Here is a 456,154-nt window from a genome sequence, read left to right as displayed (position 1 = left end):
GCCTGGACCGCGCCGTGCGAGGCTTCCTGGACCGGGAGGCCGCCGGTCTGACCGCCGTGCGCACCCGGCCCGTCCTGGCCCAGCCGGAGGACATGATCCTGCTCCGGGAGGAGGACGTGGACCGGTGGCGCACCCGGGCGCTGTCCGCCGTGGACTCCCGGACCCTGCGGGAGCGGGACGCCGTGCGCTCCCTGCGCGCCCGGGTGCGGGCGCTGTCCCCCCAGGAGACCCTGCAGCGCGGCTACTCCGTGGTCCTGGACGCCTCCGGCGCCGTGGTCACCGACGCCGCCGCCGTGCGCGCCGGGGACCTGCTGGGGGTGCGCCTGGCCGCGGGCGAGCTCGGCGTGCGCACCGAGACCGTCTCCGCCCGACGCCCGGGCGAGCACCCCGGCTCCCCCTGACCCACCGGGGCACCGGCACCACCGCCGTCCCCGACCGTTCCGAACGAGAGGCGCCACCCATGGCGAGCACCGACCACCCCGCAGCACCCGACCTGTCCGACATCGCCGGCCTGGGCTACGAGCAGGCCCGCGAGGAGCTCGTGCAGGTCGTCTCCCGGCTCGAGGCCGGGGGCACGTCCCTCGAGGAGTCCCTCGCGCTCTGGGAGCGCGGCGAGGCCCTCGCCACCCGCTGCGAGCAGTGGCTCGACGGCGCCCGCGAGCGGCTCGACGCGGCCCGGAGCCGGCGCGCGGACGCCGACGGGGGCGACGGCGAGGAGGGCGCCGGGCGCGGCTGAGCCGGCCCGGCCCGCCATGGCGCGGGTCAGAGCTCGGAGAGGCGCCGGCGCGCGTCCTCGACGTCGTAGCCGGGGTCCGGCCAGTCGAGCCGCAGGCCCGCGAGCGCGGAGATCAGCAGGTCCTGGACCACGGCCCGGGCGTACCACTTCCGGTCGGTGGGCACCACGTACCAGGGCGCGTGGTCGGCGTCGGTCGCGTCGATGGCCCGTTCGTAGGCGGCCATGTAGGTCTCCCACCGGCTGCGCGCCTCGAGGTCCGAGGGATCGAACTTCCACTGCTTCGTCCGGTCGCTCATGCGGGCGAGGAGGTTCTCGCGCTGCTCGTCCAGGCCCAGGTGCAGGAAGACCTTGACGACCACCACCCCGTCGTCGGCGAGCTCCTGCTCGAAGTGCCGGATCTCGGTGTAGCGCCGCTCGAGCTGCCGGTCGTTGAGCACGTCGTGCACCACGGGCACCAGCACGTCCTCGTAGTGGGACCGGTCGAACGCGCCGATCACCCCGGGCCGGGGCAGCTGGCGCCGCACCCGCTGGAGGAAGTGCTGGGCGGCCTCCTCCTCGGTGGGCCGGCCGAAGCCGTGGGTGTGCACGCCGTGCGGGCTGAGCCCGCCCAGGACGTGCTGGATGACGCCACCCTTCCCGGAGGTGTCCATGCCCTGCAGCACGAGGAGCACCCGGTGCCGGGCGCCCACCGTGGCGTTGGCGTAGATCTGGCGCTGCAGCCGGGACAGCTCGGCGTCCCGGGCGGCCCGCAGCGCGGTGCCCTGCTGCTTCTTCCCCCGGAACCCGGGGGTGGAGCGGGTGTCCACCGCGTCCAGGGACAGGCCCGGCCGGGCGCGCAGCAGAGGCCGTACGTCCTGCTCGAACCCGGTGCCGGGGCTCTGGTCGGCTGCGCTCATGCGGGACCTCCTGGGAGTGCGGGGCGGGCCGCGGGGCGCGGCCCGCCGGTCACTGGCGGTAGTTGCCGAGGAACTCCTCGATCCGGTCCAGCGCCGTGGCCAGCATCTCCACGGACGGCAGGGTGACGAGGCGGAAGTGGTCGGGCTCCGGCCAGTTGAACGCCCGGCCGTGGCTGACGAGGATCTTCTGCTCCTTGAGCAGGTCGAGGGCGAACTTCTCGTCGTCGACGATGTTGAACTTCTCCACGTCGAGCTTGGGGAACAGGTACAGGGCGCCGTCGGCCTGCCGGCAGGACACGCCGTCGATCTCGTTGAGCCGCCGGTGGGCGAGGTCGCGCTGGGCCTTGAGCCGCCCGCCCGGGAGGATGAGGTCGTTGATCGACTGGTAGCCGCCGAGCGCGGTCTGGATCGCGTGCTGGGCCGGGACGTTGGCGCACATGCGCATGTTGGCGAGCAGCTTGATGCCCTCGATGAAGCTCTCGGCCTTCCAGTTGGGCCCGGTGATCGCCAGCCACCCGGCGCGGTACCCGGCCACCCGGTAGGCCTTGGAGAGCCCGGAGAAGGTCAGGCACAGCACGTCCTCGCCGGTGAGGGTCGCGGTGTTGATCATCTCGGCGTCGTCGTAGGTGATCTTCTCGTAGATCTCGTCCGAGAACAGGATCAGCTCGTGCTCGGCGGCGAGGTCCACGATGGTCTGCAGCACCTCGCGGGAGTAGACCGCGCCGGTGGGGTTGTTCGGGTTGATGATCACGATGCCCTTGGTGTTGGGGGTGATCTTCGCCGCGAGGTCCTCGAGGTCCGGGTTCCAGTCGTTGTCCTCGTCGCACCGGTAGTGCACGGGGGTGCCGCCGGACAGGGCCACCGACGCCGTCCACAGCGGGTAGTCGGGGGACGGGATGAGGATCTCGTCGCCCGGGTTGCACAGCGCCTGCAGCGTCATGGTGATGAGCTCGGAGACGCCGTTGCCCAGGTAGACGTCGTCGGTGTCGAGGTTCATGATCCCGCGCGTCTGGTAGTACTGCACCACGGCCGTGCGGGCCGAGTAGATGCCGCGGGAGTCCGAGTAGCCCTGCGCGTTGGGCAGGTTCTTGATCATGTCCACGAGGATCGCGTCGGGTGCCTCGAAGCCGAACGGCGCGGGGTTGCCGATGTTGAGCTTGAGGATCCGGTGGCCCTCCGCCTCCATGTGCTCCGCCTGCTCCAGCACGGGGCCGCGGATGTCGTAGAGGACGTTCTTGAGCTTGTCGGACTGCTTCACCACTGACATGCGGTACACCTTACCCCCGGGGTGCACGCCGTCCGGGGCACCCGTCGGTGCGCCGATCAGGTGTCGTCGCCGCCCTCGAGCCAGTACCGCGCGGCCTCCTCGGGCGTGTACGGGTCGCGGGCGGAGGTCATCCGGGTCATCAGCACGAGGTCCTCGGTGCCGATCTGCGCGGAGACCCCGTCGACGACGTCCGCGGCGGCGTCCGGCAGGTCCTCGGCCGCCACGGGGACCACCCGCTGCGGGACGAAGTTGTTGAGCGGGTCGGCCAGGACCACGAGGGCGTTGTCCTCGATGGCGGGCGAGGCCGTGAACAGGGCCGCGGCCTGCACCCGGTCCTCGAGCAGTGCGTCCACGAGGTCGTCCTGGTCGCCGAACGGCACGAACCTGCCGGGCACGCACTCGTAGGCGTCCTCCAGTCCCTCCGGGCCGTAGGAGCGGCCCGCGAAGTCGAGGTCGGTGCCCAGCGCCAGCTCGTCGCACACCGGGCCCAGGTCCTCCAGGTCGGTGAGCTCGTGCTCCACGGCGGTCGGCCGGGTCACGACGACCGCCACCGTGTTCTCCGCCGGGGCCGGCTCGAGGGTCCGCAGGCCCTCGGGCAGCACGTCCTGCACCCCGGCCAGCACGTCGTCGTCGTCCGCGCGCTCCTCCCCCAGTCCCAGCAGCTCGGAGAGGTCCTCGGCGAGCCCGCCGTCCTCGGCGTCCGGGGACGGCGTGGGGGTGGGCGTCGCCTCGCCCGTGGGCGCCGCGGAGGCCGGGCCCACCGGCGCCCGGCCGCGCAGGTGCAGGTAGAGGTTGCCGGAGTAGTCCGCGGCGACCTCCACCTCCCCCCGCTCGAGGGCCCCGAGGTAGTCGGCGCGCTCGGTCCCGGCGTCGACCACGCTCGCATCGAAGCCGGCCTCCCGCAGCCGCCCGGCGTAGACGTGGGCGAGCACGGCCGTCTGCCCGGTGGGTCCCGCCGCGATCCGGACCGGCTCCGCGGCGGGGGACGCCGCGGTGGCCGGCGGCTGCTCCGAGGCCCCGCCGCCGCACCCGGTGAGCGCGGCGACGGCGAGCAGGCCCGCGGCGGCGCCACGGCGGCTCACCGGCCCTCCCCCGGTCCCGCGGGGCCCGCGGCCACGAGCCCGGCCAGCTCGAGGCCCACGGGCACGAGGCCGACCAGGGGCAGCTGCGGCAGCGCCGCCAGGGGGAACCAGCGGGCCTCGTCGGAGGAGCCGTCCTGCTCCGACGTGAGCGTCCCGCCGGTGATGTGGGCGCGGTAGATCACGCGCAGGGCGTGGAAGGGCCGGTCCCGGCCGTCCAGCCGCTCGCCGGCGTCCATGTGGCGGCTGTGCACGCCGAGCAGCTCGTCGAGCTCCACGGTGAAGCCGGTCTCCTCGTGCACCTCCCGCAGCGCGGTCTGCGCGGGCTGCTCCCCGATCTCCATGCCACCGCCGGGCAGGCTCCACGCCCCCCGCAGCGTGGGGTGGCGCGGGTTCCAGTGGCTGAGCAGCACCGCCCCGTCCTGGACGATCACGGCGTAGGCACCCACCCGGGTGTCCATGGGGAAACTCATGCCCCCCATTCTAGGAACGCCCGGGGCGGGGCGCCGACAGCGCGCGCGGCGGGCGGGCCGGTGGATCGGCCCCCGGGGATAATGGGCGCGTGAGCATCGTCGACAACGCCGTCTACCGGGGCGGACAGCGCATCGCGTCCCCCGCCACGCTCGAGGAGACCTACCGGCTGCTCGCCCGGCTGCGGACCGAGGACCCCCGCTGCACCGAGGCCGGGGAGCACTGCGTCCTCGTCTGGATCGGCCTGTACCGGCCCTCCGCGGACGAGCTCGACTCCCTGGCCGAGCAGTTCGGCCTGCACGAGCTCGCCGTGGAGGACATCCGGCAGGCCGAGCAGCGGCCCAAGCTCGACCGCTACGGGAGCACCCTGTTCACGGTGCTGCGCCCCGCCGTCTACCAGGACGCCACCGAGACGGTCGACTTCGGGGAGATCCACATCGTCACGGGACCCGGCTTCGTGATCACCGTCCGGCAGTCCGAGCACGGGCGGGTCGGGCGGGTCCGGACCCGGGTGGAGTCGCAGCCCGCCCTGCTGGTGACCGGCGCGGAGGCCGTGCTCTACGCGGTGCTCGACCAGACCGTGGACGACTACTACCCGGTGGTCGAGGGGCTCGAGAACGACATCGACGAGATCTCGGACGCCCTGTACTCCGGCTCCGGGGACGGCGTCGTCTCCCGGCGCATCTACCAGCTCACCCGGGAGGTCAGCGCGTTCCACCGGGCGGCCGCCCCGCTGGAGCTGGAGCTGCGGCAGTTCCTCGAGGAGCTCGCCGGGGCCGGCGCGCCCCGGGAGCTCCAGCATGTCCTGCGGGACGTCCTGGACCACCTGATCTTCGTCAACAACAAGGTCGAGTCCTTCCAGGCGTCCCTCACCAACGCCCTCATGCTGGACTCCACGCAGCTCGCCGCCCGGCAGAACGAGGCCGCGATCGAGCAGAACGAGCAGATGAAGCGGATCTCCTCCTGGGCGGCGATCCTGTTCGCGCCCTCGATCATCGGCTCCGTGTACGGGATGAACTTCAGGTTCATGCCGGAGCTGTCCTGGGTGTGGGGCTACCCCATGGCGCTGGGGCTGATGCTCGTGACGGGCGTGGTGCTCTACGTCGTGTTCCGGTTCAAACGGTGGCTGTGACCGCCGCGGTCACTGCTGCCCGCGCTCGCGGCGGGCGGAGTCGGACAGGCCCCGGCGGTTGCGCAGCACCCGCTTGAGCACCCACCACGCGATCAGGACCGCCACGGTGACGACCACGATCCGGGAGAAGATCCCGGCGTACTGCTCGGCGACGTGCCAGTTCTCGCCCAGGTAGAACCCGGCGAGCACGAAGATGGTGTTCCAGATCAGGGACCCCGCCGTGGTGAGCAGGACGAACGCGCTGAACGACATCCGCTCGATGCCGGCGGGGACCGAGATCAGCGACCGGAATACGGGGATCATGCGCCCGAAGAAGACGGCGGCCTTCCCGTGCCGCTCGAACCACGCCTCGGTGCGGTCGAGGTCGTGCAGGTCGACCAGGGGCATCCGGTCCACGATCGCCCGCAGCCGGCGGCGGCCGAGCGCGGCACCGATCCAGTAGAGGGCCACGGCGCCGACCACCGAGCCCAGGGTCGTCCAGAAGATCGCCCCGCCGAGCGAGAAGCTGCCCTGGCTCGCGGTGAACCCGGCCAGCGGGAGGATCACCTCGGACGGCAGCGGCGGGAAGAGGTTCTCGAGCGCGACGAGCAGACCGGCGCCAGGAGCGCCGATGGCCTCCATGACGTCGACGGCCCAGCCGGCGACCCCGCCCAGCGTCTCGGCGCCGGAGTCCTGGGCCCCGGTGATCCGGGCGGCCAGGACGGCCGCGTCCGGGGCGGCGGTGAGGTCGGGGGCGGCGGTCGGGGCGGGGCTGGGTGCAGTCATGGGTCCTCGGCGGTGGGCGGGGCGGGGCGGGGCCCGGCGGGTGCGACCACCATTGTGCCCGACGCACCTCCGGATCGGCTGGACGGCTGACGGGTCGCGGACGTCGTTGGTTACGCTTCCTCCATGCTCCTCCCTGCCCCCCTCCTGATGTCCACCCCCGTGCCGGCCCTGGACCCGGTGTGGGAGTTCTGGCTCGACAAGCCGCTGCGGATCCTCCTGGTGCTGCTCGGCGCCTCGATCCTGGCCGCCGTGGTGCGGCTGCTGATCCGCCGGGTCACCGGGGGGATCGCGAAGGGCACCCGGTCACGGATCGTGCGCCGGATGGAGCGGGGCAGGCCGCGCTGGGTCGAGGACGCGGGACTGGCCGGCGCGCGGCAGTCCCAGCGCGCCCACACCATCGGCTCGGTGCTCTCGTCCGTGGGGACGGTGGTGATCTGGGCCGTGGCCCTGGTGATGATCATCTCGGAGCTCGACTACGACATCGGCCCGGTCCTGTCCTCCGCCGGCATCGCCGGGGTGGCCCTGAGCTTCGGGGCGCAGTCCCTCGTGAAGGACTACCTGTCCGGGATCTTCATGGTCGCCGAGGACCAGCTCGGCATCGGGGACGTCGTCGACCTCGGCGAGGCGAGCGGGACCGTGGAGTCCGTGGGGCTGCGCGTGACCCAGGTCCGGGACGTCAACGGCACCCTGTGGCACGTGCGCAACGGGGAGATCCTGCGCGTGGGCAACCAGTCCCAGGGCTGGGCCCGCTGCGTGCTGGACCTGCCGGTGCCCTACGACACGAACATCGAGCTGGTCACGGAGCTGATCCTGCACGAGGCGGGGCTGCTGCGGGACGACCCGAAGGTCGGCGAGTACATCACCGAGGACCCGGAGGTGTGGGGCGTGGAGGCCGTGACCGGGGAGTCCGTCACCGTGCGCGTGGCCGTCCGCACGGTCCCCCTCAAGCAGTGGGACGTGGCCCGGGCGCTGCGGCTGCGGATCAAGAAGATGCTCGACCGCGAGGGCCTGCACGTGCCCCTGCTGAACCAGACCGTGATCCGGCAGGCCGAGGCCGGGGTCGCGGCGCCCGGTCCGCCGGAGACGGGACAGGTCCGGTCGGTCCGGCGCGATGTGCCAGGATCGGACGCATGAGCATCGTCAAGATCAACGCCATCACCGTCCCGGCCGACTCCGGCGACGAGCTGGGCCGGCGCTTCGCCGCCCACAGCGGCTCCATGGCCGGGGTCGCGGGCTTCGAGGGCTTCGAGCTGCTGCGACCCACGGACGGGCGCACGCAGTGGCTCGTGCTCACCCGGTGGGCCGACGAGGACTCCTACGACGCCTGGCGGTCCTCGCAGGACTTCGCCCGGTCCCACGGCGGCCCCGCCGGGGAGGGCGAGCGCCCCCGGCCCGTGGGCACCGCCTCGGAGCTGTGGTCCTACACGGTGGCCGTCGAGCAGCAGTCCCCCGGACAGCAGTAGGCGCCCTCAGCGCCGGCCACGGCCGCCGGACCGGCGGCCGCCCTTGGGCCCGCCGCGACCGGACCGCGCCCCGCCCCGGGGCGCGCCCGCCCGCCGCGCCCCCTGCGGGGGCTGTCCCCCACGGCGCGACGACGGGGCCCGTGCCGGACCCGCTTTGGCGGCCGGCCGGTCCTCCGCGGCCGGGGACGCCGGTGCGGCAGCACCCCGGGAGCTGTTGAGCCCCCTGCCGCGGACGACGCCCACGAAGTCCTGCACGAGCTCCTCCTGCTCCTCCGTCAGGTCCTGCGGCCACACCAGCGCCACGGGGACCGTGGCGGCATCGGGCACCACACGGTGGACGAGGTCCTTGCGGTGGTGCAGCCGGGCGAGCGACATGGGCAGGACGACCAGCCCCAGGCCCGCGGCGACGAGCTCGACGGCGTCCCGGGCGTGGCGCATCGGGGGCAGCGGCGCGTCCGCGGCGACAGCCTCCGGGGAGCGCAGCCGGTGGCGCTCGGGGAGGGTCGCCGGCTCCTGCAGCAGCACCTCGTCCACGAGCTCCGCGACCGGCACCTCGTCGAGCAGGGTCAGCTCGTGGTCCCGGGGCAGCACCACGACCTGCTGCTCCGCGTAGAGCTCCACCGCCCGGTACTCCTCGCGCAGCGTGGCGAGGTCGTCGACCCCGGGGCGCGGGTGCGCGGGCAGCCGCACGAAGCACGCGTGGGCGCGCCCCGCTCCCAGCTCCTCCTCCCACGCGTCCGTCTCGAGCGGGCGCTCGGCGAGGACGCGGCCGGGGTTGCGGTCCCGCCACCGGAAGAACCACTTGCCGGGCATCACGCCGGGGACGAAGGCGACCGCCAGGTCTGCCGTCTCGCCGGCCTCGTCGGCTGCGGGGTCGTGGGGTCCGGGCGCGTCGTCCATGCCGGTCAATCTACCCACTGCCGGCCCTGCTCCCCGACCACCGGCGGGAACCGCCCCGGACGCGCCGGGCGCCCGAGATGCGAAACCGGCGCGGGATGTATACGATGGAACGGTTGCTCCGGGGCTATAGCTCAGTTGGTAGAGCGTTTCGTTCGCAATGAAAAGGTCAGGGGTTCGATTCCCCTTAGCTCCACCGGAGGCGAAGGCCCCCGCTCGGCACAACGCCGGACGGGGGCATTCGTCGTGCGCGGGCCGTCGTCGTGCGGGCCGGGAGCCGCTCGCTAGTTCCCGTAGAGGACGTGCTCGAAGTTCCACCCGTTGCCGATCCTGCGCCCGGTGCCGTTGTTGGCCCAGCGCGGCGTGCCGTTGTTGCGCCCCTCGTGGCGGTACCAGAACAGGTCTCCGTCGAACGCGACCGCGTAGACGATCCCGCCTCCGCCGCCGAAGACGTGGGCGAAGTCCCACCCGCTGCCGACCTTGCGCCCGCGTCCGTTGTTGGCCCAGCGCGCCGTGCCGTCGCCGCGTCCCTCGTGGCGGTACCACAGCAGGTCCCCGTCGTGCTCCACCGCGTAGATGATCCCGTCGCCGCCGGCGAAGACGTGGGCGAAGTCCCACCCGTTGCCGATCTTGCGCCCGCGTCCGTTGTTGGCCCAGCGCGGCGTGCCGTTGCTGCGCCCCTCGTGGCGGTACCAGAAAAGGTCACCGTTGCCCTGCACCGCGTAGAGGACCCCGGCGCCGCCGGAGAAGACGTGGGTGAAGTCCCACCCGCTGCCGACCTTGCGCCCGCGGCCCCGGTTGGCCCAGCGCGCCGTGCCGTCGGCCGCGCCCTCGTGGCGGTACCACAGGAGGTCCCCGTCGTGCTCGACCCCGTAGACGACCCCGGCGCCGCCGGCGAAGACGTGGGCGAAGTCCCACCCGCTGCCGACCTTGCGCCCGGTGCCGTTGTTGGCCCAGCGCGGCGTGCCGTTGCTGCGGCCCTCGTGGCGGTACCACAGCAGGTCCTTGTCGTCCTCGACCCCGTAGATGACGCCGTTGGTGCTGGGAGCGGCGGCAGCCGTCGTCGGAACGGCCCCGACGGCGACGGCGGAGGCCACTGCGGTGCCGGCCGTCAGCAGTCCGCGGCGGGACATCACCAGGGAGATCCCGGACGGGGTCGGCCCGTCCGGCTGGGTGTGCTCGGTCATCACGCACTCCTCGGGTGCTGGAAGCCGTCCCGGCGGCCGTCCTCACCGGCCGACCGGGCAGTCGAGTCCGGGCCGGGAAACGCGCGAGAACGCTAACGGCCCGTCGACTGCGACCATCGTCCCCCCGTCCCCGTGACCCGGGCATGACTACTGCGACGGAACCGGACAGGCCGGCCCCGGCCGCCCGCCGCCCCGGGTGCAGACGGGGCCGGGGCGGCTCCGGCAGGGCTCAGGCGGGTCGTGGCGCGCCCCGCCGGAGCCTCTCGGGAGGCGTCCGCGCGGTGGCGTCCGGAGCGCCGCTCAGGCGAGGTCCTCCCGCAGCTGGGACAGGAGCACCCCCACCACGTCCGCCCCGCCGTCGGTCCCGGCCCGCAAGCGGAGGACCTCGGCGCCGTGCAGCGCCCCCACGGCGTAGCGGTCCGCACCGGAGCGCCCGAGGGCGGCCGCCGTGCCCGCGAGCCACCGCTCCACCACCGCGGCGTCCATGATCCGGCCCAGCTCGTCCTGGTAGTCCTCCGCGTCCCGGGCCGCGCGCCGCAGCTGCTTGCCCGGCCGGTGCCCGGTCCGGCCGAGGACGGCGTCGACGTAGCGCACGCGCTTGACGGCCTTGCGGACATCGTGCAGGTGCTCCAGCTGCCCCTCGCCGCCCGGGCCGCCGGCCAGCTCCGCCTCGGCCACGCGCACCACCTTCCGCAGGGCCCGGTGCACCACTGCGTCGGCGACCTCACGCCCCGAGAGCCGGGTGCACTCCTCGGTCAGCGGCGGACGGGCGGCGAAGTCCTGGACGTCCGCCAGGAGCCGCAGGTGCTCCTGGCCCGTGACGTGCCGGCGCACCTTCGCGGCCGCCGTCCGTGCCTCCTCCTCGGCCCGCTGCCGCAGGCTCTCCGCCGCGGCCGGCCCCACCCGCCCCTCGAGCGCCTCCACGCGCCCGGCCAGCAGCTCCGCCGTGACCTCGGCGTCCCGGGCCGCGGACAGCGTCCGGGCGAGCTCCCGCAGCCGGGCGTCCAGCTCCTCCGCCGCCGCGCCGTCGAAGAACGGCTTGGCCGCCCTCAGCACGCTGCGCAGGGAACGGGACGTCACGCGCATCTGGTGCACCGCGTCCGGGACGTCGAGGCGGACCCTGAAGTCCCAGAGCACCAGCTGTTCGGCGAGCTCCCCGAGCACCGCGCGCAGCACGTCCGGCCCGCCCGCCGGCTTCCCCTTCCTTCCCGCCTTGTTCTTGTTCTTCTTGTTCTTCTTGTTCTTCGTGCCGCTCCCGGCCTTCTTGCCGCTCCTGCCCTCCGGCTGCTTCTCGTCCTGCTTCCGGCCGGGCCCCGCCGGGGCGTCGTCGTCCTCGCCGAGCGCACGGGCGATCTTCGCCCGGGAGGTGGACGGCTTCCCGCCGGCCGCGAAGACCACGGCCTCGACCGCGGCGAAGATCTGCTCCTGGCGCACCTCGGGCACCGTGCCGTCGAGGAGCTCGACCTCCCACTCCGACCAGGACCGCGCCGTTCCCGTGCGCTCGTCGACGGCGTCCACGACGTCCACGGCGAGCTCCGCAACCGCCGCCCCCGTGCTGTCGCTGATCCGGTGCACCTGCCGCACGGTGCGGAGGGTCGCCACCGGCCGCAGCTCCTGTCCCCCGGTCAGCCCGGCGAGGAGGTTCCGCACGGACGCGGGCATCCGGTCCGGGGTGCGCAGCAGCGGCACCTGCAGCTCGTGGCGTCCGTCCGCGCCCTGGAACTTCACGTGCCACCCGTCGTCGGCCCCGCCCCGGCGGCGGCGCAGCGCGACCAGGCGCCGCCCCAGGGCCATGTCCTCGGTGTCGTGGTAGACGGCCTCCATGCGGTGCTCCACGGGCTCCGCCGAGACGGTGCACCCCTCCAGCGCGCTCCAGTCCACCCGGGCCTCGGCGCCCTCCGGGAACTCGTACTTGCGCTCGACCTCGCGGTGGGCGACGGCGGTCATGGGTGTCCTCCTGGTCGGGGCCACCGGTCGCCGGAACCGGCGGCCGGCCGTTGCGGCGATGATACCGGGGCCGTGCACGGCCCCCGGGGAAGCGAACCGCCGCGCGCCCCGGCGGGGGCGTGCGGCGGTGCGTGCGGCCCGGTCGACCGGGCCGGGTGGTGCGTGCGCTCAGGCGCGGCGGCGCTTGAGGACGTCGTCGAGGTCGAGGGCGGCGCGGCGCTGCTCCTCGCCCGTGCGCACGGCGTCCTTCAGGCTCGCGGAGCGGGCGGCGGGCTGCTCCGGCACCGGCAGCGGCTCCGGCTCCGGGCGCTGGACCACGGGCGCCTCGGCGTAGGTCGGACGCGGCACGGGCACCGGCTCCCACGTCCGGGCAGCGGCGGCCGGTGCGGACTCTCGGGCCACGCGGAGCGCCTCGGCCCGCAGCTCCTCGACCGTGAAGGCGGCGGGTGCGGGCATCCGGGGCTGCTCCTCGGGGGTGGGCAGGTCGAGGTCCTCGGCCGTCCGGCGCGACTGCTCGCGGACCTCCTCCGCCACGACGTGCTCGTTGTCGAACAGGGCGACGTCCTCGCGGGGGGCGTGCGGCTCCGCCTCCGCCTCCGGCGCCCGGACCGCGGGGCGCGACGCACGGCGGGCGGCCCGGTCCTGGACGGCCAGGTAGCGCAGGGACAGGACGGCGCCGACGCCGAGCAGCAGCAGGAAGACGGGCCACGGCCAGCTCACCGCGGCGGAGAACGGTGCGACCACGGCGGTGACGAGTGCGGCCAGGAGGGCGGCGCACCCGGCGAGGAGGATCACGGCGCGGTCCCGCCTGATGCGCAGGTGCCCTCTGCCGGTGCGTCCGGGGTCGCCGTCGGCGGGCCGGGGGACGGTGTCGGTGGTCGCCATGATGTTCCTTCGTCGGCGGGACGCGGGTGGGGGCTGCTCGATCGGCGCGGGGAGACCGTCGGGGCCGGCCGTCTCGGCCGGCGCCTCGACGGGGAGCTCCCGGCGGCGCTGCAGTCGCGGCGCGACCCAGAACAGCGACAGCGCGCACACCACGGCCAGCACGGCCGAGCTGCTCACCCAGATCATGGTCGCGGTCCTGCCTTCGTGGTCGCCGGATCGAGCGGACGGGGGACGCCGGCGCGCTGCGCCGGCGTGTCCGGGGCCCGGGCTCGGGCCGTGAGGAACAGCCTACTACCGCGGGGGCGCGCCTGTGGGTATCCCTGTGGACACGCCCGGCCGGGTCACTGCCACACGGCGGGGCGGTCCGATCCCGTGAACCGGCGGACGAGTCCCTCGGGCGCCTCCGGCGCGGTGAGCGCGAAGCTGCGGTGGTCCGTCCAGCGCCCGTCGATGTGCAGGAAGTCCTTGCGCAGCCCCTCGTCCCGGAACCCGAGCTTCTCCACCACCCGCAGGGACTTGGTGTTCTCCGGCCGGATGTTGATCTCGATCCGGTGCAGCCCGAGGCCCTGGAAGCAGTAGTCGGTGGCCATGGCCACCGCCATGGGGGCCACGCCGCGTCCCGCCTGGTCCCGGTCCACCCAGTACCCCAGGGTCGCGGACAGGAACGACCCCCACGAGATCCCGGAGACGGTCAGCTGGCCGACGAGACCGAACCGCTCCGTCCCCGGGACCCGCTCCGTGATGAGGAAGGGCAGGGCCGTGCCCTGCCGGGCCTGCTGGTCGAGGGTGCGCACGAACTGCCCGAACGTGGGCGGGGCCCCGCCGGGTGCGGGGTTCGTGGCCTCCCACGGGTCGAGCCAGTCCCGGTTGCGGGCGCGCACGACGTCCCACTCCCGGCGGTCCCCCCGGGCCAGCGGACGCAGCCGGAGGTCCCCCCAGGAGACGGTGACGGGCCACCGGAACTGTCCGGCCACGGGAGCGCGGTCTCTCAGCCGACCGGCAGGGTCCGGGTGTACTCCCTGAGCCACTCGCACAGCTCGGGCCCGAGGTCCTCGCGCTCCGAGGCCAGGATGATGTTGGCCTTGAGGTAGCTGAGCTTGTCGCCGGTGTCGTAGCGACGGCCCTTGAAGACCACCCCGTACACCCCGCCGCCCTCGCCCTCGCGCTGGGCGAGGGTCTGCAGCGCGTCGGTGAGCTGGATCTCGTTGCCGCGCCCGGGGGCGGTGTTCTCCAGCACCTCGAACACCTCCGGCACCAGCACGTAGCGCCCGATCACGGCCAGGTTGGACGGAGCGTCCTCCGGGGCCGGCTTCTCCACCAGCCCGTTGATCCGCACGTAGTCCTCCCCCTCCACCGCGGTGACGTCCGCGCAGCCGTAGGCGCTGATCTGCTCGGCCGGGACCTCCATCAGCGCGACCACGGAGCCGCCGGTGCGCTCCTGCACGGCGATCATCTCGGTGAGCAGCTCGTCCCGGGCGTCGATCAGGTCGTCGCCCAGCAGCACCGCGAAGGGCTCGTCACCGATGTGGATCTTCGCCCGCAGCACCGCGTGCCCCAGTCCCTTGGGGTCCGCCTGGCGCAGGTAGTGGATCTCGCCGAGCTCGGAGGCGTGCTCCACCGCCCGCAGCAGATCGGTCTTGCCCGACTCCTCGAGCTGGTGCTCCAGGGCCGGCACCCGGTCGAAGTGGTCCTCCAGCGCCCGCTTCGAGCGCCCGGTGATCATCAGGACGTCCTGGAGACCGGCGTCGACCGCCTCCTGGACCACGTACTGGATGGCCGGCCGGTCCACGACCGGCAACATCTCCTTGGGCATGGCCTTCGTCGCGGGGAGGAACCGGGTGCCGAGCCCGGCGGCAGGAATGACGGCCTTCCGGACCGTCCGGGGGTTGCTGTTTCCACTCATGCGCTCAGGCTAACGGATCGGGGGCTCCCACCAGCGGATTCCCGCCCGGGCACGCTTGCCCGCCGCGGTGGTGCGCGGCTAGCCTCGCACCACCGGCCCGCCAGGGCCGGCGCGTCCGGGCGCCGCCCGGGCCGAGCGTCGGACGAGGAGCGGACACGACGATGACCGACCCCCGCGGTCCCGCCGAGGCCAAGACCCGGCTGCGCCGGCAGCTCGTGGCGGCCCGCGCGCGGCGCTCCCGGGCCGCCCGCGAGCACGCCGCCGTGGCCTTCGACCGGCACCTGACCGAGCTGCTGGCCGACCGCCCGCACCTCGACGTCGCCGCGTACCTGCCGCTGGCCACAGAGCCGCCCCTCGAGCCCGCTCTCGTCACGGCTCACCACCGCGGCCACCGGATCTGGGTGCCCGTGTGCGAGCCCGGGCGCCGGCTCTCGTGGGCGCGGTGGACGCCGGACACCCCCGAGCGGTCCGGCGGCGCGGGCGGACTGCGCGAGCCCGTGGGCGCCCGCCACGGCGCGGAGGTGATGCACGCGGTGGGTCTGCTGCTGGTGCCCGCGCTCGCCGTGGCGCCCGGCGGCGCGCGGCTGGGCTTCGGCGGCGGCTACTACGACCGCTTCCTCGCCACGCTGCCGCGCACGGCGCACCCGGAGCTGCGCACCGTGGTGTGCGTCTTCGCCGACGAGGTCCTCCCGGCCGGGTCCGTGCCGGTCGAGGAGCTCGACGCCCCCGTGCCGCTGGCCCTCACGGAGAACGGAACCGTGCGGCTGGAGGGGCCCCCCGGTCCGGCGCGGGGAACACGGTAGAATCGGCAGTCGACCCCTTCGAGTGCCAACGAGCGCGCTCGTCGACCCTTCCCAGGAGGACCCATGCCCGTCTACGCCTACGCCTGCAAGGACTGCGGCCACGCGTTCGACATCCGCCAGTCGTTCAGCGAGGACGCCCTGACCGTCTGCCCGGAGTGCGACGGGGGCCTGCGCAAGAAGTTCAACACGGTGGGCGTGGTGTTCAAGGGCTCCGGCTTCTACCGCAACGACTCGCGCTCCGGCGGCGCGGACTCGGGCGCCTCCACGTCCTCCACGTCCTCCGCGTCCTCCACCGCCGAGCCGGCGGCGCCGGCGAAGACGGCGACCCCGGCGACCGCCGGCGCGGGCGCGTCCTCCTCGTCCGCCTCCGCGACCGCGGGCGGGTCCTCCGACTGAGCCGGTCCCCGGACGCCGCCCCGGCGTCCGCACTGCACGGGAGGCACCTCCCGGGCGGCGCTGCCCGCCCCTCCCCAGGCGGCCCCGGAACGGCGGGGTCCCGGGCACCCGGCCCGTAGCGTGCCCGGCATGAGCCGCCGCCCCCGGACCGTCCGACGCCGCTACCCGCTGTCCCTGCACCTGCGCTCGGCACTGTCCCGGCGCCGCCGGCTGGTGGCCGCGCTGCTCCTCGGGCTCGCGGCGGCCCTGGTGGTCCTGCGGCTCGGCCCGCCCCAGACCAGGACGGTGCCGGTGGTCACCGCCGCCGAGGCGCTGCCCGCGGGCACGGTGGTCACCCCGGAGCGGCTCGCGGTGGCCGCCTATCCCCACGGGCTGGCGCCGGAGGGTGCCGTGGCCGACCCCGCGGAGCTGTCCGGGCGCGTCCTGGCGGGCGCCGCGGGCCCCGGGCAGCCGCTGACGGAGACCGCGCTCGTGGGCCCGGGACTGCTGACGGGACAGGACGGGGGCGTCACGGCGGTGACGCTGCGCATCGACGACCCCGGTGTGCTGCGGCACGTGCGCGCGGGCGACCACGTGGACGTCGTCCACCTGCCCGACGGCGCCGCGCCGGGCGGGCGTCAGGTCCTGGGCAGGGGCCTGCCCGTGCTGTGGGTCTCCTCCGCGGACCCCGGTGGGGACGGCGGTCTGCTCGCCGGGCCCGGCACCTCCGAGGAGGAGGGACTGCTGGTGGTGGGGGCCCCGCACGAGGGCGCCGCGCAGCTCGCGGGCGCGGGCGGCACCGGGCGCACCACCGTGGTCCTCGTCCCGGCGCTGGTCAGTCCCAGTGCGGAGGCCGCTGGGCCCTGAGCCAGTCCTCGTGGGCCCGATCGGAGGCCTCGTCCGCCCGGTCCGCGTCCGCCGCGGACGCCCGCCCGTCCAGGCCGGGCAGGCGCGGCTCCGCCCCGGTGGACGTGCCGTCGGTGAACGTGCCCCCGGTGGCACGCCTCGGCCCGCGCCGGCGGGGGCGCGGGGCGGCGGGCACGTCCCGCCGGGGGGCGCGGTCCGGCTCGGCGGGCCCGGGGTCCCCGCCGGACGCCGGGCCCGGCTCAGCCGGCACGGTCACCCCGCTGCGGGGCGGCGGGCAGGCCGAGATAGCGCCGGATCAGCTCGGCGACGGTGTCCGGGTCGGTGAAGACCTCGATGGTCCACAACGTGAGGTAGTTCCAGCCGGTGCGCTCGAGCTGCTGGGGCCGCAGCCGCGAGCGCTCCCGCACGGACAGGGCGGCGTTCTCCGGCGAGCCGTCGGACTGCCCGGCCACGGGGATCCGCAGCGGCCGGCCCTCGGCACGGGTGCGGCCCGGGACCACGGCCCCCGCGGACAGCGACTCCGTGCCGGCCCAGGCGACCAGGTCGAGGACGCCCGCGTAGTCCAGCCGCACCGAGGCACCGCGCTCCACCAGCCGGCGGGCGAGGTCGACCACCAGGGCGTCGTCGTGGGTGTCCCGGGCCTCCTCCTCCCCCGGCGGCAGGCCGCCGAGGTGCGCGGCGAGCACACGGGCGAAGTCCCGCGCGCCGTGCTGGAGGCCCTTTCCCTCCATCTCCCCCGGGTGCAGGGAGGTCACGATGCGGGTGCTGTGGCGGGCCCGGGTCATGCCGAGCACGAAGTGCTGGCGGCCGTGCCGCTCCGACAGCGCCCCGAGGTACGGCACGGTGCGCCCGTTGGCCGTCTTGCCGAAGCCCAGCGAGAAGATGACGGTGTCCCGCACGATGCCCGCCGCCCGGTGCAGGTCGACCACCCGGAAGGACTCGGGGCCCGGGGCGAAGAAGGCCGCGGCGGCGGGCTCCTCGCGCATCCGCTGCCGGACGGCCTGCGCGATCCGCGCGGCGTGCACCGCGCTGGCCGTGACCACGGCCAGGGACCGGCGCGGGTGGCGCGCGGCGTGCTCGAAGACGAGCTCCACGACGCGCCGCACCTCGGCGGCGGGCGCCTGGATGCCCTCGATCCCGGCGGTCAGGGCGCCCACGCCGTCCGGGACGTACTCGACGTCGAGGACGGGGGTGGCCCCGGTGACGGACTCACCGTGCGGGAGCCTGCTCAGGCGCCCGCCGTAGAACTGCTCGTTGAGGTGGCGGAAGACCTGCTCGTCCATGGACCGGTACACGGTCCGCAGCGTCCGCTCCGGCACCACGCGGGAGAGGGCGTCGAAGGCGCTGTCCACCTCGACCACCGGCTGGGCGCCCGGGGCGGGCACCGCGGTGGGCGCCACCGTGAACGGCTGCGGGCGGCCCAGGTGCGGGTCCCCGAACGCGATGACCTGCCGGCACCGGGTCAGCGCCGGCAGCACCGCCGCGAGCGGGGAGCTCTCGGCGTCCAGCACCACCACGGCGTCGAAGTCGTGGTCCTCGGGCAGCGCCGCGGAGAGCACCAGGGGGCTGGCCGTCCAGACGGGCACCAGCGAGCCGATCAGCTCGCCCGCCGAGGCGCTGACCTCCTCGAGCGGGGCGGCCCCCGCCCGGAGCATGCGGCGCAGGGCGGCCGCCGCGCGCGGGGAGCGCCGGACGGTGCGCTGCCAGCGGTCGGCGAGCTCCCAGAGGAGCCGGCCGGCCCCGGAGGCCACGTGCGCCGCGTCGGCGCGGCGGAACACGGACTCCACCTTGCGCAGGGTGTGCCCCTCCGGCATCGCCAGGAAGTCGTCGCCGGTGATCATGGCCTCGAGCGTGGACTGCCACCACGCGAGGTCGAACTCCCCGGAGACCTCCGCGCGGGGCACGGTGCGCCGCACGAGGTCGTCCACGAGCTCGCCGAGGCCCTGGCCGCGCAGCTCGTCGAGCAGGACGGTGCGCTCGGGCAGCACGGCGAGGTTCTCCTCGTCGTTGATGAGCCCGTCCAGGGTCTCGCGCAGCCGGTCGATCGGCAGCCCCAGGAGGTCGGCGCCGGTGGACGAGCCCTCGAGGGCGATGGCCAGGCCCTCGAGGTCCTCCACGAAGCGGGCCTGCACGGCCGCGAGCTCCTCGACCCGCTCGGAGACGACCGGGTGCGTGGACGAGGTGGCCCACTCCCGCCACCGCTCCCGCTCCGACTGCACGCGCAGCAGGGCGGCGTGCAGGTCCGAGAGGTGCACCCCGTGCCGGATGTACTCCTTCGCGGCCTTGCGCAGCCGTGAGCGCTGCAGCCCGGTCATCTCGATCCCGTGCTCCCGCCGCCAGCCGGACCCGGCGGTCGCGGCGACCAGGTCCGTCACGGGCCGATCGTAGATGTCGGGCGTGAAGCGGGTCAGGGAGTCCTGGACCTCCTGCAGCAGCCGCAGCTGCCGGCCCCACTCGGGCACGGTCGTGCCGCCGCGCAGCCCGCTGGTGGCCAGGACGTGCCGCATCCCGGTCTCGAGGGTGGTGAGCTCCAGGAGCAGGGACTGGGCCAGCCGGTGCGCCTGCCGGGCCTCGTCCTCGTTGACCAGGCGCGCCCCGGTCCAGGGCCCGGCCAGGGTCCCGGCGTCGAAGGCCCCGAGCTCGGCGGCGCGCTCGAGCCGGGCGACGGCGTCGCCGCGCTCCGTGACCGCGTCGAGCACGGAGCGCGGGAACCGCACGGCCGTGGCGGGCGCCGGCCGGCGGGAGGTCAGCTCGGCGAGCGCCTGCACGGCCCGGTACGGGGAGACGGACCACCGGGGCCGCACGGTGTGCAGGGACCGCACGTGCTCGGCGAGCTGGTCCCGGCTGGTGCGCAGCGTCTCGTGCAGCTCGGCGAGGTCCGGGCGCTCGGCGCGCTCGTTGCGGGCCACCGCCCGGACGAGCTGCTGGGCCACGTCGGCGTCGCTGAGCTGGGAGGACAGCGGCAGGACGGCGGTGCCCAGGCCCAGCCCGTCCATCCGCCGCCCGAACGCGGCGAGCGTGGTGCGCCGCTCGCCCAGGACCAGGACGGTGCGGCCGGCGGCCACGAGGGTGCCCACCGTGTTGACGGCGGTGTCGAGCTGCCCGGTGCCGGGGGCCGCGGTCACCACGAAGGAGTGGCCCTGGGCGGCGAGGTCGAGGACCTCCTGCTGGGGGCCGTCGGCGTCGAGCAGGAGGAGCTCGTCGGCGGGGTCGCGCTGGTCCAGCGGGGGCGCGTCGTCCGTGATCTCCTCGACCTGGGGGATCCGTCCGACCGCGGAGTCCTTGAGCCGGGCGAGGTCCCGGACCACCGCGGTGCGGGCCACGACCGACAGGTCGGCGGGCCGGTCGTGCAGATCGGCGAACGTGGAGACGAGCAGCTTGTGCTCGACGTGCATCCCGGGCACCGCCCCGGCGAGGGTGCGCAGGGTCTCGAGGGCGGGGGCCGGGTCGAGCCGGCGGGTGCCGTAGGCGAGGCGGGCGAGCTCGCCGGAGGTCAGGTCCACGCCGTGGTCCGCGGCCAGCCGGCGGACCATGGCGGGGTTGAGCCGGGCGGGGCCGACGAGCTGGAGCTCGAAGTCGTCGAGGTCCGGGCGCGGCTTCAGGGCGAGGGGCGCGAGCAGGACGGGGGCGATCCAGCGGCGCTGTCCGGCGCCGGTCGGGTCGGAGCCCCGGGGCCGGGCGAGCCAGGACGCGGTGCCGGCGGCGAGGTACGCGGCGTCCAGCCCGTGGTTGACCGACAGCTCGTGGGTCTTGGTGCGCAGGGACCGGGCCGCGCGCACGGCGTGCCCGTAGGCCTCGGGGTCGTGCACGATCGTGGACAGGCGGGTGGGGCGGCCCATGAGCAGCTGGGCCTGCCCCGAGGAGTTCGCCTCGGTGAGGTCGATGCAGACGTTGTCGACCTGGTTGAAGTCCAGCAGCGTGTCCGGGCCGGTGTAGGCGTCCATCTGGCGGGTCCAGGGCTGCAGCGAGACGCGCGGGGGCTGCGCCCGGGAGGTGTCCGACTCCTGGGGGGTGCGGTCGGCTCCGATCGACATGGTTCTCCTCCTGCGCCTCGGCCCGGGGGCCGGGCACCGCTCACGCACGGGTCGAGCGGTCCGTGCGGACCGCTCGACCCCGGCTGCTCGTGTACCGCCCGTGCGGGGCGGGCCCTGGGCCCGCCCCCGGGCCTACTCCCACTCGATGGTGCCCGGGGGCTTGGACGTGACGTCCAGGACCACCCGGTTGACCTCTTCGACCTCGTTGGTGATGCGGTTGGAGACGCGGGCCAGCAGGTCGTAGGGCAGGCGCGACCAGTCGGCGGTCATCGCGTCCTCGCTGGACACGGGACGCAGCACGATGGGGTGCCCGTACGTGCGGCCGTCGCCCTGCACGCCCACCGAGCGCACGTCCGCCAGGAGCACGACCGGCATCTGCCACACCTCGTCGTCGAGCCCGGCGCGGGTCAGCTCCTCGCGGGCGATGGCGTCGGCGCGGCGCAGGACCGCGAGGTTGGCCTCCGTGATCTCCCCGATGATGCGGATGCCCAGCCCGGGGCCGGGGAACGGCTGGCGGCCCACGATCTCGTGGGGCAGGCCGAGCTCGCGCCCCACGGCACGGACCTCGTCCTTGAACAGCGTGCGCAGCGGCTCCACGAGCTCGAACTGCAGGTCCTCGGGCAGCCCGCCCACGTTGTGGTGGCTCTTGATGTTGGCGGCGCCCTCCCCGCCGCCGGACTCCACCACGTCGGGGTAGAGGGTGCCCTGGACGAGGAAGCGCACGGGCTCGCCCTCCTGGGCGGCGGTCTTGGCGACCTCCTCCGCGGCGGCCTCGAAGGAGCGGATGAACTCCCGGCCGATGATCTTGCGCTTCTGCTCGGGGTCGGTGACGCCGGCGAGCGCGGTGAGGAAGCGCTCCTTCTCCTCGGCCACGTAGAGGTTGACGCCGGTCGCGGCCACGAAGTCCTGCTCGACCTGCTCGGCCTCGCCCTCGCGCAGCAGCCCGTGGTCCACGAACACGCAGGTGAGCTGGTCGCCCACGGCCCGCTGGACCAGGGCGGCGGCCACGGCGGAGTCCACGCCGCCGGAGAGACCGCAGATCACGGACGCGGAGCCGACCTGCGCGCGGATCCGCTGGACGTGCTCCTCGATGATGTTGCCGGTCGACCAGGTGGGCTCGACCCGGGCGCCGTCGAAGAGGAAGTGCTCGAGCACCTGCTGCCCGTGCACGGAGTGCTTGACTTCCGGGTGCCACTGCACGCCGTAGAGCCGGCGGGCATCGTCGGCGAACGCGGCCACCGGGGTGGTCTCCGTGGAGGCGAGCACCTCGAAGCCGGCGGGGGCCTCGACGACCGAGTCGCCGTGGCTCATCCACACGGTCTGGGTGCCCGGGGAGCCCTCCAGGATGGAGGCCGTGGGACCGCCGACGGCGGTGGCGGTGGTGGCCCCGTACTCGCGGGCGCCGGTGTGCGCGACGGTCCCGCCGAGGGCCTGCGCCATGGCCTGGAAGCCGTAGCAGATGCCCAGGACGGGCACCCCGGCCTCGAAGAGCGCCGCGTCCTGCTGCGGCGCGTCCTCGGCGTAGACGGAGGAGGGGCCGCCCGAGAGGATGATCGCCGCCGGGTTCTTGGCGAGGATCTGCTCGGTCGACCAGGTGTGGGGGACGATCTCGGAATAGACACTGGCCTCGCGGACCCGGCGGGCGATCAGCTGCGCGTACTGCGCGCCGTAGTCGACCACCAGGACCGGGCGCTGCTCCAGATCGGTGCGGGTCTCAGCTGTTTCGGTCACGCCCTCCATCCTAGGCCAGGCGCGGGGAGGGCTCAGTACCGCTTCGCGGCCTTCGGGTTGGCGCGCAGCTCGGCGGTGGTGGAGGCGTGGATCTTGCGCTCCACCACGAAGGACAGGAACGGCACCACGCCGCCCAGGGCCATCACCACGAGCTGCGGGAAGGGCCAGCGCATGAGCGTCCAGATCCGGAAGCAGGAGATGAGGTAGACCACGTAGAACCAGCCGTGCACGATGAGGATCCACGTGGAGATGTTGACCCCGCCCGCGAGGTTCTCGAGCTCGAGGTCCTGCCAGCCGAGGGCCACGGTCTCCCCCGTGGCCCGGTCGGTGCCGCCCGCGACGAGGTCGTAGCCCAGTCCGTAGCGGGTGATCATCTCGGCCACGAGCAGGAGCAGGAAGGTCCCGGAGATCCACGCACAGACCATGTAGAAGCCCAGGGCCCCGCGGATCTGGGCCTCGGTGCCCCCGAAGCGGCGGCGCGGCTGCAGGGCGGCCGCCCGGCGCGGGACGCGGCCCGGGGACGCCGCCTCCGCGGGGCGGGCGTCCGGCGGGAGGGAGACCCGCACCCCGTCGGTGCGGTCCTTCGGGGCGGGGGTCGGCTGCGTGGGTTCAGTCATGGTGGGCTCCGGTCCTGTCCTGGGTCCTGTCGTGGGTGCTGGGCTCGCCCGCCCGGGCGCCGGGCTGGTCGTCGAACCAGTAGTACTCCCCCGCCTCGGGGTCGTAGTAGTAGTAGCGCCCGGCCGCCTCGTCGTAGTAGTACTCGCCCTCGAAGTAGAAGTACTCCTCGGGGTTCTGCTCGCGCTGCCACTCGTCGCGCACGAACCGCCACCAGATGTAGAGGGCGAACCCGGCGAAGACCACCCACTCGACCGCGTAGAAGAGGTTGAGCAGGTTCACGGACTCGTCCGTGGGCTGCTGGTCGATGTCGAGCCGGGACAGCCCCGGGCCCAGCAGCGCGGCGTCCGGGGCGAGGGTCCCGTCCCCGGCGAGCTGGAACGGCGCGGACGCGGGGTTCTCGGCGAAGGCGGCCAGGTACCCGGACCACAGCGGGGCGTCCCAGCGGTTGGTGAGCTGCGCCGGGGACACCGTGCCCACCTGCCCCGCGGGCAGGTCGGCGCCGGGCACCGGGCCCTCGGCGGGCAGGTACCGGCCGACGACGTCGACGGCGCCCGCCGGCTCCTCCGGCACGGCGGCGGGGTCGGCGGTCCAGCCGCGGGCCACCGCGAGGGTGAGCTCCCCGCCGGCGTCCGGCCACAGCTGCCCGGTGTCCGGGACGTCGAGGGCGGTGACGGCCCACCAGCCCTCCGTCCCGTCCTGCAGCCGGCCCGGGACCAGGACGGTGGACCCGTCCCGGTAGTCGCCGGTGACGGTGACGAGCTGGTCGGCCTGCGCGGCGGTCACGGGGGCGCCGGCCTCGGCTGCCTCGGTGAGCGGGACGGCCACGTCCTTCGCGGGGTCCGCGACCGTGCGGGACTGCTCGCTGGACTCCAGCTGCCACTGGCTCAGCAGCACGAAGCCCACGGCCAGCCCGAGGCTCACGATCAGGGCGAGGATCGAGCGGGGGCGCAGGGCGGTCGTGAGCACCCGTCAAGGCTAGTGCGCCTTCCTGGGCGTTCGCCAGTTGCGGCGGGGGCCCGTGCCGGGCCGGCGGGGCGCGGCACTGGCCCCCGCGGGGCGGTCGCGGGTCAGCCGCGGATGACCACCTCGGCGCGCTGGAACTCCTTGAGCTCCAGGTACCCGGTGGTGGCCATCGAGCGGCGCAGCGCGCCCACGAGGTTGGAGGTGCCGTCCACGTGGCGGGACGGCCCGAAGAGCACCTCCTCCAGCGGGCCCACGGTGCCCACGCGGGTGCGGAGCCCGCGCGGCAGCTGCCCGTGGTGGGCCTCCGCGCCCCAGTGCCAGCCCTGCCCGGGCGCCTCCTCCGTGCGGGCCAGCGCGGTGCCGAGCATCACGGCGTCCGCGCCCATGGCGAGCGCCTTCACGATGTCCCCGGAGACCCCCACGCCGCCGTCGGCGATGACGTGGACGTAGCGCCCGCCGGACTCGTCGAGGTAGTCCCGGCGGGCGGCCGCGACGTCGGAGATCGCCGTGGCCATGGCCGCGTGGATCCCCAGGGTGTTCTGGATGCGCATGGACGCGCCGCCGCCGAAGCCCACGAGCACGCCGGCCGCGCCCGTGCGCATGAGGTGCAGCGCCGGCGTGTAGCCCGCGGCGCCGCCCACGATGACCGGGACGTCGAGGTCGTAGATGAACTTCTTGAGGTCCAGCGGCTCCTGGTTGCGGGAGACGTGCTCCGCGGAGACCGTGGTCCCGCGGATCACGAAGACGTCCACGCCGGCGTCCAGGACGGTGCGGTAGTGCTCCACCGTGCGCTGCGGCGTCAGGGACCCGGCGACGATGACGCCCGCCTCGCGGATCTGCGCCAGCCGGGCCGTGATCAGCTCCGGCTGGACGGGCGCCTCGTAGAGCTCCTGCATCCGGCGCGTGGACGCCGGGGCGTCCTCGCCGGAGAGCGCCGCGATCTCGTCGAGCACCGGCTGCGGGTCCTCGTAGCGGGTCCACAGCCCCTCGAGGTCCAGCACGCCCAGTCCCCCGGCGCGGCCGAGGGCGATGGCCGTCTCCGGGGACGTCGCCGAGTCCATCGGGGCGCCCAGGAACGGGATGGAGAACCGGTAGGCGTCGATCTGCCAGTCCGTGGACACGTCCCGGGGGTCGCGGGTGCGGCGGGAGGGGACGAGGGCGATCTCGTCCAGGGAGAAGGTGTGGCGGGCGCGTTTGGAGCGGCCGATCTCGATGTCGTAGCTCATGGTGTCCTTTCCGAACGGTGCTGCGGACGGTCGCTCAGCGCTGGTAGTTGGGGGCCTCGACGGTCATCGTGATGTCGTGCGGGTGGGACTCCTTGAGCCCGGCCGGCGTGATCCGCACGAACCGGCCCTCGTGCTTGAGCTCCTCGACGGTGTGGGCGCCCACGTAGAACATCGTCTGGCGCAGGCCGCCGTCGAGCTGGTGGACCACGGCCGAGAGCGGGCCGCGGTACGGGACCTGGCCCTCGATGCCCTCGGGGATGAGCTTCTCGTCGCTGGCGACGTCGGCCTGGAAGTAGCGGTCCTTGGAGTAGGAGGTGTTCTTGCCGCGGGACTGCATGGCCCCCAGCGAGCCCATCCCCCGGTAGGTCTTGAACTGCTTGCCGTTGACGAAGATCAGCTCGCCCGGGGACTCGTCGCAGCCCGCGAGCAGGGACCCGACCATCACGGAGTCCGCGCCGGCCACGAGCGCCTTGCCGATGTCGCCGGAGTACTGCAGGCCGCCGTCGGCGATCAGGGGCACGCCCGCTGGGATCGCCGCCTTCGCCGCCTCGTTGACGGCGGTGATCTGGGGGACGCCCACGCCGGCGATGATGCGGGTGGTGCAGATCGAGCCGGGGCCCACGCCCACCTTCACGGCGTCCGCGCCGGCGTCCACGATGGCCTGCGCGCCGTGGCGGGTGGCCGCCTGCCCGCCGATGACGTCCACGTGCGCGGCGGCGGTCTCCGCCTTGAGCCGGGCGATCATGTCCAGCACGCCCTGGGAGTGCCCGTTGGCGGTGTCGATGAACAGGGCGTCCACGCCGGCCTCGACGAGGGTCATGGCCCGCTCGAAGCCGTCGCCGAAGAAGCCGACGGCGGCGCCGACGCGCAGCCGGCCCTCGTCGTCCTTGGTGGCGTGGGGGTACTGCTCGGCCTTGGTGAAGTCCTTGATCGTGATCAGGCCGGTGAGCCGGCCGGCGTCGTCGACGAGCGGCAGCTTCTCGATCTTGTTGGTCGCCAGGAGCCGGTGCGCGTCGTCCTTCGCCATCCCGACCTTGCCGGTGATCAGCGGCATGGGCGTCATGATCTCGTGCACCCGGCGCCGCGGGAACTCGCTCTCCGGCAGGTACCGGGTGTCGCGGTTGGTGATGATCCCCAGCAGCTTCTGCTCGGCGTCCACGACGGGCAGCCCGGAGACCCGGTAGTAGCCGCAGAGCCGGTCCAGCTCCTCGAGGGTCGCCTCCGGGGAGATGGTGACGGGGTCGGTGATCATCCCGGACTCGCTGCGCTTCACCCGGTCCACGTGCTCGGCCTGGTCCTGGATCGAGAGGTTGCGGTGGATCACGCCGATGCCGCCCTGGCGGGCCATCGCGATCGCCATCGAGGACTCGGTGACGGTGTCCATGGCGGCGGACAGCAGCGGCACCTCCAGGTCGATTCGCCGGGACAGGCGGGTGCGCGTCGACGCCTCGGACGGGATGACGTCCGTGTTGCCGGGCAGCAGCAGCACGTCGTCGTAGGTCAGCCCGGTGAACCCGAACGGGTCCTCGGACAGGGCGGTGGGGACGGCGGTATCCGACACGGTGGGGCCTTTCAGCTTCGAGGGAGTCGCGATCATTCTACGGGCCGGGTCCCGGCCGGCGGACGGCTGTGGCCGCGCTCACGACCCCGCGGGGAACCCGGCCCCGTCCGCGCGCAGGGCCTCCTCGACCCGCTCCGCGAACAGGGGCGCCAAGCTGCGCACGTACTCGACGGTGAGGTGGTTGTTGTCCCAGTACGTGAACACGTTGCCGATGACCGGGACGCAGGTGCCGTCCGGGCAGATGAGGTCCCCCATGTCGACCATCGTGACCCGCGGCAGCTCGGCCACCGGGGCCAGCGGGCTGTCCGGGCCCAGGATCACGTGGGAGGCGGCGCACTCGGGGGCGTCGGCCCCGTGGTCCGCGGCGCAGCGCGCGGGGACGAAGTCGAACCGGGCGTTGTCGCGCAGGCCGAGGACCTGGATGCCGCGCTCCGCCAGCCCGCGGATGCGCTGCTCCATCCCGGGGGTGAACTGCTCCTGGTCCTCGTCCGTGCTGCGGGTGCCCTGCACCAGCACCAGGTCCGGGTCCACGGCCTCCACCACGGGGTCGGCGCCCTCGAGCCAGCGCGCGCACGCCTCGTGGTCGGCCACCTGCTCCTCGGGCAGGGCGTACAGGCAGTTGCCGCGGATGTAGGTGACCACCCGCCAGTCGTTGCGCTCGGCCAGGAGCTCGACGGCGGGGATCCACTGGTGCACGTGGCTGTTGCCGATCACCAGCATCGTGGCGGCGGGCTCGGGGTTCGGGACGGTGTCGAAGCACCACTGCCGGAAGCGCTCGCCGACCCCCGTGCCGGGCGGGCAGGGCTCGCCGAGCGACGGCTTGGCGTACGGCTCCCCGGTGATCATGGGGACGGTCTCGGCGTCCGGGTCGCCCTCGTACCGGAACCCCGGCAGCAGGGCCGCCGCCCCGGGGTTGTTGCGGTCGGCCGACGCCGCGATCTCCACCGCCCGCCGCTCCTCGGCCACCCGGGCCGCGGTCACCGGGACCGCGACCGCCGCCAGGCACACCACGATCACCGCGGCCAGCCGCAGCCGGGACCGCTCGGGCCAGGCCCAGCGCTTGAGCGGGTCCTCGACCAGCCGGGTGGCCAGCACCGCGAGCACCAGGCAGACCAGCACGATCGCGACCCCCGACCGCGGCCCGGCCATCGGCCGGTCCCGCAGCACGAGGTAGGTGACCAGCACGGGCCAGTGGATCAGGTAGAGCGCGTAGGCGGAGTCCCCCAGCCGCACCAGCGGCGCCGAGGCGAGGATCCGGTCCAGCCCGAAGCGCGACCCGGACTGCCCGGCCACGATGATCGCCGCCGCCGAGAGCAGCGGCCACAGCGCGATCCACCCGGGGAACGCCCCCTGCACGTCGACCAGCACCCCCACCGAGACCATGCTCACCAGCCCGGCCCAGCCCAGGACCACGCGCACCCTGCGGCCGGGCCGCAGCCAGGGCACCGCGAGGGCCAGCAGGGACCCGAGGGCGAACTCCCACAGCCGGGTGCGGGTGTCGAAGTAGGCGAACTCCTGCTGGACGGCCGTGCTGTGCACCGACCACGCCAGGGAGGCCGCGAAGACCACCCCGAAGACGACCGCCAGCACCGGCACGGGGCTCCACCGGGTCCGCCGGGAGATCAGCCAGGCGGCGGCGAAGACCAGGGGCCACAGCAGGAACACCTGTCCCTGCACCGACAGGGACCAGAAGTGCTGGAACGGCGAGGCGGTCGAGTGGTCGGCGGCGTAGTAGTCCACCGCGTTGAGCGCCAGCGCCCAGTTCTCCGCGTAGAACACCGAGGCCAGCGCCTCGGCACGCCACTGCCCGGCGTCGTAGCCCGGGTAGAACAGCTCCACCAGCACCAGGGTGCCCAGGATCGTGAGCACCGCCAGGGGCAGCAGCCGCTTGAACACGTGCAGCCAGTACCGCCCCAGCGCCAGCGGCCTCCCCGCCTCGAGCTTGCGCACGAAGGACAGGGTCAGGAAGAACGCCGAGATCAGCAGGAAGACGTCCACTCCCCCGGACACCCGCCCGAGGAACACGTGGTAGACCACCACGAGCAGCACCGCCACCGCGCGCAGGCCCTGCACCTCGGGGCGGAAGCCCGAGTACCGTCCTGCCCGCCGCCGGGCCGCGTCCCCACGGTCGGCGGTCCCGGTGGACGGTTGCGGAGCGGTGGCGTGCACGGTGGCCACGGGGGCACCTCCAGGAGGGAGCGTCCCGGACGCGGCCGCGGGGCGGCGCCGGGAGGGGAGCGGGGGGATGCGGAGCGAGGGGGCGGGGCCGGGGGCGCCCGTCGCGACCCTATCGCACGACCGGCGCCGCGCGGGGCACCCGGCGCTCCGTCACCGGGCGGCGCCGGGGGCCGGCGGCCGGGGACGGGCGGTCGTCAGGGACGGAGGCCGTCGGTGGCGAGGGCCTCCCGGAACCGCTCGCCGAAGACCGGGGCGGCGCTCTCGGAGTACACCCGGCTGAGGTGGTCGTCGTCCCAGTACACGTAGACGTTGCCGACGACCGGCGGGCACCGCCCGTCCGGGCAGATCAGGTCGGTGAGGTCCAGGGTCGAGTAGAGCGGCAGCTCGCGGGCGAGCGGGAGCGCGGGATCGGGCGTGCCCACCATGGGGTGCGCGAAGGTGCACCTGGGGTCGTCCTCCCCGTTCGCCACCGCGCACTCGGCCGGCGCCTCCGGGAAGCGGGGGGTGTCGCGGATCCCGACCACGGGGATCCCGCGGTCGGTGAGCTCGCGGATCCGCTGCTCCAGCCCGGGCCGGAGGACCTCCCCCTCCAGGTCGGTGAAGGTCGACTGGACGACGACGAGGTCGGGGTCGGCGGTGCCGATCATCTGCTCGGCGCCCTCGAACCACGCCCGGCAGCTCTCCGAGCCCGGCTGGTCCTCGGCGGCGGCGTAGAAGCAGCCCGGCTGGATCCAGGTCAGCACCCGCCACCGCTCGGCCTCCGCCAGGGGCCGCAGCGCGGGGAGCCAGTGCTGCAGGTGGCTGTTGCCGAGCACGAGCACCGTCCGCTCGGGGGCCTCCTGCGCCACGCTCTCGTGGCAGAAGCGGAGGAGCTCCTCCGGCAGGTCGAGGTCCTCGGGGCAGGCTTCGCCGAGGGAGGCCGGCTGCCTCGGCAGGTCCTCCGGCAGGGGCAGGGTCGGGGCGTCCGGGTCGCCGCGGAACTCGAAGCCGGGCTCGAGGACGGCGGCCCCGGGGTTGTTCCGGACGGCCTCGGCCTGGATCCGCTCGGCACGCCGGTCCTCGAGCTGCTGCCAGGCGAGCACGGGGGCTGTGACCAGGGCGAGGCAGAGCACCACGACCCCGGCGAGGCGCCGCTTGTTCTGCTCGGGCCAGGCCCACTTCTTGAACCGGTCCTCGACCAGCCGGGTGGCCAGCACGGCGAGCACCAGGGAGACGACGATGATCACCACCCCCGACCGCGGCCCGGCCATGGGCCGGTCCCGCAGCACGAGGTAGGTGATCAGCACGGGCCAGTGGATCAGGTACAGCGCGTAGGCCGAGTCCCCCAGCCGCACCAGGGGCCGCGAGGCGAGGATCCGGTCCAGTCCGAACGGGGACCCGGAGCGGCCGGCCACGATGATCGCCGCGGACGAGAGCAGCGGCCACAGCGCGATCCACCCGGGGAACGCCCCCTGCACGTCGACCAGCACCCCCACCGAGACCATGCTGAGCAGCCCGGCCCAGCCCAGGGCCACGCGCGCGGTCCGCGGCGGCCTCAGGTAGGGCAGGGCGAGGGCGAGCAGCGACCCGAGGGCGAACTCCCACAGCCGGGTGCGGGTGTCGAAGTAGGCGAACTCCTGCTGGACGGCGGTGCTGTGCACGGACCAGGCCAGGGAGGCCACGAACACGGTGCCGAACATCGCGGCCAGGACGGGGACCGGCCGGAGGCTCCCCCACCGCGTGAGCAGCCAGGCGGCGGCGAAGATCAGCGGCCACAGCAGGAACACCTGCCCCTGGACCGACAGGGACCAGAAGTGCTGGAACGGCGAGGCGGTCGAGTGGTCGGCGGCGTAGTAGTCGACGGAGCTCAGCGCGAGCGCCCAGTTCTCCGCGTAGAACACCGAGGCCAGCGCCTCGGTGCGCCACTGCCCGGCGTCGGAGCCGGGGTAGACGGCGGCCACCAGGACGAGGGTGCCGAGGATGGTGAGCACCGCCAGCGGCAGCAGCCGCTTGAACACGTGCAGCCAGTACCGCCCCAGGGCCAGGGGCCTTCCCGCCTCGAGCTTGCGCACGAAGGACAGGGTGAGGAAGAACGCGGAGATCAGCAGGAACACGTCCACGCCCCCGGAGACCCGGCCGAGGAACACGTGGTAGACCACCACGAGCAGCACCGCGACGAACCGCAGCCCCTGCACCTCGGGGCGGAACCCCGAGTACCGGGCCACCCGCCGGGCCGTGTCCGGCTCGACGCCCCCGGGGCCGCCCGGGGAGGCGGCCCCCGGGTCCGGGCGCGGGGCGCCGGCCTGCACCGTGCTCACGAGGACACCTCCTGGAGGAGCGTGCCGGGGAGCCGGGTCTCGAGGGCCGGCGCCATCGTCCGCGCGTAGGTCCACGTGAGGTGGTGCGGGTCGAAGAAGACGTGCACGTTGCCCACCACGGGACGGCACAGTCCCTCCGGGCAGATGAGGTCGGTGAGGTCGAGCGAGGCGAAGCCGTTCCGGTCCCGCAGGGCGTCGGCCGGGTTGACGGGCGCCAGGACCTGCTCGACGGGCACGCGGCACCGGTCGGCGTCCTGGCCGTGGCGCACGGCGCACTCGTAGGGGTTGAAGTCGAACCGGGGGTTGTCCCGGAAGCCGACGACGTCGATGCCCTGGCCCGTGAGGCGGTCGACCAGCTCCGGGAACCCCCCGACGAGGGCCTCGGCGGGACCGTCCATCCGGGCCGCGTAGGTCGAGGTCGTCATGACCGCGTCCGGGGCGAGCCGCTCCACGTACTCGATCGCCGCGTCGTTGCCCTCGTGGCACGCGTCCCCCTCCGGGCGCACCGCGAAGGCGCAGCCCGGCTGCAGCACGGCGACGAGCTGCCAGTTGCGCTCCTCCGCGAGGGGGATCACCGCGCCCATGAACTGCTCCATGTGGGAGTTGCCGACCACCGCGATCGTCCGCTCGGGGTCCGGCAGGGCCGGGGTCTGGCGGCAGTACTGCTCGAGGACCTCCTGCTCGGGGGCGAACGCCCCGGAGCAGGGCTCGGGCAGCCCGACCCACTCGTCGCCCAGCGCGGAGGCGAGGGGCAGAGTGGGGGCGTCCGGGTCGCCCCGGAACTCGAAGCCCGGGTCCAGCACCGCGGCCCCGGGGTTGTTGCGGGCGGCGTCCTCCGCCAGCGCGGCCGCCCGCCGTGCATCGGCCTGCTGCCACACCAGCACCGGCACCGCCACGAGCGCCAGGCTCACCGCCACCGACGCGGCCAGCCGCCGCTTGTCCCGCTCCGGCCACGCCCACCGCTGGAACGGGCGCTCCACCAGCTTCGTGGCGGCCACCGCCAGCAGCAGGGAGACCAGGATGATCGCGACCCCCGACCGCGGCCCGGCCACGGGCCGGTCCCGCAGCACCAGGTAGGTGATCAGCAGCGGCCAGTGCACCAGGTACAGCGCGTAGGAGGCGTCCCCGAGCCGCACCAGGGGCCGGGAGGCGAGGATCCGGTCCAGGCCGAGGGGCGAGCCGGAGTGCCCGGCCACGATGATCGCCGCCGCCGAGAGCAGCGGCCACAGGGCGATCCAGCCGGGGAAGGCGCCCTGCACGTCGATCAGCACCCCGACCGAGACCATGCTGAGCATCCCGGCCCAGCCCAGCACCACCCGCGCCGCCCGCGGCGGGTGCAGGTACGGCACCGCGAGGGCCAGCAGGGACCCGAGGGCGAACTCCCACAGCCGGGCCCGGGTGTCGAAGTAGGCGAACGCCTGGTCCGTGGCGGTCGTGTGCACCGACCAGGCGAGGGAGACCGCGAGGACCAGCCCGAAGAGCACCGCCAGCACCGGCACCGGCCGCCACCGCCCGCCCCGGCACACGAGCCACGCCGCCCCGAACACCAGCGGCCACAGCAGGAACACCTGACCCTGCACCGACAAGGACCAGAAGTGCTGGAACGGGGACGCCGTGGAGTCGTCGGCGGCGTAGTAGTCCACCTCGGCCAGCGCCAGCGCCCAGTTCTCCACGTAGAGGACCGAGGCCAGCGCCTCCGTGCGCACCCGGTCGATCCGCGCCTCCGGGAAGAACCACCACGCCAGCACCAGGGTGCCCAGGATCGTGAGCACCGCCAGCGGCAGCAGCCGCTTGAACACGTGCAGCCAGTACCGCCCCAGCGCCAGCGGCCTCCCCGCCTCGAGCTTGCGCACGAAGGACAGGGTCAGGAAGAACGCCGAGATCAGCAGGAAGATGTCCACTCCCCCGGACACCCGGTCCAGGAACACGTGGTAGACCACCACGAGCAGCACCGCGACGAAGCGCAGCCCCTGCACCTCCGGACGGAACCCGGCGTAGCGGGCCACCCGCCGGGCCGTGTCCGGCTCGACGCCGGTGGGCGTGCTCTGCGCACCGAGGGTCGTCATGGGCATCTCCTGGGAACACCGTGCCGCCGGGGGCGCGGCAGTGGTCGTGCGGACCCCCGCACTCTACCGGAGGCGCCGGGGCGGCCCCCGGAGACGGCGACGGACCCGCCCCACCGGTGGTGGGACGGGTCCGCGGGGCGGGCCGGCTCGGCGCCGGCCGTCAGTGCCGGCCGTCAGTGCTGGTGGCCGTGGCCGTGCCCCTCGTCCTCGGCGGGCTTGTCCGTCACGAGCGTCTCGGTGGTCAGCACGAGCGCCGCGATGGACGCGGCGTTCTGCAACGCCGAGCGGGTGACCTTGACCGGGTCGATGATGCCGGCGCCGACCATCTCGACGTACTCGCCGGTGGCGGCGTCGTAGCCGTGCCCGGCCTCGAGCTCGGCGACGCGGGAGGCGACCACGGCCCCGTCCTGACCGGCGTTCTGGGCGATCCAGTACAGCGGCTGCCGCAGCGCGCGGCGGACGATGCCGAGCGCGGTCGCGGCGTCCCCGGTGAGCCCGAGGTCGGACTCGTCGAGGACCTTCGCGGCCTGCACGAGGGCGGTGCCGCCGCCGGCGACGATGCCCTCCTCGAGGGCCGCGCGGGTCGCGGAGACGGCGTCCTCGATGCGGTGCTTGCGCTCCTTGGCCTCGACCTCGGTGGCGGCGCCGACCTTGATCACGGAGACCCCGCCGGCCAGGCGGGCGAGCCGCTCCTGGAGCTTCTCGCGGTCCCACTCGGAGTCGGTGCGCTCCACCTCGGCGCGGATCGTGGCGACCCGGTCCTGGATCTCGGCCGGGGTGCCCCCGCCGTCGACCAGGGTGGTGGTGTTCTTGGTGACCGTGACGCGCCGGGCGGTGCCCAGCTGCTCCAGGGTGACCTGGTCGAGGCTGATGCCCAGCTCGCTGGTGATGAGCTGGCCGCCGGTGAGGACGGCGAGGTCCTGCATGATCGCCTTGCGGCGGTCGCCGAAGCCGGGGGCCTTGAGGGCCACGACGTCGAGGGTGCCGCGCAGCCGGTTGACCACGAGGGTGGACAGGGCCTCGCCCTCGACGTCCTCCGCGATGATGGTCAGCGGCTTCTTGGCCTGGAGGACCTTCTCCAGCACGGGCATGAGCTCGGGCACCGAGGAGATCTTGCCCTGGTACAGCAGCACCAGGGAGTTCTCCATGACCGCTTCCTGACGCTCGGCGTCGGTCACGAAGGACGGGGACAGGTAGCCCTTGTCGAACTGCATGCCCTCGGTGACGTCGAGCTCCACCTCGGTGCTCGAGCCGTCCTCGATCGTGATGACGCCGTCCTTGCCGACGGTCTCGAAGGCCCGGGCGATGAGCTCGCCGATCGCCGGGTCCTGCGCGGAGATGGTCGCCACGTGGGCGACGTTGGTGCCCTCCACCGGGCGGGCGTTCTCGAGCAGGCGCTCGGAGACGGCCTCGACGGCCTTCTCGATGCCGCGCTTGAGGCTCAGCGGGTCGGCGCCGGCGGCCACGTTGCGCAGGCCCTCCTTGACGAGCGCCTGGGCGAGCACGGTGGCGGTGGTGGTGCCGTCGCCGGCGACGTCGTTGGTCTTGGTCGCCACCTCCTTGGCGAGCTGGGCACCGAGGTTCTCGTACGGGTCGTCGAGCTCGACCTCGCGGGCGATGGTCACGCCGTCGTTGGTGATCGTGGGGGCGCCCCACTTCTTGTCGAGCACCACGTTGCGCCCGCGCGGGCCGAGGGTGACCTTGACGGTGTCGGCGAGCTTGTTGACGCCGTTCTCGAGGGACTTGCGGGCGGCGTCGTCGAACGCCAGCTGCTTGGCCATGGGCGAAGAGCTCCTTCTGGGGTGGCTGGGGTCGCCAGCGGGTTTCGGGGTCTGGATCGGCGAAGGGTGCCCGCCGCGGGCCCGCCGGAACAGCGGGGCGTGCGGCGGGCACCCTTCGTCAGGACTGCGCGGTCTGCGCCGGGTCGGTGCGGCCCGGTCTACTTGACGACGACGGCGAGCACGTCGCGGGCCGGGAGGACCAGGTACTCCTCGCCGTTGTACTTGACCTCGGTGCCGCCGTACTTCGAGAAGATCACGACGTCGCCCTCCTGGACGTCGACCGGGATGCGGTTGCCGGAGTCGTCGACACGACCGGGGCCGACCGCCAGGACCTTGCCCTCCTGGGGCTTCTCCTTGGCGGTGTCCGGGATGACGAGACCGGACGCGGTGGTCTGCTCAGCGGCGAGCGGCTGGACGACGATGCGATCCTCGAGAGGCTTGATGGAGACCGACACGATCTCTCCTTGTCTGTAGGGGTGGAAAACGGTGGGCGACCGCGGGCGGAGCCCGCCGTCGAGCTTCGGGCCGATCGGCGCACCGACCGTCGTCGCGGTGCCGGTCGATCGCCTGGCCCTTAGCACCCTCACCCGGAGAGTGCCAAGGCCAACTGTAGGAGCGGGCTGGCAGTCGGTCAAGGCGAGTGCCAGCGCGCCGACCCCCGCGGGAACGTCCGGCGGGAATTAGGTCACGCCCGTATTCGCCAATGATTTGCCTCACGCCCGCCCGACCCTCTAGGTTGAGCGGTAAGGCAACCCTTACCTCGGCCGAGCAGCGGTGCCCTCCTCGACGTCCCGGCGCATCCGTGCGCAGGTCCGTCGCGCCCATCGGATCCCGCCGGCGTCCTCCACCCCGGAGCACGCCGGCGTCCTCTGCACGAAGGAAGACCATGAACCGCACCCAGCACCCGGCTGCCCTCCTGGCCGTCGCCGGTGTCCTCGCCCTCACCGCCTGCGGCACGGCCCAGGGCGACGAGGCCGCCTCCGCGGAGTCGTCCGCCCCCTCCGCCGCCACGGTCGAGGTCGAGGACAACCACGGCACGCAGACGGTCGAGGCCCCGCCGGCGTCCGTCGTCGCCACCGACAACCGCACCTTCGAGACGCTCGCCGAGTGGGGCGTCGAACTGGCGGCGGCCCCGCGCGCCCTCATGCCGGACACCATCGCCTACGCCGACGACGAGTCCGTCGTCGACCTCGGCAACCACCGCGAGCCCGACCTCGAGGCCGTCGTCGCCGCGGACCCCGACCTCATCGTCAACGGCCAGCGCTTCGCCGACTACCGCGAGGACTTCGCCGACCTGGTGCCGGAGGCCACCATCGTCGAGCTCGACCCGCGGGAGGACGAGCCCTTCGACGAGGAGCTGAAGCGGCAGACCTCCGTCCTGGGCCAGGTCTTCGACCGCGAGGACGAGGCCGAGCAGATCAACGGCGACTTCGACGCGGCGATGCAGCGCGTCGTCGACGGCTACCGGCCCGGCGACACGGTCATGGCCGTCACCGTCTCCGGCGGCGAGATCGGCTTCATCGCCCCGGGCAACGGACGCACCCTGGGCCCGCTGTTCGAGATCTTCGACTTCGCACCGGCCCTCGAGGTCGAGGGCGCCAGCGACGACCACCAGGGCGACGACATCTCCGTGGAGGCGATCGCCGACTCGAACCCCGACTGGATCCTCGTGCTGGACCGCGACGCCGCGATCTCCGCCGAGGACCCGGAGTACACCCCGGCGCAGGAGGTCATCGAGAACGCCGCGGCCCTGCAGAACGTCACCGCGGTGCAGGAGGGCCAGGTCGTCTACATGCCCCGGGACACCTACACCAACGAGGGCATCCAGACCTACACCGAGTTCTTCGACACCCTGGCCGACGCCATGGGCGCGCAGGACTGACCCATCGTCCGGACGGCGGTGGCGGGGTCCGCCCCACCACCGCCGTCCGCCGGGCACGAGGCCGGAGGAAGGACTGACCCCATGTCGACGATCGTGTCGAGACCCCCCGCGGCGAGCAAGGGCTCGCTGTTCGACTGGAAGCTGCTGCTCGGTGCGCTCGGCGTCCTCGCGCTGCTGGCCGCGTCCCTCCTCACGGGGGTCTACGACGTCTTCGGCGCCGAGGACGGCGACGAGATGTTCGCGATCACGCGGATCCCCCGCACCATCGCCCTGGTCCTGGCCGGCGCCGCCATGTCCATGTCCGGCCTGGTGATGCAGCTGCTCACGCAGAACCGCTTCGTGGAGCCCACCACCACGGGCACCACCGAGTGGGCGGGGCTCGGGCTGCTGCTCGTCGTGCTCCTGATGCCCACCGCCACGGTCCTCACCCGGATGCTCGGCGCCGTGACCGCGGCCTTCATCGGGACCATGGTCTTCTTCCTCTTCCTGCGCCGCGTCTCCCTGCGCTCCTCCCTCATCGTGCCCATCGTCGGCATCATGCTGGGCGCGGTGGTCGGGTCCGTCTCGACGTTCCTGGCGCTGCAGACGGACATGCTGCAGAACCTCGGCGTCTGGTTCGCCGGCAGCTTCACCTCGGTGCTGCGCGGTCAGTACGAGGTGCTGTGGATCGTGCTCCTGGTCGGGATCGCGGTGTTCCTCGTGGCGGACCGGCTCACCGTCGCCGGGCTCGGCGAGGACGTCGCCACCAATGTCGGGCTGAACTACCACCGCACCGTCCTGCTCGGGACCGGGCTGATCGCGGTGGCCACCGGCGTCGTCACCGTCGTCGTCGGCAACTTGCCCTTCCTGGGCCTCATCGTGCCGAACATCGTCTCGATGGTCCGCGGCGACGACCTGCGCAGCAACCTGCCGTGGGTGTGCCTGCTCGGCATCGCCATCGTGACGCTGTGCGACCTCATCGGAAGGATCATCATCATGCCGTTCGAGATCCCCGTGTCCGTGATCCTCGGGATCGTCGGCGCCGTGGTTTTCGTCTGCCTGCTCCTGAGGCAGCGTCGTCGTGTCTGAGGCCGTGCTCAGCACTCCCGCACCCGCACCGGCCGCGGCGCCGGCGGCCCCCGCCGCACGGGGCCGCGCCGGGGCCTTCCCCACCCCGCGGGCCCGGCGGCGGTACTGGACGGTCGTCGCCGTGCTGGCCCTCGCCTCCGCGGGCTTCGCCTTCGGCCTGCTGGCCTGGGACAACCCGATGCCGGTCGGCTCGGACGGCTTCTGGCGGATCGCGGACCGCCGGGTGACGAGCGTGGTCATCATGGCGGTCGTGGCCTTCTGCCAGGCGATCGCGACCGTGAGCTTCCAGACGGCCACGAACAACCGGATCATCACCCCCTCGATCATGGGCTTCGAGTCCCTCTACGTGGCGATCCAGACGTCCACGGTGTACTTCCTGGGCGCCGCGGGGATCCTCGTCCTGCAGGGCGTGCCGCAGTTCCTGCTGCAGGTGGCCCTCATGGTCGCGCTCTCCCTCGCGCTCTACGGCTGGCTGCTCTCCGGCCGGTACGGGAACCTGCAGGTGATGCTGCTCGTGGGCATCATCATCGGCGGGGGCCTCGGCTCCGTCTCGACCTTCATGCAGCGTCTGCTGTCCCCCAGCGAGTTCGACGTGCTCTCCGCCCGGCTGTTCGGCTCCGTGACGAACGCCCAGGCGGACTACCTGCCGGTGGCCGTCCCGCTGTGCCTGCTGGCCGGCGGCGCCCTGTGGCTGAGGTCCTCGCGCCTGAACGTGGTCGCCCTCGGACGGGACGTGAGCCTGAACCTCGGCCTGCGGCACCGCGCCGAGATCATGGGCACCCTCTTCCTCGTCTCCGTCCTGATGGCCGTCTCCACCGCCCTGGTGGGCCCCATGACGTTCCTCGGCTTCCTGGTGGCGACGCTCGCCTACCAGTTCGCCGACACGTACGACCACCGCCACCTCTTCCCCGTGGCGGTCCTCACCGGGTTCCTCGTCCTGACGGGCGCCTACTTCGTCCTCAACCACGTCTTCTACGCCCAGGGCGTCGTCTCGATCATCATCGAGCTCGTCGGCGGCTCCGTCTTCCTCTACGTCATCCTCCGAAAGGGCCGGCTGTGATCACCCTGACCAACGTGCGCAAGGACTACGGCGGTGAGGTCACGGTCGGACCCGTCGACCTCGAGATCCCGTCGGCCGGCATGACCGCCCTGGTCGGCCCCAACGGGGCGGGCAAGTCCACGCTGCTGACGATGATCGGACGCCTGCTCGGCCTCGACGACGGCAGCATCGACATCGCCGGCTACGACGTGGCCCGGACCCGGTCCAAGGACCTCGCCCGGATCGTCTCCGTCCTGCGCCAGGAGAACCACTACATCACCCGGCTCACCGTGCGGCAGCTGGTGGGCTTCGGCCGCTTCCCCCACAGTCGCGGCCGGCTCACCGCCGTGGACGACGAGATCATCGGCAGGTACATCGACTTCCTCGGCCTGGCGCCGCTGGAGCACCGCTATCTCGACCAGCTGTCGGGCGGCCAGCGCCAGCGCGCGTACGTCGCCATGGTCCTCGCCCAGGAGACCGACCACGTGCTGCTGGACGAGCCCCTCAACAACCTCGACATGCGGCACGCCGTGTCGATGATGCAGCACCTGCGGCGGGCCTGCGACGAGATGGGGCGCACCATCGTCATCGTGCTCCACGACATCAACTTCGCCAGCCACTACGCGGACCGGATCTGCGCCGTCAAGGACGGCCGGGTCGCCGAGTTCGGCGAGCCGCACGAGATCATGGACGGCGCGGTCCTCACCCGGGTCTTCGAGACCCCGGTGACCGTCATCGACGGCCCCCGGGGCCGTCTCGCCGCGTTCTACTGACCGGTGCCCGCCCGGACGGGCGGGGGCGGATAGGGTGGACCGATGCAGAACGAGGCGACCGACATCGCACCCCTGCTCACCGCCGAGGGGAGTCGCCTGCTGGAGGCCGTGGGCCCCTACGACGCCGACGACGCCCTGGGGGCCGCGACCCGCCTGCGCGCCGCGGGGCACGATCCCCGGCTCGTCTCCGCGGTGCTCACCCAGGCCCGGCTCCGCGCCAGGGCGCGGGAGAAGTTCGGCGACTTCGCCGACCGCATGCTCTTCACCCGGGCCGGCCTCGAGCAGGCCACCCGGCTGCGGGTGGCCGCCCTGCACGCCCGGCGCTTCGCCGACGCGGACCTGGTGCACGTGGCCGACCTCGGCTGCGGCATCGGCGCGGACGCGCTCGCGCTGGCCTCCCTGGACCGCCGGGTCACCGCCGTGGAGCTCGACGAGACCACGGCCGCGGTGGCCACGCTCAACCTCCTCCCCTTCCCCGAGGCCACGGTGCTGCAGGCCGACGTCGAGCGGCTGGACCTCGCCGCCCTGCCCGGCGGACCGCCGGACGGGGTGTGGCTGGACCCGGCCCGGCGCACCACGTCGTCGTCGGGCACCCGCCGGATCTTCGACCCCGAGGCGTTCTCCCCGCCCCTGTCCTTCGTCGAGGCGCTGGCCGGGCGCGGACTGCCCGTCGGGGTGAAGCTGGGGCCGGGCATCCCGCACGAGGCGGTCCCCGGCGGGTGCGAGGCGCAGTGGGTCTCCGACCGGGGCGACGTGGTCGAGGCCGTGCTGTGGTTCAACGCGGTGGCCCGCCCCGGCGTGCGGCGGGCGGCGCTCGTGCTCTCCGAGCACGGGTCCGCGGAGCTCACCAGCCCCGAGGACCACGACCCCGCCCACGCCGACGCCGTGGTCGGCCCCGTGGGCGCGTACCTCTACGAACCGGACGGCGCGGTGATCCGGGCGGGGCTCGTCACGGACCTCGCCCGGCAGCTGGGCGCGCGGCTGATCCACCCCCGGATCGCCTACCTCACCTCCGACGAGCTCGTGCGCACCCCGCTGGCCCGGGCGTACCGCGTGCGGGAGGTGCTGCCGCACACCGTCAAGGTGCTCAAGCGGTGGGTCCGGGAGCACGAGGTCGGCACGCTCGAGATCAAGAAGCGCGGCACGGACGTCACCCCGGAGGAGCTGCGCCGCCGGCTCGCGCCGAAGGGCCCCGGACGGGCCACGCTCGTGGTCACCCGGACGGCTCCGGGCCCCGGCCCGGAGGGCCCGGGGCGGGGCGGCGCGGGCCCCGCGGAGCAGCGCGTCGTGATCGTCGTGGAAACCGTAGACTGATGGCTCCGCGGGCCGACCGGCCCGCCCCAGAGCACGGAGGACCTGCCGCGTGGAGATCTCGTTCGCCCGCTCCCACCAGTCGACGCTGGGCGTCGAGTGGGAGATCGCCCTCGTGGACGGCACCACCGGGGATCTCGTCCCCCGGGGCCGGGAGACGTTCGAGGCCGTCCTGGACGCCCACCCCGCCTGGGGCACGGACGGCGACCACCCGCACCTGACCGGGGAGTTCCTGCTCAACACCGTCGAGCTGGTCACCGGGGTGTGCCGGGACGTCGCCCACTCCACCGAGCAGCTGTCCACCATGCTGGACGAGATCCGCAAGGTCACCGACCCGCAGGGCCTCGAGGTCTTCGCCGCCGGCACCCACCCGTTCGCCCGCTGGCAGGACCAGCAGGTCACCGACAAGCAGCGCTACCACAAGCTCGTGGACCGCACCCAGTACTGGGGCCGGCAGATGGTCATCTACGGGGTGCACGTGCACGTGGGCCTCGACTCCCGGGCGAAGGCGCTGCCCGTGCTCGACGGGCTGCTGACCTACTACCCGCACCTGCTGGCGCTGTCCGCGAACTCGCCCTTCTGGGCGGGCGAGGACACCGGCTATGCGTCCCAGCGCTCCATGATCTTCCAGCAGCTGTCCACGGCGGGGCTGCCGTACCACTTCCCGTCCTGGGACGCGTACGAGCAGTGCATCACGGACATGATCGCCACCGGCATCATCGAGGAGATGAGCGAGGCCCGCTGGGACGTGCGCCCCGTGCCCCGGCTGGGCACCGACGAGGTGCGCTTCTGCGACGGGCTCTCGACCCTGTGGGAGGTCGGGGCGCTCACGGCGCTCACCCAGTGCCTCGCGGAGTCCATCTCCCGGGACGTGGAGGCGGGCCGGCCCCCCGCCCGCCTGAAGCCCTGGCACATCCAGGAGAACAAGTGGCGCGCCGCCCGCTACGGCCTCGACGCCGAGGTCATCACCGATCCGCGCAACGTCGAGCGGGACCTGCGCACGGACCTGACCGCGCTGCTCGACCGGCTGGAGCCCGTGGCCGCGCAGCTGGGCTGCTCCCGGGAGCTCGCCGACGTGGAGCGGATCCTGGAGCAGGGCGCCGGCTACCAGCGCCAGCGCGCGGTCGCCCGGGCCCACGACGGGGACCTGCACGCCGTCGCCCTCGACATCGTCCGCCGCACCCGGGAGAACGACTGACCCGCCCGCCCGGCACGCCCCGCTGGACGCGGGGACCTGTTCGTCCCTAGGTTGCAGGCATGACGAACACGACCGGCACCGGCCCGGACCCCTCCGCCCGCCACGCCCCGCAGGACCACGGGGTGCTGCAGCTCGGCGCCCTGCACCCCCTGCTGGAGGAGGCGCTGGCCGCCGAGTTCTCCGCCCTGCGCCTGCCCGAGGACCCCGCCGAGCAGGACCGCTTCCTCGAGCGGCACGCCGGCGACGTCAGGGTGGCGGTCGGCTCCGGGCGCACCGGCGTGGGCGCGGACCTGATGCGGCGGCTGCCCCGGCTCGAGGCCGTCGTCCACTTCGGCGTGGGCTACGACGGCACGGACGCCGCCGGGGCCGCCGCGCGCGGCATCGTGATGAGCAACACCCCCGACGTCCTGACCGACGCCGTGGCGGACACCGCGCTGGCCCTCTACCTGGACGTGCTGCGCCGCTTCTCCGCGGCGGACCGCTACGTCCGGCGCGGGCAGTGGGAGAGCACGGGGAACTTCCCGCTGGGCCGGCACGCCTCCGGACGGCGGGTGGGCGTGCTGGGCCTCGGCAGGATCGGCCGGGCGGTCGCCGTCCGGCTGGAGGCGCTGGGCTGCGAGATCCACTACCACAACCGGCGCCCGGCCACCGGCAGCGGGTACGCCTACCACGGGTCCGCGGCGGAGCTGGCGGCCGCCGTCGACGTGCTCGTGGTCGCCGTCCCCGGCGGCCCGGACTCCGCCGGGACGGTCGGCGCGGAGGTGCTGGACGCCCTCGGCCCGGACGGGTTCCTCGTCAACGTCGCCCGCGGCTCGGTCGTCGACGAGCGGGCCCTGGTGGCGGCGCTGCAGGAGGGCCGGCTCGGCGGGGCCGGCCTGGACGTCTTCGCCGACGAGCCCCGGGTGCCGGCCGCCCTGCGCGAGCTCGACACGGTGGTGCTCCTGCCGCACGTGGGCAGCGCGACCGTGGAGACCCGGCGGGAGATGGCCGAGCTCGCCCTGCGCAACCTCCGCAGCTGGCTGGCCGACGGCACCCTGGTCACCCCCGTGCCGTGAGCGGCCCCGGCCGGCTCAGACGGAGACGGTGGTGACCGGCAGCGAGGAGTCAGCGGCGAAGTCCAGCCCGGAGGGCGCACGGCCCTCGGCCACGACCCGGGCGGCCAGCGCGGCGACCATCGCCCCGTTGTCCGTGCACAGCGGCAGCCGGGGGATCACCAGTTCGATCCCGTGCGCGGCGCAGCGCTCGGCGGTGAGCTCGCGCAGCCGGGAGTTCGCGGCCACTCCCCCGCCGAGCAGCAGCGTCCCGAGCCCCTGCTCGGTGCACGCGAGCACGGCCTTGCGGGTGACCACGTCGGCCACCGACTCCTGGAAGGACGCCGCGACGTCGGCGACCGGCACCGGCTCGCCCCGCGCCTCGTAGCCCTCGACGACCCGGGCCACGGCGGTCTTGAGCCCGGAGAAGGAGAAGTCGTAGCGGTGCGGGCCGGGCCGCTCGGCGGAGCCCATGTACTTGCCCGCGCTCAGCCCGCGGGGCAGGCGGAAGGCGGTGGGGTCCCCGTCCCGGGCGGCGGCGTCGATGGCCGGGCCGCCGGGGTAGTCGAGGCCCAGGACGCGGGCCACCTTGTCGTAGGCCTCACCGGCCGCGTCGTCGATCGTGGCCCCGAGCAGGCGCACGTCCCGGGAGAGGTCCTCGACGGCGAGGATCTCGGTGTGCCCCCCGGAGACCAGCAGCGCCCCGAGGCCGGGCGGCAGCCCGTCGTCGAAGTCGCCCTGGAAGCCTTCGACCCCGGAGTCCTCGAGCAGGCCCACGCTGACGTGCGCCACGAGGTGGTTGATCGCGTAGAGGGGCTTGCCCGTGGCCACGGCGAGGGCCTTCGCGGCGGCCGTGCCCACCATCAGGGCCCCGGCCAGGCCGGGTCCGGAGGTCACCGCGAGCGCGTCGAGGTCCGCCAGGCCCACGCCCGCCCGGTCCAGGGCCTCGCGCAGGGCGGGGACGATCGCGTCGAGGTGGGCGCGGGAGGCGATCTCGGGGATCACGCCGCCGAAGCGCACGTGCTCGTCCATCGAGGAGGACACCACGTTGGCGAGCAGGGTGCGTCCCCGGACGATGCCCACGCCGGTCTCGTCGCACGAGGACTCGATGCCCAGCACGAGGGGTCCGTCGGTCATGGGGTCTCCTCCGTCGGGGCGGCCGGGGTGTCGGTGGCGGCCGGGGTGTCGGTTCCGGTGAGGTCGAGGCGCATGATCAGCGCGTCGGCGCCGTCCCGGTAGTAGCGGGGGCGGGTGTGGATCTGTTCGTAGCCGAAGCGGCGGTAGAGCTGCTGGGCGCGCGGGTTGTCGGCGCGGACCTCGAGCAGCACCTCGGTGGCCCCGAGCTCCCGAGCCTGCGCGTGCAGGGCGCGCAGCAGGGCGGAGCCGATCCCGCGGCCCTCGTGCTCGGGGACCACCGCGATGGTCTGCACGTCGCCCACGGGGCGGAGGCACATGAGCCCCGCGTAGCCGACGATCACGCCGTCCTGCTCGGCGACCCAGTACCAGCACACGGGCTGGGCGAGCTCCGCGAAGAACATCTCGAGCGGCCAGGCGTCGACCGGGAAGAGCCGCCGCTCGAGCGCGTGCACCGCCGCGACGTCCGCGGGGACCATCCGGCGCAGCGTCCAGGAGCCGGGGGCGGGGCTCACGCGCCCGCCCGCTTCCGGGGGCCGGGGACCTTCGCGTCGGACTCGCGCAGGTACAGGGGGGTCGTGTCCGGGGACAGCGCCTCCCCGCGGGCGGTGCGGCGCGCGGCGGCGAGGCCCAGGGACGACGCCGTGGGCTGGGCCGCGGCGAACTCCGGCACGGGCCGGGCCAGCCGGTCCGCGTAGATCCCCGCCCCGCGGCCGTAGGCGGGCAGCTCCGGGAGCTGCTCGGCGGCGGCCACGCCGGGGCCCCCGGTGCGCCGCGGGCCGTCCTCGGCCGCGGCGAAGCGGGCCCAGTAGACCTCCCGGCGCCGGGCGTCGGTGAGCACGAGGAACTCCTCGTGCCCGGCCGCCCGGGCGGGGCCGGCCGCGTCCTGGGCGAGGGCCTCGAGGCTCATGAGACCGTGCAGCGGCACGTCCCACGCGAAGGCGAGCGCCCGCGCCGTCGCGATCCCCGCGCGCAGGCCGGTGAAGGGCCCGGGGCCGGTGCCGACGAGGACCCCGTCGAGGTCGGCGCCGGTGACGCCGCGGCCGGCCAGCAGGTCGCGGACCGCGGGGGCCAGGACCTCGGCGTGGGAGCGGGTGTCCGGGCTCGCGTAGGAGGCGAGGACCTCGCCCGCACCGGTGACGAGGGCGGCGGAGGCGACGGCGGAGGAGTCCAGGCACAGGAGGAGCACCCGACCAGTGTAGTGCCCGCCCCCGGGGGCGCCTCCCGGCTCAGTCGAGCCGCGGGGGCCCGTCCGCCCAGCGCGGGCCGATCCCCGTGAGGGTGATGCGGCGGGGCTCGTCGTCCTCGTCCGGGTCCTCGTCCCCGGCCGCGCCGGGGACGAGGGGGTCGGTACCCACGGCGCGCTCCAGCACGATCTCGAGGCGGGAGTCGGCCAGGTGCTCGACCTTCCCGGCCCCCCACTCGACCACGGTGACGGCGGTGTCGGCCGTGTCCTCCAGGTCGATGTCGTCGACCTCCGCCGCGGAGCCCAGCCGGTAGGCGTCGACGTGCACCAGGTCCGGGCCGCCGGGCCGGGGACCGTCCGGGACGTTGGGGTGCCGGCGGACCAGCACGAACGTGGGCGAGATGATCCCCGCGCGCACCCCCAGGCCCCGGCCCAGCCCCTGGGTGAACGTGGTCTTGCCCGCGCCGAGCTCGCCGGTGAGGACCAGCAGGTCCCCGGCGCGCAGCTGGGCGCCCAGACGCTCGGCCAGGGCCTGGGTGCGCCCGGGCCCGTCCACGGTCACGGTCCGGGTCCACTCGCTCATGCCTGCTCCTCCGCCGCGCCCGCCGGGCCCTCCGCGGCGTGCAGGTGCACCCGGGGCACGCGGGGCGAGACGCGGGTGACGATCTCGTAGTTGATGGTGCCGGCGGCGTCCGCCCACGCGCTCGCCGAGGGGTTCTCCCCCGCCCCGAACAGCACGGCCTCCGCCCCGAGCAGCCCGTGCTCGGGGGCGGAGCGTCCCGGCGCGCCGAGGTCGACCACGATCTGGTCCATCGCGACCCGGCCGACCTCCGGGTAGGTGCGGCCCTGGATCCGCACGGGTCCGCCGGTGCCGGAGCGCGGGACGCCGTCCGCGTAGCCGAGCGGGACGAGCGCCAGGGTGGTGGGGCGGTCGGTGACGTAGCTCAGCCCGTAGGAGACGCCCTGGCCCGCCGGCACCTCCTTGACCGCGCTGACCGTGCTCCGCAGCGTCATGGCGGGCACGAGACCGAGCTGCTCCGGGGTGCGGTCCGCGAACGGGGAGAGCCCGTAGAGGGACACCCCCACCCGGACCATGTCCAGGAGCATGTCCCCGGGGCGCTCGAGCCCGGCGGCGGAGAGGAGACCGGGCGAGTTCGCCGCGTGCCGCAGCCCGGGCCGGAGCCCGGCGGCCCGCGCCGTGGCCACGGCCGCGCGGAAGCGCTCGAGCTGCTCCCGGGTCTCGGGCCGGGACGGCTCGTCGGCGACGGCGAGGTGGGTGAAGACGCCGACCACCCGCACGAGCCCCTCGGTCTCGGCCTGCGCGGCGGCCCGCACGAGCTCGGGCCAGAGGGCCTCCGGCGCGCCGTTGCGGCCCAGGCCGGTGTCGATCTTGAGGTGGATCCGGGCGGTGGTCCCGAGCGCGCGGGCGGCCGCGGCGATCGGGGCGAGCTCCCAGCCGCTGACGCCCAGCTCGACGTCGGCGGCGAGCGCCGCCCGGAAGTCGGTGTCGACGGTGTGCAGCCACGCGAGCACGGGCGCCCCGATCCCCGCGGCGCGCAGGGCGAGGGCCTCGCCGACGTGGGCGACGCCCAGGGCGTGGGCGCCGGCCTCGAGGGCCGCCCGGGCCACGGGCACCGCACCGTGGCCGTAGGCGTCGGCCTTGACCACGGCCATGAGCCGGGCGGGGGCGGCGAGGTCACGGAGCCGGCGCACGTTGGCGCGGACGGCGGCGAGGTCGACCACGGCGCTGCGCTCGCAGCGGGGCGGAGGGGGGAGGGCGGATCCGGACGGGGCGGCCGGGACGGGGTCTGGACGGTTCACGGCTCCCATTGTGGCACCGCCGCCCCCGGGCCCGGACCGGGTCCCCGGGCCCGGCGGCTAGAGTTGAGCCGTGTCCGCCGCGCCCCGCCACGTCCTGCTGATCAGCCTGCACACCTGTCCCCTCGAGCAACCGGGGTCGGGGGATGCGGGCGGGATGAACGTCTACGTGCGCCACCTCGCCGAGGCCCTCGTGGACGCCGGCCACACCGTGGACATGGCCACCCTCGACCGGGGCCGCGGCGCCCCGGCCGTCGCCGGCGTGCGGCGCACCCGCATCCGCGAGGGGCTGCGGCTGCTCACCGTCTCGCTGCCGGGTGCCGCCGGGGCGAGCAAGGAGGACCTGCCCGGGTTCACCGCGGCCTTCGCGGAGGTGCTCCGCGCGGAGGCCGACCGGCCCGACGTCGTGCACGCCCACTACTGGCTCTCCGGTGCCGCGGGCCGGGAGCTCGCCGACGGCTGGGGCGTCCCCCTCGTCCTGACCCTGCACACCACGGCGCTCGGGAAGAACCTGCGCGCCCGGACCGGGGAGGGCCTCGAGCCGGCCTCCCGCGCCGAGGCCGAGGCCGGGCTGATCGCCCGGGCCGAGGCCACGGTGGTGAACACCCGGACCGAGGCGCTGCAGATGATCGAGCTCTACGACGCCGACGCGGGGCGCCTGACCGTGATCACCCCCGGAGTCGACCTCTCGGCCTTCTCCCCGGACCCCGCCCCCGGCGAGCCGCGCCGCGCCGACGAGCCGCCCCCCGGCTCACCGGGGCGCCCGCTGCGGATCCTGTTCGCCGGGCGCCTGCAGGCGCTCAAGGGCCCGCACGTCCTCGTCGACGCGCTCGCGCGGATCCGGCGGACCGACCCGGGCCTGCCCGTGGAGCTGGACGTCGTGGGGGTCGGCACCCGGGGCTTCACGGCCGCGCTCCGGGAGCGCGTGCGGGAGCTGGGGCTGGAGGACGTCGTGCGCTTCGGGCCCGCCCTGCCGGCCCCGCAGCTCGCCGCCCGGATGCGCCGGGCCGACGTCGTGGCCGTCCCCTCCTCCTCCGAGACGTTCGGCCTCGTGGCCCTGGAGGCGCAGGCCTGCGGCACGCCGGTGCTCGCCACGGACGTGGACGGGCTGCGCACCGCGGTGCTCGACGGGCTCACCGGCCGGCTCGTGCCCGACCGCGACCCCGGCTCGTGGGCGCGGGCCGTGGTCGAGCTCGCCGGCGACCCGGCCGCCCTGGAGCGCATGGGCCGGGCCGCCGCCCGGCGCGCCGAGGGCCACTCCTGGGACCGCACCGCCCTGGCCACCGCGGAGGTCTACGCCCGGGTCCGCGCCCGGGCGGGGGTACGCGACGGTAGCGGCCGGCGCCTGAATACACTCGAACGGTGACGACCTCCCCCCTCTCCCCCGCAGACCTCGCCCGCCACCTCGACGACCACCGCATCACCGGAGCGGTGGCGACCTCCCGGGAGGCGAACCTGCGCAACATCCAGGGCTTCCTCGACGGCGACCAGCACCAGCACATGGGCGTGGTGCGCACCCTGGAGTGGAGCTTCGACGACGTGTTCGCGCTGATGCGCGACCGCGTCGGCATCTCCCCCGACCGGGCCCACGCCGAGGGCCAGGACACGATCTCCGCGGAGCTGGCCGTCGCCGGGCTGGAACGCTACGCGCGGGTCCTCGGCGAGGTGGTCGCCGCCGGCGGGCGCGTGCTCTTCGCCACCGGCCACCCGGCCGGCCTGTTCCCGGTCTACGCGCAGCTGGCCCGGGTGGCCCGCCGCGCCGGGGCGCACGTGGTGCAGGTCCCGGACGGCTTCCCGTTCGAGGACGGCGACGTCCGGCAGATCGAGAGCGTCGTGATGGTCGAGCAGTACGGCGGGCTGCGGCACACCCACTTCCCCGGGCCGATGTCCCTGACCCTGGAGAAGCTGCGCCGGGACGGGCAGAACCCGCCCGACCTCGTGGTCGCCGACCACGGCCTCGCCGGGGCGGCCGGGTCCCGGGGGCTGCGGACCATCGCGGTCGCCGACTGCAACGACCCGGGCGTGTTCGTGGCGGAGGCGCAGGGCCAGGTCGAGGTCGCCGTGCCGCTCGACGACAACCTCCCGCCGCGCGTCTACGAACCGGTCACGGCGTTCGTGCTCCACCGCGCCGGCCTGGCCGACTACCTCTGAGCCCCCGGAGCACGGGACCCCCGCACCGGCAACGGTGCGGGGGTCCCGTGCTCCGGGGGCGGCGGGCTCAGCGCTCGCGGTCGCCGCGGATGAAGGCCTCCAGGTCCGCCCTGGCCACGTCGTCGGGCAGCTGCTCGGCCGGGGACTTCATGAAGTACGCCGACGCGGAGGTGAGCGGGCCCCCGATCCCGCGGTCCGCCCCGATCTTCGCGGCCCGGATCGCGTCGATGATCACCCCGGCCGAGTTCGGGGAGTCCCACACCTCCAGCTTGTACTCCAGGGAGATCGGGGCGTTGCCGAAGCCGTGGCCCTCCAGGCGCACGAAGGCGAACTTGCGGTCCTCCAGCCACGGCACGTGGTCCGAGGGCCCGATGTGCACGTCGCGCGTGCCGAACTCCCGCTGGACGTTGGAGGTCACCGCCTGGGTCTTGGAGATCTTCTTGGACTCCAGCCGGGTGCGCTCGAGCATGTTCATGAAGTCCATGTTCCCGCCCACGTTGAGTTGATACGTCCGGTCCAGCACGTAGCCACGGTCCTCGAACAGCTTCGCCAGCACCCGGTGGGTGATCGTCGCCCCGATCTGGGACTTGATGTCGTCGCCCACGATCGGCACTCCGGCGTCGGTGAACTTCTGTGCCCACTCGTCGGTGGAGGCGATGAACACGGGCAGCGCGTTGACGAAGGCCACCCCGGCGTCGATCGCGGCCTGGGCGTAGAACCGGTCGGCCTCCTCCGAGCCCACCGGCAGGTAGGACACCAGCACGTCCACCTGCGCCTCGCGCAGGGCGGCGGCCACGTCCACCGGGGGCACAGCCGACTCCTGGACCATCTCCCGGTAGTAGGATCCGAGTCCGTCCAGGGTGGGCCCGCGCTGGACGGTGACCCCGGTGTGCGGGACGTCGGCGAAGACCAGGGTGTTGTTCTCCCCGGCGCCGATCGCCTCGGAGAGGTCGTACCCGACCTTGGCGGCGTCGACGTCGAAGGCGGCCACGAACTCGATGTCGGACACGTGGTAGTCGCCGAAGACCACGTGCATCAGCCCCGGCACGGTGGCGGCCGGGTCGGCGTCGGCGTAGAAGTGCACGCCCTGGATCAGCGAGGAGGCGCAGTTGCCGACACCGGCGACGGCCACGCGAATGGGATGGTGGGACACGGGACTCCTTTGTCTGGTCGTCTGGGTCCCGTCCCCGGCGCCCGGCCGGGCAGGACCCAGCGCTCCAGTCTAGTGCCCGCCGGGGGCGGGCCCGGCCCGGGGGCCGGCCGGCGGGCTCACAGCGTGCTGAGCAGCAGGCCGAGGGCCAGCACGAGGAACAGCACGCCGGCGGCGAGCTCCACGGCCGCCCCGTGCCGCCGGAAGCCCGCGGCCAGCCGCTCGACCGAGCCGACCCACGCGACGGCGGTGAACCAGGCGAGGCCCACGGCCACGAGCAGCGCGAAGACCAGGGCCGCCTCCCACCACAGCGCGCCCACGGGGACCACGTTGGCGAACAGCGCCACGAAGAAGATGATGGCCTTCGCGTTCGAGAGGTTCGTCACGAGTCCGAGCACGAAGGCCCGGCCGGGGGTGACGGAGCGCCCCGGCGGGGCCTGCGGCTCCCCCGGGACGCTGCCGGGCCCTCCGCCCGCCGCGCTCGGCACCCGGTCCGGCACGGCCCGGGCGGCGAGACCCGCCCGGATCCCGCTCACGCCCAGCCAGCCGAGGAACAGCGCCCCGGCCACCTGGATCAGTCGCTGGAGCGTGTCCGCCTGGCCGATCAGGACGGTCACCCCGGTGAGGGAGAGCGTGATCCACACGAGGTTGCCGGTCATCACCCCCACCGCGGTGAGCACGCCGGCTGCCCGGGAGCCCAGCGACGCGTTGCGCAGGATCACCAGGACGTCCGGGCCGGGGGCGACGATCCCTGCGATCCACAGCCCGAGCAGGGCGAGGTACTGCGAGGCCTCCACGGCTACCGGGCCCCGCCGCTCACGCGGTCTTGGAGTCGCGGGCGCCCGCCCAGATGTTGATGTCGGAGTCCGTGGCCAGCCGGTCGATCGACTCCAGCTCCTCCGGGGTGAAGGAGAGGTGGTGCACGGCGCCCACGCTGTCCTCGAGCTGCTGCGGCGAGGACGCGCCGACGAGCGCGGTGGTGACCTGGCCGTCCGCCTGCTCGCGCAGCACCCACGCGATCGCCATCTGGGCCAGGCTCTGCCCTCGGGCGGCGGCGATCTCGTGCAGACCGCGGACCTTCTCCAGGGTCGTGCCGGTCAGCCACTCCGGGTTCAGGGACTTCTCCGCGGCGGCCCGGGAGCCCTCCGGGACGCCGTCCAGGTACCGGTCCGTGAGCATGCCCTGGGCCAGGGGGGAGAACACGATCGAGCCCATCCCCGTCTCCGTCAGGGCGCCCAGCAGGGAGGTCCCCGACGGTCCGGGGGACTCGATCCACCGGTTGAGCATCGAGTAGGACGGCTGGTGGATCAGCAGCGGCGTGCCCAGCTCCCGCATGATCTGCTGGGCGCGCAGGGTCAGCTCGGCGTTGTAGGAGGAGATCCCCACGTACAGGGCCCGCCCGGAGCGCACGATGTGGTCGAGGGCCCGCATCGTCTCCTCGAGCGGGGTGTCCGGGTCCGGGCGGTGGTGGTAGAAGATGTCCACGTGGTCCAGGCCCATCCGCTGCAGGGACTGGTCCAGGGAGGACACGAGGTACTTCCGGGAGCCGCCGAAGTGGTACGGGCCCGGGCCCATGGTCCAGCCGGCCTTGGAGGAGATCACGAGCTCGTCCCGGTACGGCGCGAGGTCCTGCGCCAGGATCCGCCCGAAGTTCAGTTCCGCGGCGCCGGCCGGCGGGCCGTAGTTGTTGGCGAGGTCGAAGTGGGTCACGCCGAGGTCGAAGGCCCGGCGCAGCGTGGCGCGCTGGGTGGCGAGCGGCTTGTCGTCGCCGAAGTTGTGCCACAGCCCGAGCGAGATCACGGGCAGCTTCAGCCCGGAGTCGCCCACGCGGCGGAAGGGCATGGTCTCGTAGCGGTCGTCGGCCGGGAGGTAGGGGACGTCGGGTCCGTAGGTGCGCACGGGGGCCTTTCGAGGGTCGGGGAGGTCGTTCGGTGGACGGCGGAGAGGGCTCAGTAGCGCACCACGGCGGCGCCGTGGGCGGGCAGCGCGGCGACGCCGCCGCCGCCGGAGCCCGCGGTCAGCGACACGTCGCCGGAGCGGTAGAGCACCTCGGCGTCCGGGCGGCCGGGGAAGGGCACCTGCGCGGGCCCGGCGCCGAAGTTCAGCAGCACCGCGACCCCGTGGTCGGAGCCCGGGGCCGTGGCACGGCGCAGCACGAACCAGCGGGCGTCCTCGTCGAGGTCGGTGCCGATCGTGTCGAAGCGCGGGTCGGTGAGCTCGGGCACGGCGCGCCGCAGCGCGATGAGCTCGCGGTAGGCGCTCAGCACCCGGGCGTGGTCGTCCCGGCCGAGTTCGTCCCAGTCGAGCTTCGAGTTCGTGAACGTGCTCGGGTCCTGGGGGTCCGGGACCGTGTCCTCGTCCCAGCCCATGGACGCGAACTCCGCCTTGCGGCCCTTGGCCACGGCCTCCCCGAGCTCGGGCTCGGGGTGGGCGGTGAAGAACTGCCACGGTGTGGACGCGCCCCACTCCTCCCCCATGAACAGCATGGGGGTGAACGGCTGGGTGAGGAGCAGTGCGGCGCCCAGCACGAGCTGGTCCGGCGTGAGGCTCGCGCTGATCCGGTCCCCCGCGGCGCGGTTGCCGATCTGGTCGTGGTTCTGGATGCACGTGACGAACTGCCACGGGCGCACCCGCTGCTTGTCGACCGGCCGCCCGTGGTGGCGGCCGCGGAACACCGACATGGTGCCGTCGTGGTAGAACGCGTCCCGCATCACCTTGTCGAGGGTGCCGAGGGCGGCGAAGTCTGCGTAGTAGCCCTGCGTCTCCCCGGTGAGGGCGACGTGCGCGGCGTGGTGGAAGTCGTCGAGCCACTGCCCGGTCATGCCGAGGCCGTGGGCCGTGGTCGGCGTGATCATCCGGTGGTCGTTGAGGTCGGACTCCGCGACGGTGAACAGGGGCTTGCCGGTCTCCACGCCCACGCGCTCCACGAGCTCGGCGATCTCCTCGAGGATGTGCACGGCCCGGTGGTCCTGGAGGGCGTGCACCGCGTCGAGGCGGAACCCGTCCACGTGGTAGTCGCGCAGCCACATCTCGACGTTGTCGAGGATGTAGTCCCGCACGCCGTCCGAGCCCCAGCCGTCGAGGTTGATGAGGTCGCCCCAGGTGCTGGAGCCGGGCTTGAAGTAGTCGGCGAACAGGGGCAGGTAGTTCCCGGACGGGCCCAGGTGGTTGTAGACGACGTCCTGGATCACGCCGATCCCGCGCTGGTGGCACGCGTCCACGAAGCGCTGGTAGGCCGCGGGCCCGCCGTAGGACTCGTCCACGGTGTACCAGAGGACACCGTCGTAGCCCCAGTTGTGCTCGCCGTTGAAGCCGTTGACGGGCAGCAGCTCCACGAAGTCCACGCCGAGCTCCACGAGGTGGTCGAGCCGCTCGACCGCCGAGTCGAGGGTGCCCTCCGGGGTGAACGTGCCGGGGTGCAGCTCGTAGACGACGGACCCGGCCAGGGTCCGCCCGGTCCACGCGGCGTCCCCCCACCGGTGCGCGGAGGGCTCGAACGTGCAGGAGAGGTCGTGCACGCCCTGCGGCTGGCGGCGGGAGCGCGGGTCCGGCAGGACCTCGGAGACCTGCGAGCGCTCCTGCGCCGTGCCCTCGTCGAAGGTCTTGCCCAGGAGGTAGCCGTAGCGCACGGTGCCCTCGGGGACGTCCGCGCCGTCGGGCAGGGTCCACCAGCCGTCGCGGCGTGCCGCCGTGCCCGCCGGGGAGTCCTCGGGCAGGTCCGCGGCGGGGATCATGTCGTGGTCGTCGCCCTCGATCCGCACGGTCACCGTCCTGGCGTGCGGGGCCCAGACGTCGAAGCGGTTCAGGTGCTCGCGGGTGTTCATGGGGCTCAGGAGTCCTTCCGGCGCAGCAGCGCCACGGGGTAGTCGGCGAGCAGCCGGGACAGCGCCACGGTGCCCGAGTGCGTGCGGCGGGTCAGCAGGTCCTCGAACCCGCCCGCGGGCAGCTCGAGGGTCTCGCCGTCGAAGCCGCCCGCGGCGGCGAGGCCGAGGGGCAGGCGGGTGGCCACGGTCACGGCGCCGCCGCGGTCGAACGCGAACACGTGCCCGGCCAGCGGGCCGGACGCGGTCAGCGGGGTGTAGCCGGTGAACAGCTCGGGGTGGTCCCGGCGCAGCCGCAGGGCGCGGCTGGTGACGAGCAGCTTGGCCGCGCCGTCCGGTCCCACGGCGGGGATCCCGTCGGCGGTGCCGCCCACGGGGGTGTCCAGCCGGGCGAGCCCGGCGGCCCGGGCCCCGAAGTCGACGGGACGGCGGTTGTCCGGGTCCACGAGGGACTCCGCCCACAGCTCGGAGCCCTGGTAGACGTCCGGGACGCCGGGCATCGTGAGCTGGACGAGCTTGGCGGCGAGCCCGTTCGCCCAGCCGGCCGCGGTGACGTGCTCGGCGAAGCCCTCGACGACGGCCCGCATCTGCGGGTCGTGGTGGACGAGCTCGACGAACCGGGTGAGCCGCTGCTCGAACCCGGCGTCCCCGTCGACCCAGGCGGTGGAGTTGCCGGCCTCGCGAGCGGCCTTGAGGGCGTAGTCCAGCACGCGCTCCTGCGAGATGGGCCAGGCGCCCACCACGGCCTGGAGCACGAGATTCACGAGCGGGCCGTCGCCCACGAGGGCCCCGGCCTGCTCGGCGAGCTTCTTGACGGTGCCGACCACGCCGGCCCACTGCTCCCCCGCCTCGGCGAGCACGGTGATCCGTGCCCGCACCGCCTCGGAGCGCTTGGTGTCGTGCGTGGACAGCGTCGTCATCGCGAGGGGCTCCTCGGCGGCCCGGCGGGCGAGCTCGGCGTGCGCCTCCTCGGGGGTCACGGCGAAGTGCGACGGGTCGCCGCCCACCTCGGTCAGCGAGGTCAGGCGGGGGAAGCGGTAGAACGCGGTGTCCTCGACGCCCTTGGCCATCACCATCCCGGAGGTCTGCTGGAAGCGGCGGGCGAGCTCCCCGAGCCCGGCCTCGTCCGTGGCGTCGACCCCGAGCAGCCCGCCCAGGGTCCCGATCGCGCCGGCGAGGTCCGGGCGCTGCTCCCGGGCGGCGTCGAGGGCAGCCCGCAGGTGCTCGGCGCCCTCGGGCAGGTAGCTGCGGTAGACGGGGAAGTTCGCGAGGATCTCCGCCAGGGCGTCCTCGGCGACGGCCCGGTCCAGGCCGGCGTCCCCGGGCACGAGGCGGGCGAGGCGCCGGACCTCGGCCAGCAGCGCGCCGTCGGCCATGGCGCGCTTGGTGCCGTGGATCATCTCGTCCCAGTGCACGGGCTCCCCGCCCCGCAGCCGGGCGTCCAGGCTGGTGAGCGCGTACTCCCCGGCCGGGTCGGTGAGCAGCCGGTCGATCACGCCGAGGGCGTCGTAGCCGGTGGTGCCCGCGGTGGCCCAGTCGCGGGGCAGCCGCTCGCCGGGCTCGAGGATCTTCTCGACGACGACGTAGGCGCCGCCCGTGAGCTCCTTCAGCTGCTCGAGGTACTGCCGCGGGTCGCGCAGCCCGTCGGGGTGGTCGATGCGCAGGCCGTCGACGAGGCCCTCGTCGATCCACCGCTTGATCTCCGCGTGGGACTCCTCGAAGACCTCCGGGTCCTCGACGCGCACGCCCGCGAGCGTGGCGACGGTGAAGAACCGGCGGTAGTTGAGCTCGGCGTCGCCGCGGCGCCAGTTCACCAGCTCGTAGTGCTGCCGGTCGTGGACGTCCTGCGGGTCGTCGCCCTCCGCCCAGGTGCCCTCGGCCAGCGGGTAGACGTTGTCGTAGTAGCGCAGCGTGCCGTCCTCGACCCGCAGCTGCGCGAGCTCGTCGTCGCCGTCGCCCAGCACGGGGATCAGCACCCGGCCGCCGCCGGACGCCCACTCGACGTCGAAGGCCTTCGCGTACGGCGAGGCCTGGCCCTGCGCGAGCAGCGACCACCACCAGGGGTTCTGCTCCGGGGCGGCGACGCCCTGATGGTTGGGGACGATGTCCACCAGCACGCCCATGCCGCGGGCGTGGGCGGCGTCGGCGAGCGCCTTGAGCCCGGCGGCGCCGCCCCGGACGGGGTCCACCTCGGCGGGGGACGCGACGTCGTAGCCGTGGTCGGAGCCGTCGACGGCCCGGAGGATCGGCGACAGGTAGACCCAGTCCGCGCCGAGGTCGTGGAGGTAGTCCACGAGCCCCGCGGCGCGGTCGAGCGTCAGGTCGGAGGTGATCTGGAGTCGGTAGGTCGAGATAGGTGTGCGCACCGCACCAGTCTGTCGGCCCGGCCCCGGAAACGCCAGCAGGCTGTCGACCCGTGTCCGGGTCGACAGCCTGCTGGGGCCGTCAGCTCACTGGTCCTGCGGCGTCTTCGCGTACGCGGCCACGGAGGCGGCGACCGACGCGTCGGGCTCCTCCTCGGGGGCCTCGTAGGCGCGCAGCACGACCATGGACTTGCCGTCCAGGGTGATCGAGGTGCGGGCCTTGCGGATCTGGCCGTCGGCGTACTTGCCCGCGGTGTCGATGACCTCCTCCCACTGCCGGCCGTAGCGCACCGGCGGGAGCTTGACCTTCACGGGCTCCGGGTTGGAGTTGAAGTACACGATGAAGTTCACGTCCGTGATGGGCCGCCCGCGCATGTCCACGCCGGCGATGCCGTTGCCGTTGAGCCACATCCCGAAGGACCGGGACAGGGGCTCGTCCCAGTCGGCGGGCTTCAGCGGCGCGCCGTCCGTGGTCAGCCACGCGATGTCGGGCATCGGGCGGCCGGTGTCGTCCGCGTCCATCTCGACGGGACGGCCGTCGAAGAACTCCGAGCGCCGGAAGGACGGGTGGTCGTGGCGCAGGTGGGTCACGGCGGCGACGAACTCGGTGAGCGGGCCGTCCATGGTGTCCCAGTTGATCCACGACAGCTCGTTGTCCTGGCAGTACGTGTTGTTGTTGCCGTCCTGCGTGCGGCCCAGCTCGTCGCCGTGCAGCACCATGGGCGTGCCCTGGGACAGCAGCAGCGTCGCGAGGTAGTTGCGCTGCTGGCGGGAGCGCAGGGCCAGCACCTCGGGGTCGTCGGTGGGGCCCTCCACGCCGCAGTTCCAGGAGCGGTTGTGGGACTCGCCGTCGTTGTTGCCCTCGCCGTTGGCCTCGTTGTGCTTCTCGTTGTAGGAGACCAGGTCCCGCAGCGTGAAGCCGTCATGGGCGGTGACGAAGTTGATCGAGGCGAACGGCCGGCGGCCGCTGTGCTCGTAGAGGTCCGCCGAGCCGGTGATCCGGGAGGCGAACTCGCCGAGGGTCGCGGGCTCCCCGCGCCAGAAGTCGCGCACGGTGTCCCGGTACTTCCCGTTCCACTCCGTCCACTGGGGCGGGAAGTTGCCCACCTGGTAGCCGCCGGGGCCCACGTCCCACGGCTCGGCGATGAGCTTCACCTGGGACACGACCGGGTCCTGCTGGACGAGCTCGAAGAAGGTGGCCAGCTTGTCCACGTCGTAGAACTCGCGGGCCAGGGCGGAGGCGAGGTCGAAGCGGAAGCCGTCCACGTGCATCTCGGTCACCCAGTAGCGCAGGGAGTCCATGATGAGCTGCAGCGAGTGGGGATGGCGGACGTTGAGGGTGTTGCCGGTGCCCGTGTAGTCCATGTAGAACTTCTGGTCGCCCTCCACCGTCCGGTAGTAGGCCTGGTTGTCGATGCCCTTCATGGACAGCGTGGGGCCCATGTGGTTGCCCTCGGCCGTGTGGTTGTACACCACGTCGAGGATCACCTCGATGTCGGCCTGGTGCAGGGCGCGCACCATGGCCTTGAACTCCTGGACCTGGCCGCCGAGGTCGTTGGTGGAGTGGTACTCGTTGTGCGGGGCGAAGAACCCGATGGTGTTGTAGCCCCAGTAGTTGCGCAGCCCCTGGTCGAGCAGGGTGCTGTCCTGCACGAACTGGTGCACGGGCATGAGCTCGATGGCGGTGACGCCGAGCTTTTTCAGGTGCGCGATCACCGCGGGGTGGGCCACGCCGGCGTAGGTGCCGCGCTGGTCCTCCGGCACCTCGGGGTGCTGCTGGGTGAGGCCCTTGACGTGGGCCTCGTAGATCACGGACTTGTGGTACGGCGTGCGGGGGGTGCGGTCGCCCTCCCAGTTGAAGAACGGGTTGATCACCACGCCCATCATCATGTGGGGGGCGGAGTCCTCGTCGTTGAACGAGTCCTCGTCGCCGAAGTCGTAGGAGAACAGCGCCTGGTCCCAGTCGATCTGGCCGGAGACGGCCTTGGCGTAGGGGTCGAGCAGCAGCTTGGCGGAGTTGAAGCGCTGGCCCTCGGCGGGGTTCCACGGTCCGTGCACGCGGTAGCCGTAGCGCTGCCCGGGCTGGACGGTCGGGAGGTAGCAGTGCCAGACGTAGCTGTCCTGGGCCGCGACGTCGATGCGGGTCTCGGTGCCGAGCTCGTCGAACAAGCACAGCTCGACCTTCTCGGCGCCCTCGCTGAAGAGGGCGAAGTTCGTGCCGGTCCCGTCGAAGGTGGCTCCGAGGGGATAGGGCTGACCTGGCCAGACTTCCATGGGGGATCTCCTGTCGTACCGCCGGGCAGGGGTCACCGTCAGCGGGCTGGGTGTTGGGGCAAGTGGGATCGATCTTAGCCCGGACCGGAGGCGCCCGTGTCCCCGGGGCGGTCCGCCGGGGCCGGGACCGCCGGCTCAGCGGTCCCGGCGCAGGACCGTGCGCACGTTCGCGGACAGCGCCGTGGGGGGCACGGGGCCGAGGCCCTCCAGCCGGGAGGCGTAGCCGTGCACGGCCACGGCGAGGGCGGCGGCCACCGCGCGGCGGGTGTCCCCGCGGGCCCAGTCCCCCGCGGCGGCGAACGCGTCCGGGTCCTCGGCGCTGCCGGCGAGCGCTGCGCCCATGATGCCCGCGAGGGTGTCCCCGCTGCCGGCGGTCGCCAGCCACGGGCTGCCGTCGGCCTGGGAGAACAGCGTCCCGTCGGGGGACGCCACCAGGGTGGTGGCGCCCTTGAGGACGACGACGGCGCCGGTCGCCTCCGCGGCCGCGCGCGCCCACCGGGCGGGCTCGGCCTCGATCGCCGCCCGGTCCGGCGCCTGCCCGCCGCCGCCGAGGGCGGCGAGCCAGGCGAGCACCTGCTCGAGCTCCCCGGCGTGCGGGGTGAGGACCTTGCCGGGGCCGAGGGCGCCGTCGGCGGCCGCCCGGGCCGCCGCGTCGAGGGCGCCGGCGTCGACGACGGCGGGGATCGGGGCCGCGAGCACGGCGCCGATCCGGGACTCCTGGGCCGCGTCGCCCACCGCGCCGGGGCCCACGACCCACGCCTGGACGTGGACGTCGTCGGGGTGGTCCTCGGAGGCGACCACTTCGGGGCTGGTCAGGCACACCAGGGAGCGGGTGGCGGCGTCGCCGAGGTGGCGGACCATGCCGGCGCCGGCGTCCACGGCGGCGCGCGTGCACATCAGCGCCGCCCCGGGGTAGGTCGGGGAGCCGGCCACGACGCCCACCACGCCCCGGGAGTACTTGTGGGAGGCCGCCCCCGGCCGCGGCCACAGCTCCGCGACGTCGTCGGGCTCCAGGCGCCGCAGCGCGGGGGCGGGCAGGGCGTGCTCGATCCCGAGGGGCACGGTCCGCACCTCGCCGCACCACCGGTCCCCCGGCGGCAGGAACAGCCCGGCCTTGGCTCCGCCGAACGTCACGGTGACGTCCGCGGCCAGGACCGGCCCGGCCACCGCGCCCGTGTCCGCCGAGACGCCCGAGGGGACGTCGCACGCCACGACCGCGGGGGCCCCCTCCGGGGGCCACCGGTCCAGGACCGCGCGGACGAGCTCCGCCGCCGGCCCGCGCAGCCCGCCCCGGGCGCCGGTGCCCAGCACGGCGTCGAGCACGAGGTCGGCGCGGAGCACCTGCTCGGCCGCCTCCTCGAGGGCGGGCCCGCCGTCCCCGGCGCGCAGCACCCGTCCCCCCGCGGCCTCGAGGGCGGCCCCGCCCTCGGGGTGCAGCCGGTCGCCGAGCGCCACGGCGAGCACGGAGGCGCCGCGGCCCGCCAGCTCCGCCCCCGCCCACAGCCCGTCCCCGCCGTTGTTGCCGGTGCCGGCGAGCACGACCACGCGCGCTCCGGCGACCCGCCCCCGGCGCCCGCGCAGGCGCTGCGCGCCGACGAGGGCCAGGCCGTGGGCGGCGCGCCGCATCAGGGCGGGGCCCTCCCCGCGCTCGAGGAAGGGCGTCTCGGCCGCGCGCACCTGCGCCCCGGTCCAGGCGGCGATCACGCCTGCCCCCCGTCCCCGGTGCGCTCGGCGATGACCATGGCCATGGCGATCCCGCCGTCGTGCGTCATGGTGAGGTGCCACCGGTCGATGCCCTGCCGGCGCGCCTCCTCCGCCACCGTTCCCTCGGTGCACAGCAGCGGGGCACCGGAGGGGTCCTTCTCGATCCAGCAGTGCTGCCAGATCATCCCGGGCGGCGCCTTGAGCGCCTTCGCCGCCGCCTCCTTGGCGGCGAAGCGCGCGGCGAGCGAGCGCACGTGCAGATCCCGCTCGAGCGGGGTGAACAGCCGGGCCACGAGGCCGGGGGTGCGGGCGATCTGCTCCTCGAAGCGGGCGATGTCCACCACGTCGATGCCGGTGCCGATGATCATGGTCCCCAGCCTAACGACCGCCGGCCCGCCGCCCGGGAGGAACCGGGGCGGCGGGCCGGCGCAGCGGCGGGCGCGGACTACTCGACGGTGACGGACTTCGCGAGGTTGCGGGGCTGGTCGACGTCGTAGCCCTTCGCCGTGGCCAGCTCGCACGCGAAGATCTGCAGCGGGACCGTGGTCAGCAGCGGCTGGAGCAGCACCGGGGACTGCGGCACGCGGAAGATGTGGTTCGCGTAGTCGGCGACGGCCTCGTCCCCCTCCTCCGCGATGACGATGGTCACGGCCCCGCGGGCACGGATCTCCTGGATGTTGGAGACCACCTTCGCGTGCAGCGAGTCCCGTCCGCGCGGGGAGGGGACGATGACGAACACCGGCTGGCCCTCCTCGATGAGGGCGATCGGCCCGTGCTTGAGCTCGCCGGCGGCGAAGCCCTCGGCGTGGATGTAGGCGATCTCCTTGAGCTTGAGCGCGCCCTCGAGGGCCACCGGGAAGCCGACGTGGCGGCCCAGGAAGAGCACGGACGAGGCGTCCTTCATGGACTGCGCGAGATCCTTGACCGCGGCCTGCGCGTCGATGACCTGCTGGATCTTGGCCGGCATGGCCTCCAGCTCGGCGAGGATCTCCCCGATCTCGTCCTTGTACTTGTTGCCGCGCAGCTGGGCCAGGTAGAGGCCCAGGAGGTAGGCGGCGGTGATCTGGGCCAGGAACGCCTTGGTCGAGGCGACGGCGATCTCGGGTCCGGCGTGCGTGTAGAGCGCGGCGTCGGCCTCGCGCGGGATCGTGGAGCCGTTGGTGTTGCAGATCGCCACGACCTTGGCCCCCTGCTCCTGGGCGTGCCGGACCGCCATGAGGGTGTCCATGGTCTCGCCGGACTGGGACAGGGCGACCACCAGGGTCCGCTCGTTGACGATCGGGTCCCGGTAGCGGAACTCGTGGGCGAGCTCGACCTCGGTGGGGATCCGGCACCAGTGCTCGATCGCGTACCGGGCGACCTGCCCCGCGTAGGCGGCGGTGCCGCAGGCCACGACGACGATCTTGTCCACGGCGCGGAGCACCGCCTCGTCGATCCTGAGCTCGTCGAGGACCAGGTTGCCGTCCGGGTCGGTGCGGCCCATGAGGGTCTGCTCCACGGCGGCGGGCTGCTCGTTGATCTCCTTCTCCATGAAGGACGGGAAGCCGCCCTTCTCGGCGGCGGCCGCGTCCCACAGCACCTGGAAGGGCTTGCCGTCCGCGTGGTTGCCGTGGAAGTCGGTGATCTCGTAGTCGTCGGCCGTGATGGACACGACCTGGTCCTGTCCCAGCTCCACGGCGCTGCGGGTGTAGTCGATGAACCCGGAGACGTCGGAGCCGAGGAAGTTCTCGCCCTCGCCCAGCCCGAGCACCAGCGGCGAGTTGCGGCGGGCGGCGACCACGCGGCCGGGGTGGTCCACGTGCACGGCGAGGAGCGTGAACGCGCCCTCGAGCCGGCGGCACGCGACCTGCATGGCCGCGGTCAGGTCCTGGTCGCCGAGGTCGTTGTAGGTGTCGGCCAGGAGCACGGCGGCGACCTCGGTGTCGGTCTCCGAGCGGAACTCGTGGCCCTTCTCGATCAGCTCGCGCTTGAGCTCGGCGAAGTTCTCGATGATGCCGTTGTGGATCACGGCGAGCCGGCCGCCGTCGACGACGTGCGGGTGGGCGTTGACGTCCGACGGTCCGCCGTGGGTGGCCCAGCGGGTGTGTCCGATGCCGGTGGTGGAGCGGGGCAGCGGGCTGTCGCGCAGCTCCTGCTCGAGGTTGAGCAGCTTGCCGGCCTTCTTGCGGAAGCCGACGGTGCCGTCCGCGACGACGGCCACGCCCGCGGAGTCGTAGCCGCGGTACTCGAGGCGCCGGAGGCCCTCGACGAGGACGTCCAGGGCGTCGTGCCCGGAGCCGGGCACGTCCGAGCGCTGGGAGGAGGGGCCCACATATCCAACAATTCCACACATGCGCTTCACAGTACCGCATGGATCTCGCCCGGCCGGGCGCACCGGACCCGGCGGGCCGGGCCGTGTTCTCGCCTCTTCTGGGGACACGGCCCGTCCCGCCTGTGGGCCCTTCCGTGGGGTCCGGTCAGCCCCGGCGCTCCCGGACGGCGTCGGCCACCAGCGCCTCGAGCGGCGGGAAGAGCGGGTGCCCGGCGTCCAGCCCCGTGATCTCCCGGACGGCGTCGGCCGGCTCCAGCGTGTCGAGGAGCTCGCCCAGCCGGACGGCCTCCGGGTCGTCGGCCGGGTCGAAGCGCAGGGCGGCCCCCACGGCCGCCTGCAGCCCGTCGGTGCCCAGGCCCCGTTCGGCCAGCTCGGCCGCCGGGCCCACGAACCGCTCGTGCCGGCCGAGCTTGCGCAGCGGGGCGCGGCCCACGCGCTCCACGGTGTCGGGGAGGTGCTCGTTGGCGAAGCGGTCGAGGATCTTCGCGACGTAGCGTCCGTGCTCCTGCTCGTCGAACCCGTGCTTCGCCACGAGCAGCGCCTGCGTCTCCGCGAGCGCTGCCGCGACCCGCTCCCGGATCCCGGGGTCGGCGATCGCCTCCGCGATGCGGTGCCGGCCGGCCCGGTAGCCGAAGTACGCGCACGCGGCGTGGCCGGTGTTGACCGTGAACAGCTTGCGCTCGATGTAGGGCACGAGGTCGTCGACGTAGGTCGCCCCCTCGATGGCCGGCTCGCCCCCCGCGAACGGGGTGCGGTCGATGACCCACTCGTGGAACTGCTCCACGACCACGTCGAGCCCGCCGCCGTCCTGCTGGGGCACGATCCGGTCGACGGCGGTGTTGGCGAACACCGCCCGGCGGTCGAGGTCCTCGCCGCCGTACTCGGCGCGGACGGCCTCGGCGAGCAGGTCCGTGGCGGACAGGGCGTTCTCGCACGCCATGACCGCCACGGGGGATGCGCCGTCCGGGCGCGCGGCGATGCCGCGCGCCACGAGCGGCGCCACGAACTTGAGGATGTGCGCGCCCACGGCCGTGGTGACCACGTCCGCCGTGGCGATCTCGGCGACCACGGACTCCGGGGCGTCCGCCGAGTTGAGCGCCCGGTACCCCTCGACGACCGTGTCGCGGGAGCCGGCGCCGACCTCGTGCACGGTGTAGCTGGGGGTCGACGCCAGCGCGTCGATCAGCGGGGCCGCCACGTCGGCGAACACGACCTCGTAGCCCGAGCGGTGCATGAGCAGGCCGACGAAGCCGCGGCCGATGTTGCCCGCCCCGAAGTGGACGCACTTCATCAGTCGTTCACCTTCCCCAGCAGGTCGAGCACTTCGTCGGCGGTCCTCGCCTCGTCCAGCTGGCGCACCTTCTCCTTGTTGCCGAAGATCTTCGCGACCCGGGAGAGGATCGCGAGGTGCTCGTTGTCCTTGCCGGCGATGCCGATCACCCAGGTGACGGGCTTGCCGTTCCAGTCCAGGCCCTCGGGGTAGCGCACGACCGACAGGGCCGAGGAGCGGATGCTGTCCTTGGCCTGGTTGGTGCCGTGCGGGATGGCCAGGCCGTTGCCCATGAAGGTGGACACCGACTCCTCGCGCTCGTGCATGGAGGCCACGTACGCGTCGGTCACGGCACCGGCCGCCACCAGCAGGCCGCCGGCCTCGTCGATGGCCTGCGCGGCGTTGCGCGCGCCGCCGTCCATGACGATCCGGTCCCTGGTGAGGATGGTGGCGTCCCCGGACGTCCCGGCGCCCTCGCCCGGGTCCGCGGCCACGGTGTCGCCGCCGGAGGCCGCTCCCCCGCCGCCGGCCGTGGCCGCCGCCGCGCCGCCGCCCGCCGGGACGGCGGCGCCGTTGCGCTGCTGCACGGCCTCGACGATCTCGTCGTAGCGGGGGCTGCCCATGAAGTTGTCGACGGTCACCACCGCGGCGCTGGGCACCTTCGGCCGGGCGCGGGTGGCCAGGTCCTGGTGGGTGACCACGATGTCGAAGTCGTCGGTGAGGTTGGCGATCGCCGCGTTGGTGACCTTGACGTCGGCGAACCCGGCCGCCTTGACCTTGTTCCGCAGCACGGAGGCGCCCATCGCGGAGGAGCCCATGCCGGCGTCGCACGCGAACACGATGCGCTGCACCGGTCCGCCGTCGGCCAGCTCACGGGCGGGGGTCCCGCCGGTGTCCGCGCCGCCGCTGGTGCCGACGATCGCGGAGGACACGGAGCTCTTCTTGCCCTTCATCCCCTCCATCCGGGAGGTGGCCTCGGTGAGGTCTCCCTCGCCCTTGTCCTTGGAGGCCTTGAGGATGATCGAGGCCACGAAGAAGGACACGGCGGTCGCGGCCGTCACCGCGAGGGCCACGCCCACGTAGCTGTCGGTGGTGGCCTGGGCGAAGATCGCGATGATCGAGCCCGGGGCGGCCGGGGCGCGCAGGCCCGCGTCGAAGAGGGTCAGCGTGAAGATGCCCGTCATGCCTCCCGCGATCGCCGCCAGGATCAGCGCCGGCTTCATCAGCACGTACGGGAAGTAGATCTCGTGGATGCCGCCCACGAAGTGGATCAGGGCCGCGCCGGGGGCCGAGGCGCGCGCGGCGCCGCGGCCGAAGACCGTGTAGGCCAGCAGGATGCCCAGACCGGGGCCGGGGTTGGCCTCGAGCAGGAAGAGGATCGACTTGCCCTCCTCCAGGGCCTGGGCGGTGCCCAGGGGGGTGAGGATGCCGTGGTTGATCGCGTTGTTGAGGAACAGCACCTTCGCGGGCTCGATGAGGATCGAGGTCAGCGGCAGCAGCCCCCGGGTGACCAGGAAGTCCACCGCCGAGGCGGCCGCGTTGGAGAAGGCCAGCACGGCGGGGCCGATCAGGAAGAAGCCGAAGATGGCCATGGCCGCGGCCAGGATGCCGGCGGAGAAGTTGTTCACGAGCATCTCGAAGCCGGGCTTGATCTTCCCGTCCCAGATGGCGTCGACCTTCTTCATCACCCACGCGGTCAGCGGGCCCATGAGCATCGCCCCGATGAACATGGGGATGTCGGTGCCCACGATCACGCCCATCGTCGCGATCGCCCCGACCACGCCGCCGCGGACGTCGTAGACCATCCGCCCGCCCGTGTAGGCGATCAGCAGCGGCAGGAGGTAGGTGATCATCGGGCCGACGAGGCCCGTGTACGGCTCGCCCTCGGCGTTCTCGCCGAACCCGCCCAGCGGGCCGAAGGGGGTGAAGCCCGCCTCGATGAAGAACGCGGTGATCAGCCCCCAGGCGATGAACGCCCCGATGTTGGGCATGATCATCCCCGAGAGGAACGTGCCGAAGCGCTGCACGTGCGCGCGGGCCGCCGTCGACCGCCCTCCCGCCGGTGCTGTGGTCTCTGAGGTCGTTGCCGTCGCCATGGTCCTGTCCTGACTCTCGAGCGGGGTGGTCCTCCACCGGCGGAGCGCACGCGCCGTGCACTGCTGTGAGTTCTCTCACGGCGAATACCGGATCGAGACCAAATCTACACCCGGGTACGGGGCCTGTCTCCGGTACACCTCGGGCGCCGGGGTGCGGTCTAGACTGTGGTCGATGACCGCATCTACGCTGAGCGAACGCGCCTCGCCCTTCGTGGAGCTCGACCGGCAGACCTGGTCGAGACTCTCCCACGAGATCGACGTTCCCCTCACCTCTCGGGAGATCGAGAACCTGCGCGGCCTCGGCGACCGGCTCGACGTCGCGGAGGTCCGCGAGGTGTACCTCCCCATCTCGCGGCTGCTGACCCTCTACGACGAGTCGTCGAACCGGCTCAACGCCTCGACCAACGCGTTCCTCGGCGAGGAGCACGCCCGGACCCCGTTCGTGATCGGCATCGCCGGCTCCGTGGCCGCCGGCAAGTCCACCACGGCCCGCCTCCTGCGCGAGCTGCTGTCCCGGTGGCCGTCCACCCCCCACGTGCAGCTCATCACCACGGACGGGTTCCTGTACCCCAACGCGGAGCTGCAGCGCCGCGGGCTCATGGACCGCAAGGGCTTCCCGGAGTCCTACGACCGCCGCGCCCTGCTGCGCTTCGTCGCCAAGATCAAGTCGGGCGCCCCCGAGGTGCGGGCGCCCAAGTACTCGCACCACAGCTACGACATCCTGCCCGGCGAGGAGGTCGTGGTGACCCGCCCGGACGTGGTCATCATCGAGGGGCTCAACGTGCTCGCCCCCGCCAAGGTGGGCCCCGGGGACCGGGCCGCCCTCGCCCTGAGCGACTTCTTCGACTTCTCGATCTACGTGGACGCCCGGCCCGCGGACATCGAGCGCTGGTACGTGGAGCGGTTCCAGGCCCTGCGCTCCTCCGCGTTCGCCGACCCCGGCTCCTACTTCCACCGCTACGCCGACCTCTCCGACGAGAAGGCCGTGGCCACCGCCACCGGCATCTGGCGGCGGATCAACGAGCCCAACCTGATCGAGAACGTGCAGCCGACGCGCGGCCGCGCCCGGCTGATCCTCTCCAAGGACTCCGACCACTCGATCCGGCGCGTGCTGCTGCGCAAGAACTGATGGACGCCCTGCGCGCCGGCGCCCTCCTGCTCACCGCCGCGGTGCTCGTGGCCGGGTGCGCACCTGATCCCGGGGCCGCTCCCCCGGCCCCGCCGGAACCCTCCGGCACCACCGCGGCACCGGCCGCGCCCGCCCCGCCCGGGTCCGGTCCTGCGTCCGTGCCGGCTCCGGCGTCCCCGTCCGGGCCGGCGTCCGCCTCCGGCACGGCGTTGCCAGCACCGGCGCCCACCACCGGCCGGGGGCCGGGACCGCGCCCGGAGCTGGACGACCCCGCCTCGCTCGCCGTGGTGGTCAACAAGCGTCGGCCCCTGGACCCGCAGGACTGGGCACCCGCCGCCCTCGAGGACCTCGAGGGGCACCTGCTGCGCCCCGAGGCGGCCGCCGCGGCGCGCACGCTGCTGGCCGCGGCCCGGGCGGACGGCGTGCCGGTCCGGATCGTGTCGGGCTACCGCTCCTTCACCGAGCAGTCCCGCACGTACGCCGGGTGGGTGGCGCAGAAGGGCCTGGAGGCCGCCGACACGGCGTCCGCCCGCCCGGGTCACTCGGAGCACCAGACCGGGCTGGCGGTGGACGTCGGCGAGGGCTCCGGGTGCGACCTGCGCGTGTGCTTCGACGGGACGGCCACCGCCGCGTGGGTGGCCGAGCACGGGCCGGAGCACGGCTTCGTGGTCCGCTACCCCTGGGGCGAGCACGGCACCACCGGCTACTGGTACGAGCCGTGGCACCTGCGCTACCTCGGGACGGAGCGGGCCCAGGAGCTCGCGCGCTCGGGCGCCGCGACGCTCGAGGAGTTCTCCGGCCTGCCGCCGGCCCCGGACTACGGAGCACCCGCGCCCGGCTAGTCTGTGGCCATGCTCAAGGGATTCCGGGAATTCATCATGAAGGGCAACGTGCTCGACCTGGCCGTCGCCGTGATCATCGGCGCGGCGTTCGCCCAGGTCGTCAACGCCATGGTCGAGGCGGTGCTCATGCCGCTCATCTCCGCGCTGGTCGGCTCGCCCAACTTCGACTCGTTCGCGGTGCTCACCGTCAACGGCAACGACATCAGGTTCGGCGTGCTGCTCACCGCGCTCGTCAACTTCCTGCTCGTGGCCGCCGCCGTGTACTTCGCCATCGTGCTGCCGATGAACAAGATGATCGAGGCCCGCAACCGCCGGCTCGGCATCGATCCCACCGAGGAGGAGGCCGACGCCCAGGTGCAGCTGCTCACCGAGATCCGCGACGCCCTGCGCCGGCGCACCTGATCCCGGTCCCGCCGAACCCGCCGGACGCCGGAGGCCGGCACCGTGCGCACGGTGCGGGCCTCCGGCGTCCGGCGGGACCGGCTCAGACGGTGAGGGCCAGCTCGCGCTCCACGACGGACGCGAGGAACTCCGTCTCGGCCCGGGCGATCTCCTCGGAGGCCGCCTCGACCATCACGCGGACCACCGGCTCGGTCCCCGAGGGGCGCAGCAGCACGCGGCCCGTCTCGCCGAGGCGCTGCTCGACCTCCGCGACGGCCGCCTGCACCCCGGGATTGGAGCCCACCGCGGTGCGGTCCACCCCGCGCACGTTGAGCAGCACCTGCGGCAGCCGCGTCATCACGCGGGCCAGCTCCGCGAGCGGTGCGCGGGTCTGGGCCACGCGCGAGGCCAGCATCAGCCCGGTCAGCAGCCCGTCGCCGGTGGTGGCGTAGTCGGACATGATCACGTGGCCGGACTGCTCGCCGCCCAGGTTGTACCCGTGCTCGGTCATCGTCTCGAGGACGTAGCGGTCCCCCACGGCGGTCTCCCGCACGTCGATGCCCGCGTCCCGCAGGGCCAGCTTGAGGCCGAGGTTGCTCATCACGGTGGCCACGAGCGTGTCCTCGACGAGCCGGCCCGCGTCCTTGAGCGCCAGGGCGAGGATCGCCATGATCTGGTCCCCGTCGACCTCGCGGCCGGTGGCGTCCACGGCGAGGCAGCGGTCGGCGTCGCCGTCGTGGGCGATCCCGAGGTCGGCCCCGAGCTCGACGACGGCCCGCTGGAGGGGCTCCAGGTGGGTCGAGCCGCAGCCGTCGTTGATGTTCAGGCCGTCGGGCTCCGCGCCGATGACGTGCACCTCGGCGCCCGCGCCGCGGAAGGCGTCCGGCGAGACCCCGCTGGCGGCGCCGTTGGCGCAGTCCAGGACCACGCGCATCCCCTCGAGCCGGTGCGGGATGGCCCCCACCAGGTGCAGGACGTAGCGGTCCTCGGCGTCCGTGAGCAGGTGGATGCGCCCGACCCCGGCGCCGGTGGGGCGCCGGAAGTCGCCGGACTCGAAGACCTGCTGGATCTCGTCCTCCACCCGGTCCGGGAGCTTCCGCCCGCCGTGGGCCAGGAACTTGATCCCGTTGTCGGGGGCCGGGTTGTGCGAGGCGGAGATCATCACGCCGAAGTCGGCGTCGAGGTCCGCCACCAGGTAGGCCAGCGCGGGGGTCGGCAGGACCCCGGCGTCGTGGACGTCCACGCCCGAGCCGGCGAGACCCGCGGTCACGGCGGCGCTGAGGAACTCCCCGCTGGCCCGCCCGTCCCGGGCGACGACCGCCGTGGGGCGCCGCCCCTCGCGTGCGTGGCCGTGGCCGAGCACGATCGCGGCGGCCTGGGCCAGGTCCAGGGTCATGTTGGCTGTGAGGAGGTCGTTCGCGAGCCCGCGCACGCCGTCCGTTCCGAATAATCTAGACATCGCCCCCATCCTACGTTCCCCGCGGCCCGGACACCGGCAGGCGGGCAGAAACGACGGGACCCCGTCCGACACCGGTGTGCACCGGGTCGGACGGGGTCCGTGACGCTGGGGCGGGCCGGGAGGCCCTCCGATCAGCGCTTCGAGTACTGCGGAGCCTTGCGGGCCTTCTTGAGACCGGCCTTCTTGCGCTCGATGACGCGCGGGTCGCGGGTCAGGAAGCCGGCCTTCTTGAGGGTCGGGCGGTTGTTCTCGAGGTCGATCTCGTTCAGGGCACGCGCCACGCCGTGGCGCAGGGCACCGGCCTGGCCGGAGGGGCCACCGCCGTGGATGCGGGCGATGACGTCGTAGGCGCCCTCGAGCTCCAGCACCTTGAAGGGGTCGTTGACCTCCTGCTGGTGCAGCTTGTTCGGGAAGTAGTTCTCCAGGGTGCGGCCGTTGACGGTCCACTGGCCGGAGCCGGGGACGACGCGCACGCGGGCGACGGCCTCCTTGCGGCGGCCGACGGCCTGGCCGGAGACGGTGAGGGCCGGGCGCTCGGCGGCGGCCTCGGTCTCCTCCGCGGGGGAGGACTCGGAGGTGTAGCTGCTCAGCTGCTCCTCGCCGTCCACGATGTTCTGCTCTTCAGTATTCTGAGCCACGATTTTCCTCGCTCGTTTCTGTCGTAGGCCCGGTTACTGGGCGACCTGGGTGAACTCGAAGGTCTGCGGCTGCTGGGCACCGTGGGGGTGCTCCGGGCCGGCGTAGACCTTGAGCTTGGACATCTGCTGGGCGGCCAGCTTGTTCTTCGGGAGCATGCCACGGATGGCCTTCTCCACGGCGCGGACCGGGTGCTTCTCCAGCAGCTCGGCGTAGGAGCTGGACTTGAGCCCGCCCGGGTAGCCGGAGTGGCGGTAGGCCCGCTTCTTCTCGAGCTTGGAGCCGGTCAGGGCCACCTTCTCGGCGTTGATGATGATGACGAAATCACCGGCGTCCACGTGGGGAGCAAAGATCGGCTTGTGCTTTCCGCGCAGCAGCGTTGCGGTCTGGCTGGCAAGGCGACCCAGGACGACGTCGGTGGCATCGATGACGTGCCACTGGCGCTGGATGTCACCGGGCTTCGGGGTGTACGTACGCACGTTAGTTTGCCTTCGTTCGGGTTATCTCGGTGGCGCTAGTTGGGATCACGCCGTTTCTCGGTGTGCCGTCCGGGGCTCGGGTGAGGGCCGAGCTGCATCCGGTGCCCGAGACCCCGGTGCACCGGACCGCCAGGCGTCCTGCAACGGGACAGCGGATCCGGGTACACGTGAACCGAGGCGGGACACGCACAACAGCACCCCACGGTACCGGATGGAGCGGCCAAAGACCACTCGGGCCATACACCCGGAGGGTGCGGCGGTCAATCTCCCCGCGGGCGCCCGGGCCCGCGGAGGCTCACGCTCCGCCGTGCCGGGGCGTCCCGGGAGCGTCGCGGGGATCTCCTCGGAGCTCCTCGCGGGCGGGGTCGCCGAGCGGGGCGCGCCGCGCCCGGGTGCGCTCGGCCCGCTCCCCCAGGGCGGCGTCCCCGGGATAGCGGACCTCCTCGAGCACGAGGGCGTGCGGCGGGGCCATCAGCGCCTTGGCGTCCCGGACCCGCTCCGCGAGCCGGCGGCCGAGCCAGTCGGGGTCCTCGCGGCCCGCGCCCACGCGGGCGGCCGCGCCCACGACCGAGCGGACCATGTGGTGGCAGAAGGCGTCCGCCTCGATGCCCAGCAGCACGAGCCCGTCCCGGTCCCGCTCGACGGACACGTCCAGGACCTCCCGCACCGTCGTGGCGCCCTCCCGGGGGCGGCAGAAGGACAGGAAGTCGTGCAGCCCCACCAGCTCCTGCGCCGCCCGGGCCATGACAGGGACGTCGAGCACGTCCTTCGACCACCACGTCAGGTGCCGGGTCAGCGGGTCCCGGCCCGCCGCGCCGTCGTCGATCCGGTAGCTGTAGCGGCGGGAGACGGCGGAGAAGCGGGCGTCGAAGCCGGCGGGGGCGGCGCCCGCGCGGCGGACCACCACCGCGCCCGGGCACTCGGGCAGGCCCTGCGCGCGGCGGCCGCGGCCCAGGACGTGGGCCAGGGCCCCGGTGAGGCGGCGTTCGAGCGCCCGTCCCGGGTCCTCGTCCCGGCCGCGGGCGAGACCGGTCCACTCCGAGGGGGCCAGGTCCAGGTGCGCCACCTGGCCGCGGGCGTGCACCCCGGTGTCCGTCCGGCCGGCCACCGCGACCCGCACGTCCCGGCGGACCAGCACGGCGAGGGCGTCCTCCACGGCCCCCTGCACGGTGGGCAGGCCCGGCTGACGGGCCCACCCGGCGAACGGCGCGCCGTCGTAGGCCAGGTCGATCCGCACGCGCACGGGGGAATCGGACGGGCTCATGGTCAGCTCCTGGAAGGGGGTGGTGGGGGGTGCGGCGGGCACGACGACGCCGCCGGGGACCAGGTCCCCGGCGGCGTCGCGGTGTCCGTCCGTGCGTCGTCCGGTCAGCGCAGCTTCTGCGCGGCGGCGCCGCCGGCCGGCTGGAAGCCGGCGGCCTCGGCGTTGGCCGGCGAGTCGAACCAGATCTCGGCGGTGGTGCCCGCGTACCAGCGGGAGCCGGGCACGTGGTACTTCATCGAGTTCTTGTTGCCCTTGACCTCGAAGCCCTCGGGAGCCTCGCCGGACTCGAGCGGGGCGCGCGAACCGGGGAACTCGGCGTCGGAGTTCTCGGCGGCGACCTCGGCGGCCTGCTCGGAGCCGACCTCGGGGGCCTGCTCGTCGGCGGGGATCTCCTCGGCGGCGACCTCACCGGCGGTGGAGTCCGCCGGGGTGTCGACCGGGGCGGCGGGGGCCGGGGCGGCCTTCTCGGTGGCGCGCTCGGCCTCGGCCACGGTGGCCTTGGTCGCGACGGGCTCCATCACGAGCTCGATGACCGCCATGGGGGCGTTGTCGCCCTTGCGGTTGCCGATCTTGGTGATGCGGGTGTAGCCGCCGTTGCGGTCCTCCATCGCCGAGGCGATGGTGGTGAACAGCTCGTGCACCACGGACTTGTCGGTCAGCTGCGCCAGCACGCGACGGCGGGCGGCCAGGTCACCGCGCTTGGCGAAGGTGATCAGGCGCTCGGCGTAGGGACGCATCCGCTTCGCCTTGGTCACGGTGGTGGTGATGCGCTTGTGCTCGAACAGCTGCTGCGACAGGTTCGCCAGCATCAGGCGCTCGTGCGCGGGTCCGCCTCCGAGGCGGGGTCCCTTGGTGGGAGTAGGCATGGTTGTTGATCTCCTGGAAGTGTGTCCCGGCCCGGGCGGGCACCCGTCGGGACGTCAGCGGGAAGGACTAGTGGTCGTCGTCGTCGAACGGGTTCTCGTCGTCGATCGCGGCGGCGCGAGCGGCGAGGTCGAAACCGGGGGGCGAGTCCTTGAGGGACAGCCCGAGGTCGACGAGCTTGGCCTTGACCTCGTCGATCGACTTGGCGCCGAAGTTGCGGATGTCCATCAGGTCCGCCTCGGAACGGCCCACGAGCTCACCCACGGTGTGGATGCCCTCGCGCTTGAGGCAGTTGTAGGACCGCACGGTGAGCTCGAGGTCCTCGATGGGCAGCGCCATGTCGGCGGCCATCGCGGCGTCCGTCGGCGAGGGCCCGATCTCGATGCCCTCGGCGGCCGTGTTGAGCTCCCGGGCGAGACCGAACAGCTCGACCAGGGTGGTGCCGGCGGAGGCCACGGCGTCACGCGGGGTGATGGCCTCCTTGGTCTCCACGTCCAGGACCAGCTTGTCGAAGTCGGTGCGCTGCTCCACACGGGTGGCCTCCACGCGGAAGGTCACCTTCAGGACGGGCGAGTAGATCGAGTCGACCGGGATGCGGCCGATCTCCGCGTCCCCGGCCTTGTTCTGGGCGGCGGAGACGTACCCGCGCCCGCGCTCGATGGTCAGCTCGAGCTCGAGCTGGCCCTTCGCGTTGAGGGTCGCGATGTGCAGGTCCGGGTTGTGGATCTCCACACCGGCCGGGGCCGTGATGTCCGCGGCGGTGACGACGCCGGGGCCCTGCTTGCGCAGGTAGGCGACGACGGGCTCGTCCTGCTCCGAGGAGACGGCGAGCTTCTTGATGTTGAGAATGACCTCGGAGACGTCCTCCTTCACGCCCTCCACGGTGGAGAACTCGTGGAGCACCCCGTCGAGCCGGATGCTGGTCACGGCGGCACCGGGGATCGAGGACAGGAGGGTGCGGCGGAGGGAGTTGCCGAGGGTGTAGCCGAAGCCGGGCTCGAGCGGTTCGATCACGAAGCGGGACCGGTTGTCGGCCACGACCTCTTCAGAGAGGGTGGGGCGCTGTGCGATGAGCACTGATGTTTCCTTTCAGCGGGCATCCGCTATATGACGCGCGCAAATGGTGGAAAACAGTTGATGGGTGCGGACCGGTGCCCGGTCCGTTGTCGGCACGCGCACCGGGACCCCGCAGGGTCCCGGTGGGCGTGCTCACATCAGACGCGGCGGCGCTTCGGCGGGCGGCAACCGTTGTGCGCGCTCGGGGTGACGTCCGAGATGGAGCCGACCTCGAGGCCGGTGGCCTGCAGGGAGCGGATGGCGGTCTCGCGCCCGGAGCCGGGGCCCTTGACGAACACGTCGACCTTGCGCATGCCGTGCTCCTGCGCGCGCTTCGCGGCGGCCTCGGCGGCCATCTGGGCCGCGAAGGGGGTGGACTTGCGAGAGCCCTTGAAACCCATCTCGCCGGCGGACGACCAGGAGAGGACGGCGCCGGAGGGGTCGGTGATGGTGACGATGGTGTTGTTGAACGTCGACTTGATGTGGGCCTGGCCCTGGGTGACGTTCTTCTTGTCCTTGCGGCGGGGCTTGCGGGCAGCCGCTGCGCGAGTCTTCGGGGGCATGGAGATCTCCTACAAAGTTCGGGAAGAGTGGTGGTGGGCCGCTCGGGGGACCGCGGGGTCCTGGCGCACGAGCGGCAGCGGGCTACTTCTTCTTGCCGGCGACCGTGCGCTTCGGACCCTTGCGGGTGCGGGCGTTGGTCTTGGTGCGCTGACCGTGCACGGGCAGGCCGCGGCGGTGCCGGATGCCCTGGTAGCTGCCGATCTCGACCTTGCGGCGGATGTCGGCGGCCACCTCGCGGCGGAGGTCACCCTCGACCTTGTAGTTGTCCTCGATGTAGTCGCGCAGCTCCACGAGCTGGGCATCGGTGAGTTCGCGCACGCGCAGGTCGCCCGAGATGCCGGTGGCGTCCAGGGTGGCGAGCGCGCGGGTGCGACCCACGCCGTAGATGTAGGTGAGCGCAATTTCCAGCCGCTTTTCGCGGGGGAGGTCGACGCCTGCGAGACGAGCCATATCGGCGGTTCTCCTTGTGGTGTTCCAGAGGTCTGGAGCATCGCTGTCCGGTCGGGGACGTCATGTCCCCTCCGGTCCCCGGCCTCTGTACCGGGGGCGCCCGCCTGGATCTCTCCGGTCGGGAGCGGTGCCTTTGTGGATCCACTTGCGTGGGCAGCTCGGGGCGGGTCAGCCCTGACGCTGTTTGTGGCGCGGGTTCTCGCAGATCACCATGACCCGCCCGTTGCGGCGGATCACCTTGCACTTGTCGCAGATCGGCTTCACGCTCGGTTGGACCTTCATCGCATTCCTTCGCGTCGTTCTCTCGAGTGGTGTGCGGCCCGGACGGCCGCCGGTCCTACTTGTAGCGGTAGACGATACGACCGCGGGTGAGGTCGTACGGGCTCAGCTCCACCACCACGCGGTCCTCGGGGAGGATCCGGATGTAGTGCTGTCGCATCTTCCCGGAGATGTGGGCGAGGACCAGGTGACCGTTGTTCAGCTCAACGCGGAACATCGCGTTGGGCAGAGCCTCGACCACAGTGCCTTCGATCTCGATGACTCCGTCTTTCTTGGCCATATCCTCCGCTAACTTCAGGTGCCCCCCGCCGGGGCGGCGAGCAGGGTTTCGGGTGTACATCGTCGTTAAACGCCGCAGCGGACCCGTACGCGCGCACCATCACCGTTCGTGGTGCACGGTGAGGTCGGCGTGGTCCGAAGTGTGCGGAATCGCTGGAGCACAGACAACCAACAGGACACTCTACGGGATTGGGGGCGCCTCCCGCAACGCGGGAGGCGCCCCCGGGGAGCGGTGCCGGGGACGACGGCGCTCAGACGGTCGCGGCGAGCTGCCCGCAGGCCCCGTCGATGTCGGAGCCGCGGGTGTCCCGCACGGTGGTGGGGATGCCGTGGGCCCGGAGCCGCTCCACGAAGTTCTGCTCCACGCCGGGCCGGGACGCGGTCCACTTGGAGCCGGGGGTCGGGTTGAGCGGGATGGGGTTCACGTGCACCCACCCCCCGCCGCGGGCGTTGAGCTTCTCGCCGAGGAGGTCGGCCCGCCACCCGTGGTCGTTGATGTCGCGGATCAGGGCGTACTCGATCGAGACCCGCCGGCCGGTGGCCTGGTAGTAGTCGTAGGCGGCGTCGAGGGCCTCGTCGACCTTCCACCGGGTGTTGATCGGGATGAGCTCGTCGCGCAGCTCGTCGTCCGGGGCGTGCAGGGACAGCGCCAGGGTGACCGGCAGCTTCTCCTGCGTGAACTTCCGGATCCCGGGCACCAGGCCCACCGTGGACATGGTGATGCCGCGGGCCGAGATGCCGAGGCCCTCCGGGGAGGGGTCGATGAGGCGGTGGATCGCCCCGATCGAGGCCTTGTAGTTGGCGAGGGCCTCCCCCATGCCCATGAACACGATGTTGGAGATGCGCAGCGGCTCCTGCTCGGCCCGGCCCACCCTGCCGCCGCGGAGCATCCGCGCGCCCTGCACGACCTGCTCGACCATCTCCGCGGTCGAGAGGTTGCGGGTCAGGCCCGCCTGGCCGGTCGCGCAGAAGGGGCAGTTCATCCCGCAGCCGGCTTGGGAGGAGATGCACATGGTCACCCGGTGGGTGTAGCGCATGAGCACGGACTCCACGGTGGCGCCGTCGAAGCACCGGTGCACGTTCTTGACGGTGTTCCCCTGGTCGGCCTCGAGGCTGCGCACGGTGGTCAGCAGCGTGGGCAGGGCCTGGGAGACGAGCTCCTCCCGGCCGGCCGCGGGCAGGTCGGTCATGTCCTCGGGGGCCGTGGCGAACCGGTCGAAGTAGTGGCGGGAGAGCTGTCCCGCCCGGAAGGGCTGGTGCCCCAGCTCGGCGAGGAACTCCCGGCGGCCCGCCATGTCGAAGTCGGCGAGGTGGCGCGGGGGCTTGCCGCGCCGCGGCGCGGCGAAGGTCAGCTGACCGGGCCGCGGCTTCACGGTGAGCTCGACGGGTGTGCTGGTGGTGCTCTGCTGCGGCTGCTGGGCCACGGTGTTCTCCTCGCGGTGTCGCGGGTCCGGGGTGGTGGAGGGCTGCCCGGTCACGGCAGGTCCTCCGGGATCGGGACGGGGCGCACGCCGAGGGGCTCGAGCTCCGAGGCCCCGCCGTCCTCGGCGGTGAGCACCCAGACGCCGTCGGCGTGCAGGGCCACGGAGTGCTCCCACTGGCTGGAGCGGGCGCCGTCGGTGGTGACCACGGTCCACTCGTCGTCGAGCACGCGGGTGCCGATCCCGCCGCGGACGAGCATCGGCTCGATGGCCAGTGCCATCCCGGCGCGCAGGCGGGGCCCGCGGTCGGTGCTGCGGAAGTTGAGCACGTCGGGGGCCATGTGCATCTTGGACCCGATCCCGTGTCCCACGTACTCCTCGAGGATCCCGAAGCGGTGCCCGGAGGCCTTGCGCACGTAGTCCTCCACGGCCGCGCCGATGTCGCCGACGTGCGTGCCGGTGGCCGCCGCCGCGATGCCGTGCCACATGGCGTTGCGGGTGACGTCGGAGAGCTCGGCGTCCGCGGGGTCCGGGCGGCCCAGGAGCACGGTGCGCGCGGAGTCCCCGTGCCAGCCCTCGACCACGGCCCCGCCGTCCACGGAGAGGATGTCCCCCTTCTGCAGCACCTGGTCCCCCGGGATGCCGTGGACGACCACCTCGTTGACGGACACGCACACGGCGGCGGGGTAGCCGAAGTAGCCGAGGAAGTTGGAGCTCGCCCCGTGCTCGTCGAGGACGGAGCGGAAGACGTCGTCGAGGGACGCGGTGGTCGCGCCGGGCACGGCGGCCGCCACGGCGGCGTCGAGGGCGCGGGAGGTCACCACCCCGGCGCGCTGCATGGTGCGCAGCTGGGCGTGGGTCTTGTACTCGATCCGGCGGCGGCCGAACATGCGGTCTTCCTTCCGAGCCGCTCCCCCGGTCGGGGAGCTCGCGGCTGTCGTGGGTTAAACGTGAGACCCCCGGGGGTGTCCGGGGGTGTCACGGCGTGCGCGGTGCGGGACGGTGCGTCAGGACAGCGCTGTCATGATCCGCTGGGAGACCGCGTCGACGGTCCCGAGCCCGTCGACCTCGCGGACGATGCCGCGCCGGTCGTAGACGTCGACGACCACGGCGGTCTCGGCGTCGTACACGTCCAGGCGGTGCCGGATGACCGCCTCCGTGTCGTCGGTGCGCCCCTCCTTCTGGGCCCGCCCGAGGAGCCGCTGGACGAGCTCGTCGCGGTCGGCGGTCAGCTTCAGCACCACGTCGAGCTCCTGCCCCAGCTCGGCGAGGATGGCATCGAGCTCGTCCACCTGCGCGGCGTTGCGCGGGTAGCCGTCGAGCAGGAAGCCGTCGGCGGTGTCCGTCTCGGCGAGGCGGTCGCGGACCATCCGGTTGGTCACGGAGTCCGGGACGAGGTCGCCGGCGTCGATGTAGCTCTTGGCCTCCTGCCCCAGGGGGGTCCGGCCCTTGATGTTGGCCCGGAAGATGTCGCCGGTGGAGATCGCCGGGATGCCGAGCCGCTCCGAGATGCGCACGGCCTGCGTGCCCTTGCCTGCGCCGGGGGGTCCGATGATGAGCATGCGGGTCATGAAGTCTCCTTGCGGTCGGTGGTGGCTGCGCTCCCAGTCTACCGGGGCGTGCCCGCCGTCCCCGGCGGGGGACGGCGGGGAGGGGTCAGCGCAGCAGGCCCTCGTAGTTGCGCTGCTGCAGCTGGGCCTCGATCTGCTTCACCGTGTCCAGGCCGACGCCCACCATGATCAGCAGCGACGGACCGCCGAAGGGGAAGTTCTGGTTCGCGTCGATCAGCACGAGCGCCACGAGGGGGATCATCGACACGATGCCCAGGTAGAGGGCGCCCGGGAACGTGATCCGGCTGAGCACGTAGGCGAGGTACTTCTCGGTGGGCCGTCCCGCGCGGATCCCCGGGATGAAGCCGCCGTAGCGCTTCATGTTGTTGGAGACCTCCTCGGGGTTGAACGTGATCGACACGTAGAAGTACGTGAAGAACACGATCATCAGGAAGTACATCGCCATGTACACGGGGTGGTCGCCGGTGACGAGGTAGGTGTTGATCCAGTTGACCCAGCCGGGGATGTCCGTGCCGTCGTCCGGCATGCCGAACTGGGCGAGCATGCCGGGGAGCATCAGCATCGAGGACGCGAAGATGATGGGGATGACACCGGCCATGTTGACCTTGAGCGGGATGTAGGTGGTGGTCCCGCCGATCGTGCGCCGGCCCACCATCCGCTTGGCGTACTGCACGGGCACGCGGCGCTGGGACTGCTCCACGAACACCACGCAGGTGATCACCACGAGCCCCACGGCCAGCACGGAGAGGAACACGCCCCAGCCCCGGGTGCGGAGGATCTCGCCCAGCGCGGAGGGGAAGGTCGCGGCGATGGACGTGAAGATGAGCAGCGACATGCCGTTGCCCACGCCCTTCTCCGTGATCCGCTCCCCCAGCCACATGATGATCGCTGTGCCGGCGGTCATCGTGATGATGATGATCAGCACGGTCAGCCAGGTGTCGTTCGGGATGATCGGCAGGGGGCAGTCCCCCAGCAGGGCGCCGGACCGGGCGAGCGAGACCACCGTGGTGGCGTTGAGCAGCGCGAGGCCGATGGTGAGGTAGCGGGTGTACTGGGTCAGCTGCGTCTGCCCCTGCGCCCCCTCCTCGTGCAGCTCCTGGAAGCGCGGGATGACCACGCGCAGCAGCTGCACGATGATGCTCGCGGTGATGTAGGGCATGACGCCCAGGGCGAAGACCGACAGCTGCAGCAGAGCGCCGCCGCTGAAGAGGTTCACCATGTCGTACACGCCGCCCGTGGTGGTCCCGAGGGCCAGGCACTGCTGCACGTTGCCGTAGTCGACGCCCGGCGCCGGGATGAACGTGCCCAGGCGGTAGAGCACGATGAGGGCGAGGGTGAACCCCAGCTTGCGTCGCAGGTCGGGGGTTCGCAACGCCCGTCCGAAAGCGCTGAGCACATGTCCTCCTAGAGACTGGGTCCGACCGGCATCCGGTGGCGGGGGGTGTGGTGGTGCGGGAGCTCGGTCCGGGGTCCCCGCGCCCGGTGGGCGCGGGCGACTCCGGCAAGTCTAGCGAACGCGGCCCGCCCGGGACTCACCGGGGGCGCGCGCCGACGGGGCGGGCTCGTGCCCGCCGACGGATCAGGCCCCGCCCACGCTGGCGTGGACGGGGCCTGATCCGTGGGTGCCGCGGGGCCGGGCGTGCGCCCGGCCCCGCGGCCCGCGCTCACAGCGCGGTGGTGCTGCCGCCGGCGGCGGCGATCTTCTCCGCGGCGGAGCCCGAGAAGGCGTGCGCCTTCACGTCGACCGCGACCGCGATGTCGCCGGAGCCCAGGACCTTGACGGGCTGGTTCTTGCGCACGGCGCCGCGGGCCACGAGCGACTCCACGGTCACCTCGCCGCCCTCCGGGAAGAGCTCGGTGAGCTTGTCCAGGTTGACGACCTGGTACTCCACGCGGAACGGGTTCTTGAACCCGCGCAGCTTGGGCAGGCGCATGTGCAGCGGAAGCTGCCCGCCCGCGAAGCCCGCCTTGACCTGGTACCGGGCACTGGTGCCCTTGGTGCCGCGGCCGGCGGTCTTGCCCTTGGAGCCCTCACCGCGACCCACGCGGGTCTTGGCGGTCTTCGCGCCCGGGGCCGGACGCAGGTGGTGCACCTTGAGCGCGTGCACCTTCTCGTTGCTCTGAGCGGTGTTCTCAGCAGTGTTCTCTGCCATGGTTACTTGGCCTCCTCGACCTTGACCAGGTGGGCGACGGTGTTGACCATGCCCGCGGTCACGCCGTCGGCCTTGCGGACCACGACGTTGCCCGGCCGCTTGAGGCCGAGGGACCGCAGGGTGTTGCGCATGTTCTGCTTCTGGCCGACCACCGACCGGACCTGCGTGATGCGCAGCTCCGTGCCGTCGGGCTGGATACGCTTGCCGGACATCAGGCACCTGCCTTCTGGATCGAGCGCAGCAACGGACCGGGGACGACCTCGTCCATCGGGAGCCCACGACGGGCCGCGACGGCCGCCGGCTCCTCGAGCTGGCGGAGCGCCTCGATGGTTGCGTGCACGATGTTGATCTGGTTCGACGAGCCGAGGGACTTCGACAGCACGTCGTGGATGCCGGCGCACTCGAGCACGGCACGGACCGGACCACCGGCGATCACACCGGTACCCGGGGTCGCCGGGCGCAGCATGACGACGCCTGCGGCGGCCTCGCCCTGCACACGGTGCGGGATCGTGCGGTCCTCGATGCGCGGGACGCGGAAGAAGTTCTTCTTCGCCTCCTCGACGCCCTTCGAGATCGCCGCCGGCACCTCCTTGGCCTTGCCGTAGCCGACGCCGACCATGCCGTTGCCGTCGCCGACGACGACGAGGGCGGTGAAGCTGAAGCGACGACCACCCTTGACGACCTTGGAGACACGGTTGATGGTCACGACGCGCTCGAGGAACTTGTCCTTCTCCTCGTCGCGGCCGCCGCGGCCACCGCGGCCGCCGCGCTCGCCACGGCCCCCGCGCTCACCGCGGCCGCCGCGCTCGCCACGGCCCCCGCGGTCACCGCGGGAGTCCTGGGAGCGGTTGGCCTCGGTGGTCTGCTGGGCCCCGGTCGCCTCCGTGGAGGCAGTGCTGGCTTCGGTCACCTGGGTTTCCTTCTCGTTGTTCTGCTCGCTCACAGTGCCAGACCTCCTTCGCGGGCGCCGTCGGCGACAGCCGCCACGCGACCGTGGTACTTGTTGCCGCCGCGGTCGAACACGACGGATTCGACACCGGCGGCCTTGGCGCGCTCGGCCACGAGCTCACCCACGCGCTTGGCCTTGGCGGTCTTGTCCGCGTCGGCGCCGCGCAGGTCGGCCTCCATGGTGGAGGCCGAGGCCACGGTGACACCCTTGGTGTCGTCGACGACCTGGACGAACACGTGGCGGGCGGAGCGGTTGACGACCAGGCGCGGGCGCGCGGCCGTGCCGGCCAGGTGCTTGCGCACCCGGACGTGGCGGCGGCTGCGGGCGGCGGCCTTGGACTTGCCCTTGATCTTCAGAGCCATGGTTACTTACCAGCCTTTCCGGCCTTGCGGCGGATCTGCTCGCCGGCGTACCGCACGCCCTTGCCCTTGTAGGGCTCGGGGGCGCGGAGCTTGCGGATCTTGGCGGCGACCTCGCCGACCTGCTGCTTGTCGATGCCGTTGACCGAGAGCTTGTTGACGCCCTCGACGGCGAACGAGATGCCCTCCGGCGCCTTGAAGGTGATCGGGTGGCTGTAGCCGAGGGCGAACTCGAGGTCCTGCCCCTTGGCCTGCACGCGGTAACCGGTGCCGACGATCTCGATGCCCTTGGTGTAGCCCTGGGTGACGCCCTGGATCATGTTGGCGATCAGGGTGCGGGTGAGACCGTGCAGCGAGCGGGACTCGCGCTCGTCGTCGGGTCGGGTGACGGTGAGGGTGCTGTCGTCGAGCGCGACGGTGATCGGGCTGGCAACGGTGTGCTGCAGCTCGCCCTTGGCGCCCTTGACGGAGACGACGTTGCCGTCGATCTTGATCTCCACACCGGCCGGCACAGAGATGGGGAGACGTCCGATACGTGACATGTTCTCTTCCTTTCTGTTCCGGGTTACCAGACGTACGCGAGGACTTCGCCGCCCACGCCCTTCTTCGAGGCCTGCTTGTCGGTCAGCAGCCCGGAAGACGTGGACAGGATGGCGATGCCCAGGCCGCCCAGGACCTTGGGGAGGTTGGTGGACTTGGCGTAGACGCGCAGGCCCGGCTTGGAGATGCGCCGGACGCCCGCGATGGAGCGCTCCCGGTTGGGGCCGAACTTCAGGGAGAGCGTGAGGGTCTTGCCGACCTCCGCCGCCTCCTCCTTGTAGTCCGCGATGTAGCCCTCGGCCTTGAGGATGTCCGCCACGCGAGCCTTGAGCTTCGAGTACGGCATGCTCACGGAGTCGTGGTAGGCGGAGTTGGCGTTGCGCAGACGCGTCAGCATGTCCGCGACAGGATCTGTCATTGTCATTTTGGGGGCACGTGCCCTTCCTCGTCCCGGTTTCCGCACCTGGCGGCGCCCGTGGGCGCCCGGCCGGACCTGGAACGTAGCGAGATTAGTTGGTCTTGAAGGGGAAGCCGAGCGCCTTCAGCAGCGCGCGGCCCTCGTCGTCGGTCTTCGCGGTGGTGACCACCGTGATGTCCATGCCGCGGACCCGGTCGATGCGGTCCTGGTCGATCTCGTGGAACATGGACTGCTCGGTGAGGCCGAAGGTGTAGTTGCCGTTGCCGTCGAACTGGCGGTCGGACAGACCGCGGAAGTCGCGGATGCGCGGCAGGGCCAGGGTCACCAGGCGGTCGAGGAACTCCCACATGCGGTCGCCGCGCAGCGTGGTGTGCGCGCCGATCGGCATGCCCTCGCGGAGCTTGAACTGCGCGATGGACTTCTTCGCCCGGGTCACGAGCGGCTTCTGGCCCGTGATGGCGGTGAGGTCGCGGACGGCGCCGTCGATGAGCTTCGAGTCCTTCGCGGCGTCACCGACACCCATGTTCACGACGACCTTGACGACGCGCGGGATCTCCATGACGTTGCCGTAGCCGAACTGCTCCTGCAGCGCGGGCACGACGGTCTCCTGGTACTTGTCCTTGAAGCGCGGGGACACGCTGATCTCGGTGGTTTCGGTCATCACAGGTCCTTGCCGGTGCTCTTGGAGACGCGGACGCGGACGGTCTTCTGGCGTCCGTCGCGCTCCACGGTCTCGGTGCGGTGGCCGACGCGGGTCGGCTTGTTGGTCTCCGGGTCCACGAGCGCCACGTTGGACACGTGGATCGGGGCCTCGACCTTGTCGATGCCGCCGGCTTCGCCCTGCATGGAGGCCTTGCGGTGGCGGGTGATCACGTTGATGCCCTCCACGACCACGCGGGAGGTCTCGGGGATCACGCGCAGGACCTTGCCCTGCTTGCCCTTGTTGTCCTTGCTGCCGGAGATGACCTGCACCAGGTCGCCGGTCTTGATCTTGAACTTCGCCATGGTCAGAGCACCTCCGGGGCCAGCGAGATGATCTTCATGAACTTCTTGTCGCGCAGCTCACGGCCCACGGGGCCGAAGATGCGGGTACCACGGGGGTCACCGTCGTTCTTCAGGATCACTGCGGCGTTCTCGTCGAACTTGATGTAGGAGCCGTCCGGACGACGGCGCTCCTTCTTGGTACGGACGATCACGGCCTTGACCACGTCGCCCTTCTTCACGTTCCCGCCGGGGATCGCGTCCTTGACGGTGGCGACGATGATGTCGCCGATGCCTGCGTAGCGACGTCCGGATCCACCGAGAACACGGATGGTGAGGATTTCCTTCGCACCCGTGTTGTCGGCGACCTTCAGTCGCGACTCCTGCTGAATCACTGATTACTCCTGTCGTCACGCCGGTTCCAACACCGATCGAGAGCACGGTGCGGGCCTTGCGGAACAGCTTGTCGGATGATGTGCCCTCCCCCGGCGCGCACGCCGGACCGGGCCCAGCCCTCCATGCCAGGAGCATCTGAACCCGCCACCAGGTGGCACGGGGGCGCCCTGCACGCGGTCATTATGCGCTGGCACGAAGAGCTGTGGATTGCACGGACAGAGATTTCCGCCCATACAAGCTCACCAGCCTAGCACAGGCGGGGCGCCGTCCGTGCGGGCGGTGAACGGGCGACGGCCCGCCCCCTCCAGGAGGGGACGGGCCGTCGGGGCCGTGGCCGGCTCTAGCGAGCTCGGGTCACTTGGCCTTCTCGAGGATCTCCACGATCCGCCACCGCTTGGTCGCGGACAGCGGGCGGGTCTCGGAGATCAGGACGAGGTCGCCGACGCCGGCGGCGTTCTGCTCGTCGTGGGCCTTGACCTTCGAGGAGCGGCGCATGACCTTGCCGTACAGCGAGTGCTTGACGTTGTCCTGCAGCTGCACCACGACGGTCTTGTCCATCTTGTCGGAGACCACGTAGCCACGACGGCTCTTGCGGTCACCGCGCTCGTCGGCCTGCTCGGCCTCGTTGTTGATCTGCTCGGTCACTTGGCGTCCTCCTCGGAGGTGGTCTCGGCGGTGGTCTCGGCGGAGCCCGCCTGGGGCCGGATGCCGAGCTCGCGCTCGCGCAGCACCGTGTAGATGCGCGCGATGTCGCGCTTGACGGCCTTGAGGCGGCCGTTGTTCTCGAGCTGACCGGTTGCGGACTGGAAGCGGAGGTTGAACAGCTCCTCCTTGGCCTTGCGCAGCGCCTCACCCAGAGAGTCCTTGTCGAGGGCCGCGAGGTTCTCGATGCTCAGATCCTTGGATCCAACAGCCATTCTCATTCACCACCTTCGCGACGCACGATGCGTGCCTTCATCGGGAGCTTGTGGATCGCCAGGCGCAGGGCCTCGCGGGCGACCTCTTCGGAGACACCGGAGAGCTCGAACATCACGCGCCCGGGCTTGACGTTGGCGACCCACCATTCGGGGGAGCCCTTGCCGGAGCCCATGCGGGTCTCGGCGGGCTTCTTGGTCAGGGGGCGGTCCGGGTAGATGTTGATCCAGACCTTGCCGCCACGCTTGATGTGGCGGGTCATGGCGATACGGGCGGCCTCGATCTGACGGTTCGTCACGTAGGCCGGCGTCAGCGCCTGGATGCCCCACTCGCCGAAGGCGACAGTGGTGCCGCCCTTGGCAGCGCCCGACCGCTTCGGGTGGTGCTGCTTGCGGAACTTCACACGACGTGGGATGAGCATTTACTTACCACCCTCTGCGTTGGTCGCTCCCGCGGCCGGAGCCGGGGAGGCGGCGGAGTCGTTGCGCTCACGGCGTCCGCCACGGTCGTTACGGTCGGGACGACGACGGTCGCCGCCGCCGCCTCCGCGACGCTCGCCCGGACCGCCGCGACGGTCACGGTCGCCGCCGCGGCCGCGCGAGGGAGCGGCGGCCTGCTGGGCCGCCAGTTCCTTGGCGGTGAGGTCGCCCTTGTAGATCCAGACCTTCACGCCGATGCGGCCGAAGGTGGTCTTGGCCTCGAAGAAGCCGTAGTCGATGTTCGCGCGCAGGGTGTGCAGGGGCACACGGCCTTCGCGGTAGAACTCCGAGCGGCTCATCTCGGCGCCGCCGAGGCGGCCGGCGCACTGGATGCGGATGCCCTTCGCGCCGGCGCGCTGCGCCGACTGGATGGCCTTCTTCATGGCGCGGCGGAAGGCCACGCGGGAGGCGAGCTGCTCGGCGACACCCTGGGCGACCAGCTGGGCGTCCACCTCGGGGTTCTTGACCTCGAGGATGTTCAGCTGGATCTGCTTGCCGGTGAGCTTCTCGAGCTCGCCGCGGATGCGGTCGGCCTCGGCGCCGCGGCGGCCGATGACGATGCCGGGGCGGGCGGTGTGGATGTCCACGCGCACGCGGTCCCGGGTCCGCTCGATCTCGACCTTGGAGATGCCGGCCCGCTCCATGCCCGTGGACATGAGCTTGCGGATCTTGATGTCCTCGCGGACGTAGTCCTTGTAGCGCTGGCCCTCCTTGGTGGAGTCCGCGTACCAGTGCGACACGTGGTCGGTGGTGATGCCCAGCCGGAACCCGTGCGGGTTGATCTTCTGTCCCACTTAGCGGACCTCCTCGCTGTCAGGGCTCGCCACGATCACGGTGATGTGGCTCGTGCGCTTGTTGATGCGGTAGGCGCGGCCCTGGGCCCGCGGCTGGAACCGCTTCATGGTCGGACCCTCGTCGACGAAGGCCTCGCTCACGACGAGCTCCTCCTCCTTGAACGGCAGGCCGTCGCGGTCCGCCAGCTGGCGCGCGTTGGCGACCGCCGACTGGAGGACCTTGAACACCGGTTCCGAAGCACCCTGGGGGGCGAACTTCAGAATCGCCAGAGCCTCATTCGCCTGTTGGCCACGAATCAGGTTGACGACGCGCCGGGCCTTCATAGGCGTCACGCGGATGTAGCGCGCAGATGCCTTGGCTTCCATTGCTTTCCTTCTCTCGTCTTCTCGAAGTGCTCACGCTGCGGGATCCCGGAGGATCAGCGGCGCTTGCCCTTCTTGTCGTCCTTCACATGGCCGCGGAAGGTCCGCGTGGGGGCGAACTCGCCGAGCTTGTGCCCGACCATCGACTCGGTGATGAACACGGGGATGTGCTTGCGTCCGTCGTGCACGGCGATCGTGTGCCCGAGCATGTCGGGGACGATCATCGAGCGGCGGGACCACGTCTTGATGACGTTCTTGGTGCCCTTGTCGTTCTCCTTGGCGACCTTCAGGAAAAGGTGCTGATCGACGAAAGGGCCCTTCTTCAGGCTGCGTGGCATGTGTCAGGCTCCTTAGCGCTTGTTCTTGCCGGTGCGACGACGGCGGACGATGAGCTTGTCGCTCTCCTTGTTGGGGCGGCGGGTGCGGCCCTCGGGCTTGCCGTTCGGGTTGACCGGGTGACGGCCACCGGAGGTCTTGCCCTCCCCACCACCGTGCGGGTGGTCGACGGGGTTCATGACCACACCGCGGACGGTCGGGCGGACGCCCTTCCAGCGGTTGCGGCCGGCCTTGCCCCAGTTGATGTTCGACTGCTCGGCGTTGCCGACCTCGCCGACCGTCGCGCGGCAGCGCACGTCGACGTTGCGGATCTCGCCGGAGGGCAGCCGGAGCTGGCCGTACTTGCCCTCCTTGGCGACGAGCTGCACCGACGCGCCGGCGGAGCGGGCGAGCTTGGCGCCGCCGCCCGGACGGAGCTCGACGGCGTGGATCACGGTGCCGACGGGGATGTTGCGCAGCGGCAGGTTGTTGCCGGGCTTGATGTCGGCGCCGGGGCCCGACTCGACGACGTCGCCCTGGGACAGCTTGTTCGGCGCGATGATGTAGCGCTTGGAGCCGTCCACGAAGTGCAGCAGCGCGATGCGCGCCGTGCGGTTCGGGTCGTACTCGATGTGCGCGACCTTGGCGTCGACGCCGTCCTTGTCGTGGCGACGGAAGTCGATGACGCGGTACTGGCGCTTGTGCCCGCCACCCTTGTGCCGGGTGGTGATGCGGCCGGTGTTGTTCCGCCCGCCCTTCTTGGGCAGCGGCCGGACCAGCGACTTCTCGGGGGTCGTGCGCGTGATTTCTGCGAAGTCGGCAACGGAGGAGCCGCGACGGCCCGGGGTTGTCGGCTTGTGCTTACGGATAGCCATGTGTCAGTTCCTCGTTAAAGTGGTCTCCGCTCAGGCGAGCGGACCGCCGAAGATGTCGATGGTGCCTTCCTTGAGGGTCACAACGGCACGCTTGGTGCCCTTGCGCTGACCCCAGCCGAAGCGCGTGCGCTTCCGCTTCCCGGCACGGTTGATGGTGTTCACGGACTCGACCTTGACGCCGAAGATCTGCTCGACGGCGTACTTGATCTGGGTCTTGTTCGAGTCGGGCGCCACGAAGAACGTGTAGCGGCCCTCGTCGATGAGCCCGTAGGACTTCTCGGAGACGACCGGCGCGATGATGACGTCCCGGGGGTCCTTGATGGTGGTCGCGCTCACTTGGCGTCCTCCTGCTTCTTCTTGCTGGCGGCCGCCACGAAGGACTCGAACGCGTCCTTGGTGAAGACCACGTCGTCGGAGACCAGCACGTCGTACGTGTTGAGCTGGTCCGCGTAGAGGGTGTGCACGTCGTCGAGGTTGCGCACCGACAGCGCGGCCACGTCGTCCGAGCGGTGCAGGACGACCAGCAGGTTCTTGCGGTCGGAGAGCCCGCGCAGCGTCGCCTGGGCGGCCTTCGTGTTGGGGACGGTGCCCTCGACGAGTGCCTCCACGACGTGGATGCGGTTGTTGCGCGCCCGGTCCGAGAGGGCTCCGCGCAGGGCGGCGGCCTTCATCTTCTTGGGGGTGCGCTGGCTGTAGTCGCGCGGGGTCGGGCCGTGCACCACGCCGCCGCCGGTCATGTGCGGAGCGCGGATCGAGCCCTGGCGCGCGCGGCCGGTGCCCTTCTGCTTGAAGGGCTTGCGGCCGGCGCCGGAGACCTCGGCGCGGTTCTTGGTCTTGTGCGTGCCCTGGCGGGCCGCGGCCAGCTGAGCGACGACGACCTGGTGCAGCAGGGGCACGTTGGTCTGGACGTCGAAGATCTCGGCGGGCAGGTCGACGTTGACGGTCTGAGTTGCCATGGTCTGATCAGGCTCCCTTCACTGCGGTGCGGACGAGGACGACCGAACCCTTGGGGCCCGGCAGGGCGCCCTTGATGAGCAGCAGGGAGTTCTCGGCGTCCACGGCGTGAACGGTGAGGTTCTGCGTCGTGTGACGGACGGCGCCCATGCGGCCCGCCATGCGCATGCCCTTGAACACGCGAGCGGGGTAGGACGCGCCGCCGATGGATCCCGGCTTGCGGTGGTTCTTGTGGGCACCGTGGGAGGCGCCGACGCCGGAGAAGCCGTGACGCTTCATCACACCGGCCGTGCCCTTGCCCTTGGTCTTGCCGATCACGTCGACCTTCTGGCCGGCCTCGAAGAGCTCGACGGAGAGCTCCTGGCCCAGCTCGTAGGTGTCGGCGTCGGCCGTGCGCAGCTCCACGACGTGGCGGCGCGGCGTGACGCCGGCCTTCTCGAAGTGGCCGGCCAGCGGCTGGGTGACCTTGCGGGGGTCGATCGCACCGAACCCGATCTGGACGGCCGAGTAGCCGTCACGGTCCTGGTTGCGCAGCTGGGTCACGACGTTGGAGTCCGCCTTGACGACGGTCACCGGCACGAACTTCCCGTTCTCGTCCCAGACCTGGGTCATGCCGAGCTTCGTGCCCAGCAGGCCCTTCACCTGGCGTTCGAAAGTGGTAGTCATTGGGATGCGATCCTCTTTACAGCTTGATTTCGATGTTCACGTCAGCCGGCAGGTCGAGGCGCATGAGCGAGTCGACGGCCTTCGGCGTGGGGTCGATGATGTCGATCAGCCGCTTGTGCGTGCGCATCTCGAAGTGCTCACGGCTGTCCTTGTACTTGTGCGGCGAGCGGATGACGCAGTACACGTTCTTCTCCGTGGGCAGCGGCACGGGGCCGACCACCGTGGCGCCTGCGCGCGTCACCGTCTCAACGATCTTCCGGGCCGAGACGTCGATGACCTCGTGGTCATAAGACTTCAGCCGGATGCGGATTTTCTGTCCCGCCATGGCGTCGTGACTCTCTTTCTTGAACGATCTTCCCTGTGACGGAGCCGAGGGCTCCTTGTGCATGGCGCCACCTGGTGGGCGCCCCTCCACGCAGACTGAATCCGGAAGGATCCGGGTTCCTCACCCTGCTGGAGCTCCGACCCCCGAACTCGGGCGTGTCGTCCCGTGCTGGCACGGGGGCACACCGATTCCGTTTCTCGGGGCGGGCTGTATGTGGTCCGTGCGTGGCAGCTTCCAGGAGCTGCTGACCCCGGTTCTGCTTCGGAACCCGATGGTGTCCTGGGGTCTGCCGGTTCGAACCGTTGGGAGCACGCGTCGGCGCTTGAACAACGTCCTCCATCCTGCCAGAGATGGCAGACCGGTGCAAACGCACGGCCGGGGGCAGGCCGTGCGCAACCGTGCCGGAACCGTGAGCCGACCGCGACCGGCGCCGGCACCCGCGGTCGTATCCTGGCCTCGTCCGCACCCCGACGTCCCAGGAGATGGGTCCCATGCTGTCCACCGCGAGACTGGTCGCGATCGTCCCCGTCCGGGAGCTCGACCGCGCCCGCCGGTTCTACCAGGAGACGCTGGGGCTCTCCCCCGCCGACGCCCCCGAGCCGGACAGCGTCCTGTTCAGCGAGGACGGGCACACCGGCCTGCAGCTGCTGCTGCGCCCGGACGCGCCGGCGTCCGGGCTGACGCAGGTCAGCTTCGAGGTCCCCGACGTCGAGGCCGCGGTCCGGGAGCTCGAGGGCCGGGGCGTGCGCTTCGAGGACTACGACCTGCCCGGCCTGCGCACCGTCGACCACGTCCTCACCGCCGACGGGATGCGCGCGGCGTGGTTCACCGACTCCGAGGGCAACGTCCTGTGCCTGCACCAGCTCACCGGCTGAACCCCGTCGTGGTTGCCCCGGAACGCGCGGAACCCCCCGCCGCTGCAGGAGCGACGGGGGGTTCTGCGCAGATCGGCAGTCCGGGGACTACTTGATGATCTTGGTGACGCGGCCGGAGCCCACGGTGCGGCCACCCTCACGGATGGCGAAGCCGAGGCCCTCCTCCATGGCGATCGGCTGGATCAGCGCGACCGTCATCTCGGTGTTGTCGCCGGGCATGACCATCTCGGTGCCCTCGGGCAGCGTGATGACGCCGGTGACGTCGGTGGTCCGGAAGTAGAACTGCGGACGGTAGTTCGAGTAGAACGGGTTGTGACGCCCGCCCTCCTCCTTGGAGAGGATGTAGACGTTGGCCTCGAAGTCGGTGTGCGGGGTGATGGAACCCGGCTTGCACACGACCTGGCCGCGCTCGACGTCGTCACGCTTGAGACCGCGCAGCAGCAGGCCGCAGTTCTCGCCCGCCATGGCCTCGTCCATCTGCTTGTGGAACATCTCGATGCCGGTGACCGTGGTCTTCTGGACCGGACGGATGCCGACGATCTCGACCTCGGAGTTGATCGGCAGCGTGCCGCGCTCGGCACGGCCGGTCACCACGGTGCCGCGACCGGTGATGGTGAAGACGTCCTCGATGGGCATGAGGAACGGCTTGTCCATCTCACGGATGGGGTCGGGCACGTTCTCGTCGACGGCCTCCATGAGCTCCTCGACCTTGGCGACCCACTCGGGGTCGCCCTCGAGGGCCTTCAGCGCCGAGACGCGGACGACCGGCGCGTTGTCGCCGTCGAAGCCCTGGTCGGAGAGGAGCTCGCGCACCTCCATCTCGACGAGGTCCAGCAGCTCCTCGTCGTCGACCATGTCGGACTTGTTCAGGGCCACCAGCAGGTAGGGCACGCCCACCTGGCGGGCGAGCAGCACGTGCTCGCGGGTCTGGGCCATGGGGCCGTCCGTGGCGGCGACCACGAGGATGGCGCCGTCCATCTGCGCCGCACCGGTGATCATGTTCTTGACGTAGTCCGCGTGACCCGGGGCGTCGACGTGCGCGTAGTGGCGCTTCTCCGTCTGGTACTCGATGTGCGCGATGTTGATGGTGATGCCGCGCTGCTTCTCCTCCGGAGCGGAGTCGATGGCACCGAAGTCGCGCTGCTCGTTCAGGTCCGGGTACTTGTCGGCCAGGACCTTGGAGATGGCAGCCGTGAGCGTCGTCTTGCCGTGGTCGACGTGGCCGATGGTGCCGATGTTGACGTGCGGCTTGGTGCGCTCGAACTTGGCCTTCGCCATGGTTGTTCCTCCTAGAACATTTGTCGAAACTTGCTCAGCACTACCCCACCGCGTGTTTCCGGGGGGAGCTTGAGGCGCTCAGCAGTACTGAAACCTCTGCAAGTCTACTTTGGCTGTGCGTGATTGATGAAATTCCCGGCCGGGGCCGAGGGGTGGTGCCTACTCGCCGCGGTTCTTCTGGACGATCTCCTCGGCGACGGCCTTGGGGACCTCCGAGTAGCTGTCGAACCGCATCGAGTACACGGCGCGGCCCTGGGTCTTGGACCGGAGGTCGCCGATGTAGCCGAACATCTCGGACAGCGGGACGAGGGCGTTGACCAGCTTGATGCCGCTCACGTCCTCCATCGACTGGATCTGACCGCGGCGGGAGTTCAGGTCGCCGATGACCTCGCCCATGTACTCCTCGGGGGTGCGCACCTCGACCGCCATGAGCGGCTCGAGGAGGACGGGCTGCGCCTTGCGGGCACCCTCCTTGAACACCATCGAGCCGGCGATCTTGAACGCCATCTCGGAGGAGTCGACGTCGTGGTAGGCGCCGTCGAGCAGAGTGGCCTTGACGCCCACGACCGGGTACCCGGCGAGGACGCCGAGACGCATTGCGTCCTGGATGCCGGCGTCCACGGAGGGGATGTACTCGCGCGGGACGCGGCCGCCGGTGACCTTGTTGTCGAACTCGTAGAGCTCCTCGGCGTCCAGCGGGATCGGCTCGAACGCCATCTGCACCTTGGCGAACTGGCCGGAGCCGCCGGTCTGCTTCTTGTGCGTGTAGTCGATCTTCTCGACGGCCTTCTTGATCGTCTCGCGGTAGGCCACCTGCGGCTTGCCGACGTTCGCCTCGACCTTGAACTCGCGCTTCATGCGGTCCACCAGGATGTCCAGGTGGAGCTCGCCCATGCCGCCGATCTCGGTCTGGCCGGTCTCCTCGTTGAGGGACACGGTGAACGTGGGGTCCTCGGCGGAGAGCTTCTGGATCGCGATGGAGAGCTTCTCCTGGTCGCCCTTGGTCTTCGGCTCGATGGCCACCGAGATGACCGGGGCCGGGAAGGACATGGACTCGAGCACGATCGGCTTCTGCAGGTCGCACAGGGTGTCGCCCGTGGTGGTGTCCTTGAGCCCGATCGCGGCGTAGATGTGCCCGGCCTGGACGGTGTCGACCGGGTTCTCCTTGTTGGAGTGCATCTGGAACAGCTTGCCGATGCGCTCCTTCTTGCCCTTGGTGGAGTTGAGCACCTGGTCGCCGTTGGACGCCTTGCCGGAGTACACGCGGATGTAGGTGAGCTGCCCGTAGAACGGGTGGTTGGCCACCTTGAAGGCGAGCGCGGAGAACGGCGCGGTCGAGTCGACCGGGCGGGAGAGGATCTCCTCCTCGTTGTTCAGCGCGTGGCCCTCGACGTTCGGGACGTCCAGCGGGGACGGCAGGAAGTCGATGACGGCGTCGAGCATCGGCTGCACGCCGCGGTTCTTGAACGCGGAGCCGCACAGCACGGGGTACGCCTGCGAGGTGATGGTGAGCTTCCGGATGCCGGCCTTGAGCTCCTCGAGGGTGAGCTCCTCGCCGCCCAGGTACTTCTCCATGAGCTCGTCGTCGGCCTCGGCGACGGACTCCACCAGCTGGTTGCGGTACTCCTCGGCCCGCTCCTGCAGGTCGGCGGGGATCTCCTCGATCTCGTACTTGGCGCCGAGGGAGACATCGCCCTTGGAGTCGCCCGGCCAGACGAAGGCCTTCATGGTGAGCAGGTCGACCACGCCGGTGAACTCGGACTCGGAGCCGATCGGCAGCTGCATGACCAGCGGCTTCGCGCCGAGGCGGTTGATGATGGTGTCGACGGTGAAGTAGAAGTCGGCGCCCAGCTTGTCCATCTTGTTGACGAAGCAGATGCGGGGGACGTCGTACTTGTCGGCCTGGCGCCAGACCGTCTCCGACTGGGGCTCGACGCCCTCCTTGCCGTCGAAGACCGCCACGGCGCCGTCGAGCACGCGCAGGGAGCGCTCGACCTCGACCGTGAAGTCCACGTGGCCCGGGGTGTCGATGATGTTGATCTGGTTGTCGTGCCAGTAGCAGGTCGTCGCGGCGGACGTGATCGTGATGCCGCGCTCCTGCTCCTGCGCCATCCAGTCCATGGTGGAGGCACCATCGTGGGTCTCGCCGATCTTGTGGGAGATACCGGTGTAGAACAGGATGCGTTCGGTGGTGGTGGTCTTCCCGGCATCGATGTGCGCCATGATGCCGATGTTGCGGACCTTCTTGAGGTCGGTAAGCACGTCAAGTGCCACGGTGGTTCCCTTTCGGAGATGGTGCCGGCGGCCTGTCGGCCCGGGTGGGGCCGACAGGCCTGGAAGATTCTACCAGCGGTAGTGGGCGAAGGCCTTGTTGGACTCCGCCATCTTGTGGGTGTCCTCCCGGCGCTTCACGGCGGCACCGAGACCGTTGGACGCGTCCAGGATCTCGTTCTGCAGACGCTCGGTCATGGTGTTCTCACGGCGGATCTTCGAGTAGCCGACGAGCCAGCGCAGGGACAGCGCCTGGGCGCGGCCCGGCTTGACCTCGACGGGCACCTGGTAGGTGGCGCCGCCGACGCGGCGGGACTTCACCTCGAGGGCCGGCTTGACGTTCTCCAGGGCCTTCTTGAGGGTGGCGACGGGGTCGGCACCGGACTTGGCGCGGACACCCTCGAGGGCACCGTAGACGATGCGCTCGGCGGTGGACTTCTTGCCGTCCTGGAGGACCTTGTTGATCAGCTGCGTGACGACCGGGGAGCTGTAGACCGGGTCGACGACGAGCGGGCGCTTGGGAGCGGGACCCTTACGAGGCATTACTTCTTCTCCTTCTTGGCGCCGTAACGGGAACGGGCCTGCTGGCGGCCCTTGACACCCTGGGTGTCGAGCGCGCCGCGGACGATCTTGTAGCGGACACCGGGGAGGTCCTTCACGCGACCGCCGCGGACGAGCACGATGGAGTGCTCCTGCAGGTTGTGGCCCTCACCGGGGATGTAGGCCGTGACCTCCACGCCGCCGTTGAGCTTCACGCGGGCGACCTTGCGCAGCGCGGAGTTCGGCTTCTTGGGGGTGGTGGTGTAGACGCGGGTGCACACGCCGCGCTTCATGGGGCTGCCCTTGAGTGCGGGCGCCTTGGTCTTGACGACCTTCGGGGTCCGGCCCTTGCGGACCAGCTGCTGGATTGTAGGCACAGTGTCTCCTGATCGGACGGGACGCGTCAGCGGCCCGCTGGGTGTTCGGCTCCCCCGCGACCGGCCGGGGCCGGGAGCGGGTGCGGCGCCTGTCGTGGGCCCGGCGGGCGGGCACCACGGTCGCCGCGCCGAAGGTAGCTGGGCAGACGAAAAGGATGGCATTTCGGTACACAACGCGTACCGGAGGACCGAGTCCGTTCTGCCATGATTTCTTCGGCCTCCAGGGGCGCGGGCGCCGAGGGATGACCGTTCAATTCCTCGACAGCCTATCAGACCCCGGCCGGGGCGGGGAAGCGGGGCCGGGCCGGCCCGCTCAGCGCCCGGTCGCGGCGAGGTCGGCGGAGATCCTCCGGGCGCACTCGAGCAGGGGCGGCACGACGTCGTCCACGGGGTCACCGGCGCTGGCGCCGGGCATCCCCACGCGCATGGAGACGTTCACGGCCGCGACCACGCGCCCGGTGCCGTCGGTGACGGGGGCGGCGACCGAGCGCAGCCCGACCTCGAGCTCCTGGTCGACGAGCGCCCAGCCCTGGGCGCGGACCCGGCGCAGGTCGGCCTCGAGGGCCGCGCGGTCGGTGAGGGTGTGCTCGGTCAGGCGCTCGATCCGCGCCGTGCGGAAGTACTCGTCGAGCTCCTCCGGGTCCAGCCCGGCCAGCAGCACCCGGCCCATGGACGTGGCGTGGGCGGGGAACCGGGTGCCCACGGCGATCGCCACGGTCATGATCCGGTGCGTGGAGACGCGGGCGACGTAGACGATGTCGGCGCCGTCCAGCACCGAGGCGGACGTGGACTCCTCGACCTGCGCCGAGAGGGTCTCGAGGTGCGGGGCGGCCAGGGCGGGCAGCGGCTGCGAGGAGAGGTAGGAGTAGCCGAGCTGGAGGACCACGGGGGTGAGCTCGAAGAGCCGCCCGTCGGTCCGGACGTAGCCCAGCTCCTCGAGCGTGAGCAGGAACCGGCGCGCGGTGGCGCGGGTCAGCCCGGTGCGCCGGGCCACGTCGCTGAGGGTCATCCGGGGGTGCCGGGCGTCGAAGGCCGTGATCACGCCGAGCCCGCGCGCCAGGGACTGCACGAACTGTCCGGGGGTGCCCCGCTCCCCCGCCGGGACGGTCGGGTCCTGCTCGGTCATCGGTGGCCTCCTGCGGGCCTCGTCCGGGGTGCGGCGGCCGGTGCCGGCCCGCCGCGCCCCGTGAGCGGTGCTGGGCTCAGCGGGCGGGCCGCAGCGGGACGTCGACGATCTGCTGGAGCTCCTCGAAGCTCGTGCCGAAGGTCTCGCGCACCGTCACGCCGTCCTCCTCGAGGAGGAACACGGCCTGGTCGGTGTAGATCCGGGAGACGCAGCCGACGCCGGTGAGCGGCATGGTGCACTGCTCCACGAGCTTGGACCGGCCCTTCTTGGTCAGCAGGGACATCATCACGAAGGTCATCTTCGCACCCGTGGCCAGGTCCATGGCCCCGCCCACGGCGGGGATCGCGTCCGGGCTGCCGGTGTGCCAGTTGGCGAGGTTGCCCGTCCGGTCCACCTGGAAGGCGCCGAGCACGCAGTAGTCCAGGTGCCCGCCGCGCATCATGGCGAAGGAGTCCGCGTGGTGGAAGTAGGAGCAGCCCGGCGTCTCGACCACGGGGATCTTGCCGGCGTTGATGAGGTCGGCGTCGACCTCGTCGCCGTGGGCCTCGGGGCCCATGCCGAGCATCCCGTTCTCGGTGTGCAGGGTGACGTCGTCCTCGGCGCTCAGGTAGTTGGAGACCAGGGTGGGCTGGCCGATGCCGAGGTTGACGTAGGAGCCGGCGGGGATGTCGCGGGCCACCACGCGGGCCAGCTCCTCCGGGGCGAGGGGCGTCTCGGAGGTCCTGGGCACGGTGTCCACGGTGTTCTCGCTCATCTCAGATGTCCTCTCGGGGGTCGGTCTGGGCGGGTGCGTCGATCCGCACGACGGTGTCCACGTAGATGCCGGGGGTCACGACGGCCTCGGGGTCCAGCCCGCCGCGCTCCACGAGCTCCGCGACCTGCACGATGGAGGTGGCGGCGGCGGCGGCCATGATCGGGCCGAAGTTGCGGGCCGTCTTGCGGTAGACGAGGTTGCCGGCCCGGTCGGCGACGTGCGCCTTGGTCAGCGAGAAGTCGGCCTTGATGGGGTGCTCGAGCACGTAGTGGCGGCCGTCGATCTCACGGACCTCCTTGCCCTCCGCGAGCAGGGTGCCGTAGCCGGTGGGGGTGAAGAACCCCCCGATGCCGGCGCCGGCGGCGCGGATCCGCTCGGCGAGGTTGCCCTGGGGGACGACCTCGAGCTCGATCTGCCCGGCGCGGTACTTCTCGTCGAAGTGCCAGGAGTCGGACTGGCGCGGGAAGGAGCAGATGATCCTCCGCACGCGGCCGAGCTGGATCAGCCGGGCCAGGCCCACGTCGCCGTTGCCGGCGTTGTTGTTCACGACCGTCAGGTCGGTGGCCCCGTGCTCGATGAGCGCGTCGATCAGCTCGACGGGCTGGCCGGCCACGCCGAAGCCGCCGATCATGACGACGGCGCCGTCGTGGATCGGGGCCACGGCCTGCGCGCAGCTCTCTGCGATGTTCAGCATGCGTTGTGCCTTCCTTCGGTGGTCTTCTCCGCCCGGGTCCCGCGCGGGTCTCAGGCGTTCTGGTTCTCGAGCACGACGGCGAGGCCCTGGCCCACGCCGATGCAGATGGCCGCCACGCCCCAGCGGGCCCCGGAGGCCTGCAGGGACTTCGCGAGCGTGCCGAGGATGCGGGTGCCCGACGCCCCGAGGGGGTGGCCGATGGCGATGGCGCCGCCGTGCCGGTTGACGATCGCGGGGTCGATCCCCCACGCGTCGACGCAGGCGAGGGACTGGGCCGCGAAGGCCTCGTTGAGCTCGACGGCGGCGACGTCCTCCCACGTGATCCCGGCGCGGCGCAGCGCCAGGTTCGCGGCCTCGACCGGGGCGAAGCCGAAGAACTGCGGCTCGTTGGCCGCGGCGGCCCGCCCGGCGATGCGGGCGAGGGGCTGCAGACCGGTCAGCTCGGCTGCCTTCTCGGAGCCCAGCAGCGCCGCGGAGGCGCCGTCGTTGAGGGGCGAGGCGTTGCCGGCGGTGACGGTGCCGCCCTGGTCCGCGGGGCGGAAGACGGTCTTGAGCCCGCCCAGCTTCTCGACCGTCGAGGACGCACGGACGGACTCGTCCCGGGTCAGCTCGGTGCCGGGGACCGGGACGGTGAGGTCGTCGTAGAAGCCCTCGTCCCACGCCTGCTGGGTGAGCTGGTGGGAGCGGAACGCGAACTCGTCCATCCGCTCGCGGGTGATGCCGTGGCGCTCGGCGAGCTGCTCGGTGGCCTCGCCCAGGGACACGGTCCACTCCGGGTTCATCGCCGGGTTCACGAGGCGCCAGCCCAGCGTGGTGGAGGCGAGGGTCAGGTCGCCGGCCGGGTAGGGCTTCTCCGTCTTCGGGAGCACCCAGGGGGCACGGCTCATGGACTCGACGCCGCCGACGAGCATCAGGTCGGCCTCGCCCGCGTTGATCTGCCGGGACGCGATGATCGCGGCGTCCAGGGACGACCCGCACAGGCGGTTGACGGTGGTGCCGGGGAGCTCGACGGGCAGGCCGGCCAGCAGCGTGCCCATGCGGGCGACGTTGCGGTTCTCCTCGCCGGCGCCGTTGGCGTTGCCGAGGATCACCTCGTCGATCGCGGCGGGGTCCAGCGCGGACGCGCGCCGGACCTGCTCGCCGATCACCAGGGCGGCCAGGTCGTCGGGGCGCACGCCCGCCAGGGCGCCGCCGAAGCGGCCGAAGGGGGTCCGCACGGCGTCGTAGATGTAGGCCTCGGTCATGGTGTTCCTCACTTGCGTCGTTGCACGTCGGTCACGGGGTGCCAGAATGGGGTGGTCGGAGGGTCGGCAGGTCAGGGGGCCGGGGGCGCCGCGGAGTCCTCGGCGTCGAGGGCGTCGAGGGCGTCGAGGACCTGCTTGGCGTGCTTGAAGGCGTTGTTGGCGGAGGGCACGGAGAGGTAGATCGCCGACTGGAGCAGGATCTCCTTGATCTCGTCCCGCTCCAGGCCGTTGCGCAGGGCGGCGCGCACGTGCATCTCGAACTCCTCCCAGTGCCCGGCGGCGATCAGCGCGGTCAGGGTCACGGCGCTGCGCATCCGCCGGTCCAGTCCCGGCCGGGTCCAGATCTCGCCCCACGCGTAGCGGGAGATGAAGTCCTGGAACTCGGCGGTGAAGGCGTCCTTGCCGGCCTCGGCGCGGTCCACGTGGGCGTCGGAGAGCACCTCGCGGCGCACGGCCATGCCGTCCGCGTGGGCCTCCTGCTCGGTGCGCCGGGGGTTGCCGCTCATGCTCGTGCTCCTTCGTGGTGGGGTGGGTGGGCGCCGATGTGCTCGTCCAGCAGGCGTGCCACGTCCTGCGGGGCCTCGGCGGGCACGAGGTGGCCCGCGCCCTCGACGACCACGAGGCGGCCGCCGGTCGCCCCGGCCAGCTCCGCCACGGCGTCGGGCGGCCTGGCGGCGTCCTGCGCGCCGACCACGGCGAGCACGGGGACGTCGACGGCGCCGAGGCGCCCGGTCGCGTCGAAGCCGGCGAGGGCCTCGCAGGCCCGGGCGTAGGAGAACCGGTCCGCGTCCTGGAGGGCGTGCAGCAGCCCGGTGGTCGTGACCGCGTCCCGCTCGATGAAGCCCGGGGCGAACCACCGCTGCGCGGAGCCGACGATCTGGGTGGGGGTGCCGGCGGCGGCCACGAGCCGGGCGCGCTCGGACCACGCAGCGGGCTCCCCCACCCGGGCGGCGGTGCCCACCAGCACGGCCGCCGCCGGCCGGTGCGGCGCGTCGAGCAGCAGCTGGAGGCCGACGCAGCCGCCGAGGGAGGTGCCCGCGTAGTAGAACGGACCTCCGGTTTCGAGGCCGGCGGCCTCCTGGTACCGGTCCACGGCGTCGAGCACGCCCCGGGCCAGCTCGGCGGTGCCGAACGGCTCGTCGGCGGGCGCGGAGCCGCCGTGGCCGGGGAGGTCCCAGCCGACCACGCGCAGGTCGGCCTCCAGCAGGTGCGCCGCGGCGGACCACAGCGAGGCGGCGGAGGTGCCGAGCCCCGGGCCCAGCACCAGCAGGGGCGCCCGCGGCGACGGGGCCCGGCGGGTCGAGAACTCGACGAGGGTGAGGACGGGGACGGTCATGCGGATGCTCCTGGGCTGGTCCGGGTGATGGACGGACGGTCGTTCGCGGACCGGCGGTGCTGCGCGAGCACGCGGTCGATCAGCAGGTCGTTGGCCCCGAGGTACCCGGCGGGGTCGAGCAGCCCGGCCACGACGTCCCGGTCCACGGGGGTGCCGTCGGCCAGGGCGGTGCCGGCGGCGAGGCCCACGAGGGCGTCGAGCATGCCCGGTCCGTCGGTCGCGTGCTCGCGCACGACCTCCTGCACCCGCTGCCGCCCCGTGGCGCCGTCGGCGGCGGGCGGCAGCAGGGGCGCGAGCTCCGCGCTGATCCGCTCGGCGAGCACGGCGGGACCCGACGCGTCCAGGTTGGCCCGCATCCGGGCGCTCTGCACGGTGAGCCCGGCCGTGAGCTCGGCCGCGTGCGACGACGCCGCGACGGCGAGCCGGGCGAGCTCCCGCAGTGCCGGCCACTCCGTGTGCCAGGCGCCGTCGGGGCGCTCGTCGACGAACTGGGCGGCGGCGACGTGGAGCTGGGCCACGAGCTGCGGCGCCGTCAGGGCGGTGCGCTTGAGCAGCACGGACAGCACCGGGTTCTGCTTCTGCGGCATCGCCGAGGACACGCCGCGCCCTTCGACGGCCGGTTCCCGCAGCTCGCCGAGCTCGGGGCGGGAGAGCAGCAGGACGTCGTTGGCGATCCGGCCGAGGGCCGCGCAGACCGCCGCGAAGGTCCCGCCGGTGCGCAGCACCGGCCGCCTGGTGGCGTGCCACACGTGCGGCGGCAGGCTCAGGCCGAGCTCGTCGGCCCAGCGGCGGGCGAGCTCGAGGGCCTGCTCGGCGGCGTCGGGGGCGCCCGGGAAGAGCGCGAGGCTGCCGGCGAGGGTGCCGGCGGCGCCGCCGCAGGACACCGGGAGCCGGGCGAGCCCGGCGAGGTCCGCCTCGAGGTCCTGCAGCCCGGCCAGCCAGCCGGCGGCCTTGAGCCCGAAGGTGGTGGGCAGCGCGTGCTGGGTCAGGGTGCGGGCGGCCTGGACGGTGCCGCGGTGGGCGTCCGCCAGCCGGGCCAGGGCGTCTGCCGTGTCGGACAGCTGCTCGGCGAGGGGGACGGCGGCGCGCCGGGCCAGCAGCATCATGGCGGTGTCCATGACGTCCTGGCTGGTCAGGCCGCGGTGCACGAAGCGCACGGCGCCGGGATCGAGCTCCCCCAGCCGGCGCCGGTAGTCGGCGAGGAGCGGGATGACGGGGTTGCCGCCGCCCTCGGCGCGCCGGGCGATGTCCCCGGCGTCGTAGTCGGCGGCGCGGGCGGCCGCACGCGCGGACGCCGCGGCGGCGCGCGGGGCGAGCCCGGCGTCCGCCTGCGCGGCGACCCAGGCGGCCTCGACGTCGAGCAGCGCCTGGAGCACCGCGGTGTCGTCCGTGTGCGCGTCACCCCGGTGGGCTCCGGGGCGGAGCAGCCCGGCGTCGGTCATGCGCGTCCTCCTTCGGTGGTCGTCGGGTCGTCCGTGGCGGGGTGGTGCCGTGCGGGGGCCCCGGGGCGGCCGGGGCCCGCGCACGGAACGGTCACGCCTGGAGGTTCGGGTAGGTGAGGAAGACGGTCTCGCCCTCGCCCTGGAGCCGGAGGTCGAAGCGCAGGGAGCCGTCGGCCTCCCGCTCGGCGACCAGGGTGCGGCGGCGGTCCTCGGGCAGGGAGCGCAGCAGCGGGTCGTTCGCGAGGGCCTCGGTGTCCTCCGGCAGGTAGATGCGGGTGAACAGCCGGTTCGTCACGCCCCGGGCGAAGACGGTCAGCGTGATGAACGGCGCCTTGCCGGGCTCGGTCGGCCCCGGGTCCACGGTGGTGAAGGTGTAGTGGCCCTCGTTGTCGACGGACGCGCGGCCGAAGCCGGTGAAGGTGTAGCCGTCGCGCACGAGCGAGCCGGTCGCGGTGGGGACGTCGCCGTTGCCGTCGGCCTGCCAGATCTCGAGCATGGCGTCCGGCACGAGGTCGCCGTGGCCGTCGGTCACCGTGCCGTGCAGGCGCACCGCCTGCGGGTGCCCGAACGGGACGAGCAGCTCGCCCTTGTCGTAGGGCAGCGCGTAGCCGAAGAACGGCCCGATGGTCTGGCCGGGGGTGGCCGGGAGTGCGGGGGTCGCGGGGGTCTCAGACATTGGAGTCGCCTTCCGTCCAGGTGCGGTTCGAGCCGCTGAGCACGATGTCCCAGGTGTAGCCGAGCAGCCACTCGTGCTCGGACGCCTCGTGGTCGTAGTCGGCCACGAGCCGGCGGCGGGCCTCGGGGTCCACGATCGACTGGAAGATCGGGTCCAGCGCGAACAGCGGGTCCGAGGGGAAGTACATCTGGGTGATCATCCGCTGGGTGAAGTCCGTGCCGAACAGGGAGAAGTGCACGTGCGCGGGCCGCCAGGCGTTGTGGTGGTTCTTCCAGGGGTACGGCCCGGGCTTGATGGTGACGAACTCGTAGGATCCGTCGTCGCCGGTCAGGCAGCGCCCCACGCCGGTGAAGTTCGGGTCGATGGGAGCCGGGTGCTGGTCCCGCTTGTGGATGTACCGCCCGGCCGCGTTGGCCTGCCAGATCTCCACGAGCTGGCGGCGCACGGGCCGGCCGTCGCCGTCGAGGACCCGGCCGCGGATCTTGATCCGCTCGCCGATGGGCTCCCCGCCCGACTGGATGGTCAGGTCCGACTCGAGCCGGTGCACGTCCCGCTCGCCGAAGGCGGGCGCGTGCAGCTCGATGGTCTCCGGGTCCGCGTGGTGCAGGTCCTTGGTGGGGTGCCGCAGGATCGAGCTGCGGTAGGGCGCGTAGTCCAGCCGCGGCTGCGTCTCGGTGCGGCCGGACGCGCTGTAGTCGGCGCTGATGCCGGCCATCTCGCGGTCGAGGTCGGCCTGCGTGTCCGCCGCGTCGTCGGGGCCCTTCGGGGTGAGGTGCACGAAGGACTCCTCCGGCCCCTGGTCCTGGTCGGTCATGGTTCAGCTCCTTTGTTGCGAGGTGGCTGCCGCACCGGCGGGCGTGGTGCCCGCGGCGAACTCTCCGAGGCTAGCGCATTCGGTGCAACATTCGCACATGTGTTCACTGTGCGAACTTATTGTGGGGTCACAGTGGGGAGGTCCGGCGGGGCCGGGGGTCAGCGGTCGTCGGGCCAGCCGGTGTAGGACTCCGCGAAGTAGGCGGCGCCGCGCTCGGAGCCGGTGATCGCCTTGAACTCGCCGCGCCGGCGCTTCTGGTTGAAGGGGTTCTCCCCCGGCTGGGTGTGCATGAGGTGGGTGGCCCAGTAGGAGAAGTTCTGCGCCTTCCACACCCGCTCCAGCGCCGTGGCCGAGTACCCGGCCAGCCCGGTGCCGTCGCCCGTGCGGAAGAACTCGACGATCGCCGGGGCGAGCACGCGGACGTCGCAGAACGCGAGGTTCAGGCCCTTGGCGCCGGTCGGGGGGACGGTGTGGCCTGCGTCGCCGACGAGGAACAGGTTGCCGTGGCGCAGGGGCTCGCAGACGTAGGAGCGGAACTTCAGCACGGTCTTGTCGAAGATGGGGCCCTCCTGGAGCCGGAGCCCGTCGGAACCCTCGATCCGGCGCTGGAGCTCGGCCCAGATCCGCTCGTCGCCCCAGTCGTCGACGTCCTCCTCCGGGTCGCACTGGAAGTACATCCGCTGGACGGTCCCGCTGCGCTGGGAGATGAGGGCGAAGCCGTGCTCGGAGTTCGAGTAGATGAGCTCCGGGGCGCTCGGCGGGGCCTCGGCGAGGATGCCGAACCAGGCGAAGGGGTACTCGATGAAGTTGTCGGTGCGCTCCTGCTCCGGGATGGCGCGGCGGCAGATGCTCTGCGAGCCGTCGGCGCCCACGAGGATCTCGCAGCGGATCTCGAAGTCCTCGCCCGCGGCGTCGGTGAAGCGGATGCCCGGCCGGTCGGTGGTCAGGTCGACCACCTCGGTGTCCGTGACGGACCAGCGGACGTCGCCGCCGTCGCGCTCCCGGGCGTCGGCCAGGTCCAGGAACACCTCGTTCTGCGGGTAGAGCCACACGGACTCGCCGACGAGCTCCTTGAAGTCGATCCGGTGGCTCTCCCCCTCGAAGCGCAGCACGGTGCCCTCGTGCTCGTGGCCCTCCGTGAGCACCCGCCCGTCGACGCCGGAGTCGGTCAGCATCCGCACCGTGGGCGCCTCGAGGATGCCCGCCCGGTGGGTGGCGTGGATGGTGTCCTTGTCGCGCTTCTCGACCACGATGCTGTCGATGCCGGCGCGGCCGAGCAGGTGGGCCAGCATCAGCCCGGCCGGGCCGCCGCCCACGATGCCGACCTGCGTGCTGAGAACGGTGCGCTGTGCGCTCATGAGTGCTCCTGGTGATACGACGGGAATCGTGTCCAGTGTCTCAGCGGCCTGTGGGCGGCACCACAGTCGTCCCGTTGAACGGGATGCTGGGGGCGACGGGCACCGTGTGCCCGGGAGCCGGCGCCGCGGCCGGTCTCAGCGCGGGGCGTCCCGCAGGGTCCGGCGGATGCCGTGCGCCGCGGTGTGCAGCGCCTGGACGATCGCCCCGGCCCGCGCGGCCGGGTCGCCCGCCGGGGTGATGACGCCCAGGCCCGCCACCACCTGGTCGCCGCGCCCCCGCACGGGGACGGCGATGCCCGCCGTGCCGGCCTCGAGATAGCCGGTCTGCAGGGCGTGGCCCGCGCCGCGGATCCGCTCGAGCTCCGCGGCCAGCACCGCGGGCTCGGTCGGCGAGAGCTCGGTGAAGGCGGTGAGGGGCCCCTGCAGGTACTCCTCCTGGTAGTCCTGGGGGGCGTGCGCCAGCAGCACGAGGCCCGTGGCCGACAGGTGCAGGGGCAGCCGGCCGGCCACCTCCGACCGGACGGGCACCGCCCGGGGGTGGGAGAGCCGCTCCACGAGCAGCACCTCGCGGCCCTCCACGATGCCGAGCTGCACGTGCTGGCGCAGCACCGCGTGGATGTCGCCCATGAAGGGGCGGGCGGCGCGCGCCAGACCGAGCTCGCGCGAGGAGCGGTTGACCAGCTCCCACAGCCGGGTGCCGACCACGTAGTGCCCGCCCTCCACCCGCTCGAGCCAGCCCTGGCGGGCCATGTCCCGGGCGAGCCGGTGCGCGGTGGCGGTGGGCAGCCCGGTGAGGGCCGCGATCCGGCCCCCGGTCAGCCGGGAGTCCTCCGCCGTGAACGCCGCGAGGATCCGGTCCGCCCGCTCGAGCACGGACTCCCCGGTGGGTGAGTTCGCCATGGTGACTCCTGGGGCTCCTTCCTGGTCCGCGGCCCGGCCCCGTGGCCGGCCGCGGGACGGGGGCAGCCCCGCCCCGGAAGACGATTCTTCCGGAACGGGGCTGCCGTGGTGACCACGAGGGTGATCACGTCCTGCGCGGGACGCCGACCTCAGTTGGAGCCGAAGTCGTAGTCCTCCAGCGGGATCGCCTGGAACTCGGCGGGCGAGGAGTTCTCCTCCGCGTAGCTGAAGTCCGAGAACGAGCCCGGCTCCGTGAACAGCGAGGCCTTCGCCTCGTCCGTCGGCTCCACGTCGATGTTGTTGTACCGCGCGAGCCCGGTGCCGGCCGGGATCAGCTTGCCGATGATCACGTTCTCCTTGAGGCCCACCAGCGGGTCGGACTTGCCCTCCATGGCCGCCTGCGTGAGCACGCGGGTGGTCTCCTGGAAGGACGCGGCCGACAGCCACGAGTCGGTGGCCAGCGAGGCCTTGGTGATGCCCATCAGCTCCGGGCGGCCGGCGGCCGGCCGGCTGCTCTCGGCCACGGCCTTGCGGTTGGCCTCCAGGAAGCGCACGTTCTCGACGAGCTCGCCCGGCAGCAGGTCCGTCTCGCCCGACTCGATGATCGTCACGCGGCGCAGCATCTGCCGCACGATGACCTCGACGTGCTTGTCGTGGATGCCCACGCCCTGGGAGCGGTACACGCGCTGCACCTCGTCCACGAGGTGCTTCTGCGCCTGCCGCGGACCGCGGATGCGCAGCACCTCCTTGGGGTCGACGGCGCCCGAGACCAGCTGCTGGCCGACCTCGACGTGGTCGCCCTCGGTCACGAGCAGCTTGGCGCGGCGCAGCACCGGGTACCCGATCGCCTCGTCCCCGTTGTCCGGGGTCACGACGAGCTTCAGGGCCTTCTCGGTGTCCTCGATGCTGACCCGCCCGGCGACCTCCGAGATCGGCGCGACGCCCTTGGGCGTGCGGGCCTCGAAGAGCTCCTGGATACGGGGCAGACCCTGGGTGATGTCGCCGTCCGAGGACGCCACACCACCGGTGTGGAAGGTGCGCATCGTGAGCTGCGTGCCCGGCTCGCCGATGGACTGCGCGGCGATGATGCCGACGGCCTCGCCGATGTCCACCAGCTGGTTGGACGCCAGCGAGCGGCCGTAGCAGGCCGCACAGACGCCCACCGCGGACTCGCAGGTCAGCACGGAGCGCACGCGCACCGTGTCGGCCCCGCCCGCGAAGAGGGCGCTGATGAGCCCGTCGGAGAGGTCCGTGCCGGCCTCGGCCAGGATCTCGCCGTTGGCGTCCACGACGTCCACCGCGAGCACCCGGCCGTGCACCGTGTTCTCGATGTCCTCGTGCAGCACGCGGGACCCGCTCTCCTGCAGGTCGGCGAGCGGCAGGTTCAGGCCGCGCTCCGTCATGCAGTCCGCCTCCCGCACGATGACGTCCTGGGAGACGTCGACGAGACGACGGGTCAGGTAGCCCGAGTTCGCCGTGCGCAGCGCGGTGTCGGCCAGGCCCTTGCGGGCACCGTGGGTCGCGATGAAGTACTCCAGCACCGACAGGCCCTCGCGGTACGAGGACTTGATCGGGCGGGGCATGATCTCGCCCTTGGGGTTGGACACGAGCCCGCGGATGCCGGCGATCTGGCGGACCTGCATCCAGTTGCCTCGGGCGCCGGAGGACACCATGCGGTTGATGGTGTTCAGCGGCGACAGGTTCGCCTGCATGGCCTGGGCGACCTCGTCCGTGGCCTTGGTCCAGATGTCGATGAGCTCCGAGCGGCGCTCGTCGTCGTCGATCAGACCGCGGTCGTACTGGCCCTGGATCTTCGCGGCCTGCGCCTCGTAGCCCTCCATGATGGCGGGCTTCTCCGGCGGGGTCGCGATGTCCGAGATCGCCACGGTCACGCCCGAGCGGGCCGCCCAGTGGAACCCGGCGTCCTTGAGCTCGTCCAGCGTGTGCGCCACGGTGACCATCGGGTACCGCTCCGCGAGATCGTTGACCAGCGCGGACAGGTGCTTCTTGTCCGCGACGGCCTCGTCCCAGGGGTAGTCCTCGGGCAGCGTCTCGTTGAACAGCACGCGGCCCAGCGTGGTCTGCACCAGCACCGGCTGACCCGGCTCCCAGCCCTCGGGGGCCTCCCAGCCCTCGAACGGCACGAAGTCGTCCAGCTCGATCCGGCACAGCGCGTTGAGGTGCAGCCGGCCGGCGTCGTGGGCCATGATCGCCTCGGCCACGGAGGAGAACGAGCGGCCCTCCCCCTCCTCGCCCTCGCGGACGGTGGTGAGGTGGTACAGCCCGATGATCATGTCCTGCGAGGGCAGGGCGATCGGCTTGCCGTCCGAGGGCTTCAGGATGTTGTTCGAGGACAGCATCAGGATGCGCGCCTCGGCCTGGGCCTCCGGGGACAGGGGCAGGTGCACGGCCATCTGGTCGCCGTCGAAGTCGGCGTTGAACGCGCCGCACACGAGCGGGTGGAGCTGGATGGCCTTGCCCTCGACGAGCTGCGGCTCGAACGCCTGGATGCCCAGACGGTGCAGGGTGGGGGCACGGTTGAGCAGCACGGGGTGCTCGGTGATGACCTCCTCGAGCACGTCCCACACCTGGGGGCGGTAGCGCTCGACCATGCGCTTGGCCGACTTGATGTTCTGCGCGTGGTTGAGGTCCACGAGCCGCTTCATCACGAACGGCTTGAACAGCTCCAGCGCCATCTGCTTCGGCAGACCGCACTGGTGCAGCTTCAGCTGCGGGCCGACCACGATGACCGAGCGGCCGGAGTAGTCGACGCGCTTGCCGAGCAGGTTCTGCCGGAACCGGCCCTGCTTGCCCTTGAGCATGTCGGACAGCGACTTCAGCGCACGGTTGCCCGGCCCGGTGACCGGGCGGCCGCGACGGCCGTTGTCGAACAGCGAGTCCACGGCCTCCTGCAGCATCCGCTTCTCGTTGTTGACGATGATCTCCGGGGCGCCCAGGTCCAGCAGGCGCTTGAGCCGGTTGTTGCGGTTGATCACGCGCCGGTAGAGGTCGTTGAGGTCCGACGTGGCGAAGCGGCCGCCGTCGAGCTGGACCATCGGGCGCAGCTCCGGCGGGATCACCGGGACGGCGTCCAGGACCATGCCCAGCGGGGAGTTGTCCGTGGTCAGGAACGCGTTGACGACCTTGAGCCGCTTCAGGGCGCGGGTCTTGCGCTGACCCTTGCCGGTGGCGATGGTCTCCCGCAGGGACTCGGCCTCCGCCTCGAGGTCGAAGGTCTCGAGGCGCTTCTTGATCGCCTCGGCCCCCATCGAGCCCTCGAAGTACATGCCGTAGCGGTCCACCATGACGCGGTAGAGCGCCTCGTCTCCCTCGAGGTCGTTGACCTTGAGGTTCTTGAAGCGGTCCCAGACCTGCTCGAGGCGGTCGATCTCCAGGTTGGCGCGCTTGCGCACGTTGGCCATCTGGCGGTCGGCGGAGTCGCGGAGCTTGCGCTTCTCCGCGGCCTTGCCGCCCTCCTCCTCGACCCGGCCGAGCTCGGTCTCGAGGTCGCGGGCGATCGCGGCGATGTCGGAGTCGCGGGTGGACTCCATCTGCGCCTTCTCCCGGTCCACGGCGGCCTGCAGGTTCGGCAGGTCGTCGTGGCGGGCGTCCTCGTCCACCGACGTGATCATGTACGCCGCGAAGTAGATGACCTTCTCCAGGTCCTTCGGGGCGAGGTCCAGCAGGTAGCCGAGCCGCGAGGGCACGCCCTTGAAGTACCAGATGTGGGTCACGGGAGCGGCGAGCTCGATGTGGCCCATGCGCTCACGGCGCACCTTGGCCCGGGTGACCTCCACGCCGCAGCGCTCGCAGATGATGCCCTTGTAGCGCACGCGCTTGTACTTGCCGCAGTAGCACTCCCAGTCCCGGGTGGGACCGAAGATCTTCTCGCAGAACAGGCCGTCCTTCTCGGGCTTGAGCGTGCGGTAGTTGATGGTCTCCGGCTTCTTGACCTCGCCGTAGGACCAGGTCCGGATGTCCTCCGCGGTCGCAAGACCGATCCGCATGAGGCCTAGTGAAGATTCGTTGGACATGAGGGTCCTTTATCTCTTTCTCTGGAAAAGTTGACGTCTCGTCGGGGTGGACCGAGCGGGATCAGACCTCTTCGACCGAGCTGGGCTCGGAGTGCGAGAGATCGATGCCCAGTTCCTCGGCCGCCCGGAAGACCTCGTCATCCGAATCGCGCATCTCGATGGTGTTGCCGTCCGCCGAGAGCACCTCGACGTTCAGGCACAGCGACTGCATCTCCTTGATGAGGACCTTGAAGGACTCAGGGACACCCGGCTCGGGGATGTTCTCGCCCTTCACGATGGCCTCGTAGACCTTCACGCGCCCGTGCACGTCGTCGGACTTGACCGTCAGCAGCTCCTGCAGCGTGTAGGCGGCGCCGTACGCCTCGAGCGCCCAGACCTCCATCTCGCCGAAGCGCTGGCCGCCGAACTGCGCCTTACCGCCCAGCGGCTGCTGGGTGATCATGGAGTACGGGCCGGTGGAGCGCGCGTGGATCTTGTCGTCCACCAGGTGGTGCAGCTTCAGGATGTACTGGTAGCCCACCGACACCGGGTCCGGGAACGGCTCGCCGGAGCGGCCGTCGAACAGCCGGGCCTTGCCGGACCGGTCGATCAGCCGCACGCCGTCGCGCGTCGGGTTGGTGTGGTCGAGGAGGTCGAAGATCTCCTCCTCGCGCGCGCCGTCGAACACCGGGGTGGCCACGTTCGTGGGGCCGGACTGCTTCGGGAAGTTCGGCAGCCGGTCGAGCCACTCGGGGTCGCCCTCGATGTTCCAGCCCTGCTTCGCGAGCCAGCCGGTGTGCACCTCGAGGACCTGCCCCAGGTTCATGCGGCCGGGCACGCCCAGCGGGTTGAGGATGATGTCCACGGGGGTCCCGTCCTCGAGGAACGGCATGTCCTCCAGGGGCAGGATCTTCGAGATGACGCCCTTGTTGCCGTGGCGGCCGGCGAGCTTGTCGCCGTCCGTGATCTTGCGCTTCTGCGCCACGTACACCCGGACCACCTGGTTGACGCCCGCGGGCAGGTCGTCGTCCTCGTCGTCGCGGTCGAAGACGCGCACGCCGATGACGGTGCCGGACTCGCCGTGGGGCACCTTCAGGGACGTGTCGCGCACCTCGCGGGACTTCTCGCCGAAGATCGCCCGCAGCAGGCGCTCCTCCGGGGTCAGCTCGGTCTCGCCCTTCGGGGTGACCTTGCCCACGAGGATGTCGCCGGCCTGGACCTCCGCGCCGATGTGGATGATGCCGCGCTCGTCGAGGGCGGACAGCACCTCCTCGGACACGTTCGGGATGTCCCGGGTGATCTCCTCGGCGCCCAGCTTCGTGTCGCGGGCGTCGATCTCGTGCTCCTCGATGTGGATCGAGGTGAGCACGTCCTCCGAGACCATGCGCTGGGAGAGGATGATCGCGTCCTCGTAGTTGAGGCCCTCCCAGGACATGTAGGCGACCAGCAGGTTCTTGCCCAGGGCCAGCTCGCCCTGGTCCGTGGAGGGGCCGTCGGCGATGACCGAGCGCTCCTCGACGCGATCGCCCTCGGAGACGATGACGCGCTGGTTGTAGGTGTTGCCCGGGTTGGAGCGCGTGAACTTGTTGATCGGGTAGACCGTGGTCGTCCCGTCGTCGTTGAGCACGCGCACGAGGTTCGCCGAGACCTCCTCGACCACGCCGGCCTTGCGGGCCAGCACGGAGTCCCCGGCGTCCAGGGCCGCGTAGCGCTCCATGCCGGTGCCCACGAGCGGGGCCTCGGACTCGAGCAGCGGCACGGCCTGGCGCTGCATGTTGGCGCCCATGAGCGCGCGGTTGGCGTCGTCGTGCTCCAGGTACGGGATGAGCGCGGTCGCCACGGACACCATCTGGCGCGGGGAGACGTCCATGAACTGCACGGCGGTCGGGTCGACCAGCACGGCCTCGCCCGAGCCGTCGGCGGCGCGCGCGAGGACGGCGTCCTCGGCGAACCGGTTGTCCGGGCCCAGCGGGGCGTTGGCCTGGGCGATCGTCACGCCGCGCTCGTCGTCGGCGGTGAGGTACTCGACCTCGTCGGTGACGAGGCCGCCGACGACCTTGCGGTACGGGGTCTCGATGAAGCCGAACGGGTTGATCCGCCCGTAGGTCGCCAGCGAGCCGATGAGGCCGATGTTGGAGCCCTCGGGGGTCTCGATCGGGCACATGCGGCCGTAGTGCGACGGGTGGACGTCACGGACCTCCATGCCGGCGCGGTCGCGGGAGAGACCGCCCGGGCCGAGCGCGGACAGGCGGCGCTTGTGGGTCAGGCCCGCGAGCGGGTTGTTCTGGTCCATGAACTGCGACAGCTGCGAGGTGCCGAAGAACTCCTTGATCGCCGCCACGACGGGACGGATGTTGATCAGGGTCTGCGGGGTGATCGCCTCGACGTCCTGGGTGGTCATGCGCTCGCGCACCACGCGCTCCATGCGGGACAGGCCCGTGCGGATCTGGTTCTCGATCAGCTCGCCCACGGCGCGGATGCGGCGGTTGCCGAAGTGGTCGATGTCGTCGACGTCCACGACGACCTCGCGGGGTTCGCCGTCGCGCACGCCCTTCATGGTGCCGCCGCCGGCGTGCAGGGTGACGAGGTAGCGGATCATCGCGACGATGTCGTCGACCGACAGCACGGAGGCGTCCTCGTCCTCGAACGCCTTGTCGAGGCCCAGCTTCCGGTTGATCTTGTACCGGCCGACCTTCGCGAGGTCGTAGCGCTTGGAGTTGAAGTACATGTTGTCGAGCAGCGCCTGCGCGGCGTCGACCGTGGGCGGCTCCCCCGGGCGCAGCTTGCGGTAGATGTCCAGCAGCGCGTCCTCGCGGGACTCGACGGTGTCCTTCTCGAGGGTCGCCCGGATGGAGTCGAACTCCCCGAACTCCTCGAGGATGCGGGACTCGCTCCAGCCCAGAGCCTTGAGCAGCACGGTGACCGACTGCTTGCGCTTGCGGTCGAGGCGCACGCCCACCTGGTCGCGCTTGTCGATCTCGAGCTCGAACCACGCGCCGCGCGAGGGGATGATCTTCGCGGAGTAGATGTCCTTGTCCGAGGTGCGGTCCTGGCCGCGCTCGAAGTAGGCGCCCGGCGAGCGGACGAGCTGGGACACGACGACACGCTCGGTGCCGTTGATGACGAAGGTGCCCTTCTCGGTCATCAGCGGGAAGTCGCCCATGAACACGGTCTGCTGCTTGATCTCGCCCGTGTTGTTGTTCATGAACTCGGCCTTGACGTACAGGGGCGCCGAGTACGTGGCGTCCCGGTCCTTGCACTCGTCCATGGTGTACTTCGGGTCGTAGAACTCCGGCTCCGAGAAGGACAGGGACATGGTGCCCTGGAAGTCCTCGATCGGGGAGATCTCCTCGAAGATGTCGGACAGCCCGGAGGTGCGGGCGATGCCCTGCTCCCCGGTCTCGATGGCCTGCTGGACCCGGGCCTGCCACCGCTCGTTGCCCACGAGACGGTCGAAGCTGTCCGTCTGGAGGGCCAGCAGGTTCGGCACGTCCAGCGGTTCATGGATCTTGGCGAAGGAGATGCGGCGCGGGATGTTCCCGTCGGCCGGTCGGTTAGCGGTTACGTTCGAATCGGTGCTCGAGGCGACCAAGATGGATTCCTTCCACAGACCTGCAGTTGAATCGCGCAGTTCCCGAATCGGGGATACGGGTGGGCGAGGGCCAGCGGACTCGAGATGCTGGTTCGCTCCCCGGGGGCGCCCACCGCTATATGAAGGCACGCAGAATGAGGGACAACGCAAAGATCCAGCATAGACGCGAAGTGCGGCTCTGTCCACACGACCGGTGGACGCGGGCGTCCACCGGTCGTAGGATGGGAAATTTCGTGCTCCGGGTCTCACCGGCACCGGGGGCGCCGGGCCCGCGGGTCAGCCCGCGGCCGCGAACGCCTCGACCGGCGGGCAGCTGCAGACCAGGTTGCGGTCCCCGGCGGCGTTCTCCACCCGGCCCACGGGCGGCCAGAACTTGGCGCGGCGCAGCTCGGGCAGCGGGTAGGCGGCCCGGGACCGGGGGTAGGCACGGTCCCACTCGTCGGCCGTGAGCACCTCCGCGGTGTGCGGCGCGCGGCGCAGGACCGAGTCCTCGAGTGCGACCTCGCCGTCGGCCACGGCGGTCATCTCCGCGTGGATCGCGCGCATCGCGGCCACGAACCGGTCGAGCTCCGCGAGGTTCTCGGACTCCGTGGGCTCCACCATGAGCGTGCCCGCCACCGGGAACGCGAGGGTGGGGGCGTGGAAGCCGTAGTCGACGAGCCGCTTGCAGACGTCCTCCGCGGTCACCCCGGAGGCCTTCGTGAGCGCGCGCAGGTCGAGGATGCACTCGTGGGCCACGAACCCGCCCGGGCCGGTGTAGAGGGTCGGGAAGACGTCGGCCAGCCGGGCGGAGACGTAGTTCGCGCTGAGGATCGCGGTGCGCGACGACGCGGTGAGCCCCTCCGCGCCGGTCATGGCGATGTACATCCAGGAGATCGGCAGCACCCCGGCCGACCCGTGGCGGGCCTGGGACACGGGGAAGGAGTCCTCCCCGCCGTCCGGGGCCGCGGGGTCCCCGGGCAGGAACGGCACGAGGTGCTCCGCCACGGCCACGGGCCCCACGCCGGGCCCCCCGCCGCCGTGCGGGATGCAGAAGGTCTTGTGCAGGTTCAGGTGGGAGACGTCCCCGCCGAAGCGGCCCGGCCGGGCGAGGCCCATGAGCGCGTTGAGGTTGGCGCCGTCCACGTAGACCTGGCCCCCCGCCGCGTGCACGGCCTCGCACACGGCCGTGATCTGCTCCTCGAACACGCCGTGCGTGGAGGGGTAGGTGACCATGATGCCCGCCAGCTCCTCCCCCACGCTCCCGATCTTCGCGGCGAGGTCGTCCAGGTCCACGGAGCCGTCCCCGGCGGTGGCCACGACCACCACCTTGAGGTCCGCGAGCACCGCGGAGGCGGCGTTGGTGCCGTGGGCCGAGGACGGGATGAGGACGGTGGTGCGCTGCCGGTCGCCCCGGGAGAGGTGGTAGCGGCGGATCGCGAGGAGCCCGGCGAGCTCGCCCTGGGAGCCGGCGTTGGGCTGGACGGAGACCGCGGCGTAGCCGGTGATCTCCGTGAGCCAGGACTCGAGCTGGGCGATGAGCTCGCGCCAGCCGAGGGTCTGGTCCTCGGGGGCGAGCGGGTGGATCGAGGCGAACTCGGGCCAGCTGATGGGCTCCATCTCCGCGGCGGCGTTGAGCTTCATGGTGCAGGAGCCGAGCGGGATCATGGTCCGGTCGAGGGCCAGGTCCTTGTCCGCGAGGGAGCGCAGCCAGCGCATCATCGCGGTCTCGGAGCGGTGCAGCGTGAACACGGGGTGGGTCAGGTAGGAGTCGGTGCGCAGCAGCTCGGCGGGCAGGTCCCACGCCCCGCCCGCGTCGTCCGTAGCCGCGGCGGCGAAGGCCGCGAGCACGGCGTCGACGTCGCGCTCGTCGTGGGGCTCCCCCACCGACACGGAGACGTGGTCCGCGCCGGCCCGGCGGACGTTGATCCCACGCTCCGCGGCGGCGGCCACGACGGCGTCGGCGCGGCCGGGGACCTCGGCGAGCACGGTGTCGAAGAACCGGTCGTGGACCACGCGCACGCCCGCCGCGGCGAGCCCGGCGGCCAGGCGGGCGGCCAGCCCGTGCACGCGCTCGGCGATGGCGCGGAGCCCGTCCGCGCCGTGGTAGGCGGCGTAGGCGCCGGCCACGACGGCCAGCAGCGCCTGGGCGGTGCAGATGTTCGAGGTGGCCTTCTCGCGGCGGATGTGCTGCTCGCGGGTCTGCAGGGCCAGCCGGTAGGCGGGCCGGCCGGAGGAGTCGGTGGAGACGCCCACCAGGCGACCGGGCAGGTTCCGCTCGAGGCCCTTGCGGCAGGCGAGGAACGCGGCGTGGGGCCCGCCGAAGAACAGGGGCACCCCGAAGCGCTGGGCCGAGCCCACGGCGATGTCCGCGCCCTGCTCCCCCGGGGAGCGCAGCAGGGTCAGGGCCAGCAGGTCGGTGGCCACGGCCACGAGCGCCCCCCGCGCGTGCGCCTCCTCGGCGCGCTCGGCGAGGGGGACGACCTCGCCGTCGACGCCCACCTGGGTCAGGACCACCCCGAAGAGCTCGCCCTCGGGCAGCCCCTCGGCGAGGTCGGCGACGACCAGCTCGATGCCCACGGCCCGGCAGCGCCCGCGCAGCACGGCGAGGGTCTGCGGGAGCGTCCGGGCGTCGACGACGACGCGCCGGCTCGTGGCCTTCCGGTTGGCCCGGCGCATCATGAGCACGGCCTCGGCCACCGCGGTGGCCTCGTCCAGGAGGGAGGCGTTCGCCAGGTCCAGGCCGGTGAGGTCCATGACGGCGTTCTGGAACGTGAGCAGGGCCTCGAGGCGGCCCTGCGAGATCTCGGGCTGGTAGGGGGTGTAGGAGGTGTACCAGGCGGGGTTCTCGAGGATGTTGCGGCGCAGCGCGGGCGGGGTGACGGTGTCCGCGTAGCCCTGCCCGATCATCTGGGTCATCACCCGGTTCTTCGCCGCGACCCGGCGCAGCGCCGCGAGGGCCTCGTGCTCGGACATCGGGGCGGGCAGGCCCAGCGGCTCGGAGGAGGCGATGGTCGCGGGGACGGCGCGGGCGACGAGCTCGTCGAGGTCGGCCGCGCCGACGGTCTCGAGCATGATCGCGGTCTCGGCGGCGTCCGGGCCGAGGTGGCGTGGCAGGAAGGACAAGGTGAGCTCCTCGTGGTCCGAGGCCCGGTGGGGCCCGTCCGCCCTCCCCCGCCCGGACTCTCCCGCTGCGCGTGGGCGGCCGATGTGGTCGTGCCCCCAGTCTCCCACAGACCGTCCGGGCCCGGCACGGCACGAGGCCCCGGACGCCGTGCGTCCGGGGCCTCGCAGGAGCGTCCGTGAAGGGACGCGTCCGGGGTCCTACTTGAGGGTGACGGTGGCGCCGGCGCCCTCGAGGGCCTCCTTGGCCTTGTCCGCGGCCTCCTTGGTGGCGCCCTCGAGGACGGCCTTGGGGGCCGAGTCCACGAGGTCCTTGGCCTCCTTGAGGCCGAGGGAGGTCAGCGCGCGGACCTCCTTGATGACCTGGATCTTCTTCTCGCCGGCGGCCTCGAGGACGACGTCGAACTCGGTCTGCTCCTCGGCCTCCTCGGCGGCGGCGGCCGGAGCGGCGGCACCGGCGACGGCCACGGGGGCGGCGGCGGTGACGTCGAAGGTCTCCTCGAAGGCCTTCACGAACTCGGAGAGCTCGATGAGGGAGAGCTCCTTGAACGCGTCGATCAGTTCAGCGGTGGTGAGCTTGGCCATGGTTGTGGCTCCTTTTCGATGGTGTGCCCCGGCCGGGTTCGTCGGCGCGGGACGGTCTGGTTCCGTGGTGAGAATGTGCCTCGCGGCGGGGATGCTGGTCAGGCGTCCTGCTCCTCGACCTTGGCGCGCAGCGCCTCGGCCGTGCGGACGGTCTTCGACAGCGGTGCCTGGAACAGCGCCGCGGCCTGGGACAGGGACGCCTGCGCGGCACCGGCCACCTTGGCCAGCAGCACCTCGCGGGACTCGAGGTCCGCGAGCTGCTTGATCTCCGCGTCGCTCAGGGCCTTGCCCTCGAGGTAACCGCCCTTGACGACGAGCTGCGGGTTCGCCTTGGCGAAGTCACGCAGGCTCTTGGCGGCCTCGACGGGGTCCCCCGAGATGAAGGCGATCGCGCTCGGGCCGGCGAGCTGGCCGTCGAACGCGTCGATCCCCAGCTCCTTGGCCGCGATCGCGGTCAGCGTGTTCTTCACCACGGCGTATTCGGCGTTCTCACCGAGCGAGCGGCGCAGCTCCTTGAGCTGGGCCACGGTGAGGCCGCGGTACTCAGTCAGGACAGCGGCGTCCGAGTTGGAGAACAGTTCCTTCAACTCGGCGACCGCGGCTGCCTTTTCCGGGTTCGCCATGGTACTCCTTCCGGTCTTCGATGCCGGTCGCTGCCGCAAGGGCCCGGGCACAGAAAAAGCCCCGCGCAGATGCCCGGGGCTCGGCGTCGCACCCCGTGCAGGACGGGACGTGCTCGCTGTGCTGGTTCACCTGCGCTGGCGGTTCCTGGCGGAACTCTTACGGCTGTCCTCCCGCTTCGCGCACTCCGAAACGGGGCGCACGGGGCAGGGGGACCACGACCGGCGGTCTTTGGTGTCTCCCAGGCTACCGGAGGCCCCCGCCGCGGCCAAATCGGCTCCGGGGCGGCCCCGGACCCGGCTCAGGCGGAGGGGAAGTCGCGGGCCCACACGCCGCTGCGCCCGGCCACGCGGAAGCCCAGCCGGGCGTTGACCCGGCTCATCCGGTCGTCGCCGCTGTGGCTCCAGGAGTAGACGGTGCGCACGCTCGGGGCCAGCCGCTCGAGCTGCTGCAGGTTGGCCAGCTTCAGCCGGGTGGCGAGCCACCGGCGGCGGTGCTCGCGCAGGACCACGGTCTCGTCCTGCATCCCGATCGGCGGCTCCTCCCCCGCCAGGACGATCTCGGTCATCCCGACGAGGCGTCCGGTGGGCTCGTGCTCGGCGACGGCCACGAGCGAGAGGTTGCCCGCCTCGGCGCGCAGCTGCTCGGTGCGCCGCACGCGCTCGGCGTCCCAGGGCTCTGGCTCGGCGGCGGCCACGGGGGCCAGGAACGAGTCGGTCGCCATGCGCGAGTGCAGGGCGGCGAGCTCGTCGAGCCGGTCCTCGGGGGCCGGGCCGCTCCAGACGTGGATCCGGTACGGCTCCTGCGCCGGCGAGGCCGCGACCTCGTCCAGCAGGGCCGCGACGCGCTCGGGCGGCAGGGGGACGTCCAGCACCCCGAAGTCGCTGACCGACTCGAGCCGGTAGCCGGCGCTGAGGGCGAAGCGGGTCTGCCGGTTGGACACGGGCAGCCGGCCCGAGCCGTCGGCGGCGTCCACCCACTCGACCATCCCGGGCGTGACCAGCGGGAAGACCCCGGTGACGCTGCCGTCGCCCTGGATCTCCTCGGGCCCGGGGTGCTCGGTCTGGATCCGCAGGTGCCGGCGGGACTCGCCCACGGCGAGCTGCTCGGCGGCGGCCAGCAGCTCGCTGCCGGTGCCCTGGGAGGTGACGTCGGGGTCCACGTCGACGGTGATGTGGGCGGAGTCGGTGAGCGTGACCAGGGGCATCCGCACCTCGGCCCGTCCCGCCAGCCGGTCCCCGGCCCACGCCAGCAGGACGACCACGCGCTCGAAGGGGTCCAGCAGGTCCCGGTAGAGCTCCTGGGCGTCACCGGTGAGGTCCGAGATCCCCCACACGTGCTGCCGGGACCGGCGCACGAGCTCCGCGACGCGCCCCAGCAGCTCCTGCGCGGCGTCGTCGAACTCGTCGGGGATGCGCATCTGCTCGATGCGCACCGGGGGGTGCTCGCTCACGTGGGGGGTCTCCGTTCCGTGGGCGCCGGCGGACGCCCGCCGGCTGCTGGGTCGTGGGAGGAATGGTCCCGTCGGACGGGAAGGGGCCCGGCCGCATCGGCCGGGCCCCCACCCGTCGGAGCCCCGCGGGCTCCGGTGCACGGCGTCAGGCGCCGACGACGACCTCGGTGGCGTTCGGGTCGACCGGGATGCCCGGCCCGAACGTGGTCGAGACGGTCGCCTTCGTGATGTAGCGGCCCTTCGACGCGGAGGGCTTCAGGCGCAGGATCTCCTCGAGGGCGGCGCCGTAGTTCTCCGCCAGCTTCTCGAGCTCGAAGGACGTCTTGCCCACGATGAAGTGCAGGTTCGAGTGCTTGTCGACGCGGAAGTCGATCTTGCCGCCCTTGATGTCGTTGACGGCCTTGGTCACGTCCATGGTGACGGTGCCGGTCTTGGGGTTCGGCATCAGGTTGCGGGGGCCGAGGACCTTGCCCAGCCGGCCGACCTTGCCCATCATGTCCGGGGTGGCCACGGCGGCGTCGAAGTCGGTCCAGCCGCCCTGGATGCGGGCGATCAGGTCGTCGGAGCCGACGTAGTCCGCTCCGGCCTCCTCCGCGGCGGCGGCCTTGTCGCCGGTCGCGAAGACGACGACGCGGGCGGTCTTGCCGGTGCCGTTGGGCAGGTTCACGGTGCCGCGGACCATCTGGTCGGCCTTGCGGGGGTCGACACCGAGGCGGAGGACGACCTCCACGGTGGAGTCGGTCTTCGCGGTGTCGAGCTCCTTGGCCAGGGCCACGGCCTCGGCCGGGGCGTACAGCGTGCCCGCGTCGATCTTGGCGGCGGCCGCCTGGTATGCCTTGCTGCGCTTTGCCATCTGCTTCTTCTCCTTGTGCAGTTGTGGTCTGCGGGCCGCGCTCGGCCCTGCCACGTCAATAACGGTGGGTGGTGATCAGCCGAGGCTGGTCACTCGACCTCGATGCCCATGGAGCGGGCGGTGCCGGCGATGATCTTCGCGGCGGCGTCGATGTCGTTGGCGTTGAGGTCTTCCTTCTTGGTCTCGGCGATCTCGCGGACCTGGTCCATGCTGAGCTTGCCGACCTTCTGGGTGTGCGGGACACCCGAGCCCTTGGCGACGCCGGCGGCCTTCTTGATCAGCTGCGCGGCGGGCGGGGTCTTCGTGACGAAGGTGAACGAGCGGTCCTCGTAGACCGTGATCTCCACGGGCACGATGTTGCCGCGCTGGGACTCCGTGGCCGCGTTGTAGGCCTTGCAGAATTCCATGATGTTGACGCCGTGCTGACCGAGGGCCGGACCCACGGGAGGAGCCGGGTTGGCGGCGCCTGCCTGGATCTGCAGCTTGATCAGGCCGGAGACCTTCTTCTTCTTGGGAGCCATGTGCTGGTCCTTCTTCTGCTGGACGTACCGGCGCACAGGAGCGTACGACGGCGGGTGGCCGCCGTGGCGCGGCGGCCGGGCGGCCCGGCGGCGAAGCATGCACCGCGGGGCCGGGAACTGGGGCGGGCCGGAGCGGCCCGCGGGGCTCAGATCTTGGAGACCTGGTTGAAGCCGAGGGTGACGGGGGTCTCGCGCTCGAAGATCGACACGAGGACGACCAGCTGCTGGGACTCCACCTTGATCTCGGAGATCGTGGCGGGGAGGGTCTCGAAGGGGCCCTCCTTGACGATGACGGACTCGCCGACCTCGAAGTCGACGTCGATCTGCGGCTGCGCGCTGGGCTGGGCGGAGGACTCGGCCCCCGCGCCCTGCGGCGCCTCGAAGACCGGGTTGAGCATCTCGAAGACCTCGTCGAGGCGCAGCGGCACCGGGTTGTAGGCGTCCTGGCCGACGAAGCCGGTGACGCCCGGGGTGTGGCGGACCGCGCCCCAGGAGGCGTCGGTGAGGTTCATGCGCACCAGCACGTAGCCCGGGATCCGTACCCGGCGCACGATCTTGCGCTGGGCGTTCTTGATCTCGACGACCTCCTCCATCGGCACCTCGATCTGGAAGATGTCGTCCTCCATGTTGAGGGACTGGATGCGGGTCTCGAGGTTCGTCTTCACGCGGTTCTCGTAGCCGGCGTAGGTGTGGATGACGTACCAGTCACCCTCCTGGCGGCGCAGCTTCGACTTGAACTCCTCGACGGGGTCCACGGCGGGCGCCTCGTCCTCGGCCGCGGGGGCCTCCTCGTCGGCCGGGGCCTCCGCCTCGAGCGGGGCCTCCTCGTCGGCGGGCGCGGCGGGAGCCTCGTCGGCGACCGGGGCGTGCTCCGGGTCGTGGGCGGCCGCGAAGTCGTCCTCCTGCACGGAGGTCTCGGCCTCCGGCAGCTCCGGAGCCTGCTGGTCGACCTCGGCCGGTGCCTCGGTGCCGTTTTCGAGCTCGTGCTCGGTCACTGGATCTCCCTCAAAGTTCTTTCGTGGATGTCGTGCTCTGCTGGGTCACGGTGGCCGGCCGCGCCGGTCCGTGCGCCGCCCGGATCAGCCGGCGGCGTCCCCCTGCCCGAAGATCCACAGGGCGGCCTGGCCGAACGCCAGGTCCAGGACCGAGATGAGCACCATCATGAACGCGACGAACACGAGGACGACCAGGACGTAGTTGACCAGTTCGCGCCGGGTGGGGGTGACCACCTTCCGGAGCTCGCCGACGACCTGGCGCAGGAACAGGAACAGGCGCCCGAAGACGCCGCGGGGGCTCTCCGCGCCCTGCTCCGGGGGCTGGCCCGACGCGCGGCCGGCGGTGGTCTGCGACATCGGCTCTCCCTGTGTGGACTCGTGCGTGCCGCGCAGTGCTGCCGGCCCGCCGTCGCCGCGGCGGCTCCCGGCACCCCGTGGGGGTGCCGGGGACCACCCCGGACTGGAGCAGGGCAGACAGGACTCGAACCTGCAACCTGCGGTTTTGGAGACCGCTGCGCTACCAATTGCGCCACTGCCCTACGTGCCTCGCGGCCTCGGCCGGCGTGGGGACGCCGGTCTCGATCGCTCGGACCCGGTCACCGACTCTACCATCCGGTCCCGCCGTGACGGCGCGGCCGAGCAGGCGCCGATGACACCAGTCGTCCATCCTAGGCGACCCGGGCGGCGGGGTGCAATCCGGGCGGGCGCGGCCGCCGGGGCGCCGGGCCCGCGGTGCGGACGCCCGAGTAGCATGGGGGCGTCCGCACCGCCGTCCCCGCACCCGGCGGAGACCGCCCGTTCCCCTCCAGGAGGCCCCCGGTCATGACCACGTCCCGCATCTCCCGGCGCGTCGGCGCCATCGCAGAGTCCGCGACGCTCGCCGTGGACGCGAAGGCGAAGGCCCTCAAGGCCGCCGGCCGGCCCGTGATCGGCTTCGGCGCCGGGGAGCCCGACTTCCCGACCCCCCAGTACATCGTGGACGCCGCCGCGGCCGCCCTGCAGGACCCGGCGAACTTCCGGTACACGCCGGCCGCGGGCCTGCCCGAGCTGCGCAGGGCGGTGGCCGAGCAGACCGCCCGGGACGACGGCTACGCGGTGGAGCCCGCCCAGGTGCTCATCACCAACGGCGGCAAGCAGGCCGTGTTCCAGGCCTTCGCGACGGTCGTGGACGAGGGCGACGACGTCCTGCTGCCCGCCCCGTACTGGACCACCTACCCCGAGGCCATCAAGCTCGCCGGGGGCAACCCGGTCGAGGTCTTCGCCGGGCCGGAGCTCGGCTACAAGGTCACCCCCGAGCTGCTCGAGGCGGCGTGGACCGAGCGCACCAAGGCCCTGCTGTTCTGCTCGCCGTCGAACCCCACGGGCGCCGTGTACTCCCCCGAGGAGACCGCGGCCGTGGGCCGCTGGGCGGCGGAGAAGGGGATCTTCGTGCTGACCGACGAGATCTACCAGCACCTCACCTACGACGGCGTGCCGTTCACCTCGATCGCCGCCGCCGTGCCGGAGCTGGGCGAGAACGTGGTCGTCCTCAACGGCGTGGCCAAGACGTACGCGATGACCGGCTGGCGGGTGGGCTGGATGATCGGTGCCCCCGACGTCATCAAGGCGGCCACGAACCTGCAGTCCCACCTGACCTCCAACGTCAACAACGTGGCCCAGCGGGCCGCGCTGGCGGCCGTGTCCGGCCCGCTCGACGAGGCCCACCGGATGCGGGAGGCCTTCGACCGCCGCCGCCGGGTCATGGTCGAGGCCCTCAACGCCATCGACGGCGTGGAGTGCCCCACCCCGACCGGCGCGTTCTACGCCTACGCGGACGTGCGGGGCCTGCTCGGCCGGCGCTTCGGCGACGCGACGCCGCAGACCTCCGCCGAGCTGGCCGAGCTGATCCTGGAGCAGGCGGAGGTGGCCGTGGTGCCCGGCGAGGCGTTCGGCCCCTCCGGCTTCCTGCGCCTGTCCTACGCCCTCGGCGACGACGACCTCGCGGAGGGCCTGCGCCGGCTCCAGGAGTACCTGGGCGGCGCCGCGTGAGCGCCGCGACGGACGCCCGGGACACCGCCGTGGCCGCGGCGGAGCAGGTGCCCGCGGCGGCGCTCGTGAGCGCCGGGCTGATCGGCGGGTACGCCACCGCCCGGGCGACCGGCGTCCGCCCCCTGGGCGGGGCGGTGCTGGCCGCGGCCGGCGCGGCGGCCGCCCACACGTGGTGGCACCGCGGCGGGCCGGGCACCACGGCGGCGCTCGCCGCGCTCTACGTCCTGGGCTTCGGGCTCTCCCACCCGCTGGCCCGGCGGATCGGGGCCTGGCCGTCGGTCCTGGCCGTGACCGCCGTCAACGCCGCCGCCAACACCGTCCTGGTGGACCGCCCCGGCCGCTGAGCCGCGACCGCCGCGCACCGGCGCCGCCCGCCCCCGGAAGGGGACGGGCGGCGCCGTCGTCGTCCCGCGTCCCCGGGCCGCACCTCAGTCGCCGACGGCCTCCAGGCCGCGGCGCACGATCAGCGGGTCGGGGGGATAGACCACGTCCGGGTCCTTGTCCTCGTAGTCGAACTGGTCCAGGAAGAAGCGCATCGCGTTGAGCCGGGCGCGCTTCTTGTCGTTGGACTTCACCGTGATCCACGGGGCGTGGTCGGTGTCCGTGCGCAGGAACATCTCTTCCTTCGCCTCGGTGTAGTCCTCCCACCGGTCCAGGGACGCCAGGTCCATGGGCGAGAGCTTCCACCGGCGCACGGGGTCGATCTGGCGGATCGCGAACCGGGTGCGCTGCTCGTGCTGGGTCACGGAGAACCAGAACTTGGTGAGGTGGATGCCGGAGTCCACGAGCATCTTCTCGAAGACGGGCGCCTGGGCCATGAACTGCTCGTACTGCGGGTCCGTGCAGAAGCCCATGACGCGCTCGACGTTGGCGCGGTTGTACCAGGAGCGGTCGAACATCACGATCTCCCCCGCCGTGGGCAGGTGCTGGATGTAGCGCTGGAAGTACCACTGGCCCCGCTCCCGGTCCGAGGGCTTCGTCAGGGCCACCACCCGGGCGGCGCGCGGGTTCAGGTGCTCGGTGAACCGCTTGATCGTCCCGCCCTTGCCGGCGGCGTCCCGGCCCTCGAACACGATGACGTGCTGGAGGTCGTGGTCCTGGCCCCAGTACTGGAACTTCAGCAGCTCGATCTGCAGCTGGTACTTCTCGAGCTCGTACTCCTCGCGCGACAGCCGCTCGTCGTACGGGTAGTCCTCCCGCCAGGTCTCCACGGCCGATCCCCCCGGGTCGATGAGATCCGGGTCCGGGGACTGCCCGTCCCGCACCGTGTACCCCTGGTCGACCAGCTTGTCGATGAACTCCCGCAGGTTCTCCCGGGCCGGTTCCTTGTCCGTGTTCAACGCCACCCCTCCTTCCGGGCCCGTCGGGGCCCTCTTCCCGGAAGTCTAGGCCGCAGGCCGGCGGGCGGCGCCGGGGGTCAACACGGCCGGGCCCGGCCCTGCCGCCCGGGCCCGGACTCACTAGACTGGGCGTGCCGGCGCACGTCCGGCCGCCACGCACGCCCCGCCCACCCGGAGGAGACTGTACGGATGAAGATCGGACTGCTGACCAGCGGCGGGGACTGCCCCGGACTCAACGCGGTGATCCGCGGCGCCGTGCTGCACGGGATCAAGACCTACGGCCACGAGTTCGTGGGCTTCCGCGACGGCTGGCGCGGGGTGCTCGAGGGCGACATCATGGACCTGCCCCGCACCCGGGTCCGCGGCCTCGCCCGGGAGGGCGGGACCATCCTCGGCACCTCCCGCACGAACCCCTACTCCGGGCCCGGAGGCGGGCCGGAGAACATCGGGGTGATGCTCGAGCGCCACGCGGTGGACGCGATCGTGGCCATCGGCGGGGAGGGCACCCTGGCCGGCGCCAAGCGCCTGGCCGACGCCGGGCTGCCCGTGGTGGGGGTGCCCAAGACCATCGACAACGACCTGCAGGCCACGGACTACACCTTCGGCTTCGACACGGCCGTGTCCATCGCCACCGACGCCATGGACCGGCTGCGCACCACCGGGGAGTCCCACCACCGGTGCATGGTCGCCGAGGTCATGGGCCGCCACGTCGGGTGGATCGCGCTGCACTCGGGCATGTCCGCCGGCGCGCACGCGGTGCTGATCCCGGAGCAGAAGGTCTCCATGGACCAGGTCTGCGCGTGGGTGCAGGAGGTCTACGACCGCGGCCGCTCCCCGCTGGTGGTCGTCGCGGAGGGGTTCATCCCCGAGGACCGGGAGGACGTGCTCGCCGGGAAGGGCACCGAGGCCGACGGCCGTCCGCGCCTGGGCGGGATCGGGGAGTACGTCACGCAGGAGATCGAGCGCCTCACCGGCATCGAGACCCGCAACACCACGCTCGGGCACATCCAGCGCGGGGGCGCCCCCACGGGCTTCGACCGCGTGCTCGCCACCCGCTTCGGGATGTCCGTGGTCGACCTCGTGCACGAGAAGCAGTGGGGGCGGATGGTCGCCATCCGCGGCACCGACATGGTCCGCGTCGACTTCGCCGAGGCCCTCGAGGGGCTCAAGACCGTTCCCCAGGACCGCTGGGACGAGGCCCGCGTCCTCTTCGGCCGCTGAGGCGGGCGGCGGCCCCGGTCGGTCAGGCCTGCGGGTCCGCGCCGCCCGGGGCCCGGTCCCGCGCCGCTCCGGGCCCGGGGCGGACGTCGGTGACGGGAGTCCCGGGGTCCGGCGAGGTCAGGGGCGGGGTCCGCGGAGGAAGCCCGTCTGCCGGCCGACCACCTGCCCGGCGTCCGGCGGCACGACGACCTGCTGCGCCGCGGCCCACCGCTGCTCGCCGTCGGTGACGACGAGCTCGGCGGCGGGATCGACGGTGCGCTTGAGCACGGCCAGGGCGATGGGACCCTGCTCGTGGTGGAGCTGCACGGAGGTGACGCGCCCCACCGTGCGCTCCCCCGCGACCACCTCGGCCCCGGCGGCGGGCAGCGTGTGCTCCGACCCGTCGAGGTCGAGCAGCACCAGCCGGCGGGGCGGGTGCCCGAGGTTGTGCACCCGTGCGACGGTCTCCTGGCCCTTGTAGCAGCCCTTGGCCAGGTGCACGGCGGTGCGCAGGAGGTCGAGCTCGTGCGGGATCGTCCGTTCGTCCGTCTCGGCGCCCAGGCGGGGGCGCCACGCGGCGATCCGCAGCGCCTCGGCGGCCCACGCGCCGGCGAGGGGGAGGTCGAGGGTCAGGGCGTCGAGCTCGTCGCGGGGCACGAGGTGCTCCCACCAGGTGCGCTCCTCGCCGGGGTGGGGCCCGTCGAGGACGGCGTAGCTCCACCCGCCGGGGGCGACGTGGGGCCAGGGGTCCCGCCACACGACCGTGGCGGGCAGGCCGGGCACGGGGCCCGTGGCGCCGAGCACGGCCCACTGCCCGGTGCGGTCCTCGATCTCGACGCGCAGCGCGAAGCGCATGCGCTCGAGCCACGCCACCAGGGCCGCGGTCTCGTCGGCCTCGGTGATCAGCCAGGTGCTGGTGCCGTCGTCCACCACGTGGGGGGCGTGCTCGATCCGCCCCTGCACGGACAGGAAGAGGGTCTCGGTGCTGCGCCCGGGCTCGAGCCCGGTGAGCACCTGGGAGGAGAGGGTGGTGAGCCAGCTGAGCCGGTCGGGCCCGGTGACGGTCACGACGCCCTTGTGGGAGAGGTCCACCACGGTGCCGGGGGTGCGCACGAGGGAGCGCTGCTCGCGCAGCGGGTCGCCGTAGTGGGCGGCCACCCCGCGGTCCAGGCCCTCGGCCTCGACGGCGCCCGGCCGGTGGAGCAGGGGGGAACGGTGCTCGGTCACGGAACTCAGCCGATCTTCCGCAGCTGCGCGGAGGCGTGGGTGGTCAGGGGCTCGCCGAGCGCGGCCATGTCCCAGGCCCAGAACAGGTCGCCGTGGACCAGGCCGTACATGCGGGTCGAGGAGCTGTACTCCTTGGCCCCGCGGGCGCGGATCACGGCGTCGGTGGCGAGGTCGATCCGCGGGCCCTTGATCTGCCCGGCGTAGAGCTCGGCGACGCCGCCGGGGTGGGTCAGGGTCACGAGGACGTCGAAGCCGCCGTCCGCGTTGCGCATCCGCTCCACGTCCTCGGCGCCCTGGAGCACGGGCACGAGGTCCGGCGGGAGCATCCCGGGGCCCACGTCGCCGTCCTCGAGGGTGCGGTCGAGCTGCCAGAAGCCCTGTTCCACGGTGGCCGGGCGCATCGGCTGCCCCTCGTCGTCGAGGAGTGTGGTCTGCGCCCGGTAGTCGAGGAACGGCAGCCCGTTCTGCTCGAAGGTCACGCGCTGCCGGAACGGCCGCTGCTCGACCTCGCCGTAGCCCATGAAGCCGTCGCCCTCCCAGGTGCCCAGCAGCCAGGCGAAGGGGACGAGCTCGGGCAGCAGATCCGAAGGGATCTCGATCGGCACGGGACTAGTGCTGTCCCTTGAACAGTCCGAGGACCACCTTCAGGGAGATCCCGGCGATGAACAGGCCAGAGATGCCGAGCAGGGCGAGGTAGAAGATTTCGAGTGCAAGCATGGCCCTAAACTACCACGGTGCTCACCAGCCGGGCAGTGAACACGGCCCCCACCCCGAGGAACGCCACGGGGGTCACGCCGAGGGCCACGACGCCCCGCTTGGGCGAGCTCTTCGGGGCCGCCGCGATGACGCGCCCGCCCACGAGGGCCACCAGCGCGGCCAGGACGGCGCCGACCACCACGAGCAGGGCGGGGTCCGGGCCCGTGGCCCGGTAGTCGCCGGCCAGGGCGATCCAGCCGGAGGAGCTGACCGCCGCCAGCACGCCCGCCGTGGAGGCGATCGCGGACTCGAGCCGGTGCTCGGCGCCCTCGCCGCGCACCAGCTCCGCCGCGAACACCGTCATGAGGGCCACGCCGACGACGGCGGGCAGCCACACGAGCTGCTGGCCGGGCAGGAACTGCACGAGCAGGGCCGCGGCGACGCCGGCGGCGGTCATGATCACGTTGTGGCGGTGCCTCGCCGCGATGCCGGTGGCCGCCGGCCAGCCGAAGCCGATGACCACGGACATGCCCAGCGCCAGCACCAGCGGCGCGGGCCCGGCGACCGCGACCGCCACGAGGGCCGCCACCAGCACGGCCACGCTGCACGCGGCGATCATGGCGTATCTCATGGTGATCGGGTTCCTGCACTGTCGGGGGTCGGGACCTGCGCCCGGGCGGACACGAGCAACGATAGCGGCTCGCCGCGGGGCGCGGGCGGAGCGCCGGGACCGGGTGCAGGACCGGGAACCGGGCGCGGGGTGCGGGCGGGCACGGGCCGCGGGACGCTCCGGACCGGCGGGGTCGCGGAGCCGGTCGCCCGCCCGGACCTATACTGACAGCTCAGTCCGTACGCCAGAGTGGAGAAGCACGAGTGTTCCAGATCCTGATGCTGACCGACGCGGACGGACCTTCGGCATCGGTGCTCCCGGCCCTCGACCTGCTCAACCACAAGGTCTCGGTCGCCCCGACGCGGACCGTGTCCGGCAGCCTCGACGGCCGGTCCCCGGACGTGGTCCTGCTGGACGGGCGCACCGACCTGATCACCGCCCGCAACCTCGCGCAGCTGCTCACGGCCAAGGGTCTGGCCGCGCCGCTGCTGATGGTTCTCACCGAGGGCGGGATGGCGGCCGTGGCCGCGAACTGGATGGTCGACGACGTCGTGCTCGACACCGCCGGCCCCGCGGAGGTCGAGGCGCGGCTGCGCCTGGCCTCCTCCCGCACGGCCGAGGTCCCCGAGGACGACACCCGCATCCGCGCGGGCTCCGTGGTCATCGACGACGCCGCCTACTCCGCGCACGTCAACGGCCAGCCCCTGAACCTCACCTACAAGGAGTTCGAGCTGCTGAAGTACCTGGCCCAGCACTCGGGGCGGGTCTTCACCCGCGCCCAGCTGCTCAGCGAGGTCTGGGGCTACGACTACTACGGCGGCACCCGCACCGTGGACGTGCACGTGCGGCGCCTGCGCGCCAAGCTGGGCGCGGACCACGAGCACCTGATCACCACGGTGCGTAACGTGGGCTACAGCTTCGCCACGACGCGGGCCCGGGAGGGCTGAGCACCTCCCGACCCGGTCCGTGCGCCCCATCCCGTTCCGCAGGAGGTCCCCATGTCCCGTTCCGTGCCGTACGACCTCGACCGCCCGGACGTCCCGCCGGCCGAGGAGATCGTGGCGCTCGCGTCCCGCGCCGCCGCCGCGGACGGCGACCCGCCGTTCTCCGACCAGACCCTGGTGGACCTGCGCTCGGCGCGCGACGGCCGGGTCCGCACCGTCCTGGCGCGCTCGCGCGAGGGGGAGCTCCTCGGCGCCGCCGTGCGCGTGCCCGAGCCCGACGGCGCCCACCTCGTGGAGCTCGTGGTCGGCCCCGCCCACCGCGGCGCCGGGATCGGCGCGGCGCTGGCCGGCGCCGTGGCCGCCGGGACCACCGGCACGGTGCGCGCCTGGGCGCACGGCGGGCACCCCGCCGCCGCCGCGCTCGCCGCCCGGCACGGCCTGGCCCCCGTGCGGGACCTGCACCGGCTGCTGCGCCCGCTGCGCGGCGCGGCGGACCTGCCCCTCCCGGAGGCGATGCCCGAGGGCTTCCGCCTGCGGGCGTTCGAGCCCGGCCGCGACGAGCAGGAGTGGCTGCGGGTCAACGCGGCCGCCTTCGCCGAGCACCCGGAGCAGGGCAGGATGACCCTCGACGACCTCCGGCAGCGGGAGGCCGAGCCGTGGTTCGACGCCGCCGGCTTCCTGCTCGCCGTCCGGGAGGACGAGCCCGGGACCGTGGCCGGCTTCCACTGGACCAAGGTGCACGCCGCCGACGCCGAGCGCGGTCCCCTCGGCGAGGTGTACGCCGTGGGCGTGGCCCCCGGGCACCAGGGCACGGGGCTGGGCCGGGCGCTGACCGCCGCCGGCGTCAACCACCTCGCCCGGCAGGGGCTCGACGAGGTCATGCTCTACGTGGACGGGGACAACGCCGCCGCGATGCGGCTGTACGAGGCGCTGGGGTTCCGGCCCTGGCACCTCGACGTGATGTACGCCGGCACCCTCCCCGGCTGACCCGCCACCCGATCCTCCCGCGCCCGGACCGCCGGGGCGGGCACGACGAGACAGGACCGTGATGACCACCCACCAGCAGGACAGCCCGCAGTCCGCGCCGGCCCCGGGCGCCCCCGGGGCCCCGGCCGCCGGGTCCGGCACCGCACCCCCCGGGGGCCCCGACGAGCTCCCCGACTCCGCCCGGAGCCACGGGGACCGGGACCGGATCGACGACCCCGTGCCCGCGGCCCGGCAGGTGCTGGAGGGCCGGCACGGGCCCGAGCGCTTCCTGGACCGCGAGGCCAGCTGGGTGGCGTTCAGCTCCCGGGTCCTGGAGCTGGCGGAGGACCCGGACCTCTTCCTCCTGGAGCGGGTGCACTTCCTGTCCATCGTGGCCTCCAACCTGGACGAGTTCTTCATGGTCCGGGTGGCCGGGCTCAAGCGGCGCATCGCCACGGGCATCGCCCGGCCGGCCGCCTCCGGGCACTCCCCCGCGGAGCAGATGGCCACCATCGCCGCGCGCGCCCACGAGCTGCAGGAGCGGCACGCGCGGGCCTTCCACGACCTGGTGCGGCCCGAGCTGACCCGGCAGAACATCCACCTGGTCGGCTGGGAGGACCTGGACGCCGCCACCCGGGAGCGGATCACCGGGGACTTCCACCGGCAGGTGTTCCCCATCCTCACGCCGCTGGCCGTGGACCCGGCCCACCCGTTCCCCTACATCTCCGGGCTGAGCCTCAACCTGGCCGTGATGGTCCGCAACCCGCAGTCGGGCAAGCGGCTGTTCGCCCGCGTGAAGGTCCCGGACCAGCTGCCCCGGCTGCTGTCGGTGGACGGGTCCCGGGCCTCGCGCCTGCCGAACGGCCAGGCCCGGTTCATCCCGCTCGAGGACGTCATCGCCCAGCACCTGGACGACCTGTTCCCCGGGATGGAGGTCGAGGAGCACCAGGTGTTCCGCGTGACCCGCAACGAGGACCTGGAGGTCGAGGAGGACGACGCCGAGAACCTCCTGCAGGCCCTGGAGAAGGAGCTGCTGCGCCGCCGCTTCGGTCCCGCGGTGCGTCTGGAGGTCACCGACAGCATCAGCACGGAGGTGCTCGAGCTGCTCGTCTCCGAGCTGGGCATCGACGAGTCCGAGATCTACCGGCTGCCCGCCCCGCTGGACCTGCGCGGGCTGGGGGTCATCGCCGGCATCGACCGCCCGGAGCTGCACTACCCCCGCCACGTGGCCCACACCTCCCGTTACCTCAACGCCGCGGAGACCGCCAAGGCGGCGGACGTCTTCGCCGCGACCCGGGCCCGGGACGTGCTGCTGCACCACCCCTACGACTCGTTCGCCACGAGCGTCCAGGCCTTCCTGGAGCAGGCCGCCGCGGACCCGAAGGTCCAGGCCATCAAGCAGACCCTGTACCGGACCTCTGGCGACTCCCCCATCGTGGACGCACTCATCGACGCCGCCGAGGCCGGCAAGCAGGTGCTGGCGCTGGTGGAGATCAAGGCCCGCTTCGACGAGCAGGCCAACATCTCCTGGGCCCGCAAGCTCGAGCAGGCCGGGGTGCACGTGGTCTACGGCATCGTGGGGCTGAAGACCCACTGCAAGCTCTCCCTCGTGGTCCGCCAGGAGGAGCACGGGCTGCGCCGGTACGTGCACATCGGCACCGGCAACTACCATCCCTCCACCGCGCGCTTCTACGAGGACCTGGGGCTGCTCACGTGCGACCCGGAGGTCGGGGAGGACGTCTCCCGGCTCTTCAACCAGCTCTCCGGCTACGCGCCCAAGACCACCTTCCAGCGCCTGCTCGTGGCGCCCCGCTCCGTGCGCTCCGGGCTCGTCGACCTCGTGGAGGCCGAGATCCGCCACCACCGGGCCGGCCGCCCGGCCCGGATCCAGGTCAAGTGCAACTCGATCGTGGACGAGGCCGTGATCGACGCCCTCTACCGGGCCTCGCAGGCCGGGGTGCCCGTGGACGTGGTGGTCCGCGGGATCTGCGCCCTGCGCCCCGGGGTGCCGGGGCTGAGCGAGAACATCCGGGTCCGCTCGGTGCTGGGCCGGTTCCTGGAGCACTCCCGGGTCTTCGCGTTCTGCAACGCCGGCGATCCCCTCGTCTACATCGGCTCGGCGGACATGATGCACCGCAACCTCGACCGCCGGGTGGAGACCCTGGTGCGGATCACGGACCCCCAGCAGGCGGCCGCGCTCGTGCGGCTGCTCGCCCGCTACGTCTCGGACGCCACGGCCAGCTGGCACCTGGACGCCGAGGGCGTGTGGACCCGCCACCACCGGGACGCCGAGGGGAACCCGCTCGTGGACGTCCAGGAGCACCTGCTGCGCAGCCGGGCCCTCGGCCGGCCGACGATCTAGTCGGCGGTGGAACGGGTCAGCGGTAGCATCGTGGGGGTGCCGCCCGACGGTCCGGACCGCGGGCCCCGGCACGCCCGTGCACCACGGACAGGGGACGAAAGAGGGGCCATGCCCAGGACCGCAGAGAAGACCACCGAGCAGCGCCCGGCCGAGAGCCCCGGCCGGGCGGGCGGCAGGACCGGCACGAGCGGCGCGGCCGGGAGCGGGCGGCCCGCCGACGTGCTCGCGGCCGGGTGCCTGTGCTGGCGCCGGACGGGCGGCGGGCTCGAGGTGCTGGTCATCCATCGGCCGCGCTACGACGACTGGTCCTTCCCCAAGGGCAAGCAGGACGACGGCGAGACGCTGCCCGAGACCGCCCACCGGGAGGTCAGCGAGGAGATCGGCCTGCTGCCGCGCCTGGGCGTGCCCCTGCCCACGATCCGCTACGACGTCAAGGACGGGTGCAAGGACGTGCACTACTGGGCCGCGGAGTTCGGCCCCGGCGCACGGCCCGAGCCCGATGGCAAGGAGGTGGACGCCGTCCGCTGGGTCTCGCCCGAGGACGCGCACCGGATGCTGACCAACCCCTCCGACCGGGAGCCGCTGGCGGCCCTGGTGGACCTGCACGAGCGCGGGGACCTCGCCACGCGCCCGGCGATCGTGGTGCGCCACGCCAAGGCGAAGCCGCGACCGGCAAGCGCCAGGCCCTCGCCGTGACCCGGCTGCTCCGGGCGTGGTCCCCCGAGCGGGTCCTCACGTCCCCCTGGCTGCGCTGCCTGTCCACCGTGGTGCCGTACGCGCGCAAGGCCGGGGTCTCCGTGCGGGAGCGCCCGCAGCTCACGGAGGCCTCGCACAAGCGCCACCCCAAGAAGGCGGCCGCCGTGGCCCAGACCATGTTCGACAAGGACACGCCGGTGGCGCTGTGCACGCACCGCCCGGTGCTGCCCACGGTCCTCAAGGTCATCGCCCGGCACGCGAGCCCAGAGCTCGCCGCGCAGCTGCCGGCCAAGGACCCGTACCTCTCCCCCGGCGAGATGATCGTGCTGCAGGTCTCCCGCCGGCACCGCCGGCGGGTGGTCTCCGTGGAGCTCGTGAAGCCCTTCGACGACTGACCCCCGGCCCGGCGCCGCAGGACCCGCGGCGCACCGTCCCGCAACCGCCGGGACCGCAGCGCACCACCCGCCACGAGCCACCCGCCACGGACCGCCCGGCCCGCCCCGACTTCCCCCGAGGAGACCCGCATGACCGCCCCCGACCCCGTGCCCGCCCCGGTGCCGACGCCCTACGAGGACCTCCTGCGCGAGGTCCTGGAGCAGGGGGTGCACAAGTCCGACCGCACGGGCACCGGGACGCGCAGCGTCTTCGGGCGCCAGATCCGCTTCGACCTGGCGGAGTCCTTCCCGCTGCTGACCACCAAGCGGGTGCACTTCCGGTCGGTGGCCCTCGAGCTGCTGTGGTTCCTGCGCGGGGACTCGAACGTGCGGTGGCTGCAGGAGCGCGGTGTGACCATCTGGGACGAGTGGGCGGACCGGGACGGGGAGCTCGGACCCGTCTACGGCGTGCAGTGGAGGTCCTGGCCCACCCCCGGCGGCGGGTCGATCGACCAGATCGCCAAGGTCGTGGAGCAGATCCGCACGAACCCCGACTCCCGGCGCCACGTGGTGACCGCGTGGAACCCCGCCGAGGTGGACGAGATGGCCCTGCCGCCGTGCCACGCCCTGTTCCAGTTCTACGTCGAGCCCCGGAAGGACGGGCCGGGGCGGCTGTCCTGCCAGCTCTACCAGCGCTCCGCGGACATGTTCCTGGGCGTGCCCTTCAACATCGCCTCCTACGCGCTGCTCACCGTCATGATCGCCCAGCAGACCGGCCTGGAGCCCGGGGAGTTCGTCTGGACCGGCGGGGACTGCCACGTCTACGACAACCACGTGGCGCAGGTCCGCGAGCAGCTCTCCCGGGACCCCTACCCCTATCCGCAGCTGCGGCTCGCCCGGCGGCCCGCCACCGTCTTCGACTACGAGCTCGAGGACTTCGAGGTCCTCGACTACCGCCACCACCCCGCGATCAAGGCCCCGGTGGCCGTATGACCGCCGGGACGACCGGGGCGATCGGGGCGATCTGGGCGCAGACCGCCGACGGCGTCATCGGCCGCGCCGGGGCGATGCCCTGGTCGCTGCCGGAGGACATGGCGTTCTTCCGGCGCACGACGACCGGCCACCCCGTGATCATGGGCCGGCGCACGTGGGAGTCCTTCCCGGAGCGCTTCCGGCCCCTGCCCGGACGGACCAACATCGTCATCACCTCCTCCCCCGGCCGGGTGGCCCGGGGCGAGGATCCCGGCGCGGTGCTGACGGCACCCTCGTACGCCGAGGCCGTGCGCCTGGCCCGGACGAGCCCCGGCGCGGAGCGCATCTGGGTGATCGGCGGCGGCGAGGTCTACCGGCAGGCCCTGGCCGACGCCGAGCACCCCGTGACGGAGGCGCTCGTGACCGTCATCGACCTCGACGCGGACGGGGACACACACGCCCCGGTGCTCGACGACGGGTGGGCCACGGAGCCGGTCCTCGGCCCGTCGGTGTCCCGCACGGGCCTGGGCTACCGGATCGAGCGGCGCACGCGCGGCCGGCGGGGACCGGGCGGAGGGACGCCCGGTTCCGGTAGCCCGGCGGCTCCGGTAGCGTGAGCTGCACCACGACCAGGAGGAACACCGTGACCGACCGGCACCCCGACCCCGCGATCCGGGACGACGAGCAGCTGCGCGTCGTGAAGAACACGGACCTCGACCGCTATGAGCTGTGGCGGGGGGAGCAGTTCATCGGCTTCGAGGGCTTCCAGGACCACGAGGACGGCACGGTCGAGCTCCAGCACACCATCATCGGCGAGCAGTTCGGCCGGCAGGGCTACGCGCGCACCCTCGTCACGCTCCTGCTGGACGGCTTCCGGGAGCAGGGCGTCGCGGTGCGCCCCACGTGCACCTACGTCCAGGACTACCTCCACCGCTTCCCGCAGTACGGGGACCTGGTGGTGCCCGGCCTCGAGCTCCCGCCGGCGCAGAAGGTGAAGGAGAAGCGCCGGCGCTGGGCCCTGCACCGCGCCCACTAGACTGGGGGCCATGACTTTTAGCTCTGGTGATTCGGTAGGGTTCGTCGGCTGGCGGGGCATGGTGGGTTCCGTGCTCATGCAGCGCATGCAGGAGGAGGGGGACTTCGGGGGCATCACCCCGGTGTTCTTCTCCACCTCCAGCGCCGGCCGGCCCGCCCCGTCCTTCGCCGGGGACGCCGGCACGCTGCAGGACGCCTACGACCTCGAGACCCTGGCGAAGCTCCCGATCGTCGTCACCGCCCAGGGCGGGGACTACACCAAGGACGTGCACGGGAGGTTGCGCGCCGCCGGCTGGGACGGTCTGTGGATCGACGCGGCGTCGACCCTGCGGATGAACGACGACGCGATCATCGTCCTGGACCCCGTCAACCGGGACGTCATCGACCGCGGTCTCGCGAGCGGCGTCAAGGACTTCGTGGGCGGCAACTGCACGGTCTCCTGCCTGCTCGTGGGTCTCGGCGGGCTGTTCCGCAACGACCTCGTGGAGTGGGCCACGTCGATGACCTACCAGGCCGCCTCCGGCGGCGGGGCCCGGCACATGCGCGAGGTGCTGGCGCAGTTCGGCGCCCTCCACGGCGTCGTCGCGGACGAGCTGGCCGATCCCGCCTCGGCGATCCTGGACATCGACCGCAAGGTGCTCGCCGCCCAGCGCGGCGACGCCCTCGACACCTCGATGTTCGGCGCGCCCCTGTCCGGCTCCCTCATCCCCTGGATCGACGCCGACCTCGGCAACGGACAGTCCCGCGAGGAGTGGAAGTCCGCGGCCGAGACCAACAAGATCCTCGGCCGCACGGACCGGTACGCCCAGGACTGGGTGCCCATGGACGGGCTGTGCGTGCGGATCGCCACGATGCGCTCGCACTCCCAGGCCCTCACGATCAAGCTGCGGGAGGACCTGCCCGTGGACGAGATCGAGCGGATCGTCGACGCCGACAACGAGTGGGCCACCGTGGTGCCCAACACCAAGGAGGACTCGATGCGGGACCTCACCCCCGTGGCGACCTCCGGCACCCTGGACATCCCCGTGGGCCGGATCCGCAAGCTCGCCATGGGGCCGGGCTACATCAGCGCCTTCACGATCGGCGACCAGCTGCTGTGGGGCGCGGCCGAGCCGCTGCGCCGCATGCTGCGCATCGCCACCGGCACCCTGTAGCCGGTGGAGGAGATCTCGATCCCGCCGGGGCTGTCGCTCGACGCGGGCGACGACCGCCCGCCCTCCGAGCAGCTCAGGCACCGCGTCCAGCAGGGCCGCGCGGACGGCACCCTGCCGGCGGGCACCCGGCTCCCACCGGTGCGCCGGCTCGCCGAGGCGCTCGGCCTCGCGGCCGGGACCGTGGCCAAGGCCTACCGCGAGCTCGAGGCCGCCGGCGTGATCGAGACCCGGGGCCGCCGGGGTAGCTTCGTGCGCGCCGCCGACCGGACCGAGGACCTGGCGGTGCAGGCCGCCCGGCGCTTCGCCGACGAGATCGCGGACCTCGGGATCCCGGCCGAGCACGCGCTGGAGCTGGTGGCCGCGCAGCTCGGCCGCTCCCGCTGACCGGGAGGGCCCGTCCGGAGGCGTCATCGCGCGCACCGGCGCGGGCCCGTGCGACCGCGGCCGCGGGGGGGCTCCCCGGCAGGAGGCCGTCCCGGCTCAGGCTCCCGGGGACCGCAGGTGCCGGGGGCCCGGCACGAGGTTGCCCGTCCCGGCGAGGGCCCGGCGGTGCCGCCCCTCGGCGGTGCGCGCCAGCCACCACCGCCAGCCGCGCATCACCTGGCCCTTCGCCCACTGGTTGAGCCGGTGCGCCCAGTGGAACTCGGTGCCCCAGATGCCGAGCCCCAGGAAGATGGCGAGCCACCCCGGGCCGGGCGTCACGAGCATGATCAGGCCCGCCAGCACGAAGACGCCCCCGAGGACCGTCACGAGCGTCCGGTAGGCCACGAACAGCAGGGGGTGGCCGCGGGACCAGCGGCGCAGCCGGCCGAGGGCTTGCCGCACACGGCTGTCGGAGCTCTCCCCCTGGGCGATCTCCTCCTCGAGGCTGCTCACGGCCGCCGCCTCAGACCGCCGTGCCCACGATGACGGGCTCGGCGACGAGGTCCACCCCGTAGACGGACGCGACGCCGTCGCGCACCGTCCGGGCCAGCGCCATGAGGTCCTGGGCGGAGGCGCCGCCGCGGTTGGTGAGGGCGAGCGTGTGCTTGGTGGACAGCGAGGCGCGGCCCCCGGCGACGGCGGCGCCGTCGAGGTCCAGGAGCTCGTTGCGGGTCCCGGGCAGGCCGAAGCCCTTGCCGAAGCCGGCGTGGTCGATGAGCCACGCGGCGGAGAGCTTGACCCGGTCCTCGAGCGGGCGCCCCGCGGCGTCCACCACGGGGAAGCGGGGGGCGTCGGCGGGCAGCCGCTCCCCCAGGGCGTCGGCCGGGAGGATGGGGTTCGTGAAGAAGGACCCGGTGCTGTAGGTGTCGCGGTCCTCCGGGTCGAGGACCATGCCCTTGCCCGCGCGCAGGGCCAGGACCGTCTCCCGCACCCGCTCCAGCGGGGCGCGCTCCCCCACCTGGACGCCGAGCCGGCGGGCGAGCTCGCCGTAGCGCACCGGGGCGCTCTCAGTACCGCGCTCGAGCCGGAACCGCACGGCGAGCACCACGTGGCGCGGGGAGCCGGCCACCGTGCTGCGCTTGAGGGCCGAGTCCCGGTAGGAGAACGCCAGGTCGGCCGGGGCGAAGTCCCGCACGCGCCGCTCCCGGCGGTCCCAGACCCGCACCAGCTCGACGGTCTGGGCCACCTCCTGGCCGTAGGCCCCCACGTTCTGCACCGGGGTGGCACCCGTGGTGCCGGGGATCCCGGCCAGGGCCTCGATGCCGACCAGCCCCTCGGCCACGGCCTGCGCCACGAGCTCGTCCCACGGGTGGCCGGCCTGGACCTCGAGGAGGGCGCCGGCGGGATCCTCGGCGAGGACCTCGACGCCGCGCGAGAGCACGTGCACCACGGTGCCCGCGAACCCGGCGTCGGCCGCGATGAGGTTGGAGCCGCCGCCCACCACGAGCACGTCCCGCCCGGCGGCGTCGGCCGCCGCCACGGCGTCGACGACCGCCTGCTCGGACTCCGCCCGCACGTAGTCGCGGGCGGGCCCGCCCACGGCGGCGGTCGTGAGGTCTGCGATGCGAGGGGACGTCATGGCGACCACCCTATCGGGCGGCCCGCGGTGCCCCGGCCCGGACTCACGCCAGCCGCACCACGGCCTGGGCCTTGACCAGCACCTTCAGCGCCGCGGCGGTCGCCGGGTCGGCTCCCTCCGCGGAGAGGTCGGGGGCGGTCACGGTGAGGTCGACGCGCACGGTGCGGGCGGCGTCGTCGAGGGCGCCGATCTTCCCGGACACCGTGAGGGCCGTGGAGGCCTCGACCGCGGTCCCGAACCGGTTGGGGACGACCACCGGCTTGGTGAAGCGCGTCTGGTAGTCGACCACGGCGCCGGGGTCACCGGCCCAGTCGGTCACGAGCTGCACGGCCGCGCCCATCGTGAGCATCCCGTGGGCGATGACGTCGGGCAGGTCCACGGAGCGGGCGAACTCCTCGTTCCAGTGGATGGGGTTGAGGTCCCCGGAGGCCCCCGCGTACCGGACCAGGTCCGCGCGGGAGAGCTCGATCCGGCGCTGCCCGATCTCCTGGCCCTTCTCGAGGCTGTCGAAGGCGATGCTCACGGTCACTGGTCCTCTCCGCGCACGAGCAGGGACGAGACGGTGGTGGCGACGTGCTCGCCGTCCGCGGCGCGGATCTCGGCGCGGGACGTCACCATCGCCCCGGAGCCCATGGCCCGGACCTGGTCGACGTGCAGCTCGGCCACGAGCTCGTCCCCGGCGACGATCGGGCGGTGGTGGGTGAAACGCTGGTCGGCGTGGACCACGCGGGAGAAGTCGATGCCGGCCTCGGGGTCGGCGATCAGGGCGGCGTCGGCGCGCTGGGCCACCACGATGGCGAAGGTGGGGGGCGCCACGAGGTCGGGGTGGCCGAGGGACCGGGCCGCCTCGACGTCGTGGTGGGCGGGGTGGGCGGCCTGGACGGCGCGGGCGAAGTCGCGGATCGCCTCCCGTCCGACGCTGTAGGGCTCGGCCGGCGGGTAGGTCCGCCCGACGAGATCGGGGTTCACGGGCATGGCAGCTCCTCGCTGGACGGGCCGCGCGCGGGCGGCGGGACCCGTCCAGTCTACGGCGGCGCGCCCCGCCCCGCCGGGCGCCGCCGTCCGGGGCACGTACACTCCTGCCCATGGATCTCCTGGACGTCGGCCGGATCGTCGCAGGGCTGGCGCTGCTGGTCCTCGGCGGAGAACTCCTGGTGCGGGGGGCGTCCGCGCTCGCCCGGCGGGTGGGGATCTCCTCCCTCGTGGTCGGGCTCACCGTGGTCTCGGCCGCCACGTCGGCGCCGGAGCTCGCCGTCACCGTCGGCGCCGTGCTGCGCGACGAGCCGGGCCTGGCCGTCGGGAACGTGGTCGGCAGCAACATCGTCAACGTCCTGCTCATCCTCGGGCTCTCCGCCCTCGTCGTTCCCCTGGCGGTGAAGCAGCGGCTGGTGCGCTTCGACCTCCCCTGGATGGTCGTGCTGTCGATCGGGCTGCTGCTCGTGTCCCTCGACGGGCGGATCGGCGCGGTGGACGGAGTGGTCCTTCTCGCCGCCGTGGTGCTGCACACGGTGCTGACCGTCGTGATCGGCCGGCGCGGTGCCCCCGTTCCCGCGGCGGCGCCGTCCGGGGACCGCGGAGCCGGCGGCGGCACCGGCGGTGCCGAGGACGTCAGGACCGAGGAGGAGCCGCCCCCGGCCTCGGTCCCCCGGTCCGTGCTGCTCGTGCTGCTGGGGATCGCCCTGCTGGTCGCCGGCGCGACCCTGCTCGTCGACGGGGCGGTGAGCATCGCCACGTCCCTGGGGGTCAGCAGCCTGGTGGTCGGGCTGACCGTGGTGGCCGTCGGGACATCGCTGCCCGAGCTGGCGACCTCCGTCATCGCGGTGCGCCGCGGTGAGCGCGACCTGGCCGTGGGCAACGTGGTGGGCAGCAACATCTTCAACATCGGGGTGGTGCTCGGCCTGCCGGCGCTGATCTCCCCCGGGGGCATCCCGGTGTCCGGTGCCGCGGTGGCCCTCGACATCCCGGTGATGCTGGCCGCCGCGGTCGCCCTGCTCCCCATCGCGTTCACCGGGTTCGCGGTGGCCCGCTGGGAGGGCGCCCTGTTCGTGGCCCTGTACGCCGCCTACACCGGCTACGTGGTGCTCGCGGCCACCGAGCACGACGCCCTGGAGGGGTTCACGTGGACCATGGCGTGGTTCGTCCTGCCGCTGATCGCGCTGACGCTCGCCGTCTTCACCGCCTACGAGATCGGCCTGCACCGTGGCCGCCGGGATCCGCTGCGCTCGCCGTGACCGGTCCGCCCGGGGACGACAAAAGCCCGTGACCGGAGGGGTCACGGGCTTTTCGCCGTAGCGGTGGACGGGCTCGATCCGTCGACCTCACGATTATGAGTCGTGCGCTCTAACCAGCTGAGCTACACCGCCAGAGGGATGGGACACCGCGGCTGACGGCCTTGACGGCCGGGCCACAGGATCTCATCACGAGAGCCCCGACCGGGAATCGATCCCGGGACCTCCATCTTACCAAGATGGCGCTCTACCACTGAGCTATCGGGGCAACGACGAAGACTCTACCAGCACGTTTCGGGAGAACCAAAATCGCCGGCCACCCCTCTCCAGCACCTCCGGAGCCGTCCTGCCGGCCCCGGATCGGACCGGGTTCTCCGGCCTGTCGGTGCCGTCCCGCCCGGCCGGGCCGGGGCGCCCCGCCACGGCCGGCAGGCGCCCCGGACCCGGTGCTCAGTCGTCCACGTCGTCGTCCCGGTCGTCGTCCCGGTCGTCGTCCCAGTCGTCGTCGAGCGGGGCGGGCTGCACGGGCAGCGGGACCTGGGCCGGGGGTGCGGGGACGGCGGGCGGGGCAGGATCGGGGGCGGCCGGCGGGGCGGGCGGGGCCGGCGGCGGCTCGACCGGAGGGACCGGCACCGCGGAGCCCCCCGCGTCCCCGCGGTCCGGTCCCGGGGCGTCTCCCCCGTCCTGCGCGGGGCCGGTGGGGAACGGCGACGACGACGGGTCCCCGGCCGGCGGCGCCGTGCCGGCCGACGGTCCCGGACCGGGGCTGCCGCTCACGGAGACACCGCCGCGCACGACCTCCACGCGGTCCGTGCCGCTCGCCGCGTTCCACAGCAGGAGCGCCAGGCCCGCGACGACCAGGAGGGAGACTGCCGACCAGAGGATCCTCATGCCCACCAGTGTCCAGGAACCGGTTGAGGGGGGCATGAGAACATGAGAGCCCTCTCAGGAACGCAGCCCGTCGAGCAGGTCCTGCGCCACAGCGCGCCACCGCGGGCGGAACGCGTAGACGCAGGCGAGCCGCAGCCGGGTCGCCTCGGCGTGCACGGCGACACGGCCGGGGTCGGCGCCCAGCACCCGGGCCACCGCGGTCACGGCCTCCTGTCCCGCCGCCCGGAGCGCGGGGTCGAGCAGGCCCTGCGCCGCGCGCAGCTCCAGGTGCACGGAGAGGTTCGCGAGGTCGAGCTCGGGCTCGCCGAGGGCCGCGGTGTCGAAGTCCAGGAGCCCCAGCCGTGCGCCGTCGAAGAGCAGCTGCTGGTCGTGCAGGTCCCGGTGCAGCACGACCCGGCCCCGCCGGTCGGCGGGCAGGGCCGAGAGCTCCGCCCCGATCCGCCGTGCCCGTGCGGCGACCGCCCCCGGCGGGGCCTCGAGCAGACCCGGGAACGCCTCGAGCCGGCCGGCCCAGCGGGCCAGCGTGCGGGCCTCGTCCTCGGCCGTGTGCGCGGGCAGCGGCTCCGTGCCCGGCGCGGCGGTGGCCAGGGCCGGCCAGCACCGCGCCCACTCCGCCCAGGCGGCACGGTAGGCGTCGTTCCGTCCCGCGGCCCCCAGCTCGTGCAGGCTCCGGCCGGGCAGCACGGAGAACTCGACCCGGTCCTCGGCCCGGGCCAGGACAGCGGGCACGGCGAAGCCCGCCGCCGTGCCCAGCCCGTGGAGCCGGTCGGACAGCTCGGCGACCCGGGCGGCCCGGCCGCGGGCCAGGAACTTGACGAAGCGGTCCGGGGTGCCGACCACCGCCCGCCGGCGGTGCCGGTGCACGACCACCCGGCCGCCGGCCGCGGCCGCCGCGGCGAGTCCCGGGAGGCGGGGGTCCTCGCCGTGGGGCAGGACGCGGACGGCCCACGGCCGCCCCGCGCCGGGGGCCGCCTCGCCCGCGCGGACGCGTCCGTGCTCGTCCTCGAGCTCGAGCACGAGCCGGGTGCCGTCCGCCGGCCAGGCGCGGCGCACCCGCAGCGGCCGCCCGTCGGCGTCCGGCACGGTCTCCGGCACGCGCACGGGGCGGGTCCGCGGGACGTGCCCACTGCCGGAGTCCACGACGTGCACCGGATCCCCGCCGGCGGGCACGGGGCCGGCGGGCACACGGTCGGCGGGCACGGCGCCGCGCGGCACGGACGGCGGGGCGCCCGGCGCGGACGGCACGGGCTCCGGCGCGAGCGTGGGGGTCACCGGCGCCCGCTGCGCCTGATCCACCAGCCGCTGCGCGAGCTCGATCCGCCGGTCCGTGCGCTCCCGCCAGTCGGCGGCGGCCGAGCGGAAGGGCTCCATGCTCCGGGCGAGGACGTGGAACGCGGCCCAGGCCAGGATCGCGGGCCACGGCGGCAGCGCCGCCCCGGACCCGTACCCGCGCAGCAGGGCGCCCGTCAGGGACAGCTCCTCGGCTGCGGCGGGGGGCTGTTCGGCGCCCGGGCCGAGGAGCTCCACGGCGAGGAAGCTGCCGAGGTCGTCGGCCGCCGTGCCGGTGCGGATCCGGTCGAGGTCGGCGAGCCGGAGCTCCGGCGCCCCCGGGCCCCCGTCGCCGCGCACGAGCACCTGGTCCGCGGAGAAGTCCCCGTGCAGCATCCGCACGGGGGCCCCGGTGCGGTCCGCCAGGGCCTCGGCCACGGCCCGGCCGGTCCGGGCGCAGCGGACGCCCGACCGCCGGTCGAGGGCGGACAGGTCGGCGGCCAGCGAGCGCAGCTTCCGGCCCGCGTCCAGGGGGGCGCCGACCCGTGCGGAGCCGAGGAGCGCCGGTCCGCGCTCGTGCAGCTGCGCCAGTGCCGTGCCCGCGGCGGCGGCGGCCTCGAGCACGGGCCCTCCGGGTCCGGTGCCGGGGCCTGGGCCGTCCGGGGCCGCGGCGCGGGCCGCGAGGTCGCCGTCCCCGAACCAGGGGTAGTGCAGCACGTGCGGTGACACGGGGAGGCCGGGGACGGGCACCGGGGCGAGCACCGGGATCCCGGCGGCGGCGAGCCGGGTCAGCAGCACCGGGTCCGCGGGGGCGGGGCCGGCGGTGAGCTTCGTGACCCGGCCGGCCCCGCCGCTGTCGGCGCCCGTGAGGACCGCGCGGCGGCGGGGGTTGTAGCGCAGCAGCCGGGCGGGGTCCCCCGGCTGCCCGAGCCGCCGGGCCCGGTCCGGCCCGAGCACGGCGAGCGCGCGCCGCAGCTCGGGGTCCGTGCCGATCGTCCCCACGGCCAGACGGTGACCGGGGCGTCCCGGCACGTCCGCGACCAGCACGGGCGCCGGCCGGCCGTCCCGCGCGGCGCGGGCCAGGACCTTCTCGAGCTTGTCCCGCCCGTCCCCGGCGGGGGCGTAGGCGGCGACCCAGTGCACCGCGCCCGTGGTCCCGGCGTCCACGCGGGCCACGACCGAGACGCCGGGCTTGTAGCGCAGGTGGCTGGTGCGCAGCGGGCCGCCGAGCTGGTGGCCGAAGAGCTCGGTGAGCCGGCCGGGGTCGAGGACCGCGGCGAGCGCGGGCAGGCTCTCCCAGGAGTCGGGCAGGTGCAGCGTCACGAACGGACCTCCCGGCGGTCCTGCGCCCGCTGCTGCTCGACCCACGCGGCGAACACGCCGTCCGGCCGGGCGAGCAGCTCCTCGGGGGCGCCGTCGAGCAGGATGCGCCCGTCCTGGACCCACAGCACGCGGTCGGCGGCGAGCGCGAGGGCGGCGTCGTGGGTCACCGCCAGGGACGTGCGGCCGCGGACCAGGCGCCCGAGGGCGTCCAGCACGTCCCGGGCGGACCGGGGGTCGAGTCCGGTGGTGGCCTCGTCGAGCAGCACGACGGGTGCGTCGCGCAGCAGGGCGCGCGCGATGGCCAGCCGCTGGCGCTGCCCGCCCGAGACGGTCGAGCCGCGCTCCCCCACCGGGGTGTCGTAGCCCTGCGGGAACGCCGTCACGAACTCGTGGGCCTGGGCGGCGGACGCGGCGGCCTCGACCTCGGCGTCGGTGGCCCCCGGGCGGCCGAGCCGGATGTTCTCCCGCACGGTGCCGTGGAAGAGGACGGAGTCCTGCAGCAGCAGGGCGGTGCTGCCGCGCACCGTGCCGAGGCTCAGGGCGCGCAGGTCGTGGCCGTCGAGGGTCACGGACCCGGCGACCGGGTCCATCATCCGCACCAGCAGGGAGACGAGGGTCGACTTCCCGGAGCCGGACGGGCCGACGACGGCGACGTGCTGGCCCGCCGGGATCACGAGGTCGACGTCGCGCAGCACGGTGCGCCCGCCGTGCTCCGGGTCCCCGTACGCGGCGTCCACGTGGTGGAGGGCGATCTCCCCGCGCACCCCGGGCAGGACCAGGGCGCCCGAGGCCTCCCGCACGTCCACGGGCTCCGCCACGAGGTCGGCCACCCGCTCCCCGGAGGCCGCGGCGCGGGCGATGCGCCCGGTGTACTTGGCCATGTCCCGCAGGGGCTTCATGCACGTCTTGAGATAGGTCGTGAACAGGACCAGGTCGCCCAGGCTCATGGCGCCCTCGAGCACCCGCAGGCCGCCGCCGAAGATCACGGCCGCGGTGGCCACGCCCACGATCACGTCCGTGGCCCGCTCGAGCGCGGCGGCCAGACGGCGGGACTGCACGCCCTGGGTGAGAGCCTGCCGGTTGGCGCGGCCGAAGGAGCCGGCCATGTGCTCCTCCAGCCCGTAGGCCTGGACGGTGCGGATCGCGCCGAGGGACTCGTGGGCGGTGTTCGCCAGCGCGCCCTCCCCCTGCCGGGTCCGGCGCGAGGCCTCGGTGATCCGCCCGGAGGACCCTCGGCCCACCAGCAGGAAGGCCAGGATCGCCACGACCACCACGAGGGCCAGGAGCCAGTCGAGGAAGAGCATCACCGTGCACATGACCAAGAGGGTGATGACGTTGGCCAGCAGCGGCAGGCCCGCGGTGACGGCCACCTCCTGGAGCTTGCCGATGTCCGAGACGAGGCGCTGGACCGTGTCCCCGGCCCGGGAGACCGAGTGGTAGCGGTCCGACAGCGCCTGGACGTGCGCGAACACCCGTTCGCGCAGGGCCGTGGAGACCCGGGAGCCGACGAGGGCGAACGCGACCGTGGCGAGGTAGTTGGCGAGCGCGCGGAACCCCACCACCGCGACCGTGGCCAGCCCGGCGGCCGCGAGCAGCTGCCACGAGGCCTCCGGGATCCACGGGTCGACGTTGTCGGCGCCGAGGGAGAGGGACACGGCGTCGACGACGATCTTCAGCGGCCACGGCTCGAGCACGCGGAAGGCCACCTCGGCCAGGAGCACCACGACGCCGCCCGCGGCGAGCAGCCGGTGCTCGCGCAGGTGCGGGGTGAGCAGCCCGAGGGTGCGCCGGAGGGCCCTGCGGTCGAGCCGCCTGCCCGCGCTCACCGCGGCGCTCCCTGCAGTGCTCCCGGTGCGGCCGGGCGCGGTGCGGCGCCGCTGCGGGGTCGCGTGCCGGTGGGATCCGGAGGGGCGAGGTCCGTGCCGGCGAGGATGCCGTCGAGCACCGCGGTCCAGGAGCGCCGGGCGACCGCGTCGCGGCGGCCGGCGCGTCCCAGGGCACGCCGCCGGCCGGGATCGGCCACCAGCGCGTCGACGGCGCCGGCCAGCGCGGTGGGGTCCGAGGGCGCCACGAGCAGCCCGGTCACCCCGTCCTCGACCGCGGCCGGCACCTGGCCCACGCGGGACGCGACGACCGGCAGGGCCGCGGCGGCGTACTCGTAGATCTTCAGCGGCGAGAAGTACTGGTCCGCGGCGTCCTCCGTGGCGGGATAGGGCGCGACGGCCACGGCGCAGTCGGCCAGCAGCCCGGGCACCGCGGCGGGGGGCACCGCGCCGGTGAACTCGGCGTCGACGCCCAGCTCGGCGGCCAGCTCCTCGAGGGACGCCCGCTGGGGGCCGTCCCCCACCACGCGCAGGCGCCAGTCGGCGGCGGCCTCCGCGCGGGCCCGGATCAGGTGCTCCACGCCGTGCCAGGGCTTGAGCGTGCCGACGAACACGACGACCGGCGGCACGGGGTCCGGTCCCCGGGCGGCGGAGTCGCGGCACGGACGGATGCGCTCCACGTTCACCCCGTTGGGGGCGACCAGGACCCGGCCGGCCGGCCCGCCGGTGTCGGCCACGGTCCGCTCCACCCAGCGGGCGACCGGCTCGGAGACGCAGGCCGTGCGCTCGGCGGCGGCGACCTGCGCGGCGAGCGCGGCGCGGGCGGCCGCCCCGTCCACGAGGTCGCGGTGGGTCCGCTGCTCGTCGATCAGCGGCGAGTTCACCTCGAGGACGCCCGGGACGCCGAGCGCGCCGGTGATCCCGGCCAGGGCGGTCGAGAACAGGGAGTGCCGCTCGTGCACCGCGTCGGCGCCGTCGGCGACGACCCGCTCCGTGATCCGGCGGGCGGCGTCCGCCTGGGCCCGCTCCCGGGCCGCGACGCGCGCGGCGCGGCCGGGAGCGGTGGACGCGGGGGCCGCCGGGACCGGGACGTGGACGACCGGGACGTCGGCGAGGTCGGCGGGGACGTCGTCGCCGACCCGGGTGGCGTAGAGGCGGACCTCGGCGCCGCGGGCGCGCCAGGCGCGCAGGATCTCCTGGACGTGGACGGAGGCGCCCTTGGTGCCGAACACGGGGACGCCGGGGTCGGCGCAGACGTAGGCGAGACGCATCAGCGGTCGGCTCCTTCGCGGAGGGGGACGGGTCCTGGGACGGGGTCGGCGGCTCGGGCAGGGGCCGGGGCGGGCTCTCGGGTCCGGCCACGGGGCGGCAGCAGGCTCGGGGCCTCCGGGGGGCGTGCGGCGTGCCGGACAGGGCCCCGGACCGGGTCGGGCTCCGCCCGGTCCGGGACCGGCGGGGGCAGCAGCGCCTGCAGGGCGGCGGCCTGGCCGGTCGAGTTGTAGTCCCGGGTCACGAGGGCGCGGGCGGCCCGGGCGGCGCCCACCCGGTCGAATCCGGGGTCGGCGACCGCGGCGAGCGCGCCGAGCAGGGCGTCGTCGTCGTCGGCGGGGACGAGGACCCCGGTGCGCGGGGCCGCGTTGCGGACCACCTCGGGGATGCCGGTGACGTCGCTCGCGATCACGGGCACGCCCATGGCCATCGCCTCGAGCAGCACGGTGGGCAGGCCGTCGGCGTTGCCGTCGGCGCCCACCGTGCACGGGGCCGCGAAGACGTCCGCGGCGCGCAGCAGCCGGCCGACCTCGGCCTGGGTGCGGGGCCCGACGAGGTCGACGACGTCCCCGGCGCCGAGCTCCGCGACCAGGGCGCGCAGCGGCCCCTCCAGCTCGCCGCCGCCGGCGACGGTGACGGACAGCCGCCCGCCCTGCTCCCGGTACCGGGCGGCCGCCCGCACGAGGCGGTCGAAGCCCTTCTTCTCCACGAGCCGCCCCACGGCCACGACCCGCAGGGTCTCCCCCACGGGCGCGGGGTCCCGGTAGGGGAAGCGGGCGAGCTCCAGGCCGTTGCGCACGAGCCGCAGCCGGTGCGCGTGCGCGGGGAACGCGGAGGCCAGGTGCCGCCGGTTGTACTCGGAGATCGCCACCACGTGCTCCGCCCGCTCGAGGGTGCGGCGCAGCCGGGCGGGGTCCACGGACTCGTGGAAGATGTCCTTCGCGTGGGTCGTCACGGAGAACGGCACCCCAGTGAGCCGGGAGGCGATCTCGGCGACGTGCGCGGCGAGGGTCGCGAAGTGCGCGTGCAGGTGCGTGATGCCCTGCTCCACGACCCGGGTGGCCAGCGCCACCCCCTGGTGGACCTCGGAGGCCTCCGTGCCGGCCAGCTCCGGGAGCAGGGCGGCGAAGCGGGGGCCGAAGCTGGGGACCACCTCCGCCGCGCGGGCCAGGACGGCCCAGCCGGCGGAGGCCCGCTCGGGGCGCTCCACGTGGTGGACCGGTGCCTGGACGCGCGCCAGCTCGGGGTGGAAGCGCGGGTCGGTGCTGTGCCGGAGGGCGAAGATCGTGAGGTCCTCGCCCTGGGCCTCCCGGGCCAGGACCTCGGTGACCACGAAGGTCTCCGAGAAGCGGGGGTAGACCTTCAGCACGTAGCCGATGCGGTGGTCGCTCACCGGAGGCCTCCGGCACGGGCCGGCACGGCCTGCGCGGGCACCGGCGGCGGGCCCGCGGGCAGGAGCCGCGCCGCGAGGACGGGCACGGCGTGCAGCCCGTCGAGCGCCAGGTGCCGGCGCAGGCGCACGGTGCCGACCACGCGGTGCAGCCAGCCGCTGAGCGCGGCGCCGGTGAGGGCGTCGGCGGTCAGCACGTCCACCGCGCCGTGGGCCTGGAGGGCGCGGGCCCGGATCAGCTGCTCCTGCCGGGGCCGGTCGCGCGGGACCAGGAGCGCGGGGGTGTTCGTGGTGAGGATCTCGGCGACCGAGTTGTAGCCGCCCATCGACACCACCGCGCTCGCGTCCACCACCTCCGCGAGCGCGTCGGGCACGGACGGCAGGACGAGGGTGCCCGGCACGGCGGCGGCGCGCACCTGCTCGGCGTGCTCCTCCGGCATCTGCGGACCCGTGATCACCACGTGCCGGTGGCCGTGGGGCACCCGGGCGCGCGCCGCCGCGAGGGTCAGGCGGTGGCCGTCGGAGCCCCCGCCGGCCATGGTGAGGACGTAGGGGCGGTCCACGCCGCTCGTGCGCCGTCCGGCGGCCCGGCCGGTGGCGAGGTAGCCGGTGTGGCGGACCAGGTCGGCGAGCCCGGCGGGGATCTCGCCGGAGGCCACCGGGTCGTGCACCGCGCGGTCGCCGTACACCCAGATCTGGTCGTACACCTCCCGCACGGGGTCCAGGTCCCCGAGCGCGGCCCACTCGCGGGCCGCGGCCGCGGGCTCGTCGAGGACCTCGCGCAGGCCGAGGACCACCGCCGTGCCGGGGCTCCGGTCCCGCAGCCTCCGCAGCGGCTCCAGCAGCTCTCGGTCCACCCCCCAGGCGTGGCGGTCGACGACGACGAGGTGCGGGCGGAAGGCCGTGAGCGCGGCGTCCACCATCCCGGAGCGCAGGGCGGTCAGGTGGCGCATGTCCACGGAGAGGTTGCGGGGCGCGTAGCCGCCCGCGCCCTTGCGGATCCCGGGCAGCACCACCCAGTCGAAGCCGTCGGGGCGCCCGTAGGACGTGGCGGCGTCGATGCCGGTCAGCAGCATGCCCGTCACCGGGCGCCCCGTCAGCGCCGGCAGGTGCTGGGCGAGGGACCGGGCGAGGGCCAGGTTCCGGCGGGTGTGGCCCAGGCCCTGGGAGTCGTGGGAGTACAGCACCACCCGCAGCTCGTCGTCGCTCATCGTGTCCTCCTCGGGGATCAGCGCCGGTGGGTCCGGCGCCGGTGCGGCTGCCGCCCACTGTGGCCGAGGGACATGATGAGAACATGAGCCGTCGATGAAAAGGTTCTCATCTGCGGACGCCCGGCCCGCCGGGACCGGCCCGGAGGCCCCGGCGGGCCGGTCCGCCCGCGTGGACCGGCCGCGGGCCGGCTCAGCCGCCGAAGACCGGCGCGACCGCCTTGACCAGCTGCTGGCCGCCCAGGACGGCGAAGAGCAGGGCCGTGATGCCCAGGGCGATGTTGGTGTGGAGCTTGTTGGCCCACTCCTTCGGGATCCGGCTGCCGTTGAGCAGGCCCAGCAGCGTGAGGGCGAGGAACGGCATGAACAGCGAGCCGAGGACGCCGTAGGCCAGGATCAGGCCGATCGGCTGCCCCAGGGCGAAGAGGACCATGGGCGGGAACGTCAGCCACAGCACGTAGAAGCGGAAGTACTTGCCGCCCACCCGGGTGTCGGGGTGGCCGGACTCCTTGCCGCGGATGTTGCCCCAGAAGTCCGCGAACATGAGGGAGACGCCGTTCCAGACGCCGATGATCGAGGAGAAGGACGCGGCCCAGAAGCCGATGAGGAAGCCGGTGCCGACCACGTCGCCGTACTCCGCGCGCAGCACGGCGTAGAGGTCGAGCAGGCCCTCGTCACCGGAGCTGAGCGCCACCCCGGCGGAGCGGACCACCTCGGCGCCCACCACGAGCATGGCGATGACGAAGACCCCCGTCACGACGTAGGCCATGGAGTTGTCGATCCGCATGACGCGCATCCACTTGGGCGTGTACCACCCCTTCTCGCGCAGCCAGTAGCCGTAGGCCGCCAGCGTGATGGTGCCGCCCACGCCCCCGGCGAGCGCCAGCGTGTAGAGCACGCCGCCCTCCGGGATGACGGGCACCAGGCCCGTCAGCATCTCGGGGATGTTGGGGGCGGCGATGACCGCCAGCCCCACCACGGTGACGAACATCAGGCCGACCAGGGCGGCGGTGACCTTCTCGAAGAAGGAGTACTTCCCGAACCACACCATGACGAACCCGAGCAGCCCCATGATGATCGCCCAGGCCCACAGGGGCAGGACGGGGAACACCGCCGCGAGGGGCAGCGCCGCCGAGGACATCGCGGTGGCGCCGTAGACGAAGCCCCAGATCATGATGTACGGGCCGAAGTACCAGGTGGTCCACCGGCCCAGTGACCGCCAGCCCTCGAAGATCGTCCTGCCGGTGGCCAGGGTGAAGCGCCCGGCGCCCTCCACGAGGATGATCTTGAGGATCACGCCGAGGATCACCGCCCACAGCAGTCCGTACCCGTACCGGGACCCGGCGACCAGGGTGGCGACCATGTCGGCGGCGCCGACGCCCGTGGCGGCGACCACCAGGCCTGGGCCGACGATCTTCCACTTGGCGGGCGCCCCGCCGTCGTCGTCCGTGCGGGCGCGGTGGGCCGCGAAAGACTTCTCGTTCGCTTCGCTCATGCTGGTTCCTCGTCAGATCGGTCCGTCGGGTGGCCGGGGCCGTGCCCCGGATCACCCTACCGGGCCGGTGCCGATCAGAGCTTGGCGAGGCGGTAGCCGGCTCCGCGCACGGTGACGATGCGCTCCGCGCCGAGCTTGTTGCGCAGGTAGCGGACGTAGACGTCCACCACGTTGGACGAGCCGTCGAAGTCGTAGCCCCAGACCTTGTTCAGCAGCTGCTCGCGCGTGAGCACCTGACCGGGGCTCTCGAGGAACGCCCTGGCCATGGCGAACTCCCGGGCGGAGAGCTCGACCTGCCGGTCCTCGAGCACCGCGCACCGGGTCCCGACGTCGAGGGCGAGCCCGCCGTAGCGCAGCCCGTCGTCGGTCTGCTCGGCCACCGCGCGGTCCCGGAGCCGGGCCCGGACGCGCGCCAGCAGCTCCTGGAACCGGAACGGCTTCGCGAGGTAGTCGTCGGCCCCCTGCTCCAGCCCCGCGACGGTGTCCTCGACCGAGTCGCGGGCGGTGCACATGATCACGGGGATCGAGAAGCCCAGGGACCGCAGCACCGAGAGCACCTGGAAGCCGTCCATGCCCGGCAGACCCACGTCGAGGACGAGCAGGTCGAACTCCCCGGTGCTCGCGTAGTCGAGGGCGCTCGTGCCGTCCTCGACCACGGTGGTCGTGTAGCCCGCGGCGCGCAGGCCCTTCTGGATGAAGCGCGCGATGCGCTCCTCGTCCTCGGCGATGAGGATGCTGGCCATGGGGTGCCTCTACTTCCTGGAGGGTGCGGGGCTGAGGTCGGGACCGGGCACGGGGGCGGGAGGCACCGCTGCACCGGACCCGGCGGCACCGGCCGGGGGGACCGGGGCCGCGGCGGGCGGGGACTCCGGCAGCCGGAGCGTGAACGTGGCGCCGCGGCCGGGGCTCGACCGCAGCCCCACGGTCCCGCCGTGCCCGTGGGCGATGGCGGCCACGATCGCGAGGCCGAGCCCGGAGCCCTCCACGGTGCGCCCGGTCTCGGCCCGGCCGAAGCGCTCGAAGATCCGCTGCTGGTCCTCCGGGGCCACGCCCACGCCGGTGTCCCGGACCCACACCTCGAGGCTGCGCGCGGGGGCGTCCTCGCCGGGCGCGGCGGGCCCGGTGGCCCAGGCGGCGCCGAGGGCCACGAGGTCCCCGGGGGCGGAGAACTTCACCGCGTTGGCGGCGAGCTGCACGACCGCCTGGGTGAGCCGCTGCGCGTCGGCCACGACCTGCCCTTCGGCCCGCGCCTCGAGCTCCCAGCGCCGGTCCCCCAGCGCGCGCAGCCGGTCCATCGTGTCGTCCAGCCAGGCCGGGACGTCCACGGGGCCGGGGCGGATGAAGTCGGCACGCTGGGCCTTGGCGAGCAGCAGCAGGTCCTCCACGAGGCGGTTCATCCGCTCGATCTCGTCGAGGAGCATCGCCCGGGTCTCCGCGACGTCGGCGGGGTCGTGCTCGTCCATCAGCTCGAGGTTGCCGTGCAGGATGGTCAGGGGGGTGCGCAGCTCGTGCGCGGCGTCGTCGAGGAACTGGCGCTGCTGGACGAAGGCCGCCTCGATCCGGCTGAGCATGCCGTTGAAGTTCACGGCGAGCTGGCCCACGTCCGAGTCGTCCTGCGTGACGGGAACGCGTCGCCCCAGGTCGTCCGGGCTGATCTGCTCCGTGGCCCGGCGCAGGCGGGTGATCGGTGCGGTGACCCGGCCCACCAGGACGTAGGCCACCAGCCCCGCCACCACCGTCGTGAGGGCGGCGATGCCGAGGTAGCGCCACAGCGAGTCCAGCACGATCCGGCGCTGGGCGCTCATGTCGAAGCCGACCACGAGGTAGCCCTGGCGCGGGTCCTCGTCCAGGACCACCGAGATGACGCCGAGACGGAGCGTCCGGCCGTCCTGCTCGAGGTCGAAGACGACGGTCTGCCCGGGCCGGGCCCGCTCCACGGCCGCGGCGAGCGTGGCGGGGGCGTCGAGCTGGAACCGTGACCGGTCGGCGTGCTCGAACGCCGGCTCGCCGCCGACGAGCGCGAGGATGCTCTCGTGCTCCCCGGGCACCGTGGTGGTCATGAAGGTGTAGAAGAGCTGCGGCAGGTCCGTGAACGGCTCCTCGGCCGTGGCGTCCAGGTCCTCCGAGAGAGAGGCGTCCGGGCCGAGCGGTCCGCGCTGCGCGAGCCGCTGCAGCTCCCCCGCCTCCTGGACGATGTCCTGGCGCACGGACTCGTCGAGGTCCACCAGGCGCAGGTAGTGGGTGATCCCGCCCACGGCGAGGAGGGCGACCGCCAGGAAGGCGATGGTCGTGGCGAGCACCCGGCTGCGCACGGACCGCAGCTCCGTCCGCACCCTCTCCCACCGCGCGCCCGACATGCGCCCCAGCCTATCGACGGCACGTGAGAGGCAGATGAAGGAGGGACGGGCCGTGCGGCCCGTCCCTCCTCCCGGTCCGGGGTCCTGCCCCCGGGCTCAGTACTTCTTGCTGCGCGGCTTGCGGAACGGCTTCTCGCCGTCCCGGTCGCCCGCGGAGTACCCGGAGCGCTTGCCCTGGTAGCCGCCGCGGGAGTCGTCGCCCCGGGCGCCGCCGCCGCGGCGGGGGCGGTCCTGGTAGGAGGACGAGGTGCTGCGGGGCCGGGTCCGGCCGCCGGCACCCGGACCGCGGTCGGCCTCGAGCTGGATGAGCTCACCGTTGATGCGCGTGCGGGAGAGCCGGTCCAGGGTGGAGGCGGGCAGGTTCTCGGGCAGGCCCACGAGGGTGTGGGTCGAGCGGATGTCGATCGCCCCGATCTGCTCGCCGCTCAGCCCTCCCTCGTTGGTGAGGGCCCCCACCACGGAGCCCGGCGAGACGCGGTGCCGGTGGCCGACGGACATCCGGTAGGTGGCCATGCCCTTCTCGGTGCGCGGCTCGCGGCGCGGACGGTCGTCGCCGTCCCGCCCCGGACGGTCCCGGTCGCGGGTGCGCTGCACCGGCTCGGGCAGCTCCTCCACGAAGAAGGGCCGCCCGTCCTGGGCCATCACGGCGATCGCGGCGGCGATCTCCACGGCGTCGACGTCGTGCTCCGCCTGGTACTGCTCGACGAGCTCGCGGAACTGGCCGAGGTCCTCGGACTCCATGGTGTCCGTGATCTGCTGGGCGAACTTGTCCTTGCGGGTCTGGTTCACGTCCTCCGTGGAGGGCATGCGCATGAGCTCCACCGGCTGGCGGGTGGCCTTCTCGATCGCGCGCAGCAGGTACTTCTCCCGCGGGGTCATGAACAGGATCGCCTCGCCGGAGCGCCCGGCGCGGCCGGTGCGCCCGATCCGGTGCACGTAGGACTCGGTGTCGTGCGGGATGTCGTAGTTGACCACGAGCGAGATGCGCTCGACGTCGAGCCCGCGGGCCGCGACGTCCGTGGCCACGAGGACGTCGATCTTGCCCTCACGCAGGGCCTCGACCGTGCGCTCGCGCATGTTCTGCGGGATGTCGCCGTTGATCGCGGCGGCCGCGTAGCCGCGGGCCTTGAGCCGGTCGGCGACCTCCTCGGTGGCGGCCTTGGTGCGCACGAAGACGATGACGCCGTCGTAGTCCCCGACCTCGAGGATGCGGGTCATGGCCTCCATCTTGTGGGAGCCCATGACCTGCAGGTACCGCTGGCGGGTGTTGGTGCCCGTGGTGGTCTTGCCCTTGACGGCGATCTCCTGCGGGTCCCGCAGGTACTGCTTGGCGATCTTGCGGATCGCGGGGGGCATGGTCGCGGAGAACAGGGCGACCTGCTTCTCGACGGGCGTCTGCGAGAGGATCTGCTCGACGTCCTCGGCGAAGCCCATGCGCAGCATCTCGTCGGCCTCGTCGAGGACCACGTACTGCAGGTGGGACAGGTCCAGGGACCCCTTCTTGAGGTGGTCGATCACGCGACCGGGCGTGCCGACGACCACCTGGGCGCCGCGGCGCAGCCCGGCCAGCTGCGGACCGTAGGGGGAGCCGCCGTAGACCGGCAGGACGGTGAAGTCCTCGAGGTGGGTGGCGTAGGAGGAGAACGCCTCGCCGACCTGGAGGGCGAGCTCGCGGGTCGGGGCGAGCACCAGGACCTGGGTGTCGCGGGAGACGCCGTTGACGTCGGAGAGCTCGGCGAGCCGGGACAGCGCGGGCACGGCGAAGGCCGCGGTCTTGCCGGTGCCGGTCTGGGCCAGGCCCACCACGTCCTTGCCCTGCAGCAGCACCGGGATGGTGGCGGCCTGGATGGGCGTGGGGTTCTCGTAGCCGACCTCGTCCAGGGTGGCGAGCACCCGGGAGTCGATGCCGAGCTCGGCGAAGGTGATGGTGTGCTCCTCGGCGGTGCCGGGGGTGCTGGGGGTGTCGACGGTCATGGAGAAGTGCCTCGTTATCTGTGCGGGTGGCGGCCCGGGAGCATGCCCAGGGGCGTCGGCCACGGTCGTGGTGTCCGGACGTCCCTGCCAACCACTTGGAGCCCCGCACGGGGCGGGAGCGTCGGACTCGGCGCGGCACGGGCCGCGGCCGAACACGATGCGCGGACGGCATCGCGTTGCACGAGAAAGTGAGGGAGTGACCGGATTCGGTCCGTCCAGTCTAGCGCACGCGACGGCGCGGTCAGCCCCGGCGGCGCACCAGCACGAGGTGCTTCTCGTCACGCACCTCGGTGTAGCCGGCGCCGTAGCGCTGCCGGGCCCAGCCGGCCACGTCCCCCGGCGGGTTCCCGCCCCACGCGGCCCCGAGCCGGTCGACCACCACGTAGTCGGGGGCGGGATCGCCCTCCGACCCCAGCCAGTGCACCTGCGCGCCGGGCACGAGGTGGTGCAGGAGGGTCAGGTCCGTGGCCACGCTCGCCCCCTCGGGGACGGCCGCGACGACCGCGGCCTTGGCGCCCGCCCGGGGGTCCGGACGGTAGGCGGCGGGGTCCACGAGGTCGGCCAGCGGGCGCCCCGGGACCAGCAGGAGCGCGACGACGAGCGCCAGTGCCGGCGCGGCCCGGGCGAGCCGCCGGAGGCGTCCGCCGCGCAGCCGCAGCACGGCGTCGAGCAGGGCGACGAAGACAATGGGCATGAGGACGGCGCTGTAGTGCCAGCCCGTGCCCCAGTAGCCGTGGTTCGGCGAGAGCATCCGCCAGAGCAGCGTGGGCAGCGCCACGAGCGCCAGCGGCGAGCGCACGGCGACCACCACGCCCACCGCCAGCACGGCCAACCAGGTGAGCGCCTTCTGGCCCGGCAGCACCAGGGAGACCAGGGCCCCGGCGGGGTCGGCCGCCACCGCCGCGAGGTCCAGCCGGTCCGCGTACGCGAACCGGCCGTCCGGGCTCAGGGCGGGCAGCACCACGGTCACCGCGAGCGCCGACCAGGCCGCGCCCCACGCGGCGAGGGCGAGCCCGAGCGCCACCGGGCGCCGGTCCCCGTCCGCCTCGCGGTGCGCCCGCCAGGCGAGCACCAGGCCGAGCACCGCGACCGTGACGCCCAGGTCCTCCTTGACGAACGCGACGGGGGCGGCCCACAGCGCGGCCGCAGTCCACCGCCGCTCCACCAGGCAGCCGAGGGCGAGGACCAGCAGCGGCAGGGCGAAGGCCACCTCGTGGAACTGCACCGCGACGGCGGCCTGCAGCCCGAAGCTGATCCCGTAGGCGAGCCCCAGGGCCGCGCCCGGGCCCGGGCCCAGCGCCCGGACCGCGAAGCCCGTCAGTGCCCCCGCGGAGACGGCCACGAGGACGTCCTGGACCACGAGGAGGGTCAGCGCGGACGGGAACAGCGCGTAGACCGGCCCCAGCAGCACCAGGATCGGGTGGAAGTGGTCGCCCAGCAGGTTCGCGCCGTGGCCCTTGATGTGCACGACCGGGCCGTCCCCGGCGGCGTAGGACTTGGCGAGCTGGGTGAAGATCCCCAGGTCCCAGGACGGGACCTCCCAGCGGTGCCACTGGAGCAGGGACCACCACACGTACAGGACGAGCACGAGGAGCCCCACGCCCAGCGGCACCAGCCGCGCCCGCCCGGTCAGCGGCGCGGGACGGGCCGGCGGGGCGGCGCGGCGGAGCGCGGTGGCGGGCATGGCCTCCTCGGTGGCGGGGGGGGGGCGCCGTCGGACAGGACTGCCATCATGGTCTCATGGCCGTCACCGCTCCCCCGCCCGCCCGCCGGCTCCCGGTGGCCCCGGACGCCGAGCTCGTGTGGGACCCCGAGGGCGCGCTGCACCTGGGCCAGACGCTCGGCGTGCTGGGCCGCGGCAGCGCCGATCCCCTGGTCCGGGTCGCGGCGCCCGACGCCGTGTGGGTCACCGCCCGGACGCCGGCGGGCCCGGTCACGGCGCTGTTCTCCCGCACCGGCGCCGGCCGGCCCCTGCAGCGGCCCGTGCGCGTGCGCGCGTGGGGACCGGGCGCCGAGCAGTTCCTGCTGGAGGCCCCGCGCTGGGCGGGCGCGGAGGACGCGTGGGAGCGGTTCGAGGCCTCGGACGCCTTCGGCGCGCTCCCCCACCGGCTGCGCGTCGCCCGGCACCACCACCCGGGGCTGCGGCTGCCCTCGACCGGCCGGGTGCTGGACCGCGCCGTGCTCTCGGTGCTCGAGCAGCGAGTCACCGTCCGCGAGGCCGTGGCGGCCCACCGGCAGCTCGTCCGGCGCCACGGCGAGCCCGCCCCCGGTCCGGCGCCGGAGGGAATGCGGATCGCCCCGACCGCCGAGGCGTGGTGCCGGGTGCCCGTGTGGGAGTGGCACCGGGCGGGGGTCGACGGCGCCCGGGCCGCCACCGTCCGCCGCGTGGCCGGACGGGCCGCCGCCCTGGAGCGCCTGGGCCGGGCCCCGCTGGACGCCGAGCTGCACCGGGGGCTGCGCTCGATCCCCGGCCTGGGGCCCTGGACGGTCGCGGAGATCGTCCAGTGCACGCACGGGGACCCGGACTCGGTCAGCGTCTTCGACTTCCACCTCGCGGACACCGTGTGCTGGTTCTTCGACCGGCGTCCCGGCGACGACCGCCGGATGCTGGAGCTGCTGGAGCCGTGGCGGGGCGACCGGCAGCGGGTCGTGCGCCTGCTGCGGGCCTCCGGCTTCCGCAAGCCCTCGTTCGCTCCGCGGCTGCACCCGGAGGACCACCGGCGCCGGTGAGCGCCGGTGGCCCTCCGGCGCGTGCCGGTGAGGACATCCTGTCCTTGCTGGCACGGCCGCACCGGCGGGCGTTCAATGGAGCCATGACCACCGAACACGTGATCCAGGAGCCCCACGGCGTGGGCTACACCGAGCGGATGAACAAGCTGCGGGCCGGGGTGCTGGGCGCCAACGACGGCATCGTCTCGGTCGCCGCGACGGTCGTCGGCGTCGCGGGCGCCACCGCCAGCTCGAGCGCGATCCTCACCGCGGGCGCCGCCGCGCTCGTGGGCGGGGCCCTGTCCATGGCCCTGGGCGAGTACGTCTCCGTCTCCAGCCAGTCGGACTCGCACCGGGCCCTGATCGAGAAGGAGGAGCGGGAGCTCGCCGAGATGCCCGAGGCGGAGCTGCAGGAGCTCGCCGAGATCTACCAGGCCAAGGGACTCTCCGAGGACACCGCACGGCGGGTCGCGGAGGAGCTGACCGAGCACGACGCCCTGGCCGCGCACCTCGACGCCGAGCTCAACATCGACGCGGAGGACATCGTCAGCCCCTGGAACGCGGCGGTCGCCTCCGCGCTGTCCTTCCTGCTCGGCGCCCTGCTGCCCCTCCTGGCGATCCTGCTGCCGCCGGAGGAGTGGCGGCTCCCCGTGACGTTCGTCGCCGTGCTCGCGGCGCTCGCCCTGACCGGCTGGCTCGGGGCCCGTCTCGGGGGTACGCCGCAGACAGGTCGCGCGGCCCTGCGCGTCGTCGTCGGCGGCGCCCTCGCCCTCGTCGCCACGTTCGCCGTGGGCTCCCTGCTCGGCGTCACGGGCCTCGTCTGAGCTGCCCCGGCACCCCCGGTGCCCCCGCGCCCGGGGGGCACCGGGCGGTCCGGGCACGACGACGCCGGGCCCCGCCTCACGGAGAGGCGGGGCCCGGCGCGGTGGTGCGGGAGGGGTCAGGCGTTGGGCGCGTCCTGGGACTGCTTGGCGACCTCGGCGCGGACCTCTTCCATGTCGAGGCCCTTGACGGCGTCGATGACCTGGTCGAGGGCGGAGGCGGGCAGGGCGCCCGGCTGGGAGAAGACCAGGATGCCCTCGCGGAAGGCCATGAGCGTGGGGATCGACGAGATCTGGGCCGACGCGGCGAGCATCTGCTGCTCCTCGGTGTCGACCTTCCCGAAGACGATGTCCTCGTGCTTCTCCGAGGCGGCCTCGTAGGTCGGTGCGAACTGCTTGCAGGGTCCGCACCACTCGGCCCACCAGTCGAGCAGGACGATGTCGTTCTCGGCGATGGTCTGGCCCAGGGTGTCCTGGGTGATGTCAACAGTAGCCATGCCCTCCAGCGTAGAGGCAGAGCCGGCCGGGGGCACAGGATTTCACTGCCGGCTCAAGACCGCACCGCCGGCGCGCACTAGACTGGGCGTCCGGGCCGGGCCTCCGGCGCGGGCTCCGGGACCGGGACGCCGGTCCGGGGACAGACCCCGTGCACGCCGAGGTGCGCCATGAACTTCGAGATCGGCATCTTCTCGCTGGGCGAGGTGGTCCCGGACCCCGTGACGGGCACCCGGCCCGACAGCCGCCAGCGCCTGCGGGACATCATCGAGCAGGCCGAGGCCGCGGAGCGCGCCGGGCTCACCGTGATCGGCGTCGGGGAGAACCACGGGACGGACGTGGTGGCGGCCTCCCCCGTGGTGCTGCTCTCCGCCATCGCCGGCCGCACCCACCTCCTGCGGCTCACCACGGCCGTCTCCGTGCTCACGGCCGGGGACCCGGTGCGGCTCTACGAGCAGATCGCCATGCTGGACAACATCTCCGGCGGCCGGGCCGAGCTGATCGTGGGCCGCGGCGCCTCGCAGCGCGTGCTGCGCGCCCTCGGGCTGGAGCAGCAGGACCACGACGCCCTGTTCGAGGAGAAGCTGCGCCGGCTCCTCACGCTGCGGGAGACCAGTCCCCCGACCTTCGCCGGTCCGCTCGCCCGGGACGGCGTCGAGCTCGAGCTCGAGCCGCGCCCGCTGCAACCGTGCCTGCCGATCTGGCTGGGCAGCTCCGGCACGCCGGCCTCCGTGGCCCGCGCCGGCGCCCTCGGGCTGCCCCTCGCCCTGTTGCGCACCCACGGTCCCTTCGCCGGGGCGGTGCCCGTCGTCGCGGCCTACCGGCGGGCCCTCGAGGCGTCCGGCCGGGACGTCGGCACCCCGGTGGGCCTGAACGTGCCGGGCTTCGTCGCGCGCACCCCGGCGCAGGCCCGGGAGCTCAGCCACCCCTACTTCGCGGCGGGGGCCCGCAGCCACGGGCCTGTCGGGCCGGCGGATCCCCGCTGGTCCCGGGAGGAGTACGACCGGGAGTGCGGCCCGGACGGGACCCTCGTGGTGGGGGACGTGGACGAGGTGGTCGCCAAGATCGTGGCGCAGCAGCGCGCGCTCGGCCACCAGCGCCTCCTGCTCCGGATGGACGCGGGAGGCGTCCCGCACCACCTGGTGCTCGAGTCGATCACGCTGCTGGGCGCCGAGGTGGTGCCGCGGGTCCGCGCCGCCCTCAGCTGACGCCCGGTGCCGGGACCCGGAGCTCGGGGCCGGGGACTCCGGCTCAGGCCGGCGCGGGGGACGCCGTGAGCACCACGTTCTTCCCCCAGAGGTCCTCGGTGTAGCAGCTGACGATGACCAGCCGGTCCGGGACGATGCGCCAGATGTCGCTGTCCTTCAGGGTGTTCTTGTCGTGGGTGACCACCGAGTCCACCACGTACTCCAGCGTCCCGGACCCGGTCTCCAGCTCGATCTCGCTGCCCACGAGCCCGGGATCGCTCAGCCGGTTGAACGGGGCGTCCCGGTCCTCCCAGCTGTGGCCGGTGATGTACGTGGTGTTCTCCGAGCCCTCGCCGGGCATGCCGTACGGGGTGAGCCAGTAGCCGTCCAGGGTGTCCGGCGGGATTAGCAGCTCCGTGGCCAGCTCCTGCTCGCTCGGCGTCAGCGGCAGGACGGTCACGTCGAACCGGGCGTCCTCGACGGTCAGCCGCACGGGGGCCGCCGCCGCCGGCCGGTCGGCGGCGGGCGCTGCGACGGACGGCGTCCGCGTGGCCGCCGCGCTCGGAGGCATCACCGAGGATGCCTCCACCGGCGCGGTGGCCGTCGGGGCCGGGGAGCCGGTGTCCTCCGCGCCCCAGGGGCCGGTCAGCAGGACCGCGGACAGGGCGGCCACGGCGCCGAGACCGCCGACGGCGGCCCAGCGCGTGCCCGCACGACGGCGCGGCGCGGTCTGCTGCTCGGGTGCGTCCATGCTGGCGTCCTCCGGGGGTCGGCTCGGGAAATGGCTGCGCCCTGGTGCCGCGCGAGCGCGGCACCAGGGCGGTCAGCGGTTCGGGATCAGGCGCGGGCGCGGCGCACCCGGAGAGCCACGGCCCCGGACACGGCCGCACCGGCGGCCAGCAGGCCGGCCAGCAGGCCGGTGCTGAGCCCGCCCTCCTCGGCGGTCTGCATGTTGATGCCCTGGTTCACGCCGGAGTCGGTGCCGGTGCCGGCCCAGTCGTCCGAGTCGCTCCAGTCGTCGGAGCCGCCCCCGACGCCCAGGACGTCGCAGTTGCCCTGGAAGAGCGCCACGAGATCCGCGCCGTCCTCCATGAAGACCTCGCCCTGGGCGCGGGCGTCCACGGCGGCGGTCTGGAAGTTGGCCGCGGCGGCGGAGCTCGCCGCGTAGGCCTCGGCCACGGCGGGATCGCTGCTCGAGGCGGCGTAGGACTCCTGCAGGCGCAGGATCTCGGTCCAGGCGGCCTGCGCCCGGCCGATGGTGTCGTCGTTCACGATGGCGTCCTCCAGCACGGCCTGCTGGGTCTGGAGCTGGCCCAGGACCGCCTGGTCGGTGACGAGGGAGTTGAAGTGCGTGCCCGCGTCGTAGAGGTGGTCGGCGGCGGTGACCAGGTTGGTCACCGCGGTGCTGGCGGCGGGGGCCACACAGGTGTCGGCGTGGGCGGCGGGGGCGCCCAGGAACAGGCCTCCGGCCAGGACAGCAGCCGACGAACCCGCGGCCACCCACTTCTTCACAGCAGTCATATCGGTCTGTCTCCTCAATCGTTCAGAACCCCGGGCCTGCCCCTGGGGTGCCAGCGCGCGGCACAGTCCTTCCGAGCGTCCTCGGCGTGGCACGCCGGCGGGATCGCTGCGGGGTCGGTCGTGCTGCTGGTCATCCGGAGTAGGGGGTCCCGACGTGCCGGCTCGGGGAGTGCTGGCACGTGGCCGGATGATGCTGTCGCCTCAAGCTACAAGGATATTCATGTTCTTAGCAATTGTTAAGGCTGGAACGGCGCGGCGGCGCCTTGGGCGTGTCCCCGGATTAGGGGACTCGGGTGCGGATTTCCGCGCGGCCCGGGTGGCCTTCGATACCCGCCCGGGCACCGCCCCGGCGCTCTCCTGGCGGCCGGGGTCGGCGGGTGCGTCCCGGCAGCGGGGGACGTGGTGACCCGCCGTGACCGGGGACGACGAAGGCCCCGGTGCGCGGACCGGGGCCTTCGTGGTGGAACTCGTGGCAGATGAGGGATTCGAACCCCCGTAGGCATTGCCAGCTGATTTACAGTCAGCCCCCTTTGGCCGCTCGGGTAATCTGCCGGGGTGCTCCCGCCGGCCCTTCCGGACCGGCGGTGGCCGCCCCCGCGTGCGGGAGCAGTTCAACAGTACAGAAGATCCGGCGCGATGCGAAATTGCCGGGGACCACTCAGGCGGCGAGCCGCTCGCACACCTGCTGGAGGAACTTCTCCGCCTGCTCCGCGGTGATCTCGCCGTGGGTCACGGCGTCCGCGAGGTCCTCGGCGACGCCGATCAGCCGCTGCGCCGCCTGGGGGTCGAGCCGTTCGGTGGCCGAGGCCCCCGTGCCCGGTCGGGCAGGCGGCGCCGTCCCGTCGGCGGTCGCGGCCGCCGGTCCCAGCCCGATGCCCATCAGCAGGACCGCCGCCAGCGCGGTGGCCGCCACGGCGCTTCCGCGCCGGGTCCGCCCCGGGCCGGGCGTCACGTCGTCGTGACCCTCGGATGTGCTCATGCCGCCATCCTGGGAGACCGACCTGGGCGGATCCTTGGGCGCAGGTCACGAAACGGTGACGGGGCCCTCCCCGGTAGGCTGGGACACAGTCCTGCGGGCCGCACGCCGCCCGTCCACCGTCCCAGCCCAGGAGGCAGCATGGCCAGCGATTCCTCGTTCGACGTCGTCAGCAAGGTCGACAAGCAGGAGGTGTCCAACGCCCTGAACCAGGCCCAGAAGGAGATCGCGCAGCGCTACGACTTCAAGGGCGTGGGCGCCGAGATCGACTTCTCCGGCGAGAAGATCCTCATGAAGGCGAACTCCGAGGAGCGCGTCAACGCCGTCCTCGACGTCTTCCAGTCGAAGCTGGTCAAGCGCGGCATCTCCCTGAAGTCCCTCGACGCCGGGGAGCCCTTCGCCTCCGGCAAGGAGTACCGGATCGAGGCCTCCGTGAAGGAGGGCATCGCCCAGGACCAGGCGAAGAAGATCACCAAGCTCATCCGCGACGAGGGCCCCAAGGGCGTGAAGGCCACCATCCAGGGCGACGAGCTGCGGGTGTCGTCGAAGTCCCGCGACGACCTCCAGGACGTCATCACGCTGCTCAAGGGCTCGGATCTCGAGGTGGACCTGCAGTTCATCAACTACCGCTGAGCTCGTCCCGCGGCGCGGCTCGCGCCGCTCCCCCCGTGCGACGACGGAGCCGCCCACCTCGCGAGGTGGGCGGCTCCGTCGTCGTCGGCGGGCGGGCTCAGCGGCGGCCGATCCCCGCCATGCCCTCGAGCCGGGCCACGCGGTCCGCGGTCGGCGGATGGGTCCGGAACAGGCTGGAGGCGCCGCCGCCGCGGAACGGGTTGGCGATCATCAGGTGCGAGGTGTTGACGAGCTTCTGGTCGGCGGGGTTCAGCGGCCGGGCATTCGTGCCCATCTCGATCTTGCGCAGGGCGGAGGCCAGCGCGAGCGGATCGCCCGTGAGCTGCGCGCCGTCCTCGTCGGCGTCGTACTCGCGGGTGCGGGAGACCGCGAGCTGGATGACGGTCGCGGCGAGCGGCGCCAGTAAGGCCAGGAGCAGCCCCACGAGAGGGTTGCCGCGGTCACCGCCCCGCCCCCCGCCGAAGATGGCCGAGAACTGGAGGAACTGCGCGGCCGAGGTGATGATGCCGGCCACGGCCGCGGCGATCGAGGACGTGAGGATGTCCCGGTTGTAGACGTGCATCAGCTCGTGGCCCAGCACGCCCCGCAGCTCGCGCTCGTCGAGCAGCTGGAGGATGCCCTCGGTCACGCACACCGCCGAGTTCTCCGGGTTCCGCCCGGTGGCGAAGGCGTTGGGGCTCATCGTCGGGGCGATGAACAGACGGGGCATCGGCTGGTTCGCCCGCTGCGACAGCTCCCGCACGATGCGGTAGTAGCCCGGCGCCTGCTGCTCCGTGATCGGGATGGCGCGCATGGAGCGCAGGGCGAGCTTGTCGCTGTTCCAGTAGCTGTACGCCGTGGACGCCAGGCCGATCAGCGCGAAGACCCAGATGAAGACGCTGCTGCCCGTCCCGCTCGCCACGACCCACCCGATGGCCAGCAGCACCGCCCACAGGCCGCCGAGCAGCAGGACGGTCTTGAGCCCGTTGTTGTGGCTGTGCATCGCGGGTGCGGCTCCTTCATCGGGAACGGGGGTCTTCCGTTGGGCACAACGGCGCCGGCGGTGCCGGTCTTCCCGGGCCGGGCGACGCCCAGGGATCTCCCAGCCGGCGCCGGGCGTGCTCGTCGCCCGGTGCCGGAGGGATCGCCGCGGTCACCCGCCGGGGGTGGGAGGAGTGGCACCGCCGGCACCGGGCTCCGGGGACGGGTTCCCCGGCTCGGTTGCTCCGGTCGACGGGAGCTCCTCGGCCGGAGGCACCGTTGCCGCGGGCGCCGTTGCCGGGGGCTCTGACGCCGGGGCCTCGGGGGCCTCCGGAGCCGGGGACTCTGCCGGGGGCTGTTCCGCGCCCGGGGTCTCCGGGGCCGGGACCTCCTCCGCGGGTGGCTCGGTGCCCGGGCTCTCGGTCACCGGCGTCCTGGGCTCGGTCGGCCCGGCGGCCGGGGGTTGCTCGACAGGGGCCTCCCCGGCCGGGCTGCCGTCGTCGTCGGCCGCGGGCAGCGGCGCAGGAGTGCCGCCGCCGGCCGCCGAGGAGCCGCCGGGGGTGCCGCTGTCCGAGGGCCGTCCACCCGCCGCCGCGGGCCGGGGCGCTCGGCCGTCGTCCTGGACGCTCCCCCGGGTGGAGGGGGCCGCCTCGGTGCGACGCCCGGTCGACGCGCCGGCATCGGCGGCGGCCTCCCGTGAGCCGGCGGCCGGTCCGTCCGTCGTGGCCGCGGTGGTGATCGTTCCGCCGCCCGCCCCGGCGGTCCGTGCCTCGGCCGCGGCCTCGGTCAGGGGGCCGGGGGACGGCTCGGAGGTCGGCAGCGACAGCACCCCGCCGGCACCACCGGGCACCGCTGCACCGGCGCCGCGGGCCATGGTGGCCGCGCCGTCGTCCCCGGCGGAGGCCGCGGGTGCGGAGGCCTCCGGCGCGGAGGGGCCCGTCGCGCCGGAGCCGCCGAGGCGCCCCGTGGCCTGTGTCGTCCCGTCGCCGGGACCGCCGGAGCCGGTCACGACGATCCCGGCCAGCGCCGCCGCGGCCGCCAGGGCCCCGGCGCCGAGCAGCACCTTCCGGCCCCGCCGGGTGACGTGGACGGCGGCGAGGGCCCCGCCGGCCACGTCGGTGCCCGGGGCCGCGCCGAGTCGCCCGGCGCTCATCCGTCCCGCGGCCCGGACCAGCTCCACGAGCTCGTCGGTCCGGACGTCCCACAGCGGCACCCCGGCGAGCACGGGCAGCAGCCAGCCGCGCAGGCCTGCTTCGGTGTCCTGCAGGTACAGGTGGTCGGCGGTGCAGCGCGGGCACTCGTCGAGGTGGTCCTGCACGGCCTGCGTCCGCTCGGCGGACAGGCCGCCGTCGGCGAAGGCGCCGAGGTCGGCCGCGCAGTCCGCGCACCCGGCGAGGGTCGGCAGGTCCTGCCTGGCCCGGCGGTAGGCGGCCCGCAGCCCGGCGCGCGCCTCGAGGTGCAGCGCGGTGGTGGCGGCGGGGCTCAGCCCGAGCACCGCGGCCGTCCGCTCGAGCCCGAGGGCCTCGACCTCCAGGTGCCACAGCACGGCCTGCCACGACGCGGGGAGACCGAGATAGATGCCGGTGACCGTCCCGGCCGCGCTCGCCCGCTCCACGCCGGCCCGGCCCACGACGGCGACCAGCCGTGCCCGCAGGAAGACCCCCGGCCCGTCCTCGTCCTGCGTCTCCTCGCCGAGCTCCGCGAGGACCTGGTCGAAGGCCGTGCCCGCCAGCTGCTCCGCGTCCTGGCGGCTCGGCGTGTGGAGCCGGGCCACGACCACGGCGGTGTGCCAGTGCCGGTCCCGCAGGTCCGGGAAGGCGTCGGGCTGCTGCGCCCGCACCGCGGCGAGCAGCTCCTCGTCGGTGCGCGGGGTGCGCCCCTGGGCGAGCGGCTCGGTCGTGCGCGTCATGGGGTCTCCGTCGGTCTCGGGAACGCTCGGTCACCTTGCGGTGCGGGCGACCCGGGAGCGGTGCCGCAGGGCCGTGCCCCCGGCGAAGACGATGACGGCGCACGCCGACGGCGCGCGGTTCCAGCACTGTGGACCCCCCGGTCCCCCGAGCCCATGGTAGAGCGCCCCGGTGGAGGGCGGCACGCCGCTCCTGTCACGAGCCGTTCCCGTTCGTAACACAGTGCCGCCGGGAGCCGCGGGGTCGCCGGGTGACGCCAGGCCTCCGGGAGAGGCGGGCGGGGCTGGGCCCTCAGCGGTGGGGGCGGCCCTCCCCCTGGTCGGCGTGACCGCCGGAGCGGCCGGGCGCCCCGTCCGACCCCCGCTGGTGCTCGCGGCCGTGGCGCCCCGAGTGCTTCCGCTCGCGGGACCCGTCCTCGTCCCAGCTCGTCCCGCGGTGCCGGGGCCCGCGCTCGGCGTACCGCACCCCGGGGGCGCCGGCCCCCTGCTGCCCGTGCCGGCGTCCGGGAGCGGCGTCCGAGCCCGTGCGGTCGCTCGGCGGTCCGGCCGTCCGGGCCGGGGGCGCCGGCGCCTTGAACGGCGCGGGGCTCGCGTCCACGACCGGCTGCGGGGTCAGCACCGACGGGACGGGCGAGGGGGTGCCCGCCTCCCGTGCCGGTGTGGGAGCGGTCGCGGGGTCGTCGGCCCTGCGGGCCGGCGGCGCGCTCGTCGGCGCGTCCCCGGACGACGCGTCCCGGGCAGCTCCGGCTCCATCGCCCGACGCCGCGCCGGGCGTCCCGGTCTCCGGGGCACGGTCCCCGCCCGGCACGGACGCCGGCCGCTCCGCACCGGACCGCGGCGGGGTGGCACCCCCGTCCCCGGACGGTCCCGGCACGCCGCCGGCGGCCGCCGCAGCGCCCGCGTCGTCACCGCTGCGGCCGGCACCGGCCACAGCGTCACCGGCCAGGTCGTCATCGCTGCGGTCGGCGTCGGCCACGAGGGCCGCGGCCTCCGGCCCAGCACCGTCCTGGGTCGCGCCGGCCGGGGCGTCGCCCGGCGTCTGCCCGGCCGCGGCCTCGGCCGACCCGGACGGGCTCCCGTCGCGCTCCGCCGCGGAGGCCCCGGCACCGGACTCGTCGTCGTCCTGCTCCGCTCCGGCCGCAGGACCGTCCGCGCGCGGCTTCTCCAGGTCCTCGGCGGTGCGCGGCGCCCGCTCGGCGGCGAGGCTGTCGGCGGCCGGGACCGGGTCGCCCCCGCCGGACACGCCCACCGCGGCGACCGCCACGGCGGTCGCCAGGGCCCCTGCGCCCAGGAGGACCTTCGTCCTGCGGCTCGACCACGGCGAGGTTCCCGGCGCGTCCTCCGGACGGGCACGGGAGGCCCCCGCGCCGACGGCGGCGACCCCTGCGGGCGCACCGGCCGCGGCGGCGCCCGTTGCGGCCCCTGCTCCGGCGGCCGCGCCGGTCCCCGCACCGGCGGCGGCGATGAGGTTGGTGAGCTCGAGGGACTCGGTGCCCCACAGCGGCAGGCCGGCCAGGACGGGCAGCGTCCACGTGCGCAGGCCCGTCCCGATGTCCTGTCGGCCCAGGTACTCGGCGGTGCAGCGGGCACACCCGTCCAGGTGCGCCTTGACGTCCCGTCGGCTCCGCTGCCCGCGGGTGCCCCGGACGAAGTGGGGCAGCTCGGCGGAGAACTCCGCGCAGTCCGGTCCCGCCGCCCGGTCCGCCGCGGCCTGGCCGTAGAGCCCGCGGAGACCCCGGACCATGTCACGGTGCAGACCGGCGGCCGCGACCGCGCCGAGCCCCAGCGCCGCCGAGGCACGGCGGGCGCTCTGGCCCAGCACCTCGGTGCGCCAGAGGAAGCCCTGCCACTCGGCGGGCAGGCCGCTGAAGACCCGGACCAGGGACGCGGGGTCGGCGGGATCGTCCGGCAGCGCGACCGGCCGCGTGCCGCCGTCGGCCTCCCGCCCGACCATCCACACGACGAAGGCACCGAGGAAGGCGCGGGGGCCGCCGCCCTCGCCGACGATCTGCTCGATCCGTCCGAGAGCCGCCGCGGCGACGCCCTCCGCCTCCTCCGTGCTGCCGGTCCGCGACCGCGCCACGGCGAGGGCCGTGCCGTGGTACCGCTCCCGCAGCACCCCGAAGGCGTCGGCGTCCCCGGAGTGGGCGGCGTCGAGGAGGACGTCGTCACGGAGCGCCTCCGGGTCGCCGGCGTGGCCGTTCGGACGGGCGTGGGCAGGACGCGTCATGTCTGTCTCCGTGGTGGTCGCGGTCGTTCGGGAAGAAAGAGCTCCGGGAACGTCCCGTCCGACCCGCGGGCGCGCACGCCACGACGACGGTGCCGGACCCCCATCCCCCGCGCACATCGTAAGCGCAGGTCAGAGGCGGGTGAAAGCCGGCGCCCGCCGGTGCGACCAGAACTGTCACGAGGGATCGACCATGGCGAGCACGGGCGGAGCGGATGCGTCCCGCTATTGTGAGTCCATCGTGATAACGCTACGGTAGAAGGATGCAGACAACGGAACGCCCCGCACCGGACACCGCCCGGGTCGCCGCGTGGTCGGACCTGTTGCGCTCCCACGGCCGCCGGGTCACCAAGCAGCGGCTGGCCGTCCTCGACGCGGTGGACCGCCGCCCGCACTCCACCGCCGACGAGGTCCTCGCGGACGTCCGCACGGTGCTGCCGGCGATCACCCTGCAGTCCGTCTACGTGGTCCTCTCCGACCTCACGGCCGTCGGCATGCTCCGCAAGTTCGAGCCGCCCGCGTCCCCGGCCCGGTACGAGACCCGCACCGGTGACAACCACCACCACGCGTACTGTGTGCGCTGCGGAACGGTGGCCGACGTCGACTGCGCCGTCGGCCACGCCCCGTGCCTCACGCCCTCCGAGCACCACGGCATGCAGCTGCTCACCGCCGACGTCGTCTACCAGGGCATCTGCGCCGACTGCCTCGCGGCCGGGGCCTCCCCCGCGCAGGCCGCCCCGGAGCAGCCCTCCGCAGAGCAGCCCCTCCCCGCCGCGGGCTGACGCCCGCCGGGACTCAGCTCCGCCCGGTGCCGTCCCCGGCCGGACCCGGCCCGGCCTCGGCGCCCCCTGCCTGCCCCGGCTCCTTCTCCACGAGGGCCAGGAGCTCCCGGAGCTGATCGGCGGTCAGCGTGGCCACCGGGGGGTGCGCGTTGATGCTGACCTTCCGCGCCCCGGCGTCGAGGGCGAAGCGCAGCGCCTGCCGGGCCGGCGCGGAGCGGACCTCCAGGGTGGTGTCCAGCACGGCGACCTCGGGCGCGGACGTGAACAGCAGGAGGGTGTCCGGCGCGGCGCCCTCCTCCTGCGGCTTCGCGTAGACCGGCACGGCGCGCCCGTCCTGCACGCGCGCGCCGAGCAGCAGCACCGCGTCCGGGGCCAGGAGCCCGGCGAGCAGCTGCGACATGTTGTTCTCGAGCATCGCGGCCTTCACGGCGTCGTTGCGCGGCGCCCGCATCGCCCACTCCACCTGGGGGCGGCTGATCCGGCAGCCGCGGTGGGCCGGGTCGATGACCAGGTGGTCGTGCTGCGGGTCGTCGGCGAGCATCTTCAGGACCTTCACGGCGGACTCGCGCAGCAGCACGGGCTTGCCGCCGTCCGGGTGGTGGCGGTCGAACATGGCCTGGGCCTCCGCCGCCGAGGTGTAGGCGGCGAGGGACCGCGTGCCGTCGGGCTCCCCCAGGGTCTGGACGCGCAGGGTGGACTCCGGGCCCACGGCCTCCCCGCCCGGGCCCGCCACGAGGTCGCTGGCCGTGACGTCCAGCAGCAGGGAGCCCGCCATGCACTGCCGGACGACCTCGATCATCGCCTTGTTGTCGGGGGCGCCCACGAACCGGTCGACGGCCGCCCGCACCAGGGGGTTGACGACTCCCTCGGGGTCGGCCTGCTGCTCGGCGCCCGGGGCGAGGACGGGCAGCTCGACGCCGTCCCGCCGGGCGAGCTCGAGGGCCCACGCGGGGATCCGGGCGCGGGTGCGGGGGAAGCGCTCGAGGTGCGCCAGGACGTCCTGGGCCGTGAACGGCCCCTCCGTCCCCCATTGGCGGGGCTCGCCGTCGAGGTCGTAGGTCCCTCCGATCCGGTGGGTCGGCTCGGGCCAGCCCTCGGCGAGGATCACGACCGTGGCCGTGAACCACGTCCCGCGCCCCGGGACGTGGACGTTCTCCCGCAGCTGCTCGACGGCGGGGATGACGGCGCTGTCCTCCTTGATGGGCCCGGCGGTGCCGGGCACCACCTCGTCGCCCCGCTGCTCGCGCACGCGCAGGTGCACGCGCCCGCCCTGGACCTTGAGGTCCACGACCATCCGGTCCCATCCCGGCTCCGTGCGCAGCACGGAGAGCACCCACGAGCCGATCGTGTTCAGCAGCTCCTGCCGGGCCGGCCCGGGGGTCGGGGTGTCGGGGGTCTCGCTCATGCGGTGGCTCGTTCCCGGCCCGCGAGGGGGCCTGCTCGGATCGTGGTGGTCACGGGACGGGCGCGGGGCCGGGCGCGGCACCTGCGGGGCCCCAGAGGTCTCGCCCCACCCTACCCAAGCGGTCCCCGGCCGCCGCGGGCGGAGCGGCCGTCCGGCGCCCCCGCCGACGCACCGGGCGGCGCCCGCCGTGACGCTCCCGCACCCGCGAGGGTTGCTAGCCTGGACGCATGACGAAAACGCTGCAGGAACTGATCGACGAGTCGATCTTCATCTCCACCGAGTACCAGGCCAGGCTGGCCGAGCTGACCCAGGGCGCCGGGTGGGACGTCGACTTCTCCGCGCCGGCGTTCACCCTGCAGACCGAGCCCCCCGTGACCCTGACGCCCTATCTGCTGGGCACCGAGTCCGCCTCCCGCGGCTCCTGGATCTGGTCCTGGCAGGAGCTGGGCCACTTCCCGGCCGCGGTGGTCTCCGCCGCGGTCCAGGCCCGCGAGGCCGGGGAGCGGCTGGGCGTGGACGAGCTGTCCACCGACGAGCTGCCCGTGGCGGAGGGCCTCGCCCGCCGGCTGACGCTGGCGGCCAAGGCCGTGACGGGCGTGTACGCGCACTACCCCGCGGGAGCGGGCGGCGGCGTCACCGCGTGGCTGCTGCTGGACGGACCCGAGTTCGAGCTCCCCGAGCTCACCGTGGAGCGGATGATGCGGGTCATCGCCGAGGCGCTGACCACGGACACCGCGGTGGACCACAACCTCGCCGTGGACTCCTACGCCAAGCTGCGCGGCGCCCACATCGAGTGGGACACCGAGGCCACGTGCGTGGTGACCGTGCGGGACGGCGCGCAGCGGTTCTGGTTCGACGACCACCAGATCTCCGGTGTCGAGCCCGCCGAGCCGTCCGTGGGCCCCGAGATCCTAGTGGACCTGGCCGCGGACGCCCAGGAGCGCGCCGCCACCCTGCGCGAGGACCGTGCCGCCGCCGAGGCCACGGCCGCCCGGCAGGAGGCCGAGCCGCACCGCGCCGCGGCCCCGGCGGCTCCCGCGGAGACCCCGGTGCCCGAGGAGGCACCCCGGGAGCAGCCCGAGCCGATCGAGGTGCCCGACTTCGTCGAGACGGAGCACGTCCGGCCCGAGCCGGCCGAGGAGCCCCGGCCGGCCGAGGAGCCGGCCGCCGCGCACGCCGGTGCCGCCGAGGCCGACCTCCCGTTCGACCAGGAGCCCTCGGACCGGGAGGTGCGCCCGGGCCGCGTGAGCACCACGGTGGTGCCCGGCCCCGAGCCCGTCCGCCCGGCCCGCGAGGAGGTGCCCGAGCCCGCCGCCGCGCAGCACCGGGAGCCCGCCGCGGAGCCGCAGGTGGAGCGCGAGGTCGAGCGCGAGGTCGTGGCCGGCCCCGGTGTCCCGGGCAGCGCCGGGACGGAGCCCGTGGTGGAGGGCGAGGAGACCGCCGAGGAGGAGCAGGGCGAGCGGAAGAAGGGCTTCTTCAGCCGATTCTTCGGCCTCTGACCCCCGGCGGTACCCTCGAGCGTGACCGCCTACAACACCGCACCCGGCCCGGATCCCGACGAGCAGTCGAGGACCCGGGCCGGTGTGCTCTCCGGATTCGCCGCCTACGGGATCTGGGGCCTGCTCCCGCTGTACTTCGTGGCCCTGGAGCCGGCCACGCCGGTGGAGATCGTGGCGATGCGCGTGCTCTTCTCGCTGGTCTTCTGCCTGGCGCTGCTGGCGCTCACCGGGCAGCTGCACCCCCTGGGCCGGGCGCTGCGCGCTCCGCGCACCCTCGGGACCCTGGCCGTGGCCGGCCTGCTGATCGGGGCCAACTGGTGGCTCTACACGGTCGCCACGACCACGGGGAACACCCTGGAGGCCTCCCTCGGCTACTTCATCAACCCCCTCGTGGCCATCCTGCTCGGCGTGCTGGTGCTGCGGGAGCGGATGCGGGCCCTGCAGTGGACGGCCGTGGGGATCGGGTTCGTGGCGGTCGTGGTCATGGCCGTCTTCTACGGGCGGGTGCCGTGGCTCTCGCTGGGCCTGGCCTTCTCCTTCGGCTTCTACGGCCTCGTGAAGAACCGGATGGGCGGGTCCTACCCGGCGATCGTGACGCTGACCGTGGAGACGATGGCGCTGACCCCGGTGGCCGCGATCGTCGTGGCGCTGCTCGGGGCGGACGGCAGGCTGACCCTGGGCAGCGAGGGCACCGGCCACCTCCTGCTGATGCTGTCCTCGGGCGTGATCACGGCCGTGCCGCTGATCCTGTTCGGGGTCGCCGCGACCCGCCTGCCGCTGAGCACCGTGGGCATGATCCAGTACGTGGCGCCCATCGGGCAGTTCCTGCTGGCCGTGCTCGTGTTCGGCGAGCAGATGCCCCTGGAGCGCTGGGTCAGCTTCTGCTTCGTGTGGCTCGCGGTGCTGCTCCTCGTGCTGGACGCGGTGCGCGCCCCGCGGGCGCGCCGCGCCTGAGCACCACGCGCAGGAGGGCTCCCGGCGCCGCGCGGCGCCGGGAGCCCTCCTGCTGGTCCCGGGGGTGCGGGACGGGGTCAGGTGGTGCGGACGTAGTCGTCGCCGCCGAAGCCCTGGTCGTTGTCCGGGACCTCGGGGGTGCGCCGCAGGTGGAGCACGGCGGCGATGAAGCCGCCCCACACCGTGCACACGGCCACGATGAGCATGATGATGGCGGGAGTGGTCATCGGGGGTCCTCCTGGGATCCGGTGGTGCTGGACGTGGTGCCGGAGCTCCAGGGCGCCGTGCCGGTCCCCGCGGCGGGGGCCTCCGCGTGCCGGCCCGTGGACCCGGCCGTGCCCTCGGCGAGGGCGCGGTAGGAGAAGTCCTGGTCGAGGGCCGGGGTGCGCAGGGCGGTGTCCGACCAGTGGGAGAGGTGCCGGTCCCCCTCCATCCGGTTCCGGTCCGTGAAGGCGTCCAGGATCGCGGGGGACGGGCTGAGCTCGTTCGCCCGGGAGGCTCCTGGCCACGGGAGCTTCGAGAGCACGTAGGCGATCACGATGAGCCCGAGCGCCATGCCCCAGCCGAACGTGTTGACGAACCAGGTGGGCATCTCGCCGTAGCCCTCCGCCACGGTGGTGGTGAGCGTGTCGATGAGGATGTAGCCCAGCACGATCGGGGTGAGCCCGCCGGCCACGACCATCCAGGTGCGCCCCAGCTTGAAGGAGGACACCGAGTTGAGGTGGTCCCGCAGGGTCGGCAGCGCGGAGAAGCCGGCCGTCAGGAGCATCACGGACACGAGTGCCGCGGCGACGATGCCGAACTGGTTGACGAAGTTGTCCGTGACGTCGAGCAGGTTCAGCCCCGTGGTGGTCGTGAACAGGGCCAGGGAGATCAGCGCCATGGGCACCACGACAGCCACCACGGCGGTGCGCCGGCGCAGGCCGAGCTTGTCCTGGACCGCCGCGACGACGACCTCGACGATGGACACGAGCGAGGTGAACCCGGCGAAGGTCAGCGACGCGAAGAACAGCACCCCGATGAGGGTGCCGAGGGGCGCCTGGGAGATGATCGTCGGGAACGCGATGAACGCGAGGCCGATGCCCGAGGTGGCGACCTCGTCGACGCCCACCCCGGCGACCCCGGCCATGAAGCCCAGTGCCGCGAAGACGCCGATGCCGGCGAGGATCTCGAAGCTGGAGTTGCCGAAGCCCACCACGAGACCGGAGCTGGTGAGGTCCGTCTTGGGCTTGAGGTAGGACGAGTAGGTGATCATGATGCCGAAGCCGACCGAGAGCGAGAAGAAGATCTGGCCGTAGGCGGCGACCCACACGGCGCTGTTGCCCAGTGCGGCCCAGTCCGGGGTGAACAGCGCGTTCAGGCCGTCCGTTGCACCGGGCAACGTCAGGGCGATGACGACGATCACGAGGAACATCAGCACCAGCAGCGGGATGAGCACGAGGTTGACCCGGCCGATGCCCTTCTGCACGCCCAGCAGCAGGACCACCAGCAGCGCCACCCAGGCCACGGCGGTGGTGCCCAGGACGCTGGGGACGAAGTCGAACGCGACGGTCACCTCGTCGGAGGTCTGCAGGACGTCCGCGAGGAAGAACGTGCCGGGGTCCTCGCCCCAGGCCTTGCTGAACGAGAAGAACGTGTAGAGCATCGCCCAGCCGAGGATGACGGCGTAGTACACGGCGATCACGAAGCTGATGCCCATCTGCCACCAGCCGATCCACTCGGTCTTGGGGTGCAGGCGGCGGTAGGCCAGCGGCGCCGAGGCGCGGAAGCGGTGGCCGATGCCGTACTCGAGCATCAGCAGCGGCAGACCGGCCGTCAGCAGCGCGACGAGGTACGGGATCAGGAACGCCCCGCCGCCGTTCTCGTAGGCGATGTAGGGGAAGCGCCAGATGTTGCCGAGGCCGACGGCGGAGCCGATCGCGGCCAGGATGAAGACGGTGCGGCTGGAGAACGCCTCGCGTGGCGCGGCGGCACGGCCGGGTGGGGACTGAGGGGTCATGGTCGTCCTCGGGTGCGGGAAGTGGTCTGCGGACGGCTACAGGCTAGCCCGTGGGACCGCGGGAACCACACCTGGCGCCACGGCCCGTGACGTACGGTGCGGAGCTCGCTCAGGCCTCGCGGTGGACGACGGCGTGCGCGAACGCCACGAGCGCGCGCTTGGCCACCGTGTCCGGCAGCGGCTCCAGCGACGCGATGGCCTCGTCGGCCCACTGCCGGGCGATCCGCCACGCCTCCTCGGTGGCCCGGTGCCCCGAGACCGCGGCCACGGCCCGGGCCAGGGCCTCGTCCGAGGTGAGGTCGGAGTCGAGGTGCTCGAGGGCGCGCACCGCGTCGGCGTCGCCCTCCCCTGCCATCCGGCGCAGGATGAGCACCGGCAGGGTGGGCACCCCCTCGCGCAGGTCGGTGCCGGGGGACTTCCCGGAGACCTCGTCCTCGCCGGTCACGTCGATCACGTCGTCGGCGAGCTGGAAGGCGATGCCGACCTTCTCCCCGTACTCGACCATGACGTCCACGACGTCCTGGTCGGCCCCGGCCAGGACCGCGCCGAAGTGCCCGCACGCCGCGATGAGGGAGCCGGTCTTGCCCGAGAGGACGTCGAGGTAGTGCTCCAGCGGGTCCTGCCCCTCGCGGGGGCCGACCGTCTCGTGCAGCTGGCCGAGCACGAGCCGCTCGAACGTGTCCGCCTGGATCTTGAGGGCCCGCTGGCCGAGCTCGGAGACCATCGAGGAGGCGCGGGCGAAGATGAGGTCGCCGGTGAGGATGGCCACCGAGTTGCCCCACACGGTCTGCGCGGTCGCGACGCCGCGGCGCAGCGGCGCGGAGTCCATGACGTCGTCGTGGTAGAGGGTCGCCAGGTGCGTGAGCTCCACGACGGCCGCGGACTCGAGGACGGCGTCGTTGATGCCGCCGCCGATCTCCCCGGCCAGCACGGTCAGCAGGGGCCGCACGCGCTTGCCCCCGGCCTGGAGCAGGTGGCGGGAGGTGACGTCGGCCAGGTGGTCGGCGCTGCGCACCGCCTCGTCGAGCCGCTCCTCGATCCGGGCCAGCGACCCGAGCACGACCGGGCCCAGCCGGTCGTCGGACGCGATGAGGTCGAAGCCGGCGGGCAGCCTCACCTGATCGGTGCCGAGACCTGCGGCGGGGCCGTCGGCGCTCGGGGAGGAGGATTCAGTCACGGTCCACCACTCTAGCGAGTTTTCGGGGGGCGGGTGTTGCCGGTCGCGGGCGTCAGGGCGTCCAGGAGGGAGACCACCCGGTCCTCCCACGTGGCGGCGGGGCGGTCGGAGAGCTCCGTCATGACCCGGACCACGAAGCGCATCAGGGCGGGCACGGCCATGCCGGTGCGCACGGCCGCCTTCATCACGGCGGGGCTGCCGATGAGCTGGGCCAGGACCCGGCCCTGGGTGAAGTGCGCGCCCCACTCCTGCCGGACCCGGTCGGGGTAGCCGGCGAGCACGAGCTCCCGCTGGGCGGGGCCGTTGGCGGCCGCGGCCGCCACGACGTGCTCGGCGGCGTAGCGGGCGGACTCCATCGCGTTGGAGATGCCCTCCCCGTTGAACGGGGAGACGAGGCCCGCGGCGTCGCCCAGCAGCAGCATCCCCGGGACGTGGTGCGGCGTGCGGTTGAACGCCATCGGCAGGGCCGCGCCGAGCACGCGGCCGCGGCGGTGCTCCTCGTCGAACGTCCACTCGGCGGGCATGGACGCGGTCCAGTCCGCGAGCACCTTCCGGTAGTCCAGGTCCCCGAACGCCGGGGAGGTGTCCAGGATCCCGAGTCCCACGTTGGCGGTGCCGTCCCCGACGCCGAAGACCCAGCCGTAGCCCGGCAGCAGCGCCCGCTGCGGGTCGGTGCCGTCGGTGAGCTCGAGCCAGCCCTCCATCCAGTCCAGGTCCGAGCGCGGGGACTCGAAGTAGGCGCGCACCGCCACCCCCATCGGGCGGTCGTCCCGCTTGTGCAGCCCGGCGGACACCGCGGTGCGGGAGGAGTTGCCGTCGGCCGCGAGCACGACGTCCGCCCGGTGCTCCTCGGTCTCGCCGGTGCGCCGCCCGGCGGCGTCGAGGACGTTGGCGCGGGCGCCGACGACCCGGCCGGAGCCGTCGCGGAGCACCCCGGTCACGGCCCGGCGCTCGAGCACCCGGGCCCCGGCGGCGCGGGCGTGCCCGGCCAGGTGCTCGTCGAAGCCCAGCCGGGTGCGCACGAGCCCGTAGGGCGGGAAGTCGCTCAGCTCGGGCCACGGCACCTCGACGCTGCGCTCGCGGGCCACGAGCCGCAGCCCCCGGTTGCGGGCGTAGCCGAGCTCGGGCCCGTGCGGGAGGCCCATGAGCCGCATCTCGCGCACGGCGCGCGGGGTCAGCCCGTCGCCGCAGACCTTCTCCCGCGGGAACGCGGTCTTCTCCAGGACGGTGACCTCGATCCCGTGCGCCGCGAGCCAGTACCCGGCCGTGGCGCCGGCGGGGCCGCCGCCGAGGACGAGGGCCCTCATCGGGCGGGGGCGTCCGCGGCGGGCTTGACGGCCCGGTGCACGGCCACGATGCCGCCGGTGAGGTTGCGGTACTGCACGCCGGTCCAGCCGGCCGCGAGGATCTCGGCGGCGAGGTCCTCCTGGTCCGGCCACGCCGCGATGGACTCCGCGAGGTACCGGTAGGCCTCCGGGTTGGACGCCGCGCGCGCGGCGATCCCCGGCAGCGCCTTCATGAGGTACTCCGTGTAGACGGTGCGCAGCGGGGCGGCCGTGGGGGTCGAGAACTCGCAGATCACGAGCCGCCCGCCCGGCCGGGCGACCCGCAGCATCTCGGCGAGCGCGCGGCGGTAGTCCTGGATGTTGCGCAGCCCGAAGGAGATGGTCACGGCGTCGAAGGACGCGTCCGCGAACGGCAGCCGGGTGGCGTCGGCCTGCACGAACTCGATGTCCGGGCGGCGGGCGCGGCCCACCTCGAGCATCCCGAGCGAGAGGTCCGCGGCCACGACGTCGACGCCTGCGTCCGCGTACGGCTCGGACGAGGTCCCGGTCCCGGCGGCGAGGTCGAGGACCTTCTCCCCCGGGACGGCGCCGACGGCCTCCGCGACGACCCTGCGCCAGCCGCGGGTCCGCCCCAGCGAGAGGATGTCGTTGACGAGGTCGTAGCGGGGCGCCACGTCGTCGAACATGGCGGAGACTTCGTGCGGCTGCTTGGACAGGTCTGCTCGGTTCACCCGGTCATTGTCGCACCTCGCTCCGACGCCCCCGCCCGGGCCCCTCCCCCGGCGCCCGCCCCGGACGCCCTCCCGGCGGCCCCGCCCGCGGGAGCGGGACCGGGGGCTGTCCGGCGGTCGGCCTAGACTGGGGGGCGATGTCTCCCACCGCCCCCGCCGCCGACCCCGCAGCCGCCCCGCCGGTCCCCGTGCTGCACGCCCTGACGGTGCCGCTGTCCGCGCTGGGCGCGGACCCCGCAGCCGCCCCGGACCTGCGGGACCTGCTCGCCGGACCGGAGCTGCTCACCTGGACGGTGGACGGGCGCGGACTCGTGGCCTGGGGCCGGGCCGCCGAGCACACGGTGCGCGGCGCGGACCGGTTCACGGCGGCCCGCGTGTGGTGGGACGACCTGGTCGGCGCGGCCGTGATCGAGGACCGCGTGGGAGTGCCCGGGACCGGGCTGACCGCCTTCGGCGCGTTCACGTTCGCGACCGCCTCCGCCGTGGACTCCGGGCTCGTGGTCCCGGAGCTGCTCGTGGGCCGCCGGGGCGACGTCGCGTGGGCGACCCTCGTGGTGGCCGTGGCCCCCGGGACCCCCTTCGCGCTGGGCGCCGACGACGTCGCGGCCGCCTGGCTGCGCCGGATCGGCTCCGCCCCCGGGCGCCCGCCCGCCGCGAGCGGGCCGCCCGCGGCGCCGGCCGTGGTCCGGCTGTCCTCCGGGACCCTGGGCGAGCACGAGTGGACGGAGGCGGTGCGCGAGGGCGTCGAGCGCATCCGCTCCGGCCGGATGGAGAAGCTGGTCCTGGCCCGGGACGTCGTGGCGCGCACGGACGCCCCGCTCGATGCCGTGGCCGTGGTGCGGGACCTCGCCCGGCGCTACGAGCAGTGCTGGACGTACTGCGTGGGCCTCGGCGGGGACCCCGCGGGCGCGGGCCGGCTCATGGGGGCCACCCCCGAGATGCTGGTGCGGGTCCTCGACGGCGTGGCCCACGCCCGGGTCCTCGCCGGCACCCTGGACCGGGACGCCGCGCCCCCGGACGAGGACCCGCACGAGTACGCCGCGCGGGTGCTCGGCGAGTCCGAGAAGCAGCAGCACGAGCACGGGTTCGCGATCGACTCCCTCGAGGCGTCGCTGGCCCCCTACACCGACGCCGTCACGACCTCCCCGGAGCCGTTCATCCTCGAGCTGCCCAACGTGTGGCACCTCGCCTCGGACGTCACCGCCGCGCTGCGCCCGGGCCCGGCCGGGGACCCGCCGTCCTCCCTCGAGCTCGCCGAGGCCCTGCACCCCACCGCCGCGGTGTGCGGGACGCCCACGGCGGTGGCCGCCGCCGCGATCCCGGAGCTGGAGCAGATGGACCGGGGACTCTACGCCGGCCCGGTCGGCTGGCTCGACGCGGCCGGCAACGGGGACTGGGGCATCGCCCTGCGCGGCGCGGTGCAGGAGGACGAGCGCACGGTGCGGCTCTACGCCGGGTGCGGCATCGTGGCCGCCTCCGACCCCGAGTCCGAGCTGGCCGAGACCTGGGCGAAGCTGCGGCCGATGCTCCAGGCCCTGGGGCAGCGGGCCGCCGGGGCCCCGGAGCGCCTCGTGCCCGCCCCGGGCCTGTCCGCCGGCTGAGCCGGAGCCGGGCTCGCACCGTATCCTGGTGCCCGAACACGCGCGGGGCCACCGCCCCGCAGGGCCGGGCCCGCGCCCGGCCCGTCCGCGCCGACGACCACTGCTCCCACCGGAGGAACCCCGCATGCCCCGTCCGACGACCCGCCCGTCCCGCGCGCACGCGCTGGCGGCGCTGTCCGCGATCGCCGCCCTCGCCCTGACCGCCTGCACGTCCGAGAGCCCCTCCGGGGAGGCCGCGGACGGCGGCGGGGAGACCGCGGGGGCCACCGCGTCCTCGGCCGTGGCCCTGGTGGAGCCCGGGTTCCTCACCGTGTGCTCGGAGTCCAACTACCCGCCGTTCGAGATGGAGGAGGGCGGCGAGATGGTCGGTCTCGACATGGACCTCGGCCGGGAGATCGCCGAGGACCTCGGCGTGGAGATGAAGAACGTCACGCTCGCCTTCGAGTCGATCCAGTCCGGCGCGGCCCTCGAGACCGACCAGTGCGACGTCGCGATCTCCGCCCTGTCCATCACCGAGGAGCGGCGGACGGTGATGGACTTCTCCGACCCCTACTACGACAACGAGGTCGGCCTCGTGACCGACGGGGAGGACGGGGTCGACTCCATCGACGCCGCCCGCGAGGAGCAGGTGCGGGTCGGGGTCATGCAGGGCACGGTCGGCGAGACCCAGGCCCGGGAGCTCGGCCTCAACGCCGTCCAGTTCGAGGACGCCACCACGCTGTTCACCGGGCTCAGCACCGGGAGCGTGGACGCGGTGCTCGACGACGTCACGGCGATCGCCCAGCACGCCCAGGACGACCCGGACTTCGTGGTGCAGGAGACCGCCGACCTCGACGACCAGCTCGGCGTGGCCGTGGCGAAGGGCGACGAGGCGATGCTCGGCGCGGTCGACGCCACCCTGGACCGCATCGAGGAGGACGGCACGCTCGAGAAGATCGTCGAGACGTGGATCCCCGTCCAGGAGAACTGACCCGGGGCCGGCGACCCGCACCCGGGACGCCGGCCCCGTCACCGTCCCACCCGTACCACCCAGAACGGACCAACCCATGGCCATGACCATGCACCAGAGAGCACGGCTCTCCCGCGGCGTCCAGTACGCCGTCCTGATCCTCGTCGTCCTCGCCCTCATCGCGGTCGCCGACTGGCCGCTGCTGGTCGAGAAGGTGTTCAACCCGGCCATCGCGGCCCAGCAGTTCCCCGGCATCATCGTGGTCGCGCTGAAGAACACGCTCATCTACACGCTCCTCGGCTTCGTGGTCGGCCTCACCGGCGGTGTGGTGCTCGCGCTCATGAAGCTCTCGTCCGTGGCGCCCTACCGGTGGCTGGCCACGATCTACATCGAGTTCTTCCGCGGCGTGCCCGCCCTGCTGGTCTTCCTCGCCTTCGGCTACGGCATCCCGCTGGCCTTCGGCTTCCGCTTCAACCACTACGTCACGGTGATGATCGCCCTGGGCCTCGTGGCCGCCGCCTACATCGCGGAGTCCCTGCGGGCGGGTCTGCAGGCCGTGCCGAAGGGCCAGTACGAGGCCGCGCGCTCCCTGGGCATGTCCCACGCCCGGGCCATGGTCACGATCGTCATCCCACAGGCGCTGCGGATCGTGCTGCCCCCGCTGACCAACGAGGTGATCCTGCTGACCAAGGACTCGTCGCTGGTCTACCTGCTGGGCATGGGCGTGGGCCAGTACGAGCTCACCAAATACGGCCGCGAGGCCATCTCCGGTGCCGGGGCGGGGCTCACGCCGCTGGTGGTGGCGGGTGTCTGCTACCTCATCATCACGGTGCCCCTGGGCATCCTGACCCGCCGCTTCGAGTCCAAGACCGACCGCATGAAGAAGTCCTAGGAGCCTGACTGTGAGCACTGCATCCTCCCCCACTCCCCGGTCCGGGCCCGGCGGCGCCGACGGCCTCGCGGACGCGGCCTCCGTCGTCGTCGAGGGCCTGCACAAGTCCTACGGCTCCCTCGAGGTCCTCAAGGGCATCTCCCTCAGCGTCGGCGCCGGCCAGGTGGTCTGCCTCATCGGCCCCTCCGGCTCCGGCAAGTCCACGCTGCTGCGCTGCGTCAACCTGCTCGAGACCCCCCAGCAGGGGCGGATCACGATCGGCGACTTCGAGGTCACCGACCCCGAGGCCGACGTCGACCGGATGCGCCGGCACGTGGGCATGGTCTTCCAGCAGTTCAACCTCTTCCCGCACCTGAACGTGCTCGAGAACTGCACCGTGGCCCAGCTCAAGGTGCTCAAGCGGGACCGCGCCGAGGCCGAGCGGATCGCCCGCGGCAACCTGGAGCGCGTGGGCCTGGCCGAGAAGGCGGACAACTACCCCGACCAGCTCTCCGGCGGGCAGCAGCAGCGCGTGGCCATCGCCCGGGCCCTGTCGATGGACCCGTCCCTCATGCTCTTCGACGAGCCGACCTCCGCCCTCGACCCCGAGACGGTGGGCGACGTCCTGGCCATCATGCGCAACCTCGCCGCCGAGGGCATGACCATGCTCGTGGTCACCCACGAGATGGAGTTCGCCCGCGACGTCGCCGACAAGGTGGTGTTCATGGACGGCGGGGTGGTCGTCGAGGAGGGCCCCGCCGCCGAGGTGATCCGCCACCCCCGCGAGCCCCGCACCCAGGCGTTCCTCTCCCGCGTGCTCAACCCCACGCAGGTGCAGGCCCCGGAGCAGTGACCCGGCGCGGTCCGGGCCCGTCGTCTGCGGACGACGGGCCCGGACTCATATCCGCAACAGACCCGATCGAGGACATCAATACCTCCGACATGTGAATCACCCCCTGGTGGATCCCTGGGTCTTTGCCTCATATGACCCGGATCACAGCTCTGCCAGGCTGGACGCAGCCAGGGGACGCACCGCCGGTCTCCCCCGCTTCCCGCCTTGTCCACGCGCTGCCCAGAGAGGTCCCGGGGAACATGACCCAACCACACACCATCATCGCGGAGAACCCGCTGCTCGAGCAGAGGACCGCCCGCTTCGTGGCGTTCATCATCTGCCTCGCCCTGCTCTTCGACGGCTACGACCTCGTCATCTACGGCGTGGTCCTGCCGGGCCTGCTCGCCGACCCCACCCAGATCGGGACCCTGGAGCCGGCCGTCGCCGGCCTGGTGGGCTCCTACGCCCTCATCGGCGTGCTCATCGGCTCGCTCGTCTGCGGGGCCATCGGCGACTTCTTCGGCCGCCGCCGGCTGCTGATCACCGGTGTCGCCTGGTTCTCCGTGGGCATGTTCGTCACCGCGCTCACCACCAGCGTGCTGGCCTTCGGCGCGATGCGCTTCCTCACAGGCATCGGCCTCGGCCTCGTGATCACCACCGCCGGCGCCACCATGGCCGAGTTCGCCCCCGCCGGCCGCCGCCAGTTCTACAACGGCATCGTCTACTCCGGCATCCCCGCCGGCGGCGTCTTCGCCGCCCTCGTGGGCATCGCCTTCCTCGCCGACCTGAGCTGGCGCGGGCTCTTCATGATCGGGGCCCTCCCCCTCCTCCTGCTCGTCCCGCTCATGCTGTGGAAGCTCCCCGAGTCCCCGCGCTGGCTGCTCACCCGCGGCGAGACCGAGCGGGCCGAGGCCGTCGCCCTCCGGACCGGCGTCCCGCTGATCGAGGAGCAGGTCATCCAGACGGTGGGGGCCGCACCGCGCAGGACCGGCTACGCGGCCGTGTTCTCCAGGCAGTTCGCCCTGGCCTCGATCCTGCTGGGCTTCATGTCCTTCTGCGGCCTGCTGCTCACCTACGGACTGAACACCTGGCTCGCCGTCATCATGAACGGCTACGGCCACAGCATCAGCCCGCTCTACTTCGTCCTCGTGCTCAACGGCTCCGCCCTGGTCGGCGGTCTGCTGGCCTCCCGCCTCGCGGACCGCACCGGCCCGCAGCGGATGATCGCCACGACCTTCGCGCTGGCCGCGATCGCCCTGGTCCTGATGACCTTCAGCTTCCCGCTGCCGCTGCTGTTCCTCTTCATCGCCGTGGCCGGCGTGGGCACCATCGGCACCCAGGTCCTGGTCTACGGGTTCCAGTCGAACTACTACACCACCAACGCCCGGGCCGCCGGCGTGGCGTTCTGCGCGAGCATGGGCCGGTTCGGCGGCATCTTCGGCCCGATCATCGGCGGCTGGCTCGCCGCGGCCGGCTTCGGCGGCCCCCAGGCGTTCTACGTCTTCGCCGGCGTGGCCCTGCTCGGTGCGCTGGTCACCCTCGTGGTGCCCCACCAGCGCGGGCTGGAGGAGGCCGAGCACCGGGTGGAGGAGCTCGCCGGGCACCCGCAGGCGCCCGCCGAGCAGGAGGCGCCCACCGTGCGCGGCTGACCCCCGCGGCACCGCCTCCGGGCCCCGTCCCCCCTCGCCGGGGGGCGGGGCCCGCCCGCGTCCCCGGCCCCGGGGCGCCGGCCGGCGCAGGGCACCCGGCGCACCTCGAGACCCCTCAGCGGCCGGTGCGGCCTCCCGCACCGTTGTCCGGAGCCGTGTCCTGCGCGGTGTCCTGAGCCATGTCCTGCGCGGCGGCCTCCGCGGCGGCCCGGGCGACGGCGGCCCGGATCCGCGCGTGGAGGTCCCGCAGCCCGCGCCGGTCCACCACGACCTCCAGGACCGAGCGCCCCCGCACGGGCGCGGCGAGCGCCTGCTCGAGCTCGGCGACGCCGGCCGCACGCCGGTGGGCCACGCCGTAGCCGGCGCACAGCGCGTCGAGCCGGGCCTCGTGCGGGGTGCCGAAGAACCGCTCCACGACCGCCCGGTACTCCTCCTGCTCCCCCAGCACGCCGTGCTCCAGGGTCGTGAAGATCCCCCCGCCGCCGTCGTTGAGGACCACGAGCTGGAGGTCGGGCTCGCGCTCGCCCGGGCCCAGCAGCAGGGACGAGACGTCGTGCAGGAACGTCAGGTCGCCCAGGAGGGCGCGGACCGGCCGGTCCCCGCCGAGCGCCGCGCCGGCGGCCGTGGCCACCGTCCCGTCGATCCCGGCGAGCCCCCGGTTGGCGAGCACGAGCGGGGAGCCCGGGCCGGGCCGGGCGGCCAGGTCGAGGTCGCGCACGGGGTTGGAGGAGCCAGCCAGCAGCACGGCCCCGTCCCGCCGGCAGGCCTCCCACACCGCGGCGGCCACGGCCGGGCCCGTGGCCCGGCCCGGCGGCTCGGCGGCGAGCAGCCCGGCGACGGCGCCGTCCGCGGCGGCGCCCGCCTCCCGCCAGGCCTGCGCCCAGCCGGGGGCGCCGCGGCCGGTGAAGGCGGCCGCCTCGGCCCAGCTCGTGAGCACCCGCTCACGGCGCCGCCCGGGCTCGTACCAGGCCACGGGTGCCGGCCGCACGGCTGCGGTGGCGACGCCCTCCCGTGCGAGCAGGGCCCCGACCGGGCGGGAGAGCGTGGGCCGGCCCACGAGCAGGACCCGCTCGATCCGCCGGCCCAGCGGGGAGTCCAGCAGCAGCCGGTAGGCCCCCACGGCGTGCGGGCCGCTCCGCGCGTTCGAGGAGGGCTCCGCGAGCAGCGGCAGCCCGCACGCCTCGGCGAAGCGTGCCGCGTCCGGTCCGGCGCCGTCCCCGGCGACGACGACGGAGCGCGCCGTCCCGGCGTCCGGCGGCGGGACCGCGACCGGGCCGGCCGCCACCGCGGCCGGCCCCGGGTCCGGCCGTGCCCCCGTCCGGGCGGCCAGCAGCCGGGCCCGGGCCGCGAGCACCGGGCCGTCCTCCGGCGCGGGGTGCAGCGGCTCGCGCAGGGCCACGTTGAGGTGGACCGGTCCCGCCGGCCGGGGCCCCTGCGGTCCACGGCCGGCCAGGGCGGCGAGGACCTCCTCCAGCCGGGCGGGCACGTCGTCGTCCGGGAGGAGGTCCACGGCGGCGCGCACGTGGTCGCCGAAGATCCCCGGCTGGCGGGTGGTCTGGTTGGCGCCGGTGCCCCGCAGCTCCGGCGGGCGGTCGGCGGAGAGCACCACGAGGGGCACCTCGGCGTGGTCGGCCTCCAGCACCGCGGGGAGCAGGTTGCCCACGGCCGTGCCCGAGGTGGTGAGCACCCCGGCCGGCCGGCCGGTGGCCCGTGCGATGCCGAGGGCGGTGAACGCCGCGCTCCGCTCGTCCACCCGCACGTGGACCTCGAGGGCCCCGGCGGCCTGGGCGGCCGCCGCGGCGTAGGCCAGCGGCGCGGACCGGGAGCCGGGGGCTACGACGAGGTGCCGCATCCCGGCGGCGACGAGCTCCTCCAGGACGGTGCGGGCGGTGTCGAGAGAGGGTGTGGTCACAGGAGACCAGGGTAGTCCGGGAACGCAGCGGTCCCCGGCCCGCCGCGGGGCGGGCCGGGGACCGGTGGGCTCCGGACGCCTCCGGAGGCGGGGCTCAGTAGGAGCGGGACGCGGTCCTCGCGGCCGCCTTCGTCTCCGCGGTGGCCTTGCCCTTGTAGCCGCGGTAGCGGGGCCCGCGCTCGCCGTTCTTGCGCCGCTTGTGCTGGTTGCGGCCGTGGCCCGGCCGGTCGTGGATCGCACCGGGGAACTCGGGCTCCCCGGCCCGGTCCACGGCGAAGACCTGGGCCACGGACGGCCGCGGCAGCGACCACTCGCCCTCACCCTGGCGGGTCTCCACCACGTAGTCCGGGAAGTAGGAGCGGGGCTCCTCGAAGGAGCCGTCCTCGCCCGGGTGCTGCACGGCCACGTAGACCATGCGCTCGCGGTCGTGGATCACGGGCCCGCAGGTCTCGGCGTCCTGCGGCACGGCGAGGAACTGCTCGACGTTGCCGCGCTCGCGCCCGGACAGTCCCACCTTGAACAGTCCGTCGTTGTAGCCGATGGTCCCCGGGGCGCCGTCCGTGGAGATCCACAGGTTGCCCTCCGAGTCGAAGGCCAGGTTGTCCGGGCAGGAGATCGGGGAGACCTTCTCCACCGGGTAGCCGGAGAAGTAGGTGGAGGCGTTCTTCGCCGGGTCCCCGGCGACGAGGAGGATGTTCCAGCCGAACTCGGTGGCGTCGGCACGGTGGTGGCGCTCCGTGATCTCGATGACGTGCCCGTCGCGGTTCTGGGTGCGCGGGTTGGCCTCGTCCGGGCCGGCCTTGCCCGGGGTGCCGCGGTCGGTGTTGTTGGTCAGCGCCACGTAGACCTTGCCGGTGTGCGGGGAGGGCTCGACGTCCTCGGGGCGGTCCATCTTGGTGGCGCCGACCTGGTCCGCTGCCAGGCGGGTGAACACCAGGACCTCCTCCACGGACATGCCGGCCACGGCCGACTCCCCGTCCACCACCAGGGGCAGCCACTCGCCGGAGCCGTCGAACGCGCCGTCGGAGGGCAGCCGGCCGGAGCCGTCGATCTCGGCCGCGGTGTCCCCGGTGAACTTCGCGACGTACAGGTTGCCCTCGGAGAGCAGCGTCATGTTGTGGGCGCGGTCGCCCTCGACGTACTTCTGGGCGGAGACGAACTTGTAGAGGTAGTCGAAGCGCTCGTCGTCGCCGGAGTAGGCCACCACGGTGCCGTCCTCGGCCACGCGCACGTTGGCGCCCTCGTGCTTGAAGCGGCCCAGTGCGGTGTGCTTGACCGGGGTCGAGGCGGGGTCCTGGGGGTCGAGCTCCACGACCCAGCCGAACCGGTTCGGCTCGTTCTCGTAGCCCGGCAGGGTCGAGTCGAAGCGGGGGTCCACCTCGTGCCAGCGCCGGCTCGGGGCCTCGGCGGCGATCCCGTAGCGCTTCTGCTCGGCGGAGCCGTTGCCCTTGAAGTACTGGTTGAAGTTCTCCTCGCCGGACAGGACGGTGCCCCACGGGGTGGTGCCGCCGGCGCAGTTGTTCTGCGTGCCGAGGACCACGGTGCCGGTCGGGTCGTCCTGCGTCCTCAGCAGCGCGGAGCCGGCGGCCGGGCCGTCCACGGCGAAGGGCGTGCTCAGGGTGATGCGCCGGTTGCGGGCTCCGCCGCGGACGTAGGTCCAGGGCCGGCCGGGGCCGGTGCGGGCGATCTCCACGACGGACATGCCGTGGGCGGCCATGGCCACCCGGGCCACCCGCTGGAGGTCGTCCTGCTGCTCGGCGGGGAACATGAGGTTCTCGTTGGTGTACTCGTGGTTGTTCACGAGCACTCCGCTGCGCCCGCCGCGGTCCTGGAGGATGTCCAGGTAGTCGCTGTTGTAGCCGAACTGGGCCGCCTGGGACTCCGGGGTCTGCCGGAGGGGGTCGAACTCCGGGGAGTCCTCGAACAGGGGGTCGCCCCAGCGGATGATCGGGGACCAGTCGAAGCCCTCGGGGACCGTGAGGTCGTCCACGGTGTTCGGCACGGGGGCGATGGGCGCGAAGGACAGCCCGGAGCGTCCGCGGCCGTGGGCCTGGGCGGCCTCCGGGGTGGCGCCGACGACGCCGACGGTCACGGCCGCCGCGGCGCCCAGGCCCAGGGCGGAGCGGCGGGACAGCGCCGCGCTCGCGATGTCGCGGAAGTAGCCGTTGCCGGAGGTGTTGCACTCCGGTCCGGCGCAGGCGCTGCCGCACTTGAGCTGGCACGTGACGGGGCTGCGCTTGCCGCGCGTGTGGCCGAGCAGGGGCAGGACGGTGCGCTTGGCGGTGTCGGTCATGGCTCTCCCAGGGGACGGGGCCCGCGGCGGACCGCGGTCGGGGAACGGGTGCTCCGCCACTGCACCACCGCCCGGTGAGGCCCCGGGGGCGGCCGTGCGAACCGCAGGTGAACGGGCAGTGACCGGCCGGGGACCCATCCGCCCCTGATCAGCGGGTCCGTCCCGGGCCGAGTTCACTCAAAGAAACAATGCGCCGGCGGATTCCGCGGCCGTCCCGGTTCTGGGATGCTCGAGGCGTCAGGCCGTCCCATCCGTCCAGCGCCCCGGACCGTGACCGGGAACGTCCGGAAGACCCCCCTCCTTCTGCTCGATCCGCCCACGGGCCGTGCCGCCGCGGCGGCGGAGCCGGCCGGGACACCGGCGGAGGAGGCGCGCGATGCACACCGAACCAGAGGGGGGACTGCTGTCCCCGCGGGAGCACGGGGGGAACGTTCCGCACGAGCACGGCGCGCACGGGTACCGGCGTGCGGCCGTGGACTGCCTGAGCGTCCACCGCGCGTGGGACCTCCACCCCGGGGACTGCCTGCACGGACGGATCATCGCCTCCGTCCGCGGGGTGGTGGGGCTCGCCTGCAGCCCCGTGGCGGTCTTCTCCTTCACGGGCGACGACCCCGAGCACACGGCCCAGACCCGGATCGGCGCCGCCCACCCCGACATGGAGCTCGGCTGCGACGACGTGTGGCGCGCCGCCCGGGCCTGGGTCCGGGGCCACGGGCTGCACGAGGGCGAGCCGGTGGACCTGGACCGGCTCCGGGCCGAGGTCCTGGGGGTCGCGGCTCAGGCGTGAGGCCCGACCCCGGCCAGGGCGTGCACGCGGCGCAGCCGCTCCAGCCACCACCGGCGCCGGTCGGCGGGCACGGCGTGGCGCGCCAGCAGCTCGGGGTCCGGGACCGCGTCCCGCAGCTCGAGCATCCCGCCCACCGGCCGCAGCGGCTCCCGCAGGACGTCCGCCCGCATGAGGGACACCGTCCCGAGCCCGCAGGCGTACGGGAGCTCGGGCAGGGCGGCGGCGAGCGCGAGACCCGCCCGGATGCCCACGGAGGTGTCCAGGGCGGAGCTGACCACCGCCGGCAGGCCGGCCTGGGCGACCACGTCCAGGGCGCGGCGCACCCCGCCCAGCGGAGCTGCCTTGACCACGAGCAGGTCGGCGGCGCCCGCCCGGGCCACCGCCAGGGGGTCGTCCTCCTTGCGCACGGACTCGTCCGCGGCCACCAGCACCGCCACGCCCCGGTCGGCGAGGCCCTCCCGGACGGCGGCGAGGCCCTCGATCGTGGGCACGGGCTGCTCCGCGTACGCGAGCCCGTGCCGCCCGAGCCGTTCCAGGGCCGCGAGGGCCGTGGGCACGTCCCACCCGCCGTTGGCGTCCACCCGCAGCTCGGCCTCCGGCAGCAGGGCCCGCACGGCCGCGACCCGGGCGTCGTCGTCCCCCGGCCCCTGGCCGCGCTCGGCGACCTTGATCTTCACGGCACGCACCCCGCCCCCGAAACCGGCGAGGACCTCCCGGACCCGGGCCGCCGGCACGGCGGGCACGGTCGCGTTGACGGGGATGCGCGTGCGCCGGGGCGCCGGGAAGCCGTGCCACGCGGCGTCGACCGCGGCGCGGAGCCAGGCGCCCGCCTCGGCGTCCCCGTACTCGGGGAACGGGCCGAACTCCCCCCACCCCGCCGGGCCGCGCAGGAGCACCGACTCGCGCACGTCGACGCCGCGGAAGCGCACCCGCATCGGCAGGGCGACGACGTGCGCGTGCGCGAGCAGGTCGTCGAGCGGGGGCAGGACCACGGCGGGGAGCATGCTCCCCAGCCTAGGCGGCGCCTCTCAGCCCGCTCCGATCCGTGCGTGGAATGATGAGGGCTCCGCGGGTGCCCGCACGGCCGCGGCCGTGCCCGCGCCCCGACGATCCGCACCACCGCCCAGGAGCTCGATGACCACGACCGCCCGCCGCCCCGCCCCCACCGTCCTGCAGGTCCTGGGCCACCTGCTCGGCGCCGCCGCCCTGTGGGCGTCGGCCGCGCTGGTCGGGGTCGTGGCCCTCACCACCGCGACCGGGCAGTGGCTCGACGAACTGGCCCTGCGCCAGGCGAGCGGCGCCTTCCCCGACCTCTCCGACCGCGCCGCCCAGCTGCTCGACTCGGTGCCGTGGGTGGTGGGCGCCGTCTCCGCCCTGTGCCTCGCGGTCCTGGCCGTGCGCTCCCGGCGCCTCGCCCCGGCGGTGGTCGGGGCGGCGGTGGTCGTGCTCTCCAACCTCACGGTCCAGCTGCTCAAGCGGGTGCTGCTGGAGAAGCCGGACCTGGGGATCCAGGAGGCCGCCGTCAACTCCTTCCCGTCCGGGCACACGGCCGCCGCGGCCGCCGCCGTGGCGGTGGTGCTGCTCGCGGCCCCCGCCTCCTCCCGGCCGGTGGTCGGGCTGCTGGGGGCGGCCGCCACGACCGCGACCGGGGTGGCCACGCTGCTGAACGGCTGGCACCGGCCCTCGGACGTGGTGGCGTCCCTGCTGGTCGTGGCGGGCTGGGCGGCCCTGGGCGGGCTCGTGCTGCGCCTGACCGGGCCCGTGGAACGCCCCGTGCCCGGCGGGGGCCTGACCGCCCTGCTGGCGGTCTCCGGCGCGGGGGCCCTGCTGGTCGGCCTGCTGCCGCTGTGGGCGGCCCTGCGCGTGCCGGGCGGGGGCTGGGCTGCGGTCGCGGCGTGCGCGGCGATCCTCGGGGTCAGTCTCCTGGCGGCAGCGGCGCTGACAGCGCTGCAAGCTCCTCGGTCGCGGCGTCCTCGGCTCTGATCCGCTCGAGCCGGTCCAGGAGGATCCGCGCCGCCCCCGGGTTGTAGGGCAGGCGGAACATCGATGCCGTCACGGGCCGCATGCCGTCCGGCTGCGCCGCGGCGGCCCCGCTCGCGTCCACCCGCTCGATCGCGGTGCGCATGAGCCGGGCCTGCTGGAGCACGAAGCCGCGCTCCACCGGGTTGCCGTGGCCGGGGACGAAGACCTGGTACCGGTCGAGGGCGGCCAGGCTCTCGAGGGCCGTGGCCCAGCCCCGCGGGTAGGAGTCGTCGAAGCTGGGGTCGGCGCCCTGCTCCACGAGGTCCCCGGTGAACACGACGTCGTCGACGCCCACGCAGAGGTCGTTGTCGGTGTGGCCCGGGCCGAAGGAGAAGAGCACCGCCGCCCGCTCCCCCAGGTCCACCCGGGTCAGGGCGGGGCGCCGGCCCGTGCCCGGCAGGTGCCGGTTGGGCACGACGAGACGGGTGTCCGGCCCCTCGGCGGCGGCCATCTCGGGCTCGTGGGTGCCCACGAAGGAGCGCTGGAAGTCGCCGTGCGCCTGGATCGCCGCCGCGCAGCCGCGGTGCGCCCAGAAGTCCTCGGCCCCGGCGCGCTGGAACACGGCGTTGCCCAGGAAGTGGTCGTAGTGGGCGTGGGTGTTCACCACCGTCAGCGGCAGGCCCGTGAGCGAGCGGACGGCCTCGAGGATCTCGCGGGCCTGGCGCGGGCCCGCGCCCGTGTCGATCACGAGGGCGCGACGGGACCCGAGCACGACCCCGGAGTTCAGCCTCCAGTTGTCCGTGCTCACGGCGAAGACGCCGTCGCGGATTTCGTTGATGCGCGCCACCCGACCAGGGTACCGACCGCCGCTGGCTATCCTGGCAACCATGACCGCTCCGTCCTCGGGCCGTGCGGCCGGAGGCGCCGGCCGCTATGCTCCGTCCCCCTCGGGGGACCTCCACCTCGGCAACCTCCGCACGGCGCTGCTCGCGTGGGCCCTCGCGCGCTCCACGGGCCGGGGCTTCGTCCTGCGCGTCGAGGACATCGACCGGGTGCGGCCGGGGGCGGCCGAGCGGCAGCTCGAGGACCTCGCCCGGCTGGGCCTCGACTGGGACGGCCCGCCGCTGCTGCAGTCCTCGCGGGAGGCCGAGCACCGGGCCGTGGTGGAGCGTCTCACCGCGGCGGGGCGCACCTACGAGTGCTACTGCACGCGCCGGGAGGTGCAGGCGGCCGCGAGCGCGCCGCACGGGGCCCCGGGCGCCTATCCGGGCACGTGCCGGGACCTCGGCGACGCCGAGCGGGCGCGGCGCCGCCGGGAGCGGCCCCCGGCGGTGCGGCTGCGCGCGGACGTGCGCTCCCGCACGGTCGTGGACCGCTGGGCCGGGGCGTTCACGGGGCTCGTCGACGACTTCGTGCTGCTGCGCAACGACGGCCGCCCCGCCTACAACCTCGCGGTGGTCCTCGACGACGCCCACCAGGGCGTGGACCAGGTGGTCCGGGGCGACGACCTGCTGCCCTCGACCCCCCGGCAGGCGTACCTGGCCTCGATGCTCGGTCTGGACGAGCCGGAGTGGGTGCACGTGCCGCTCGTGCTCAACGCGCACGGGCAGCGCCTCGCCAAGCGGGACGGCGCCGTGACCCTCGCCGAGCTCGCCGCGGGGGGTCACGGCGCCGAGGAGGTGCTGGGCTGGATGGCCGCGTCGCTGGGCCTCCCCGGACCGGTCCGGTCGGCGCAGGACGTCCTCGCCGTGTTCGACGAGGACGTCCTGCCCCGGGCGCCCTGGGTCGTGGACCCGGCCCGGTGGGCCGCTCAGGCGCGCGAGGACGCGGAGGTGCCGGCCTCCTCCGGGGCGTGCGGGTCCTCGGGCTCGGCCAGGAACCGCTCGTAGGCGGGGGTGGTCAGGAACGCGGGGTAGTCGTCGCCCAGGGCCACCTCCTCGAAGATGGCGCGGGCGTCGTCGAAGCGGTCGCCCTCGGCGCGCTCGATCTTCGCGAACTCCTCCTCCAGCAGCTCCTGCACCCAGTCCCGGGTGATCTCCTCGCCCTCGTCCGTGATGGCGCGGGTGTTCACCCACTGCCAGATCTGGGAGCGGGAGATCTCCGCGGTCGCGGCGTCCTCCATCAGGTTGTGGATGCCCACGGCGCCGTTGCCGCGCAGCCACGCCTCGATGTAGCGGATGCCCACCTCCACGTTGTTGCGGATCCCCACCTCGGTGATCCTCCCCTCGGCCGAGGCGATGTCGATGAGCGCCTTGTCGTCGGGCACCACGTCCTCGCGGAGCCGGTCCAGCTGGTTCGGGCGGTCGCCGAGCACCGCGTCGAAGACCTCGCGGCACACGGGGACCAGGTCGGGGTGGGCCACCCAGGATCCGTCGAACCCGTCCTCGGCCTCGCGGGTCTTGTCGGCCTGCACCTTCTCGATCGCGGTGCGGTTGACCTCCTCGTCCCGGCGGGAGGGGATGAACGCGGCCATCCCGCCGATGGCCATCGCCCCGCGGCGGTGGCAGGCCCGCACGAGCTGCTCGGTGTAGGCCCGCATGAACGGCTGCGTCATGGTCACCGCGTTGCGGTCCGGGAGGATGAAGCGGGGCCCGCGGGTCCGGAAGTTCTTGATGATGGAGAAGATGTAGTCCCAGCGGCCGGCGTTGAGCCCCGCGGCGTGCTCCCCGAGCTCGTGGAGGATCTCCTCCATCTCGAAGGCCGCGGTGATCGTCTCGATCAGCACGGTGGCGCGGATGGTGCCGCGGTCCGTCCCCAGCATGGACTCCGCCCGGCTGAAGATGTCGTGCCACAGCCGCGCCTCCTGGTGGGACTCGGTCTTGGGCAGGTAGAAGTAGGGGCCCAGGCCGAGCTTCTTGAGCCGGCGCGCGTTGTGGAAGAAGTACAGGCCGAAGTCCACGATGGCGCCCGCGATGGGCTCGTCCCGCACGGACAGGTGCCTCTCCTCGAAGTGCCACCCGCGGGGCCGCACCACGATGGTCGGGTTGGCCCGGGCGTCCCTGTTCTTCAGCGCGTACTTCTTGCCGTCCGGGTTGGTGAACTCGATGGTCCCCTCGAGCGCGTCGATGAGGTTGAGCTGGTTGGTGACCACGTTCGTCCAGTGCGGGGTGTTGGCGTCCTCCATGTCCGCGAGCCACACCTTCGCCCCGGAGTTGAGGGCGTTGATGGTCATCTTCCGCTCGGTGGGACCGGTGATCTCCACGCGGCGGTCCTCGAGCCCGGGCGGGGGCGGGGGCACGCGCCAGGAGTCGTCCTCGCGGATCCTCCGCGTCTCGGGCAGGAACGTGGGGTCGGTGCCGCGGGCGATCGCCTTGCGCCGCTCCTCGCGGGCGGCCAGCAGCTCGCGCCGGCGGGGCTCGAACTCGCGGTGCAGCGCCGCGAGGAAGCCGAGCGCGTCGGGGGTGAGCACACTGTTCTGCCGGGGCACGTGGTGACCGGTGAGGGTCACGCCGTTGATCGTCACGGGGTTGCTGGTCATGGTCATCATGGCTGGGTCCTCGCCTGAAGAGTGTCCTGGGGAGTTCGGGTGGGGCGGCCCCGAAGGGCGCCGGAGCGGGTCGTCGTCGGATGCGGCGCGGCCGGGGACCCTGTCGGGCCCCCGGCCGGTCACGGCCGTTCGGCTCAGGGCCGTTCGGCTCAGAACTGGGCGGTCTCGGTGGACCCGGCCAGCGCCGTGGTGGAGGACTGCGGGTTGAGGACGGTGGAGACCAGGTCGAAGTAGCCGGTGCCGACCTCGCGCTGGTGGCGGGTGGCGGTGTAGCCGCGCTCCTCGGCCGCGAACTCCCGCTCCTGCAGCTCCACGTAGGCCGTCATCTGGTTGCGGGCGTAGCCGTGGGCGAGGTCGAACATCGAGTAGTTCAGGGCGTGGAAGCCGGCCAGGGTGATGAACTGGAACTTGAAGCCCATCGCGCCCAGCTCGCGCTGGAACTTGGCGATCGTGGCGTCGTCCAGGTGCTTCTTCCAGTTGAAGGACGGCGAGCAGTTGTAGGCGAGCATCTGGTCGGGGTGCTCCGCGTGGATGCCGTCGGCGAACTTCTTGGCCAGCTCGAGGTCCGGGGTGCCCGTCTCCATCCACAGCAGGTCGGCGTACGGGGCGTACGCGTTGCCGCGGGCGATGCAGGCCTCGAGGCCGTTGCGGACCTTGTAGTAGCCCTCCGCGGTGCGCTCGCCGGTGACGAACGGCTTGTCGCGGTCGTCCACGTCCGAGGTGATCAGGGTGGCCGCCTCCGCGTCGGTGCGGGCGATGATCAGCGAGGGGACGTCGGCGACGTCGGCCGCGAGCCGGGCCGCGCTCAGGGTGCGGACGTGCTGCTGGGTGGGGATGAGCACCTTGCCGCCCAGGTGGCCGCACTTCTTCTCGGAGGCCAGCTGGTCCTCCCAGTGCACGCCGGCCGCGCCGGCGGCGATCATGGACTTCATGAGCTCGTAGGCGTTGAGCGGGCCGCCGAAGCCGGCCTCGGCGTCGGCCACGATCGGGACCAGCCAGTCCTCGACCGTGCTCGTGCCCTCGGAGTGCTCGATCTGGTCGGCGCGCATCAGTGCGTTGTTGATCCGCCGCACGACCGCCGGGACGGAGTTCGCGGGGTAGATCGACTGGTCGGGGTAGGTCTGGCCCGCGAGGTTCGCGTCGCCGGCGACCTGCCAGCCGGAGAGGTAGATGGCCTTGAGACCGGCCTTGACCTGCTGGACCGCCTGGTTGCCGGTCAGGGCGCCCAGGGAGTTCACGAAGTCCTCGGTGTGCAGCTTCTCCCACAGCTGCTCCGCGCCGCGGCGGGCCAGGGTCATCTCCTCCTGCACCGTGCCGCGCAGGCGGACGACCTCCTCTGCCGTGTAGTCGCGGGTGATCTGCGCCCAGCGGGGATCGGCGTCCCACTCCTGGCGGATCTCGTCGGCGGTCTTGGGGGCGTTGGGGTAGGACATGTCGGCTCCTCGTTGAGTGGTCCGAGAACGGGTGCTTCGGCTTCGGGGTCACCGGGAAGTTCGCTCCTCCGTAGTGACACATCCCACTTTGCCCCAGTTCAAAGCGGATCAACCCCACATTTCTCGTCGAACTTTCTCCATTTTTCGTCTATCGTGAAGAAATGACGACCAGCGCGTGGGGCACTGAGGAACCGACGACGGCGGAGCCGGCCGGCAGCACCGACCTGATCGGTCTCGGCCGGCGCATCCGCTCGCTGCGCAAGGACCGCGGCATGACGCTCGCGGAGCTCGCGGACCGGGCGGGCACCGCCACCTCGCAGCTGTCCGTGATCGAGAACGGGCGCCGCGAGCCCCGGCTCAGCCTGCTGCGGCGCCTCGCCGAGGTCCTGGGCACGAGCGTGGACGCCCTGCTCGGGGCCGAGCCCGGCACCCGGCGGGAGGCGCTCGAGATCCAGCTCGAGCGCGCCCAGCGCTCCCCGTTCTACGAGCAGCTGGGGCTGCCGACCGTCCGGGTCAGCTCCGCGCTGTCCACCGAGGTGCTCGAGGCGCTCGTGGCCCTGCAGGAGCGGCTGGCCGAGGCCCTCGAGAAGAACTCGGCCACCCCGGAGGAGGCCCGCCGGGCCAACGTGCAGCTGCGCCGGCTCATGCGGGCGCAGGACAACTACTTCCCGGACCTGGAGCAGGCCGCCAAGGAGCTGCTGACCCTGGGCGGCTACTCCTCGGGCCCCGTGTCCAACTCCGTGATCTCCGAGATGGTGGGCAGGCTCGGCTACAGCATCCACCACGTCACCGACCTCCCGCACTCGACCCGCTCGGTGACCGACCTGCTCAACCGGCGGATCTACCTGGTGCAGAGCCCCCGGGCGGACCACGACCCCCGCGCGGTGCTGCTCCAGGCCGTGGGGCACCAGGTGCTGGGCCACGAGCCGCCCAAGGACTATGCCGAGTTCCTCGCCCAGCGCGTGCAGACCAACTACTTCGCCGCCGCGGTGATGCTCCCGGAGGACAAGACCGTCCCGTTCCTGCTCGAGGCGAAGAAGGACCGGGACCTGTTCCTGGAGGACCTCAAGGACCGCTTCGCCGTGTCCCACGAGACGGCGGGCCACCGCTTCACGAACCTGGCCACCCGGCACCTGGGGATCCGCACCCACTTCCACAAGGTGCACTCGTCCGGGGTGATCCACAAGGCCTACGAGAACAACGGGCTGGCGTTCCCGACGGACCACACCGGGGCGATCGAGGGCCAGATCTCCTGCCGCAAGTGGTCCGGGCGCACCGTCTTCGACCAGCCCAACCAGTTCACGGCGTTCGCCCAGTACACGGACACCCCCTCCGGCACGTACTGGTGCTCCACGCGCACGGAGCTCTCGAGCCAGGGCGTGTTCTCCATCGGCGTGGGCGTCGCGTTCACCGACGCCCGCTGGTTCCGCGGCCGCGACACCCCGCACCGCACGGTGTCGACCTGCCCGGACCCCTCGTGCTGCCGGCGCCCGCCCGAGGAGCTCAGCCGGGTGTGGGCGGGCCACGCCTGGCCCAACACCCGGGCCCACTCGCACGTGCTCGCCGCCCTCCCGGAGGGGGCCTTCCCCGGCGTCGACGAGCGGGAGGTCTACGAGTTCCTGCAGGCGCACGACGACGCCTGAGCCGGCCCCGCGGGCCGCCGGCGCGGTCTCCCCGCACCCCCGGGACCGCCTCCCTATACCCGTAGTGGCTGGCCACTGCCCGGGAGCGGGCGTAAAGTTCTGTGGGACCTCTGCTCCACCCACCCCCCTGGACGCTGCGCTCCACCGGGCCGGCTCCGGGCGGAAAGGACACCATGCCCCAAGAGATAGCCCAGACGATCGCGATCGTCATCTACTTCGCCGCCATGATCGGGATCGGCCTCTACGCCAACAGCAGGACGAAGAACCTCGACGACTACATGCTCGGCGGGCGCAACCTCAAGCCCGGGACCGCCGCCCTCAGCGCCGGTGCCTCCGACATGTCCGGCTGGCTGCTGCTCGGTCTGCCCGGCGCGGTGTTCCTCTCCGGTCTGGTCGAGGCGTGGATCGCCGTCGGCCTGATCGTCGGCGCGTGGGTCAACTGGAAGTTCATCGCGCCCCGGCTGCGCTCCTACACCGAGGTCTCGCACAACTCGATCACGATCCCGTCCTTCCTGGACAACCGGCTCAAGGGCGGCAGCAGGCTGCTGCGCATCGTCTCCGGGCTCATCATCCTGGTGTTCTTCACGTTCTACGTCTCCTCCGGCATGGTGGCCGGCGGGCTGTTCTTCCAGTCGTCCTTCGGCTCGACGTACCACGCCGGGCTGCTCCTCGTCGTCGGCGTCACCATCGCCTACACGCTCTTCGGCGGCTTCCTCGGTGCGACCTACACGGACGTGGCCCAGGGCCTCCTGATGTTCGCGGCCCTGCTCCTCGTCCCCGTCGTGGGCGTGATCAACGTGGGCGGCTTCGGCCAGATGGCGGAGAACATCCGCGCCGTCCAGCCCGACGCCCTCTCCATGGTGTCCGGGGCCACGGCCATCGGCGTCATCTCGGCCCTGGCGTGGGGCCTCGGCTACTTCGGCCAGCCGCACATCATCGTCCGCTTCATGGCCATGCGCTCCCCCGCCGACGCCAAGACCGGCCGCCGGATCGGCCTGACCTGGATGGTGCTCAGCGTCATCGGGGCGATCGCCACCGCCCTGGTCGGCGTCGCCTACTACGGCAACCGCCCGGACGAGAGCCCGACCGACCCGGAGTCCGTGTTCCTGGACCTCGCGCAGGTCTTCTTCCACCCCGTGATCGCCGGCTTCGTGCTGGCGGCCGTGCTCGCGGCGATCATGTCCACGGTCTCCTCCCAGCTCATCGTCTCCTCCTCCGCCCTGGTGGAGGACCTGTACAAGCTGACGGTCAAGGAGTCCCCCCTCCGAGCGCAAGCAGGTGTGGATGGGCCGCGCGGGCGTGGCCCTCGTCGCCCTCGTCGCCACGTTCCTGGCCTGGGAGCAGAACAACACGATCCTCGGCCTCGTGGCGTTCGCGTGGGCCGGCTTCGGCGCCTCGTTCGGCCCGATCGTGATCCTGTCCCTGTTCTGGCGCAAGCTCACGAACCTGGGCGCGATCACCGGAATGCTCCTGGGCGCGGTCACCGTGTTCGCGTGGACCGTGACCCCGTGGGCCGACCTCTACGAGATCATCCCCGGCTTCCTCGTGAGCCTCGTCTCCGCCGTGCTGGTCTCGAAGGCCACCTATCGGCGCGACGAGGAGATCGAGCGCGAGTTCGACGACGCCGTGCGCCTCGCCCACGCGGCGGAGGACGAGATGGCCGCCCGCTGACCTCTCGCACCGCTCCGCCGGGGCCCGTTCCGCACGCCGGAACGGGCCCCGGCGCCGTCCGGGGTCAGTACCCGATCGAGGCCAGGGTGGCCCGGATCGCCTCGGCGGAGCGGTGCAGCATGGCCAGCTCCTGCTCGTCCATGGGCACGGCCAGCCGCTCGACGACGCCTCGCCGCGCGACGATCGACGGCACGGACAGGGCGACCCCGCTGATCCCCCGGTAGTCGTCGAGGACCGTGGAGACGGGCAGCACGGCGTGCTCGTCCCGCAGCACGGCCTCCGCCACGCGCGCCCCGGCCAGGCCGATCGCGTAGTTGGTGGCGCCCTTGCCCTGGATCACCGTGTACGCCGCGTTGATCGTCCGGTGCGTGATCTCGTCCAGCCGCTCGTCGGTGAAGGGCCGCCGCCCCTCGACGGTCCAGTCCCGCAGCGGGATCTGCCCGATGTTCGCGTTCGACCACAGGGGGAACTCGGTGTCCCCGTGCTCGCCGACGATCGTCGCGTGCACGCTCGTGGTGGACACCCCGCCCTCCTCGGCCAGCAGCCACCGCAGCCGGGACGTGTCCAGCACGGTCCCGGAGGACATCACCCGCTCCGTGGGCAGGCCGGTGAGCTTCTGCGCGATGACCGTGAGCACGTCGCACGGATTGGTCACCAGCACGTACACGGCCTCGGGCGCCTGCTCCACCAGCCGCGGCATCAGCTGCTCGAGGATCGCGGCGTTGGCGCCCGCCAGCTCCATCCGGGTCTGGCCGGGCCGCTGCTTGGCCCCGGCGGTCACGAAGACGACGTCCGAGCCCGCCAGCACGGCGACGTCGTCGGAGCCGGTCACCCGGGAGCTGGGGGTGAACATGGCCCCGTGGGCGAGGTCCAGGCCCTCGGCGCGGACCCGGTCCCCGGCGAGGTCGTAGAGGGCCACCTCCTGGGCGACGCCCTTGATGAGGACCGCGTAGGCCAGGGACGAGCCGACGGAGCCGGCGCCGACCACGCCGATCTTGGTTCTCGCGGGAGTGGTGGGCACGGTCTCGGGCACGGGGAACTCCTCGGTGGTCCGGTGGTCCGCGGCTGCGGACGGTGTGCTCCCATCCTGGGCCAGCGGCGCGGGCCGCGGAAGGGCCCGGGCCACCGTGTCGCGGCTCAGCCGGCGGTGGACGCGGAGGCCGCGGCCAGGAAGTCCCGCATGATGGGTCCGCCGGTGACCGAGCCCAGGCCGCCGTCCTCCACGAAGACCGCCACGGCGAGGTCCTCGTGCTCGGCGATCACCCACGAGTGGGTCCGGGGCGGGTCCTCGTCGCCGAACTCGGCCGTGCCGGTCTTGCCGATCGCGGTGTCCGGCTCGAGCCCCTGCAGCACGCCCAGGTGCCCGGACGAGACGACGGCCCGCATCATGGTGCGCAGCTGCTCCGCCTCCTCAGCGGTCAGGGGCTCCTCCGGTCCGGGCCGGGTCGCGGCGTCCTCGTCGAGCAGTCCCTCGGTGCTGACCAGCCGGGGGGTGACGAGCTCTCCGGCGGCGACCGAGGCGGTGAGCCCGGCCATGCTCAGCGGGGACACGAGCGTGCGGCCCTGCCCGAACATCGCGGCGGCGTGCTGGGCCGGCGGCTCCTCCCGCGGGACCTCACCCCAGAACGCGGGCACGGACAGCTCCGCGGGCACCCCGATCCCGAGCGCGGCCGCGGCCTCGGCCAGCTCTGCCTGGTCGATACGGTCGTACTGGTCCACGAAGGTGGTGTTGCAGAAGTGGGCGAGCGCCTCGGTGAGGGTGATCGAGCCGGTGAACTCGGCCGGATAGGACTCGACGTTGTCGACCCGCACGCCCGCGGCGGTCGTGGACGGCGGGCACTGCACGACCGTCCCGGGGGTGTCGCCCTGCCGGAGCATCCCGAGGGCCGTGACCACCTTGAAGGTGGAGCCGGGCGCGTACCGGCCCAGCAGCGCGGTGGAGTAGCCCTCGGAGCCCGGCCCGTTGGCCGAGGCGACGAGCTCGCCCGTGGAGGGCCGGACGGCCACGACCGCCGAGGGGGACTCGATCCCGGCCAGCAGCTCACCGGCGGTGGCCTGGAGCCCGCGGTCCAGGGTCACCGCGACCGGCTCGCCGGCCTGCGCCGGGACCTCGAACAGCGGCTCGCCGGCCGCGGACTCGTCCCCGATCTCCTCGACGACGACGCCGGGCGTGCCGCGCAACCGGTCGTCGAAGCGCTCCTGCACTCCCCCGCGGCCGATCGCCGTCCCGGGGGCGAGCTCCCCGCCGGAGTCCGCCACGTCCTCGGCCGTCGCCTCGGCCACCCCGCCCAGCAGGTCGGCGGCGAAGCCGCGGGAGGGCGCCAGCGGCAGCTCGTCCTCGACCACGAGCAGGCCCGGGACCGCCTCCATCTCCGCCGCGTCCAGCTCCCGGAAGTCCTCCAGCCGCAGCGGGACGGCCTCGACGAACGCCTCGGGCCCGGCCTGTCCGACGGCCTCGGCGTAGGCGTCGGCGTCGATGTCCACGGCCTCGGCGAGCCGGCGGGCCGCCTCCTCGGGGTCCGCCCCGTCGAGCTGCGACCGGTCGATGCCCACCCGCCGGATCGGGCGCTCCGTCACCAGCGTCTCGCCGTCCGCCCCGAGGATGTCCCCGCGGTCCGCGGCCACCGTCCGGGCGCGCAGGGCCTCCCCCTCCGCCAGGCCCGGGTGCACCACGGCCGGGGACCACTCGGCGGACCAGTCCCCGGACCCGGTCCGGACCAGCGGGAGGACCGAGTCGTACGCCCAGTCCTGCGCCACGCCCGGGAGGTCCCACGACCAGGACAGGGTGGCCTCGCGGCGGTCCTCCTGCCCGGTGTCCTCGACCGCGGAGACCTCGACGGCCGGGGCGGCCTCCCCGAGCGGCGCGGTGATCCGCTCGTACTGCTCCTGGGCGGAGGGACCCTCGACGTCGCCGAAGGACAGCTCCTGGACGCTGCCCGCGCCCAGGGCCGCGGCCACCCGGTCGGCGGTCTCCCGCCCGCCGTCGGGGGCGAGCGCCGAGCAGCCGGTGGCGAGGAGGGCCGCGGAGAGGGCGACCGGGAGGGCCGCCCTCGGCCGCCGGGGGCGGGGCCGGGACGCCGGGGGCTGCGGGGCGGGGCGGGGAGTCTGCACGGTGTCGAATCTAGTCCGTCCCGCCCCGGACGGGACAGGCCGGGGCGGAGGGATCCGGACACGGAAGAACCGGTGGGCGCCGTGTCTGCACGGCACCCACCGGTCCGTCGGACGCGCGGGGAGGGGGTGCGCTCCCGCGCGGGGGCGGGGCCGGGTGCCGGCCCCTCACCACCGGATCAGCAGTGGTACGTGTCGGTCGGCGCCTCGAAGTGGACGTCGTAGCCCTCGGGGATGCTCAGGCCGAAGGCGCCGGCCAGGCCCAGGATCTTCTTGGCGCGGGCGAGGCGCGGCAGGTCGGAGCCGTTGCGGATCTCCCCGCCGTCGGCGTCGAACTCCTGGAGGAACTCGGTGGCCCAGGACAGCTCGGACAGGGACGGGCTCAGGCCCTCGTTGACCGTGGCGGTCTGCTCCGGCATCAGGCACAGCTTGCCCGTCATGCCGAACTCCAGGGTCACGGACGTGGCCTCGGCCAGCTTCGGCCCGAGCGCGCCGACGGCGGGCCCGTCGATGGGGCCGGGCAGGTTGGCCGCCCGGGAGGCGATCGTGAACTGCGAGCGCGTGTAGGCCAGCGTCATGGGGTTCTCCCCGAAGCCCGTGTCGCGCCGGAAGTCGCCCAGGCCGAAGCCGAGGCGGTACGTGGAGCGGGCACCGGCGATGGCCTGCAGGTGCTGCACGCCGCGGGCCGTCTCGACGAGCGCCACGATCCGCGTGTCCTTGAGCAGCTCCGCGGTGCGGGTGACGTGCTCCGGGGACTCGACCATGGCCAGCATGACGCCGTCCAGGCCGCGGACGCCGGCAAGGGCCCGGAGGTCCTCCTCCCACCACTGGGTGCCGAAGCCGTTGACCCGCACCCACGCGTGGTGCTGCTCGCCGTGCTCGTCCCGGGCGTCCAGCCAGCTGATGACGTTGCGGCGGGCGCGCTCCTTGTCCTTGGGCGCCACGGAGTCCTCGATGTCCAGGACGACGACGTCGGCCGCGCTCGCCCGGGCCGCCGCGAACCGCTCGGCCTGGGCACCGTTGACGAGCAGCCAGGAGCGGGCGAGCTCCGGGCCGACCGCGGGAGCGGCGACCTGGGGAACCAGCGGCAGGGACGAGGTGGTCGGGGTCGTCGGCGTGGTCTCGATCGAGGTGGCAGTCATGAGGGCGTACCCGTTCTCCGTGAGGTGCAGCGAGCTGCGGTGTGACAGATGTGCCGGGGCACCCGTGCTGGGAGGGCAGGTGCTGCCCGGCGGAACCGTGACCGGTGCCGGGCCCGCGGGAACGATCGCGTCGCGGGGGTCCGGCCGGTGCGTGCCCCGGACCGGGGATCGCGAGGTGGGCGAGCCGGTCCGTGCGCGCTGGATCAACGCGCTCGGCAGGTGCGGTGACTCCACCGTAACCCAGATCACACCGGGACGCCACCCGCCGTGCCCGGGCACGGGTCCGGGCTCAGGAGCGGCGCGCGGTGCGGGCGGTCGCGGGCGCGGTCCAGGGGTCCTCGGGCCAGGGGTGCCGGGGGTAGCGGCCGCGCATCTCGGCGCGCACCTGGGCGTAGGGGCCGGACCAGAAGGAGGCGAGGTCGTCGGTCACGGCCAGCGGCCGCCCCGCCGGGGAGAGCAGGTGGAAGAGGACCGGGACCCGGCCGCCGGCCACGGCCGGGGACGCCGCCCACCCGAAGCACTCCTGGAGCTTGACGCTGACCACGGGCCGGCCGGCGGGGTCGTCGGCGGCCGGGTAGTCGATCCGGGCCCGGGAGCCGCTGGCCACGGTCAGCCGCTCGGGCGCGAGCTCGTCGAGGCGGGCGGCCTCCGGCCACGGGAGCAGCCGCCGCAGGGGCGCGGCGAGGTCGACCCGGCGGCCGGCGGCGAGGGCGTCGAGCTCGGGGGCGAGCCACTCGTCGAGCCGGTCGAGCAGGGCGGCGTCGGACACGTCGGGCCACGGGTCCCCGAGCCGGTGGTGGAGCAGCGCGAGCCGGCGCCTCAGCCGGTCGGCGCCGTCCGACCAGCCGAGCAGGCCGAGGCCCTGCTCGGCCAGGGCGGCGCGCACCGCCTCGCGGGCCGCCGCCGGGGTGGGCCGCACCGGGGTCGAGGACAGCTCGATCGCCCCGAGGGCCCGGACCCGGCGGGCGCTCGCCCGCCCGTCCTCGAAGCGGGTGCGGACCTCGTCGGTGAGCAAGTGCTCGGCGCAGCGCTCGGCGAGGGGCCGGTCGAGCGCCGCCGCGGCGCGCACGACCGCCCCGGTCCCGGCGGCGGCCTGGCCGGACGCCCGGGTGACGTCCGCGACGGCGAGCCACTCGTGGCCCGCCAGGCCGCTCCCCGGGGCCAGTCCCGCACGGGTCCCGGAGGCGAGCAGGTAGGTCTCCCCCACCTTCCGGGCGACCCGCTCCGGCAGGGCCAGCGCCACGACGGCACCGGTCACGGAATCGGCCGGGACGTCCCCGGCCGCCCGCGGCGCGGGCGCTGCGGAGAACGCGGGGTCCGTGGCGATCCGCTCCAGCCGGCGGGCCTCGTCGGCCCAGCGGCGGGCCTCCGGGGCCCGCCCGGCGCGCAGCTCGGCGAGCAGGCGGGTCAGGTCCCCGCCGGGCGGACGGTGGTCGTCCGAGACCATCGCGACGACCTCGGCCGCCGGCCGGGCGCCCACCGCGCGGGCGCCGTCCAGCAGGCCGCGGGCCAGGCGCGGGTCCACGGGCACCGCCGCGAGCAGCCGACCGGTGGCGGTGGCCCGGCCGTCCTCGTCGAGCGCGCCGAGCCCGTGCAGCACGGTGACGGCGTCGGCCAGGGCCGGCGCGGGCAGGGGGTCCGGCAGGGGCAGGCCCCGTCCGCCGGGGGCGCCCCAGCAGGCGAGCAGCAGCGCGGCGCCCGTGAGGTCGGCGGCCGCGAGCTCGGGGGTGAGGTGGCGGGGCATCGCGGCCCAGGTCCGCTCGTCGTAGCAGCGCACGACCTCCCCGGGCCCGAGCCGGGCGGCACGGCCCGCCCGCTGCTCGGCCGAGGCCCGGGAGGCCGCCACCGTGACCAGGCCCGTCATGCCGCGGCCGGCGTCCCGCCGGGGCTCGCGGGAGAGCCCGGAGTCGACCACGAGGCGCACGCCCGGCACCGTCAGGGAGGACTCGGCCAGGGACGTGGAGACGACCACGCGGGGCGGGTCCCCGGGCCGGCGTCCCGAGGTCGCCCGGTCCTGCTCGGCGGCCCCGACCCGGCCGTGCAGCTCGAGCACCTCGGTCCCGCGGCAGGTCTCCCGCAGCCGCCGGGCGACCTGGTCGACCTCCCACGCCCCGGGGACGAACACGAGCGCGTCCGTGGCGCCGTCCCGGGCCAGGGCCCGCGCGTGGGCGTCGGCCGCGGTCCGGGCGACGTGGTCGAGGAACGGGCGGGTGACCCCGCGCTCGTCGGTGCGCCGCCCGGGGGCCGGGGCCCAACGGACCGTGAGCGGGTGGAGGGCGGCCGGGCAGTCGACCACGGGGGCCGGGGCGCCCTCGCCCAGCAGCCCGGCGAAGCGCGGGGCGTCGAGGGTCGCGGACATCGCGACGAGCACCAGGTCCTCGCGCAGCTGCCGGACCTCGGCCAGCATGCCGACGAGCAGGTCGGACTCGAGACCGCGCTCGTGGACCTCGTCGAGGACCACGGCGCCCACCCCGGGCAGCCCGGGGTCCTGCAGCAGCCGGCGCAGGAGCACGCCGGGCGTGACGAACTCGACGAGGGTGCCGGCCCCGGTGCGCCGGTCGCCGCGCACCGTGTGGCCCACGAGCTCGCCCACCCGGGTCCCGGTCAGGTGCGCCAGGCGCCGGGCCGCCGCGCGGGCGGCGACCCGGCGGGGCTGGGTGACGACCACCCGGCCGGGCCCGGGACCCGTGGCGCGCTCGTGCAGCAGGTCGGCGACCAGCGGGGGCACCAGGGTGGTCTTGCCGGTGCCGGGCGGGGCCTGCACCACGGCGACGCCGCCGGCGAGGGCCGCGCGGAGCTCGCCGAGCACCCCGGCGACCGGCAGGCCGGCGCCGATCCGGGCGAGGTCGAAGGGGACGGGGCTCATCGTCCCAGTCTCCCACCGCCGCGGGGGCCGGCCGCGGCGGACGGCGGCCGCCGCACCCGGCGCGCACCGTCCGGGGCGGCCGCGCCCCGGGCGGGGAGGGCGGTCAGGGCCCGGTGCGGGCCAGGAACCCGCGCAGCACCGCGGCGAACTTCTCCGGCTCCTGCGAGTGGACCCAGTGGCCGGCCTCGCGGATCGTCACCCGGTGCGCCCGGGGGAACAGCCGGCGCATGACCGGCGCGTGCTCGTCGCGGACGTAGTCCGAGCGCCCGCCGGCGACCCAGAGCACCGGCCCCTCGTACACGGCGTCCCCGGTGTCCGGGAAGCCGCCGATGGTGTCCAGGCTCGACCGCAGCAGCTCGAGGTTCGGCTCCCAGGAGAGGCCCTCCGGGCCCCTGCGCAGGTTCTGCAGCAGGAAGCTCCGGGTGGTGTCCCACGGGATGGGCCCCCGGAGGGCCTCGTCCGCGTCCGAGCGGCGCTCCACGGCCGTGAGGTCCACGGCCGCGAGGCTGTCCAGCAGGTGGGCGAACTCGCCCTCGCCGCCCCCGGCCCGGGCGGGGGCGATGTCCACCACGACGAGCCGGGAGACGAGCTCCGGGTGCCGCAGCGCCAGCACCATCGCCACCTTGCCGCCGAGGGAGTGCCCGACGACGGCGACCGGCCCCGCCGCGGCGAAGTCGTCGCGCAGGGTCTCGGCCACGGAGTCCGCCATCTGCTCGTAGTCCACCCGGTCCGTCCACGCGGACCCGCCGTGGTTGGGCAGGTCCACGAGCAGGCTCCGGAAGTCCGGCTGGAGGTCCTTGGCGATCCGGGTGAAGTTCTTGCCCCGGCCGAACAGACCGTGCAGGAAGACGACGCGGTCGCCGTCGTCCCCGACAGCTGTGGTGTGCAGGGTGCTCGTCCGGATCTCAGCCATCCTCCGAGCTTAGGGTCTCGGCCGCCGGGGGACGGCGCTCTCGTCGCGCGCCGAGGACTCAATGCCCCACAGTCGTCCGGAACTGTTGTCACGACCACCGGCGGAGTGGTCGGATGGGGCACATGAAGAAGCTCATCAACGACCCGGCCGACGTCGTCCGGGAGGCCCTGCTCGGCATGCAGGCGGCGCACGGGGACCGCCTGCGCGTCGACCACTCCAACCGCGTCGTCTTCCGCGCCGACGCGCCCCGGCGCGGCAAGGTGGGCCTGGTGTCCGGCGGCGGCTCCGGACACGAGCCGATGCACGGCGGGTTCGTGGGCCCGGGGATGCTGGACGCGGCCTGCGCCGGCGAGGTGTTCACCTCCCCGGTGCCGGACCAGATGCTCGCCGCGACCCTCGGCGTCGACGGCGGCGCCGGCGTCCTGCACATCGTGAAGAACTACACCGGCGACGTCATGAACTTCGAGATGGCCGCCGAGCTCGCCGCCGAGAACGGTGTCGAGGTGGTCTCGGTCGTCACCGACGACGACGTCGCCGTGCAGGACAGCCTGTACACCGCCGGACGTCGCGGCGTGGGGGTCACCGTGCTGCTGGAGAAGATCGCCGGTGCGGCCGCCGAGGAGGGCCGTCCGCTCGCCGAGGTCGCCGACATCGCGCGGCGGGTCGACGAGCAGGGGCGCAGCATGGGCATGGCGCTCACCTCGTGCACGGTCCCGGCCGCGGGCAGGCCGACGTTCGAGCTCGGCGAGAACGAGATCGAGGTCGGCATCGGCATCCACGGCGAGCCCGGACGCGAACGGCGGCCGATCGCTCCCGCGCGGGAGATCGCGGCCATGCTCGTCGAGCCGGTCCTGGCCGACCTGCCCGCGGCCGACGGCGCCCCGGTGATCGCGTTCCTCAACGGCATGGGCGGCACGCCGCTGATCGAGCTGTACATCATGTACTCCGAGGTGCAGCAGCTGCTGCAGAAGGCCGGCATCCCGGTCGCCCGCAGCTTGGTCGGCAACTACATCACCTCGCTGGACATGGCCGGCTGCTCCGTGACCCTGCTGCGCGCGGACGACGAGGTCGTCCGCCTGTGGGACGCGCCGGTCAACACCCCCGGCCTGCGCTGGGGCACGTGATGCCGGAGGTCACCGCCGAGGGTCTCGACCGCTGGCTGCGGAGGTTCGCGGAGGTCGTCCACGACCACGCCGCCGAGCTCACGGAGCTCGACTCCGCCATCGGCGACGCCGACCACGGGAGCAACATGGACCGTGGCATGCGGGCGGTCGTCGGCGCGCTGGACGCGGGCGGTGCCGGGGACGCCGGCGCGATGCTGAAGAAGGCCGGCATGACCCTGGTCAGCACCGTCGGCGGGGCCAGCGGCCCGCTGTACGGCACGTTCTTCCTGCGGGTCGGCGGCGGGCTGGCCGATGGGCAGGCCGTCGACGCCGCCGCGCTGGGCGGGGCGCTGCGGGCCGGGCTGGAGGGCGTGGTCGCCCGGGGCAAGGCCCAGCAGGGCGACAAGACGATGGTGGACGCCCTGGTCCCGGCGATCGACGCGTACGACGCGGCGGTGGCCGGGGGCGCCGGCACCGCCGACGCGCTGTCCGCCTCGGCCGACGCGGCCGAGGCGGGCTGCGCCGCGACGATCCCGCTCGTGGCCCGCAAGGGCCGGGCCAGCTACCTGGGCCAGCGCAGCGCCGGGCACCAGGACCCGGGCGCCACCAGCACGGCGCTGCTGCTGCGGTCCGCCGCCGACAGCCTGCCGTGATCGGCATCGTCGTCGTCTCGCACAGCCGCGCGCTGGCCGAGGCGGCCGTCGAGCTGGCCTGCGAGATGGTCGCGGAGCGCCCGCCGATCGCCGTGGCGGCGGGTGCCGGCGCCGGGTTCGGCACGGACGCCGTCGCGGTCGCCGACGCCATCACCGCCGTCGACTCACCGGACGGCGTGCTGGTGCTCCTCGACCTCGGCAGCGCCGTGCTCAGCGCGGAGATGGCGCGGGAGCTCGTGCCGCCCGACGTCGCCGAGCGGGTGCGCCTGTCGCCCGCTCCGCTCGTCGAGGGGCTGGTCGCCGCCGTGGTGACGGCCGCGACCGGCGCGCCGCTGGACGCGGTGCTCGAGGAGGCCGGCCGCGGACTGGCCGCCAAGCTGGATCACCTGGGGGAGGCGGCGGACCCGTCGGCGGCGGGCACGACGGCGCCGCCCGCGGCACCCGAGGTCGTCGCCGAGCTGCCCGTGGACACCCCGCACGGCCTGCACGCGCGCCCGGCCGCCCGGCTGGTCGGGCTCGTGCGGGCCGCCGACGCGGCCGCCGTGGTCACGAACCTGCGCACGGGCCGCGGTCCGGTCGACGCCCGCAGCCTCTCCGGGCTCGTGACGCTCGCCGTCCGGCAGGGCGACCGGCTGCGCTTCGAGGCGTCCGGACCCGGCGCCGAGTCGTTGACCGAGGCGGTGCGGGCGCTGGCCGCGGACTCCTGGGGCGACCGGCCCTCCGACCAGGCGCCCCCGGCGGCCCCCGGGTCGGCCGGTCCGACGGTCGTGCCCGTGCCGCCCGCCGCCGGACCGGGCGGCGACGTCGCCCTCGGCCCGGCGGTGGTGCGGGGCGGCGCGATCGACCTCTCCGGCTACCGGCCGGGCGGGCCTGCCGAGGAGCAGCGGCGCTCGGACGCGGCCGTCGCCCGCGCACTCGCCGAGCTGGCCGCACTGCGCCGTTCCGCCACCGGGGGCCCCGGCCCGGTGGGCGCCGTCCTCGAGGCCCACGAGGCCCTGCTCGTCGACCCCGGCCTGATCGAGGCGGTCTCCGCCGGCATCGCCGCCGGCGCGCCCGCGCCCACGGCGTGGGAGGACCGGCTCTCCGCGCTGGGCGGAGAGCTCGAGGCGATGGACGACCCCTACCTGCGGGCGCGCGCCGAGGACGTCCGCAGCGTGCGGCAGCGGATGCTCGCCGCACTGGCCGGAGCCGGCGCGCCCGAGGACGCCGTCCCGGCCGAGGGTCCGCCCGCGGTCCTCGTCGTGCGGGAGCTCGACGCCGCAACAGCGGCGACGCTGGACCCGCACCGGGTCGCGGGCGTGGTCACGCTGGCGGGCGGGGACACCGGCCACGGCGTCCTCGTCGCCCGCTCGCGCGGCATCCCGGTGTACCACGACGCCGGGCCGGCCGCGGCCGCTGTGGCACCCGGCACCGTCGTCGGCTTCGACGCGCGGGCCCGGCGGTTCGTCGTCGACCCCGACGAGAGCACCCGGCGCTCCCTCCGCGAGCTGTCGGCCGCCCGGGCCGTCGAGGCCGAGCGCGTCCTGGCCACCGCCCGCGAACCGGGCGCGACGGCGGACGGCCACCCGGTGCCGGTGCTCGCCAACGTCACGACGCCCGCCGACGCCGGCCGGGCCGTCGCGTTCGGCGCGCAGGGGTGCGGGCTGCTGCGCACCGAGGTCCTGTTCGGCCACCTGGACGACGTCCCGTCGGTCGAGGCGCAGGCGGCCGCGTTCGCCGGGATCGCCGAGGCTTTCGCCGGGCGGCCGGTGACCGTCCGCACCTGGGACGTCGGCGGCGACAAGCCGCTGTCCTTCCTGCCGGCGCCCGACGAGGCGAACCCGTTCCTCGGCGAGCGCGGGCTCCGGCTCATGCGGCGGGCACCGGAGGTGCTCCGCGACCAGCTGACCGCGATCTGTCTGGTGGCCCGGGACCACCCGGTGCACGTCATGTTCCCCATGGTCAGCACCGCCGAGGAGGTGGCGTGGGCGCTGGAGCGGCTCGACGAGGCCTCCTCGGCGATCGGCGGCCGCCCGGCGGGCATGAGGGTCGGCGTCATGATCGAGGTCCCGGCCGCGGCCCTGGCCGTCCGCCGCGTGGCGCAGGGGCTCGACTTCGTGAGCATCGGCACCAACGACCTCGCGCAGTACACGATGGCCGCCGAGCGGGGCAACACCGCGGTCTCGGCGCTGGCGGACGCCCGGCAGCCCGCCGTGCTCGACCTGGTGTCCCGGGTGTGCGCCGAGGTGCCCGAGGGCACGCACGTCGCGGTGTGCGGCGACCTCGCCGGTGACCCGGCCGCGGCGGTGGTGCTCGCCGGGCTGGGCGTCGAGGAGCTCAGCGTGGTGCCCACCCGGGTGGCCCTCGTCAAGGCGCGCCTGCGGGACGTGACGCTGGCCGGTGCGCAGGACCTCGCGCGGCGGGCCCTGGCGTGCGGGTCCGCCGCGGAGGTGCGGGCGCTGCTGGCGGGCGCCGCTGGCGCGATCCCGGCCTGACGGCCGGTGGCTGTCGTGGGGCGTTCTCCTCCCGCCCTCCACCGCACCGTCGCTGACGGTCCGGGGGGCGGTCTCGAGGCCGGCGGAGAAGTCCCCGTAGACTCGGACCCGTGACCGACGCGACCCCGACCCCCGCCAGCAACCACCTCCCCGAGCAGGTCTCGGAGCTCTTCGACCCCGTGCAGTGGCGGACGGTCGAGGGCTTCCAGGACCTGCAGGACCTCACCTACCACCGCGGTGTGGAGCGGGACGCGGACGGCGCGGTGCTCCGGGACCTGCCGTGGGTGCGGATCGCCTTCGACCGCCCGGAGGTGCGCAACGCCTTCCGGCCGGGCACCGTCGACGAGCTCTACCGCGCGCTCGACCACGCGCGGATGAGCTCGGACGTGGGCGCCGTGGTCCTCACCGGCAACGGGCCCTCCGCCAAGGACGGCGGCTGGGCGTTCTGCTCCGGCGGGGACCAGCGCATCCGCGGCCGCGACGGCTACCGCTACGCCGGGGGCGAGACCGCCGAGAGCATCGACCCGGCCCGCGCCGGGCGGCTGCACATCCTCGAGGTGCAGCGCCTGATCCGCACCATGCCCAAGGTGGTCATCGCCGCCGTCCCCGGGTGGGCCGCGGGCGGCGGGCACTCCCTGCACGTGGTCTGCGACCTCACGATCGCGTCCCGGGAGCACGGGCGGTTCAAGCAGACGGACGCCACCGTCGGCTCCTTCGACGCCGGCTACGGCTCCGCGCTGCTCGCCCGGCAGGTGGGGCAGAAGGCGGCCCGCGAGATCTTCTTCCTCGCCCGGGGGTACGACGCGCAGCGGATGCTCGAGATGGGCGCGGTCAACGAGGTCGTCCCGCACGCGGAGCTGGAGGACGCGGCGATCGCCGCCGCCCGGGACGTGGCGGCCCAGTCCCCGCAGGCGATCCGGATGCTGAAGTTCGCCTTCAACCTGCCCGACGACGGGATGGTCGGCCAGCAGGTCTTCGCCGGCGAGGCGACCCGCATGGCGTACATGACCGACGAGGCCGTCGAGGGCCGGGACGCGTTCCTGGGCAAGCGCGACCCGGACTGGTCCGGCTTCCCCTACTACTTCTAGGCCGGCTGCCGCCGGTGCACGACCCGTCCCCGGGTCGGGAGCCGACCGGCGGCGCGAGGAGGAGACCCGCGATGGCCGAACTGATCGTCCCCGGCGACGCCGTGGTCCTCGACGGGCCCGTGCCCGGCGACCCCCTGCGGCTGCTGTCCCCGCTGACCCGCGCGCTGGGCCGGGAGGGCAACGCCGTCGTCGTGCGGACCTCCGGCTCCACGGGCCGGGCCAAGCGCACGGTCCTCACCCGGGACGCGCTCGCGGCGTCCTCGATGGCCACCGCGGTGCGCACCGGCGGGGTGGGCCAGTGGCTGCTCGCGCTGCCCGTCCACTACGTGGCCGGGCTCCAGGTGCTCGTGCGCTCCCTCTACGCCGGGACGGACCCCGTGGTCCTCGACCCCGCGGCCCGCTTCACCCCCGAGGCCTTCGCGGCGGCGGCCGAGGAGCTGGAGGACCCCGTGCGCTTCACCTCGCTCGTGCCCACCCAGCTGCAGCGGATCCTGGAACCGGCGTCCGGGGTGCGCAACGGGGACGCGGTCTCCGCGCTGAAGAGCTTCTCCGCGGTCCTGCTCGGCGGCTCGGCCGCTCCCCCGCGGCTGCTGGCGGCCGCCCGGGCCGCCGACGTCCGGGTGGTCGTCACCTACGGGATGTCGGAGACGTGCGGGGGCTGCGTCTACGACGGCGTGCCCCTGGACGGCGTCTCCGTGCACGTGGGGACGGAGGGGGCCGAGGACGACGCCCCGCGACCCGGGGTCACCGGCGGGTCCGGGCCGGGCCGGATCTGGCTCGGCGGGGACGTCGTCGCCGCCGGCTACGCCGGGGACCCGGAGCAGACCGCACGGCACTTCCGGGAGGCCGCCGGGACCCGCTGGTACCGCACGGACGACCTCGGCGAGATCTCCGCCGACGGCGTGCTCACGGTGCACGGGCGGGTCGACGACGTGGTGAACACCGGCGGGGTCAAGGTCGCCGCGGGGCTCGTGAGCGCCGCGCTCACGGAGCACCCGGGGGTGCGCCAGGCCCTGGTGCTCGGCGTGCCCGACCCCGAGTGGGGGCAGGCGGTCGGGGCGGCGGTCGTCGCGGTCCCCGGCGCGGACCGCCGGCGGCTGCGCGCCGAGCTCGAGGAGTCGGTGCGCGCCCGGCACGGCGCCGCCGCGGTGCCCCGGCGCTGGGCCTGGCCGGACGAGCTGCCCCTGCTGCCCACCGGGAAGCCGGACCGCGCCGCCGTGGGCCGTCTGCTGGGCTGAGCCCCCGCCCGAGCCGGGTCCGGGGCCGGGCCGTGACACAATGGTTCGCGGCCACGGACCCCCACCGCGGCCCGCATCCCGCACCCCGCACCCGCGCGGGTCGTTCCCGACGGAGGTAGCCCGTGGCCACGCCAGCACAGTGGATCGAGGGGGCCCGGCTCCGGACGCTGCCGATGGCCCTCGCCCCCGTGGTGGCCGGCTCCGCCGCGGCCCAGGCCCTGCACTCGTTCGACCCCGTCCGCGCGCTGCTCGCGCTGCTGGTCGCCCTCCTCCTGCAGATCGGCGTGAACTACGCCAACGACTACTCCGACGGCATCCGGGGCACCGACGACGACCGTGTGGGCCCCCTGCGCCTCACGGGTTCCGGGGCCGCCGCGCCGGGGCAGGTGCGGGCGGCGGCGCTGCTGTGCTTCGGCCTCGCCGCGCTCGCCGGCGCGGCCCTGGTGGTGCTGAGCCGTCAGTGGTGGTTCATCCCCGTGGGCCTCTCTGCCGTGCTCGCCGCGTGGGGGTACACCGGCGGGCGCAGCCCGTACGGGTACCGCGGGCTCGGGGACGTGTTCGTGTTCGTGTACTTCGGGCTCGTGGCCGTGCTCGGCACCACGCTCACCCAGGCGGGCACCCTCAACCTCGAGGCCTTCGTCGCGGCCCTGTCCACCGGTCTGATCGCCACCGCCCTGCTGATGGCCAACAACATCCGGGACCTGCCCGGGGACCGGGAGGTCGGCAAGCGGACCCTGGCCGTGCGGCTGGGCGACCCGCTGGCGCGGGTGGTGTTCACCGCGGAGATCGCCGTGGCGTTCGCGCTCGTGCTGTTCCTGGTGCCCGACAACCCGTGGATGCTGCTCGTGCTGCTGCTCCTGCCCCTGGCGTGGGCGCCCGTGGCCACGGTGCTGCGGGTGCAGGACCGGCGCCAGCTCATCCCCGTGCTCCGGCAGTGCGGGGTGCTCAACGTGGGCTGGGCCGTGCTCTTCCTGCTGGCGGTGCTGCTGCGGCAGTGGTGGTGAGCACCCGGTGAGGAGGTGACGGCGGGCGGCTCAGACCTCGCGGCCGTCCTCGCGCAGCCGCCGGTCCACGTAGGCGTCCTCGACCTCCTGGTCCTCGAGCGCCACCCGGTTGCGGGGCTTCGGCGCCCGCGCGAACCACCGGTGGAACTCCTCCCCCGCGGCGCTGTGCAGGCGCGGGAAGAACAGGTAGGAGACCGCGAAGGAGATGACCACCGCGGCGACCCCGGACAGGACCAGCCCCACGCCCAGCCACATGCTGAGCAGGAAGGCCAGCACGAGCAGCGCGAACCGGAGCAGGGAGTACTTCAGGAAATTCACGCGCCCAGTCTAGCCGGAGCTCCTGACAGGTTCCCCGGGCCGGCGGAGCGGCGGACAGGGCCTCCGGAGCGCTGAGCTGGCGTCCAGGCAACTCCCCTACGATTGTCGGCATGGGCAGAGCCATCCTCATCATCGGCGCGGCCGCTTTGGCGGTGGGCGTGATCGTCTACTCCCTCATCGAGTGCGCCCGGACCGACAGCACCGACATGCGCGGTCTCCGCAAGGGAGGCTGGATCGCGGTGATCCTCCTCCTCCCCCTCCTCGGCGCCCTCCTGTGGCTGTTCCTCGGGCGGCCCAAGGGCACCGCGGAGTCCTCGCGTCCCGCGCGCGGCAGGGGGCCCGACGACGACCCCCAGTTCCTGCGCAACCTCGAGGAGCGCCGCCGGCAGCAGGAGAAGGCCGAGAAGCTCCGGCAGTGGGAGGAGGAGCTGCGACGCAACGGCGGACCGGGAGCGTCCGGCGGCACCGGGCCGGACGGGGCTCCCGGCGAGCGCCCCGACGACGGGCCCTCCGGCGGCTCGTCCGCCGGCCGCAGCGACGGACCGACGGACGGCTCCCCCGGCAGCCGGCCCCCGCGCGGCTGATCCGCCCGGCAGGACTGCCCGGCAGGACCGCCCGGCAGGACCGCACGGCGGGACCACCCGGCAGGGCCCCACGGCAGGACCGCTCAGAGCGGGACCACGCGCCGGAGCCGCCCCGCCGCGGACCCGACCGGGCCGGACGCCCCGGCCACGACCGCCCCGACCACGACGAACGGCCCGCACCTGCCGGTGCGGGCCGTTCCGGTGTCGTCGCCCGGCGGGGCGGCCGGGTCAGACCCCGGAGTAGGAGTGCAGGCCGGGGAAGACGGTGTTGACCACGGTGAAGTTGAAGATCACGCAGAGGTAGCCGACGATCGACAGCCAGGCCGACCGGTTGCCGGTCCAGCCCCGGGTGGCTCGGGCGTGCATGTAGGCGGCGTAGACCACCCAGATCACGAAGGTCCAGACCTCCTTGGTGTCCCAGCCCCAGTAGCGGCCCCAGGCCTGCTCCGCCCAGATGGCGCCGGCGGCGAGGGTGAAGGTCCAGAACGCGAACCCGACCGCGTTGAGCCGGAAGGACAGGTTCTCGAGCGCCTGGGAGGACGGGACCATCGCCAGGAACTCCACGCCGGGCCGCTCGCCGGACAGGATGATCTGCTCCCGCCGGGCCTGCAGCAGCTGCAGGACGGCCATGGCGAACGTGATGGTGAAGATCCCGGAGGCGGCCACGGCGATGGACACGTGGATCACCAGCCACCAGGACTGCAGGGCGGGCTGCAGCGGTCCCACCGGGGTGGGGAAGCCGATGGTGGCCGCGCAGAGCATGATCACCACGAGCCCGGAGACCAGGGAGCCCACGAAGCGCAGGTCCCGGGCCAGCAGGGCCAGCAGGAACACGCCCGCGACGACCAGGGCGCCCGTGGTGCAGAACTCGTACATGTTGCCCCACGGCACCCGCCCGGCCGCGAAGGCCCGGCTGAGCACGGCGGCGGCGTGCACGGCGAAGCCCAGGACCATGACGGCCACGGCCACGCGGGCGGCGGGCCGGCGCTCGCCGGTGTAGCGCATCTCCTCGTCCGCCACGTGGCCGGACAGGGCGGAGCGCGCGCTCGTGCGGTAGCCGCGCCCGCGGTGGCCCGCGCCGTGGCCGGCCCGGGAGTCCGCGGGCTCGGCGGCGTCCCCCGAGGTCGCCGCGGAGGCTCCCGCGGCGGCGCCCACGAGCTCGCGCTCGCCGCTGCCCTCGGCCCCGCGCAGGGTCTTGGAGTGGGACGCCACGTCCCACGCGAAGGCCACGAAGGCGACCAGGTAGGTCATGGCCGCCAGGAGCATGAAGAGCTCGCTCCAGGCGCCCAGTGTCTCGTTGACGGTCATGCCGCCCATCCTCTCACTCGTGGTCCGGCCGGGCGTCCGGCACGGAGTCCGTCCGGCCGTCCGGCCGGCCGGCGGCGTGCCCGGTGCTCCCGGCCGTCGCCGCGGTCGCTGCTGCTGTCGCTGGTGCCGGCGTCGGCGTGGTCGCCGTCCCGGACGTGGTCGTGGTCGTGGTGTCGTTGTCCCGCACGCCGGCGTCCTGCCACTGCTCGGTCCAGAGCCGGTCCAGCCGCTCGGCCTCCGCGGCGAGCCGGGGGTCCTCGCCGCGGGCCAGCAGCCCGTACTCCAGCACCGTGCAGGGCCGTCCGTCCGCGTCGACGCCCTCCGCCGCGCGCACCCAGACGCGGCGGCGGGCGATGAACAGGGACATGAGCAGGCCGGCGAAGGCCGCGACGAAGGAGACGAAGGCGCCCGTCTTGCCGGGGTCGTAGTGGACGTCCAGACCCACGTAGCGCTTGACGTCCAGGAACTCCACGGTGCCCTTGCCGTCGGGCAGCTCGTGCACGGGGTTCGCGGCGTCGAGCGTGATGGCGCCGTTCTCGTTGGTCATGGCGTTGAGCTCGGTGAGCGGCTCGACGTCGAGCACGTACACGTTCTGCGGTTCGCCGCTGTCCAGGCCGAGGTCCCCGTGGTACGCGGAGAGGATCAGCCGGGGATTGGCGAGGCCGGGGTCCACGGAGCGGGGCATCTCGCCCTCGCCGCCCACGGCGGTGGGCAGCAGCAGCCCCACGAGGCCGAGCTGGTCGGGACGGGCGTCCGGGACCTTGAGCACGAGCGAGGACGTGTAGACGCCGTCGGAGGGGATGGTCACGACCGGCCCCTCGAAGGCGACGTCCCCGTTGCCGTCGGTCACCCGCACCACCGGGGCGTAGCCGTTGCCCACGAGGTAGCTCTTCACGCCGTTCACGTTGAGCGGCTGGTTCACCTTCAGGACCTCCTGCCGCGGCTCGGCGCCGGGCTCGTCCTGCACGGTGACCTCCGCGGTGAAGTCGAGCGGCGCCCCGTAGCTGCGCGGGTTCGTGGTGTCCCGGTTGAACACGGCCTCGAAGCTGTCCAGCCGCACCGAGAAGGGGTCGAGCCAGTCGGCGTCGTAGTTGGGGCCGGGGGTGAAGGAGTCGTAGCCGATGAGGGTGTTGACGAAGGACTCGCCCTCCACGACCACCCGCTGGCCCTTGTAGCCGAAGAGGGAGCCGACGGCCACGGACACCAGCACGCCCAGCAGGGCCAGGTGGAAGACGATGTTGCCGACCTCCTTCCACATGCCGCGCTCGGCGGCCACCGACGGGGCGGCCGTGCCGGCGTCCCGGACCGCCACCCGGTAGCCGCGCTTCTTCAGCAGCCGGGCGGCGTCGGCCACGACGTCGTCCGGGGCCGGCGCCCCGGCCCCGTCACGGCCGCCCAGGGCCAGGGAGCGGTGCTCCGGCAGCCGCTCGAGCCGGCGCGGGGTGCGCGGGGGCTCGGCCCGCCACGCCCGCCAGTGCTTGGCCGCGCGCGGCAGGACGCACCCCACGAGGGAGACGAACAGCAGGATGTAGATCGCGGAGAACCACGCCGACGAGAAGACGTCGAACAGCTGCACCCGGTCCAGCCACTCCCCCAGGACGGGGTTGTTGTCGATGTAGTCCTGGACCGCCGCCGGGTCCTGGATCCGCTGCGGGAAGATCGATCCCGGCACCGCGGCGACCGCCAGGAGCAGCAGCAGGAACAGGGCGGTGTTCATCTTGGTCAGCTGCGTCCAGGCCCACCGGGCCATGCCGAGGGGCCCCAGGGCGGGGAGCTCGACGTCCGGGGTGCGCTGTCCGGACGGGTCCGGGGACGCGGGGCCCGACGACGACGGGGGCGCTGCGGTGCTCATGGCGGCCTTTCTGCTGTCGGTGCGGGCTCGCGGGTCGGAGGTGCTCAGATCGGCATCACCCAGTCGGTGACGAGCTCGGCCTGCACCCAGGAGACGAACGCGGTCCACGCGCCCGTCATCATGAGCAGGCCGACGAGCACGAGCAGGCCGCCGCCGGCGCGCTGGATGCCGAGGCGGTGCCGGCGGAAGAAGCCCATGGCGCCCATGCCCCGGCGCAGGGCGAGGGCGAGCAGCAGGAACGGCACGCCCAGGCCCAGGCAGTAGGCGACCGTGAGGACGGCCGCCTTGCCGGTCGAGGCGCCGTCCACGTAGACGAGCGCCTGCACGGCCGCGAAGGTGGGGCCGATGCAGGGGGCCCAGCCGAGGCCGAACGTCACGCCGAGCAACGGGGCGCCCCAGAGCCCGGGCGGTGGGCGGTGCTCGATCTTGCGGTCCCGCTGGAAGAAGGACACCCCGCCGAGGAACACGACGCCCATGAGCACCACGAGCCCGCCGAGGACCACGGTGATCCAGTTCTGGCCCAGGAACCAGGCGTAGGCGCCCAGCTGGGCCAGCAGCACGGACATCAGCAGGAACACGGCGGAGAAGCCGAGGACGAACAGCGTGATCCCCGCGAGCACGCGGCCGCGCCGCTGCTCCTGCAGGTCCGCGCCGGTCAGGCCGGTGACGTAGCCGAGGTAGCCGGGCACGAGGGGCAGCACGCACGGGGAGGCGAAGGAGACGAGGCCGGCGAGCAGCGCCACGGGCAGCGCGACGAGGAGGGAGCCGTCGAGGACGATCTCGGCGAAGGGGTTGCCAGCCGTCATGCCGCTTCGGCCACCGTGTCCTCGAGGAGGGTCTCGAGCACGGAGCGGTCCGCGATGCCGAGGATGCGGGCGGCCACCCGCCCCTGGGCGTCGAGCACGAGCGTGGTCGGCACGGCCTGCGGCGGCACGTACGCGCTCAGCGCCATGAGCACGCCCCCGTCCTTGTCCGCGACGGAGGGGTACGGGATCTCGAAGGTGCGCTCGAACGCCTCGGCGGTGGCCCGCTCGTCGCGCAGGTTCACACCGTAGAAGGCGGCCTGCCCCTCGAACCGCTCGGCGAGCTCGCGGAGGTCGGGGGCCTCCACGCGGCACGGGGCGCAGCCCGCGTACCAGAAGTTCAGCAGCGCGGGCCGCCCGCGCAGGTCCTCGGCGGCGAGGGGCGTGCCGTCGAACAGCGTGCCGGCGAACTGCACCGGCTCCCCGCGCTCGGCGGCCGGGTACTCGGAGACCGTGCCGTCCCCGGCGATGTAGCCCTTCTGGTCCCCCGAGTTCGCCTGCTGGGCGAGGGAGTCCTCCTCCGTGCACCCGGCGAGGGCGAGTCCGAGGACGCCGAGGCCCGCGAGCGAGAGCACGCGGCGGCGGGACGGACGGGGGGCGGGCGAGGGGCGGGAGGTCACGGACGGATCACCTGGTGCTCTGGACGGGACGGGGAGGGCGGCGGCGCCAGGCCATTATGAACCGGGAAGCTGGTTGACCCCTGGGTAGAGGTCGGCGGCGGGCTCGCTGTAGACGACCCGGGGCGGGCGCCCGGAGTCGAGGTCGTCGAAGACCAGCGAGGTGATGGAGGCGAGGTTGCACTGCCGCCGCCGCGGGTCGTGCGGCAGGGGGCGCCCCTCGGCGGAGAGCCGGGTGAGCCAGATCGGCAGCTGGTGGGACACGAGCACGGCCTCGGCGCCGTCCCCGCCGCGCTCCACGGCGGCGCGCCCGGCGTCCAGCACCGCCTCCGCCATGCGCGCGACCTGGTGCCGGTAGGGCTCGCCCCAGGAGGGCCGCAGCGGGTTGCGCAGGTGCGGCCAGTGCCGGGGCCTCAGCAGCTCGGGGAGGTCCACGTGCAGGCCCTCGAAGTGGTTGTGCGCCTCGATGATCCGCTCGTCCGGGTGCACCGGCAGGTGCAGCTCCCGGGCCACGGGCGCGGCCGTCTCCCGGGCGCGCTGCAGCGGCGAGGAGACGAGGTGGACGATGCGCGAGCCGGTGTTCACGCGGCGGGCGAGCTCCGCGGCGGCGGCCTCCGCCATCCGCGCACCGAGCTCGGTGAGGCCGTAGCTGGGCATCCTCCCGTAGACGATGCGGTCCGGGTTGAGGACCTGGCCGTGGCGCAGCAGGTGGACGGTCGAGGAGGGCATGCCCCCATGGTCCCAGACCGGGCGCACCGGCCCCAAAACGGGGGGCGGTTCAGCCGGCCAGGCGCTCGCGCAGCAGCCGGGCGAGGCGGCGCTCGTCGATCTGCCAGAAGTCGCGCGGGACGCCGTCCACGAGGACCACGGGGATCTCCTCGGCGTGCCGGCGGGCCAGCTCGGGGTCGGTGTCGACGTCGACGTCCTCCCACTCCAGCCCCAGCGCGGAGGCGACCCGGTCCACGGACTCCCGGGCGGCCTCGCAGAGGTGGCACCCCGGGCGGGTGAGGAGGGTCACGGCGGGCGGCGGAGGAGGAGTCATGGAGCCCATGCTACGGGCCCGCCGCGCGGTGCGGACGGGCCCGGGAACGCACCGGGGGCCACCGTCCTGGATCGGACGGCGGCCCCCGGTGGCGCTCAGCGCAGGGTCACTTCTTGTTGCGGCGCTGGTGACGGGTCTTGCGGAGCAGCTTGCGGTGCTTCTTCTTGGACATCCGCTTGCGGCGCTACTTGATCACTGAACCCATAGGATCCCTCGCATCTTCATGTCTCGGTGGTGTGCCCCCGGGGACTCCGCGCGACAGGCGGGAACCAGGGGTGCCGGCCTGCGGACGGTGACGGCCGGGCAAACGTTCACTGACACCCTACCGTCTTGTGGGGAGATTGCTGTACTCGGTCCGGCCGCGGCCGGCTCAGGCGCTGCGGGACACCGGTGCGGGCCCGTCCCCGGGCTCCTCCTCGAAGGCGTCCGCGAGCTCGTGCGCGCCGGTGTCCGGCTGCGCCGCGGCGCCGGGCGGGTTGAGCTCGGCGGGCGCGTCCGGGGCCGGACCGGGGGTGCGCTGCTCCTGGTCCGGGTCCACGCCGGCCTCGCGGTACTGGTACTCGATGTGCTCCGCCACCAGCCGGGACGCCAGCCGGCGGTCACCGGCCGCCACGGCGGAGTAGATGGCGTGGTGCTCCGCGCGCAGCCGGTCCGCGGTGGTGCTCCACAGGGGCACGTGGCCCACCAGGGCCATCGTGTACTCGTAGATCGAGTCCCGCAGGGAGGACATCAGGGCGGAGACCACCGAGTTGCCGGCGGTCTTGCACAGGGCGATGTGGAAGCTCACCTCGAGGTGGTGGAACTCCTTGAGCGACAGGTCGTCCCGGGCCATCTGCTCGAGCAGCGCCCGCAGCTCGGCCATCGCCGGGTGCTCCGGGTCCGAGCGCTCCAGGGCCCACGTCTCGAGCAGCACCCGGGTCTGGACGATGTCCCGCAGGGGGTAGTCCGAGGTGGCCATGTGCAGCTGCAGCGCGGGCCCCGCGGACGCGGCGGGCTCCCGCACCAGCATGGGCAGGATCGACTTGCGCGGCCCGTCGAACAGCCGCACGATGCCCTGGGCCTCCAGGGTCTTGAGCGCCTCCCGCATGGTGTTGCGGGACACGCGGTGGATGGCCGCGAGGTCGCGGTCCGAGGGCAGTTGTTGGCCCAGCACGAGGTGGCCGTCGAACAGCTCGTTCTCCAGCCACTGCAGGACCTGCCGATGCGTTGCCATAGTCTCCAGGGTAGGACCACCGCGGCCCTCCGTGGGACGAACGCGGGTCCGGACGTGTCGGAAGTGCGGACGGGGAACCCCTGCCGGGCCCGGCGGACCGGACCCGGCACGGGTCAGATGAGGCCCTGCGCCATCATGGCGCCGGCGACCTTCATGAACCCGGCGATGTTCGCGCCGGCCACGTAGTTGCCGGGCATGCCGTAGTCCTCGGCGGTCTCGGCGCAGGTGTCGTGGATCGACTTCATGATCTGGCCGAGCCGCTCCTCCGTGTACTCGAAGGTCCACGAGTCGCGGGAGGCGTTCTGCTGCATCTCGAGCGCGGACGTGGCCACGCCCCCGGCGTTGGCCGCCTTGCCCGGGCCGAAGAGCACGTCCGCCTCCTGGAACAGGCGGGTGGCCTCGCCCGTGGTGGGCATGTTCGCGCCCTCCGCCACGGCGAGCACGCCGTGGCCGAGCAGCTTCTTGGCGTGGGAGCCGTCCAGCTCGTTCTGGGTGGCGCACGGCAGGGCCACGGTGCCGGGGACGTCCCAGACGGAGCCCTTGGCGATGAACCGGGCGCGTCCGCCGCGGCGCTCGGCGTACTCGGAGATCCGGCCGCGCTCCACCTCCTTGACCTCGCGGAGCAGGTCCAGCTCGATGCCGTCCGGGTCCACCACGTAGCCGCTGGAGTCCGAGGCGGTGACCACGGTGGCCCCGAGCTGCTGCGCCCGGTGGATCGCGAAGGTCGCCACGTTGCCCGAGCCGGAGACCAGCACGGTCTGGCCGTCGAAGGACTGCCCGCGGGTCTGCAGCATCTCCTCGGCGAACATCACGGTGCCGAAGCCGGTGGCCTCGGTGCGCACCAGGGAACCGCCCCAGCTGAGGCCCTTGCCAGTGAGCACGCTGGACTCGTAGCGGTTGGTGATCCGCTTGTACTGGCCGAACAGGTAGCCGATCTCGCGTCCGCCCACCCCGATGTCACCGGCGGGGACGTCAGTGTACTCGCCGATGTGGCGGTAGAGCTCGGTCATGAAGGACTGGCAGAAGCGCATGATCTCGCCGTCGGAGCGCCCGCTCGGGTCGAAGTCCGACCCGCCCTTGCCCCCGCCGATCGGCATGCCCGTGAGGGCGTTCTTGAAGATCTGCTCGAAGCCCAGGAACTTCACGATGCCCAGGTACACGGAGGGGTGGAAGCGCAGCCCGCCCTTGTAGGGCCCGAGCGCGGAGTTGAACTCCACGCGGAAGCCGCGGTTGATGTGCACGCGGCCCTCGTCGTCGGTCCACGGCACGCGGAAGATGATCTGCCGCTCCGGCTCGCAGATCCGCTCGAGCACGGCGGCGTCGAGCAGCTCGGGGTGGCGTGCGACCACGGGGCCCAGGGAGTCGAAGACCTCGTCCACGGCCTGGTGGAACTCCACCTCTCCGGGGTTGCGGGCGAGTACGGCCTGGCGGATCGGGTACAGGTCCTCGTGCATGGTGCTCCTCGTTCGGATCGATTGGGCCCGGCCGGTCACCGCCGCGGGTTCCTGGTGCGGCGGCGCAGGCCGGAGAGGCTGGACAGGATGTCCACCGCACGAGCCCCCGCGCCCCTGCCCGGGCGCGCGGGGGTGCCGCCGACCGCCGGCGCCGGGCCGGTCTCGACCGCCGGCTCAGGGCTGGGGACGACGGCCGGCTCCGGAACGGCCACCGCCGCGGCGTCCAGCACGTCCGTCCCGGGCGTCGCCTCCGGAGCCGTCCCGGTCCCATCGGCCCCCGCGGTCACGACCACGTCGGGTCCGGCGACGCCGGCCCCGGCAGTGCCGCTGTCCGCGGCGTCCCCGGGGGCGCGCGTCGGGGCGGCCGGCTGGTGCGCCGCACCGCCCACGACCTCGTGGACCCAAGCGGTGACCTCGGCCAGCGGCTCCGGCTGCACGGCGTAGAGACGTCGTTGCCCCTGTGCCTCCATGGACACCATACCGGCCTCGCGCAGGATCTTCAGATGCTTCGAGACGGTCGGCTGGGAGACCCCCAGCTCTGCCACGAGGTCGCCCACGGGTCGTTCGCCGTCCTTGAGCGCGGCGAGGATCCCCCGCCGGGTCTTGTCGGCGATCACCGCGAACACGTCGTTGTTGCCCATCCGATCACTGTAAACGGGTTGCCGTGCGGCTCCCGGCACCGGCACGTCCGTGCCGCCCCCGTGGCTGCCCCCGCCGCTGCCGGAGCCCGCGGGCGGCGGGCTCAGTCGAACCACGGGTCCAGCCCCCACTGGGGGAAGACCTCCTTGCGGGTGGCCATGATCGTGCGGTCCGTCTCGTCGTTGGGGTCGAAGCCCACCTCCCAGGAGCGCCACCACAGGTCCACCTCGTCGCCCATGACCCGCGGCGCGTCGGCGCCGTAGCGCTCTTGCACGTAGTCGCGCCACGGCTGCGGCACCGCGGTGCCCACGTCGATCGGGTGGCCGGCGGCGACTCCCACCAGGTGCGTCCAGGAGCGGGGCACCACGTCGTAGCAGTTGTACCCGCCCCCGCCCGTGGCGATCCACCGGCCCTCGCACAGCTCGTGGGCCAGCCCGGCCAGGGCCACGGCGGTCTGCCGCTGCGCGTCGACGCTGACGCGCAGGTGGGTGAGCTCGTCGGCGAAGTGCGAGTCGCAGCCGTGCTGGCTCACGATCACCTCGGGCCGGAACTGGCGCAGCAGGGGCGGGACCACGGCGTCGAACGCGCGCAGCCACATGGAGTCGTCGGAGGCCGTGGGCATCGCCACGTTCACGGAGTGCCCCTCGGCCTCCCCGCGGCCGGTCTCGTTGGCGAAGCCCGTGCCCGGGAACAGCGTCAGGCCCGTCTCGTGCAGCGAGACGGTGAGCACGCGGGGGTCGTCGTAGAAGATCGACTGGGTGCCGTCGCCGTGGTGGCCGTCGACGTCCACGTAGGCCACGCGCCGGACACCCTGGTCCAGCAGGTGCTGGACCGCCACGGCGCAGTCGTTGTAGATGCAGAATCCGCTGGCCTTCTCCGCGTGGGCGTGGTGCATCCCGCCCCCGAAGTTCACGGCGTGCACCGCGTCCCCCGCGAGAACGGCCACGGCGCCCTGGTAGGTGCCGCCCACGAGCCGGGCGCTCGCCTCGTGCACCCCCGGGTACCCGGGGGTGTCCTCGGTGCCGAGACCGCACTCGGGGACCTCCACGGTGGGGTCGGCGCTGACGGCCCGGACCGAGTCCACGTAGTGCTGCGGGTGGACGAGGTTGAGCACCTCGTCCGGGGCCACCTCGGGCGCCTCCACCGTGACGTTGTCCCGGCGGTCCAGGCCGAACTCCTGGACCAGCCGGTAGGTGGCCTCGAGCCGGGACGGGTGCATGGGGTGGTGGTCCCCGAAGTTGTACTCGAGCAGGGCGGGGTCCCAGAACAGTCGCGTGGGGTACGGGGCGCCGGGCCCGGACGTAGCAGGGGTCACACCGCCATTAGACCACTCGGGGCCGGGGCCCGCCGTCGCGGGCGTGGCGCCGGCGCCCTTTGTGTCACCCCGGCGCGGCTCAGTCGAGGTCGCTGAAGGCCTCGACCGCACGGGTGGGTCCCGTCACGAGGATCTGGTCGTTCTCGTAGAGGACCGTGCCGGGCTCGGTGGCCTCCCACCCCTGGCCCAGGCGGCGGACCGCGACGATCGAGACCCCGTGGGTGCGCCGGATGCTGAGAGTGTCCAGCGGCCGCTGCTGGACGGCCTCCGGGGCCGGGCAGCGGATGAGGGCGAATCCTTCGTCGATCGTCACGAAGTCGAGGGCCCGGCCCTGGATCAGGTGGGCGGAGCGCACGCCCATGTCGTGCTCGGGGCTGATGACGTGGTGGACCCCGAGCTGCTCGAGGATCTCGGCGTGGGGTGTGGTGATGGCCTTCGCCCAGATCTCGGGGTGGGCGAACTTCAGCAGCCGGGAGGCGACCAGGATGCTGGCCTGGACGTCGGAGCCGATGCCGACCACCACCTTGTCGAACTCGTCGACGCCGAGCTGGCGCAGCACCTGTTCCTGGGTGGCGTCGGCGCGCACCACGGTGGTCAGCTGCCCGTTGAGCTCCTGGACGACGTCCTCGTCGACGTCGATGCCCAGCACCTCCGCGCCGTTGCGCATCAGCTCGAGGGCCAGGGCGGCGCCGAAGCGGCCCAGGCCGATCACGGCCACCGTGCCCGGTGGCCGGCGGCGGCCGGAGTGGTGGTACGGGGCGGTGCCGGGGCGGGAGGGGAACATGTGGGGACCTCCAAGAGGTGTCGGGGTGGGCCGCAGGGCCCCGTGGGGTGGTGTGCCGGGCGAGCGCGGTGGACTCAGCCGATCAGCGGGCGTTCCTTGGGCAGTTCGTACAGGGCCTTCCGGGGACGGGCCGCCATGGCGGTGGCCACGGTGATGGGCCCCAGCCGGCCCAGGAACATCAGGGCGATGAGCACGCCCTGGGCCGCCGGCGAGAGATCCGCGGTGATGCCCGTGGACAGGCCCACGGTGGCGAACGCGGAGATCGTCTCGAACAGGATCCGGTCCAGGCCGATGTCCTCGTGCAGCAGCATCAGCACCATCGTGGCGGTGGTCACCGCGCCCAGCGCCAGGACGACCACCGTGATCGCCTGGCGCTGCACCGACCGGGACAGGCGCTTGCCGAGGACGTGCACGGCCGTTCCCCCGGTGATCTCGGTCCAGGCGATGAAGCCGAGGACGGCGACGGTGGTGACCTTCAGCCCGCCGGCCGTCCCGGCGGGGCCGCCGCCGATGAGCATCAGGAGGTCCAGCCCCAGCCAGGACACCGGGTGCATCGCCGTGATGTCGATGCTGTTGAACCCGGCCGTACGGGCGATGGTGGACTGGAAGAACCCGGCCAGCAGCTTCTCGTCGGCCCGCATCGGCCCGAGGGTGGCGGGGTTGGACCACTCCACCGCGCACAGGAACACCGTGCCGGCGCCGAGCAGGGCCACGGTGGCGAACAGCACGATCCGGGTGTTCAAGCTCCACCGCCGGGGCCGGCGCCACTCCCGGCGCAGCTGGTAGAGCACCGGGAACCCCAGCCCGCCCAGGACCACGGCGACGACGATCGGCAGGTTGACCCAGGGGTCGGCGGCGAAGTCCATGATCGACAGGGTGTACAGGGCGAAGCCGGCGTTGTTGAACGCCGAGACCGCGTGGAACACGCCGTGCCACGCCGCCTGCCCCGGTCCGTACCCGTAGCCGGCGAAGAAGCGGAGGGCGAGCGCCGCGGCCACGACCGTCTCGATCAGCAGCGTGGTGGCGAGGATGCGCAGCAGCACCCGGCGCATGTCCCCGTAGCCGGGGTTCTTCGTCTCGGTCGAGCTCATGATCCGGGCCGTCAGGCCCAGCCGGCGGGCCAGGAGGATCCCGAGCACGGTGGCGAAGGACATCACCCCGAACCCGCCGATCTGGATCAGGGCCAGGATCACCGCCTGCCCGAACGGCGTCCAGTAGGTCGGCGTGTCCACCACGACCAGCCCGGTCACGCAGATCGCCGAGGTCGCGGTGAAGAACGCCTCCATGAACGACGCCCCGCCGGGGCCCGACCTCGCGACCGGGAGCATCAGCAGGACGGTGCCGACGGCCAGGGCGGTCGCGAACGCACCGATGATCAGCTGCGCCGTGCGCGCCGTGGTCACCTCCCGCGGATCGGTGCTCCGCCGTTGTCCCGGCCGGCGACCGTGGGGGGAGCGGATCCCGTGCCGTCGGGTCAGTCGACGGACCCGGGCGCGCAGCAGGGCCTCTTCCAGGGGCATGGGCGACAACCTACACCCGCGGCTGCCCGCCGCGGACGGGCTCGGGTGGAATACTGTCTCGGGTCGAGGCGAACGCCGCGGCCGCCGCCCCGCCCGGGCGGTCAGGACACCAGGAGGAGAGCCCGTGAGCCACCTGCAGCGCGCGCCCTGGGCCCGTCCGGAGGAGCGCGGCCGGTTCTGGCTGCTCACCTCGCTGCGCGACCTCGTGGACCGGATCGCGGCGGGCTCCCCCGCCCGGCTCGCCGTCATCTCCTTCGCCGCGGTCGTGTCCGTGTTCTCCTTCCTGCTGTGGCTGCCCGTGGCCTCGGCCCCCGGCGTCGTGACACCGGTCGAGGACGCCGTGTTCACGGCCACCTCCGCGGTCACCGTGACGGGCCTGACCACGGTGTCGACGGCGGCCAACTGGTCGTTCTTCGGCCAGTTCGTGATCCTGGTCGCGATGCAGATCGGCGGTCTGGGCACCCTCACCATGACCTCGATCCTGGCCCTGGCCATCGGTCGCAAGCTCGGCCTGAAGTCCCGGCTGATCACCCAGGAGGCCCTGAACATCGGGCGCCTGGGCGAGGTGGGCTCGCTCCTGCAGATCATCGTGCTGATGTCCGTGACGATCGAGGCGATCCTGGCCACGGTGCTGACGATCGGCTTCCTGGTGGTCGGGGAGCCGTTCCTCACGGCGCTCTGGCACGGGGTGTTCTACGCGGTCTCCGCGTTCAACAACGGGGGGTTCACCCCGCACTCGGACGGCCTCGTCCCGTACACGGACGCGGTGCTGATCCTCCTGCCGATCGCCCTGGGGGTCCTCCTGGGCTCCCTCGGCTTCCCCGTGGTCCTCGTGCTGAGGCAGACCGGGCTGCGCTTCTCGCGGTGGAACCTCAACACGAAGCTGGTGATCGTGACCACCACGATCCTGCTGTTCGTGGGGTGGGCCCTGTTCCTGGCCTTCGAATGGTCCAATCCGGACACCCTGCGGGACCGGCCCGTGCACGAGAAGATCTTCGAGGGCTTCTTCCACTCCGTCATGGTCCGCTCCGGGGGCTTCAACCTCGTGGACATGAACAGTCTGGAGCCGGTGACCCTGCTGATGACCGACGCGCTGATGTTCGCGGGCGGCGGCCCGGCCTCCGTGGCCGGCGGCATCAAGGTCACCACCCTCGCCGTGGTCTTCCTGGCGATCCTGGCCGAGGCCCGGGGCGACCGGTCCGTGATCGCGTTCTACCGGACCATCCCCGAGGACGCCCTCCGCATCGCGATCTCGGTGATCATGATGGGGGCGACCGTCGTCCTGGTGGGCTGCGGGATCCTCGTGGAGATCTCCGAGGAGCCGCTGGACCGGGTTCTGTTCGAGGTGATCTCCGCGTACGCGACGTGCGGTCTCAGCGTGGGGCTCTCCGGCGAGCTGCCCCCCGCCGGCAAGTACGTCCTGGTCCTGATCATGCTCATCGGGCGCATCGGCACGACCACCGTGGCCGCCGCCCTGGCGCTGCGCTCACGCCGGCGCCTCTACCGGTACCCCGAGGAAAGGCCCATCATTGGCTGACCGTTCGTCCCACAGCGTCCCCGTCCTGGTGATCGGCCTCGGCCGCTTCGGCACCGCCACCGCGCTCCAGCTCGCCCGCCAGGGCCGGGAGGTCCTGGGCGTGGAGCGGGACGCCCAGCTGGTCCAGAAGCTCTCCGGGCAGCTCACCCACGTGGTCGAGGCCGAGGCCACGGACATCGACGCCCTGCGCCAGCTGGGAGCGGCCGAGTTCGACTCCGCCGTGGTGGGCGTCGGCACGTCCATCGAGTCGAGCGTGCTCATCACGGCGAACCTCGTGGACCTCGGCGTGAGCCGGATCTGGGCGAAGGCCATCACGCCCTCGCACGGCAAGATCCTCTCCCGCATCGGGGCGCACCACGTGATCTTCCCCGAGGCGGACGCCGGGCGGCGCACCGCGCACCTGGTCTCGGGCCGGCTGCTGGACTACATCGAGTTCGACGACGACTTCGCGATCGTCAAGATGTATCCGCCGCGGGAGGTGCAGGGCTTCACGCTGGGCGACTCCAACGTCCGCTCCAAGTACGGCGTGACCGTGGTGGGCGTGAAGTCCCCGGGCGAGGACTTCACGTACGCCCGCCCCGACACCAAGGTCACCTCCCGCGACCTGCTGATCGTCTCGGGGCACGTGGACCTGCTCGAGCGCTTCGCGGCCCGCCCCTGACCCGGGGACCGGCCGGTCCGCGGCTCAGTCGCCGCTGAACTCGCGCGTGAGCTCCGCGGAGCGGTCCGCCGAGGCGCGGGCCGCGGAGGCCACGAGAGCCTCGAAGCCGTTGTCCTGGAAGGTCGTGATGGCCCGGTCCGTGGTGCCCTTGGGGCTCGTGACGGCCCTGCGCAGGGCCGCGGGGTCGGCCTCCGCCGGGCGCAGCAGCTCCCCGGCGCCGGAGACGGTCTCCTTCGCGAGGACCCGCGCGACGTCCGCCGGCAGCCCCATCCGCTCCCCCGCCTGCTGCATGGCCTCGGCCAGCAGGAACACGTAGGCGGGCCCGGAGCCCGAGACGCCGGTCACGGCGTCCACCTGCTCCTCGGGGACCTCGACCACGGTGCCCACGGCCTCGAGCACCCGGCGCACGGCCTCCGTCTGCTCGGGGCCGGTGGCGGCCCCCGGGGTCACCGAGACCACCCCGCGGCCCACGCTGGAGGGTGTGTTCGGCATCGTGCGCACGACCGGCTGGCCGGCGGGGAGGGCGCGCTCGAGGGCGCCGACGGAGATCCCCGCCGCCACGGAGGCCACGACCGTGCCGGGGCGCAGGGCGGGGGCGATCTCGCGGGCGAGGTCGAGGATGCCGACGGGCTTGACGCCGAGCAGCACGACGTCCGCCTCACGGGCGGCCCGCCGGTTGGCCTCGGGATCGTCCCCGGTGACGTAGGGCCGCACGCCCGTCTCGTCCTCGAGCCGGCGGGCGCTCTCCGCGGAGCGGACGGTGGCCCGGACCTGCTCGACGGGCACGCCGGAGGCCAGCACCCCCCGCAGGATGGATCCGTTCATGGAGCCGCAGCCCAGGAAGGCGAGCACAGGGGTCATGGTCGGTGAGGTCCTCTCATCGGTGGGATCGGAACGGTGGAATCGGAACGGTGGGAACGGGACGGTGGGAACGGGACGGTGGGAACAGGACGGTGGGAACGGCGCCGGCGGGCCGGCGGGCCGGGTGCGCCCGGGCCTCAGCCCCGGCTGCCGTCCGCGCCCTCCGTGCCGTCGGGGCCGCCGGCGCTCGGGGCGCCGTCGGAGCGGCTCGTGTGCCGGCGGGCGAACTCGAGGGACTCCGCGAGCCACTGGGTGCGCTCGTCGGCGTTCTTCGAGCGGCGGGTCGAGACCTCGACCCCGATGATGCCCTGCCACCGGGTGGAGGCGAGGAACTCGAGGGACTCGGCCACCGGCTGCACCCCGTGGCCGGGCAGCAGGTGCTCGTCCGCCGTGGTCTCCCCCGACCCGTCGGTCAGGTGGACGTGGCCCAGCCGGGGGCCCAGTTCCCGGATGGCGGCCAGGGAGTCCATCCGGGCGGTGGCGGCGTGCGAGAAGTCCCACGTCACCCAGTCGTAGTCCAGGCCCAGCGGGCTGTAGTGCGGGGCGTAGACCACGGTGTCGCGGCCGCGGACCCGCCAGGGGTACATGTTCTCCACGGAGATCTTCACGCCGGTGGCCTGGGAGACCACCCGCACCCCCTCCACGAAGTTCGCGGCGTACCGGCGCTGCCACCGGAAGGGCGGGTGGACCACGACGACCTCCGCGCCCACCTGCTCGGTGAGCGCGGCCGCCATCTGGATCTTGGTCCACGACTTGCCCCACACCTGCTGGGTCAGCAGCAGGGTCGGGGCGTGGATGGTCGAGATGGGGAGCTGGTGGCGCTGCACGAGGTCCTGCAGCTGGTGGGTGAGCTGGCTCATCCGCTCGTGCGTGACGAGCACCTCCACGCTGTCGTAGCCCAGCTCCACGGCCGCCTCGAAGGTCTCCGGCACCCCGAGCGGATAGAGGGAGCTGGTGGACAGCGCCACGTGCGGACGGTACGGCTCCGGGGCGGCGCCCTGCTGCTCGCTCATGCCGCACCCACCAGGTGCCGGGGGTCCACGGTGCGGACGTCGGAGTGGCTGCTCAGCTGGTCCAGGCGGCGCAGGATCAGTCCCTCGCGGAGCGCCCACGGGCAGATCCGGATCGACTCGACGCCGTAGGCGTCCATCGCCGACTCCGCCACCACGGCGCCGGCGAGGATCTGCCGGGCCCGTGCGGCGGAGACCCCCGGCAGCTCGGCGCGCTCCTCCGGGGACATGGCCTCCATCCGGCGGGTCCACAGCCGCAGGTCCTCGAGGTGGAGGGTGCGGGGCACGTACGGGCCCATCTCGTACGGCGCCGCGCCGCAGATCCGGGCCAGGGAGCGGAACGTCTTGGAGGTGCCGGCCACGCAGGTGGGCTCCCCGGCCGCGCGGACCCGGTCGACCGCGGGCCGGAGCTCCTGGCGCACGTGCTTGCGCAGGGCCTTCATCTCCTTCGGGGTCGCGACGTCCCCGGCGACGAAGGTGCGGGTGAGCCGCCCCGCGCCGAGCGGCACCGAGGTCGCCACGGTGGGCAGCGCGTTGTCCCCCAGGGCCATCTCGAAGGACCCGCCGCCGATGTCGAGGTCGAGAACGGTCCCCGCGCCCCAGCCGAACCAGCGGCGCACCGCGAAGAACGTCACGGCCGCCTCCTGGTCCCCGGCCAGCTCCGTGAGGGTCACGCCGGAGCGGGACTGCACGTGGTCCAGCACCTGCGCCCCGTTGCCGGCCTCGCGGATCGCGGAGGTCGCGAAGGCGAGGAAGTCCTCGGCCCGGTTGTCCACGGCGAAGTCCCGGGCCTCGACCACGAACGCGGTGAGGGCGTCCCGGCCGGCGTCGGAGATGTTGCCGTCGGCGTCGAGGTACTGCACCAGCCGCAGGGCGAGCTTGTGGGACGCGTACGGCTCGGGCCGGGAGCCCGGGTAGACGTCGAGCAGGAGGAGGTGGACGGTGTTCGACCCCACGTCGAGGACTCCGAGACGCATGCCGTGGTGCTCCTTCGAGTTCCGTGTCCGTCCCGCGCGTGCGGAGCGGATCAGCCCTTGGACCCGGCGCGGGCGGGCTTGGCCGCCGCGGGCTTCTTGGCCGTGCTCTTCTTCGCCGTGCTGCTCCTGGTCGTCGTCCCCTTGGCCGTGGACCGGGCCGTCTTCTTCGGGGCGGGGCCCTGGGCGCGCTTCTCCGCGAGCAGCTGGCTGGCGCGCGCCGGCGTGATCTGCTCCACGGTCTCGCCGCGCGGGACCGTCACGTTGGTCTCGCCGTCGGTGATGTAGGGGCCGAAGCGCCCGTCCTTGATGACCATGGGCCGTTCCGTGATCTGGTCGGTGCCGAGGTCCGCGAGCGGAGGCTTGGCGGCGCCGCGGCCGCGCTGCTTGGGCTGGGCGTAGATCGCCAGGGCCTCGTCGAGGGTGACCGTGAACAGCTGCTCCTCGGACTGCAGTGAGCGCGAGTCGCCGCCCTTCTTCAGGTAGGGGCCGAAGCGGCCGTTCTGCACCGTGATCTCGTTGCCCTCGGCGTCCGTGCCCAGCGTGCGCGGCAGGGACAGGATCTTGAGCGCGTCCTCGAGGGTCACGTCCTGCAGCGTCATCGTGGAGAGCAGGGAGCCCGTGCGGGGCTTCTCCTTGACCGGCTTCTTCGGGGGCTTGGGCTTGCCGTTCTTGTAGTACTCGACGGGCTGGGCCGCGAGCTCCTCGGCGGTGGGCTCGGGGATCACCTCGGTGACGTAGGGCCCGTAGCGGCCGTCCTTGGCCACGATGGCGCGCCCGGTCACGGGGTCGCGGCCGAGCTCCCGGCCGTCGGCCTTGCCCGTCTCGATGAGCTCGCGCGCCTTGTCGGGCGTGAGCTCGTCGGGGGCGAGGTCCTCCGGCACGTTGGCCCGGATCGGGCCGGTGATCTCCCCGGTCTCCGGGTCGACGGCGCCGGCCACCTCCAGGTAGGGGCCGAACTTGCCGACCCGCAGGGTGATGTCCTCGGTCACGGGGATGGAGTTCACGGCGCGGGCGTCGATCTCGCCGAGGTCGTCGACGATGGGCTTGAGCCCGTTCTCGTGGCCCTGGGAGCCGAAGTAGAAGTCCTGCAGCCAGTCGGTGCTGTCCTCCTCGCCGCGGGCGATCCGGTCGAGGCCCTCCTCCATCTCCGCCGTGAAGTCGTAGTCCACGTAGTCGGAGAAGTGCTCCTCGAGCAGGCGCACCACGGAGAACGCGGTCCACGAGGGGATGAGCGCGGAGCCCCGCACGCGGACGTAGCCGCGGTCCATGATCGTGGAGATGGTCGCCGCGTAGGTCGAGGGCCGGCCGATGCCGAGCTCGTCGAGGACCTTCACGAGGGACGCCTCGGTGTAGCGCGGCGGCGGCGAGGTGCGGTGCCCGTCCGCCTCGACCTCGGTGGCGTCCAGGCGGTCGCCCTCGGCCATCCGCGGGAGCCGCTTGTCGCCGTCCTTGGCGCCGTCCTTGTCCGTGGCGGGGTCCTCGTCCCGGCCCTCCTCGTAGGCGGCCAGGAAGCCGCGGAACGTGATGACGGTGCCGGACGCGGAGAACTCGGCGTCCCGGCCGGCGGAGGACGTCGCCCCGAGCCGGACGGTCGCCGTCGACCCCTTGGCATCGGCCATCTGGGAGGCCACGGTGCGCTTCCAGATCAGCTCGTAGAGCCGGAACGCGTCCGCGGAGAGCTCGCCGCGGACCTGGTTCGGGGCGCGGAAGGAGTCCCCCGCGGGGCGCACGGCCTCGTGCGCCTCCTGCGCGTTCTTCGACTTGGAGCTGTAGAGCCGCGGGGAGCCGGGCACGAAGTCGGCGCCGTAGAGCTCCGTGGCCTGGCGCCGGGCGGCCGTGACCGCCTGGTCGGACAGCGCCACGGAGTCGGTGCGCATGTAGGTGATGTAGCCGTTCTCGTACAGCTTCTGCGCCACCTGCATGGTGGTGCGGGAGGTGAAGCGCAGCTTGCGCGCCGCCTCCTGCTGCAGCGTGGAGGTGGTGAACGGGGCGGCCGGGCGGCGTGTGTAGGGCTTGGTCTCCAGCGACCGGACCGTGAACGCCGCGTCCTCGAGACCGGCGGCCAGTTCGCGGGCGGCCTGCTCGTCCAGGTGCGCGAGCTTGTCCGCGGCGCCCTTGAGCACTCCGTCGTCGCCGAAGTCGCGGCCGCCCGCCACCCGCTTGCCGTCCACGGAGGAGAGCCGGGCGCTGAAGGCGGTGCCGGCGTCCTCGCCGTCGGTGCGCGCGAACGTCCCGCTGAGGTCCCAGTAGTCGGCGGGCACGAATGCCATGCGCTTGCGCTCCCGCTCCACGACCAGGCGGGTGGCCACGGACTGCACGCGCCCGGCGGACAGGCCCGAGGCGATCTTGCGCCACAGCACCGGGGAGATCTCGTAGCCGTAGAGCCGGTCGAGGATGCGCCGGGTCTCCTGCGCGTCGACCAGGTCCTGGTCGAGCTCGCGCAGCTCCCCGAAGGCCCGCTCGATGGCCTCGCGGGTGATCTCGGAGAAGGTCAGCCGGTAGACGGGGATCTTGGGCTTGAGCACCTCCAGGAGGTGCCACGCGATGGCCTCCCCCTCGCGGTCGCCGTCGGTGGCGAGGTAGAGGGCGTCCGCGTCCTTGAGCTTGCGCCGGAGCTCGGTGACCTTCTTCTTCTTGTCCGGGTTCACCACGTAGTACGGCTCGAAGCCGTGCTCCACGTCCACCGCGAACTTGCCGTAGGGACCCTTCTTGAGCTCCGCCGGCAGCTCCGAGGGCTGCGGGAGGTCGCGGATGTGCCCCATCGAGGACTCGACCTCGTAGGCGTCGCCGAGGTACCCGGCGATGGTCTTGACCTTGGAGGGGGACTCCACGATGAGCAGGCTCTTGCCCGTTCCCGGGCTCTGGGTGGCCTTCGTTGGCACGGTACTCCTTGCTGCGGTCCGCGGTGCCGCGGGCCGCGGCGCTGCTGGACGTCGGGTCGAACGGGCGGGCGTCGGCCCGCCGTTGCGCTCCACCATAACGCCTCACCGCCGTCAACCCCCGCGCGGCGGGGACCCGGAGGACATCGGCGTCCCCGGGCGGGCCGCGCGGGCCGCCCGGCCCGGGCGGCCCGGACCGGTCTCAGGAGGGGTAGCGCTCGGGCTCGTCGCCGATCGTGAACTCGCGGCCCGTGGCGTGCTCCACGTCGATGACCACGAAGTTGTACTTCAGCGTGGGCGCCCACGGCCTGAGCGGCAGCTCCTCCGCGGCGTCGATCTCGGCGCGCGTCTCGAGCCGGCGGGCCCGGCCGTGGACCACCACGGAGCGCACGACGTGCTCCTCCGAGACCTCGTCGATCTCGAACGCCACCTGGTCGTTGACGATGAGGCTCGAGAGCTTGGAGCCCTGGGCCGTGCGGAAGTACAGCTTGCGCTGGTGGACCACGTAGTTCACCGGGAAGATGTCCACGAGACCGGCGGCCTCGACGGCCAGCCGGCCGAAGGGGTGCTGCTCGAGGAGCTGCCAGACGGTGTCCTTGTCGAGGGTCTTGATGGGGTTCAGGTTGTCTCCGATGCTCATGCTCCCATCCTCCCACCCCCACCGTCGCGGCGCCGCCTGCTCATCCGCCCACAACGTCGCTCAGGCGGCGGGCGGCACCGGCTCCTGCGGCACGAGGAAGCCGTCGAGCACGAGGTGCCGGACCTCCTCGGTCAGCCGCTGCCGCTCCTCGCCCGCCCAGTCCAGCAGGGCGGCGAGCGCCCCGAAGATCTGCCGGGCGCTCAGCTCGCCGTCGCAGGCCCCGGCGAAGCCCGCGGCCTCGCTCGAGAGCACCACGGTCCGGCGCAGCCCGGCCCCCTGCCGGAGCAGGATCACGCCGGGGTGCTCCGCGCCGGGGCGCTGGTGGCGCTCCTCGGTGACGTCCTCGGCGGCCACGAGGTGGGCGTCCAGCCAGTCCTGGGGGTGCGCGGCGAGCCAGTCGGCCCGTTCCCACGCGGCGGCGAGCGCGGGGGCGAGCGGCTGCTGGACCGGGTGGGGGACGTGCTCGAAGCGGCGGAGCGCGCCCCCGGGCCGGGCCCGGGACGGGCGGCGGAGGCGGATCATCCCGAAGCCAACGGCCTCGACGCCGCGGGCGGCGAAGTCGTCGAGATAGGCGCGGTAGGCGCGTTCGTAGTGCTCGAGGTCGCGGGACTCCGCCGCGTCCCGCAGCCACGTCTCGGCGTACTCCTCCGGGCCGGCCAGCTCCCGCTGGACGAACCAGGCGTCGACGCCCTCGGGCACCCACTGCTCGGGCCGCTGCGCCCAGCGCTCGGCGGCCGGCCGCGCGTCCCCGGGCGGCGGGGCGAGGACCTCCCAGTTGCCGAGCAGGTGGGCAGTGGCCCCGGGGGCCATGACCCCGGGCAGCCCCCGCACCAGGTCGGCCACGATCCGGTCCCCCGGCAGACCGCCGTCCCGGTAGGTGTAGCGGTCGAGAGGGGTCTCCCCGGCGGGGCGCGGGGTGATGACGAACGGCGGGTTGGACACCACGAGGTCGAACCGCTCACCGCGCACGGGCTCCAGGAGGGATCCCGCCCGCAGGCTCACGCGGTCCTCGAGCCGGTCGGGGTCGATCCCGAGCGCCTGCGCGTTGAGCAGCAGGTTGAACCGGGTGAAGCCCAGGGCCCGGTCCGAGACGTCGGTGGCGGTCACGTGCCCCGCGTGCGCGAGCAGGTGGAACGCCTGGATGCCGCACCCGGTCCCCAGGTCCAGCGCCCGGTCCACCCGGCGGCGGTCGGTCGTCTGGGCCAGCGTCAGGGAGGCCTGGCCGATGCCCAGCACGTGGTCGCGGCGCAGCACGCCGGGGCGCTGGGACTCCCCCAGGTCGCTCGCCACGTACAGCTCCGTCCCGTCGTCGGAGGCGTGGGGGCGCAGGTCCACGGTGGAGCGCAGCCCGCCCTCCGTCTCCTCGGCGAGGCCCAGGCCCACGAGCTGCTCCGGGCGCACCGGGGCGGGCGCGAGCGTCTCCGCGGGGACGGTGCGGCCGAGCAGGAAGAGCGAGACGACCCCGGCGAGGCCCCGGTCCGGGTGCCCGGGCGTGCGGAGGGCCGGCTCGAGGACCCGCAGGGCGGGCACCGCCTGGTCCCGTGCGAGCGCGTCCATGGCGGCCTCCCCCAGCAGCTCCGCCACGCGGTCGTGGGTGAAGCCCGTCCGGCGGAGGGCGTCGTGCAGCTCGGCCGGCGCCCGCGGGTCGTCGGAGACGGGGGTCCCCGGGACCCGGGAGAAGGCCGGTGCCGCCGAGGGGCCGGGGGCGGCGGGGCTCATGCGGCGCCCGTCGGCACGGGCACGGGTGCGGGGGCGGGTGCGACGGCGACCGGGGCGCCGTCGCCGGCCCCCGGTGCCGTGGCGGTGCCGCACCCGGCCGGGCAGGTGAGCCGCGGCCGCTCCTCGAGGCAGGCCGGGCACGCGAGCACGAGGGCGCGGCAGGTGCCGTCCGCGCAGTTGACGAAGCGGTTCGCGGGGCCGGCGCACCGGTCGCAGCGCCCGATCGTGACCGCGGCCGGGGTGAACCGCACGTGCATGCGCCGGTCGAAGACGTACAGGGACCCCTCCCACAGCCCCCGGTCCCCGCGCTCGCGGCCGTACTCGGCGATGCCGCCGTCGAGCTGGTAGACCTCCTGGAAGCCGCGGTTGCGCATCAGTGCGGAGAGCACCTCGCACCGGATCCCGCCGGTGCAGTAGGTGACCACGGGCCGGGTCTTGAGGTGGTCGTACTTCCCGGAGTCCAGCTCGGCCACGAAGTCGCGGGTGTGCGCCACGTCCGGGACCACGGCCCCGCGGAAGCGCCCGATCCGGGCCTCGTGGGCGTTGCGCCCGTCGAAGAACACGACGTCCTCGCCGCGGCGGGCCACGAGCTCGTCCACGGCGTCGGGCGCCAGGCGGGTGCCGCCGCCGACCACGCCGTGCTCGTCGACCTCGAGCTCGCCGGGCGCGCCGAAGGACACGAGCTCGTCCCGGACCTTGACCGACAGCCGCGGGAAGTCTTCGGCCGAGCCGTCCGACCACTTGAACACCGTGTCCCGGAGACCGGGGTGGGAGCGGGTGGTGCGGGCGTACTGCTTGAGCGCCCCGACCTCACCGCCCACGGTGGCGTTGAGCCCGTGCGGGGAGACGATGATCCGCCCGCGCAGGCCCAGCCCCTCGCACAGGGCGCGCTGCCAGAGCATCACGGCCGTGGGGTCGGGGAGCGGGGTGAAGACGTAGTGCAGGACGATCCGGTGCTGTGCCACGGGTCCAGGCTACAAGCGCGGCGGGGCGTCCGGCGCCGAGCGGTCCGGGCGCCGGGTCAGTGGCCCAGGTGGAACACGCGGCCGGTGACCTTCGTGGGGGCCACCTCCACGTACTCGAGCTTGGTGGTCCCGACCCACGGCCGCAGCGGCAGCTCGTCCACCCGGTCGGTCTCCTCCGGGTCGGTCAGCTGGCGGGCCGTGCCGCGCACGATCACGGACCAGGCCTCCCCGCCCTGTGCCTGGTCGACCTGCACGGCGACGTGCTCGTTGAGCACCAGGTGCAGCAGCTTGGTGCCCTTGGCGGTGCGAAAGTAGATCTTCCCGTCGTCGGCCACGAGGTTGATGGGGGTGATCTCGATCTCGTCGCCGTCCATGGTGGCGATCCGGCCGAAGCGTGCGCTGTAGAGGTGCTCCCAGCACTGCTCCGGGGTCAGCTCCGTGACCGGCGGCCGGTGCGCCCGGGCCTCCTTGTCGGGATTGTGCCCGGAGATGTTCATGGGGTTGCTCATGCGGTCATTCTGGCACGGGGCCTCCGCGGGCGTGACCCGTGTCATGTTCGTGACCGGGGCCCGGTCCGGGACGGGCGGACGCCCCGGCCGGGGTGACCGGCCGGGGCGTCCGCCATCGTCAGCGCTTCCGGAGCGTTCAGCGGCCGGAGGCGGTGCCCGCCCCCTGCAGCCGCTCCAGCTCGGCCGCCTCGGTGCGGGTGGTGTGCAGGTCGTCGATCTGGCCCAGGGTCCTGTCCTTGGTCTCCTTGGCCGTCAGGGCGGCGGCCACGGCGACCAGGCAGGCGCCGGTGACGAACCCCGCCACGCCCAGCCAGTTGTCCCCTTCGGCCCCGGCCAGGGAGCTGGCCAGGACGGGGGCGAAGCCGCCGGAGATCGCGAAGCCGATCTGGGTGCCCAGGGCCAGCCCCGTCACGCGCACCCGGGTGGGGAACATCTCCGCGTAGAAGGAGGGCCAGATGCCGTTGGCCATGGAGTAGAAGAAGCCGGACATGACGGCGCCGAGGAGGAAGATCAGCGTCCAGTTCCCGGCGTGGACGGCGGCCAGGTAGGGATACATCATCGCGGCCGCGCCGGCCGCCCCGGTGATGAACACCGGCTTGCGCCCGACCCGGTCGGCGACCGTGGCCGCCACGGGGATCACGAGCAGGGCCACGGCGTTGGCGATGACGGAGACCCAGAGCATGGTCGAGCGGTCCAGGCCCACCACGGAGGTGGCGAAGGACAGCGACCACACCAGGAAGACCACGTTGACGGTGTTGATCATCGCGGCCGCGGCCACGCGCAGCACCGCGGTCTTGTGGTGCTTGAACATCAGGGCGAGGGGGGTGGCCGGCTTCTCGCCGGGCAGCACGGCCCGGGCCTGCTCGAAGGCGGGCGGCTCCTCCAGGTGGCGGCGGATCAGATAGGCCACGACCACCACGACGGCGGAGAGCCAGAACGGGACCCGCCAGCCCCAGCTGAACAGCTGCTCCTCGGTGAGCACGAGCGTGAAGGGGATGAAGACGGCGGTGGCGAGGAGGGTGCCGAACTGGGTGCCCTGCAGCGTCCAGCTCGTGGTGAAGGCCCGCCGGTGCTCCTCGGAGTGCTCCAGCGAGACCGAGATCGCGCTGGCCTGCTCGCCGGAGGCCGACAGCCCCTGGATGACGCGGCAGGTCACGAGCAGGGCCGGGGCCAGCAGGCCGGCCTGGTCGTAGGTCGGCAGGCAGCCGACGGCGAAGGTGCCGGCGCCCATCATGAACAGGGTCAGCATCAGCACGAACTTGCGCCCGAACCGGTCGCCGAGGGGGCCCATGATGAGGGCCCCCAGGGGCCGGACGACATAGGCGACGCCCACGGTGCCCATCGACAGCAGGATCGCCACCCCGGGGGACGTGTCGGCCGGGAAGAACAGGTGGTTGAGCACCAGGGCGGCGGCCGTCCCGTAGACGGCGAAGTCGTAGTACTCCAGGGCGGAGCCGATCCAGCTGGCCAGGGCCGCCTTCTTCGGGGTCTTGCCGTGGGTCGCGGCCGCGGCCGGTGGAGGAGCGTTGTGCATGGGAGGTCCTTCGCTGAGGGCACCCCGGACGGCGGGGGCAGGGACGTGAGCGGAGCTGGAGAGAGGTGCACCGGCGGGTGGACGGGTTCGCGAGGAGCCCGGCCGGCCGGACCGTTGCCATATGCTGGCAACTGTGTTTATATCTTGAACACAAGGATGATCCAGATCACACTGCACGTCAAGAGTGCGCCCTGCGATGACGCCGGCCCCGGGCCCAGTGGGCCCGGGGCCGAGGAGCAGTGGCGCGGTGCCACCGACGTCGTCCTGCGAAGGATCCGCGCCTCACCGCACCCGGCCGGCACCCTCCCCCGGCACGACGACGAAGACGTCCGGCGCCCGGTGACCCCGGTCCGCGAAGGCCTCGGCGACCGCGTTCCCGACCTGCTCCGCCCGCGCCGCGGGCACGAGGGCGATCGCGGAGCCGCCGAAGCCCCCGCCGGTCATCCGCGCGCCGGCGGCCCCGGCGGCCAGGGCCGCGTCGACGGCGAGGTCGAGCTCGGGGCAGGAGATCTCGTAGTCGTCCCGCATCGAGGCGTGGGAGGCGACCAGCAGCTCCCCGATGCCCCGGACGTCCCCGGCCCGCAGCCGCCGGACCGTCTCCAGGACCCGGCGGTTCTCGCTGAGCACGTGCCGGACCCGGCGGGCGGTCTCCTCGTCCAGTCCGCTCAGGTCGGTCCCGTCCGGGACGTCGCGCAGGGAGACCGCTCCGAGGGCGGCGGCCCCGCGCTCGCAGGAGGCGCGCCGGGCGGCGTAGCCGCCGTCGGCGTGGGAGTGGGCGACCTTCGTGTCGACCACCAGGACGGCGAGCCCGTGCCGGGCCACCGGCAGCGGCACGAGCTCGGCCTCCTGGGTGCGGCAGTCCAGGAACAGCGCCGCGCCGGCCCGGCCGCGCAGGGAGGCCGACTGGTCCATGATCCCGGTCGGGGCGCCGACGAACTCGTTCTCCGCCCGCTGCGTCAGCCGCGCCATCGCCGGCCGGTCCAGATCCAGTCCGAGCAGGTCGTTCAGGGCCACGATCGTGGCGACCTCCACGGCGTGCGAGGAGGACAGGCCCGCGCCCACGGGGACGGTCGAGTCCAGCAGCAGCTCGAACCCGGGCACCTCCACCCCGTCGAGGCCGGCGAGCACGTGCACCACGCCGGCCGGGTACGCCCCCCAGCCGCCGACCGCCCCGGGGGCGAGCCCGGGGATCCGGAACCGGGCCCGGGACAGCCCCCCGCCGTCGGGGGCGTACGTGGAGGCCAGGTCGACGACGTCGTGCCGGATCGCGTCCTCGCCCTGCCCGGTCCGCCGCCCCTGCTCCGCGTCCCGGCGCAGCCGGACGGCGACCATCGCCGAGCGGTCGATGGCGAAGGGCAGCACGAAGCCGTCGTTGTAGTCGGTGTGCTCCCCGATGAGGTTCACCCGTCCCGGGGCACGCCACACCCCGTCCGGGGCGTGGCCGTACACCTCGGTGAAGCGGCGGGAGAGCTCATCCGCCCGGGCGGCGTCGTCCTGGCCTGTCTGCCGAGCGGCCGGCTGGGGGGTGTGCTGTCCGGTCATCGTGCGGCCTCCCTCAGGCGTGCGGCGGTCTGCTCCGCGGTGACGTCGTTGATGAACGCCCCCATGGCGGCCTCGGAGCCGGCCAGGAACTTCAGCTTGTCCTCGGCCCGGCGCGGGCTGGTGAGCTGCAGGTGCAACCGGCCGGCCTCCCGGTCCGCCGCATTCACGGGGGTCTGGTGCCAGGCGGCGATGTAGGGGGTCGGCGTGTCGTAGAGCCGGTCCACCCGCTGCACCAGATCGCGGTAGAGGACCGCCAGCTCGTCCCGCTCCTGCCCCGTGAGCGCGGCGAGGTCCGGGACGCGGCGGTGCGGGACGAGGTGGACCTCCAGGGGCCAGCGCGCGGCGTAGGGCACGTAGGCGGAGAAGTGCTGCCCGGCCAGCACCATGCGGTCCCCGGCGGCGGTCTCGTCGGCCAGGACCTCGCCCATCAGGGTCCGCCCCGTGGCCTCGAGGTGCGCCCGGGAGCGGGCCGCGAGCCGGGCCGCGTGCGGGGCCGGATAGGGGTAGGCGTAGATCTGCCCGTGCGGGTGGTGCAGGGTCACCCCGATCTGCTCACCCCGGTTCTCGAACGGGAACACGTGCCGGACCCCGGCCATGGCCGAGAGCGCGTCGGTGCGCTGGGCCCAGGCCTCCACCACGGTGCGCGCCCGCTCGGAGGACAGGGACGCGAAGGAGCCCTGGTGCTCCGGGGTGAACACCACCACCTCGCACCGCCCCACGGCCGGGGACGGGACTCCCCACAGGGACCGCTCCCCCACCTGTCGCGGGTCCGGCAGCTCGGCCAGCTCCGGGCCCAGCGAGGGGAAGCGGTTCTCGAAGACGACGACGTCGAAGTCCTCCGCCGGGATCTCCGACTCGCGCCCACCCACGCTCGGGCACAGCGGGCACTGGTCGGCCGGGGGCAGGTAGGTGCGCGCCTGCCGATGGGCGGCCACCGCCACCCACTCCCCCGTCAGCCGGTCGAAGCGCACCTCACCGCCGCCGGAGCGGGCGTCCAGGGGCCGGCGGTCCACCACGTGCTCCACGGGCGGGGTGCCGCGGTCGGAGAAGAACACGGCCTCCCGTCCGTCGGCGAGGTGGTGGGTCCGGTGCGCGAACAGCGGCGCGGCGGCGCGCTCGGCGGGGGCGGGAGAGGTCATCGGACGGGCTCCAGTCGCAGGTCGGGGACGTGCTGGCTCAGGGTCTCGCGGTCGGCGGCGCCCAGACCGTCGTCGGTCACGACGGTGTCGACCTCGTCGAGACCGGCGATGCGGTGGAGCCCGGACAGGCCCCACTTCGTGGAGTCGGCCAGCACCACGCTGCGGTCGCAGCGCTGAAGGAAGAGGCGGTTGATCTCGGCCTCCATCATGTTCGGAGTGGTCAGCCCGTCGCGCTCGGACAGACCGTGCACGCCCAGGAAGGCCAGGTCCACGTGCAGGGTGCGCAGGGCCGCGGTGGCCAGCGGGCCCACCAGGGCGTCCGAGGGGGTGCGCACCCCGCCCAGCAGGACCACCGTCTGTCCCGTGGCGGGCGCGTCCTGGAGCACGTCGGCGATCCGCGGGGAGTTCGTCACCACCGTGATGTCGCTGACGCGGCGCAGGGCGCGGGCCAGCGCGAAGGTGGTGGTCCCGGAGTTCAGCGAGACTGACATGCCCGGCCGCACCATCGCCTCGGCGGCGGCGGCGATGGCCGCCTTCTCCGGCAGCTGCAGCTCGGACTTGTGCGTGAATCCGGGCTCGGCCGCGGAGGATCCCGCCGGCAGCTTCGCCCCGCCGTGGACCTTCTGCAGCTCCCCGTCCCGAGCCAGCCGGTCCAGGTCCCGGCGCACCGTCATGTCGGACACGCCCAGCTCGGCGACCAGGTCCGCGACCCGCACCGCACCCGAGGCGCGCACGCGGTCGAGGATCTCCCGCCGTCGGCGGTCGGGGAGCATCTCGGACATCCGTTCTCCGGGTTCGTCGAGCCGTCCGTGCGGTGGAGTGCAGTGCGGCACGCGGACCGACGCCACCCTCGGGGTGTTGATTCGAACATACCACGTGTGTATTTATGTTGCTTCCGGTTCGGGCTCGGCGGTGTTGCCGGTGCACTCCGTTCGAGCAGACTGGTCGGGTATCGAGACCGCTCGCGGCTGCACGACGACGCCGCCACGCCGGGGGCCGTTGCCTGCCGACGGGCGGTCGTCAGCGGCGTCACCCGAGGAGCAGCCGAATGAGCACCCGCACCCAGCAGCAGGACATCACCGCGCAGCGGCCCGGCACCGGCAGCGGCGCCGGGGACACCCCCGCGTGGTGGACCGACGCGGTCGTCTACCAGATCTACCCCCGCTCCTTCGCGGACTCCGACGGCGACGGGATCGGCGACCTCGGCGGCATCATCGCCCACCTCGACCACCTGCAGGACCTGGGCGTGGACGTCGTCTGGCTGTCCCCGATCTACTCGTCCCCGCAGGACGACAACGGCTACGACATCAGCGACTACCAGGACATCGACCCGGTCTTCGGCACCCTCGAGCAGTTCGACGAGCTGCTCGGGGCGGTGCACGCCCGCGGCATGAAACTGGTGATGGACCTCGTGGTCAACCACACCTCCGACGAGCACCCGTGGTTCGTCGAGTCCCGCTCCTCGCCGGACTCGCCGAAACGGGACTGGTACTGGTGGCGCGCTCCCCGCCGGGGGATGGAGGCCGGCGCGCCGGGCGCGGAGCCGACGAACTGGCAGAGCTTCTTCTCGGGTTCCACCTGGGAGCTGGACGAGGCCTCCGGGGAGTACTACCTGCACCTGTTCTCCCGCAAGCAGCCGGACCTGAACTGGGAGAACCCCGAGGTGCGGCAGGCCGTCCACGCCATGATGCGCTGGTGGCTGGACCGCGGCGTGGACGGCTTCCGCATGGACGTCATCAACATGATCAGCAAGGACGTCGCCGAGGACGGCCACCTGCACGACGGGCCCCCGGTGGACGGGACGCCCTGGGGCGACGGCTCCGCGTCCTACCTGTGCGGTCCCCGGATCCACGAGTTCCTCCAGGAGATGCACCGCGAGGTCTTCGCCGGCCGGGACGCCGAGCTCATCACGGTGGGCGAGATGCCCGGCGTCACCGTGGAGCAGGCCCAGCTCTTCACCGATCCGGCCCGCGCCGAGGTGGACATGGTCTTCCAGTTCGAGCACGTGGGCCTCGACCACGGGCCCGGCGGGAAGTTCGACCCCGAGCCGCTGCGCCTGACGGACCTGAAGGCCTCGCTGGGCCGCTGGCAGGAGGGCCTGGAGGAGGTCGGCTGGAACTCCCTGTACTGGAACAACCACGACCAGCCCCGCGCGGTCTCCCGCTTCGGCGACGACAGCCCCGAGCACCGGGTGGCCTCCGCGACCTGCCTGGCCACCCTGCTGCACCTGCACCGCGGCACGCCCTACGTGTACCAGGGCGAGGAGCTGGGCATGACCAACGCACCGTTCGAGACGATCGAGGACTTCCGCGACATCGAGTCGGTCAACCACTACCGCCACGCCGTGGCCGCCGGCGCGGACCCCGCCGGGGTGCTGCGCGGACTGCGCTGGTCGAGCCGGGACAACGCCCGCACCCCGGTCCAGTGGACCGCGGGCGCGAACGCCGGGTTCACCACCGGCACCCCGTGGATCGCGGTCAACCCGAACCACGACGAGGTCAACGCCGAGGCCGCCCGGGCCGAGCCGCACTCGGTGTTCCACCACTACCGGCGACTCATCGAGCTGCGGCACACCGAGCCCGTGGTCGCCCTGGGCGACTTCACCATGCTGGCCCCCCACCACGAGCAGCTCTACGCCTTCACCCGGCGGCTCGGGGACGTCGAGCTGCTGGTGCTCGCCAACGTCTCGGGCGAGGAGGTCCGCACCGAACTGCCCGAGGGCTGGGCCGGCGCCGAGCTGCTGATCGGCAACCGCCCCGACGGCGTGGTCCCCGGCGACGAGGGGCTGCTGCGGCCGTGGGAGGCCCGCGTGCACCGGCGGACCCGGGGCGCGGACACGCAGGGCTGAGACGCGCCGCAGCGGCAGGGCGCCACCGCGCCGCGGCGCCGCACGGAGCCGCCGGGACAGCACCGAGCGCCTTTGCCCTGGCGGCTCCCGGCGGCCGCCCCGCCGGTGGGGCCGCCGGGGCGGCGGTGGCACAATGAACCGGTGCCGTCCTCCGACCACGTCTCCCTGATCCCCCTGCTCGGCCGCGGCGACGCGCCGGAGCAGGTGCGGCACGTCCGGGAGATGCCCGACCGGGACGCCGTGACGGTCCCGTGGCCCGAGCACCTGCACCCGGACGTGGTCGCGGCCTGGGAACGGCTCGGCGTGCACGCGCCGTACCTGCACCAGGTCCAGGCGGTGCTGGCCCCCCGACACGTGGTGGTCGCCACGGGGACCGCGTCCGGGAAGTCCCTCGCCTACCAGGCGCCCGTGGCCGACGCCGTGCACCGCGGCCGGCTCGCGGCGCTGGCGAACCCGGGCATGATCCACCACCCGGACGAGGCCACGGCCCTCTACCTGTCCCCCACCAAGGCCCTGGCCGCCGACCAGCTCAAGGGCCTGGACGCCCTCGGCCTGCCGACCCTGCGCGCCGCGACCTACGACGGCGACACCGACCCAGCGGAGCGCCGGTGGGTCCGGGACCACGCCGACGTGGTGCTGTGCAACCCGGACATGCTGCACTACGGGGTGCTGCCCAACCACGCGCGCTGGTCCCGGTTCTTCCGCCGCCTGAAGTACGTCGTGGTGGACGAGGCCCACTCCTACCGGGGTGTCTTCGGCTCGCACGTGGCCAACCTCATGCGGCGGCTGCGCCGGATCTGCCGTCTCTACGGCGCGGACCCCGTCTTCATCGGGGCGTCCGCGACCTCCTTCGAGCCGCACGCCTCCTTCGCCCGCCTCGTCGGCGTCCCCGAGGCCGAGGTGACGCCGGTGACCACGGACTTCTCCCCGCACGGACCGGTCACCGTGGTGCTCTGGGAGCCGGAGCAGACCGACGGCGGCGGCGAGAACGACGCCCCGGTGCGCCGCACCGCCCTGGCCGAGACCGCCGACATGCTCACCGACCTGGTGCTCCGCCAGGTCCGCACCATCGCGTTCATCAAGTCCCGCCGCGGCGCGGAGACGATCGCCCAGATCGCCCACCGGCAGCTGGAGGAGGTCGACCCCTCGCTGGCCCACCGGGTGGCGGCCTACCGCTCCGGGTTCCTCCCCGAGGAGCGCCGGGAGCTCGAGGAGGCGCTGCGGGACGGGCGGCTGCTCGGGATCGCGAGCACGTCCGCGCTCGAGCTCGGCATCGACGTGGCCGGGCTGGACGCCGTGGTCGTGGCCGGATGGCCCGGCACCCGGGCGTCCTTCTTCCAGCAGATCGGCCGGGCGGGCCGGGCCGGGCAGGAGGCCCTGGCCGCCTTCGTGGCGGGCGACGACCCCCTCGACACGTACCTCGTGAACCATCCGGAGGCGATCTTCGACGTCGACATCGAGGCCACGGTGTTCGACCCCTCCAACCCCTACGTGCTGGCCCCGCACCTGTGCGCGGCCGCGGCCGAGCAGCCGCTGCGCGCGGAGGAGATCGACAGCTTCGGGCCCACCGCGCCGGAGGTGCTCGGCTCGCTCGTGGCCAGCGGGCACCTGCGCCGCCGGCCGAACGGCTGGTTCTGGACGCACCCCCAGTCCGCGGCCGGGATGGTGTCGCTGCGCTCGGACGGCGGCGGGCCGATCCGGATCATCGAGACGGACACCGGCGCGGTGCTCGGCACGATGGACTCCCCCCAGTCCCACTACCAGGCCCACCCGGGGGCCGTGTACGTGCACCAGGGCCGGACCTACATCGTGGACGAGCTCGACGAGGCGGGCTCGGTGGCCGCCGTGACGCGGGCGAACCCCGACTTCTACACCACCGCGCGGGACATCACGCAGGTGAGCGTGGTCGCCGAGGAGCGCTCGGAGCGCTGGGGGCCGGTGACCGTCCACTTCGGCCAGGTGCAGGTCACCACGAAAGTGGTCTCGTTCCAGCGCAAGGCCGTGATCTCCAACGAGGTGCTGGGCGAGGAGCCCCTGGACCTCGCGGCCCGCGACCTGTTCACGAAGTCCGTGTGGTTCACCGTGCCGGGCCCCGTGCTGACCGGCGCGGGGATCGAGGAGCCCGACGTCCCCGGGGCGCTGCACGCGGCCGAGCACGCCGCGATCGGCCTGCTGCCGCTCGTGGCCTCGTGCGACCGCTGGGACGTGGGCGGGCTCTCGACCGCGCTGCACGCCGACACGGAGCTGCCCACGGTGTTCGTCTACGACGGCCACCCGGGCGGGGCGGGGTTCGCGGAGCGCGGCTACGCCACGGCCGTCGCGTGGCTGGGCGCCACCCGGGAGGCGATCTCCTCGTGCGAGTGCGAGCACGGGTGCCCGTCCTGCGTGCAGTCGCCGAAGTGCGGCAACCGCAACAACCCGCTGGACAAGGCCGGCGCCGTGCGGCTGATCGACGCGGTGCTGCACGACGCCCCCCGCGCCTGAGTCCTCACGGCGCACGGGCGGCCTCCGGGGGCCCGGCCCGGGACACGCCGCGGGCGGCCCCGAAGCGGGCGAGCGGCCCGTCCAGGGCCACGGCGGTGCGCACGTCCACGACGACCCGCTCCGGCTCCACGAGCGCGCACCGCTCGAGCCGTGCCCCGTTGTCCCGGGCCACGCGCTCGGCGGCGCCGCACGGGTCGCCGGCCACGAGGCCCCGGGCGGTGTCGGCGGCGGCGAGCGCCGCGAGGTCGGCGGCCTTGCCGGCACGGTGGGTCGCGATCCCCGCCTGGGCCAGCAGCAGCACGGCCACCAGCAGCACGCCGAGCACCAGGGTGAGCGTCAGCGCGTGCACGGTGCCGCTCCCCCGGTCGCCGTCGCGGTCCGGACAGCGGTCGGGCCGCCCCGGGATGCCCGGCACCGCGGGCTCAGCCACCGTGCCCATCGGCCGCTCCGGCCCCCTCCGTCTCGGCGGAGGCGTCCGCGCGCAGCTCCCAGCCGCCCCAGGTCCCGAGGATGCCGGGGGCGGGGCCGGTGACGGTGACCGTGGCCGTCCCCGCGTTCCCGCCCAGGCGGATCGCGGCGTCCTCCCCGGCCACGCGCAGCGCCGTGGAGCGGACCACGGCGGCGCTCTCGCCGCGGGCGGCGGCCCGGGCCGAGGCCCGCGCGGCCTCCTCGTAGCGGATCAGGGTCATCCCGGCCGCGGCGGCCGCGAGGAGCACGGCCAGGAGCAGCACGAGGGCGGGCAGCAGCACGGCCGTCTCGGCGGTGACGGCGCCGCGGTCCGGCGGCACCGGCCGCGGCGCGGACCGGGACCTGGGGCCGCGCGGCGACCACGGACGGAGGCGGGAACCGACACGCCACCGGGAAGCACGGGAACGGGGTCGGGACGGCGGACGAGACCGACCACGGGATGAGCATCGGGGGCGGTGGGCGGGCATGGTGGACTCCTCACGGGCAGGGCGCACGGCGGCTCGGGTTGCTGGGACCGGCGGCCAGGACGGACGGGGAGGACGCTCCCGCGGGGTCCGCGGCGCCGGGGACGGCACCACGGACCCCGCGGGAGCAGCCGCTCAGACGCCGAGCGCCTTCTCGATGATCGCGGTCAGGAGCTCGCGCACCTGGCCGGAGGAGAGGACCGCGGCCATGACCCCGCCGAAGGCCGCCGCGGCGAGCACGACCATGGCGTACTCCACGGTGGTCGCACCGAGGTCCGGGTCCCCGGCCCGGACGAGCGGGCGGGGCGGGGCGCCGGTGGCCCGGCGGGCGGACGGTGCGACCGGGCGGCCCCCGGCGGCGACCTCCAGGCCGGGCCCGGAGGGGCTGCGGCGCTTCCGGGCGGGACGGGAGGCGGTGATCTGGTGCTGGGACATGATGGTTCCTTTCGGTGCGGAGCGAACTGGTGCGGGGTGAGCAGGTGCCGGACGGCCGGCACTGGCCGGGCAGCACGGGCCGGGCAGCACTGGGCGAGCAGCACTCGCCGAGCCGGTGCCGGACGGGCGGCAGGGCCCGCCGGAGGACGGCGGACGGCGCAGCGCAGCGGCGCCGGGCCGGTCCTCGAGGGCGCAGGGGCGGACGGGGAACGCCCCGGCGGCCGGGGGCCCGCGGCTCCGGGCGCGGCGGGTCATCCGAACACCTCGGGCACGAGCCCCATCACGACCGGCAGGACGCCCCAGCAGACGAAGGCCGGCAGGGAGCACAGGCCCAGGGGCAGCACGAGCTGGACGGACAGCGACTCCGCGGCGCGCTCGGCCCGCCGGTAGGCGGCACGCCGGACCTGGGCGGCCTGCGAGCGCAGGCTCCGGGCCGACGGCGCCCCGGACGTCGCGGTGAACGTGAGCGCCTCGCGGTAGTCGGCCAGGTGCGTGGGCAGCTCGCCCGCCGAGGTCCACGCCGTGTGCCAGGGCAGCCCGAGCCGCAGCCGGGAGCCCACGCCTTCGAGGGCGGCGCCGTTGGCGTCCGTCCGGCACCCGCCCAGCACCGCCACGGCCTCCGCGAGCGGCAGACCGGCGTCCAGCATGGCGGCGGTGAGCTCCACGAGGACGCCGGCGGAGACGTGCGGTCCCGGCGGGCGGCGGCGGGCCGCGGCCGGACGGGGCGTTCCCGGCAGCCGGGCTCGGGACGGGAGCGCCGCCAGCGCCACGGCCGCCACCAGGAGCAGCCCGGCGGCGGGCGCTGCGAGGGCGGTCATCGCGCACCCACCGCCTCGGCGCGGCTGATCAGGGTGCGCGTCCACACCCGGCCGAGGCCCGTGAGCGCAGCGCCGGCCACGAGGGCGGCCAGCCCCCACGGGGTGGTGAGCAGCGTGCGCAGCGGGTCGACGCCCATGAGCATGCCCAGTCCGATGCCGAGCACCGGGAGCCAGGTCAGGATCCGGACGGTGGAGCGGGGGCCGGCCAGGGCGGTGCCGCGTGCGGCCTCGGCGTCGAGCTCCGCCTCGAGGGCGTCGGCGAGGCCGCCGAGCAGGGCGGCGAGGGGCGCGCCGGTGCGCTCGGAGACCTCCCAGCACAGGGAGAGCTCGGCGGTGGTGGCGACGGCCCGCCGCTCCAGCGCGCGGTGGCCCAGCTCCGGGGCCGGCACCCCCGCCAGGGCGGTCGAGACGCTCAGCCCCAGGCGGGCGGCGGCCGCCACGGACGTGCACAGCAGTTCGAGGTGCCGGCCGGTGCCCGTGCGGGCGGCGCGGCCCCCGGGCCCCGCTCCCTCGAACGCGGCCGCCGGGGACCGGCCCGCCTCCAGCAGCGCCGCGAGCCGGCGCAGCAGCGCGATCCACTCGGCGGCCTCCGTCTCGGCGTCCCGGGCGAACCGGGCCCACCACCGGACCGGGACGACGGTGCCGGCGCCCGCCCTCGCGGCCGACCGGACGCGGTGGCCCGGACCCGCGACCAGCACCGCGGCGCCCCCGGCGAGGCACAGGCAGAGGGCGAGGCAGAGGACGAGGACCGTGCTCACGGCCGGCCTCCCGCGAGGTCCCCGCCGGGGTGGGGCGAACGGTCGGGCGAGCGGTCGGACGCGTCGCCGGGCGTTCGGTCGGGCCGGTGGTCGAGCAGGGCGCACAGCCCGTCCCAGCCCGGGCCGCGGCGCACGCCGTCGTGGGACCGGACCGCCGCGGGCACGGAGACGAGGGCGCCGGCCCGGTCCTCGAGCAGGGACACCGCCCGGATCTCTCGGCGCCCGCCCGCCCGGGCCACGTGGACGACCAGGTCCAGGGCGCTCGCGGCCTGCAGCGTCACGGCCTCCCGGCTCATCCCGGCCAGGGCGCCCAGGGCCGAGAGCCGGGCGGGGACCGCCTCGGCGGAGTTGGCGTGCACGGTGCCCGCCCCCGCGTGGCCGGTGTTCAGGGCCGTGAGGAGCTCGCGCACCTCGGCGCCGCGGCACTCGCCCACCACGAGCCGGTCGGGCCGCATCCGCAGGGCCTGCCGGACGAGCTCCGCCAGGTCGATGCTGCCCGCGCCCTCGGTGTTGGCGTGCCGCGCCTGGAGACCGACCACGTGGGGGTGCTCGGGCCGAAGCTCGGCGGCGTCCTCGATGAGCACGATCCGCTCGTGCGCCGGGGAGCAGGAGAGCAGGGCGTTGAGGACGGTCGTCTTCCCCGCCCCGGTGGCGCCGCTGACCAGGAAGTTGGCGCCCGAGCGCACGGCGCCCACGAGGAGCTCGGCGGTGCCGGGGTGGACGGTCCCCGCCGCCACGAGGTCCTGCAGGGACAGGGTCCTCGTGCTGCGGAAGCGGACGGAGAGCAGGGTCCCGCCCGTGGAGATCGGCGGGAGGACGGCGTGCACCCGGTAGCCGGCGGCCGTCTGGACGTCCACGCACGGGTGGGCGGCGTCGAGGCGGCGTCCTGCGGCGGTGACCAGGCGCACGGCCAGGGCGCGCACCTCGGCGTCGGTGCGGAAGGGGGACGGGACGCGGCGCACCCCGGCCTCGGTCTCGAGCCAGACCTGGTCCGGCCCGTTGACGTAGACGTCGGTGAGACCCCGGTGCGGCAGCAGCGGCTCGAGCGGACCGAGACCGGTCAGCTCGGCGCGCACGGCCTGCACCGCCCGCAGGGTGCCGGCGGCCCCGAGCACCCGGCCGCTCGCGCGCACGGCCGCGGCGATGTCGGTGTCCGTGACCGGCCCGGGGGCGGCCAGCAGCCGGTCCCGCACGTCGTCGAGCAGGGCGGCCGGCAGCGCGGCGCTCACGGGGCGGCCCCCACGGCCTCGAGCAGGCCCGCCACGTCCCGGGCGAGCCGCCGGGAGCGGCCCGCCTCGAGCAGCCGGCCCGTCTCGGCGGCCTCCGGCACCGCGCCGGAGAAGCGCAGGGAGCCGGCGACGGGCAGACCGGTCGTGGCGGCGGCGAGGGCGTCGTCCACGTCGGCCACGTTGAGCCCGGCCGGCACCAGGCGGGCACTGGCGCCCGCCAGGGAACCGGCGGCCCACCGCGCGGCCAGCACGCCGCGCACCGTCCGGGGCGTGAGCACGAGGACCTCGTCGCACAGGGCCGCGGTGTCCGCCGTGCCCGCCCCCGCCCGGCCCAGGTCCACGACGACGAGGGCGGCCGCCCGGCGCAGCGCCTCGAGCACGCCGGCGTACGGCGCGGCGGCTCCGTCCGGCTGGGAGCGGTCCCAGGAGAGCCAGCGCAGCTGTCCGGTCCGGGCCATGGCCGGCCACAGCTGCTCGGCGTGCACCGTCCCGGCGATCCGGAGCAGGTCCGGCCAGCGCAGACCGTCCTGGTCCTCGAGGCCCAGCAGGACGTCGATGCCGCAGCCGGCGCGGTCCGCGTCCACGAGGACGGCCGGCCGGTCCTCGTGCGCGGCGCGGTCGGCGAGCCAGCACGCCAGCGTGGACGTGCCGGCCCCGCCCACGGCGCCCAGCACGCCCAGCACCCGGCCCGTGCCGCCGGGACCGGCGGGGCCGCCGGGCCGGGCGGTGAGCAGGTCGGCGAGCCATCCGGCGGCGTCGGGCAGCACGGCCACGGCGCAGCCGCCGAGGTCGGCCGCCCGGTCCCAGATCCCGGGGTCCTCGGGCCGGCCCACGAGCACCGTGCCCGGACGGACCCGCCCCCGCACGGCGTGGCGCACGTCCACGAGCTCGGTGTCCGCGAGCGTGCCCGGCGCGGTGGCCGCCGCCGCGCCGGGCGGATCGGCCAGCAGGTCGGCGCCGGCGGCCGCGCAGACGCGCTCGACCGTGGCGCGCAGCCCGGCGTCCTCGCTGACGAGGCGCACGGTGCGCGCGCGGACCGCGGTGCCCGGATGCGGCGGGGCCGGGGCGGAGAGGTGGGCGGCGGTGCTCATGGCCCCACTGTCCGGGCGGGCGGCACCGGGCCGGCCCGGCGGGGGCGCCGGTGTGGACGGGCGGCGGGCTTCCGGCGGCCCCGCGGGCGTGTGCAGTCCGGGCACCGGCGTAGCGTGACGGACCCGTGCAGGACAATGGCCGGATGCACATCGTGGTGGGACCAGCACAGGACGGCCGGGGCGGGCACCGGGTCCAGGACCTGACGGGCTCCGGGGACCCGGACGGGCCCGGCGTCGACGTGCCCGCCGGGGAGCTGGCCGCGTTCGTCGCCGACCGCGAGGAGGCCGCCCGGCGCGCCGGGTCCACGCCGCCGCGCTGGACCTGGGAGCGAACGGGCGCCGTCTACCCGCAGCTGCTGGCCGCCGGCGTCCGGGTGGAGCGCTGCCACGACCTGCGGCTGTGCCAGGCGATCCTCGCCACGGCCGCCACCGCCCACGGGTCCGGCGCCGACGGCCCGCTGCCCTACGAACCGGTGCTGCCGCCGCTGCCCGCCGACGAGGCGCCCGGGCTGCTCCCGCCGCCGTCCCCCGCCGAGGACCAGTCGAGCCTGTTCGACCTCCCCCGCGCCACGGGTCCCGACGCGGCCGTGCTGGTCGCCGAGCTGCGGGCACAGCTCGCCGCGGTGGCCGGCGCGGTGGACGCCCGCCGGCTGACCCTGCTGCTGGCCGCGGAGTCCCAGGGCGCGCTGATCGCCGCGGAGATGCAGCACGCCGGGGTGCCCTGGCGGGAGGACGTCCACCGGGCCCTGCTGGAGGACGCCCTGGGCCCCGAGCCGGCGCCCGGGGAGCGCCCCCCGCGGATGGAGGAGACCGTGGCCCGGCTGCGGGAGACGCTGCACGCGCCGGGGCTGAACCCGGACTCCCCGCAGGAGCTGCTCAAGGCGATGCGGGCGGCGGGGATCGACGTGACGAGCACCCGGCAGTGGGAGCTCGTCGAGTGGGCGCGGGCCGTGCCCGGCCTGGCGGCCCGGCGCCAGGCCCTGATCGAGCCCGTCCTGGAGCACAAGAAGCAGGCGCGGCTGCTCAGCGCCAACGGGTGGCACTGGCTGGCCACGTGGGTGCGGGACGGCCGCTTCCGCCCGGAGTACGTGGTGGGCGGGGTGGTCACCGGCCGCTGGTCGGCCCGCGGCGGGGGCGCCCTGCAGATCCCGCACGTGGTGCGGGACGCCGTGCGGGCGGATCCCGGGCGCGTGCTCGTGGTGGCGGACGCGGCCCAGCTCGAGCCGCGCGTGCTGGCGGCGCTGGCCCACGACGACGCCCTGGCCGCCGCGTCCCGCGGCAGGGACCTCTACCAGGCCATCGCCGACCTCGGCGAGGAGCGGGGCTCGGAGCTGACCGAGCGCCCCCAGGCGAAGGTGGCCATGCTGGGCGCGATGTACGGGGCCACCACGGGCCAGTCGGGCCGGCTCATGCCGCACCTCGCGCGGATGTTCCCCCGCGCCGTGGACTACGTGGAGCAGGCCGCCCGGGTGGGCGAGACGGGCGGACAGGTCCGCACGCACCTGGGCCGCTGGTCCCCGCTGCCGGGCCCGGCGTGGGACGCGACGCAGCGGGACACCGCCACCGAGGAGGCCGAGCGGCGCGCCGGGGCGATGGCCCGCGGGCAGGGCCGGTTCACCCGCAACTTCGTGGTCCAGGGCACGGCCGCCGAGTGGGCCGTGTGCTGGATGGGCGCCATCCGCTCGGCGCTGGCGCGGGAGGCGGTCGACGCCGAGCTCGTGTTCTTCCTGCACGACGAGGTTGTGCTGCACTGCGCGCGGGAGGACGCCGAGCGGGCCGCCGGGCTGGTCCGCGAGTGCGCGGAGCGGGCGGCCCGGCTGGTGTTCGGGCGGATCCCGGTGGAGTTCCCCGTCAGCGTGGCCGTGGTGGAGTCCTACGCGGACGCCAAGTAGGCCGCCCCGGCCCAGGTCACAGCAGGGGCCTCAGCACAGGTCCCGGTAGGGGGCGCCGGTCACGTGCCGGCGCCACTCGTCCTCCGTGATCGGGTCGCCCCGGTTGGCGCAGACCGCCTCGACCGCGTCCTCGGCCCGGACCAGCCAGCTGCGCACCACGCCGTCGTCGCCGGTGGCGACCAGCCGGTCCCCCACGAACCGCACGTCGTTCATCCGGTCGCCGGAGGCGGACAGGGCCGCGTAGACGTCGAGGTCCGCGGCGCCCACGGTCCACATCCACACGAACTTGTCGCCGGAGGCCCCGGCCAGCAGGGTGCCGTCCGCGGAGAACTGCAGGCCCTTGACGGAGGACAGGGCGTCCGAGGTCTCGCCCACGGGGTGGGGGTCGGACGGGTCCGCGACGTCCCAGAGCCGCACCCGGCCCGCCTCCGTGCCCACGGCCAGGAGGTCGGCCACCGGGGAGAACGCGATCGAGGTGGCCACGGAGTCGAGGGCCAGCCCCGCGGCCCGCCGCGGGGCGGCGGGGTCGGACACGTCCCACAGCTCCACGCCGTTGGTGTCGTCCGCCGCGGCGAACAGGGTGCCGTCCGCGTCGAACCGGGCGGCCTCCGAGCCGGGGACGGGGATCGTGGCCACCCGCCGGAGCGGCGCCTCGGGGCCGCGGCGCAGGAGGGCGATCTCGGAGCCCACCTCGGACCACGCCGCGATCGTGCCGGCGTCCGTCGTGACGTCGGCGCCCGTGATGCCCGCCTCGATGGCCGCGGCGCGCTCCGGCTCCTCCGGGCGGCCCCCGTCCAGGGGCCACACGAGGACGTCCCCGTCCTCGGTGCCCCCCGCGATGAGCGACGCGTCGGGGGCCACGGCCCCCGCGTACCAGAGGGTCTCCCCGGGCGGGGCCTCCGGGGGCGGCAGCGGCCGGGGGTCCTCGCCCGAGAGGTCGAAGAGGGACACGACGTCGGGGCCGACGCCGACGGCGCTCAGCACGGTGTGCTGCCGGTCCACGGAGAGCTGGTACACGGGCTCGCCCTGCCGGTGGATGACGGGCCCGCGCCGGTCCCATGCGCGGGTGGTGCCGTCCTGGGAGGTGGTGAGCACCCGCTCGCCCACGCGCAGCGCGCTGGTGACCCGGGCGGCGGTGGGGAGGGAGTCGATGCGGGCGAGGTCGGAGAGCCGGTGCACGTAGGCGTTCTGGTCGAAGCTGGCGGCCACGACGGCCTCGCCGTCCGGGGTGAAGGAGACGTCGCTGATCCAGCTGCCGAAGTCCGTGAGCGTCCCGGAGCGGGAGACCCGCTCCCCCTCGACGTCGTAGAGGCGCAGCTCGCGGGCGCTCAGCCCGGCGGCGAGGCGCGCGCCGTCGTCGGCGAGGTCCAGGGCCCGGACGACCCGCCCGGTCGGGACCGGGTCGAGGCGCTGCGCGCGGGCGCCGTCGGTGGCGTACCGGGTGATCTCCCCGGACGTCCCGCCCGCGTAGACCGTTCCGTCGGGGGCGGCCGCCAGGGCCAGGACGTCTGCGTCCTCCCCCAGCGCCAGGGCCGGCAGCGGCGCGGGGGCCCCGGGGTCCTCGATCGACCAGCGCAGCACCTCGCCCCGCCCCCCGGCCAGCAGCTGCCGTCCGTCGGGCGAGAGGACGACCGCGTTGACCGGTGTCCCCGCCCCCACGTCGAGCCCGGCCAGCCGCCGGGCCGGCGCCCCGGTGACGTCCCACAGGCTCACGTGCCCGAGCCCGCCCACCGCCGCGAGCACCCGCCCGTCCACCGCCAGGAGGTCCACGTCGCTCAGTCCGGGGGCGCCGTCGACCACGGCGAGGTCCTCCCGGTTCTCGGCGAGCCGGTCGCTGTCCCGCCACACGGACAGCAGGCCGTCCCCGGCGGCGCGCGCGACGACGGAGCCGTCGTCCAGCGCCGCGAGCCGGGACGCGCCGTCCGGGCCGAGCCACCGCTCCGGGGCGTTCACCGCGGTGGCGTCGATCAGGGCCGAGGTGCCCTCCCGGGTGGGGGCCATCCGGTAGGCCGCGAGGCTCAGCTGCGAGGCGAGGTTGGGCGACTCGCCCCGGATCCGGGAGGCCTCCAGCGCGGTCTGGCGGGAGAGCGCCTCGTCGCGGGCGGTCTCCGCGACGGTCTGGAAGCGCTCCGCGCGGACGCCCAGCGCCCCGGCCACCACGGCCGCGCAGACGGCCAGGGCGAGCAGGACGAGGGCCACGTGGCCGCGCCGCTCGATCTCCCGGGCGCTGCGCTTCTGCCGCTCCAGGGCGTCCTCGTAGTGGCGCTCGCTCTCCGCCAGGTACTCGCGCTCGGCCGGGCTCAGGAGCGCCTGCTGGCGCGGGTCCCCGGTCCAGTCCCGGAAGGAGGCGAGCTGGCCCAGCGGGATCAGGGCGAGGGGGTCGCGGTCGTTGGCGAGCCACATCTGGGTGGCCCGCTGCAGCTGCTGGCGGACGTAGAGGTCGCGGCGGCTGTCCTCGATCCAGCGGCTGAGCCGGGACCAGTGGTCCAGCAGGGCCTCGTGGCTGAGCTGGATCTCGTCCCGGTCGATGGTCAGCAGCCGGGCGCGGGCGAACTCCTCGACCACGGCCGCCCCGCCCTCCGGCAGCTCCTCCCGGAGCACCGGGGTGCGCACGACCGTGGCGGAGGTCCCGGTGCCGACCACGCGCACGAGCCGCAGGAACACCGCGCGGGCCACCTCCCGCTCGCGCGGGCCCAGCCGGGCGTGCACCTCCTCGGCCCGCCGCTCCACGGCCTCCGTGATGCCGCCCGCCGCGTGGTAGTCGGCCACCGTCAGCTCGCGGGTGCGGGCGTGCTCCCAGGTGCCGAGCATCGCCTGGGAGAGCATCGGCAGCAGGCCCACGCCGGCCTCCGTGCCGCGGGGGGCGACGTCCCGCAGGATCACCCCGACCAGGTCCGGGGAGACGCGGGCGCCGACGGCCTCGGCGGGGCCCACCACGATCCGTTCCAGCTGCTCGCGGGTCAGCGCGCCCAGCAGCACCGGGCGCTCCAGGGCGGTGCGCAGCTCGGCGTGCCGGCTCGCGGTGCCGAAGAAGTCCGCCCGCAGGCCGACCACGACCACCCGGTCCCGGCTCGCCGCGGCGAGCCGGTCCAGGAACCGCCCGGGCTCCTCGGCCTCCCGGGCGCCCGTCCAGAGCTCCTCCAGCTGGTCGACGACGAGCAGGTCCGGAGTCGCCGCGACGGCGTCCTCGAGCCGGCGCACCGGGTCGAGGCCCGGGGTCGTGGCCACGGCGCTCCACCCGTGCAGGGGCCCGCCCTCGGCCCGCAGCCGGCCGAGGAGCCCGGCGCCCAGCAGCGAGGACTTGCCCGCGCCGGAGGCTCCCACCACGGCCAGGATGCGGGGCCCGCCGGCGTCCGCCAGCCGCACCACCCGCTCGCCGAGCACGGCGACCTCGGCGGTCCGGCCGAAGAAGTGCGTCTCGTCCTCGGGGCGGTAGGAGCGCAGGCCCACGTACGGGGTGGAGTCCGGCCTGACCGGGGTGCGGGAACGGTTGACGTCCTCCCACCACAGCTCCGCGGGGCGCTCGTCCGTCAGCCCGAGGGCGTCCAGCAGGGCCGTGAACTCCTCGCGCAGGGCCGGGCCGGGCAGGTGCGCCCCGCTGAGCCAGCCCTGGATGGTGCTGGCCGGCAGCCGGCAGGAGGCCGCGAGCGCCCGGACCGACAGGCCGCGGCGGCGGCGCGCGGCGCTGAGCTGCTCGGCGAGCCGGGGCCGCTCGGGGCCGGGCGGGGGCGAGGCCACCGGGAGCCTCCTCGGGGGGTCGTGGGCACGGGGGACCCTGGAATGGTAAGTCCGCTTGCCGCGGCGCCGGCAATGTTGCGCCCGGGGCGGCGTCATGCCCCCGGGCGTGCTACAGCGGTGCGGGCAGGTCCCGGCCGGTGTCCCAGGGCACGGCCCAGCCCAGCGCCGTGAGCACCCGGTCCAGGAGCACTCCGGTGAACCCCCAGACGGTCACGGTGGACGCGGTGCCGGGCACGGGGACCGTGAAGGCGGGCGAGCGGTAGGTCTGCCGGCCGCGCGTGACGGTCGCGGAGTGCCGGTTGGCCGGGTCGATGAGATCCAGCACGGGGACGCGGAACACGAGGGAGGACTCGGCGTGGTCCACGACGTCCACCGGCGAGACGTCCCGCCACCAGCCCAGCACCGGGGTGACGAGGTGGTTGGAGACCGGCAGGGGCACCGGGGCCAGGGCGCCGAGCACCTCCACCCCGTGCGGGTCCAGCCCGGTCTCCTCCTCGGCCTCGCGGACGGCCGCGCGCACGTGGGCGGCGCTGACCTCGCCGCCGGGCACGGACAGCACCTCGTGCAGGTCCCCGTCCTCGGGGTCCAGGCGCCCGCCCGGGAAGGCGACCTGGCCGGGGTGGGAGCGCAGCGTCGCGGCCCGCTGGACCAGGAGGACGTCGAGGTCCCGCCCCACGCCCTCCGCGTGCTCGGCGGCGCGCGAGGGCAGGTCGTCGAGCGCGCCGAAGAGGATGAGCACGGCCGAGCGGCGGTAGTTCTCGTCGATCTGCCCGATCCGCCACGGCTCGCGGTCCTCCATCCGCAGCTGCCGGCCGCTGCGGGCCACGCGCAGCAGGTCCTGGTAGGCGTCGCCCACGGGCCGTCCTCCTCGGTGGTCGCGTCGTCGGTGGTCGGTGCCGCTCACGAGCTCAGGGGCCAGCCGTCGGCCTGCAGCTGGGCCCGGCTGCGCCCGGCGAGGAACAGCTCCAGCAGCTCCTCCCGGCCCGGGGCGAACTCGTACTTGAGCAGGGCCGCCGCCTGCGCGGTGTCCGTGGGGCCCTCACCGTAGGACGGGCACAGGTCCGCGACGGGGCACACCCCGCACGCGGGCCGCCGGGAGTGGCAGATGCGCCGCCCGTGGTAGACGAGCCGCTGGGACAGGTCGGTCCAGTCGCGGGGCTCGAACAGGGCGGCGACGTCCCGCTCGACCTTCACCGGGTCCTCCTCCGCGGTCCAGCCGAAGCGGCGGGCGAGCCGGCCGAAGTGGGTGTCCACGGTGATCCCGGGGATCCCGAAGGCGTTGCCGAGCACCACGTTGGCGGTCTTGCGGCCCACGCCGGGCAGGGTGACGAGGTCCTCCAGCCGCCCGGGCACCTCGCCGTCGTGGTCGTCCACGATCTTCTGGGCCAGGGTCCGGATGGCCCGGGTCTTGGCCCGGTAGAAGCCGAGCGGGCGGATGATCTCCTGGATCTCGGCCTCGTCCGCCTCGGCGAGCGCCCGCGGCGTGGGACAGGCGGCGAAGAGCCGCGGCGTGGTCGCGTTCACGCGCACGTCGGTGGTCTGGGCGGAGAGCACCGTGGCCACGAGCAGCTCGTACGGGGAGCGGAAGTCCAGCTCGGCGACCGCGTACGGGTAGGCCTCCGCGAGCACCGCGTTGATCCGGCGGGCCCGCCGCTTGAGCGCCAGCGGGGACTCGGGGGAGCCCGTCCGGCGGCGCCGTGCGGCGCCGGCGCGCGCCTTCGCGGGGTCCACGACGCGCAGGTGGGCGGGCGGGCGGGGCACGGCAGTCGGGACCATGCCCCGATTCTAGGCGGCGCGCCCGGAGGGCTTCCGTGACTCGGTGCGGCGTGGCCCCTGTGGAACCGGGTGCACCGATCGTCTAGGGTGAAAACGACACTATGTGAGCTGTGACACGGACGTCCGGTGCCGCCGGGGGTCCGTGCGCGGTGTGCGACGAGAAGGGAAGACCACATGGCTTCAGAGACCACGTCCGCCGAGGGCAGGACCTTCGCCCCGAGCCCGGAGTTCGCGGCCCAGGCCAATGCCACCGCCGAGCTCTACCGCCAGGCGGAGGAGGAGGGCGTCGACTTCTGGGGCCGCCAGGCACGGGAGCTGCTGACCTGGAACAAGGAGTTCACCGAGGTCCTCGACTGGTCGAACCCCCCGTTCGCCAAGTGGTTCCAGGACGGCACCCTCAACGCGTGCTACAACGCCGTGGACCGCCACGTGGAGGCCGGCAACGGGGACCGGGTCGCCATCCACTTCGAGGGTGAGCCCGGCGACAGCCGCAGCTACACCTACGCCCAGCTCAAGGACGAGGTGTCGAAGGCCGCCAACGCCATGGAGAGCCTCGGCGTGACCAAGGGCGACCGCGTGGCCCTCTACCTGCCGATGATCGCCGAGGCGGTCATCGCGATGCTGGCCTGCGCCCGCATCGGCGCGATCCACTCCGTGGTCTTCGGCGGGTTCTCCGCCGACGCGCTGCGCTCGCGCGTCGAGGACGGCGAGGCGAAGCTCGTGGTCACCGCGGACGGGACCTTCCGCCGCGGCAAGCCCTCCATGCTCAAGCCGGCCGTCGACGACGCCCTCTCCCGCGGCGGCGCCACCGTGGAGCACGTCCTCGTGGTCCGCCGCAACGAGGCCGACATCGAGATGACCGAGGGCCGGGACGTGTGGTGGCACGACGCCGTCGAGGCCGCCTCCCCGGAGCACACCCCGTCCGAGCAGGGCGCCGAGGACCCGCTGTTCATCCTCTACACCTCCGGGACCACCGGCAAGCCCAAGGGCATCATGCACACCACGGGCGGCTACCTCACCCAGGGCGCGTTCACCCACAAGAACGTCTTCGACCTCAAGCCGGAGACGGACGTCTACTGGTGCACCGCCGACGTCGGGTGGGTCACCGGCCACTCCTACGTCGCCTACGCCCCCCTGGTCAACGGCTCCACCCAGGTGATCTACGAGGGCACCCCGGACTCCCCGCACCGCGGCCGGTTCTGGGAGATCGTGCAGAAGTACGGTGTGACGATCATGTACACCTCCCCCACCGCGATCCGCACCATGATGAAGTGGGGCGAGGAGATCCCGGCGGAGTACGACCTCTCGTCCCTGCGGGTGCTCGGCACCGTGGGCGAGGCCATCAACCCCGAGGCGTGGACCTGGTTCCACCGGGTCATCGGCGGCGGCCGCTGCCCGATCGTCGACACCTGGTGGCAGACCGAGACCGGCGCCATCATGATCTCCCAGCTGCCGGGCGTGACGACCGCCAAGCCGGGCTCCGCGCAGGTGCCGATCCCCGGCATCAAGGTCGACGTCGTGGACGACACCGGGCAGTCCGTGCCCAACGAGACCTCGGGCTTCCTGGTGCTGCGCGAGCCGTGGCCCGCGATGCTGCGGACCATCTGGGGCGACGACGACCGCTACGTGGACACGTACTGGTCCCGGTTCGGCGAGATGTACTTCGCCGGCGACGGCGCCAAGCGCGACGCCGACGGGGACGTGTGGATCCTCGGCCGCGTCGACGACGTCATGAACGTCTCCGGCCACCGCCTGTCCACCCCGGAGATCGAGTCCGCGCTCGTCTCCCACCCGTCCGTGGCCGAGGCCGCGGTGGTGGGCGCCACGGACGAGACCACCGGCCAGGCCGTGATCGCGTTCGTCATCCTCTCCGACCAGGCCGACGCCGAGGGCCGGGACAAGACCGAGCTGGCCGAGGAGATGCGGGCCCACGTGGGCAAGGAGATCTCCCCGATCGCCAAGCCCAAGAAGGTGCTCATCGTCCCGGAGCTGCCCAAGACCCGGTCCGGGAAGATCATGCGCCGGCTGCTCAAGGACGTGGCGGAGGACCGGGAGGTCGGCGACGTCTCGACCCTCGCGGACCAGACCGTGATGCAGCAGATCGTGGACTCGCTCGCCAAGTAGTCCGCACCCCCAGCTCCGCAGCGCCCCCTCGCTCCTGCCGTGCGAGGGGGCGCTGCGGCGTCCGGGGACCGCGCCCGGACCGGCGGGCGCCAGAGTGAGAGGATGCGGGCATGACCACCACGCGCAGACCGATCTACGTCCTCAACGGCCCCAACCTCAACCTGCTCGGCGTCCGGCGCCCGGAGGTGTACGGCACCACGACGCTCGGGGACATCGAGGAGGCCGTGCGCGCCCGGGCCGCCGCGGGCGGGTGGGACGTCGAGTTCCACCAGTCCAACCACGAGGGCGTCCTGGTGGACCGGATCCAGGAGGCCCGCACGGAGGGCGCGGCGATCGTGATCAACCCCGCGGCCTTCACGCACTACTCCATCGCGATCCACGACGCGCTCGAGGCGGCGGAGCTGCCCGTGGTGGAGGTGCACCTGTCCAACGTGCACCGGCGCGAGGCGTTCCGACACACGTCCTACGTGTCCCTGCAGGCGGACGTGGTGATCGCCGGGGCGGGGGCCTTCGGCTACGAGATGGCGGTCGAGCACCTGCTGCGGACCCTGGAGGGGTAGCCGCTCAGGCGGCGCAGGAGCCGGAGTCCACGGCCTGGGTGGCGCCCGCGGCGGCGCCCAGCGCCCCGCGCAGCTCGTCCAGGGTGAGGGCGTAGCCGACCTGCCCCTCGAGGGCCTTGGCGAAGACGACGCCGACGACGGAGCCGTCCTGAGCCACGAGCGGGCCGCCGGAGTTGCCCTGCTGCACCTGACCGGCCAGCTGGATGATCTCCATCGTCCCGCCGGTCCCCTCCACGGGTGCGAGCGCGGTGCCCTGCACGGTGGCGGGCCCGGCGGCGAACGGCCCGCCCAGGGGGTAGCCCATGAAGGCGACCGAGTCCCCGGCCGCGGGGTCCACCCCGAGCGGCAGCGCGGCCAGCGGCAGGGACGGCGCGGAGAGGACGGCGAGGTCGGAGCCCGGGTCGTAGTGGACGACGGCGGCGGCGTGCACCTGCCCGTCCCGGGTCTGCACCACCGGCTCGTCCACCCCGGCCACCACGTGCGCGTTGGTCACCACCTGCCCGGCGTCGGTCACGAAGCCCGAGCCGGTCTGGTTCTGGCGGCACTCCACCGCCATGCCGTAGACCTGCACCACGGACTGCCCGGCCGCCTGCAGCGCGGGCGTGCTCGTGCTCTCGTCGGGGGCCTCCTCGGCGGGGAAGAGCAGCTCGTCGAGCTGACGGATGCCGGTGGCCCCGCCCACGGCGTCCCGGGCCTCGGTCACCGCCGCGCGCACCGGTCCCGGGGTGTGCTCGTCGATCGTGCGCAGCACGGTCGAGGACGCCACCTGCTGGGACACAGCCGGGATGCCCAGCTGGCCGACGAGCGAGGCGAGGAGCGAGAGCACGAGCGCGGCGACGGCCACGTCGAGGGCCGCCCCGGCGATCCGGTTGAGCGCGCCCAGGCGCATGCGCTCGGTGACGGCGGACAGGGCGCGGCCCAGCAGCCCGCCCAGCATCTGCCCCGCCACCAGCAGGACCAGGACCGTGGCGAGCACGGCGCCCACGCGGTACTGCGGGTCCACCTGCGCGCTCACCCACGGGGCGGCCGAGAACGCCGCCACCCCGCCGAGCACGAGCCCGGCCAGGGAGAACAGGGAGTTGAAGAAGCCGCGGCTGAACCCGTAGAAGAGGTAGCCCAGGAGCACGACGGCCAGGAGGACGTCGAGCAGGTTGAAGGACGGAGACATCGGGTTCCTCTGCGGGTTCTTCGGGGCCGGGGGCCGGGGAGCGAGCCACCAGCATAGGGAGCGTGGCTGGGAGATCCGTGGAGCGGGCCTGCCGTCCCGCCCGGGCCGCCGCGCCCGTCCTTGGGATTCGCGGGCCGGAGACACTACAGTGAACGTCAGGTACGTTAGGTCGCTCACACACCGGTGCGGGCGACTCCCGCTGACATCGGCCGCCACGGGCAACGGCCCGGCGGCACATCTTGAGGAGAACCATGGATATCGACGTCCTCCGCCGCGCTCCCCTGTTCGCGTCCCTGGACGACCAGGCCTTCGCCGCCCTCACCGAGGAGCTCACCGAGGTCGACCTCTCGCGCGGCTCCACGCTGTTCCACGAGGGCGATCCGGGCGACCAGCTGTACTTCATCATCTCGGGCAAGATCAAGCTCGGCCGCACCGCCCCGGACGGCCGCGAGAGCCTCGTGGCGATCATGGGCCCGGGAGAGCTGTTCGGCGAGATGGCGCTGTTCGACCCGAGCCCGCGCTCCACGTCCGCGACCGCCGTGTCCGAGACGCGCCTGGCCGGGCTCAAGCACGAGAACCTCAAGAAGGTCATCGAGCGCTCCCCCGACGTCTCCGCGCAGCTGCTGCAGGCCCTGGCCCGCCGGCTGCGGCGCACCAACGAGAGCCTCGCCGACCTGGTCTTCTCCGACGTGCCCGGCCGGGTGGCGAAGGCGCTGCTGGACCTGGCCGACCGGTTCGGCCGGCCCGCCACCGACGGCATCCTCGTGGCGCACGAGCTCACCCAGGAGGAGCTGGCCCAGCTCGTCGGCGCGTCCCGCGAGACCGTGAACAAGGCGCTGGCCGAGTTCGTCCAGCGCGGCTGGATCCGGCTCGAGGCGCGCGCCGTGGTGATCCTCGACCTGCAGCGGCTCAAGCAGCGCAGCCGCTGAGTCCTGCCCCGGCACCGGGACGGCCCGGTCACCCTCGCGGGTGACCGGGCCGTCCGCGTGTGCGGGCACGGAGGCGGCTCAGGTCAGGTCGAGGCGCAGCACGGGCCGGCCGTCGTGCACCTCGAGCACCGGGTTGCGGGCCACCACGGCCCGCTTCTTGGCCAGGAAGGCGATCGCCGAGGTGCACTCGGCGACCGACTCGAGCACGCACTGCACGCCGGGCGAGGAGAGGTCGTCGATCGTGCGGCCCACGGTGTCCTCCTGCCCCACGAGGTCCCCGAGCCAGCTGCCCGCCGGATCGGCCACGGCCTGCGCGGCGTCCACCCAGCGGCCCCAGACGCCCTTCGACTCGAGCACGGACGGGGCCTGCCCGTCGGGGACCACCGCGGTGAAGTAGTGGATGTCGTACCGGCGGTGGGCGAAGTCGGAGGTGATCCAGTGCGCGAGGGGCTTGAGCAGGTCGGAGCGCAGCACGAGCCGGCGCCGGCCGAGGACCTGGGCGAGGGACACGTCCCCCACGGCGAGCGCCTCCCGGGAGCGCATCCACTCGGCGCCCTCCACCGACTCGACGGTGCTCATCGTGTCCGACCCGGCCAGCAGGACGCCGGCCTCCTCGAACGCCTTGCGCACCGCGGCGACCACGGTGCGCCGCGCCCGGCCGAGGTCGTCCTCGACGCCGAGCCTGCGCGCCCAGTCCGCGGGGCTGGGCCCGGCCCAGTCGAGGGGCTCGTCGTCGTGGGGCTCGAGGGTCCCGCCGGGGAACCCGACGGTGCCGAGCGGTGAGTTGCCCGGGCGGTACTTGAGGTAGGTCTCCACGCCGTGCTCGCCGTCCCGCACGAAGACCACCGCGGCGGCGGGCGAGGGGGCGCTGCCGGGGATGCCGGCACCCCGCTCGAGCCAGGCCTGCGCGGCCCCGCGCTGGCCCTCCGGGATCTCGAACCAGCGCACGGCCGGCGGACGGCCCTGCCGCGGGGGCTGCGAATCAGCGGAACTCGGCAACGAGCTCCACCTCGACCGGCGCGTCGAGCGGCAGGACCGCGACGCCCACCGCGGAGCGGGCGTGCACCCCGGCGTCGCCGAAGATCCGGCCCAGCAGCTCGGAGGCGCCGTTGATCACGCCGGGCTGGCCGGTGAAGCCGGGATCGGAGGCCACGAAGCCGACGACCTTCACGATCCGGACCACCCGGTCCAGGTCCCCGACGGCCTCCTTGACCGCGGCCACAGCGTTGAGGGCGGCGCGGGCCGCGAGCTCGTGGGCGTCCTCGGGGGAGACGGTGCCCGCCGCCCCGGACGCGGACACCTTGCCGGTGGCGGGCAGCTGCCCGTCCACGAAGGGCAGCTGGCCCGAGGTGTGCACCCACGAGCCGGTGACCACGGCGGGCACGTAGGCGGCCACGGGGGCCGCGACGGCCGGGAGCTCGAGGCCGAGCTCGGCGATGCGGGATTCGACGGCGGAGCCGTTGCTCATGGAAGTCCTCCGGTGTGGTGGGGCTGCGGTGTCCGGGCGTCAGCCCTTGGGGCGCTTGAAGTAGGCGATGGGGTTGGTCTGGACGGGGGCGTTCACGTTGCCCGCCGGGACGTCGGCGGGGGTGCTGCCGGGGAGCACGGTGACGAGCTCCCACCCGTCGTCGCCCCAGTTGTCGAGGATCTGCTTGGTGGCGTGGATCATGAGCGGCACGGTGGCGTATTCCCAGGTAGTCATGGCCCCAGCGTAGCCACGAACGCGGGGACGCGCTCCGCCGTGACGGGCCGCACACCGGCTGCGGCCAGGTTCGCGCTTGTAGACTGTCCGAATGGCTTCCCGCAAGAACCCTGCCACGCAGGCACCGTCAGCCCTGGGCAACGTCGTGGCGTTCATCGCCACGAGCGTCGTTGCCGGCATCGTGGCCGCCGGTCTCCTGGTCCCCCCCGCAGCCGCCACCGGTCTCGCCGCCAACGCCTCCATCGGGTGGTTCAAGGACCTCCCGGCCCAGATGGAGGCGGGGCCGATGTCGCGCGCCTCCACCGTGGTGGCGCGGGACGGGACCGAGATCGCCACGTTCTACGCGCAGAACCGCACCCCTGTGTCCCTGGACGAGATGTCCCCGCACATGAGTGCCGCGATCCTCGCGATCGAGGACCGCGACTTCTACGAGCACGGCGGCGTGGACCTCGGCGGCATCCTGCGCGCCCTGGGCAACAACATCATCCGCCCGGACGCCCGCCAGGGCGCGTCGACCATCACGCAGCAGTACGTGAACAACCTGCTCATCGACTCCCAGGTCCGCGCCGGCGAGGAGGCCACCACCATCGGCGCCGACAAGGGCTACACGGACAAGATCAAGGAGATCAAGCTCGCCCTGTCCATGGAGCAGGAGCTGAGCAAGGACGAGATCCTCGAGGGCTACCTCAACATGGTGCTCTTCGGCGGGCAGAACTACGGCGTGGAGGCGGCGGCCCAGTACTACTGGGGCATCCCGGCGTCCGACCTGAGCGTCTCCCAGTCCGCCGTCCTGGCCGGGATGGTGCAGTCCCCCAACTACTACGACCCGGCCGCGAACCCGGAGGCGGCCACCGAGCGGCGCAACATCGTGCTGGACACGATGCTCACCACCGGGGCCATCACCCAGGAGGAGCACGCGGCCGCGGCCGCCGAGCCCATCGAGGTGGACCCCAACCCCACGAACTCCGGGTGCACGGCCGCCGAGGTCGCCCCCTACTTCTGCGACTACGTGGAGAACTCCATCCTCCAGGACTCGGCGTTCGGCGAGACCCCCGAGGAGCGGCTCAAGACCCTGCAGCTCGGCGGGCTCACCATCACCACCACGCTCGACGTCGAGGCCCAGCGGGTGGCCGAGGAGTCGGTCAACGAGACCCAGCCCCGGGACGACAACCCGGACAACGTCTCCACCGCGCTCGTCTCCCTCGAGCCGACCAACGGCGACATCGTGGCGATGGCGCAGAACACCTACTACTCCACCGGCGAGGGCGCCTCCAACACCACGTACAACTTCAACGTGGACTCGTGGATGGGCGGGGCCGGCGGCTTCCAGGTCGGCTCGACCTACAAGCCGCTGACGTACGCCGCGTGGATCGACGCCGGCAACGGCGCGGAGGACGAGATCGACGCGACCCGCACCCGGTGGCCCGCAGACCACCGGTGGAAGGCCTCGTGCCTGGAGCGCGGGTACAAGATCGAGCCCGGCAACAACGGCGAGGGCTTCGAGATCCAGAACGCCGAGTCCGGCTACACCCGCGAGATGGAGGCCGACTTCGGCCTGTACAACTCGATCAACACCGCGATCTACGCGATGGCCGAGGACCTCGACCTGTGCGACATCGGGGAGATCTCCGAGTCCCTGGGCATCGTCAACGGCAAGAACGGCGAGCCCGTGGACACCACGGTCCTCGCGTCCCTGCTGGGCGGCTCCGTGGACATCTCCCCCATGACCATGGCCCGGGCGTACTCGGCGTTCGCCAACCGCGGCGAAATGTGCGAGCCCCGCGCCCTCGAGCGGGTCGTGGACTACACCGGCAAGGAGTACGACATCCCCGAGACGTCCTGCGAGCGCGTGATCAGCGAGGACGTGGCCGACGGCGTGAACTTCGCGCTCAACCAGACCCTGGTCCGCGGCTCCGGCTGGCAGCGGGAGATCGGCCTGCCGGGCGCCTCCGCCGCCAAGACCGGCACCACCGACAACTCGACCCAGACGTGGATGATCGGCTACACCCGCGGCCTGGCCACCGCGTCCTGGGTCGGCAACTACGAGTTCGGCTCCCGGTCCCTGAACGGGCTGTCGATCGGCGGGGAGCGCACCGAGGGCGACGACTGGGTGGACGGCTCCACCTACGCCGGCGGCCAGTGGCAGCGGTTCATGGAGGAGGTGGCCCGGGACTACGACACGGACGAGTTCGAGGAGCCCTCCGACCGCGTGCTCGAGGGCCGCAACGGCACCTCGGAGCCCGGCTGAGGCCGGGAGCGGGAGTGGATCGCGTGCACACCCCCCGGGGCGCCGTCGCGCCCGCCCTGCGGACCGCCGCCGCCGTGACGGCGGCCGGTGCCGGGGCGGCGGCGGGCCTCGGCGCGTGGGGCGTCGTCGTCGAGCGCCGCCGGTTCCAGCTGCGCACGGAACGGCTCCGGCTGCTGCCGGAGGGCAGCGCGCCGCTGCGGATCCTGCACCTGTCGGACCTGCACGTCTGGCCGGGCCAGCGCGCCGTGCGGGAGTTCGTGCACTCGCTCGCGGCGCTGGAGCCGGACCTCGTGGTGGACACCGGGGACAACCTCTCCCACCCCGGGGCGCTGCCGTGGCTGCTGGAGATCCTGGAGCCGCTGTTCCGCTTCCCCGGGGCCTACGTCCCGGGGTCCAACTGCTACTTCGCGCCGCGGCCCAAGAACCCGTTCCGCTACCTGTGGCGGGACACCTCCGGGGAGGGCCGGGACGAGGCGCCCCGGCTGCCCACCCAGGACATGCACGACGCGTTCGACGCCGCGGGCTGGACGCCGCTGATCAACCGCTCCGCCCGGATGGAGGTCGCGGGCCTCACCCTGGACCTGTCCGGGGTGGACGACCCGCACCTGGGCTACGACCGGCACCCCGGCTTCGGTGACCCCGCGACGGCGGACCTGCGCCTCGGGGTGGCCCACGCCCCCTACCTGCGGACCCTGGACCGGTTCGCGGCGGACGGCGCGCAGCTGGTGCTGGCCGGGCACACGCACGGCGGGCAGGTCTGCCTGCCCGGTGGGCGGGCGCTGGTCAGCAACTGCGACCTCGAGCCGGAGCGCTGCAAGGGGCTCATCACCCAGGGCGGGGTGCCGGTCAACGTGTCGGCGGGCCTGGGGACGTCCCGCTTCGCCCCGATCCGGCTGTTCTGCCCGCCCGAGGCCGTGCTGCTGACGCTCACGGACTGAGCGGGCCTCCCCCGGCCGCCTGCACGCCGGCCGCCCGCACGCCGGCCGCCCGCACGCCGGCCGTCCGCGCGGGCGCCTTCAGCCGCCGCGCGGCACCAGGGCCTCGAGCACCGCGGGAAGGCGGGTGACGCCGTCGGAGCCGCAGAAGTGCCCCGCCCGCGGCACCACCCGCACGGGGGCGTCGAGCCGCGCGGCGAGCGCCTCGGTGGCGGCCGCCGGCACGGTCGGGTCGTTGTCCGAGCGCAGCACCAGACGACGCCGGGCGCCGGCGCGCACGGCGGAGACGTCCACGTCCTCGGCGAGGAACTCCTCGAGGAGCGGCACGGCCTCGAGCCGTCCCGTGAAGCCGGCCACGAGCACCAGCCCGCCGAGCGTCCACGGCTGGGGCAGACCGGCGAGGTGGCGCAGGATGGTGATGCAGCCCAGGCTGTGGCCCACCAGGTGGGTGTGCGGGTCCGGCTCGCCGACCGCCCGTGCCACGGCGGCCAGCCACGCCCCGGATTCCGGGAAGGACGGCTCCGGCAGCTCCACGACCTCGGTCCGCACGCCCTCGGCGGCGAGCCGGTCGCGCAGCCACGGGAACCAGTGCTGGTCGGGGGCGGCGTCGTAGCCGTGCACCACCACCACCCGGCGGACCTCCGGCTCCGGGCCGCTCACCCGGAGATCTCGGGGACCGCCACGATGATCCGGTGGTTGGTCCTGTCGCACAGGTACATCTCGACCGTGCCCTCCGGCACCGGGCCGCCCTCGGGCCACTGGTCCTCGGGGATCTGGCGCAGGGGCCCGCCGCAGGACGGGCAGATGGGGTCCATGGTGATCTCCTCCAGGGGTCGGCTCCCGGGCCGGCGGGCCCGTGGCCCGAGCTTCCCCCAAAACGACGCCGCCCACAATCCCCCCGCACCGCCCGGGGCCGGCGGACCGGACGGACGCGGGCGCATGGGCGCGCGCACGGGCCCGGTCTGCCGGGTCCCGGCGGCCCCCGCCGGACGGACCGCTGCGGCGCCTGTGGTCACACCATAGGATGTGGCGTGGACCACCCCGGTTGCCCCGCCTCCCCGTCAGGAGATCCCATGACCGCCCCCAGCACGCATCCCGCCCCCGCCTCCGAGGCCCTGCTGGAGGAGCTGCGGGCCGGGTGCGGCCGCGACGCGGTGGTGACCTCGGAGCTCGAGCACCGCGCGCTGGCCCACGACGCCTCCCACTACCTGCTGCAGCCCGCGGCGGTGGTGCGCCCGCGCTCGGCCGCGGACATGGGCCACCTCTTCCGCGCGGTCGCCCGCCACGGCCTGGGCCTGACCTTCCGCTCCGGCGGGACGTCCCTGTCCGGGCAGTCCGTGACGGACCAGGTGCTGGTCGACGTCCGGCGGAACTTCCGGGGGGTCGAGGTGCTGGACGGCGGCCGGCGGGTCCGTGTGCAGCCCGGGGCCACGGTGCGGCAGGTCAATGCCCGGCTGGCCCCGTACGGCCGCAAGCTGGGGCCGGACCCGGCGAGCGAGGCCGCGTGCACGATCGGCGGTGTGGTGGCCAACAACTCCTCGGGCATGGCCTGCGGGACCGAGGCCAACACCTATCGGACGCTGGAGTCCCTGGTGTTCGTCCTGCCCTCCGGGACCCGGGTGGACACCGCGGACCCGGACGCCGACCGGCGGCTGCGGGAGCTCGAGCCGGCCCTGCACGAGGGTCTGCTGCGGCTGCGGGACCGGGTGCGCGGCGACCCGGCGTCGGTGCGCACGATCGAGCGGCAGTTCTCGATGAAGAACACCATGGGCTACGGCCTCAACTCCTTCCTGGACCACGACGAGCCGGTGCGGATCCTCGAGCACCTGATGGTCGGCAGCGAGGGCACCCTGGGCTTCGTGGCCCAGGCGGTCTTCCGGACGGTGGAGATCCTGCCGTTCGCCTCCACGGGACTGCTGGTGTTCCCGGACCTGGCCACGGCCACCCGCACGGTCCCCGCCCTGGTGGCGGCCCGCTCGGCCACGGTCGAGCTGCTGGACGCCACGTCCCTGAAGGTCTCCCAGCGCACGGGACTGGCCCCGGCGCAGATCCTGGACATCGACGTCCGCGACCACGCGGCGCTGCTCGTCGAGTACCAGGGCCGCACGCCCGAGGAGGAGCAGGAGCTCTCGGCGGGCGCCGCCGGGCTGTTCCGCACCCTGGACCTCGCAGTACCGCCCGCCCTGACGGACGACCCCGCGTCCCGGGCGGCGCTGTGGACCGTGCGCAAGGGCCTCTACACCACCGTGGCGGGTGCCCGGCCGAGCGGGTCCAACGCGCTGCTCGAGGACGTCGTCGTCCCTGTCGCGGAGCTCGGCGAGACCTGCGAGCAGCTCACGGGGCTCTTCGACGCCCACGGCTACCGGGACTCGGTGATCTTCGGGCACGCCAAGGACGGCAACGTGCACTTCATGCTCAACGAGCAGTTCGACCGCCCGGACCTGCTGGCCCGCTACGAGCGCTTCACCGAGGACATGGTCGCCCTGGTCCTCGACCACCACGGCTCGCTCAAGGCCGAGCACGGCACGGGCCGCAACATGGCGCCGTTCGTGCGCCGGCAGTACGGGGACGAGCTCTACGAGGTCATGGTGGCGCTCAAGCGGCTCGTCGACCCGGGCGCGCTGCTGAACCCGGGCGTGCTGCTCAACGAGGACCCCACGGTGTACGTGCGGGACCTCAAGACCGCGCCCACGGTGGAGCAGGAGGTGGACCGGTGCGTGGAGTGCGGCTACTGCGAGCCGGTCTGCCCGTCCAAGGACCTCACCCTCACGCCGCGGCAGCGCATCGTGGGCCGCCGGGAGATCGCGGCGGCCGAAGAGCGGGGGGACACGGAGCTCGCCGGCCGGCTGCGCGCCGAGTACGACTACGAGGGCCTGCAGACGTGCGCCGTGGACGGGATGTGCGTGACGGCCTGCCCCGTGCTCATCAATACGGGGGACCTCGTGCGCCGGCTGCGCGCCGAGGACCACAGCCGGGTCGCGGACGCCGGCTGGGGCGCCGCCGCGCGGGCGTGGGGGGCGACGACGACGGGCGCCGGGCTCGGCCTGACCGCCGCGAAGGCCCTGCCCGCCGCGCTGCCGGCCGCCGCGACCGCCGCGGCCCGGGCCGTCCTCGGCGCAGAGCACGTGCCGCAGTACAAGGCGGAGCTGCCCGCGGGCGGCCCGCCCCGGCCGCACCGGCGGGACCCGGCCGCGGAGGCCGTGTTCTTCCCGGCGTGCATCAACTCGATGTTCGGCACGGCCGCCCGCCCCGGGGGCGGCACGGGCCTGACCGCCTCGGAGGCGTTCCTGGCGCTGTGCGACCGCGCCGGGGTGCACGTCACCGTCCCCGAGGGCATCGGGAACCTGTGCTGCGGGACGCCGTGGAAGTCGAAGGGCCTGCCCACCGGGTACGCCACGATGTCGGAGCGGACGCTGGCCGGGCTGTGGGAGGCGACCCGCCAGGGCGAGCTGCCGGTCGTCTGCGACGCCGCGTCCTGCACCGAGGGCCTGGAGACCATGTCCGAGCTGGCGGCGGCGTCCAGCGAGTACCACGCGCTGCGGTTCGTGGACGCGGTGGAGTTCGTGGCGGACCGGGTGCTGGGGCGGCTGACCGTCAGCCGCCCGATCCGGTCCATGTCGCTGCACCCCACGTGCTCGAGCGTGCACCTGGGCATCACCGGCGCCTTCGAGACGCTGGCCCGGGCGATCAGCGAGGACGTGGTCGTGCCGAAGGACTGGGGCTGCTGCGCCTACGCCGGGGACCGCGGCATGCTGCACCCCGAGTTCACGGCCTCGGCCACCGCGGCCGAGGCCCGCGAGGTCACCGGCCGCCGCTTCGACGCCTACGCGTCCCTCAACCGCACGTGCGAGCAGGGCATGACGGAGGCCACCGGCCACCCGTACCGGCACGTGCTCGAGCACCTGGAGGAGGCGACCCGCTGATCCGCGCCCCAGTTTCGATTGTGCACAACTGAGTTGTGCTCAATCGATACCTGTGCCACCATGGGGTCATGGACGCAGATCTCCGGCTCGACGCGCAGCTGTGCTTCGCGCTCTACGCCGCCTCACGGGCCACGACCGCGGCCTACCGCGAGCCGCTGGCGGAGCTCGGCCTGACGTATCCGCAGTACCTCGCGCTGCTCGCGCTGTGGGAGGAGGACGGCCAGACCGTCTCGGCGCTGGGCTCCCGCCTCCGCCTGGACAGCGGCACCCTCTCCCCGCTGCTCAAGCGGATGGAGACCGGCGGGCTCCTCGAGCGCCGCCGGGGGCACGACGACGAGCGGCGGGTCACCGTCCACCTCACGCCGTCCGGCCACCGGCTGCGCGAGCGCGCCCCGGCCGTGCAGCGGCGCGTCCTGGAGGCCTCGGGGCTGACCGCCGCCGAGATGGAGACGCTGCGGGCCCTGGCCCGGCGGATCGGCGCCCCCGCCGATCCGCACGCCGCGGACCGCCCCGGTGCGGACAGCACCGGAACCCGAACCACCACCACCGACACCCAGGAGTGACCAGCATGGACACCGTCTACACCGCCGAGGCCCTCGCCACCGGCGCCGGCCGCGACGGCCGCACCCGCACCACCGACGGCCGGATCGACCTGGGCCTGGCCGTCCCGCAGGAGATGGGCGGCTCCGGCGACGGCGCCAACCCCGAGCAGCTCTTCGCCGCGGGCTACGCCGCCTGCTTCCACTCCGCGCTGCAGATGGTGGCCCGGCAGGAGAAGGTGAAGCTCGGCGACTCCAGCGTCGGGGCCCGCGTGGGCATCGGCGGCAACGGCCAGGGCGGCTTCGGCCTCGAGGTCGACCTCGAGGTCGTGCTCCCCGACCTCGACCCGGCCACCGCGCAGGCCCTGGCGGACAAGGCCCACCAGGTGTGCCCGTACTCGAACGCCACCCGCGGCAACGTCGACGTCCGCGTGACCGTCGCCGACGACTGATCCCCGCTCCCCCCGCCCCCTTCCCTCGACCCCCAGGAGAACCGATGACTTCCCCCACCAGCACCCGCCAGGTCGTGCTCGCCTCCCGTCCCGACGGCACCCCCACCCCCGAGAACTTCCGGCTCGAGGAGGCCGCGCTGCCCGCGCCCGGTCCCGGCCAGGTCGTGGTCGCCAACCGTTGGATGTCCGTGGACCCGTACATGCGCGGCCGGATGAACGACGTGAAGTCCTACGTCCCGCCGTTCCAGGTGGACCACCCGCTCGACGGCGGCGCCGTGGGCGAGGTCATCGCCTCGTCCGCGCCCGAGCTGCCCGTGGGCGCCACGGTGCTGCACGGGGCCGGCTGGCGGGAGCACGCGCTCGTCGAGGCCGCCTCGGCCACCGTGGTGGACCCCGACCTCGCCCCGGAGTCGGCCTATCTGGGGGTGCTCGGCATGCCGGGGCTCACCGCGTACGCCGGCCTCATGGCGGCCGCACGGTTCCGGCCCGGGGACACGGTCTTCGTCTCCGGCGCCGCCGGGGCCGTGGGCTCGCTCGTCGGCCAGATCGCGAAGCTCAGCGGCGCCGCCCGCGTGATCGGCAGCGCCGGCTCCCCCGAGAAGGTCGCCCGCCTGCTGGAGCTCGGCTTCGACGCCGCCTTCGACTACCACGACGGCCCGGTCCTCCCCCAGCTGCGGCGCGCGGCGCCCGAGGGCATCGACGTCTACTTCGACAACGTGGGCGGCGAGCACCTGGAGGCCGCGATCTCCGCGCTGAACGTCCACGGCCGCGTGTGCCTGTGCGGGGCGATCTCGCAGTACAACGCGACCGAGCCCCCGGCGGCGCCGCGGAACCTGGCGCTGGCGATCGGCAAGCAGCTGAGCCTGCAGGGCTTCCTGGTGAGCGGTCACCAGGACCTGGGCCCGGAGTTCCGCGAGAAGATGGCCGGCTGGCTCGCGGCCGGCGAGATCCGGTGGGACGAGACCGTGCGCGAGGGGCTGGACGACGCCCCGCAGGCGTTCATCGACCTGCTCGCCGGGGCCAACACCGGCAAGATGGTCGTCAAGCTGTGAGCTGAGCCGTCAGGCCGTCAGCCCGGCGCCGCCGGCCGCCAGCCGCGCGGCGAGCTCCCGCACCCCGGACACCCTGAGGTCCGGGGTGCGCGCGTACGCCGGCCAGGGCGAGCCGTGCCGGTCGATCCAGGCCGTGCGCAGCCCCGCCCGGGCGGCGCCGTGCAGGTCCCAGGGGTGCACCGCGACCATGAGCATCTGCTCCGGCGGCACGCCCCAGGCCCCGCTCGCCCAGGTGTAGGCCTCGGACGCCGGCTTCCAGCAGGGGGCCTCCTCGACGGAGCAGACGCGCTCGAAGTGCTGCCGCACGCCCCCGCGCTCGAGCAGGCCCTCGGCGGTGGCCGCGGAGCCGTTGGTGAGGGCCGTGAGCCGGAACCCGGCGTCGGCCAGGGAGCGCACCCCGTCCGGGACGTCCGCGTGCAGGGGCAGCCGCTGCACGGCGTCCAGGACCCGGGCCACGGCGTCCTCCACGTCCTCGGCCGGCGGGTGCAGGGTGAAGAGCGCGCGCGCCGTCTCCTGCCCCAGCACGGAGAACGGCTGGGCCTCTCCGTGGACGGCCAGCGCGAAGCCCTCCCGCAGGACGGAGGCGAACCACGTGGCCGCCAGCTCCCCCGGCACCCCGACCTCCTCGAAGGCGTGGCGCAGGGGGCGCATGTCGGAGAGGGTCTCGTTCACGTCGAACACGAGGACGGGTCTGTCGTCGGTGGTCATTCCGGGGCCTTTCGTTCGCGGTGGTGCGCGGCGCGGTCCGCGCGGGAGCCGGCGGGGGCGTTCAGCCCGCCGGGACGAGCCGGCCCAGGGGGCTGTTCTCGAAGTCGTCCAGGAGGGCCTGCGGGTCCGCATAGACGGCCACGGCCCCGGCCTCGCGCAGCTCCGTCTCGCTGATCCCGCCGCTCGTCAGGCACACGGCGTCGAGGCCGAGCTTCCACGCGGACTCGACGTCCCAGCGGGCGTCCCCCACCACGATCGCGTCCTCGGGGCGCAGGTTCCCGGCCTCCAGCGCCGCGGCGAAGATGTCCGGGGCGGGCTTGCTGTGCTCGGCGTCCGTGGCGGTCGTGACCGCCGTGAGCAGGTCGTCCGAGCCGAGGGCCTCCCGCATGGCGGCCACCTCGGTGACGTTCGACGACGACGCCAGCACCACCACGAGCCCCGCGTCGGTGCAGCGGCGCAGCAGCTCCGCGGCGCCGCGGGTGGGCTTGAGCCCCGGCCAGTGCACGGAGAACAGGGCCCCGTGGGCCGCGCCGATGGCGTCGTCCCCGTCCCGGTCCCGGTCCGCGGGCAGCAGCTCGTCGATCAGCTGCTCCGAGCCCATGCCGATGAGCCGGTGGATGCGGTGCATGGGGACGTCGTGCCCGGCCTGGTTGAAGGCGTGCCACCAGGCGACGGTGTGCAGGTAGCTCGAGTCGATGAGGGTGCCGTCGACGTCGAACAGGACGCCGCGCCGGCTCGGCGCCGAGCGGTCGGGGGTCCGGGGAGGAGTCATGGCCTCACCCTCCCACCCGGTGGCCGGGTGAGCAATGGGGCGCGGAGTGGCGGTGGCGGCGCGGGTGCTCCGGAGGAACTTGTCCTGCCGTCGTGGAACGCTACCGCTCCCCCGACAACGACTGTGCGGAGGAAGGTCGGGGGCCGCCCGGTCCCGACCTCCCGCCGCTCACTGCACCGGCACGTCGTCGGCGGCGCTGTGCGGGCCGCTCCCCTGGTCCGCGGTGGCCGGACCGAGCGGGAGCCCGCGTCCGTCCTGCTGCGCGCTTTCGTCCGCCCCCGTGCCGTCGACGTCCCGGGTGGAGGCCGCGAAGCGCTGGATCACGGCTGCCGCCGCGTCGGTCATCTCGCCCAGTCCCCGGGCGTCGACGTTGGCGAGGTCGTCGCACGCGCCGTGGTAGCAGAAGTCGTAGGCGACTCCGGTCCGGCCGCCGAACAGCGCGGCCTGCTCCGCGGTCTTGATCCCCTCGGCGCCGGTGAACAGGCCGCCGGAGGGGACGCCCTCGGCGATGAAGGGCCCGTAGTCGCTGCGGCCGCTGAACTCGGTCTCGCCGGAGGCCAGGCCCACGGAGCCGAAGTGCTCGTGGAAGGCCGCCTCGATCGCGGCCGAGCCCGCCGGGGCGGTCACGGGCCCATCGGGGCCCTGCACGGGCGGGAACGCGGAGTGGTCGCCGTCGTAGACGAAGCGCCCGTAATTCGGGGAGCCGATCATGTCGAAGTTCAGGTACACCGCGATGTCCTCCAGCGCGGCGGGGTCGTTGGCCTTCAGGTCCGCGACGTAGTGCCGGGAGCCGCGCAGGCCGAACTCCTCCGCGCCCCACCAGGCGAAGCGCACCGTGTTGGCGGTCTCCGTGCCCGCGAGCGCCTCGGCGATCGCCAGGATCCCCGCGGAGCCCGAGCCGTTGTCGTTGATGCCCGCGCCCTCGGGGACGCTGTCCAGGTGGGCGCCGACCATCACCGTGCTCTCGGGATCGCCCGAGCCCGTCTCGGCGAGGACGTTGAACGTCTCACGGTTCTCGGAGACGGTCTGCGCCGTCACGGTCACCTCGCCCCCGCCCAGCAGGGCGGTCCCGGCCGCATGGCTGAGACCGACCACCGGGAGGGTCGTGGCACCGGGCTCCCCGAGCGTGCCGGCGACCACGCCTTCCTCTCCGGGGAGACCGGTGTTGAAGATCAGCACCGCGGAGGCCCCGGCGGCCTGGGCGTTGGCGGCCTTCACGCCGAAGGTGCACGTGCCCCGCTGGAGCAGGGCGACGCTGCCCGCCGTGAAGCCGGCGAAGTCCTCTGCCTCGCAGCCGCTGGTGCTCGCCGCCGGGGCGCCGGTGGTGTCCACGGCCTGCACCGGGGCGGTCACCGTGCCGGACCCGGAGTAGACCATGACGGCCGCCTCCGCCGCGGTCAGGGTCCGCGGGACACCGCCCGGGCCGGGCACGGCCACGGTGGTCGGGACGATCTCCTGGAAGAACGGGAAGGAGAAGCTCTGGACCCGCGGGGTGTAGCCGGCGGCGCGCAGCCGGCCGACCACGTAGTCCGCGCTGCCCCGGTAGCCCGGGGTGCCCGAGGCCCGGTTGCCGCCGTTGGCGTGGGCGACGGCCTGGAACACCTCGAGGTGGTCCAGCACCTGCTGCACGGGCACGGCCGCGGCGGTCGGGGCGAGCGCTCCGGCGTCGCCGGCCTCCCCCGGAGCCGCCGTGACGGCGCTCGGCACGGTGAGCGCGAGGGTGCCGGCCAGGGCCGCGGCCACGGTCCATCGGCGGGGTGTGGGGTGCGGCATGGGTCCTCCCGGGGCCTGAGGCCGATCGGGGGCTCGACCGTGTCCGTCATGGGCCCCATCGGGCGGGTGGAGTCCTGCGCACAGGATCTCAGCTCCAGGTCAGGGGCACAATGACCGGACGGATTGTGGCGCCGGGAACCGCATCCGTCTCAGTGCGGCCGCCTCACTCGGTCTGCCTCTGCGCGGCGGCGTTGCTGGGGCCTCGGCCCTGGTCGACAGCGGCGGGGGGAACGGGCGCCACGATGCCGAGCAGCCGCCGGCCCTCCGTCTCGAGGTCCTCGGTGGAGTTCGCGAAGCGCAGGACGACGGCGGAGGCCGCGCCGGTCATCTCCTCCAGCGTTCGGAGGTCGACGTTGCTGAGGTCGTCGCAGGACGCGTGGTAGCAGAAGTCGTAGCCGATGCCGGCCCGGCCGCCGAACAGGGCCGCCTGCTCCGCGGTCTTGATCCCCTCCGCCCCGGTGAACAGGCCGCCGGAGGCGATGCCCTCGGCGATGAACGGGCCGTAGTCGCTGCGGCCGCTGAACTCGGTCTCGCCCGAGGCCAGGCCCACGGAGCCGAAGTGCTCGTGGAAGGCCGCCTCGATCGCGGCGGAGCCGGCCGGGGCGGGCACCGAGCCGTCCTCCGGGCCGAAGGCCGAGGCGTCGCCGTCGTAGACGAAGCGTCCGTGGTTCGGGGAGCCGATCATGTCGAAGTTCAGGTACAGCGCGATGTTCCCGAGCGTCCCGGCGTCGTTGGTCTTGAGGTCCGTGACGTAGTGGCGGGACCCGAGCAGGCCGAACTCCTCGGCGCCCCACCAGGCGAAGCGCACCGGGTTGGCGGTCTACGTGCCGGCGAGCGCCTCGGCGATGGCCAGGATGCCCGCGGAGCCGGACGCGTTGTCGTTGATCCCGGGGCCCTCCGGGACGCTGTCCAGGTGGGCGCCGACCATGACCGTGCGCTGCCCGTCGCCGGAGCCCGTCTCGGCGAGGACGTTGAACGTCTCCCGGCTCTCGGAGACGGTCTGCGTGCTGACCGTCACCTCGCCCCCGCCCAGCAGGGCCACGCCGGCCGCGTAGCTCAGGCCGACCACGGGGACGGTCACCCCGCCGGGATCGCCCAGGGTGCCGGCGACCGCGCCCTCCGCGCCGTCCAGTCCCGTGTTGAAGATCAGCACCGCGGACGCTCCGGCGGCCACCGCATTGGCGGCCTTCACCCCGAAGGCGCACGTGCCCCGCTGGAGCAACGCGATGTTCCCCGGCACGAACTCGGCGAAGTCACCGGCCTCGCACCCGCTGGTGCTCGCGGCCTTCTCGCCGGTCGTCCCCACGGCCTGCACCGGCGCCGTCACGGTCCCGGAGCCGGAGTAGGTCATGACCGCCACGTCGGTCGCGGGAAGCTGTCGTCCCCCTGCGCTGACCGTGGCCGGGGCGGTCTCCTGGAAGAAGGGGAAGGTGAACTCCTGGACCCGCGGGGCGTAGCCGGCGGCCCGCAGCCGGCCGACCACGTAGTCCACGCTGCCCCGGTAGCCGGACGTGCCCGAGGCGCGGTTGGCGTTGTTCGCGTTGGCGATGGCCTGGAACACCTCGAGGTGCTCCAGCACCTTCCCGACGGGCACGCCCGCCGCGGTCACCGGGACCACCCCGTCGTGGTCGGGGTGGCGGCGGCCACGGTCCGGTGGTGGTGGGTGCGGTGACGCATGGGATCTCCCGGGGCAGGGGCCGATCGGGGGCTCGACCGTGGGGTCGGCTCCATCGTGCTGGTGGAGCCCTGTGCCCAGAATCTCAACTGCACGTCAGCGGCACAACGGTTGGGCGGATTGTGGCGCAGCGAACGGCCCCGCCCCCGGCAGTTCGCGCCGGGGACGGGGCCGTTCGCTGGGGCTCGGGACCGTCAGGCGGCCGCCTTGTCGTGGCCGTGCCCGTGGCCGCGACCGTGCTCGGAGTGCGGGCCGTGGCCGCGGTCGTCGCCCTTCGGGTGGCCGACGGCGCCCTTGCCCTTCTGCCGGTAGGGCTTGCCCTCGCCGTTGACGTCGTGGGTGGACGTCGCGTAGCGCAGGACGACCGCCGCGGCGGCGTCGGACATCTCCTCCATGCCCTGGAGGTTCACGTTCGAGATGTCGTCGCACGCGGAGTGGTAGCAGGAGTCGTATGCGACGCCGGCCTGGCCGCCGAACAGCTCGGCCTGCTCCTGGGTCTTCACGCCCTCGGCGCCCGTGAAGAGGCCGCCGGAGGGGATGTCGGCCTCGATGAACGGCCCGTAGTCGCTGCGGCCGCTGAACTCGGTGTCCCCGGAGGCCAGCCCCACCGAGGCGAAGTGCTCGTGGAACGCCGCCTCGATCGCCGCGGAGCCCTCGGGGACGTTCGTGTCGCCGGGGTCGAAGGTGGAGGCGTCGCCGTCGTAGACGAAGCGCCCGTAGTTCGGGGAGCCGATCATGTCGAAGTTCAGGTACATCGCGATGTCCTCGAACGCCTCGGGGTCGTTCTCCCGCAGATCGGTCACGTAGTGCTCGGCGCCCAGCAGGCCGAGCTCCTCCGCGCCCCACCAGGCGAAGCGCACGGTGTTCTCGGTCTTCGTCTTGGCCATCGCCTCCGCGATGGCGAGGATGCCGGCCGACCCGGTGCCGTTGTCGCTGATGCCGGCGCCCTCGAGCACGCCGTCCAGGTGCGCGCCGACGATCACCGTGTTCTCCGGGTCCCCCGAGCCGGTCTCGGCGAGGACGTTGTAGGTGGTGCGGGTCGCCGAGACGGTGTCCGTGGCGACCGTGACCTCGGCGGCGTCCAGCAGGTCCACGCCCGCCTGGTAGCTGAGCCCGACCACCGGCAGGGACGTGGCCTCCGGGGAGCCCAGGGTGCCGGCGACGGCGTCCTCCGCGTTCGGCAGGCCCGTGTTGAAGATCAGCACGGCGCTCGCACCGGCCGCCTCCGCGTTCGCGGCCTTGACCGCGAAGGAGCAGGTGCCGCGCTGGAGCAGAGCAATGTTGCCCGCTTCGAAGCCGGCGAAGTCGCTCGCCTCGCAGCCGCTCGTGCTGCCCACCCGGGCCCCGGTGGTGTCGACGGCCTGCACCGCGCCGGTGACGGTGCCCGTGCCGGAGTAGGTCATCACCGCGACGTCCTCGGCGGCGAGCTGCGTGCCGTCCGCGGCGACCGTGGCGGGGGTGCGCTCCTGGAAGAACGGGAAGTCGAACGCCTGGACCTCCGGGGTGTAGCCGGCGGCGCGCAGCCTCTCGACCACGTAGTCGACGCTGGCCTGGTAGCCGGAGGTGCCGGAGGCGCGGTTGCCGTCGTTGGCCTCCGCGATCGACTGGAAGGCGTTCAGGTGCTCCGTGAGCTTCTGCTGGGAGACGGCCTGGGTGATCTTGTGGGTGGTGTTGTTGTTGCTGGTGTCGCGGGTGGGGGCCGCGACGGCACTGGTCGCCGTAAGGGTCAGGGCGCCGGCCAGGGCGGCCGCGGTGATCCAGTGGCTGGGCTTGCGGACGGGCATGGAACCTCCAGGTGAGCGGCGGCCGGGAGGTAGCCCGGCCGTGACGCGGTTCACAGTCATCGAGGAATGACTCGGATTTGCACATGCTCACAAATGGGTTACCGACCGGTCAATAACTTTTGTCCACTACTTGGGGGACGAACCCTGGGGGCGACACGGTCCCGACGCCCCGATTTCCCACCCGCCCGGCCGGATGGCTATGATGGAGCAGTTGTTTCCGGCTGAGACCGGATGCTTCACGGGATGTGGCGCAGCTTGGTAGCGCGCGTCGTTCGGGACGACGAGGTCGCAGGTTCAAATCCTGTCATCCCGACCACCAGCGAAAGGCCCCGGACCAGTCGGTCCGGGGCCTTTCGCATGTCCCGATCCCCACTTCACGCGGGGCCCGCTGTCCCCGCAAGAAGCGACGCTCTCCGCCGATGCATTTGCAAATTCATCGAATAGGCTCGGCACTGTCAGGGCGTGCCCGCCCGGCGGCGCGGGGACCGGCTGATCCTCCACTCCCCCGCCGCCGCTGCCGCACCCCTGTCGTCGCGGGCGTCATGGGGGCGCCCGGAACGTTCGTCAGCTCCGGGGGGAGTTCTCACCATGAATCTCGACATCGATCGTGTCCTCGACGACGCCGGCACCGGCGTCCTGGGCGCCGTCCTCCAGCAGTTCACCGACTGGTCCCTCTGGCTGGGCGTCGGACTGATCATCGCCGCGGTCATCAGCTCTGCCATGACCAAGAAGGTGCCGTGGACCCGCGAGGCCTCCGTATGGCTGTACTCGATGGCCGCCACGGCGTGCTTCGCCGTGCACTGGGCGGCCGTGCCCGCCTGAGTGACATTGACGCACCCGGCCCTCGTCAAGGGCGGGTGCGTCGTCGTGTGCTGTGGCAACGCTGACCGCGCCGTCCCGCCGGATGACTGCGCTCCGGACGGCGCGAACCTACTTCCGGGCCGAGGAGAAGACCAGCTTCTCGTCCCCGCCCTCGAGATCCCGCTCGGCCAGAGCCCACTGATCCTGCATGAGCTGCTCGAGCAGGTCGTCGGTCAGCTGCTGCTGGTCGCCGCCTTGCCCACGCAGCTCCTTCTCGAGTGCCTGCCGCAGGAGGTCCTCGGAGAACGCTCCGTCCTGCCCGGTCAGCTCCGGCGCGGCGAGGTCAGCCAGCATGCACAGCCCCTCGCAGGTGACCACGAGCTTGAGACCGGCCTCGATCGTCGTCGACGTGGTCGTCGTGGTGCTGGTCGACCTCCGCTCCGTCGCCTGGACCGGCATGCCACCACCCACCGGCCCCGCCACAGCGGCAGGTGCCTGTCCGAGGGCGAATGAGGACCCGGCAACGGGCGTCTGCCCGGTGATGCTCGTGCCTGCCGTGCCGCCGACCGGGGCGGCCGCCTGGGCCGTCCCTGCGGCAGGGGCGGCAGGGTCTGCAGGTGCCTCTGCCGTCGGGGCGGGAGAGGACTCGGGCGCCGCCGGGGACGTCGGCTGTGGCGCCGGGCTGGTGGTCGGCGTCGCGGTGCTGAGCGGCGGCAGGGGTTCGTAGGTGTGCGCGCCCTTCGCCTCGGCCGCGGCACCGCCGCAGCCGGTGAGGGCGGCGAGCGCGAGGGACGCGACGACGACGGTGCGAGTGGTGCGGCTCATCGAGATCTCCCGGAGAACTGGGACGGAGGTGAACATCAGGCGGACCGATCCGAGGTGGTCGCCGGGTGTCGGCGCAGCAGCCAGGCGCCGAGGCCGGCGCCGACGGCGACCACGACGAGGATCACCGAGGTCATCGCGCTGCGCTCACCGGCCGCAGGGGCTGCGCCCATGCCGGTGTTGGCCATGGCCGACTCCGCGTACGCCGCTCCCCCGGCCGTCATGGTGGTCTCCGTGACGACCTCCGTGGAGGTGGTGGTCTGCTCGTCGAACAGGACGAAGGCCTCGAGGGTCGCCGTGAGCTTCTGCTCGGCGGCGGCATCGGTCACGACCTCGAGGACAGGGGCACCGCCATCCCGGACCGCCGGCTCGGCGTCCGGTCCGGTCGCGCCGTCGCCGGAGTCCGTGTCGCTGCCGGGACCGCTGATGCCGTCGACGTCTCTATCGTCGTCAGTGTCGTTGCCGGTGGGCGTGTCCTGATCGACCGGCGCGTCCCCGGTTCCGTCGTCGTCCGGGGGCGTGGTCTCCTCGTCGGTGACCTCCTCCTCCGGCGCGGTCGGGGCGTCGATCTCGAACCCGGCGCTCGCAGTCCAATCGACCGTGCGCTCCTGACCCGCGATGAGCAGGTCGCGGTACTGGTCGTCGGCCAGGACGGTGAGCTCGGTCGAGGGCATGGTCGCCGTCAGCTCGGCGGTGAGCTCGCCATCCGTGACTCCCGCCGGCACAGCGAGCTCCAGGCGCTGCTCCCGCTCGCCGCCGGCGACGGTCCGTGTCGTCGTCCCGTCCGCGAAGGTGACCGGCCCCGACAGGGTGACGGTCGTGAAGTAGTAGGACTCCGGCACCGTGACGAGCAGCGTCTCGGGCCGGCCGTCCGGCGCGAAGGACACGGAGACCCGGTAGCCGTCCTGCGGCGTCAGCGCCGGGACGTTCTCGCGGGCGTCCTCGATCAGGAACGCCGCTCGGTCCAGGTGCCACGGCTCGAGCCCGTCCGGCTGGGGCAGCTCAGCCGTCGAGAGGGAGCGCACGGCCCAGTGCACGGCCAGCGCCTCATCCGAGTCCTCCGTGGGACCGAAGACCGAGAGGATGTAACCGGCCAGCGCGGCGTTCTCCGGCTCCCAGTAGACCGGGTTGTCGTCGACCTTCTCGCCCACCACGTTTTCCCACCCGGCGGCCGGGTCGTCGAAGGGCTCGGCGACGGCGTAGCCCTCGTCGTCCAGCACGAGCTCTCCGACGGGGGCCAGTGGCTGGTCCTCGTGGATGCCGTAGGCCGTGTTGCCGTCGGTCAGCTGCACCGGAACGAAGAACGACTCGGCGCCGGTGGCCGGGTTTCCCTCCAGGACCCCGACAAGGTTCTCCTCGATCGCCACGGGCACGGCCACCGCCGGGGTCGCGCCGACCAGCGCTCCGGTCACCGCCGTGGTGCCGGTCAGCGCCGCCACCGCGAGGAGCCGCGCGCGGCGAGCGGGAGGGAGAGAGGACATGGGAACTCCTGGGGGGATCGTGAGGGGGTCGGCAGGCCGGTGGGCGGCCGGCCGATCTTTACCAATGTAATTGCATGGAGGGGTCGGTGTCCGGGGAAGTCGCTGTGCGACGTCTGGTGTGCGCACAAGTGGGGACGGGCCGCTCGACGGCGGCGTCACGGAACGGGGGCGGTCACGGGATCGAGGGCCAGGTCCACGATGAGGTTGTTCGTGTACGACCAGGACGGCCCTCCGTCCGGCTGGACGTAGTCGCCCGAACAGGTGATCAGGGACAACCCGGGGTCGCCGGTCAGCGCGAAGATGTCCCGCGGCGGGGCGTCCCGAGGGGTCGGCTCCCGGACCGTGGTCACGGTGTAGGAGAACACTCCCCCGGTCCCGTCGGAGACCCAGAGCTTCTGCCCGGGCTGCGCCGTGTAGAGCGTGGCCAGCGCGGGAGCGTCATAGGGATAGTCCACGTGACCGGCCAGCACCGCGTTGCCCCGCTCACCGCCGATCGGGGCGGAGACCGAGTACCAGCCGATCGCCGCACGGTCCTCGTAGGTGGGCACCGCCATGTTCCCGGCGTCGTCCTGTCCCATGGACTCGAGCGCCGCGTCGATGCCGATCGACGGGGAGCAGACCCGCGCCCGAGAGGACAGGTCCCCGCAGGTCTCCGGGCCCCGTACCGCGGGGTGGTCCCCCGGGTCACCGGCGGCCCGGGCGTCGTCCGCCGCGAGTGACGCGGTGTTCTCTGGGCCGGGGGCACTCACCGAGGTGGGTTCACTGTGCTGGACGTCCCCGCCGAATCCGGCCGCCGCACTGCCGATCAGCCAGGGCAGGACCAAGAGGCCGACGGCGAAGAGCGCGACCGCGGCGAGGACGATCGACAGCGCTGTGCGTCCGGTGGCGGTTCTTCCTGGGGAGGGCGCAGAGTTGTTGATCGGCATCCGACTACATCTTCATGACGTTGAGCACGGTGGGGCCCAGCACGGTGAGGAACAGCACCGGGAGGATGAACAGCATCAGTGGGATGAGGATCTTCGTGGGGATCTTCTGGGCCGCTTCCTCGGCCCGCTGACGTCGCTTGGTGCGCATCTCGTTCGCCTGGGTTCTCAACACCGTGGCGATGGAGATGCCGTAGGCGTCCGCCTGGATCACGGCACGCGTGAACTGCCGCAGGTCGGGGACGTCGGTGCGCTGCTCGAGCGCGAGGTAGGCGTCGCGGCGTGGGATGCCCACACGCATCTCCTGCAGGGTGCGCACGAGTTCCTCCGCGAGCGGGCCCTTCCCGTTGTGCCCGGCGCGGGCCATGGCGGACTCGAAGCCGAGGCCGGCTTCCACTGCGATCATCATCTGGTCGAGGGTGTCAGCGAGCTCGAGGCCGATCGCCTTCTGCCGTTCGATGCCCCGGCTGTACAGCAGCAGCTCCGGCAGGAAGTAGCCCACCGGCACCATGACCAGCACGATGAGCAGGATCATGCCGTTGCCACTCGTCATGGCCAGGAGCAGAAGTCCCACCAGGAGGGCGGCGCCCATGGCGTAGACCTTGCAGGCCATCAGGCGGGCGACCGGCCAGTCCGCAGGCCGGCCCGCTTTGGAGTAGAGAGTCTCGAGCCGCTCCTTGCCGTTGCCGGTGGTGAACCGGCTGGCCCAGCCGAAGTCCGGTGCGTCGCGGATCATCTCGGCCTCGGTGGCGCCGAAGCCGATGCGCAGATTCTGGCGGACCAGCCGGTCGCCGCCCCAGCGCACGCCGACGGCGAGCCAGATGGCCAGGCCTGCGGCGCCGGCGAGGAGCAGCATGCCGAAGAGGAGGGGGGTCATGGAACGTCCTTCGGGAAAATGATGGATCAGAACTTGATCTTGACGATCCTCGACATCCAGAATCCACCGATCGCGAACATCAGCAGGGCAACGAAGATCATCGCGTAGCCGAAGAACCCGCTCGTGAGGAACTGGGAGATGTACTCGGGCGAGATCAGGGACAGGATCGCGGCGATCAGCACGGGCAGAGCCATGAGGATGTAGGCGGACATCTTTCCCTCGGCCGAGAGCGTCTTGACCTGGCGTCGGATCTGGTTCCGCTCGCGGATGGTGCCCGCCACGCGATCGAGCACCTCGGCGAGGTCACCGCCGACCTCGCGATGGATGCCGATCGCCTGGGCAACCCAGGAAAAGTCGTCGGACCCCATGCGCTTGGCGGCCTGGTCCAGCGAGGCGTCCAGATCCATGCCGAGCCGGGTCTCGTTGACGATCCGCGTCAGCTCCTCGGAGGTCGGGGCCTGCGACTCCTTGGCCACCGCGTCGACCGCTCGCAGGAGGGAGTGGCCTGCTCGCAACGATCCGGAGAACAGCTGGAGGGTGTTGTCGAGCTGGTCGGCAAAGATGCGCTTGCGCCGGTCTGTCATCACGCCGACGAGCACCTTGGCGACCAACGGGGTCGCCAGGAAGAGCAGCAGTCCGAGCAGCAGTCCCCCGGCGAGCGTTCCGGCCGCCGCCGCGACCACCGCTCCGACGACGACCAGCACGAGGAAGTCGGCCGGCGAGGACTTGATGCCGGCGTTCTCCAGGGCGGCGGCGACCTTGCGCGTCCACCCTCGGCGCTCCAGGAACTCGGAGACGGCCTCGGTGGTCACTCCGGAGAGCCGGGACAGCTGCGAGGACTCCAGTTCCCGGGGACCCCGCGGCGGCCGGCGCCGGTCCATGGGCAGCCGCGGCGTGCGCGAGCGGAAGACCACGAACAGCCCGAGCAGCCCGGCGAGGACGAGCAGTCCGACGCCGACCAGCAGCGGTGCCATCAGCGTCGCCCCGGGTCGAAAACGGAGGGATGGAGCTTGATGCCGTAGTCCTCGAACTTGTCCACGAACCGTGGCCGCACCCCGGTGGAGCGGGTGGTGCCGCGGAACCGCCCGGTGCGGGGGTCCACACCCGCGTCCCAGTCGAAGAGGAAGGCGTCCTGCAGGGTCACGGTCTCACCCTCCATGCCCTGGATCTCGGTGATGTGGGTGACCCGACGGGTGCCGTCGCGCAGACGCGAGAGCTGGACCACCACGTGGATGGCCGAGGCGATCTGCTCGCGGATCGCCCGCTGCGGCAGATCCATGCCGGCCATCATGACCAGAGTCTCCAGGCGCGAGATGGTGTCGCGAGGAGAGTTGGCGTGGATGGTGGACAGGGATCCGTCGTGGCCGGTGTTCATGGCCTGCAGCATGTCCAGGGCCTCGCCGCCACGGCATTCCCCCACCACGATTCGGTCCGGACGCATGCGCAGGGAGTTCTTGAGCAGGTCGCGGATGGTGATCTCGCCCCGGCCCTCGATGTTGGCCGGCCGGGACTCGAGCTGCACCACGTGCTCCTGCTGCAGCTGAAGCTCCACGGCGTCCTCGATGGTCACGATCCGCTCGCCGTGCGGAATGAACGAGGACATCACGTTGAGCATCGTGGTCTTGCCGGTACCGGTACCGCCTGCCACCAGGATGTTCAGGTGCGCCTCGACGCACGCGCGCAGCAGCTCGGCCATCTGCGGGGAGACCGACCCGAAGCGGATGAGGTCCTCGACGGTCAGCGGGTCCTTGGCGAACTTGCGGATCGTCAGGGAGGAGCCCTTGACCGCGAGCGGCGGGATGACCGCGTTGACGCGGGAGCCGTCCGGAAGACGCGCGTCGACGAGCGGCGAGGACTCGTCGATGCGCCGACCCACCTGCGTGACGATCTTCTCGATGACGTGGCGCAGATCCTGCTCGGTGGCGAAGGTCGACTCCGAGAGGGTCACCTTGCCCTTCTGCTCGATGAAGATCTGGTCGGGACCGTTGACCATGATCTCGGTGACCGAGTCGTCGTCCAGCAGCACTTGGAGAGGACCGTAGCCGAGCACGTCGTCGCTGACGGAGCGTATCAGCCGGATGCGCTCATCGGAGGACATCGGAACCTGTTCCTCGGCCACGATGCGCGTCAGTTCCTTGGTGGCGAAGTCCTTGAGCTGCACGTCCGACAGGCTCGAGTCCGACTGCCGGGAGCCGATGCGGTCCAGGAGCTCCTGCTTGACCCGGTGCTTCAGTCCGGCGAGGGCGTCGAATTTGCCGACCTGGGCGCGTGGCGCCGGCTCGGCCGGAGCCTCCGGGACGGGGGCAGTCAGCACGAGTGAGCTCAGCGACGGGGCGTCGTCGGACGCCGGCGGAAACTCCTCGGACGTCGCGGGGGCAGCCCCGATATCGGACGAGAGCGGGGAGTCGACGGGCCGCTCCGCTGGGGGCACGGAAGCAGACGAGGAGGGGGGAAGGGTTTCGCCGCGGGCGGCGGCGAGGCGTTCGGCGAGCTTCACGAGCGGACCAGAGCCTTCCGTGACAGGCCCCGCCGAGGGGCGGAGCGATTGGGGACGAACGAGTCGACGAGGACCTGGAGCTGCCGGGCGGCCTTGTCCTTGGGAGCGTGCAGCAGCAGGGGCTCGCCGCGGTTGGTGGCGTAGGCGGCCATGCGGGAGCGCGGGATTTCGTGATCGACGGAGGCGCGGATCGTGGCCGCGATGTCCTGCACCGACAGCCCGGTGTTGCGATCGGCGCCGTTGACCACCACCTGCGCGCTGGGCGGCACCAGGTCGAGCTCCCCGAGCAGGTCCATCTGCTTGCGCAGCCCGCGCACGCCGGGGACGTCCATGCCGGTGAGGAAGACGACGTCGGTGGCCGCCTCGAGAGCGGCGAGCGCGTGCTCGCCCATGCCCGGAGCCGTGTCGACGACGACGTACTGGAACTGTCCGGAGAGCTGCTCGAGCAGGTGCGCCACCTGGGCGCCGCCCACGAGCTCGCCCTCGGCCGGGTTGGCCGGGGTGCACAGGGCGTAGATCGAGGCGGGGTGGACGGTGAGGAAGGTCTTGAGCACGAGGCCGTCGTCGACGGCGGGGCCGGTCACCGCCTCGGTCAGCGAGTGCTCGGGAGCGAGTCTGAGCGCGGCGGCGACATCCCCGAACTGGACGTCCAGGTCCACGATCACCGTGTTCATGGGTGCGATCCGCCCCAGTCCCACCGCCAGGTTCGTGGCCACCGTGGTCTTGCCGACCCCGCCCTTGGGCGAGGTCACGACGATCGTGCGGGAGTCGTCGCGCCGGGCCGACGGCACGGCGTGCAGGCTCCCGGTGGCCGGGCCGCCGGAGGGCAGGACGCGGCGACGGGACTCGGCGCTGTCCAGGACGCGGGACAGCGTGGCGAGGATGCCGTCGACGTCGGCGTCGAGGTCGAGGACGTCGCGGAAGCCGGCGCGCATGGCCGCCACGGCCAAGGACATGTCCGCGGGCACGACGAGGACGAGGGCGACCTCGGGTCGCTGGATGTCGAAGACGCCCCCCAGCCGCAGGGCTTCGTAGAGGTCCAGCCCCGGGCCGAGCACGACTACCGTAGGCAGTTCGCCGACGGAGCGGCCGAGCAGTTCGTCCGGGGTGCCAGGCAGCGCCGTACCGAGCACGGTCTGCACCTCCCCGGGCAACCGGCCCTGGACGGCCTGGCGGAAGTGGGCGTCGTAGGCGGGGTCGCCGGTGACCAGGAGCAGGCGGCTCATGAGAAGTCCTCCCGCGTGGCGCCGTTGGCGTTCTCCTCGGCGTCCTCGGGCTCGAGCGAGAGCCAGATCCGGCCGAACTCGGAGGCGTAGACGATCTTCTCGGCGGTGTCTGCGTTCACGGCGAAGGTGACGAGCATCGAACCTTCCGGCACTGCAGGCGCCTCGTTGCCGGCGCCCTCTGCTGCTGCCTCTCCCTCGGCGGAAGCGGCTGCGGTCGGCGCGCCCTGCACCGAGGTGACGAGAATCTTGTCCAGGTCCTTGGACGTGCGGGACGCACGGCTGTCGTCGCCCTCGAAGGAGACGAAGAAGCCGACGTGCTCCCCGGCCGTCAGCTGGCCGCCGACCACACGAGGCGCATCCAGCTGGATGGTGACTTCCTGCAGCCCGTCCGGGACCGGCACGGTGCCCGGGGCCTCCAGCGCCTGGGGGTCGACCAGCCGGGAGTCGAGCAGCTGCTCGCCCGGCTGCAGGTCGACGCTGGCAACCTTTCCGCTCTGGTCGCCCAGGGAGGACAGGGCGCCGTCAGGCACGACCGCGGCGGGAACCGTGTGCAGGGCCACGAACTCGCCGAACTCCTCCACGGGGGTGCCCTCGGGGATCGGTGCGGTGACGAGGTAGACCTCGCGGGGCTCCTGCTCGTTCAGGGCGCGGGCGTCGGCTGCGCCGACATAGGTGGTGACGAGAACGAGGCCGGCGAGGGCCAGCACGGCCATCACGAAGCCGGCGATGATGCGGATCTTCACGGTGTTCTTCCCGATGTCGAAGGGACAGAGTTTGCTCGGCGTGCCGCTGGTGCAGGCGGGGGGTTAGTGGTCACTTCACTCCTTGAGGCCAACAACGACCGCACCGTATTCAGGCGACAAGGGATCGTCCTCGTCCGGCAGGTCGAACTGTCCTTGGTCGAGCGTGACGAAGCGTTGGAACTCGCCGATGATCCCGGTGCAGGGAGCGTTGCACGAAACACCGTCCAATGGGTCGGCATCCCATTCGTTGGACGGAAAGCGCCAGCCTAAAAGTGTGAACGCTGCCCAACCGTCGACCTCGTACCACCCGTTGGTGCCCTGGCCTCCCAAGTCCCGGTAAATGGGGAGCAGCACAGTCCTTCTCTTATAGCTGTCCAGGACGGTGTCGCACGCGTTGGGAAAACTTGCGCCAGGTTCGGAGGATGCGCGGTCACCGATCGCGACGGTGGCACGGCAACCGTCGGCCCCGAGTCCCGTATCCGGATCGATGGTTCCGAAACCCCCTGGCAGCCTGGCTCCGGAGCTCGGGCGGATGATGTCACATTCCGACGTGCCCGTCTCCAGTTCCTCTTCGGAGTCGGGCGCAGACGTTGGAGTCGGGTCGGGTGTGGGCACTGGGGTGCTGTTGCCGTTGCCGTTGTTGCCGTTGTTGTTGCCGTTGTTGTTGCCGTTGTTGTTGCCGTTGTTGTTGCCGTTGCCGGTGCCGTTGTTGTGGCCGTTGTTGTTATTGCCGTTGTCATTGGCGATGGGGATCATTGCCATTCGGTTGCTGGCAGGGAGCACTTCCACTGTGCCGAGCACCTGATTCGATGCGCTAGTGAGGGCGTTTTTCCCCTTGCCATGCATGTGGATGAGTTGCGGGCCGCTCTCCAAGTTGAAGTCGCAGCGAGAAATGATGATCGGCAAGATCGCTGGACCTCGGGACGGCGCCGCCCAGGAAGCAGTGGCTGTGGCACCGACAGCGGCCTCCTCACGCCCGGTGACGAACCCGAAATTCAAGGCGAGGGAGCCGGCGCCGTCGGAGTCCAGGGAGTGCACCGCGACCTTGACCTTGTTACCGGTTTTGACCGGCTGGTCTACGTCGACGGTGGCGTCACGCACGTTCGCGGTAGCGTATTGCTCCGCGCGCGCCAGCATGGTGTCTGGCTGACACGGGTCGCCGGCCGCACAGTCCTGCGCCAGGGCAAGCGCCGCCGCGTCAGCGGAGGACTGCAGCTGCGCACGCTCCTCATACATAAGCCCCACGTCGATCGCCAGTGCCGCAAAGAAGAGCAGCACCACCAGGGCGACGGCCGTCATGACAGCCACGGCACCGCGCTCACCGTTCGCCCGATGCACTTCCCGAGCACGGCGCAGATGATCAATCAGCCGCCGCATCGCATGGCCGCCTCTCCCCTGAGCGTCAGACCATCGGCAATGCCGGTGAGGGTCTCCAGCGGATAGCTGACGACAACCTCGGCGTCGGGCAGGTCGTCACAGCTATCGGGAGACAGGACGAAGTTCGACTCATCCAGCGCAACAGCCGGGGCTGCCGAAATGCCCTGGGTCACTGCATCGCCCCACTCTTGGTGGATTGCCATATGACGAGCAGTCTCCCTGGCTGCATGGGTCACGCTGATCTGGACGTTGTACGCCCGGCCGAATTCGACGATGCCGAGCAGCAGGGCCAGGAGGACCGGTACGACGAGAGCAAACTCCACAGCGGCTGCACCGCGCTCCGAGCGCCAACGGCTCACAATTGTGTCTTTCGTTTGATGAAATTGAAGATTGAAATGGAGTCTCAACAGGAACATATGCGGAGTATTCCGTGGTGTCATCGGCTCCAATGGCGGTGCGCCGCGATCCTTCATGCAAAGGAGCCACGGCGCACCGACACATCGTGCGAAAGTCAGACGCCAGCGCCGTCAACCCCGGCGCTGATGCGGCCAAAGAGCTCCCGGAGATCTCCGCCGAGAGCGATGAGCACAGCGATGATCGCCACGGCGATCAGGCCGACGATCAGGCCGTACTCGACGGCGGTGGCACCCTTTTCCTCACGGGTGAGGCGGTCCACGATGGAGTTCTTGGTGTCGGCGACGTACTGCAGGGTGACGAGAATGGGCAGCATGGTGTGTCCTCACGATGAGAGAAATAAGGGGGTTGAGTCGGAGAACGAGCCCTGGCATTCGCGTCTTGCGGGATCTGTCTGCCACTTGCCTACCGACCTGTAGAAAAGATAGCCGTCGCGATCGCAAACACACAAGCATCCAGATGCATGCACTTTGGGGGACGTCAAAAATGGACGTAATGCCTAGTGGTAGACTCCATTCATCTGCATGAAGCTGGGCTGCAGGAGGTTTGTCCCCCGAACGGCGTCAGTAGAGGCCCGGCAGCAGGTACTCCCGCGCCAGCAGTTCGCCCCATACGACGGCCACCAGAGCGCCGGCGAGCATCGACGGGCCAAATGGGACGTCACTGCGCAGACCACCGCGGCGGGACGCCAGGACTGCGAGCCCCACCACCATGCCGACCACGGACGCCAGCACCGCCCCCACGAACAGAGCCCCCCACCCCTGAAACCCCAGGAACAGGCCCAGCACGGCGGCGAGCTTGACGTCCCCCATGCCGAGGCCGGCCGGCGAGATGAGTGCCAGCACGAGATAGAGGACGAACAGCGCGAGGGCGCCCAGTACGGCGCGCAGCAGCGCACCCCAGGCGCTCTCCCCTGTGGCGGCGAGCGCGAGCAGCACGAACCCGATACCCAGTGCCGACAGCACCACGGCATTGGGCAGGAGGTGGTGGCGCAGGTCGATCACGGTCAGGACCACTGCGACCGCCGCGAAGAACGAGTACGCCGGAAGTTGCCAGCTCAGCCCGAAGAACGCGGCCACGAGAACGAGGAGCGCGGCCGTTGCAGCCACCAGCAGTGGACGGGATGGTGCAGAGGCAGGCTCGTCCGTGACGGGGCTATAGCGGAGGATCACTCGGGGCAGGAACCACCCCACCACAGCGCCGACGAGACCGGCGGTGAGCGCCAACCAGAGGGGTGCTGTTCCGAGCATGGGCTCCACGAAGGCGCTCCTCCGGTCCGTGGGCGCTTCGACTGACGCCCGGGTGTGCAACCGTCCCCTATTCAGGGGTCCTGTACGGGAGAGAGACTAACCGAGCAATCGACTCTCCCGGTGTTGTGGCACGTCAATCGGCCATTGCGGAATTCACGAAACTCAGCTCAAGAAGACCGGACCGGAATTCTCGAGAAATACAGCGCACAGAAGCACCGACTTGTTCTCTTTCGTGGTGACAGGGCAAAACTCGCTCCGAGGCGGCTGAGCCCTTCGGCCGGTAGGCTTCTGAGATCAGTTGACGAGCCAGGACAGCAGTGGCGGGACGAACACGCATCCGAGTGCCATGACCACGACGACCATTCCCAGCAACAGCTGTTCACGGCGTGCCGCGGCGGCACCGGCGAGCTCCAGCGGCGGGCGGGGGCCGAACTCCCAGTCGATGGCCTCCTGTTCCCAACGGGTGCCGGCCAGCTCGTCGGCGCCACTCAGCAGGCGCAGACGCTCGGAGGTGTCCGCGTTGTCACCGTGATGGCGTGCGCCGAGCGGGGGCAGCGCCCAGGTGCGCCGCAGGCCCTGCAGGAGCGAGAGCACCGCCTCCAGCGGTTTGTTCTCGAGGTAGCTGCGTCGCGTCCAGGCCACCTTCGCCCGCTCGAGCGGGAGGCCGAGCACGACGTCGGCCCCTTCTCTGCGGACCTCGAAGGCCACCCGGTGCGCTCGCCGGCGGGGTGTCCCGGGTGGGTCCTCGGGGGCAGTGATCCGCGGGACGTGCAACCAGTGGAACGCCGCGACCACAGAAGGACGCGCGCCACGGCCCAGGAACAGCACGCCGTTGCGCCCGACCACCACGGTGACGAGCCGGGGAAAACCAGCGTGGCGGGCACCGATGAAGAGGTCCGGGCGCAGCGTCCGCAAGGAGCGCAGGAACTGCGCGTCGCGCCGACCCTGCAGCACCGTATACATACTGAGCCCCTCGGCCGCCCGGAAGAAGGCCTGCGCCCGGGAGCCGAGGAGAGCGGCCAGTGCGGCGCCGGCGATGGCGCCCATCAGGCCCGCGAGCACGATGAGCCTGCCCGAGAGCTCCAGTGCGGACGCCCGCGCCGACCACCAGAAGATCGCGATCGCGGCAATCGCCAGCACCGGCGCCAGCTGAGCCCGGTGCCCGCACACCCACCAGGACCAGTCCTTGCGGGACAGGTGGTGCTGCTCGGCCTCGCCGGCAGTCCGGGGACGGCCCGGGCGCCGGGAGACGCTGAAGGACTGTCGCGCGTCGTCCTCCCGTCCGGCGGTGTCCGGGGGCTGACGGCAGACGGCGTCCCCGGCGGGTCCCCAGGAGGAGTACGGACCGCTCAGCTCAGGCAGTCGGTCCCGGAGCTTCGAGAGTTCGGTGCGCAGCCGGTCGCCGTCGAGATCCGTGGGCGAGATGCCGTAGCCGTCCAGCCGCCCGCGCACCGCCATGGTCACCAGCTTGTCGGGATCCGGTGGGGACCGCAGGAGGTGCCTGGCGAAGGCCGCGGTCATGAAGTGGCAGGCGTCGAGGGCGTCAGCGTAGGCGTCCATGCCGGAGTAGCCCATGGACGCGGTGATGTGGGCGGAGGTCTTGCTGAGCTGCACGGTCGCGAAGGACGCCGCGACGTCGAGCAGCAGGAACACGGCCGCCGCTCCGTACTCGGGGAAGCCCGTCTCCGCGAGACTGTCGCGCGGGGACAGCTCCAGAGCGCCCTGAACCCCACGCACGGAACGGTCGAACATCGTGCCTCCGTGGGCTGTCCGGATCTCCCGGAACACCAGGGTGTCCAGCAGGCGGGCCCGGATCTGCGGGACCGGTGTGCTCGGGCGGTATCGGGACGCGGGGAACGCCGCGGCGTAGCGCGTGCCCAGGAATGCGGTGAGACCCCCGTGAGTTCCCACAGCCGGGCCGGCGATCATGCTGTCCGGACGGGCGAGCTCACGCTCGATCTCCCGCAGCGTCCGGAGGTCGAGCTCCCCGAGGAAGGCAAGGGCATGCTCCAGCTCCTGAGCCCCCTCTGCTCCGTCCCGCACCTGGGTGCGGGCCATGGCGCGCAACCGCTCCCCTGCTGCGGTGCGTTCTGCCCGCTCGTCGGCGTCCATGTGTGTCCTTGCCACTCGGTGCCCCGGGCGCGGGGCCGGGCAGCTGTGCATTCTCAAAAGCAAACTACACCGGGTGGGCGGCTTCCGAAGCTCAGCAGGAGGTGAGCACGGACAGCGCGGCCTCCAATCCGCGCTCTTTCCGTACCTCGAGGCCCACCCGCTCGGCGGCGGGGCGGCATCCGAGGGCGTCGCCGATCGCCGCGGTGAGCCGCTCGGCCGTCAGCTTCTTCTGCGGGATCGGCGCGGCGGCGAGGCCGAGCCCGTGGAGCTGCCGGCCCCAGAACGGCTGGTCGGCCAGGAACGGGACCACCACGTGCGGGACGCCGGCGCGGGCGACGGTGTGGACGGTCCCGGCCCCGCCGTGGTGGATGGCCAGTTCCGCATCGGGCAGCACCGCGTCGAGGGACAGGGACGGCATGGCGAACACGTCGTCCCGGAGGGAGCCCTGGAGGTCGTCCGGCAGCGCGAGGCCACCCCACCCGGTGAGCAGCAGGGTGCGCAGTCCGTGGGCGCGGGCGCTCTCCACCACCGCCCTCCCCCGAGCCAGCGGGTCCCCCGACGCCATGGAGCCGAAGGTCGCCACGAGGTAGGGCCCGCCCCGGAGGAACTCGCGCACGGCGGGATCGGGCTCCGGCACCGGGGCGTCGGCGTGCCAGGACCCGGTGAGGTGCACGGAGGCCGGCCAGTCGTCCGGGCGCGGCAGGAGCTGCGGGCTGATGGGCAGCAGGGTGGCCGCCGGGGCGGGAACGGCGGCCGGCCGGCCGCCGGGCAGCTGGGCGCACGCCCGGTCGATGTCCCGCCGGAACATCCGCTCGGCACCGCGGGCCACCGCGTAGGTGGCGCGGTTGAACGGGCCGAGGTCCCGGTTCACCACGCCGGGCGCCGGGAACTGCCGGGTGGGGGTGAGCACGGGAACGGCCTCCACCACCACGTGCGGGACGCCGAGGGCCTGCGCCACCGCGGGCGCCGTGAGCACCTTGGGATGGTGGACCACCACGTCCGGCGCGAAGGCGAGCGTCTCCCGCACGGCGGCGGCCAGCATCCGGCGCATCCCGGGGCCCACCTCGGTGCGGAAGTGCCGCACGGCCGTCCACGGCGAGATCCCGTGCTCCTGGACCAGCCGATGGAAGTCCACCTCCAGGCTGACGGTGTCCAGCCCGGACAGGTCCACGCCGGAGGAGTCGGGGAGGCCCAGGCGGACGTCGTGGCCGTGGCCGGCGGCGAAACGGGCGAGGGCGGCAAACGGTTCCACGTCGCCGCGGGTGCCCGCGGTCAGCAGCATCATCCTCATGGACCCAGTGTGCTCCTGCCGCGCCCCGACCGCAGGCGGGTCAGGAACCGGCCGGGGTGCAGCTCTCCTCCGGGCCCCAGTGCAACCAATCGGGCAGATCCGCGGTGAAGGCGTCCCGGACGGCGGCGGTGTTGGTGGCCGTCCAGTCCACCGGCCCGTCGATCTCGACCTCGTGCTTGTCCCACTCGAACCAGCTGATCATCTTCAGCTGCGGGAAGTCCTGGGGAATCGACTCGTCGAAGACCTGGCCCCACCACGCCTGCTTGATCGCCAGCTCGTCGGCACCGCCCTGCGCCGGGTTGTACAGGGCGGCGGTCTCCGGGATGGCCACGGGCTTGCCGCGCCGCTGCCCGTACTCGGCGTAGAAGTCGGGGACGGCGCGGTCGTCGCCGCCGGCGCCGGAGTAGGCGCCCGTGAGCTGGGCGGCGAACTTGCCGGGTTCGGGCAGCTCGTTCTCGCCCCAGGGGTGCTGGTCACCCCAGTGGTACAGGGACATGCCCACCCAGTCCACGGCGTCGTCCCCCGGGTAGTAGGGGGCGTACGGGTCGTCGGCCATGGTCAGCGCGCCGTCCCCGTCGGTGTCGAGGGCCGCGAAGTCGGCGCTGCCGGGCTCGGCCTCGTGCTGCCCGCCAGCGAACGGGTAGCCGCCCCCGTAGTTCGGGGCCCACATCATCGCCGAGCCGGGGGCGTGCTCGTGCACCGCGTCCGCCACCCGCCGATAGGCCTCCACGTAGGCGGTCGGCTGGTGGCCCCAGGCGTACCAGGAGCCGTTCATCTCGTGGGCGAAGCGCACGACCACCGGCACGCCGGAGTCGTTGATCGCCGCGAGGTCGGCCGTCAGCTCCCGCACGGCCTCGTCGGTGACCTCGGCGAGCCCGCCCTCGGGCTCGAGCGTCAGCAGCATCATCTGGCCGTCGGTCCGGATCTGGTCCGCGGCCATCCGCAGGTGGTCGTGCCCGCGCTCGTCGTACGGGAACCCCGTGAAGGACACAGACACGGCGGGCCGGTGGCCGAGCCGGTCGGCGTAGTCGCCCAGCGGCTTGTCGTCCCAGTCGAGGTTCACGCCGTAGAGGGCGCCGGTCTCCGGCTCCAGCTCGGACCGGTCCAGCACGGTGCACATCGGCAGCGGCGCGGCCTGGACCTCCTCGTCGGGCTGGGAGGAGATCTGGGCCGCGAGGGTGCCGCCGCCCAGGGCGAGGGCGGCGACGAACACGACGGCGACGAGCGAGGATTCCTTCACCCCGTCAGCTTAGGAAGGACTCGATAGGAAATCATGGAAATAGGCGTCCGGCGGCGCGGTCCGTGACGAACGACGACGACGCTCCGCCCGCCGCGCCGGCCCGTCAGCCGGGCCGGCTCACGCCCCGGCGGCGGAGTCCGGGCGCTCGTCGGTGTCGGAGGCCTGCCGACGGCGGTAGGCGGTCATGTTGGTGCGGTTGGCGCACCGCTGGCTGCAGAAGCGCTTGGATCGGTTGCGGGAGAGGTCCAGGAGCACCCCGTCGCAGTCCTCGGCCCCGCACTCCCGCAGCCGCTCCGTCTCGTCGGCCCGGATCACGTCCACGAGGGCGAACGCCGTCTCCAGACGCAGCCGGGCGGCCAGGGGCGCGTCCGAGGGCGAGGCGTGCAGGTGCCAGTCCTTCCCGTCGTGCCGGGCCAGGTGCGGGGCGAGCTCGGTGGTATCGAGCACGGCGTTGACCGCGTCCACCATGGCGTCCCGGCCCAGGGCCCAGACCCGCCGCAGCTCGCCCCGGACCTCGCGCACCTCGGCCAGCTCGTGCTCGTCGCGGTCGAAGCGCCCCGACCAGCCGTGCTGCTCGAGGAGGGCCCGCAGCTGCGCGGTGGTCACCAGCTCGTCCTCCCCGGAGCGGGAGGCCCCCGGCGCGGTGTTCATCAGCGCCACGTCGGACTCGAGCACGTCTTCAGTGTCATAGGCAAAATGCACTTGACTACTTATCCCTTCCACGGCTAGCGTGAGTGTCATCAACAGTTTAGACCCTTACGCGACGATGGTCGCGAGAAGGAGCTCCTCATGGTCGGCGGACTCTACCTCCTGGCGCTGCTCTTCGTGTTCGCCACCGTGGGCCGGCAGTCCGTCCCGCGGCGCGAGCGCACGGCCCTGCGCAGCTGGACGCTGCGGGACGTGTACTACAACGTGCGGCGCGGCGTGACCGTGCTCGGCGAGCACGGGCCGTCCTACCCCGCCCTGGACGACGCGGAGCTCGCGGCGGCGCAGCGCTCGCGCTGAGCGGCACGCGGCCGGCGGAGCTTCTCGTCCCGGCCGGCGCGCACCTCCTCGGCCGGGGCACGGCTTGACGTCCAGGGCGCACTCGCTCCGGTCAGAGCGCGACCTTCTCGAACAGGGCCGCCGTGCCGATGCCGCCGGCGGAGCTGATCATCGCCAGCAGCAGGCTCCCGGTGGGCAGAGCCCGTGACCGGGACAGCAGGCGCACCACGGACACCGCCCCGGAGGCGCCGTAGGCGTGGCCCAGGGCCAGGGCGCCGCCCTCGGCGTTGAGCACCTCCTCGTCGAGGCCGAGCAGGTCCATGCAGGCCAGCACCTGTCCGGCGAAGGCCTCGTTGAACTCGGCCGCCGCCAGCTCCTCCACCGCCACGCCCTGCTCCGCCAGCAGCTGCCGGGCGGCCACGGCGGCGCCGATGCCCAGCCGCGCCGGGTCCACCCCGACCGTCACCGCACCGCGGAAGACGAGCCCGTCCCGCCGGCCCAGAGCTCGGGCCGTGGCCGGGTCGGTGACGAGCACGGCGGCCGCGCCGTCGGCGTCCCCGCAGGAGTTGCCGGCCGTGACCGTCCCGCCGGCCGCGAACACGGCCGGGAAGCGTGCCAGCAGCTTGGCGTTCAGCGCCCGGCGCGGGCCGTTGTCGGCCCGCGCCTCACCCCGGGGTCCGGTGACCGGCACCAGCTCGTCCTCGAAGGCCCCCGCCTCCGCGGCGGCCAGCGCCCGCCGGTGGCTGCGCAGCGCGAAGGCGTCCTGGCGCTCGCGGCCGATCCCGTGCTCGCGGGCGACCGTCTCGGCGGCCTCGCCCATGTCGGGATCGCCCAGGTGCTCCGGGGCGAACTGGGCGCGGCGGTAGAACTCGACTCCCCCGTCCGCGCGTCGTCGTCCGCGCAGCGGTGCGGTGCTGATGCTCTCCGCCCCGCCGGCGAGGAAGGCCCGGCCCGCCCCGGCCTGGGCGAGCCGGCAGGCCAGCACCACGGCGTCCAGACCCGAGCCGCACTGCCGGTCCACGGTCAGTCCCGGCACGGACAGCGGCAGACCGGTCTCGAGGGCGGCGAGCCGGGCCAGGTTGCCGCCGGCGCCCACCGCGTTGCCCACGACCACGTCGGCGAGCCGGGCGGGATCCAGGCCCGAGTCCGCCAGCAGGGAGCGGAGCACCGGGGCCAGCAGCCGGTGGACGGGCACGCCCTCGAGCAGGGTCCCGGCGCGCGCCAGGGGCGTGCGCCGGCCCAGCACCAGCACGGGGGCCTCAGCCGAGCGGTCGGACACGGGCGTCTCCTTCGAGGATCCAGTCGCGGAACACCGCGCGGCTGAGCTTGCCGTTCGCGGTCACCGGCAGCTCCCGGAGCTCCCAGTACTGCTGCGGGCGCTTGGCCGGGGACAGCCGTCTCTCCAGCCCGGCCCGGATCCGAGCACGGTCCGGCCGGTCGGCCGTGGGCACGATCCCGGCCACGATCCGCTGACCGCGGGCGTCGTCGGGAAGACCGGCGACGACGACGTCGGCCACTCCGGGCACCAGGGCCAGGGCTGCCTCGACCTCGTGCGGATAGACGTTGTACCCGCCGGTGTTGATCATCTCCGCCGCCCGCCCCAGCACGTGCAGGTGCCCGTTGCGGAGGAAGCCCTGGTCCCGCACCGTGTGCAGGCCGCCGAGCCGGTCGAAGCCCTGGCCGTCGTCGTCCCAGAGGCAGCCGTCGCAGACCAGGTCCGAGCGCACGCAGATCGTGCCCGTCACGCCCTCCGGCAAGGGGTTCCCGGCCTCGTCCAGGACGGCCACCTCCACGCCGGGGAACGCCGCCCCCACCGCGGTGCCGGAATCCTCGGAGGGCATCTCGGCGGGCTCGCCCGGGCGGTGGCAGCGGGCGGCGACGAAGCCGAGCTCGGCGGCACCGTAGTACTCCCAGATCGTGGCCTGCGGGGCCCAGCGCCGAGCCGCCGCGAACGTGGTGGGATCCAGCTTCTGCCCGGCGCACACGATCGCCGTGACACCGCTCGCGTCGGCACCGGAGGCCAGGCCTCGCTGAGCGAGCACCCGCAGCATCGTGGGCACCAGCACCAGGCGGGTGACCCCGTGCCCGGTGATCGCGGCGTGGGCGGCGGCCACGTCGAAGCCCGGCAGGGTCACGAAGCCGGCCCCGGCGTGGAGGCACTCGGAGAGGGCGTAGAGGTTCAGGCTCGCCGCCAGGGGGCCGGGAGCCAGCACGCGGTCCTCGGGGCCCAGACCGAAGTGCTCCGCGGAGGCCTCGAACGAGCGCCGCCAGGAGGCGCGGCTGCGCTGGAAGCCCTTGGGCAGGGCCGTGGTGCCCGAGGTCAGGCCGATCAGGAAGGCCGAGGCGAGGTCGCCGTCGCGCAGTTCCGCCGGGGCTGGATCGGCGGGGAGGCGCGCCGCGCAACGCTCCCGCACCTGCGCGGTCAGGTCCTCCGGCCAGGACGGGTCCAGGACGGCGCACACGCGTTCCTCGGCCACCCCGGCGGCCCACCGGACGGCGAAGTCCGTGCCGTTGGCCTGTCGCAGGATCCCCGTGGGCTCGCCCGAGGCGGCCAGGGCCGCGGCCGCAGCGCGCAGATCGCCCCAGCTCAGCCGCTCGTCCCCGCAGGTGACGGCGAGTTCCCGCGGGCGTTCGGCGGCCCAGCGGGTCAGGCGGTCCAGAAAGGGCATGTCCTCGTCCTCGGTGCTGGTCTCACGCTGCGGGTGCGGCAGTGGGTCATGGATGACGGTTGCCGGCGAGTGGCGCTCCCCTGTCGTCAGCGGGCGGTGGGCGCCCCGCCCAGGAGCCGGCGGTAGCTGCGGTGGACGTTGATCGCGGCCAGGGTCGCCACGACCGCCTTGAGCAGGTCCCCGGGGATGAACACGAGCGCGCCCAGGGCGGAGGTGGACAGCGGCAGCCCGGTGACCACGGCCGTCCACGGGATGCCGAAGGCGTAGATCACCGCGATGCCGCCCACGACCACGCTCAGCAGGACCGCGGCGAAGCGGGTAGTGCGGCCGGTGCGCCGGATCGCCCAGTACTGCACCAGCGCCCCGATGACCAGGGCCGCGGGGATCCATCCCACCAGGTAGCCGCCGGTCGGGCCCAGGAACACCCCGAGCCCGCCCCGGCCTCCGGCCAGCAGCGGCAGCCCGGCCAGCACCAGGGCGTGCAGGACGACGACGGAGAGCATCCCGCGCACCGGCCCGAGCAGCGCACCGGCGAGCATCACCCCGAGGGTCTGCAGCGTGATGGGCACCGGGATGATCCCGACCGTGATCGGGGGCACCAGGCCCAGGGCGGCGATGAGGGCGGCGAACACGGCCACCAGGACGGTGTTCTGGGTGGTCTGGGAGCTGTCGGCGGTCCGGGAGGTCATGGTGGTCACGGGGGTCCTTCGATCGGGGACGAGCGGCGGGGCTCGAGCAGGCGGGGCGGAGACGTCTGGGACGGTCGGGGTGGGCCAGGGGTCAGTCGGTGGCGGTCCGGGACGTGGCCCGTGGTGGGGGCGCGGAGTCGTAGCAGCGGGCGTCGAGGGCGGAGGCGATCTCCTGGGCCGACTCCAGGGTCCGCACCAGCAGGGGCACCAGCACGGCCACCGGACTGTTGTGCAGCCCGCGGGCGAACTGGGCCTCGCGGACCTCGAGGTACTGGGTGCGGATCTGCGGGATGAACCGGATCGTCATCGACAGGGCCAGGCTCATCTGGGCCGGGTTCAGCCCCAGGTGCCGGGTCGGGGCCAGCAGCCGCTCGAACAGGGCCAGCATCTGGGCGAACGTGGTGGACAGGCTCACCGCCCAGGCGAACAGGCACAGGCTCAGCAGCCGCAGGGATGCCACCGCCGCCGCCTCCCAGGTCGTGGTGAACCCCGGGGTGAGGAAGACGATCCCCACGATGAGCACCAGCCCGGCCAGCAGCCGCGCCAGACGGGCCGGCGGGGTGCGGGTGAGCCACGCGGCGGTCACGGCCACGGCGAAGACGGCGACCTGGAGACCCAGGTGCGTCACGGCGTAGATGCCGAGGCTGGCGGCGAACAGGAACGCGAACTTGGGACCGGCCGGGATCCGGGCCAGCACACCGGTGGGCCCGGCAAGGTGGAACCCACCGTCACCGTGGGGTCGGGCGCCGTGGGGGCGGGCGGCGCCGGTCCAGGCGTCCTGCTGCCGGGCCGCGCCCATCAGTCGCTGATCCCGCAGTAGAACTCCACCGCCGGTCCGGGGGCGCCGTCGAAGGCGATCCGGCCCTCATGCACCACCAGCACCCGGTCGTAGCCGCCGATCAGCTCCAGGTCGTGGGTCACCACGACGGCCCGTTGGTCGAGCTCGTCGATGGTGACCTGCAGCCGGCGCCGGTTGCGCCGGTCGAGCATGGTGGTCGGCTCGTCGAAGACGATCGTGGACGGCTCCATCACCAGCACCGAGGCCAGGGCCACCAGCTGCTTCTCGCCCCCGGACAGGGCGTAGGACTCCCGCTCGGCCAGGTGGGCAATGCCCAGCCGTTCCAGCACCCCGTCCACCCGGGCGGAGAGCTCGTCCCCGCGCAGGCCCAGGTTCTTCGCCCCGAAGGCGAGGTCCTCGGCCACCAGCGGCATCACGATCTGGTTCTCCGGGTTCTGGAACACGAAGCCCACCTGCCGCCGGATGCGCTTGGCGTCGGTCGCGGTGGACAGCCCACCGACCTGCACGGTGCCCCGGGTAGGCAGCAGCAGTCCGTTGAGCAGGCGCACCAGGGTGGACTTGCCCGACCCGTTGAGCCCGATCACCGCGATGCGATGTTCGTCCAGGCACAGGTCGACGTCGCGCAGGACGTCCTGGCCCTCCCGGGTGACCGTGACCCCGGTCAGCCGGATCTCCGAGGACCGGGTCCCCGGCGGCCCCGGCGGGGCGGAGGGCTCCGCCCGGCGGGACCGGTCCCGCAGCGGATGCTTGATCGACACCGTGGAAGCCGTCCTCTCCTCGTCCTGGTCAGCGGCGGGCGGCCGCTGCCGCGCCCCGGTGCGTCCAGGAGGCGCTGCCGCCGCCCCGGGACGACTGGGTCCCGGGGCGTCTCAGTCCCGGGGTGCCGGCTCGAAGTACAGATCGGCGTGCAGGGCGCAGCCCGGGTTGAACCGGGCGGCGCACCGCGGACAGCCGTCCGCGGCCAGGTACTCCCGCACGGAGAGCTCGTGGCCGCAGACCCCGCAGAGCACGGCCTCGGCGTCCTGCTCCTCGACCGGCCACTGCGCCGCCGGGTGGCCGGCGGTCTCCTCGTGGCACAGATGACAAGGGTAGCACTCCTGGCAGCACCAGAACTTGATCGCGACCACGTCCAGCGGCGTGCGGTAGTGCACGCACCGCGTCTGCTCGTCCACAGGACGTCCCAGAACCCGTCTCACCGCTGCCCCTCCCGTGCCGCGGCCGGTCCGGCCCCTCCCGCGGGAGAGCCCGGACCGGCCGCTCGTGACGTCCGACGACGTCCACTGTACGGAGCCGCAGCCGCGCGGCGGAGGACCACCGGACGGCGCGGGCGGGAGCTCAGCCGAGCAGGATCACGTCCAGCCTCCGGGGCCCGTGCACGCCCTCCACGCGCTCGAGCTCGATGTCCGAGGTCGCGGACGGCCCGGAGATCATGGTGACCGGGGCCGTGGGCTCCACCAGGGCGAGGGCCTCGGGGATCAGCTCGACCACCGAGTCCAGCGGCACCACGCAGATGTGGTGGTCGGGGACCAGGCTGATCGCCCGGCGGCCCTCGTCGGGACGGCCGGTGAGGAAGATGGTGCCGGTCTCGGCGCAGGAGACGGTCGAGGACGTCACCACGGCGTCCACGGCGTTGAGCTCCCGCACCCCGAGCGCGGAGGCCGCCCGGGCGTCGTTGGGGTCCACGATGACCCGCCGCATGCCGGACTCCTCGGGGAGCCAGGCGCGGTCCAGGCCCTCGGGCACCACGTAGCGGGCGGACGCGCCCAGCAGCTCGGCGATCCGTCCCGGCAGGGTGGCGGGGGTCTCGTGGTGCACCGAGGCCTTGTAGTCGACCAGCCGGTCCTCGAGCATCTCGACGACCTCCTCGTGCGGCCGGTCCGAGGCGCGGCGGTAGGTGCGCTCCGCCGGTGCGGGCGCGGGCGTGTCGTGCAGCGCCCCGCGGATCCGGTTGAGGATCTCGGTCCTGGCGTCGGTCATCGCTCTCCCCTGTCGTGCTGGGTCTCGTCCGCGGGCCCGTCCTGCGGGGCGCCGGCGGCGCCCGCTGTGGCAGCGGCACCCGTGGTGCCGGCAGCGTCGGCTGCCGCGGCAGCGTCGTCGGTGACGGGGCCGCCGTCGGCGGCCACCCGCTGCTGCGTCTCGTCGGCGTGCTTGGCCCACCAGTTGCGGAAGGACTCCTTCGGCGGGGCGGGAATGTCCCGCTCGTCGGTCCAGCCTCCGGCCGTGCCGGGCAGCCAGCTGATCGCGCGGTCCCTGCCCGCCACGGCCCGGCCCAGCGGGAGGGCCTTCTCGGCGAGCGCCATGCGCTTGCCGGAGGACATCACGAAGGACGCCCCCTTCATCATGAGGTCCATCTCGGACGGGGCCTGCGGCAGGCGCCGGGTGCGGGCCGGTGCCGCGGCGGCGCCGTCGTCGGAGCGTTCGCCGTGCTGGGTGCGCACGTCCTCGTCGCGCAGGTGCACGAGGATCTCCGGGATGTTGATCTTCACCGGGCACACGTCGTAGCAGGCCCCGCACAGCGAGGAGGCGTAGGGCAGGGAGGCGTTCTGCTCGGAGGTGATGCCGGTCAGCTGCGGGGAGAGGATCGCCCCGATGGGCCCCGGGTAGGTGGAGCCGTAGGCGTGACCGCCGGCCTGCTCGTAGACGGGGCAGACGTTCAGGCACGCCGAGCAGCGGATGCAGTGCAGCGCCGAGCGCCCGGCGGGGTCGTCGAGCACCGCGGTGCGGCCGTTGTCCAGGAGCACCACGTGCACGTTCTGGGGGCCGTCCCCCGGTGTCACGCCGGTCCACATCGAGGTGTAGGGGTTCATCCGCTCCCCGGTGGAGGAGCGCGGGAGCAGCTGCAGGAACACCTCGAGGTCGGCAAAGGTGGGCACGATCTTCTCGATGCCCATCACGGTGATCAGGGTCTCGGGCAGGGTCAGGCACATGCGGCCGTTGCCCTCGGACTCCACCACGGTCAGCGTCCCGGTCTCGGCCACGCCGAAGTTCGCCCCGGAGACCGCCACGGAGGTGGAGAGGAACTTCTCCCGCAGGTGGGTGCGGGCGGCCTCGGCGAGGTCCCGGGGCTCGGACGTGAGCGTCTCGTCGGTCTCGGCCATCTCGGCCAGGAAGATGTCGCGGATCTCGTGCCGGTTCTTGTGGATCGCCGGGACCAGGATGTGGGACGGCTTGTCGTGGCCCAATTGGACGATCAGCTCGGCCAGGTCCGTCTCCGTGGCGGTGATCCCATGGCCGGCCAGGTGCTCCTCGAGGCCGATCTCCTGGGTCGCCATGGACTTGATCTTGATGACGTCGGTGGACCCGGTGGCCTGCACGAGCTCGGTGACGATCCGGTTGGCCTCCTCGGCGTCGCGCGCCCAGTGCACGGTGCCGCCGCGGGCCGTGAGGTTGCGCTCGAACTCCTCGAGCAGGTGCGGCAGGTTCGCCATGACCTGCTCCTTGATCGCGGAGCCGGCGGAGCGCAGCTCCTCCCAGTCGGGCAGCTCCCCCGTCACCGCGGCGCGCTTGCCGCGGATGGTGTGGGTGGCGTGGCGGATGTTGGCGCGCATCTGCGTGTTGCCCATCTCGGCCTTCGCCGCGGCGGGGAACGCGGTCTGCGCGTGCAGGTTCCCCTGGCCGTGGACGGGGCGGACGGCGGGCATGCCCAGGGCCGTGCGGCTCATCGAGCTCCTCCGGTCGTGCGGGGGGCCGAGGACGACGCCGTGCGGCGCGCCCCCGGCCCCGGGATGGACAGCTCGACCGGCCCGGAGACCTCGAGCGGGTTCTCGCGGGTGGACGCGAGGATCTCGGCGAAGTGGACGGTGCCCGGTCCGGAGTCCCGGCGGGCCATGGCCCCGCCCAGGTGCATCAGGCAGGAGGCGTCTCCCCCGGTGCACAGCTCGGCCCCGGTCGAGACGATGTTGTCGATCTTCTCCTCGGCCATCGCGGCGGAGACGTCCGGGTTCTTGAACGAGAAGGTCCCGCCGAAGCCGCAGCACTCCTCGGCGTCGGGCAGCTCGACGAAGTCGATGTCCCCGACCGAGGCGACCAGGTCCTTCTGCCGGTCCCCCAGGCGCAGCAGCCGCATCCCGTGGCAGGACGGGTGGTAGGTCACCCGGTGGGGGAACCAGGAGCCGAGCTGCGCGGCCGCGTCGTGGACGCCGAGCACGTCGGTCAGCAGCTGCGAGAGCTCGTAGGTGGTGGCGGCGACGGCCGCGGCCTCCTGGGCGAGGGCCTCGTCCCCGCCGGCGCGGGCGATCATCGGCTGCTGGTGGCCCAGGGAGGCGACGCAGGAGCCCGACGGCGCCACGGCGACGTCGTAGTCCACGGCGGAGAAGGCCTGCACGTGGTTGCGGACCACGGGCAGGGCGTCGTCGAAGTAGCCGCTGTTGACGTGCATCTGGGAGCAGCAGCCCTGGCCGGGCGGGAACACCACCTCGTGGCCGAGCCGCTCGAGCACCCGCACGGTGGCCAGCGCGACCCGCGGATACATCGCGTCCACGATGCACGTGGCGAACAGGGCGATTCTCATGCGACCTCCGGAGTCGGGAGCGGGAAGACGGGACGACGACGCCGGGCCGCCTGTGGTCTGACCATGCTAGACCGGTGAACCCCGTCACACAATCGACCGGCGCAACGATCGCGCCACCTCGGGAGAGCGGTTGGCCGTGTGACGTGGCTCATGTACTCTTCGTGGTCAGACCATTGTGGTCCGACCATAGCCGTGACGCGTTCCCCGTCGGCCACGCACCGTTCCGTCCGTCCCCGTCCCTGGGAGTCCGAGTGACCACCTTTACCGCGATGACCGATGCCGTCGGCGGGAGCGTCGCGCTCTCCGCCCTCGTCGGCACCATCCCTCTGCTCACGTTCTTCGTCATGCTGCTGGGCGTCAAGGCCCGCGCCCACGTCTCGGGCGCCACCGCGCTGCTGGCGGCGATCGTCGTCGCCGTCCTGGCCTTCGGCATGCCGCTCTCCCTCACACTGCTCTCCGCCACCCAGGGCGCGGTCTACGGCCTGTTCCCCATCGTGTGGATCGTGGTCATGGCGCTGTGGTTCTACCAGGTGACCGTCCTCAGCGGCCGCTTCGAGGACCTGCGGACCATCTTCGACACCATCGGCGGCGGGGACCTGCGCATCCAGGCCGTGCTCATCGCGTTCTGCTTCGGCGGCCTGCTCGAGGCCCTCGCCGGCTTCGGCGCGCCCGTCGCGATCACCGCGACCATGATCCTGGCGCTGGGGCTCAAGCCCCTGAAGACGGCCACCGTGGTGCTCATCGCCAACACCGCGCCCGTGGCGTTCGGCGCGATCGCCATCCCGATCACCACCGCCGGCGTGCTGACCGGTCTGGACCCCGCGCGGATCGGCGCGGTCGTCGGCCACCAGGCGCCGTTCTTCGCGGTCATGGTGCCGTTCATCCTGCTGTTCATCATCGACGGCGTGCGCGGGCTCAAGGAGGCGTGGCTGGCCGCGCTGGTCATCGGCGTCTCCTTCGCGGTCGCCCAGTGGTGGTGCGCCACGTACTTCTCCTACGAGCTCACCGACGTGGTTGCCTCCCTCACCGGCCTGGCCGCCGCGGTGATCCTCCTGCGCTTCTGGCGCCCCAAGGGCGCCGACGCCGTCCGCACCCGCCTCGGCGTGGAGAAGCCTCCCGCACCCGAGGGGCTGACCCCGGCACGCGTGTGGATGGCCGTGCTGCCCTACGTCCTGGTGGTCGCGGTCTTCGGCCTGGCCAAGCTGTGGACCCTCGGCGTGAGCATCCCGGGGGCCCTGGCCGCCACCGACATCTCCATCCCCTGGCCGGGCCTGCACGGACACCTCCTCAACGCAGCCGGCGAGCCGGTCACGAGCACCATCTACAAGTTCCAGTGGCTCTCCAGCCCGGGCACGCTGCTGCTGATCACAGGCCTGCTCGTCGCCGTCATCTACTCGGTGTTCCACGGCAACGGCCGCTTCCGGCTCTCGGTGGGCAACGCCGTGGCGGAGATCGGGCGCTCGTTCTGGAAGATGCGCTTCTCCGCCCTGACCATCATGAGCGTGCTCTCCCTGGCCTACGTCATGAACACGTCCGGCCAGACCATCTCGATCGGCACCTGGGTGGCCGGTCTGGGCGCGGCCTTCGCGTTCCTCTCCCCCGTGCTCGGCTGGCTGGGCACCGCGGTCACCGGCTCCGACACCTCCGCCAACGCGCTGTTCTCCAACCTCCAGAAGACCGCCGCCGAGGGCACCGGCCTCGATCCGCACCTCATGACGGCGGCGAACACCTCCGGCGGCGTGGTGGGCAAGATGATCTCGCCGCAGTCCCTGGCCATCGCCGCGACCGCGGTGGGCATGGAGGGCAAGGAGTCCGCCATCTTCCGCTCGGTCATCTGGTGGTCCCTCGGCCTGCTCCTGCTGCTGTGCACCCTGGTGTTCCTGCAGTCCAACGTGCTGGCCTGGATGCTCCCGACCTCCTGAGCACAACGCCCCGGGGCCCCGCTGGACCGATCGGTCCGGCGGGGCCCCGCCGCCTCCCTAGACTGGTCCGCGTCCCGCCCACCCTCTGAGGAGCCCCCCGTGCCCGCAGCCGCACGCATGTACACCGTCGTCCTCGACTGGCTCGAGGAGCGCCTGCGCACGGGCGAGATCTCGGTGGGCGACAAGCTGCCCGGGGAACGCCACCTGGCCGAGGAGTTCGGCATCTCCCGCGCCTCGGTGCGGGAGGCGATCCGGATCCTCGACGCCATGGGACTGGTCCGCTCGTCGACCGGGTCCGGGCCGAACGCGGGGGCGATCGTCATCGCGGAGCCCTCGGCCGCGCTCGGGTGGGCGCTGCGGATGCACGTGGCCAACCGGTCGCTGCCGGTGCGGGACCTCGTGCAGACCCGGCTGCTGCTCGAGACCCAGTCCGCCCGCGAGGCGGCCGCCGCGGCGGAGACCCCGTGGCGGGCGGCGGTGCTCGGGCGCGCCGCGGAGCTCGTGGCCGCCATGGAGGACCCGGACCTGCCGGACGAGCACTTCCACGCCCACGACGCGCAGTTCCACATCCTGCTCGCCTCCCTGGCCGGCAACGTGGTGGTCGAGACGATCATGACCTCACTGCGCCAGGCCACCATCGGGTACGTGCAGGAGACCGTCGCCGGTCTGGACGACTGGCCGCAGGTGCGCCGCACCCTGCAGGAGCAGCACCGAGAAATCCTGCGCGCCTTCCAGGAGCGCCGGGGCGAGGACGCCGCCGCCGCACTGCGGGAGCACATCACCTGGTTCTTCGGCCACAGCGTCGCCGCTCAGGAGGGGCAGGACCGGCGGGCGTGACCGGACGACCCTGAGGGCTCCGACCCCCGGGCCCGGCGGAACGACCCGGCAGAGGCCCCGGACGCACGAGAACGGCCCCACCGGTTCCGGTGGGGCCGTTCTCGTCTGCCAGGTATGCGGAGCAGATGTTGCACGGTAGGGGGCCATCGGCCGAGGGGGGGGTGCAAGGTGATCCAGGCCTTGCGCGGCCACATCCCGGGTCCAGGGGGGACTGTCCCGGGGCGGCCCCCTACCGTGAGCAGGTCGGTGGACCATCCGGTCCGGGGCTCGGCCTCATGGGGGGTTGGGCCGTGCGCCGTAGGGATGTCTCTCACTCATCCACCGACTTTTCTTCTCTGCTCGCACTGATCACTATGCCGGGTTTGCTAATGCAGATGAATGCACTTTCGTCTACAACTTTCCTGGACTTCCGTCCGGACCGGGACTGCAGACGGGGCCCCAGACTCAGAGATCGCGCAGCTGCGGATCGACGAGCCCGCTCTGGTACGCCTTGATCAGCGCCTGCACCCGGTCGCGGACGCCGAACTTCTCACAGACCCGCCCGAGGTAGGCCTTCACGCTGCCCTCGGAGACGTGCATCTGCTCGGCGATCTCCCGGTTGCTCAGCCCTTGCGCCAGGAGCGTCACGGTCTCCATCTCCCGGTCGGTCAGCAGGGAGCGCAGGCCGCTGTCCGCCGACCGCGCCGGCTGCTGCTGGTCCGGCACGGAGATGACGTTGTCCGCGAGCGCGCGGGCGATCGCCGGGGAGAGAGCGATCTCGTCGTTGAGCACCTGGTTCACGGCGTCGATGATCTCGTCCGGACGGGCGTCCTTGACGAGATAGCCGGCCGCGCCGGCCCGGAGGGCGGGCACCACGAACTCCAGCGTGGAGAACGTGGTGAGGGCCAGCACCTTGGAGCGGGGACTGCGCGAGGTGATCTCCCGGGTGGCCTCGATCCCGTCCATCACGGGCATCTTCATGTCCATCAGCACCACGTCCGGGTCGATGGCCAGACATCGGTCCACGGCCTCGCGTCCGTTGGCGGCGGTCCCGATCACCTCGAAACCGGGCTCGGCCGAGAAGAAGGACTTCAGGGCCTCCAGCATCAACGGCTGGTCGTCCACGACAAGCACTCTGCAATCAGTCACTCGCACAGTCTATTTTTCGATGTCCCCCAAAGTGCAACACGTCATATTCGACAAAAGTCACAAATGGTCTGGACAAAGGTCGATAGGTCAGTCCGGTTAACGTTGGCAAAATGGTAACTACCAGAGCAGCACACCCCCCTCGCGGCTGGGAGATCCCTCCCCCACCCCGGCCGCGGCCCCCCGATCCGGTGCTGCTCTCGTGATCCGAGGAGCCCCCCATGAAGAAGAAGATCCACAGCGCCATCGCTGCCACGCTTGTCGCCGCCACCCTGGTGGCCGTTCCCATCGCTCCCGCGAACGCCGCGCCGCGCTACGTTGTGTGCGGTTGGTGGCCCGCGATCTGCCGATGATGTATCACTTCAGGTGTGGCTAATGTAACTGCATCTCTGGAACGCGCACCGCGCACAGCCGGGAAGACCTCGTTCTTCCACGCCGAGCCCCTGGCCTGGTGGTTGTCCGCGGTGCTCGTTCTTTTTGCGCTCGTGACCATGATGGACGATCTGCGGCATCTGCTCAGCAACTTTCAGGGTTCCGCGCCGCTGGAGATCATGTTCGCCGTGGACAGCATCCTGTCCTACGCCGTCATCGGCCTGGTCGCGTGGAGATCCACCTGGGCATCCCTGGCATCGATGGCGTGCTTGGTGTCGTCAATGATATTGCACGACTACGGGGCGGCGATCATCGCGGCGGCCGTGGTGACGGTGTCGGTCCTGGCCACGGCGACGGACCGCTTCATCAAAGTCCACCTTTCCGTCTACTTCGCCTGGATCGTGGCGGCCGCGTCGTTCCGCGAGGGAGGGTTCGACGGAAGCGTCTTCTGGAATCTGCTCATTCCTCTGCTCGTCGTGACCCTCGTCGGAGGGGCCGTGCGCTACTTCGCCCAGCAGCGCCGCCGCAGCGAGCAGCGAGTGCGGGACCTCGAGATCCTCAACGAGCGGCTCCGGGAGGACGAGCGGCAGGCCCTGGCCCGCGATCTGCACGACGTCGTCGCCCACGAGCTCACCCTCATCACGATGCAGACCATGAGCCGGCGCCGCTCCGGGGACGTCGGTGAGCTGCACCAGGTCCTCGAGACCGTGGAGGGCGCCGCCCGCTCTGCGCTGCACGAGCTGCGGGTCATGCTCCGGCTGCTGCGCAACGAGAACGAGGGCGAGCACCCGCGGGACGTCACGGGCGCCGGCCTGTCCATCGGCAGTCTGGAGCACGTGGTCACGTCCCTCGCGGCGAGTCTGCGGGACCTGCGCTTCGAGCCGGAGGTGGTCATCACGGGCGACCTCGAGGCCATGCCCACCACCGTGCGCGGCACGGCCGCCCGCATCCTGCAGGAGGCGGTCACCAACATCATCAAGTACGCCCCGGCCGGGTCCCGCTGCCGGATCGAGGTGACGGCGGACGAGCACGAGCTGTGCCTGCGCGTGGCGAACCCCATGCCGCGCAGCACCCAGCGCACGGGCGACCACTCCTCGGAGATGTCCTCGGGACTCGGCCTGCGGGGCATCACGGAACGCGTCTCCCTGCTGGGCGGCCACGCCGAGAGCGGTGCCGCGGACGGCCAGTGGGTCCTCGACGTGTGCCTGCCGGTGGACCGCAGGGAAGCCCTGTGACCGAGCGCGCCGAGCCGGACCCCGGCCTGGCCCGGCGCGTGGCGGACGTCGTGGCCGCCATCCCGCCGGGCCGGGTGCTGTCCTACCGGGACGTCGCGGAGCTCGCGGAGTGCCGCTCGGCGCGCCTCGTGGGCACGCTCATGGCCCGCAACCCCACCGGCGAGGACCTCCCGTGGTGGCGGGTGGTCACCGTGCAGGGCACCCTCGCCGACCACCTGCAGGCCGAGGCCCGGGACCGGTACCGCGAGGAGGGCACTCCCCTGCGGGAGGACGACCGGCATCTTGTGCGCGTGGACATGGGCCGCGCCCTGTGGACGCCCGACTCCCCCGGCGCCTGACGCCGCCCCCGCCGTCAGTACTCGAGCGGGCCGGCCACCTCGAAGAAGCTGCCGTCCGGGTCGAAGGTGCGTCCGGTGAGCCGCTCGAACGCCTCGACGTAGCGCGCGCGGGTCCGCTCCACCACCTGCTCCGGCAGCGGGGGCACGGGGCCGGCCCCGTTCCAGCCGGACTCGTCCGAGCGCAGCCAGTCCCGCACGTACTGCTTGTCGAACGAGGGCTGGGCCTTGCCGGGCTCGTAGGTCTCGGCGTCCCAGAAGCGGGAGGAGTCCGGGGTGAGGACCTCGTCCCCGAGGGTGATCGCGCCGCGGTAGGAGTCCAGGCCGAACTCCACCTTGGTGTCCGCCACGATGATCCCCCGCTCGCGGGCGATCCGCTCGGCGGCGGTGTAGATCTCCAGGGTCAGCTCGCGCAGCCGGTCCGCCACCGCGTGGCCCACCCCGTCGGCCATCTCCTGGAAGGTGATGGGGAGGTCGTGCTCGCCCACCTCCGCCTTGCCGGTCGGGGTGAAGATCGGCTCGGCGAGCCGGGAGCCGTCCACGAGCCCCGGGGGCAGCTCGATCCCGCAGACCTCGCCGGTCTCCCGGTAGTCCTTGAGGCCGGAACCGGTCAGGTAGCCGCGGGCGATGCACTCGACGGGGAACATCGACAGGTTCTTGCAGACGATGGCCCGCCCCCGGACGGACTCGTGCACGTCGGTCGACAGGACGTGGTTGGGCACGGCCGCGAGCTGCTCGAACCACCACAGGGACAGCTGCGTCAGGATCTTGCCCTTGTCCGGGATCTCCGTGGGGAGGATCTCGTCGAAGGCGCTGATCCGGTCGGTGGCCAGCACCAGGACCGAGCCGGCCCGGTACTCGGCGTCGTCGTAGATGGCCACGCCCGTGGCCCGCAGCCGCGACTCGTCGGGGACGTAGAGCTCCCGGACCTTGCCCGAGTAGATGTGCCTCCACCCGGGGATCTCGGGTGGGGTGGTGACGGTGCCCTGCTCGCTCATGCCTGCTCCTGACGGGGACGGGGGGCGGAGGCGCCGGGAACGGTGACCAGCCCCCGGGCGGCCTTCAGCGCGATGTCGGTGCGGTGCTGCGAGCCCTCGAGCGCCACGAGCCCCACGCCCCGGTAGGCGCGCTCGCGGGCGTCGTCGAGGTCCGCGCCGAGGGCGACGACGGCGAGCACCCGCCCGCCGGCGGAGACGATCCGCCCGGCGTGCTCGCCCTCCGGGGCCACCGCGGTGCCGGCGTGGACCACGTGCACGCCCTCGAGCGCCTCGGCGTCCTCCAGCCCGCCGATCGGGTCGCCCTTCCGGGGACTGTCCGGGTAGTCCTGCGCGGCGACGACCACCGCGACGGCCGTCTCGGGCCGCCAGCGCAGCCGCTCGGCCTCGTCGAGGCGCCCGGCGGCGGCGTCGTGCAGCAGCCGCCCGAGCGGGGTGGTGAGCCGGGCCAGCACGGCCTGGGTCTCGGGGTCCCCGAACCGGGCGTTGAACTCGATGACCCGCAGACCGCGGGTCGTCACGGCCAGCCCGCAGTATAGCACGCCCACGAACGGGGTGCCGCGGCGGCGCATCTCGTCGACCGTGGGGCGGGCCACGCGCTCCACGACCTCCTCCACGAAGCCCTGCGGCAGCCACGGCAGCGGCGTGTAGGCGCCCATCCCGCCGGTGTTGGGGCCCTCGTCGTCGTCGTGGATCCGCTTGAAGTCCTGCGCGGGGCTCAGGGGGATCACGCGGGAGCCGTCGGTCAGCACGAACAGGGACACCTCGGGCCCGTCGAGGAACTCCTCGATCACCACGCTCCCGCCCGCGGCGAAGCAGGCGGCGGCGTGCTCGAGCGCCGCCGCGCGGTCGGCGGTGACGACCACGCCCTTGCCGGCGGCCAGCCCGTCGTCCTTGACCACGTAGGGGGCGCCGAAGGTGTCGAGGGCGTCGGCGGCCTCCTCCTCCGTGGTCGCGACCCGCGCCATCGCGGTGGGCACCCCTGCGGAGGCCATGACCTCCTTGGCGAACGCCTTGGAGCCCTCGAGGCGCGCCGCGGCCCGCGAGGGGCCGAAGACGAGGAAGCCGGCCTCGCGCAGGGCGTCGGCCACCCCGGCCACCAGCGGGGCCTCGGGGCCGACGACGACGAGGTCCACCGCGAGCTCGCGCGCCAGCGCGGTGGCCGCGGCGGGGTCGTCGGCGTCCACGGCGTGCACCGGGACGAGCTGCGCGATCCCGGCGTTGCCCGGCGCGCAGTGCACCTGCTCGACCTCGGGATCTGCCAGCAGTGCGCGGATGATTGCGTGTTCGCGGCCTCCGGGGCCCAGTACCAGAACCTTCACGCCCTCAGGCTAGTTGGCGGCACCGGGAAGTGGCACATCGTTCCCGGCATGCGGGCACGGCCCCGGACCCGCCGGGAATCCTCGTCCCCGCTGACATACTGGGGCGATGCAGACCTTCACCTCGGACCGTGCCGTGGACCTCGCCGTGCTCGAGCGCAGCGGCTTCGTCGAGTCCCGCCACCGCGGCTCCGCCGTGGTCCTGGACCCGGACGGGGCCGTGGCCGTCGAACTGGGCGACATCGGCACCCCGATCTTCCCCCGCTCCACGCTCAAGCCGTTCCAGACCATCGCCGCCATGAAGGCCGGCGTCCCGCTGCGCGGGGCCCAGGTGGCCATCGCCTCCGCGTCCCACATCGGCTCCTTCGAGCAGCTCGACGCCGTGAGCTCGATCCTGACGGCCGCCGGCCTGACCGAGGACGCGCTGCAGTGCCCGCCGGACTGGCCCGAGGACGAGGAGGTCCGCACGGAGCTCGTGCGGGCCGGCCGCGGCAAGAACCGGATCTGCATGAACTGCTCCGGCAAGCACGCCGCGTTCCTGTGGGCCTGCACCGAGAACGACTGGCCCACGGACAGCTACCTGGACCCCGAGCACCCCCTGCAGCGGACGGTGCTGGAGACCGTCGAGGAGTTCTCCGGCGAGCGCGTGGCCCACGTGGGCGTGGACGGGTGCGGCGCCCCCCTCGCGGCGATCTCCCTGACCGGCCTCGCCCGGGCGTATTCGACGCTGGGCCGGGCCGCGGGCAACCTCGACGCCGACGCCCGCGCCGCCACGGTCTCCCAGTGCATGCTCGACTACCCGGAGCTCGTGCACGGGCGGGGCAGGTACAACACCGTGGTCATGGAGGAGCTGGACGTCGTGGCGAAGCTCGGCGCGGAGGGCGTGCTCGCGCTCGGCACCCGCACCGGGTGGTCCGTGGCGCTCAAGGTCCTCGACGGCGGGTCCCGCGCCAACGCGCTCATCGGCCTCGCCCTGCTCGCCCACGCCGGGGCCGTGCCCGCCGCGGCGGCCGCCGCGGTGATCGGGCAGGTGGTGCGCCCGGTCATGGGCGGGTCCCGCCCCGTGGGCCGGCTGCGCCTAGCGGACCCCCTGCTGGAGCTGCTCGGCCCGGAGCTGGTCCGGGCGCTCGGGCAGGACTAGGCCGTGGCCCGCCGCCGCGTCGACCCCGCGGACGGGACCCTGGCCCTGAGCGCCTGGCGCGCGGACCCGGACGGCACCCCGCGCCGGACCGTGGCCACCGCCGTGCGCTACACCCTCGAGGAGCTCGCCGAGCGGGTGCCCGGCAACAGCGTGGAGGTGCGCGTCCCGCCCTTCGGCGTGACCCAGTGCGTGGCCGGCCCCCGGCACACCCGCGGCACCCCGCCCAACGTCGTCGAGACCGACGCCCGCACGTGGCTCGGCCTGGTGACGGGGGCCGTGACCTGGCCGGAGGCCGTCGCCTCGGGGACCGCTGTGGCCTCGGGCACAAGGACCGATCTCGCGGACGCCCTCCCCCTGTTTCCCCGGTAGCCTTGAGGGCATGAGCTCCACTCCCTCCTCCCCCTCCGCGCGCCCGTCCCCGCGGAAGCTCCCGCGCCGGCGCCGCCGGGTGCGGACGGCCGTGCCGCTGGCCGCCTCCGGCAGCCAGCAGATGACCCTGCGCCGCGCCCCGAACATCTGGGCGTTCGTCCTGCTCGGCGGCGTCCTCGGCGCCGTGGTGGGCGTGCTCGTGGGACTGTCCGGCGGAGGAAGCGCCGAGTTCACCCAGGGGGCCGTGACCCTGTTCATGGTCTCCGTCTGCACGGTCCTGGGCCTGGCGGCCGGCGCCGTCCTGGCCCTCGTGCTGGACCGGGTCTCCGTGGCCCGGGCGCGGGCCGTCACCACCGAGGTCGTGGACGGGGACGACGACGCCCCGTCCGGGGCGCCGGGCGACGCGCCCCGGCCCACCGACCCCCGAAGCTCGAGAGAAGGCTGATCGACGTGGTTCGCCCTGATGGACAACTCAGCCACGACCTGCTCCCCGGAGAGAAGGGCCCCCAGGACGCGTGCGGCGTGTTCGGCGTGTGGGCCCCCGGCGAGGAGGTCGCGAAACTGGCCTACTACGGCCTCTACGCCCTGCAGCACCGCGGCCAGGAGTCGGCCGGCATCGCCGCGAGCGACGGCAACCGCATCGCGGTGTACAAGGACATGGGCCTCGTCTCGCAGGTCTTCGACGAGGCGACCCTCACCACCCTGACCGGTCACCTGGCCGTGGGCCACTGCCGGTACTCCACCACGGGCGGGTCCCACTGGGCCAACGCCCAGCCCACGCTGGGCGCCACCCCGCACGGGACCGTGGCGCTCGCGCACAACGGCAACCTCACCAACTCGGCGGAGCTCTACGAGAAGCTGATCGACAAGTCCGGCTTCCCCTCCCAGGGGGAGATGGCGCAGGGCAACACCACGGACACCGCGCTGGTCACCGCGCTGCTGGCCGAGCACCCGCACGGCTCCCTCGAGGACGCGGCCATGCACCTGCTCCCCCAGCTCGTGGGCTCCTTCTGCCTGGCGTTCATGGACGAGAACGCCCTCTACGCCGCCCGTGACCCGCAGGGCATCCGGCCGCTGGTCCTCGGCCGGCTCGAGCGCGGCTGGGTGGTGGCCTCCGAGACCGCGGCGCTGGACATCGTGGGCGCGTCCCTGGTCCGGGAGATCGAGCCCGGCGAGTTCGTGGTGATCGACGAGCACGGCCTGCGCTCCCAGCGCTTCGCCGAGACCCGCCGCGCCGCGTGCGTGTTCGAGTACGTCTACCTGGCCCGTCCGGACACCACCATCAACGGCCGCTCCGTGTACGAGTCCCGCGTGGAGATGGGCCGCCGGCTGGCCCGGGAGCACCGCATCGACGCGGACCTGGTCATGCCCACCCCGGAGTCCGGGACCCCCGCCGCCATCGGCTACGCCGAGGAGTCCGGCATCCCGTTCGGCAACGGCCTGGTCAAGAACGCCTATGTGGGACGAACGTTCATCCAGCCCTCGGACACCATCCGCCAGCTGGGCATCCGGCTCAAGCTCAACCCCCTGAAGTCCGTGGTGGCAGGCAAGCGGCTCGTGGTCATCGACGACTCGATCGTGCGCGGGAACACCCAGCGGGCCCTCATCCGGATGCTGCGGGAGGCCGGGGCCGCCGAGATCCACGTGCGGATCTCCTCCCCGCCCATCAAGTGGCCGTGCTTCTACGGCATCGACTTCGCCTCCCGCGCGGAGCTGATCGCCAACGGGCTCGGGGTCGAGGAGATCAGGGCGTCCCTGGGCGCCGACTCCCTCGGCTACATCTCCGAGGACGGGATGATCGCGGCCACCCTGCAGGAGCGCGGGGAGCTGTGCACCGCGTGCTTCTCCGGGACGTACCCCACCCGGCTGCCTGACGCCGACAAGCTGGGCAAGAACGTCTTCGAGGCCCGCACGCCCGTGGACTCCTCGCCCCGCCGCGCCCCGGGCGCACCGGCCGTGGCGCAGCGGCCGGAGCACGCCTCCGCCGTGTCCATCGACACCCGCCCCTCGGCCGCGGACGGCGTCTCCCGCCGGCCCGCCGAGCGCACCAGCATCTCCGACGAGGACCCCGGCGTCCAGGAGACCTCCACCGGGTGCGACCCCGGGCCCGACGCCGACCTCGAGGACCTCATCCTGCCGGAGGACCGGGTCCCCGCCGCCCGCACGACCACGGGGCCCGCCGGGCCCGGATCCCAGCACGCCGCCCAGCCCGAGACCGCGAAGGACGCCTGACATGGCCCAGCCCCCCTCCTCCACGAACCGCACCGTCACCTACGCCAGCGCGGGCGTGGACGTCGAGGCGGGAGACCGCGCCGTCGAACTCATGAAGAGCGCGGTCAAGGCCACGCACACCCCCAACGTGATCGGCGGGGTCGGCGGGTTCGCGGGACTGTTCGACGTCTCGGAGCTGCTCGCCTACCGCAAGCCCTACCTCGCCACCTCGACCGACGGGGTGGGTACCAAGGTGGCGATCGCCCAGACCCTCGACGTGCACGACACGATCGGCTTCGACCTCGTGGGCATGGTGGTGGACGACATCGTGGTGGTCGGCGCCAAGCCCCTGTTCATGACCGACTACATCGCCACGGGCCGCGTGGTGCCCGAGCGGATCGCGGACATCGTGCGCGGCATCGCCGCGGCCTGCGAGCAGGCCGGCACCGCCCTGGTCGGCGGCGAGACCGCCGAGCACCCGGGTCTGCTGGCCCCGGACGAGTACGACGTGGCGGGGGCCGCCACCGGTGTGGTCGAGGCCGACGAGCTGCTGGGCCCGGACCGCGTGCGCGCCGGCGACGTGGTCATCGGCATGGCCTCCTCCGGCCTGCACTCCAACGGGTACTCCCTGGTCCGCAAGGTCATCAACGTGGCCGGGTGGTCGCTGGACCGGCAGGTCTCGGAGCTCGGCCGCACCCTGGGCGAGGAGCTGCTGGAGCCCACGCGCGTCTACGCCGCCGACGTCCTCGACCTCGCCGCCGCCTTCCCCGTCAACGGCGCGGACCGGACCACGGGCCGCGGTGTCCGCGGCTTCAGCCACGTGACCGGCGGCGGCCTCGCCGCGAACCTCGCCCGGGTGCTCCCCGCCGGGCTCGAGGCCACGGTGGACCGCAGCACCTGGGAGCTGCCCGCGATCTTCCAGCTGATCAGCCAGCTCGGCAACGTCCCCCTCCCCGACCTCGAGCGGACCCTCAACCTCGGCGTGGGCATGGTCGCGATCGTCGACCCGTCGGCGGCCGACGCCGCCGTGGCCCACCTCACGGCCCGGGGCCTGCCCTCGTGGGTCATGGGCACCGTGGACAGGATCGACCCGGACGCGGACCACGGCGGGCCCGACTGGGTGCAGGGCGCCAAGGGCGTGGACGGCGGCGCGGTGCGCATGGTCAACGCCTACACGGGCTGATCCGGCCTGCAGAGCCCCGGAGGAACAGCGAACGCCCCGCCGGCCGGCGGGGCGTTCGCTGTTCGCGGGGACGCGAAGAAGGTGCTCGTCCTGGACGGGCACCTTGTTGCGTCGTGCGGTGGAGACGAGCGGAGTTCCCGGTGGCTACCGGCGGAAGTCCTCGTCGTAGTCGTCGGCGTACTTGTCGACGTAGGCCGAGTAGTCGTCCTCGTCCTCCTCGACGGTCTCCTGGACCGGCTCCCGCAGCGGGGGCATCTGCTCGCTGCCGCGCAGTTCCCGCTGGAGTGCCGTGAGGTCGGTCTGCGGGCTGAAGTACTTCATCTCCCGCGCCTGCCGTGTCGCCTTCGCCTTTTGACGGCCGCGCCCCATGGCGTGACCCCCTCTGTCTCTTGGTCCGGACGGCGGCACTCTGGCACAGAGTACGGCCCCGGAAATGTCGTATGAATGGTTCGTGAGACCAGGGTACATGGTTTGTCAGCCCGTTGCGCCCGGCCCGGGACCGGCGCGGTGGACTGTCGGCAACCTCACGGGAGGCGGGCGGAACGCGGTCCGGGAGCCCCGACGGCGGGCCGTCGCCGGGACTCCCCGACGGCGACCCGCCGGCCGGCGGCGCGCCCCGCAGCTCAGTCCGCGGCGTGCGCCCGCTCGGACACGGCGGTGACGGTGAGCCCGTCCGCCACGACGTCGGCGTCGACGTCCACCCGGACCGCGTCCCCGTCCACGACCGCCCCGGAGAGGATCGCCCTGGCGAGCTTGTCCCCGATCTCCCGCTGCACCAGCCGGCGCAGCGGCCGGGCACCGTAGGCCGGGTCGTAGCCGGTGAGGCCCAGCCACTCGGTGGCCGCGGGCGTGACCTCCAGGCGCAGGCGGCGCTGGCCCAGGCGCTCGGCGAGCTGGGCGACCTGGATGTCCACGATCTTCGACAGGTCGGACGTGGACAGCGGGTCGAACAGGATCACGTCGTCGAGCCGGTTCAGGAACTCGGGCTTGAACGAGGCGTTGACCACGTTCATCACCGCCTGCTTCTTCGCCTCCGGCTCGATGGTCTGGTCCACCAGGAACTGGCTGCCCAGGTTGGAGGTGAGGATCAGGATCACGTTGCGGAAGTCCACCGTGCGTCCCTGCCCGTCGGTGAGCCGGCCGTCGTCGAGCACCTGCAGCAGGATGTCGAAGACGTCCGGGTGGGCCTTCTCGATCTCGTCCAGCAGGACCACCGAGTACGGGCGGCGCCGCACGGACTCGGTGAGCTGGCCGCCCTCCTCGTAGCCGACGTAGCCCGGAGGGGCGCCGACCAGCCGGGAGACCGTGTGCTTCTCCCCGTACTCGGACATGTCGATCCGCACCAGCGCGCGCTCGTCGTCGAACTGGAACTCCGCGAGGGACTTCGCGAGCTCGGTCTTGCCCACGCCGGTGGGACCCAGGAACAGGAAGGAGCCGATCGGCCGGTTCGGGTCGGAGATGCCGGCGCGAGAGCGGCGCACGGCGTCGGCGACGGCCTGCACGGCCCGGTGCTGGCCGATGAGCCGCTTCCCGAGCACCTCCTCCATGTGCAGCAGCTTCTCGGTCTCGCCCTGGAGCATGCGCCCGGCGGGGATGCCGGTCCAGGCCGAGATCACCTCGGCGACGTCGTCGGCCGTGACCTCCTCGGAGACCATGGTGTCGTGCGGGGCGGAGGTGTCCTCCTGCTCCTGGGCGGCGTCGAGCTCCTTCTGCAGCGCCGGGATCTCGCCGTAGAGCAGCCGGGAGGCCTCCGCGAGGTCGCCCTGGCGCTGGGCCATCTCCGCCTGCGAGCGCAGGTTGTCGATCCGCTCCTTGAGGTCTCCGACGCGGTTCAGGCCGGCCTTCTCGGCCTCCCACCGGGCGTTGAGGGCGTCCAGGTCCGCCTTCTTGTCGGCCAGCTCCTGGCGCAGCGCGGCGAGGCGCTCGACGGACGCGGGGTCGGTCTCGCGCTCCAGCGCCAGCTCCTCCATGGTCAGGCGGTCGACGGCGCGGCGCAGCTGGTCGATCTCCTCCGGCGCGGAGTCGATCTCCATGCGCAGCCGCGAGGCGGCCTCGTCGACCAGGTCGATGGCCTTGTCCGGCAGCTGCCGGCCCGGGATGTACCGGTTGGACAGCGTGGCCGCCGCGACGAGCGCGGCGTCCGCGATCTGCACCTTGTGGTGGGCCTCGTAGCGCTCCTTGAGCCCGCGCAGGATCGCCACGGTGTCCTCCACGGAGGGCTCGCCGACGTAGACCTGCTGGAAGCGGCGCTCCAGGGCGGCGTCCTTCTCGATGTTCTCGCGGTACTCGTCCAGGGTGGTCGCGCCGATCAGGCGAAGCTCGCCGCGGGCCAGCATGGGCTTGAGCATGTTCCCGGCGTCCATCGAGCCCTCGGCGGCGCCGGCGCCGACCACGGTGTGGATCTCGTCGATGAAGGTGACGATCTGCCCCTCCGAGTCCTTGATCTCCTCGAGCACGGCCTTGAGCCGCTCCTCGAACTCGCCGCGGTACTTGGCGCCGGCCACCATGGACCCGAGGTCCAGGGAGATCAGCGTCTTGCCGCGCAGCGACTCGGGGACGTCCCCGGCGACCATGCGCTGGGCGAGGCCCTCGACGACGGCGGTCTTGCCGACGCCGGGCTCACCGATCAGAACGGGGTTGTTCTTGGTGCGGCGGGACAGCACCTGCACCACGCGCCGGATCTCGGAGTCCCGCCCGATGACGGGGTCCAGCTTGCCCTCGCGGGCCATGGCGGTCAGGTCGGCGCCGAACTTCTCGAGCGCCTGGAAGGTGCCCTCGGGGTTGGGTGTGGTCACGCGGCGGTCTCCTCTCACGGACGGGACGGCGGTCCTCAGCTGGTCGGGTCCGGCGCCCGCGCCCCGCAGGATCTCCCCGACCTTCCCCTCCTGCTGGGCGAGGCCGTACAGGAGGTGCTCGGTGGAGATGTACTCGTCGCCGAGGGACTGGGCGAACTGCTCCGCGGCCTGGATGACCTGCAGTGCGCCCCGGTTGAACTGGGCCTGGGCCGTGGAGGAGCCGGACGCGGAGGGCAGGGCCTTGATGTCGGCGCTGGCCTGCGCGGAGACGGCGTCGACGTCGGCCCCGGTGGCCTTCAGGACGGCGACGGCCACACCCTCCCGCTGGTCCATGAGGGCCTTGAGGAGGTGGGCGGGCTCGACCTGCGGATTGCCTGCGGTCGAGGCGTGGGTGGAGGCGGCGGAGAGCGCCTCCTGGGACTTGGTGGTGAACTTGGTCTCCACTGCGGCTCCTTGGCGAGGGACGTTCTGGAACAGATCGGGGACGAACCGGCCCGGCGCCGATCACCAGTGGATGCGGCCGGGCAGTTCAGCTAACTTGAGTCTAGCGCACTCAACTCCCGGGCAACAGGGGTCTGTGCCCGCTCGGTGCCGGCGACCCGCCGCGGTCCCGTGGAACAGCACGGACCCCCGCCGGGCGAGCCTCGCGAGGCGCTCGTCCAGCAGGGGTCCGTGCCGTGCTGTCCGCGGGGGACCGTCGCCCGGCTAGCCGGTGCTCCGGCCCGTCAGCCGGTCCCGGAGCCGGTCGACCATGCCGACGCCGGGCCCGACGGTCTTGTGGAACAGCTCCGAGTGCGGCGCGGAGGGGTGCGGCCGGGTCGGCGCCACCTTCTTGGCGTTCTGCACCTTCCGGCCCAGTTCCACGAGGTCCTCGGCCGGGATGTGCGCCCGCAGCTTCGGGAACTGGTCGGACTCCTCGTCCTCGATGTGGTGGCGCAGCTGCGACTGCATCTCGCGGATCAGCTCCATGAACGCCGGCTCGGAGGCGTCGACGCCCTCCACCTGCTTCATGACCCGGACGAGATCGTCGTGCTCCTTCTTGTCGTGCTCGACCTCCTCGGCGCCGCCGGGCAGGTGCTTCTCCATCACCGGGTAGACGTGCATCTCCTCCGCGACGGCGTGGCGCATGACCTCCGCGATCACGGTGTCGGCCAGGTCCCTGCGCCGGGCGGCGTCCGGGGCGCCCTCGATCTGGCCGAGCAGTTCGAGCATCTCCCGGTGGTCGGTGGTGAGGATGTCGATGACATCGGTGTCCGGACCCGCAGCGTGGGTGTCGGTCATGGGACGCGCCTCCTTGAAGTCGTGGTTCCCGGTTCCGTGGGCGGCATGACGAGGCCCTGGAACCCGAGCGCGACACGTATCACACGGATGCCCGATTTGTCCAAGATCACAGGCCCGAACCGTTGGATGCCCTCGACATCCTCCGTAGCATCGAGGTTTCCACCCGTTCGGCCCGACGACGCGCCTTCCACCCGCACCCCCATGTTCCGCACGGAAGGATCCGCCATGTCCGCACCTCGCACTGCCGTGCTCCAGGTGATCAACGCCCCGGACCGCACCGGCACCCGTTTCGCCCTCTTCGCCCTCGCCCTCGGCGGCTTCGGCGTGGGCACCACCGAGTTCGCCTCGATGGGCCTGCTCCCCTTCATCGCCGAGGACCTCGACGCCTCGATCCCCTCCCTCGGGCACGCCATCTCCCTCTACGCCCTGGGCGTGGTCGTCGGCGCACCCCTCATCACGTCCCTGACCGCCCGGGTGGAGCGCAAGAGGCTCCTGCTCGGGCTGATGGTCGCCTTCACCGCCGGCAACGTCCTGTCCGCGGCCGCGCCGTCCCTCGAGTGGCTGTACGTGGCGCGCTTCCTCTCCGGCCTGCCCCACGGCGCCTACTTCGGGGTCGCCGCGGTGGTGGCCTCCTCCCTGGTGCCGCGCGAGCGGCGCGGCACCGCCGTGGCCCGCGTGGCGCTCGGCCTGACGGTCGCCAACATCGTGGGCGTCCCCCTGGCCGCCGTGCTCGGCGGGAGCCTGGGCTGGCGGGCCGGGTACGGGCTCGTGGTGGTCATCGGCCTGCTCACCGTCGCGGCCCTCGCCCTCTGGATCCCCCGCACCCGCAAGGGCGGCGGCGTCTCCGTGGCCCAGGAGGTCCGTGCCCTGGGGCGGCCCCAGGTGGCCCTGACCCTGCTGGCCGGGGCGGTCGGCTTCGGCGGCATGTTCGCGGTCTACACGTTCGTCTCCCCGATCCTGACCGAGCTCAGCGGCCTCGACATCTCGATGGTGCCGTGGGTGCTGGCCGTGTACGGCGTGGGCATGACCGCGGGCTCCCTGCTGGCGGGCCCGCTGCTGGACCGGTCCATCGAGAAGACCGCCCTGGGCGCGGGGGCCGTCTCCGGGGTGGCCCTGGCCTTCTTCGGCCTGTTCGCCCACTCCGCGGTCGCGGCCGTGCTCGGCGTGCTGTGGATCGGCGCCATGGGCGCCCTCTTCAGCACCGCGCTGCAGATGCGCCTGCTGCGCGAGGCCAAGGACGCCCCGTCCCTGACCGCCGCCATGAACCACGCGGCGTTCAACCTGGCCAACGCGATGGGCGCCTTCCTCGGCGGCGCCGTCATCACCGCCGGCTGGGGCTACCGCTCCCCCGCCTGGGTGGGCGTCGGCCTGGCCGTGGCCGGTCTGCTCATCCTGGGCTACGCGACCCGCCTGCACCGCACGGGGGGCGTCCCCGCCTCCTCGCCCGTGCGCACCGGGCCCTCCTGGGCCTACCAGGCCGTCTCCGACCTGTCCGTGCTCCTGCCGGAGCCGGCGCAGCTGCGCCCGGCCGTGGCGAACAGCGCCCGGATGACCGACTGGGCCGATCTGGGCCGGTGACCGGTGGCCGCCGGCGCCTCCTGCCTCCCGGGCGGGCGGCACCGGCGGAGCCGCGTGGTCCCCGTGACCGGGACGGCCACCACCGGCCGCTCTTGTCTGCCCGCGGGCCAGGGGTCACGATGGGAGCGTCCGGACAGGAGGCGGCTCATGCGGATCGCACTGGTCGGCGATGTCATGCTCGGCCGGCTGGTCGACGAGCGGCTGCGCCACGAGGGCCCGGCCCATCCGTGGGGGGACGTCCTCCCCCTGCTCGCGCCGGCGGACCTGCGGTTCGCGAACCTCGAGTGCGTGCTCGCCGACGACGGCCCGCCCTGGCCCGGGAAGCGGTTCCACTTCCGCTCGGACCGAAAGAACGTCGCGAGCCTGGAGGCCGCCGGCGTCGACGTCGTCTCGCTGGCGAACAACCACGTGCTCGACCACGGCGTGGAGGCCATGCGGGAGATGCTCCCCCTGCTCGACGAGCACGGCATCCTGCACACCGGGGCGGGCCCGGACGCGGAGGCGGCACGACGCCCCGCGGTCTGCACCCGGGCTGGGACCGCGGTGGGCTTCCTCGCCTTCACGGACAACGAGCCGGGCTGGGCGGCGGGCCCCGCGTCCCCCGGCGTCCACCACGTTCCCGTCGACCTGGCCGACGACCGCGCGCGGGACCTCCTGCAGCTCGTCCGGCGGACTCGGGAGCGCACCGGCCTCCTCGTCGTCTCCGCCCACTGGGGGCCCAACTGGGGCGCGCAGGTGCCGCCGGAGCACCGCGCGTTCGCCCACGCGCTGGTGGAGGCCGGCGCGGACGTGGTCTTCGGCCACTCCCCGCATATCTTCCGCGGCGTCGAGGTGCACCGCGGCCGGCCGGTGGTCTACGGAGCCGGGGACTTCGTCGACGACTACGCCGTCCGTCCCGACGAGCGCAACGACCAGTCCTTCGTCTTCCTGCTCGACGTCCGGGACGGCCTGCCCCGCCGTCTGCGCCTGCACCCCACGGTGATCGAGGACCTCCGGGCGAGGACGGCCGCCGCCGAGGCCCGGGGCATCGCACGGCGGATGGAGCGGCTCAGCGCCGCTCTCGGCACGCGGTGCACGTGGCGCGACGACGAGCAGTGCCTCGACCTCGCGCTGGGCTGACGCCCTCCCGCTGTCCCGCCGCGAGCGCGCGGAGGACCCGCACCGCGCCCCTTCCCGCCCGGCCGACGACCGGTCACCGCCTCCTGCGGGCCCCCGCCGGGGTGGTCCGTTCCCCGTCCGCGCCGCCCGGCGGTCCGCCGCGACCCTGACCCGACGTTAGAGTTGTCCCAGACTTCTCGGGGCCGTCAGGTCCCGGACGCGGCCCCGGCTCGACGCGAGCCGCCCGCACGACCTTGCTCCACCCCACGTTGAACCCACGAAGAAAGCGGAATCCTTTGACCATTTCCTCCCGCAAGCTCAAGTCCCCGCCCCCGCTGCCCTCCGGGGGCCTGCGGATCACCCCGCTGGGCGGTCTGGGCGAGATCGGACGCAACATGACCGTCTTCGAGCACGCCGGCAAGCTGCTCGTCGTCGACTGCGGCGTGCTGTTCCCCGAGGAGCACCAGCCGGGCATCGACGTGATCCTGCCCGACTTCACCTCCATCCGGCACCGGTTGGGCGACATCGTCGGCATCGTGCTCACCCACGGCCACGAGGACCACATCGGGGGCGTGCCGTACCTGCTCAAGGAGCGCCCGGACATCCCGGTCATCGGCTCCGAGCTGACCCTGGCGTTCATCACGTCCAAGCTCAAGGAGCACCGGATCACCCCGAAGGCGGTCCACGTCGAGGCCGGGGACACCCACAAGGCGGGCCCGTTCGAGTGCGAGTTCGTCGCGGTCAACCACTCGATCCCGGACAGCCTGGCCGTGGCCATCCGCACGGACGCCGGGCTGGTGCTGCACACCGGGGACTTCCGGATGGACCAGTTCCCGTTGGACGACCGGATCACCGACCTGCGCCACTTCGCCCGCCTGGGCGACGAGGGCGTGGACCTGTTCCTCACCGACTCGACCAACGCCGAGGTCCCCGGTTTCACCACCTCGGAGCAGGAGCTGACGCCGGCGATCAACCAGGTCTTCGCCACCGCCCCGAAGCGGATCATCGTCTCCAGCTTCGCCAGCCACGTCCACCGGATCCAGCAGGTCCTCGACGCCGCCCACGCCCACGGGCGCAAGGTCGCCTTCGTGGGCCGGTCCATGGTCAAGAACATGGGCATCGCCCGGGACCTGGGCTACCTGAAGATCCCGCGCGGGCTGGTGGTCGACTTCAAGAAGCTCCAGTCCATGCCCGACGCCAAGGTCACCCTGGTGTGCACCGGCTCCCAGGGCGAGCCCCTGGCCGCGCTCTCGCGCATGGCCAACGAGACGCACCAGATCCAGCTCAACGCCGGGGACACGGTGCTCATGGCGAGCTCGCTGATCCCGGGCAACGAGAACGCGATCTACGGCATCATCAACAAGCTCACCGACCTCGGGGTGAAGGTCGTGCACAAGGGCAACGCCAAGGTCCACGTCTCCGGCCACGCCTCGGCCGGGGAGCTGGTCTACTGCTACAACATCGTCAAGCCCACCCACGTGCTGCCCGTGCACGGGGAGTCCAAGCACCTGCACGCCAACGCCGAGCTGGCGGTCCGCACCGGTGTCGACCCGGAGAACGTGCTGATCGGCCGGGACGGCACCGTCATCGACCTCGTCGACGGCCGGGCGCGGATCTCCGGGCAGGTGGAGGCCGGTCTGGTCTACGTCGACGGCCACACCGTGGGCAAGGTCACCGAGGAGACCCTGGTGGAGCGCCGGCTGCTGCAGGAGGGCGGCGTGGTCACGGTCGTGGCCATCGTCGACGCCGACACCAACGCGCTCGCCGAGCCGCTGGAGTTCCTGGCGAAGGGCTTCGTCCACGACGAGCACGTCTTCGACGGGGCCGCCGACAAGGTGAAGAACGCCCTGGCGCGCCCGGCCACGTCCAAGGTCGCCGACCTCGAGAAGCTCGAGTCGATCATCGCCGAGACCGTCTCCCGCCACCTGGAGCGCGCCTACCGGCGGGCCCCGCTGGTGACGGTCGTCGTCGTCGACGCCTGAGCCGCACGACCGCCCGGTCCCGGCCCCGGGGCCGGGACCGGGCGGTTGGTAGACTCGGGGTCCCCTGATTCCTGGAGGTCGTTCGATGCCGCAGCGCGTCCGCGGAGGCACCATGCAGATCGGCGAGCTCGCCGATCGGACCGAGCTGTCCCTGCGCACCATCCGCCACTACGACGAGGTGGGCCTGTTGCCGGCCTCGCGCACCGAGGGCGGGTTCCGCGTCTACACGGAGCGGGACGTGGAACGGCTCACCCACATCAAGCGGATGAAGCCGCTCGGCTTCTCCCTGGAGGAGATGGCCGAGCTGCTCGAGCTGCTCGGCGCCGACGAGCCCGCAGAGGCCCGGCTCGCCGACTACCTCGAGCGGGCCCACCCCGAGCGGGACCGGCTGGCCAGGAAGCTGGCCCAGGCGGACGAGTTCATCGCGATGCTGGAGCAGCGGCTCCGGCGATGACCGAGCGCTCGACGAGCTGCGCCGCCGAGCCCGTGGCGGTCCTCCGCAGCCCGTCCCCGCGGACCGCCCACCGCCCGGACCTGCAGGGTCTGCGCGGGGTGGCCGTGCTGCTGGTGGTGGTCTTCCACGTGTGGACCGAGAAGGTCTCCGGCGGGGTGGACGTGTTCTTCGAGCTCTCCGCGTTCCTGCTCACCGGCTCCTTCGCCCGCCGGATCGAGCACGGCCGGCCCCTGGAACTGCCGGCCTACTGGGCCCGGACCTTCGCCCGGCTGCTGGGCCCGGTGGCGGTGCTGCTGCTGGCCGTGCTCGCCGCGGTGTTCCTCTGGTTCCCGCCCAGCCGGTGGGCCGAGCTGCTGGCCCAGGCCTGGGGGTCGCTGTTCTACGTCGTGAACTGGGTGCTGGCGGACCAGGCCGTGGACTACTACGCCGGCAACTCCGCGGCCACGACCCCGCTGCAGCACATGTGGTCGCTGTCGGTGCAGGGCCAGGTGTTCCTGGTGTGGCCGCTGCTGCTGGCCGGGGCCGCCGTGACGGCCCGGCGGACCGGGACCGGGTTCCGCCCGGTGGCCTGGGTCGTGTTCGCCGCCGTGTTCGCCGGCTCGCTGGCCTGGTCGGTGGTGGCCACCGCGGCCGGGCCCGAGGCGGCCTACTTCAGCACCCTGACCCGGCTGTGGGAGTTCGCCCTGGGCTCGATGGCAGCCCTGGCCCTGGCCGGCTCCGGCAACGCGCGAACGGCCTCCCGGCGCCGGAGCGCCCCGGCCCGGGTGACCGGGGTGGTCCTGGGCTGGGCCGGGCTGGCCGCGATCCTGGCCACCCCCTTCCTCATCGGCTCCGACACCCGCTTCCCCGGCACCGTGGCCCTGGCCCCCACCCTGGGGGCCGCGGCGATCCTGCTCGGCGGTGCGCTGGCACCCGACGCCCGGACCGGCGCTGCCCGGCTCCTGTCGGCGCGTCCGCTGCAGTGGTTCGGGGACCGCGCCTACGGGATCTACCTGTGGCACTGGCCTTTGCTGATCACCTATCTGCTGCTCACGGCCCGGGACACCGTGCCGGTGCCGGCCGGACTCGGGATCCTGGCCGCCTCGGTGGTCCTCACCCGGGTCACCGCGCTGCTGCTGACCGGCTGGCGCGCCCTGCCCGGGATCCGTGCTCGCAGCGGGATCCGGCTGATCGCCACCGCCCTGCTCGTGGCGGTACCGCTCACCGGCGCCCACCAGTACACGGTGCTGCGCGACCCCACCGCCGGGGTGGAGCGCACCGCGCAGAACTACCCCGGCGCCGCGGTGCTGCGCGGGGAGGCGAGCGAGGTCCCGGACGTGCCGATCATCCCCACCGAGGACGAGCGCGACCAGGAGTGGGGCGACACCGGGGACCTCTGTCCCCCCGAGCGGACCCCGCCGGGCATCGCCGAGCTGGGCGAGTGCAGGATCATCGCCCCCGACCCGGACCCCGCCGGCGGCACCGATCCGGGCGGCACCGACCCCGGTCCGACCCTGGTGGTCCTCGGGGACTCCCACGCCCGGCAGCTGCTCACGCCGATCCACCGGGTCGCCGACGCCCAGGGCTGGACGGTGGTCTCCTATCTGCGCAACGCCTGCCGCTACACGAGCGAGTCGGAGAACTACCAGGCCGAGTGCAACGACTTCAACACCGCGGCCCGGGAGGCGGTCCTGGAGACGGAGCCCGACGCGGTGCTGACCATCGGCACCCTCAGCCTGCCCGAGGCCCCGCACGAGAAGCTCGTCGAGGGCTACGAGGCCGGTGTGCAACCGTTCCTGGACGCCGGCATCCCGGTGCTGGCCTTCCGCGACAACCCGCGCTTCCCCTACGACATGTTCGAGTGCGTGGAGACCTACGGGCCCGACCGCGACCGCTGCAACGTCCCCCGCTCCGAGTCGCTGCTCCCCGTCAACCCGCTGGAGGAGCTGGCCGCCCGGCACGAGGACCTGCACAGCATCGACCTCACCGACCGGCTGTGCACCGGGACCACCTGCCCCGGGGTGGTCGGCAACATCATGGTCTACCGCGACCTCGACCACGTCACCTCCAGCTACGGCGAGACGCTGGTGCCCGACGTCGAGGAGCGCCTGCTGGCCGCCCTCGACCGGACGTGAGCCACCTCTCCCCCGCCCCGCGGCCGAGGACCCTACCCTCACGTTAGGATAGGGTGACGACGCGGTCCCCGCCGGAGCGCCTCCGCACCCGGACGCCGCACCGCCCGCGCAACGCCGTGTCCACCCGCATGCGCAGCACCCGGGACGACCCCAGCCCTTCCGCCCAGCCTCCCCCGCCCTCCTCCCCTGCGAACGGAGCCTCCTTGGCCACCACGACAGCCGGCCCCGCGGCCGACCTCACGCCCGAGCAGCGCCAGTCGGTGCGCCTGACCCTCCGGTCCCCCCGTCACCTCAAGACCGAGGTCCTGGCCGGGCTCGTGGTGGCCCTGGCGCTCATCCCGGAGGCGATCGCCTTCTCGATCATCGCCGGGGTGGACCCCCGCCTGGGCCTGTTCGCGTCCTTCACCATGGCCGTGACCACCGCCGTGCTGGGCGGCCGGCCCGCGATGATCTCCGCTGCCACCGGCGCGGTGGCGCTGGTGATCGCCCCGCTGGTGGCCTCCCACGGCATCGACCACTTCATCGCCGCGGTGATCCTGGCCGGGGTCTTCCAGGTGGTCCTGGCCCTGATCGGCGCGGCGCGGCTGATGCGCTTCATCCCGCGCTCGGTCATGGTGGGCTTCGTCAACGCCCTGGCCATCCTGATCTTCAGCTCCCAGGTCCCCGAGCTGATCGGGGTGCCCTGGGCCGTCTACCCACTGACGGCCCTGGGCCTGGCCATCGTGTTCCTGTTCCCCCGGCTGACCGGCGCGGTCCCCGCCCCGCTGGTGGCCATCGTGGTGATCACCGCGATCGTGGTGCCGATGGGCATGGACGTGCCGAGCGTCGGCGACAAGGGCGAGCTGCCCGAGTCCCTGCCGTCGCTGTTCTTCCCCGACGTCCCGCTGGACCTGGAGACCTTCCGGATCATCGCCCCGTTCGCCCTGACCATGGCGCTGGTGGGCCTGCTCGAGTCGCTGATGACGGCCAAGCTCGTCGACGACATCACCGACACGCGCTCGAACAAGACCCGAGAGTCCTGGGCGCAGGGCGCGGCCAACATCGTGACCGGCTTCTTCGGCGGGATGGGCGGGTGCGCGATGATCGGCCAGACGATGATCAACGTGCGCGCCTCGGGGGCCCGCACCCGCATCTCCACCTTCCTGGCCGGGATCTTCCTGCTGCTCCTCGTCGTGACCCTCGGCGAGGTCGTGGCGGTCATCCCGATGGCGGCCCTGGTGGCCATCATGATCTTCGTGTCCTGGGCGACGTTCGACTGGCACTCGGTCCGCCCCGCGACCCTGGCGCGGATGCCCCTCCCGGAGACCCTGGTGATGCTCTCCACCGTGGCCGTGACCGTATGGACGCACAACCTCGCCCTCGGCGTGATCGTGGGGGTGCTCGTGGCGATGGTCGCCTTCGCCCGCCGGGTGGCCCACTTCGTCACCGTCGACCGTGCGCTCGAGCCGCGGGACGGCCGGGAGACGGCGGTCTACACCGTGCACGGTGAGCTGTTCTTCGCCTCCTCCAACGACCTGTACACGATGTTCGACTACGCCGGGGACCCGCAGCAGATCGTCATCGACTTCTCCGACTCCCACCTCTGGGACGCCTCCACCGTGGCCGCCCTCGACTCCGTGACCGACAAGTACGCCCACTACGGCAAGGACGTGGCGATCATCGGACTGAACCAGGCCAGCCGCCGGATGCGCGTGCGCCTGGGCGGAATGCTCAACTCCGAGCACTGACCCGACCCGAGGGGCCGAGCCGCGGCACCACCCCCCGGCGCACTCTGCCGACCCATGCATTTGCGATCACAACCCTTTGTGTCTGCATGTGAACTGGGTCACACGACGGGTCTTGCCGTACGCCGTGGGATGGAGCATCGTTGCTTCTCACCAGGGGATTCTGTGGTCCGCCAAGGATCATCCCCCGGCTCCCGCACCGTCGACCGACAGCGCGCCGCCTCCGGACTCCGGGGGGCGTCACCCGCATCGGGTCCGGGCGCGGGAGCAGTAGGGAGCGGGGCCGGCTGGGGGCCGCCCCGCTCCCCTTCTGTGTGCCGGCCTCGTCCGCTTCTGTGTGCCGGCCTCGTCCGCTTCTGTGTGCCGGCCTCGTCCGCCGGCACCCCCGCACCCCGCTCCGCCCGGCCCTGTCGGTGGTGCCGTCCGGCCCCGGGCGTCCGGAGGAAGCACCGACGGTCCGGAAAACGCACGCACCCGGGCTCCGTGTGGTGCCCCGAGGGCCCACCCGGAACCATGATGGGGGCGGCGGCGCCACCGCGCCGCCACGGACGGTCCCGGACCGCTGCGCAGCGTCGCGCCCGGTCCGGGACCGTCCTCGGAGCGACGCACCGCAGTGAGGGGGGACCGTGGACGACGACAGGATCGGAGCCGTGCAGGCACGCCTCGCCCGGCACGCCGTCGAGCGCGCCGGTCTCGACGCGGCCCGGGTCTGGTGGCACTGCTTCCAGCTCGGCGGCGAGGCCGGGATGCTGGAGGTCGACGCGTACCTGCACGGGTGCCTGAGGCTGCCGGCCGCCCACCGCGACCTGCTCGCCCGCGCGGTCAACGGACTCGTCCGGGACGCGCCCGTCGCCCGGGTCCCGTTCTCGTGGGAGATCGACGCGGGCTCCCGGGACGACGCCGGCCCGCAGGACCGCGGCAGCGCGCCGGGCCTCTGGCCGCGCGCCTGAGCCGGCACCTCCACCGCGGCGGATCCTCCTCGGAGCCCCCCGAGCCGTGCCTCGCGCGCGGCGCCACCTCCACGGCCCCGGCGGCCGCGGTGGCAGAATGGTCCGGGGTGCCGGCCCCGACGACGGCCCGCACCCGGTCGGGCGCAGCAAGCCGGACGCAGCGCGCCCGTCGTCGTCCCCGTGCCCCCACCTCGACCCTAGGATGTCGGATGGCCCATCTCTCGCCCCGCCCCGTCCCACCCCCCGCGCCGGCCGGCTGGTCGACCCTGCACCGGCACCACATCGGGGTGGACGTCGGCGGCACCCTGATCAAGTACGCGGCCGTGGACATGGCCGACGGCGAGCTGACCACCCCGGTCCTCCAGCGTCCCACGCCCCTCCCTGCCACACCGGAGGCCCTGGCCGAGCAGCTCGTGCTCATCGTGCAGGAGCTCGCCGCGAGCCCCCAGGCCCCGCACCCGGAGGCCAGCGTGGGAGTGGCGCTCCCCGCGATCATCCGCCACGGCGTGGCCCGCTCCGCCGCGAACATCGACGACGCGTGGATCGGCCTGGACGTCCACCGGTTCCTCACGGAGCGGCTGGGACGCACCGTCCACGTCCTCAACGACGCCGACGCCGCGGGCCTGGCCGAGCTCCGCTACGGCGCCGGACGCGGGACCACCGGCACCGTCCTGGTCATCACCCTGGGCACCGGCATCGGCTCGGCGCTGTTCGTGGACGGGAAGCTCGTGCCCAACGTCGAACTGGGCCACCTGGAGCTCGGCGGGGTCGACGCCGAGGTGCGGGCCTCGGCGGTGGCCCGGGAACGGGAGGGACTGGACTGGCCGGACTACGCCGAGCGTCTCCAGCAGTACTTCGCGCACCTGGAGTTCCTCTTCTCACCGGACCTGATCGTGGTCGGCGGCGGGATCTCCGCCCGGCACGAGGACTTCCTGCCCCGTCTGCGCCTGGACACGCGCGTCGTCCCGGCCGAGCTGCGCAACGCGGCGGGCATCATCGGCGCCGCCCGGCACGCCTACCTCGCCGTGCCGCCGGCGTCGGCCTGACCTCGGAGGGCCTGGCGGAAGTACTGCACGCCCGCCAGGACGTGCAGGACGGCCGCCACCTGGACCATGACCCGGCCGACGTCCGTCACCTCGGGGGTGGACCAGGCGGGCCCCGCCAGGACGAGCACGGTCCCCACCATGAGCAGGGCGGTCTTCGCCTTGCCGACCGTCGTGACCCGCAGGGTGCCGAGGGACCGCCGGACCAGGGTGGCGATCCCCACCACGACGTCGACGACCGCGATGACGATCAGCACCCACCAGGGGAACAGCCCGACGATGCTCGCGGCCACGGCGATCGCCACGGTCCCCAGCCGGTCGGCAATGGGGTCCATGACCTCCCCGACCCGGCTGCGCTGCCGGAGCGCCCGGGCCAGGGCGCCGTCGACCCAGTCCGTCAGGGAGAAGAGGGCGACGAGGACCAGCGCGCGCACCGGCCGCTCGTCGATGTCGAGGACGGCCAGAACGGCCGGGACGATGAGCGCGAACCGCACCACCGAGACCACGTTGGGCACCGTGAGCACCCGGTCGTAGTACGGCGACTCCGCCGGCTCGACCGCGTCCTGGTGCTGCTGTGCCATGTGCCTCGTCCCGTCCTCCGGCGCTCCCGGGCGAACGGTCCGCGCCCGTCGGTGCTGCCCTCGAGACTATCTGGTCGGCGCCGGGCGGCCCGGGAGATGACGCCGCCCGGCGCGAGGGCCGGCACGGTCCCTGGCCGCACACGGGCCGCCCGGGCAGAATGGGGCGGGAGCCTCGTCGCCGGCCGCCGGTGCGCCCGCAACGGCTCCGCCGGCGCACCCTGTGCACCCTCGCCCGGTGAGCTCCGACCCGGTGCGCGTCCTCGGCCCGACACCGGGCGCGCCACCCCGTCCGTCCCGCTCACCGGGGCCGGGCCCGACCGAAGGACCGCTGTGGATCCTCGCGTGCACTTCCTCACCCTGTCCACCCCGGACCTCGACGCCGCCCGCGAGTTCTACGCGCGGGGTCTCGGCTGGGAGCCGCTGCTCGACGTCCCGGGCGAGATCCTCTTCTTCCAGATCGCCCCGGGGACGGTCCTGGGTCTCTTCGACGCCGGGAAGTTCGCCGAGGACCTGGGCCTCCCATCGGCCACCCCGGCGCAGGGCGTGACGCTCGCGCACAACGTGGACGGCGAGGCCGCGGTGCGCGCGAGCGTCGACGCGATGAGCGCCGCGGGCGGGACCGTGCTCACGAGCCCGCGGCCGGGCGCCTTCGGGGGCATCTTCCACGCGCACGTCGCCGATCCCAACGGCGTGGTGTGGGAGATCGCGCACAACCCGGGGTGGCGGATCGACGACGACGGGACCGTGCACCTCGGCTGAACGTGCCCGCCCGGCCCGTCCGCGCCGGGAGGTGCGGCCGGGGCCGGCTCAGCCGCGGACGTCGACGCGCAGGTGGTGCTCGACGTCGTGCAGGAAGTACGCCGCGAAGCTCGCCACGGTGAAGTCCTTGCCGTCCCCGCGCCTGCCGGTCCGGGCCCACTGCTCCCCGGTCACGGCGTCGAAGGCGTCCGCGGTGGCGCGGACCTCCTGCGCGAGCTCCCCGGAGACCTCGTAGGGGTCCTGCAGGTTGTACTGCCCCTCGACCGCCGCGGCGTCCTGGTCCCAGTCCGCGAAGACCGGGTCCTGCTCGTCGAGCATGAGCCGCAGCCGCTCGCGGAAGACCCGGCAGAGGTCCCGGACGTGGCAGGCGTACTCCAGCGGGGACCACGTCCCCGGGCGGGGCCGGTCCGTCATGCCCAGGCGGTCGAGGACCGCCGCCCAGCGCTCGACCGTGGCCCGCGCCCGCTCCCCCGTGCTCGTGACGTCGTAGTCCGGGTCGAACCCGCAGTCGGGACAGCCCCGGTCGAGCACCACGGTCCAGTCCTTGGTCTCCGGAGGGACCGGGGAGGTGTCGGGGGTTCCGGGGCGCTCGGTGGTCATGCGGCCAATGTACCCGGGCCCACCGGGTGCGGCGAGGTCCCGCGGCGGACGGGGCGGGCCGGGCGGGTCACAGCCCCTGCCGGTCCAGGATCTCGTCCTCGTTGAGCGGCTCCCCGCGCTGGACCCGGCGGGTCCGGCGCAGGTCGGTCGCGGCGAGCACCACGGCGGCGGTCGCCAGGACGAACGAGAGGATGCCGAGGGTGTTGGCGAACCCTGCGGACAGGCCCAGGTGGACGGGGGCGGTGGCCCGGGTCAGCACGGACGCGCCGGCGCCGTCCACGCGGTCCGGGAGGACGGCGCCGAAGCCGAGGAGCACGGCCCATGCGGCGAGCACCGTCAGCGAGGACCGCAGGGACGCCCCGGCCGGGACGTGGGCGCGGGCGTCCCTGCGCAGCAGCACCCCGGCCACCACGAGCAGCGCGGTCAGCGGCAGGGCCAGCGTCAGCGTGTAGAGCAGCACCAGGTCACCGGCGGCTCCGGCCAGGCCGCGGCCCACGGCCACCCACACCCCGAGCAGCAGGGCCGCGGGGACCCCGAGGACGGGCACGGCGCGCTGCAGGACGGCGGGACGGTGCGGCACGCGGTCGAGGGCTGTTTCCACGCCCGCCAGTCTATCGACGGGCCTCCCGCCGGAGACCCGCCCGCGGGCGCCCCGGTAGGCTGGAGCGCATGCCCTCCCCCGGATTCCCGCACGCCGTCCTCTTCGACCACGACGGGACCCTCGTCGACACCGAGCCGCTCTGGGACCGCGCCAAGCAGAACCTCGCCGCCGAGCACGGACGGCTCTGGACCCCCGAGGACTCGCTCGCGACCCTGGGCCGGCCGGTCGCCGCGACGATCGACCGGCTGCAGCGGGTCGGCGTGCCGCTCGGTCCGGACGAGCTGTTCCGGGCGGTCTTCGAGCACAGCGTCCGCGTCCTGGAGGACACCGAATTGACCTTCATCGACGGGATCGCGGAGCTCCTCGAGGAGCTCTCGGCCGCGGGGATCCCCGCGGCGATCGTCACCAACGCGAGCTCGGCGATGGGCCACCACACCGCGGCCACCGCCCCGGAGGACCTGTTCCAGGTCGTCATCGGCACGGACGAGTACGCGCAGGGGGTCCGCCCCAAGCCGGACCCGGACGCCTACCTCACGGCGGCGCGCCGCCTCGGGGTCGACCCCCACCGGTGCGTCGTGGTCGAGGACTCCCCCGCCGGGGCCGCCGCGGGCGTCGCGGCGGGCATCCCCACGGTGGTCGTCCCCGGCGAGCTGGAGGTCGAGCGCGGCCCCGGGCTGCTGCACCTGGGATCCCACCGGGAGCTGACCCTGGAGCTGCTGCGCTCGCTGGACCCGCAGTCCCCGTCGTCGCCCTTCCACCCCGTGCAGGAGACCCGGCCGTGAGCGCCCCCGACTTCCCCGCCGCCGTCCTGTTCGACCACGACGGCACCCTCGTGAACTCCGAACCGCAGTGGGCCGTGGCCAAGCGGGCGGTGGCCGGCCGGTACGGCGTCGGCTGGAGCACCGAGGACGACCTCGCCACGCTGGGCCGGACGGTGCCCGCGTCGGCGCGGCTGATGGTCGAGCGCGGCGCCGAGGGGACCGTCGAGGCCATCACGGCCGAGCTCGGGCGGGAGGTCGCGGCCTCGCTCACGGGCGAGGTCCCGTTCCTGCCCGGCATGCGCGACCTGCTGGCCGAGCTCGAGCGGGCCGGCATCCCCGGCGCCGTGGTGACGAACGCCCTGACCGTGGTCGCGGAGGGCACCGCGTCCGGGGCGCCCGAGGTGCTGCGGGTGGTCGTCTCGCAGGAGGACGTGGAGCACGCCAAGCCGCACCCGGAGCCCTACCTGCTCGCGGCGCGGCGGCTGGGCGTGGACCCGGCACGGTGCGTGGCGGTCGAGGACTCGCAGACGGGGGCGGCGAGCGCGGCGGCCGCCGGGATGCCCGTGGTGGTGGTGCCCGGGGAGCTGCCCGTGGAGCCCGCTCCCGGCCTGGTGCTCGTGGACGCCCACACGGACGTCACCCTGGAGTTCCTGCGCGGGCTGGGTCCGGCCGTCTGACGAGGTCCACCACGACGACGAGGGCCCGTTCCCTGCCGTCCGCGCTATGCGGGGCGGCAGGGAACGGGCCCTCGTGCGAGGTGCCTAGGCTCAGCGGGTCGCGGTGCCCTGGGGGGAGGACGCGCGGCGCGGGCTCCGGGTGCGGCGACGGGCCGCGGCCTGGGTGGAGCGGTCCGGCGCGGACTCGGTCGAGTACGCAGGCGCCGCGGAACGGCTGGGCGCGGCCGAGCGGGCCGGTGCCGCCGAGCGGGAGGCCGAGCCGTTGCCGGGGCGGGAGCCTCCGCGGCTGCCGGTCTCGCCGCGCTGGTCGCGGGAGGCGCTGCGCGGCTGCTCGGAACGGTTCTGTCCGCCGCGGCCGCGGTTGCCGCCGGAGCCGGCACGGCCACCGGAACGGCCGGCGCCGGAGCGCTGACCGCTCGCCGGGCGGCCCTGCGCCTGGACGGGCGGCGCCACGTAGGCGACCTTGTCGGCGAGCTCGCCCACGAGCGCCGTGACGGCCGGGGAGCCGACGGTCACGGTGTCGAAGTTCGCGGTGACGCCCGCGGCCTTCATGAGCTGCGTGACCTCGCGGCGCTCCTCCTTGGTGGCCACCGTGACCACGGAGCCGGAGGCGCCGGCGCGGGCGGTGCGCCCGGAGCGGTGCAGGTAGGACTTGTGCTCGGTGGGCGGGTCGATGTGCACGACCAGCTCGACCTCGTCCACGTGCACGCCGCGGGCGGCGACGTCGGTGGCGACGAGCACGCGCACGTCACCGGCGGAGAACTGGGCCAGGTTGCGGTCGCGGGCGTTCTGGGACAGGTTGCCGTGCAGGTCCACGGCGGGGATGCCCATCTGGCTGAGCTTGCGGGCCATCTTCTTGGCGCGGTGCTTGGTGCGCGTGAACATCACGCGGCGGCCGGTGCCGGAGGCCAGGGCCTCGATGAGCTCCTGCTTCTCGTCCGCGTCCACGACGAGCACGTGGTGGTCCATGGTGGACACGGAGGCCTGCGGGGCGTCCACGGAGTGCTTGACCGGGTTGGACAGGAACTGCTTGACGAGCTTGTCCACGCCGCCGTCGAGCGTCGCGGAGAACAGCAGCCGCTGGCCGCCCTGGGGGGTGCGCTTGAGGATGCGGGTCACCACGGGCAGGAAGCCCATGTCGGCCATGTGGTCGGCCTCGTCGATGACCGTCACGCGGACGTCGTCGAGCGTGAGGACGTTCTGCTTCAGCAGGTCCTCGAGCCGGCCGGGGCAGGCGATGACGATGTCGGCGCCCTTGGCGAGCGCCTTCTCCTGGTTGCGCTGGGAGACTCCGCCGAAGATGACGGTGGTCGTCTGCCCGGCGGCCTCGGCCAGCGGGGCGATCGCGCGGTCGATCTGGGTGGCCAGCTCGCGGGTGGGGGCCAGGACCAGGCCGGTGGGCCGGTTGGCCCGCCGGGCGGCGCGGGCGCCGTTGCCGGTCAGTCCGGCGAGCCGGGACACGAGCGGCAGCGCGAACGCCACGGTCTTGCCCGAGCCGGTCTTGCCGCGGCCGAGCACGTCGCGGCCGGCCAGCGAGTCGGGGAGGGTCTTCTCCTGGATGGGGAACGCCTGCTCGATGCCCTGCTGGGCGAGGACGGCGGAAAGGGCCTCGGGCACGCCAAGGTCGGTGAAAGTAGCCAAAACTGGGATACGTCTTTCGATCGGATGTCCCGGCAAGGGGGTAGCGCGCCGGGTTGCGCCGAATGACTCCTGGAGCCCCTGCGAGCGGGCTGAGACCGTCTGGAACGGTGCCACGCTGGAAGAAGAACGGGGTGCTCGACGCCTGCCTGCTCACCCGGGAACGGGGAGCAGTGCCATATGCAATACGCCTCACCCTACAGCACCGGCGGCACGCCACCACCCGGATGTGGCGGAGGGCACGGCCGCGCCCTGACGGCGCCGGGCCCACCGCGCCGGTGCGGGACGCGGTGACGCGTGCACGCATCCGGCGCCGGTGCGGTGGGTCCGCGGTGCGGGGACTACAGCGCGGTGTAGCCGCCGTCGACCAGGTAGTACCCGCCCGTCATGAAGGAGGCCTTCTCCGAGAGGAGGAACGTGGTCAGGGCGGCGACCTCCTCGGCGCGGCCCAGCCGGCCGAGCGGGTGCTTGGCGGTGAGCCCCTCGAGGACGGACGCCGGCGCGGTCCTGAGCAGCGGGGTGTCGATGTAGCCGGGGCCGACGGCGTTGATCCGCACCCCGCGCCGGCCGTACTCCACGCCGGCCTGCTTGGTGAGCCCGACCACGCCGTGCTTGGCGGCGGTGTAGGCGCTGTTGCCCGCGGCCACGGCCACGGTGCCGTGCACGGAGGCCATGTTGACGATCGCCCCGCCGCCGGCCTGCTCGATGGCGGGCAGCTGGTAGCGCATGCCGAACATGACGGAGTGCAGGTCGATCTGCACGGTGCGCACCCACGCGTCGAGGTCCGACTCCCCCACAGCGTCCGCCGCGCCGGCGACCCCGGCGTTGTTCACCGCCAGGTGCAGGGCGCCGTAGGTCTGCTGGGCGAACTCGACCGCGGCCTCGCAGTCCTCGGGCTTCGCCACGTCCTGCCGGAAGCCGGCGGCGTCGCCGCCGGCGGCCATGATCGCCTGGACGACGTCGTCGATCCGCCGGGTGTCGATGTCCGTGACGACGACCTTGGCGCCCTGCGCCGCGAGGTCCTTCGCGCAGGCCTCGCCGATGCCGGAGGCGGCGCCGGTGACGAGCGCGACCTTGTCCTTGAGGTCAGCCATGTGGTTCTCCTGCCGTGTGTCCGCTGGGCCGGGCCGGACGGCCCGACGCTCCCAGTCTGTCCGGAAACGCCGGGGCCCGCGAGGGGTGGCACGGGCGCCGCCTGCCGTGCCGCCCCTCGCACCGGACGGAGGCTCAGCCCTCGGCGTCCTCGGACTTCTCGGCGTCGTGCGCCTGGCGCAGCGCGGCGGAGTCCGCCTCCTGGGCGGCCTTCTGCTCGCGCACCACCTCGGTCAGGAGCTTGGTCATCTCCTTGGCCACGCCGGCCGCGGACTGCGGGTTCTGCCCGGTGACGAGGCGGTCGTCCACGACGACGTTCTCGGTCCAGTTCGGCGCGGTCCGCACGTCCGCGCCCTGCTCGACGAGCTTGTCCTCGAGCAGGAACGGGACGACGTCCGACTTGCCGACCTCGTCCTCCTCGGCGTTGGTGAACGCGGCCACCCGGCGTCCCTCGACGATGCGCAGACCGTTGGCGAGCTCGACGTCCACGAGCCCGGCGGGTCCGTGGCAGACGGCGCCGACGACTCCCCCGGCGTCGTGCACGTCGGCCACCAGCGCCTGCAGGTCCGCGTTGCCCGCGAAGTCCCACATGGTGCCGTGCCCGCCGACGAGGTAGACCGCGTCGTACTGGGCCGGGTCGACCACGCTGATCCGCGGGGTGTTGTAGAGGGAGGCCCGCACGGTCTCGTCCTCGAGGTACTGCCGCTGCACCTCGTCCTCCTCGTCCTTGCCGTCCTGCGGGGGCTGCCCGCCGGCGATCGAGGCGAAGTCGACGAAGTAGCCGGCGTCCCGGAACACCTTCCACGGGTGGGCGGCCTCCCCCACGAAGTAGCCGGTGGGCTCCCCGGTGTCGCCGAGGGAGTCGTGGCTGGTGAGAACGAGCAGAACCTTCTTCATGGTCTCGATGTCCATGTCTGTCCTTCCGTCGGGTGGCGGGACGCGGAGGGCGTCCTGCGAGCGGGTGGCCAGCCTAGGCGGCGGGGGCCGCCCCCGGGGCCGGTGTTCGCTCCCGGCCCCTCCTGCACGGAGGGCGCGCTCCCTCCCCTGATAGGGTCGTTGACGACTCAATGACCCTGTTCGCCCTCCTGAAAGGACCGACCATGAGCCTCTCCAACGCGATCCTGCGCGGCGTCTCCGGCGCCTACCTGCTGCAGTCCGGCTACGGCAAGAAGGACCTCCCCACGGAGGCCGCCGCGGGTCTCCAGCAGTTCGCCGCCACCGGCGTCCCCCAGTTCGAGGAGTGGGACGCCGACACCTTCGGCAAGTTCGTGGCGTACTCGGAGATCGGCATCGGCGCCGCCCTGCTGACCCCGTTCGTCAACAAGCGCCTCGCGGGTCTGGCCCTCGGCGCGTTCTCCGCCGGGCTGCTCGCGATGTACTTCCGCAACCCCGAGATGACCCAGGAGGACGGCGTCCGCCCGTCCGAGGCCGGCACGGGCCTCTCGAAGGACGCCTTCCTGGCCGCGATCGCCGCGGCCCTGGTCGTCTCCAAGTAGGCACGGCCCTGCAGGACCCCACGGGTGCCGCCCGTCCGCACGGACGGGCGGCACCCGTTCTGCATTCCCGGTGGCCTTTCCGGAGTCCTATTCCGAAGTCCTAGGACGTCCGAGGTGCCCGGGAGAATGGGTCCATGACGACGACGGCGCACCGCCGGGCCCGTCCTGCTCCGGGTCCGCACCGAGCCGCTCCCGCCGGGGAGCGGGTGCTGGACGCCGGCGTCCAGGCCGAGGTGCGGGCGGTCGTCGGGGAGCTCGTGGACTCGGCGGCCGCACAGGCGCGGGAGGCGGGGCGCCAGCTGCGCTGCATCGTCCGGCTGTGGCTGCTGGCCTGGGAGGACCGCGAGATCGACTGGGTCTCCTCGGCGGGGCTGATGCCCTACGAGGCCGATGAGCTCGTCTGCTCCCTCCTCGAGACCGAGGACCAGATGGTGCGTGATCTCGCCGACGAGATCGGCCCGGCGCTGCGCCTGCCCGCGGGCACGGCCCTCGGGCGCGTCCGCGAGGCCCTCGTGCTCGGACTGCACCTGCCCGAGGTCCTCGAGGCGCTGGAGGCGGGCCTCTTCAGCGCCCGGCACGCCTCGGTGATCGCCGACCAGTGGCGCGAGCTGGTGGAGGACGTCCCAGCGGGCCAGGAGGCACCGTCCGTCGTCGTGCAGCGGCTCGCCGCCGAACTGGTGGAGCGGGCTCCGCACTGCACGGTGGCGCAGCTGCGCGCGTGGGCCCGGCGCCGGCGCGCGGCGCTGCTGGCCGAGACGCAGGAGGCGAGGCACCGGGCGGCCCGGGCCGGACGCCGCGTGTGGGTCGAGCACGGTGAGGACGGCATGGCATGGCTGCACGCCCTGCTGGACGCGCCCACGGCGCTCGCGGTCCAGGACCGGCTCGACACCCTCGCGTCGCTACTCGGGCCCGTGGAGGAGACCGCCCGCGCGGGGACGGGGCGAGAGCCGGACGGGTGCGGTCCGGTGCAGTGCGGTCCGGCGCAGTGCGGCCCGGAGGAGTGCGGCCCGGACGGGTTCGCGCCGGGTGCCAGGACTGCCCGGACGGAGGCGCAGCTGCGGGCGGACGTCCTCACCGATCTCCTGCTGGAGGGGGAGCTCCCCGACGACCCCGGGTTCCCGCGCGGTGTGCGCGGCCGGGTCTGCGTGACGGTCCCCGTGCTCACGCTGCTGGGGTGCCGCCCCGGCGGCCCGGCCACCGGCGTGCCCGCGGACGCCCCGGTGCTCGAGGGTCACGGCCCGATCAGCGCGGACGTCGCCCGGGAGCTGGCCGCCGGTGCCTCCTCGTGGCATCGCGTGCTGACCCATCCCGTCACCGGAGCCGTCCTCGACCACGACCGCACCACCTACGCGGTGCCCGCTGATCTGCGCCGCCGGCTGCGGCTGCGCGACGGGACCTGTCGTTTTCCGGGGTGCCGGCGGCGGGCCGAGCGCTGCGACCTCGACCACACGGTGGCGTGGCAGGACGGCGGCCGGACGGCTGCGGACAACCTGGCCCACCTGTGCCGCCACCACCACCTCGTCAAGCACCGCCGCGGTGCCCTCGGCCGCTGGTCGGTGCGGCAGCCGGGGCCGGCGCCCGTCGGCGGAGTGCTCGAGTGGACCTCACCGGCCGGACGGACCTACCGGACCGTGCCGGACCCCTCGGCCGGTGCCACATCGGTCGGTGCCACGTCGGGCGGTGCCACATCGGGCGGACCGGTCCCGGACGTCGGGGAGCGGGGCAGCTCCGTGCCCGAGGACGCAGACCCTCCCCCCTTCTGACCGCCCGACCGAGCGCACGCACGGTGCGGGTGGCGCTGGGCGTGCGGCCTCCCGGTCGGTGCTGCCGCGGGACACGGGCGCGGACCGGCCCTCCGACAGCGCTGTGCCGAGCGCCGGACGGTCCCGAGGATCAGGCGGGTGGGCGGCCCGGGTCCTCCGCCGTGGTCTCCACCGACAGGCGGTAGCCCATGCTGTGGGTCTCCTCGGGCTCGAGGTGCACGGCGTCGGCGTGGGTGTTGGCGCCCTCCACGCACACGAAGTCCGTCCATCCGTCCGGCCCCACGTCGGGCATCGCCGCCGCCGTCTCCGCCCCGGGGTTCCACACCACGGTGGTGCCGGAGTTCTTCTTCCGGATCCGCAGCACCCGCCCCAGCACGGGGTCCACCACGGCGACGTCGCCGGTCGAGCGGTACACCCGGTCGGTCTCGCCGTCGAACCGGAGGTCCCCCTCCTGGACGCAGTCCTCCCGGTCCAGGACCTTGTCGCGGTAGGACGCGCCGTCCAGCCCCTCGACCCGGATCTTCCGCACGTCCCCCACCACCAGATAGGCGTGCAGGGCCTCCTCGAAGTCGAACGGGCGCTCACCGGTGTTGGTGACGCTCAGCTCGAGGGACAGCTCGGTGCCGAAGCGCACCACGCAGTAGGCCTCGAACTGGTACGGGAACTGCTCCTGGTGCGCGGGCTCGGTGACGTCCGCGTCCGAGAGCCGGTAGACGATCATCGCCTCGTGGTCCGAGGACTCGCGCGACTCGACGTGCCACGGGAGCGTGCGGGCGAAGCCGTGCTTGGGCTCGCGCCCGCCCTCCGCCCCGTCCGCGAACCAGGGGAAGCAGATCGGGACACCCCCGCGCACGGGCTTGCCCGTCTCGAGCGCGGTGCTCGGGGACAGCCACAGCACCGGGGCGTGGCCCGTGGGGATCCAGTCGATCACGTGCGCGCCCTGGTCGTGGACGGCGCCGGTGGCGTCCGCGCAGGAGAACAGGCGGGGCTCGGGGAGTTCGCTCATGCCCCTCAGGCTAGACCGAGGGCCCGGTCCCCGTCAGGAGGCCGGGCCCTCGTGCGCCGACAGCCGTCAGACGCCGGTGCGCTCGTACGAGTCGATCGCTCCGGGATGGCCCTCCATGAACGCGTCGACCTGGCGGCGGTCCGCCCGCAGCTTGGGGTCGTGGTCCAGGTAGTGCCTGGTCTCGCGGACGACCAGCCCGGAGAGGAGCAGCAGCCCGAGGAGGTTGGGCAGGGCCATGAGGCCGTTCATCACGTCGGCGAAGTTCCACACCACCGCCAGCGGCACGGTGCAGCCCACGAACACCACCAGGGAGAACACGACCCGGTAGGGCATCACGGCCGGCCGGCCGAAGAGCCGCTCCATGCACCGCTCGCCGTAGTAGGCCCACCCGAGGATCGTCGAGTAGGCGAACATCACGAGCCCGATGGTGACCACGTAGTGGCCCCACTGCCCGGGCAGGCCCTGGCTGAAGGCGTCGCCGGTCATGGTCGCGGCGAAGTCCGCCCCCTGCTCCCAGACCCCGGTGGTGATGAGCACGAGTCCCGTGCAGGTCACCACGATGATGGTGTCGATGAAGGTCTGGGTCATGGAGACCAGCCCCTGGCGGACCGGGTGGGTGGTCTGGGCCGCGGCCGCTGCGATCGCGGCCGATCCCATGCCGGACTCGTTGGAGAAGATGCCGCGGGCCACGCCCATCTGCACGGCCAGCATGATCGCCGATCCGGCGAACCCGCCGACGGCCGCCGTGCCGGAGAAGGCGTCGGTGAAGATCAGGACGACCGCCTGCGGGATGGCCGCGACGTTGACGACGAGGATGAACAGGGCGCCCAGGACGTAGAAGAGGATCATGACGGGGACGAAGCCCGCCGTGACCTTCCCGATGGACTTGATCCCGCCCACGAGCACGGCGAGCGTCAGCACGGCGAGCACCACACCGGTGATCCAGGTGGGGACGCTGAACGAGCTCTCCAGGTTGGAGGCGATGGAGTTGCCCTGGGTCATGTTGCCGATGCCGAACGCGGCCAGCGCGGCGGCGACGGCGAAGAAGATCGCCAGGAACTTGCCGAACCCGTTGCGGATGCCGCGCTCCAGGTAGTACTGCGGGCCGCCGGAGATCTCACCCTTGGCATCCGTGGTGCGGAACCGCACGGCCAGGAACGCCTCGGAGTACTTGGAGGCCATGCCGAGCAGGCCGGTGACCCACATCCAGAACAGGGCGCCGGGCCCGCCGATCGAGATCGCGGTGGCCACGCCCACGATGTTGCCGGTGCCCACGGTGGCCGCGAGCGCCGTGGTCAGCGCCTGGAACTGGGAGACGTCGCCGCCGCGGGCGTCCGCGTCCTTGCGGTCGAACAGGGCCAGTCGCAGCGCGGAGCCCAGCTTGTGGAACTGCAGCCCGCCCAGCCGGACGGTCAGGTACAGACCGGTGAGCAGCAGCAGGGGGATGAGGACGTAGGGCCCCCAGATGATGCCGCCCAGCTCGCCGAGGGCAGTCTCGATGGTTTGGAGCATGTGTTCTCCCGTGGGTGTCGGGTGGATCAGGAATCGGGCCGGAACGGGACTGTGACCTCGGTCTCGGCAGAAGGCATCTAATCACAGGTCCGCTGCTCCCCCGGTCAGGGACCGATGGATCGGCCACAGTGTGGCTCCTGCCCGTTTCCGCCCGGTTACGGGCCGGACGGGGCGGCGGGGCCCTCCGGCGCCCGCCGCGAGAGGCGGCGCGCGAGCAGCACGGCTCCCGCGGCGAGCAGCGAGCACACCGCCATGGACACGGCCATCGGGACGGCGGTGTGCTGACCGGCCAGGCCGGTCAGCGGGCTCACGAGCCCGCCCAGGAGGAACTGGACCAGTCCGAGCACCGCCGACCCGGCCCCGGCCCGGCCCGGGACCCGGCCCTGGGCGAGGGCCACGGCATTGCCCATGACGAAGCCGATGCAGGTCTGGCTCACGAAGAGGTGCGCCAGGGTGGTCCACCCGGTGATCCCGGCCAGCACCAGGCCCAGGCCCACCACGTTGACGGCGGCCATGACCACGATCGCGGTGCGGAGGATCGTGCCGGGCTCGACCCGGTCGACGAGGCGGGTGTTGACGACCGCGCCCAGGATGGAGCCGCCCGCGTTGACGGCGAACACCACGGAGTAGCCGAGCGCCGAGTAGCCGAGCACGTTCTGCAGCACGAAGGAGGAGGCGGAGATGTAGGAGAACAGGCCGCCGAACGCGAGTCCGAAGGCGAGGGCGTAGGCCATGAAGGACGGGGTGCGCAGCACCCGCCAGGACCCGGTGACGACGGCGCCGACCCCGCCGCGGTGGCGCCGGTGCGGGGGCAGGGTCTCGGGGACCACGAGCACGGAGCACGCCAGCATCAGCAGCCCGAACGCCGCGAGCACCCAGAACACGGTCTGCCACGGGGCCACCGTGGCGATCACCCCGCCCAGGAGCGGGGCCACCACCGGGGCGAGGGAGGTGATGGTCGCGAGGACCGAGAACAGCTTCGCGGCCCCGCGGCCGGAGGCGATGTCCGAGACCACCGCGCGGGCGATCACGACGCCGGCCGCCCCGGCGAGTCCCTGCACCGCCCGCAGGACCAGCACCGTCCCGATGGTCGGGGCCAGGACCACGGCGACGGAGCTGAGCAGGAACAGCGCGTTGCCGGCCACCATGAGCCGGTGCCGGCCCAGCACGTCGGACACGGGCCCGAGCAGGAACTGCCCCACGGCCATGCCGACCATGCACGTGGTCAGCGTCAGCTGCACCGCGGAGGCCGACGCCCCGAAGTGCCCGGCCATGGCAGGCATCGAGGCCAGGTACATGTCCGTGGCCATCGGGCTCACCGCGCTGAGGATCCCCAGCGCCGCCACCAGCACCACCCGGTCCTTGCCGCCGGAGAGGCGCAGGCGGGAGCGCACGGGGTCGTCGGGCGGCGATGAGCTCACGGGAGGTCCTTCGGCACGGGTCGGCAGGGCGGGCGCGGGGCGCGCCTCATGCTATCGACGCCGCGACGTGGCGAAGGACGAGGGAGAGACATGCGGGACGAGGACGAGGGGCGGGGACGAGGGGCGGGGACGAGGGACTGCGACAGCGACAGCGACAGCGACAGCGACAATGTCCGCATGAGACTCGCCGTGTACACCGGGGCATCCCTCGGCTCCGACCCCCTGTTCCCCGAGGCCGCCCGGGCCTTCGCCACCACCCTCGCCCGCCGCGGCGTGGGCGTCGTCTACGGCGGCGGCCACGTGGGGCTGATGGGCGTCGTCGCCGACGCCGCCCTGGCCGCCGGGGGCGAGGTGGTCGGGGTCATGCCGCAGTCGCTCGTCGACGACGAGACGGCCCACACGGGGCTGACCGAGCTGCGCATCGTCCGGACGATGCACGAGCGCAAGGCGGAGATGGCCGCCCTCGCCGACGGGTTCGTGGCCCTGCCGGGCGGCCTGGGCACCCTCGAGGAGATCTTCGAGGCGTGGACCTGGCTGCAGGTGGGGGTGCACGCCAAGCCGGTCGGTTTCCTGGACGTGGCCGGCTACTGGAGGCCCCTGCTGGACGCGGTGGCCTCGATGTCCGCGGCCGGTCTCGTGCGCCCCGAGTACCGGGACGCAGCCGTGGTCGCCCAGGACGCCGACGAGCTGCTCGCCCGGTTCGCGGCGTGGGAGGCGCCCCGCCGGCGCTGGTCCGAGCCGCCCGTTCCCGGCGCCGACGCGCCCGCCGTCCGCCCAGCCCCTAGGATGTAGGGCGATGAGCGAGCACACCCCTTCCCCCGCCGAGGGCCCCGCACAGGGCCCCGTCCCCGAGGCGTTCCACCGCCGGCCGTACTCCTTCGTGCGCCGCGGCGACCGCCTCACCGCCCGCCGCCAGAAGGCCTGGGACGACTGGGCGCCCACCCGGGTGCTCGACGTCCCGCGCGTGCGCACGGACACCTCCGTCCACCCCGACCACGAGTTCGACGCGGCCGCGGCCTTCGGGCGCGAGGCGCCGCTGGTCGTGGAGGTCGGCTCCGGGCTCGGCGAGGCGGTCGTGCACGCCGCCGCCCAGGACCCGGCGCGGAACTACCTCGCCGTCGAGGTGTACAAGCCCGGGATCGCGGATCTGCTGCTCAAGGCGGCCCAGGCCGGGGTGGACAACGTCCGCGTGGCGCAGGCCAACGCGCCCGAGGTCCTGGAGCACATGCTCGCCCCGGCCTCGGTCGACGAGCTGTGGGTGTTCTTCCCGGACCCCTGGCACAAGACCCGCCACCACAAGCGGCGCCTGGTCTCCCCCGCGTTCGCCGAGCTCGCCGCCCGGGTGCTCGTCCCGGGCGGGCTGTGGCGGCTCGCCACGGACTGGCAGGAGTACGCCCTGGTGATGCGCGAGGTCCTCGACGCGTCCCCGCAGTTCGAGAACGTCCACCCGGGCCCGCTCGCCGACGACGAGCACCCGGACACCGGATGGGCCCCGCGCTGGGAGGGACGGGTCCTCACGAGCTTCGAGCGCAAGGCGCAGGAGGCGGGCCGCGTCCCCCGCGACCTCGTCTACCGCCGGACGGCGTGAGCGCCGTCCCCGGCGCGGAGCGCAACGGCGTGCCCGCAGTGCCCGGCGCGGAGCGGGACGGCTTCGTCGTCGTGCCCCCGGGCGATCCCCGCACGCAGCCGCTGCTCGAGGGCCTGCACCACGAGTACGTGGAGCGCTACGGTCCCGAGATCGGGGCGGAGGAGATGGCCGAGCACCCCGTCGACGACTTCACCGCTCCCGCCGGAGCGCTCCTGCTCCTCCTCGAGGGCGGCACGACGGTGGGCGGCGGCGCGTTCCGCCGGCACGACGACGCCACGGCGGAGCTCAAACGGGTGTGGACCGCCCCGGCGCACCGCCGGCGGGGGATCTCGCGGCGGGTCCTGGCCGAGCTCGAGCGGCTCGCCGCCGCGGCGGGCTACCGGCGCATCCACCTCACCACGGGCAGCCGCCAGCCGGAGGCGGCCGCCCTGTACCGCAGCAGCGGGTACGTCCTGCTGCCCGGGACCGCCCGGGTCTATCCGGGCGGCGTGTACGACGTGGGCTTCGAGAAGCACCTGCGCTGACCGCCCGGCCCGGGCGCCGGTGCGGCTCAGCGCTCCTGCTGGCGCGGGGGCCGGTACAGCACCACGGCCTGCGAGATCTTGCGGGCCCGGGGGCGGGCGCCGCGGGCCATGCGCACCACGTCCCCGCCGACGCCGGCGGCGAAGATCCGCGAGGACTCCTCGGCCCGGTCCCGGGCGTCCTCGAGCTCCCGGGACAGCTCCGCCACCCGCGACCGCAGGGCCGCGACCTGGTTCTCCAGCTGGAGGATGCGCCGGATGCCCTCGAGGGACACGCCCTGCTGGGACAGCACCTGGATCTGCTGCAGCTTCTCGATGTCGCGCTGCGAGTAGCGGCGGGCGCGGCCGGGGGCCCGGGACGGCCTGACGAGGCCGAGCCGGTCGTACTGGCGCAGCGTCTGCGGGTGCATCTCCGCGATCTCCGCGGCCACGGAGATCACGAACAGCGGCTGGTCGGCGTCCAGTGCCATCTCACACCCGTGCCTTCTCGGCCAGGCGGGCCCGGGGGTCCTCGTCCGCGGTCGCCTCGGCGAACGCCCTGGCGGCGGCCTGCGCCTGCTCGTCAAGCTCGGCCGGCACGTGCACCTCGACCGTCACGATCAGGTTGCCCGTGCCCTTGGCCGTGCCGAACCCGCGCCCCTTGACGCGGAAGCGCCGGCCCGAGGACGTGCCCGCCGGGACCTTCACGCGCACGGTGCCGCCGTCCAGCACGGGCACCTCGATGGTGGCGCCCAGGGCCGCCTCGGGGAACGTGATCGGCACGGTGACCTCGACGTCGTCCGTGCCCTCGACGCGCCGGAAGAAGGGGTGCGGGGTCACGTGGACGGTGACGTAGAGGTCGCCGGCGCCGCCTGCACCCGAGTGGCCCTTGCCGGCGAGCTTGAGCTTCTGACCGTCGCGCACGCCGCGCGGGATCCGCACCGTGGTCTCCTGGCCGTTGCCCCGGCGCAGCTTGACCGTGGTGCCGTGCACCGAGGAGCGGAACGGGATGGTCGTCTCCGTCCGGATGTCCTCCCCGCGCGCCGGCGGGGCCTGGTAGCCGCCGTAGCCGCCCGGCGCCCCGTACCCGGTCTGACCGCCGAACTGGGCGAACAGGTCCTCGAACCCGCCCGGGCCGCCCGCGCCGCCCGCGCCGCCCGCGCCGCCGGTGGAGTAGGTCGTGCGGCGGCGGCGTCCTCCGCCGCCTCCGCCGCCTCCGCCGAAGATGTCGCCGAAGAGGTCCTCGAAGTTGGCCGAGCCCCCGGCGCCGCCGGGGCCGCCGGCGGTGAAGCGCGCCCCGGAGCCCATCGCGCGGATCGCGTCGTACTGCTTGCGCTCCTCGGGGTCGGAGAGTACGGAGTTCGCCTCGGTGATGTCCTTGAACCGCTGCTCGGCCTCCGTGTCCCCCGGGTTCTGGTCCGGGTGGTACTGGCGGGCGAGCTTGCGGTAGGCCTTCTTGACGTCGGCGGCGGACGCGTCCTTGGAGACGCCGAGAATGCTGTAGAAGTCCTTGTCGATCCAGTCCTGGCTGGCCATGACGCCTCCTTTCTGTGGGGCCGGTCGGGGTCCTGCGGAGCAGGACCCGGTGGTGGTCCGGGGGTCGTCCCCGGCGCCGCGGCGCCGGGGACGGGTGGACGGGTCAGGGGAGGCCCGAGGGACGGGCCTCCCCTGACGTCGCCGGGATCAGGCCGGGTCCGGCCTCACTCGGCGACCGCGACGGCGACCTGGGCCGGCCGCACCACGCGCTCGCCGATCCGGAAGCCGGAGCGCAGCACCATCGAGACCTGGTCCGGCTCGACCTCGCTCGTGGGCTGCTGCAGCACCGCCTCGTGGACGTTGGGGTCGAACTTCTCCCCGACCTCCCCGAGGCGCACCAGCCCGTGCCGCACGAGGGTCTCCTCGAGCTTGTTCGCGATCGCCGCGAACGGGCCGTCGGTGAGGTCGCCCGCCTGCCGGGCCGCGTCGATGTCGTCGAACACCGGCAGCAGCGTCTGCAGGAGGTCGCCCGTCACGAAGGTCCGCAGCTGCTCCTTCTCGCGCGCCGTGCGGTGCTTGAAGTTCACGAACTCGGCCTGCAGCCGGCGCAGCTCCTCGAGCCGCTCCTCGGCGAGGGCCGCCGCCGGGGAGTCCTCCGCGGCGGCCGGCGCCGGTGCGGCGTCCCCGGACTCCGCCTCCGTCGACTGTGGCGTCGAGAGGATGTCGTCCACCGTCAGGCCCTCCGGCCCGGCCTCCTCGCGGGCGCCGGCGCCGGAGTCCTGCGCGGACTGCTCGCCGGGGTGCGCGGCGTGGTCGCCGGGAACGCTCCCGGCGCCGTGGTCGTCCGCGTTCTCGTCGGGTCCTGGCGTGGGGTCGGGCATGCTCACTTCTTCTCGTCCTCGTCGTCGACGACCTCGGCGTCGACGATGTCCTCGTCACCGGTGGCACCGGTGGCGCCCGCACCCGGGGCGCCCTCGGCGCCCTCGGTCTGCGACTGCGCGTAAAGGGCCTCGCCGAGCTTGGTCTGGGACTGCTGCAGCTTGTCGTAGGCCGACTTCACGGCGTCCTCGTCCTCGCCCTCGAGCGCCTTCTTCAGGGCGTCGACGTCCGCCTGCACCTCGGACTTGACGTCCGCGGGCAGCTTCTCGTCGTTGTCCTTCAGAAGCTTGTCGACGGAGTACGCCTGCTGCTCCGCGTTGTTGCGCAGGTCGGCCGCCTCGCGGCGCACCCGGTCCGCCTCGGCGTTGGCCTCGGCGTCCTTGACCATCCGGTCGATGTCCTCCTTGGAGAGGGAGGACCCGCCCGTGATGGTCATCGACTGCTCGGTGCCGGTGCCCTTGTCCTTCGCGGAGACGTGCACGATGCCGTTGGCGTCGATGTCGAAGGTGACCTCGATCTGCGGCATCCCGCGCGGGGCGGGGGCGATGCCGGTCAGCTCGAAGGTGCCCAGATTCTTGTTGTCCCGGGTGAACTGGCGCTCGCCCTGGAAGACCTGGATGGACACGGACGGCTGGTTGTCCTCGGCGGTGGTGAAGGTCTCGGACCGCTTGGTGGGGATCGCCGTGTTGCGCTCGATGAGCTTGGTCATCACGCCGCCCTTGGTCTCGATGCCCAGCGACAGCGGGGTCACGTCGATCAGCAGCACGTCCTTGCGGTCGCCCTTGAGCACGCCCGCCTGGATCGCGGCGCCGACGGCGACGACCTCGTCCGGGTTCACGCCCTTGTTGGGCTCCTTGCCGGCCAGGCGCTGGACGGTCTCCGCGACGGCGGGCATGCGGGTCGAGCCGCCCACCAGCACCACGTGGTCGATGTCGGACACGGAGATGCCGGCCTCGGCGATGACGTCCTTGAACGGCTTCTCGGTGCGCTCGAGCAGGTCCCGGGTGAGCTCCTCGAACTTGGCGCGGGTGAGGCGCTCGTCCAGGTGCACCGGGCCCTCCGGGGTCACGGACAGGTACTGCAGGGAGATGCTGGTGCTGGTCGCGGAGGACAGCTCCTTCTTGGCCTGCTCGGCGGTCTCCTTCAGGCGCTGCAGGGCGATCTTGTCCTTGGACAGGTCCGCGCCGGTCTTCGACTTCACCTGCGCCAGCAGCCAGTCGACCACGCGCTGGTCCCAGTCGTCGCCGCCGAGGCGGTTGTCGCCGGCGGTCGAGCGGACCTGGATGGTGGAGAAGTCGTCCTCGTCCTTGCCGACCTCCAGCAGGGAGACGTCGAAGGTGCCGCCGCCGAGGTCGAAGACCAGGATGAGCTCGTCCTCCTTGCCCTTCTCCAGGCCGTAGGCGAGCGCCGCGGCGGTGGGCTCGTTGACGATGCGCAGCACGTTCATGCCGGCGATCTCACCGGCCTCCTTGGTGGCCTGGCGCTCGGCGTCGTTGAAGTACGCCGGGACGGTGATCACGGCGTCGGTGACCTTGTCGCCGAGGTAGGACTCGGCGTCGGTCTTGAGCTTCATCAGGATGCGCGCCGAGATCTCCTGCGGCGTGTACTTCTTGCCGTCGATGTCGGTGGACCACCCGGTGCCCATGTGGCGCTTCACCGAGGCGATCGTGCGGTCCACGTTGGTGACGGCCTGGCGCTTGGCGATGTCGCCCACCAGGGTCTCGCCGTCCTTGGAGAAGGCGACGACGGACGGCGTGGTCCGGTTGCCCTCGGCGTTGGCGATGACGGTGGGCTCGCCGCCCTCCAGCACGGACACCACGGAGTTGGTGGTGCCGAGGTCGATTCCTACTGCACGAGACATGGGCGTGTTCTCCTTCGGGTCGAGCTGAACCGGGCGGGCCGTACCGGCCCCGTTGGGGTCCCGGAGGTCTCAGTTCTTGAGTTTTCCTGGCTCAAGTCTGCCACGTGAGCCGCTGATGTCAACTTAAGTTGAGCCACATCGACTCAACCCGGGGTGCCGGGGATGTGAGACGCCGCGCACTCCCTCCCGCTGGGACGGGACGTCGGATACCGTGGAGTGTTTGTGCCCGCTCCCGCGGGCCACCGCCACACCCCCGGGTCCGCCCCGCACGTCACCGCACGCACCGACACGACACCGCACGCACCCCGACACCTCAGGAGCCACCGTGAGCACCACGCCACCCCATTCGCCGCATCCGTCCAGTGAGGCCGACGGCTCCCGCCGGCCGAAGCCGCGGGAGGTGCTGCGCGAGATCAACTACCCGCACGGCATCCACCCCGCCCTCGTCCCCGGCATCGCCGTCGAGGACCAGAAGCTGAACTACGGCACGGACAAGGTGGTCTTCACCGTCACCGCCGCGCTGATCGTGGGGTTCATCGCCTGGGGCGTGCTCTCCACCGAGTCCCTGACGGCCGCCTCCACCGCGGCCCTGGGCTGGGTGACCGGCAACACCGGGTGGTTCTTCACCGCCCTGTCCACGGCCGCCGTGCTGTTCATGCTCGTGGTCGGCTTCACCCGGACCGGGCGGATCCCCCTGGGCATGGACGACGAGAAGCCCGAGTACTCCTTCTTCTCGTGGCTCGCCATGCTCTTCGCCGCCGGCATGGGCATCGGCCTGATGTTCTACGGCGCCTCCGAGCCGCTGAGCCACTTCGGCGCGGGCGTCCCCGGCTTCGGGGCGGAGCCCGGCTCCGAGGAGATGACCGTCTACGCCCTCGTCCAGACCGCCTTCCACTGGGGTCTCAACCCCTGGGCCATGTACGCCGTGGTCGGCGCGGCCGTCGCGTACGGCGCCTACCGGCGCGGACGCTCCCCGCTCATCAGCCGGATCTTCGTGCCGCTGATCGGCCAGCGGCGCGCCGAGGGCGGCCTGGGCCGGCTCATCGACGTGTTCGCCATCTTCGCGACCCTCTTCGGCACCGCCGCCTCGCTCGGGATCGGCGCGCTGCAGATCTCCCGGGGCCTCGAGATCGTCGCGGGCTGGGGACCGCTCGGCAACGGCGGGCTCATCGCGATCATCGCCGTCCTCACCGCCGCCTTCGTGGTCTCCGCGGTCTCCGGCGTGGCCCGCGGCATCCGCTACCTCTCCAACACGAACCTGCTGCTGGCGTTCCTGCTCGCCCTGTTCGTGTTCGTGGCCGGGCCCACCGTCCTGATCCTGGACCTGGTCCCCGCCGTGTTCAGCACCTACCTGCAGGAGTACCTCTGGATGACCGGGCAGACCGGCGGCTGGGGCGAGGACGCCACCGCCTTCGCCGGCGGCTGGACCGTCTTCTACTGGGCCTGGTGGCTGTCCTGGTCCCCGTTCGTCGGGATGTTCATCGCCAAGATCTCCCGCGGCCGCACGCTGCGCCAGTTCGTGACCGTGGTGCTCGTGGTCCCCTCCTCGATGTGCGTGCTCTGGTTCGTGGTCATCGGCGGCACGTCCATGTACCTCCAGCGCACCGGGACCGACCTGGCCGCCGCGGGCGGCCAGGAGGCCGCGCTGTTCGGCATGCTCGACGCCCTGCCCTTCGGCGCGATCACGTCGGTGCTCGCCATGGTCGTCATCGGCATCTTCTTCGTGACCAGCGCGGACTCCGCGTCCATCGTCATGGGCACCCTGTCCCAGCGGGGCCAGCCCGAGCCGAACCGTCCGATCGTCGTGTTCTGGGGCCTGTGCCTCGGCGGCATCGCAACGGTCATGATGCTCGTGGGCGGCGACGACGCCCTGACCGGGATGCAGAACCTCGTGACCGTCTCGGCCCTGCCGTTCGCGGTGATCGTCGCCTTCCTCATGGTCGCCTTCTACAAGGACCTGCGCAGCGACCCCGCCACGATCCGCCACGCGTTCGCCCTCACGGCGGTGCGCAAGGCCGTGATCCACGGCATCGAGGAGCACGGCGACGACTTCGCCCTCCAGGTGGAGCACGCCCCCGGCGCCCGTGCCGCCGGCGAGACCTTCGACTCCCACGACCCGGCCGTCACCGACTGGTACCGGCGGGTCGACGAGAACGGCGAGGAGATCGACCTCGCCGCGGAGACCGGTTCGAGCTCCGGCCAGCAGGCCGACCAGGAGCCGGAGCGCCCGGACGCCGGTCAGGAACGACTGGACCCGGACGAGCAGCGACCGCTCGACCCGACCGTCCGCCGGTCCTGACCGGACCCGCGCCGTGCGGCCGTCGCCCCCTCGGGCGGCGGCCGCACTTCTCGTGCCGGGACCGGACGGCTTAGACTGCGCGCTATGTATTCGATCGTGGCCGTGTGCACCGGCAACATCTGCCGCTCGCCCATGGCGGAGTTCGCCCTGCGCCGCGCCTTCGAGGCCGCAGGACTGGCCGGGCGCGTGCGGATCGACTCGGCCGGCGTCAGCGACGAGGAGCTCGGCAACCCCGTGGACCCCCGCGCCGGCGACCTCCTGCGCCGCGAGGGGCTCGACGCCTCCGCGCACGCGGCCCAGGTCTTCGACCCCGTCCGCTTCGGCGACCGGGACCTCGTGCTCGCCCTGGACGTGGTGCACTGGCAGCGCCTGCGGGCGCTCGCACCGGACCGGTCCGCCGCCGCCAAGGTGCGGCTGCTGCGGGAGTTCGACCCCGCCGTCGAGAATCTCGAGCACGGCGACCTGGGGATCTACGACCCCTGGTACGGGGGCCCCGAGGACTTCGAGTCCACCTGGGGCATGATCGACGCCGCCGTGCCGGGCGTGGTCCGCGCCGTCGCCCGGGAGCTCGGCGCCGACCGGGAATCCGCGCAGGACGCCGGGCGCGCGTGATCGACATCGAGCTCGAGCTGGATCCGGCGCTCGCCGCGGCCCACCCCGCCGGCACCAACCTGGCGCGGCTGCTCCCCTCCCCCACCCGCCGCCCCTACCTCATCGGCATCGACGGGCGTTCGGGGGCCGGCAAGACCAGCCTCGCCGAGCAGCTCGCCGCGGTGCTGCGCCCGGTGCGGGACGTGACGCTCTTCCACCTCGAGGACCTCTACCCGGGCTGGGACGGGCTCGGCCCCGGCCGCCGCACCTACGTGGACGAGGTCCTCACACCCCTCGACCAGGGCCGGGACGCCGAGTGGAGCGCCTGGGACTGGGTCACCGGCTCCCCGGGGACCCCGCGGCTGACCCGTGTGGCGGAGGTCGTGATCCTGGAGGGCGTCGGCGCGTGCAGCGCCGAGGCCCGGGAGCTGCTGGACGTCTCCGTGTGGGTCGAGCTGCCCACCGCCCTGCGCTACGACCGCGCGCTGAGCCGTGACGGCTCCTACTACGCCGAGCACTGGGACCGCTGGGCCGCCCAGGAGGACGCCTACCTGGCGGAGGACCACGTCTGGGAACAGGTGGACATCCTGCACCCCGGCCCGGTCTGCTGAGCCCCGCGGCCGCACCGACAGGAGGATCCGTGACCAGCACCGTCGTCGTCCTCGACGCCGCCCACCCGGAGGGCGTCCTCGCCGATCCGTCCGTCCCGCTCGTGCGGATCGACGACCAGGGGCTCACCCGCGGTGACGGTGTCTTCGAGACCATGCGCGCCGTCGACGGGCTCGTGCAGAAGTTCGAGGCCCACCACCAGCGGCTGTCGGCCTCCGCGCGGCTGGCGCAGCTGCCCGTGCCGTCGGCGCGGGACGTGCGCGGGGCGGTGGAGCTGGCGCTCGCCCACGCCGCCCCCGGCGGGGACGGCGGACTGGGCGCCGAGCACGCCGTCAAGGTGGTGATCAGCCGCGGCACCCCGGCGGACGGCCCGTGGTCCTGGATCGTGGTGAGCCCCGTGCCGGAGACGACGTTCCGGCAGCGCCGGGACGGCGTGACCGCGGTGCTGCTGCCGCGCGGCCACGACCCCGCCCAGGACGCCGGGTACCCGTGGCTGCTCCCCGGGGCCAAGACGCTCTCCTACGCGATCAACATGGCCGCCCTGCGCCACGCCCGCTCCCTCGGCGCGGACGAGGCGGTCTTCACCACGGAGGGGCGCAGGGTCCTGGAGGGCGCGACGTCCTCCGTGGTCTGCGCCCGGGTGCGCGCCGGCCGCCGCACCCTGCTGACGCCGGAGCCCTCGCACGGGATCCTGCCCGGCACCACGCAGGCCAAGATCTTCGCCGCCGCCCGCCGGGACGGCTGGGCGCTCGGCTACGGACCCCTGTACCCGGCGGACCTCATGGAGGCCGACGCCGTGTGGCTGGTCTCCAGCGTCCGGCTCGCGGTGCCGGTGCGCCGGCTCGACCACCAGCCGCTGCCGGTGGACCCGGACCTGACGAGGCTCGTCACGAGCTGGGTCCAGCAGGCCTGATCCTTCGCTCAGGCCCAGATGAACCGGTGCGTCCCGAGCAGGACGGACACCGCCGGGCCCGCCGCGGCGGCCGCCGCGCAGCCCGTGAGGACCGCCGCGTCCCGCCAGGAGTACCCCGGGACGCGGGCCCACGTGCGCGGACCCGCACCGAAGCCGCGGGCCTCCATGGTGACCGACAGCCGGGTGGCCCGTCGCAGGGACTGCACCAGCAGCGTGAAGGCCTGGCCGCCGAACTCCCGCAGCGCGCCCACCGGACCGTGCCCGGACCCCGTCCCGCGCGCCCGCCGCGCCATCGCCAGCGTGGCCCACTCGGAGACCATCACCCCCACCAGCCGCAGCGCGGCCAGGGACGCGAGCACGAAGCGGGCCGGCAGGCGCAGCGTCTGGGCGAGGCCGTCGGCGAGGTCCGTGGGATCCGTGGTGAGCACCAGCATCAGCCCGGGCAGCGCCAGCGCCAGCCCACGCAGGGCGATCGCCGCCCCCGCGGCCACCGAGCCGGACGAGATCCCGGTGACCCCCAGGTCGAGCAGCACCGGCCCGGAGTCCTCGGCGAGCAGGGCCGTGCCCCACCCGCTCACGAGCGCCGCCACGACCACCGGCCACGCCCGGCGCAGCAGCGCGAGCGGGCGCTGACCGGCCAGCGCCAGCAGCAGCACCTCGCCCAGCAGCACGGTCCCCGACGTCACGGGGTCCGCGCTGAGCAGCAGCACCACGGTCAGCAGCAGCGCCCCGGTCAGCTTGACCACCGCGTTCGTCCGCCCCAGCAGCGAGGTCCGGGCCGACGGCGCGATCGCGGCGGCGCTCACCGGACGGGCTCCCGCCGGGCGAGGACGCCCCGCACCGCGCCGGCGCCCGGCGCCGCCGGAGCGGCCGGGGCACTCCCGGCCGCGGCCGCGGACCGCACGGCAGGAACGGCCGGCGCTCCTTCCGCCGCCGGTGCCGTGCGAGCGGCGCGGCCCCGCTCGCTCGGGGTGCCCAGCGCCAGCACCTCGGCGCCGAGCGCCCGCACGAAGTCCTCGTCGTGGGTCACGGCGAGGACCGCCGTGCCGGCGTCGACGAGCTCCACGAGCAGGTCCACGAGCTCCGCCCACGTCAGGGCGTCCTGACCGAACGTCGGCTCGTCGAGCACCAGCACGTCCGGGTCCGTGGCGAGCACCGTGGCCACGGACAGCCGCCGCTTCTCGCCCCCGGAGAGGGTGAACGGGTTGGCGTCGGCCAGGTGCGAGAGCCGCAGCCGGCGGAGCAGTTCGTCCGTGCGGCGCTCCCGCTCGGCCACCGGCGTGCCGGCCAGCCGGGGGCCGAGCTCGAGCTCGGCCCGCACGGTGGCGCGCAGGAACTGGTGCTCGGGCTCCTGGAAGACCGTCCCCACGCGGGCCACGAGCTCCCGGCCGCTCCACTCGAGCGGGTCGGGTCCCGCGCCGCGGTCGAGGACCGGGTGGGCCCGCACGGTGCCGCGCACGGGGGCGAGCAGACCCGCCAGCGTCAGCGCGAGCGTGGACTTGCCGGCGCCGTTCGGCCCGGTCAGCGCGAGCGCGCGGCCGCGGCGCAGGGTCAGCTCCACGTCGGCCACCGCCGTGGGGAGGTCCCGGCCCGCGGCGGCGTCGTCCAGCGGGCGGCCGCGCCGCCGCGCCCGCCGCCGGGCGCGCAGCTGCCGCGTCGAGGGCTGGCTGCGCGAGACGCCCAGACCGGTGGCGCTCAGCAGCGGTGCGCCGTCCGTCCCGGAGCCGGCGGCCCGGGTTCCGGCGGGACCCCCGGCGGAACCGGCACCGGGCCCCGCGGCGGGGCGAGCGGGCGCACGCGTGGCCGGCACCCGGCCGGGCACCCACACCCCCGCGCCGCTGAGCTCGTCGGCCGCGGCGCCGAGCACCCGGCCCGGGGCGCCGTCGTGGGTGATGCCCCCGTCCCGGCCGAGCACGACGACGCGGTCCACGACCTCGGCCCACACGGCGACACGGTGCTCCACGACCACGAGCGTGGCGCCGCTGCGGTCGAGGCAGGACACCACCGCGTCGCGGACCCGCCGCACGCCGGCGGGGTCCAGGTTGGCGGTCGGCTCGTCGAGCAGCAGCAGCCCGGGGCTCATGGCCACGGCGCCCGCGAGCGCCAGGCGCTGCTTCTGCCCGCCGGACAGGGCCGCGGTGGAGTGGTCGAGGGGGAGGTCCAGCCCCACGTCGTCGAGCGCCGCGCGCACCCGCGGCCAGATCTGCTCCCGGGGCACCGCGAGGTTCTCGAGGCCGAAGGCGGTGTCGTCCCCGATCCGGGACAGCACCACCTGGGACTCGGGGTCCTGCTGCACGAGCCCGGCCCGGCCGCGCGCCTGCTCCGGCGGCATGCCGTCGAGCAGCAGCTCGCCGGAGGCGGACTGCCCGTCGTCGTCGTGGAGGACTCCCGCCAGGGCGTGCAGGAGGGTGGACTTGCCCGCCCCGCTGGGTCCCAGCAGGAGCACGCGCTCCCCCGGCTCGACCACGAGGTCCAGGCCGCGCAGCGCCGCCGCGTCCCGCCCGGGGTGGTGCCAGCCGAAGCCGCGGGCCTCGACCCGGGCCCCGCGGCCGGCGGGCACCACGGGGTCCGGGGTCGTGGGAGCCGTCATCGCCGCACGGCCCGCCCCGACGCGAGGCCCTGCAGCACGCCGGTGGCCGCGAGGGCCCGCACCACGGCCTGCATCAGCAGGCCCGCGAGCACCGCCCCGGAGACGGCCGTCAGGACCACGTAGACCACCTGGTGGCTCAGCGCCCACTCGTAGTTGTAGACGATGTTCTCGTGGACGCCGAGGAAGATCCCGCTCACGGCGCCCGCCACGGCCGCCACGAGGGCGTCGAACCGGCGGTACCGGAAGGCGGCGAAGGCCAGTTCCGCGCCGATGCCCTGGACGAGACCGGAGAGCACGACCAGCAGACCGAAGTGGGTGCCCAGGAAGCTCTCGATCACGGCGGCGAGCAGCTCGCAGAACAGCGCGGCGCCGGGCTTGCGGATGATCAGCCCGCCGAGCACGCCGGCCACGAGCCAGCCGCCGGCGATCAGCCCCACGGCGGGCGGGTAGGCGACCGCGGCCGTGCCGACCACGGGGTAGAGCAGGTTCGACCACGCCCAGAAGACGACCGCGCACACGGCGGCGAGGACGGCGGCCACGACGATGTCGACGACGCGCCAGGACGACGCGCGGGACGTGCCGGGGCGGCGGGCGGGGCGGTGGGTGGTGGTGTTCACGGTGGGTTCCTCCTGGGCTCAGCGAGCCGTCGGTGCCAGGAGGGGACGGGGTTCCGCGGGCCGCGCCGGTGGCGCGTTCCCGGGGAAGCACCCCTGAGATGCTCGACTCCCTTCGCCGGTGCTAACCGGAGCAGGTTCGAGGGTCTGCGGCGATCCGCACTCTCAGCGCCGCGCCGGTCTCACCGGCGGGGCGCTCCCCTGTCGTTCAGTGGCACCGAGTCTACCCCTCCCCCGCCCGCCCCGTGCACTGCCGGCGCACGGCCGGTGAACGACGCAGGGGCCCGTCCGGCCGGACACCGGTGCGGTGTCCGGCCGGACGGGCCCCTGAGCGAGGTGCTCGCCGGGCCTCAGACCTCGGCCTGGCTCGAGGCCTTGGGGTTCGTCCGCGGCCTGTTCTCCATCTTCGCGATCTGGCGGGAGATGCCGACCTTGATGACGGTGCCCACGAGACCGGTGACGAGCGACCAGATGATGATGCCCGTCCAGGCCTCGTCCGGGTCCGGGTTCTTGGCGGGGGGCGGGTCGCCGGTGATGCGCGTCCACGCCGCGCCGAGCACCTTGTGCGAGAGCGCCACGCCGCCGAGCGAGAGGCCGGTGCCCACGAGTTCGAGGACCTTGGTGTTCATGGAGTGCTGCTCCTTGTCGTCCGAGGGGGACGCGGGTGCGCCCTGTCGATCCTGCCCAGCCTAACGCGTCCCCGGCGATCCGTCAGTCTGCTGTCCGTCCGCCCGCCGGCCGTCCGGGCTCGGCACCGGCGGTCCCGCGGCGACGCCCTCCGCGGAGCCCTCCGCCCCGCCCTCCGCGGCGCGGTTGAGGACCTTCTGCAGGTCGTCCTGGGTCAGCGTGGTCCGGTTCAGGTGCTTGGTGCGGTACGTCGAGCGTCCCACCATGTGCGCCGAGACGGGCACGGTGAGCAGCTGGAAGATCCAGCCGAGGGCGATGAGCGGGATCATGACGGGTTCGCGGTTCTCGAGGGCGACTGCCGTGAGCATGAGGAGCAGCCCGAAGACCTGGGGCTTGGTGCCGGCGTGCATGCGCGTCAGGAGGTCCGGGAAGCGGACCAGGCCGATCCCTGCGGCGAGGGACATGAGCGCGCCGACCACGAGGCACACGGCCGCGGCGGCGTCCAGGACAGTGTCCAGCACGGCGCTCACCGCCCGTGCTCGGCGGTCTGGGTGGCGAAGCGCGCCACCGTCACGGAGCCGATGAACCCGACCAGCGAGACGATCACCATGAGGATCAGGTTGTTGAGGTGGCCGTGGTAGGCCATGTCCACGGCGAGGGCGGCCGCGACGATGGCCAGCAGCACGTCCGTGGCCACCACACGGTCCAGCAGGGAGGGGCCCTTGGCGAGGCGGTAGAGGGTGCCCGCGGCGGCCGCGCTGAGCAGCACGGCCGCGACGGCCACAGCGATCTGCATCACGGGTGGTCCTCCTCGTGGGTGTCGGTGGGGGTGGATCCCGGGGCGTCCGCCGGGGACCCGGTGGGCACCTCGTCCCGGCGGCGGCCCACGATCTGCAGGCTCGCGGTGATCGGCGAGCTGAGCGCGGCGCTGTCCGGCCGGTCCGTGCCGGAGGCCCGTCCGCCGCCCCGCTCGGCCCGCAGGGCGGCGAGCTCCTCCGGGGTGCCCATGATCCGGATCCAGGCCGCCTCCACCCGGAGGGCGGACCGGCGGAAGTCCTCGGCCTCCTGAGCGCTGCGGACGTTGAGCGCGTGGAAGTACAGCGTGCCGGAGGCCCGGTCCACCTCCACCACGAGCGAGCCCGGGATCAGGGTCATGGTGTGGCCGGTGGCCGTCAGGAGCAGGTCGGAGCGCGTGCGCAGCTGGACGCCGACCACGGCGTTGCGGGCCCGCGGGCCCACGAGGATCGCAATGAGCATCACCTCGAAGCTCGCCTTGGCGACCTGCCACACGAACGTCACGGCGAAGAGGGCGAACTGGAACGGGTTGAACCGGCCGGACAGCTGGACGGGCGGCAGGTAGAGCACCCAGGTGACGAGCAGGGCCAGGACCAGCCCGACCAGCAGGTTGCCGGGGCCGAAGTCGCCCCAGAGGGCGCCCCACACCACCACGAGCCACACCAGCAGCGGCAGCTCGACGAGCAGGGAATTCTTGGGGCGGGTCACGGGGCCTCCTCCACGACGGGCCGCGGCGCGGACGCGGGGTCCAGCACGGCCTCGACGTAGCGCTCGGGGCGGACGAGGTTCTCCGCGGCGTTGTCCGCGAGCTGGAACAGCGGCCCGGCGAACACGGTCAGGGCCACCCCCGCGGCGACGAGGGCCGAGGCCCCGCCCAGCATCGAGGGGGACATCAGGCGCACGTCGCCCTTGCCCGCGAAGCGGCCCGCCTGGTCGTCGACGGCACCCGAGGTCAGCAGGAACCGGGAGCCGGCGGGCACCGGGGCCAGCAGGATGGGGTCCGGGTACTCCGCGTCCTCCGGGGCGCGCAGGAACACGCGGTTCCACACCCGGATCATGGCGAGCAGGGTCAGGAGGGACACCGCCACGGAGCCGGCGACGAGGGCGTAGGCCAGCCCGTCGCCCTGGTCCACGCCGGCCTGCAGCAGACCGGTCTTGCCCAGGAAGCCGGAGAACGGCGGGATCCCGCCGAGATTGAGCGCGGGCACGAGGTAGAGCAGCGCGAGCAGCGGCGAGATCTTGGCCATCCCGGCCAGCCGGTCCACGTTGGTGGACCCCCCGCGGCGCTCGATCAGCCCGGCCACGAGGAACAGGCTCGTCTGGATCACGATGTGGTGGGCCACGTAGTAGACCGTGGCGGAGAGCGCCTCCTGGGTGCCCACGGCCACCCCGAAGATCATGTACCCGATGTGGCTGATCAGGGTGAAGGACAGCATGCGCTTGATGTCGATCTGCGCGAGCGCGCCCAGGATGCCGACCACCATGGTGAGCAGCGCGACCCACATCAGGAGGTCGTCGAGCCGCTCCCCGGGGAAGAGCACGGTCTCGGTGCGGATGATCGAGTACACGCCCACCTTGGTCAGCAGGCCGGCGAACACGGCGGTCACGGGCGCGGAGGCGGTCGGGTAGGAGTCCGGGAGCCAGAAGGACAGCGGGAAGACCGCGGCCTTGATGCCGAACGCGATGAGCAGCATCAGGTGCAGCTGCATCTGCGTCCCCACCGGCAGGCCCTCGAGCTTGACCGAGAGATCGGCCATGTTGATGGTGCCCGTGGCCGCGTAGATCATCGCGATGGTGATCAGGAACAGCACGGAGGAGATCACCGAGACCACCACGTAGGTCACGCCGGTGCGGATCCGCTGCACGGTCCCGCCCATCGTCATGAGCACGTAGGACGCGGTCAGCAGGATCTCGAACCCCACGTAGAGGTTGAACAGGTCCCCGGCGAGGAAGGCGTTGGAGACCCCCGCCACGAGGATCAGGAAGGAGGGGTGGAAGATCGAGATCGGCCCCTCCTCGTCGCCGTCGGCCACGCCCTGCCCGCTCGCGTAGACGAGCACGGCGAGGGAGACGACCGTGGAGACCACGAGCATCAGGGACGAGAGCTGGTCCACGACCATGACGATGCCCCAGGGCGCCTCCCAGCCGCCGAGGTGGACGGCCTGCGGGCCGAGGTTCCACGTGGTCCCGAGGATGAGCGCCTCGACCGCGAGGGTGAGCACGAGCGAGCCGATGGCCACGGTCCGCTGGAGGGCGTTGCGCCGCAGGAGCAGGAGGCTCAGGGCCGCCCCGAGGAACGGGATGATGACGGCCAGGGGGGCCAGCTGGGCGAAGTCGACGGTCACCGCCTCCCTCCCCACTCGTCGACGCCGCGCACACCCGGGGTCTCCAGGGACTCACCGGGGTCCTGGGGCCGTGGGGCGTCGTCGAACTCCGTGGTGTCGGCGGGGACGTCGGCGTCGTCCTCCATGTCGTAGGAGGACTGCCGCGCCACGCGCCGGTCCTCGACGTCGTCCTGGATCTCGTCCCGGCGCCCGAGGACCCAGGACCGGTAGATCATGCCCAGCAGGAACGCGGTGACGGCGAGGGAGATCACGATGGCGGTGAGGATGAGGGCCTGGGGCAGCGGGTCGCTGTAGTCCTCCGCGGCGATCGACCCCTCGTACAGGGGCGCGGACCCGGCGGCCCCGCCGGCGTGCAGGATCAGCAGGTTCGTGCCGTTGGTCAGCAGCATCAGCCCGAGCAGCACGCGGGTGAGCGAGCGCTCGAGCAGCAGGTACACGCCCACGGCGTAGAGCACGCCCATCACGACCAGCAGGGTCAGGTTCACGGTCATCGGTGCTCGTTCCCTCCGTCGGTACGGATCCGGGCGATCGCGGTCGGCGATGTCGCGGAGGCCGCCGCGGTCGCTCCCGCGGGGGCGCCGGCGGACACCTTCCGCTGCCGCGTGACGCGGATGCGCGTGCCGCGTCCAGGGGTGCGCCGCCGCCGGCGGACCGCGTCCTCCTCGATCCGCTGGTCGATCCGGCCGCCGAGCGAGCGCAGGATGTCCAGGATGAGCCCCACCACGATGAGATAGACCGCGATGTCGAAGATCAGGGCGGTCACGAACTTCTCCGCCCCGAAGAGTGGCAGCTCGGCCTCGAAGGTGTAGCTCTGCATCACCGACCCGCCGAAGAACACCGGGGTGACGGCGTAGAGCGCGGCGAGCGCCAGGCCCGTCCCGAGCATCGTGCCCGCGTTGATCGGCGTGGCCAGCTCCAGCTCGTAGCGCCCGCCCGCGAGGTAGCGCACGGTCAGGGCGAGGCCGGCCATGAGACCGCCCGCGAACCCTCCGCCGGGGTCGTTGTGCCCGGCGATCAGCAGGTAGAGGGAGACCATCATGAACGTGTGGAACAGCAGCCGGGTGACGACCTCGAAGACGATCGAGCGCCGCTCGGGGGCCATCGTCCGCCCGGCGAGCAGGTAGGGGTCCTCGAGGTCGTCGTCGCGGCGAGCCAGCCCCACCTCCAGGGGCTCGCCGCCGGGCGAGACGGCCGCGGCGTTGCGCCGCCGGATCACCCGCAGCTGGTCGGTGGTGGGATCGTCCCCGGAGCGGACGATGCGGTCCCCGCGACCCGTGACGAAGATCAGGGAGGCCACCCCGGTGGCGGCGAGCACGAGCACGGAGATCTCCCCGAACGTGTCCCACGCGCGGATGTCCACGAGGATCACGTTGACGACGTTCTGGCCGTCGCCGAGCTCGTAGGCCATGCGGGGCAGCTCCAGGGAGATCGGGTCGGCCGTGCGGGAGGAGATGCTGAAGGCCGCGAGCGCCATCATGAACAGCCCGAAGGTGACCGCGATGGTGCCGCGCAGCAGCCGGCGCCCGGCCGGGTTGCGGTGCCACAGGGGGGCGGGCAGCGAGCGCAGGGCGAGCACGAACGCCACGAGCAGGATGGTCTCGACGAGCGTCTGCGTCAGGGCGAGGTCCGGTGCGCCCTGCAGGGCGAAGATGAGGGCCAGCCCGTAGCCCGTGACCGACACGAGCAGCACCGCGAGGAAGCGCTTGCGGGCCAGGGGCACCAGCAGGGCCGCGACGACCATGGCCACGCCGGCGATCAGCTGCCCGGGGCCGTCGGAGACCCGCAGCGCCCCCAGGGGCGGGGTCTCCTCCGCGATCAGCGCCACCAGCGGCACGACGATCGCCGTGATCAGGATGACCGAGAGGTAGAACATGAGCGAACCGCGCTGGGTGCGGCCGGTGATCCACACGGCGGCCAAGTCCAGCACGTTGACGACCCGCCGGTAGAGGAGCTCCCCCGGGGGCAGGGACGGCAGGGCCCGCTGGAGGTCCGCGACCTGGCTCCGGAAGCGGTGGAGCAGGATCCCGCCCGCGACGATGAGGGCGGAGAGCCCGAGGGCCGGGGTGAACCCGTGCCACAGGGCCAGGTAGAAGTCGTGCTCCACGGCCGGGAACTGGTCGACGTAGGGCTGCAGCATCGCGTCGACCGGCTGGGGCCAGAGGCCGAGGACCACCGTGAGGACGGAGAGCACGAGCGGCGCGGCGAGGAACGCGGGCTCGACCCGATGCATGTCGCTGACCACGGCCCTGCCGCCGACCCCGGCGTCGAGCTCGGAGAACTCGGCGGACTTGTGGGCGAACCCGCCCCACACGAACCGGGCGCTGTAGGCGAAGGTCAGCACGGAGCCGACCACGAGCCCGGCGAGCACCACGGTCCCCGCCGTGCCCTCGACGTCGTGGGCGAAGGCGGTCAGCACGGCCTCCTTGGCCACGAAGCCGGCCAGCGGGGGCAGCCCGGCCATGGACGCCGCGGCCACGAGCGAGACGGCGAACAGGACGGGCACGCGGCCGGCGAGCCCCGACAGGCGGCGGATGTCCCGGGTGCCCGCCCGGTGGTCGATGATCCCGACCACGAGGAACAGCGTGGCCTTGAACAGCCCGTGCGCGAGGAGCATGGCCATGCCCGCCTGCGCCGTGTCCGCGGAGCCGCGGCCCACGATGACCATGAGGAAGCCGAGCTGGCTGACGGTGCCGTAGGCGAGGATCAGCTTCAGGTCGTACTGCTTCAGGGCCGCCCAGCCGCCGAAGAGCATGGTGCCCAGCCCCAGCACCGCGATGGTCGGCTGCCACAGCGCCGTCTCGGCGAAGCCCGGGGCGAAGCGGGCCACCAGGTAGATGCCGGCCTTGACCATCGCGGCGGCGTGCAGGTACGCGGACACCGGGGTGGGCGCGGCCATCGCGGCCGGCAGCCAGAAGTGCAGCGGGATCAGCGCGGACTTCGTCACGGCGCCGACGAGGAGCAGGAGGATCGCCACGTCCACCACGGTCCCGCGCTGCGCCAGCTCGGGGGCCGCCGCGAGCACCTCGGAGATCCGGTAGGTGCCCGCGGCCTGGCCCAGCATCACGATGCCGACCAGCATGGCCAGGCCGCCGGCGGTGGTGAGCACGAGGGCCTGCAGCGCCGCGCGCCGGGCGGACAGGCGGGTCCGGCTGTAGCTGATGAGCAGGAACGACAGGACGGTGGTGATCTCCCAGAAGACGAACAGCACCAGCATGTCGTCGGCGGTCACCAGGCCGAACATGGCGCCCGCGAAGGCGAGCAGCTGCGCGCCGAAGCCGCCGATGCCGCTCGCGCCGGACTTGAAGTAGCGGGCGCAGTAGAACAGCACCAGGGAGCCCACGCCGAGCACGAGCAGGGACATCGTCCACGAGAGGGCGTCCATGCGCAGCACCAGGTCCAGGCGCAGGGACGGGATCCACTCCCCGCCCTCGGTCCAGCCGCCCTCCGGGCCGTAGACCCGCGGGCCGGAGCCCAGCAGCCACAGGAAGCCGGCGAACGGGACCGCCGCCAGGAGGTAGAAGGCGCTGCGTCCCATCCGTGCGAACAGCAGGGGCGCGACCGCGGCCACCACTGCGTGGAGCAGGAGCACAGCGGTCATCAGGCGCCTCCGGGGGTCGGGGAAGAGATCGGCGGGCGGGCGTCGAGGGGCCCGGACGCGGGCACGGAGGACCTGTGCGAGCACGGGGTGGCCGGGGCGCACCCGGGTGTTCCACCCTATCAAAGGGGTGTTGCCGCTCCCGCTCGCATGTCCTGACAGCACCTGTACGTTCCCGGACGGTTTCCTGGGCGGAACCCGGATTGCCGGGCGGTCCTCCGGCGAGGCCGCCCTCCGCGACGGGCACCGCGGGCCTAGCATGACTGCCATGGACGCCACGCCCCCCGGCCCTCCCGCCCCCGTCCCCTCCCTCCCGGCGACGGCGTTCGTGCCGCGCCGCTCGCACGTGTGGGCCTGGAGCCTGTGGGACGCCGGATCCGCCGCCTTCAACGCCGTGATGACCACGTTCGTGTTCACCGTCTATCTCACGAGCGCCCCCTTCGGCGGGGAGGACCACGCCTCGGAGGTGCTGGGCTACGGGATCGGGGCCGCCGGCGTGGTGGTGGCCCTGCTGGCCCCCGTGGTGGGCCAGCGCAGCGACGGCGCGGGGCGGCGCAAGCTGTGGCTCGGGATCAACACGATGCTCACGGCGCTGCTCACGGCCCTGTGCTTCCTGGTCCTCCCCGACCAGCCGTACCTCTACCTCGGGGTGGGCCTGCTGGCGCTGGCCAACGTCTTCGACGAGTTCGCGGTGGTCAACTACAACGCGATGCTGCCGGGGATCGCGGGCCGCGAGCACATCGGGCGGGTGAGCGGCCAGGGCTGGGCCATGGGCTACTTCGGCGGGATCGTGGCCCTGACGATCGTGCTGTTCGGGTTCATCACCCCGGGCCTGCTCGGCATCCCCGAGGAGGACGCCCTCAACGTGCGGGCCGTGGCCCTGTTCTCGGGGCTGTGGATCGCGCTGTTCTCGATCCCCGTCCTGCTGGTGGTGCCCGAGATCCGCCCCACCCGCCGGGGACCGCGCCCGTCCGTGGCCCGCTCCTACCGCCAGCTGTGGCAGACCCTGCGGGAGCTGTACCGTGACGCCCCGCAGACGCTGTGGTTCCTGCTCTCCTCCGCCGTGTTCCGGGACGGGCTCAACGCGGTGTTCACCTTCGGCGGCGTCATCGCGGCCGGCACGTTCGGCTTCACCCTGAGCGAGGTCATCGTCTTCGCGATCGTCGGCAACGTGGCGGCCGGGGCGGGCGCCCTCGTGGGCGGGCGGCTCGACGACCGGGTGGGGCCCAAGCGCGTCATCGTGGCGTCGCTCGTCGGCATCCTGCTGGCCGGGACCCCGCTGCTGTTCCTCGAGGGCACGGCGGCGTTCTGGGTCTGCGGGCTGCTGCTGTGCCTGTTCGTGGGCCCCGCGCAGTCCGCCTCCCGCACGTTCCTCGGCCGGCTCACGCGGACCGGCGAGGAGGGCGCCCTGTTCGGCCTCTACGCCACCACGGGGCGGGCCGTGAGCTTCTTGGCGCCCACCCTGTTCGCGGTGTTCGTCTCCGTGCTCGGCGCGCAGCGCTGGGGGATCCTCGGGATCCTCCTGGTGGTCGGCGCCGGCCTGCTCCTGCTGCTGCGTGCGCGCGACCCGAAGACCGCGGCGTCCCCCCACCACGGCGCCGGCGGTTCGTGAGCCGACCGGTTCGTGGGCCCGCCGGTTCACGGGCCGCGGGGCGCCGGCACACCGCCGGGCGCGGCCGGGCCGTGCGGGGTCAGATGCGGGTGCGGGAGAACCCGAGGTGGCTGCGCGAGGCCGTGGGTCCGCGCTGCCCCTGGTACCGGTTGCCGTAGGCGCCGGAGCCGTACGGGTGCTCCGTGGGCGAGGACAGCCGGAAGAAGCACAGCTGGCCCACCTTGGAGCCCGGCCACAGCTTGATCGGCAGCGTGGCCATGTTGGACAGCTCGAGCGTGACGTGCCCCGAGAAGCCCGGGTCGATGAACCCCGCCGTGGAGTGGGTCAGCAGGCCCAGGCGCCCCAGCGAGGACTTCCCCTCGAGACGGGCGGCGATGTCGTCCGGGAGGGTCACCTTCTCGTAGGTGGAGCCGAGCACGAACTCCCCCGGGTGCAGCACGAAGGCCTCCTCGGGGTCGACCTCCACGAGCCGGGTGAGCTCCGGCTGCTCCACGGACGGGTCGATGTGCGCGTACTTGTGGTTGTCGAAGAGCCGGAACCAGCGGTCCAGCCGCACGTCGATGCTGGCGGGCTGGATCAGGGCGGGATCGTAGGGCTCGAGGACGACCCGGCCGCCGTCGAGCTCCCGGCGGATGTCGCGGTCAGAGATCAGCACGGTCCCCAAGGTATCGCACGGCCGGGCGCCGGACCGCGCTGCGCCGCCGCCCCGTGCCCACCCCCGTCCCGGCGGGTGGTGTAGAGTGTGTGCTGTCCTCGTCCGGTGCTCGCGCCGGACGGACCACGGATGCGCGGCTGTAGCTCAATGGTAGAGCGCACGCTTCCCAAGCCTGATACGCGGGTTCGATTCCCGTCAGCCGCTCTCGCACCGAACGCCCCGAGCCCACCCGGCCGGGGCGTTCGTCGTCTCCCGGGACCGCGCGGTAGGATGTCCCCGCGCCCCGTTCCCCGCATCCGCACCGGGGCGACCGCCCGGGCCCCGCGCCCGTCACCCGCACCCCGCTCACGAGGAGCACATCTCCCGTCATGCTGCGCACCATGTTCAAGGCCAAGATCCACCGTGCCGTCGTGACCCAGGCCGACCTCCACTACGTCGGCTCGGTCACCGTCGACCAGGACCTCCTCGACGCCGCCGACATCCTCCCCGGCGAGCTCGTCTCCATCGTGGACGTCACCAACGGCGCGCGGCTGGAGACCTACACGATCGCCGGCGAGCGCGGCTCCGGCGTCGTCGGGATCAACGGGGCCGCCGCCCACCTCGTGCACCCCGGGGACCTCGTCATCCTCATCAGCTACGCACAGATGGACGACGCCGAGGCGCGCGCCCACGTGCCGTCCGTGGTCCACGTGGACGCGGACAACCGGATCGTCGACCTCGGGTCGGACCCCGCCGAGGCCCTGCTCGACGGCGTCGCCCGCCCGCCCCACTCCCGGACGCTGAGCGCCGCCCGCGCCGACCTGCCCGCCGCGTGACCCGCCCCGGCCCGACCGCGGACGGGCCGGTGATGGGATAGAACTGTAGGGGCCCGCGGACGCGGACCCGCAGCAGCGCGAGGGAGGGTCCCGTGACCGGAGTGTTCTCGGGGTTCTTCATCGTCTGGGCCGTCATCCTGACCGGCTACGCCGTGGGCCGGCGGGGCGTGCTGGGCCCCCAGGGGCAGCTCGTGCTGAGCAAGTTCGCCTTCTACGTGGCCAGTCCGCCGCTGCTGTTCCTCACCATCTCCGAGGCGGACATCGCCCGGATCCTCTCCGCGCCGCTGCTGGTGGCCGCCGTGTCCGCCGTGGCCACGACCCTCGTCTACGCCGGGATCGCCCGGTGGGTGCTGCGCCGGGACGCGGCCACCACCGTGATGGGAGCCCAGGCCGCCTCCCAGGTGAACTCGGCCAACCTCGGCATCCCGATCGCCGTCTTCGTGCTCGGGGACGCGTCCCAGGTGGTCCCCGTCATCCTGTTCCAGCTGGCGCTCAACACCCCCGTCTACCTGACCGTCATGGACACCCTCACCGACGGCCGCCGCCCCAGCCTCGGCAGCGTCCTGGGCAACGTGGTCACCAACCCGATGATCGTGGGCTCCGGGCTGGGCATCCTCTTCGCCGTCACCGGGTGGCGGCTGCCGGAGGTGGTGCACGAGCCCGTGGAGCTGGTGGCGGGGGCCTCCATCCCGGCGATGCTGATGGCCTTCGGCATCTCCCTGGTGGGCGCCTCCCCGCTGCGGCGGGGTGCCGGGCCGCGCCGGGACGTGGTGCTGGCCAGCACGCTCAAGCTGCTGCTCCACCCGGCGCTGGCGTTCCTGTTCGCCCGGTTCGTGCTGGGCCTGGACGGCCACCTCCTCTACGCCGTGGTGGTGATGGCGGCGCTGCCGACCGCCCAGAACATCTACGTGGCGGCCGTGCGCTACGGCCGGGCGGAGCAGCTGTGCCGGGACACCGTGCTCGTCACCACGGTGGTCGCCATGCTGACCATGGCGGTCGTGGCCCTGCTGCTCTCCTGAGCCGCCCCGCCGCGCCCCAGAACCTCCCGGCGCGGGGCCGCACCCGGTGCCGTTCAAGGCGGGAACAGCCGGGCGCACCGGGACACGCCCGGACCCACGGCGGCACACCGATGCAAACCGTCAGGTTACTGGTATGTGAGGTAGCGCACTCATAGACTGAAGGCTCCGTGCAGGGGTGGTCGACCGGCAGCACCCGCCGCCGACCGTCCCGCCGACCGGGTCCCACAGGATCCCCTCGACGCCCCTCGCGGACCGCCACATCGCCGAAGGGGAGGAACGACCGTTGACCACCACCTCACACCCCCACAGAGCACCGGGCAGGCGGCGGCTCAGCGCCGCCGCGGCCCTCGGTGCCGTGGGTGCCCTGCTCATGACGGGGTGCGGTGACGCCGACGCCGGCGCCACCCCCACCCTGACCTGGTACATCAACCCCGACGCCGGCGGTCAGGCGGAGCTCGCGCAGCAGTGCTCCGAGGAGTCCGGAGGCCGGTACAACATCGAGACCTCGCTGCTCCCGCGCGACGCCGCGTCGCAGCGCGAGCAGCTCGCCCGGCGCCTGGCCGCCGGGGACAGCTCGATGGACATCATGAGCCTGGACCCGCCCTTCATCCCCGAACTGGCCGAGCCGGGCTTCCTGTCCCCCGTGCCGGGGGACGTGGAGGAGGCCACGACCCAGGACGTCCTGGCGGGGCCCCTCGAGGGCGCGAAGTGGAAGGACGAGCTGGTCTCGGTGCCGTTCTGGGCCAACACCCAGCTGCTGTGGTACCGGGAGTCCGTGGCGGAGGCCGCCGGTCTGAACATGGACGAGCCGGTGACCTGGGACCAGATCATGGACGCCGCGCGGGAGCAGGACAAGTACCTCGGGGTGCAGGGCACGTCGGCCGAGTCGATGACCGTGTGGGTGAACGCCCTCGTGGCGTCCGCGGGAGGCTCGATCGTGGAGAACCCGGAGGCCCCCTCCGACGAGATCTCGATCGGCCTGGACTCCGACGCCGGCCGGAAGGCGGCCGAGATCGTCGGGACCATCGGCCAGGACGGGCTCGGCGGCCCCGGCCTGCCGACCGCCGACGAGAACGCCTCGATGATCCAGTTCCAGTCCGACGACGGCTCCTTCATGGTCAACTGGCCCTTCATCTACGCGGCGACCGCCGCCGCCGTGGAGGGCGGGACGGTCGACCGGTCCGTGTACGAGGACATCGGCTGGGCCCTGTGGCCGCGGGTGGACCCGGACGAGCCCTCCGCTCCCCCGCTGGGCGGGATCAACATCGGCGTGGGCGCCACGTCCGAGCACCAGGAGCTGGCGTGGGAGGCGGTCGAGTGCATCGTCCAGCCCGAGAACCAGGCCTACTACTTCGTGAGCAACGGCAACCCGGCGGCGTCCGAGGCCGCCTACGAGGACCCGGAGGTCCGGGAGGCCTACCCGATGTACGCCACGATCCGCGAGTCCCTGGACAACGCGGCCCCGCGCCCGCAGACGCCGTTCTACAACGAGGTCTCCACCGCCATCCAGCAGGAGTGGACCCCGCCGGCGTCCGTCACCGAGGACACGCCCCGGCTCACCGCCGAGTTCATCGAGTCCGTCCTGAGAGGAGAGCGGCTGCTATGAGCACCGTCGTCAACCCCAACGCCCCCGGCACCGGGCCCCGGGAGGTCTCCCCGGCCCCCGTGACCGGCCGCCGCAGCGCGAAGCCGCTGATGTCCGACCGGGCCCGGTCGGAGCGCAAGCTCGGCTGGATGCTCGCCGGTCCGGCGTTCATCGTGATGCTGCTGGTCACGATGTACCCGATCCTGCAGGCGCTGTGGGACTCCTTCTTCTCGTTCCGGCTCACCGCCCCCGGGGAGAAGGAGTTCGTCTTCCTCGGCAACTACGCCACGGTCCTCACCGACGGGGTGTTCTGGCGGGACCTGTGGATCACGGTGCTCATCACGATCGTCACCGTGGTCGTGGAGCTCGTCCTCGGCTTCGCCCTGGCGCTCGTGATGAACAACGCGATCCGCAACACCAAGGGGCTGCTGCGCACCGCGATCCTGGTCCCCTACGGCATCATCACCGTGGTCTCCGCGTTCGCCTGGTTCTACGCGTTCGACATCACGACCGGCTACATCAACAACTGGTTCTCCTGGGTCCCGGGCATCGGCCCGGACTTCAACTGGTTCGCGTCCCAGTGGCCGGCCCTGTTCGTGATCATGGCCTCCGAGATCTGGAAGACCACGCCGTTCATCTCGCTCCTGCTGCTCGCCGGCCTGGCCCAGGTGCCGAGCGAGTACACCGAGGCGGCGCGGGTCGACGGCGCCACGTGGTGGCAGCGGATGTCCCGGGTGGTCCTGCCCAACATGAAGGCCGCGATCATGGTGGCCGTGGTGTTCCGCGCCCTGGACGCGTTCCGCATCTTCGACAACATCTTCATCATGACCCAGGGGCAGTACGGCACGGAGACCCTGTCCCTGCTCGCCTACCGCACCTCCATCGGCCGACTGGAGATCGGGCTCGGCTCGGCGATCTCCGTGATCCTGTTCGTCTGCGTGCTGCTGATCGCCTTCGTCGCCATCAAGGTGTTCAAGGTCGACCTCGCCGGCGCCGGGAAGGGAAGGTAACCCATGACCACCAAGCAGAAGGTCGGATGGGGCGTCGTCACGGTCCTGGTCCTCATTTACGCCCTGTTCCCCGTCGCCTCGATCCTCATGACGTCCTTCAAGACGCCCGCGGACCTGACCTCCGGGAAGTTCCTGCCCACGCAGTGGGTCGGGGAGAACTACTCCTCGATCTTCGTGGGGCAGGCGCGCGAACTGTTCGTGCCCTCCCTGATCAACTCGATCGGCATCTGTCTGATCGCCACGGCCGTGGCCGTGGTGCTCGCCACGCTCTGCGCCTACGCCATCGCCCGGCTGGACTTCCCGGGCAAGAAGATGATCCTGACGGTCGCCCTGGCGGTGTCCATGTTCCCCGTGGTCTCGATCGTGACCCCGCTGTTCAACCTGTGGCGCCAGATCGGGCTGTACGACACCTGGCCCGGCCTGATCATCCCCTACCTCTCGCTCACCCTGCCGATCTCCATCTGGACGCTGACCGCGTTCTTCCAGCAGATCCCGTGGGACCTCGAGCGGGCGGCCCAGGTGGACGGCGCCACCACGTGGCAGGCGTTCCGCAAGGTCATCGTGCCGCTGGCCCTGCCCGGCGTCTTCACCACGGCGATCATCGCGTTCTTCATCGCGTGGAACGACTTCGTCTACGGCATCGGCCTCACCTCCACCGAGGCGGCCCGGCCCGTCCCGGCGGCGCTCGCGTTCTTCACCGGCGCCTCGCAGTTCGAGGACCCGGCGGGCGCGATCTCCGCGGCGGCCATCGTCGTCACCATCCCGGTGGTGCTGCTGGTGCTGCTGTTCCAGCGCCAGATCGTCTCCGGCCTCACCCAGGGCGCGGTCAAGGGCTGAGCCCGCGCCACCTCCCGCATCTTCCGAACCGAACGAAGGACTGAGTCCCAGATGGCATCCATCACCCTCAACCACCTCGTCAAGAAGTACGGCGACGGCTTCCCGGCCGTCAACGACGTGTCGATCGACATCGCCGACGGCGAGTTCCTCATCCTCGTGGGGCCCTCCGGCTGCGGCAAGTCCACGCTGCTGCGGATGATCGTGGGCCTCGAGGACATCACCTCCGGGGACCTCCTGATCAACGGCCAGCGGGTCAACGAGAAGGAGCCCCGCGAGCGCAACCTGTCCATGGTGTTCCAGAACTACGCGCTCTACCCGCACCTGACCGTGTACGAGAACATCGCGTTCCCGCTGCGGCTGTCCAAGGGCAAGTTCTCCGACGAGGAGATCGACCGCAAGGTGCGCACGGCGTCCTCGACCCTGGACCTCGACGACCACCTCGAGCGCAAGCCGGCCAACCTCTCCGGCGGTCAGCGCCAGCGCGTGGCGATGGGCCGGGCGATCGTGCGGGACGCCGACGCGTTCCTGTTCGACGAGCCCCTGTCCAACCTGGACGCGAAGCTGCGCGGCCAGATGCGCACCGAGATCGCCCAGCTCCAGCGCCGGATGGGCATCACCTCGGTCTACGTGACCCACGACCAGACGGAGGCCATGACCCTCGGCGACCGCGTGGCGGTGCTCAAGAAGGGCATCCTGCAGCAGATCGCCTCGCCCCGTGAGCTCTACGAGCAGCCGGCGAACCTGTTCGTGGCGGGGTTCATCGGCTCCCCGTCGATGAACTTCCTCCCGGCGCACGTGAAGGGCAGCGTGTTCGACACCCCGCTGGGCGAGATCCCGGTCCCCGAGAAGGCCGCCGGGAAGCTGCCCGCGGACGGGTCGATCGTGCTGCTCGGCCTGCGCCCCGAGCACTTCAACGACGCCAAGTTCGTGGACGAGGCGATCGCCTCCCGCGGCACCGTCTTCGACACCGAGTTCACCCACACCGAGTGGATGGGCAACGAGCAGTACGGCTACATCAACTACCGGCAGGACGACTCGGTCAAGGCGAAGCTCGACGAGCTGGCGCAGGAGCTGGACGGGGACGAGATGCACCCGCAGATCGTCGTCTCCCTCGACGCCACCTCCCGCATCCGCGGGGGGACGAAGGGCAGGATCTGGGTCGACACCCGCCGGATGCACGTCTTCGACCCCGAGACCGGGGCGAACCTGACCCGGGACGAGGAGGCCGGCGCCGAGCTGACCCGCGAGGCCGTCGAGGAGCGCAAGGCCGAGATCGAGCGGGCCCGCCAGGAGCTGGCCGCCGCCGGCTGAGCACAGGGCGCTCCGCCCGGTGCCCGAGGAGCCCGCCGCCCGCTGCCGGGGCGGCGGGCTCCCGCGCGTCCGGGGCGCGCCAGGTGCACGGGAGCCCAGGGGCGCGGCAGGTGCCGGCGAGCCCGGGAACTCAGCCGGTGCCCGGCAGGCCGAGCGAGAACCACCCCACGAGGGCGAGGACGGCGAGCAGACCCGCGGAGGACGCGGCCGAGCGCAGCCGCGGGTGCCGGAGCCCCCAGGGCACGAGCCGGGGCCAGCGGGCCGCGGCCTCCCGTGCCGTCGCGCGCTCGAGATGGGTGCGGGGCGCCCCCAGCGCCACGGCGACGTCCTCGAGGGCGCGGGCGTCCCACACCGCGCCGTCGAGGCCCAGGACCCGGCGGCCCGAGCGGCCCGCCGCCCACAGGTGGGGACGGGCGGCCGAGCGCTGGGCGCCGGCCGCCCGGTGCAGGGCCCCGATCGTGACGACGTGCTCCACCTCCGCGAGCGGCGTCGCGGCGAAGCCCACGGTGCGGGAGCGCAGGACGTGGCTGTCCGTGCGGACGACCAGCACGGGACGCAGCCGGAGCCAGCACGCGGCGGCGGCGGCGAGCACGAGCACGAGCACCACCACCGCCACGCCGGGGGCCGGCCGCCGCGCCCAGAGGAACAGCACGAGCACCACGACCACCAGCAGCGGGCCCAGGCAGGAGAGCAGGCGGCGGCCGTAGGAGCCCAGCCGGGGACGCAGCACGGCGCGGACGGGTCCGTACTTCTCGGGGACCTGGCGGACGGAGTCGGCCATGGGGAGTCAGCTCCAGACGGGGGACGATCGGGCGGGGGAAGGGGTGCGGCACGTAGCGTACCCGTCCTGGGGCGGACCGCGCCCCGGACGGGCCCCGCCCGGCCCGGTGCACGCGCAGGCCGGGGGGCGATCGGCTAGCGTGATCGGATGGAGTCCAACGTCCGCGTGCTGAAAGCCCTCGGGGCCTGGCTGTTCCTCGTGCTGCTCGGGGTGGCGGCCGCCGCCGTCACCATCGCCCTGGTGAACAAGTACATGTACGGTCCGGAGACGGACGTGCGGGCCTACCTCGAGGACCTGCGGGACGGGGACGGCGGCGAGGCCCTGGGGCTGCTCAACGCCCGCGTCCCTGAGGCCAACGCGGCGATGCTGGACGGCGACCCGCTCGAGGCCGCGGCCGAGGACCTCGAGGACCTGGAGGTCTCCACCGTCTCGGAGGACGGCGAGCGGGCCGTGGTCCGCGCGGACTACACCCTCGACGGCCAGCCGCACAGCTCCGAGTTCGCCCTCCACCCCGTGGACACCCAGTGGGGCTTCTTCACGGTGTGGGCGTTCGACGAGACCCCCCTGCCCACGGTGACGGTCAGTCTGCCGGGGGCCACCTCGGTCGACGTGAACGGCATGTCCGTGGCCCTGCCGGAGTCCTCCGCGGAGTTCTCCGCCTTCTTCCCGGGCGTCTACACGGCCTCCTACACGTCCGAGCTCGTGGCGGCCGACCCGGTGCGCACCGTGCTGACCGACCCGGGCCAGCAGGCGGAGATCGTCCTGGAGGCCCGGCCGACCGAGGCCCTCGAGCAGGAGGTGGACCGGCAGCTGAAGGAGCACCTGGACGGCTGCGCCGGGCAGGGCAGCCTCTTCCCGTCCGGCTGCCCGTTCTCCTTCGAGTTCGACGGCCGGGTCTCGGGGGACGTGGAGTGGACGATCGAGTCCTATCCGGACCCGGAGATCGTCGTGGGGGCCGAGGGCGGCCGGGGCTGGGCCCTGGAGCCCGCGCAGGGCACCGCGCGGATCGCCTTCGACTCCCTCGACCTGTTCACCGGGGACGTCGAACGGCTCGAGCGCACCGTGCCGTTCGAGGTCGCCGCCGACCTCGACATCGACGGCTCGACGGTGCGGGTCGACCCGCGCGGCTGAGCCCGCTCAGTTGACGCCGCGCAGGTCCAGGACCAGCTCGCTCTCCCCGTCGGCGTCCAGCACGAAGGGGATGCCCCAGTCCTGCTGGTAGAGGTGGCAGGCCGCGTGGTCGGGGATCTCCCCTCCCGGCTCGCCGTCGCACGCCGCGGCGCGCGCGGTGATGTGCAGCACGCCCTCGGTGACGCCGTCCGCCAGCACGAGCTGCCGGCGCAGGCCCTGGGCCGTGCCGGCGCCCTCGGCCAGCGCCTCCTCGGGGGAGGACGAGATCCTCAGCTGCGTCGGGTCCCCCCACCGGTCGTCGAGCTTCTGCCCGGTCGGCGCCGCGAAGCGCACCTCGACCGCGAGCGCGCCCGGGGCGAGCCTGGTGCGGGCCCGCTGGGTCCGCGACGCCCCCTCGTCGACGCGCTGGGCGGCGGCGGGAATCGGCACGCGCACCAGGCGGTGGGCGTTGGCCTCGACGACGACGAGCAGCGGCTCCTCCCCCGAGACGTCCAGCAGCACGTCGGAGGGCTCGGCCAGGCCGCGGGCCAGCGTGGCCACCTGCCGGGTCCGGGGGTCGTAGTGGCGCACGGCGCCGTTGTAGGTGTCCGCCACGGCCACCGAGCCGTCGGGCAGCTGGGCCACGCCGAGGCAGTGCTGCAGGCGGGCCCCGCCGGCGTCGCCGTCGCGGAAGCCGAAGTCGAACAGCCCCTCGCCCACGGCGGTCTCGACCGCGACGGCCCCGTCGTCGTCGAACCGGAGCACGCGCAGGGCGGAGGTCTCCGAGTCGGCGATCCACACGTTGCCCTCGTGGTCCTCCGCGAGCCCCGAGGACTGCGCGAACCACGCCTCGGCGCCGGACCCGTCCTTGAGCCCCTCGTCCCCCGTGCCCGCGAGCACGGCGAGCCGGCCGGTCCGGGGGTCGAACGAGAACAGCTGGTGGGTGCCCGCCATGGCCACCACGAGCCGGTCGGCCCGCGCGGACCACACGACGTCCCACGGGGAGGACAGCGCGACCTCCAGCGGGTCGGCCTCGGGGTCGATGTGGTTCGGCTCCGCCCCCCGCGCGCGCTCCTCGTCGAGCAGCCGCTGCACCCCGCTGCCGGCCACCGTGCGCACCTGCCCCGTGGCGAGGTCCACGCCCCGGAGCCGGTGGTTGACGGAGTCCGCCACGACCACGTCGTAGCCGGCGGCCGCGCGCACCTCCTCGGGCAGCAGCGTGAGCCCCTGGGGCTCGGTGAAGCGCGCGGTCCCCGGGTCGCCGTCCGCGTGACCCTTGCCCGCGCCGATCACCCGCCGGACGGTCTCGAGGTCGTTGTCGAGCTGGACCAGGCGGTGGTGGCCCGTGTCGGAGACCAGGAACGAGCCGTCCGGCAGCGGCAGCACCTTGCCCGGGAAGCGGAGGTCCCCCTCGGGCGCCGGCCGGGGCACGTACGGCCCGTCGCCGCGGTGCAGGGTGCCCCGGGCCTCGTGCTCGGCCACGAGCTCCTCCACGAGGGTGACGAGGCCCTGCACGTGGCCCTCCCCCGAGAGGTGCGCCACGATGTAGCCCTCCGGGTCCACCACCACGAGCGTGGGCCACGCGCGGGCCGTGTAGGCGTCCCAGGTGGTCAGCTCGGGGTCGTCGAGCACGGGGTGGTGGACCTCGTAGCGGTCCACGGCGGCCGCGAGCGCGTCCGGGTCGGCCTCGTGCTCGAACTTCGGGGAGTGCACGCCCACCGTGACGAGGACGTCGGAGAAGCGCTCCTCGAGGGGGCGCAGCTCGTCGAGCACGTGCAGGCAGTTGATGCAGCAGAAGGACCAGAAGTCCAGGACCACGACCTTGCCGCGCAGCGCGGCGAGGTCGAGGTCCCTGCCGCCGGTGTTGAGCCAGGCACGGCCCTGCAGCTCGGAGGCGCGGACGCGGGAGGTGAGGCGCATGGAGGGGGATCCTTTCGGGGCGGAGCAGGACGGGGTGGACCAGGGCGGGACGGGCGGCGGGACGGGCGGGACGGTGCTCAGGGCCGGGCGGCGCGGTCGTCGCGCTCGGCGAGCCCGGCCATCATCTCGTTGTAGGCCTTGAGCTCGGCGTCGTCCGTGCGGTCGGCCTTGCGGTCCGCACGGCGGTTCTCCTTGGTGCCCTCGATCGCCCACATGATCGCGACGACGACGGCGACGACGACGGTGGGGAACTCGCCGATCCCCCACATGAGGGCCCCGCCGAGCTGCTGGTCCTCGATCGCGGTGCGGCCCCAGTCCCGGCCGGTGTTGCCGAACCAGGAGGCCTGCAGCAGGGTGTCGGAGCCCATGAGGGCGACCCCCACGAAGGCGTGGTAGACCATCGTGGCCAGCAGCAGGACCAGGCGCATCATGTGGCCGGGGCGGTACGGGACGGGGTCCGTGCCGATCAGCACCAGCATGAACAGGTACCCGGTGATCAGGAAGTGCACGACCATGAACACGTGGCCCACGTGGTAGTGCAGGGTGAAGTGGAACAGCGGGGTGAAGTAGAAGACCACGATGGAGCCGGCGAAGTTCACGGCCGCGAAGATCGGGTGCGTCACGACCCTGCCGAACCCCGAGTGCACGAGCCGCAGGATCCACTCGCGGGGCCCGCGGGTGCCGTCCGGGCGGGACTCCAGGGCCTTGAGCAGCAGGGTGACCGGCGCGCCCAGGACCAGGAAGATCGGCACGACCATGGTCAGTGCCATGTGCTCGACCATGTGCGCCGAGAACAGGACCCGGCCGTAGACGGCGAACCCGCCCGAGGTGATGAAGAACAGCACCCCGACCCCGGTGAGCCACGAGAGGGTGCGCAGCACGGACCAGGAGTCCCGGCGCCGGCGCACGCGCACGAACGCCCACAGGTAGACGGCCGCGAGGAACACGCAGACCGCGAGCCACAGCCAGTCGACGCGCCACGTGGTGAACCACGAGGCCGCGGTGGGCTCGGGCGGCAGCTCGTACCAGGTGAGGATCAGCGCCGGGGAGGCGTCCGGGGCGATCTCCTCGGGCACCGGCGGGGCGGTCCGGGACAGGGCCACGGCGACGCCCATGACGGCGCCCATCACCAGCAGCTCCCCGAGCACGAGCTGCCACACGGCGCGGCGGGCCGTGAGCCGGCCGGCCTCGAGCGCGGGCACCAGCCACCGGCGGTGCGCGAGGCCCGCCAGGCCCAGGCCCAGCGTGAGGACGAACTTGACCAGCACGAGCCACCCGTAGCCGCTGAGGAGCTGCTCCCAGGAGCCGATGCGCACGGCCGCGTTGACCGTCCCGGAGAGCAGGACGAGGAGGAAGGCGCCGAGGGCGACCGCGGAGAAGCGGCGCAGGACCACGGCCGCGATCGGCACCCGCCGCCGCGGGCCGGCGGACGGACGGCCCCGGGCGGCGCCCTCGGGGAGCGTGCCGGTGCCGGCGTCCGGGGCGCTCAGCTGCGGGGAGAGCCAGGCGAGCACCACGAGCCCTCCCGTCCACAGCCCCGCGCCCAGCAGGTGCAGGCCCAGGGAGTTGACGGCGCCCATGTGGTCGTTGCCGCCGGCGGAGTGCCCGTTGAGGGCCATGGCGACGAGGGCCGCGCAGGACAGGGCCAGGGTGAGCAGCAGCCCGAGCAGCGCCCGGATGCCGAAGACCAGGGTGGTCACGACGGCGGCCACCACGACGATCGCCGCCTGGGCCTGTCCGGTGGGGATGTCCGTGGTGTAGTGCAGCAGCTGCTGGGTGTAGGTCCCGTCCCCGCCCACGGGCACGCCCGCGACGTCGGAGTAGGACAGGACGAGCACGGCCACGGCGGCCACGGTCCAGACCACGGCCGCGGCCTCGGCGAGGCGCAGGGTGCGGCGGAACAGCGGGTGCTCGGGGGCCGCGGCGCGGTCCCGGGTGCCCCGGCGGCGCCCGTCGACGGTGGTCGGCACGACGCCCACCGCGAACAGCAGGGCCCCCATGACCACCACCAGCGCGCCGTTGTGCACGAGCTCCGCGGCGGGCAGCCCCCAGCGGACCAGCGCCCCGGGGTCGGCGGCGAGCCGGGCCGCGCCGGAGCCGGTCCACAGCATCGCCGCGATGAGCGCCGCGAGGGCCACGAGGGGCACGGCCGCGAGCCACCAGGGGTCGATCCCCCGGTCGCCCGGCCGGGCGGCGGTGCCGTGGTCGGCGCGCTCGGCCGTCCTCGAACTCATGGTCAGTCTCCTTCATCCGCCCCACGACGACGGGGCGGCCCGTCTCCATTGTCCCTCCCCGAGCGCACCGGCCCGTGCGCGTGTGCCGGATCCCACACGGGCGGTCCTCAGTCCTCGAAGAGCACGTCCCCCACGAACCCTCCCTCCGCGCAGCCCGGGGGCACGGCGAAGACCGCGGACCCGACCGGGGTGGTCCAGGCGTTGAGCATGTCGAGCTCGTCGAGCCGGCGCTGGATCGGGACGAACTGGCGGTCGACGTCCGCGCAGTGCGCCGCGAAGACCATCCCCGCGTCGCTGACCCCTCCGGTGGTCGCGCCCCGGCCCCGGGTGCCCCAGGCACCCGCCACGGGCAGGTCGTAGTTGTAGACCCGCCGGTGGATCCGCTCGAGGGGGTCCTCCGAGCGGGAGCGGCGCACGTGGGCGTAGTCCGCAATGACGGGAAAGCCCAGCGGCCCCCGCGCGGCGAGGTCCGGCTCGTCGTGCTCGGCACCGCCCGTCAGCGGGGCGCCGTCGCGCAGGCGCCGCCCGACGGCGTCCTCCCGCGCCGGCGTGTCCGCCTCGTCCCAGGTGTCCAGGTTCATGGCGATCCGGCGGACGACCAGGGCCGTGCCGTCCGGGACCCACGGCGCGAAGCCGTCCCGGCCGTGGACCACCCGCTCGTACTCCTCGCTGCCGCCCCGGGGGTTGACGGTGCCGTCCACCTGGCCGAAGAGGTTGCGCATGCTCTGCCCGTCCGGGACGGAGCCCACGGTGTGCCGGAAGCCGTCCTGCACCCAGCGCACGGCGGCGAAGGAGCGGGCGGCCTTGAGCAGCACCCGCTGGGCGTGCGAGACCGCGAGGCGGTCGTCGGCGCAGATCTGCAGCAGCAGGTCGCCGTCGCTCCACCGCTCCTCGAGCCGGTCGATCGAGAACGGGGGCAGGGGCCGCAGCCAGGCCGGCACCCGGTCCGGGGCGACCAGTCCGAGCAGCCGCCGCCCGAAGCCGAGGGTGACCGTGAGCCGCGCGGGGTGCTCGGCGAGCCACGGCTCCTGGTCGGCGACCGGCGCCCGCCCCTGGGTCAGGGCGGCGGCGTCCTCGGAGAGCACCCGCAGCAGGCGCCGCACCGCGTCCCGGGTGGTGTCCCGGTTCAGGTCCAGCGCCACGAAGGCGGCGAACGCCTGCGGCGCGGTCGCCACCCCGGCCTGCCGGGGGCCGTGGAAGGGCTCGACGGCCTGCCCGTGCCCCTGCGGTGCCGCCCGGGCGGTGTCCTGCGGGGCCGCGGCGGGGGCCCCGGCGCGGCGGGCCGACTCCAGGCCCAGGGCGGAGGCGGCGCCGACGCCGGCGGCGCCGCCCGCCACGAGCAGGCGCCGCCGGTCCAGGCCGCGGGCCTCACCCACGGCAGCCCGGCAGGTCCGCCGCCGGCGTGGCCCCGGAGGGCGACCCCGTCCCGCTCGCGTGGCCCCCGGCGTGCCCCTCGCCGTCGTCCGCGTGGTCGTCCTCGCCTGCGTCCTCGTCCTCGCCGTGGCCCGGGGCGTACTCCTCCTGGGCGCCCGCGTAGTCGCGGACGGCCGCCGTGACCGTCTGCTGGGTCCCGCCCTCGAAGCGCAGGACGAGCTCGAGGTCGTCCCCGGCACGGAGCCCGCAGCGCAGGTCCAGGAGCATGAGGTGGTCCGCCCCGGGCTCGAGGGCGTAGGACTCCCCCGGCGCGATGCCGACCGGGTCCTGCATCCGCTGCATGACCGTGCTGCCGGTCTCGGGGTCGAGCACGGTCTCGTGCAGCTCGACCGCCCCGGCGACGCCCTCGGCGGACGCGCCGGTGAGCACGACCGGGGCGTCGCCCTCGTTGACGAGGGTGCCGAACACCCCGGTCATCCCCCCGGCGGGGCCCGCCTTCGCCCAGGGCTGCTCCACGGTGAGCGGTTCGTGCGCGGCGGCGCCCCCGGCGTCGTGCGGGGAGAGAACGCCGGAGGCGGAGGTGGACGCGGCGGACGGTGCCGGCTCCTGGGCGGAGGACGCGCAGCCCGTGAGCGCGAGGGCGCCGAGGGCGAGGACGGTGCCGGTGCGCAGCAGCGCGGCGGGCAGGGAGGTGGGCAGGGAAGCGGGCAGGGAAGTGGGCAGGGAAGTGGGCAGGGAAGTGGGCATGGGTGCTCCTGGGAGTCGATGACGAGGATGCGCGGGGCGGGCACGCGCAGAAGGGTGCACGGCGGCAGCCCCCGGGGGCGCGGCGGCGCCCGGCGGGCTGCGGCCGGGAGGTGCGGACGGTGCGGAAGCGGGGCGGACCCCGGGAGCTCAGCCCTTGCGGCGCCGGCTCGAGACGAGGCTCACCACGCCGAGCACGGCGAGGGCCACGGCCCCGCCCGCGACCGCGACGAGCCAGAGCGGGACGTCCCCGGACGAGGCGCGGTCCGCGGCGTCCTGGGCGCTCGCGGCGGCGTCCTCGACCGCGGCGCTCGGGTCCGCCGAGGGCTCGCCGCCGGAGCCGACGTCGTAGCTGAACGTCCCCTCGATGGGGTGCCCGTCGCCGGAGACCACGCGCCAGACCACGCGGTAGGTCTCGTCCTCCGCGCCGGCCGCGGCCAGGGGCTGGACGACCGTGTTCCCCTCCGGCTCGAGCGGGCCCTCCGTCACGGAGCGTCCCTCGGAGTCGGTGACCAGGATCTGGTGGCCGATGTCCATGATCTCGCCGGAGAAGGTGAGCTCGAGCTCCTCCGGCGCGGTGGTCAGGACGGAGTCGGGCTCCGGCGTGACGGCGGTCAGCTCGTCGTGCGCGGCTGCGGGCAGCAGGGGCAGGAGGGTGAGGGCTCCCGCTGCCAGCAGGGCGGCGGTGCGGCGGGTGGTGGACGTGGGCATGGGGTCTCCTCGGAGGGCCGGGCGGCGGTGGGCGGGGCCGCCGGGCCGGGAGGGCCGGCGGCGGGCACGGGCCGTCGGACGTCCTGCCGAGGTCGGTGGCCCGGGCGGCGCCCCGCGGCCGTCCGGCTCAGCCGGCGGGCAGCGTGGCGGGTCCCGGGAGGAGGACCGGCAGCAGGGGTCGACGGCGGGCGCGCGGCGGCCCGCGGTGGGAGCGCACGGGACGCAGGAGCGTCTGGTCGGTCAGCACGTGCGGGCGCCCGGCCCGCACGGCACGCGGGCGGCCGACGACCACGGGGGCCGGCAGGACCTGCCGCCGGCGGCGCACGCGCAGCCGCAGCGCCTCCAGGAGGACCACGGCCGCGACCTCGCCGTGGCGCATGAGCACGTAGGAGGCCAGTGCGGCGAGCGCGTGGGCGACGAGCATGGCGGTCCCGCCGTGCTCGGCGTGGGACTGGACCTCCAGCACCAGGGCGGGGCCGGGCGCACCCCCCGTGGCGCCGTGCTGGGCGGCGTGGTGCAGGGAGGGGTGCGCGGCGTGGGCCATCGTGCCGGCGCCGCCGGAGGCCGCGAACAGGGCGTGCAGCACGGACTGGCTGAGCAGCACGCCCAGCAGCAGGGACGACCGCGAGAGCACCCGGCCGGCCAGGGCCATGCACAGCGGCCCGGACAGGGCCAGCGAGAGGAGCACGAGCACGACGGGCGGGGCCTGCCCGCCGGCGGCCGCGTGGGAGATCGCGGCGGCGGAGGTGGCGATGGCCGCTCCGGCCCAGCCGCGGGCGAGGCGCCGTGCACGTGGGCTCACGCCGCACCTCCCGTCTGGATCGCCGGCCGCTCGGCCCGGTGGTCCCATTATGCGCGCCGCCCCCGGCACCGGACCAATTGCGGTGCCGGGGGCCGCGCTGCCGGTCGTGTCCGCGGCGCGGGGCCCGGGCACGCCGAAGGGGCGGCCCCGGTGCGGGGCCGCCCCTTCGGACGAAGCCATGGGACGGGGTCCGGAACGGACCCGCGGGTGTCCTTACTTCTTGGACACGGCCGCCTTGAGCTTGGAACCAGCGGTCAGCTTGACGCCGTGGCCGGCCGGGATCTCGATGGTCTCGCCGGTCTGCGGGTTGCGACCGGTGCGGGCGGCACGGTCGGTGCGCTCGACGGCCAGCCAGCCCGGGATGGTGATCTTCTCACCGGCGGAGACGGACTCCTCGAAGACCTGGAACATCGCGTCCAGGACGCCGTTCACGGCGGCGTTGGTGGTGCCGGCCTTCTCGGCGACCTCTGCGACGAGTTCACTGCGGTTCTTAGCCATGTTCATGTCCTCCTGGACTTGGGGTCGTGGGGAAGCGCGGCACGGGGGACCGATCGCGCTCCTGCGTCAGAAATTACCAGCTGGACTTGGTGATGCCGGGCAGTTCGCCGCGGTGAGCCATGTCGCGGAACCGGACGCGGGAGATGCCGAACTTCTGGAGGGTGCCGCGGGGGCGGCCGTCGATCTGGTCCCGGTTGCGCAGCCGGACCGGGGAGGCGTCCCGGGGCAGCTTCTGCAGGCCCAGGCGGGCCTCCTCGCGGGCCTCGTCGGTGGCGTTCTCGTCGACGAGGGTCTTCTTGAGCTCGGCACGCTTCGCGGCGTAGCGCTCGACGACGACCTTGCGCTGCTCGTTCTTGGCGATCTTGGACTTCTTGGCCATGGATTCAGCGCTCCTCGCGGAAATCGACGTGCTTGCGGACGACCGGGTCGTACTTCTTGAGCACCATGCGGTCCGGGTCGTTGCGGCGGTTCTTGCGGGTCACGTAGGTGAAACCGGTGCCGGCGGTGGACTTCAGCTTGATGATGGGACGAACGTCCTTGTCCTTGGCCATGCTAGATCTTCTCCCCACGTGCGAGAATGTCGGTCACGACGGAATCGATGCCACGGGCGTCGATGACCTTGATGCCCTTGGCGCTGACGTTGAGCGTCACGCTGCGGCGCAGCGACGGCACCCAGTACCGCTTCTTCTGGATGTTCGGGTCGAACCGGCGCTTGGTACGGCGGTGCGAGTGCGAAATGCTGTGCCCAAAGCCCGGCTGAGCTCCGGTCACCTGGCAGTGCGCTGCCATAGTGTTCTCCTCCAATGTTGACGAAATGACGGCACGCAGTGGGTGCCGCAGTTGATCACTCAGCTGCGGCAACGGGCGTCCCGCCACCTTCAGAATTGCCACCGTTCGCCAACCGGGCCCTCTCGTAAGGCCTGCGGCCGGAACCGGCGAAGGCCTCGCCACGATGAAGACGGTGAAGATCAAGGTGCCGGAAGGTGGACTCCACCACACGACAGCCTTGAAGTCTAGGCCCGGACGGACTTCCCCGCAACCTGACGTCAGGTGTGACCAGCTTCGGGTCAGTCTACCGGCTCCCCGGACCCCCGCAAACCGGGGGACTCCCTGCTCAGCCGCACCGGGCGGGGGCCGACGGCTCCGCGGGGGCCGCGGGACCGGCGGGGAGCACCGGGCGCGGGAGCAGCGTCGTGTACCCGGGGTGGCGGGCGGCGACCGCGTCCCCGGAGGAGGTCCCGCGCAGCCGCCGCCCGACCCAGGGCAGCAGGTACTCGCGGGCCCAGAGGAGGTCCTCCTTCAGCACCCCCGGGCTCGCCGTGACCGGCAGCCGGTCGGTGGGCGGCAGCTCCAGGGCGTGCTCCACGCCCAGCAGCTCGAGCACCCGGGCGGCCACGCGGGTGTGCCCCGCGGTCGACATGTGCAGCCGGTCCACCGCCCAGTAGCGCCAGTCCTGCAGGGTGCGCATCCGCCAGTAGTCGAGGACCAGGCACCCGTGCCGGTCGGCGATCTCCCGGACGTGCTCGTTGTAGAGCGCCTGCCGGGGGCGGGTCCAGGACGTGGGGGCGTCCCGGCCGGGGTCGAAGGCCGTGAACAGCACCACCTGGGCGCCGGAGCCCCGCAGCCGGGCGACCGCCTGCTCGTAGACCCCCATGAGGGCGTCCACGTCCGCGCGGGGGCGCAGCAGGTCGTTGCCCCCGGCGTAGAGGCTCACCAGGGTCGGCTCCAGGGCCAGGCACGCCTCGAGCTGCTCCTCGACGATCCCGCGGAGCAGCCGCCCCCGGACCGCGAGGTTCGCGTAGCGGGTGTCCGGGTGGGCCGCGGTCAGCTGCTCGGCCACGAGGTCGGCCCAGCCGCGCACCCCGTTGGGGCGGGCGGGGTCGGGGTCGCCCACGCCCTCGGTCATGGAGTCGCCGAGGGCCACGTAGCGGATGGGCGGTGCGAGCGGCACGGTGGCCGGGCGGGGCGTCGTCGGCTCCGTCATGCGGTGCTTCCTCCGTTCGGGGCAGGGGGGTGCTGCGGGTGGGGCCGCGGGGGCGTGGTCAGGGCGCCGTGCGGTCGGTGTGCTCGGGCTGCCCCGGCTCCCCCACGGACCGGAGGCGGGAGCGGTTGCCGAGCGCCTCGTTGACGGCGCGCACCAGGGAGTTCGCCCGCGCGTTGTCCGGCAGCTGCTCGATCAGCACCGGGTTGCCCGCGGAGTCGGCCAGGGGCACGCGCCAGTTCGGGTACTCGTCCCCCGTGCCCGGCTGGTTCTGCATCCGGCGCTCGCCGACGGCGTCCACGAGGGAGACGTTGAACAGCAGCGCCGGGGACTGGGCGAGGTAGCGGTGCAGCGCCTCGACCAGGCCCTGCTCGTCCGTGGCGTCCCCGTCGGGGAGCAGCCCGTCCGCGGCGACGGCCGCGAAGAACGTGTCGAGCTGCCGGCGGGCCTCGGCCCGCTCCTCCTCCACGGGCCGGGCCAGCAGGCCCAGCTCCTGGCGCACGTCCACCTGCACGCCCTCCAGGAATCCCGCCGTGGGCGGGAAGTCGTGGGTGCTGACCGAGGCCATGCTCAGCTCCCGGTACTGCGCCGGGGGGAGCGGCTCGTCGCCGTCCACCTCGAACCACAGGATCGAGGTGCCCAGCACGCCGCGCTCCGCGAGGTACTCCCGCACCCACGGCTCGAGGGTGCCCAGGTCCTCCCCGACCACCACCGCCCCGGCGAGCTCCGCCTCGAGCGCGAGGATGCCGACCATCGCCTCGTGGTCGTAGTAGACGTAGGCGCCCTCCGAGGCCTCCTGGCCGTCCGGGATCCACCACAGCCGGAACAGGCCGAGGACGTGGTCCACCCGGATGCCGCCGGCGTGCCGGAAGATCGTGCGCAGCATGTCCCGCCAGGGCAGGTAGCCGGCCTCGGCCAGGCGCTCCGGGTGCCACGGGGGCTGGGACCAGTTCTGGCCCTTCTGGTTGTACATGTCCGCGGGCGCGCCCACGCTGACGCCCAGGGCCAGCACGTCCTGGAGCGTCCACGCGTCGGCGCCCTGCTTGTGCACGCCCACGGCGAGGTCGTGGATCACGCCGATGTCCATCCCGGCCAGGTGCGCCGCGCGCTGGGCGGCCTCGAGCTGCTCGTCCAGCAGCCACTGCATCCACACGTGGAAGTCGATCCGGTCGGACAGCCGGGTCCGCGCCTCCACCGCGTACGGGGCGTCGGGGCGCGCCGCGGCGTCGTCCCACTCGGGGGCGTCCTCGCCGAGCTCCTCCCGCAGCGCGCACCACAGGCCGAAGTCCTGCAGGCCCTGCCCGCCCTCGGCCACGAACCGGCGCAGCTGCTGCTGGCGGTGCGGGGAGCGGCGGACGGTGAACAGCAGCTCGAGGCTCTTCAGCTTGGCCGCGTACGCCCTGTCCCGGTCGATGGTGCTGGTGTCGAGGTTGTCCTTGCGCTGGATGGCGGCCAGCGTGTTGACCACCTCGAGGTCGCCCGGGCGCAGGTAGGCGTACTCGGGGACCTCGGCGATGCGCAGGTAGAGGGGGTTGAAGAAGCGGCGGCTGGTCGGCAGGTACGGCGAGGGCTCCACCGGCGGTGCGGGCTCGGCGGCGTGCAGCGGGTTGACCAGCAGGTAGTCCGCCCCCTGCTCGCCCGAGATCGCGGCGAGGCTCGCGAGGTCCGAGGCGTCGCCCACGCCCCACGAGCGCCCGGAGGTCACCGAGTAGATCTGCGCCATGTAGCCCCAGCGGTGCCGGCCGTGCAGCCGGTCGGTGCTGGCGAGGTGCCGCGGGGTCACGGCCAGCGGCGTCGTGACCGCGCGTCCGCCGTCGACCTCGGGGCACTCGGCGCGGACCTCGTACCAGCCCACGGCGAGGCCCTCGGGCACCTCGAAGGTGGCCTGGCCGGTGAGGACGCCGTCCACGTCCCGCGGGGAGCGCCAGTTGTCGACCTGGGGGGCGGTGGTCCGGGCGCCGCCCTCCGCCACGAGGGTCACGCGGACGGTGGAGCCGTGCGGGACGTGCACGGCGAAGCGGGTGCGCTCCCCCGCGACGGCGACGACCACGGGCGGCAGGACCCGCCGCCAGGGCGCCAGCTCCCGCTGGGCGAGGCACGCCTCGATCGCGGCGTCGTCCCCGGCGTCCGCGCCCAGCGCGTCGAGCACGGCGCGCAGCGTCGGCTCCGGGACCTCCCGCTCCTGTCCGTCGAACCCGGAGTAGGTCGTGGAGACCCGGTAGGCCTCGGCGAGCCGGCGCAGCGCGCCGTCGGTGGTGGTGGTGTGGGCCATGGACCCCACTCTAACCACCGGCGCGGCCGGAGCCGCAGGCTGCTGATGATCCGGGCGGCTACGCCAGGGTGCGGGCGACGTCGACGACGAAGCGGTACCGCACGTCCGAGGCGACCACCCGGTCGTAGGCGGCGTCGACGTCGTCGGCGCCGATCAGCTCGATCTCGGCCTCCACGCCGTGCTCGGCGCAGAAGTCCAGCATCTCCTGCGTCTGCGGGATCCCGCCGACCATCGACCCGGTGAGCACGCGCTGGGGGCCGATCAGGGCGCCCGGGCGGACGCTGTACGGCTCGGTGGGCAGCCCCACGGAGCACAGCACGCCGTCGACCCGCAGCAGGGACAGGTACTGCTCGACGGGCAGGTCCGCGGAGACGGTGTTGAGGATCAGGTCGAAGCGGCCCTTGTTGCGCTCGAAGGTCTCGGGGTCCTTCGTGGCCCAGTAGTCGGTCGCGCCGAAGGCCAGGCCGTCCTCCTGCTTGGACAGGCTCTGGCTCAGGACGGTGACCTCGGCGCCCATGGCGGCGGCGATCTTCACGGCGACGTGGCCGAGCCCGCCCATGCCCAGGACGGCCACCCGCCGGCCCGGTCCGGCGCCCCAGCGCCTGAACGGGGCGTACGTGGTGATCCCGGCGCACAGCAGCGGGGCGGCCCGGGCGGGGTCGAGCGCCTCGGGGACGCGCAGGACGAACCGCTCGTCGACCACGATCCCGCCGCTGTAGCCGCCCCGGGTGGGGGTCCCATCGGCCTGGGGCGTGTTGTAGGTGGCAGTCACGCCCTCCGTGCAGAACTGCTCCTGGCCGCCGGTGCAGTACTCGCAGCGGCCACAGGAGTCGACGAAGCAGCCGACGCCCACCGTGTCGCCGGGGGCGAAGCCGGTCACGGACTCCCCGACCGCGCGGACGCGGCCGACGATCTCGTGCCCCGGGGTGACGGGGTAGTGCGTGCCGCCCCACTCGTCGCGCGCGACGTGGATGTCGGAGTGGCAGATGCCGGCAAAGTGGATGTCGATCTCGACGTCGCCCGGGCCGACCGGGCGACGCTCGATCGTGGTGCGGCGGAAGCCCGAGTCGGCGGAGACGGCCTCGAGGGCGGGGACGGTGGTCATGGGGTGCTCCTGTCGTGGTGCGGATGACGCCCGGCGGGGGTCGCCGGGCGGTGGTCGTGGGGTCCGGGGGCGTGCGGCCGGCGGGACGGCCGGCGCCGGGACGGTGCGCTCACCAGGCGTGGGCGACGAGCTCGTAGGACCGGGCGCGCACCTCGGGGTCGTGGGCGTAGCTGTTGAGCATCAGCTCGTCGGCCCGGGTGAGCTCGACGATCTGCTCGAGATCGGCGACCACCCGCTCGGGCGTGCCGACCGCCGAGACGGCGAGGTGCTCCTGCACCATGCCCGCCTCCGCCGCGGTGAGCTCCACGCGCTCGACGGGCGGCTGGAGCGGCCGGCGGTCGTTGCGGGCGATCCCGCGCACCAGCAGCTGGTGGGTGCTGAACTGGCGTCGCGCCTCCTCGTCGGTGTCGGCGGCGAGGATGTTCGCCGCGACCATCACGTGCGGGCGCTCGACCGTGGCGGTCGGGGCCTGCGCGTCGAAGCGCTGCCGGTACAGGGCGATGGCGTCCATGATCCTGGCCGGGGCGAAGTGGGAGGCGAACGCGTAGGGCAGGCCGAGCCGGGCGGCGACCTCAGCGCCGCCCGTCGACGAGCCGAGGATCCACAGGGGAACGTCAGTGTGCCGGGCCACGGGCGCCCGGACGACCTCCTGCTCCTGCCCGCCGAACAGCCGCACCAGACGGCGTACGTCGGCCTCGAAGGTGTCGTGGCCGGCGTGGCCCCGCCGCAGCTCCAGGGCGGTGCGCATGTCGGTGCCGGGCGCCCGGCCCAGGCCCAGCTCCACGCGGCCGGGGTAGAGGTTGGCGAGCGTGCCGAAGGCCTCGGCCACGGTCAGCGGCACGTGGTTGGGCAGCATGATCCCGCCGGAGCCCACGCTGAGGCGCTCCGTGGCGGCGAGCGACTGCCCGACGAGCACCGCCGTGGCGGAGGACGCGAACGCCTCCGTGTTGTGGTGCTCGGCGTACCACAGGCGCCGGTAGCCGGAGGTGTCGAGCCGGCGGGCGAGGTCCAGCGCCTCGCGGAGGGCGTCCGCGGTGGAGCGGCCCTCCGAGAGGGGCACGAGGTCGAGGGCGGACAGCGGGACGCGGGGCGTGGCGGGCAAGGGCGGGGCTTCTTCCGTCGGGGATGGCACGAAGGGGTTCGGTGGCGGCAACACCCCCGGCCGGGGTGCTTATTCCGGGCGTCCTCCCGGGCGTTGTCCTGCTCACACCCCCGCCCCGGACGGCGCCCGGTGGGGCACCATGGGAGCATGACGTCCTTCCCCGCCCCCACGCCGTCGCCGCCCACGTCCTCCCCCGAGCTGCCGGCGCCCGCCCCCGGGTGGGCCCCGGCGTGCGTGGTCTTCGACTGCGACGGCATCCTCATGGACACGGAGGCGAACTGGGCCCGGGTCCAGCGCGCCGTCTCGGAGCGCTACGGGCTCGAGTTCACCGAGGCCATGGAGCGCCGGATGATGGGCTGGTCCGCGGCGGACGTCGCCACGGCGATCGCCGAGGCCGCCCGGGCCGACCGCGCCGCGGTCCACGCAGACGTGCTGCGCACCGAGGAGGAGACGCTGACCGGGCACATCGTGCCCCTGCCGGGCGCGCTCGAGACGGTGCGCGCGTTCGCCGAGCGGCTGCCCGTGGCCGTGGCCAGCAACTCCACGAGCACGATCCTCGGCGTGAAGCTGGAGGAGGCCGGCTTCGCCCCCCACCTCAGCACCTGGGTCTCCTCCGAGGACGTGCCGCGCGGCAAGCCGGCCCCGGACATCTACACCGAGGCGGTGCGGCGGCTGGGCTTCGCCCCGGGTGAGGCCCTGGCCGTGGAGGACTCCGTGGTGGGCGCGACCTCGGCCGTGGCGGCGGGACTGGTGGTCGTGGCCGTGCCGTCCGTCCCGGACGGGGACCCCGTGCCCGCCCACCACCGGGCCGCGACGCTGACGGACCCCGTGTTCCGGGAGCTCATGACCCGCTGGCTGGGCTGAGCCGGGCGCCCGGAGCGCTCAGCGGTTCCAGAGACCGTAGGTCTGCGCCAGCTCGGAGACCTTGCGGGCCCGGGCCAGGCGGGGCAGATAGCTGCCGTCGCCCACCACGTGCCCGGAGTCGTGCTGCGTGATGAGCTCGCGGGCCCAGGTGATCTCCTGCTCGCTCGGAGCGAGGTGGCGGTTGATCCCGTCGGTCTGCTGCGGGTCCAGGCACAGCTTGCCGGTCATGCCCATGGACTGTGTCACGGCGCACGCCTCGGCGAGGCCCTCCTCGGAGGCGCCCAGGGTCGGCCCGTCGATGGGACCGGGCAGCTCCCCCACCCGGGAGGCCACCACGAGGCTCGAGCGCGCGAACGCGAGCGCCAGGGGGTCCGCGCTGACGCCGGTGTCCCGGCGGAAGTCGCCGACCCCGAAGGCGAGCCGGAACACGCCCGGGGCGCGGGCGATGTCGTTGGCGTTCATGATCCCCACCGCCGACTCGATGAGCGCCACCACGGGGGTGCCGGCCGGGGCCATCATGGCCGTCTTGGTGATGTGGTCGGGGTGCTCCGTCTTGGCCAGCATGATCCCGCGCAGGTGGCCGACCCGGCTGAGCGCGGCGAGGTCCTGCTCCCAGTACGGCGTGGTGATGTCGTTGATCCGCACCCACGCGCTCGCCCCGGCCTCGAAGGCCTCGACGACGTTCTGCCGGGCCTGGTCCTTGCCCTCGGCGGGAATGGCGTCCTCGATGTCGAAGACCACGGAGTCCGCCTCGGAGGCGAGGGCCGCGGGGAAGACGGACGGGTCGGCGGCCGAGGTGAGCAGCCAGGAGCGGGACAGGCGGGCGGGCAGCGCGGCGGCGCGCTGGTTGCGGTAGGGGGCCACGTGAGGGTCCTTTCCGGGATGAGGTCAGCGGGGACGGGAGACCCCTGGGCACCCGTCCCCGTGAACGGGCCCGGGCCGTAGGAGCTGTCCAGTCTAGGCCGCGCGCCGATCCGGCGGAACGCTCAGACGGTCAGGGGCGTGTGACGTCCGTCAACCCGCTCCTCCGGCCGGACGGGGCCCGGCGCGGTCCCCGCCCCGAAGGGCGAGCCGCCGAGGGCCTCCCGGCCGTGCGCGGACACCCAGTTGGCCAGGTCCGGGCCCACGGGCACGATCTGGTTCGGGTTGATGTCCTCGTGGACCACGAAGTAGTGCTGCTTGATCTGCTCGAAGTCCACGGTGTCGCCGAAGCCCGGCGTCTGGAAGAGGTCCCGGGCGTAGCCCCACAGGTGGGGCATCTCGGTGAGCTTGTTGCGCGAGCACTTGAAGTGCGAGTGGTAGACCGGGTCGAAGCGCACCAGGGTGGTGAACAGCCGCACGTCCGCCTCGGTGATGTGCTCCCCCATGAGGTAGCGGCGGGTCGAGAGGCGGTCCTCGAGCCAGTCCATGGCGACCCACAGCCGCTCGTAGGCCTTCTCGTGGGCGCGCTGGGAGCCGGCGAAGCCGCACCGGTAGACCCCGTTGTTGACCTCGGTGTAGACCCGCTGCATGACCTCGCGCATCTCGTCCTCGAGATCGGCCGGCCAGAGGTCGGGGGCGCCCTCGCGGTGGAAGGCGCCCCACTCCTTGGCGAGGTCCTCCGTGATCTGCGGGAAGTCGTTGGTCACCACCTGGCCGCTCGCGATCTCCACGACCGCCGGCACGGTGATGCCCCGCGGGTAGTCGGGGTAGCGGGCGAAGTACGCCTCCTGGAGCCGCTCGATGCCCAGCACCGGGTCCCTGCCGTCCGCGTCGAGGTCGAAGGTCCACGACCGGACGTCGTGGACGGGACCGGGCAGCCCCACGGAGAGGGCGTCCTCGAGCCCCAGGAGCCGTCGCACGATGAGGGTGCGGTTGGCCCAGGGGCAGGCCCGCGCGGCGACGAGCCGGTAGCGGCCGGCTTCGACGGGCCAGGCCCGCGCCCCCTCGGGCACGTCGGCGCGCGCCGGGTCGCGGACGATACGGTCCTCGATGTAGGCGGTGTCCCGGGTGAACTCCTCGCCGGGATGCACGTAGGCGCCGGCGGTGCTGTGCTCGGACCGCTGGGTGCTGCGCTGTGACATGGTGGCTCCTCGCGGTGCGGCGGGACGGGGCGCCACCGGCCGGGACGACGGTCGGCGGCGGGACGGCCGCACCTCCCGCCCCTCGGTTTTGATGATATGTCAATCACAGAGAGGGCGCCAGCGGGAGCTCCCGTCGGAGGCGAGGTCTACAGTGGAGGCGTCCGGCACCCTCACACCACGGAAACAGCCCGCCCATGAGCACCCACGGCAACGAGCCCGAGTACGGCCAGCGCCTTCCCCCGCAGCACGTCCCGCCCCGGACCGCGCCCCGGGCGGCCCGCGGGCCTGCGACCTCGCCCCGGGCCGCCCGGCGGATGGCGCGCGGGCTCTCCTTCACCCTCATCCTGCTGGGCCTCCTGCTCGGCGGCGGACTCGCCGCCCTGGGCCATGTGTGGGGGTGGGCGGTCGGAGCGCTGCTCGGGCTGCCCGGGCTCGCGGGCTTCGTCGTCGTCCAGGCCCAGCTGCACCCGGCCCTCCGGGACGCCTCGGTGCCCCCGCTGCGGAGCCGCTCGAAGCTGTGGCTCGTCCCCGCCACCCTGCTGCTGCTGGGCCTCCTGCCCCTCGCCGGGGCGTTCGCTGTCCAGCCGCTGCTGGCGGGCACCACGGGTGCGCACCTGGCCGACGAGTACGTCAGCGTCCTGGTCGTCTCGGGGATGACGCTGGTCGTCGCGGCCGGCCTGGGCTTCGGACTCGTCGCCATGGCCTCGTTCACCCCGGTCGACGACGACGACTCCCCGCTGCGCCCCACCGGCTACGCCGAGCGGCTCCGGCGGCCCGCGCGCGGGCCCGGCGACCTCTACGACTCGGAGTGGATCCACCGCCGCCCGGCACGGTACGGCCGCGACGCCGGCGACCGCCCGGACCCACCGGAGGACCCTGTCGGCGGTTGACATTTGTTGACACGTCAATTTATAGTGAGGGTTTTCCCGCGCCACGAGAGGACCGCCGCATGAGCCACCCGGAGACCGATGAGGTCAACTGGCTGTCCGACGAGGAGCAGCGCGTCTGGCGCGGCTTCCTGGCCCTGAGCCGCGGCATGCAGACCGCGGTGGACCGCCAGCTGTCCCGGGACAGCGCGCTGTCCGGCTCGGAGTACGAGGTCCTCGTCCAGCTGTCCGAGAGCAGCACCGGCGTGATCCGCTCCCGCGACCTGCTCCACGAGCTCGGCTGGGAGCGCAGCCGCCTCTCCCACCTGCTCTCCCGCATGGCCCGGCGCGGGCTGCTCGAACGGCTGCCGTGCGACAGCGACGCCCGCGGCCTCGACGTGCGGATCACCCCGGAGGGGCGGCGTGCCATCGAGGCCTCCGCCCCCGGCCACCTGGAGCTCGTGCGGGCGGCGCTGATCGACCACCTGACCCGGGAGGAGATGGACGCGCTGCTCTCCGTCTCCGGCAAGGTGCTCCCCCGGCTCGAGGAGCTGGGGCTGTGCTGACGCCGGGCGCCTGAGCCGCCCACCGGCCGAGGCCGTCCGCGGCCCGGAACCGCCCCGCGCAGGGGACAGGCCCTGCCGCATGGGGGGATCGGCAGGGCCTGTCAGGCATCCCGATCGGGGGAATGGGACACCAGTCGCCGGCAGGAACCATCCGGAGGCAGATGGGGGGATCACCTCCGGGCCATCGCCGACGACAGATTTACCTTAGACCCAGTGATCTGCATGAGCAAGCCGCCTGTGCGTTTTGTGTCCTCGACGGCCGCGGCGGCCCGGGAGGCGACTTCGGGCGCGCTCGGCGCCGTGGCCGGACGGCCCGGCCGGGACACAGGAGCACCCCCGCGGGCCGAGGCCTGCGGGGGTGCTCCTGTGCGCCGCGGGCGGTGCGCCCGCGGCCGGCGTCCTACTTGGTCTGGCCCTCCTTGGCGAGGACGTAGTCGTAGACGACCTCTTCGCCCGCGCCGCCGTCGGTGCGCGGCTTCGGGTCCAGCATCAGCTCGGGCTTGACCGCCGAGGCGATGTCGTCCGCGTTGTGCGGGTCGCCGGGGAAGTACAGCTGCTGGGTGACCAGCTGGTGGCCCGGGGCCGAGACCTTGATGTGGATGTGCGCCGGGCGCCAGGCGTGCCAGCCGGCCGCACCGATGAGCTGCCCGCAGGCCCCGTCGGTGGGGATCTGGTACGGGGCCGGGCGCTTGGTGTTGATCTCGAAGTACCCGTTCTCGTCGGCCTTCACCGTGCCGCGGAAGAGCCACTCGGGCAGCTCCGGGGCGTACTGGGAGTAGAAGCCGTTGGCGTCGGCGTGCCAGATCTCCACCTGGGCGCCCTGCAGCGGGTTGCCGTCGGTGTCGGTGAACCGGCCCTTGAACAGCAGCGGGGTGCCGGGCTCGTCCTCGCGCATCTGCAGGGTCGCGGGAGTGGGCAGCACCGGGGAGTCCGGCACGTAGTAGGGGCCCTCGATGGTGCCGACGGCGCCGGGGCGCTCCTGGGAGTTGACGTCCTCGATGGTGTGCTCCAGCCACACGTCCAGGAACAGCGGCCACTCCCCGTCGGTGCCGACCTTGATCAGCCACGCCTTCAGCGCGTTGTACTCCTCGTAGGTGACCTGGTGCTCGACCGCGATGTCGTTGATCGCCTTGATCGCCGCACCGGCCAGCAGGGACACCCGCTCCTTCGGCACGTCCAGCTTCGCCAGCTTGCCCGAGGCGGTGAACCGCTCGGTCGCCTTGGACCCGGCCTCGACCGCGGTGCCCTCGTTCTCCTTGCGCGTTGCCGCGTGGGTCTCCGTCATGGTGTGCTCCACATTCCTCGTTGAACGGTGATCAGGGACGCCCCTCGTGCCCGCCGCTCCCGGCGCGGCTCACGGCCGCCGGCTCGGGCCCTCCGGCTGTGACACCGGACACGTCGACGTCTCCACCAGCCTAGGGGCGCGATCAGGACGCGACAAATATCAATTAGGCGTCTTTTCTGCACCCAATACGGCATAAACACCCCCTGGGTTAGTCCTAGGGGTTTGCCTGATGTGAGCGGAGTCACGGCGCACCAGACTGGCTCCGTACCGTCCGGCAGGAGCCGGTCGCAGACTTCGGCCCGCACGTCCCGAGCAGACGTCCCGCCCAGACATCCCGAGCAGACAGCCCGACCAGGCAGCCCGACCAGAAGGAGCACGTCATGACCGAGAACCTGACCCACGTCCGCGAGGTCCTCTCCGACGCCGTGGTGGACGACCGCGAGAACGGGCTCATCCGGGCCAAGCGGGAGATCTTCACCGACCAGGAGATCTTCGAGCTGGAGATGAAGTACATCTTCGAGGGCAACTGGGTGTACCTGGCCCACGAGTCGCAGATCCCCAACGTGGGCGACTACTTCACCACCTACATCGGCCGCACCCCGGTGGTCATCACCCGTGACAAGGAGGAGAAGCTGAACTGCATCGTCAACGCGTGCTCCCACCGCGGTGCGATGCTCTGCCGGCGCAAGACGGACAACCGCACCACCTTCACCTGCCCCTTCCACGGGTGGACGTTCAAGAACTCCGGCGAGCTGCTCAAGGTCAAGGACGGCCGCAACGGCGGCTACCCGGAGAACTTCAACAAGGAGGGCTCGCACGACCTGACCAAGGTCGCCCGCTTCGACTCCTACCGCGGCTTCCTGTTCGGCTCCCTCAACCCGGACGTGCTGCCCCTCGAGGAGCACCTCGGCGACGCCACCACGGTGATCGACTCGATCGTGGACCAGTCCCCCGAGGGCCTCGAGGTGCTGCGCGGCGCCTCGACCTACACCTACGACGGCAACTGGAAGGTCCAGGCGGAGAACGGCGCCGACGGCTACCACGTGACCTCGGTGCACTGGAACTACGCCGCGACCACGGCCCGCCGCACCGCCGGCGACTCCGCCAACAAGACCAAGGCCATGGACGCCGGCAAGTGGGGCAAGGTCAAGGGCGGGTTCTACTCCTACGAGCACGGCCACCTGCTGCTGTGGCAGGAGTGGACCAACCCGCAGGACCGCCCGCTGTGGGACCGCCGCGAGGAGCTCGTCGACAAGTACGGCGAGGAGATGGCGAACTTCATGATCAACATCTCGCGCAACCTGTGCCTGTACCCGAACGTGTACATCATGGACCAGTTCTCCTCGCAGATCCGCCACTTCCGGCCGATCTCCGCGGACCAGACCGAGGTCACCATCTACTGCATCGCCCCCAGGGGCGAGTCCCAGGAGAACCGCTCCAAGCGCATCCGCCAGTACGAGGACTTCTTCAACGCGACGGGCATGGCGACCCCGGACGACCTCGAGGAGTTCCGCTCCTGCAACAAGACCTACTGGGCCACCTCCGCCCCGTGGAACGACATGTCCCGCGGCGCCGCGCACGAGATCCAGGGCCCGGACGAGCAGGCCCAGGCCCTCGGCATGACCAAGGTCATCGCCTCCGGTGTGCGCACCGAGGACGAGGGCCTGTACCCCGTCCAGCACGGCTTCTGGAAGGACGTCATGGACGAGGGTCTGGCCGCGGAGGAGCGCGCCGCCGCGCAGTCCGCCCCCGTGACCGCCTGACCCGGACTCCCCCGAACCACAGAAAGAGTGCAGAACACCATGACCAACCTGCTGAACCCCCTGGCGGCGCTGAAGACCGCCGAGGAGATCGCGACCCTCGAGACCGTGCGCGCGTTCCTCTACAAGGAGGCACGCCTGCTGGACGACCGGCAGTTCGACGAGTGGCTCGAGTGCTACCACCCGGACTCCGAGTTCTGGATGCCGTCCTGGGACGACGACGACCGGCTGACCGAGGACCCCCAGAACGAGATCTCCCTGATCTACTACGACAACCGCGGCGGCATCGAGGACCGCGTGTTCCGCATCAAGACGGACCGCTCCTCCGCCACGTCCCTGCCGGACCCCCGCACCGGGCACAACATCACCGACGTGGAGGTCCTCGAGCACGACGGCGACCGGGTGCAGGTCCGCTTCAACTGGTTCACGCTGTACTTCCGCTACAACACGACGGACACGTACTTCGGCACCAGCTTCTACACGATCGACCTCTCGGGCGACGAGCCGCTGATCCTGAAGAAGAAGGTCGTCCTGAAGAACGACTACATCCACCACGTCGTGGACGTCTACATGATCTGACGCCGGCCGTGGCCGGTCCCGCGCCGGGGCCGGCCACGACGGACCGTCCGCACTCCGTGCTCACCGAGCACCCCCGCACTTCCCACGGGCCGCGACGACGCGGCCCCCCACCCAGGAGGAAATCATGGGCCACCAGGTAGCCCTCAGCTTCGAGGACGGCGTCACGAAGGTCGTCAAGGTCGGCGACTACGAGACCGTCCTCGACGCCGCCTACAAGGCGCGCATCAACATCCCCGCGGACTGCCGGGACGGCGCCTGCGGCACCTGCAAGGCCTTCTGCGACTCCGGCTCCTTCGACCCCGGGGACTTCATCGACGACGCCATGACCGAGGAGGAGCTCGAGAAGGGCTACCTGCTGACCTGCCAGGCCGTCCCCGAGTCCGACATGGCCATCCAGATCCCGGCGACCGCCGAGTCCGCGAAGACCTCCGCGGCCACGTACACCTCCACGCTCCAGGAGCTGGACAAGCACTCCGAGACGACGATCTCCTTCACCCTCGACGTCGAGAAGCGGGAGGACCTGGCGTTCCTGCCCGGCCAGTACGTCAACATCAAGGTGCCCGGCACCGACGCCGAGCGCTCCTACTCCTTCAGCAGCGGCCCCGAGGTGGAGGGCGCGGCCTTCATGGTCCGCATCACCCCGCAGGGCGCGATGTCCGAGTACCTGCGCGACCGCGCCCAGGTCGGCGACACCGTCGAGTTCAGCGGCCCCTACGGCTCGTTCTTCCTGCGCGAGCCCAAGCGCCCCCTGCTGCTGCTCGCCGGGGGCACCGGCCTGGCCCCGCTCCTGTCGATCCTGGAGAAGCTCGCCGAGAACCCGCCCAGCACCCCCGTGCACCTGATCTACGGCGTGACCCGCGAGGCCGACATCGTGGGCCTGGACCGGCTCCGCGCCTACGAGGCGAAGCTGCCGGACTTCACCTGGGACCACATCGCCTCGGAGGAGGGCACCTCCGCCCCCCACACCGGCTACGTCACCCAGATCATCGAGCCGGCCCACCTCAACGACGGCGACGTCGACATCTACCTGTGCGGCCCGCCCCCCATGGTCAACGCCGTCTCCGCGTGGCTGGACCGCGAGGGGATCGAGCCCGCCAACTTCTACTTCGAGCGCTTCGCGCCGAAGGAGACCACCGGCGGCGACGCCGAGACCGGCGCGCCGCCCTCCCCCGAGACGATCGCCGCCGAGGGGGACACCATGACCCGCTCCGAGGCGCTCTCCTCGCTGGAGACCGGCCGGCTGGAGTTCCGCAAGGAGGACAGCTTCGCCCACCTCGACGCCCGCATGGGCCTCGAGCTCGCCGTCACCGAGCTCGTGATGGGCCGGCTGACCGAGGAGCAGCTGGAGCAGTTCCGGCGCCTCGCCGAGGCCACCACGCGCTCCGTGGGCGCGGGCACCGTGCAGGACCCCGAGGAGTACGTGCGGACCAACGAGGAGTACCACGAGTACCTCTTCATGGTCTGCGACAACCCCACGCTGCTGGAGTCCTACCGCCGGCTCGACGTGCGCGAGCAGATGGCCGCGACCTTCGAGCGGGGCACGGAGATCTTCGCCCGGGTCGCCCAGGACCACCTGGACGTCGTCGAGGCCTTCGAGCGCAACGACAAGGAGCGCGCCCGCGAGGTCATCATGGCCCACGCCCGCGACGCCAAGCAGACCATGTCCACGGCGATCGACGCCAAGGAGGCCGGCCGCTGATGGGCGCACCGTACGCGGGGCAGTTCCTCACCCCGGGCCGCTTCGCCGGCAGGGTGGCGGTCGTGACCGGCGCCGCGCAGGGCATCGGGCAGAAGGTGGCCGAGCGGATCGGCGCCGAGGGCGGCGCCGTCGTCCTCGTGGACCGCGCCGAGCTGGTGCACGACGTGGCGCAGGGCATCGTCCGCGCCGCCGAGGCCTCGGGCTCGGGCGGTGCCGCCACGTCCGTGACCGCCGACCTCGAGACCTGGGCCGGGGCCCAGCAGGCCGTCGAGGCCGCGCTCGCGGCCCACGGCCGGGTGGACGTGCTCGTCAACAACGTGGGCGGCACCATCTGGGCCCGCCCCTACGAGGAGTACGACGAGGAGAAGATCGAGAAGGAGATCCGCCGCTCGCTCTTCCCCACCCTGTGGTCCTGCCGCGCGGTGCTCCCGGCCATGCTCGAGCAGGGCTCGGGCACGATCGTCAACGTCTCCTCGGTGGCCACCCGCGGCATGCACCGGGTGCCCTACGCCGCGGCGAAGGGCGGGGTGAACGCGCTGACCCAGTCCCTGGCCATGGAGGTCGCCGGCCGCGGGATCCGCGTGGTCGCCACCGCCCCCGGCGGCACGGAGGCCCCGCCCCGCAGGGTCAAGCGCGGCCCCGAGGCCGAGAGCGCCCAGGAGCGGTCCTGGTACCAGGTGATCGTCGACCAGACCGTGGACTCCTCGTTCGTGAAGCGCTACGGCACGCTCGACGAGCAGGCCGCGCCCATCGTGTTCCTCGCCTCCGACGAGGCCTCCTACGTCACCGGCAGCGTCCTGCCGGTCGCCGGCGGGGACCTCGGCTGAGCCGCCTCCGGGCGGACGCCCGCCGCCGTGGCCGCGCCCCCTCCACGGGTAGACTCGCGGCCATGACGGCGGGCCTGCAGCACGGAGAACCCGGCGAGGAGCTCCCGCTGGTCGGGCGGGCGGCCGCGCTCGAGGAGCTCCTCGAGGTCCTGCGGACCGTGCGCAAGGGCCACGTCCGCACCGTGGTGCTCGAGGGTCCGCTGGGCTCGGGCAAGACGGCCCTGCTCGAGCTGTTCCTCGACCACTGCCGCTCCGCCGCGCGCGGCGTCCGCGTGCTCAGCGCCACCGGCGACGAGTGGGAGTCCCAGCTCGCCCTGGCCGGGTACAGCCAGCTCATGCTCGCCACGCCCCTGCGCTCCTCCCGGGGCTTCGACGGCGAGCCCGCGCCGCCCTCGGCCCCGGTCGCGGAGCTGAGCCCCGCGCAGGCCGTGAACTACGCCGCCACCCTGAGCACCCACCTCGAGAGCCTGCAGACCCGCGGCAGCGTGGTGGTCACCGTCGACGACGCCCACCGGCTGGACGATCAGACCCTGCGGATCCTGGTGTTCGTGATGCGCCGGCTGCACGGCAAGCGCGTCATGTTCGTGCTGACCCTCGACCCGGCGCAGGCGTGGCACGTCCCGGCAGGGGTGCTCGACTTCCTCACCGGCCACCAGGTCCAGCGCCTCCCCCTCGAGCCCCTCGGGGCGGAGGAGGTCCGGGCCGCGGCCCGGCAGTTCTTCGGCCTCGACCTCGGCGCGACCGCCGCGCACCGGCTCGTCCGGCACACCGGCGGGCTCCCCCAGCAGGTGCTCGAGCTGCTGCGCGAGCTGCCCGAGGACACCTGGCACTCCTGGTTCGCGGACCTGCCGGCGAGCTCCCGGGTGCGCGCCCGCGTGCACAGCGTCCTCACCGGGGCCTCGCCCGGCCTGATCCGCACGGCCGAGGCCGTCTCCGTGCTGGGGCGCAGCGCGGGCCTGTCCGAGGTGGCCCACGTCAGCGGGGTGGACGCCCTGATGGACGCTCTCGACGAGGGCCACCGCGCCGGGCTGCTGGACCTCTCCGTGGACCAGGCCCGCTCGGTCGTGCAGTTCTTCGAGCCGGGCGCCGCGGAGGCCGTCTACGGGCTGATCGTGCCGAGCCGGCGGATCGCGCTGCACCGGCGGTCCGCGACCGTGGTGCAGGAGGAGGGCGAGCGGCTCGGCCACCGCGTCTCGGCCACCCCGGGGCCCGACGAGCCGCTGGCCGTGGAGCTCGAGGCCTTCGCCGCGCGGCAGGCGACGGTGGGCGCCTGGCAGGACGTCGCCACGGCGCTGTTCTCGGCGTCCCGGCTCTCCGCGGACACGCGCGCCCGCAACGACCGTCTGCTCCGGGCCGTGGACGCCCTGGTCGGCTCGGGCAACATCGCCCAGGCCGGCATGTGGGCGGCCGCCGTGGACGCCATGCCGTCCTCCCCGCTGCGCTCGTCGGTGCTCGGCTACCTCTCCACGGTGTCCGGGCAGAACCGCAGCGCGCAGACCCAGCTCGAGATGGCCTGGCGCACGAGCAACCGGCAGCGGGACCCCGCGGCCGCCGCGCAGATCGCCCAGCGCTTCGTGCTGCACGGCGTGGCCTCCTGGGACGGACCCGTCATCACCCGGTGGGCGGAGACCGCGATGTCCCTCACCGCCCCCGGCACCCCCGCCCACATCGAGTCCGAGGCGATCTACGGCCTGGGCCTCTTCGCCCAGGGGCGGCTGCGGGAGGCCGAGGCCTCCTACGAGCGCGCCTTCGAGCACGCGGCGGAGAACGCCCAGAAGCAGCGCGTCCAGATGGGCGCCGGGTGGCTCGCGCTGCGCGCCGACGACGTCGAGACGGCGCTCGTCAACTTCCAGGCGGCCGCCCCCACCGAGTACCGGGGCGGGTCCCTGCGGATCTCCCTGTGGGCGGAGGCCTGGCTGGCCCGCACCCAGCTGGTCCTGGGCGACTGGGACGCCGCGGCGGCCACCGTCTCCCGCGCCTCGGTGCGCCTCGAGACCTCGCAGATGCCGCTCATCCGCCCGCTCCTGTACTGGACCGCCGCGGAGCTGTGGTCGATGCGCGGGGACTGGGACCGGGCCCGCCACTACGTCTCCCAGGCCGCCGTGCAGCCGGGCACCTACCGGGCCATGCAGGTCCCGGCCAGTCTCGCGCGGGCCCGCTTCCACGAGGCCCGCGCCGACTACGAGAGCGCGCTGGGGGTGCTGCAGCCGCTGACGGACCTCGACCCGTGGACCGACGAGCGGGTCTCCTTCTGGCCGTGGCAGGACACCTACGTCAACGCCCTCGTGATGACCGACCGGCTCGAGGACGCGGACGCGTTCCTCACCGTGTTCGAGCGCGTGCGCCGCGAGCGGCGGATCCCCTCCGACGACGCCCGCATCTCCTGGGCCCGGGGCCGGATCCTCGCCGCGCAGGGGGACCCGGACACGGCGCGGGAGCACTTCGAGGCGGCCCTGGGCCACCTGCGCGGGCTCAACCGCCCGTACCTGCGCGCCCGGATCAGCTTCGCCTTCGGGCAGAGCATGCGCCGTGCGGGCAAGCGGCGCCTGGCGTCCACCGTGCTGCGGACCGCGCGGGACCTCTACGACTCGCTGGGCGCCGCCACGTACGTGGAGCGCTGCGACCGCGAGCTGAAGGCCACCGGTCTCGACGTCGGGAACCTGCCGGACCCCTCCGACCCGGTGCTCGCCGCCGTGGGCCGCACCGCCGTGCAGCTCACCGCCCAGGAGCAGGCGGTGGCGGAGCTGGTCTCGGGCGGGGCCACCAACAAGGAGACCGCGCGGGCCCTGTTCCTCGCGGAGAAGACCGTCCAGTACCACCTGACGCGCATCTACGGGAAGCTGGGGATCCGCTCCCGCAGCGAGCTCGCCGCCCGCTACCGCTCCACCGACTGACCGTCCCCGGACGACCGCGAGGTGGCGGACGACGGCGACAGCCGGTGGCCGGGTCGCCGTCGTCCGCCATCTCGCGGGGCGGGACGGTGCTACTTCACGTCGGAGGGGTGCTTGGCCAGGGGCACCACGGTGATGTCCATGTAGGGGAACAGCGGGAGGTTCTGCAGGATGTCGTGCAGCTCGTCGTGGGAGTCGACGTCGAAGACCGAGTAGTTGGCGTACTCGCCCACCACGCGCCAGATCTCGGGCCACTTCCCGGAGCGCTGCAGCTCCTGCGAGTAGGCCTTCTCGGTGGCCTTGATCTCCGCGGCCTCCTCGGCGGGCATGTCGGTGGGGAGGTCGATGTCCATGTGGACCAGGTACTTCACGGTGCGTCCTTCCGTCGGGATGGGTTCTCGGGCTGAGATCTCGGGCTGGGTTCCCGGGCCGGGTCTACCGGTCGGTGCGGTAGCGGGTGAGCTTGTCCTCGTCCACGGCGGTGCCCACCCCGGGCACGTCCGGCACGCGGATCCGGCCGTCGGCGATGACCACGGGCTCGGCGAGGAGGTCGTCGGACATGTCCAGGAAGTTGGACAGCTCCCCGGCCCGCTTCGAGGTGTGGGCCAGGGCCGCGCCGAAGACCACGGAGGCGATCGTGCCGACCTGGGTGTCGATCTGGTTGCCCACGTAGACGTCCACCCCCATGCCCTCGGCCATGCCCACGATCTTCGCGGCCTCGGTGAAGCCGGAGCGGGCGGTCTTCACCGCCAGCAGGTTCGCCCCGCCGGTGAGGATCTCCTTTGCGGCCTCCCCCAGGTTCGGGGCGGACTCGTCGGCGGCGATGGGGATCGTCGAGCGCTCCACCAGGCGGCGGCGGCCGAGCACCTCGCGGGCGTCGTCGGGCTCCTCGAGGAACTGCAGGCCCAGGTCGGCCGTGCGGCGCAGCACCTCCATGGCCTCGTTGGCGGACCAGCCGCGGTTGGCGTCCATGTAGAGCTCGGCGTCCTCGCCCAGGCCCTCGCGCAGCACGGCCGCGGCCTCGACGTCGAGGCCGATCGGGTGCCGGCCGGTCTTGAGCTTGAACGTGGTGATGCCGTAGGTCTCGCGGAACCGAAGGGCGAGGTCCAGCAGCTCCTGGGCCGGCTTGAAGCCCAGCATGTGGGAGACCCGCATGGAGTCGGTGAACCCGCCCAGCAGTCTGGTCACCGGCTGCCCGAGGAACTGGCCGATGACGTCCCACAGGGCGATGTCCACGGCGCCCTTGGCGGTCTGGTTGTGGACGGTGCGGGCCAGCACGGCCTGGACCTTCTCGCGGTCGAGGACGTCCAGGCCCACCAGCTGCGGGGCGAAGAGGTCCTCGACGACGGCCACGATGGACTTCTGGGTCTCGCCGTAGGTGTAGGGCCGCGGCGGGGTGTCGGCGGTGCCCACGATCCCGTCGTCGGTGGTGATCCGCACCAGCACGTGGTCCGCCTCGTGGACGGCGCCCGAGGCGAAGTGCAGCGGGTGGACGTAGGGGATCGAGTAGGGGATCGCCTCGACGGTCGCGATCTTCATGGGCGGGCGGGCCTTTCCTGGGCGGGCGGGACGGGCGTGCCGCCGGGGGACCCGGGGGCGGCCTGGACGTCGACGACGAGGTCGATGAAGTTGTGCAGGAGCGCGGAGCGGTCCTCGCGCCGCCACGCGACGGCGAGCTCGATCTGCGGCGAGTGCTCGATGTCGCGGTAGACGACGCCCTCGAGCTGGAAGGCGCGCACCCCGGCGGGCACCACGGCCACCCCGCCGCCGGCGGCCACGAAGGACAGCAGCGTGGACGTCTCCCCCGCCACCTGGGCGATCCGGGGCTGGAAGCCGGCCTGGCGGCAGAGGTCCGCGGCGGTGCGGTAGAGCACGGAGTCGGGCGGGTAGGTGATGAACTCCTGGTCCTGCAGCTCGTGCACGGCCACGGGCAGGTCCACGGCGAGGGCGCTGAAGGAGGGCAGCGCCACCACGAGCGGCTCGCGGGCGACCACCCGGTACTCGACGTCCGCAGAGGCCACGGGCGGGCGCAGGAGGGCGGCGTCGAGGGTGTGCTCCCGCAGCCCCTCCTCCATGGCGGGGGTCAGCATCTCGCCGTGCAGCGCCAGGGACAGCCCGGGCATCGTCTCCTTCGCCCAGCGCACGACCCGCGGCATCACCCCGTAGGTGGCCGAGCCGGAGAAGCCGACCCGCAGCACGCCTGTGGCCCCCTGCCCCACCTGGTAGACGTCGGCCTTGAGGGCCTCGATCTCGTTGATGATCCGCCGCCCCCGGTCCAGGAGCACCTGGCCGGCGGCGGTGAGGTCCACCCGCCGGGTGGTCCGGTCCAGCAGCCGCACGCCGAGCTGCTCCTCGAGCTGGCGGATCTGCTGGGACAGCGGCGGCTGGGCCATGTGCAGGCGCTTGGCGGCGCGGCCGAAGTGGCGCTCCTCGGCCACGGCGATGAAGTAGTTGAGCTGCCGGATCTCCATCGTGGCACCTGGCCCTTCCGCTCGGTCGGAGGGGTCGTCGTCGACCGCCACCCGTCGTATTGATCCACAGAGTACACCCAAAATGCTCCATTAGGACATCGGTGACCTCTAATCGACTCCGCTGCCGCCGTGCACCCCGGGGCCGCGCCCTGTGCCCCCGGCCCGTCGAGGTGGTGCAATGGGCCCATGCGCACCGACATCACCGCCGACCGGCACGGCTCCTTCGCCCGGGCGGTCAAGTCCCTCGTGGTCCCCCGCCCCATCGCGTGGGTCAGCTCCCGCTCGGCCGCAGGCGTCGACAACCTGGCCCCGCACTCGTTCTTCACGGTCGCCTCGGAGAACCCCACGATCGTCCAGTTCGTCTCGGTCGGCGAGAAGGACAGCCTCCGCAACATCCGGCAGACCGGGGAGTTCGTGGTCAGCTTCGCGCCCGAGGGGCTGTTCGAGCGGATCAACGCGACCAGCACCGACTACCCTCCCGAGATCAGCGAGTTCGACGCCGTGGGCCTGACCCGTGAGCCCTCGCTCACCGTGGCCGTCCCCCGCGTGGCCGAGTCCCCCGCCGCCATCGAGTGCCGGCTGCACACGGACCCCATCCCCGTGGGCAACTGCTTCCTGGTCCTCGGCGAGGTCACGCACGTGGTCGTGGACGAGGAGGACATGGACGAGCGGGGCCCGGTCGTGCGGACGCTGCGCCCGATCGCGCGGCTCGGGCGCGACGAGTGGGGCGAGCTGGGCCGGATCCGGTCGATCCGGCGGGTCCCCTACCGGGACGTCGCCCCGGAGGCGGACCTGCCCTGAGCGCCCGGGCTCAGGGCCGCACGCCCGTGCGCCGCAGCTGCTCGCGGACCTCCCGGCGCTGGATCTTGCCGAGCATCGTGCGCGGGAGCTCCTCCACGGCCACGATCCGCCGGGGGACCTTGTAGCGGGCCAGGCCCGCCCAGCAGTGCTCGCGCAGGGCCGCCTCGTCGAGCTCGGCGCCCGGCACGAGGGTCACGGCGGCGACGACCACCTCGCTGCCGCTGGGGTCGGCGAGCCCCACCACCGCGGCGTCCGCCACGGCGCGGTGCCGGCGCAGCGTGTCCTCGACCTCGCTGGGGGCCACGTTGAACCCTCCGGTGATCACGACCTCCTTGAGCCGGTCGACCACCTGCAGGAACCCGTCCTCGTCGACGGTGACGATGTCGCCGGTGCGCAGCCACCCGTCGTCCGTGAGCGTCCGGGCGGTCTCGTCGGGGCGCTTCCAGTACCCCTGGAAGACCTGCGGGCCCCGCACCCAGAGCTCCCCGGGGTGTTCCGGGGGGACGTCCTCGAGGGTGTCCGGGTCGACGAGCCGGATGTCGGTGGACGGGAACGGGATCCCGATGGAGCCCGCCCGGCGGGAGTCGTTGAGCGGGTTGCAGGCCACCAGCGGGGAGCACTCGGTCAGCCCGTAGCCCTCGATCAGGATCCCCCCGGTGGCCCGCTCCCACTGCTCCACGAGCGGGACCGGCAGGCTCATGGCCCCGGAGACGGCCACCGGGATGCCGCGCAGGTCCACGCCCTGCTCCGGTGCGGCGTCGAGGAGCTTCTGGTACACCGGCGGCACCGCGGGCAGCACCGTGGGGCGGGCGCGCTTCATCGCCCCGAGGATCAGGTCCGCGCGCACGGTCGGGAAGAGCACGAGCCGCGCGCCGAGGGACATCGCGAACGTCACGCCCAGGGTCAGGCCGAAGGCGTGGAAGAGCGGCAGCACGCCGTGCACCACCTCGCGCTCGCCGGAGCCGAGCCAGTGCCGGCCCATGAGGGCGTTGGACTCGAGGTTGCGGTGCGTGAGCATCGCCCCCTTGGGCAGCCCGGTGGTGCCGGAGGTGTACTGCAGCAGCGCGAGGTCGTGCGCGGCGGGCCGCGGGTGCTCCGCGGCGATCGGGGCGGAGGCCAGCAGCTCCCGCCAGGGGATCGTGCCCGGGGCGGGGCCGGTGAGCTGCGCGCGGGAGGCGCGTGCGCCCGGCAGCGGCAGGCGCAGGGCCAGCCGCTTCGGCCGCGGCATCGCGGCGGTGATGTCCACGGACACGACCGCGTCGACCCGCAGGTCCGCGGGCAGGGAGCGCACCCGCTCGGCCGCCCGGTCCCAGACGATCGCCACGCGCGCCCCGTGGTCCTCGAACTGGTGGCGCAGCTCCGGGGCCGTGTAGAGCGGGTTGTGCTCGACGACGACGGCCCCCAGGCGCAGCACCGCGTAGAACGCCACGACGTGCTGCGGGCAGTTGGGCAGGACGATCGCGACCCGGTCGCCGCGGCCCACGCCCAGCCGGCGCAGGCCCTCGGCCGCGCGGTCGACCTGCCGGCCCAGGGCGGCGTAGGAGGTCGTGGCCCCGAAGAACTCGAGCGCGGTGCTCGCGCCGTGGCGGGCGACGGAGCGCTCGAGCATGTGCACCAGGGACGTCTCCGGCAGGTCCAGGTCCGCGGGGACGCCCGGGTCGTAGCTGGCGGTCCAGGGGCGGGCACGCAGGAACTCGCGGACGGTGTCGACAGGCATGGTCCCGACCCTACTCGGCGGCGGCGCCCGGCCGCCCGGCCGCGGCGACACCCCGTGCCGGACGGGACGGCTCACCGGGCCCGGTCCGGGAACCGGCCGTAGACTCCGGTGCCATGACGCCCTCCTCGACCCCCGGCCCGCCCTCCCCCGACGACCCGACGCCCTGGTCGGACACCGGTCCGCACGACTCCCCGGACGCCACCCGGCCGCTGCCCCCGGTCAGCCGGTTCGCCGCCCCGGCCGGCGGCGGCTCGCCGCACGACGCCCCCGAGGGGGGCGCCGGGAGCGGCGGGACCGAGGACTGGTCCTGGTACGACGACGAGGACGACCAGCACACCCGGCCGCTGCCGGCGGTGACCGCCCAGCGCCCGGTGCCGGAGGACCCGCGGCCGCGCACGGACCCGACGCCCGCGGTCGGGGCCCCCGGCGCCGCGGCCGGCTACGGCCCCGCGCCCGGCTACGGCGCCGGACCCGACGGCCCGTTCTCCGGCGACCCGTCCTCCGGCGTCCCGGTCGACGCCGCGACCCGTCTCGCCCGGCAGCGGGAGGAGTTCGGGGGCCTCCAGCTGGTGCCCGGCTTCTTCGGCTGGCTCAGCGCCATGGCCCTGTCCTGGCTGCTGCTGGCCCTGGCGGGCCTGACCGCGGCCGCGCTGGGGCTGCGCCTCGTGGACGGGGTCGGCGGCGTGGTGGACGACCTCGCCGCCGGGTCCGCGGCGGCCTGGACGGGCGCGGCCGCCCTCGGCCTGGTCGAGTTCATCGCGTTCCTGGGCGGCGGCTACGCCGCGGGCCGGATGGCGCGGTTCTCCGGGGCGCGGCAGGGCGTGTCCGTGTGGCTGTGGTCCCTGTTCGGCCGCTCCGTGGCCACCGTCGCGGGACTGGTGTGGGCCGACACCGTCGGCCTGGCGCCCGTGGGCGTCTCGGCCCAGGCGCTGATCGGCGACCTGCTGGTCCCGGGCCTGCTCGCGGTCCTCGCCGTGCTCGCCGTCGACCTGCTCGCGGCGGTGCTCGGCGGGCTGTGGGGCGTCCGCTACCACCGCAGGGTCGATCGCTGGGGGGACGGACCGGAGGACCGGGCCCGGTAACTTTGCGTCCCGGCACCGTGTCGGGTTCGCATCCGACCACCAAAGAGGGGACAATCGGAGCACCTCGGTGAGATCCGTCACCCCCACGCGGAAATCTGCGGACCGGCCCACCGAGCAGCACCCGGAGGAAACACCCATGCCGTCCACCCTTGTCGCCGTCGTCGATGACCACGAGGTCGTCCGGGAGGGCGTCCGCCTCGTCTCCATGACCTCGCAGGCGGACGTGAAGCTCGTCGGATCGGCCTCCAGCGTCCCCGGACTCCTCGACCAGCTGGGCCGGGACCCCGAGAACCCCGCCCTCACCGCCCAGGGCGCCAAGCGGATCGAGTGCGAGGTCGTGCTCCTGGACCTGTCCCTCGACGACATGTCCCGACCCGCCACCAACGTGGAGCTGCTGCGCGCCGCCGGCATGAAGGTGCTCATCTTCAGCATCGGCGAGAACGCCGCGCTGATCCGCGAGGCGCTGCGGGCCGGCGCGCTGGGCCTGGTGCGCAAGTCGGACCCGCTCGAGCACGCGATCGAGGAGGCCCGCAACATCGCCGAGGGCAAGCCGGTGATCACCAAGGAGCTCGCCGCCGCGATCGACGGGGACGTGGAGTTCTCCCGGGCCAGCCTCTCCCCGCGGGAGCAGGAGACCCTGCGGCTCTACGCCTCCGGCTTCGCCCAGGTCCAGGTCGCACGCCGGATGGGCATCAAGCAGAGCGCCGTCAAGACCAACATCGACCGCATCCGGGAGAAGTACGCGCGCGTCGGACGCCCGGCGCCCACCAAGATCGACCTGCGCATCCGGGCGATCGAGGACGGCCTGGTCGAGCCCACGGCGGACATCACCACGGCGGAGAAGCATCTGTGATCCGCCCCTCGCCCCGGTGAGGGCCGCCGCTCCGTGAGCCACGCCGCGCACCGGCCCCCGCTCGCCTACCGGAAGGTCCCCGCCCGGCGGCGCCGCAGCAGCCTCCTGGTGCCGACCTCGCCGCAGGAGCTGGGGATGAACTCCTACCGCATCCACCTGCTCGCGAACATCTGCCACGGGCTGGTCGTCGTCGCGCTGTTCCTGGAGGCCCTCACCATCGTCGAGGACCAGCTGCGCGCCTTCGAACGGTGGCACCTGGTGTTCCTGCTGGCCCTCCTGGTCAACGGCGGCGCGATGCTCCTCCAGGGCGCCAGGCGGCAGGTGCGGATGTGGCCGGTGCTCGCGGCCCCGGTGCTCGTGGCCCTCACCGTCCTGACCCTCCCGCTCGCCTGGACGGGCGCCGCTCCGCCGCAGGACCCGTGGGTGGAGCCGTTCATCCTGCTCGCGGCCGCCGCCACCGTGGTCGCGTGGAGCATCGAGCTGGCCGTCGCGTACCTGGCGTCCGTCACGGTCTTCTACGTCCTGGTCATGGTGCGCACCACGGAGTCGGCGGACGTGATGGGCGTGCTGTTCGACGCCACGAGCCGGATCGCGTTCGGCGTGGTCCTCGTGGTGCTGATCAGCCTGGTCTACAAGGGCGGGCAGAACGCGGACCAGGTGTACGCGGCCGCGATCGCGCAGGAGCTGCAGCTGAACCGCTCGCGCTCGCAGGCCGAGGAGCAGGAGCGGCTGGACCGCCTCATCCACGACAACGTCATGGCCGCCCTGCTGGACGCCGGACGGGCCCCGGGCCCCGTCCAGCGGCGCACCCGGGAGCTGGCCCAGCGGGCCCTCGAGGTCCTCGCCTTCGAGGAGCGCCGCGCCGAGGGCAAGGGCACCACCATGGTGCACACCCTGCTCGACGACCTCCTCGAGTCCCTGTCCCCGTGGCGCAACCGGGTGCGCTTCAACAGCATCACCCCCTACATCAGGCCCCCCGGCCAGCCGCGCCCGCTCATCCCCGTGGAGACGGCGCAGGCGCTCGTGCAGGCGGTCACCGAGGCGGTCTCCAACAGCGCCCGCCACGCCGGCACCGAGGTCACCTTCGTGACCATGGACGGCGGCGTGTGCCCGCCCACCCCCCTCAACCCCGAGGGCTTCTTCCTTCGCTTCCAGGTGGTGGACCGCGGCCGCGGCTTCCAGGTCCGCAGCATCGACTCCCGGCGGCTCGGGGTGCGCGTGTCCATCCTGGGCAACGTGCGCCACGTGGGCGGCGCGGTGGACGTCGACAGCGCACCGGGACGCGGCACCCGCGTCACGATCCTCTGGCCCCGGGACGCGCAGCCGTGATCTCCCGCACCCTCTTCCATCCCCTGAGCCTGGTCGCCGCCACGGTGTTCTTCCTGATCCCCGTGGTGCTCGGGATCCTGCAGACGCCCAGCATGGACAAGCCGGACCTCATGCAGGCCGCGCTCGTGACCTACGTGGTCGCGGTGGCGCTGGTCGTCTACCCGTACCGGCAGCGCCGGCTGCCCGATCTGCCCGCGGCCCTGGGCGTGCTCCTCATGCTGGTGTCGATCCAGCGCTCCTACGACGCCCTGAACCCCCAGGCGGAGCTGTTCGGCGGGCAGTGGTTCACCCTGGGCTTCGACGGCTTCCTCGTGGTCCTGGGCATCCGGCGCCGCGCGGGGTGGGGCTGGGCCACGCTCGTCATCGCGGTCGCCGTGTCCATGACGTGGGGCGCCCGCTCCGCCCTGGGCCTCTGGGACGCGGCGCTGACGAACGCCGCGGCGGCGGCCCTGCTGCTCGCGAGCCAGCTCATCGCCCGGGAGTACGACCGGGCCTCCGCCGCGTTCGCCGAGGCCCGGGACATGGTGATCTCGGCGCGCTCCCACGACGAGGCGGAGCAGGACACGGTCAACGCCTCCGTGCAGCGCGTGCACGAGGTGCGCCGCCTCGCGGGCGGGCTGCTCGAGCGGATCGCGCACGACCCCTCCCCCGTCTCCGAGTACGAGATCGAACAGTTCCGCCTCACCGAGGCGCAGCTGCGGGACTCCATCCGGGGCCGGTCGATCGCCACCCCCTACCTGCTCGAGGTCACGCGGGCGGCGCGGGCCCGGGGCGTGCTGGTGGACATCCTGGACGAGCGCGGCAGGCCCCTGCCCACGGCGGTGCTGCGCGCGGCCACCCGCCAGGCCATGGAGGTGCTCAACGCCGCGACCTCGGGGTCGGTCACGATCCGCGCCTTCCCGGAGGGAGAGCCCGCCGCGGTGTTCATCGTCCACGACGGCAACGCCGGGGACGAGGAGCCCGTGGCCATCGAGATCGCCGACGGCACCGGTGCGGTCTCCCGGTTCTGACCGGCTCCACCGCCCGCGGTGCGGGCACCCGCACTGCACCCGGTCGTCCGGCGCCCCGGACACCGGCGGCACCGTCCACAGGGAGCCGCGTGCCTGCGGTCCGCCGGCCCGGCGTTCCTACCGTGGTCCCATGGACACCGCCTCCGCCGGGCACGGCCCGCACCCCGCCGACGACCGCTCCCGCGGCACCCACGACCGCCCCGGCGACCGCCCGCCCGACACCGCCCTCCGGGACGGTGGCGTCCGCTCCCCCTACGACGCCTTCCGCGCCGTGCTCTGCGGGGACGGCCTGCGCCGCTGCCCCTGGGCGCCCACGGGCCCGGCCGCCCTCGAGGAGCACGACCGGCGCTGGGGCGCACGGCCCGCGGACTCCTCCGGCTGGTTCGAGGCCCTCGGCCTGGAGATCTTCCAGGCGGGCCTGGCCCGCTGGAGCATCGCCCAGCGGCGGGAGGGCCTGCGCCGGGCGCTGCGGGACTTCGTCCCCGAGGAGATCGCCCGGATGACCGAGGACGACGTCGACGAGCTGCTCCTGGATCCCGCGGTCATCCGCAACCGGGTCAAGATCGAGGCCGTGGTGCACAACGCGCGCGCCTGCCGCGGACTCGGTCCCGAGGACTGGGCGGAGCACGTCCGGGATCTCCGCCCGGCCGCCGCCGAGCCGCCCCTGACCGTTCTGGAGGAGTCGCGCCGCTCCCCCGAGGGGGACCGGCTGGCTGCCCGGCTCAAGGAGCAGGGACTCGTGTTCGTGGGGCGCACCACCGCGCACCGGTTCCTGCTCCGCACCGGGGTGCTCCCCGGGCACCTGGCCGGGTGCTTCAGGGACGGGACTGGAACCGGAGGATCCGGGTGAGGGCCTCCTCCACCCGGTCGGGCCCCGCGGCGAAGGACAGCCGCACCGCGCGGTGGCCGCGTGCGGCGTCGAAGTCCAGGCCCGGGACGACCGCGACGGCCTCCGCCTCCAGCAGCCGCCGGCACCACTCCAGGGAGCTGCCGTGCCGCTCGAGCTGCTCCCCGAGGTCGGCGTAGAGGTAGAACGCCCCGTCCGCCGGCGCGACCTCGCCCCACCGGAGCGCCGGGAGCGCGTCCAGGAGCAGGCTCCGGGAGCGCGCGAACTGCTCGACCGCCCGGTCCGCCTCGGCGTAGGCGTCCGGGGTGAAGGCCTCCACGGCGGCGTGCTGCGCGGCGGCGGGCGGGCAGAGGCTCAGGTTGCCGGCCAGCGCGTCGACCGCGGCCGCGAGGTCCCGGGGCAGCAAGGCCCACCCGAGCCGCCACCCCGTCATCCCCCAGTACTTGGAGAAGGAGGAGATCACCACGGCGTCGCGGTCGTGCTCCCACGCGCTGGTGCCCCGGTACGGTCCGCCGTCGCGGGGCGCGCCGCCCTCCGGGGCGGTGTGCACGATCCCGTGGTAGATCTCGTCGCTGATCAGGCGCGTCCCGTGCTCGGCGCACCACCGGGCCAGCGCCGCCAGCTCCCCGGGCTCCAGCACGGTGCCGGTCGGGTTCGCCGGGCCCGCCACCACCAGTCCCTGCAGGGGCCCGTGCTCGGCGACCGCGGCGTCGAGCATCCCGGGCGTGGGCTGGAAGCGGGTCGCCGCCCCGCAGTCGAGCTCGACCACCTCGGCGCCCAGGGCGGCCAGGGTGTTGCGGTAGGCGGGGTAGCCCGGCCGGCACACCGCCACCCGGTCCCCCGCGTCGAACGCCGCCAAGAAGGTGAGCACGAGCGCCCCGGAGGCCCCCGTGGTGATCGCGACGTCCTCGGGACGGACGTCGAGCCCGTACCACCGGGCGTAGTGGCCGGCCACCGCCCGGCGCAGCGGCTCGATCCCGAGGGCGGGGGTGTAGCCCAGCCCCTCGTTGCGGGCGTGCACCCGGGCGGCCGCCCGCGCGACGGGACCCGGGGCGCCGCCGGAGGGCTCCCCCGCGCAGAGGGAGACGACGTCCCGGCCGGCGGCGCGCAGGCGCTCGACGTCGGCGAGGATCTCCATCACCCGGAACGGCGGCACCGCCGAGCGTGCGGAGGGACGGGGCGGCAGGTGCGCAGGCATGCGCCCAGCCTACGGCCGCCGCGGTCCGGCGCGATCGCGGTCATGCCCCGTCATGCGCACATCGGGGGACAGACTTTTGTCCAGACCTCCGCAATACTGGACCCAGTCCTGGACGTCAGGAGGCCGCACTGAGGCGGTCCTCCGGGCGTGGGGGGACAGGTCTCCGGCAGCAGTGCCGGGGGCCGACGGGCAGGTTGCCACCGCGGCCGGCGTCGCACGAGTGATCCATCGTGAATGAGATGTGTGATTGTGTCTGGGGGGATTTCAATCACGGGTCCACAGGAGATGGGGCGCCGGGCACGGGACGCAACCGCCCAGTTCCACGTCGGTGCGGCGTCGGGCCACGGCCCGGCGGGGAGAGCCGTGAGACGTGGCGGCACGCGCGTCGACGACGCAGCACACGGCCCCGCACCGATCGGTGCGGGGCCGTTGCCGCGCCGCTCGTGCCGCGGACCGCACGGGCCGGGGCTCACTCCAGCAGCAGCGCCGGCTCCTCGAGGATCCGGGCCACGTCCGCGGTGAAGCGGGCCGCGAGGTCCCCGTCGACCACGCGGTGGTCGAAGGACCCGCCCAGCGTGGTGACCCAGCGGGGCACCACGGCGCCGTCCACGACCCACGGCTTCTGCTTGATGCTCCCGAACGCGATGATCGCCACCTCGCCGGGATTGATGATCGGCGTGCCGGTGTCGAGGCCCAGGGCCCCGATGTTGGTCACGGTCAGGGTGCCGCCCTGCATGTCGGCCGGCTGCGTGCGCCCCGCCCGGGCGGTCCGGGAGAGCTCGTCGAGGGCCACGGCCAGCTCGCGCAGCGAGAGGTCCTGGGCGTCCTTGACGTTCGGGACCATGAGACCGCGCGGCGTGGCCGCCGCGATGCCCAGGTTGACGAAGTGCTTGACGAGGATCTCCTCGTCCGTCCACGTCGCGTTGACCATCGGGTTGCGGGCCGCGGCCCACACGACGGCCTTCGCGAGCACCAGCAGGGGCGTGACCTTGACGCCCTCGTAGTCCGGGGCGGCCTTGAGCCGCCGGACGAACTCCATGGTGCGCGTGGCGTCGACCTCCACGAAGACCGAGGCGTGCGGGGCGCTGAAGGCGCTGCGCACCATGTTCTGCGCCGTGGCCTTCCGCACGCCCTTGACGGGGATCCGCTCGATCCGCTCCTCCGGGGCCGCGGGGCGGCGCCGGTCCACGGCCTCGCCGAGCCGCGCCACGTGGGCGAGCAGGTCCTGCTTGGTGATCTGTCCGGCGGCGCCCGTGGCGGGGACGTCGGCGAGGTCGACGCCCAGGTCCCGTGCGGCCTTCCGGACCGGAGGCTTCGCCAGCGCGGGGCGGCGCGGGACGACCTCGACGGCCGGGGGCACGTCGCCGCGACCCGGCCGGCGCCAGACGCCGCTGTCCTCGGCCAGCCGGGCGGCGCGCCCGGCGATGCCCTGGGCCGCCGTGCCGATCCCACCGCCGAGCCCGGCGCCCAGCGGGCCCCGGGACAGCTTCTCCGTCCAGCCCGCGGGCCGGGCCGGCTCCGGCTCGGCCTCCGGCGCCGGCGGCGGGACCGCCCGGCGCCGCCGCCGCACGGGGTCGGCCTTGGGCCCGGAGCCGACGAGCGGCCGGTCCGCACCGGGCTCCCCGCCCTCCCCCAGGATCCCGGGGACGCCGGAGGCCGGGGCGGGCTCCGCCGACTCGCCCGGGGAGCCCACGGCGATGATGGGGGCGCCGACCTCGACCGTGCTGCCCTCGGCGGCCAGCAGGTCCAGGACGGTGCCGGCGTACGGGGACGGCAGCTCGACCACGGACTTCGCGGTCTCGATCTCGACGAGCACCTGGTTGACCGTGACGGTCTCCCCCGGTGCGACCTTCCACGCGAGGATCTCCGCCTCGGTCAGGCCCTCGCCGACGTCGGGCAGGTTGAAGATCTGGGGCATGTCAGTACTTCCTCTCTCGCGCGCGGCCCCCGGGCCGGCGGCGGTGCCGCCGGCCCGGGGGCCGGCGACCGGGTCGGCGGGGTCAGTAGGCGAAGGACCGGTCCAGGGCCTCGAGGATGCGGTCGAGGTCAGGCACGTACTGGTCCTCGACGGCGGCCACCGGGTACGGCAGGTGGTAGGCGCCCACCCGCAGCACCGGTGCCTCCAGGGAGTAGAACGCCCGCTCGGTGAGGCGGGCGGCGATCTCCCCGCCGAGGCCGCCGAAGGTCGGGGCCTCGTGGGCGACGACGAGGCGGCCCGTCCGGCGCACGGAGTCCTCGAGGGTGTCGAAGTCGATCGGCGACAGCGAGCGCAGGTCGATCACCTCGACGCTGCGCCCGTCCTCCTCCGCCGCCTGCGCCGCGGCGAGCGCGACCGGCACGAGGGGGCCCCAGGCCACCACGGTGGCGTCCTCGCCGTGACGGACGACCTGCGCGGAGAACGGGTCGGCGGTCGGGCGCTCGACGTCCACCGCGCCCTTGAGCCAGTACCGCCGCTTGGGCTCGAAGACGATGACGGGGTCCTCGCACGCGATGGCCTGCTGGGTCATCCAGTAGGCGTCCTGGGCGTTGGACGGCGTGACGATGCGCAGCCCCGCCGTGTGCGCGAACAGCGCCTCGGGGGACTCCGAGTGGTGCTCCACCGAGCCGATGACCCCGCCGTACGGGATGCGGATCGTCACGGGGACGGTGACGTCCCCGTTGGTGCGGTTGCGCATCTTGGCCAGCTGCGTGGTGATCTGGTTGAACGCCGGGAAGGAGAAGCCGTCGAACTGGATCTCGCACACGGGCCGGTAGCCGCGCAGGGCGAGCCCGATGGCGGTGCCCACGATCCCGGCCTCCCCCAGCGGGGTGTCCATCACCCGGTGGGCGCCGAAGTCCGCCTTGAGCCCCTCGGTGACGCGGTAGACGCCGCCGAGGGAGCCGATGTCCTCGCCCATGAGCAGCACCCGGGGGTTCTCCTCCATGGCCCGGCGCAGGCCCGCGTTGACCGCCTTCGCGATCGTCAGGTCCGGTGCGGTGCTCATGCGAGGTCCTCCTGGGTGCCGGCGGTCTGCGGGTCGGGGGCCCCGGCCACGGGGTCGGCCGCCACGGTCAGCCCCGCGGCCTGCGTGCCCCGGTCCGGTCCGGCGGGGCCCGGCCCGGCGTCGTCGTCGGTGTCGGTGTCGGTGTCGGCGAAGCCCGCCTGGTAGGCCGCGTACCAGGCGCGCTCCTCCTCCACGAGGGCGTGCGGCTCGGCGTAGGGCCGGTCGAAGAAGTCCTCGAACGCGGGCGGGTCCATGGCCAGCACGAGGGCGCGGGCCTGGTCGGCGAACGCCTGGGCGTCGGCCGCGACGTCGGCGAAGAAGTCGTCGCCGGTGCCGTGGGCCTCGCGCAGGTGCGCCTCGAGACGGAGCAGCGGGTCGAGCTCGCTCCAGTGCTGCTCGTCCTCCCGCAGGCGGTACTTGGTGGGGTCGTCCGCGGTGGTGTGGGCCCCGAGCCGGTAGGTCTCGGCCTCCACGAGCACCGGGCCCTGGCCGGCGCGGGCCTTCTCGAGCGCGTACCGCGAGGCCGCCAGCACCGCGAGCACGTCGTTGCCGTCCACGCGGATCCCCTCGAAGCCGTACCCCGCGGCGCGCTCGGCCAGGGGCACGCGGGACTGGGTGCGGAACGGCACCGAGATGGCCCACTGGTTGTTCTGCACGAAGAAGACCACCGGGGCGTCGTAGGACGCGGCGAAGACCATGCCCTCGTGGACCTCGCCCTGGGTGGAGGTGCCGTCCCCGAAGTAGACGACCGCGGCCGCCGGCTCGGCCTCCCGGCCCTCCGCCTCGGCCGTCCGCCGGTCCAGGTCGATGCCCATGGCGTAGCCCACGGCGTGCGGGACCTGGCAGCCGAGCACGATGGAGTAGACGTTCATGTGGTGCCGGCTGGGCCGCCAGCCCCCGGCGCTGTGCCCGCGGAACACGGTGAGCAGCTCGGCGGGCTCGACGCCCCGCTCGATGGCCACGGCGTGCTCCCGGTAGGTCGGGAACACGTGGTCGGCCGGGCGCAGCGCACGGGCGGAGCCCACCTGGGCTGCTTCCTGCCCGCGCATCGGCGCCCACAGCACCAGCTGCCCCTGCCGCTGGAGGTTGGTCGCCTCCTCGTCGAAGCGGCGGGCCAGCGCCATCGAGCGGTACAGCCCGCGCAGCTGCTCGGCGTCGACGTCGCGCACGTACGGGGACAGGACCGGGTCCTCGCTCAGCCGGCCGTCCCGGTCGAGGAGCCGCACCAGGCGCGTGCGCACCTCCGGCGTCGGCACGGTGCGGGCCGGCACGGGGGCGGCCGGGGACGATGGGGCGGCATCCATGGGCAGGACGTCCTTTCGGGTTGCTCGGGAGGGAGCCGGGCCGGCGCGGCCGAGGATCAGAGCACGGGCGGGTGGGGGAACTGCGCGCACAGCTCCAGGAACCGGGTGTTGGCCTCCGGCTCCCCGATGGTCACGCGCACGCCCTCGTCGCCGAAGCGGCGCACGGACAGGGCGTGGGCGTCGCACAGCTCGGCGAAGCCCCCGCTGTGCTCGCCCAGGTTCAGCCACACGAAGTTCGCCTGCGTCTGCGGGTACGGCCAGCCGAGCCCGTCGAGCCCGGCGAGGACCCGCTCCCGCTCGTCGACGACCCGCTGGACGCGCTCGGCCACCTGGTCGTAGTGGCGCACGGACGCGATCGCCGCGCGCTGGGCGAGGTCGGTCACGGAGAACGCGGGGGACGCCTGGCGCAGGTACTGGGTGATCTCCTGGCGGGCCACGGAGTAGCCGATCCGGAGCCCGGCCAGACCGTGGGCCTTGGAGAACGTCCGCAGCACGACGACGTTGGGGTGCCGGCGGTACAGGTCGACGCCGTCGACGAGGTCGTCGCGGCGCTGGAACTCCTGGTACGCCTCGTCGATCACCACGACCACGTCGCGCGGCACGGCGGCGAGGAACTCCTCGACCTGCGCGGTGGTGAGGCTGGGGCCCGTCGGATTGTTCGGCGTGCACAGCAGCACGACCTTCGTCCGGGCGGTGACCGCGGCGGCCATGGCCTCGAGGTCGTGGGAGCCGTCGCGGCGGTTCGGGACCGGGACGCCCAGCCCGCCGGAGAGCCCGATGCTGATCGGGTAGGCCTCGAAGGAGCGCCAGGCGTGCACCACCTCGTCCGGGGTGCCGTCCTCGCCGGCGCCCACGAAGGCGCCGAGCAGCTGGTTGAGCGCGCCGAGGCTGCCGGCGCCGGTGACGATGTCCTCGGCGGGAACGCCGAGGAACTCGCCGAGCACCTCCCGCAGCTCCGCGGAGGTCGTCTCGGGGTAGCGGTGCACCGCATCCCAGCCGGCGAGGACCTCCTTGACGGCGGGCACGGGCCCGAACGGGTTCTCGTTGGAGGACAGCTTGTAGGACACGAGCCCGTCCACCACGACCGGGGGCTTGCCGGCCGCGTAGCGGGGAAGTCGGGACAGAGCCGGGCGCGGCCGGACCGCCGGGGTGGTGGCGGTGGCCGGGCCCGAGGCCGGGGCGGTGCCGGCCAGGGTGCGGGTAGCGTCGCTGGTACTCATGGAGGTCATGCTATCCCCGCACCCCCGGGGTTCCCCCGGTCGATGACGCCCCTCCGGACGACCCGCTGCTTTTCGGGGCGAAAGCTACAACCGGGTTCCGCGAAAGTTGGCGGCGGACGACAATTCGTCCGCCCGGGAGCGCGCGGGGGCCGTGGAAGAATGTGCCCATGCCCAACACCGATCGCATCCTGTCCTCAGGGCGCGCGGCGCTCGCCGCCGCCGTCCCGCCCGTCGCGCTGGGGCCCCTCGACGGCCGCTACCAGCCCGTGGTCGCGCCCCTGGTCGACCACCTCTCCGAGGCCGCCCTCAACCGCAACCGCGTGCACGTGGAGGTCGAGTGGTTCCTGCACCTCGCCGAGCGGTCGGTGCTGCCGGGGCTGGCGCCCCTGACCGAGGAGCAGACCGCGGGGCTGCGCCGGATCGTCACGGACTTCGACACGGACGCGGTCGCGGAGCTCGCGGAGATCGAGGCCGTGACGGTCCACGACGTCAAGGCCGTGGAGTACTACATCGGCCGCCGGCTGCCCGCCCTGGGACTGGAGCACCTGGTCCCCCTCGTGCACTTCGGCTGCACCTCCGAGGACATCAACAACCTGGCGTGGGCCCTGGGAGTCAAGGACGCCACGACCGACGTGTGGCTGCCCGCGGCCCGGGCGCTCGTGGCCGACGTCGCGGCGCTGGCCGGGTCCGCGGCGGAGACCCCCATGCTTTCCCGCACCCACGGCCAGCCCGCCACGCCCACCACGCTGGGCAAGGAGATGGCGGTGGTCGCCCACCGCCTGGGCCGCCAGCTGTCCCGGATCGAGCGCACCGAGTACCTGGGGAAGATCAACGGCGCCACGGGCACCTACGCCGCCCACTACGCGTCCGTCCCGGACGCGGACTGGACGGAGGTCTCGCGCGAGTTCGTGGAGGGCCTGGGCCTGTCCTGGAACCCGCTGACCACCCAGATCGAGTCCCACGACTGGCAGGCCGAGCTCTACGCCGACCTCGCCCGGTTCAACCGGATCCTGCACAACTTCTGCACCGACGTCTGGTCCTACATCTCGATCGGCTACTTCCAGCAGATCCCGGTGGAGGGCGCCACCGGCTCCTCCACCATGCCGCACAAGGTCAACCCCATCCGCTTCGAGAACGCCGAGGCGAACCTCGAGCTCTCCAACGCCCTGCTGGACGCCCTCGGCGCCACGCTCGTGACGTCCCGGTGGCAGCGCGACCTCACCGACTCCTCGTCCCAGCGCAACATCGGCGTGGCCTTCGGGCACTCCCTGCTCGCGGTCTCCAACGTGAGCAAGGGCCTGGCCCGCCTCGACGTGGCGGAGGCGGTCCTGGCCGCCGATCTCGACGCGAACTGGGAGGTCCTCGCGGAGGCGGTCCAGATGGTCATGCGCGCCGAGGCGATCGCCGGCGTCGAGGGCATGGACAACCCCTACGAGCGCCTCAAGGACCTGACCCGCGGCCGCCGGGTGGACGCCGCCCGGCTCCAGGAGTTCGTGGCGGGCCTGGGCCTGTCCCCGGCCGCGGAGCAGCGGCTGTCCGGGCTGACCCCGGCCACCTACACGGGCATCGCGGCGGACCTCGTGCGCTTCCTGTGAGCCCGCGCCCCGCGTGACGACGGGGTGCCCGGGCACGGGGCGCCGGGACGCGCCCGGGCACCCCGTGCCGCGCGGATCGGCCCGTGCGGACCAGTCCGTGCGGACCAGTCCGTGCGGATCAGACGGACGGGAGGTCGTGCAGGTTGTTGCACACGGTGTCCTCCGGGGCGGCCCACAGCCGCTTCTCGCACCCGGCGGACACCACGCGGACCCGCAGCTGCCCCGACGACCCCGGGACGTAGTAGAGGTGGACCTCGCTCTCGATGTCCCGGATGATCCGGGTGGTCGACCGCGGGGACCACACCTCCGCGGGATTGCACAGGGCGACGATGTTCCCGAGGGGGTCCGTGCGGACGCCCGTGACGGGTCGCTGGTCGGTCATCGGTAGAACTCCTGAGCTCGTGCCCCGGCCGGCACCGCCGGTCCGGGGATCAGTCGTATACCACGGTGCGGTCCTGCGCACCACCCTCCACCGGGGTCGTGTGCCGGCCGCCTGGGTTTTCGTTTGCTTTTGACGCACTCCGGGCGTTCGCTTTTGACTCACGGGGCGTTGCCCGGGATCATCGGTGCCTGAACCCTCTCTCGCGGCGGACCTGGATCCTGGTCCGCGGGACCGGAGAGGACGGTGCTCGGACCACGGCCTTCGGGGGAAGGCAGGCTCCGGGCGCACCGGGGACAGTGATCATGACAGTGGGGGATCATGACAATGGATGGGGAACACTCGATCAGGCTGCGGCTTCTCGGCAACGTCGAGGTCGAGCTCGACGGCACCGTGCTGGCCCTGGGCCACCGGCAGCAGCGCCTGCTGGCCGCGCTCGCCGTCCTCGGTCCCAAGCCGCGCCGGTTCCTCGGCGAGCTGCTGTGGCCCGACCGGACCGCGGAGCGCGCGATGGGCAGCCTGCGCACCACCGTCTTCAACATCTCGCGCCAGGTGCCCGGAGCCGTCGGGGCCCGCGGCAACAACATCGCCCTGGCCGAAACGGTCACCGTGGACCTGCACGAGCTGCGCGCGTCCCTGGACCGGGCGGCCACCGCCACGGCGCCCGTGACGGAGGACCCCTGGTTCCTGTCCCCCGACGGCGCCCAGCTTCTGCCCGGCTGGTACGACGGCTGGGTGATGGCCGAGCAGGACCGGCTGCGGACCCTGTACGTCAACGCCGTGGAGCACCTCGCCCGGCTCTCCCTGGAGCACCGCGACTTCTACCGGGCCCACGTGCTCGCCGACAACGTCCGGGCCCTGGACCCGCTGCGGGAGAGCGCGGTCCGCGTGTCGATCGAGGCGGACCTGGGTCTCGGCAACAACGCCCCGGCCCTGCAGACGTTCCGCAGCTTCTGCAGCACGATGGCCGACGAGCTCGGAGCGCCGCCCTCCCCCCAGATCACCCAGCTGATGGGCCACATGCGCAGCGCCTGACGCGCTCCCGCACGGAGCCGTCCCGCCCTGAGCCGTCCCGGCCGGTGCGTGCCCGGCGGCGGGGCAACGGCGTCCCCGCGACCCGCTGCCGGGTCGCGGGGACGTCCACTGGGCGGTCATGGCCGGGTCATCGTCCCGAGGTCAGGGCGGCCGTGGCCGACCGCACCGGGATGCCGCGCCAGGCGGTGTGGGGCAGCAGCTGCTCGCCCTTCATCACCAGCGACAGGGCGTCCACCGAGGCACCCGCGCCGACCGTCGTGTCGTAGAGCACGATCGAGCGCGCACCGACGGAGGCCCCGGGCAGGATCTCCACGTGGGACATCTTCATCACGCGGTCCTCGAAGAGGTGCGTCTGCAGCGACACGTCCGTCGAGACGGCGGCGTCGTCGCCGATGTGGACGAGGTCGAACTCGGTCAGGTAGGTGGTGCCGATGTACGTCCGCCGGCCGATCTGCGCGCCGAACAGGCGCAGGACCGGGCCGATCAGGGGCGTGCCCACGAGACCGCCGATGAGGGCGGGGACCGCCGCGGACTCGTACACGCCGGTGACGAACTCGCTGCGCCGGACGAAGTTGTCCCACAGCGGCTCGACGCGCTGGCGGTACCGGCCCACGATCGCCCACTTCAGGACGACGACGGCGAGGACCACGGTCAGGCCGGTGGCCAGCGCGACGAGGGGCAGCACGGCCACGAAGCCGAGCAGCGTCAGCTCGGGCACCAGGGCGACCGAGGCGAGCAGGCCCAGGTAGCCGATCAGCCCGATCAGCGCCGGCGGGACCGTGATGCGCAGCGCCTCGATGACGAGGCGGGCCGCCACCTTGCCGCGCGAGGGCCGGAAGGTGAGGCTCTCGTCGTAGTTGCCGCTGTCCTGCCGGCGGGGCAGGAACATGGCGGGCGAGCCCAGCCAGGACGTGCCGTCCGGCACGTCGGCCGGGGGCACCGAGGCGACGCCCACCAGGGAGCCCTCGCCCATCCGGGTGCCCGAGGGCACGAACGCGGCGTTGCCCACGAACGAGCGGTCGCCCACCACGGTGCGCTCCATGTACAGGTGACCGTGGTGGTAGACGGCGCTGCCCACGCTGGCCATGTCCGCGACGAAGCTTCCCTCGCCGAGGGTGAGGAGGTCCGGGTCGATGTGGCCGACCGTGGAGACCTCGGAGCGAGGGCCGACCTTGGCGCCCAGGGCGCGCAGCCAGGGGACCGTGTACATCGTGGCGTACAGGGCGTTGGTGCTCTCCAGGCTGGTGGAGAGCAGCTGGTCCGCCATCCACTTGCGCACGCCGAGCCCGCTGCGCACGGGGTGGATGCCGGTGGGCGTGCGGCGCAGGACGATCTTCCGGCCGCCCGCGACCACGGCGCAGACCGTGAGCACGTAGACGACACCGACCGCCGGGGTGAGGGCGAGCCCCACGGGGAGGCCGAACTCCAGGGCCGCGGCCCAGATCATCAGGAAGGACGGGAGCACCAGGACGAAGGGCATCAGCTCGAGGACCAGCCAGCCCAGGAGCAGGCCGGCCGCCAGCGGGGCGGGCCAGCGGCCGCTGGGCAGCGGGCGCCGCTCCATCCGCTCGAGCAGCTCGTCGTCCCCGTCACCGGGCCGGGCCGGGGAGCCCAGCCAGTGCTCGCCGGCGGGGATCGTCTGGTTGCGGGAGGCCAGGGACTGCTCGGCCAGGCGGGCACCGTCCTCGATCCGGGTGCCCGGCTGCAGGAGGGCGTTGGCCCCCACGAACGCGTCGTCGCCGATGTGCACCGGCGCGATGGTCACCCACCCCTCCTCGACCTGGGCGGTCTGCACGGAGGAGTTGTAGCCGATGCTGGCGCGGGCGCCGACGGTGACGAGCGAGGGCAGGCCGATGGCGGCGGTGCCCACGTGGGCGTCCGGACCGATCCTGGCGCCCAGCAGGCGCAGGTAGACGGCGGCCATCGGGGTGCCGGTCAGGAGGTTGAGCGGCGAGAGCCGGGTCAGCCCGTCGATGCACCAGAGCAGGTAGTACTGCCGGCCCCAGAGGGCGTGGTGCCCCGGTCTGACGAAGCGTCCCAGCACGCGGGAGCCGAGGAACGGCAGGAGGACGCGGGCGAGCACCGAGACCAGGACGCCCACCAGGAGCATGTCCCACATCAGGGCGTAGCTGAACTGACCGCCGTAGGAGTACAGGACCGCGGCGAGCGGGGAGCCGACGAGCATGGCCGCCAGGACCATCGTCGTCACCTGCGCGAGGCCGCACAGCGCCACGCGGCCGCTGGTGTGGTACAGCGGCGCGGGGCGGTCGTCCGGGGCGGCCGCGGCGGGGACGTACGCCGGGGCGGCGTCCAGGTGGCGCGCCAGGTCCCGGACGGTCGGGTAGGTGTAGATGTCCGCGATGGAGATGTCCTGGTCCGGGTGCGCGCGGCGCAGCTCGGACGTGGCGGTCGCGGCGAGCAGCGAGTGCCCGCCGAGCTCCATGAAGAAGTCCGCCTCCACGGAGAGCTGGTCCTCGGGGATGCGGAAGACCTTGGACCACACCTCCGTGATCCCCCACTCGGCGTCCGTCGCCGGCGGGACCAGCCCCATCGTGGTGACGAAGCGGGGCGTGCTGGGGTCCGGCAGGTTCTTCCGGTCCACCTTGCCGCTGACCATCATCGGCATCGCGGGCAGGATCTCGTAGAAGGACGGCACCATGTACGGCGGCAGCGCCGCGACCACGGAGTCGTGGAGCAGCTCGAAGAGGGCGCGCTCGTCGCGCACCGGGGCGCGCAGGGTGAGGAACGCCGCGACGTCGTCGCCGCCGGAGGTGAGCTTCACGGCGGCGTCCGCCACCGCGTCCTCCCGGCGCAGCACGTTCTCGATCTCCTGCAGGTCCGCGCGGTGACCGCGGATCTTCACCTCGCTGTCGGCGCGGCCGAGGTACTCGATCTCGCCGTCGGGCATGAACCGGCCCAGGTCGCCGGTGCGGTAGATCCGTCCGGCCCGGGGCCCGTCCGGGTGGGGGCGGAAGCGCTCCTCGGTGACGTGCGGCAGGTTGACGTAGCCGCGGGCCACGCCGGGGCCGGCGATGCAGATCTCGCCCGGCTCGCCGTCGGCGACCTCGTTCATCTCCTCGTCGAGGATCCGCACCTCGTAGGTGGGCAGGGGCTTGCCGATGGTCACGGGCCGCCCGGGGGCGAGCTCGCCCCACGTGGCGGTCACGGTGCCCTCGGTGGGGCCGTAGGTGTTGAGCATCCGGCGCTCGGGGGTGGACCACCGCTCCACGAGGTCGGCGGGGCAGGCCTCGCCGCCCACCAGGATGCTGCGGATGCGGGGCAGGTCGTGCTCGAGGGTGGCCAGGACGGTCGGCACGCAGTAGAGCACGGAGATCTCCATGCGCTGCAGGAACTCGGCGAGCCCCTGTCCCAGGCGGGCGTCGTCGGTGGGGCCGGCCACCAGGGAGGCGCCCACGGCCCAGGTCGGCCAGATCTCCTCGATGGAGAAGTCGAACGCGATGGTCATGCCCTGGTAGACGCGGTCCTCGGAGCGGACGTCGTAGACCTCGGGCACGATCTCGATGAAGTTGCAGATGCTCGAGTGCGCGACCTCGACGCCCTTGGGGCGGCCGGTCGAGCCCGAGGTGTAGATGATGTAGCACGTGGGGTCGCCCTCGTGGCGGACGACCGGGCGGTGCGCGGGCGCCTCCCCGAGCCGCTCGCCGATCCGGCCGACGTCGACGACGTCGGCGGGCGCGTCCTCGACCAGGGCCACGAACTCGGCGGAGGTCAGCATGAGGGACAGGTCGGAGTCCTCGGCGATGAACTGCACGCGGTCCGCGGGCAGGTTCGGGTCGATCGGGACGAAGGTGGCGCCCGTCTTGAGGATCGCCAGGAGGGACGCGTAGAGCATCGTGGAGCGCTGGAGCAGGATCCCGACGCGGTCGCCCGCGCTCAGGCCGTAGCCGGTGATCAGGTGGGCCAGGCGGTTGGCGAGCTCGTCGAGCTCCGCGTAGGTGTAGGCCCGGCCGTCGGCGTGCAGCGCCTGGGCGTCGGGGGTCAGGTCGCAGCTGCGCTCGAAGAAGTGGTGCAGCCGGGTGGGCTTGGTCTCCGTGCTCCGGACGCCCCGGGTCGAGGGCTCCGTCCACGGAGCTGCTCCGGCGGGGCCTCCCTTCGCGGCGGCCTCGTCCCACAGCACTCGCTCTGCCGCCGCAGCCTCCTCGCGGCGGTGAGAGCGATGTGGCACTGAGGTCATGTCCAACTCCTTTCGATGCACGTAACACCGGTGTTACCGGCACGTCCGTTCTACGGAGCGGGGTGTTATGGCCTCCTCACGGATCCGTCACGGCGGCGTTATTCCTCCGTTATCGATGCGTTCGTCGGTGGAGCTGCCAGGGGCGATGCCGACCGCGCGATCGGTTTCCAGTGGTAAAGATCACAGCCCGCATCTCGCTCTGCGAGACGTTTTCGACTGCAATCGTGCGGTTCCCGGGCCGGGGGTCGACGGTCGGGGACGCTCCCCCGGCGCGCGCCGCGGGCCGGGAGGTGGGTGGCCGGTCGCCCGTCCCGGCCACAGCTCCGGGGACAGGAGAATTCCCCCTGTTACCTTTCGTGAACCAGCGTCGGGCCGTCCTGGCACGCACGAGGCCCCCGCACGGGAACAGGACCGTCTCGTCCCTGTTCCCGTGCGGGGGCCTCGTGCTGCGCCGCGCCCCGGGTGCCGCTCAGCCGGCCGGGGAGCCCCGGTCCTCGTCGTCGCCGGAGGGCGTCGCCGCGGCGCCGTCGGGCCGGGCCGCCCAGGTGAGGTAGCCGCCGTCGAGGTTGACGACGTCCCGTCCGTGCTGCGCCAGGACCCGGGCCGCGAGGTAGCCGCGCAGGCCGGCCTGGCAGTGCACCACGAGCTCGCCCTCCGGCAGCTCGTCGAGGCGGTCCCGCAGCCGGTCCAGCTCGATGTTGATCCCGCCGGGGATCGGCATCGCCGTGTGCTCACCCGGGGTGCGGACGTCCAGCAGGGTGGCGCCGGAGGCGAGGCGGTCGTCGAGCTCGTGCCACTGGACGGTCTCGACGAGCCCGTCCCGGTGGTTGCGGTCGATGTAGCCGAGCATGTTCACGGGGTCCTTGGCGGAGCCGTAGAGCGGGGAGTAGGCCAGCTCGAGCTCGGCGAGGTCGGCGGCCGCGATGCCGCCGGTGATGGCCGTGGCGAGGACGTCGATGCGCTTGTCCACGCCCGCCCCGCCCACGCCCTGGGCGCCGAGGATCGCGTCGTCCTCCGGGTCCACGAGCAGCTTGAGGGTCATCCCCTCCGCCCCGGGGTAGTAGCCGGCGTGGTTCGCGGGGTGCGTGTGGATCGCCCGGTAGGACCGGCCCGCGGCGCGCAGCCGCTTCTCGTTCCAGCCCGTGGCCGCGGCCGTGAGGCCGAAGACGCCGACCACGGAGGTGCCCAGCACCGGCCGGTCGGAGACGTCCATGCCGGCGATCACGTCGGCGACGAGCCGGCCCTGGAGATTGGCCGTGTTGGCCAGCGCGACGAGCGTGGCGGACCCGTCGAGGGCGTCGCGCTTCTCCACGGCGTCCCCCACGGCGTAGACGTCCGGGTCGGAGGTGCGGAGGTGCTCGTCGACGACGATGCCGCCGCGCGCCCCGACCTCCAGCCCCGCGGCCCGGGCCAGCGTGCTGTCGGGGCGGACGCCGACCGCGGCGAGGACCACGTCGGCCGGCAGCTCGGTGCCGTCGTCGAGCGTCACGGTGCGCTCCCCCACCTCGGTGACCGTGGTCCCCAGCCGCAGGTCGAGCCCGCGCTCGCGCATCAGGGTGTGCACGGGCTCGACCATCTCGGGGTCGAGCGGGGCCATGACCTGGGGGGCGGCCTCGACGAGGGAGACCTGCAGGCCGCGGTGGACGAGCTGCTCGGCGACCTCGAGGCCGACGTAGCCGCCGCCGACGACCACGGCGGAGCGGGCGCCCTCGACCGCGGCCACGACCGCGTCGGTGTCCTCGATGTCGCGCAGGACCAGGGCGCGCTCGATGCCGGGCACGGGCGGGCGGACGGGGACGGCCCCCGGGGAGAGGACGAGGACGTCGTAGCCCCGCTCCTCCTCCCGGCCGGAGGCGAGGTCCCGGACGCGCAGCACGTGCCGGTCCCGGTCGACGCCGACGACCTCGTGCCCCACCCGGACGTCGAGGCCGAACCGGGCGCCCAGGGACTGCGGGGTCTGCAGCAGCAGCGCGGAGCGCTCCTCGATGACGCCGCCCACGTGGTAGGGCAGGCCGCAGTTGGCGAAGGACACGTGGCCGCTGCGCTCGTACACCGTGATCTCGGCGTCCTCCAGCAGGCGGCGCAGACGGGTGGCCGCGGACATTCCGCCGGCGACGCCGCCCACGATGACGATTCTCATGCGGTCATGCTACCGGCGCCGCTCAGGCCGCCGCGCGGCCCGCCCGCTCCGGCCAGCCCGGTGTCCTGAGGCGGCGCCGGAGGGTGCTGCCGGGCCGGGAACCGGTGAACTCACCGTCGGCCGCGCACGCCGCGACCCAGCCGGGCGCGTCCCGTCCCAGCACGTGCGCCGCGCGGGCGTAGGCCTGGGCCTCCACCGCGCTCTGCGCGGCGACCACGACCCGGTCCCACGGGCTCGCCGCGACGGCGCCGGTCACCGGGTCGACCAGGACGCTCCCAGGGCTCTCCACCACCGCGAGGCCCCGCCGGCCGCGCTCGACGAGGGCCGCCCGTACCCCGGGCTCCACACCGGTCCGGGGGTCGGCGCTCCGTGCCGCCGGGGCGGCGCCCACGAGGGCGGCGGCCGCGGCGGTCGGCCCGCCCACGGCGCACGCCGCGCCGACCTCGGCAACCAGCGCAACGCCGGGGTGCGTCTCCGTGAAGGCCCGGACGATGCGGTCCGCCGCCCACGCGTCCGCGACCGGCGCAAGGTCCAGGACCGTGCCGCGGCCCATGCGCAGCCGCCGGGTGGCCACGTCCAGGTCGAGGCGTCCGATCCCGGGCGCCGGGTGCGGCTCGAGCCCGTCCAGGGCCCGCCAGGCCGCCCCGCCGGTGGTGGGATCGGTGAGCCCGCTCGTGAGGCGGGCGGAGAGCAGAGCGGCCGCGACGATCCCGGCGAGCACGGGCCCGAGGACGACGTCGACGTCCTCGTGCTCGGCGAACCGGTTCAGCAGGGACAACTCCGAGTCGATGCGCTCGGGCGCGACGGCGCGGGCGGTCTCGCGGCGCACGTGCTCGGCGAGCCGGACGGCCTCGGCCTGGAGGTCCGGGGCGGGAGCGCGCACGGCGCCGGCGTCCGGGGCGCGGGGCGGGATCGGGGTGGGCATGACCGTCTCCTGGTGGTGGGGGGAGAGGCGGGCGACGACGGCGTGCGGGGGGACACGGACAGCTGCTGTCGAGCATACGCGCGCCGGACCCGGCCGGCGGTGACGTGACCCCCCCGTTACCTTCTTCCTATCTCGTCCGTCCAGCAGGATGGAGGAGTGCTGACCGGCCGGTCCTCGGCATGATCGTTTGCCCCCAGTCATCCATGATCCGGGGGGTGTAGTCACCGAGGACCGGTCCGGTGGTCACGGATCGCTAATAGAGGCAGGGCCCGCTGGTTCAGGGCCTTCGTAACGTGGATGCCGAGCGTGACCACCTCCCGGCCGGCCAGCACGCGCAGATGCCAGTGCAGGAGAGGGATTCGATCGTGGCGGAGCAACCACTGCCGGCGGTGTTCGTCGGCCTCGACGTCGGCAAGTCCGACCACCACGCCGTGGCCGTGACGAGCACCGGGAAGACGGTCTACGACAAGGCCCTGCCCAACGACGAGACCCGGCTGCGGGCCATCCTCGAGGAGCTGGCCGCCGAGCACGGGCCGGTGCTGATGGTCGTAGACCAGCCGGCCACCATCGGGGCGCTGCCGGTGGCCGTCGCCGAAGCCACCGACCAGGTTGAAGTGGCCTATCTGCCCGGACTGGCGATGCGCCGGATCGCGGACCTGCACCCAGGCACGGCCAAGACCGATGCGCGGGATGCCCTGATCATCGCTGAGGCCGCCCGGACCATGCCCCATACCCTGCGCGACATCCGGGTCGACGAGGCCCAGATCGCCGAACTCGCGGTGCTGGCCGGCTTCGACGACGACCTGGCCGCCCAGATCACCGCCACCTCCAATCGGTTGCGCGGGATGCTCACCCAGATCCACCCCGCCCTGGAACGGGTCCTCGGGCCGCGGGTGACGCATCCGGCGGTGGCCGACCTGCTCACCCGCTACCCGACCCCGGCCAAGCTGGCCGCGGCCGGGCGGGGCCATGTGCGGGCCCGACTGAAGAAGCACGCACCCCGGCTGGCCGAGGCCCTCACGGAGGAGATCTTCGACGCCCTGGGGCAGCAGAGCGTGGTCGTCGCCGGCACCGAGGCCGCCGCCACCGTCGTCCCGATCCTGGCCGGGCAGCTGGCCGCCTTGATCCACCAGCGCGCCACGGTGGCTACCCAGGTCGAGGCCCTCGTGGAGGCCCACCCTCTTTCCGCGGTCCTGACCTCGATGCCCGGGGTAGGGGTCAGGACCGCCGCGAGGATCCTCACCGAGGTCGTCGGCAAGGACTTCCGAGATGCCGGGCACCTGGCTTCCTACGCCGGGATCGCCCCCGTCACCCGAAGGTCGGGGACCTCGATCCGCGGCGAGCACGCCGCCAAGGGCGGCAACAAGAGATTGAAGCGGGCGCTGTTCCTCTCGGCCTTCGCCTCGCTCAACCACCCGCCCTCACGGGCGTACTACGACCGGAAACGGGCCCAGGGCAAACGCCACAACCAGGCCGTCATCGCCCTGGCCCGCCGACGGACCGACGTGCTCTTCGCGATGCTGCGCGACGGCACCCTCTACCAAGACCCCACCGAGCCACGAGACCCGTCACCGGTGGCCCTGGCCGCTTGACGAAAACGATAGAGGCACCCCCCCCCGTTACCCGACCGCCGTGCTCGCGCACCGGGACCGGCCCGTGACGGCCGCCGGGACGCCGGCCGGGACGCCGAGCGGGGCCCCGGAGGGCGCCCGCACCCAGCGCAGCACGTCGGCCGGGCGGTTCGTGGTGAGCTGCTGGACGCCGAGCGCGCGGCACAGGTCCACGTCCCGTGCGGTGTCGACCGTCCAGACCCGCAGCACGCGCCCCTCCGCCCGCCACTGCCGCACGAGGTCGGGGCGGGCCCGGACGAGGTCCAGCCCCGGGCCCACCAGGTCCACGAGGCCCGCCGAGATCACGGGCAGCGCCGGCGGCACCACGAACCGCATCCCGGCGTGGAGCACCGCCGCGGCCGTGCGGCCGACGCGCAGGCTGTCCCCGACCGTGCGGCGGGTGGTCGTCCCGACCAGCTGGCACACGTGCCGGGCGGGCACCGTCTCCAGGAAGTGCCGGACGGCGTCGGGGTGGAAGCTCATCAGCGAGACCGTGACGTCGTCCAGCCGCCCGGTCTCGGGATCCCAGCCCTCCCGCATCAGCAGACCGAGGACCTCCTCCTCGAGCCGGTGGCCGAACGGGCTGGGGTGCTTCGTCTCCACGGCCAGGCCCACGGGCCGGCCCGCTCCCCGCAGCAGGTCCAGCAGCTCGGGCAGGGTGAGCAGCTGACGGCCCGGCGCCCCGTGGCCCGGCGGGATGCGCACGCCCTTCCAGGAGGTCCAGTCGAGGCGGCGCAGCTCGGCGAGCGTGCGGGCGGAGACGGGGCCCCGGCCGTCGCTCGTGCGGCCCAGCTGGGCGTCGTGGTGCAGGACGAGGTGGCCGTCGCGGCTGAGGTGGACGTCGCACTCCACCCCGTCGGCGCCGTCCAGCAGCGCCTGCACGTAGGCGGCCCGGGTGTGCTCGGGGAGGTCCGCGCTGGCCCCCCGGTGCGCATAGACGATCGGCCGCACGGCGCTCCCTCGGCTGTCGGTCGGGGCGCGGTGGGCCCCGCTCGTGCACCAGGCTAGGCAGACGCGGTGAACGCGGGGCCACGCCCCGGCGGACCTGTCGTGAACGACGACGACGCCCCGCCGGGCGCGGGGCGTCGTCGAGCGGCAGCGCGGGAGCGCGGCGCGGGGTCTACTGCTCCCCGGTGATCTCGCCGCGGGCCGCGGCGGCCGTGTCGGCCTTCCGGCCCCGCCTGCCCTTCCGGGACGTGCCGTCGTCGAACCGGGGGGCCCGCTCCTCGGGCCCGAGCTCGGCCGGGAACGTGGTGGGCAGCGGCCCGAACGCCTCGTGCGTCGCGGCGATGACCTGCTTGGACATGGCCAGGTTCGCTCCCCCGCCGACGATCGCGCCCACGCCGAACGGCAGGGCGCGGCCGAACACGGCGCCGGTCTGCTTGAGCAGGAAGCGCTTGACGAACATGTTGCGGATGATCCTGCTGACGTCGAAGGTCTTCGAGTCGTCCTTGCCCATCATCAGGCCCCAGGAGGACATCATGCCGCGGCCCTTGGTGCCGCTGGCCAGGATCTGGTTCATGACCTGGCGGCCGTCCTCGCCGAGCATCAGGGCCATGACCATGGTGCGGGTCTTCTCCGGGTCCTCCGTGTGCACGCCGTGCAGCTCGGCGATCGCCTGGGCGTACAGGGCGGTGGCCTCGAGGTAGCCGACCACCGCGAAGGAGGACAGGCCGAGGGACGCGACGGTGCCGATGCCGGGGACCACCGCGGTGGCGCCGACGGCCCCGCCGCCCATGGTCACGGACCGGACGTAGATCTTCTCGAGCCGCCTGGCGATCTGCTCGGGCGTCTCGTCGGGATGGTCGGCGCGCTCCTTCTTCACGAAGCCCAGGACCACGGGCCGCTGCACGCGCAGCACGGTGTCGAGGAGCTTGTTCATGGCGGGCTTGGGCTTGCCCTCGTCGTCGAACGCGTTGTTCAGGGGATTCAGGTCCATGGCGTGCTCTCCTTGTGGGGTGCCGGGACGGTGGGTCTCGGCCCACTATATGCACAGCAGGCTGATCGGGTTCCGGGATTCGCCGACGGCTGAGGAGGGGTGCGGTCAGCTCCCGGGCAGCCGGGAGACGGACGGGTCGACCTGCTGGAAGGAGTCCGGGAACTCGGCGCGCAGCCGGACCAGCTCCCGGGCGAAGGCGTCCAGGTCCCGGTCCTCCTGGCTGACCGGCTGCCACTGCCGGGCGGGCAGGGCGTGGCCCTGGTCGTCGAGGGCGACCATGACCATGAGGCAGTTGGTGGTCAGGGCGAGCTCGCCGGTCGCGGGGTCCCCCGACCAGCAGTTCACGGAGATGTGCAGGCCGCGGGCCGCGGTGTGGATGAGCCGCGCCCGGACCTCCACGAGGTGGCCGATGTGCATGGGCCGGTAGAACCGGACGCCCCCGGCGTAGACGGCGATGACCGGCCGGCCCGCCCACCGGGCCCCGCACACGTACGCGGCCTCGTCGATCCAGCGCATGGCCGTGCCCCCGTGCACCTTCCCGCCCCAGTTGATGTCCGTGGGCGCGGCGAGGAAGCGCAGCACGGTCTCCTCGGCGGTGCCCTCGTCCGTGTACCGCTGCTCCGCCATCAGCTCCTCGATGCTGTTGCGCAGCTCGATCCGCCGCTGCGTGACGGCCGACTGCTGGCGCTCGTGCTCCGTCTCGGGCGCCCACTGCGGGACGGGGGTGGGGCGGCCGTCCCCGTCCACGGCCACCATGATGATCAGGCACGTGTCCTTGAGGGTCACCCCGTGCTCGCGGGGGTCCGCGGAGGCGACCTCCACCCGGATGTGCATCGAGGACCGTCCGGTGTGCACGATCTTCGCGGAGACCTCCACCATGTCCCCCACGCACACCGGGCGGTCGAAGTGGATGTTGCCCACGTACGCCGTCACGCAGTAGGCCCGGGACCAGCCCACGGCGCACGCGTAGGCGGCCTTGTCGATCCACTCGAGGACGCGCCCGCCGTCCACGGTGCCGGTGCGCCCGGCGTCGGTCGGGGCGGCGAGGAAGCGGAGAACGGCGGTGTCGCGTGCGGCCATGCCCCCAGTGTGGCACGGGTCACCCCGTGGTCCGCCCCGCGGCCCACCCGACCGCTCGCCCGCTCACTCGACGACGGGCGCCCACGCGTTGAGCCGGCGGAGCATGTCCGACTTCTTGCGGGTGTGCCCCTCCATCCGCACGAGGATGTCGTCGAGGGCCTCGATCGCGTCCACCACGAACGGTCCCTTGTTGAGCATCACGCACTCGGCGCGCTGGCCCATCGCCGCGTCCGTGACCTCGGCCCGGGAGGGCAGGCCCTTCTTGGCGAGGGACTCCAGGACCTGGGTGGCCCAGACCACGGGCACGTGCCCGGCCTCGCACAGCCACAGGATCTCCTCCTGCACCTCGGCCATCCGCTCGAACCCGGCCTCGACCGCGAGGTCCCCGCGCGCGATCATGACGCCCACGTCCTGCCACCGCATGGCCTCCAGCAGCATCGCGGGCAGGGACTCGAAGCCGCCCACGGTCTCGATCTTGAGGGTGACGTCCAGGGCGGTGTTGCCGATCCGCTCGAGCTCCCGCAGCAGGTCGGTCACGTCCTCCCGCGAGCGCACGAAGGACATGTTGACGATGTCGGCGTGCTCGGCCACGAACGGCAGGTGCGTGCGGTCCTCGTCGGTGAGCGAGGAGATGCGCAGGTCCGTCTCGGGCAGGTTGATGCCCTTCCCCGCTTTGAGCTTGGTGCCGTCGGGGCCCGCCTGCAGCACCTCCAGCACGATCTCGTCGGGCCCCACGGAGGTGATCCGGCAGCGGATCCTCCCGTCGTCGATCCAGGCCGGCTGCCCCTCCCGGGCGTCCGTGAACACCTCGGGCAGGGAGCAGCCGATCCGGAAGGGGCTCTCGGACCGGACCGGGGCGGGTGCGAGGTCCCGGGTCAGCACCACGGTGTCCCCCGCGCGCACGCGCAGGGACTGCTCGACGGCGGGCAGCTCGCCGAGCACGCCCTCCGTGCCGTCCTCGGCCCGCACGGCCAGGCCCGTGGCGAAGTACACGGTCTTGGCGCACTCGACGAGCACGCCGGGCCCGGTGGCCTCGATCACCCGCAGGGTCCGTCCGGAGCCGCGCGCGTCCTTGAGCCGCAGCCGCTCCCCCGGGGTGCGGGCCGCGGTCCAGGCGGCGCCGGCCACGGGGACGGCCGGGGCGTCGTCGTCGACCGCCGGGTCCGCCTCGCCCAGCCAGAGGCGGGCCGGGGCGGTCACCCGGCCGCCGCTGTCCCGGGTGGGCTTGATCTTCTCGACCTGCGGACCGGGCTCGATCGGCCCGGTGCGCAGCTTGGGCCCCGCGAGGTCCATGGCCACGCGGACCTCGCGGCCGAGCGCCTGCCCGGCCGCCCGGACGTGCCCGATCATGGCCGCCCACTGCTCGGGGCCGTCGTGCGCGCAGTTGATCCGGGCCACGTCCATGCCGGCGCGGACCATGTCCTGGACGAGCCGGGGGTCCGCGGCGGCCTCCGAGGGGAAGGTGACCATGATCCGGGTGCTGCGCCCCTCCCGGCCCGGGCCGAGCAGGGCCGCGGTGTTGCGGCGCAGCACCTCCGCACCGGGCTCGCCGGGCTCGTCGGGGCCGGGCGCCCCGACGTCCTCCTCCGGTCGGCCGGCGAGCACGCGGAGGGTCTCCAGGACGGCGCCGAGGTGGCTCATGACCCCGGCCTCCATCCGCCCCAGGGAGGACACGCCCAGGCCGCTGAGGTCCCGCTGCAGGTCCCGCACGTCCTGGCTGCGCACGGCCACGTAGTCCACGAGGTTGAGCGCGGACCCGCGGTGGCGGGGGTTCACGCGCTCGAGCTGCGGCACGGCCGCCCGGCGGGCCCGGAGCACCACGTCGACGAGCGCCGCGACCCGGTCGTGCAGCCGCGCGGCGCACTCCTGCCGGGCGGTCGCCGCCATGCCGTGCTCCCTCCCGCGGTCCCGGCCGGGAGCTGCCCCGCCGCGACCGCCGTCGACCTGCTGACTCCCCATGATCCTCCTCGTCCGCCCGGCTGTCAGCGCCGACCGTACCCGCCTCGGGCGAACAGCGGCTGAACACGAGGCGACGGGGCCTCAGGCGGGGCGGGCGAACGGGGAGCGGCGCAGGCGGTAGCCGTGGACGGGGATCAGCCGGCGGGAGCCGGTGCCGGCCTCCAGGATCCAGAGCAGCCGCAGGTGGGGCGCGCACTGGCCCACCGTGCCGACGTGGCGGAGATGGTCCTGCTCCCACACCTCGATCCGGTCGCCGGGGCGGATCCGCGCGGGGTCCTGGACCCAGGTGTCATCGGTGGTCGCGTCGACGGTCGTCGCTCGGAGGGTCGTCATGGCGGCACGTCCTCTCGGGGGTCGGGGTCCGGGGAGGGGGCCCTCGGACACCTCCAGGATCGTCCGCCGATGTGGCCGGCACGTTTCCGTGCGATGGACGGGCCGTGCACTCGTCCCGCGGTGGCTGTGAGACTCACCACGGGGACCGGCGGAGGGCTAGGCTCGTGCGGACGCCACCGCCTGCGCGCGCCCCGCGGCGGGCGGCAGGTCCCGCCACCGGAAGGAGCCGCTGTGATCAGCTCGGAGAACGTCAGGGCCTACGTGGAGCGCATGGCCTCGGACGAGCCCGCCCCCGGCGGCGGCGCCGCGGGCGCCCTGCAGGCGGCGCTGGGCGCGGCCCTGATCGCGATGTCCGCACGCTACTCCACGGCGTCCGAGCACACGGACCGTGCCCGGCGCGCGGCCGACCGGGCCGAGGAGCTGATCCCGCGCGCGCTGGGCCTGGCGGACGCCGACGCCGAGGCCTTCGGCGCGCTCTCGGCCGCCTACACCCTGCCGAAGGACACCGCCGAGGAGAAGGCGGAGCGCTCGCGGGCGGTCCAGGAGGCCACGGCCGGCGCCGCGCGTCCCCCGCGGGAGCTGATCGGCGTGGGCACCGAGGTGGTCGGGCTCGCGCGCGAGCTGACCGGCTGGTGCAACCCCAACGTCCTCAGCGACGTGGCGGCGGCCTCCGAGGCGGCCCGGGCCGCGGTGGCCACGGCCATGGTCACGCTCGAGATCAACGTCCGCGCCCTCAAGGACGCCGCGACCCGGGAGGAGCTGCGTGCGGGGCTGGCCGAGGGCGAGCGGGCCGTCGAGGACGCCGCGGAGCTCACGCGGCTGATCCGCGAGCGCGTCCGGGGCTGAGGACCGGGCCCGCGGGGCCTCAGTCCTCCGCGCCGGCGGCGCTCTCCGTGCCCGCGGGGCGGCGCACCCCGAAGGAGCCGACGACGGCGAGCAGCGAGATGATCCCGCCGCACAGGAAAGCGCTCCGCACGCCCGCCTCGGTGGCCTCCGGAGCCGAGGCCCCGGCGGCCGCCGCGCCGGCGGCGGAGAGGGTCAGCACGGTGACGAACAGGGCCGTGCCCGCCGCGCCCGCCACCTGCTGCAGGGTGCCCACCATGGCGGAGCCGTGCGAGTACAGCCGTGTCGGCAGGGCGCCCAGGCCCGCGGTGAACAGCGGGGTGAACATCAGGGCCAGACCCGTGCTGAGCACCACGTGGGCGAGCAGCACCATCGGGACGGGCGTGGCCCCCGTGGTGGAGGCGAGGTACCACAGGGACGCGCTCAGCAGGATCGAGCCCGGCACGAGCAGCACGGTGGGGCCCGAGCGGTCGTAGACCCGCCCCACGAAGGGCGCCAGCAGTCCCATGACGAGCCCGCCGGGCAGCAGCAGCAGGCCCGTGCCCAGGGGGTCGAGGCCGTGCACGGTCTGCAGGTAGATGGGCAGGACGATCAGCGTGCCGAAGAGGGCCATCATGCTGACGGTGAGCACCGCCGTGGACATCGTGAACACCCGGGACCGGAAGGTCCGCAGGTCCAGCAGGGCGCGGTCCGCGCGCTGCAGCCGCGTCTGGCGGCGCACGAACACGGCCAGCGCTGCCACGCCCAGCACGAGCGGCACCCACGCCGGGAGCGCGGCGTCCCCGCCCTCGCCGAGGGTGCTCAGGCCGTAGACGAGGCCGCCGAAGCCCAGGGCCGAGAGCACCACCGAGACCACGTCCAGCGGCGCCGGGCGGGGCTCGGTGACGTTCTGCATCCGCCACGCGCCGAGCAGCAGGGAGCCCACCGCGATCGGCAGCACCAGGATGAACATCCACCGCCACTCGAGCACGCTGAGGATGACGCCCGAGATGGTGGGCCCCACGGCAGGGGCCACCGAGATGACGATCGAGATGTTGCCCATGACCCGCCCGCGCCCGGCCGGCGGCACCAGGGTCAGCACCGTGGTCATCAGCAGCGGCATCATGATGGCCGTGCCGCCGGCCTGCACCACCCGCCCCGCGAGCAGCGTCCCGAACCCGGGCGCGGCCGCGCAGACGAGGGTGCCGAGGCTGAACAGGGTCATGGCGGTCAGGAACACGGGCCGGGTGTGCAGGCGCTGGAGCAGGAACCCCGTCACCGGGATGACCACGGCCATGGTCAGCATGTAGGCGGTGGTGAGCCACTGGCCGGCGACCGCCGTGACCGAGAGATCGGCCATGAGGCGGGGCAGCGCCACGCCCATGATCGTCTCGTTGAGGATCACCACGAACGTGGAGACCAGCAGCAGCCCGATGACCAGGCGGTTGCGGGCGGAGTGGTCGGTGTCCGCGACGACGGCCGGGGGGCCGGTGTCCGGGAGCCCGGTGGCGGGCGCGGGGGCGGGGACGGGAGGGGTCTCGGACACGGGGACGTCGGGTGCCATGGGCGGGGGATCCTTCGGGACGCAGCAGTGGTTCACCGGTAGAGCCGTCCCGGCCCCCGCTTCATTCCCGTCCGGGAAGTGACAATGGGCTCATGCGCAGATACCTCAAGGACGCCGGCGTGCACGCCGAGATCACCCCGGACGGCTTCACCGAGGGCGGGTTCGTGCTCTCCATCGGCGGGGCCGAGCAGTCCCACGTGGACCTCGCCCGCCCCGGGGAGATCTTCTACGAGTACCTGCGGCGGATCGGCGGCGTCGTCGACGTGGTGGCGGCGCCGGGTGCGCCGGTCACCGCGGTCCACCTGGGCGCCGGGGCCCTGACGCTCGCCCGGTACGTGGCCGCGACCCGGCCCGGCTCCGCGCAGGTGGCCGTGGAGCTGGAGCGGGAGCTGCCCGCGTTCGTGCTCGAGGCGCTGCCCCTGCCCGCGGGGGCGGACGTGCGCGTCGTGATCGACGACGCCCGGGCGGCCCTGCCGGACGTCGTCGCCCCCGGGACCGCGGACCTCGTGGTCCTCGACGTCTTCTCGGGCCGGGACGCCCCCGCCCACCTCACGGAGCCGTCCTTCTACGCCGAGGCCGCCGGGCTGCTGGCGCCCGGCGGGGTGCTGGTCGTCAACGTGGGCGACGACCCCGGGCTGGCGTTCTTCGCCGGGCAGGCGCGGGCGATGCGGGAGGCGCTGGCCGACGTGTGGTGCCTGGCCGAGGAGCGGCTGCTCACGGGGCGCTACCCGGGCAACCTGGTCCTCGTGGGCGGGCGCCGGGCCCTGCCCCGGGAGTGGGCGGACGCCTTCGCCGCCGCCGGACCGCACCCGGCGGGCGTGCTGGACGGCCTCGGCCTGGAGGAACTGCTCCACCGCCTGTAGCGTGGCTCACACCGCCGAGCCGAGGAGCGTGCTGTGAGCACCGCCGAGAACACCGCAGAGAGCACCGCCACGAACACCACCGCGAACATCCCCGGGAACACCGCCGGGAGCGCCGCCGGGGACACCGCCGGGGACACCGCCGTCCTGGAGTCCGTCCCCGCCGTCGAGGGCGAGACGTTCTCCCGGGTGGCCCTGACGCCGGCCGCCGTGGAGCTGCTCGGGACGCTGCGGGGGATCCACGGGCGGCTGATGTTCCACCAGTCCGGCGGGTGCTGCGACGGCTCCGCGCCCATGTGCTACCCGGCCGGGGACTTCCTCACCGGCCCGGCGGACGTGCTGCTGGGCGTGTTCACGCTGCCCGGTGACCCGGCCACGGCCGAACTCGAGTTCTGGATGTCCCGCGAGCAGTTCGAGTACTGGAAGCACACCCTCCTCACGGTGGACGTGGTGGAGGGCCGCGGCTCCGGGTTCTCGGTGGAGGCGCCGGAGGGCAAGCGCTTCCTGATCCGCTCGGTGCTCATGCAGGATCCGGCCGGCTCCTGAGCCGGCCCTGCTCGTCGAAGGACGGGCCCCGGTCGTGGACCGGGAAGGTGGTGAAGGCCGGGACCTCGTAGGGGTGGGCCCCGGCCATCGCCCGCAGCACGCGCTCGCGCTCGGCGGCCGGATACAGCGTCTCGATGCGGACCTCGTCGACCTCCTGGGGCCGGCCGACCTCCCCGATCACGGGGTGCGCCCCCGGCAGCGGCGTGAACCGCCCGGTGCCGCGGCTCACGAACGCGGTGTGGGAGTAGTTCCCGGCCCGTCCCGCCCCGGCCTCGCCCAGGGCCTGCAGGACCTGCTCGGCGTGGGTGGCGGGGACGAAGACGACCAGGCAGTGCTGCTCGCCGCTCGGGGGCTCAGTGCTCATGGGGGGCGCAGACCTCCGGTTCGTCGTGGTCGGCGGGCTCCAGCTGGATCGTGGAGTGCTGGACGGACACGGGGAAGTGCTCGGCCACGCACTGCTGGATCCGGCCCAGCGCCTCCGCGGAGCCGCCGGAGTAGAAGTACTCCTCCTCGAGCACCACGTGGGCGGTGAGCACGGGCAGGTCCGAGGAGATCCGGGTCGCGTGCAGGTCGTGGACCTCCACCACGTGCGGGAGCTCGAGGATGTGCCCGCGGACCTCGTCCATGTCGAGCCCGGGGGGCACGCTCTCCATGAGCACGGACAGGGACTCCACGAGCAGCCGGACGGTGCGGGGCACGATGAGCGCCCCGATGAGCAGCGCCACCACGGCGTCCGCCTGCACCCAGCCGGTGAGGGTGATGACCACTGCCGCGACGATCACGGCGACCGAGCCCAGTGCGTCGTTGAGCACCTCGAGCATCGCCGCGCGCAGGTTCAGGTTCGAGCGCCGGCCCCCGAAGAGCACGGCCATCGCCACGAGGTTGCCGGCCAGGCCCAGGGCGCCGAAGACCAGCATCTCGGCCGAGGCCACCGGGTGCGGCTCGAGGAACCGGCGCACGCCCTCCACGAGCACGAACAGCCCCACGGCCAGCAGCACCCCGGCCTGCAGGGCCGCGGCCACGATCTCCGCGCGCCGCCAGCCCCACGTGCGCCGGGCGCTGGGCGGGCGCAGGGTCAGCTGCGCGGCGATCAGCGCGAGCAGCAGCCCGCCCGCGTCCGTGAGCACGTGGGCGGTGTCGATGAGGAGCGCCAGGGAGCCCGTCCACAGGGCGCCGACCAGCTGGACGACGAACAGCGCCGCGGTGATCCCGAGGGCGGTGGCGATCCGCCACCGGTCGGTCCCGGGGCCGGCGTGCGAGTGCCCGGGCCCGTGGTCGTGCTCCGCGCGTCCGCGGTCCCCGGCGTGGTCGTGAGCCATGCCCCCATCGTAGAACGCGGGCGGGGGCGCGGCGTCGCGGCTCAGCCGGTGACGAACCCGCGGAACTCCCCGGTGGCGGGGCCGTAGTGGGAGTCCACCTTCATCACGGCGCCGGGGGTGCCGCCGCCGTTGAGGGCCTTGAGCAGGTCCCGCACGGCGTGCCGGGGGCCCTCGGCGATCACCCCCACGGTGCCGTCCGCGTTGTTCACCGCCGAGCCGTGCAGGCCCAGCCGCTCCGCGTGGCGCGCGGTCCACCAGCGGAACCCGACGCCCTGCACGGAGCCGTGCACCACGGCGGTCAGGCGCAGGACCTCCTCGAGGTCCAGCCGTTCGGGGTCCCGCCCGGCGGTGGCTCCCTGGTGGATCGGGGGCAGGCTCACAGGTCCACCACCGTGGACTGGCCGGGGTCGATCTGCTCCCCGGTGGCGCGGGCCCTGGCCCAGCGCAGCGCGGTGGCGACCGTCCCGGGGCTGCGCCAGTGCTCGGCGGTCTCCGTGCGCACGCGCAGCACCACGAGCCCGGGTGTGGCGGGCCCGTCCGGGTAGTACGCCTTCAGCGCGTCGGACCACAGCCCCTCGAGCACCTGCCGGTCCTCGACCACCTCGGCGGCGCCGGAGATCGAGACCCATTCGTGGTCCCCCACGAACGCGACGTTGACGGCGTCGTTGGCCGCCACGTCCCGGACCGAGGAGGTGTCCCGGCTGGTGAAGAAGTTGAGGTCCTCCCCCGGGGCCACGTCGACCACGGTCATCGGGCGGCTGACGAGCTTGCCGGTGGCCTCGCGGGTGCTGAGCATGCCGACGCGGGTGCGGTTCACGAACTCGACGATGTGCTGGATGTCATCCTGGTGGGTGCTCATGTGGTCAGATTAGGGAACGACCGGGCCTCGTGGCACGGCCGGGCCCGGGAATTCATCATGGGCGGAACCGCTTGTCGTGCGCCGGCGCGCCGGAACGGCCCGGCCGGCCCGCGAGAAGGACGAGAGGACGAGAGCAGGACCATGGACGACACACAGGTCTCGGAGCAGACCGCGGAGAGCACGACGGAGAGCACCACCGGGGCGCTCAGCGCCCAGGACCGGATCGAGATCGCCGAGATCCTGAGCTTCTCCTCGCACCTGCTGGACAACCGCCAGTGGGACATGTTCGGGGAGGTGTTCGTGCCGGGAGTCCGCCTCAGCGCACCGCAGGGGGAGTTCGACGGCCCGGCGGGCGTGCGGCGCTTCGTCGAGTCCGTCGATCTCGCCCGCTTCCCCGCCACGCACACGCTGAACTCGATCGTGGAGGCCGTGGACGAGGACACCGCCGTGTGCTGGTCCAGGATGCTGCTGCTGACGTGGGACCGGAGGGTGGCCTGCGGCGACTACATCGA

413 protein-coding genes, 7 tRNA genes, 4 pseudogenes and 1 riboswitch (2 of these 425 cut by a window edge) are annotated in these 456,154 nt (G+C 73.5%); of the genes and pseudogenes, 136 read left to right on the top strand and 288 right to left on the bottom strand.

Features of this window, described 5'->3' with window-relative positions:
• Positions 1-401 carry the 3' end of an exodeoxyribonuclease VII large subunit gene (xseA, locus tag EQG70_RS06265; protein ID WP_095651602.1) on the top strand. The gene continues 901 nt to the left of window position 1, outside the view, so 401 of the gene's 1,302 nt are visible here — the last part of the coding sequence; the start codon falls outside the window, past its left edge; the stop codon is at positions 399-401.
• Between the two features lie 59 nt (positions 402-460).
• Positions 461-736, top strand: coding sequence for an exodeoxyribonuclease VII small subunit (locus EQG70_RS06260; RefSeq protein ID WP_035927490.1), 276 nt, complete (start codon positions 461-463; stop codon positions 734-736).
• A gap of 26 nt (positions 737-762) precedes the next feature.
• Here the strand turns inward: EQG70_RS06260 and EQG70_RS06255 are convergent, their stop codons facing one another.
• Genes EQG70_RS06255 through EQG70_RS18100 form a run of 4 tightly spaced genes read right to left on the bottom strand, consistent with a single transcriptional unit; the run spans position 763 to position 4,451 of the window.
• Entirely contained in the window at positions 763-1,632 is an 870-nt protein-coding gene (locus EQG70_RS06255) for a PPK2 family polyphosphate kinase (RefSeq protein WP_109268094.1), read from the bottom strand.
• Between the two features lie 49 nt (positions 1,633-1,681).
• Positions 1,682-2,899, bottom strand: coding sequence for a pyridoxal phosphate-dependent aminotransferase (locus EQG70_RS06250; RefSeq protein WP_035927494.1), 1,218 nt, complete (start codon positions 2,897-2,899; stop codon positions 1,682-1,684).
• A gap of 56 nt (positions 2,900-2,955) precedes the next feature.
• Positions 2,956-3,981 (bottom strand): glycine betaine ABC transporter substrate-binding protein, encoded by a 1,026-nt coding sequence (locus tag EQG70_RS06245; RefSeq protein ID WP_167508860.1) that lies wholly within the window; start codon positions 3,979-3,981, stop codon positions 2,956-2,958.
• Positions 3,978-4,451: an NUDIX hydrolase gene (locus EQG70_RS18100; RefSeq protein ID WP_237740438.1), complete on the bottom strand. Its 474-nt coding sequence runs from the start codon at positions 4,449-4,451 to the stop codon at positions 3,978-3,980. Before EQG70_RS18100 ends, EQG70_RS06245 begins: the two co-directional genes overlap by 4 nt.
• An 89-nt stretch (positions 4,452-4,540) precedes the next feature.
• On the opposite strand from EQG70_RS18100, the gene EQG70_RS06240 reads away from it, so the two are divergent.
• Positions 4,541-5,581 carry a magnesium and cobalt transport protein CorA gene (locus EQG70_RS06240; protein WP_109268096.1) on the top strand — a complete coding sequence of 347 codons (1,041 nt, stop codon included), beginning with the start codon at positions 4,541-4,543 and terminating at the stop codon, positions 5,579-5,581.
• A 9-nt stretch (positions 5,582-5,590) separates the two neighbouring features.
• Here EQG70_RS06240 and EQG70_RS06235 read toward each other — a convergent pair whose 3' ends face one another.
• Complete coding sequence (locus tag EQG70_RS06235) at positions 5,591-6,346, bottom strand: DedA family protein (protein WP_017833369.1); 756 nt, start codon at positions 6,344-6,346, stop codon at positions 5,591-5,593.
• 123 nt (positions 6,347-6,469) lie between these two features.
• Between EQG70_RS06235 and EQG70_RS06230 the strand changes: the two genes are divergently transcribed.
• Both EQG70_RS06230 and EQG70_RS06225 read left to right on the top strand, forming a co-directional pair.
• A complete protein-coding gene (locus EQG70_RS06230) occupies positions 6,470-7,480 on the top strand; it encodes a mechanosensitive ion channel family protein (protein WP_109268097.1) in 1,011 nt (336 codons plus the stop codon).
• Positions 7,477-7,809, top strand: a complete 333-nt coding sequence (locus EQG70_RS06225) for an antibiotic biosynthesis monooxygenase family protein (RefSeq protein WP_017833367.1) — start codon at positions 7,477-7,479, stop codon at positions 7,807-7,809. Before EQG70_RS06230 ends, EQG70_RS06225 begins: the two co-directional genes overlap by 4 nt.
• Positions 7,810-7,815: 6 nt before the next feature.
• Here EQG70_RS06225 and EQG70_RS06220 read toward each other — a convergent pair whose 3' ends face one another.
• Positions 7,816-8,709 carry a LysR family transcriptional regulator substrate-binding protein gene (locus tag EQG70_RS06220; RefSeq protein WP_017833366.1) on the bottom strand — a complete coding sequence of 298 codons (894 nt, stop codon included), beginning with the start codon at positions 8,707-8,709 and terminating at the stop codon, positions 7,816-7,818.
• Between the two features lie 120 nt (positions 8,710-8,829).
• On the opposite strand from EQG70_RS06220, the gene EQG70_RS06215 reads away from it, so the two are divergent.
• Positions 8,830-8,902, top strand: a tRNA-Ala gene (locus EQG70_RS06215).
• Between the two features lie 88 nt (positions 8,903-8,990).
• Here EQG70_RS06215 and EQG70_RS06210 read toward each other — a convergent pair.
• From EQG70_RS06210 to galU, 5 genes are all read right to left on the bottom strand, one after another.
• Complete coding sequence (locus tag EQG70_RS06210) at positions 8,991-9,893, bottom strand: tachylectin-related carbohydrate-binding protein (RefSeq protein WP_017833365.1); 903 nt, start codon at positions 9,891-9,893, stop codon at positions 8,991-8,993.
• 300 nt (positions 9,894-10,193) lie between these two features.
• On the bottom strand, positions 10,194-11,840 hold the full coding sequence (locus tag EQG70_RS06205; RefSeq protein ID WP_109268098.1) for a CYTH and CHAD domain-containing protein: 1,647 nt from the start codon (positions 11,838-11,840) through the stop codon (positions 10,194-10,196).
• A gap of 168 nt (positions 11,841-12,008) precedes the next feature.
• Positions 12,009-12,911: a hypothetical protein gene (locus EQG70_RS06200; protein ID WP_017833363.1), complete on the bottom strand. Its 903-nt coding sequence runs from the start codon at positions 12,909-12,911 to the stop codon at positions 12,009-12,011.
• Between the two features lie 155 nt (positions 12,912-13,066).
• The gene (locus EQG70_RS06195) at positions 13,067-13,699 is read right to left on the bottom strand and encodes a GNAT family N-acetyltransferase (protein WP_017833362.1); all 633 of its coding nucleotides are present in this window, start codon (positions 13,697-13,699) and stop codon (positions 13,067-13,069) included.
• 14 nt (positions 13,700-13,713) lie between these two features.
• Positions 13,714-14,628 carry a UTP--glucose-1-phosphate uridylyltransferase GalU gene (gene galU, locus EQG70_RS06190; protein ID WP_031282980.1) on the bottom strand — a complete coding sequence of 305 codons (915 nt, stop codon included), beginning with the start codon at positions 14,626-14,628 and terminating at the stop codon, positions 13,714-13,716.
• A gap of 161 nt (positions 14,629-14,789) precedes the next feature.
• Here galU and EQG70_RS06185 point away from each other — a divergent pair, with 161 nt between their 5' ends.
• The 3 genes from EQG70_RS06185 (at position 14,790) to EQG70_RS06175 (ending at position 16,673) form a co-directional block, all read left to right on the top strand.
• Entirely contained in the window at positions 14,790-15,431 is a 642-nt protein-coding gene (locus EQG70_RS06185; protein WP_109243779.1) for a 5-formyltetrahydrofolate cyclo-ligase, read from the top strand.
• A gap of 63 nt (positions 15,432-15,494) precedes the next feature.
• Positions 15,495-15,827 (top strand): FmdB family zinc ribbon protein, encoded by a 333-nt coding sequence (locus tag EQG70_RS06180; protein ID WP_017833359.1) that lies wholly within the window; start codon positions 15,495-15,497, stop codon positions 15,825-15,827.
• A gap of 129 nt (positions 15,828-15,956) precedes the next feature.
• Positions 15,957-16,673, top strand: a complete 717-nt coding sequence (locus EQG70_RS06175; RefSeq protein ID WP_051063765.1) for an SAF domain-containing protein — start codon at positions 15,957-15,959, stop codon at positions 16,671-16,673.
• Here the strand turns inward: EQG70_RS06175 and EQG70_RS06170 are convergent.
• The 12 genes from EQG70_RS06170 to groES all read right to left on the bottom strand — a co-directional run bounded on the left by EQG70_RS06170 (position 16,642) and on the right by groES (position 35,583).
• A complete protein-coding gene (locus EQG70_RS06170) occupies positions 16,642-16,923 on the bottom strand; it encodes a hypothetical protein (protein WP_109243778.1) in 282 nt (93 codons plus the stop codon). The genes EQG70_RS06175 and EQG70_RS06170 overlap by 32 nt on opposite strands.
• Positions 16,913-20,707: a hypothetical protein gene (locus EQG70_RS06165; protein WP_109243777.1), complete on the bottom strand. Its 3,795-nt coding sequence runs from the start codon at positions 20,705-20,707 to the stop codon at positions 16,913-16,915. Before EQG70_RS06165 ends, EQG70_RS06170 begins: the two co-directional genes overlap by 11 nt.
• 132 nt (positions 20,708-20,839) lie before the next feature.
• Positions 20,840-22,447: a glutamine-hydrolyzing GMP synthase gene (gene guaA / locus EQG70_RS06160; RefSeq protein ID WP_051063763.1), complete on the bottom strand. Its 1,608-nt coding sequence runs from the start codon at positions 22,445-22,447 to the stop codon at positions 20,840-20,842.
• Positions 22,448-22,470: 23 nt separating this feature from the next.
• A complete protein-coding gene (locus EQG70_RS06155; protein WP_017833355.1) occupies positions 22,471-23,055 on the bottom strand; it encodes a DUF3817 domain-containing protein in 585 nt (194 codons plus the stop codon).
• The gene (locus tag EQG70_RS06150) at positions 23,048-24,022 is read right to left on the bottom strand and encodes an SURF1 family protein (protein WP_017833354.1); all 975 of its coding nucleotides are present in this window, start codon (positions 24,020-24,022) and stop codon (positions 23,048-23,050) included. The genes EQG70_RS06155 and EQG70_RS06150 overlap by 8 nt, the downstream gene beginning before the upstream one ends.
• A 101-nt stretch (positions 24,023-24,123) precedes the next feature.
• A complete protein-coding gene (locus tag EQG70_RS06145) occupies positions 24,124-25,245 on the bottom strand; it encodes a GuaB3 family IMP dehydrogenase-related protein (RefSeq protein ID WP_109268099.1) in 1,122 nt (373 codons plus the stop codon).
• A 34-nt stretch (positions 25,246-25,279) separates the two neighbouring features.
• Positions 25,280-26,842 (bottom strand): IMP dehydrogenase, encoded by a 1,563-nt coding sequence (guaB, locus tag EQG70_RS06140; protein WP_109243775.1) that lies wholly within the window; start codon positions 26,840-26,842, stop codon positions 25,280-25,282.
• 42 nt (positions 26,843-26,884) lie between these two features.
• A complete protein-coding gene (locus EQG70_RS06135) occupies positions 26,885-28,984 on the bottom strand; it encodes an acyltransferase family protein (RefSeq protein WP_232035270.1) in 2,100 nt (699 codons plus the stop codon).
• A gap of 194 nt (positions 28,985-29,178) precedes the next feature.
• Positions 29,179-31,281, bottom strand: a complete 2,103-nt coding sequence (locus EQG70_RS06130) for an acyltransferase family protein (RefSeq protein ID WP_109268100.1) — start codon at positions 31,279-31,281, stop codon at positions 29,179-29,181.
• Positions 31,278-33,347: an acyltransferase family protein gene (locus EQG70_RS06125; RefSeq protein ID WP_109268101.1), complete on the bottom strand. Its 2,070-nt coding sequence runs from the start codon at positions 33,345-33,347 to the stop codon at positions 31,278-31,280. The genes EQG70_RS06130 and EQG70_RS06125 overlap by 4 nt, the downstream gene beginning before the upstream one ends.
• Before the next feature lie 173 nt (positions 33,348-33,520).
• Positions 33,521-35,128 carry a chaperonin GroEL gene (gene groL, locus EQG70_RS06120; protein ID WP_035924783.1) on the bottom strand — a complete coding sequence of 536 codons (1,608 nt, stop codon included), beginning with the start codon at positions 35,126-35,128 and terminating at the stop codon, positions 33,521-33,523.
• Between the two features lie 158 nt (positions 35,129-35,286).
• Positions 35,287-35,583: a co-chaperone GroES gene (gene groES, locus EQG70_RS06115; RefSeq protein ID WP_017834525.1), complete on the bottom strand. Its 297-nt coding sequence runs from the start codon at positions 35,581-35,583 to the stop codon at positions 35,287-35,289.
• Positions 35,584-36,014: 431 nt separating this feature from the next.
• On the opposite strand from groES, the gene EQG70_RS06110 reads away from it, so the two are divergent.
• The 7 genes from EQG70_RS06110 (at position 36,015) to EQG70_RS06080 (ending at position 43,454) form a co-directional block, all read left to right on the top strand.
• A complete protein-coding gene (locus tag EQG70_RS06110; RefSeq protein WP_035924788.1) occupies positions 36,015-37,010 on the top strand; it encodes a siderophore ABC transporter substrate-binding protein in 996 nt (331 codons plus the stop codon).
• Between the two features lie 81 nt (positions 37,011-37,091).
• Positions 37,092-38,078, top strand: coding sequence for an ABC transporter permease (locus EQG70_RS06105; protein ID WP_109268102.1), 987 nt, complete (start codon positions 37,092-37,094; stop codon positions 38,076-38,078).
• Positions 38,071-39,138, top strand: coding sequence for an iron chelate uptake ABC transporter family permease subunit (locus EQG70_RS06100; protein ID WP_017834522.1), 1,068 nt, complete (start codon positions 38,071-38,073; stop codon positions 39,136-39,138). The genes EQG70_RS06105 and EQG70_RS06100 overlap by 8 nt, the downstream gene beginning before the upstream one ends.
• Positions 39,135-39,890 carry an iron ABC transporter ATP-binding protein gene (locus tag EQG70_RS06095; RefSeq protein WP_017834521.1) on the top strand — a complete coding sequence of 252 codons (756 nt, stop codon included), beginning with the start codon at positions 39,135-39,137 and terminating at the stop codon, positions 39,888-39,890. The genes EQG70_RS06100 and EQG70_RS06095 overlap by 4 nt, the downstream gene beginning before the upstream one ends.
• A 42-nt stretch (positions 39,891-39,932) precedes the next feature.
• Entirely contained in the window at positions 39,933-41,204 is a 1,272-nt protein-coding gene (locus EQG70_RS06090) for a THUMP-like domain-containing protein (RefSeq protein WP_109268103.1), read from the top strand.
• Between the two features lie 49 nt (positions 41,205-41,253).
• Positions 41,254-42,399 carry a glutamate--cysteine ligase gene (locus EQG70_RS06085; protein ID WP_035924797.1) on the top strand — a complete coding sequence of 382 codons (1,146 nt, stop codon included), beginning with the start codon at positions 41,254-41,256 and terminating at the stop codon, positions 42,397-42,399.
• A 59-nt stretch (positions 42,400-42,458) separates the two neighbouring features.
• On the top strand, positions 42,459-43,454 hold the full coding sequence (locus tag EQG70_RS06080; protein ID WP_109268104.1) for a 2-hydroxyacid dehydrogenase: 996 nt from the start codon (positions 42,459-42,461) through the stop codon (positions 43,452-43,454).
• Positions 43,455-43,469: 15 nt separating this feature from the next.
• Here the strand turns inward: EQG70_RS06080 and tsaD are convergent, their stop codons facing one another.
• The 5 genes from tsaD to alr are packed head-to-tail and all read right to left on the bottom strand — an operon-like array spanning position 43,470 to position 47,580.
• Positions 43,470-44,567, bottom strand: coding sequence for a tRNA (adenosine(37)-N6)-threonylcarbamoyltransferase complex transferase subunit TsaD (gene tsaD, locus EQG70_RS06075; RefSeq protein ID WP_109268105.1), 1,098 nt, complete (start codon positions 44,565-44,567; stop codon positions 43,470-43,472).
• Positions 44,564-45,043, bottom strand: coding sequence for a ribosomal protein S18-alanine N-acetyltransferase (rimI, locus tag EQG70_RS06070; protein ID WP_109268253.1), 480 nt, complete (start codon positions 45,041-45,043; stop codon positions 44,564-44,566). Before rimI ends, tsaD begins: the two co-directional genes overlap by 4 nt.
• A 32-nt stretch (positions 45,044-45,075) precedes the next feature.
• Positions 45,076-45,753, bottom strand: a complete 678-nt coding sequence (tsaB, locus tag EQG70_RS06065; RefSeq protein ID WP_109268106.1) for a tRNA (adenosine(37)-N6)-threonylcarbamoyltransferase complex dimerization subunit type 1 TsaB — start codon at positions 45,751-45,753, stop codon at positions 45,076-45,078.
• Between the two features lie 40 nt (positions 45,754-45,793).
• Positions 45,794-46,333 carry a tRNA (adenosine(37)-N6)-threonylcarbamoyltransferase complex ATPase subunit type 1 TsaE gene (gene tsaE, locus EQG70_RS06060; RefSeq protein ID WP_017833346.1) on the bottom strand — a complete coding sequence of 180 codons (540 nt, stop codon included), beginning with the start codon at positions 46,331-46,333 and terminating at the stop codon, positions 45,794-45,796.
• Entirely contained in the window at positions 46,330-47,580 is a 1,251-nt protein-coding gene (gene alr, locus EQG70_RS06055; protein ID WP_081615756.1) for an alanine racemase, read from the bottom strand. Before alr ends, tsaE begins: the two co-directional genes overlap by 4 nt.
• A gap of 61 nt (positions 47,581-47,641) precedes the next feature.
• Between alr and EQG70_RS06050 the strand changes: the two genes are divergently transcribed.
• Positions 47,642-48,934 carry a glycosyltransferase gene (locus EQG70_RS06050; RefSeq protein WP_237740437.1) on the top strand — a complete coding sequence of 431 codons (1,293 nt, stop codon included), beginning with the start codon at positions 47,642-47,644 and terminating at the stop codon, positions 48,932-48,934.
• The gene (locus EQG70_RS06045) at positions 48,931-49,719 is read left to right on the top strand and encodes a phosphatase (RefSeq protein WP_109268107.1); all 789 of its coding nucleotides are present in this window, start codon (positions 48,931-48,933) and stop codon (positions 49,717-49,719) included. The genes EQG70_RS06050 and EQG70_RS06045 overlap by 4 nt, the downstream gene beginning before the upstream one ends.
• A 67-nt stretch (positions 49,720-49,786) precedes the next feature.
• On the opposite strand, the gene EQG70_RS06040 is transcribed toward EQG70_RS06045, so the two are convergent.
• From EQG70_RS06040 to EQG70_RS05990, 11 genes are all read right to left on the bottom strand, one after another.
• Positions 49,787-50,872, bottom strand: coding sequence for an inositol-3-phosphate synthase (locus tag EQG70_RS06040; protein WP_109268108.1), 1,086 nt, complete (start codon positions 50,870-50,872; stop codon positions 49,787-49,789).
• A gap of 116 nt (positions 50,873-50,988) precedes the next feature.
• Complete coding sequence (locus tag EQG70_RS06035; protein ID WP_109268109.1) at positions 50,989-51,666, bottom strand: LysE family translocator; 678 nt, start codon at positions 51,664-51,666, stop codon at positions 50,989-50,991.
• Positions 51,667-51,685: 19 nt separating this feature from the next.
• Positions 51,686-52,711 (bottom strand): aldo/keto reductase, encoded by a 1,026-nt coding sequence (locus EQG70_RS06030; protein ID WP_051063761.1) that lies wholly within the window; start codon positions 52,709-52,711, stop codon positions 51,686-51,688.
• 107 nt (positions 52,712-52,818) lie between these two features.
• Complete coding sequence (treZ, locus tag EQG70_RS06025; protein WP_095650577.1) at positions 52,819-54,693, bottom strand: malto-oligosyltrehalose trehalohydrolase; 1,875 nt, start codon at positions 54,691-54,693, stop codon at positions 52,819-52,821.
• 5 nt (positions 54,694-54,698) lie between these two features.
• Entirely contained in the window at positions 54,699-57,056 is a 2,358-nt protein-coding gene (gene treY, locus EQG70_RS06020; protein ID WP_109268110.1) for a malto-oligosyltrehalose synthase, read from the bottom strand.
• An 84-nt stretch (positions 57,057-57,140) separates the two neighbouring features.
• Positions 57,141-59,327, bottom strand: a complete 2,187-nt coding sequence (gene glgX, locus EQG70_RS06015; RefSeq protein ID WP_017833337.1) for a glycogen debranching protein GlgX — start codon at positions 59,325-59,327, stop codon at positions 57,141-57,143.
• Between the two features lie 135 nt (positions 59,328-59,462).
• Positions 59,463-61,031 carry an NAD(P)H-hydrate epimerase gene (locus EQG70_RS06010; RefSeq protein ID WP_109268111.1) on the bottom strand — a complete coding sequence of 523 codons (1,569 nt, stop codon included), beginning with the start codon at positions 61,029-61,031 and terminating at the stop codon, positions 59,463-59,465.
• On the bottom strand, positions 61,028-61,399 hold the full coding sequence (locus EQG70_RS06005) for a holo-ACP synthase (protein WP_035924832.1): 372 nt from the start codon (positions 61,397-61,399) through the stop codon (positions 61,028-61,030). The genes EQG70_RS06010 and EQG70_RS06005 overlap by 4 nt, the downstream gene beginning before the upstream one ends.
• A gap of 77 nt (positions 61,400-61,476) precedes the next feature.
• Complete coding sequence (gene glmS, locus EQG70_RS06000; protein ID WP_095650580.1) at positions 61,477-63,363, bottom strand: glutamine--fructose-6-phosphate transaminase (isomerizing); 1,887 nt, start codon at positions 63,361-63,363, stop codon at positions 61,477-61,479.
• Positions 63,364-63,487: 124 nt separating this feature from the next.
• Entirely contained in the window at positions 63,488-64,633 is a 1,146-nt protein-coding gene (locus EQG70_RS05995; protein ID WP_035924835.1) for a mannitol-1-phosphate 5-dehydrogenase, read from the bottom strand.
• The gene (locus EQG70_RS05990) at positions 64,633-66,708 is read right to left on the bottom strand and encodes a PTS mannitol transporter subunit IICBA (RefSeq protein ID WP_031282963.1); all 2,076 of its coding nucleotides are present in this window, start codon (positions 66,706-66,708) and stop codon (positions 64,633-64,635) included. Before EQG70_RS05990 ends, EQG70_RS05995 begins: the two co-directional genes overlap by 1 nt.
• A 172-nt stretch (positions 66,709-66,880) precedes the next feature.
• On the opposite strand from EQG70_RS05990, the gene coaA reads away from it, so the two are divergent.
• The 3 genes from coaA to mscL are packed head-to-tail and all read left to right on the top strand — an operon-like array spanning position 66,881 to position 69,081.
• Positions 66,881-67,837, top strand: coding sequence for a type I pantothenate kinase (coaA, locus tag EQG70_RS05985; RefSeq protein WP_031282962.1), 957 nt, complete (start codon positions 66,881-66,883; stop codon positions 67,835-67,837).
• Entirely contained in the window at positions 67,837-68,679 is an 843-nt protein-coding gene (locus EQG70_RS05980; protein WP_109268112.1) for a M15 family metallopeptidase, read from the top strand. The genes coaA and EQG70_RS05980 overlap by 1 nt, the downstream gene beginning before the upstream one ends.
• A 9-nt stretch (positions 68,680-68,688) precedes the next feature.
• Positions 68,689-69,081 (top strand): large conductance mechanosensitive channel protein MscL, encoded by a 393-nt coding sequence (gene mscL / locus EQG70_RS05975; protein ID WP_109268113.1) that lies wholly within the window; start codon positions 68,689-68,691, stop codon positions 69,079-69,081.
• Positions 69,082-69,163: 82 nt separating this feature from the next.
• Here mscL and glmM read toward each other — a convergent pair whose 3' ends face one another.
• The 34 genes from glmM to rpsJ all read right to left on the bottom strand — a co-directional run bounded on the left by glmM (position 69,164) and on the right by rpsJ (position 90,864).
• Positions 69,164-70,519, bottom strand: a complete 1,356-nt coding sequence (gene glmM, locus EQG70_RS05970; RefSeq protein ID WP_031282958.1) for a phosphoglucosamine mutase — start codon at positions 70,517-70,519, stop codon at positions 69,164-69,166.
• A 131-nt stretch (positions 70,520-70,650) separates the two neighbouring features.
• Positions 70,651-71,157, bottom strand: coding sequence for a 30S ribosomal protein S9 (gene rpsI / locus EQG70_RS05965; RefSeq protein WP_031282957.1), 507 nt, complete (start codon positions 71,155-71,157; stop codon positions 70,651-70,653).
• A 33-nt stretch (positions 71,158-71,190) separates the two neighbouring features.
• On the bottom strand, positions 71,191-71,634 hold the full coding sequence (gene rplM / locus EQG70_RS05960; RefSeq protein WP_109268114.1) for a 50S ribosomal protein L13: 444 nt from the start codon (positions 71,632-71,634) through the stop codon (positions 71,191-71,193).
• A gap of 295 nt (positions 71,635-71,929) precedes the next feature.
• Positions 71,930-72,898, bottom strand: a complete 969-nt coding sequence (locus tag EQG70_RS05955; RefSeq protein ID WP_109268115.1) for a tRNA pseudouridine synthase A — start codon at positions 72,896-72,898, stop codon at positions 71,930-71,932.
• A 104-nt stretch (positions 72,899-73,002) separates the two neighbouring features.
• Positions 73,003-73,764: a 50S ribosomal protein L17, sunset domain variant gene (gene rplQ / locus EQG70_RS05950; RefSeq protein WP_031282955.1), complete on the bottom strand. Its 762-nt coding sequence runs from the start codon at positions 73,762-73,764 to the stop codon at positions 73,003-73,005.
• 67 nt (positions 73,765-73,831) lie between these two features.
• Positions 73,832-74,839 (bottom strand): DNA-directed RNA polymerase subunit alpha, encoded by a 1,008-nt coding sequence (locus tag EQG70_RS05945; protein WP_017833323.1) that lies wholly within the window; start codon positions 74,837-74,839, stop codon positions 73,832-73,834.
• Positions 74,840-74,976: 137 nt separating this feature from the next.
• Positions 74,977-75,381 carry a 30S ribosomal protein S11 gene (rpsK, locus tag EQG70_RS05940; RefSeq protein ID WP_017833322.1) on the bottom strand — a complete coding sequence of 135 codons (405 nt, stop codon included), beginning with the start codon at positions 75,379-75,381 and terminating at the stop codon, positions 74,977-74,979.
• An 82-nt stretch (positions 75,382-75,463) separates the two neighbouring features.
• Entirely contained in the window at positions 75,464-75,832 is a 369-nt protein-coding gene (rpsM, locus tag EQG70_RS05935) for a 30S ribosomal protein S13 (RefSeq protein ID WP_017833321.1), read from the bottom strand.
• Between the two features lie 168 nt (positions 75,833-76,000).
• A complete protein-coding gene (gene rpmJ / locus EQG70_RS05930; protein ID WP_017833320.1) occupies positions 76,001-76,114 on the bottom strand; it encodes a 50S ribosomal protein L36 in 114 nt (37 codons plus the stop codon).
• A 55-nt stretch (positions 76,115-76,169) separates the two neighbouring features.
• On the bottom strand, positions 76,170-76,391 hold the full coding sequence (gene infA / locus EQG70_RS05925) for a translation initiation factor IF-1 (RefSeq protein ID WP_017833319.1): 222 nt from the start codon (positions 76,389-76,391) through the stop codon (positions 76,170-76,172).
• 250 nt (positions 76,392-76,641) lie between these two features.
• On the bottom strand, positions 76,642-77,814 hold the full coding sequence (gene rlmN, locus EQG70_RS05920; RefSeq protein ID WP_109243780.1) for a dual-specificity RNA methyltransferase RlmN: 1,173 nt from the start codon (positions 77,812-77,814) through the stop codon (positions 76,642-76,644).
• Between the two features lie 50 nt (positions 77,815-77,864).
• The gene (map, locus tag EQG70_RS05915; protein WP_109243758.1) at positions 77,865-78,701 is read right to left on the bottom strand and encodes a type I methionyl aminopeptidase; all 837 of its coding nucleotides are present in this window, start codon (positions 78,699-78,701) and stop codon (positions 77,865-77,867) included.
• A 117-nt stretch (positions 78,702-78,818) separates the two neighbouring features.
• On the bottom strand, positions 78,819-79,382 hold the full coding sequence (locus EQG70_RS05910) for an adenylate kinase (RefSeq protein ID WP_109243757.1): 564 nt from the start codon (positions 79,380-79,382) through the stop codon (positions 78,819-78,821).
• A gap of 85 nt (positions 79,383-79,467) precedes the next feature.
• Positions 79,468-80,778, bottom strand: a complete 1,311-nt coding sequence (gene secY, locus EQG70_RS05905; protein ID WP_031282952.1) for a preprotein translocase subunit SecY — start codon at positions 80,776-80,778, stop codon at positions 79,468-79,470.
• Between the two features lie 268 nt (positions 80,779-81,046).
• Positions 81,047-81,535 (bottom strand): 50S ribosomal protein L15, encoded by a 489-nt coding sequence (rplO, locus tag EQG70_RS05900; RefSeq protein WP_017833314.1) that lies wholly within the window; start codon positions 81,533-81,535, stop codon positions 81,047-81,049.
• A 2-nt stretch (positions 81,536-81,537) separates the two neighbouring features.
• Complete coding sequence (rpmD, locus tag EQG70_RS05895) at positions 81,538-81,747, bottom strand: 50S ribosomal protein L30 (protein ID WP_017833313.1); 210 nt, start codon at positions 81,745-81,747, stop codon at positions 81,538-81,540.
• Positions 81,747-82,478 carry a 30S ribosomal protein S5 gene (rpsE, locus tag EQG70_RS05890; protein WP_017833312.1) on the bottom strand — a complete coding sequence of 244 codons (732 nt, stop codon included), beginning with the start codon at positions 82,476-82,478 and terminating at the stop codon, positions 81,747-81,749. Before rpsE ends, rpmD begins: the two co-directional genes overlap by 1 nt.
• Complete coding sequence (rplR, locus tag EQG70_RS05885) at positions 82,475-82,846, bottom strand: 50S ribosomal protein L18 (protein ID WP_017833311.1); 372 nt, start codon at positions 82,844-82,846, stop codon at positions 82,475-82,477. Before rplR ends, rpsE begins: the two co-directional genes overlap by 4 nt.
• A gap of 2 nt (positions 82,847-82,848) precedes the next feature.
• Positions 82,849-83,385 carry a 50S ribosomal protein L6 gene (rplF, locus tag EQG70_RS05880; protein ID WP_031282950.1) on the bottom strand — a complete coding sequence of 179 codons (537 nt, stop codon included), beginning with the start codon at positions 83,383-83,385 and terminating at the stop codon, positions 82,849-82,851.
• A gap of 23 nt (positions 83,386-83,408) precedes the next feature.
• The gene (rpsH, locus tag EQG70_RS05875; protein ID WP_109268116.1) at positions 83,409-83,807 is read right to left on the bottom strand and encodes a 30S ribosomal protein S8; all 399 of its coding nucleotides are present in this window, start codon (positions 83,805-83,807) and stop codon (positions 83,409-83,411) included.
• 85 nt (positions 83,808-83,892) lie between these two features.
• Positions 83,893-84,462: a 50S ribosomal protein L5 gene (gene rplE, locus EQG70_RS05870; protein WP_017833308.1), complete on the bottom strand. Its 570-nt coding sequence runs from the start codon at positions 84,460-84,462 to the stop codon at positions 83,893-83,895.
• On the bottom strand, positions 84,462-84,806 hold the full coding sequence (gene rplX, locus EQG70_RS05865; RefSeq protein WP_109268117.1) for a 50S ribosomal protein L24: 345 nt from the start codon (positions 84,804-84,806) through the stop codon (positions 84,462-84,464). Before rplX ends, rplE begins: the two co-directional genes overlap by 1 nt.
• A gap of 2 nt (positions 84,807-84,808) precedes the next feature.
• Positions 84,809-85,177 carry a 50S ribosomal protein L14 gene (gene rplN, locus EQG70_RS05860; RefSeq protein WP_017833306.1) on the bottom strand — a complete coding sequence of 123 codons (369 nt, stop codon included), beginning with the start codon at positions 85,175-85,177 and terminating at the stop codon, positions 84,809-84,811.
• A gap of 355 nt (positions 85,178-85,532) precedes the next feature.
• Positions 85,533-85,823, bottom strand: a complete 291-nt coding sequence (gene rpsQ / locus EQG70_RS05855; RefSeq protein WP_017833305.1) for a 30S ribosomal protein S17 — start codon at positions 85,821-85,823, stop codon at positions 85,533-85,535.
• Entirely contained in the window at positions 85,820-86,095 is a 276-nt protein-coding gene (gene rpmC, locus EQG70_RS18730) for a 50S ribosomal protein L29 (protein WP_017833304.1), read from the bottom strand. Before rpmC ends, rpsQ begins: the two co-directional genes overlap by 4 nt.
• Positions 86,096-86,097: 2 nt before the next feature.
• A complete protein-coding gene (gene rplP, locus EQG70_RS05845; protein ID WP_017833303.1) occupies positions 86,098-86,514 on the bottom strand; it encodes a 50S ribosomal protein L16 in 417 nt (138 codons plus the stop codon).
• Positions 86,515-87,366 (bottom strand): 30S ribosomal protein S3, encoded by an 852-nt coding sequence (gene rpsC / locus EQG70_RS05840; RefSeq protein WP_017833302.1) that lies wholly within the window; start codon positions 87,364-87,366, stop codon positions 86,515-86,517.
• Positions 87,367-87,732 carry a 50S ribosomal protein L22 gene (gene rplV / locus EQG70_RS05835; protein WP_017833301.1) on the bottom strand — a complete coding sequence of 122 codons (366 nt, stop codon included), beginning with the start codon at positions 87,730-87,732 and terminating at the stop codon, positions 87,367-87,369.
• A 53-nt stretch (positions 87,733-87,785) separates the two neighbouring features.
• Positions 87,786-88,067: a 30S ribosomal protein S19 gene (gene rpsS / locus EQG70_RS05830; RefSeq protein ID WP_017833300.1), complete on the bottom strand. Its 282-nt coding sequence runs from the start codon at positions 88,065-88,067 to the stop codon at positions 87,786-87,788.
• A gap of 12 nt (positions 88,068-88,079) precedes the next feature.
• A complete protein-coding gene (gene rplB, locus EQG70_RS05825; protein ID WP_017833299.1) occupies positions 88,080-88,919 on the bottom strand; it encodes a 50S ribosomal protein L2 in 840 nt (279 codons plus the stop codon).
• 30 nt (positions 88,920-88,949) lie between these two features.
• Positions 88,950-89,255 carry a 50S ribosomal protein L23 gene (rplW, locus tag EQG70_RS05820; RefSeq protein ID WP_017833298.1) on the bottom strand — a complete coding sequence of 102 codons (306 nt, stop codon included), beginning with the start codon at positions 89,253-89,255 and terminating at the stop codon, positions 88,950-88,952.
• Complete coding sequence (rplD, locus tag EQG70_RS05815; RefSeq protein WP_017833297.1) at positions 89,252-89,875, bottom strand: 50S ribosomal protein L4; 624 nt, start codon at positions 89,873-89,875, stop codon at positions 89,252-89,254. Before rplD ends, rplW begins: the two co-directional genes overlap by 4 nt.
• A 7-nt stretch (positions 89,876-89,882) precedes the next feature.
• Entirely contained in the window at positions 89,883-90,539 is a 657-nt protein-coding gene (rplC, locus tag EQG70_RS05810; protein ID WP_017833296.1) for a 50S ribosomal protein L3, read from the bottom strand.
• Between the two features lie 16 nt (positions 90,540-90,555).
• Positions 90,556-90,864 carry a 30S ribosomal protein S10 gene (gene rpsJ / locus EQG70_RS05805; RefSeq protein WP_003803825.1) on the bottom strand — a complete coding sequence of 103 codons (309 nt, stop codon included), beginning with the start codon at positions 90,862-90,864 and terminating at the stop codon, positions 90,556-90,558.
• A gap of 491 nt (positions 90,865-91,355) precedes the next feature.
• On the opposite strand from rpsJ, the gene EQG70_RS05800 reads away from it, so the two are divergent.
• The gene (locus EQG70_RS05800; protein ID WP_095650583.1) at positions 91,356-91,739 is read left to right on the top strand and encodes a VOC family protein; all 384 of its coding nucleotides are present in this window, start codon (positions 91,356-91,358) and stop codon (positions 91,737-91,739) included.
• A gap of 87 nt (positions 91,740-91,826) precedes the next feature.
• Here EQG70_RS05800 and tuf read toward each other — a convergent pair whose 3' ends face one another.
• The 26 genes from tuf to EQG70_RS05670 all read right to left on the bottom strand — a co-directional run bounded on the left by tuf (position 91,827) and on the right by EQG70_RS05670 (position 122,823).
• Positions 91,827-93,017, bottom strand: a complete 1,191-nt coding sequence (gene tuf, locus EQG70_RS05795; RefSeq protein WP_017833294.1) for an elongation factor Tu — start codon at positions 93,015-93,017, stop codon at positions 91,827-91,829.
• 159 nt (positions 93,018-93,176) lie between these two features.
• Positions 93,177-95,291: an elongation factor G gene (gene fusA, locus EQG70_RS05790; protein ID WP_031282946.1), complete on the bottom strand. Its 2,115-nt coding sequence runs from the start codon at positions 95,289-95,291 to the stop codon at positions 93,177-93,179.
• A 69-nt stretch (positions 95,292-95,360) separates the two neighbouring features.
• A complete protein-coding gene (gene rpsG / locus EQG70_RS05785; RefSeq protein ID WP_017833292.1) occupies positions 95,361-95,831 on the bottom strand; it encodes a 30S ribosomal protein S7 in 471 nt (156 codons plus the stop codon).
• Positions 95,831-96,205, bottom strand: coding sequence for a 30S ribosomal protein S12 (gene rpsL, locus EQG70_RS05780; RefSeq protein ID WP_017833291.1), 375 nt, complete (start codon positions 96,203-96,205; stop codon positions 95,831-95,833). Before rpsL ends, rpsG begins: the two co-directional genes overlap by 1 nt.
• Before the next feature lie 313 nt (positions 96,206-96,518).
• Positions 96,519-97,331 carry an IclR family transcriptional regulator gene (locus EQG70_RS05775; protein WP_035924877.1) on the bottom strand — a complete coding sequence of 271 codons (813 nt, stop codon included), beginning with the start codon at positions 97,329-97,331 and terminating at the stop codon, positions 96,519-96,521.
• A 76-nt stretch (positions 97,332-97,407) separates the two neighbouring features.
• Entirely contained in the window at positions 97,408-98,085 is a 678-nt protein-coding gene (locus tag EQG70_RS05770) for a 3-oxoacid CoA-transferase subunit B (RefSeq protein WP_095650585.1), read from the bottom strand.
• Position 98,086: 1 nt separating this feature from the next.
• Complete coding sequence (locus tag EQG70_RS05765; RefSeq protein ID WP_017833288.1) at positions 98,087-98,779, bottom strand: 3-oxoacid CoA-transferase subunit A; 693 nt, start codon at positions 98,777-98,779, stop codon at positions 98,087-98,089.
• Positions 98,780-98,829: 50 nt separating this feature from the next.
• Positions 98,830-100,023, bottom strand: coding sequence for a thiolase family protein (locus EQG70_RS05760; protein WP_017833287.1), 1,194 nt, complete (start codon positions 100,021-100,023; stop codon positions 98,830-98,832).
• Positions 100,024-100,094: 71 nt separating this feature from the next.
• Positions 100,095-100,529, bottom strand: a complete 435-nt coding sequence (gene pcaC / locus EQG70_RS05755; RefSeq protein WP_109268118.1) for a 4-carboxymuconolactone decarboxylase — start codon at positions 100,527-100,529, stop codon at positions 100,095-100,097.
• Positions 100,526-101,359, bottom strand: a complete 834-nt coding sequence (locus tag EQG70_RS05750) for an alpha/beta fold hydrolase (RefSeq protein ID WP_109268119.1) — start codon at positions 101,357-101,359, stop codon at positions 100,526-100,528. Before EQG70_RS05750 ends, pcaC begins: the two co-directional genes overlap by 4 nt.
• Positions 101,356-102,801, bottom strand: coding sequence for a lyase family protein (locus EQG70_RS05745; RefSeq protein WP_109268120.1), 1,446 nt, complete (start codon positions 102,799-102,801; stop codon positions 101,356-101,358). Before EQG70_RS05745 ends, EQG70_RS05750 begins: the two co-directional genes overlap by 4 nt.
• 91 nt (positions 102,802-102,892) lie before the next feature.
• The gene (gene pcaG, locus EQG70_RS05740; RefSeq protein ID WP_109268121.1) at positions 102,893-103,477 is read right to left on the bottom strand and encodes a protocatechuate 3,4-dioxygenase subunit alpha; all 585 of its coding nucleotides are present in this window, start codon (positions 103,475-103,477) and stop codon (positions 102,893-102,895) included.
• A complete protein-coding gene (gene pcaH / locus EQG70_RS05735) occupies positions 103,470-104,291 on the bottom strand; it encodes a protocatechuate 3,4-dioxygenase subunit beta (protein WP_017833282.1) in 822 nt (273 codons plus the stop codon). The genes pcaG and pcaH overlap by 8 nt, the downstream gene beginning before the upstream one ends.
• A gap of 158 nt (positions 104,292-104,449) precedes the next feature.
• The gene (locus tag EQG70_RS05730) at positions 104,450-105,649 is read right to left on the bottom strand and encodes a 4-hydroxybenzoate 3-monooxygenase (RefSeq protein WP_109268122.1); all 1,200 of its coding nucleotides are present in this window, start codon (positions 105,647-105,649) and stop codon (positions 104,450-104,452) included.
• A gap of 135 nt (positions 105,650-105,784) precedes the next feature.
• Positions 105,785-106,549, bottom strand: coding sequence for an IclR family transcriptional regulator (locus EQG70_RS05725; protein ID WP_017833280.1), 765 nt, complete (start codon positions 106,547-106,549; stop codon positions 105,785-105,787).
• 149 nt (positions 106,550-106,698) lie between these two features.
• Positions 106,699-110,583, bottom strand: a complete 3,885-nt coding sequence (locus EQG70_RS05720; RefSeq protein ID WP_109268123.1) for a DNA-directed RNA polymerase subunit beta' — start codon at positions 110,581-110,583, stop codon at positions 106,699-106,701.
• A 61-nt stretch (positions 110,584-110,644) separates the two neighbouring features.
• Entirely contained in the window at positions 110,645-114,154 is a 3,510-nt protein-coding gene (rpoB, locus tag EQG70_RS05715) for a DNA-directed RNA polymerase subunit beta (RefSeq protein ID WP_017833278.1), read from the bottom strand.
• 276 nt (positions 114,155-114,430) lie between these two features.
• Positions 114,431-117,259 carry an aminomethyl-transferring glycine dehydrogenase gene (gcvP, locus tag EQG70_RS05710; RefSeq protein ID WP_109268124.1) on the bottom strand — a complete coding sequence of 943 codons (2,829 nt, stop codon included), beginning with the start codon at positions 117,257-117,259 and terminating at the stop codon, positions 114,431-114,433.
• Positions 117,260-117,457: 198 nt separating this feature from the next.
• Complete coding sequence (gene rplL / locus EQG70_RS05705) at positions 117,458-117,841, bottom strand: 50S ribosomal protein L7/L12 (RefSeq protein ID WP_017833276.1); 384 nt, start codon at positions 117,839-117,841, stop codon at positions 117,458-117,460.
• Positions 117,842-117,939: 98 nt separating this feature from the next.
• Positions 117,940-118,464, bottom strand: coding sequence for a 50S ribosomal protein L10 (gene rplJ, locus EQG70_RS05700; RefSeq protein WP_017833275.1), 525 nt, complete (start codon positions 118,462-118,464; stop codon positions 117,940-117,942).
• Positions 118,465-118,763: 299 nt separating this feature from the next.
• Entirely contained in the window at positions 118,764-119,915 is a 1,152-nt protein-coding gene (locus EQG70_RS05695; protein WP_035924897.1) for a GNAT family N-acetyltransferase, read from the bottom strand.
• Between the two features lie 145 nt (positions 119,916-120,060).
• Entirely contained in the window at positions 120,061-120,768 is a 708-nt protein-coding gene (gene rplA / locus EQG70_RS05690) for a 50S ribosomal protein L1 (RefSeq protein ID WP_017833273.1), read from the bottom strand.
• An 89-nt stretch (positions 120,769-120,857) separates the two neighbouring features.
• Positions 120,858-121,289 carry a 50S ribosomal protein L11 gene (gene rplK, locus EQG70_RS05685; RefSeq protein WP_017833272.1) on the bottom strand — a complete coding sequence of 144 codons (432 nt, stop codon included), beginning with the start codon at positions 121,287-121,289 and terminating at the stop codon, positions 120,858-120,860.
• A 146-nt stretch (positions 121,290-121,435) separates the two neighbouring features.
• Positions 121,436-122,284 (bottom strand): transcription termination/antitermination protein NusG, encoded by an 849-nt coding sequence (nusG, locus tag EQG70_RS05680; RefSeq protein WP_017833271.1) that lies wholly within the window; start codon positions 122,282-122,284, stop codon positions 121,436-121,438.
• Positions 122,285-122,368: 84 nt separating this feature from the next.
• Positions 122,369-122,641, bottom strand: coding sequence for a preprotein translocase subunit SecE (gene secE / locus EQG70_RS05675; RefSeq protein ID WP_017833270.1), 273 nt, complete (start codon positions 122,639-122,641; stop codon positions 122,369-122,371).
• 109 nt (positions 122,642-122,750) lie between these two features.
• Positions 122,751-122,823, bottom strand: a tRNA-Trp gene (locus tag EQG70_RS05670).
• Positions 122,824-123,106: 283 nt separating this feature from the next.
• Between EQG70_RS05670 and EQG70_RS05665 the strand changes: the two genes are divergently transcribed.
• Positions 123,107-124,312, top strand: a complete 1,206-nt coding sequence (locus EQG70_RS05665; protein ID WP_035924906.1) for a pyridoxal phosphate-dependent aminotransferase — start codon at positions 123,107-123,109, stop codon at positions 124,310-124,312.
• Positions 124,309-124,656, top strand: a complete 348-nt coding sequence (locus EQG70_RS05660; protein WP_109268125.1) for a hypothetical protein — start codon at positions 124,309-124,311, stop codon at positions 124,654-124,656. The genes EQG70_RS05665 and EQG70_RS05660 overlap by 4 nt, the downstream gene beginning before the upstream one ends.
• An 84-nt stretch (positions 124,657-124,740) precedes the next feature.
• Here the strand turns inward: EQG70_RS05660 and ppk2 are convergent, their stop codons facing one another.
• On the bottom strand, positions 124,741-125,652 hold the full coding sequence (gene ppk2 / locus EQG70_RS05655) for a polyphosphate kinase 2 (protein WP_035924909.1): 912 nt from the start codon (positions 125,650-125,652) through the stop codon (positions 124,741-124,743).
• A gap of 189 nt (positions 125,653-125,841) precedes the next feature.
• Between ppk2 and EQG70_RS05650 the strand changes: the two genes are divergently transcribed.
• Positions 125,842-126,873: a 6-phosphofructokinase gene (locus EQG70_RS05650; RefSeq protein WP_017834233.1), complete on the top strand. Its 1,032-nt coding sequence runs from the start codon at positions 125,842-125,844 to the stop codon at positions 126,871-126,873.
• 117 nt (positions 126,874-126,990) lie between these two features.
• On the opposite strand, the gene ygfZ is transcribed toward EQG70_RS05650, so the two are convergent.
• From ygfZ to EQG70_RS05635, 3 genes are all read right to left on the bottom strand, one after another.
• The gene (ygfZ, locus tag EQG70_RS05645; protein WP_017834234.1) at positions 126,991-128,079 is read right to left on the bottom strand and encodes a CAF17-like 4Fe-4S cluster assembly/insertion protein YgfZ; all 1,089 of its coding nucleotides are present in this window, start codon (positions 128,077-128,079) and stop codon (positions 126,991-126,993) included.
• Positions 128,080-128,084: 5 nt separating this feature from the next.
• Positions 128,085-128,684 (bottom strand): heme-binding beta-barrel domain-containing protein, encoded by a 600-nt coding sequence (locus tag EQG70_RS05640; protein WP_017834235.1) that lies wholly within the window; start codon positions 128,682-128,684, stop codon positions 128,085-128,087.
• A 116-nt stretch (positions 128,685-128,800) separates the two neighbouring features.
• Entirely contained in the window at positions 128,801-129,406 is a 606-nt protein-coding gene (locus EQG70_RS05635) for a hypothetical protein (RefSeq protein ID WP_031283389.1), read from the bottom strand.
• A gap of 242 nt (positions 129,407-129,648) precedes the next feature.
• Between EQG70_RS05635 and EQG70_RS05630 the strand changes: the two genes are divergently transcribed.
• From EQG70_RS05630 to EQG70_RS05590, 9 genes and pseudogenes are all read left to right on the top strand, one after another.
• Complete coding sequence (locus tag EQG70_RS05630) at positions 129,649-130,332, top strand: response regulator transcription factor (RefSeq protein WP_017834238.1); 684 nt, start codon at positions 129,649-129,651, stop codon at positions 130,330-130,332.
• A gap of 51 nt (positions 130,333-130,383) precedes the next feature.
• Positions 130,384-131,316: a mycothiol synthase gene (gene mshD / locus EQG70_RS05625; protein WP_035924917.1), complete on the top strand. Its 933-nt coding sequence runs from the start codon at positions 130,384-130,386 to the stop codon at positions 131,314-131,316.
• A gap of 61 nt (positions 131,317-131,377) precedes the next feature.
• The gene (locus EQG70_RS05620) at positions 131,378-133,657 is read left to right on the top strand and encodes an RNA degradosome polyphosphate kinase (RefSeq protein WP_109268126.1); all 2,280 of its coding nucleotides are present in this window, start codon (positions 131,378-131,380) and stop codon (positions 133,655-133,657) included.
• 108 nt (positions 133,658-133,765) lie between these two features.
• A pseudogene (locus EQG70_RS18725) lies at positions 133,766-134,748 on the top strand (NUDIX hydrolase).
• Positions 134,749-134,877: 129 nt separating this feature from the next.
• Complete coding sequence (locus tag EQG70_RS05610; protein WP_017834242.1) at positions 134,878-135,720, top strand: thymidylate synthase; 843 nt, start codon at positions 134,878-134,880, stop codon at positions 135,718-135,720.
• Entirely contained in the window at positions 135,717-136,316 is a 600-nt protein-coding gene (locus EQG70_RS05605; RefSeq protein WP_017834243.1) for a dihydrofolate reductase, read from the top strand. The genes EQG70_RS05610 and EQG70_RS05605 overlap by 4 nt, the downstream gene beginning before the upstream one ends.
• A 26-nt stretch (positions 136,317-136,342) precedes the next feature.
• Positions 136,343-136,735 (top strand): GNAT family N-acetyltransferase, encoded by a 393-nt coding sequence (locus EQG70_RS05600; protein ID WP_017834244.1) that lies wholly within the window; start codon positions 136,343-136,345, stop codon positions 136,733-136,735.
• Between the two features lie 10 nt (positions 136,736-136,745).
• A complete protein-coding gene (gene asd, locus EQG70_RS05595) occupies positions 136,746-137,888 on the top strand; it encodes an aspartate-semialdehyde dehydrogenase (RefSeq protein WP_031283394.1) in 1,143 nt (380 codons plus the stop codon).
• 3 nt (positions 137,889-137,891) lie between these two features.
• Positions 137,892-138,272: a GntR family transcriptional regulator gene (locus EQG70_RS05590; protein WP_017834246.1), complete on the top strand. Its 381-nt coding sequence runs from the start codon at positions 137,892-137,894 to the stop codon at positions 138,270-138,272.
• A gap of 96 nt (positions 138,273-138,368) precedes the next feature.
• Here the strand turns inward: EQG70_RS05590 and EQG70_RS05585 are convergent, their stop codons facing one another.
• The 4 genes from EQG70_RS05585 to EQG70_RS05570 are packed head-to-tail and all read right to left on the bottom strand — an operon-like array spanning position 138,369 to position 140,865.
• Positions 138,369-138,764: a TIGR02611 family protein gene (locus tag EQG70_RS05585; RefSeq protein ID WP_035924921.1), complete on the bottom strand. Its 396-nt coding sequence runs from the start codon at positions 138,762-138,764 to the stop codon at positions 138,369-138,371.
• A gap of 10 nt (positions 138,765-138,774) precedes the next feature.
• Positions 138,775-139,890, bottom strand: a complete 1,116-nt coding sequence (locus tag EQG70_RS05580) for a UDP-N-acetylmuramate dehydrogenase (protein ID WP_017834248.1) — start codon at positions 139,888-139,890, stop codon at positions 138,775-138,777.
• Between the two features lie 43 nt (positions 139,891-139,933).
• On the bottom strand, positions 139,934-140,413 hold the full coding sequence (locus EQG70_RS05575) for a MaoC family dehydratase (protein ID WP_031283397.1): 480 nt from the start codon (positions 140,411-140,413) through the stop codon (positions 139,934-139,936).
• A gap of 2 nt (positions 140,414-140,415) precedes the next feature.
• Entirely contained in the window at positions 140,416-140,865 is a 450-nt protein-coding gene (locus EQG70_RS05570) for a MaoC family dehydratase N-terminal domain-containing protein (RefSeq protein ID WP_035924924.1), read from the bottom strand.
• Positions 140,866-140,975: 110 nt separating this feature from the next.
• On the opposite strand from EQG70_RS05570, the gene EQG70_RS05565 reads away from it, so the two are divergent.
• Complete coding sequence (locus EQG70_RS05565) at positions 140,976-142,121, top strand: calcium/sodium antiporter (RefSeq protein WP_109268127.1); 1,146 nt, start codon at positions 140,976-140,978, stop codon at positions 142,119-142,121.
• A gap of 58 nt (positions 142,122-142,179) precedes the next feature.
• Here EQG70_RS05565 and EQG70_RS05560 read toward each other — a convergent pair.
• The 13 genes from EQG70_RS05560 to EQG70_RS05500 all read right to left on the bottom strand — a co-directional run bounded on the left by EQG70_RS05560 (position 142,180) and on the right by EQG70_RS05500 (position 158,801).
• Positions 142,180-142,253: transfer RNA gene (locus EQG70_RS05560), tRNA-Met, on the bottom strand.
• Between the two features lie 61 nt (positions 142,254-142,314).
• Positions 142,315-142,386: transfer RNA gene (locus EQG70_RS05555), tRNA-Thr, on the bottom strand.
• A 182-nt stretch (positions 142,387-142,568) separates the two neighbouring features.
• Positions 142,569-143,009 (bottom strand): hypothetical protein, encoded by a 441-nt coding sequence (locus EQG70_RS05550; RefSeq protein WP_109268128.1) that lies wholly within the window; start codon positions 143,007-143,009, stop codon positions 142,569-142,571.
• A 54-nt stretch (positions 143,010-143,063) separates the two neighbouring features.
• Positions 143,064-145,601, bottom strand: a complete 2,538-nt coding sequence (locus EQG70_RS05545; protein ID WP_126346188.1) for a phosphotransferase — start codon at positions 145,599-145,601, stop codon at positions 143,064-143,066.
• Positions 145,598-147,427: an ABC transporter ATP-binding protein gene (locus EQG70_RS05540; RefSeq protein WP_109268130.1), complete on the bottom strand. Its 1,830-nt coding sequence runs from the start codon at positions 147,425-147,427 to the stop codon at positions 145,598-145,600. Before EQG70_RS05540 ends, EQG70_RS05545 begins: the two co-directional genes overlap by 4 nt.
• Complete coding sequence (locus EQG70_RS05535) at positions 147,424-148,695, bottom strand: glycosyltransferase family 4 protein (protein ID WP_109268131.1); 1,272 nt, start codon at positions 148,693-148,695, stop codon at positions 147,424-147,426. The genes EQG70_RS05540 and EQG70_RS05535 overlap by 4 nt, the downstream gene beginning before the upstream one ends.
• Positions 148,695-150,086 (bottom strand): glycosyltransferase, encoded by a 1,392-nt coding sequence (locus tag EQG70_RS05530; RefSeq protein WP_109268132.1) that lies wholly within the window; start codon positions 150,084-150,086, stop codon positions 148,695-148,697. The genes EQG70_RS05535 and EQG70_RS05530 overlap by 1 nt, the downstream gene beginning before the upstream one ends.
• Positions 150,083-151,294 carry a glycosyltransferase family protein gene (locus tag EQG70_RS05525; protein WP_109268133.1) on the bottom strand — a complete coding sequence of 404 codons (1,212 nt, stop codon included), beginning with the start codon at positions 151,292-151,294 and terminating at the stop codon, positions 150,083-150,085. The genes EQG70_RS05530 and EQG70_RS05525 overlap by 4 nt, the downstream gene beginning before the upstream one ends.
• Positions 151,295-151,484: 190 nt before the next feature.
• Positions 151,485-152,786, bottom strand: a complete 1,302-nt coding sequence (locus tag EQG70_RS05520) for an Nramp family divalent metal transporter (RefSeq protein ID WP_017834256.1) — start codon at positions 152,784-152,786, stop codon at positions 151,485-151,487.
• Positions 152,787-152,860: 74 nt separating this feature from the next.
• Entirely contained in the window at positions 152,861-153,529 is a 669-nt protein-coding gene (locus EQG70_RS05515) for a response regulator transcription factor (RefSeq protein WP_017834257.1), read from the bottom strand.
• A 9-nt stretch (positions 153,530-153,538) separates the two neighbouring features.
• Positions 153,539-155,143, bottom strand: coding sequence for a sensor histidine kinase (locus EQG70_RS05510; protein WP_109268134.1), 1,605 nt, complete (start codon positions 155,141-155,143; stop codon positions 153,539-153,541).
• Between the two features lie 96 nt (positions 155,144-155,239).
• Complete coding sequence (locus EQG70_RS05505; RefSeq protein ID WP_035924945.1) at positions 155,240-157,117, bottom strand: DEAD/DEAH box helicase; 1,878 nt, start codon at positions 157,115-157,117, stop codon at positions 155,240-155,242.
• A gap of 241 nt (positions 157,118-157,358) precedes the next feature.
• On the bottom strand, positions 157,359-158,801 hold the full coding sequence (locus EQG70_RS05500) for a DUF2079 domain-containing protein (protein WP_095651600.1): 1,443 nt from the start codon (positions 158,799-158,801) through the stop codon (positions 157,359-157,361).
• Between the two features lie 56 nt (positions 158,802-158,857).
• Between EQG70_RS05500 and EQG70_RS05495 the strand changes: the two genes are divergently transcribed.
• Both EQG70_RS05495 and EQG70_RS05490 read left to right on the top strand, forming a co-directional pair.
• On the top strand, positions 158,858-159,847 hold the full coding sequence (locus tag EQG70_RS05495) for a DNA-3-methyladenine glycosylase family protein (RefSeq protein WP_017834261.1): 990 nt from the start codon (positions 158,858-158,860) through the stop codon (positions 159,845-159,847).
• An 83-nt stretch (positions 159,848-159,930) separates the two neighbouring features.
• Complete coding sequence (locus tag EQG70_RS05490) at positions 159,931-160,650, top strand: VIT1/CCC1 transporter family protein (protein WP_109221997.1); 720 nt, start codon at positions 159,931-159,933, stop codon at positions 160,648-160,650.
• Positions 160,651-160,766: 116 nt separating this feature from the next.
• Here EQG70_RS05490 and trxA read toward each other — a convergent pair whose 3' ends face one another.
• Positions 160,767-161,144 carry a thioredoxin gene (gene trxA / locus EQG70_RS05485; RefSeq protein WP_035924949.1) on the bottom strand — a complete coding sequence of 126 codons (378 nt, stop codon included), beginning with the start codon at positions 161,142-161,144 and terminating at the stop codon, positions 160,767-160,769.
• A 168-nt stretch (positions 161,145-161,312) separates the two neighbouring features.
• On the opposite strand from trxA, the gene EQG70_RS05480 reads away from it, so the two are divergent.
• Positions 161,313-162,350 carry an LLM class flavin-dependent oxidoreductase gene (locus EQG70_RS05480; RefSeq protein WP_109243594.1) on the top strand — a complete coding sequence of 346 codons (1,038 nt, stop codon included), beginning with the start codon at positions 161,313-161,315 and terminating at the stop codon, positions 162,348-162,350.
• A 43-nt stretch (positions 162,351-162,393) separates the two neighbouring features.
• On the opposite strand, the gene EQG70_RS05475 is transcribed toward EQG70_RS05480, so the two are convergent.
• The 4 genes from EQG70_RS05475 to EQG70_RS05460 form a co-directional block, all read right to left on the bottom strand.
• On the bottom strand, positions 162,394-163,080 hold the full coding sequence (locus EQG70_RS05475; RefSeq protein WP_109268135.1) for a class F sortase: 687 nt from the start codon (positions 163,078-163,080) through the stop codon (positions 162,394-162,396).
• 86 nt (positions 163,081-163,166) lie between these two features.
• A complete protein-coding gene (locus tag EQG70_RS05470) occupies positions 163,167-163,850 on the bottom strand; it encodes a hypothetical protein (RefSeq protein WP_126346187.1) in 684 nt (227 codons plus the stop codon).
• A 470-nt stretch (positions 163,851-164,320) separates the two neighbouring features.
• Positions 164,321-164,402 (bottom strand) — tRNA-Tyr (locus tag EQG70_RS05465).
• Between the two features lie 106 nt (positions 164,403-164,508).
• Positions 164,509-164,829 carry a hypothetical protein gene (locus EQG70_RS05460; RefSeq protein ID WP_017832434.1) on the bottom strand — a complete coding sequence of 107 codons (321 nt, stop codon included), beginning with the start codon at positions 164,827-164,829 and terminating at the stop codon, positions 164,509-164,511.
• Between the two features lie 138 nt (positions 164,830-164,967).
• Here EQG70_RS05460 and EQG70_RS05455 point away from each other — a divergent pair, with 138 nt between their 5' ends.
• On the top strand, positions 164,968-165,459 hold the full coding sequence (locus EQG70_RS05455; RefSeq protein WP_017832435.1) for a YajQ family cyclic di-GMP-binding protein: 492 nt from the start codon (positions 164,968-164,970) through the stop codon (positions 165,457-165,459).
• A 97-nt stretch (positions 165,460-165,556) separates the two neighbouring features.
• Here EQG70_RS05455 and htpX read toward each other — a convergent pair whose 3' ends face one another.
• The 3 genes from htpX to EQG70_RS05440 form a co-directional block, all read right to left on the bottom strand.
• On the bottom strand, positions 165,557-166,441 hold the full coding sequence (gene htpX, locus EQG70_RS05450) for a zinc metalloprotease HtpX (RefSeq protein ID WP_109268137.1): 885 nt from the start codon (positions 166,439-166,441) through the stop codon (positions 165,557-165,559).
• A 150-nt stretch (positions 166,442-166,591) separates the two neighbouring features.
• The gene (locus tag EQG70_RS05445; protein ID WP_109268138.1) at positions 166,592-168,328 is read right to left on the bottom strand and encodes a zf-HC2 domain-containing protein; all 1,737 of its coding nucleotides are present in this window, start codon (positions 168,326-168,328) and stop codon (positions 166,592-166,594) included.
• Between the two features lie 289 nt (positions 168,329-168,617).
• Positions 168,618-170,555, bottom strand: a complete 1,938-nt coding sequence (locus EQG70_RS05440) for a zf-HC2 domain-containing protein (RefSeq protein WP_109268139.1) — start codon at positions 170,553-170,555, stop codon at positions 168,618-168,620.
• Between the two features lie 260 nt (positions 170,556-170,815).
• On the opposite strand from EQG70_RS05440, the gene EQG70_RS05435 reads away from it, so the two are divergent.
• Positions 170,816-171,334, top strand: a complete 519-nt coding sequence (locus tag EQG70_RS05435) for a Fur family transcriptional regulator (RefSeq protein ID WP_109268140.1) — start codon at positions 170,816-170,818, stop codon at positions 171,332-171,334.
• 13 nt (positions 171,335-171,347) lie between these two features.
• On the opposite strand, the gene EQG70_RS05430 is transcribed toward EQG70_RS05435, so the two are convergent.
• On the bottom strand, positions 171,348-172,739 hold the full coding sequence (locus EQG70_RS05430; RefSeq protein ID WP_109268141.1) for an SseB family protein: 1,392 nt from the start codon (positions 172,737-172,739) through the stop codon (positions 171,348-171,350).
• A gap of 227 nt (positions 172,740-172,966) precedes the next feature.
• Here EQG70_RS05430 and EQG70_RS05425 point away from each other — a divergent pair, with 227 nt between their 5' ends.
• A complete protein-coding gene (locus EQG70_RS05425) occupies positions 172,967-174,238 on the top strand; it encodes a DUF6882 domain-containing protein (protein ID WP_017832441.1) in 1,272 nt (423 codons plus the stop codon).
• Positions 174,239-174,259: 21 nt separating this feature from the next.
• Positions 174,260-175,192 carry an EamA family transporter RarD gene (rarD, locus tag EQG70_RS05420; protein ID WP_109268142.1) on the top strand — a complete coding sequence of 311 codons (933 nt, stop codon included), beginning with the start codon at positions 174,260-174,262 and terminating at the stop codon, positions 175,190-175,192.
• Positions 175,193-175,269: 77 nt separating this feature from the next.
• Here the strand turns inward: rarD and EQG70_RS05415 are convergent, their stop codons facing one another.
• The 5 genes from EQG70_RS05415 to EQG70_RS05395 form a co-directional block, all read right to left on the bottom strand.
• The gene (locus EQG70_RS05415) at positions 175,270-175,419 is read right to left on the bottom strand and encodes a methionine/alanine import family NSS transporter small subunit (protein ID WP_017832443.1); all 150 of its coding nucleotides are present in this window, start codon (positions 175,417-175,419) and stop codon (positions 175,270-175,272) included.
• The gene (locus EQG70_RS05410; RefSeq protein WP_017832444.1) at positions 175,416-177,191 is read right to left on the bottom strand and encodes a sodium-dependent transporter; all 1,776 of its coding nucleotides are present in this window, start codon (positions 177,189-177,191) and stop codon (positions 175,416-175,418) included. Before EQG70_RS05410 ends, EQG70_RS05415 begins: the two co-directional genes overlap by 4 nt.
• 109 nt (positions 177,192-177,300) lie before the next feature.
• The gene (locus EQG70_RS05405; RefSeq protein ID WP_043738630.1) at positions 177,301-178,368 is read right to left on the bottom strand and encodes a polyprenyl synthetase family protein; all 1,068 of its coding nucleotides are present in this window, start codon (positions 178,366-178,368) and stop codon (positions 177,301-177,303) included.
• A gap of 11 nt (positions 178,369-178,379) precedes the next feature.
• Complete coding sequence (locus EQG70_RS05400; RefSeq protein WP_035924977.1) at positions 178,380-179,675, bottom strand: geranylgeranyl reductase family protein; 1,296 nt, start codon at positions 179,673-179,675, stop codon at positions 178,380-178,382.
• Positions 179,672-180,385 carry a demethylmenaquinone methyltransferase gene (locus tag EQG70_RS05395; RefSeq protein ID WP_081615708.1) on the bottom strand — a complete coding sequence of 238 codons (714 nt, stop codon included), beginning with the start codon at positions 180,383-180,385 and terminating at the stop codon, positions 179,672-179,674. Before EQG70_RS05395 ends, EQG70_RS05400 begins: the two co-directional genes overlap by 4 nt.
• Before the next feature lie 137 nt (positions 180,386-180,522).
• Between EQG70_RS05395 and EQG70_RS05390 the strand changes: the two genes are divergently transcribed.
• The 5 genes from EQG70_RS05390 (at position 180,523) to EQG70_RS05370 (ending at position 186,287) form a co-directional block, all read left to right on the top strand.
• Positions 180,523-181,986, top strand: coding sequence for an isochorismate synthase (locus EQG70_RS05390; protein ID WP_017832448.1), 1,464 nt, complete (start codon positions 180,523-180,525; stop codon positions 181,984-181,986).
• Positions 181,987-182,110: 124 nt separating this feature from the next.
• A complete protein-coding gene (locus EQG70_RS05385) occupies positions 182,111-182,956 on the top strand; it encodes an ABC transporter substrate-binding protein (protein ID WP_017832449.1) in 846 nt (281 codons plus the stop codon).
• 76 nt (positions 182,957-183,032) lie between these two features.
• Positions 183,033-183,827 (top strand): amino acid ABC transporter permease, encoded by a 795-nt coding sequence (locus tag EQG70_RS05380; protein ID WP_035924981.1) that lies wholly within the window; start codon positions 183,033-183,035, stop codon positions 183,825-183,827.
• A 10-nt stretch (positions 183,828-183,837) separates the two neighbouring features.
• A complete protein-coding gene (locus EQG70_RS05375; protein ID WP_017832451.1) occupies positions 183,838-184,659 on the top strand; it encodes an amino acid ABC transporter ATP-binding protein in 822 nt (273 codons plus the stop codon).
• 239 nt (positions 184,660-184,898) lie between these two features.
• The gene (locus tag EQG70_RS05370) at positions 184,899-186,287 is read left to right on the top strand and encodes an MFS transporter (RefSeq protein WP_109268143.1); all 1,389 of its coding nucleotides are present in this window, start codon (positions 184,899-184,901) and stop codon (positions 186,285-186,287) included.
• 115 nt (positions 186,288-186,402) lie between these two features.
• Here the strand turns inward: EQG70_RS05370 and menD are convergent, their stop codons facing one another.
• A complete protein-coding gene (gene menD / locus EQG70_RS05365) occupies positions 186,403-188,199 on the bottom strand; it encodes a 2-succinyl-5-enolpyruvyl-6-hydroxy-3-cyclohexene-1-carboxylic-acid synthase (protein WP_109268144.1) in 1,797 nt (598 codons plus the stop codon).
• 94 nt (positions 188,200-188,293) lie between these two features.
• The gene (locus tag EQG70_RS05360; RefSeq protein ID WP_095651836.1) at positions 188,294-190,492 is read right to left on the bottom strand and encodes a PhoX family protein; all 2,199 of its coding nucleotides are present in this window, start codon (positions 190,490-190,492) and stop codon (positions 188,294-188,296) included.
• A 376-nt stretch (positions 190,493-190,868) separates the two neighbouring features.
• Between EQG70_RS05360 and EQG70_RS05355 the strand changes: the two genes are divergently transcribed.
• On the top strand, positions 190,869-191,279 hold the full coding sequence (locus EQG70_RS05355) for a hypothetical protein (protein ID WP_109268145.1): 411 nt from the start codon (positions 190,869-190,871) through the stop codon (positions 191,277-191,279).
• Here the strand turns inward: EQG70_RS05355 and EQG70_RS05350 are convergent.
• Positions 191,270-192,283 carry an o-succinylbenzoate synthase gene (locus EQG70_RS05350; RefSeq protein WP_109268146.1) on the bottom strand — a complete coding sequence of 338 codons (1,014 nt, stop codon included), beginning with the start codon at positions 192,281-192,283 and terminating at the stop codon, positions 191,270-191,272. The genes EQG70_RS05355 and EQG70_RS05350 overlap by 10 nt on opposite strands.
• Before the next feature lie 130 nt (positions 192,284-192,413).
• Here EQG70_RS05350 and EQG70_RS05345 point away from each other — a divergent pair, with 130 nt between their 5' ends.
• Entirely contained in the window at positions 192,414-193,262 is an 849-nt protein-coding gene (locus EQG70_RS05345; RefSeq protein WP_109268147.1) for a phosphatase PAP2 family protein, read from the top strand.
• Here EQG70_RS05345 and EQG70_RS05340 read toward each other — a convergent pair.
• Positions 193,195-194,088, bottom strand: a complete 894-nt coding sequence (locus EQG70_RS05340) for an MBL fold metallo-hydrolase (RefSeq protein ID WP_109268148.1) — start codon at positions 194,086-194,088, stop codon at positions 193,195-193,197. The two genes, EQG70_RS05345 and EQG70_RS05340, sit on opposite strands and share 68 nt — an antisense overlap.
• Positions 194,089-194,128: 40 nt before the next feature.
• Between EQG70_RS05340 and gluQRS the strand changes: the two genes are divergently transcribed.
• Positions 194,129-195,130, top strand: a complete 1,002-nt coding sequence (gene gluQRS / locus EQG70_RS05335) for a tRNA glutamyl-Q(34) synthetase GluQRS (protein ID WP_109268149.1) — start codon at positions 194,129-194,131, stop codon at positions 195,128-195,130.
• On the opposite strand, the gene aceB is transcribed toward gluQRS, so the two are convergent.
• Entirely contained in the window at positions 195,052-196,725 is a 1,674-nt protein-coding gene (aceB, locus tag EQG70_RS05330) for a malate synthase A (RefSeq protein WP_109268254.1), read from the bottom strand. The two genes, gluQRS and aceB, sit on opposite strands and share 79 nt — an antisense overlap.
• Before the next feature lie 152 nt (positions 196,726-196,877).
• The gene (aceA, locus tag EQG70_RS05325; protein WP_017832461.1) at positions 196,878-198,161 is read right to left on the bottom strand and encodes an isocitrate lyase; all 1,284 of its coding nucleotides are present in this window, start codon (positions 198,159-198,161) and stop codon (positions 196,878-196,880) included.
• A 161-nt stretch (positions 198,162-198,322) separates the two neighbouring features.
• Here aceA and EQG70_RS05320 point away from each other — a divergent pair, with 161 nt between their 5' ends.
• Both EQG70_RS05320 and putP read left to right on the top strand, forming a co-directional pair.
• Positions 198,323-199,804: a helix-turn-helix domain-containing protein gene (locus tag EQG70_RS05320; protein ID WP_109268150.1), complete on the top strand. Its 1,482-nt coding sequence runs from the start codon at positions 198,323-198,325 to the stop codon at positions 199,802-199,804.
• A gap of 173 nt (positions 199,805-199,977) precedes the next feature.
• A pseudogene (gene putP / locus EQG70_RS05315) lies at positions 199,978-201,475 on the top strand (sodium/proline symporter PutP).
• Positions 201,476-201,539: 64 nt separating this feature from the next.
• On the opposite strand, the gene EQG70_RS05310 reads toward putP, so the two are convergent.
• From EQG70_RS05310 to EQG70_RS05290, 5 genes are all read right to left on the bottom strand, one after another.
• The gene (locus EQG70_RS05310; RefSeq protein WP_035924999.1) at positions 201,540-202,508 is read right to left on the bottom strand and encodes an L-lactate dehydrogenase; all 969 of its coding nucleotides are present in this window, start codon (positions 202,506-202,508) and stop codon (positions 201,540-201,542) included.
• Positions 202,509-202,612: 104 nt separating this feature from the next.
• A complete protein-coding gene (locus tag EQG70_RS05305; RefSeq protein WP_167508859.1) occupies positions 202,613-204,586 on the bottom strand; it encodes a penicillin-binding transpeptidase domain-containing protein in 1,974 nt (657 codons plus the stop codon).
• A gap of 176 nt (positions 204,587-204,762) precedes the next feature.
• Positions 204,763-205,725 carry an HpcH/HpaI aldolase/citrate lyase family protein gene (locus EQG70_RS05300; protein ID WP_017832466.1) on the bottom strand — a complete coding sequence of 321 codons (963 nt, stop codon included), beginning with the start codon at positions 205,723-205,725 and terminating at the stop codon, positions 204,763-204,765.
• A gap of 289 nt (positions 205,726-206,014) precedes the next feature.
• Positions 206,015-208,591, bottom strand: coding sequence for an ATP-dependent helicase HrpB (gene hrpB, locus EQG70_RS05295; protein ID WP_109268152.1), 2,577 nt, complete (start codon positions 208,589-208,591; stop codon positions 206,015-206,017).
• Between the two features lie 103 nt (positions 208,592-208,694).
• Positions 208,695-209,504, bottom strand: a complete 810-nt coding sequence (locus EQG70_RS05290; RefSeq protein ID WP_017832468.1) for an alpha/beta fold hydrolase — start codon at positions 209,502-209,504, stop codon at positions 208,695-208,697.
• Between the two features lie 122 nt (positions 209,505-209,626).
• Between EQG70_RS05290 and dhaK the strand changes: the two genes are divergently transcribed.
• From dhaK to EQG70_RS05260, 6 genes are all read left to right on the top strand, one after another.
• A complete protein-coding gene (gene dhaK, locus EQG70_RS05285; protein WP_109268255.1) occupies positions 209,627-210,628 on the top strand; it encodes a dihydroxyacetone kinase subunit DhaK in 1,002 nt (333 codons plus the stop codon).
• Entirely contained in the window at positions 210,628-211,260 is a 633-nt protein-coding gene (gene dhaL / locus EQG70_RS05280; protein ID WP_109268153.1) for a dihydroxyacetone kinase subunit DhaL, read from the top strand. The genes dhaK and dhaL overlap by 1 nt, the downstream gene beginning before the upstream one ends.
• Positions 211,257-213,734, top strand: a complete 2,478-nt coding sequence (gene ptsP / locus EQG70_RS05275) for a phosphoenolpyruvate--protein phosphotransferase (RefSeq protein ID WP_109268154.1) — start codon at positions 211,257-211,259, stop codon at positions 213,732-213,734. The genes dhaL and ptsP overlap by 4 nt, the downstream gene beginning before the upstream one ends.
• A 110-nt stretch (positions 213,735-213,844) precedes the next feature.
• Positions 213,845-214,822, top strand: coding sequence for a 1,4-dihydroxy-2-naphthoyl-CoA synthase (locus EQG70_RS05270; protein WP_109268155.1), 978 nt, complete (start codon positions 213,845-213,847; stop codon positions 214,820-214,822).
• 71 nt (positions 214,823-214,893) lie between these two features.
• A complete protein-coding gene (locus EQG70_RS05265) occupies positions 214,894-216,060 on the top strand; it encodes an AMP-binding protein (protein WP_109268156.1) in 1,167 nt (388 codons plus the stop codon).
• 122 nt (positions 216,061-216,182) lie between these two features.
• Positions 216,183-217,064, top strand: a complete 882-nt coding sequence (locus EQG70_RS05260; RefSeq protein ID WP_017832474.1) for a 1,4-dihydroxy-2-naphthoate polyprenyltransferase — start codon at positions 216,183-216,185, stop codon at positions 217,062-217,064.
• A 30-nt stretch (positions 217,065-217,094) separates the two neighbouring features.
• Here the strand turns inward: EQG70_RS05260 and EQG70_RS05255 are convergent, their stop codons facing one another.
• Positions 217,095-217,382: a DUF4229 domain-containing protein gene (locus tag EQG70_RS05255; protein WP_017832475.1), complete on the bottom strand. Its 288-nt coding sequence runs from the start codon at positions 217,380-217,382 to the stop codon at positions 217,095-217,097.
• 110 nt (positions 217,383-217,492) lie between these two features.
• On the opposite strand from EQG70_RS05255, the gene EQG70_RS05250 reads away from it, so the two are divergent.
• Positions 217,493-217,966: a PLDc N-terminal domain-containing protein gene (locus EQG70_RS05250; RefSeq protein ID WP_017832476.1), complete on the top strand. Its 474-nt coding sequence runs from the start codon at positions 217,493-217,495 to the stop codon at positions 217,964-217,966.
• 228 nt (positions 217,967-218,194) lie between these two features.
• Here the strand turns inward: EQG70_RS05250 and ccsB are convergent, their stop codons facing one another.
• From ccsB to EQG70_RS05185, 13 genes and pseudogenes are all read right to left on the bottom strand, one after another.
• Positions 218,195-219,274, bottom strand: coding sequence for a c-type cytochrome biogenesis protein CcsB (ccsB, locus tag EQG70_RS05245; protein WP_109268157.1), 1,080 nt, complete (start codon positions 219,272-219,274; stop codon positions 218,195-218,197).
• 13 nt (positions 219,275-219,287) lie between these two features.
• On the bottom strand, positions 219,288-221,126 hold the full coding sequence (gene resB, locus EQG70_RS05240; RefSeq protein ID WP_109268158.1) for a cytochrome c biogenesis protein ResB: 1,839 nt from the start codon (positions 221,124-221,126) through the stop codon (positions 219,288-219,290).
• Positions 221,127-221,170: 44 nt separating this feature from the next.
• Entirely contained in the window at positions 221,171-221,932 is a 762-nt protein-coding gene (locus EQG70_RS05235; RefSeq protein WP_017832479.1) for a cytochrome c biogenesis CcdA family protein, read from the bottom strand.
• Positions 221,929-222,549, bottom strand: a complete 621-nt coding sequence (locus EQG70_RS05230) for a TlpA family protein disulfide reductase (protein ID WP_035925018.1) — start codon at positions 222,547-222,549, stop codon at positions 221,929-221,931. Before EQG70_RS05230 ends, EQG70_RS05235 begins: the two co-directional genes overlap by 4 nt.
• Before the next feature lie 54 nt (positions 222,550-222,603).
• On the bottom strand, positions 222,604-223,275 hold the full coding sequence (locus EQG70_RS05225) for a histidine phosphatase family protein (protein WP_095651134.1): 672 nt from the start codon (positions 223,273-223,275) through the stop codon (positions 222,604-222,606).
• 49 nt (positions 223,276-223,324) lie between these two features.
• Positions 223,325-223,588, bottom strand: coding sequence for a glutaredoxin family protein (locus EQG70_RS05220; protein ID WP_031282502.1), 264 nt, complete (start codon positions 223,586-223,588; stop codon positions 223,325-223,327).
• A gap of 106 nt (positions 223,589-223,694) precedes the next feature.
• Positions 223,695-223,793 (bottom strand): annotated as a pseudogene (locus tag EQG70_RS05215) (30S ribosomal protein bS22).
• A 165-nt stretch (positions 223,794-223,958) separates the two neighbouring features.
• Positions 223,959-224,801, bottom strand: coding sequence for a FadR/GntR family transcriptional regulator (locus tag EQG70_RS05210; RefSeq protein WP_017832484.1), 843 nt, complete (start codon positions 224,799-224,801; stop codon positions 223,959-223,961).
• A 113-nt stretch (positions 224,802-224,914) separates the two neighbouring features.
• Complete coding sequence (gdhA, locus tag EQG70_RS05205) at positions 224,915-226,255, bottom strand: NADP-specific glutamate dehydrogenase (protein ID WP_017832485.1); 1,341 nt, start codon at positions 226,253-226,255, stop codon at positions 224,915-224,917.
• Between the two features lie 35 nt (positions 226,256-226,290).
• Entirely contained in the window at positions 226,291-226,896 is a 606-nt protein-coding gene (locus EQG70_RS18300; RefSeq protein WP_017832486.1) for an ArsR/SmtB family transcription factor, read from the bottom strand.
• A gap of 101 nt (positions 226,897-226,997) precedes the next feature.
• Entirely contained in the window at positions 226,998-228,209 is a 1,212-nt protein-coding gene (locus tag EQG70_RS05195; protein ID WP_035925024.1) for an acetoin utilization protein AcuC, read from the bottom strand.
• Between the two features lie 79 nt (positions 228,210-228,288).
• Positions 228,289-228,993 (bottom strand): potassium channel family protein, encoded by a 705-nt coding sequence (locus EQG70_RS05190; RefSeq protein WP_241975597.1) that lies wholly within the window; start codon positions 228,991-228,993, stop codon positions 228,289-228,291.
• A gap of 74 nt (positions 228,994-229,067) precedes the next feature.
• Entirely contained in the window at positions 229,068-230,513 is a 1,446-nt protein-coding gene (locus EQG70_RS05185) for a TrkH family potassium uptake protein (protein ID WP_241975598.1), read from the bottom strand.
• A 124-nt stretch (positions 230,514-230,637) separates the two neighbouring features.
• Here EQG70_RS05185 and EQG70_RS05180 point away from each other — a divergent pair, with 124 nt between their 5' ends.
• Both EQG70_RS05180 and EQG70_RS05175 read left to right on the top strand, forming a co-directional pair.
• Complete coding sequence (locus EQG70_RS05180; protein WP_095651138.1) at positions 230,638-232,050, top strand: TrkH family potassium uptake protein; 1,413 nt, start codon at positions 230,638-230,640, stop codon at positions 232,048-232,050.
• Complete coding sequence (locus EQG70_RS05175) at positions 232,043-232,711, top strand: potassium channel family protein (protein ID WP_017832491.1); 669 nt, start codon at positions 232,043-232,045, stop codon at positions 232,709-232,711. The genes EQG70_RS05180 and EQG70_RS05175 overlap by 8 nt, the downstream gene beginning before the upstream one ends.
• Before the next feature lie 24 nt (positions 232,712-232,735).
• Here the strand turns inward: EQG70_RS05175 and proC are convergent, their stop codons facing one another.
• From proC to EQG70_RS05115, 12 genes are all read right to left on the bottom strand, one after another.
• Positions 232,736-233,572 (bottom strand): pyrroline-5-carboxylate reductase, encoded by an 837-nt coding sequence (gene proC, locus EQG70_RS05170; RefSeq protein WP_109268159.1) that lies wholly within the window; start codon positions 233,570-233,572, stop codon positions 232,736-232,738.
• A 137-nt stretch (positions 233,573-233,709) separates the two neighbouring features.
• A complete protein-coding gene (locus EQG70_RS05165) occupies positions 233,710-234,585 on the bottom strand; it encodes a sugar phosphate isomerase/epimerase family protein (RefSeq protein ID WP_095651140.1) in 876 nt (291 codons plus the stop codon).
• Positions 234,582-235,559: a Ppx/GppA phosphatase family protein gene (locus EQG70_RS05160; RefSeq protein WP_035925036.1), complete on the bottom strand. Its 978-nt coding sequence runs from the start codon at positions 235,557-235,559 to the stop codon at positions 234,582-234,584. The genes EQG70_RS05165 and EQG70_RS05160 overlap by 4 nt, the downstream gene beginning before the upstream one ends.
• A gap of 50 nt (positions 235,560-235,609) precedes the next feature.
• Positions 235,610-238,441: a type I DNA topoisomerase gene (gene topA, locus EQG70_RS05155; RefSeq protein WP_109268160.1), complete on the bottom strand. Its 2,832-nt coding sequence runs from the start codon at positions 238,439-238,441 to the stop codon at positions 235,610-235,612.
• Positions 238,442-238,640: 199 nt separating this feature from the next.
• Positions 238,641-239,078 (bottom strand): pyridoxamine 5'-phosphate oxidase family protein, encoded by a 438-nt coding sequence (locus EQG70_RS05150; RefSeq protein ID WP_017832495.1) that lies wholly within the window; start codon positions 239,076-239,078, stop codon positions 238,641-238,643.
• A gap of 60 nt (positions 239,079-239,138) precedes the next feature.
• A complete protein-coding gene (locus tag EQG70_RS05145) occupies positions 239,139-240,797 on the bottom strand; it encodes a DUF7059 domain-containing protein (RefSeq protein WP_232035266.1) in 1,659 nt (552 codons plus the stop codon).
• A complete protein-coding gene (gene trhO / locus EQG70_RS05140) occupies positions 240,794-241,762 on the bottom strand; it encodes an oxygen-dependent tRNA uridine(34) hydroxylase TrhO (RefSeq protein WP_109268162.1) in 969 nt (322 codons plus the stop codon). The genes EQG70_RS05145 and trhO overlap by 4 nt, the downstream gene beginning before the upstream one ends.
• A gap of 56 nt (positions 241,763-241,818) precedes the next feature.
• Positions 241,819-242,271: a pyridoxamine 5'-phosphate oxidase family protein gene (locus tag EQG70_RS05135; RefSeq protein WP_232035265.1), complete on the bottom strand. Its 453-nt coding sequence runs from the start codon at positions 242,269-242,271 to the stop codon at positions 241,819-241,821.
• Between the two features lie 136 nt (positions 242,272-242,407).
• Positions 242,408-243,805, bottom strand: a complete 1,398-nt coding sequence (locus EQG70_RS05130; RefSeq protein ID WP_109268163.1) for an MFS transporter — start codon at positions 243,803-243,805, stop codon at positions 242,408-242,410.
• Between the two features lie 282 nt (positions 243,806-244,087).
• Positions 244,088-245,347, bottom strand: a complete 1,260-nt coding sequence (galK, locus tag EQG70_RS05125; protein ID WP_017832500.1) for a galactokinase — start codon at positions 245,345-245,347, stop codon at positions 244,088-244,090.
• Positions 245,344-246,486, bottom strand: a complete 1,143-nt coding sequence (gene galT / locus EQG70_RS05120) for a galactose-1-phosphate uridylyltransferase (protein ID WP_109268164.1) — start codon at positions 246,484-246,486, stop codon at positions 245,344-245,346. The genes galK and galT overlap by 4 nt, the downstream gene beginning before the upstream one ends.
• Positions 246,483-247,268: a DeoR/GlpR family DNA-binding transcription regulator gene (locus tag EQG70_RS05115; RefSeq protein ID WP_109268165.1), complete on the bottom strand. Its 786-nt coding sequence runs from the start codon at positions 247,266-247,268 to the stop codon at positions 246,483-246,485. The genes galT and EQG70_RS05115 overlap by 4 nt, the downstream gene beginning before the upstream one ends.
• A 266-nt stretch (positions 247,269-247,534) precedes the next feature.
• Here EQG70_RS05115 and EQG70_RS05110 point away from each other — a divergent pair, with 266 nt between their 5' ends.
• Positions 247,535-249,334, top strand: coding sequence for a glycoside hydrolase family 13 protein (locus tag EQG70_RS05110; protein WP_232035264.1), 1,800 nt, complete (start codon positions 247,535-247,537; stop codon positions 249,332-249,334).
• A 141-nt stretch (positions 249,335-249,475) separates the two neighbouring features.
• Positions 249,476-251,818 carry a DEAD/DEAH box helicase gene (locus EQG70_RS05105; protein ID WP_109268166.1) on the top strand — a complete coding sequence of 781 codons (2,343 nt, stop codon included), beginning with the start codon at positions 249,476-249,478 and terminating at the stop codon, positions 251,816-251,818.
• Positions 251,819-251,822: 4 nt separating this feature from the next.
• On the opposite strand, the gene EQG70_RS05100 is transcribed toward EQG70_RS05105, so the two are convergent.
• From EQG70_RS05100 to ssd, 7 genes are all read right to left on the bottom strand, one after another.
• On the bottom strand, positions 251,823-252,257 hold the full coding sequence (locus EQG70_RS05100) for an Rv3654c family TadE-like protein (RefSeq protein ID WP_017832505.1): 435 nt from the start codon (positions 252,255-252,257) through the stop codon (positions 251,823-251,825).
• A complete protein-coding gene (locus EQG70_RS05095; RefSeq protein ID WP_017832506.1) occupies positions 252,241-252,606 on the bottom strand; it encodes a TadE family type IV pilus minor pilin in 366 nt (121 codons plus the stop codon). The genes EQG70_RS05100 and EQG70_RS05095 overlap by 17 nt, the downstream gene beginning before the upstream one ends.
• Before the next feature lie 279 nt (positions 252,607-252,885).
• Entirely contained in the window at positions 252,886-253,185 is a 300-nt protein-coding gene (locus EQG70_RS18295; RefSeq protein ID WP_017832507.1) for a DUF4244 domain-containing protein, read from the bottom strand.
• 251 nt (positions 253,186-253,436) lie between these two features.
• On the bottom strand, positions 253,437-254,003 hold the full coding sequence (locus EQG70_RS05085; RefSeq protein WP_017832508.1) for a type II secretion system F family protein: 567 nt from the start codon (positions 254,001-254,003) through the stop codon (positions 253,437-253,439).
• On the bottom strand, positions 254,000-254,761 hold the full coding sequence (locus EQG70_RS05080) for a type II secretion system F family protein (protein WP_017832509.1): 762 nt from the start codon (positions 254,759-254,761) through the stop codon (positions 254,000-254,002). The genes EQG70_RS05085 and EQG70_RS05080 overlap by 4 nt, the downstream gene beginning before the upstream one ends.
• The gene (locus EQG70_RS05075) at positions 254,758-255,990 is read right to left on the bottom strand and encodes a TadA family conjugal transfer-associated ATPase (RefSeq protein WP_017832510.1); all 1,233 of its coding nucleotides are present in this window, start codon (positions 255,988-255,990) and stop codon (positions 254,758-254,760) included. The genes EQG70_RS05080 and EQG70_RS05075 overlap by 4 nt, the downstream gene beginning before the upstream one ends.
• Positions 255,987-257,081: a septum site-determining protein Ssd gene (ssd, locus tag EQG70_RS05070; RefSeq protein ID WP_017832511.1), complete on the bottom strand. Its 1,095-nt coding sequence runs from the start codon at positions 257,079-257,081 to the stop codon at positions 255,987-255,989. Before ssd ends, EQG70_RS05075 begins: the two co-directional genes overlap by 4 nt.
• Before the next feature lie 143 nt (positions 257,082-257,224).
• Between ssd and EQG70_RS05065 the strand changes: the two genes are divergently transcribed.
• Positions 257,225-258,973 (top strand): bifunctional 3'-5' exonuclease/DNA polymerase, encoded by a 1,749-nt coding sequence (locus EQG70_RS05065; protein ID WP_109268167.1) that lies wholly within the window; start codon positions 257,225-257,227, stop codon positions 258,971-258,973.
• A gap of 30 nt (positions 258,974-259,003) precedes the next feature.
• Here EQG70_RS05065 and EQG70_RS05060 read toward each other — a convergent pair whose 3' ends face one another.
• The 3 genes from EQG70_RS05060 to nth form a co-directional block, all read right to left on the bottom strand.
• Positions 259,004-262,711 (bottom strand): nSTAND1 domain-containing NTPase, encoded by a 3,708-nt coding sequence (locus EQG70_RS05060; RefSeq protein ID WP_167508858.1) that lies wholly within the window; start codon positions 262,709-262,711, stop codon positions 259,004-259,006.
• A 109-nt stretch (positions 262,712-262,820) separates the two neighbouring features.
• Complete coding sequence (locus tag EQG70_RS05055) at positions 262,821-263,510, bottom strand: NUDIX hydrolase (RefSeq protein ID WP_081615713.1); 690 nt, start codon at positions 263,508-263,510, stop codon at positions 262,821-262,823.
• Positions 263,511-263,611: 101 nt separating this feature from the next.
• Positions 263,612-264,487, bottom strand: a complete 876-nt coding sequence (gene nth, locus EQG70_RS05050; protein WP_109268169.1) for an endonuclease III — start codon at positions 264,485-264,487, stop codon at positions 263,612-263,614.
• Positions 264,488-264,661: 174 nt separating this feature from the next.
• Between nth and acs the strand changes: the two genes are divergently transcribed.
• Together acs and aroQ are read left to right on the top strand one after the other, a co-directional pair.
• Entirely contained in the window at positions 264,662-266,611 is a 1,950-nt protein-coding gene (gene acs / locus EQG70_RS05045) for an acetate--CoA ligase (RefSeq protein ID WP_035925083.1), read from the top strand.
• Positions 266,612-266,721: 110 nt separating this feature from the next.
• On the top strand, positions 266,722-267,171 hold the full coding sequence (aroQ, locus tag EQG70_RS05040; RefSeq protein WP_109268170.1) for a type II 3-dehydroquinate dehydratase: 450 nt from the start codon (positions 266,722-266,724) through the stop codon (positions 267,169-267,171).
• A gap of 4 nt (positions 267,172-267,175) precedes the next feature.
• Here aroQ and EQG70_RS05035 read toward each other — a convergent pair whose 3' ends face one another.
• Positions 267,176-268,339 (bottom strand): MarP family serine protease, encoded by a 1,164-nt coding sequence (locus tag EQG70_RS05035; RefSeq protein ID WP_109268171.1) that lies wholly within the window; start codon positions 268,337-268,339, stop codon positions 267,176-267,178.
• 251 nt (positions 268,340-268,590) lie between these two features.
• On the opposite strand from EQG70_RS05035, the gene EQG70_RS05030 reads away from it, so the two are divergent.
• Positions 268,591-269,268, top strand: a complete 678-nt coding sequence (locus tag EQG70_RS05030; RefSeq protein ID WP_017832519.1) for a Crp/Fnr family transcriptional regulator — start codon at positions 268,591-268,593, stop codon at positions 269,266-269,268.
• A gap of 78 nt (positions 269,269-269,346) precedes the next feature.
• Here the strand turns inward: EQG70_RS05030 and EQG70_RS05025 are convergent, their stop codons facing one another.
• The 3 genes from EQG70_RS05025 to EQG70_RS05015 are packed head-to-tail and all read right to left on the bottom strand — an operon-like array spanning position 269,347 to position 270,970.
• Positions 269,347-270,216 (bottom strand): NUDIX hydrolase, encoded by an 870-nt coding sequence (locus EQG70_RS05025; protein ID WP_109243633.1) that lies wholly within the window; start codon positions 270,214-270,216, stop codon positions 269,347-269,349.
• Positions 270,217-270,250: 34 nt separating this feature from the next.
• Complete coding sequence (locus tag EQG70_RS05020) at positions 270,251-270,736, bottom strand: RidA family protein (RefSeq protein WP_109243634.1); 486 nt, start codon at positions 270,734-270,736, stop codon at positions 270,251-270,253.
• Between the two features lie 39 nt (positions 270,737-270,775).
• On the bottom strand, positions 270,776-270,970 hold the full coding sequence (locus EQG70_RS05015; protein WP_031282517.1) for a DUF4177 domain-containing protein: 195 nt from the start codon (positions 270,968-270,970) through the stop codon (positions 270,776-270,778).
• Between the two features lie 91 nt (positions 270,971-271,061).
• On the opposite strand from EQG70_RS05015, the gene EQG70_RS05010 reads away from it, so the two are divergent.
• Together EQG70_RS05010 and EQG70_RS05005 are read left to right on the top strand one after the other, a co-directional pair.
• Complete coding sequence (locus EQG70_RS05010) at positions 271,062-273,218, top strand: transglycosylase domain-containing protein (protein ID WP_109268172.1); 2,157 nt, start codon at positions 271,062-271,064, stop codon at positions 273,216-273,218.
• Positions 273,219-273,241: 23 nt separating this feature from the next.
• Positions 273,242-274,156: a metallophosphoesterase gene (locus tag EQG70_RS05005; protein WP_017832524.1), complete on the top strand. Its 915-nt coding sequence runs from the start codon at positions 273,242-273,244 to the stop codon at positions 274,154-274,156.
• Between the two features lie 78 nt (positions 274,157-274,234).
• Here the strand turns inward: EQG70_RS05005 and EQG70_RS05000 are convergent, their stop codons facing one another.
• Together EQG70_RS05000 and EQG70_RS18090 are read right to left on the bottom strand one after the other, a co-directional pair.
• Positions 274,235-274,813 carry an RBBP9/YdeN family alpha/beta hydrolase gene (locus EQG70_RS05000; RefSeq protein ID WP_017832525.1) on the bottom strand — a complete coding sequence of 193 codons (579 nt, stop codon included), beginning with the start codon at positions 274,811-274,813 and terminating at the stop codon, positions 274,235-274,237.
• Positions 274,810-274,968 carry a hypothetical protein gene (locus EQG70_RS18090; RefSeq protein WP_017832526.1) on the bottom strand — a complete coding sequence of 53 codons (159 nt, stop codon included), beginning with the start codon at positions 274,966-274,968 and terminating at the stop codon, positions 274,810-274,812. Before EQG70_RS18090 ends, EQG70_RS05000 begins: the two co-directional genes overlap by 4 nt.
• A gap of 258 nt (positions 274,969-275,226) precedes the next feature.
• Between EQG70_RS18090 and EQG70_RS04995 the strand changes: the two genes are divergently transcribed.
• The 4 genes from EQG70_RS04995 to EQG70_RS04980 all read left to right on the top strand — a co-directional run bounded on the left by EQG70_RS04995 (position 275,227) and on the right by EQG70_RS04980 (position 280,119).
• Positions 275,227-278,076, top strand: a complete 2,850-nt coding sequence (locus EQG70_RS04995) for an FAD-binding and (Fe-S)-binding domain-containing protein (RefSeq protein ID WP_109268173.1) — start codon at positions 275,227-275,229, stop codon at positions 278,074-278,076.
• 68 nt (positions 278,077-278,144) lie between these two features.
• Positions 278,145-278,639, top strand: a complete 495-nt coding sequence (locus EQG70_RS04990; protein WP_109243638.1) for a MarR family winged helix-turn-helix transcriptional regulator — start codon at positions 278,145-278,147, stop codon at positions 278,637-278,639.
• Positions 278,640-278,644: 5 nt separating this feature from the next.
• On the top strand, positions 278,645-279,067 hold the full coding sequence (locus EQG70_RS04985) for an organic hydroperoxide resistance protein (protein ID WP_017832530.1): 423 nt from the start codon (positions 278,645-278,647) through the stop codon (positions 279,065-279,067).
• 44 nt (positions 279,068-279,111) lie between these two features.
• Entirely contained in the window at positions 279,112-280,119 is a 1,008-nt protein-coding gene (locus EQG70_RS04980; RefSeq protein ID WP_109243639.1) for an NADP-dependent oxidoreductase, read from the top strand.
• 9 nt (positions 280,120-280,128) lie between these two features.
• On the opposite strand, the gene EQG70_RS04975 is transcribed toward EQG70_RS04980, so the two are convergent.
• The 5 genes and pseudogenes from EQG70_RS04975 to EQG70_RS04955 all read right to left on the bottom strand — a co-directional run bounded on the left by EQG70_RS04975 (position 280,129) and on the right by EQG70_RS04955 (position 286,831).
• On the bottom strand, positions 280,129-280,827 hold the full coding sequence (locus tag EQG70_RS04975; RefSeq protein WP_109268174.1) for a haloacid dehalogenase type II: 699 nt from the start codon (positions 280,825-280,827) through the stop codon (positions 280,129-280,131).
• Between the two features lie 61 nt (positions 280,828-280,888).
• The gene (locus EQG70_RS04970; protein ID WP_109268175.1) at positions 280,889-281,599 is read right to left on the bottom strand and encodes an HAD family hydrolase; all 711 of its coding nucleotides are present in this window, start codon (positions 281,597-281,599) and stop codon (positions 280,889-280,891) included.
• 168 nt (positions 281,600-281,767) lie between these two features.
• The gene (locus EQG70_RS04965; protein WP_109268176.1) at positions 281,768-283,372 is read right to left on the bottom strand and encodes a M20/M25/M40 family metallo-hydrolase; all 1,605 of its coding nucleotides are present in this window, start codon (positions 283,370-283,372) and stop codon (positions 281,768-281,770) included.
• Between the two features lie 163 nt (positions 283,373-283,535).
• Positions 283,536-284,723: pseudogene (locus EQG70_RS04960) on the bottom strand (M28 family peptidase).
• Positions 284,724-285,241: 518 nt separating this feature from the next.
• A complete protein-coding gene (locus tag EQG70_RS04955; protein WP_109268177.1) occupies positions 285,242-286,831 on the bottom strand; it encodes a M20/M25/M40 family metallo-hydrolase in 1,590 nt (529 codons plus the stop codon).
• 239 nt (positions 286,832-287,070) lie between these two features.
• Here EQG70_RS04955 and EQG70_RS04950 point away from each other — a divergent pair.
• Both EQG70_RS04950 and EQG70_RS04945 read left to right on the top strand, forming a co-directional pair.
• A tRNA-Pro gene (locus tag EQG70_RS04950) sits at positions 287,071-287,147 on the top strand.
• Between the two features lie 272 nt (positions 287,148-287,419).
• Positions 287,420-287,653: a hypothetical protein gene (locus EQG70_RS04945; RefSeq protein WP_109268178.1), complete on the top strand. Its 234-nt coding sequence runs from the start codon at positions 287,420-287,422 to the stop codon at positions 287,651-287,653.
• A 108-nt stretch (positions 287,654-287,761) separates the two neighbouring features.
• Here the strand turns inward: EQG70_RS04945 and EQG70_RS18085 are convergent, their stop codons facing one another.
• The 16 genes from EQG70_RS18085 to EQG70_RS04865 form a co-directional block, all read right to left on the bottom strand.
• Complete coding sequence (locus tag EQG70_RS18085; RefSeq protein ID WP_167508857.1) at positions 287,762-288,457, bottom strand: hypothetical protein; 696 nt, start codon at positions 288,455-288,457, stop codon at positions 287,762-287,764.
• A 35-nt stretch (positions 288,458-288,492) separates the two neighbouring features.
• Positions 288,493-289,935, bottom strand: a complete 1,443-nt coding sequence (locus EQG70_RS04935; RefSeq protein WP_109268179.1) for a hypothetical protein — start codon at positions 289,933-289,935, stop codon at positions 288,493-288,495.
• Between the two features lie 155 nt (positions 289,936-290,090).
• Positions 290,091-290,861: a class F sortase gene (locus EQG70_RS04930; RefSeq protein WP_109268180.1), complete on the bottom strand. Its 771-nt coding sequence runs from the start codon at positions 290,859-290,861 to the stop codon at positions 290,091-290,093.
• 4 nt (positions 290,862-290,865) lie between these two features.
• Complete coding sequence (locus EQG70_RS04925) at positions 290,866-291,735, bottom strand: type II secretion system F family protein (RefSeq protein ID WP_109268181.1); 870 nt, start codon at positions 291,733-291,735, stop codon at positions 290,866-290,868.
• A gap of 26 nt (positions 291,736-291,761) precedes the next feature.
• Positions 291,762-292,709: a type II secretion system F family protein gene (locus tag EQG70_RS04920; RefSeq protein WP_109268182.1), complete on the bottom strand. Its 948-nt coding sequence runs from the start codon at positions 292,707-292,709 to the stop codon at positions 291,762-291,764.
• Positions 292,709-294,232 carry a TadA family conjugal transfer-associated ATPase gene (locus tag EQG70_RS04915; RefSeq protein WP_167508856.1) on the bottom strand — a complete coding sequence of 508 codons (1,524 nt, stop codon included), beginning with the start codon at positions 294,230-294,232 and terminating at the stop codon, positions 292,709-292,711. Before EQG70_RS04915 ends, EQG70_RS04920 begins: the two co-directional genes overlap by 1 nt.
• The gene (locus EQG70_RS04910; RefSeq protein ID WP_109268184.1) at positions 294,229-295,458 is read right to left on the bottom strand and encodes a CpaE/TadZ family protein; all 1,230 of its coding nucleotides are present in this window, start codon (positions 295,456-295,458) and stop codon (positions 294,229-294,231) included. The genes EQG70_RS04915 and EQG70_RS04910 overlap by 4 nt, the downstream gene beginning before the upstream one ends.
• Entirely contained in the window at positions 295,455-296,201 is a 747-nt protein-coding gene (gene cpaB / locus EQG70_RS04905; RefSeq protein ID WP_244296663.1) for a Flp pilus assembly protein CpaB, read from the bottom strand. Before cpaB ends, EQG70_RS04910 begins: the two co-directional genes overlap by 4 nt.
• 75 nt (positions 296,202-296,276) lie before the next feature.
• Positions 296,277-297,578 (bottom strand): pilus assembly protein TadG-related protein, encoded by a 1,302-nt coding sequence (locus EQG70_RS18290; protein ID WP_208746256.1) that lies wholly within the window; start codon positions 297,576-297,578, stop codon positions 296,277-296,279.
• Positions 297,566-297,994: a TadE/TadG family type IV pilus assembly protein gene (locus tag EQG70_RS04895; RefSeq protein WP_167508855.1), complete on the bottom strand. Its 429-nt coding sequence runs from the start codon at positions 297,992-297,994 to the stop codon at positions 297,566-297,568. The genes EQG70_RS18290 and EQG70_RS04895 overlap by 13 nt, the downstream gene beginning before the upstream one ends.
• 95 nt (positions 297,995-298,089) lie before the next feature.
• A complete protein-coding gene (locus EQG70_RS04890; protein WP_208746254.1) occupies positions 298,090-298,308 on the bottom strand; it encodes a Flp family type IVb pilin in 219 nt (72 codons plus the stop codon).
• Positions 298,309-298,555: 247 nt separating this feature from the next.
• Positions 298,556-299,242: a prepilin peptidase gene (locus EQG70_RS04885; protein ID WP_244296714.1), complete on the bottom strand. Its 687-nt coding sequence runs from the start codon at positions 299,240-299,242 to the stop codon at positions 298,556-298,558.
• A gap of 294 nt (positions 299,243-299,536) precedes the next feature.
• The gene (locus tag EQG70_RS04880) at positions 299,537-301,354 is read right to left on the bottom strand and encodes a hypothetical protein (protein ID WP_109268187.1); all 1,818 of its coding nucleotides are present in this window, start codon (positions 301,352-301,354) and stop codon (positions 299,537-299,539) included.
• A gap of 91 nt (positions 301,355-301,445) precedes the next feature.
• Entirely contained in the window at positions 301,446-302,645 is a 1,200-nt protein-coding gene (locus tag EQG70_RS04875; protein WP_244296661.1) for a glycosyltransferase, read from the bottom strand.
• 40 nt (positions 302,646-302,685) lie between these two features.
• Positions 302,686-303,885 carry a glycoside hydrolase family 26 protein gene (locus tag EQG70_RS04870; protein ID WP_109268189.1) on the bottom strand — a complete coding sequence of 400 codons (1,200 nt, stop codon included), beginning with the start codon at positions 303,883-303,885 and terminating at the stop codon, positions 302,686-302,688.
• 117 nt (positions 303,886-304,002) lie between these two features.
• On the bottom strand, positions 304,003-304,536 hold the full coding sequence (locus EQG70_RS04865) for a CGNR zinc finger domain-containing protein (RefSeq protein ID WP_109268259.1): 534 nt from the start codon (positions 304,534-304,536) through the stop codon (positions 304,003-304,005).
• Positions 304,537-304,674: 138 nt separating this feature from the next.
• Here EQG70_RS04865 and EQG70_RS04860 point away from each other — a divergent pair, with 138 nt between their 5' ends.
• Positions 304,675-304,890 carry a hypothetical protein gene (locus EQG70_RS04860; protein WP_095651175.1) on the top strand — a complete coding sequence of 72 codons (216 nt, stop codon included), beginning with the start codon at positions 304,675-304,677 and terminating at the stop codon, positions 304,888-304,890.
• A 91-nt stretch (positions 304,891-304,981) separates the two neighbouring features.
• On the opposite strand, the gene EQG70_RS04855 is transcribed toward EQG70_RS04860, so the two are convergent.
• The 9 genes from EQG70_RS04855 to EQG70_RS04815 form a co-directional block, all read right to left on the bottom strand.
• A complete protein-coding gene (locus EQG70_RS04855; protein WP_109268190.1) occupies positions 304,982-306,148 on the bottom strand; it encodes a thiolase family protein in 1,167 nt (388 codons plus the stop codon).
• Positions 306,129-307,538 (bottom strand): class I adenylate-forming enzyme family protein, encoded by a 1,410-nt coding sequence (locus EQG70_RS04850; protein WP_109268191.1) that lies wholly within the window; start codon positions 307,536-307,538, stop codon positions 306,129-306,131. Before EQG70_RS04850 ends, EQG70_RS04855 begins: the two co-directional genes overlap by 20 nt.
• Positions 307,539-307,624: 86 nt before the next feature.
• Positions 307,625-308,227, bottom strand: coding sequence for a biotin transporter BioY (locus tag EQG70_RS04845; RefSeq protein WP_167508942.1), 603 nt, complete (start codon positions 308,225-308,227; stop codon positions 307,625-307,627).
• Between the two features lie 91 nt (positions 308,228-308,318).
• Positions 308,319-309,026, bottom strand: coding sequence for an energy-coupling factor transporter transmembrane component T family protein (locus EQG70_RS04840; RefSeq protein ID WP_109268193.1), 708 nt, complete (start codon positions 309,024-309,026; stop codon positions 308,319-308,321).
• Positions 309,026-309,784, bottom strand: coding sequence for an energy-coupling factor ABC transporter ATP-binding protein (locus EQG70_RS04835; protein ID WP_109268194.1), 759 nt, complete (start codon positions 309,782-309,784; stop codon positions 309,026-309,028). Before EQG70_RS04835 ends, EQG70_RS04840 begins: the two co-directional genes overlap by 1 nt.
• Before the next feature lie 111 nt (positions 309,785-309,895).
• Positions 309,896-310,198, bottom strand: a complete 303-nt coding sequence (locus tag EQG70_RS04830; protein WP_241975603.1) for a CHY zinc finger protein — start codon at positions 310,196-310,198, stop codon at positions 309,896-309,898.
• Positions 310,199-310,361: 163 nt separating this feature from the next.
• The gene (locus EQG70_RS04825) at positions 310,362-311,003 is read right to left on the bottom strand and encodes a LutC/YkgG family protein (RefSeq protein WP_109268195.1); all 642 of its coding nucleotides are present in this window, start codon (positions 311,001-311,003) and stop codon (positions 310,362-310,364) included.
• Positions 311,000-312,688: a lactate utilization protein B gene (locus tag EQG70_RS04820; RefSeq protein WP_109268196.1), complete on the bottom strand. Its 1,689-nt coding sequence runs from the start codon at positions 312,686-312,688 to the stop codon at positions 311,000-311,002. The genes EQG70_RS04825 and EQG70_RS04820 overlap by 4 nt, the downstream gene beginning before the upstream one ends.
• Complete coding sequence (locus EQG70_RS04815; RefSeq protein WP_109268197.1) at positions 312,685-313,536, bottom strand: (Fe-S)-binding protein; 852 nt, start codon at positions 313,534-313,536, stop codon at positions 312,685-312,687. Before EQG70_RS04815 ends, EQG70_RS04820 begins: the two co-directional genes overlap by 4 nt.
• 251 nt (positions 313,537-313,787) lie before the next feature.
• Here EQG70_RS04815 and EQG70_RS04810 point away from each other — a divergent pair, with 251 nt between their 5' ends.
• Positions 313,788-315,458, top strand: a complete 1,671-nt coding sequence (locus tag EQG70_RS04810; protein WP_031282543.1) for an L-lactate permease — start codon at positions 313,788-313,790, stop codon at positions 315,456-315,458.
• 117 nt (positions 315,459-315,575) lie between these two features.
• Positions 315,576-316,295 (top strand): FadR/GntR family transcriptional regulator, encoded by a 720-nt coding sequence (locus tag EQG70_RS04805; RefSeq protein WP_095650397.1) that lies wholly within the window; start codon positions 315,576-315,578, stop codon positions 316,293-316,295.
• Positions 316,296-316,739: 444 nt separating this feature from the next.
• Here the strand turns inward: EQG70_RS04805 and EQG70_RS04800 are convergent, their stop codons facing one another.
• On the bottom strand, positions 316,740-317,381 hold the full coding sequence (locus EQG70_RS04800) for a response regulator (RefSeq protein WP_017832564.1): 642 nt from the start codon (positions 317,379-317,381) through the stop codon (positions 316,740-316,742).
• Between the two features lie 260 nt (positions 317,382-317,641).
• Here EQG70_RS04800 and EQG70_RS18720 point away from each other — a divergent pair, with 260 nt between their 5' ends.
• The 3 genes from EQG70_RS18720 to EQG70_RS04790 all read left to right on the top strand — a co-directional run bounded on the left by EQG70_RS18720 (position 317,642) and on the right by EQG70_RS04790 (position 319,365).
• Entirely contained in the window at positions 317,642-317,773 is a 132-nt protein-coding gene (locus tag EQG70_RS18720; protein WP_017832565.1) for a hypothetical protein, read from the top strand.
• Positions 317,774-317,911: 138 nt separating this feature from the next.
• Positions 317,912-319,027 (top strand): sensor histidine kinase, encoded by a 1,116-nt coding sequence (locus EQG70_RS04795; protein WP_138976452.1) that lies wholly within the window; start codon positions 317,912-317,914, stop codon positions 319,025-319,027.
• Positions 319,024-319,365 (top strand): MGMT family protein, encoded by a 342-nt coding sequence (locus EQG70_RS04790; protein WP_109268199.1) that lies wholly within the window; start codon positions 319,024-319,026, stop codon positions 319,363-319,365. Before EQG70_RS04795 ends, EQG70_RS04790 begins: the two co-directional genes overlap by 4 nt.
• 14 nt (positions 319,366-319,379) lie before the next feature.
• Here EQG70_RS04790 and EQG70_RS04785 read toward each other — a convergent pair whose 3' ends face one another.
• On the bottom strand, positions 319,380-320,360 hold the full coding sequence (locus EQG70_RS04785) for a phosphoribosylaminoimidazolesuccinocarboxamide synthase (RefSeq protein WP_109268200.1): 981 nt from the start codon (positions 320,358-320,360) through the stop codon (positions 319,380-319,382).
• Positions 320,357-321,679 carry a phosphoribosylamine--glycine ligase gene (gene purD / locus EQG70_RS04780; RefSeq protein ID WP_109268201.1) on the bottom strand — a complete coding sequence of 441 codons (1,323 nt, stop codon included), beginning with the start codon at positions 321,677-321,679 and terminating at the stop codon, positions 320,357-320,359. The genes EQG70_RS04785 and purD overlap by 4 nt, the downstream gene beginning before the upstream one ends.
• A 106-nt stretch (positions 321,680-321,785) precedes the next feature.
• Between purD and EQG70_RS04775 the strand changes: the two genes are divergently transcribed.
• Genes EQG70_RS04775 through purM form a run of 5 tightly spaced genes read left to right on the top strand, consistent with a single transcriptional unit; the run spans position 321,786 to position 326,580 of the window.
• Entirely contained in the window at positions 321,786-322,817 is a 1,032-nt protein-coding gene (locus EQG70_RS04775) for an asparaginase (protein ID WP_035928311.1), read from the top strand.
• 3 nt (positions 322,818-322,820) lie between these two features.
• Positions 322,821-323,186: a sterol carrier family protein gene (locus EQG70_RS04770; protein ID WP_109268202.1), complete on the top strand. Its 366-nt coding sequence runs from the start codon at positions 322,821-322,823 to the stop codon at positions 323,184-323,186.
• A gap of 10 nt (positions 323,187-323,196) precedes the next feature.
• Positions 323,197-323,631, top strand: a complete 435-nt coding sequence (locus tag EQG70_RS04765) for a hypothetical protein (RefSeq protein ID WP_017832572.1) — start codon at positions 323,197-323,199, stop codon at positions 323,629-323,631.
• 5 nt (positions 323,632-323,636) lie between these two features.
• The gene (purF, locus tag EQG70_RS04760) at positions 323,637-325,418 is read left to right on the top strand and encodes an amidophosphoribosyltransferase (RefSeq protein ID WP_051063727.1); all 1,782 of its coding nucleotides are present in this window, start codon (positions 323,637-323,639) and stop codon (positions 325,416-325,418) included.
• Between the two features lies 1 nt (position 325,419).
• Positions 325,420-326,580, top strand: coding sequence for a phosphoribosylformylglycinamidine cyclo-ligase (gene purM / locus EQG70_RS04755; RefSeq protein ID WP_109268203.1), 1,161 nt, complete (start codon positions 325,420-325,422; stop codon positions 326,578-326,580).
• Positions 326,581-326,724: 144 nt separating this feature from the next.
• On the opposite strand, the gene EQG70_RS04750 is transcribed toward purM, so the two are convergent.
• From EQG70_RS04750 to EQG70_RS04740, 3 genes are all read right to left on the bottom strand, one after another.
• A complete protein-coding gene (locus EQG70_RS04750; protein ID WP_031282554.1) occupies positions 326,725-326,949 on the bottom strand; it encodes a DUF3073 domain-containing protein in 225 nt (74 codons plus the stop codon).
• A 254-nt stretch (positions 326,950-327,203) separates the two neighbouring features.
• The gene (clpB, locus tag EQG70_RS04745) at positions 327,204-329,819 is read right to left on the bottom strand and encodes an ATP-dependent chaperone ClpB (protein ID WP_109268204.1); all 2,616 of its coding nucleotides are present in this window, start codon (positions 329,817-329,819) and stop codon (positions 327,204-327,206) included.
• A 261-nt stretch (positions 329,820-330,080) separates the two neighbouring features.
• A complete protein-coding gene (locus EQG70_RS04740) occupies positions 330,081-330,656 on the bottom strand; it encodes a hemerythrin domain-containing protein (protein ID WP_035928304.1) in 576 nt (191 codons plus the stop codon).
• Positions 330,657-330,881: 225 nt separating this feature from the next.
• On the opposite strand from EQG70_RS04740, the gene EQG70_RS04735 reads away from it, so the two are divergent.
• The 8 genes from EQG70_RS04735 (at position 330,882) to ppgK (ending at position 341,602) form a co-directional block, all read left to right on the top strand.
• Entirely contained in the window at positions 330,882-332,234 is a 1,353-nt protein-coding gene (locus EQG70_RS04735; protein WP_229587381.1) for an MFS transporter, read from the top strand.
• Positions 332,235-332,381: 147 nt separating this feature from the next.
• Positions 332,382-333,353: a CapA family protein gene (locus tag EQG70_RS04730; RefSeq protein ID WP_109268205.1), complete on the top strand. Its 972-nt coding sequence runs from the start codon at positions 332,382-332,384 to the stop codon at positions 333,351-333,353.
• Between the two features lie 275 nt (positions 333,354-333,628).
• On the top strand, positions 333,629-335,314 hold the full coding sequence (locus tag EQG70_RS04725; RefSeq protein WP_095650384.1) for a ribonuclease J: 1,686 nt from the start codon (positions 333,629-333,631) through the stop codon (positions 335,312-335,314).
• A gap of 85 nt (positions 335,315-335,399) precedes the next feature.
• Positions 335,400-335,768, top strand: coding sequence for a MerR family transcriptional regulator (locus EQG70_RS04720; protein ID WP_017832581.1), 369 nt, complete (start codon positions 335,400-335,402; stop codon positions 335,766-335,768).
• Positions 335,765-337,882: an acyltransferase family protein gene (locus tag EQG70_RS04715; RefSeq protein ID WP_109268206.1), complete on the top strand. Its 2,118-nt coding sequence runs from the start codon at positions 335,765-335,767 to the stop codon at positions 337,880-337,882. The genes EQG70_RS04720 and EQG70_RS04715 overlap by 4 nt, the downstream gene beginning before the upstream one ends.
• Positions 337,883-338,085: 203 nt before the next feature.
• Positions 338,086-339,609: a SulP family inorganic anion transporter gene (locus tag EQG70_RS04710; RefSeq protein WP_109268207.1), complete on the top strand. Its 1,524-nt coding sequence runs from the start codon at positions 338,086-338,088 to the stop codon at positions 339,607-339,609.
• Positions 339,610-340,232: 623 nt separating this feature from the next.
• The gene (locus EQG70_RS04705) at positions 340,233-340,556 is read left to right on the top strand and encodes a hypothetical protein (RefSeq protein WP_051063728.1); all 324 of its coding nucleotides are present in this window, start codon (positions 340,233-340,235) and stop codon (positions 340,554-340,556) included.
• 209 nt (positions 340,557-340,765) lie between these two features.
• The gene (gene ppgK, locus EQG70_RS04700) at positions 340,766-341,602 is read left to right on the top strand and encodes a polyphosphate--glucose phosphotransferase (RefSeq protein WP_109268208.1); all 837 of its coding nucleotides are present in this window, start codon (positions 340,766-340,768) and stop codon (positions 341,600-341,602) included.
• Here the strand turns inward: ppgK and EQG70_RS04695 are convergent.
• Positions 341,572-342,180, bottom strand: a complete 609-nt coding sequence (locus EQG70_RS04695) for a CDP-alcohol phosphatidyltransferase family protein (RefSeq protein WP_052133014.1) — start codon at positions 342,178-342,180, stop codon at positions 341,572-341,574. The two genes, ppgK and EQG70_RS04695, sit on opposite strands and share 31 nt — an antisense overlap.
• A 342-nt stretch (positions 342,181-342,522) precedes the next feature.
• Here EQG70_RS04695 and EQG70_RS04690 point away from each other — a divergent pair, with 342 nt between their 5' ends.
• Positions 342,523-342,939 carry a VOC family protein gene (locus EQG70_RS04690; RefSeq protein ID WP_232035258.1) on the top strand — a complete coding sequence of 139 codons (417 nt, stop codon included), beginning with the start codon at positions 342,523-342,525 and terminating at the stop codon, positions 342,937-342,939.
• Between the two features lie 48 nt (positions 342,940-342,987).
• On the opposite strand, the gene EQG70_RS04685 is transcribed toward EQG70_RS04690, so the two are convergent.
• Both EQG70_RS04685 and EQG70_RS04680 read right to left on the bottom strand, forming a co-directional pair.
• Positions 342,988-343,539, bottom strand: coding sequence for a DinB family protein (locus EQG70_RS04685; protein WP_017832588.1), 552 nt, complete (start codon positions 343,537-343,539; stop codon positions 342,988-342,990).
• A gap of 67 nt (positions 343,540-343,606) precedes the next feature.
• Positions 343,607-344,140: a hypothetical protein gene (locus EQG70_RS04680; RefSeq protein ID WP_138976451.1), complete on the bottom strand. Its 534-nt coding sequence runs from the start codon at positions 344,138-344,140 to the stop codon at positions 343,607-343,609.
• Between the two features lie 68 nt (positions 344,141-344,208).
• On the opposite strand from EQG70_RS04680, the gene EQG70_RS04675 reads away from it, so the two are divergent.
• Entirely contained in the window at positions 344,209-344,922 is a 714-nt protein-coding gene (locus EQG70_RS04675; protein ID WP_095650380.1) for an HAD family hydrolase, read from the top strand.
• Entirely contained in the window at positions 344,919-345,578 is a 660-nt protein-coding gene (locus tag EQG70_RS04670) for an HAD family hydrolase (protein WP_017832591.1), read from the top strand. Before EQG70_RS04675 ends, EQG70_RS04670 begins: the two co-directional genes overlap by 4 nt.
• 90 nt (positions 345,579-345,668) lie before the next feature.
• Here the strand turns inward: EQG70_RS04670 and EQG70_RS04665 are convergent, their stop codons facing one another.
• The 3 genes from EQG70_RS04665 to EQG70_RS04655 form a co-directional block, all read right to left on the bottom strand.
• Entirely contained in the window at positions 345,669-347,195 is a 1,527-nt protein-coding gene (locus tag EQG70_RS04665; RefSeq protein ID WP_052133012.1) for a DEAD/DEAH box helicase, read from the bottom strand.
• 362 nt (positions 347,196-347,557) lie between these two features.
• A complete protein-coding gene (locus EQG70_RS04660) occupies positions 347,558-348,310 on the bottom strand; it encodes an SDR family NAD(P)-dependent oxidoreductase (RefSeq protein WP_017832593.1) in 753 nt (250 codons plus the stop codon).
• Positions 348,311-348,443: 133 nt separating this feature from the next.
• Complete coding sequence (locus tag EQG70_RS04655; protein WP_095650378.1) at positions 348,444-349,220, bottom strand: type 1 glutamine amidotransferase domain-containing protein; 777 nt, start codon at positions 349,218-349,220, stop codon at positions 348,444-348,446.
• Positions 349,221-349,408: 188 nt separating this feature from the next.
• Here EQG70_RS04655 and EQG70_RS04650 point away from each other — a divergent pair, with 188 nt between their 5' ends.
• Together EQG70_RS04650 and EQG70_RS04645 are read left to right on the top strand one after the other, a co-directional pair.
• Complete coding sequence (locus EQG70_RS04650; RefSeq protein ID WP_017832595.1) at positions 349,409-349,804, top strand: hypothetical protein; 396 nt, start codon at positions 349,409-349,411, stop codon at positions 349,802-349,804.
• Positions 349,805-349,938: 134 nt separating this feature from the next.
• Positions 349,939-351,567 (top strand): HNH endonuclease signature motif containing protein, encoded by a 1,629-nt coding sequence (locus tag EQG70_RS04645; protein WP_138976450.1) that lies wholly within the window; start codon positions 349,939-349,941, stop codon positions 351,565-351,567.
• 130 nt (positions 351,568-351,697) lie between these two features.
• On the opposite strand, the gene EQG70_RS04640 is transcribed toward EQG70_RS04645, so the two are convergent.
• The 3 genes from EQG70_RS04640 to EQG70_RS04630 form a co-directional block, all read right to left on the bottom strand.
• Positions 351,698-352,573, bottom strand: a complete 876-nt coding sequence (locus EQG70_RS04640) for a D-hexose-6-phosphate mutarotase (RefSeq protein WP_035928282.1) — start codon at positions 352,571-352,573, stop codon at positions 351,698-351,700.
• Between the two features lie 66 nt (positions 352,574-352,639).
• Positions 352,640-354,085 carry an alanine/glycine:cation symporter family protein gene (locus EQG70_RS04635; RefSeq protein ID WP_017832598.1) on the bottom strand — a complete coding sequence of 482 codons (1,446 nt, stop codon included), beginning with the start codon at positions 354,083-354,085 and terminating at the stop codon, positions 352,640-352,642.
• Positions 354,086-354,240: 155 nt separating this feature from the next.
• Entirely contained in the window at positions 354,241-355,506 is a 1,266-nt protein-coding gene (locus tag EQG70_RS04630; RefSeq protein WP_244296659.1) for a multidrug effflux MFS transporter, read from the bottom strand.
• Positions 355,507-355,683: 177 nt separating this feature from the next.
• On the opposite strand from EQG70_RS04630, the gene EQG70_RS04625 reads away from it, so the two are divergent.
• From EQG70_RS04625 to EQG70_RS04615, 3 genes are read left to right on the top strand one after another with little or no spacing between them, the layout of a single operon-like run.
• Positions 355,684-356,298: an LOG family protein gene (locus EQG70_RS04625; protein WP_052133009.1), complete on the top strand. Its 615-nt coding sequence runs from the start codon at positions 355,684-355,686 to the stop codon at positions 356,296-356,298.
• A 4-nt stretch (positions 356,299-356,302) separates the two neighbouring features.
• Positions 356,303-357,094 carry a tRNA (guanosine(46)-N7)-methyltransferase TrmB gene (trmB, locus tag EQG70_RS04620; protein ID WP_035928279.1) on the top strand — a complete coding sequence of 264 codons (792 nt, stop codon included), beginning with the start codon at positions 356,303-356,305 and terminating at the stop codon, positions 357,092-357,094.
• Entirely contained in the window at positions 357,091-357,618 is a 528-nt protein-coding gene (locus EQG70_RS04615) for a GNAT family N-acetyltransferase (RefSeq protein ID WP_244296657.1), read from the top strand. The genes trmB and EQG70_RS04615 overlap by 4 nt, the downstream gene beginning before the upstream one ends.
• 26 nt (positions 357,619-357,644) lie before the next feature.
• Here the strand turns inward: EQG70_RS04615 and EQG70_RS04610 are convergent, their stop codons facing one another.
• The 4 genes from EQG70_RS04610 to dnaK all read right to left on the bottom strand — a co-directional run bounded on the left by EQG70_RS04610 (position 357,645) and on the right by dnaK (position 361,810).
• Entirely contained in the window at positions 357,645-358,085 is a 441-nt protein-coding gene (locus tag EQG70_RS04610) for a heat shock protein transcriptional repressor HspR (RefSeq protein ID WP_017832603.1), read from the bottom strand.
• A gap of 1 nt (position 358,086) precedes the next feature.
• The gene (locus tag EQG70_RS04605) at positions 358,087-359,130 is read right to left on the bottom strand and encodes a DnaJ C-terminal domain-containing protein (RefSeq protein WP_109268214.1); all 1,044 of its coding nucleotides are present in this window, start codon (positions 359,128-359,130) and stop codon (positions 358,087-358,089) included.
• 164 nt (positions 359,131-359,294) lie between these two features.
• Positions 359,295-359,957, bottom strand: a complete 663-nt coding sequence (locus EQG70_RS04600; RefSeq protein WP_017832605.1) for a nucleotide exchange factor GrpE — start codon at positions 359,955-359,957, stop codon at positions 359,295-359,297.
• Entirely contained in the window at positions 359,954-361,810 is a 1,857-nt protein-coding gene (gene dnaK / locus EQG70_RS04595; protein WP_031282565.1) for a molecular chaperone DnaK, read from the bottom strand. Before dnaK ends, EQG70_RS04600 begins: the two co-directional genes overlap by 4 nt.
• Positions 361,811-362,135: 325 nt before the next feature.
• Here dnaK and EQG70_RS04590 point away from each other — a divergent pair, with 325 nt between their 5' ends.
• The 4 genes from EQG70_RS04590 to EQG70_RS04575 all read left to right on the top strand — a co-directional run bounded on the left by EQG70_RS04590 (position 362,136) and on the right by EQG70_RS04575 (position 366,222).
• Entirely contained in the window at positions 362,136-364,109 is a 1,974-nt protein-coding gene (locus tag EQG70_RS04590; protein ID WP_229587875.1) for a BCCT family transporter, read from the top strand.
• Positions 364,110-364,193: 84 nt separating this feature from the next.
• Positions 364,194-364,721 (top strand): low molecular weight protein-tyrosine-phosphatase, encoded by a 528-nt coding sequence (locus EQG70_RS04585; protein WP_109268216.1) that lies wholly within the window; start codon positions 364,194-364,196, stop codon positions 364,719-364,721.
• Positions 364,718-365,311 (top strand): uridine kinase family protein, encoded by a 594-nt coding sequence (locus tag EQG70_RS04580; protein WP_017832609.1) that lies wholly within the window; start codon positions 364,718-364,720, stop codon positions 365,309-365,311. Before EQG70_RS04585 ends, EQG70_RS04580 begins: the two co-directional genes overlap by 4 nt.
• Before the next feature lie 29 nt (positions 365,312-365,340).
• Positions 365,341-366,222, top strand: coding sequence for an aminotransferase class IV (locus tag EQG70_RS04575; protein WP_109268217.1), 882 nt, complete (start codon positions 365,341-365,343; stop codon positions 366,220-366,222).
• Positions 366,223-366,230: 8 nt separating this feature from the next.
• Here EQG70_RS04575 and EQG70_RS04570 read toward each other — a convergent pair whose 3' ends face one another.
• From EQG70_RS04570 to EQG70_RS04525, 10 genes are all read right to left on the bottom strand, one after another.
• Positions 366,231-367,028 (bottom strand): energy-coupling factor transporter transmembrane component T family protein, encoded by a 798-nt coding sequence (locus tag EQG70_RS04570; RefSeq protein ID WP_109268218.1) that lies wholly within the window; start codon positions 367,026-367,028, stop codon positions 366,231-366,233.
• The gene (locus EQG70_RS04565; protein WP_244296654.1) at positions 367,025-368,812 is read right to left on the bottom strand and encodes an ABC transporter ATP-binding protein; all 1,788 of its coding nucleotides are present in this window, start codon (positions 368,810-368,812) and stop codon (positions 367,025-367,027) included. The genes EQG70_RS04570 and EQG70_RS04565 overlap by 4 nt, the downstream gene beginning before the upstream one ends.
• Entirely contained in the window at positions 368,809-369,429 is a 621-nt protein-coding gene (locus tag EQG70_RS04560) for an ECF transporter S component (protein ID WP_017832613.1), read from the bottom strand. The genes EQG70_RS04565 and EQG70_RS04560 overlap by 4 nt, the downstream gene beginning before the upstream one ends.
• Positions 369,430-369,519: 90 nt before the next feature.
• Positions 369,520-369,639: riboswitch (TPP riboswitch) on the bottom strand.
• Between the two features lie 137 nt (positions 369,640-369,776).
• A complete protein-coding gene (locus EQG70_RS04555) occupies positions 369,777-370,055 on the bottom strand; it encodes a DUF4235 domain-containing protein (RefSeq protein ID WP_017832614.1) in 279 nt (92 codons plus the stop codon).
• 60 nt (positions 370,056-370,115) lie between these two features.
• On the bottom strand, positions 370,116-370,574 hold the full coding sequence (gene mnhG, locus EQG70_RS18820; protein WP_109221894.1) for a monovalent cation/H(+) antiporter subunit G: 459 nt from the start codon (positions 370,572-370,574) through the stop codon (positions 370,116-370,118).
• 5 nt (positions 370,575-370,579) lie between these two features.
• Positions 370,580-370,849 (bottom strand): MrpF/PhaF family protein, encoded by a 270-nt coding sequence (locus tag EQG70_RS04545; protein WP_172604427.1) that lies wholly within the window; start codon positions 370,847-370,849, stop codon positions 370,580-370,582.
• A complete protein-coding gene (locus EQG70_RS04540; RefSeq protein WP_035928246.1) occupies positions 370,849-371,556 on the bottom strand; it encodes a Na+/H+ antiporter subunit E in 708 nt (235 codons plus the stop codon). Before EQG70_RS04540 ends, EQG70_RS04545 begins: the two co-directional genes overlap by 1 nt.
• The gene (locus EQG70_RS04535; RefSeq protein WP_109268220.1) at positions 371,553-373,193 is read right to left on the bottom strand and encodes a Na+/H+ antiporter subunit D; all 1,641 of its coding nucleotides are present in this window, start codon (positions 373,191-373,193) and stop codon (positions 371,553-371,555) included. The genes EQG70_RS04540 and EQG70_RS04535 overlap by 4 nt, the downstream gene beginning before the upstream one ends.
• Entirely contained in the window at positions 373,190-373,684 is a 495-nt protein-coding gene (locus tag EQG70_RS04530; protein ID WP_017832622.1) for a Na(+)/H(+) antiporter subunit C, read from the bottom strand. Before EQG70_RS04530 ends, EQG70_RS04535 begins: the two co-directional genes overlap by 4 nt.
• Positions 373,681-376,791 carry a Na+/H+ antiporter subunit A gene (locus EQG70_RS04525; protein WP_109268221.1) on the bottom strand — a complete coding sequence of 1,037 codons (3,111 nt, stop codon included), beginning with the start codon at positions 376,789-376,791 and terminating at the stop codon, positions 373,681-373,683. The genes EQG70_RS04530 and EQG70_RS04525 overlap by 4 nt, the downstream gene beginning before the upstream one ends.
• A gap of 265 nt (positions 376,792-377,056) precedes the next feature.
• On the opposite strand from EQG70_RS04525, the gene EQG70_RS04520 reads away from it, so the two are divergent.
• On the top strand, positions 377,057-378,400 hold the full coding sequence (locus tag EQG70_RS04520; RefSeq protein WP_109268222.1) for an MFS transporter: 1,344 nt from the start codon (positions 377,057-377,059) through the stop codon (positions 378,398-378,400).
• Positions 378,401-378,479: 79 nt separating this feature from the next.
• Here EQG70_RS04520 and dcd read toward each other — a convergent pair whose 3' ends face one another.
• Complete coding sequence (gene dcd, locus EQG70_RS04515; RefSeq protein WP_017832625.1) at positions 378,480-379,055, bottom strand: dCTP deaminase; 576 nt, start codon at positions 379,053-379,055, stop codon at positions 378,480-378,482.
• Positions 379,056-379,188: 133 nt separating this feature from the next.
• Between dcd and EQG70_RS04510 the strand changes: the two genes are divergently transcribed.
• From EQG70_RS04510 to EQG70_RS04480, 7 genes are all read left to right on the top strand, one after another.
• A tRNA-Gly gene (locus tag EQG70_RS04510) sits at positions 379,189-379,259 on the top strand.
• Positions 379,260-379,423: 164 nt separating this feature from the next.
• Entirely contained in the window at positions 379,424-379,870 is a 447-nt protein-coding gene (panD, locus tag EQG70_RS04505; RefSeq protein WP_017832626.1) for an aspartate 1-decarboxylase, read from the top strand.
• Positions 379,871-379,962: 92 nt separating this feature from the next.
• Positions 379,963-380,889, top strand: a complete 927-nt coding sequence (locus EQG70_RS04500) for an AEC family transporter (protein ID WP_109268223.1) — start codon at positions 379,963-379,965, stop codon at positions 380,887-380,889.
• 283 nt (positions 380,890-381,172) lie between these two features.
• Positions 381,173-382,495, top strand: a complete 1,323-nt coding sequence (locus EQG70_RS04495) for an extracellular solute-binding protein (protein ID WP_017832628.1) — start codon at positions 381,173-381,175, stop codon at positions 382,493-382,495.
• Positions 382,492-383,484: a carbohydrate ABC transporter permease gene (locus tag EQG70_RS04490; RefSeq protein WP_017832629.1), complete on the top strand. Its 993-nt coding sequence runs from the start codon at positions 382,492-382,494 to the stop codon at positions 383,482-383,484. Before EQG70_RS04495 ends, EQG70_RS04490 begins: the two co-directional genes overlap by 4 nt.
• A gap of 3 nt (positions 383,485-383,487) precedes the next feature.
• On the top strand, positions 383,488-384,321 hold the full coding sequence (locus tag EQG70_RS04485) for a carbohydrate ABC transporter permease (RefSeq protein ID WP_017832630.1): 834 nt from the start codon (positions 383,488-383,490) through the stop codon (positions 384,319-384,321).
• Positions 384,322-384,372: 51 nt separating this feature from the next.
• Positions 384,373-385,632 (top strand): ABC transporter ATP-binding protein, encoded by a 1,260-nt coding sequence (locus tag EQG70_RS04480; RefSeq protein WP_017832631.1) that lies wholly within the window; start codon positions 384,373-384,375, stop codon positions 385,630-385,632.
• 130 nt (positions 385,633-385,762) lie between these two features.
• Here EQG70_RS04480 and EQG70_RS04475 read toward each other — a convergent pair whose 3' ends face one another.
• Positions 385,763-386,413, bottom strand: a complete 651-nt coding sequence (locus tag EQG70_RS04475) for a hypothetical protein (protein ID WP_109268224.1) — start codon at positions 386,411-386,413, stop codon at positions 385,763-385,765.
• A 147-nt stretch (positions 386,414-386,560) separates the two neighbouring features.
• Here EQG70_RS04475 and EQG70_RS04470 point away from each other — a divergent pair, with 147 nt between their 5' ends.
• Positions 386,561-387,544, top strand: a complete 984-nt coding sequence (locus tag EQG70_RS04470; RefSeq protein WP_095650363.1) for a zinc ribbon domain-containing protein — start codon at positions 386,561-386,563, stop codon at positions 387,542-387,544.
• Positions 387,545-387,550: 6 nt separating this feature from the next.
• Here the strand turns inward: EQG70_RS04470 and EQG70_RS04465 are convergent, their stop codons facing one another.
• The 14 genes from EQG70_RS04465 to EQG70_RS04395 form a co-directional block, all read right to left on the bottom strand.
• Entirely contained in the window at positions 387,551-389,443 is a 1,893-nt protein-coding gene (locus EQG70_RS04465) for an NHL domain-containing thioredoxin family protein (protein ID WP_095650362.1), read from the bottom strand.
• Between the two features lie 77 nt (positions 389,444-389,520).
• Complete coding sequence (locus tag EQG70_RS04460) at positions 389,521-391,677, bottom strand: bifunctional copper resistance protein CopD/cytochrome c oxidase assembly protein (protein ID WP_017832635.1); 2,157 nt, start codon at positions 391,675-391,677, stop codon at positions 389,521-389,523.
• 107 nt (positions 391,678-391,784) lie between these two features.
• The gene (locus tag EQG70_RS04455; protein ID WP_109268225.1) at positions 391,785-393,053 is read right to left on the bottom strand and encodes a Dyp-type peroxidase; all 1,269 of its coding nucleotides are present in this window, start codon (positions 393,051-393,053) and stop codon (positions 391,785-391,787) included.
• The gene (locus tag EQG70_RS04450; protein ID WP_109268226.1) at positions 393,046-393,798 is read right to left on the bottom strand and encodes a copper chaperone PCu(A)C; all 753 of its coding nucleotides are present in this window, start codon (positions 393,796-393,798) and stop codon (positions 393,046-393,048) included. Before EQG70_RS04450 ends, EQG70_RS04455 begins: the two co-directional genes overlap by 8 nt.
• Positions 393,799-393,945: 147 nt before the next feature.
• A complete protein-coding gene (locus tag EQG70_RS04445; protein WP_109268227.1) occupies positions 393,946-394,506 on the bottom strand; it encodes a copper resistance CopC family protein in 561 nt (186 codons plus the stop codon).
• A 127-nt stretch (positions 394,507-394,633) separates the two neighbouring features.
• The gene (locus EQG70_RS04440) at positions 394,634-395,308 is read right to left on the bottom strand and encodes a hypothetical protein (protein ID WP_208746252.1); all 675 of its coding nucleotides are present in this window, start codon (positions 395,306-395,308) and stop codon (positions 394,634-394,636) included.
• A 213-nt stretch (positions 395,309-395,521) separates the two neighbouring features.
• A complete protein-coding gene (locus EQG70_RS04430) occupies positions 395,522-395,806 on the bottom strand; it encodes an HU family DNA-binding protein (RefSeq protein ID WP_031282576.1) in 285 nt (94 codons plus the stop codon).
• 73 nt (positions 395,807-395,879) lie between these two features.
• Positions 395,880-396,185 (bottom strand): 30S ribosomal protein S14, encoded by a 306-nt coding sequence (rpsN, locus tag EQG70_RS04425; protein WP_017832641.1) that lies wholly within the window; start codon positions 396,183-396,185, stop codon positions 395,880-395,882.
• Positions 396,186-396,189: 4 nt separating this feature from the next.
• On the bottom strand, positions 396,190-396,357 hold the full coding sequence (gene rpmG, locus EQG70_RS04420; RefSeq protein ID WP_017832642.1) for a 50S ribosomal protein L33: 168 nt from the start codon (positions 396,355-396,357) through the stop codon (positions 396,190-396,192).
• A gap of 1 nt (position 396,358) precedes the next feature.
• The gene (gene rpmB, locus EQG70_RS04415; protein ID WP_017832643.1) at positions 396,359-396,595 is read right to left on the bottom strand and encodes a 50S ribosomal protein L28; all 237 of its coding nucleotides are present in this window, start codon (positions 396,593-396,595) and stop codon (positions 396,359-396,361) included.
• Between the two features lie 325 nt (positions 396,596-396,920).
• A complete protein-coding gene (locus EQG70_RS04410; RefSeq protein WP_109268228.1) occupies positions 396,921-397,790 on the bottom strand; it encodes an SGNH/GDSL hydrolase family protein in 870 nt (289 codons plus the stop codon).
• 58 nt (positions 397,791-397,848) lie between these two features.
• Positions 397,849-400,059 (bottom strand): 4-alpha-glucanotransferase, encoded by a 2,211-nt coding sequence (malQ, locus tag EQG70_RS04405; RefSeq protein WP_017832645.1) that lies wholly within the window; start codon positions 400,057-400,059, stop codon positions 397,849-397,851.
• 58 nt (positions 400,060-400,117) lie between these two features.
• Positions 400,118-401,164 carry an NAD(P)-dependent alcohol dehydrogenase gene (locus EQG70_RS04400; RefSeq protein ID WP_017832646.1) on the bottom strand — a complete coding sequence of 349 codons (1,047 nt, stop codon included), beginning with the start codon at positions 401,162-401,164 and terminating at the stop codon, positions 400,118-400,120.
• 109 nt (positions 401,165-401,273) lie between these two features.
• Positions 401,274-402,266 (bottom strand): LLM class flavin-dependent oxidoreductase, encoded by a 993-nt coding sequence (locus EQG70_RS04395; RefSeq protein ID WP_109268229.1) that lies wholly within the window; start codon positions 402,264-402,266, stop codon positions 401,274-401,276.
• A gap of 147 nt (positions 402,267-402,413) precedes the next feature.
• Between EQG70_RS04395 and EQG70_RS04390 the strand changes: the two genes are divergently transcribed.
• The gene (locus EQG70_RS04390) at positions 402,414-403,130 is read left to right on the top strand and encodes an HAD family hydrolase (RefSeq protein ID WP_017832648.1); all 717 of its coding nucleotides are present in this window, start codon (positions 402,414-402,416) and stop codon (positions 403,128-403,130) included.
• Positions 403,131-403,148: 18 nt separating this feature from the next.
• On the opposite strand, the gene EQG70_RS04385 is transcribed toward EQG70_RS04390, so the two are convergent.
• Together EQG70_RS04385 and EQG70_RS04380 are read right to left on the bottom strand one after the other, a co-directional pair.
• Complete coding sequence (locus tag EQG70_RS04385; RefSeq protein ID WP_017832649.1) at positions 403,149-403,994, bottom strand: HpcH/HpaI aldolase/citrate lyase family protein; 846 nt, start codon at positions 403,992-403,994, stop codon at positions 403,149-403,151.
• A gap of 122 nt (positions 403,995-404,116) precedes the next feature.
• Positions 404,117-405,193, bottom strand: coding sequence for a glutathione S-transferase family protein (locus tag EQG70_RS04380; protein WP_017832650.1), 1,077 nt, complete (start codon positions 405,191-405,193; stop codon positions 404,117-404,119).
• Positions 405,194-405,387: 194 nt separating this feature from the next.
• Between EQG70_RS04380 and EQG70_RS04375 the strand changes: the two genes are divergently transcribed.
• Positions 405,388-406,083: a hypothetical protein gene (locus EQG70_RS04375; protein ID WP_109268230.1), complete on the top strand. Its 696-nt coding sequence runs from the start codon at positions 405,388-405,390 to the stop codon at positions 406,081-406,083.
• 59 nt (positions 406,084-406,142) lie between these two features.
• The gene (locus EQG70_RS04370) at positions 406,143-406,625 is read left to right on the top strand and encodes a MarR family winged helix-turn-helix transcriptional regulator (RefSeq protein ID WP_017832652.1); all 483 of its coding nucleotides are present in this window, start codon (positions 406,143-406,145) and stop codon (positions 406,623-406,625) included.
• Positions 406,626-407,025: 400 nt separating this feature from the next.
• Here EQG70_RS04370 and catA read toward each other — a convergent pair whose 3' ends face one another.
• On the bottom strand, positions 407,026-407,910 hold the full coding sequence (gene catA, locus EQG70_RS04365; protein ID WP_035928370.1) for a catechol 1,2-dioxygenase: 885 nt from the start codon (positions 407,908-407,910) through the stop codon (positions 407,026-407,028).
• A 380-nt stretch (positions 407,911-408,290) separates the two neighbouring features.
• Here catA and benA point away from each other — a divergent pair, with 380 nt between their 5' ends.
• From benA to EQG70_RS04340, 5 genes are all read left to right on the top strand, one after another.
• The gene (gene benA, locus EQG70_RS04360; protein WP_109221696.1) at positions 408,291-409,673 is read left to right on the top strand and encodes a benzoate 1,2-dioxygenase large subunit; all 1,383 of its coding nucleotides are present in this window, start codon (positions 408,291-408,293) and stop codon (positions 409,671-409,673) included.
• A gap of 39 nt (positions 409,674-409,712) precedes the next feature.
• Positions 409,713-410,249 (top strand): benzoate 1,2-dioxygenase small subunit, encoded by a 537-nt coding sequence (gene benB / locus EQG70_RS04355; protein WP_017832655.1) that lies wholly within the window; start codon positions 409,713-409,715, stop codon positions 410,247-410,249.
• Between the two features lie 124 nt (positions 410,250-410,373).
• Positions 410,374-411,948: a benzoate 1,2-dioxygenase electron transfer component BenC gene (gene benC / locus EQG70_RS04350; protein WP_017832656.1), complete on the top strand. Its 1,575-nt coding sequence runs from the start codon at positions 410,374-410,376 to the stop codon at positions 411,946-411,948.
• Positions 411,948-412,775 carry a 1,6-dihydroxycyclohexa-2,4-diene-1-carboxylate dehydrogenase gene (locus EQG70_RS04345; protein ID WP_109221697.1) on the top strand — a complete coding sequence of 276 codons (828 nt, stop codon included), beginning with the start codon at positions 411,948-411,950 and terminating at the stop codon, positions 412,773-412,775. Before benC ends, EQG70_RS04345 begins: the two co-directional genes overlap by 1 nt.
• 62 nt (positions 412,776-412,837) lie before the next feature.
• Positions 412,838-415,669 (top strand): AAA family ATPase, encoded by a 2,832-nt coding sequence (locus tag EQG70_RS04340; protein ID WP_109268231.1) that lies wholly within the window; start codon positions 412,838-412,840, stop codon positions 415,667-415,669.
• 89 nt (positions 415,670-415,758) lie between these two features.
• Here EQG70_RS04340 and catC read toward each other — a convergent pair whose 3' ends face one another.
• From catC to EQG70_RS04325, 3 genes are all read right to left on the bottom strand, one after another.
• The gene (gene catC / locus EQG70_RS04335) at positions 415,759-416,037 is read right to left on the bottom strand and encodes a muconolactone Delta-isomerase (RefSeq protein ID WP_017832659.1); all 279 of its coding nucleotides are present in this window, start codon (positions 416,035-416,037) and stop codon (positions 415,759-415,761) included.
• Positions 416,038-416,101: 64 nt separating this feature from the next.
• Positions 416,102-417,205 carry a mandelate racemase/muconate lactonizing enzyme family protein gene (locus EQG70_RS04330; RefSeq protein WP_035928199.1) on the bottom strand — a complete coding sequence of 368 codons (1,104 nt, stop codon included), beginning with the start codon at positions 417,203-417,205 and terminating at the stop codon, positions 416,102-416,104.
• A complete protein-coding gene (locus EQG70_RS04325; RefSeq protein ID WP_035928196.1) occupies positions 417,202-418,137 on the bottom strand; it encodes a LysR substrate-binding domain-containing protein in 936 nt (311 codons plus the stop codon). Before EQG70_RS04325 ends, EQG70_RS04330 begins: the two co-directional genes overlap by 4 nt.
• Positions 418,138-418,323: 186 nt before the next feature.
• Between EQG70_RS04325 and EQG70_RS04320 the strand changes: the two genes are divergently transcribed.
• Positions 418,324-418,938 (top strand): flavin reductase family protein, encoded by a 615-nt coding sequence (locus tag EQG70_RS04320; RefSeq protein ID WP_017832662.1) that lies wholly within the window; start codon positions 418,324-418,326, stop codon positions 418,936-418,938.
• A gap of 10 nt (positions 418,939-418,948) precedes the next feature.
• On the opposite strand, the gene EQG70_RS04315 is transcribed toward EQG70_RS04320, so the two are convergent.
• On the bottom strand, positions 418,949-420,655 hold the full coding sequence (locus EQG70_RS04315; RefSeq protein WP_109268232.1) for a long-chain-fatty-acid--CoA ligase: 1,707 nt from the start codon (positions 420,653-420,655) through the stop codon (positions 418,949-418,951).
• A gap of 113 nt (positions 420,656-420,768) precedes the next feature.
• Here EQG70_RS04315 and EQG70_RS04310 point away from each other — a divergent pair, with 113 nt between their 5' ends.
• From EQG70_RS04310 to EQG70_RS04290, 5 genes are all read left to right on the top strand, one after another.
• Positions 420,769-421,737, top strand: coding sequence for a hypothetical protein (locus EQG70_RS04310; protein WP_017832664.1), 969 nt, complete (start codon positions 420,769-420,771; stop codon positions 421,735-421,737).
• 136 nt (positions 421,738-421,873) lie between these two features.
• Positions 421,874-422,590 (top strand): LuxR C-terminal-related transcriptional regulator, encoded by a 717-nt coding sequence (locus EQG70_RS04305; protein WP_017832665.1) that lies wholly within the window; start codon positions 421,874-421,876, stop codon positions 422,588-422,590.
• A gap of 33 nt (positions 422,591-422,623) precedes the next feature.
• A complete protein-coding gene (locus EQG70_RS04300) occupies positions 422,624-423,919 on the top strand; it encodes a sensor histidine kinase (RefSeq protein ID WP_017832666.1) in 1,296 nt (431 codons plus the stop codon).
• Complete coding sequence (locus EQG70_RS04295; protein ID WP_017832667.1) at positions 423,916-424,929, top strand: hypothetical protein; 1,014 nt, start codon at positions 423,916-423,918, stop codon at positions 424,927-424,929. Before EQG70_RS04300 ends, EQG70_RS04295 begins: the two co-directional genes overlap by 4 nt.
• Positions 424,930-425,059: 130 nt before the next feature.
• Positions 425,060-425,779 carry a DNA-3-methyladenine glycosylase I gene (locus EQG70_RS04290; protein ID WP_109268233.1) on the top strand — a complete coding sequence of 240 codons (720 nt, stop codon included), beginning with the start codon at positions 425,060-425,062 and terminating at the stop codon, positions 425,777-425,779.
• Here the strand turns inward: EQG70_RS04290 and EQG70_RS04285 are convergent.
• The 5 genes from EQG70_RS04285 to EQG70_RS04265 form a co-directional block, all read right to left on the bottom strand.
• Complete coding sequence (locus EQG70_RS04285) at positions 425,745-426,974, bottom strand: aminotransferase class I/II-fold pyridoxal phosphate-dependent enzyme (protein ID WP_035928190.1); 1,230 nt, start codon at positions 426,972-426,974, stop codon at positions 425,745-425,747. The two genes, EQG70_RS04290 and EQG70_RS04285, sit on opposite strands and share 35 nt — an antisense overlap.
• A 469-nt stretch (positions 426,975-427,443) precedes the next feature.
• Positions 427,444-428,892: a dihydrolipoamide acetyltransferase family protein gene (locus tag EQG70_RS04280; RefSeq protein WP_035928185.1), complete on the bottom strand. Its 1,449-nt coding sequence runs from the start codon at positions 428,890-428,892 to the stop codon at positions 427,444-427,446.
• 82 nt (positions 428,893-428,974) lie between these two features.
• Positions 428,975-429,958: an alpha-ketoacid dehydrogenase subunit beta gene (locus EQG70_RS04275; protein WP_035928182.1), complete on the bottom strand. Its 984-nt coding sequence runs from the start codon at positions 429,956-429,958 to the stop codon at positions 428,975-428,977.
• Positions 429,955-431,262, bottom strand: coding sequence for a thiamine pyrophosphate-dependent enzyme (locus tag EQG70_RS04270; protein WP_081994485.1), 1,308 nt, complete (start codon positions 431,260-431,262; stop codon positions 429,955-429,957). Before EQG70_RS04270 ends, EQG70_RS04275 begins: the two co-directional genes overlap by 4 nt.
• 56 nt (positions 431,263-431,318) lie before the next feature.
• Positions 431,319-432,482 (bottom strand): histidinol-phosphate transaminase, encoded by a 1,164-nt coding sequence (locus tag EQG70_RS04265; protein WP_035928359.1) that lies wholly within the window; start codon positions 432,480-432,482, stop codon positions 431,319-431,321.
• A gap of 167 nt (positions 432,483-432,649) precedes the next feature.
• Between EQG70_RS04265 and purB the strand changes: the two genes are divergently transcribed.
• Positions 432,650-434,077: an adenylosuccinate lyase gene (gene purB, locus EQG70_RS04260; protein WP_109268234.1), complete on the top strand. Its 1,428-nt coding sequence runs from the start codon at positions 432,650-432,652 to the stop codon at positions 434,075-434,077.
• A gap of 118 nt (positions 434,078-434,195) precedes the next feature.
• Here the strand turns inward: purB and EQG70_RS04255 are convergent, their stop codons facing one another.
• Positions 434,196-434,459, bottom strand: a complete 264-nt coding sequence (locus EQG70_RS04255) for a hypothetical protein (protein ID WP_017833496.1) — start codon at positions 434,457-434,459, stop codon at positions 434,196-434,198.
• A gap of 324 nt (positions 434,460-434,783) precedes the next feature.
• On the opposite strand from EQG70_RS04255, the gene EQG70_RS04250 reads away from it, so the two are divergent.
• Positions 434,784-435,491 carry an AfsR/SARP family transcriptional regulator gene (locus EQG70_RS04250; protein WP_035928176.1) on the top strand — a complete coding sequence of 236 codons (708 nt, stop codon included), beginning with the start codon at positions 434,784-434,786 and terminating at the stop codon, positions 435,489-435,491.
• 127 nt (positions 435,492-435,618) lie between these two features.
• Here EQG70_RS04250 and EQG70_RS04245 read toward each other — a convergent pair whose 3' ends face one another.
• The 3 genes from EQG70_RS04245 to EQG70_RS04235 all read right to left on the bottom strand — a co-directional run bounded on the left by EQG70_RS04245 (position 435,619) and on the right by EQG70_RS04235 (position 442,751).
• Positions 435,619-439,686, bottom strand: a complete 4,068-nt coding sequence (locus EQG70_RS04245) for a Pls/PosA family non-ribosomal peptide synthetase (protein ID WP_232035254.1) — start codon at positions 439,684-439,686, stop codon at positions 435,619-435,621.
• A 469-nt stretch (positions 439,687-440,155) separates the two neighbouring features.
• Positions 440,156-441,826: an FAD-dependent oxidoreductase gene (locus EQG70_RS04240; RefSeq protein ID WP_109242922.1), complete on the bottom strand. Its 1,671-nt coding sequence runs from the start codon at positions 441,824-441,826 to the stop codon at positions 440,156-440,158.
• Positions 441,827-441,848: 22 nt separating this feature from the next.
• Positions 441,849-442,751 (bottom strand): FAD:protein FMN transferase, encoded by a 903-nt coding sequence (locus EQG70_RS04235; RefSeq protein ID WP_052133004.1) that lies wholly within the window; start codon positions 442,749-442,751, stop codon positions 441,849-441,851.
• A 338-nt stretch (positions 442,752-443,089) separates the two neighbouring features.
• Between EQG70_RS04235 and EQG70_RS04230 the strand changes: the two genes are divergently transcribed.
• Positions 443,090-444,343: an IS110 family RNA-guided transposase gene (locus EQG70_RS04230; RefSeq protein WP_138976449.1), complete on the top strand. Its 1,254-nt coding sequence runs from the start codon at positions 443,090-443,092 to the stop codon at positions 444,341-444,343.
• Positions 444,344-444,370: 27 nt separating this feature from the next.
• On the opposite strand, the gene EQG70_RS04225 is transcribed toward EQG70_RS04230, so the two are convergent.
• The 5 genes from EQG70_RS04225 to EQG70_RS04205 all read right to left on the bottom strand — a co-directional run bounded on the left by EQG70_RS04225 (position 444,371) and on the right by EQG70_RS04205 (position 449,672).
• Positions 444,371-445,312, bottom strand: coding sequence for a glycerophosphodiester phosphodiesterase (locus EQG70_RS04225; RefSeq protein ID WP_109268480.1), 942 nt, complete (start codon positions 445,310-445,312; stop codon positions 444,371-444,373).
• Between the two features lie 169 nt (positions 445,313-445,481).
• Positions 445,482-446,300: a di- and tripeptidase gene (locus EQG70_RS04220; RefSeq protein ID WP_109268481.1), complete on the bottom strand. Its 819-nt coding sequence runs from the start codon at positions 446,298-446,300 to the stop codon at positions 445,482-445,484.
• A gap of 105 nt (positions 446,301-446,405) precedes the next feature.
• Positions 446,406-447,380, bottom strand: a complete 975-nt coding sequence (locus EQG70_RS04215; RefSeq protein ID WP_017833489.1) for an acyl-CoA thioesterase — start codon at positions 447,378-447,380, stop codon at positions 446,406-446,408.
• Positions 447,381-447,443: 63 nt separating this feature from the next.
• Positions 447,444-449,267 (bottom strand): pyruvate kinase, encoded by a 1,824-nt coding sequence (locus EQG70_RS04210; RefSeq protein WP_017833488.1) that lies wholly within the window; start codon positions 449,265-449,267, stop codon positions 447,444-447,446.
• A gap of 153 nt (positions 449,268-449,420) precedes the next feature.
• Positions 449,421-449,672 carry a hypothetical protein gene (locus EQG70_RS04205; RefSeq protein ID WP_017833487.1) on the bottom strand — a complete coding sequence of 84 codons (252 nt, stop codon included), beginning with the start codon at positions 449,670-449,672 and terminating at the stop codon, positions 449,421-449,423.
• 231 nt (positions 449,673-449,903) lie between these two features.
• On the opposite strand from EQG70_RS04205, the gene EQG70_RS04200 reads away from it, so the two are divergent.
• Positions 449,904-450,518 carry a cyclodeaminase/cyclohydrolase family protein gene (locus tag EQG70_RS04200; RefSeq protein ID WP_197723068.1) on the top strand — a complete coding sequence of 205 codons (615 nt, stop codon included), beginning with the start codon at positions 449,904-449,906 and terminating at the stop codon, positions 450,516-450,518.
• 19 nt (positions 450,519-450,537) lie between these two features.
• Here EQG70_RS04200 and EQG70_RS04195 read toward each other — a convergent pair whose 3' ends face one another.
• Positions 450,538-452,058, bottom strand: a complete 1,521-nt coding sequence (locus EQG70_RS04195) for an MDR family MFS transporter (RefSeq protein ID WP_109268483.1) — start codon at positions 452,056-452,058, stop codon at positions 450,538-450,540.
• Positions 452,059-452,150: 92 nt separating this feature from the next.
• On the opposite strand from EQG70_RS04195, the gene EQG70_RS04190 reads away from it, so the two are divergent.
• Together EQG70_RS04190 and EQG70_RS04185 are read left to right on the top strand one after the other, a co-directional pair.
• On the top strand, positions 452,151-452,921 hold the full coding sequence (locus EQG70_RS04190) for a spermidine synthase (RefSeq protein ID WP_126346947.1): 771 nt from the start codon (positions 452,151-452,153) through the stop codon (positions 452,919-452,921).
• Positions 452,922-453,008: 87 nt separating this feature from the next.
• Positions 453,009-453,464, top strand: a complete 456-nt coding sequence (locus EQG70_RS04185; RefSeq protein ID WP_172604933.1) for a DUF779 domain-containing protein — start codon at positions 453,009-453,011, stop codon at positions 453,462-453,464.
• Here EQG70_RS04185 and EQG70_RS04180 read toward each other — a convergent pair.
• The 4 genes from EQG70_RS04180 to EQG70_RS04165 are packed head-to-tail and all read right to left on the bottom strand — an operon-like array spanning position 453,439 to position 455,642.
• Complete coding sequence (locus EQG70_RS04180) at positions 453,439-453,828, bottom strand: YqfO family protein (protein ID WP_017833482.1); 390 nt, start codon at positions 453,826-453,828, stop codon at positions 453,439-453,441. The two genes, EQG70_RS04185 and EQG70_RS04180, sit on opposite strands and share 26 nt — an antisense overlap.
• Positions 453,818-454,783 carry a cation diffusion facilitator family transporter gene (locus EQG70_RS04175; RefSeq protein WP_017833481.1) on the bottom strand — a complete coding sequence of 322 codons (966 nt, stop codon included), beginning with the start codon at positions 454,781-454,783 and terminating at the stop codon, positions 453,818-453,820. Before EQG70_RS04175 ends, EQG70_RS04180 begins: the two co-directional genes overlap by 11 nt.
• A 41-nt stretch (positions 454,784-454,824) precedes the next feature.
• Entirely contained in the window at positions 454,825-455,163 is a 339-nt protein-coding gene (locus EQG70_RS04170; RefSeq protein WP_017833480.1) for an acylphosphatase, read from the bottom strand.
• Positions 455,160-455,642: a pyridoxamine 5'-phosphate oxidase family protein gene (locus EQG70_RS04165; RefSeq protein ID WP_017833479.1), complete on the bottom strand. Its 483-nt coding sequence runs from the start codon at positions 455,640-455,642 to the stop codon at positions 455,160-455,162. The genes EQG70_RS04170 and EQG70_RS04165 overlap by 4 nt, the downstream gene beginning before the upstream one ends.
• Positions 455,643-455,783: 141 nt before the next feature.
• Between EQG70_RS04165 and EQG70_RS04160 the strand changes: the two genes are divergently transcribed.
• A protein-coding gene (locus EQG70_RS04160) for a nuclear transport factor 2 family protein (protein WP_167508853.1) crosses the window boundary here: on the top strand, positions 455,784-456,154 show its 5' portion. Its footprint extends 169 nt past the window's final position; only the first 371 of its 540 coding nucleotides appear in the window; its start codon is at positions 455,784-455,786; its stop codon lies beyond the right edge, outside the window.

Origin of the sequence: Kocuria rosea, from assembly GCF_006094695.1 — a bacterium.
GTDB classification, from domain to species: Bacteria; Actinomycetota; Actinomycetes; order Actinomycetales; family Micrococcaceae; genus Kocuria; species Kocuria rosea.
Note: the sequence above shows the minus strand (reverse complement) of the source record. Positions and strands in the feature narration are given on the sequence as shown.

Coding starts and splice junctions, on each gene's coding strand:
- EQG70_RS06260 (WP_035927490.1), top strand. CDS start 461: ATGGCGAGCACCGACCACCCCGCAGCACCCGACCTGTCCGACATCGCC.
- EQG70_RS06255 (WP_109268094.1), bottom strand. CDS start 1,632: ATGAGCGCAGCCGACCAGAGCCCCGGCACCGGGTTCGAGCAGGACGTA.
- EQG70_RS06250 (WP_035927494.1), bottom strand. CDS start 2,899: ATGTCAGTGGTGAAGCAGTCCGACAAGCTCAAGAACGTCCTCTACGAC.
- EQG70_RS18100 (WP_237740438.1), bottom strand. CDS start 4,451: ATGAGTTTCCCCATGGACACCCGGGTGGGTGCCTACGCCGTGATCGTC.
- EQG70_RS06235 (WP_017833369.1), bottom strand. CDS start 6,346: ATGACTGCACCCAGCCCCGCCCCGACCGCCGCCCCCGACCTCACCGCC.
- EQG70_RS06230 (WP_109268097.1), top strand. CDS start 6,470: ATGCTCCTCCCTGCCCCCCTCCTGATGTCCACCCCCGTGCCGGCCCTG.
- EQG70_RS06225 (WP_017833367.1), top strand. CDS start 7,477: ATGAGCATCGTCAAGATCAACGCCATCACCGTCCCGGCCGACTCCGGC.
- EQG70_RS06220 (WP_017833366.1), bottom strand. CDS start 8,709: ATGGACGACGCGCCCGGACCCCACGACCCCGCAGCCGACGAGGCCGGC.
- EQG70_RS06210 (WP_017833365.1), bottom strand. CDS start 9,893: ATGACCGAGCACACCCAGCCGGACGGGCCGACCCCGTCCGGGATCTCC.
- EQG70_RS06205 (WP_109268098.1), bottom strand. CDS start 11,840: ATGACCGCCGTCGCCCACCGCGAGGTCGAGCGCAAGTACGAGTTCCCG.
- EQG70_RS06200 (WP_017833363.1), bottom strand. CDS start 12,911: ATGATCTGGGTGAGCAGCTCGGCCGTGCTGGCCGTGGTGTGCGCGCTG.
- galU (WP_031282980.1), bottom strand. CDS start 14,628: ATGAGTGGAAACAGCAACCCCCGGACGGTCCGGAAGGCCGTCATTCCT.
- EQG70_RS06185 (WP_109243779.1), top strand. CDS start 14,790: ATGACCGACCCCCGCGGTCCCGCCGAGGCCAAGACCCGGCTGCGCCGG.
- EQG70_RS06180 (WP_017833359.1), top strand. CDS start 15,495: ATGCCCGTCTACGCCTACGCCTGCAAGGACTGCGGCCACGCGTTCGAC.
- EQG70_RS06175 (WP_051063765.1), top strand. CDS start 15,957: ATGAGCCGCCGCCCCCGGACCGTCCGACGCCGCTACCCGCTGTCCCTG.
- EQG70_RS06165 (WP_109243777.1), bottom strand. CDS start 20,707: ATGTCGATCGGAGCCGACCGCACCCCCCAGGAGTCGGACACCTCCCGG.
- guaA (WP_051063763.1), bottom strand. CDS start 22,447: ATGGAGGGCGTGACCGAAACAGCTGAGACCCGCACCGATCTGGAGCAG.
- EQG70_RS06155 (WP_017833355.1), bottom strand. CDS start 23,055: ATGACTGAACCCACGCAGCCGACCCCCGCCCCGAAGGACCGCACCGAC.
- EQG70_RS06145 (WP_109268099.1), bottom strand. CDS start 25,245: ATGAGCTACGACATCGAGATCGGCCGCTCCAAACGCGCCCGCCACACC.
- guaB (WP_109243775.1), bottom strand. CDS start 26,842: ATGATCGCGACTCCCTCGAAGCTGAAAGGCCCCACCGTGTCGGATACC.
- EQG70_RS06125 (WP_109268101.1), bottom strand. CDS start 33,347: ATGACGACCCTCGGTGCGCAGAGCACGCCCACCGGCGTCGAGCCGGAC.
- groL (WP_035924783.1), bottom strand. CDS start 35,128: ATGGCCAAGCAGCTGGCGTTCGACGACGCCGCCCGCAAGTCCCTCGAG.
- EQG70_RS06110 (WP_035924788.1), top strand. CDS start 36,015: ATGAACCGCACCCAGCACCCGGCTGCCCTCCTGGCCGTCGCCGGTGTC.
- EQG70_RS06105 (WP_109268102.1), top strand. CDS start 37,092: ATGTCGACGATCGTGTCGAGACCCCCCGCGGCGAGCAAGGGCTCGCTG.
- EQG70_RS06090 (WP_109268103.1), top strand. CDS start 39,933: ATGCAGAACGAGGCGACCGACATCGCACCCCTGCTCACCGCCGAGGGG.
- EQG70_RS06080 (WP_109268104.1), top strand. CDS start 42,459: ATGACGAACACGACCGGCACCGGCCCGGACCCCTCCGCCCGCCACGCC.
- tsaD (WP_109268105.1), bottom strand. CDS start 44,567: ATGACCGACGGACCCCTCGTGCTGGGCATCGAGTCCTCGTGCGACGAG.
- rimI (WP_109268253.1), bottom strand. CDS start 45,043: ATGGTCCCCGCGGACGTCGCGGCGGTGCACGCGCTCGAGCGGCGGCTC.
- tsaE (WP_017833346.1), bottom strand. CDS start 46,333: ATGAGCGAGTGGACCCGGACCGTGACCGTGGACGGGCCCGGGCGCACC.
- alr (WP_081615756.1), bottom strand. CDS start 47,580: ATGGGAGCCGTGAACCGTCCAGACCCCGTCCCGGCCGCCCCGTCCGGA.
- EQG70_RS06030 (WP_051063761.1), bottom strand. CDS start 52,711: ATGCCCTTCCGCCGCGTGGGCGACTCCGGGCTGAAGCTGCCCGTGATC.
- treZ (WP_095650577.1), bottom strand. CDS start 54,693: ATGAACACCCGCGAGCACCTGAACCGCTTCGACGTCTGGGCCCCGCAC.
- glgX (WP_017833337.1), bottom strand. CDS start 59,327: ATGGAAGTCTGGCCAGGTCAGCCCTATCCCCTCGGAGCCACCTTCGAC.
- EQG70_RS06005 (WP_035924832.1), bottom strand. CDS start 61,399: ATGATCATCGGCACCGGCATCGACGTGGTGGACATCGCCCGCTTCGAG.
- glmS (WP_095650580.1), bottom strand. CDS start 63,363: ATGTGTGGAATTGTTGGATATGTGGGCCCCTCCTCCCAGCGCTCGGAC.
- EQG70_RS05995 (WP_035924835.1), bottom strand. CDS start 64,633: ATGAAGTGCGTCCACTTCGGGGCGGGCAACATCGGCCGCGGCTTCGTC.
- EQG70_RS05990 (WP_031282963.1), bottom strand. CDS start 66,708: ATGGCGACGGCAACGACCTCAGAGACCACAGCACCGGCGGGAGGGCGG.
- coaA (WP_031282962.1), top strand. CDS start 66,881: ATGACCGCATCTACGCTGAGCGAACGCGCCTCGCCCTTCGTGGAGCTC.
- EQG70_RS05980 (WP_109268112.1), top strand. CDS start 67,837: ATGGACGCCCTGCGCGCCGGCGCCCTCCTGCTCACCGCCGCGGTGCTC.
- mscL (WP_109268113.1), top strand. CDS start 68,689: ATGCTCAAGGGATTCCGGGAATTCATCATGAAGGGCAACGTGCTCGAC.
- glmM (WP_031282958.1), bottom strand. CDS start 70,519: ATGTCTAGATTATTCGGAACGGACGGCGTGCGCGGGCTCGCGAACGAC.
- EQG70_RS05955 (WP_109268115.1), bottom strand. CDS start 72,898: ATGAGCCCGTCCGATTCCCCCGTGCGCGTGCGGATCGACCTGGCCTAC.
- rplQ (WP_031282955.1), bottom strand. CDS start 73,764: ATGCCTACTCCCACCAAGGGACCCCGCCTCGGAGGCGGACCCGCGCAC.
- rpsK (WP_017833322.1), bottom strand. CDS start 75,381: ATGCCCCCGAAGACTCGCGCAGCGGCTGCCCGCAAGCCCCGCCGCAAG.
- rpsM (WP_017833321.1), bottom strand. CDS start 75,832: ATGGCTCGTCTCGCAGGCGTCGACCTCCCCCGCGAAAAGCGGCTGGAA.
- rpmJ (WP_017833320.1), bottom strand. CDS start 76,114: ATGAAGGTCCAACCGAGCGTGAAGCCGATCTGCGACAAGTGCAAGGTG.
- infA (WP_017833319.1), bottom strand. CDS start 76,391: ATGGCCAAGAAAGACGGAGTCATCGAGATCGAAGGCACTGTGGTCGAG.
- map (WP_109243758.1), bottom strand. CDS start 78,701: ATGTTCGGCCGCCGCCGGATCGAGTACAAGACCCACGCCCAGCTGCGC.
- EQG70_RS05910 (WP_109243757.1), bottom strand. CDS start 79,382: ATGACCCGCATGCTCATCATCGGACCCCCCGGCGCAGGCAAGGGCACG.
- rplO (WP_017833314.1), bottom strand. CDS start 81,535: ATGGCAGAGAACACTGCTGAGAACACCGCTCAGAGCAACGAGAAGGTG.
- rpmD (WP_017833313.1), bottom strand. CDS start 81,747: ATGTCCGGCAAGCGTATCCAGCCCGACGGCACGGAGCTGCGCATCACG.
- rplR (WP_017833311.1), bottom strand. CDS start 82,846: ATGGCTCTGAAGATCAAGGGCAAGTCCAAGGCCGCCGCCCGCAGCCGC.
- rplF (WP_031282950.1), bottom strand. CDS start 83,385: ATGTCACGTATCGGACGTCTCCCCATCTCTGTGCCGGCCGGTGTGGAG.
- rpsH (WP_109268116.1), bottom strand. CDS start 83,807: ATGACAATGACAGATCCTGTCGCGGACATGCTGACGCGTCTGCGCAAC.
- rplE (WP_017833308.1), bottom strand. CDS start 84,462: ATGACCGAAACCACCGAGATCAGCGTGTCCCCGCGCTTCAAGGACAAG.
- rplX (WP_109268117.1), bottom strand. CDS start 84,806: ATGGCGAAGTTCAAGATCAAGACCGGCGACCTGGTGCAGGTCATCTCC.
- rpmC (WP_017833304.1), bottom strand. CDS start 86,095: ATGGCTGTTGGATCCAAGGATCTGAGCATCGAGAACCTCGCGGCCCTC.
- rplP (WP_017833303.1), bottom strand. CDS start 86,514: ATGCTCATCCCACGTCGTGTGAAGTTCCGCAAGCAGCACCACCCGAAG.
- rplV (WP_017833301.1), bottom strand. CDS start 87,732: ATGGAAGCCAAGGCATCTGCGCGCTACATCCGCGTGACGCCTATGAAG.
- rpsS (WP_017833300.1), bottom strand. CDS start 88,067: ATGCCACGCAGCCTGAAGAAGGGCCCTTTCGTCGATCAGCACCTTTTC.
- rplB (WP_017833299.1), bottom strand. CDS start 88,919: ATGGCTATCCGTAAGCACAAGCCGACAACCCCGGGCCGTCGCGGCTCC.
- rplD (WP_017833297.1), bottom strand. CDS start 89,875: ATGGCAACTCAGACCGTCAACGTCGACCTGCCCGCCGAGATCTTCGAC.
- rplC (WP_017833296.1), bottom strand. CDS start 90,539: ATGACTACCACTTTCGAACGCCAGGTGAAGGGCCTGCTGGGCACGAAG.
- rpsJ (WP_003803825.1), bottom strand. CDS start 90,864: ATGGCGGGACAGAAAATCCGCATCCGGCTGAAGTCTTATGACCACGAG.
- EQG70_RS05800 (WP_095650583.1), top strand. CDS start 91,356: ATGCTGTCCACCGCGAGACTGGTCGCGATCGTCCCCGTCCGGGAGCTC.
- tuf (WP_017833294.1), bottom strand. CDS start 93,017: ATGGCGAAGGCCAAGTTCGAGCGCACCAAGCCGCACGTCAACATCGGC.
- rpsG (WP_017833292.1), bottom strand. CDS start 95,831: ATGCCTCGTAAGGGTCCCGCTCCCAAGCGCCCGCTCGTCGTCGACCCG.
- EQG70_RS05775 (WP_035924877.1), bottom strand. CDS start 97,331: ATGACCGAGCAGGACCCGACCGTCCCGGCGGGGGAGCGGGGCACCCCC.
- EQG70_RS05770 (WP_095650585.1), bottom strand. CDS start 98,085: ATGAGCGAGAACACCGTGGACACCGTGCCCAGGACCTCCGAGACGCCC.
- EQG70_RS05765 (WP_017833288.1), bottom strand. CDS start 98,779: ATGCTGAACATCGCAGAGAGCTGCGCGCAGGCCGTGGCCCCGATCCAC.
- EQG70_RS05760 (WP_017833287.1), bottom strand. CDS start 100,023: ATGACCGAGGCCTACATCTACGACGCCGTGCGGACCCCCTTCGGCCGC.
- pcaC (WP_109268118.1), bottom strand. CDS start 100,529: ATGAGCGGCAACCCCCGGCGCACCGAGCAGGAGGCCCACGCGGACGGC.
- EQG70_RS05750 (WP_109268119.1), bottom strand. CDS start 101,359: ATGACCGTCCCCGTCCTCACCCTCGTCGAGTTCTCGACCCGCCGGGCC.
- EQG70_RS05745 (WP_109268120.1), bottom strand. CDS start 102,801: ATGACCGACGCCGGGCTGCTCCGCCCCGGAGCCCACCGGGGTGACGCG.
- pcaG (WP_109268121.1), bottom strand. CDS start 103,477: ATGTCTGAGACCCCCGCGACCCCCGCACTCCCGGCCACCCCCGGCCAG.
- pcaH (WP_017833282.1), bottom strand. CDS start 104,291: ATGACCGACCAGGACCAGGGGCCGGAGGAGTCCTTCGTGCACCTCACC.
- EQG70_RS05730 (WP_109268122.1), bottom strand. CDS start 105,649: ATGAGCGCACAGCGCACCGTTCTCAGCACGCAGGTCGGCATCGTGGGC.
- EQG70_RS05725 (WP_017833280.1), bottom strand. CDS start 106,549: ATGGCGAACTCACCCACCGGGGAGTCCGTGCTCGAGCGGGCGGACCGG.
- EQG70_RS05720 (WP_109268123.1), bottom strand. CDS start 110,583: ATGTCCAACGAATCTTCACTAGGCCTCATGCGGATCGGTCTTGCGACC.
- rplL (WP_017833276.1), bottom strand. CDS start 117,841: ATGGCCAAGCTCACCACCGCTGAACTGATCGACGCGTTCAAGGAGCTC.
- rplJ (WP_017833275.1), bottom strand. CDS start 118,464: ATGGCGAACCCGGAAAAGGCAGCCGCGGTCGCCGAGTTGAAGGAACTG.
- rplA (WP_017833273.1), bottom strand. CDS start 120,768: ATGGCAAAGCGCAGCAAGGCATACCAGGCGGCCGCCGCCAAGATCGAC.
- rplK (WP_017833272.1), bottom strand. CDS start 121,289: ATGGCTCCCAAGAAGAAGAAGGTCTCCGGCCTGATCAAGCTGCAGATC.
- secE (WP_017833270.1), bottom strand. CDS start 122,641: ATGTCGCAGACCACCGCCGGCCGCGCGTCGGGCCAGCCCCCGGAGCAG.
- EQG70_RS05665 (WP_035924906.1), top strand. CDS start 123,107: ATGACCACGTCCCGCATCTCCCGGCGCGTCGGCGCCATCGCAGAGTCC.
- EQG70_RS05650 (WP_017834233.1), top strand. CDS start 125,842: ATGAAGATCGGACTGCTGACCAGCGGCGGGGACTGCCCCGGACTCAAC.
- EQG70_RS05635 (WP_031283389.1), bottom strand. CDS start 129,406: ATGAGATACGCCATGATCGCCGCGTGCAGCGTGGCCGTGCTGGTGGCG.
- mshD (WP_035924917.1), top strand. CDS start 130,384: ATGTCCCGTTCCGTGCCGTACGACCTCGACCGCCCGGACGTCCCGCCG.
- EQG70_RS05620 (WP_109268126.1), top strand. CDS start 131,378: ATGACCACCCACCAGCAGGACAGCCCGCAGTCCGCGCCGGCCCCGGGC.
- EQG70_RS05610 (WP_017834242.1), top strand. CDS start 134,878: ATGACCGCCCCCGACCCCGTGCCCGCCCCGGTGCCGACGCCCTACGAG.
- EQG70_RS05605 (WP_017834243.1), top strand. CDS start 135,717: ATGACCGCCGGGACGACCGGGGCGATCGGGGCGATCTGGGCGCAGACC.
- asd (WP_031283394.1), top strand. CDS start 136,746: ATGACTTTTAGCTCTGGTGATTCGGTAGGGTTCGTCGGCTGGCGGGGC.
- EQG70_RS05580 (WP_017834248.1), bottom strand. CDS start 139,890: ATGACGTCCCCTCGCATCGCAGACCTCACGACCGCCGCCGTGGGCGGG.
- EQG70_RS05570 (WP_035924924.1), bottom strand. CDS start 140,865: ATGCCCGTGAACCCCGATCTCGTCGGGCGGACCTACCCGCCGGCCGAG.
- EQG70_RS05565 (WP_109268127.1), top strand. CDS start 140,976: ATGGATCTCCTGGACGTCGGCCGGATCGTCGCAGGGCTGGCGCTGCTG.
- EQG70_RS05550 (WP_109268128.1), bottom strand. CDS start 143,009: ATGAGGATCCTCTGGTCGGCAGTCTCCCTCCTGGTCGTCGCGGGCCTG.
- EQG70_RS05535 (WP_109268131.1), bottom strand. CDS start 148,695: ATGCGTCTCGCCTACGTCTGCGCCGACCCCGGCGTCCCCGTGTTCGGC.
- EQG70_RS05525 (WP_109268133.1), bottom strand. CDS start 151,294: ATGAGCGACGACGAGCTGCGGGTGGTGCTGTACTCCCACGACTCCCAG.
- EQG70_RS05520 (WP_017834256.1), bottom strand. CDS start 152,786: ATGAGCGAAGCGAACGAGAAGTCTTTCGCGGCCCACCGCGCCCGCACG.
- EQG70_RS05515 (WP_017834257.1), bottom strand. CDS start 153,529: ATGGCCAGCATCCTCATCGCCGAGGACGAGGAGCGCATCGCGCGCTTC.
- EQG70_RS05510 (WP_109268134.1), bottom strand. CDS start 155,143: ATGTCGGGCGCGCGGTGGGAGAGGGTGCGGACGGAGCTGCGGTCCGTG.
- EQG70_RS05505 (WP_035924945.1), bottom strand. CDS start 157,117: ATGACCGTCGACACCCCCAGCACCCCCGGCACCGCCGAGGAGCACACC.
- EQG70_RS05500 (WP_095651600.1), bottom strand. CDS start 158,801: ATGCCCGCCACCGCGCTCCGCCGCGCCGCCCCGCCGGCCCGTCCCGCG.
- EQG70_RS05495 (WP_017834261.1), top strand. CDS start 158,858: ATGGCCGTCACCGCTCCCCCGCCCGCCCGCCGGCTCCCGGTGGCCCCG.
- EQG70_RS05490 (WP_109221997.1), top strand. CDS start 159,931: ATGACCACCGAACACGTGATCCAGGAGCCCCACGGCGTGGGCTACACC.
- trxA (WP_035924949.1), bottom strand. CDS start 161,144: ATGGCTACTGTTGACATCACCCAGGACACCCTGGGCCAGACCATCGCC.
- EQG70_RS05480 (WP_109243594.1), top strand. CDS start 161,313: ATGAACTTCGAGATCGGCATCTTCTCGCTGGGCGAGGTGGTCCCGGAC.
- EQG70_RS05475 (WP_109268135.1), bottom strand. CDS start 163,080: ATGGACGCACCCGAGCAGCAGACCGCGCCGCGCCGTCGTGCGGGCACG.
- EQG70_RS05470 (WP_126346187.1), bottom strand. CDS start 163,850: ATGACTGCTGTGAAGAAGTGGGTGGCCGCGGGTTCGTCGGCTGCTGTC.
- EQG70_RS05460 (WP_017832434.1), bottom strand. CDS start 164,829: ATGAGCACATCCGAGGGTCACGACGACGTGACGCCCGGCCCGGGGCGG.
- EQG70_RS05455 (WP_017832435.1), top strand. CDS start 164,968: ATGGCCAGCGATTCCTCGTTCGACGTCGTCAGCAAGGTCGACAAGCAG.
- htpX (WP_109268137.1), bottom strand. CDS start 166,441: ATGCACAGCCACAACAACGGGCTCAAGACCGTCCTGCTGCTCGGCGGC.
- EQG70_RS05445 (WP_109268138.1), bottom strand. CDS start 168,328: ATGACGCGCACGACCGAGCCGCTCGCCCAGGGGCGCACCCCGCGCACC.
- EQG70_RS05440 (WP_109268139.1), bottom strand. CDS start 170,555: ATGACGCGTCCTGCCCACGCCCGTCCGAACGGCCACGCCGGCGACCCG.
- EQG70_RS05435 (WP_109268140.1), top strand. CDS start 170,816: ATGCAGACAACGGAACGCCCCGCACCGGACACCGCCCGGGTCGCCGCG.
- EQG70_RS05430 (WP_109268141.1), bottom strand. CDS start 172,739: ATGAGCGAGACCCCCGACACCCCGACCCCCGGGCCGGCCCGGCAGGAG.
- EQG70_RS05425 (WP_017832441.1), top strand. CDS start 172,967: ATGACGAAAACGCTGCAGGAACTGATCGACGAGTCGATCTTCATCTCC.
- EQG70_RS05415 (WP_017832443.1), bottom strand. CDS start 175,419: ATGACCACTCCCGCCATCATCATGCTCATCGTGGCCGTGTGCACGGTG.
- EQG70_RS05410 (WP_017832444.1), bottom strand. CDS start 177,191: ATGACCCCTCAGTCCCCACCCGGCCGTGCCGCCGCGCCACGCGAGGCG.
- EQG70_RS05400 (WP_035924977.1), bottom strand. CDS start 179,675: ATGAGGGCCCTCGTCCTCGGCGGCGGCCCCGCCGGCGCCACGGCCGGG.
- EQG70_RS05390 (WP_017832448.1), top strand. CDS start 180,523: ATGTCTCCCACCGCCCCCGCCGCCGACCCCGCAGCCGCCCCGCCGGTC.
- EQG70_RS05385 (WP_017832449.1), top strand. CDS start 182,111: ATGCCCCGTCCGACGACCCGCCCGTCCCGCGCGCACGCGCTGGCGGCG.
- EQG70_RS05380 (WP_035924981.1), top strand. CDS start 183,033: ATGGCCATGACCATGCACCAGAGAGCACGGCTCTCCCGCGGCGTCCAG.
- EQG70_RS05370 (WP_109268143.1), top strand. CDS start 184,899: ATGACCCAACCACACACCATCATCGCGGAGAACCCGCTGCTCGAGCAG.
- EQG70_RS05360 (WP_095651836.1), bottom strand. CDS start 190,492: ATGACCGACACCGCCAAGCGCACCGTCCTGCCCCTGCTCGGCCACACG.
- EQG70_RS05355 (WP_109268145.1), top strand. CDS start 190,869: ATGCACACCGAACCAGAGGGGGGACTGCTGTCCCCGCGGGAGCACGGG.
- EQG70_RS05350 (WP_109268146.1), bottom strand. CDS start 192,283: ATGCTCCCCGCCGTGGTCCTGCCCCCGCTCGACGACCTGCTCGCGCAC.
- EQG70_RS05345 (WP_109268147.1), top strand. CDS start 192,414: ATGACCACGACCGCCCGCCGCCCCGCCCCCACCGTCCTGCAGGTCCTG.
- gluQRS (WP_109268149.1), top strand. CDS start 194,129: ATGACCGCTCCGTCCTCGGGCCGTGCGGCCGGAGGCGCCGGCCGCTAT.
- aceB (WP_109268254.1), bottom strand. CDS start 196,725: ATGACCATGACCAGCAACCCCGTGACGATCAACGGCGTGACCCTCACC.
- aceA (WP_017832461.1), bottom strand. CDS start 198,161: ATGTCCTACCCCAACGCCCCCAAGACCGCCGACGAGATCCGCCAGGAG.
- EQG70_RS05320 (WP_109268150.1), top strand. CDS start 198,323: ATGACGACCAGCGCGTGGGGCACTGAGGAACCGACGACGGCGGAGCCG.
- EQG70_RS05300 (WP_017832466.1), bottom strand. CDS start 205,725: ATGACTGCCACCTCGATCGAGACCACGCCGACGACCCCGACCACCTCG.
- hrpB (WP_109268152.1), bottom strand. CDS start 208,591: ATGAGCCCCGTCCCCTTCGACCTCGCCCGGATCGGCGCCGGCCTGCCG.
- EQG70_RS05290 (WP_017832468.1), bottom strand. CDS start 209,504: ATGGCTGAGATCCGGACGAGCACCCTGCACACCACAGCTGTCGGGGAC.
- dhaK (WP_109268255.1), top strand. CDS start 209,627: ATGAAGAAGCTCATCAACGACCCGGCCGACGTCGTCCGGGAGGCCCTG.
- dhaL (WP_109268153.1), top strand. CDS start 210,628: ATGCCGGAGGTCACCGCCGAGGGTCTCGACCGCTGGCTGCGGAGGTTC.
- EQG70_RS05265 (WP_109268156.1), top strand. CDS start 214,894: ATGGCCGAACTGATCGTCCCCGGCGACGCCGTGGTCCTCGACGGGCCC.
- EQG70_RS05250 (WP_017832476.1), top strand. CDS start 217,493: ATGGGCAGAGCCATCCTCATCATCGGCGCGGCCGCTTTGGCGGTGGGC.
- ccsB (WP_109268157.1), bottom strand. CDS start 219,274: ATGACCGTCAACGAGACACTGGGCGCCTGGAGCGAGCTCTTCATGCTC.
- resB (WP_109268158.1), bottom strand. CDS start 221,126: ATGAGCACCGCAGCGCCCCCGTCGTCGTCGGGCCCCGCGTCCCCGGAC.
- EQG70_RS05235 (WP_017832479.1), bottom strand. CDS start 221,932: ATGACGGCTGGCAACCCCTTCGCCGAGATCGTCCTCGACGGCTCCCTC.
- EQG70_RS05225 (WP_095651134.1), bottom strand. CDS start 223,275: ATGCCCTCCTCGACCGTCCACCTGCTGCGCCACGGCCAGGTCCTCAAC.
- EQG70_RS05220 (WP_031282502.1), bottom strand. CDS start 223,588: ATGACTCCTCCTCCGCCGCCCGCCGTGACCCTCCTCACCCGCCCGGGG.
- EQG70_RS05210 (WP_017832484.1), bottom strand. CDS start 224,801: ATGGCAACGCATCGGCAGGTCCTGCAGTGGCTGGAGAACGAGCTGTTC.
- gdhA (WP_017832485.1), bottom strand. CDS start 226,255: ATGCACGAGGACCTGTACCCGATCCGCCAGGCCGTACTCGCCCGCAAC.
- EQG70_RS18300 (WP_017832486.1), bottom strand. CDS start 226,896: ATGGGCAACAACGACGTGTTCGCGGTGATCGCCGACAAGACCCGGCGG.
- EQG70_RS05190 (WP_241975597.1), bottom strand. CDS start 228,993: ATGTTCCCCTCCCGCCCCGGCACCGCCCCGTACCACCACTCCGGCCGC.
- EQG70_RS05185 (WP_241975598.1), bottom strand. CDS start 230,513: ATGCCCCTGGAAGAGGCCCTGCTGCGCGCCCGGGTCCGTCGACTGACC.
- proC (WP_109268159.1), bottom strand. CDS start 233,572: ATGACCCCTGTGCTCGCCTTCCTGGGCTGCGGCTCCATGAACGGATCC.
- EQG70_RS05165 (WP_095651140.1), bottom strand. CDS start 234,585: ATGAGCGAGCAGCAGGGCGCCGCCCCGGAGCCGTACCGTCCGCACGTG.
- EQG70_RS05160 (WP_035925036.1), bottom strand. CDS start 235,559: ATGCGTCTCGGAGTCCTCGACGTGGGGTCGAACACCGTCCACCTCCTC.
- EQG70_RS05150 (WP_017832495.1), bottom strand. CDS start 239,078: ATGAGCATCGGAGACAACCTGAACCCCATCAAGACCCTCGACAAGGAC.
- EQG70_RS05145 (WP_232035266.1), bottom strand. CDS start 240,797: ATGAGCCCCGCCGCCCCCGGCCCCTCGGCGGCACCGGCCTTCTCCCGG.
- EQG70_RS05135 (WP_232035265.1), bottom strand. CDS start 242,271: ATGAGCAACCCCATGAACATCTCCGGGCACAATCCCGACAAGGAGGCC.
- EQG70_RS05130 (WP_109268163.1), bottom strand. CDS start 243,805: ATGCACAACGCTCCTCCACCGGCCGCGGCCGCGACCCACGGCAAGACC.
- galK (WP_017832500.1), bottom strand. CDS start 245,347: ATGACCGGACAGCACACCCCCCAGCCGGCCGCTCGGCAGACAGGCCAG.
- galT (WP_109268164.1), bottom strand. CDS start 246,486: ATGACCTCTCCCGCCCCCGCCGAGCGCGCCGCCGCGCCGCTGTTCGCG.
- EQG70_RS05115 (WP_109268165.1), bottom strand. CDS start 247,268: ATGTCCGAGATGCTCCCCGACCGCCGACGGCGGGAGATCCTCGACCGC.
- EQG70_RS05110 (WP_232035264.1), top strand. CDS start 247,535: ATGAGCACCCGCACCCAGCAGCAGGACATCACCGCGCAGCGGCCCGGC.
- EQG70_RS05100 (WP_017832505.1), bottom strand. CDS start 252,257: ATGGGCACGGTGGCTGAGCCCGCGGTGCCGGGCATCCCGGGGCGGCCC.
- EQG70_RS18295 (WP_017832507.1), bottom strand. CDS start 253,185: ATGTCCCAGCACCAGATCACCGCCTCCCGTCCCGCCCGGAAGCGCCGC.
- EQG70_RS05085 (WP_017832508.1), bottom strand. CDS start 254,003: ATGACCGCCCTCGCAGCGCCCGCCGCCGGGCTGCTCCTGGTGGCGGCC.
- ssd (WP_017832511.1), bottom strand. CDS start 257,081: ATGAGCACCGCCGCCCACCTCTCCGCCCCGGCCCCGCCGCATCCGGGC.
- EQG70_RS05065 (WP_109268167.1), top strand. CDS start 257,225: ATGCACATCGTGGTGGGACCAGCACAGGACGGCCGGGGCGGGCACCGG.
- EQG70_RS05055 (WP_081615713.1), bottom strand. CDS start 263,510: ATGGAGGACCGCGAGCCGTGGCGGATCGGGCAGATCGACGAGAACTAC.
- nth (WP_109268169.1), bottom strand. CDS start 264,487: ATGGTCCCGACTGCCGTGCCCCGCCCGCCCGCCCACCTGCGCGTCGTG.
- acs (WP_035925083.1), top strand. CDS start 264,662: ATGGCTTCAGAGACCACGTCCGCCGAGGGCAGGACCTTCGCCCCGAGC.
- aroQ (WP_109268170.1), top strand. CDS start 266,722: ATGACCACCACGCGCAGACCGATCTACGTCCTCAACGGCCCCAACCTC.
- EQG70_RS05035 (WP_109268171.1), bottom strand. CDS start 268,339: ATGTCTCCGTCCTTCAACCTGCTCGACGTCCTCCTGGCCGTCGTGCTC.
- EQG70_RS05030 (WP_017832519.1), top strand. CDS start 268,591: ATGGATATCGACGTCCTCCGCCGCGCTCCCCTGTTCGCGTCCCTGGAC.
- EQG70_RS05020 (WP_109243634.1), bottom strand. CDS start 270,736: ATGAGCAACGGCTCCGCCGTCGAATCCCGCATCGCCGAGCTCGGCCTC.
- EQG70_RS05015 (WP_031282517.1), bottom strand. CDS start 270,970: ATGACTACCTGGGAATACGCCACCGTGCCGCTCATGATCCACGCCACC.
- EQG70_RS05010 (WP_109268172.1), top strand. CDS start 271,062: ATGGCTTCCCGCAAGAACCCTGCCACGCAGGCACCGTCAGCCCTGGGC.
- EQG70_RS18090 (WP_017832526.1), bottom strand. CDS start 274,968: ATGGACCCCATCTGCCCGTCCTGCGGCGGGCCCCTGCGCCAGATCCCC.
- EQG70_RS04995 (WP_109268173.1), top strand. CDS start 275,227: ATGACCGCCCCCAGCACGCATCCCGCCCCCGCCTCCGAGGCCCTGCTG.
- EQG70_RS04990 (WP_109243638.1), top strand. CDS start 278,145: ATGGACGCAGATCTCCGGCTCGACGCGCAGCTGTGCTTCGCGCTCTAC.
- EQG70_RS04985 (WP_017832530.1), top strand. CDS start 278,645: ATGGACACCGTCTACACCGCCGAGGCCCTCGCCACCGGCGCCGGCCGC.
- EQG70_RS04980 (WP_109243639.1), top strand. CDS start 279,112: ATGACTTCCCCCACCAGCACCCGCCAGGTCGTGCTCGCCTCCCGTCCC.
- EQG70_RS04975 (WP_109268174.1), bottom strand. CDS start 280,827: ATGACCACCGACGACAGACCCGTCCTCGTGTTCGACGTGAACGAGACC.
- EQG70_RS04970 (WP_109268175.1), bottom strand. CDS start 281,599: ATGACTCCTCCCCGGACCCCCGACCGCTCGGCGCCGAGCCGGCGCGGC.
- EQG70_RS04965 (WP_109268176.1), bottom strand. CDS start 283,372: ATGCCGCACCCCACACCCCGCCGATGGACCGTGGCCGCGGCCCTGGCC.
- EQG70_RS04955 (WP_109268177.1), bottom strand. CDS start 286,831: ATGCCCGTCCGCAAGCCCAGCCACTGGATCACCGCGGCCGCCCTGGCC.
- EQG70_RS04945 (WP_109268178.1), top strand. CDS start 287,420: ATGAATCTCGACATCGATCGTGTCCTCGACGACGCCGGCACCGGCGTC.
- EQG70_RS18085 (WP_167508857.1), bottom strand. CDS start 288,457: ATGAGCCGCACCACTCGCACCGTCGTCGTCGCGTCCCTCGCGCTCGCC.
- EQG70_RS04935 (WP_109268179.1), bottom strand. CDS start 289,935: ATGTCCTCTCTCCCTCCCGCTCGCCGCGCGCGGCTCCTCGCGGTGGCG.
- EQG70_RS04930 (WP_109268180.1), bottom strand. CDS start 290,861: ATGCCGATCAACAACTCTGCGCCCTCCCCAGGAAGAACCGCCACCGGA.
- EQG70_RS04925 (WP_109268181.1), bottom strand. CDS start 291,735: ATGACCCCCCTCCTCTTCGGCATGCTGCTCCTCGCCGGCGCCGCAGGC.
- EQG70_RS04920 (WP_109268182.1), bottom strand. CDS start 292,709: ATGGCACCGCTGCTGGTCGGCGTCGGACTGCTCGTCCTCGCCGGGCTG.
- EQG70_RS04910 (WP_109268184.1), bottom strand. CDS start 295,458: ATGAGCCGCCTGCTCCTGGTCACCGGCGACCCCGCCTACGACGCCCAC.
- EQG70_RS18290 (WP_208746256.1), bottom strand. CDS start 297,578: ATGCGGCGGCTGATTGATCATCTGCGCCGTGCTCGGGAAGTGCATCGG.
- EQG70_RS04895 (WP_167508855.1), bottom strand. CDS start 297,994: ATGTTCCTGTTGAGACTCCATTTCAATCTTCAATTTCATCAAACGAAA.
- EQG70_RS04890 (WP_208746254.1), bottom strand. CDS start 298,308: ATGCTGCCCATTCTCGTCACCCTGCAGTACGTCGCCGACACCAAGAAC.
- EQG70_RS04885 (WP_244296714.1), bottom strand. CDS start 299,242: ATGCTCGGAACAGCACCCCTCTGGTTGGCGCTCACCGCCGGTCTCGTC.
- EQG70_RS04880 (WP_109268187.1), bottom strand. CDS start 301,354: ATGGACGCCGACGAGCGGGCAGAACGCACCGCAGCAGGGGAGCGGTTG.
- EQG70_RS04875 (WP_244296661.1), bottom strand. CDS start 302,645: ATGAGGATGATGCTGCTGACCGCGGGCACCCGCGGCGACGTGGAACCG.
- EQG70_RS04865 (WP_109268259.1), bottom strand. CDS start 304,536: ATGAACACCGCGCCGGGGGCCTCCCGCTCCGGGGAGGACGAGCTGGTG.
- EQG70_RS04860 (WP_095651175.1), top strand. CDS start 304,675: ATGGTCGGCGGACTCTACCTCCTGGCGCTGCTCTTCGTGTTCGCCACC.
- EQG70_RS04850 (WP_109268191.1), bottom strand. CDS start 307,538: ATGCCCTTTCTGGACCGCCTGACCCGCTGGGCCGCCGAACGCCCGCGG.
- EQG70_RS04845 (WP_167508942.1), bottom strand. CDS start 308,227: ATGACCTCCCGGACCGCCGACAGCTCCCAGACCACCCAGAACACCGTC.
- EQG70_RS04840 (WP_109268193.1), bottom strand. CDS start 309,026: ATGGGCGCGGCCCGGCAGCAGGACGCCTGGACCGGCGCCGCCCGCCCC.
- EQG70_RS04825 (WP_109268195.1), bottom strand. CDS start 311,003: ATGACCGACGCCAGGACCGAGATCCTCAACCGGATCCGCGGGGCGCTG.
- EQG70_RS04820 (WP_109268196.1), bottom strand. CDS start 312,688: ATGAGCCGCACGGCCCTGGGCATGCCCGCCGTCCGCCCCGTCCACGGC.
- EQG70_RS04815 (WP_109268197.1), bottom strand. CDS start 313,536: ATGAGAATCGCCCTGTTCGCCACGTGCATCGTGGACGCGATGTATCCG.
- EQG70_RS04805 (WP_095650397.1), top strand. CDS start 315,576: ATGTACACCGTCGTCCTCGACTGGCTCGAGGAGCGCCTGCGCACGGGC.
- EQG70_RS04800 (WP_017832564.1), bottom strand. CDS start 317,381: ATGCTGGAGGCCCTGAAGTCCTTCTTCTCGGCCGAGCCCGGTTTCGAG.
- EQG70_RS18720 (WP_017832565.1), top strand. CDS start 317,642: ATGAAGAAGAAGATCCACAGCGCCATCGCTGCCACGCTTGTCGCCGCC.
- EQG70_RS04795 (WP_138976452.1), top strand. CDS start 317,912: ATGATGGACGATCTGCGGCATCTGCTCAGCAACTTTCAGGGTTCCGCG.
- EQG70_RS04785 (WP_109268200.1), bottom strand. CDS start 320,360: ATGAGCGAGCAGGGCACCGTCACCACCCCACCCGAGATCCCCGGGTGG.
- EQG70_RS04775 (WP_035928311.1), top strand. CDS start 321,786: ATGCAGACCTTCACCTCGGACCGTGCCGTGGACCTCGCCGTGCTCGAG.
- EQG70_RS04765 (WP_017832572.1), top strand. CDS start 323,197: ATGAGCTCCACTCCCTCCTCCCCCTCCGCGCGCCCGTCCCCGCGGAAG.
- purM (WP_109268203.1), top strand. CDS start 325,420: ATGGCCCAGCCCCCCTCCTCCACGAACCGCACCGTCACCTACGCCAGC.
- EQG70_RS04750 (WP_031282554.1), bottom strand. CDS start 326,949: ATGGGGCGCGGCCGTCAAAAGGCGAAGGCGACACGGCAGGCGCGGGAG.
- EQG70_RS04740 (WP_035928304.1), bottom strand. CDS start 330,656: ATGACCGACACCCACGCTGCGGGTCCGGACACCGATGTCATCGACATC.
- EQG70_RS04735 (WP_229587381.1), top strand. CDS start 330,882: ATGTCCGCACCTCGCACTGCCGTGCTCCAGGTGATCAACGCCCCGGAC.
- EQG70_RS04730 (WP_109268205.1), top strand. CDS start 332,382: ATGCGGATCGCACTGGTCGGCGATGTCATGCTCGGCCGGCTGGTCGAC.
- EQG70_RS04720 (WP_017832581.1), top strand. CDS start 335,400: ATGCCGCAGCGCGTCCGCGGAGGCACCATGCAGATCGGCGAGCTCGCC.
- EQG70_RS04715 (WP_109268206.1), top strand. CDS start 335,765: ATGACCGAGCGCTCGACGAGCTGCGCCGCCGAGCCCGTGGCGGTCCTC.
- ppgK (WP_109268208.1), top strand. CDS start 340,766: ATGGCCCATCTCTCGCCCCGCCCCGTCCCACCCCCCGCGCCGGCCGGC.
- EQG70_RS04695 (WP_052133014.1), bottom strand. CDS start 342,180: ATGGCACAGCAGCACCAGGACGCGGTCGAGCCGGCGGAGTCGCCGTAC.
- EQG70_RS04685 (WP_017832588.1), bottom strand. CDS start 343,539: ATGACCACCGAGCGCCCCGGAACCCCCGACACCTCCCCGGTCCCTCCG.
- EQG70_RS04675 (WP_095650380.1), top strand. CDS start 344,209: ATGCCCTCCCCCGGATTCCCGCACGCCGTCCTCTTCGACCACGACGGG.
- EQG70_RS04660 (WP_017832593.1), bottom strand. CDS start 348,310: ATGGCTGACCTCAAGGACAAGGTCGCGCTCGTCACCGGCGCCGCCTCC.
- EQG70_RS04655 (WP_095650378.1), bottom strand. CDS start 349,220: ATGGACATCGAGACCATGAAGAAGGTTCTGCTCGTTCTCACCAGCCAC.
- EQG70_RS04650 (WP_017832595.1), top strand. CDS start 349,409: ATGAGCCTCTCCAACGCGATCCTGCGCGGCGTCTCCGGCGCCTACCTG.
- EQG70_RS04645 (WP_138976450.1), top strand. CDS start 349,939: ATGACGACGACGGCGCACCGCCGGGCCCGTCCTGCTCCGGGTCCGCAC.
- EQG70_RS04640 (WP_035928282.1), bottom strand. CDS start 352,573: ATGAGCGAACTCCCCGAGCCCCGCCTGTTCTCCTGCGCGGACGCCACC.
- EQG70_RS04635 (WP_017832598.1), bottom strand. CDS start 354,085: ATGCTCCAAACCATCGAGACTGCCCTCGGCGAGCTGGGCGGCATCATC.
- EQG70_RS04625 (WP_052133009.1), top strand. CDS start 355,684: ATGAGACTCGCCGTGTACACCGGGGCATCCCTCGGCTCCGACCCCCTG.
- trmB (WP_035928279.1), top strand. CDS start 356,303: ATGAGCGAGCACACCCCTTCCCCCGCCGAGGGCCCCGCACAGGGCCCC.
- EQG70_RS04610 (WP_017832603.1), bottom strand. CDS start 358,085: ATGGCACTGGACGCCGACCAGCCGCTGTTCGTGATCTCCGTGGCCGCG.
- EQG70_RS04605 (WP_109268214.1), bottom strand. CDS start 359,130: ATGGCCAGCCAGGACTGGATCGACAAGGACTTCTACAGCATTCTCGGC.
- dnaK (WP_031282565.1), bottom strand. CDS start 361,810: ATGTCTCGTGCAGTAGGAATCGACCTCGGCACCACCAACTCCGTGGTG.
- EQG70_RS04585 (WP_109268216.1), top strand. CDS start 364,194: ATGTATTCGATCGTGGCCGTGTGCACCGGCAACATCTGCCGCTCGCCC.
- EQG70_RS04565 (WP_244296654.1), bottom strand. CDS start 368,812: ATGACGGCTCCCACGACCCCGGACCCCGTGGTGCCCGCCGGCCGCGGG.
- EQG70_RS04555 (WP_017832614.1), bottom strand. CDS start 370,055: ATGAACACCAAGGTCCTCGAACTCGTGGGCACCGGCCTCTCGCTCGGC.
- EQG70_RS04545 (WP_172604427.1), bottom strand. CDS start 370,849: ATGCAGATCGCTGTGGCCGTCGCGGCCGTGCTGCTCAGCGCGGCCGCC.
- EQG70_RS04530 (WP_017832622.1), bottom strand. CDS start 373,684: ATGACCGTGAACCTGACCCTGCTGGTCGTGATGGGCGTGCTCTACGCC.
- EQG70_RS04525 (WP_109268221.1), bottom strand. CDS start 376,791: ATGACCGCTGTGCTCCTGCTCCACGCAGTGGTGGCCGCGGTCGCGCCC.
- EQG70_RS04520 (WP_109268222.1), top strand. CDS start 377,057: ATGGACGCCACGCCCCCCGGCCCTCCCGCCCCCGTCCCCTCCCTCCCG.
- panD (WP_017832626.1), top strand. CDS start 379,424: ATGCTGCGCACCATGTTCAAGGCCAAGATCCACCGTGCCGTCGTGACC.
- EQG70_RS04490 (WP_017832629.1), top strand. CDS start 382,492: ATGAGCACCGTCGTCAACCCCAACGCCCCCGGCACCGGGCCCCGGGAG.
- EQG70_RS04485 (WP_017832630.1), top strand. CDS start 383,488: ATGACCACCAAGCAGAAGGTCGGATGGGGCGTCGTCACGGTCCTGGTC.
- EQG70_RS04480 (WP_017832631.1), top strand. CDS start 384,373: ATGGCATCCATCACCCTCAACCACCTCGTCAAGAAGTACGGCGACGGC.
- EQG70_RS04475 (WP_109268224.1), bottom strand. CDS start 386,413: ATGGCCGACTCCGTCCGCCAGGTCCCCGAGAAGTACGGACCCGTCCGC.
- EQG70_RS04470 (WP_095650363.1), top strand. CDS start 386,561: ATGGAGTCCAACGTCCGCGTGCTGAAAGCCCTCGGGGCCTGGCTGTTC.
- EQG70_RS04465 (WP_095650362.1), bottom strand. CDS start 389,443: ATGCGCCTCACCTCCCGCGTCCGCGCCTCCGAGCTGCAGGGCCGTGCC.
- EQG70_RS04460 (WP_017832635.1), bottom strand. CDS start 391,677: ATGAGTTCGAGGACGGCCGAGCGCGCCGACCACGGCACCGCCGCCCGG.
- EQG70_RS04450 (WP_109268226.1), bottom strand. CDS start 393,798: ATGCCCACTTCCCTGCCCACTTCCCTGCCCACTTCCCTGCCCGCTTCC.
- EQG70_RS04445 (WP_109268227.1), bottom strand. CDS start 394,506: ATGCCCACGTCCACCACCCGCCGCACCGCCGCCCTGCTGGCAGCGGGA.
- EQG70_RS04430 (WP_031282576.1), bottom strand. CDS start 395,806: ATGGCTAAGAACCGCAGTGAACTCGTCGCAGAGGTCGCCGAGAAGGCC.
- rpsN (WP_017832641.1), bottom strand. CDS start 396,185: ATGGCCAAGAAGTCCAAGATCGCCAAGAACGAGCAGCGCAAGGTCGTC.
- rpmG (WP_017832642.1), bottom strand. CDS start 396,357: ATGGCCAAGGACAAGGACGTTCGTCCCATCATCAAGCTGAAGTCCACC.
- rpmB (WP_017832643.1), bottom strand. CDS start 396,595: ATGGCAGCGCACTGCCAGGTGACCGGAGCTCAGCCGGGCTTTGGGCAC.
- EQG70_RS04410 (WP_109268228.1), bottom strand. CDS start 397,790: ATGACGGAGCCGACGACGCCCCGCCCGGCCACCGTGCCGCTCGCACCG.
- malQ (WP_017832645.1), bottom strand. CDS start 400,059: ATGGCCCACACCACCACCACCGACGGCGCGCTGCGCCGGCTCGCCGAG.
- EQG70_RS04400 (WP_017832646.1), bottom strand. CDS start 401,164: ATGACCACCGTCCCCGCCCTCGAGGCCGTCTCCGCCGACTCGGGCTTC.
- EQG70_RS04390 (WP_017832648.1), top strand. CDS start 402,414: ATGACGTCCTTCCCCGCCCCCACGCCGTCGCCGCCCACGTCCTCCCCC.
- EQG70_RS04380 (WP_017832650.1), bottom strand. CDS start 405,193: ATGTCACAGCGCAGCACCCAGCGGTCCGAGCACAGCACCGCCGGCGCC.
- EQG70_RS04375 (WP_109268230.1), top strand. CDS start 405,388: ATGAGCACCCACGGCAACGAGCCCGAGTACGGCCAGCGCCTTCCCCCG.
- EQG70_RS04370 (WP_017832652.1), top strand. CDS start 406,143: ATGAGCCACCCGGAGACCGATGAGGTCAACTGGCTGTCCGACGAGGAG.
- catA (WP_035928370.1), bottom strand. CDS start 407,910: ATGACGGAGACCCACGCGGCAACGCGCAAGGAGAACGAGGGCACCGCG.
- benA (WP_109221696.1), top strand. CDS start 408,291: ATGACCGAGAACCTGACCCACGTCCGCGAGGTCCTCTCCGACGCCGTG.
- benB (WP_017832655.1), top strand. CDS start 409,713: ATGACCAACCTGCTGAACCCCCTGGCGGCGCTGAAGACCGCCGAGGAG.
- benC (WP_017832656.1), top strand. CDS start 410,374: ATGGGCCACCAGGTAGCCCTCAGCTTCGAGGACGGCGTCACGAAGGTC.
- EQG70_RS04345 (WP_109221697.1), top strand. CDS start 411,948: ATGGGCGCACCGTACGCGGGGCAGTTCCTCACCCCGGGCCGCTTCGCC.
- EQG70_RS04340 (WP_109268231.1), top strand. CDS start 412,838: ATGACGGCGGGCCTGCAGCACGGAGAACCCGGCGAGGAGCTCCCGCTG.
- EQG70_RS04330 (WP_035928199.1), bottom strand. CDS start 417,205: ATGAAGATCGCGACCGTCGAGGCGATCCCCTACTCGATCCCCTACGTC.
- EQG70_RS04325 (WP_035928196.1), bottom strand. CDS start 418,137: ATGGAGATCCGGCAGCTCAACTACTTCATCGCCGTGGCCGAGGAGCGC.
- EQG70_RS04320 (WP_017832662.1), top strand. CDS start 418,324: ATGCGCACCGACATCACCGCCGACCGGCACGGCTCCTTCGCCCGGGCG.
- EQG70_RS04315 (WP_109268232.1), bottom strand. CDS start 420,655: ATGCCTGTCGACACCGTCCGCGAGTTCCTGCGTGCCCGCCCCTGGACC.
- EQG70_RS04310 (WP_017832664.1), top strand. CDS start 420,769: ATGACGCCCTCCTCGACCCCCGGCCCGCCCTCCCCCGACGACCCGACG.
- EQG70_RS04305 (WP_017832665.1), top strand. CDS start 421,874: ATGCCGTCCACCCTTGTCGCCGTCGTCGATGACCACGAGGTCGTCCGG.
- EQG70_RS04290 (WP_109268233.1), top strand. CDS start 425,060: ATGGACACCGCCTCCGCCGGGCACGGCCCGCACCCCGCCGACGACCGC.
- EQG70_RS04285 (WP_035928190.1), bottom strand. CDS start 426,974: ATGCCTGCGCACCTGCCGCCCCGTCCCTCCGCACGCTCGGCGGTGCCG.
- EQG70_RS04280 (WP_035928185.1), bottom strand. CDS start 428,892: ATGCCCCAGATCTTCAACCTGCCCGACGTCGGCGAGGGCCTGACCGAG.
- EQG70_RS04275 (WP_035928182.1), bottom strand. CDS start 429,958: ATGAGCACCGCACCGGACCTGACGATCGCGAAGGCGGTCAACGCGGGC.
- EQG70_RS04270 (WP_081994485.1), bottom strand. CDS start 431,262: ATGGATGCCGCCCCATCGTCCCCGGCCGCCCCCGTGCCGGCCCGCACC.
- EQG70_RS04265 (WP_035928359.1), bottom strand. CDS start 432,482: ATGAGTACCAGCGACGCTACCCGCACCCTGGCCGGCACCGCCCCGGCC.
- purB (WP_109268234.1), top strand. CDS start 432,650: ATGCCCAACACCGATCGCATCCTGTCCTCAGGGCGCGCGGCGCTCGCC.
- EQG70_RS04255 (WP_017833496.1), bottom strand. CDS start 434,459: ATGACCGACCAGCGACCCGTCACGGGCGTCCGCACGGACCCCCTCGGG.
- EQG70_RS04250 (WP_035928176.1), top strand. CDS start 434,784: ATGGATGGGGAACACTCGATCAGGCTGCGGCTTCTCGGCAACGTCGAG.
- EQG70_RS04245 (WP_232035254.1), bottom strand. CDS start 439,686: ATGACCTCAGTGCCACATCGCTCTCACCGCCGCGAGGAGGCTGCGGCG.
- EQG70_RS04240 (WP_109242922.1), bottom strand. CDS start 441,826: ATGAGAATCGTCATCGTGGGCGGCGTCGCCGGCGGAATGTCCGCGGCC.
- EQG70_RS04235 (WP_052133004.1), bottom strand. CDS start 442,751: ATGCCCACCCCGATCCCGCCCCGCGCCCCGGACGCCGGCGCCGTGCGC.
- EQG70_RS04230 (WP_138976449.1), top strand. CDS start 443,090: ATGCCAGTGCAGGAGAGGGATTCGATCGTGGCGGAGCAACCACTGCCG.
- EQG70_RS04220 (WP_109268481.1), bottom strand. CDS start 446,300: ATGGACCTGAATCCCCTGAACAACGCGTTCGACGACGAGGGCAAGCCC.
- EQG70_RS04215 (WP_017833489.1), bottom strand. CDS start 447,380: ATGGCCGCACGCGACACCGCCGTTCTCCGCTTCCTCGCCGCCCCGACC.
- EQG70_RS04210 (WP_017833488.1), bottom strand. CDS start 449,267: ATGGCGGCGACCGCCCGGCAGGAGTGCGCCGCGCGGCTGCACGACCGG.
- EQG70_RS04205 (WP_017833487.1), bottom strand. CDS start 449,672: ATGACGACCCTCCGAGCGACGACCGTCGACGCGACCACCGATGACACC.
- EQG70_RS04195 (WP_109268483.1), bottom strand. CDS start 452,058: ATGGCACCCGACGTCCCCGTGTCCGAGACCCCTCCCGTCCCCGCCCCC.
- EQG70_RS04190 (WP_126346947.1), top strand. CDS start 452,151: ATGCGCAGATACCTCAAGGACGCCGGCGTGCACGCCGAGATCACCCCG.
- EQG70_RS04180 (WP_017833482.1), bottom strand. CDS start 453,828: ATGAGCACTGAGCCCCCGAGCGGCGAGCAGCACTGCCTGGTCGTCTTC.
- EQG70_RS04175 (WP_017833481.1), bottom strand. CDS start 454,783: ATGGCTCACGACCACGCCGGGGACCGCGGACGCGCGGAGCACGACCAC.
- EQG70_RS04165 (WP_017833479.1), bottom strand. CDS start 455,642: ATGAGCACCCACCAGGATGACATCCAGCACATCGTCGAGTTCGTGAAC.